Origin of the sequence: Massilia sp. CF038 (assembly GCF_900129765.1) — a bacterium.
GTDB lineage: Bacteria > Pseudomonadota > Gammaproteobacteria > Burkholderiales > Burkholderiaceae_D > Telluria_A.
On record NZ_FQWU01000002.1, the window covers coordinates 1,544,859 to 1,926,374 of the forward strand.

Consider the following 381,516-nt stretch of genomic DNA (forward strand, 5'->3'; position numbering starts at 1 on the left):
CTCGACCACAGCATGGTGTACCTCGGGATCGGGCATGACAGCGCCGCTGGCAAAATCGAACTCGACGCCAACGGCAACGCCCGCGTAGTCTGGCCCAACCTGATGCAGGAACCCTTCGTCGCCCGCATGCGCGCCGAAATGGCGGCCCACGCCAAAACAGCAAGTGGCCGCTACGCCGACAGTCCGCGCACCAGCGCTATCTTTGGCGGCGTCATGACCACTGTGCACCCACTGGGCGGCTGTCCGATGGGTGACCGGGTCGAAGATGGCGTCGTCAACGCTGACGGCCAGGTCTACAACCCGAACGGCGCAAGCCAGGCGGTCTACCCCGGCTTGCTCGTTGTCGATGGTTCGGTGGCCCCCACCTCACTGGGCGCCAATCCCCTGCTCACCATTGCTGCCCTGGCCGAACGGGCGGCCGAGCGTGCCGCCGCGCGCAACCGCATTTAAGGAGACACCATGAAAAAATACCTGCTGATGATCGGGATCCTGCTGCTGCCTGCGCTGGTGTGGGCACGCGGTCTGTCCTTTACCGAAGAAATGCACGGCTACGCCTACTACCAGGGCGAATACCGCAACGTCAGCGTGCATTTCAAGATTGTCATCAACGACATTGACGCCTGGCGCGCCAACCAGAACTACGCGGCAGCCGTCACCGGCGAACTGCGCATCGACCGCCTGCCGTCCGGCACCGTCAACGGCACCCTGCAAATTCTGGCCCCTGCCCCGAACGACGTCGGTCGCTTGCTGACCTACCGCTTTGCCGGCGCCGGGCTGCAGTTTGTGGGCATCAAGCACGTCTACAACAATGCCGGAATCGATCTGCTGGACGACATGACCACCCTGCACGGTCTGTTCCAGCCGCTTGGCCAGGTCCAGCCCACTGTGCAGGACCTGCTGTACGGGCATAACTGGACCTCGGAACTGCACTTCGAATGGTGGAAGCCGGCCACGCTGTGGGACTTCTCATGGTCATTCTCGACCATCGCCACGCCCTGGTACGAAGACCTGGTGGTCAAGATCCTGTTCCTCAAAACGATCTTTGGCGACCTGGCCAAAGTCCTGTTCCCCTGGGCTGCCTGACGATGCAATACACGCCTTTGACGCCGAGCGTGTCGACCCTGTATGCCGATGCGCTGGGCGCGTTCCTGGCCGAACAAGGCTTGCCTGCGGATGCACGTGCCACCGGACCGCGCCTGTGCGGCGTTTCGTATGCCAGCAAGATGGCGGGTGCGTCGCGCCAGCTGGACGACCAGGCGCTGGGCCTGCGTTTCGGTGCGCGCGTGGGCGGTGCCGGCTTCGGCATGCTCGGCATCGCCGCAGCAACCGCGCCCACCCTGCGCGAGGCGATCCGTCATCTGACCCAGCTCGAATCGATTACCAGCACGCTTGGCTACGCCATGGTACGCCGCCAGGGCACCCGCGTGCACCTGAGCTGGCAACCGGCGCAACCGGTGCCGGCTGCTGTGGTGGAAGGCATCCTGGCGGGCTGGGTCTCGTTTGGCCGCTACCTGCTTGGCGAAAAGGTGGACGTGGTCCAGGTCGCGCTGCGCCATCGCCGCATCGCCCCCATGGCCATCTATGACAGTGTGTTCGAGTGCCCCGTCCATTTCGAAGCTTGCTGCTACGGCGTCACCATTGCCGCAGAACTGCTTGATGCACGCCCACGCTTTGCTGACGACGTCCTCAATGGCGCCATTGGCGGCTGGCTGCACCATTGCGCCCGCGTTGCGTCCGGCGACGCCATGACCGTCACCCGTTCGGTCGGCGCACTGCTGCAGACCACACTGCCATTGGCCGAGGCGGACGAACTGACCGTGGCCGCCATGCTGGGCTTCGAACGCCGCAGCATGCAGCGCGCGCTGCAGCAGGAGCGTACCTCGTTTCGGCAGATCGTCAGTGCAGCCCGCGCGCAGCACGCGATCCTGATGCTGATGCGTGGCGACGTGCCCCTGGCAGACCTCAGCGCCGACATCGGCTTTGACGAACAGTCGTCGATGTGCCGTGCATTTCGCCGCTGGACAGGTTACGCCCCGCTGGCATTCAAGGAACGGGTGAGCGAAGTTTTCCGCCCGCTGCGCGCGTGATGGATATTGGCGAGGCAAACCGCTGCCGCTTCCAGCCTGGTAGCGGCGAAGGCCACTACGAGAGCTACTTCCTGCGAGCCAATCATCCGCAGCGCCCGCTGGCGTTCTGGATCCGCTACACCTTCTTCAGCCCCAAGGGGCGCCCGCTGGACGCGGTGGGCGAGGTATGGGCCGTGGTCTTCGACGGCGAGCACGAACGCATCGTCGCAAAGCGTGACGCATTTCCCCTCACCGCCTGCAGTATCGGCAGCGGCAGTCTGTCGCTGGTGATTGGCGGCTCGTCGTTAAGTGGCGCGCGGCTGGCAGGCAACGCGGGACCGGTGACGTGGCTACTCAACTACGATGCGCCACACCCGCCTTTAATGCTGCTGCCACCGGCGCTGTACAGCAGTGCTCTGCCACGTGCCAAGGCACTGGTGGGCGGGCCGGCCGCGCTGTTCTCGGGCGAACTGCGGATCGACGGTGCCACGCTCGACATCCGGCAATGGCGCGGCAGCCAGAATCACAACTGGGGCAGCCGCCACACCGACACCTACGCCTGGGGCCAGGTGGCGGGCTTCGACGGCGCGCCAGACGTTTTCCTGGAGTGCACGACAGCGCGCCTGAAGCTGGGGCCCGTGTGGTCGCCGCCGCTGACATTGGTGGTACTACGCATCGGCGCCACGCAATACAGCCTCAATGGCCTGGTACAGGCAATGCGCACGCGCGCAACGCTCGACTTCTTCCGCTGGGAGATCGATGCGCGCAGCGCCGAGGTAACCATATCGATCCGCATGCACGCGCCCTCGTCCGCCTTTGCCGGCCTTGGATATGCCAACCCGCCAGGCGGCATCAAAACCTGCCTCAACTCCAAACTGGCCACTTGCAGCGTCACGGTCACGCGCCCGCGCATGGCCGCCGTCACCTACCACACCGAGCACCGGGCAGCGTTTGAAATACTGACCGACCGCACCGATCACGGCATCGCGGTGCTCGCTTGAACGAACAGGAGAACAACATGAAATGGCTCGCCGGCGTCGCTGCCTGCATCGCTGCTTGTACAGTCCAAGCCAGCCAGTTCCACACACTGACGCTGGAAGTGGCAAGCCGCACCGCTACCGCAGAACGTCCACTGGAACAGCTGGCCGGCGACCGCGCTTTCGCACAATGGCTGCGTACACGCTTCAGTCCCGCGACCCTGCACCCGCCCAGCCGCGTGGGCTTCGAACGCGAAGCCGCACTCGACGACCAACTGAGCAGCGCCTTGCGCGGCACCTATCCGACCGAACTCGAACCGGTGCTGCGCACGCTGGACCGGGTGGTACTCGAATCCAGGGCGCCTGATCCAATGATGCTCGACCGGCTGTTTGGCAAACCGGGCAAGCTCCAACTGACCTATACCCTGGACTCGCCGCAGGCCACGCTGGCCGATGCCGTCAAGTTGATCACCTATGCCCTGCCTGGCAAGCCGCCAGCTTCGCTCAGCGTGGCCGACGTGCTGAAGCGGCAGAACGTCCAAGGAAGAATGGCCTTCTTCGCGCGCGACACCAGCTTCATGCTGCAGCAGGCGCGCGCACGTGTCGCCGGCCTGCTTATGGTGGACTGGGCACAGGGCCGCTTTGGCCACGACGCCGTCGCCGACTTGCGGCAGGCGCTGGCCGATCAGGACGACGTGCGGGCGGCCACGGGCCTGTACGGTCTGGCCAATGATGCGGAAGACGTCAGTCCGATTCAGGCGGGGCTGGCGAAACGTGTGACACGGTCCGATATCCGCGCCTGGTACCAGGCCAACCGCGAGCAGTTTCGCCGCATCGACCGGGTGCGCGCACGCCATATCCGCGTACCGAGCGAAGCCCTGGCCAACCAGATCGCCAAACGCGCTGCCCAGGGCGAGGAGTTTGCATCCCTGGCGCAGACCTACTCCGTGGCGCCTGATGCGGCCCGCGGCGGCGCCCTTGGGTGGGTGCGGGCCGGCGTTGATCCGAGCTGGCTGGACGCACTGGTACTCCAGCAGCCCGATGGAAAAGTGTCGATGCCGTTTCGTGATCCGGTCGGTCCGGATCGTGCGGCCCATTGGGAGATCATTCTGGTCGACCGGCGTGTGGAAAGCTATCAGCCAGCCGGCTCCGAAACCGTGCGCTACCTGGCTCGCAAAGCGATTGCCCTCGAGCGGGCGCGCAAGGAGTTTGCTGCTGCACGCGCACAGGCGGCACTTGCCTTTCCCAGCGGAGGTCGGCCATGAATCACACCACAAAAGCAGCCGTTGTAGCGGTCATGGCAGCAGCGGCCTGGCTGGCCTGGCCATCGGCTGACATACCGGCGCCGGTCGCCGATACTGCCGCCCCCCCAACACCAGTGGTCGCGGCGCCGGCAACTGCCGGGACACCGTTTTTTGCCCCCGTTCCCTCTTCCCAGCCCCATATATCAGCCGCGCAAAGCATGGCGCAATCGCGCCTGCACGGTGACCCGGAAGCGCCGCCAATTGCCAATCAGCCCATCACGCGCGATCCACCCAGCGCACAGGAGCTGGCCGATCCCAAAGCTTATGAAGCATACGAAGCAAGACAGACGCAGCGCACCTATGCAGCCTACATCCGCGCGGTCGACGAGGAGCTGCCGCGCCTGCGCGCCGATATTGAGCGCGGACGGGCCATGGGCATCGCCCCCAACAAGATTGCGATGGCCGAGGACAAGGCGCGCCGCCTCGGCCTGATGCGTGCCCAACTCGCCAAAGAGCTTCAAGCAGCACCCTGACCATCCACCAATAAAAAGGAGAACCAATGAAAGCAGTCTTCAAACTGGCGCCTGTGCTGCTGGCGCTGGTGGCCGCCGTGCCGGCCCACGCATGGAATACCGAAACGCACCGCCGCATTGTGCTCGACGCCGTGCAATTCATGAAAACCCATCCGGCCGAAACGCGCTACACCCAGCTGCTGGCGGGCGTGACCAAGGCCGGCTACACGATGGACGAATTTGCCGCCGCCATCGGCCAGGGCGCGCACGACGTCGATTATTTCGAGGACACCTACATCTGCGGCTCCACCAGCGGCAATTGCCAGAACGCGCCCCTGTGGGGTCTTGGCTCCGGGCTGGCACACTACACCTCGTTCTGGCACTTTCAGAATCACACGGCAGGCGTGGACGCCCACGGTAACGACTTTGGCGGCTACCACTACGCCAAGTTGAACAACCCGGGCGACATCGACAAGCTGGCCGCGGCCTGGCTGGTGAACGATTATCTCGATGACGGCATTCGCGGCAATGGTGGCTGGTTTGGCGACAATTCGAAGTACAACACCTACGGCATCACCGAGGCGCACTACCGCCAGGGCAGCAACTCCACGCGCGCCATGTACCAGGATTACCAGAACTTCCCGTTCCAGCCAATCGATAACTTGGGACAGTACTACTGGAGCCGCTTCCTGGAAGCGCCATCGGCCCAGGCCCTGGGCTTCACGCTCCACACCACCGATCTGCTGCAGCCGCACCATACCTTTAACACGCTGGCGCACAACCACTCGGGCTGGGAAGGCTGGGTCTGGGATCACTACGACAGCGAAACACTGGGCGACGCCACGCTGGTCAAGGCCGCGTTGGCCGATTTCACGCCACTGGCGCCAGGCGCCACCGACATTCGCGCACTGCTGACCCAGGGCGGGACCTACTCCTACAAGTACGGCGGCGCGGTGCTGTCGTCAACTGACCATGCAGTGCGCAAATCGGTGGCCCGGAAGATGATTCCCCATTCGATTGCCATGGTGGTGCGCATTCTGGACCGGGCTGCCGAACGGCTGGCGCAATAAGGTCATCAATCAGGGCCAAAGCTGTCCTGATTAGCGAATAGGATGGGTGCATGAAAACACAATCACCCTCCTCTTCCAGCGCTGACTTCGATTTTTTTATCGGCACCTGGCACATCGCCCACCGCCAGCTGCGCCAACGCCTGGCCGACTGTGACGAATGGCTTACCTTCGAAGGCGGCTGCATCACCAGCGCACTGCTGGCCGGTGCCGGCAATGTCGACGACAACATCATCCACCACCCTGCCGGCAGTTACCGCGCCGTCACGCTGCGCAGCTTCGACCCCGCCACAGGCAACTGGTCGATCTGGTGGCTGGACGGACGCTATCCCACACGCATGGACGTTCCCATGGTCGGCAGCTTCGATCAGGGCAAAGGCGTGTTCTACGCTGACGACAGCTTCGAAGGCCGGCCGATCCGCGTCCGCTTTTTATGGCACGCAGACGGCGACGCGCCGCGCTGGGAACAGGCCTTCTCCGCCGATGGCGGGAAGACCTGGGAAACCAACTGGATCATGGACTTCCGCCGCGCATGAGCGCGCGGCCGTAACGGCAGCTACTTCGGCTGGAACTGCGGGTCGCCGGTCTGCCACAAGTGGAACGCGAGCGTATCGGCCAGCATGGCGTTGCGCTGCTCGGTGGTGCTGGTCATACCGTGGCCAGCCTGCTCGTCGACCCGGAGCAAAACCGGCTTGCCGCTCGTCGTTTCCTGCTGCAGGCGTGCGGCCATCTTGAACGACATCCATGGCTCGACGCGGTTATCGTTCATGCCAGTGATGACCATCACCGCTGGATAGGCCGCACGGGTGACGTTGTGATAACTGCTCATCGCCAGCAGCTGGCGCACGCCGGCCTCGGTTTTCACGTCACCCATCTCAAGCAGGTGGTTCGGTCCGTTCTGCGAGGCCACGATGGTACGCACGGCGTCCAGCAGGCCGACCTGCAAAATCGCGGTCCCGAACAAATCGGGCCGTTCGGTCAACGCACGGCCGGCGGCCACCCCGCCCATGCTCACGCCGCGCACGGCCAGCTTGGCAGGCGCCGTGTAGCGTTCCTTGACCAGGAATTCAGCGCAGTCGATCATGTCGCGCCAGGTATTGGGTTTGGTGGCGCCGCGCCCGGCCTGATACCACTCTTCTCCATAGGCCCCGCTGCCGCGCGGATTGGCCAGAGCCAAAATCCCGCCCCGCTCCAGCCACGCCGCCCAGGTGGGCGAAAATTCGGCCGTAATGGTCATGCCGTAGCCGGCGTACCCTTCCATGAAAGTTGGGTTGCTGCCATCGAGCTTGAGACCGCGTTTCATCAGAATCGAGATCGGTACCTTGGCGCCGTCACGGGCCGGGCATGTCGTTTCGATGGCGATCACGTCGTCATAAGGCTGACCCTTGTTAACGATCAGCCCGGCCGACATGGCGTTGGCCTGGCCAACGCGGGTCATCATCAGGTCCAGCGGCGCAGTCCAGGGCTCCAGCGAAAACACCACGCCGGGCATCGCCTGGTCTGAATCGGACAGATAAATCGAGCCTTGCAGCGGCAGCCCGACCTTGCGGGCCTTGCCCGCACCATCGCCATGGCGCAGCGCGAACAGGTCCGACACCGCGCCCGTGCGCACCACGTAAAACAGGCCGTCGCTGCCCGCGCCGATATCTTCGATCACGCCACTTTGCTGCGGCACCACTTCGACCGGCACGGCTTCCGGATGGGACAGGTCCCAGCGCAGCACGCGATAGCGCGAGGCGCTGTCAAAGGTGCGGCCGTAAAGCCACTTCCCGGCGTGCGTGGTGCGGCGCACTTTGGCTGACTCGCCAATCAGTTCACGCCACACCGCGCCTGGCTTGCCCAATTGATCGCGCGGCTGCACGTACACGCGCGGCATGCCGCCAACGCCATCGACCAGCTGCAGCACCGCATAGGGCGAACTGGCGCTCACCGTCAGGAAGGGCCAGTCGTTCTCGCGTGTTTTCACGGTGCTGTCAATGTCGTAACCCAGCAAAGGCTGATCGTCCTTGCCATCGCTGCCGACGCGATGCACGATCATCTGATTTTTGCCATATGCGCGCGCAGGGTCGCTGCTGCGGGTGTAAACAAAGTGCTCGCTGTCCGGCAGCCAGATCGCACTGAGCTCGCCCCAGATGCGCGGTACGGTGGCGCCCACCATGGTCCCGCTTTTGATGTCTAGCACATGGATGGCACCGAGTTCCGCGTCCGCCACCGACAGCACCATGGCCGCGTATCTGCCATTGGGCGAGATCGCATAATTATTGATGGCGTAGGTTTTGCCGGTCGCCGCCTTCATGGTGTCCGGATCGAACAGCGCGCGGTCGGCCGCTTTACCGGTGCGCACATACAGCTTGCCCAGTGCGTCGGTCGGCTGTTTTTTCATGAAATAGGTACTGCGTCCCAGCCGCGTGACCATGTAGACCCGGTCGCTCGCCTTGGCACTGAGTTCCTTGATCCGCGCTGCCAGCGCCGCGCGCCCAGGCAGCACATCGAGCGTCGCGCGGGCATCACTGCCCTGCGCCCGCGCCCAGTCTTTCACGTCGGCGCTGTCAAGCTGCTCCAGGTGGCGATAAGGGTCATCAATGGCGATGCCGGCGTAGGTGTCGGTGACCTTGGTGACCGGTGTCGCGGGCGGCGCTGCCAGCGCCGAACCAGTAGCAAATACGATCATGCAAATCAAACAGCGTTGCAGTACATGTGTCGGCATGGCAATTCCCTCTGGTGGAAAAAGACCATTAGAAATATACCTGAGTAAATATATTGTATAGCAATTTTAGAAAGAAAATATTATTGCAACACTCGTTTCCCCGCGACATCATTTATATGAATGTCTTGTATTGATGGGGCGAATGCCTTATTCAGGATATGAATGGAGGGCATCACAAATGAAAATTTTCTTTATAGCGGGCACTTGTCTATACTTCTCAGTATCAACTAAATGCACTTCCAGGAAACGATCATGACCACCGCCACCCTCCATTCCACCACCACGCTGCGCAGCTATCTGGCTGACGTCAGCAACGCGGCGCGCGCTTTTGCCGCTGCCCTGTTCGCTGCACAGGAACGTCAATTCGTTGCACAGGAAGTCATGAAGCCGACGCCTTCGGGCCGTGCCCGTGCGCGCAACCACATGAAATTGATCCGCATGGCCAACGAATACCAGGACATGCAGCCGAGCCTGGCCGCCGAACTGCGCCAGCTCGCGTCGCGGGGCTGAGATGGAATACGTTGAATATCTCCCCGGCGCACTTGCCGCCGGCTGGATGCTGGTGCGTATCGCGATACTGGTCCGCACTGGCAACGCCCAGCAGACCGACGAAACCCAGGTCTGACCGAACATCACGCCGGCCGCAGAGCCGGCGTTTGTATGTATAAGGGCTGTTTTTCCCGCTCCATTTTTTACTTCCACGACACATCGGCCGGTGGGGTGCTGCGCTAGAATGCTTTTGCATTTTCTGGCTTCGGCTCCGATTCACTCACCACTTCGACCACGATGCGTTTATCTGCACTTCCCCTTCTTGCGGCTATCTGGACCATCTCCGGCGCCGCTTCCGCTGCCACACCCATCAGCCTCGATCAGGCAATGGCCCATCCCGACTGGATCGGTACCCCCGTTGAAAACGCATGGTGGAGCTGGGACAGCAAGCAAGTCTTCTACAAACAAAAACGCACCGGCTCGCAGTTGCGCGATACCTTCCAGGCGCTGCCCGGCGCGGCCCGCAAAATCAGCGACACCGAACTGGCAAACCTGGACAGCGAGCGCGTGGTCTACAACCGCGAACGCAACCGCGCCATCCTGCTGCGTAATGGCGACCTGTTTGAACGCGATCTCAAAACCGGTGCGCTGACCCAGGTCACGCGTGGCAGCACCGGCCTGGCAGCACCGCAGTATTCGGCCGACGGCCGCGCCATCCAATTCCGCGTCGGCCACGAGTGGCTCAGCTGGAATCGGGCCGATCATCTGGTGTCGCCCGTTGCAGCCGCGCGTGCCACCAAAGATCCCGCCGCCGCTCCCGACGAGGACGCGCTGCGCGATTTGCAGCTGCGCCTGATCTCCACGCTCAAGCGCCAGAAAGACGACCGCGACGCCGGCCGCGCCCGCGCCGAAGAAGAACGCCGCGCCGACCCTACCCGCGCCCCGGCGCCCATTTACCTCGGTGACAAAGTCGTCATCGAAGGCAGCGCACTGTCGCCGGACGGTCACTATCTGATCGTGGTCACCGCACCCAAATCGGCCGACAAGGGCCGCATCGGCAAGCTGCCACGCTACGTGACGGAGTCCGGTTACGAAGAATTCGACGACCAGCGTCCGCGCGTGGGCCGCAACATGCCGCCCGAGCACACCGTCAAGCTGGTGGACCTGAGCACGCGTCAAGTGCGCGACCTGTCCTTTGACGTTTTGCCTGGCGTAGCAAACGACCCGCTGGCCGCCATGCGCGCCGAGCGCAAACTGCCAGCCCTGAAGGGCAACCGCGTGGTGCGCGTGGACGACGACGGCGAAACCATCCAATGGAACGGCAACGGCACCCAGGTGGCCGTGCTGCTGCGCGCGGTCGACAACAAGGACCGCTGGATTGCCACGGTCGATTTAAAGGACGCCAAATTCAAGCCGGTGCACCGCCTGACCGACCCCGCCTGGGTCAATTCGGGCAGCAACGAGTTCGGCTGGCTCAATGACAACAGCACGCTCTGGTACCTGTCGGAAGAAAGCGGCTACTCGCACCTGTACACGCTGGGTGCGGACGGCAAAGCGCGGGCGCTCACGCAAGGCAAGTGGGAAGCAACCCGCATCGACTGGAGCGCAGACGGTGCCAACGCCTACATGCTGTGCAATCCAAAAGCGCCTGGCACCTACGAGGTATGCACCGTCAACACGAGGGACGGCAAACTGCGCGAAGTGACCGCGCTCGAAGGCGTGGAACAGTACGCACTCTCGCCCGACCAGCGCAAGCTGCTGGTGCACTACTCGTCCAGCTACATGCCGGCGCAACTGGCCACGGTGCCGGTATCCGGCGGCGCCGCAGTCAAGCTGACCGACACGCGCAGCGCCGAGTTCAAGGCGCGCAGCTGGATCGAACCGCAAATTGTGGCGGTACCCTCGACCCACGGCGCGGGCCCCATCTACGGCAAACTGTATCGCCCGGCCACGCTAGAAGCCGGCAAACAGTACCCGATCGTGATGTTCGTCCATGGTGCCGGCTACCTGCAGAACGTGAGCAAGCGCTATCCCGTCTACTTCCGCGAGCAGATGTTCCACAATCTGCTGGTTGAAAAAGGTTACATCGTGCTGGACATGGACTACCGCGCCTCGAAAGGCTATGGGCGCGACTGGCGCACGGCCATCTATCGCCAGATGGGTTATCCGGAACTGGAAGACTACGTGGACGGCGTCAACTGGATGGCGGCCAACCACCAGGGCGACCTGAAAAACGTTGGCGTGTATGGTGGCAGCTATGGCGGCTTCATGACCTTCATGGCGCTGATGCGCGAACCGGAGCTGTTCAAGTCCGGCGCAGCGCTGCGTCCCGTGACCGACTGGACTACCTACAACCACGAATACACCGCCAACATCCTCAACACCCCGGATCTGGACCCGGAAGCCTACCGCAAATCGTCGCCGATCGAATACGCCGACAAATTGAAAGGCAACCTCCTGATCTCGCACGGCATGGTGGACGACAACGTGTTCTACCAGGACTCGGTACGCATGGCGCAGCGCCTGATCGAACTGAAGAAGGATCACTGGGAACTGGCCAGCTACCCGCTTGAACGGCACGCCTTCGTGCAGCCGGAGAGCTGGTATGACCAGTACCGCCGCATTTACCAGCTGTTCGAACGCACGCTGAAGTAAGGCATCAACGACATTGCCCCACAACCAGGGTCAGACCACTTTTGGCGTACGCCAAAAGTGGTCTGACCCTGGTTGTGGGGCATTTTCGCGTCTGGACGTCTCCGGTGCCAGGCGTCTGACTGCAATTGCTGTGATGTTAATATCCAATAAATTTCCAGGAGGACTTAACGTGAAGAATTTTGTCTGGTTGGTGTGCGCCCTTGTCATCTCGTGCAGCGCGGTTGCCCGCGAAGCACCCGAACGCGACATTGATCACGTGCGTTTTAATGCCTTTGCGATCGGAGACGACCAGGCCAGACTCATTGCGCGCGGCCAGGCCGGCCAGAGTCCGGACAAGGTGCGCGTTGCCTTGGATCAGTACGCGAATGAAATATGTCCGCAGGCGCGCGTGATCGGGACGGTGCAGGAAAGCGAATACAAGGAGTTGACTTCGCCCTACCACGTCCTGGCGCAAGATCAGAGCAACCTGCTGGGTGAGACGCGCTACCATGAGCTGAAGAGGTCAACGGCGCTTACCGCCGCCATCGAGTGCAAGCAAGCGCTTGCCATGCGGCTGGCGCAACCGGCGCTGAAAGTCTTCGTTCAGAACGACCTCGGCGAAGCGATCCCCTATTTCGATCAAGGATTTGCATCGTTCAACCGCGAGCGCCTGGACGTCCCGATCGACGGTACCGCCATCGCGGAAACGTTAGCGATGAGTGTAAAAACCGCATTAAACTCGCGTGGCTACCAGCCAACCATGGTCGATTCGGCAGACCAGGCAGATATCGTCGTCAGCGTGGCAAAGGCGAGGGTGCCGCAAGAGCAGTTCGATGGCATTGCGCTGATGACCAAGATCGGTCTTCTTGGCCTGACGAATCTCAGTGGCGAATTTTGCAGCGTGGTGGTCATCGTGCAGCGCAAGGATCGTAGCGACACCCGCTACGCGGTCGGCGCCAACATACGCAAGCTGACGAAGCCCGTGTATACGAACTGGAAGACAGATATGGCCGGCGGTCCTCCGGCGGCACTGCACAAGCAGACCAGTGCCGCCCTTTCCGCGATTCTGAATGATGCCGTGGATGGCGCGGTGCATCGCTTTCCACCAGCTGCGTTCGAAGGTGTCACGCCGGCCGCGTCGCGCGCCGATTCCAACTAACACCGCCTTTTACCCGATTGGATCCATATGCGCCTGCCCCTGATGACGGTTCTTCTCATGTCCCTGCAATGTGCCGCAATGGCCAAAGACGCAGACGATATTGGCTATCCAACGGTCGCCGCTGCACTGGCCGCGCTGAAAGCGCGCAGTGACGTCAAGATCGAGACGGCCCAGGGCTGGACCGTGGTACGTGAGGAGGCAACGCAGACCATCTGGACGTTCACCCCGCCCGGTCATCCGGCACATCCCTCCGTGATCCGGCGCGCAATCGAGCAGAAAAATGGCGCGGTCTACCTTGGCATGCAAGCCAAATGCGGCGCAAAGAAAAACGCATGCGACAAGTTGATCGCCGAATTCACCAAATTAAATGAGGGGATCGCGCAGAGCATGCAGTCCAGTACGGGCGCGGAACCGGACGCGTGGACAGCCAGCGCAGCGCAGCTTGAACGCGTGACGGCTCTGTCCCACCGCTATTTCGCCGCCAAGGACGGCAAGCGCTACGAGGAAGCATACGCATTGCTGGCGCCAGCACAGAAGAAGGTCATCGCGTTTGATCAATTCCTGGCCAACAGCACGCAGTTCAACGCCAAGGCGGGCGCCCCGCAGGCGCGCACCATCAAAAAAATTACCTGGTATCGAAATCCGCCCAACACCGCGCCTGGGACTTACGCAGCCGTCGATTTTGACGGCCATTCCGCCAACCTGCGGATACATTGCGGCTATACCGTTTGGGTGGAACAGGCCGACGGCGCATTTCTGCTCGTTCGCGAAGAGGAAAATTATGGCGATGCCGAAACGCTGTCGAAGGTGACGCCGCAGAATCTGCCCCACATCCGCGCCCAGTTGCAGTGCCGGGACTGAGTCCCCACGCCGGCCCTGTTCAGGCGTGCAAGAAGTCAAACAAGGTCAGGGCCACGACCTTGGTCGCACGGCGTAAATCTTCCAATGCCAGCTTCTCATCGGCCTTCTTCGCATTCGACTCGGGGACGGTGCGGGGACCGGCGCCATACAGCACCGCAGGAATGCCCGCTTCGCCGTACAGGCGCGCGTCGGCATACAGCGGCGTGCCTTGCGCGATGATCTCTTCACCAATCACGTCCCGACCATTTTTCTGCAGGCTCTCCACCAGCTTTTCCGATCCAGGCAAGGGTCGCAGCGCGTGCGACAGCAGCAGCCGTTTGATTTCCAGTCGAATTCCGGGTTCGCCCTTGACGGCATCTTCGATCAGCTTGCGCACCTGCGCTTCCACCGCCACCGGATCTTCATCCGGAATCATGCGGCGGTCCATTTTCATGACTACTTTGCCCGGCACCACATTGGTATTGGTGCCGCCATCGATGCGGCCCACCAGCATGGTCGGCGAATCGATCCCCGCCACCTTGGATTTGATCTTTTTCAGTTCCGGCAGCTGGCCGTAAATCGCATTCAGAATCTTGTTCGCCGCCTGCAGGGCATCATGGCCGGTTTCCGGCATGGCGCCATGGCCGGACTTCCCGTGCACGGTAATTTCCAGCTGCAGACAGGCGTTATGCGCGGTGACGATGTTGTAGCTGAACCCCGCCGCAATCACAAAATCGGGCTTGGTGAGCTTTTGTTCCAGCAGCCAGCCTGGGCCCAGCAAGCCGCCAAATTCTTCGTCGTAGGTGAAGTGCAGTTCCAGCGCGCCCGTCAAAGGAACCCCCAGCGCTTCTAGCGCGCGCACGGCAAAAATGTAGGTCGAGAAATCGCACTTGGAGACGGCAGCGGCACGGCCATAAATATAGCCGTCTTCAATCACGCCACCATACGGCGGCTTGGTCCAGCCTTCGCCCGGCGGCACCACGTCACCATGGGCGTTGAGTGCAACCGTGGGACCGCCAGCGCCGTAGGGCCGGCGGATAATCAGGTTGGTGATGCTCTCCATGCCATAGTCGCGCACCTGCTGTGTGGGCACCACGTGCTTTTCCGCCTGCCAGCCGAATGCTTCGACCATGTGCGCCACGGCGTCTGCATGCGGCGCGTTGTTGCCCGGCGGAGTATCCGTTGGGACCTGGATTACTTTCTGCAGAAAGGCGACCTGCTCATCGAAGTGCGCGTCAATCCAGGCTGTCAGTTGTTCTTTGGTTTGCATCGTGAGTCCTATTTTGCGCCGCCTTCGAACCAGGCGGCTACCTGGGCGCGTTCGGCGTCGGTCATGTTGGTCAGGTTCGCGATCGGCATCGCTTTGAGCTGCACCGATTGCTGATAAATACGCGGCGCGTTCTGGCGAATCAGCGCTTCGCTGTCGAGCATCACACCGGCCGGCGCGCTGGCAAAACCAGGCTGGGTTGGATGCGCGGCGTGGCACGACACGCAGCGCTGGCCGATAATGGTCTGCACCTGGGCAAACTGCGCCGCGTGATCAACTCCCGCCACGGCTGCAGCAGGTGCTTTGGGTGCAATCGCCACCGCCACGGCGGCCAGCAGCGCAACTCCGGCGAGCGGATAGCGCCACTCGACGCGGCCACGATGCCGCAAATTGAAGAAGTGGCGGATCAGCACGCCGGCCGCCATGATCACCGCCAGCACCGCCCACGCATGTTCGTGCCGATAGGTCATGGCGTAGTGATTGCTGATCATGATGAACAGCACCGGCAACGTGAAGTAATTGTTATGCACGCTGCGTTGCTTGGCCTTCTGGCCGTGAATCGGATCCGGCTTCTGGCCCGCCATCATGGCCGCAACCATCTTGCGCTGGCCGGGAATGATCAGCATCAGAACGTTCGCCACCATCATGGTGCCGATCATCCCACCCACATGGATATAGGCGGCGCGGCCGCTCAGGTAATGCGTCAGCAGATACGCGCTGCCGACCAAAAAGCCGAACATGACAACGCCAAACGCCAGATCGTGCTGGCCAAGTTTGGAGCGGCACAGCAGATCGTAGACGGTCCAGCCGATCACCAGGCTGCCCAGTCCCAGGCCGACTGCCTGCAGGCTGCTCAGGTCTGCCACCGATTTATCGACCATCATTGCTTGCGCATTGAAGTAGTAGACGATGGTCAGCAGTGCAAAGCCGGACAGCCAGGTCGAATATGCCTCCCACTTGAACCAGTGCAGTTCCTTGGGCAGTTCGGCAGGCGCCACCAGATATTTTTGCGGGTTGTAGAAGCCGCCCCCGTGCACCGCCCACAGTTCGCCCGACACGCCTTTTTCGGCCAGGTCCGAACCAGGCGCCGGTGGGCGAATTGTGTTATCGAGCCAGACAAAATAGAACGAGGCGCCGATCCAGGCGATCCCGGTGATCACGTGCAGCCAGCGCAGCAGCAGGTTGCACCATTCGAGCAGATAGGGGGTCAGGTGGCCAAACACTTCCATGGGTTTCCTTGTTGCGGGCGCGACGACAATAGTGGGGCGAATTTATCCAAGATAGCTTGATTCGTCGCCCTCGACATGAAAAATCGCGTATATTCAACATACTTGATTGAATATACAACACAGAATGGCCAGCCTTCCCCAACACCTCGACCTGCACCTGATCCGCATCCTTTACCTGCTGCTGGTCGAAAAGAACGTTTCACGCGTCGCCCTCAAGCTCAATCAGCCGCAACCCTCCATCTCGGCTTCACTGCGCAAGCTGCGCGAGCTGACGGGCGACCCGCTGCTGGTGCGTGGCGCACGCGGCATGGTGCCGACCCAGCATGGCGAAAGCCTGCTCAAGCCGGCCAAGCGCATTCTCGACGAGACGGAGAGCCTGTTCGTTAAAAAATCGCCCTTCGTTCCACAGGAAGAAGCACGCATTTTTCATATTGCCGCTCCCGATTACCTGGATAGCCAGTTCCTGCCCAATGTGGTGGCCGCCCTGCGCCGCGGCTCGCCCAACAGCCGCGTGGTCATTCACAGCCTGGGCCCGGGTGTCGACTACATCCGCATGCTCTCTGATGGCGACATGGATCTGGTCATCGCCAACTGGGACGAGCCCCCAGCGCACCTGCACATTTCCAAGCTGTTTGAAGATCCCATTATCTGCACCATGCGCGCCGACAGCCCGTATGCCAAGCGCACCGCCAGCGACGCGATGACGATCGAGGATTATCTGAGCCTGCCGCATGTTGCGCCCTCGCAGATGCTGCCGGGGTATCACGGGGTAATCGATTCCTTCCTTGAACGCCAGGGCATGCAGCGCAAGGTGGCAGTGGAGTCCGCGTACTTCGGGCTGATCCCGTACATGCTGACGCAGACCGATCTGGTGCTCACAACCGGGCGCCAGTTCATGCGGTTTTACGAAAAGACGCTGCCGCTCAAAACCTTTACGGTGCCAGTGAAATTCCCGCCAATGCGCTTCTACCAGTTATGGCACGAGCGGGTGCATCAGGCGCCCGAGCACAAATGGCTGCGCGACCAGGTCAGCGCGGCAGCGAAGGCGCTGGTGCAGCGCTAAGCGCATAGATTCGAACGATCAGGGCACAAGTGCCCTGCACGTCTGGATGTCGCTATCCCGGTTGTTACAGGGCGACGAAAACCATGCCATCCGCCGCGTCGGCTGATTGATCTCAGGCGACCCTGGCCTCGCGTACCCAACGCTTGTTCACGTGCTTTGTTCCGTCCATGGATTCTTGCACAAACGTTTCGGTGATTTCATCGTGACGACGCGGTCCAGCGCAAAAATCAGGCATCAAACTCGGCAATTGCTTCCGCTATCGCTTCCGCTAAAGTCTTCGCGTCAATGTCGTCCAGCTGATGTAATGCTGCCGTCGCCTGTATGAGAACGCTTCTGGCCCGCGCTTTCAGGGCGGGATTTTCAATATAGAAGACCTTACTTGCTCTCAAAACATTGCACAGTAAATCTCCTTTGAAATGCATCCCTTCGCAAAACAGATGTTGCTCAAGCCTGTTTAAAGCCATTGGCAGAAGAAAAACCAGGCCAATATCCTGCCCGATACATAGGCGCAAATCCTCAATGGAAAAGCTCCTGATGTCTTTATATCTGAGTGAAGCAATACGTTGCATCATCGGCGAGGCGTCAGCAGGCGCCGTCCCCCAATCATCCGATTCCAATTCACACAGAGAATTTTTCACAAAAAATTACCTGAAATTTTCATTGTCAATGTGCCCAGTTATATCCCCTCACCAGCGCCAATCAAGGCCTCGGCTTTTCCGAGATTCGATCATTGCTGGCGGAATGCCGGGCGAGGGAGCTCGTTCACAGAAATGCATTTGCCATTGTACTGCTCAACATTGTTGTAAATGCGGCAGTAAAGCCGCTTGACGTCCCGTCGCGCGAAAACGTACTCTCTGCGCGCAAAATCGTGCGCAAATCGTGCGGTCGCGAGGGCGATGCGTGCAAATGCGCAAGGGTCTCGAGAGGTCGCGTCGGAAATCGTGTGAATGCGCGCGATTTTGCGGAAGGGCGCAGTAATCGCCTTCCCCTCGCCAGCCGCGAAGCAGCCAGCAGCGCGGAAATCGTGCGCATAGGCCTTATCAGGAATACGATATACCTGCACTACTTCCTGGCAGTATGATCCAATCTGGCAAGATAGGATACCCACACCATGACCACACTGACGGACCTGAACAGCTGCCCTGCGGCCGATTTCATTGCCACCTTGCACGGCATCTACGAGCATTCGCCCTGGATTCCCGAGCGCGTCGCGGCGCAGCGGCCGTTTGCCACGCTGGCCGCGCTCAAGTTCGCGTTGCAGGAAGTGGTGAGTAGTGCCAGCATTGACGAGCAGCTTGGCTTGATCCGCGCCCATCCCGAGCTAGCCGGCAAGACGGCCATCGCTGGCCAGCTGACTGCCGAATCGACCCTCGAACAGGCCAAATCGGGGTTGAACCTGTGCAGCGCCGCCGAATACGCCACGCTGCATCAGCTCAATGCCGACTACAACGCCAAATTTGGATTCCCCTTCATCCTTGCGGTCAAAGGACCCGATGGCCAGGGCCTCACGCGCCAGAGCATCATTGATACCTTCACGCGCCGGCTGCAGCATCAGCGCGCCGACGAAATGGCGGAGTGCCTGCGCCAGATCCATCGCATCGCCGAACTGCGCCTGAATGACCTGCTCAAGGTCACGCCCGATTTTGGCCCGATGCTGATGCACTGGAGCGAGACCATCGGTGCCTGGAGCGAAATGGAAGACGGCCTGACATGCTCTTACATGACGAGCGTGCACCGCCGCACCGCCGGCCAGCTGGCCGACTGGATGCGCGAAGCTGGCATGCAAGTCCACATTGACGCGGTCGGCAATGTGACGGGGCGCTATCTCGCGGCCGATGCGAACGCACTAACCCTCATGACCGGCTCGCACTACGACACCGTGCGCGACGGCGGCAAATACGATGGCCGCCTCGGCATCCTGCTGCCGATCGCCCTCGCGCGCCACCTCAACGAGCGTGGCGAGCGCCTTCCCTTCCACCTGGAGGTAGTCGGCTTTGCGGAAGAAGAAGGGGTGCGCTTCAAAAGCACCTTCCTTGGAAGTAATGCGATCACCGGCCGCTTCGACGCAACGCTGCTGGAGCGGCTCGACGCCGATGGCATCAGCATGCGTCAGGCGCTGGCCGATGCCGGCCACGATCCTGCGGCAATCAGCGCCATTGCGCGCGACCCTGCCAGGCTGCTTGGCTTTGTGGAAGTCCATATCGAACAAGGACCGGTGCTGCTCGAACGCGGTCTGGCCGCTGGCGTGGTCACGGCGATCGCCGGCAGCTCGCGCTATCTGGTGAACCTGACCGGGCTGGCCAGCCACGCAGGCACTACCCCGATGAACATGCGCAAGGACGCCGCAGCTGCTGCGGCCGAAATCGTGCTGCTGGTGGAGCAGCGCTGCAGCCAGGCGCCTTCGCTGGTGGGCACCGTCGGGCAGCTGCAGGTGCCCAATGGTTCGGTCAATGTCATCCCGGGCCACTGTCAGCTGTCGCTTGATATTCGCGCAGCCGATGACGCGGTGCGGCTGGCTGCCGTCAAGGACATCCTGGACGGCATTGGCGCAATCGCCGCGCGGCGTCAGGTCACCTTCGCGATCGAGCAGATTGTGTCCGCCGCTGCCGCACCTTGCGCGCCGTGGCTGATGGACCAGCTGGGCGCGGCCGTGCAGCGCGCAGGACTACCGCGTTACGACCTGCCTTCCGGCGCCGGGCACGATGCGATGGCCATGGCTGCCATTACCGACGTCGCCATGCTGTTTGTCCGCTGCGGTAACGGCGGCATCAGTCATAACCGGCTTGAGACCATGACTGCGGACGATGCCGAACTGGCGGCCCAGGTCATGCTGGACTTCCTGCGCAGCTTCCGCCCTCAGGCCTGAGTCAGCACTCACGGCGAACGAGACTCCAACCCACTACATCGCACTCGCGGAGGCGGGTGCCCATGCCATGCACCCGAATCCGGTGACGTGGCATAGGCCCCCGCCTTCGCGAGGGCGATGTAGTGGCGGCTCTGGCCTACCTGCGCCTGATACCCAGGTCGTGCTCGACTTACTGAAGCCAGGGTCCCGACTGACCGCGACCACATCGCACTCGCGCAGGCGGGTGCCCATGCCATGCGCCCGAAGCCGGAGACGTGGTATAGGCCCCCGCCTTCGCGAGGGCGATGTGCGGCGGCTCTCGGCCTTCGTGCGCCAAGTACCCAGGTCATGCTCGACTTACTTCGCAGCCTGAGACCGGACTGACGGCGACCACATCGCACTCGCGCAGGCGGGTGCCTATGCCATGCGCCCGAAGCCGGGGACTTGGCATGCCCCCCCCGCCTTCACGAGGGCGATGTGCGGCGGCTCTCGGCCTGGTGCTCGAAGCTGAGGGATTCGACCGAACGACGACATTTGAGGCCCTTTTACGACGCGTGATAGGACAAACCATGACTCGAAAGTTGCATTATGGTATCTTGACCGCATGTAGCACTACACCTAGTCAGGCTGACCATGGCAAGTGACAGCACCTGCTTCAGCGGTAACGCGGACGACATCAGCTCGCTGCTGCTGGCGCTCGCCACCAGCGGCACCGGTGTCTGGGACCGCGATATCCGTTCGGGCCGAATTGTTTACTCGGCTGCCTGGAAAGCCATACTCGGTTACCGCGAAGATGAAATCGGCGACCGCATCGAAGAAAGCTACACCCGCGTGCATCCCGACGATCTAGCCGGAGTGCGCGCCAAGATCCAATCCCATTTCGACGGGCAGACGCCAACCTACGAAGTCGAACATCGTCTGCGCTGCAAGGACGGCCACTACAAGTGGGTTCTAAGCCGCGGCAAGGTTGTCGAGCGCGATCCGGATGGAACGCCTCTGCGCATGACCGGCACCACCACCGACATCTCGGACACGGTCGCCCTGTCGGAACAGCTGCGCCGCAGCGCCGAATTGTTGACCCACCTGACCGACGAAGTCCCGGGCCTCGTGTACCAATACTGCCTGCGCCCCGACGGACACGCCAGCTTCCCCTATGCCAGCGCCGGCATGCGCGCCATATTCGGGACCAACCCGGCGCTGGCTGCAATCGATGCCGTGCACGCGGAATCGGCCATCCATCCGGACGACATTGAAGCCTATCGCAACTCGCTGGCCCAATCGGCGCACACGCTCGGACGCTGGCACATGGAGTTTCGCGTGCAGCTCCCTGGCGAAGGTCTGCGCTGGCATGAAGCGCAGGCACGCCCGTGCCGCCTTGAAAATGGCAGCACCGTGTGGCACGGCTTTATCGCCGATATCACCGCGCACAAGGAGCTGGAACAGCGCCTGGTCGACGCTGCCGCGACCGACTTCCTTACGGGATTGCCGAACCGGCGCGCCATCATGGCGCGCATGGAGCAGGAACTGGCGCGGGTGCAGCGCGACCCGCATATTCTGTCTGCGGTGTTGATGTTTGACCTGGACTACTTCAAAAACATCAATGACCACTACGGCCACCCCACGGGCGACGAAGTCCTCAAGCACTTTGCCGGCGTTTTGCAGCTGGAGTTGCGCAAGGTCGATTCCGTGGGGCGCATCGGCGGCGAAGAATTTGTCATCCTGCTGTGCGGGGCCGATCTGGAAGACGCCACCCGATTTGCCGAGCGCGTTCGCCAGCGTTTGCATTCTGATCCCATGCCCTTTGGCGACACCTGCCTGCCCGTTACCGTCAGCATTGGCGTGGCCGCGATGCTAAGCGAGGATCACTGCGCCGACAACGCCTTGTCGCGCGCTGACGCGGCCCTGTACCGCGCCAAGCAGCGCGGCCGCAACCGCGTCGAAGTCGCCTAGGCTACTAAGGCGTCAGGATCACCTTGCGGCATTCGTCTTCCTTCTTGTCGAACATCTTGTAGCCCTCGGCTGCCTGGTCCAGCTTGAGCCGGTGCGAGATGATCTCCTGTGGCCGCAGCTTGCCTTCGCCGATTGCTTCGAGCAGTTCAGGCATGTACTTCTGCACGTGGGTCTGCCCTGCCTTGATGCCGATCCCCTTCTCAAAGACGTCCCCAAACAGGAAGCCATGAATGAAGCCGGCATACACGCCAGGCACGCTGATCATCCCGCCACGCCGCACGGCTGCGATGCACTGGCGCAGGGCCTTACCGCTGCTGCCTTCGAGCTTCAGGTCCGTCATCACTGTCTCCAGCGCGCTGCCCTTGGCTTCAAAACCAACCGCATCGACCACCCCATCGACGCCGCGGTGGTGGGTATTATCGAGAATGAACTCGGCCGCGTCACCATCATCGAAATTGATCGGAATGACGTCGTAAGCCCGCTTGGCAAAGTCGAGGCGGAACTGGTGATGGTCCACCATGAAGATGGTTTCGATGCCCAGCATCCGGGCACTGGCCGCCGCCATCTGGCCGACCGGCCCTGCGCCGAAAATGGCCAGGCTGCCGCCTTTGCCCACGCCGGTGTTCAGCACCGCCTGATAGCCGGTCGGCAGAATATCGCTCAGGAACAGCACCTGCTCGTCCGACAGTGCAACCGGAATCTTGATCGGCCCGACGTTCGCTTTCGGCACCCGCACATACTCGGCCTGCCCACCCGGCACACCGCCATACAAGTGGCTGAAGCCGAACAGCGCCGCACCCGAGCGCAGACTCTTTTTGTTCATGATTGAACCGCGATCCGGGTTGGTGGTTTCGCAGGCGGAGAACAGCTGCATGTCACAGAAGAAGCAGCTGCCGCAGGCGATCACAAAAGGCACGACGACGCGGTCGCCCTTCGCCAGATTGGTCACCTTGGGGCCTGCATCCACCACCTCGCCCATGAATTCGTGGCCGAGAATGTCGCCGCTTTTCATCGCCGGGATTTTGCCACGGTACATATGCAGATCGGAGCCGCAGATCGCCGTGGCGGTCACCTTCAGGATCACGTCGTCGGCGTCCTGCAGGATCGGATCGGGCACGTTGTCGACCTTGACATCGTGGCTGCCGTGGTAAGTGAGTGCGCGCATTTGGTCTTCCCTCCCATGTAAAAACACAGGCTAACAAGGAAGACCGCGCACACGTATCAGATGAGTCCGTTGAGCGCAGTAGGACAGCGCCGACGAACTATCTAGCTGGCAACAACGACAGCGCGCTCCAGCATGGCGTGCAGCAACACATTGCAACCAGCTTCAAGGTGATCGGACTTGGCGTCCTCGATCTCATTGTGGCTGATGCCATCCTTGCAGGGCACAAAAATCATCCCGGCCGGGGCCAGGCGCGCCGCGTAAATCGCATCGTGGCCGGCCCCGGACACCACATCCATGGTCGAGTAACCCAGTTTGGCCGTGGCCGCGCGCACGGCGCCCACGCAGTCCGGATGGAAGGGGCAAGGCGGATAGTAGGACACGCGCTCGATGCTAATGGCGAGACCCGTTTCAGTGCGTGTTTTGTCGATAAAGGCCAGCATCTCCTCGTGCATGGTATTGAGAAGTTCATCATTCACATTGCGCAGATCGATGCTGAATTTGACCTCGCCGGGAATCACGTTGCGGCTGTTGGGGAACACCTGCACCATGCCGACCGTGCCACGACCATACGGCGGATAGCGGTTCGCGATGGCGACCACTTCCTGCATGATGCGTGTGCTGACCTGCAGCGCGTCCTTGCGCAGCCCCATCGGCGTAGGACCAGCGTGCGCCTCCATCCCGGTGACCACACAGTCATACCACGACAATCCCATCACCGCAGGCACCACGCCAATGACCTTGTCGGCGTCTTCCAGGACCGGGCCTTGTTCGATATGCGTTTCAAAGTAGGCGCCAATCGGGTGCTGGCCAGGCACCTGCTCGCCCAGGTAGCCGATGCGGCTCAATTCATCCTTGACGCTCTTGCCTTCGGTATCCTTGGCGGCGTACGCGGTCTCCAGGCTGAAGGCCCCGCAGAACACGCCGGAGCCCATCATCACCGGAACAAAACGCGAGCCTTCTTCATTGGTCCAGAAAGCGACTTCGATCGGCGCTTCGGTCGTGATGTTCAAGTCATTCAGCGTGCGCACCACTTCCAGCCCCGCCAGCACGCCATAGTTGCCGTCGAATTTACCGCCGGTAGGCTGGGTGTCGATATGGCTGCCTGTCATGACCGGCGGCAGCGCAGGGTTGCGGCCTTCGCGGCGCATGAAGACATTGCCGATCTGGTCGACCGTGATCGACATGCCGGCCTGTTTGGCCCAGCCGACAACCAGGTCGCGGCCCTGCTTGTCGAGGTCTGTCAGTGCCAGCCGTTTGACACCGCCCTTCGGCGTGGCGCCGATCTGTGCCAGTTCCATCAGCGCGGCCCACAGGCGCTCGCCGTTGATTCGTAATTCATCCATTTTCCACTCCAATATGCAGCCCACACTTCGCCCTCGCGTAGGCGGGGGCCCATGCTGAGCGTGCGCGCTATGGGTCCCCGCCTACGCGAGGACGACGTATTTTTATGCGTGCGTTTTGGTGAATGCCGGCCGGTCCACGTGCTTGCCAGCGCCCTCCACCGCACGCAGCTCACCTCTTTCAAACACCACTTTTCCATTCGAGAGCGTGTATGAAGGAATTCCCCTCACCGTCCGCCCCTCGAACACATTGAACCCGCCCTTGGCGAACTGGGTCTTGGCCGAGATGGTGCGCGAGCCTTCCGGGTCCCACACCACGATATCGGCATCGGCGCCCACAGCCACTAGCCCTTTGCGTGGATACATATTGAAAATCTGCGCCGCATTGGTCGACGTGACGCGCACAAATTCGGACGGCGTCAGCATTCCCGAATTGACGCCTGCATCCCAGACAACCGACATACGGTCTTCCACCCCGCCGCAACCGTTCGGGATCTTGGTGAAGTCATCTTTGCCGGCGGCCTTCTGCTCTGCGCAGAAGGTACAGTGGTCAGTGGCGGTCGTGTGCAGATTGCCGCCCTGCAGGCCGTGCCACAGCGCCGCCTGGTGGTGCTTGCTTCGAAACGGTGGGCTCATCACGTGACCACGGGCGAACTCCAGATCGCTGCTGTGATACACGCTGTCGTCGATCACCAGGTGCCCGGCCAGCGCTTCGCCATACACGCGCTGCCCTTTCGCGCGAGCCCGGGTGATCGCTTCGAGCGACTCCGCGCACGACACGTGAACGATGTACACCGGCGTACCCAGCACGTTGGCAATCGCAATGGCACGGTTGGCCGCTTCTGCCTCCACTTCGGGCGGACGCGAAAGCGGATGCGCTGCCGGCCCGGTAATCCCCTTGCGCAGCAGGTCCTGCTGCAGCTGGAACACCAGTTCGCCGTTCTCGGCGTGCACGGTCGGAATGGCACCCAGTTCGAGTGCACGGGTGAAGCTTTTTACCAGCGTTTCATCGTCCGCCATGATGGCGTTTTTATACGCCATGAAGTGCTTGAAGCTGTTCACGCCATGCTTGTGCACCAGAGTGCCCATATCGGCATGCACACTGTCGTCCCACCAGGTCACGGCCACGTGGAAGGTGTAGTCGCCCGCGGATTTGGCGGCCCAGCCGCGCCAGGTGTGATACGCCTCCAGCAGCGACTGCTGCGGGTTGGGAATCACGAAGTCCATGATGGTGGTGGTGCCGCCCGCCAGACCCGCCGCGGTCCCGGTGAAAAAGTCATCCGCTGTCACGGTGCCCATGAATGGCAGCTGCATGTGCGTGTGCGTATCGATCCCGCCCGGCATGACGTACTGGCCACTGGCATCGATCACGGTGGCGCCAGCGGGCGCGTCGAGCTTGTCGCCAACGGCCACGATTTTGTCGCCATATACCAGCACATCGGCCTTGAATGCGCGGTCTGCGTTGACGACGGTGCCGCCGCGAATAATGGTGGTCATGAACAGCTCCTGAAAACGAGTTAGGAATGTGCCGCCGGTTGCATCGCGGCGACGTTACGGGCCTTCATCAGCGCGCCATACACCACGGCGGAAATGGCAATGCCGACGAACCAGGCATAGGTATACAAAGTCTTGAACACGCCGTCCACTCCCGGGAACGCGTCCGGGAAGGCGGCGTTCATGAAACCGGGAATATTTGGCAGCACGCCGGCAATAAAAGCGATGACGGCCGCCGCGTTCCAGCCTGACCGGTAGGAATAGATACCGTCATCGCGATACAAGTGCGTCACTTCCAGTTCGGTCTTGCGAATCAGGTAGTAGTCGACGATGAGAATGCCGGCGATGGGCCCGAGCAAAGCCGAGTAACCAATCAGCCAGGTAAAGATATAGCCCTGGGTCGACTCAAGTATCTTCCACGGCATCATGACCAGCGCAATCCCAGCGGTGATATAACCGCCAGTGCGGTACGACACCAGCTTCGGCGCCAGCGACGAAAAATCATACGCCGGTCCCACCAAGTTGGCCGCCAGATTCACGCTCACCGTATCAATCAGCAGCACCAGCAGCGCGATCAGGACCGCAGCGCCAGTCATCCGGCTGGCCAGATCGACCGGATCCCAGATGGCTTTGCCATACAAAACCACCGTGGCGGAGGTTACGATCACTGCCAGCATGGCCAGCAAGCCCATAGGCACAGGGAGGCCAACCGACTGGCCGACGATCTGGTCGCGCTGGGTTTTGGCAAAGCGGGTGAAGTCGGGAATGTTGAGCGCCAGCGTGGCCCAGAAACCCACCATCGCGGTCAGCGAAGGCCAGAACACAGACCAGAACTGGCCAGCCTTTTTGCCGCCTTCCACAAACTGCGATGGCTGATCGAGCAGCGGACCAAAGCCGCCAGCCTTGTTGTAAACCCAGCCAAGCAGCACGAAACAGATGACGATTTTTAGTGGCGCGGTCCAGGTTTCCAGTTTGCGGATCGATTCCATCCCGTGCACGATGTACCAGAACTGAATCGCCCAAAAGCCCAAAAAGCACGCCAGCTGCGCGCCATTGATGCCCAGGCCAGCGATTTTTGCGCCGCCAATCTCGCCGCCCATCATCACGCCAAGCAGCGTGTAGATCATGCTGCCGCCGAACCAGGTTTGAATGCCATACCAGCCGCAGGCGACGATGGCGCGCATCAGCGCGGGAATGCGCGCGCCAGTGGTACCGAATGATGCGCGTGCCAGCACCGCGTAAGGAATACCGTACTTGGTGCCCGCATGACCGATCAACAGCATCGGCAGCAGGACAATAGCGTTCGCCAGAAAGACCGTCAGCACCGCCTGATAGCCGGACATGCCGCCCTCGATCAGGCTGGCCGACAGCGTATAGGCCGGAATGCACATTACCATCCCCACCCATAGCGCCGCAAAGTGATACCAGCGCCATGTACGCTGGGCTGCGGTGGTGGGGGCGAGGTCTTCGTTCCAGAGCTGCGTGTTTGGGGACAGGTCTTTGCTCACTGGTGCGCTCTCCAAGAATGGGTTGGTTGCTGCCTTTGCCTAGCCTACCACTTCTGCTCTTGGGTTTCGCGGGTCCTGGGTCCAGTTCATGTACTTTTTCCCGGTTTCCTGGGGCACCATGGTGATGCAGGCTTCAACCGGGCAGGTAATTTCGCACAGGTTGCAGCCCACGCATTCGGACTTGATCACCTCGTAGGTACGCACCCCGCTGGCAGCGTCGATCAGCTGGGCGATCGACTGGTGCGAGGTATCTTCGCACGCCACGTAGCATTTGCCGCACTTGATGCACTTGTCCTGGTCGATTTGCGCGATTACCTGGTAATTCATGTCCAGGTATTTCCAGTCGGTGGTGTTGGGCACGGCCTTGCCCGAAAACTCGGCGATATTCTTGTAGCCTTTCTCATCCATCCAGCGCGACAAGCCATCCTTCATCTCTTCGACGATCCGGAAGCCGTGCAGCATGGCTGCCGTGCAGACCTGCACCGAGCCAGCGCCCAGGGCGATGAATTCGGCCGCATCGCGCCAGTTGCCTATACCGCCGATGCCGGAAATGGGCAGACCTTGCGTCTCCGGGTCGCGTGCAATCTCGGCCACCATGTTCAACGCAATTGGCTTCACGGCTGAACCACAGTAGCCACCGTGGGTACTGGCATTGCCCACGATGGGGAAGGCCACCATGCGGTCCAGATCGAGGTGGGTGATCGAATTGATGGTGTTGATCAGCGAAACGGCATCGGCCCCGCCTGCCAGCGCGGCGCGCGCCGGTTTGCGCACATCGGTGATGTTCGGCGTGAGCTTGACGATGACAGGCAATCGCGAATGCTTTTTGCACCAGCGCGTAACCATCTCCACATACTCCGGCACCTGGCCCACGGCAGCGCCCATGCCGCGCTCGGGCATGCCGTGCGGGCAGCCAAAATTGAGCTCGATCCCGTCGGCGCCAGTCGCTTCCACCTTGGGCAGAATCTCGGCCCACAGCGCTTCTTCGCAAGGCAGCATGAGGGAAACGATCATGGCGCGGTCGGGCCAGTCGCGCTTGACCTGCGTGATTTCGGCCAGATTGATTTCCAGGCTGCGGTCGGTAATAAGCTCGATGTTGTTGAAGCCCAGGACTTCGCGGTTCTTGCCGTAGTGCGCAGAATAGCGCGACGACACGTTGACGGCCGCCGGGTCTTCGCCCAGCGTTTTCCAGACCACCCCGCCCCAGCCAGCTTCGAAAGCGCGTACCACGTTGTAGGCCTTGTCCGTGGGTGGCGCCGACGCCAGCCAGAATGGATTAGGGGACTTGATGCCGCAGAAGTCGATGCTCAGGTCAGCCATTATGCAGCCTCCACTTTCGATTGGATGTCATTATGAATGGCCATGGCGGCCAGTTTGCCGTGCTGGACTGCCTGTACCGTCAGGTCCTGCCCCGGCGCCACGCAGTCGCCGCCGGCATACACGCCTGGCAGCACGGTGCGGAACGACGAGTCGACCTTGATCTTGTCACCACTGCGCTCAAGCTGCTGCGCCATTTCGTCGGAAATGCCGGAGGGGTCGAGGCTCTGCCCGATGGCCTTGAACACGGCGTCGGCCGCGATCTCGATGAAGGCACCGGTGCCAATCAGTTTGCCGTTGTCCATGCGGGTTTCTTCAAATCGCATGCCTTGCACACAGCCCGCATCGTCCAGCAGTACCTCAAGCGGGGCGGCCCAGGTACGCATGCGCACATGATTGAGCTTGGCGATTTCCTGTTCGTGCCCGGTAGCGCTCATAGCATCGTAGCCGCGGCGGTACACCAGCGTGACGTCCTGCGCGCCAAGGCGCTTGATCTGCACTGCCATATCAATGGCGGTATTGCCGGCACCGATGACGATGGCGCGCTTGGGTACGGGCAGCGCTGTCAGGTCCGATGCCTGGCGCAGCGCTGCGATGTAGTCGACTGCTGCCATCAGGCCCGGCGCATCTTCGCCCGTCAGGCCAAGCTGGCGGCTGGCGTTCAAGCCCAGGCCCAGGAACACGGCGTCGTACTGCGCATGCAGATCCTTCAGGTGCAGGTTCTGCCCTAGCACGCGGCCATGCTGCACCTCGATACCACCGATTTCGAGCAGGAACTCCACTTCCTTCTGCGCGAAATCGCCGGTCAGCTTGTACTTGGCGATGCCGTATTCATTCAAGCCGCCCGACTTTTCGCGCGCCTCGAAGATAACCACGTCGTTGCCCAGCATCGCCAGGCGGTGCGCGCACGACAGGCCGGCGGGCCCGGCGCCAACCACGGCGATTTTCTTGCCGGTGCTGGCGGCCCGCTGGAATGGGTGCGACGCAAAGTTGGCGTTGTCCAGCGCATGGCGCTGCAGCAGCCCGATCTTGACCGGCTGCCCTTCCTCGTCGTGGTTACGCACGCAAGCGTCTTCGCACAGGATCTCGGTCGGGCAAACGCGCGCGCAGCTGCCGCCGAGGATGTTCTGCTTCAGGATGCCGGCGGCAGCGCCATTGATATTCTGGTCGTGGATGTTGCGGATAAAACTGGCCACATCGATCTCGGACGGGCAGATGCGCGTGCACGGCGCGTCGTAGCAGTACAGGCAGCGCGCGCTTTCAATGGCGGCCTGGCGTTTGGTCAGCGCCGGCGCCAGATCGGTAAAGTGTTCCGCCAGTTCGCCGTTCGACACGGTCGCCAGCGGCAGGTGTTTGAGAGAATCGATCATGTCACATCCCGTTTCTTATATTTGTCGTTGTCCCCACTTGCGTGGCTTACTTCATTTGCGGGAATGCGAATTCCACGCCAGCGCTTGCCGTGTTCGGCCAGCGCTGCATCACCGCTTTGTGGCGCGTATAGAAGCGCACGCCTTCCGGCCCATACGCGTGATGATCACCAAACAGGCTCTTTTTCCAGCCGCCGAAGCTGTTGAAAGCCATTGGCACCGGCAACGGCACATTCACGCCCACCATGCCAACCTGGATCTGGCGCACAAACTCGCGCGCGGTGCCGCCATCGCGCGTGTAGATGGCAACGCCATTGCCGTATTCATTGGCATTGATCAGGTTGACGGCCGTGGCCACGTCGGGCGCGCGCAGCACGCACAGCACTGGTCCGAAAATCTCTTCCTTGTAGATGCTCATGTCCGGCGTCACGTGGTCAAACAGTGTGCCGCCGACGAAGAAGCCATTTTCACGGTCCGGGACCTTGCAGTTGCGCCCATCGACGACCAGAGTAGCGCCCTGCTCCACACCCTCGCCGATCAGACGTTCGATGCGCTGCTTGGCCTGGGCCGTGACCACCGGCCCCATTTCGGCATCGGCCGCCATGCCGTCGCGGATCTTCAGGGCAGCCGTGCGCGCACCGAGCGCGCCTATCAACTTGTCGCCACTGTCGCCCACTGCCACCACCACCGAGATGGCCATGCAGCGTTCGCCGGCGGACCCGAATGCCGCGCCAATCAGTGCATCGACCGCCATGTCCATGTCGGCGTCGGGCATGACCACCATATGATTCTTGGCGCCGCCCAGCGCCTGCACACGCTTGCCGTTGGCCGTACCACGCGCATAAATATATTCGGCGATTGGCGTCGAACCCACAAAGCTGATTGCCTGAACTTCCGGATGGTCGAGCAGTGCATCAACCGTGGTCTTGTCGCCCTGGATAACGTTGAATACGCCGTCGGGCAAACCGGCGTCCTTGAGCAGCTTCGCATGCAATAACGACGCAGACGGATCGCGTTCGGAGGGCTTGAGCACAAAGGTGTTCCCGCAGGCGATCGCCACCGGGAACATCCACATTGGCACCATCACCGGGAAGTTGAACGGGGTGATGCCGGCCACCACGCCAAGCGCCTGGCGCATGGACCAGGCATCGATCCCGCGCGAGATCTGATCGGTAAATTCCCCCTTGAGCAGCTGTGGAATGCCCACTGCGAATTCCACCATCTCGATACCGCGTGCCACCTCGCCCTGCGCATCCGAAAACGTTTTGCCATGTTCGCGTGTGAGCATGGCGGCAAAATCGTCAGTGTGCTGCTGGCACAGCTGCAGATACTTGAACAGCACCCGTGCGCGCGTCAGCGGCGGTGTGGCCGACCAGGATGGAAACGCTGCAGCTGCGGCAGCGACGGCCACACCCACTTCATCGGCGGTACCCAGTGCCACTCGTGCGCAGGGCGTGCCGACGGCTGGATTGAACACATCGGCATAGCGGCCACTGGTCGTGTCGACCTTGGCGCCGTTGATGAAATGGGTGATCGTATCGAGGTTGCTCATGATGTTATTCCAGGTTTTTCAGTACGGTGGCCAGCTTGCCGAACAACTCGTCGATGTGCTTCTTCTCGAGGACGAGTGGTGGCGACAGGGCGATGATGTCGCCCGTGGTGCGAATCAGGATGCCGTCGGCGAATGCCTTCTTGAAGGCGTTGAATGCGCGCGCGCCCGGCTTGCCTTCGATCGGCTGCAGCTCGATCCCGGCAATCAGACCGATGGTGCGAATGTCGATCACATGGGGCAGACCTTTGAGCGAGTGCACCGCGTCGGCCCAGTATTCCTGCATGCCAGCCGCGTGTTCGAGGATGTTCTGTTCCTTGAACACCTCCAGCGTGGCAATGGCAGCGGCGCAGGCGAGCGGATGACCGGAGTAGGTATAACCGTGGAACAGTTCAATGCCGGCCGGGCCATCCATGAACGCGTCATGAATGTGTTTTTTGGTGAACACAGCGCCCATCGGCACGGTCGCATTGGTCAACCCCTTGGCGACGGTGACCATGTCCGGCTCGACGTCAAAATAGTCAAACGCAAATGGCGTCGTCAATCGGCCAAAGCCGGTAATGACTTCATCGAAGATCAGCAGAATGCCGTGCTTGGTGCACAGTTCGCGCAAGCGCTTGAGATAACCCTTGGGCGGAATCAGCACACCGGTGGAACCGGCCACCGGCTCCACGATGACGGCCGCGATGGTGGACACGTCATGCAGCGCCACGATGCGCTCCAGTTCATCGGCCAGATAGGCGCCATACTCAGGCTCGCCGCGCGAGAAAGCGTTCTTCTCCAGATTGTGGGTATGCGGCAGATGGTCCACACCTGGCAACAGCGGACCGAAGGTGCGGCGGTTGCCGCCGATGCCACCGACCGAGATACCGCCAAAGCCCACACCGTGGTAACCGCGTTCGCGCCCGATCAGGCGCGTGCGCCCTGCTTCGCCGCGCGCCTTGTGGTACGCCAGCGCCATCTTGAGGGCGGTATCGACCGCCTCGGAACCGGAATTGGTATAGAACACATGGCCAAAACGGTGGCCAGTGTAGTCCATCAGCTTTTCGGCCAGGTCGAAGGCGGCCGGGTGGCCCATCTGAAAAGTGGGAGCGAAATCGAGCTGGCCGACCATCTCGCGCACGGCCGCGATGATCTTCGGCTGCGCGTGACCGCAAGGTACGCACCACAGGCCGGCGGTGCCGTCCAGAATGGTGTTGCCATCGACATCTTTGTAGTGCATGCCTTCGGCCGACACCAGCAGGCGCGGATGGGTTTTGAAGTCGCGGTTGTTCGTGAATGGCATCCAGAAGGACGCCATGGAATCAGGTTTGGACTCGTTCATTTCGACTCTCCAGGATTTTTACGAGCAAAAAAATAATTTACCAGTTGGCAAAATGATGATGCAATAATAGTCAGCAGGACAACTATGGCACATATACACAAATTGCAAAACCGCCCAACCGTACAGGTGGCGCAAACAACACAGTTTGCGGCGGCGCAGCAAAAGGAGTGGTAGATGGAGCAAACGGAGACTGGCTGGCCGGTGCTGGACATTGATCGCGGCAAGCGCGGCAGCCTGGTTGATCAGATTGTAGAAGCGATCACGGCGATGGTAAACCGGCGCGCGCTGCGCGTAGGCACCAAAATGCCGTCGGTTAGACGATTCGCAAAGTGCAACGGCGTGAGCACCTTCACGGTGGTTGAATCGTATGACCGCCTGCTCACGCTCGGGCTGCTCTCGTCGCGCCGCGGGTCCGGCTTTTTTGTCGCCCGCAGCGAAGTGGCGGCGACTCCGGCGCTGGCCCTGCACGCAACCCCCAGCGCCATCGACGCCCTCACCCCTGACCTGTATTCCGGCGTGTCAGATGCGCTGCCGGTTGGTGCCGGCTGGCTGCCACCCGAATGGTACGGCGAGACCACCATTCTCGACGCGGTGCGCCACGCGATGAAAATTCCGGCCAATCGCCTGCGCGGCTATGGCCACCCGCTTGGTTTTCCGACCCTGCGCCAGCACATGGCCACCACACTGGGCGAAGAATTGTTCCAGGTCGAACCCGACCAGATTTTACTCACGCACGGCGCGACGCATGCCTTCGACCTGATTCTGCGTACGCTGACCAAGCCGGGCGACACCGTCTTTGTCGAAGACCCCGGCTACAGCAATCTGATGTCGCTGGTGCGCCACCACGGCTGCATCGCCGTCGGTATTCCACGCACGGAAAACGGTCTCGATGTCGACTTCCTGGCGCAGCAGGCCGCGCTCACGCAGCCCAAACTCATGTTCGTCAACACGGTGCTGCAAAACCCGCTGGGCACTTCGCTCACGCAGGCGCAGGCGCACCGACTGCTCGGGCTGGCCGAGCAGTTCGACTTCTGGCTGGTGGAAGACGATATCTATCGCGAGCTGGCCGCACGCGGAGAAGCATCGCTGGCGGCCATGGACGGGCTGCGGCGCGTGATCCGGGTGGGCAGCTTTTCCAAAACGCTGTCGCCGGTACTGCGGGTGGGCTCCATCTGCGCATCCAACTCGCTCATTCCCGAGCTGCTGCGGGTGAAGATGCTGACCGGCCTGACCACGTCCGAGATCAACGAGCGCGCCGTGTATCACGCCCTGTCGGCGCGCCCCTACCGGCGCATGGTCGAGCGCCTGACTGGCCAGCTGACCAGCGCACGGGCCAGCACCATCGAGCGTTTGCGTGAAGCGGGCATGGCACCGATTGCGCGCGCGCGTGGCGGCATGTTCGTCAGCGCCGGCTGGGATATCGCGCCAACGCCGGAACTGAACGGCAAAGTGATTGCCGATCGCGCCCTGGCAGCAGGCATCCTGCTCTCGCCTGGCGAATTCTTTACGCTGGGCGCGCCAGCGACGATCTGGTTCCGCTTCAATGCCGCCTACGCGGCGGACGCGCCCGCGCTGGTCGCGTTTTTGACCTCCATCCGCTAAAGGACAACATGGCCACCAAGACCGTCAACGCCCTGCGCACCGCCACCATCAAGCGGCGGGTACTGAACCGCGACAAACTCGAGGCGGACATCGTCGCCGAAGCCGTGCGCGTGTTCGCGGAATGCGGCTACGAAGGCGCCTCGATTGCCACCGTGGCCGACAACGCGGGCCTGTCGAAACAAAACCTGATGTACTACTTCCCCACCAAGCAGGCCTTGTATCAGCGCGTGCTGGACGGCGTGCTCGATGACTGGCTGGCGCGCATGGACCGGCTGGCGGACCCCGCGCAGGATCCGCGCGATGTGCTGCGCGCCTACATTCAGGCCAAGCTGAAGTTCTCGCGCGAGCAGCCCTGGGCCTCGCGCGTGTACGCGATGGAAGTCATCAGCGGTGCCCAGTTGTATGGCGAGCAGATTCAAAAACGCGTTGTCCCGTTGCTGCGCAAGGACATCGAAGTATTCGAGCGCTGGATCAGCGAAGGCCGCATCGGCGCCATCAACGCCACCCATCTGCTGTTTGCAATCTGGGCCATGACGCAGTCGTACGCGGACTTCGCAACCCAGATGGCGCTGGTGTTGAACCGCAAACAGCTCGCGAAGAAGGATTTCGACGACGCCGAACTGATGATCACGAACATGGTGCTGGCGGCGGTCGCATTGCCCGCCTGATGCCAGGCTCGGCCTTGGTATTATGATAAGATTAATGTGGGCCTCTCGCCCACACGCGCTCCACGTCATTGGAGCTACACGAGACATCCATGCGCCTGCTTATCGCCCTGATCTTCCCCTGGCTTACCTTCTTCACCATCGGCCGTCCGCTGTCCGGCATCCTCTGCCTGGTTCTGCAAATTACCATTATTGGCTGGCTGCCCGCCACGATCTGGGCGGTATATGCGCTGAGCCAGTACAAAACCGACCAGAAAATCGCCAACGCGATGCGCCAGCGCGGCTAGTCCGCGTCGCGCCTGGCGACCCACTGAGTCGCGCAAGTTTGCGGTATGCTTGAATCCATGCCGACCCTGACTCCGACCACCCTGCACACCCAGCGCCTCGTTTTGCGCTGGATGGACCAATCCGATGCGCCAGCGTTATTCGCGCTATTTTCCGACCCCGCCGTCACGCGCTACTGGAGCACGCCCGCCTGGACCGACATCGCCCAGTCGCGCGCCTTCATCGACACCACGCTGGCCGAATACGAAGCCGGCACCGGCCTGCGCTTTGCCATCCTGCTTGCCGAAACGGGTGAAATGATCGGCTCCATCAAGCTGTACGATTTTTACGAATCGAACCGCCGCTGCGACATCGGCTACGCCCTGCTCCAGGCTCAGTGGGGCAAAGGCCTGGTGGGCGAGGCACTGAGCGCCGTGATCGAGCATGCCTTCAATACCCTCAACATGAACCGGATCGAAGCCGACATCGACCCGCGCAACGAAGCTTCGGCCAAAGTTCTGGAACGCATGGCCTTCGTGCGCGAGGGCTATATGCGCGAGCGCTGGATCGTCAATGGCGAAGTGTGCGACACCGCCTTCTACGGCCTGCTTCGGCGCGACTGGGAAGCACGCTGATGGCCGGCTTGCGCATTGCGGCCGCGCAGTCGGCCACCATCCCGGGCGGCATCGCCGCCAACGTGGCGCACCATGGCATCTTCATCGACGCGGCGGCCAAGGCCGGCGTCAGGCTGCTGGTCTTCCCCGAACTGTCGTTGTGCGGCTACGACCTGCCAGCCCTTGCCGACGCCGCACTCGCATCCGACGATGTCCGCCTCGAACCGCTGCGCGAACAAGCGCAGGCGAACGGCATGACGATCGTCAGCGGTGCCGCGCTGGCCAATCGCAATGGCCTGCCCTTCATCGGCGCGCTGGCATTCCAGGCCGACGGCCGCACGATCAGCTACCGTAAACACTTTCTCCATCCCGGCGAAGACCGTTATGCAGCACCTGGCAGCGCAATCAGCGGTTTGATAGACGTGCGCGGGGTACCGGTCGCGCTGGCCATCTGCGCCGACACCACCCACCAGGCCCATCCGCACGCGGCCGTTCTTGCCGGTGCAACATTGTATGTGGCAGGCTCACTGATCACGCCGGGCGGCTATGTCAAAGACGCAACACAACTCGCCAGCCACGCCAGGCAATTTAGCGTGGGCATCCTGATGGCCAACCACGCCTTCGAAAGCGGCGGCAATATCAGCGCCGGCCGCAGCGCAGTGTGGATGCCAGATGGACAACTCCTCGTCGCGGCTGACGGCCAGGGCGAATTACTGGTCATGGCGGACGAAGACAGCGGCGCCGTCCTGCCCGTGACCACCGGATTTTCCCTTTAGTCGCGCGTGGCCACCGAATACCCCCCGAAATATGCATTTCATCGGACCACGATGGCCGCTTGCAGACGCGCTTGCTACAGTGACTCCATCAACACACCGATTGGAGAACCAAGATGAACAACGCTACCTTTGATTCCTTTTTCGCAACCCTGGAAGAAATGGGCCGCGCCATCCTGAAGGCTGCCCGCAGCGGCGCCGCTGCCGTGTCGACCATGTCGTGGCCGGCCATTGCCGTCTGCTGCGTGTTCCTCGCGTTTGCGCTGACGATCATTCCACTGGCCCTGTTCCTGTTCGTGATGTTCATGGTGATCAAATTCGTGGTCACCGCGTTCGACAAGCGCGCCGCGCGCGGCCCGGCCACGCCTTACCGTTCGGCCGACGACAAGGGCGAGTAAATCATGGCAGCCAGTCAGCTCAACAAGATCATGGACTTTCTGCGCGACGCATTTGCGGAAGCCACGACCCTGTGGTGGAGCTTCTTCGACTGGCTCGCCCTGGTGGAATGGCGCCAGCTCTACATCACCTGGTTCCTGGTGTTCACCGTTGGCGTGATGACCAACGTGCCCGAGCCGGCAGTGTGGTTCGTGCTGATTTCGTTTGGCGTGAAGGTGCTGGCAGGCGGCAAACGCAAAGCCGAACTGGTGGCCAAGGACATGACGGCGCAGGCCGACGTGGCCACGCTCGAACGGCGCCTGCTGGAAGCGCAAATGGCCACGCTGCAGGCGCAGGTCGAGCCGCACTTCCTGTTCAATACACTGGCCCTGATCGGCCAGCTGATTGAAACCGACCCGCCGCAGGCGGCAAAAATCCACACCAACCTGATCGAATACCTGCGCGCCACGCTGCCGCAAATGCGATCGAGCGGTGGCGGCACGCTGGGGCGCCAGGTGCAGCTCTCGCGCGCCTATTTATCGATCATGCAGGCGCGCATGAAGGAGCGGCTGGAAGTCGGTTTCGACATTCCCGACTACCTGGAACACGCGCCCTTCCCGCCCATGATGCTGCAGATTCTGATCGAAAATTCGATCAAGCACGGCCTGGAACCGAAGATCGAAGGCGGCCGCATCGACGTCACAGCGCAACTCATTGGCGGCATCATGCAGGTCGATGTGCGCGACAACGGCGTGGGCTTCAACATGCATTCTGACGATGGCGTCGGCCTGGCCAATATTCGCGAACGCCTGCGCCTCTTGTTTGGCAATCGCGCCGAACTGGTGATCGAGCAGCCACTTGCCGGCGGCGCTCTGGCTTCGATCCGCGTCCCCTATTCAACCCTGGAGAGAAGTTAGCATGGCCGACAAACCCATCACCGCGCTGATTGCCGACGACGAAGCGCCGATGCGCGACCAGTTGCGCGCGCGCCTGAAAGAAGCATGGCCCGAACTGCAGATCGTGGCCGAAGCGGCCAACGGTGTCGACGCGGTCGCACAGGCCAAGGCGCACCAGCCCGACATCGTCTTCCTCGATATCCGCATGCCCGGGCAAAGCGGCATCGAGGCGGCGCGCCATTTGTACAGCACGTGCCGCATCGTGTTCGTGACTGCCTACGACCAGTACGCGCTGGACGCCTTTGAACAAGGCGCCATCGACTATCTGCTCAAGCCTGTCAGCGCCGAGCGCCTGCGCCTGACGTGCGAACGGCTGCGCCAGCGCATGCGCAGCGCGCCACAAAACATCGGCGACCAGCTGCAGCAGCTGGCCCGCCTGCTGGAACAGGGCGGCGAGAAAAAGCCCGACTATTTACGCTGGATCCAGGCCCAGGTGGGCAACAGCCTGCGCATGATCAGCACCAAAGAGGTCCTGTTTTTCCGTTCCGACGAAAAGTACACGGTGGTGCAGACCGCGCAGGCGGAAATGCTGATCCGTAAAACCCTCAAGGAACTGGCGGATGAACTGGACCCGAAGGAGTTCTGGCGCATCCACCGTTCCACGCTGGTCCGGGTAGACGCGATTGCCGAAGTCACGCGGGACGAGCGCGGGCGCCAGATGCTCAAGGTGCGCAATTTCCCAACGGCATTGGAAGTGAGCCGTAACCACGCCCACCTGTTCCAGCAAATGTGAGCCACTTAAAGGCGGAATCCACTACCATATAGCCTCGTTCCCATCGAAGAAAAAGGAGCAGGCCATGGCACGTGCAGTCCACTTCGAAATCCACGCTTCCGATCCGCACAAGGCAATTGCCTTTTATTCCGGCCTGTTCGGCTGGACCTTCAACAAGTGGGAAGGCGGCGACTACTGGATGATCCACACCGGGCCTGACGACCAGCCCGGCATCAATGGCGGCCTGATGCCGCGCCGCGGTGACGTGCCGCAAGCAATGGCTGCGGTCAACGCCTTCGTCATCACGGTGGATGTTGACAACATCGATGCCTCGGTCGAGCGTGGCAAGGCAGCCGGCGGCAGCATCGCTCTGCCTAAAATGCCGGTGCCGGGCATTGGCTGGCTGGCCTACCTCAAAGACCCCGACGGCAATATCTTCGGCATGATGCAAGCCGATACGGCGGCCGCATGAGCGCCGACGAAGTGGCGATTCGCCAGTTGATCGAACGCTGGCTGCAAGCCACGCGCGATGGCGATGTCGATGCCGTGCTGGCGCTCATGGCGCCCGACGTGGTTTTTCTGGTGGCGGGGCAGCCGCCCATGCAGGGGCGTGACGCGTTCGAACGCAGCTTGCGCAGCGTACTGGCGGCGCACGCGATCGAATCAACCAGCACCATTGAAGAAGTCGTCGTCGCTGGCGACCTGGCGTACTGCCGCACGCAGCTGGCGGTGACCATCATTTCGAAGCATGGACAATTGCCCCTGCAGCGCACCGGCCACACACTGTCGATCCTGCGCACGCAAGACGGCGTATGGCGCCTGACGCGCGATGCGAATCTGCTAGGTAGCCCGGCCTGATTGCCAGCGCTTGCGCACCACCACATCGTCCTCGCGAAGGCGGCGGTGCGACGCCTCGCGACCTATTCCACTGCGCCGAAGTCGTTCAGCATGGTATGGGTCCCCGCCTTCGCGAGGACGATGTTAGACGGTCGCCATGCCGCCATCGAACAATAAATTCTCCCCCATCATGTACAACGAATCATCGCTTGCCATGAACAAGACGGCCCTGGCCACTTCCTCAGCCTGACCAAAGCGCCCTGCCGGCACCTTGGCCATCAGCTGCCCCGCCCATTCCTGCACCGCCTGCGCGGGCAACCCCAGCTTGCCGTAAATCGGTGTATCAATCAAACCAGGACTGATCGCATTCACCCGCACACCGCGCGGCGCCAGTTCTGCCGACAGCGTACGCGCCAGCGAACGCACCGCCGCCTTGGTCGCCGCGTACACGCTCATGCCAGCCACACCCTGATCGATCATCGTCGTTGAAGTTAGCACCACCGAGGCCGGGTTGTTCAACAGCGGCAGCGCCGCCTGAATCGTATAAACCACCCCCTTGAAGTTGACATCAAACTGGCGTTCGATATGGCCGTCATCCACATCCGAGAACGGCATGGGCTGGGCAATCCCCGCATTGGCAAAGACCACATCAAGCGTGCCGAATTCGGCCTTCAGACGGGCAGCCACGCCCTCCATTGCCGTCTTCGACGCCACGTCGGCGCACAACGCAATCGCTCCCGCGCCCAGCATGTGAGCGGCACTGGCCACGCGCTCAGGATCAACGCCAACAATCGCCACACGCGCCCCCTCCTGCAAAAAGAGCCTAGCCGTAGCCAACCCAATACCAGTCGTCCCACCCGTGATCAATGCGGTCTTGCCCGTCAATCTACCCATGCGTGTTCTCCTTGATGGCCGCCGCAGGCGGCATGTGATTAAATTCGGCATGTATTTATGTACCGATAGGTATTTAATATACCGGGTAGTATAGTAATGGTCAAATAAAATGATTCTGGAGACGGCATGACGCGCGAACGGGGACGGCCACGCACATTTGACATCGACGAAGCGCTCGACCGCGCGGTGGACGTCTTCTGGAAGCACGGTTTTCAGGACGCTTCCATGCACGAACTCACGGAAGCGATGGGCTTGAGCAAACCCAGTTTGTATGCGGCCTTTGGCGACAAGGAAGCGCTGTATCTCAAAACGCTTGAGCGTTATCTACAGCGGCTGGTAGAGCGCCATGCGGCGGCGCTCACGGAACAGGCGGATGGACGGCAGGCAGTGCATGCCTTCCTGCGTTCACTGGCGCGCATGCTGGTCGACCCGATGCTGCCCGGCGGCTGCTTCATCATCAACGGCACGGCCGATTTCGGTGGATCGACCATTCCGGCATCCGTGGAAATGGCCCTGCGCACGGCGTTGGGATGCAGCGAAGCGATGATATTGGCGCGGCTGGAGCGTGCGCAGCGCGATGGGGATATGCCGGCAGCCGCAGAGCCGGCCGCATTGGCCGCGCTGTTTGGCTCTCTGATCGCGGGCCTCGGCGTGCTGGCCAAGAGCGGCGCGAGTGAGGCCAAGCTGAATACGGTGATTGACACCGCAATGACCGTCTGGCCGCAAGCACCGCGCGCCAACACCAAGCGCCAGCTCAGCGCCGCCTGATCAGGACAGGGCGGCGACCAGTGCCTGGTCGCTCACCTGCACCGGGCGAATCTTGATGGTCTCGCGGTAGAACGGTGGCATGCCGTCGCACACCTGCGCGAGATCGGCCTCGCTGACCGAGGGCAGCACATACTGGAACTGGCGCGGATTGTCGGCCGGGACTGGCCCTTCCATGGTAGAACCATACGCACCCAGGTTCATGAAGCTGGCCGCACTGGCGTCAGGCCCGCGCGCAAAGACAAACGTGCCCTGACGCGGATGCGCCAGGTAGCGGCAGGCTTCTTCCCGCGTGGCGTCAATGGCGCCTTGCATCAGCTTGAAGCGCAATTGGGCGTAACGCCGTGTGCACTCCATGAAGGCCGTGCAGATCACCGATTGCGACTGCCGCCCCGGTGCACACAAGAGCAGATTGCCAAATGCGTCGAGCAAGGCGACGGCATCGCCCTGCCCACCCTGCGCCAAGTCCTGCGCCATCGCCGCGCGCATGAATGGCGCGAGACCGGCATCGGGCTGGTGTGGCGCGCAGCGATAGGCCAGCGCGTCTGGGTACAGCACTTTAAGCTTGCGCACGATCGGGTGATTGGGCGCCAGCGTTGCCGGATCAAGCAAGGCGCTGCGCGGCAGATCGGCGTTCAGCAGTGCCAGCACTTTTTCGTTGGTCGCTTCGAAGGCAAGCGAACACAGAGCCTGCGTCGCCTCGGCGATCGTTTTACCGATGAAGAAAGACTTCGGCGCGGCGCCCGCACTGTCGCGTGCAAACACCGAGGAGCCCAGTACAGCGGGGTAAAAGAAGCGTGCGGCGGCCCGTTCGCGCAGCGCGGGCGGCAAACTGGCGAAGTCAAAACGTGCATCAAAGTTGATGCCAGCCCTGGGGTCGATGGCTGCCACGACTACATTGAAGCCGGCGGCAATCAGCGCGCCTGTGCACATGGCGCACGGGTCGAGCGAGGTGACAACGGTGATTTCTTCCGGCGGCGGCAAAGCGGCACCGCGCGCGCGCTCGGCAAAGTACCAGTCGATTAACTGGCGTTCGCCATGCGCGGTCGGGTCGAACACCAGACCCTCGCACACCACGTTGTTTTGCAGCGCCTTGAGCACATACCCGTGCTGGTCGAGCATGACCCCGCCCACACCGAATGTGCCCTGCCCTTTGGCAGCAATAGCCTGGCTGGCAGCCAGCGCCACCGCAGTCTGTACGTCGATCGCTTTTTTTAACACTTACTTCTTCAGGTCCCAGCCGCCGAATGCATTTGGCAGCTGCCCAGCAGCGGTAGTCTCAAGGATGTCGCCATTGAGGTTGGTCAGCACTACGGGCAGGTCGTTCCCGCCCAGTTCCAGGATCACCTGGCGGCACGCGCCGCAGGGTGCGATCGGGCCGTCGGTGGCGCCGATGACAGCCAGAGCGCTGAAGTCGCCCGGCTTGTAGCCATGCGCAATGGCGCTGAAAAACGCCGTCCGTTCGGCACAGTTGCACAAACCGTAGGACGCGTTCTCCACGTTACAGCCGCGGAACACACGGCCATCCTTGCATTCAAGCGCAGCGCCAACCTGGAAGTTTGAATACGGCGTGTAAGCCAGCGCGCGTGCGGCGGTGGCTTCGGAAATGAGCTTTTCGTATTTCATGTCGGTTTCGCTCAAGGACGGATGGTGCGATAGATGATGGGATTGGCGGCCGGTTTGGCAGCGCCGATCTGGTACGCGGCCTGCACTTCACGCACTGCCTGCTCGGCAGCTGCTTGGGTGCGCGCGTGGACCATGGCCAGCGGCTGTCCGACGGCGATGGTGTCGCCCAGCTCGACCAGTCCGGTCAGACCGACCGCGAAATCGATTGCGTCTTCCGGACGGCGGCGTCCACCACCCAGGCTGACCACGGCCAGGCCCAGGCCACGGCAATCGGTGGCGGTGGCAAAGCCGGCTTGCAGTGCCGGTACCGGCACGATGATCGGCGCTTTTTCCAGATACGCGTCGGGACGCTCCAGCAAGTCGGCTGGTCCGCCCAACGCCGCGACCATGCGCGAGAAGCGCTCTGCCGCTTCGCCCGAATCCAGGCCTGCTTGCAGCTTGGCGCGTGCGTCGGTTTCGTTGGTGGCCAGGCCGCCGAGGATCAGCATTTCTGCGCACAGCGCCATGGTCACTTCGTGCAGGCGCGCCGGGCGCGAGCGGCCGGTCAGGTAATCCATCGCCAGGCGCACTTCCAGCGCGTTACCTGCCACGGGGCCGAGCGACTCGTTCATTTCGGTCAGCAGTGCTGAAGTTCTGGTGCCTGCGCCGTTACCGACGGCGACAATGCTCTCTGCCAGTTCCACCGACTTGTCGTAGGTTGGCATGAAGGCGCCGGTGCCGACCTTGACGTCCATGACCAGCGCGTCCAGGCCTGCCGACAGCTTTTTGGAAAGGATCGAACCGGTGATCATGGCGACCGATTCCACGGTCGCCGTGGTATCGCGAATGCTGTAGAAGCGTTTGTCCGACGGCGCCAGCTGGGCGGTCTGGCCGATGATGGCCACGCCCACGTCCTTGACCACCTTGCGGAACAGCTCAGGGTCCGGCACGGTGCAGTAGCCGGGAATCGAATCGAATTTGTCGAGCGTGCCGCCGGTGTGGCCCAGGCCGCGGCCCGAGATCATTGGCACGAAACCGCCGCAGGCAGCAATCATCGGTCCGAGCATGAGCGAGACAACGTCGCCCACGCCGCCGGTGGAGTGCTTGTCGACCACCGGACCTGGCAGGTTCAGCGAACGCCATTCCATGACCTGGCCCGAATCGCGCATGGCCAGGGTGAAGGCGACGCGTTCATCCATGTTCATGTCGTTGAAGAAGACCGCCATCGCCAGCGCTGCGATCTGACCTTCGGTGACACTGCCATCGGTAATGCCGCGCACGAAAAACTGAATTTCTTCAGCACTGAGGGCACCGCCATCACGCTTTTTGCGGACGATTTCTTGGTTCAAAAACATGGTAACTCCATAAATTCAAAAAAGTCACATCGCCCTCGCGAAGGCGGGGGCCTATAGCACTTGTCCGAATTCGGTAAGGTGGTATAGGCCCCCGCCTCCGCGAGGGCGATGTACGGCTACTCTAGATGTGCGTCAGACGCCGTACGGAATCCAGACATTCTTCACCTGGCTGGCATGGCCGAGTACTGCGCGTCCGCCTGCCTGTTTGGTGTCATACCAATCGCGTCCTTTGGCACCGCCCACCCAGGTCCGCTTGAGCGAACCGGCAGACAGGCGCTCAACTTCCGCGCAGCCTTCGGCCGAACCGTCATGACGCCACACGGCGTCCACGTCCGAGTGCGAGGCCAGCGTGCGCGCCAGTTCGTCCGCGCTGCCGGTCACGATGTTCAAGGCGCCACCTGGCAGATCGGACGTATCGAGCACCTGATACAGATCGGTTGCCGCCAGCGGGTACGCTTCAGATGGCACTGCCACCACGCGGTTACCCAGCGCCAGCGCCGGCGCCACCAGCGAAATAAAGCCCAGCAGCGGCGCCTCGTTCGGGCAGATGATGCCGATCACACCGACTGGTTCGTTCAGTGCCACCGTAATGCCATGCATTGGCGGCTGGTGCGCCAGGCCGTCGTATTTGTCGGCCCAGGCGGCGTAGTAGAACAGGCGCTCGATCGAAGCCTGCACTTCCTTGTGCGGGTCTTTCGAGCCGGTCATCGCAGCCAGACGGGCGGCAAATTCTTCCGCCCGCACGGCCAGGTTTTCAGCGATGTAGTACAGCACCTGCGCGCGATTGTGCGACGTCGCCTTGGCCCAGCCGGACGCCTTGTGCGCCGCTTCCACGGCGTTGCGGATGTCCTTGCGGTTGCCTTCGCCCACGTCGGCCAGGAAAGCACCGTTGGCGCCGTTGATGGCACGGCTGTAGGCACCATCAGGGCGGGCCTGCTTGCCGCCGATGTACAGCTTGGCGGTGCGGTCCACAGCGAACGGGTCACCGGACTCACTGGCCTTGACCTTGCCCTTTGCTTCGATCACCGGCGCAGCCGGGCGCGCATCTTCCGACAGTGGCGTCATGTACTCGAACATGCCTTCCTTGCCGCCTTCGCGGCCGAAGCCCGATTCGCGGTAGCCGCCAAAGCCGCATGCGGCGTCGAACTGGTTGGCGGTATTGATCCACACCACGCCAGCCTTGATTTGCGGTGCCACGTCGAGCGCGAGGCTGATCGATTCGGACCACACGCAGGCAGCCAGGCCATACACCGTGTTATTGGCCAGCTGGACCGCTTCAACCGGGGTGCGGAAGCTCATGGCAACAAGTACCGGACCGAATACCTCGGTCTGGGCGATACCGGCCGAGGTGGACGCGCCGGTAATCAGGGTCGGTGGGAACCACGAGCCATTGGCAGGCAGCTCGCAGGCTGGCTGGTACACGGTGCAGCCTTCAAGGCGCGCCGCTTCCACCAGGCCTTCGATGCGCTGGCGCTGGATCGGATCGACCAGAGCGCCAATGTCCATCGACTTGTCCAGTGGCGAACCGAGACGCAGATTGTCCATGCGGGCACGCAGCTTGGCCAGGAAGCGCTGCTCCACCGACTCCTGCACCAGCAGGCGCGAACCGGCGCAGCAAACCTGGCCCTGGTTGAACCAGATCGAGTCGACCAGGCCTTCAACGGCGGCGTCGAGATCGGCATCTTCAAACACGATGAAGGGCGACTTGCCGCCCAATTCCAGCGACAGCTTCTTGCCGCTGCCAGCGGTGGCCTGACGGATCAGGCGACCCACTTCGGTCGAACCGGTAAAGGCCAGCTTGTCGATGCCAGGATGCTTGACCATGGCTTCGCCCACGCGCCCGTCACCGGTGACGATGTTAACCACACCGGCCGGCACGCCAGCCTGCTGGCAGATCTGCGCAAACAGCAGCGCAGACAGCGAAGTGAATTCGGCCGGCTTGAATACAACCGTGTTACCGGCGGCCAGCGCAGGCGCGATTTTCCAGGCCAGCATCAGCAGCGGGAAGTTCCAGGGCACAATCTGACCCACCACGCCAACGGCGCGGTAGTCGGCAAATTCTTCCGACTGCAGCTGGGCCCAGCCGGCGTGATGGTAGAAGTGGCGCGCGGCCAGCGGCAGGTCGGCATCACGCGTTTCGCGGATGGTCTTGCCGTTGTCGAGCGTTTCAATCACGGCAAACAGGCGTGCGTGCTTTTGCAGCAGGCGCGCCAGCGCGTACATCACGCGCGCGCGGCCATGGCCGCCAAGGGCGACCCAGCCCGGCTGGGCGCGGCGTGCCGCTTCCACGGCGCGGTCGATGTCCTGCGCGCCGGCCTGGGTGATCTGCGCCAGTTCCTTGCCGTCGGCAGGATTGGTCGAGGCAAAGGTATCGGCTGCCGGGGTCCATGCATTGTCGATGAACAGGCCGAAGCGGCGCTCATGCTGGTCCAGCCACGCTTGCGCTTCTTTGATGCTCTCGGGTGCAGGGCCGTAATCCATAGTCTGAAGAATCTCGTTAATTGTTGGCATGACGAATCCGGTATTGGTTATGGTTGCGCGTGGCGGTGGTTCGCGGAGTAGTTCCCGGTGACGTAGTGTTCGAGCTGACGCTCGATGTCGGTCAGCAGGCTCGATGCGCCAATCCGGAACAGGTGCGGCTCGAGCCACTCGCGTCCGAGTTCTTCTTTCATCAGGGTCAGGTACTGCAGCGCGCTCTTGGCGGTGGCCACGCCGCCGGCTGGCTTGAAGCCAACCTGGAAGCCGGTCTGCTCATGGTATTCGCGGATCGTGCGCACCATGGTCAGGGCGACCGGGATGGTGGCGTTGACGCCTTCCTTGCCGGTGGAGGTCTTGATGAAGTCCGACCCAGCCATCATGCAGACCCACGACGCCTTGGCGACGTTTTCCAGGGTGAGCAGGTCGCCCGTGGCCAGAATGGCTTTCACGTGCGCTTCACCGCAGGCCTTCCGGTAAGCCAGCATTTCGTCGTACAGGGCTTGCCAGTTACCGGTCAACACATGCTGACGGGTGATGACGATATCGATTTCTGTGGCGCCGGCAGCGACCGACAATTCAATCTCGCGCACCTTGGTTTCCATGCTCGACAGGCCAGCCGGGAAAGCGGTCGACACGGCGGCAATCGGCAAGCGGCCGTTGAGGATTTTTGCAGCCGGCGCAATCATCTCGTGATACACGCAGACGGCACCCGTGGTCAGGTTCGATACACCCAGCGCTTCCGTCAGATCGGCGCGCAGCGGGCGCATGGCCTTCATGCACAGGCGCTCGACCCGGCCAGGCGTGTCGTCACCACCGAGCGTGGTCAGGTCGATGCATTGCAGCGCCTTGATCAGCCACGCGGCCTGGTATTCCTTCTTGACGGTGCGGCGGTTGGCCAGGCTGGCAGCGCGGCGGTCCGATGCGTTGCGGTTGACCTTGATCTGGTTGACCCAGCCGAGATCGAGGCCAACGGCCTCATTGCGTTTGAATGCCGGGTTGTGAGTCATAGCAAACTGGTTCCATTCGAAAGGGGTTTGACGCCAAGGTGCTTGGCGAGCGTGGCGCCAATATCGGAGAAAGTCGGGGAAATCGGCAGCGCTTGCGGCTTGACGCCAGGACCGAAGAAGATCATCGGAATGTGCTCGCGCGTGTGATCCGAACCTGGCCAGCTCGGGTCGCAGCCATGGTCGGCGGTGATGACCACCAGATCGCCATCCTTCAGCTTGGCCATGAATTCCGGCAGACGCTCATCCATCTGGTGCAGCGCGTTGGAGTAGCCGGCGATGTCGCGGCGGTGGCCGAATGCCTGGTCGAAGTCCACAAAATTGACGAAGGTGAGCGACTTGTCGCCCACTTCATCGGTGACCTTGAGCAGCGCATCGAACAGGGCCATATTGTCGGCGCCCTTGACCACGCGCGAAATGCCCTGGGCGGCGAAAATGTCGCTGATCTTGCCCAGGCCGACGACTTCGCCGCCTGCGTCCTTGACGTGGTCCAGCAGCGTTGGGGCTGGCGGCGGCACGGCGTAGTCGTGGCGGTTGCTGGTACGGCGGTAGTTGCCGTTCTCGCCCAGGAAAGGCCGCGCAATCACGCGCCCGATGTTATACGGCTTGACCAGTTCGAACGCCGCTTCGCACACGGCGTACAGGCGCTCCAGGCCGAAGTGTTCTTCGTGCGCGGCGATCTGCATGACCGAGTCGCCCGAGGTGTAGACGATGATTTTGCCGGTGGCGACATGCTCGTCACCGAACTTGTTGATGATTTCGGTGCCCGATGCATGGCAGTTGCCCAGGTAGCCCACCAGGTCCATCCGCTGCTGCAGCGTGTCGGTCAGCTCTTGCGGGAACGATGGCACTTCGCGCGGGAAGTAGCCCCAGTCAAAGGTGACCGGCACGCCAGCGATTTCCCAGTGACCGCTCTGGGTGTCCTTGCCAGTGGAGCGCTCGCGCGCCGCGCCGTAAGCACCGGTAAAGCCGTCGCGCTGGGCAAAGCCGGCGGCCCATTCGCCGCATGCCAGTTGGGCAGCTGCGGCCAGGCCCAGTTTTTCCAGGTTAGGCAGCTGCATTGGCTTGCCTTCATTGGCAGCCCAGGCAGCAATGTGGCCGAACGTATTGGCGCCTTCATCGCCGAAGTTGTGGGCGTCGGGCGCAGCGCCCAGGCCGAAGGAGTCAAGCAGCAGAATGAATGCGCGTGCCATGATTTGCTCGCTTAAAAAGTGGGATGAATTTCAGTGTAGGACAATCAGGCCGCGGCGCGCGGCGTTTTTGCCACGTTCGCGAGGAAGGCCAGAATCAGCACCACCAGGTCCTTGGCGCCGATGGCCGCGTACTTGAGCGTCTGCTCATGCGACAGGGGGAATGGCGACATGCCTTCAGCCAGGTTGGTGATCACGGAAACGCCCGTCACCTTCAGGCCGCAGTGGCGCGCCGACACCACTTCCGGCACCACCGACATGCCGACGGTGTCGGCGCCAAGGCGGGCCATTGCGCGGATTTCGGCGGCGGTCTCGAAGTTCGGGCCCGGGTAGGCGATGAACACACCTTCGTGCAGCTTGATGCCTTTTTCTGCGGCGCTGGCTTTGACCAGCTCGCGGATCTCGCTGTCGTAGGCGTTGGCCATGCTGAAGAAGCGCGGGCCGAAGCGGTCATCGTTGGGGCCAACCATCGGGGTACCCGGCAGGAAGTTGATATGGTCGCTGATCGCGACCAGCGAGCCGGCATCGACTTCGGTGCGCAGCGAGCCGGCGGCGTTGGTCACAAACAGCATCTCGCAGCCCAGCAGCTTGAGGGTGCGCACGGCGCTGGTCATCACGCCCATGCCATAACCTTCGTAGAAGTGGCCGCGGCCCTTCATGCACACCACTTCCACGCCCGACAGCGTGCCCAGTACCAGCTCGCCGGCGTGGCCGTGCACGGTGCTGATCGGGAAACCCGGCAGTTCATCGAAGCCAATCGCCACCGCATCCTGCATCTGCTCGGCCAGCACGCCAAGGCCGGAGCCGAGAATCATCGCCACGCGTGGCGTGAAGCCAGGTTTGCGGGCGCGGATAATGTCGGCGGCTTCAAATGGGGTGTTAGAGGACATGAGGTTTCCTTGTTTTGTTCGCGAGTGGTGGGAAAGCACGGCAAGGCCAATGATGGCATTGCGGCAGCAAAATGGGGTTTTGTGTCGCTTGTTAAGTATTATAACTATGCATGACGGGCTATATGTATGGCAAATACCATTTTTCTTGCCTATTTATATGGTATTGATATAAATTGAAGGCAGCCCCTGTTGGATCGCGGCAACATGCCAGTACAATAAGTCGATAGGGTAAGATAATGATCGATTGACACGATTAGGACATCTGTCTACCATCGAAGACAATTGTTTAATTGATTGCCCATCGTGAACGAACTATCAAAAAAAGACCAGTTGTACGAGCTCATCCGGGCAAATCCCTTCATATCCCAGCAAGACCTCGCGGTGCAACTTCGTTTGTCGCGCTCGGCGGTGGCAGGCTATATCGCCGGCCTGATCCGCGACCGGCGCCTGCTTGGGCGCGCCTACGTCCTGCCGGACAACCGCCCCATCGTTTGCCTGGGCGGCGCCAACCTGGACCGCAAGCTGCGCTCGCATGCGACACTCAAGATGGGTACTTCCAATCCCGCCCGCCAGGACGAATCGTTTGGCGGCGTGGCGCGCAATATCGCAGAAAACCTGGCGCGCCTGTCAACGCCCGTGTCCTTGATTACCGTGATCGGTGACGACAGCTCGGGCAAGGCGCTGCTGGCGCACGCTGACGCCGCTGGCATCGATACGCGCGGCACGTTGCGCCTGCAAGGCGTGTGCACCGGCACCTACACTGCCGTGCTGGACGACCATGGCGAGATGATGCTGGCCCTGGCCGACATGGCCCTGTACGACGCCCTCACACCCGAATTTCTCGACACCCGCCAGCCGCAGCGCAATGTGGCTGCGCTGACTGTGGCGGACATGAACCTGCCTGTCGAAACGCTGCAGCTGCTGCTGGCCGACGCCGCCCGCGATGCCATTCCGCTGGTGATCGTCGCGGTATCACAACCCAAAATGTCGCATCTGCCGCAAGACCTGCGCGGTCTGCGCCTGCTGATCCTGAATCAGGGCGAGCTTGAAACCCGTGTTGGCCGCGCCCTCAAGACCGAAGCCGAGCTGCTCGCTGCCTGCCGCGAGGTTCAGGCCCAGGGCGCGCAGGACGTCATCGTCACACGTGGCGGCACTGGCGTGGCCTACACCACCCAGGGCGGCCTGGCGCATCTCGAAGCGCCGGACGCCCGCATCGTCGACGTCACCGGCGCGGGCGACGCGTTTTCGGCAGCGGTCTGCTGGTCGCTGTTCCACGGCAGCGAAGACCTGTCGCTGGCTTGCCGCCGCGGCTTGCGCCTGTCGGCCATGACGCTCGAATGCGAAGAAACCGTTTGCCCCTATCTGTCAGCCGACATCCTGGCCGAGATCCATAACTTCGACGGCGTGCCCAGCGTGCCGCAGTCCTTCAACGCCCTCTACCAGGATTAAGCATGCACCAATATCTGTTGTTCTCGCCAGAAGTGGCGGCCGCGCGCGCCGCAGGAAAACCCATTGTCGCCCTCGAGTCGACCATCATCTCGCACGGCATGCCGTACCCGCAGAACGTGACGACCGCGCGCGAAGTGGAAGACATCATCCGCATGGCGGGCGCGGTACCGGCCACGATTGCGATCATCGACGGCAAGATCTGCGTCGGTCTGGATGCGGCGCAGCTTGAACTGCTGGGCACCTCGCCGGATGCGATGAAAGTGAGCCGGCGCGACCTGGCCTACGTGCTGGCCACCCGCCGCCTGGGCGCCACCACGGTGGCAGCGACCATGATCTGCGCGCAGCTGGCCGGTATTGACGTTTTCGTCACCGGCGGCATCGGCGGCGTACACCGCGGCGCGGAAACCAGCTTCGACATCTCGGCCGACCTGCAGGAACTGGCGCGCACCAGCGTTGCCGTGGTATGCGCGGGCGTAAAGTCCATCCTGGACATTGGCCTGACGCTGGAATACCTCGAAACCCACGGCGTGCCGGTACTGAGCGTTGGCCAGCCCGAATTCCCGGCCTTCTTTACGCGCGACAGCGGCTTCAAGGCCGACTTCCAGCTTGACTCGGCAACCGAACAAGCAGCCTTCATCCGCGCCAAATGGCAGCTCGGCCTGGCGGGCGGCGTGGTGGTCAGCAATCCGGTGCCGGCCTCCTTTGCCATGCCGAAGGAAGAGATCGACCGCATCACCGAACAGGCATTGCGCGAAGCGCACGATGGTGGCGTCACTGGCAAGAAGGTCACGCCATTCCTGCTGGCGCGCATCAAGGAACTGACCGAAGGGCGCAGCCTGGTCACCAACATCGCGCTGGTCAAACACAATGCGCAAGTGGGCGCGGAACTGGCGGTCGCCTTGCGCGATGCGGCTGGCCTGCAACCTGTTTAACGCAAAGCGCCATGTCGATCGACCTGAAACAGCTCAAGTATTTTCTCGCCGTTGCCGAGGAAAAGAGCTTTAGCCGCGCGGCCGAGCGCCTGCACATTTCGCAGCCGCCGCTGAGCCAGCAGATCATGAAGCTCGAAAGCGAACTCGGTGTGCGCCTGTTCGCGCGTACCACCCGCACCTTCGAACTGACGGTGGCGGGCAAGGCTCTCATGGGCGAAGCCTCGGACATGCTGGCCAAGATGCGCATGACGATCGATACCATCCGCCAGATCGACCGCGGCGAAGTGGGCCGCCTGCGAGTGGGTATCGTCGGCTCGGCGATGTGGGGACCGATTCCCAGCCTGCTGGAGGAATTTCAGACCAAGTTCCCGCGCGTGACCTGGACCCTGCACGAGTCCGGACCGAACGTTCAATACGACGCCCTGCGCGCCAAGCAGATCGACGTAGGGTTCTGGCGCGAGCCGAAGCTGGACGAAGACGATCTGAAAAACGATCACCTGAAGCAGGAATTGTGCTTCCGCGAGAACGTGTGCGTGGCAGTCAACGAGCACCATCCGCTGGCGACCCTGCCGTATATCGAACTGACCGATATCCGCGATGAGCCCATGCTGACGCTGGCCTTGGACAAATCGGCCTTTCCGCGCTATCTGATCCAGTGCTGCGTGAAGGCCGGGTTTCAGCCGACGATTTTCCAGGAAGCGTCCGAGCCGCAGACTTTGCTGGCCATGGTGGGCGCGGGACTGGGCGTGGCGCTGATGCCGGAGACGACGAGCCGGATTGGCTGGCCAGGCGTGATTTTCCTGCCGATCAAAACGAATCCGCCGTCGGCGAATTTGTATATCACCTACACCACCTTGGATGATGCGCCGGTGGTGCGCGCGTTCCTCAACATCCTCAATCCCCCCGCGCCCTAAAACCATCGTCCTCGCGAAGGCGGGGACCTATTCCACGTCCCCGAAGTCGTTCAGTATGCTATGGGTCCCCGCCTGCGCGAGGACGATGTGGGTTTAGTGCGTGGTGCCGCCAGCCAGCCTGGCATCTGCATTCGTCCTCAACGCCACTTCAATTGCCACCTTCAAGCCCGCTACCACCTGCTCCAGCGACATGCTCGCCATCCCCGGATGCCGCGCCGCCTGCTCCGGCAAATACGGAATATGAATGAACCCCGCCTTCACCGGCATCCCTGCCGTCAAATGCATCAACCCATAAAACACGTGATTGCACACAAACGTGCCCGCAGTCTGCGACACTGACGCCGGTATCCCAGCTCCCTTCAACGCGGCGACTATCGCCTTGATCGGCAAGGTAGAAAAATACGCCGCAGGCCCGCCGTCCACAATCGGCTGGTCCACCAGCTGACGCGCCGCGTTGTCAGGAATAGGCGCATCGTCGATATTGATGGCTACCCGCTCCACCGACATGTCAACCCGTCCACCCGCCTGCCCCACCGCAATCACCAGCGCAGGCTCCCACTGCGCGGCAGCCTCGCCCAACACCCGAATCGCCTCGCCAAACACGCAAGGTAGCTGCACCGCCGCCACCGCGAAACCATTACCACGCCAACCATCAAGCGCACGCACCGCCTCCCATGCCGGGTTTACGGTCTCTTTATTAAATGGCTCAAAGCCTGTCAGAAGTACAGTCTGATTCATTTCTGGTCCATCAAAAAATACAGCAGGAAGATGTTTGCCGCCAGCAGCGGCAGCGCCGTCGGCATCTGCGCCTTGATGACGGCATTTTTATCCGGCAGCTCAAGCAGCACCACCGGGACGATATTGAAGTTGGCTGCCATTGGCGTGAGCAAGGTGCCGCAGTAAGCGCTGAACATCCCGATGGCGGCCATCACCGCCGGGTTGGCGCCATAAATTCCCACCAACACCGGGATGCCGACCCCGCCCGCCATGACCGGAAACGCGGCAAACCCGTTCCCCATAACGATGGTAAACAGGGCCATGCCAACGCAGAAGACCACGACCGCCACAAAACGCGAATCCATGTTGATATAGGTGGTAGTGAGGTGCGCAACGGCCTTGCCCACGCCCACTTCGGCAAACAGCAAGCCAAGTACCGCCAGCATATGCGGCAGCACAACCGCCCAGCCTATGGCGTCGGTCAGGCGCCGCCATTCGCGCATGCCTTGCACGGGCGTAGAACGCGTCAGGGCGCACGCCACGCCCACCGCCAGCAGCGAGGCGCATCCCAGGCTAACAATGGTAATGTGCTTCGCTTCCAGCAGCAGCATGTCGCCGATCTTGACGTCTTTGAACAGGGTCGAACCGATCATCGTCACAACAGGAATAACCAGCGCCGGAATGAACAGCTTGTGCCCCAGCGTAGCGGCGCTGGCAGTGCGTTCCTCTTTCGAGCGCATGCCGTAGCTACCGAGCGACACGCCGCCAAAACCGGCGATCAGTGCCATCGACACCATCACCAGACCCGCCACCGCCGGCGCCAGAAAATCACCGCCCAGATAGACCAGCGCATACAAGCCCCAGAACAGCGCCGTTGAATACCGCTTCGGATTGCTGCGGTCGCGCAGCGACATCACGGCGGCCACCACCAGCATCAACCCCAGCACATAGTAGAAGTGTTCGAGCTTGATCATTTGCCCTCCCCTTCCCGGCGGATCTCAAGATCGAGCCGGGTCAGATTCCAGGCATGGATCAGGAAGGCGCAAATGGCGGTCGGAATGCCCCACATGGCAATGTGCAGCGGGTTGACTGCTATACCTTCGGCCGCCAGGATGGTCTGCATCAGCACAATGGCGCCAAAGGCGACAAACACGTCTTCGCCGAAAAACAGGCCAACATTATCAGTGGCTGCGGCCATTGCACGAATGCGGTAGCGCAGCTTGTCGCTGATGCTGCCGTTGCGCGCCTCGGCCGCGCCTTCTGCCATCGGCACCACCAGCGGACGCACCATCGAAGGATGGCCGCCAAGACTGGTCAGGCCAAATGCCGCCGACACTTCGCGGATGAACAAATAAACGATCAGCAGGCGCCCCGCTGTCGCTGCCCGAATGTTGGCAATCGAGGCCTGCGCATGCTCCTTGAGGCCAAAACGCTCAAGCAAACCAATTGCCGCCAGCGGCAGCAGAAGAATCATCGGCAGATTGCGCGTTTTAAGAAAGGCTGTACCGAGCGACGCGAGAATGGCCTCGACCGGCATGGCGACCGACAAACCTGTTGCGGCGCAGGCTGCGATCACCACCAGCACCGGGTGGGCGCGCAGCACGAAGCCAATCACGATAACGGCCACACCAATGAGGGGCCACAGGTTCACTGCTGCTTGCATGAATTCTCCAGGCAAATCGATGTGCGCCTTATCTTAAACGAAAAAGCCCCGCACACTTCGCAGTGTGCGGGGCCCGTCGAGACGACAGTTCGTCAGACTTTAGAACGTCGCGCGGAACTGCGCGCCGTACGAGCGTGGCTCGTTGACGATACCGGTCAGGTTGTTGAAGTTGATCGAACCGAGCAACTGGACCTTGTTGGTGATGTTACGGCCATATACCGACAGCTCATAGTTATCCCACTTGTAGCCGACGCGTACGCCGCCTTCGAGCAGGGACTTGGCTTTGTATTCAACCGCTTCGTCCAGGAAGAAGTTGTAGCTGCTGCGGTAAGCCCAGTCGGTGAAGGCATACACTTCGCCATTGCCCACTGCAGTGCTGTACTTCAGGCTGAAGTTGGCCTGCGTTTTTGGTGCGCGTGGCAGCGGATTGCCGTTCAGAAGCGCCTGATTCGTGGTACCCGGCTTCAGCGGATCGGTGGCGGTGCAACCGTTACCGCAAATCTGGACCGCCAGGTCAGGATCCTTGATTTCGGTGTCGTTGTAGCTGGCGCCGATGCTGGCCGACAGACCGTCAGCCAAATTGGCCTGGAAATCCAATTCGAGACCTTGACCAATCGCTTTCTTCGCGTTGATCAGCTGATTCTCGTTGATCGAACCCGAAGTGGCGGTCAGCTGCAGGTCCTTGACCTGGTAGCGGTACACGCTAGCCGACAGGCGCGCGCGGCGGTCAAACAGATCCTGCTTCACGCCCGCTTCCACCGACACCACTTTTTCCGACTCGGCAGTGCTCGGCTTGCTGGTCACGCCAAACAGACGGCCCTGCACCGACGGTGCGCGGTAGCCGGAAGCGGCACGGGCGAACAGATTGGTTTCCTTGGTCAGCACATAGGTACCCGACAGGTCCCAGCTGACGTTGGTCGACGACAGATTGCGCACCAGCGGGCCGCTGGTGGCAACCACCGGCGTGGTTTCGTAACGCTGGGCGACAAAGTCCTTCTTGTCGTTGGTGTAGCGCAGACCGGCGCGTACCTTGAAGCGGTCGCTCACGGTGTAGTTCATCGAACCGAAGGCGGCCCAGGCTTTCGAATCCTGGGTCTGGGTACCGTAGTTAGGCGACTGCGGATTCCCCGGCGTGAGCGAATCGAAGGCGATACTGTCGATGGCCATCTGCTCGTCGAAGTAGAACAGGCCGCCGATCCAGTTCAGTGGGCCCTTGTAGTTCGATTCGAGGCGCACTTCCTGGGTGATCTGGCGGTGGTCGCGCAGAATGTCGGCCGTTTCAACGGTGAACGGGATGAAGCCTGGGCCGAACGGTGGCGCGTACGATGCGCCGTAGCCGCCGTCAACGTCGGCGCGGCTGTAGATGTCGGCCTTTTCATAGCCGGTGATCGAGTGCAGCGTCAGATCGTCCAGGTTCCACTTGAGGCGCATGCTGCCGCCTTTGGTCTTGAGCTTTTGCTCGTTCTGGCCGTCAGTTGGGTAGGAGCCGTAGTCGAAGTTATCAACCAGCTCGTTGGTGCCCTTCTTGATGATATTGGCGCGGAACAGGGTGGCGCTGCCGTCGTAGTCACGGGCGTGCACGTTGAACAGGGCGCTGAAGTTGGCGCTTGGCTTGACCAGCAACTGCAGGCGGCCGGCGTTGTCGTCGTAGCCTTCGAAGTCGGTGGTGGCCGCGTTTGGACGGTCGTTATGCACACGGTCGCCGCGGTGCTGGCTTTGCAGCGAAACGCGGGCTGCCACGGTATCGCTGATTGGAATGTTGTAAGCGCCTTCGAGGTTGCGCACACTGTAGTTGCCGATACCGGCGGCGAAGTAGCCTTCGGTCTTGCCAATCACTGGCTTGGCCGAATCGAACTTGATCACACCAGCTGGCGAGTTACGGCCGAACAGGGTGCCCTGTGGTCCGCGCAGCACTTCGATCTGGTCCACGTCAAATACCGGGAAGCCCTTGAGCATCGGGTTTTCCTGAACCACGTCGTCGAATACAAGGCCCACAGGCTGCGAAGCGTTCAGGTCGAAATCGGTGTTACCCATGCCGCGGATATAGAAACGCGGGAAAGTACGGCCATAGTCCGATTCCACCTGCACGCTCGGCGTGCGGCCCGACAGGAAGCGAATGTCCTGGCCGCTGGCGGTCAGCACGTCCAGCTTTTCACCCTTGAGGGTGGCAATGGCCATTGGCACGTCTTTGATATTTTCTGCGCGGCGCTGAGCCGTCACGATCACGGTTTCCAGCTGGCCCTTGGCGGTCGCTTCCGGCGCCGGTGCCGCTTCCTGCGCCATTGCCGCGTGCAGCGGGAAAGCGCTGGCGACGGCCAGGGCGATGAGCGAACGCGTCGCAAAGTGGCTGTTTTTCATTGTCATTCGTGAACCCCTTGGGTGGATTTCAATCGTTAAAATCTTCTGACTCACATTGCATGCTGCGTCGCAACATCACGCTCGCTGTCACCCTTTTTCATAGGAGACTTACCTGCATGTCATGTAGTGATTTTGCATCGTAGCATGAAAAGAAATGCCGGGAAAACAGCACAAATGTCTTTTCATTTATATATCGAGAATATAAATGACGAACTAAAATCGTATTTGCCATACATATCGGCGCTGGTGCATAGTTCTAAAGCTGTGCTGTTGCCCTCTGGCGCAACGCAACAACATTATGAGAGACAGGCCCCCGGGCAAGCGGCCATACCGGCCATTTCTTGCCCCGGCAAAAAGAGTTAAGTAATAGCCAAGTTCGTCGTAAAAACCCGACGGTTTTCATGTCGACGGCTGTTGCACCAATACGACAAGCGTGCCCGCCAGGAAGCAAGCCAATGAATGAAACTAGTGCATATACCAGCCGCCTGAAAGCAGTTGCGGACCTCGGCCAGCAGATCTGGCTCGACAATCTGAGCCACGAACTGGTCACCTCCGGCGCGCTGGCGGCCTGGATCGCCGAAGACGGCATCCAGGGTGTCACCTCAAATCCTTCGATCTTTTTCAACGCCATCAGCCGCGACCCGGCCTACCAGGCCGCCCTGCCCGCGCTGCGCATTGCCCACGCCGATCCGGAAGCCCGCTTCGAGGCGCTGGTGCTGCCTGACGTGCAGCGTGCCTGCGACTTGCTGGTGCCCCTGTACGCCGACGCGGACGGCAAGGCTGGTTTCGTCAGCTTTGAAGTGTCGCCACGGCTGGCGCACGATGCCGCCGGCACCGTGGCCGACGCCAAGCGCCTGTGGGCGGCAATTGCGCGTCCCAACGCCATGATCAAGATTCCCGCGACCGAAGCAGGCATCGCAGCGCTCGAAGAAGTCATCTTCGCCGGCATCAACGTCAACGTCACCTTGATCTTCGGACCGCGCCAGCTGGCCGCCGTGCGCGCCGCGCACCGGCGTGGCCTGGCGCGCCGTCTGGAAGCGAAGCTGTCGGTGCAGCGCATTGCCAGCGTGGCCAGTGTCTTCATCAGCCGGGTGGATGCGGCGGTTGACGCCCTGCTGCCGCCCAGCGCGGCCCACCTCAAGGGCAAAGCCGCCATTGCGGCCGCGCGCGTGGCCTACCACGAGGTACAGAACGACAGCAGCTTCGCCGTCTTCACCGCCTTTGGCGCCACCCCGCAGTGGCTGCTGTGGGCCAGCACCGGCACCAAGGATCCAGCCATGCGCGACGTCACTTACGTGGAGGAGCTGATTGGCGCCGGCACTGTCAATACCGTGCCGGACGCCACCCTGCTCGCCTTCCGCGATCACGGCGAGGCGCGCCCCTCGCTGGGCGAAGGCCTGGACGAGGCCCGTGTGGCGCTGGCCCAGCTGGGTCGCCATGGCATTGAACTCGATACAATTGGTAACGACCTGCTGGGTAAAGGACTGACACAATTCGAGCAAGCCCATGCCAATCTGCTCGCGTTGCTGGCATAAAAGCTTCAAACAGGCCCAATGCCCTTGTTGTGCCGGGTACAATATCGATATTCCAGGAGCTAACCTAATGAAACTTAAGCAACTCAGCATCATGATGGCAACGCTGTGCGTCGCTGCGAGCGCTACCGCCGCCGATCCCAAGCTGGGCATCGTGTACGACGCCGGCGGCAAATTCGACAAATCGTTCAACCAGTCCGCCTTCGAAGGCGCCGAACGCTTCAAGAAGGAAACCGGCATCAAGTACTTCGAAGCCCAGGCGTCGTCCGACACCCAGGCCGAACAAGTCTTGCGTGGCCTGGCCCGCAAAAAGCTCGACCTGATCGCCGCTGTCGGCTTCTCGCAGACCCAGGCCGTGCAAAAGGTCGCGGCTGAATTCCCGACCGTGCGCTTCGTGCTGATCGACGCTGTCGCCAAGGGCAACAACATCAATTCCATCCTGTTCAAGGAAGAAGAAGGTTCTTATCTGGTCGGCGTGGCTGCGGCGATGGCGTCCAAGAGCAAAAAAGTCGGCTTCGTCGGCGGCATGGACATTCCCCTGATCCGCACGTTCTCGTGCGGTTACACCCAGGGCGTGAAAGCAGCCAATCCGAAAGTCGAAACCTTCAGTAACATGGTTGGCACCACCGCCGCTGCCTGGAACGACCCGGCCAAGGGCGGCGAGCTGGCACGTGCGCAGTTCGACCGTGGCGTTGACGTGGTGTTTGCCGTGGCCGGCGGCAGCGGCATGGGCACGCTGCAGACAGCCAAAGAAAAAGGCAAGCTGGCTATTGGCGTGGACTCCAATCAGAACTATCTGCACCCGGGCACCATGCTGACCTCCATGGTCAAACGCGTCGACCTGGCCATCTACGACTCCTTCATGCAGATGAAGAACGGCCAGTGGAAGCCGGGCGTGTCGTACAAGGGCCTGAAAGAAGGCGGCGTGGACTGGGCGCTGGACAAGGATAACCGCGCTGTCGTGTCGCCGGAAATCGAAAAACGCGTCAACGAAGCCAAGACCAACATCATCAACGGCAAAGTCAAAGTGCACGACTACCGCACCAACAGCGCCTGCCCGGTCTGATTTTTTTCGTCCTCATTCAAAGAGCGCGCCGCGCCGGATCAACCGGTCCGGCGCGCTTTTGAAATTAACCATTCTTCCTCTATGCAGCCAGCTGTAGAATTTCGCAACATATGCAAGGCCTTCGGGCCGGTGCAGGCGAACGCCGACGTCAGCTTCTCGATTGCCAAGGGCTCGATCCATGGCGTGATCGGCGAGAACGGCGCCGGCAAGTCGACCCTCATGAGCATCCTGTATGGCTACTACAATGCCAACAGCGGCCAGGTGCTGATCGACGGCCAGGTGCAGGACATCCGCACCAGCCATGAAGCGATCGCGCTCGGTATCGGCATGGTTCACCAGCACTTCATGCTGGTCGAGAACTTCACCGTGCTCGATAACGTCATGCTCGGCACCGAAGGCGGCTTCAAGCTGGCCTCGCACCGCGCCGTGGCCGAAGCCAAGCTGCGCGAAATCTGCACCCGCTACCGGCTCGACGTGGACCCGCTGGCCAAGATCGAAGACCTGTCGGTCGGTGCCCAGCAGCGTGTTGAAATTCTCAAGCAGATTTACCGCAGCGCCAACATCCTGATTCTGGACGAGCCGACCGCGGTGCTGACCGCGCAAGAGACGGCGTCGCTGTTCGAAATCCTGCGCCTGTTCAAGGAACAGGGCAAGACCATCATCCTGATTACCCACAAGCTGGGCGAGATCATGGAAATTACCGATCAAGTCACCGTGATGCGCGCCGGGCGCGTGGTGGGCGCCGTTGAAACGGCTACCACCTCGAAAGAAGAACTGGCCAACATGATGGTGGGCCGCCCGATCCAGAGTGAACTGCCACGCGCCCCGTACAACCCGGGCGCCACGGTGCTCAAGGTCGAACAGCTGCAACTGAACGACAAGGCTGGCGTGCGCCTGCTGGCGGACATCGACTTCGAACTCAAGGCGGGCGAAATCGTCGCCATTGCCGGCGTGTCCGGCAACGGCCAAAGCGAATTGATGCACATTTTGTCGGGCATGCGCCTGCCCACCGGTGGCAAGGTCGCCTTCCTGGGCCAGGACTTGCCGTTCAAGGGCCGCCACGATGCTGACGGCCTGCCCGCCGCCTTCCGCGACCTGGGCATCGGCCACGTGCCGGAAGACCGTCTGCGCGACGGCGTGATCAAGGATTTCTCGGTCATGCACAATACCGTGTTCGGTCACCAGGACCGGGTCAAGAACGGTATGGGTCTGCTGGACTTCAAAGCCATCGCGGCGCGCTGCGCCGATCTGCTGCGCGTATTTGACGTGCGCCCGGCCAATCCGGACCTGCGTATCGGCCTGCTCTCGGGCGGCAATCAGCAAAAGGTGGTGATCGCCCGCGAAGTGTCGGCCAAGCCGAAGCTGATGCTGGTCGGTCAGCCCACCCGCGGGGTTGACATTGGCACCATCGAATCGATCCACACCCAATTGCTGCGCATGCGCGATGAAGGTGTGGCGATCCTGCTGGTGTCGGTGGAACTGGAAGAAGTGCGGGCGCTGGCCGATCGCATCATCGTCATGTCCGGTGGCCGTATCACCGGTGAACTCAAGATTGAAGAATTCGACACCACCCGCATCGGCTTGCTGATGGGCGGGATGCACAAATCATGAAGATCACAGAACTCCCGCGCTGGGCTACCGCGTTCGCGCTGCCCGTCCTGAACCTGCTGTCGGCGCTGATCGTGGCCGGTATCGTCATCCATCTGCTGGGCGAAAGCCCGACCGAGTCGCTCAAGATCCTGATCGACAGCGCGGTGCTTAATCCGGAAGGATTGTCGTACACGCTGTTCTATGCCAGCACCTTCATCTTCACGGGTCTGTCAGTGTCGATCGCAATGAAGGCTGGACTGTTTAACATCGGCAGCGAAGGCCAGTTGTACCTGGGCGGCCTGGGCTTGACGGTGGTCATGCTGCTGCTCGACCAGAGCCTGCCCGGCTGGCTCCTGATTCCCGCTGCGATGGTGGGCGCAGCCCTGTTTGGCGCAGCCTGGGCCTTCCTGCCCGGTTATCTGCAGGCCAAGCGTGGCAGCCACGTGGTGGTCACCACCATCATGTTCAACTTTATCGCCGCCAGCTTGATGAACTTCATCATCGTCAAGTACCTGATCCCGGAAGGCCAGCAAAACCCGGCCAGCCGCGTGTTCGCCACGGCAGCGGAAATGCCGCGCCTTGCCAACTGGTTCCCGGTACTGGGCGACACCCCGCTCAACATCAGCTTCCTGATTGCGATTGCAGCACTGGTCATTTATGGCGTGGTGGTCTGGCGTTCGGCATGGGGCTACAAGCTGCGCGCCACGGGTCTGAATCATCACGCGGCGCATTACGCCGGCGTGTCAATCAGCGGCATGATTATCATCGCCATGCTCATTTCCGGCGCGCTGGCCGGTCTGGGCGCGGTCAATTCCATCATGGGTTCGACCCACTATCTGTCGCTCAACTTCCCTGCCGGCGCCGGCTTTATCGGCATCGCCATTGCGCTGATGGGCCGCCAGCACCCGGTTGGGATCTTCCTGTCGGCCGTGCTGTTTGGCGCGTTGATCCAGGGCGGCTTCGACCTGTCGCTGGAAAAACCGAACATCCCGCAAGAGACCTTCATTTTCATTCAGGGCTTGATCATCCTGTTCTGCGGCGCCATGGAAAACCTGTACGCGCCCGCATTGCTCAAGATGCTCAACCTGCGCAAAGGATAAGCCATGTTTGAAGACTTCCAGTTTGCCAGCATCGTCGTCTCGACCATCCGCAATGCGCCGGTGCTGATTTTTGCCGCCATGGCCGGCCTGTTTGCCGAACGCAGTGGCGTGATCGATCTTGCCCTTGAGGGCAAGATCCTGGCCAGCGCCTTCGTCTCGGCCGCTGTCGCCTTCACCACAAAAAACCCCTGGTATGGCGTGGCCGCTGGTATCGCCGTGTCGGCTGCCCTCGCCCTGCTGCAAGGCTTTGTCAGCATCACCCAGAAGGGAAATCAGCTGGTGGGCGGCATTGCGATCAACATCGCCATGAGCGGCCTGACCTTCGTGCTGGCCCAGTTCTTCTACCAGCAAGGCGGCCGCACGCCCGACCTGGGCGAAGCGCGCCTGTTCGACATTGTCCTGCCGGGCACCGCCGCCGTGGCGGACGTTCCCTTCCTGGGCTGGTTCTACGGCCACGTAATCGGCGGCCATTCGGCGCTGGTGTACCTGGCCTTTGCCCTGATCCCAATTGTGCACTGGGTGATTTACCACAGCCGTTTCGGCCTGCGTCTGCGCGCCTGTGGCGAAAACCCGCACGCAGCCGATGCGGCTGGCGTCAGTGTCGAAACCACGCGCTACATGGCGATGCTGGTGGCGGGCGTATTGTGTTCGTTCTCGGGCGCCTATCTGGCGATTGTGCAGAGCGGCTTCTTCTTGCGTGACATGTCGGCCGGTGCCGGCTACCTGGCCCTGACTGCCCTGGTGTTTGGCAACTGGCGCCCTATGTATACGGCGCTGGGCTGCATTATGTTTGGCTTCTTCAATGCGGTGCAAGTGCAGATCGAGGGCGTGGAGCTGCCGGGCGTGGGCCGCATTCCGGGCTCGCTGATCCAGATGATTCCTTACGTCGTCACGGTGATCGTGCTGGCCGGCCTGATGGCCAAGTCGGTGGCGCCCAAATCGATTGGCAAGCCGTTCGTGAAATCGCGATAAGCATGCTGCGCAAGGCACTGACCACTATCGCGCTGCTGGGCTGTGCCCAAAGCGCGATGGCGCGTGAATTTCCAGTTGAACTGATGCGCCCCTGGTTTGCCGCCGTGACCGAGGCATGCAGTAAAAAGGATCCGCCAAATGCCAAGTACTACAAGACTGGCTTGGCGCTGATGATGAAGCGCCACCCAGAGGCGGCGCATGCGGTCGTGGACAAGACTGTCTATCCGAACGTCGACAAGTCAATCAAGCACGACATCGAGACCATGGATGAACGGGCGCTCGCGCGCGACTGCCGCGTCTTGTACGATCTGGCGGGCGAAGTCGCCTCCGGTCCCCCGGATGCCCCGCCGCCAAAGTGAGCCAACAAGGTCGTTGACTAACGCGCTTTCTGCGCCGAACGCTTGATGGTGTAGGCAAAGCCGATGCCGATCGAAGCACCTGTCTCTTTTTTCATCAGCGGGCTGTCGCGGTTGACCGCGCCGGCATAGCTTTCGTAGCGTACAAATCCAAACACACGCAAGTCCTGGTTGATCAGGCGCGAGGCGCTTGCGCCCGTGCGTACCAGCATCAGCCCCGAGTCGGCTTCAAACGCGGGCCGCTCCAGCGTGGCGTATTGCGGCGCAACTTCATAAAAATACTGGTTGATCTTGCGGTTCCCGAACACCATGCCCACGTTGGCGTCAAAGGTCCAGCTGCCCTGCGGGCCACGCGCCTCGTACACCACTTTCGGCTCGAAGGTATAACCCTGGGTGCGCAAGCCGCTGCGTGCTTCGAGCACGGCGCGCAGAGGAATATCGAGCCGCAGGCGGCTGGTGGGCGACAGGTCGGCCAGGCGCACCTTCAAACGCGGTCCCAGTTCCAGCAAGGTGCCGAGGTCGGGCATGCCGGCGCGTGCGGCCACATCGTCCGAGCGGGCCGGCAGCGAGGCGGCCAGACCCACGTCCAGTTCAACCCGGTCGCTTTCGAACAGGCGCGCGCCAATCCCGGACTGGTCGGCGCGCATCACTTCGCCGCGATAGATCAGGAATGGCAGCACCAGGCTGCGCGTCGAACGGTCGGACGAACCCGGATAGGCCGGGGTACTGGCGCTGCCGCCCAGCACACCCACTTCCCACAGGGGCAGGTCTTCGGCTTGGACGGGGAGCGATAAGGCGGCAAGGGGAAGTGCGGCGCAGAGGGTACGGGACAGCAGAGTCGACAATGTCATGCGGGAGCCTGAAGTGATAACAGCATTTGTTCAAATTGCGCGACCGGCACCGGTGGTCCGTAAAGATAGCCCTGGAATGCGCAACATCCGACCGAAATCAGAAAATCGGCCTGTGCCGCAGTCTCCACGCCCTCGGCGATGACGTCAAGCCCCATGTGGTGCGCCAGCGCCACGATGGTGCTGGCAATGGCCGCGTCATTGGCGTCCACCGTGACGTCGCGCACAAAGGAACGGTCGATCTTGAGCTGGTCGAGTGGCAGCCTTTTCAGATAGGACAAGGACGAATAGCCGGTACCGAAATCGTCGAGCGAAAAACATACCCCGTGCCGTTTCAGCGTCGTCATCTTCTCGATGATGGCTTCCACGTCATCCATCAGCAAACTCTCGGTCAGTTCCAGCTTCAGGTGGCGCGGGTCGGCGCCGCTGCTGGCCAGCGCCAGCAGCACCTGTTCCACAAAATCGTTCTGGCGGAACTGGCGCACGCTGATATTGACCGCCACCGACAGATGCGCGGCCTGCTCTTCCCTGCCCCAGGCGGCCAGCTGGGTGCACGCGGTCTCCAGCACCCAGCGCCCGAGCGGAATGATCAGGCCCGTATCCTCGGTCAGGGGAATGAAGTCGTTGGGCGGCACCAGCCCGCGCTCCGGATGGGTCCAGCGCAGCAGCGCTTCCGCGCCAGTGATGCGGCCATTCATGTCGCGCTGCGACTGGTAGTACAGCTCGAACTGGCCCAGTTGCAAGCCTTCGCGCAAATCATGTTCCAGCGCGGCGCGGGCTGACACCACGGTCTGCATGTGCGGATCAAAAAAGCGCAGCGTGTTGCGTCCGGCCGTCTTGGCCTCGTACATGGCCAGGTCGGCGCGCTTCATCAATTCGTCGATTCTATGCTCGCTGCCCACGAACAGGGTGATGCCGATGCTCGAGGTACTCTGGTGGCGCTGTCCTGCCAGCTCGTAGGGCACGGCCAGCGCGGTCAGGATTTTGCGGCCAATCGCCTCGGCCTGCGCTGCGGCCTCGGGCACCGCCTGGGCCAGCGCTTCGAGCATGACGACAAACTCATCACCGCCCAGCCGCGACACCGTGTCGCCTTCGCGCACGCAGCCGAGCAGGCGCTGGCTGACCTGCTGGAGCAGCAAGTCGCCCATGTCGTGGCCGCGCGTGTCGTTAAGCGTCTTGAAGTTGTCCAGGTCAATGAACAGCAGTGCGCCGGTGCGCCCGCTGCGCGCCGACGCCAGCATCGCGTGGCGCAAACGCTCGACCAGCATGCGCCGGTTGGGCAGTCGTGTCAGCGCGTCGTAGAAAGCCAGGCTGCGGATTTCTTCTTCGGTGGCCACCCGGTCGCGCTCGGAAGCGGCCAGGGCGTCGAGCATGCCGTTGATCGACACGCCCAGCGCGCCAATTTCGTCGCTGCGGCCAAGACCGGCACGGACGCTGCGTTCGCCCTTGTGCACCGCGTCGGCCACCAGCATCAGCTTGCGCAAGCTACGCGTCAGGCCGGCGGCAATCAGCATCGACAGCAGCACGGCGATGGCAATCGCGGCGGCGCCAAGCAGATACCCGCGCCGGCTGACGTCGCGCAGGTTTTCGTGCAACGATGCGCGTCCCCAGCCGATCCGCACCCAGCCCAGGTGGCGGCTGCCGGCAAATACCGGTTCGGCCGCGTCCACCAGATTGGCGTCGTCGACCAGAACCGCAGCTTTGGGCACCGTGCTGGCCAGCAGGCGCAGGCTGACCGGGTCGCTGACCATCAGGCCGATGTCGCCCACCTCGTTGGAGGCGTACACGCGGCCATCGCGCCCCAGCACCATGGCGTACTTCAGGCTGGGGTTACGGGCAATGCTGCGCAATTCCATCTGCAGCCCGGCCATGTCGTTGGCCACCAGCCAGGCGGTACTGCCCACCGCCAGCATATGGGCCAGATCTTCCGCATTGTTTTTGCTCTGCTCCATCAGGAAGGCCGACTGGTGCTGCACCACGCCATACCCGAAGCCGAACATCACCAGCCCGGTGGCCAGGGCGAACACCAGCGCCAGCTGGCGCCGGATGGTGCCGCAGGCCAGATCGAGCAGGGGGTCAACGAAGCGCATCCGGGCTGTCCGGGAAAGCCTGCTTGTACTTGTCGAGGAAGACTTGCACCACGTCGTAATCGGCGTCGCTGGCCGGTTCAAAGCGGGTGATCGGCACTTGCGCCAGCAGCGCCCTGCCCTGCTCGGTGTCGTGCATCTCGGCCATCAGGCGCTCGACCCGGGTCACCAGTTCAGGCGGCACATCGTTGCGCGCCACAATACCCTGGTTGATCAGCGAGTCAGTCGGAAAGCGCACTTCCAGCTCGCGCGCCTGCTCGGGGTGGGTGCGCTGGAAGGTGGCCCAGGCCAGCGGCCAGGTGGCGCCGGCGTCCGCGCCCTTCATGTACACCTCCATGATCGAGGCGTGCTGCGAGCCCACGTAATTGACATGCACGTCGCGCGCCGGATCGATCCCGGCCTGCTTGAGCTGGAGCTGGGTCATCATGGTTGCTGCCAGCGCCGACTTGGGCGGAAAGCACAGCTTTTTCCCTTTCAGGTCGGCCAGGGTGCGGATTGCGCTGCCCTTGCGCACCACCCAGATGCCGCGAAAGGCCGCGTCATCGCCCATCTTGGCGATGATGCGGTACCCGCTGCGGCGCGCGGCGCGCCAGCTGTGATAAGGGTTCGAGAGGGCAAAGGCGAAGGTGCGCGCTTCCAGCTGCTGTTCGTGCTCGGCCAGGCCGCGCGGCACTTCCAGTACCAGGCGCGCGTCGGGCAAGCCCGCATTCAGGTAATCGATGACCGGCTGGAAAACGTCATAGACGTCGCGAAAATTGGACATCGGCGTCACCCCGAAGGTGTACTCGGCAACGCGTGCTTCATGCGGAGGGGCAATCAGAACCGGCGCGTACACCGCGTCGCTGCCCTGCTTGCCGCATGCGGCTAGCAGGCAACACAAGGTCACCAGCCAGCACCAGCCCGTTTTCGCCAAGCCATCCATGATTGACCCCGGTTACTTCACTTGGGAAAGTATCCCCAGTGTTTAACCACAAGTCAACCGTGCAGCGGGCGCAGCCTCAAGGCCAGATGGCTTGCAGCAACGATGCCAGGTGGTAACCGCCGTTGACGAGCTGCGTGCGCGCCAGTGCCGAACTGGAGACAGGATAATTCGCCCCCATTTGCAGCGCGAACTTGTATTCGGTCGCACCGCGTTTGTTGACCTGCGCTTCGGGCTTGCCCACGGTCACATCCTGATAGGCAAACTTGGATGCCGCCAGGGTGTCGTCTGCCCACTGGGTCGGCCAGGTGTATGGCCGGCCCGTGTTTTTAGGGACCTCGGGGTTGCTGTCGATCATTTTTTGCGCAAAGGCGGCCGGGTCGCTGGTGGTGCTGCGGCGCATGGCATATTTGACGACGGTGGCGTCCCAATAACTGTGGAAGGGCTTGGTCGCCCACTTCTTGGCGTCGGGCGGCAAGGGCGTGGTATCCAGCAGGTTCAGGGGCGCTTCAATGCTGGCCAGTTTGTCGTTGTCGAGCAGCAGACTGTTGCTGCCAAGCGTCTCGAAAATGTGCACACCATCGACCTGGGCGCGCTGTTGCGGATAAACGAACTGGCCCTCGGCGCTGACATACGCCGAGCCCATGTGCAATGGCTGGTGGATATCGCCTACCAGATGGGCCACTAGCAGCAGCGCCTGACGACGGGTGAACTGGTGCGGGTTGAACTCCGGGTCGGTCTTGCCCTGCAACACCGCAATGGCCTGCTTCAGGCTTTGCACTATATCGACCTCGGCACTGCCGACGATGCCTTCATGGTAATGCGTGGCCTGGAACGGCACATTGGCGTAGTGGTATTCGGTGTGGCGCGGATTGGCCGTGGTGTACACCACTTGCTCGGGCGTGGCGGCGGGATAACCGACGCCACCTTTGGCCGAGTCGGCCCAGTTGGTGATCGACTCCAGAGTCTCGCCCGGCAGCAGCAAGGCCGCTACTTCTTTCTCGGCATTGCTGCCTTTGATCAGTTTTTCGGCAATCGCGCCGACCGCGCGGTGGCCTTCGTTGCCCCATGCGGCCGCGTCGATCGAGACGAAAGCGCACGAAAGCGCCACCACTGCTGCCAGCTTGTTCATGCGCTTGCCTTTGTTGAATGTGATTGTCATTGGACCACCTGGATGCGCCCGGCAGGCGCGACGTTGCCAACTGGCTTGCCCGCCTTGTCCTGGCTGATTAAATAGGACGACAAAGCATCCACGTCGCGCACATAGGTGTCGCGCTTGTTGGTGGCCAGCTTGAAGGCGGGGAAATTGTCGCCGCCTTCGGACAGGAAATTATTGCCTGCCACACGGTAGGTCTTGCGTTCATCCATGGCCACGCCGTTCAGCTTCAGGCTGCCTGGCAGCACGCGCTGGCCGCGCGGCAAGGCCGGATTCCAGCGGTAGGTAAAGCCGCTGGAAATTTGCAGCACTGACGGATGGGCCGCGCCCGGGCGCACCCATTGCTGGTCCAGCAGTTCGCGGATCTGGGCGCCGGTCAAGTCCATGGCCACCAGGGTATTGCCAAACGGCAGAACGATCTGGACCTGGCCGACCGTGGCCACCAGATCAGCGCCCACGTCGAGATCCTGGCGCATGCCGCCCGAATTCATGAAGGCAATCTGCACACCTTGATCGCGGGTGGCAGTCAGGATCGAATCGGCAATCAGGTCACCCAGTGCCGATTCCCCCGCCTCGCTGGCCTTGCGCCCGACCGAACGCACCGCCACGCGCGCCAGCGGCCGGTTCAGCGCCTCGGTACTGCGCGCACGCGCCGCGTCCAGAAAGGCGGTGACCTTGACATCAGGCGGATACTGACCTGGCTTGACCACCACGTTGCGCACATCAATGCCCAGCACGTCGGCGTTGCGCGGATCGACCCGCAGCTTGATGCGCGAGAGCACGTGGCCACCCATGGCAGCCTGGGTGATGGTGCGCCCCGCCACCTGGCACTGGAAGCCCTTGTGGGTGTGACCGCTGACGATCAGGCGGATGGCCGGATCGAGCCGGCGCGCAATATCGATGATCGGTCCCTTCAGTTCGCTGCATTCAGGCTTGTCGAAGGGCTCGCCCGTTTCGCCGCCTTCGTGGATCATCAGCACAAACACCTGGGCACCCTTGGCGCGCATTTCCGGGATGACCTTGTTGACAGCGTCAGCCTCGTCTTCAAACGACAGGCCGACGATGCCCGACTTGAGCACCAGCGAAGCGGTGTCGCGGATCACCGCGCCAATCAAGCCCACCTTGATGCCCTTGACCTCGGCAATTTTGTAGGCCGGCAGCACCGGCTGGCCAGTCGCGCTGTCGAGCACATTGGCGGCCAGGTAAGTGAAACCGGCGCCGCGAAATTCGGGTGAGAACTGGCACGCCTTGTCAGCCCGGTTGGACTCGCAGCCGCCGTGCTGCTGGCGCAGCAGCTCGGCACGGCCCTGGTCGAATTCGTGGTTGCCGACCGAGCTTGCAAACAGCCCGGCCATGCTCAGCGCTTCGATGCTCGGCTCGTCCGCCCACATGGAGGACATGGCCGGGCTGGCGCCCACCAGGTCGCCGGCGGCGACAAACAGCAAGTCGCGGTCTTCCTTGCGCCAGGCCTGCAGCGCAGCGGCAATGTGGTCGATGCCACCAGCCTGCTCGGAACGGGCAATGCCGTCGGCATAACTGGTGTACTCAAATTTGGTGGCATCCAGATGGCCGTGGAAATCGTTGAACGAAACCAGATTCAGTTCAACCGGTGCTGGCGGGCGCGTGGCGCAACCGGACAAGACACTCACGACACTGACGGCAAAGGCGATGTTGCAAAAACTTTTTTTCATAGTACGAAGGATAACCGATGAGCACGTAAAAAAGCGCTCGGATGGGGTGGCGGATATGTATCCGCTTGTATCGCCCGGGCCAAAAAAAACGGCCGGTGTCGCCACCGGCCGTTCCATTACTGACGCATGCGCACGATTAGAACTCGTACTTCACAGTCGCTTGAATTGCCCACTGCGATTCGCCCTTGATCTGGCGAACGTCCAGGTTCTCGACAGCATCACGCACGGTGTAGATGTACTTGCCGGTTGCAGCATCAATACCACCGTAGTCGACGAAGCTGCGTGCCTGACCGCCGTTGGCCTGGAAGCCAACTTCGTTGATACGGCCCCAACGCTTGTTCAGCAGGTTGCCGAAGTTCAGGATATCGAAGGAGAAGGTGCCCTTGTTACCCGAGAAGAAGCCTGGCACTTCCTGCGAAATACGCACGTCGAAGCTGTTGGTCCATGGTGCGAAGTCGGAGTTACGCTTGACGACGCCGCCTTTTGCGCTGCTCAGTGCGCCGTTGGCATTGACCACATCCCAGAAACGCTGCTCATTGACTTTGCTGGTGGCGGTGTCGCCGCGGAAGATGACTTCACCCGAACCGAAGGCCGATGGCACGTACATCAAGTCGTTACCGGCCAGGCCGTCACCGTTCAAGTCATTGTTGGTGGTCCAGCTGAACGGCTTGCCCGAACGGCCTTCATAGAACATGCCGATGCGGGTGTTGTAGTTCGAGAAGAACTTCTTCTGCCAGCTGACCGATGCGTTGATACGGTCCTTGACCAGGTAGCTCGAGTTCGACGCAACTTCTTCGTTCGGGTTGAACACGGCGCGGCCGTTGAAGTTCGAGTTCGATACCGACGAGGTCAGTGGCGACACTTCGGTGGCGTCGGTGCGGGTGTACGCAATCGAAGCGCCCAGGCCTTTGGTCATTGGACGGGTCAGCGACAGGGTCAGCAGGTTGCCGTCGCCCTTGTCGGTGCGCTTGGCCAGCAGAACGCTGTTGTAGTTGCGGTTGTTCAGGAAGCGCGAGGTCACGCCCGAACCGGACACGGTACCGCCGGTCGCATTCCACGATGCTGCGGCATAGCCAGCGTCGTTGTAATACATTTCACGACCGTCCGGGCCCAGACGCTTGGCAGCGCCCAAGTTCAGGTGTTCGTAGTAGATGCTGTCCTTGTTCTTGGTGTACAGCCATTCCGCGCCGAAGACCAGGCCGCCCCATGGCAATTCGCTGTCGAAGGCCAGGTTGGCTTTCCAGATCGATGGCTGACGCAGTGCCGGGTCGAGGAAGTCGACGTTGGCCGCTGGCACACCAGCAACGTTGGTCGGCTGCGTATCCGGATTGGCGCTGAAGACCCAGGTGGTGCCATTGCCGCAGTTGGTGGTTGTGGTGCTGCACGAAATGATGCGCGTTGCCACGCCAGGATTCGAGAACGGATTCGACATCCAGACCGAAGCTGCCGCGCCCTGGAACAGACCGGCGCCGCCGCGTACCTGACGGTTGACGGTTTCGCTCAGCTTGTAGTTGAAGCCGAAACGTGGTTGCACCAGCTGGGCGCCATCCACGGTCACGGTATTGTCCAGACCGAAGCCGCCCGACTGCTGGGCGTTGGTCAGTGGATTACCTGCGACCATCGGTGCTGCCGCTGCGGTGTTGCGCTGTGGCTTCTCGGCGATCTTGGTCTGATCGACGCGCACGCCGTAGGTCAGGGTCAAGCGTGGCGAGACGCTCCAGGTGTCTTGTACGAAGGCACCGGTATTGCGCATGGTGAATTGGGCAACTGCGGTATCGAGCGTGCCGCCGGCGACCGGAGTCTGCACCGAATACGAACTTGGACGACCGCGCTGGAAGTTCTCCAGCACAGCCGCTTCGATGCCGGCGTTCAGGGCAGCGATTTGCGCCGGGGTGAAGGTGGCCTGGCCGTTCGGGCTGCAGTTGAAGTTGGTGGCAGCGCCGTTGAACGTGTACTGGTACGTTGGGCTTTCATTCACGCAGCTGAAGGTGTAGTTGCCGTAGACGTCTTGCAAGAACGCGTTGTAGATCTTGTTCTTGTTCATGTCCGCGCCGAACTTGATCTCGTGATCGCCCAGCGTCCAGTTGGCACCGGCGTACAGGTCAAGCGTATCGGTGGTCAGCACATTGCGCTGACGGCTGCGTTCGGTACCGAAGTTCAGGAAACGGTTACCGGTTGGCACGCCAGCAGCAGTACCGACTGGGGTAGGACCGCTGAATTGCAGGCCGATCGCTGGCAGACGCGAATTATTCTTTGGTACCGAATCGTAGGCGCGGTTCGATGCCTTAAACTCGGTCGAGAACGACGAAGTCCAGTCCGAGAACACTTGCGCAACCACGGTCTGGATGCTCTTCTCTTGCGAGTAGAAGAAGGAGTCCAGGCTGACGCCGGTGGCCGACACGCTCGGGAACTGCGGCTCTGCCTGCGACGTCTTCGAGTAACGCAGCATGGCGCGGTGGTCATCGTTGATGTTCCAGTCCAGCTTGATCATGTTCTCTTTGACACGCAGTGCCTTGCCGCCGGAATCGAGTCCGCCGATGTCAATGCCGTGGGTGTTCTTGGCAATGGCTTGGGCCTGCGCAATCGCCGACTGGGTAATGCCAACGGTGGTACCGGAACCGGCGCCAATCGGACCGAAGTCCGGTGCGGTACGGGTGCTGATGAATTCTTCCGACAGGGCGAAGAAGAACAGCTTGTCCTTGATCAGCGGACCACTGACCCAGCCGCCCTTGGTGGTTTCCTTGAACGGGGTTGGATCGGCGTAGGTGCCGTCGGTAATGTTAAAGCGCTTGCCAGCCATCGCGTCGTTACGGAACACGTAGTACAGGCCGCCCTTGACGGTGTTGGTACCGGACTTGGTGGCAGCGTTGATGTTCGCGCCGGTGTAACCCTTCTGGGTCACGTCGTAGTTGGCGACGTTGATCTGGACCGACTGGATCGCTTCCATCGAAATCGGCTGGCGCGCAGTCGGGCTGCCGTTCGATTCCAGACCGAAGGTGTCATTCACGGCCACGCCGTCAATGGTCATCGAGTTGTAGCGCGAGTTCTGACCGGCCACGGAGATTTCGCCGCGCTCTTTGTCGGTCTGCGATACGCGTGGATCAAGGCGCGCATAGTCTTGCAGGTTGCGGTTGATCGATGCCTGGGTGGCCAGTTCGGTGGCGTTGATGCTGGTGCCCGAACCCATGGTGGTCTTGGAGAATTTCTCAGCGCGTGCGACCGAACCGGTCACGATCACTTGCTGGGTTGCAGCGCCGATGGTGGCGTCCACCGCAGCTGTTTCAGCCAGGTTGGTGTAGATGCCTTCGCGCTTTTCGGTAACGCCGTTCTGGGTAATGATAATCGTGTAAGGACCGCCAGCACGCAGACCACGCGCAACGTAACGCCCTTCGGCGTCGGTGGTGACGCTGCTGACCGAGCCGGACTCGGTGTGGATGATCTGGACTTGTGCACCGCTGGCAGGCTTGCCGTCGGCGCTGGAAACGCGGCCGCCAATGGCGGAAGTGGTGTTCTGCGCAAACGACGGTGCCGCTGCCAGCGCCATGGACAAAGCAAATGCCAGCTTGGTCAGCTTAATCCGATTATGATTGATCATTGTATAACCCCAATAAGAACTAATAGTTATTTTGGAAGCCCATCCCGGCGCCCCCCTCTTTACTTTGCTGCAATCCTGCTGGCCCCGCTTGTGACAGACCCGCTACTTCCGTTTTTGGTATCCCGGCATTGCGCAGCGCGCAACTTTAAGCGTCAATTGTGACTGTGTCATGACTTGTAGATTTTCATCAAGATTTAACTTGTTCAATCAACTATGCATTAACGGTCTGGGGCTGACAAATACCATTTCGTTCGAATATTTATATTTCAAAAATATAAATAGCGAAATAATGTTCTTTGTTTAAGCGAAATCAACACCTTAGCTTTGCCCTACCCTTGGTGGAATTATAAAGTAGCCTTTCTCGGGTGAAAGGCTTTCAGGTTCCAAATACAACAAACGTTTACGTCGACGGCCAAATGTGTAGCAGGATGGCCACAACGGACATGACGTGCGTAAATATCTTCACTTTTTTGTGAATTATTTGACGTGGAAGCGTGAATTCGGAAGAGGCCGGGCCGCTGGCGCGCGCAGCGCAAGCGGCCGGAAATGCGGAAGTGGTATTACCGGGCTGCTGCCGCGTCGAGGGCGGCAATGCGGCTTTCAAATGTGGCAAAACGCTGGTCGAGGTCGGCTTTCAGGCGCTGCTTGTCCTGTTCGGCCAGGAAGGCGTAACGCAAGCTGTTGTAGGCAGCCTTCTTCACCTCGGCGTAGCCAGGCTTGTAGCGGCTGGCAAACAGCACGTATTCCTGCGCCAGCGTGTGGCGCGTGACGCCGGCGTCGTCGGTGGCAATCACGTACGGCACTTTGTATTTACGATAGATCGCCAGCGGATGGTTGCCTTCCTTGATGCCGGAGATGAAGCCATTGCTGGTCAGGTTGATTTCGACCGGGACATCGCGCTCGCGCATGGCCTTGATGATGGCCGGCGCATTGGTTTCGTGGGCCAGGTCCAGACCATGGCCAATGCGGCTGGCGCCAGCCACGTTGAGCGCCTGGTCGATGTGGAAGCGCAGCCCTTCCGGCGGCACGTCGCCCAGCGCCAGCTCGCCCGCATGCAGGGACAGCTTCACCTCGGGATACACGGTTTTCAGGAAGCGGAACATCTTCATGTGCAGCGCATAGTCGCGCATCGATACGTTGGCGCTTTCCTGGCCGACGATATTCACGCCCACGATCAGGGGGCTCTGGCGCGCGGCCTTGAAGGAGGCCACCATCTGCGAAAACACCATCGACGGCGAGAAGAAGCGCAGCACGTACGGCTGGTAGCGCATGGTGAAGCGGGCGTCGTCCACCTGCGCTGAATCGGCCTGCACGCCATCGACATAGGCCTTGATCTGCGCATTGAAGGCAGCGTCCTTGTCGAGCGTGGCCAGGGCTGCGCGCAGGGCCGCGTCCAGCGCGCCGTCGTCCATACCCGGCTTGAGGGCCAGCGTATCGAAAGCAGGATCCGGCGTGAATGGCGCCAGCTTGAACACCGTCTCGATATAAGAGACGTTTTCTTCGATGGCGCGCTGCTTCAGGGTCAGCAAGCCTTCATTGGTATTGCTGTCGGCAACCGGGTTGAAGTAACCGAAGGTCGAGAAGAACTGCCGGTCCGGCGGCGCCTGCAGCGCGCCATGATTGTAGAAGTCCTTGCTTGACCAGCGCTGCAGCAGTTCGCGATACACGCCGTCGTCGGCCACCGTGTCGGCGCCAGACAGGCAGGCGCGGTCGGCTGCAGCCTTGGCACGCTCGGCGGCCACCACTGATTTGTCGGTCTCGATCCGGTAGCTCTGCTTGTTGATGCAGTAGCCCTGCTTGTCGACCCAGCTGATGAACTGTTCGGCGTAGATGGCGCCTGAATAATGGTGGTGCAAATCGCCGCCCTTGGGCATCTGCGAGAAGAACAGGGTCAGTTCGGCCGTTTTCGGCTCAGCGCCGGCGATCAGGGCGGCGAAGTGGCGCGCGGTGGCGGCCTCGTTGGGATTGCTCTTTGGCGCAGCGTGGGCGCTGCTGCCGGCCACCAGCGCCAGCGCCATGACGGCGAAGCGGCTCGATTGTCTGATCATGAATACTCTTCCCGGTGAGGTTAAATTGACGAGGGCCGGCGCTGGTGCACCTGGCGTCCGCAGGCATAAGTGGCATCGACCGCGCGGTCGTCACCCAGCAGCGCCAGCGCGAACAGCAGTTCCTCGAGGTTCTCGCAGCGCTCCGTGCGGCGCGCCAGCAAGGGGGTGGCCTTCGGATCGAGGACGATAAAATCGGCCTCGGCGCCGGCCACAAAACTGCCGATGGTGCCCTCCAGTTGCATGCTGCGTGCCGCGCCCAGCGTGGCCAGGTAAAACATGCGCACGGCGGGCAGGTAGCTGCCTTTCAAGCGTGCTACTTTATAGGCTTCATTCATGGTTTGCAACATCGAGAAGCTGGTGCCGGCACCCACGTCCGTGGCCAGCGACAGCGCCACCCGGGCTGCGTCGGCCCGCTCGAAGTCAAACAGGCCACTGCCCAGGAACAGGTTCGAGGTAGGGCAGATGGCAGCGGCCGCACCCGATTCTGCCATACGCGCAAAATCGCGCTCGTCGAGCCAGATGCAGTGTCCATACATGGCGCGCTCGCGCATCAGGCCCATGCTGTCGTACACGTCCAGGTAGCTGCGCGCCTGCGGGAACAGCGATTGCACCCATTTGCATTCGTCCGGGTTTTCCGACACGTGGGTCTGAATGAAGGTGTCGGGATAGGCACGTGCCAGCTCGCCCGTCAGGCGCAGCTGCTGTTCGGTCGAGGTGGGCGCAAAGCGCGGCGTGATGGCGTACATGGCGCGGCCCTGCTTGTGCCACTTGCGAATCAGTTCTTCGCTCTCGCGCACGCCGCCCTCGGCGGTATCGCACAAGAATTCGGGGCAGTTGCGGTCCATCAGAATCTTGCCGGCGGCCATACGCAGATTGCGTGCGGCGCTCGCCTCAAAGAAGGCGTCCACGGACTCGCGGTGCACGGTGCAGTACACCATGGCCGTGGTGGTCCCGCAGCGCAGCAGTTCGTCGAGGAAGAAATCGGCCACTTCGCGCGCGTGCGCAGGGTCGCCAAACTGACGCTCGGTCGGGAAGGTGTAGGTCTCCAGCCAGGGCAACAGGCCAGGCGCGGGCGAGGCAATCATGTCGGTCTGCGGGAAATGCAGATGGGTGTCGATAAAGCCCGGCATGATGATCTTGCCCCGGTAGTCGCGCACGGGGGTGCCGGGCGCCAGGGTGGCAATCAGGCTCGCGTAGTCGCCAGCGGCCTTGATCTTGCCGTCTTCGACCAGCAGCAAGCCATCCTGGTGCCACGCAAAGGCGTCAGGCTGAAAGGCCGGATCGGCGTGAAAGTGCAGCAAGCTGGCTCGGAAGGCTTGCAGTGGTTGTGGTGCGATTGACATCTGACTCTTTCGGATTACGTTTGACTTGAGGCTACCAGCCTTAATGGCGGGGCGCCAGCGCTGCGGTGCGCGGCCTCCTCCCACACCGTCAGCAGCTGGGCGCACACCGATGCGGCGATCACCGCCGGTGCCTTGTTGGTGATGCCTGGCAGCCCGATCGGGCACACCATGGCGGCAATGCGGGATCCGTCCACGCCCCTGGCGCGCAGGCGGTGTTCGAACTGGCGGCGCTTGGTCAGGGAGCCGATCAGGCCAAACCAGCCAACGCCGTCGCGCGCCATGATCGCCTCGGTCAGGCGCTGGTCGAGCGCGTGGCTGTGGGTCATGACGAGGTAGGCCGCACCGGGCGGCGCGCTTGCCACCAGCGCTTCGGGAACATCGGTTGCCTCGACCGTGACATTGGCCGGCACGCTGTGCGGGAACATATCGTCGCGCTCATCGACCCAGGTGACGGTGCAAGGCAGATACGCCAACGCACGCACGATCGCCTGGCCCACGTGGCCGGCGCCAAACAGCACCAGATGGTCGCGCGGGGCCTGTACCTGGTCGACCAGCCAGCGCCGTCCATCCTGCTCCTGCATGACATGGGTGCCGCGTTCACGCGCAAATGGCGGGCAGGCTGTGCCCCACAACAGCGCGCCGTCGGCATGGAACAGCGCTGCATCGGGGGCGCCGTCGAGCGCCACCATGCGCCAGGTATCGTCGCGCAGGCGTTGCGCCAGCAGCGAAGCCTGGGCCGGATCGGCCAGTTCGAACGCCAGGTGCACCACACCGCCACAACACTGGCCCAGGCTGGGCCCCAGGGCGAAACGTTCGATATGGCGCACACGGGCATCAGAGAGCATAGCGCGCGCAATTTCCACCGCGCGCAGCTCCAGGTGGCCGCCGCCGATGGTGTCAAACACCTGTTCCGGCGTGACCAGCATGCGTGCACCAGGCGCGCGCGGACCGGACCCTTCGACCGTGGCCACCGTCACCAGCACGGCCGCCGGGCCAGGCTGCGCAGCGTTGCGCCAGTCGTCCATCATGCCGCCTGTGCCACGGCCGCCTCGACGGCGGATACGGCATTCAGGATCGCTTCGCTGGTGGCGGGCGCGTTCAGGGGCGGATTGACCTTGTGCCCACCCACGGCGGAGACGGCATCGCGAATGGCAAAAAACACCGAGAACGGCAACAGCAAGGGCGGCTCGCCCACGGCCTTGGAGCGATGGATGCTGTCTTCCACATTGCTGTTCTCGAACAGGCGCACGCGGAAGTCTTCGGGACAGTCGGACACGCCGGGAATTTTGTAGGTCGATGGCGCGTGCGTCATCAATTTGCCGCCCGCGTTCCACCACAGTTCCTCTGTCGTGAGCCAGCCCATGCCCTGGATGAAAGCACCCTCCACCTGGCCGCTATCGATCGCAGGATTAAGCGACTTGCCGGCGTCGTACAGCGCGTCGGCGCGCAGCAGCTTCCATTCGCCGGTCAGGGTGTCGACCACCACTTCGGCCACGGCTGCGCCGTAGGCGTAGTACGAGAACGGGTGGCCGTTCATGGTTTTTGGATCCCAGTGCAGATGGGGCGTGGCATAAAAACCGTCGGACCATAACTGCACCCGCGCCAGGTAAGCCTTTTGCACCAGCACGGGGAACGGCACTTCGTGGCCGTTGACGTGCACGGTATCGGCGGCAAACAGCACCGCCTGTTCCTCGCCGCCATACAGCTTGACCGCATACGCGGCCAGGCGCTCACGGATCTGGCGCGCCGCATCCTGCGCGGCCTTGCCGTTCAAGTCGGCGCCGGTGGAAGCGGCCGTGGCCGAAGTATTGGCAACCTTGCTGGTATCGGTCGCGGTGGCGCGGACATGGGCCATGTCCACGCCCAGTTCATGCGCCACCACCTGCATGACCTTGGTGTTGATGCCTTGCCCCATTTCGGTACCGCCATGGTTGACCAGGATCGAGCCATCCACGTACACATGCACCAGCGCCCCTGCCTGATTCAAATGGGTAACGTTGAAGGCGATCCCGAATTTGACGGGCGTGAGGGCCAGTCCTTTTTTCAGCACGGGGCTGGTGGCGTTGAAGGCATCGATGGCGCTGCGGCGCGCGCGGTACTCACTGGTTTCCTCCAGCTCGGCCGCCAGTTCGTGAATCACATTGTCGACAATGACCTGGCCGTAGGGCGTGACGTTGTCGCTGTCGCGTCCATAGAAATTGAGGCGCCGGATATCGAGCGCGTCGCGCCCCAGATTGCGCGCGATTTCATCGATGATGTATTCGATAGCGATGGCGCCCTGCGGCCCGCCAAAACCGCGGAAGGCGGTATTCGATTGCGTGTTGGTCTTGCCGCAGGCGGCGCGGATATCAACGTCGGACAAATAATAGGTATTGTCGAAGTGGCAGACCGCGCGTGTGGCGACGGGGCCGGACAGATCGGCCGAATAGCCGGCACGGGTAACCATGTCAACCTTGGCCGCGATGATCTTGCCGCTGTCGTCATACCCGACTTCGTATTCGTAATGGAAGCAGTGGCGCTTGCCGGTGACGAGCATGTCGTCGTCGCGGTCGGCGCGCAGCTTGACCGGGCGCCGGACCTTGACCGCGGCAATGGCAGACGCCGCCGCCCACAGCGCCGACTGCGACTCCTTGCCGCCAAAGCCGCCCCCCATGCGCCGGCATTCCACCACCACATGGTGCGAATGCAGACCGAGCGCGTGCGCCACCACGTGCTGCATCTCGCTCGGGTGCTGGGTCGAGCACAGGACCAGCATGCCCTTGTCTTCCTTGGGAATCGCGTACGAGATCTGGCCCTCCAGGTAGAACTGCTCCTGGCCGCCCACATACAGCTCACCCTTGACCGAATGGGGCGCCTTCTCGAATGCCGCCTGATAGTCGCCACGTTGCAGGCGCATGGGCGGCAGCACATACGACTGGGCCGCACGGGCAGCCTGCGGCGTGAGGATCGCAGGCAGCTCTTCGTAAGTGATGTTGCCAAGCCGCGCGGCACGGCGTGCATTGTCGTGGGTATCGGCGACAACAATAAAAATCGGCTGGCCCACATACATCACCAGACCGTCGGCGAGAATCGGATCGTCATGGATGATCGGACCACAATCGTTGGTGCCGGGGATGTCCTGCACGGTCAGCACCGCGACCACGCCGCGGCTGGCCTTGACGGCAGCCAGGTCGATGGCGGTGATCTTCGCGTGCGCTTTGGATGACAGGCCCAGAGCGGCGTGCAGGGTCCCCTGCACTTCCGCGATGTCGTCGGTATAGGTGGCCTGGCCAAGTACATGCAGTTCGGCCGATTCGTGCGGGCGCGCGAGACCGACGCCGGTCCAGGCGGCGGCCTTGATTGCTGGTGCGGCTGTGTCGTTCATGGTGTTCTCCTCAGGCGCGCACGGCGAACGCGTTGACATCGGCATTGGCCAGCGGCGCCACGGCGCGCGTCTCGAACCAATAGCGGCGCAGCAGATTCTGCGCTGTCTTCATACGGTAAGCGCTGGAGGCGCGCATGTCTGACAGTGGCGCGTAGTCGTGCGCCATGGCGGCCATGGCGGCACTGACGGTCGCCTCGTTCCACGGCTGGCCCAACAGCAGCGCTTCGGTCGCCGCAGCGCGTTTCGGCGTGGCGGCCATGCCGCCAAAGGCAATGCGCGCTTCCACGACGGTATCGCCATCGAAGCGGCAGGCAAACGCGGCGCACACGGCAGAGATATCCTGGTCGAAGCGCTTGGCCAGCTTGTAGGTGCGAAACTGTACACCCGCGCGCGGCAGCGGCACGCGCACGGCCTGGACAAATTCGTCCGGATGCAGGTCTTTTTTCTGATAACCGAGGTACAGGTTTTCCAGCGCCAGCACGCGCTCACCGGCGCCGGAGCGCAGCACCACCTCGCTGCCCAGGGCAATCAGCCAGGGCATGGAATCGCCAATCGGCGAGCCATTGGCGACATTGCCACCAAGCGTGCCTGCGTTGCGGATCGGCAGCGAGGCAAAGCGCTGCCACATTTCAGACAGTTGTTCGGGATAGTGCTTGCAGACGGCGCGGTACGCGTCTTCCAGCGTGACACCGGCGCCGATCTCGATCATGCCGCCAGCCTCGGTGACCGTGCGCAGCGCTTCGACATGACCGAGGTAGATGATGTCGCCCAAGTCGCGCATCTGCTTGGTGACCCAGAGCCCGATATCGGTGGAGCCGGCCAGCAGCGTGGCTTGCGGATGGGTAGCGCGCGCCTGCACCAGCTCGTCGAGCGTGCGTGGCGCCAGGAAGTTGCGCCCATCGGCGCTGTAGACACTCATAGCCTCGCGCTGCAAGGGCGCCAGCTGTGCGGCCAGGGCGGTGCGGTCAAAATCCACCTTGGGCAGTTCGCCCATGCGCATTGCGGCATCAATGATCGGGCGGTAGCCAGTGCAGCGGCACAGATTGCCGGACAAGGCATCGTCGACCTGGCAGCGGCTTGGTTTGACGCCATCCTGTTTCAGGTACATGCCCCACAGGGACATCACGAATCCAGGCGTGCAAAAGCCGCATTGGGAGCCGTGGCATTCGACCATGGCTTGCTGGACCGGGTGCAGCGCGCCATCAGGCTGCTGCAAGTCTTCCACCGAGAACAAGGCCTTGCCGTCAAGCGTGGGTGTGAGCTGGATGCAGGAATTGACCGCCTTCATCTCGACCTGGCCATCCTTGAGCGTACCGATCACCACCGTGCAGGCGCCGCAGTCGCCCTCGGCACAGCCTTCCTTGGTGCCGGTGCAGTGCAGATCATCGCGCAGATGCTGCAAAATGGTCTGGGTTGGCGCGGCATTGCGCACTTCGCGCACGGCGCCCTGATAGTAGAAACGGATCGGTGTTGACATTCTTGCCTCGGCTTTATCCCAGTGTACTAGGTTAACACTGGGCGGCCGTCAGCTTATATGCATTCGCGTATTTTAGATATCAGCGCTTTCCCATGAGACGGCGCACCCGGACTCTGGCCGCTCAATGCCAAGTGCTGCGGCCAGCATGGTAATGGGCAGGAAGGCCGCAAGTGCCAGGCACATGGTCAGCGGATCGCGCGCGACCACAAACACGACCAGCGCGACAGCGCCGGGAATGAACAGCAGCAGCGCGATACAGTACTTGATCCATAGGTGGCGATTCAAAAAATCGCGCACCGGTCGGGGCTGCGGGAGCAAGGCTTGTCCGCTGCCCTGGAACTGCAGAAATGCGGCGCTGACAGCCTCCTTGTCGAGCGCGGCGACGTCCAGCTCGGCCCCATGGGCGAACCCACGCAGGCCACACTCTGTGCAATGGGCAAACTGCGCGGCATTGTTCGACCCGCAGGATCGACAGATCCAGTCTTTTGTACGCATAACGTTCCGGTTAGAAATGTTTTCGCCATGACTCTACCCAAACCGGCCGCTAATGGACAGCGTTTTATCCAGCTTCGGGCGGGTCACTTAGTTGCTCGCTGAAAGACATGTTCACCGCATATTGCTCAGCCACGGAAATCAAGCGGCGCGATCGCGGACTCGGCGGTTGCGTGCTCAAGAACAATGGTGGAACGAAGTTGTAGCATTTATCGCCATGCACCGCCCCAACCTCCGCCTCCCATCCTTCCCAGTAATGTCCCGCGTAGAATTGTTTCAACGCTCCACTCATGGCCCACTCCACGAAGCTGCTGTAGCCGAAGCCGCATGCTTCCCATTCCAGGCTGTCCGGCGCCCAGTAAAACACGCTGCCGATATCGTCGCCAAAGGCGCCACCGTTCAAGGCAAAAAAGCCGCCAATGACGTCGTCAGCAACCAACAGGAAGCTGGCAGACCGGTCTTCATTCCAGTCGACCAGATTGCGCAGCAACGCAGGGTGGCCTGAACCAAGAATTCGCAGCCAGCCATGGTCCACCAGTAAGCCGCCGGTCTCGTAGGCTGCGGTGCCGAGCAAGGAATGGGTCGTCACTTGCAGCTCCAGCAGAATGCGCTGGCGCTCCTCCGAAGGGGGCAGCAGTTCGCACCGGACGCCCGCTTGCGCAATCCACGACTGCAGAAGCGGCAGCGCCGGATCCCCCTTGTCAACAAGTGCATCGATTGTTTTCATGTGCGTTCAGGCGACACAAATGGATGGGTGGCACGCCAGTGCCGCGCAATATCGATGCGGCGCGTGATCCACACCTTGTCGTGGCTTTGCACATAATCGAGAAAGCGCGCCAGTGCGGCCGCGCGCGCCGGGCGTCCGACAATGCGGCAATGCAGGCCGATCGACAGCATCTTCGGCTGGTTCAGGCCGGCCGGGTCGCCTTCGGCGTACAGCACGTCAAACGCATCTTTCAGATAGTCGAAGAACTGGGTGCCGGAGTTAAAGCCCTGCATGGCAGCGAAGCGCATGTCGTTGGTGTCCAGCGTATAGGGCACGATCAGCTGTGGTGTAACGCCGCCAGCGTGCTGCACCGGCTGCCAGAACGGCAGGTCGTCGCCGTAGTAATCGGCGTCGTACTCAAAGCCGCCATGCTCAACGACCAGGCGGCGCGTGTTGGGCGAATCGCGGCCCGTGTACCAGCCTGCCGGCGCACTGCCCGTCAAGTCGCGGATGATCTGCACTGCTTCGGCCATATGGGCGCGCTCGGTGGTTTCGTCCACGTTCTGGTACGAGATCCATTTCAAGCCATGGCACGCAATTTCGTGGCCCAGTTCCTGAAATGCGGCTACCGCTTCCGGGTTGCGCTTGAGCGCCATCGAGACCCCGAACACCGTGAGCGGCAACTTGCGATCCTCGAACATCCGCAGCAAGCGCCACAGCCCGGCGCGGGAACCATATTCATAGAGCGATTCCATGCTCATGTGACGGGCGGGGAAGGCTTGTGCGCCGATGATTTCGGATAAAAACGTCTCCGAAGCCGGATCGCCATGCAGAATATTGTTTTCGCCGCCCTCTTCATAATTAAGGACGAATTGCAGCGCCACGCGGGCTTGCCCTGGCCATTGCGGGTGAACGGGGCTGCGGCCGTAGCCGACTAGATCGCGTGGATAATTATCGTAAGTGGTCATGGGCAGAAAGGGCGTTAGGTATATCAGCCATCATATATTGACCGCCACACAACAGTATATGATTCCCACCATATTCAGATCACCCCAGCCATATAGGACCATCATGGGAAAACTCAGTACCCACGTGCTCGACACCACGCAAGGCAAGCCTGCTGCTGGCGTGCACATCGAACTGTATCTGCTTGACGGTGCCCAGCGCACCCTGGTCACGCGCGCCGTGACCAACGCCGACGGCCGCTGCGGCGCCCCCCTGCTGGAAGGCGAGACCATGCGCGCCGGCCGCTACGAACTGGTGTTTGCCGCCGGCGATTACTTTGCTGCCCAGGGCATCGACTTGCCCGAACCGCGCTTTGTTGACCGTGTGACGATTGCCTTTGGCATTGCCGCGCCAGACCAGAATTATCACGTGCCGCTGGTGGTCACGCCCTGGTCCTACTCGACCTACCGCGGCAGCTGAGCGCAGCAGAACCCGTCAAAAGCGAAAAGCTTGCTATGCTTTCCTGGTAGAAGCCCCGGGAGAAAAAATGTCTTTGCACATCGTTCACTTCATTGGCCCGATCAACCATGCCTCGGCCTGCACGGTCCGCAACCTGTGCCTGCAGGCGCTGCAGAGCGGCGCCAGCGAAATCGAATTGCATATGTCCACCGAAGGCGGCAACATGACTGCCGGCTTCGCGCTCTACTTTTTCCTCAAGTCGCTGCCGCTGCCGCTGACCACCTTCAACGTGGGCAGCGTCGAGTCCGTTGGGGTGGTGATTTTTCTGGCGGGCAGCAAGCGCTACGCCTGCCCGGGCACCCGCTTCCTGGTCCACCCGCTGCACTGGGGGTTCGGCTCGCTGGTGGCAGCCGACCATTCACGCGTGAGCGAATGGCGCGACTGCCTGGATTTCGACGCTGAACGGTATGCCAGCATTTTTGAAGATGCCACGCGTGAAGCCGGCATCAAGGACGATATCCGCACCAATCTGTTTGGCAATGCCCGTATCTTCGATGCCGAGCAGGCACTAGCCGCAGGCATCATTCACGCGGCACAGCAGGCGCGCCTGCCAGCCATGGGCGAAACCTCGCACTGGTGGAATGGCTAGGCCGGACATGGTCTAACTTGCACTGCAACTGTGCTTGCCTTAAAATCGATCACTCTGCGGCTGCCATGGTTGGCGCTGCCCATGCAAGTTTCTCTACGGTGAGCCTTGGATACCGTACCACTCTGGGTGCTTGTCGCCGCACTCATCTTCCTGATTTTCTGTTCAGCCTTTTTCGCCATGGCGGAGACGGCGCTCATGGCGGCCAACCGCTATCGCCTGCGCAGTCTGGCCAAGCGCGGCTTTCGCAGCGCGGCCACCACCTTGTGGCTGCTGGAGCGCACTGATCGCCTGCTGTCGCTGATCCTGATTGCCAATACCCTGGTCAATGCCCTGGCCACGGCGGCCGCCACCGCGATTGCAATTTCCTTCTTCGGGCTCGACTACAGCGCCATTTTTACCGCGATTGCCGTGATGGCCTTCGTGCTGATCGTGTTTGGCGAAATCACGCCCAAATTCATTGGCGCCAGCTATCCGGAGAATTTGTCACTGGGCGCCAGCACCCTGCTCAAGCCCTTGATGGCCGTCGGCGCGCCGCTGATCTGGTTCGTCAACCTGTTCGTGCGCGTGGTCTTGCTGGTACTGGGCGTGCGCCCTGCCAACGCAGCCCAGCAGCACCGCGTCTCGCCCGAGGAATTGCGCGCGATTGTGCTGGAAGGCGGCAATTTCATTCCGCAAAAGCATAAAAGTATCCTGCTGAACTTGTTCGACCTGGAAACCACCAAGGTGGACGACATCATGACCCCGCGTGCGCAGATCGAGGCGCTCAACCTGGCCGTGCCAGTGGAGGAGATCAAGCGCCAGCTGACCACGTGTTATCACAACAAGCTGCCGGTGTACGAAGGCGAGATCAACCAGATTCTCGGCATCCTGCATGTGCGCCACGCGGTGGCCCTGCTCAATGAAGAAGAGCCGCTGACGGTGCAGCACTTCCGCGACCTGCTCAGCACCCCATACTATATTCCCCAGGATACCAGCGTATTTACACAACTGCAGTATTTTCAGGAAAACAAGGAACGCCTGGGCATCATCGTCGACGAATACGGCGAAGTGCAGGGCCTGGTGACACTGGACGACATTATTGAAGAAATGATCGGCGAATTCACCACCTCGGTTCCAGGCGCGGCCCGCAGCGAAAGCTTCGACTGGGACGTGCGCGGCGAGTGCCTGCTCGAGGGCAGCACGGCCTTGCGCGATATTAATAAGCGGCTCGACCTCGACTTCCCGCTGGACGGGCCGAAAACCCTGAACGGTCTGATGCTTGAGCAGCTGCAGGATATCCCCGACGCCCCGATCGCGCTCAAGATCGGCGGTGTGGTGATTGAAGTCATCCAGGTCAAAAACCAGGCGATTAAAGTTGTCAAATTGCAGCGACCGTTAACAGCACGCTACGCCTGACTCCCCCCTGACGGCACAATGCAACATTTCGTGACATTATGACTACGTGGTAAGCACGCCTCAGCTGGAGGTCTTCTCCTGCGAGTAACCCTTTACAAATGTGATGCTCAGAGGCATGATCCAAGGCAGTCGGCTGTTCTGGTAACCGCTGGGCGGCGCCTTTGCCGTTTTCTCACTCTTTTTAAAAACGCTTTCAACTATGGCAGCAGTCCTTCCGAACGCGGCGTCAGGTAACCCAATGTCCGGCTTGGCGCGTGCGCTGATGCAGGCTGGGCGTCTGAACGTCCAGCAGGCTGACGCACTGCAAAAGAAAGCGCAGATCGACAAGAGCGCCTTCATTGACGCGGTCATTGGCAGCGGCACCATGGACGCCCGCTCGCTGGCGGCTTTCTGTGCCGAAACCTTCGGCTACCCGCTGATGGACCTGGCCGGCTTCAGTATGGAATCGTTGCCGGCGAACGCGATCGATAACAAGCTGATGCAGACGCAGCGCGTGATCGCCCTGGCCAAGCGCGGCAACAAGATGTCGGTGGCAATCTCGGACCCGACCAATACGCAGGCGCTGGACCAGATCAAATTCCAGAGCGAAGCCCAGGTGGAGCCGGTGATCGTGGCCCACGATGTACTGCTTGCCTGGCTGAACAATCTGGGCAAAACGGCCGAGCAGAACATCACTGAAATGATGAGCGGCGACGAAGAGGACATTACCTTCGCCGACGATTCCTCACCGGCCGCGGCCAGTGAGCAGGCGCAGGCCGACATTGAAGACGCGCCGATCGTCAAGTTCCTGAACAAGATTCTGATGGACGCGATCAATCTGGGCGCCTCCGATATCCACTTCGAACCGTTCGAAAAATTCTACCGCATCCGTCTGCGGGTCGACGGTGTGCTGCGTGAACACGCCCAGCCGCCAGTGTCGATCCGCGACAAGCTGGTCTCGCGCATCAAGGTGCTGGCCAAGCTCGACATTTCCGAAAAGCGGGTGCCGCAAGACGGCCGCATGCGCCTGGTGCTGTCGCCAGTGAAGACGATCGATTTCCGGGTCAGTACCTTGCCGACCCTGTTCGGCGAAAAGACCGTCATGCGTATTCTGGATGCCACCCAGGCCCAGATGGGGATTGACGCGCTGGGTTACGATCCGGACCAGAAAGAATTGCTGCTGGACGCCATTCAGCGTCCTTACGGAATGGTGCTGGTTACGGGCCCAACCGGTTCCGGCAAGACGGTGTCGCTGTACACCTGCTTGAACGTGATTAATAAACCGGGCATCAATATTTCGACCGCGGAAGACCCTGCCGAGATTAACTTGCCCGGTGTGAACCAGGTGAACGTGAATGACCGCGCCGGTCTGACCTTCCCGGTGGCCCTGAAGTCCTTCCTGCGCCAGGATCCGGACATCATCATGGTCGGTGAGATTCGCGACCTGGAAACGGCCGACATTGCGATCAAGGCCGCGCAAACCGGTCACATGGTGTTTTCCACCTTGCACACCAACGATGCGCCGTCGACCCTGACCCGTTTGATGAACATGGGCGTGGCGCCATTCAATATTGCATCCTCGGTCATCATGATTACCGCGCAGCGCCTGGCGCGCCGCCTGTGCACCTGCAAAAAACCGCTCGAGACCTCGCGCGAGATCCTGCTGGCGGCCGGCTTCAAGCCGGACGAGCTCGAGGGCAACTGGAAGCCCTACGGTCCGGTCGGCTGCGACCGCTGCCTGGGCGGCGGCTACAAGGGCCGGGTGGGTATTTACCAGATCATGCCGATTACCCCGGCCATTGAAAAAATCATTCTCGCTCACGGCAACTCGATGGAGATTGCCACCCAGTCGGAGCTGGAAGGCGTGAAATCCTTGCGCCGTTCGGGCCTGATGAAAGTGAAACAGGGCTTGACCAGCCTGGAAGAAGTACTCGGCTGTACCAACGAATAGGAAATTTATGGCAACTGCACCACCAAAAACCGCCGCCACCAAGGAAGCCATCTACGCCTGGGAAGGCAAGGACAAGACCGGCAAGATCGTGCGCGGCGAGATTCGCGCCGGCGGCGAGGCCATCGTGAACGTCACCCTGCGTCGCCAGGGCGTGATGGTCACCAAGGTCAAGAAAAAATCCATGCGCAGCGGCCGCAAGATCACCGACAAGGATATCTCGGTCTTCACGCGCCAGCTGGCCACGATGATGAAGGCGGGCGTGCCGCTGCTGCAATCGTTCGACATCGTCAGCAAAGGCCACTCGAACCCATCGATGGCAAAACTGATTCAGGACTTGCGCGGCGATATCGAGACCGGTACCAGCCTGAACAACGCGTTCCGCAAATACCCGCTGTATTTCGACCCCCTGTTCTGTAACCTGGTGGGCGCCGGTGAACAAGCCGGTATTCTGGAAGACTTGCTGACCCGTCTGGCGGTCTACAAGGAAAAAACGATTGCCATGAAGGCCAAGATCAAGTCGGCGCTGATGTACCCGATTTCGATTCTGGGCGTGGCGTTCGTGGTCACGGCCGTGATCATGATCTGGGTGGTGCCTGCGTTCAAAACCGTATTCACCAGCTTTGGCGCCGATCTGCCGGCACCAACCCTGTTCGTGATGGCCATTTCCGACTTCTTCGTTGAATGGTGGTGGGCCATCTTCGGCAGTATCTTTGCCGGTCTGTACTTCTTCTTCCAGAGCTGGCAACGCTCGGCCAAGATGCAGCGCACCATGGACTTGCTGCTGCTGCGTCTGCCCATCTTCGGCACGGTGATCCGCAAGGCCGCGATTGCACGCTGGACGCGCACCCTGGCCACCATGTTTGCCGCCGGCGTGCCGCTGGTGGAAGCGCTCGACTCGGTCGGTGGCGCGGCTGGTAATGCGCTGTACCTGGAAGCGACCAAAAAGATTCAAAACGAAGTATCGACCGGTACCAGCCTGACCATGGCCATGCAAAACGCCAATGTGTTCCCGCCGATCGTGACCCAGATGGTCGCCATTGGTGAAGAATCCGGTGCGCTTGACTCGATGCTGGGCAAAGTGGCCGGCTTCTTCGAAGATGAAGTCGATGAAGCAGTCGCCGCCCTCGCCTCGCTGATGGAACCGCTGATCATGGTGGTGCTGGGCGTGATCATCGGCGGCCTGGTGGTCGCGATGTACCTGCCGATCTTCAAGCTGGGCGCGGTGGTCTGACGGCAGCAGCGTCGACGTAACGCAACAAACGCAGTAAGATCGCCCTCGCGCAGGCTAGCCTGTTCGGGGGCGATGTGCTTTCAAGCGGACCTTAACCAAAACGGATTCCATGGACCAGTTTCTTTTTGCAGCGCCTTTCAGCGCGCTCCCGACCTTTGCCGCCGCCTTGTTCGGTTTGCTGATCGGCAGTTTCCTCAACGTGGTCATCCACCGCATGCCCAAGATGCTGGAGCGCGAATTTGAAAACGCCTGCGCCGAACACGTGGGCAAAGAGCCAGTGCATACCGATACCTATACGCTCTCGGTCCCCCGCTCCGCCTGCCCCCACTGCGGCCACAAGATCACGGCCCTGGAAAATGTGCCCGTGATCAGCTACCTGGTCTTGCGCGGCAAGTGCCGTGGCTGCAAGGCGCCGATTTCGGCGCGCTACCCGGCCATCGAACTGCTGTCGGGCGTGACGGCGGCCTGGATGATCTGGCAGTTTGGCAGCGGCTGGGCCGGCCTGGGGGCGGCAGTCTTCGGCCTGATGCTCATTGCCATGACCTTCATCGATCTCGATACCCAGTACTTGCCGGACGATCTGACCCTGCCGCTGCTGTGGCTTGGTTTGCTGATCAATATCCGCGGCGCATTTGCCACGCTGCCCGACGCCGTGCTTGGCGCCGCCGCCGGTTACCTGGTGCTGTGGGGCGTGAATGCCCTGTTCAAGCTGGTCAGAAAGATGGATGGCATGGGTGGCGGCGACTTCAAGCTGCTGGCGGCGCTGGGTGCGTGGATGGGCTGGCAGATGCTGCCCGCCATCATCCTGCTCTCGTCCGTGGTGGGCGCCGTGGTTGGCATCAGTCTGATGATGTTCGCCGGCAATGGCCGCGACACCCGGATTCCCTTTGGCCCTTACCTGGCTGGGGCCGGCATGCTGGCCCTGCTGTTCCGCCCGGAAATTGCCACCCTGATGGGCATGTATTTCAATCCCGGCCAGCCGGTCTGAGCCGATGCAGAGCGCGCCTCCTGCCCGTTTCAGCGTCGGCTTAACCGGCGGCATTGGCTGCGGCAAGACCACCGTGGCCGATATGTTTGCCGAGCTGGGCGCGGCCCTGGTCGATACCGACTTGATTGCCCATGCCCTGACCGCGCCGGGCGGAGCCGCCATGGCCGACATCGTGACCCAGTTCGGGCCCGGCTATGCCGACCCCAGCGGTGCCCTGGAACGGCGTGCCATGCGCGAGCTGGTGTTTGCCGATGCGGGCGCCCGCCAGCGCCTGGAAGCGATTTTGCATCCCCGCATCCGTGACGAAGCGCTGGCCCAGGCCGCGGCAAGTCGCGCCCCGTACGTCATCTTTGTGGTGCCGCTGCTGATCGAATCGGGTACCTGGCGCGCACGCGTGACACGAGTGCTGGCCATCGATTGTCCCGAAGAAATGCAAGTGGCGCGCGTCATGGCCCGCAACAACTTGTCAGAAGAGCAAGTTCGCGCCATCATGGCCACCCAGATTTCGCGTGCCGACCGGCTGGCCGCAGCCGACGACGTGGTGAGAAATGACAGCGGGCGCGAGCAGTTGCGACCCCAAATTGCCCTTTTACACGAGAAATATCTGGCTTTTTCGGATAGATTGTCACGATTGCCAAGCGAGCGTTTGTAATTTTGCTTCTCTTGGTTCAAAATCACGTGATTCTCCTCCGGCCCACAAAGTAAAGGGATGTCATTTTGATCGTCTACGAATACCCTTTCAACGAGCGCATACGCACGTTGTTGCGGCTGGAAGACCTATACGAAAAATTCAAGTTCTTTGTCCACCAAGAACATGCGATGCAACATCACGTTGCCCTGGCCACCATTTTCGACATGCTCGAAGTGGCTGGCCGCGCTGACCTCAAGTCCGATCTGCTGCAAGAGCTGGAGCGCCAGAAGCAGTCGCTGCTCAGTTACCGCTCCAATCCGAATGTCGCCGCCGACATGCTCAACGCCGTGCTGGCCGAGCTGGAAACCGTCAGCGCTGCCCTGGTGGCAGCGCAAGGCAAGACCGGCCAGAACGTGCGCGACAATGAATGGCTGATGAGCATTCGCGGCCGCACCATCATCCCTGGCGGCGCCTGTGAATTCGATCTGCCCTCCTACTACGCCTGGCAGCGGCGGCCGGCCGAACAGCGCTTCAATGACATCATCAACTGGTTTGCCCCGCTGGCGCCCCTGTTTGACGCACTGGCCCTGGTGCTGCGCCTGCTGCGCGACTCGGGTGGCCCGGTCAAGATGATTGCCATCGCCGGCAGCTACCAGCAAATGCTGCAAGGCAAGGTTTACCAGATGCTGCGCCTGACCCTGGACGACAGTCTGGGCGCCATTCCAGAAATATCCGCCAACAAATACATGCTGTGGGTTCGCTTTACCACCCAAGGCGGCGACCTGAAACCGAAGCCGCTGGAAGACGACGTTCCATTCGAACTCACGCTGTGCAACTTCTAACGCTGTGAGTCACGCTATGCCAGTTGTAAATTGCCCTACCTGCCAGAAAAAAGTCGAGTGGACCGAGGCAAACAAGTTCCGTCCCTTCTGTTCCGAACGCTGCAAGCAGATTGACCTTGGTGCCTGGGCCGAAGAAAAGTACACCATCCCCGGCGCGCCGGCGGACGACGACCTGATTCCTGACCAGGATAACCTGTAGTCACAATTTTTCGTGGTACTTGCGGGCGATCGCATACAATGGGATCCCCGCCATGTGCCAAGGAACTGCCGTGTCCGACACCGGAACGCGCCCATGAGGCTCGACCAATTCATCGATGACAGCATGGATGCCATTCTGGCCGAATGGGAAGCCTTTGCCGGCACTCAGGCGCCGGCTGCCGACCAAATGAGCCCGCTGGCCCTGCGCGACCATGCGCGCCAGATCCTGAGCGCGATTGCGCTCGATATCGGCACCTTGCAAAACGACGAAGAACAGCTGGCCAAATCGCAGGGCCTGGCGCCGGATGCGGCCAGCGGACAAAGTGCCGCCTCGATCCATGGCGCGCTGCGCCAGGCCAGCGACTTTTCCCTGCTGCAGCTGTCAGCCGAGTTCCGCGCCCTGCGCGCGACCGTGCTGCGTCTGTGGCTGCCGCACGTAAGCCAGATGAATGCCCAGGCCGTACAGCACATGGTGCGCTTCAATGAAGCGATCGACCAGGCGCTGGCTGAATCGGTGGTCACCTATTCGGCCAGGGCCGACCACACGCGGGAACTGTTCCTGGCCATTTTGGGGCACGATCTGCGCGCGCCCTTGTCAAGCATGACTACGGCTGGCGACTTGCTGTCGCAGGTGCGGCTGGAACCGGCCAAGGTGGCCGACATTGGCCTGCGCGTCAAGCGTGGCGCCCGCCTCATGAGCGCAATGGTGGAAGACTTGATCGGCTACACCCGCACCCAGCTTGGCGCGGGCATGCCCACCATCCTGCAGGCGGCCAACCTGCGCGCCATCGGCCAGGCTGCACTGGACGACGCCAGCGCCACCCATCCCGCCACCCGCTTCGACATGCAGGCCGAGGGCGTGCTGGACGGCCAGTTCGACGGCGTGCGCATGCAGCAGCTGCTGACCAATCTGCTGGTCAACGGTGCCCAGTACGGCACCGAGGCGCAGCCGGTGCGCCTGCGCCTGACTGGCAGCGCGGCCGACGTCACCATCGCCGTCACCAATGACGGCCCCGTGATTGCGACCGAGTCGCTTGAAACGATCTTCAGCCCGCTGGTGCAACTGCCCGGCGTCGATCCGGATGCGCGCCCGCGCACCAGTCTGGGACTGGGTTTGTTTGTGGCACGTGAAATCGCGCTGGCCCATGGCGGCAGTATCCACGCCGCCTCGAGCGAACAGGCAGGCACCGTGTTCACGGTGATCCTGCCGCGCACCAGCGCCGCCTAAGTCGCCACCAGGGTGCGGGTTTTCAAGCCCAGTGCGCCGCCCAGCGCCAGCAGTTCGCTGCAAATCCTGCTTGACCATTACCGCCAGCCAGGCGTCGTCGGTGTCAAAGACGACGACCTGGTAGCTGCGCTATTAGAGGGGGAACGCTGTGCACGCGTGCTATAGCCCCCCGCCTGCGCGAAGGCGATGTGCCACGGCCTGCGGCCCCAAAACATCGTCCTCGCGAAGGCGGGGACCTATACCAAGGTCGAGCTTGCCACTTAAGCTATTAGTGAGCCGCCCAGCTGGGAAAACCCGGCAGCAGCAATTCTGCTCAAACAGGGCCGAAGCGAGCTCGCCGAGCTCCGTGATTTTGCGTGGCTTGCCCCTTTGCCTGAAATACCAAACACAGCGTTCCGGCCGACCAAGTGGATCACGCATGGGCGCTGCCCGCTGCATAGCGGCTCATGCTCAAGCCTTCCATGCTGATGTCGGGACGGCGGCCCCCGACCAGATCCGTCAGCACCCGCGCCGAGCCGCAGGACATGGTCCAGCCCAGCGTGCCGTGGCCAGTGTTGAGATACAGGTTGGGGTACGGCGTGGCGCCAATGAGCGGCGTGCCGTCCGGCGTCATGGGGCGCAGGCCGCACCAGAATTTGGTCTGGGACAGGTCGCCCCCGTGCGGATACAAGTCCGATACGGCGCGCACCAGGGTGGCGCGGCGCTTCTCGCGCAAGCTCTTGTCGTAGCCGGTCAGTTCAGCGGTGCCACCGACCCGGATCCGTTCGCCCAGGCGCGTGATACCAACCTTGAAGGTTTCATCCATCACGGTCGACTCGGGCGCGCCGGCTGCATCGATCACGGGCATGGTGATGGAGTAGCCTTTGACCGGGTAGACGGGGATGCGCACGCCCAGCGGCGCCAGCAGCAGCGGCGAGAAGCTGCCCATGGCCATGACGTAGGCGTCGGCGCGCAGCAGGCCGCTGGAGGTGGCCACGCCGCTGATGCGCCCTGCTTCGCTGTGCAGCGCTTCAATGGTCAGGTCATTGCGAAACACCACGCCCAGCTGCGCTGCCATGGCCGCCAGCGCCTGGGTGAACTTGAAGCAGTCGCCTGTTTCATCGTTGGGCAGGCGCAAACCGCCAAGCACCTGGCCGCGCACCCGCGCCAGCGCCGGCTCGACCTGCTCGCAGCCGGCCACGTCGAGCAGCGCGTACGGCACCCCGTATTGCTTGAGAACGGCGATGTCATGCGCTGCCTCATCGACCTGGCGCTGATCGCGGAACACCTGCAAGGTCCCCTTGCTGCGATGGTCGTATTGCATGCCGGTGGCCGTGCGCAGTTCGACCAGACAGTCGCGCGAGTACTCGGCCAGGCGCACCATGCGCGCCTTGTTGACCGCATAGCGGGCCGGGTTGCAGTTGCCCAGCATTTGCCACAGCCAGCGCCACATGGCCGGATCGAAGCGTGGCTGGATCACCAGCGGGCTATGCCGGGCCAGCATCCAGCCCAGGGCCTTGGCTGGCACCCCGGGCGCGGCCCACGGCGCGGCCATGCCGGGCGAGATCTCGCCAGCGTTCGCAAAGCTGGTTTCCAGTCCGGCTCCGCTCTGGCGTTCGATCACGGTGACCTGATGGCCCGCTTTGGCCAGGAAATAGGCGGAGGTGGTACCGACTACCCCGCTGCCCAGAATGATGATGTTCAAAGGCGTCCTTTTGATTCAAGCTGTCAGCAGCCGCATTGCGTCAGTAGCGTAGTTGGTCCAGCCATTCCAGCAAGGGGATGGTGGCAGGCAGCAGCGGCGTGACCCCGACCGTGCCCTGCCACGCGAACGCTTGTCCTTCCAGGCTTTGCGGCTCCCCTTGCCACGCATGGCTGATGAAAAAATGCAGGCGCACGTGGGCGTGTTCGTACACGTGCTCCACGCCGCACCATTCGCTCGCCTCCAGGATATGGACGCCCAGCTCTTCGACGAATTCGCGCTTGAGCGCGTCGAGAATGGCTTCACCCGGTTCCACTTTACCGCCCGGGAATTCCCAGTAGCCTTGGTACGGCTTACCGGCGGGCCGCTGACCGAGCAACACGTCGCCGTTCGGTTTCATCAGGATGCCGACCGCGACATCGATTGGTGGTTTGGTGTCGCTCATGGCGCCATCTTGCCCGCGTAATCCTTGGCGAACTGCCAGGCCACCCGCCCCGAGCGCGAGCCGCGCGCCAGCGCCCAGCGCAAGGCGTCACCGCGGGCAGCGTCGATTTGCTGCGCGGTGCAGCCAAAGCTGGCCAGCCAGTGGGCCACGATGCCAAGATAGTCGTCCTGGCGGAAGGGGTAGAAGGACAGCCACAGACCGAAGCGCTCGGACAGCGAAATTTTTTCTTCCACTGTTTCGCCCGGATGCAGGTCGCCATCGGCAGCATGCGTGTAGCTGGCGTTGTCGCTCATTTTTTCCGGCAGCAGGTGGCGCCGGTTGGAGGTGGCGTAGATGATCACATTGTCGGACTGCGCCGCGATCGAACCGTCCAGCGCCACCTTGAGCGCCTTGTAACCGCGCTCGCCTTCTTCGAACGACAGGTCGTCGCAGAAAATCACAAAGCGCTCGGGGCGGCCGGCCACCAGGTCGACAATGTCGGGCAGTTCGGCCAGGTCGTCCTTGTCGACTTCGATCAGGCGCAAGCCGTCGCCGGCAAACTGGTTCAGGCAGGCCTTGATCAGCGACGATTTGCCGGTGCCGCGCGCACCCGTCAGCAGCACGTTGTTCGCCGGGCGGCCCTGCACGAACTGACGCGTGTTCTGTTCGATCTGCTGCTTTTGAGTCGCCACGTGGTGCAGGTCCGACAGCGCGATGGGCGAGGCATGCATGACTGGCTGCAGATAGCTGGCGCCGCCGGCGGCGCGCTTGCGCCAGCGGAAAGCAACGCTTCGCTTCCAGTCGGGCTCACGCGGGTGGCTGGGCGGCAGCACCGCCTCCACCCGTGCCAGCAGCGTCTCGGCGCGCTGGAGGAACTGTTCGAGCGGCGTCATGGCATTACGAACGGTAGTCGGCGTTGATGGTCACGTAGTCATGCGACAGATCGCAGGTCCAGACGGTGGCCACGTTGGCGCCACGTCCCAGCTTGACCCGCACCGTGATTTCGCTCTGGCGCATCACGCGCTGGCCGTCCGCTTCCTGGTAGGCCGGATTGCGTCCGCCGTTCTTGGCCACCAGTACATCGTCGAGGTACATATCGAGCTTGCTGACATCCAGGTCGTCCACGCCGGCGTAACCGATCGCCGCCAGGATCCGGCCCAGGTTCGGGTCCGATGCGAAGAAGGCGGTTTTGACCAGCGGCGAGTGGGCGATCGAGTACGCGATCTTGCGGCACTCTTCCACCGTGTCGCCCTCTTCCACCGTGATGGTGATGAACTTGGTGGCGCCTTCGCCGTCGCGGATGATTTGCTGCGCCAGGTTGCGCGCAATGTCGGTGACGGCGCTTTTCAGTTCTTCGTATTCGGTGCCGGCGGCGTTGGCAATGGCCAGGCTGCCTGTACCGGTAGCGATCAGCATGAACGAGTCGTTGGTGGAGGTATCACCATCGATGGTGATGCAGTTGAACGAATGGTCGGCCGCATGCTTGACCAGCTCGTCGAGCACTTCCTGCGACACCTTGGCATCAATGGCCAGGTAGCCGAGCATGGTGGCCATGTTCGGCTTGATCATGCCGGCGCCCTTGCTGATGCCGGTCATGGTCACGCTGTGGCCGCAAATATCGACCGTGCGCGAGGCTGCCTTGGGCTGGGTGTCGGTGGTCATGATCGCTTCGGCGGCATTGAACCAGTTGTCCTGCTTGAGGTTGGCAATCGCGTCGGGCAGACCAGCCACGATTTTGTCGACCGGCAGCGGCTCGAGAATCACGCCGGTGGAAAACGGCAGGATCTGCTGGGCGTCGCAGCCGAGCAGCTTGGCCAGCGCAGCGCAGGTGGCGTGGGCGTTGACCATGCCCGGCTCGCCCGTGCCAGCGTTTGCGTTGCCGGTGTTGACCACCAGCGCGCGGATCGGCTTGCCGCCATTGCCCACGGCAGCCAGATTGGCCTTGCTCAGCTGGACAGGCGCGGCGCAGAAGCGGTTTTTGGTGAATACCCCGGCCACGGTGGCGGTGTCGGCCAGCTTCATGACCAGCACATCCTTGCGGCCCGGCTTTTTGATGCCCGCCTGGGCATAGCCGATTTCGATACCGCCCACCGGTTTCAAATCGGCGGCGACTGGCAGGGGGGAATTGACGGCCATGGTGTTTTCTCTCGCAGGTAAATGGAAGCGGTTATTGTACCGCTTGCCAGCAAAGCGTGGCCCGCGTCCCCTCAGCCGGCCGGACGGCTGCAGTCGAGTTCGACACCATCATCGCCGGCCGCCATCAGGCTGTGGAAATGGCCTTCGCCGTCCAGCTTGATATTGAATTTCTTGCCGTTGGTGTAAGCGACATGGTAGTTCAGTCCCTTGCCGGGACCGGCACTGACCATCTCCAGCTGCAAGCCGCTGCCAAAGGCGAAGCTGCGGGACCCGACGGTGACGCCGGCAGGGTCGATCTTGATGCTTTGGGTACTGCGCGCGAGGCCGCCTGTGCCGCACGCGCCGGTCGACACGCCTTGCCGGAAAAAGCCCTCCACCAGCGGCCACAACGGCGTGTCGCGCAGAGGGGTCGGCACCGCGCCGCTGCAGCCAATCGCCTTGCCCACGCCGGTCAGGTGCACGCTTTCCTGGTCGGCTGAATTGCGCGCGAACGACCAGTCCGGTTCCGTGCTGGCGGCCATGGCCATTGCCGTGCTCGGCTTGCCATTTTCGAACAGTCGCGTGATGGACAGGCCATCGGTCGACGTGCGCAAGTCAAGTTCCAGGCCAGGTGCCGTGGCCAGGCCAGCAGCATTGACTTGAATGCGGTCCTTGCCGCTGGCGGCGACCATTTGCATGCTGTCCTTGTCGCTACCCTGGGCCAACTGGCAGCTGCTGCCGAAACTGCCGCTCAACAAGGGCAGCAGCACGGCGGTATAGCGGGCCACCACTTTTGCTTCCGCAGCATTCGCCTCGGCCATGCTGCGCTCTTCTTCGGCGCGCTGCGCCGCTTCGTCTGCGGGCGCGGCGCTGGCGGCGGATGCGGCAGGGCTGGCGTCGGCGTCGTTGTTGTTGCGGCAGCCAGCGAGCACGGTCAGCAGCGTCAGCAGGGTCAACAGGCGCAGAGGGAGGGGTAGGGTTTTCATTGGTTTCCAGTCTAAATAAATTTTGAATCACTTCATCGGCCTTGCGCTGGTGTCAAGGCAGGCCCACCGGGTTGAACAGCGCGGAATTGACTTCGGCATCGAGCTGCGCTCACGCTGGCGCCGGCCAGCAACAGCGCGGCGCGCAGGCGCGCCAGTGCCGGCAGTCTATTTACACGCATTGCCAATCCGGGTCCAGATCTGGCGCGAAGCGCCGTGCATGGTGGGATTGCCGGGCGCCATACGGGCCAGTGCGGTCTGGATCGCCGCCTTTTCTTCAGGATCGGTGGTGTTGTTCATTTCCTCGCGCATGTGCGCAATCGTGTCAGCGTACTGGGTGTTCCTCTCTTTCTGCATGGCCGGCAGCTGGGCCAGCTGCTGCCTGGCTTTGGCGCGCTCTTCGGCAGTGGCGCCATGTTCGGCCTGCTGCTTGAGGATCATCTCCATGCCCGCCATGCTGGGGGCGGCACCTGTGGTGACCATGGTCACATCGTTGACGTATTCCCAGCGGTCCTTGTCGAGCTGACGAATGGTCAGGCGGATGTTCATGGAAGGACAACTGGCGCTCGTAATCCAGCCATCCTTGATGGCCGTGGTGGTTTGCCCGGTGCAAGCCTGGGCCTGGGGCGGCAAGGGCACGCCGCCCTTGGACGGCTTGATGCAATGGGTGACGGGAGCATTGCCCTTGAACTGGCGCTCCACTTCCCGCTTGCCATCTTTCCACACCGCGGTGGTGTCACCGTTGGCGCCGTCCGTGGTCGAGCGGACCTGAGTGGGGTTGCCGGCGAATTGCATGGTACCGTCGAAGTCGATGCGGTACAGGCCAGGGGGTGGTAGCTCGGCGGCGTGGCCATAGGATCCCAGCGCGCCCAGCACGGCGCACACCAGCAGGCGAGGCAAAAAAATAGTTGCACGCATTGACTGCTCCTTTAGTACGGCGTTCAGGACGAAGCCCGTCCCGACGCCAGTATCCATCGTTTCCGTGCGCCAACTATTAGCGCAGCGGCCCGGTAAACCATGCCGGGTTCGCCTTGCCCAGCTCAAGCTGCTCCGGCTCGACAATGCGCACACCGGAATGCGAACTGAGAAGTTCGTCAACCAGATAAGCGCTGATCAGACGCCCGGATTCAAGGCGCAAGTCCTGCCCCTTGCCCGCGTCGACAATGCATTCATCGGCCAGCACGCCTGGAATTCGTCGCGTTGAACCAGGGGCCAGACATTTGAGGGCGATGCCGCGCATGGTACGCGGCGCCGTAAATTCCGACGCGTCCCGGCTGCGGTAAGACGCCGGGTTGACGGGCACGCGCTGCACCGGCGACGCCACGCCGTCACGATCGATACCAACTTGCTCCTGATATGTGGCAAAGGTTCGTGCCAGGGTGCTCGTTGAAGTAATCATGGTGCGGCATTGCGAGGCTTCGGTGTATTCCTCCATCTCAACGAGATAACTTTTCTGACGGAAATAGAACGCCTTGCCGTCGCTCGCATAGGTGGTTCGATCAATCACGAAATCGGGCGGCATGGTCAGGAACGGGACCGATGGGCGGCCCAGCAGTTTTTGCGTCTCGACGCAAAGGGCGTGCACACCGCGCAGCATGCGTGTGTAGTCGCTCAACGATGCCGGCCGGCTCACCGTCGTCAAGGTGTAGGCAATTGTCGCCGGGGCGCCAGCGGCATACGTCAGCGGCAAAAGCAGCAGACATGCCAGGGCGGCGCGGACCTGAAAGGCTTGGTTCATCATGTTGTCGTTCCGTCCGCGCCATCGCGCCGCCGTGCGCAGCGCTTAGCGTACACCACTGAGTTCACGTGTCAGCGCCGCCAGGTTGGCATTATGTCGGGCAATGATATCGGCCGCTGCTTTTTGCAAACGCGCCGTCTGCAAGGCTTGCTGTTCGCTTGCCATTTCCTGTTCGAGGATGGCGCGCCGGCCACCATCGAGCTCCTTCTGGCGTTGCTTGCCAACGGTGGGGAAGGCAGCCGGGCTATCGTTTTGCATCACTCTCGGCTGCGCCTGCTGGCCTGTCTGCTTGGGCGGTACATTGCTGATCACCATCAGCCCGGACCCAGCCTCGACATGCTTGAAGACTTCGGCGTGCGCAGACGATGCCAGGCACAGCGCCAAAAAGGCGAAACGCGCGCTCATGAGCGCACCAGCTGCGCTGCGGCCAGTTCTGGAATGCACTGACCTACCATCAAGCCAGCCAGACGCGCACGCCCACTGGCCATTTCCAGACAAGCATGGGCATGCCTGGCCGCGCTGGCGCGCCATGGGCGTACGGCCGGATGAATGGCCAGGATCTGCCCGTCCTTGCTTAAAAATACCACGTCGATCGGGAAGCGCATGAAGAAGGTATGCACATTTGAACACGGCATCAGCAACAAGGCTTCATCGTGGCCGATCGCGCTCCGCCCCAGCAGGCCCACCAGGCGCGTCCAGAAGTGCCGCGCCAGCCGGACATTGAGTCCCAGCACCTGGCGCCAGTTTGCGTGGTCGCCGCTCATCGGACGTTGGCCTGGATCGGCGGTACGGTCATGCGCACCACCGCTTGCGAACGGATCAGGATCGCATTGTTGAGGTAGCAGTCCTGGGCCGCGGCGTCGAAGCGGTCGAACACATTGCGCAAAGTCGAAATAATCATGGTGTCAATGATCGGCACCACCATGCGATAGCAATAATTGGCCTCGATCTTGAGCAGCAAGGCATCCGATCGCAGTTGGCCTGACCTGCTGCCGGCCGCGTTATTGGACATCAGATTTTCGACGGGAATGATGCGCTGGCGGTCCGAGGCACGATTAATGCCGAAGTCGTCAAATGCGGCCCGGCGTGGATTGAGAACGATAATCCGGTTGCCCACCGGACTTAAAGCCCATTCTTTGGCCGCCGCCAGATAGGCGCCCGTGGTCACGGTACCGTAGTTGTTGGACACATCGACAAAGTCATTGCCGCCGACCCGTTCCATGCCATGCGAGGCGTACAGTGGCAAAATCCCCTGCAAGAATGCATTGCGCATCTCGCCGGGATTGATGCCCGATGCGGCCCCGGCCCGGGCCGCGTTCAGGGCCGCGACGTTCACCGTATTTTTTGCCACCATAAACAAACCCAGCTGCAAGATCCCCATCAGCAAGGGAACCAGGACCCAGAAAGCGATCAGGTAGAACTCCACGGTCGCGGCGCCACGCTGGCGCGCCGTCGCCGTCGTTGGGGCGCCGCGCGCCATCATTGCGGCCGTCCGGCAGACGAACTGAGTGCAGGCGCAGGCGACGGCATGGCCTGTTCGACGTCACGCAGCAGCGATTGCAGCGCAGCCTTGTTTTCGGCTGCGACCTGCGGGCTCAGCACAGCCTGGTTGGCGGCGCTGCGGAACTGCGTCAAATGGGCCAGCGCCAGATTGGCGTGTGCCTTGGTCATGCCCGGATCGAGCCGCAGCACATGTTCGAACGATTGCTGCGCCGCGTTGTTCTGCCCCAATTGCAGGTACAGGGTACCGAGCCGGTACCAGGCATGCACATTGTCCGGATAAGCCTTGACGATACGCACATACAGACGGACCGCTTCGACCCGGTTACCGGCGCCAATTTCCTGCTCGGCTTGCGCACCTACCTGGGCCATTTCCGCCAGCGACAGAACCGGCGACTCCACCGGCGGTGGCGTGGCGCATCCCGCGACCAGGCCGCACAGCAGCAGCACAGCGGAAATACAGGTCAGTTTCGATTTCAACATATTGCCTCGTTAATTAAATGCATTCATCATCTTGATGCCGATCGGGAAGCCGATCACCACAAAGGTGCATGGGAAAATACAAAGGATCAGGGGGCCCAGCATCTTCACGGGCGCTTCCATGGCCAGCTTCTCTGCTTGCGAAAAACGTTCATTGGTGCGCTGGTTCGACTGGGCGCGCAAAACGGTACCCAGACTGGCGCCGGTTTTTTCGGCCTGCACCAGGGCGCTGATGAGGGAACTGACAGCCGCGTTATCAAGCCGTTCCTCCAGCATGCGCAGCGCATCAATGCGGTTACGGCCAGAGCGGATTTCGCGCAGCAGGCGCGCGAACGCCCGGCGCAAGGCATTGTCCGGCGTTTTTTCGACGGCGATGTTCATGCCCACAGTCAGATTGCAACCCGATTCGATGGCCAGTGTCAGCATGTCCAGGAAAGTCGGCAAGTTCTTCAGAATTTCGATCTCGGTGCGCTTGACGCGGTCGCGCATCCAGATTTCCAGGTAGTAGAAGCCAAACGCGAAACCGAACAAGGGAATCATCACACTGCGCGAGCCCACCCAAAGTCCGAGCAAGGCAACCGTGGCACCAATCAGCAGGGCGTACACCACCTTGGCACCAAACCATTGCTGCGGTGACAGCGCGTAGTCCAGTTCGACCTTGCGCAAACGGCGGATGGTCTTTTCGCGATATTCCACCGACAGGCGCGGGCCGACGTAGTGGGTCACCACCTCGATCAGCGGCCACACGCGCGAGAACGCTGCAGGCGGCTTGTCCGAGTAGGTCCGGTCTTCGGACTTGACGGCCGTGACGATGCGGTAAGCGAAGGCCAGCATCATCATGATGGCTGCCGCGAACAGCGCGGCTAATGCATAAGTTTCAAACATGGTCGTTCCTTAGACGTCAATGCGGACGATTTTCCGGATCAGCACAAAACCGATCAATTCGAGCACGAAGATCAGCAGCAGCACGCCATACCCCATCCAGGTGTTGAATAGCGGCGCCATCGCCTCCGGCTCCATTTCGTTAAGCACCAGCATCAGAAACAGCGGCAGGCAGCCAACGATGATGCCCTGCAGCTTGCCTTGCGACGTCAGCGCTTCGATCTTGTCTTCCATGGCCAGCTTGCGGCGCATGGTTTCAGCCAGGCGTTCCAGCGACTCGGTCAAATTGCCACCCACTTCGCGCGCGATGCGCACACTGGTGGTAAACATCGTGTATTCCATGGAACTGATGCGCCCTTCCAGCTCGATCAATGCCTCGTCCAGCGACACGCCCATGCGCAGCTTGCGCACCAGCAGGGAAAACTCCTGGATCGACGGTGCCGGCAACTGTTCGCCCAGCAGGCCCAGAGCTTGTTGCAAACTCATCCCTGAGCGCAGCGCACCCACCAGCGAGTCCAGCGTGTCGGGCAATTGCCGGATCAACGTCTTGCGGCGCTTGGCCTTGAGCCGGTTGTGCACCAGGCGCGGGCCGATCAGGCAGACCGCCGCGCCGAGTATGGCCGCGAGCAAGTTGCCAGTGATAATCAGCAGTACGATCGGGACAATCAGCGTGGCGGCGATACTGATCTTCGTCAGGCTGCGCGCATCCATGAAAATGAACATTTCCGACAGCTTGAGACTGGTCGTATCGAGCACTTTTTCCTGATACGAGGCGGCAAAGCGCCGTCCCAGCGCCCACATGGCGATCACGCTCAGGACCGCGCTGACGGCAAAGGTCAGCGCGATCAGGTTGGAAATGAGCATGTCATCCATTGAGGACCTGCTTCACGCCGCTGCGTTCGCCATCATCATTGACACCGAACACTTTAAGGTCGAGGTCCACACCGTAGGAACGCAACTCTTCATAGAAAGTAGGAACGTTGCCACACGGGACGAACTGTCCGCGAATCTTGCCGTTCTCATAGAAGCCGAGACGCTGGAAGCGGTAAATTTCCTGCATCTGGATCACGCCCCGCTCCATGCCGGTGATTTCGGTGATGCTGGTGACCTTGCGGGTACCGCAGGCAAAGCGGGTTTGCTGCACGATGATTTGCACGGCCGAGGCGACCTGTTCCCGAATCGCCATGATGGGCAAGTCCATCCCGCCCATCATCACCATCACTTCCAGACGCGAGAGCATGTCGCGCGGCGAGTTGGCGTGGGCAGTGGTGAGCGAGCCATCGTGGCCGGTATTCATCGCTTGCAGCATGTCAAGCGCTTCGCCGCCGCGGCACTCGCCAACCACGATCCGGTCCGGACGCATCCGCAGTGCATTCTTGACCAGTTCACGAATCGTGACCGAGCCACGGCCCTCGACGTTGGCCGGCCGCGCTTCCAGCGTCACCAGGTTGTCGTGATAGAGCTTGAGCTCGGCCGCATCTTCGATCGTGACGATGCGCTCGTACGGCGGAATCAGATTGGAAATGATGTTGAGCAAGGTGGTCTTGCCGGACCCGGTACCACCGGAGATGACAATGTTCTTCTTCTGCTCGACGCAGGTCTTGAGGAAGTCGACCATGGCATCATCGACCGAGTCGAATTTGACCAGATCGGCCACACCCAGGCGACGCTTGGCAAACTTACGAATCGAAATCGACGGCCCTTTCAGGGCAATCGGCCGGATCACGATATTGACGCGCGAACCATCTTTCAGACGGGCGTCGCACAAGGGCGACGATTCATCGACACGGCGGCCAATCGGCGAGACAATGCGCTCGATTACCCCCATCATCGCCTTTTCACTACTGAAAGCGATGTCAGACCGGCGCGTCTGCCCGTTGCGTTCCACGAAAATATCTTCCGCGCCGTTGACCATGATTTCCGTGACGGAGTCGTCAGCGAGCATGCTTTCCAGCACACCGAGGCCGACCGCTTCATCAAGCACGAACTTGGCCAGTTCAGCGGGATCGGTCTGCTCCGGCAAGGTGACTTTCTGCATCAGCTCCGCAATGAGCTTGCTGGCCACCACGCGCAGTTCGGTGTCGCCCATGCGCGTGACATCCTGGCGCCGCAGATCGAGCGTCTGGATCAGCTCGGCATGCAGGACGGCCGCGTTGCGCGACAAGGCACGCTGTTGATTGCGGGTCTGCTCGCTTAACTGGGTGTTGTGTTCCGGCTCCGGCGCGGGCGCCGGCTTCTTGACGGGCGCGCTGGCCGCTGGCACGGGCAGCGGCGCTGGCACCGCCGGGCTGGTCGGCACGGCGTGCATGCTGGCCCGGGGCGGTTCGACCGGGCGCGCCTGCGCCACACTCTTGACGCGCAGTTGCTGGCCACCGATCATGATGGCATCGTCGGCGCGCAGGGGACCGTAGCGCACGATCCGCTCACCATTGACGAACACCCCGGTCTGGGACGCCAGATCAATGACGCTGGTCAAGCCTTCCTCGTCCACGATCAGGCGCAGTGCGCCCTTGCCAACCGCAGACGGCAACGGAATCACCGACCCGGACTCGGCCCCAAGTACCGTGGTTTTGCTGATCTGGTACTCGGCCAACTGGCCATCGGGACGTTTTGCTTCAATCGTAATCATGGTTTATTCCGTGACAGTCAGCGGCGCAGGACGCTTTGGCAGCAAGCCTTCATCCCGTACACGCTTATCAAATTCATACAGCTTTTGCTTGTTCAGATCTTTGGCGCCAGGGTCCGGATTCGGCGTGGCCTGGACCACGCGCGGCGTAATCACGATGGCCACTTCGCGGGTCGCGCTGACTTTGTTCTTGTTGCGGAACAGGCCGCCGAGCAAAGGAACATCGCCCATGCCTGGGACTTTTTGCACGTCTTTCGATCCCTCGTACGAATACATGCCGCTCAAGACCACCGTTTCGCCATCCTTGGAATTGAATTCGGCGGTCGATTTGCGCTTGAGTATTCCGGGAATGCCCAGCACGGTAACCGAGCGGTCCAGACTGCTGACCTCAACGTCGACCTTGGCATAAATGGCGCCGGAATCGTCGCTGACCGGGGTCACGTCCAGAATCACGCCATACTCCTTGAACTCGACCCGCGTCTGGCCGAAACCGTCTGACACCGGCAGCGGAATTTCGCCACCGGCAACAAAGCGAGCCTTGGAGCCGCTGCGGGTGCTCAGGCTGGGCGCTGCCAGAACCTGCGCCTCACCGTCCTGCACCAGCAGGTTGATGCGCGAGGTGATCAGGGTACTCAGGTTGATGAAGCCCTGCGGTGGCCACAGCTTATTCGGGATCAAAGCACCATCGGTTTGCAGGCGGCTTTGCTCGGGCGATGGCAGATAACGGAAGGTATCGTTCGAGTAGAAGTCGGCAATGGTGCCGGCATGCGGGCCATTGATGTCCGAATCCCAGCGAATGCCCAGGTCACGCGAACCCTTGGTGGTCAGTTCGAGTACTTTGACGTCCAGATAGATCATCTTTTCCCAGCCCACCTTGCCGACGAAGTTGATGACGCTGTCGTCATACATCTTCTGGATCTGCTGCGCGCGTGCCTGGTTGGTATCGCTCACCATGTCACCTTCGAGCACGATCTTGGAGCCGGCGATACGCGCCTTGACGTTTTCCACGCCGCTCAGCAGGCGGTTGATATCGTCCAGCGTCGACTGCAGATTCGCTTCCCGCACCTTGACGGTCATGATTTTCTCGGCGCCGCCCTTGAGCCACAGGTGCAGCGTGGTGGTGCCACCGCCTTCGGCCAGCACCAGCAACTGGTTCTTGGCGACGCTGGAGGCCGAGATGATTTTGCCATTGCCAATGGCAATGCGAGTAGGCGAGACGGGAAGCACGCGCGCTTCGCCGACAAACATTTCGATGGAATTGCTGCTGTCCGGGGCGGCGGCGTGGGCCGGCGCGACCAGCAGCATGAGCAAGCTCAGGGTTGCTGCCAATGCTTTTATCACTTGAATATTCCGTTCTTAAGGCTTGGTTGGAGAAACTGGGCTGGTCCGCGTCGGCGTGGCGCCGGAAGGGATACCGAGCCGGCTTTTAACGTCTTGCGCGCTGGGCGCTGGCGGCGCCGGGGTGGCCGCAGGGCGCGGCAGAATTTCCTTGAGGACCGCGGCCATACTTTCGGCCTCCGGCGTCTTGATCCGGGCGCCACCGGCAGCGCCTGTGCCACCGATGATGGTTTCGATGAAGCGTCCTTGTCCGGCCTGGCGTGGCGCTGATTCGACTTGTTTGAAGGCAGCTTCGTCCAGCACCACGCGGTCCAGCATCTTCTTGTCATCCGGATTGCGCAGCACGGCCGTCAGCGAGCCCAGCTTCTGGGCCAGCAAAATCTGTTCAGCCTGGCGCGGCCCGACATTCAGGGTGATGGTGGAGAACTCGGCGTCGTATTCCTTCTTGCCCCCGCCTTCGGTGGCGATCACACGCTTCTGGGTCGTCTTGCCGGTTGCCATGACCGACACGGCTTGCATGATCAAGCGCACGTGCAGCATGTCCGCCGGTGCCGCCCCGGCCTGCGCAGCGCGGTAGGAATTGGCGGTCGTTCCCGGGCCGGTGTACAGCAGGTCGATCACGTCGCCCGGTACCAGCATGCCCGAAATAGAACTGATTTCATCGACCGGGAAAGTAATGGCGCGCTCGCCGGCCGCAACCGTGGTCGACAGCGCGGCGTGGTCACCACGTTCCAGCGCAGCACGGTCGATCGGATCGCCTGGCTTGAGGGGCACCATCAGTTTTTGTCCCACCACCATGTCAAACGCATCCGGTTCGAGCACGGTACTGCCAAGGTAACGCTCGGGTACGGAACGGACGGCCAGATTGTCGGCAGTGAGCATGCCGCCGGCGGGAATCTCGGCCTTGGCGACCATGATCTTGCGCGTTTTGTATTCGCCGGCCAGCTTGGCTTCGGCACGGCTGAGGGTGGTGCGCAAATAGTAATTGGCGCCGACGAAGCACAGCACGCCCAGCCCGACGGCACCGACCAGCAAGAGGGTATTTTTAGAGATTTTCAAGGGAAGCTACCAGACAGAAAGTTTAAGATACAGAAAGCATGTAGCTATAGCCACGGAAGAAGGCGCGTACGGCCTGCGCCAGATAGTCGGCCAGTGACATGTTATGGGTCAGCGCGGTCGGGATGAACATGACCATGGCCACTGCGGTGGTGACGATCAGGTACTCAATCATCGCCTGGCCAGCTTGCGCGCAGCGCTGCGGCAACAGACGGGAATGACGGTGCAGGGAACGCATGGGAGGATCCTGGAATTAGTTAATAATCGTATTCATCATGAGCAAAGAACCGGCACGCTGCGCAGACAGGGTGGCGTCGAATTGCTCATCGCCGCGGTTGGCGGAAAACACCGCGCCCTTGGCGTTGATATGCAAATGCTGGCGTTGCCAACCCTGGCCGCGCAGGGTGCTTTCCAGCGCATTGACGGTGGCACTGGGCGAACGGCGTGACACGGCAATCACCTGTTGCGACGTCTTACCCTGGTCGCTGGAGTCGACGATCGATACCGCTGTCACATCGGACGGCAGCGCAATTGCCAGCTTGGGTGGGCGGGCCTGCTTGGGCGAGGTCAGCGCCACGAAGCCGTCGGTGGCGGCGCCGCCCGTGCGTACCTGCAAACTGCGGTGCTGCTCGCCGACAGTCTGGTTCAGCACAGTCCAGGTGGAGGCCACGGTGCGCGTGACCATGCCGCTGCGCTTCCATTCGGCTTCGACGGTATCGAGCAATTGCGCCACCGGCACCGTGCTGGAGAACGCACGGATTTCCATGGGCGTCCCATTGACCTTCATGTGTTCGCCGACCGGCTGCAGGTGCAGACTGTCAGGGGTATCCTGCCAACCCGCGTGTGCCAGCGGCGCCGCCAATGCCAGGGCTGCGGCAGCGCCGCGCCAGAAATAACGGGCGGCCATCAGAAGCACCCGTTCCGTTCGTTATAAGCGGGCAACACGCGCCCACCCTGGACCCGATCGACCGGCACCACATCCGGGCAGATCTCACCGGGATGGAAGTCCCTGAACGCTGGTTCGATGGCGGACAAGACCGCCGTCGCGGGACGCAACACCGTGGTCAGGTTCGACAGCACACCGGCAGCCGAGAAGCTGCGCGTACGCATGGCCACCTGGCGCTGGCCGCTGGCATCCCAGCTGTCGGCCACCACCGTGCTGGTTTCGCTGAGCGTCAGATTGAGTGCGTTCATGGGCGCAGGCATTTTGCTCAAGTTCTGCAATCTGACGCTGACCTGGCTTCCCATCATGCCGCCTGGCGGCAGTCCTTCGCCATTGGTGACCGCGCCCACGCCGCTCGAGACGCCGGTGATGAACTTGGTTGCACCGCCAGCCAGCCTGCCTGGTATGGCGTTGTTGCTGGTGCTAACGGTGACATCGCGCGGCCGGTCGATCAAGCGTTCGTCATCCGCATGGTCGCGCCACACATCGTTTTGCTGGCCCCAGTTGCCATTGGTGGCGACCCGGTCATTGGAGCGATAGGCCTGATCGTTCCAGCTGAACAGACGGGCGCGCATTTGCTCTTCCAGCGCGCGGTCGCTAAACGAGGTGGGGCGCACGGTGCGCTCCCACGCCGCATAGCGTGCCGCTTGAATGGTCGTGGCCTGGATGTCGTGGAATTTCCCCAAGTACCAGATGCCAAGGAAAATCAACACCACCAGACCGGCGATGGCAGCCATTTCAACCATGGCCTGGCCGCGCTGTGCGGCGCCGTAATGCAGCTTCATTTGACGGCCCTCTCAAAGATGGCCGGATCGATGTGCTGACCGACGTTGAGCTTGACCGGCTGGGTGATGAGCAAGGTATTGTGCAGCCCGGTGGCGGCATTGTGCCGCACATTGACCAGCACCGGCTCGCCATCGGCGCGCGCAATCACGCCCTTGGACGGGTCGACAATGCAGCGCTCGCTGCCAATCGGATCGGCTGGACCGGACTCGGCACACTTGACCTGCACCCCGTGGATGGTCTTCGACAGGGTGTAACTGGCCAGCTTCGCCGGGTCGGGCGCTGCCACCATCGCGTCGGCCGGCGGCTCGACGGTCTGGCCCGGCACCGGCGCATTGAGCGACTTCTGCATGCCCTTGTGGACCGCGCTCGCGCTGCGGTCGCTGCCAATGGCGGTGGCACAGCCTTGTTCGGGCGTCAGGCCGCTGTCATCCAGATAGAACGTTTGCACCTGTTCAAAAAACGACTTGCCATCACTGACGTAGGTGGTACGGGTCACCACGAAATCTTCCGGCAAGGTCATGAACGGTTGCACTGGCAGCTTTTTTGTTTCCGCCAGCAGCACGCAGCCATCGTATCGCGAGCGCGACAGCTTGAAAAAGTCGCTCACGGATTCGGGACGCACTTCCGTCACCAGTTCATAACTGGGACTGGCCGGGAGCCGGGTGGTGGGGGCGGCGGCATCACTGTTGCGGCCACAGGCGCTCAACAGTGTTGCCAGCACCACAGCGCAGGTAAGGGACCGGGTGGGCATGGTCATGGTATTCATCCTCAAATCAGCGGCACGAGCCACGGCCAGCGGCAATGGCTGCCACAGGGGTAACGCCCTTCGCTGCGTCAACCGCCAGCCGCACGGTGCGGTCTTCGGTTGCCATCGAGGCGCGCCAGTACGGGTTGAACAAACTGGGGAACTCCCGCCCGCCGCCAACGCGCGGCGCGTTGAACGGGCGCTCGAAGGTGACGCATGATTCGGCCAGGGCAAACACCCCGCCGTCCCTGACGTATTGCGGATCGTGCTCAATGGTGCTGCCGTCAGTGAGGGCCGCCTTGGCCTGGAAATCGCTGTTTGCCGAAGGAATGCTGCCTTCCTTGATCACCACTTCGACCGCGAACGGCAGCATATTGGCGCGCGCATTGCGGGTGTCGAAGTTCTGCACATCACGGTAGTTGGGGAACTGGCCGGTCGTACGCCAGTTCCAGATCTGGTTGGCGCCGGGGCTGCGAATGGCCGCCAGACGGGCGGCGCGGCCGGCAAGATTATTCCAGTCATTGCGGTCGCCATGGCGGCCAATCCGGCTGACGGGATTTTGCGTATTGTAGGCTTGCGCGCCACCCCAGCCCAGGGGGAGGAAATTCTTGCAGCCGCTAAACAAGGTCTGGCCACACAGCATGGCCGAATCCATTGCCTTCCAGGCGTCGTAATCGATCAGGTCAGTACCACCTTGCTTGCGAAAGCCAAATGGCAAAGGCCAGAAATTCGGCGACCAGTCGCGCGCCCGGGTAAAACCGTCGCGCGAATTGAGCACCACATCACGCAGGCGACGGCGGCCATCGTCGCGGCGGTTGATGTTGGGACGGCTGTTGCGGGAGTAGGTTTCGGTCAGGCCGAAGTAGGACACGCCGTTGGCGGTAAACAGCGCTTCGCTGGCGCGCGTGGTTTCGGCGCCGTTACGCTGGGCAATTTCGCGTGCCAGCTCGCGGGCGATGACAGGCGCCGAACCATTGATGACAACTTGTGCTTCGTGCTCTGCCTGGTTCAGGGTGCGAATACCGCTTTCGGCCTGGCTCAGCACTTGCTGCGCGGCGCGGTCGACCTGGTCCATGACGCGCGATACCGCCGTGGTAGCCGTGCCCAGATAGGGGACGAACTGGGCCACTGTATTGATATTCGAGATAAACCGGGCGACATAGTCGATCCACGAACGCAGACTGACCGACTGCGCGATCGTCACTTCGTTGGCGATCATCGCGCGGTTCATGTATGCCTGAAAATTGAGTGTACGCGCTTCCCACACCGCACCACTGTACGCGGCCGCGTCGGCGGCATTCATGGCGCGCATCTTGGCGTTGGTCACCTGGCCCGAGTTAAAGGCGACAAGCGCAATACCAACAATGGCAGCGGTAAAGCCCAGGAACAAGATCAGTGCCTGTCCCTTCATGTTCCTCAAATTTGCACGCATTGCGACACATCCTCCAGAATTCTGCGCAAAAAAAACCGGAGAGGATCTCCGATTTTTTTTGCTCAAGCGATCAAACCACTACAGCGTCGATCACAGACCCGATTTGTCTTCGAAGTCTTTCAGACCTTTGGTCTGAGCGCGCTCGTTCGAGTGGGTGCCGCCGTCCTTAGCCAGGGTACGTGCATCGCCGCTCTTCTGACCGGCCAGCGACGAAGCTGCTACCGAGGTCTGACCGCGGATGACGTCACCGAAAGCCTGGTACACGCCGATTGCTGCAACAGCGATCAGGGCAACGATGATGATGTATTCGGTCATGCCTTGACCGAGTTGACGACTACGCAGAGCGATTTTATTCATAAGAATCTCCAGATGAAAAGGTTAAACATTCGATAAGAGGCCAAGCGAATGAATATTAACGAAGCGCAGTGGTGGTTGGCAAGATAATTTTGTATTTATTTTAAGATAGATGTCCGATTAATATTGCATTTAGATGAAAGATTTCCATGTGGCACTTAAGATTAAAAAGCTGGATTCGGCCTCTTCTCCCTATGAGCGCACCGGCTTGGAGAATAAAAAAACATTGTTATTATTTCTTATCGGAAATTAAAGTCGACAGGCAGACACTTTGTATAGAAATTGTAGAAAGTGTCGCATAGGATTCTGGGAAGTAACATTGTGGGGAAAGTCCTACACATTTCGGGACGATCGTGAACGAAACGACAGAAAAAGTTCATTCTTCTTCATGAATGCCGAATTTCAGAAGAATATTCTGTAATGGCGGGATGTTTCCAAGGATAAATTCCTACATTATCTCGGCAAGTTGGCAGCGCGTTCGCTGCTACACCTCGTACCGTTCCGACGCGGGCGCACTTTTTGCAAATTTGTCCACTTCGTGGATCCGCAATTGGTGCAAGCGCATCCGGCGTGGCCTTGGCTACCCATTTTTATGCCGAATTCGGCGAACCCTATTTTCGGCGGCGTGCCAGATTATATTTACAGGATCAGAAATATTATTTACACGCACAGATTAAACTCTTGAATCAATCAAAATCAGAATAAAGAATTCGGCCGGAATTTTGCGCGGCGCTTTTGAAATAAAATTATGTGACGGAGCGGTGCTTAGTGAATATCGGCATCGTTCCGATTAATCAATTAAGAAATAATAAAATATTAACTTTTATAAAAACGCGGGGACAAGATGCAGCACCGACAGCAGCGTCGCTCGCCCTGGCTTCGCCCTGCGGATGGGTGGGATAGCAGTGCCGGATGTGGGCCGGAGACGAAGTGGCCGCGCGGCCACACGCACCGCAGCCGCAGCAATCGGGCAACACCGCGCACAATTTCAAGATCTTCCGTCGACCGATTTCGTCGAAATTTGCATAAAACGTCGGGGGAAGTTAATTATTGACTTGAAATTGCGTAAACATTAACTTTAAATCAATTCTATATGCACAGAGTATGCGTTCGAACAATGCACCATGAATAAACGAACTCCATAGCCGTCAAACAAGTGTTGATAATTTGCGCCTTGACTCGGCGGCGATCGAAAATATAGCGACCCTTCGAACCTATCGGAAACTACATTGCAATGGAGCAATTTGTAACATCTTCCCCAGGGAAGAACGGTCGAACTGGCCCACTGTTGTATATAATTTCACGCAAATCCCATCACTTTCTTTCTCGCGGCCAACATGATCCGATCTTCTATCTCACTACTTGTCTTGTTGTTCAGTTTGGCCCAGCTGGTCATGCTTCAACCAGCTACCGCCCAGGCCACTGCAGTTGACATAGAGCGCTTGCCGGTCACGACCACGGCGGTGCCTGCCTTCCCTTATATCGACTACCCGAGCGCGGTGAACAAGGCTTTGCGCCGCACCAGCGAATCGGCGTTCCAGTCAGTCGGGGTGATCGTTGGGGACAAGATTCGCACTGTGGAAGGTCGTCGGCAAACCAGCAATTTCGATCTGGTCGACGCCAAGCTGTCGCAAGAACTCGCGCATCGTGACTACGACAAGGCGATACGGGCGCTGGGCGCGGTGAAAGTCAACAGCGTTACCCCGCAAGACCCACGCATTCTGGCAGCCAATGGAAACGACCCCTCGGCCGTCAAGAGCAAGTTGCTGTCGGTTGCACGCGCCAGCTACGATGCGTACGTCGTGCGCACACCGACAGCGCGCGCCTGGATTGTGCTGATGGTCACAGACCGCGAAGTCACACTGCTCGCCATCGAGGAAAAGAATGTCGAAGCGGCGGTTGCGCTTGTGAATGCCGGCACGATGAAATCCGAACTCGACACCAAGGGACGGGTCGCGCTTTACATTAATTTCGACACCGACAAGGCCAGCGTGCGCCCCGACGCACAGGCAACAATCGATCAGATCGTTCTGCTGCTGAAACAAGAGCCAAACCTCAAGCTGTCGATCGAGGGGCACACCGATAACACTGGCGATGCCAAGCGCAATCGCCAGCTGTCGACCTCGCGTGCCCAGGCTGTCGCCAGCGCGTTGCAGCAGGCTGGCATTGGCGCCGCGCGCCTGAGCGCGGTCGGGTATGGTGCCGATAAACCGCTGGGCAGCAATAACGACGAAGCAGGCCGCGCCAAGAACCGCCGCGTTGAGCTGGTCAAGGTCACCAAAGGCTGAGACCAGCGGCTTTTTCCCAAGCGTCGCGCTGACCATCTGATCCAGGCGAGGCGCACTTCCCCATCCACACGTTGAAAGCTCACATGACCATTTACCGCACCGCTTTATTATCCATGTTGTTGATCAGCATAGGCGCTAGCGCCGCTCCCGGTGGCATCATCCCCAACGGAACCATGACCACCAAGGAGGAGAAGAAGGACATGCTGGTGCGCTTCGAGCGTGCGGCGGTGGCCAGCGTGGTCAGCGAAGAAAAGGCAGATGGACTGGTTGGCTATACATCCGAGTTCGGTGGCAGCCCCAAAACCGTTTTTATTGCGTTTGACGACTCCGTGCCGGAAGACAAGTTATTTTCACTGATGAATTTTCAGGGAAAGCTACATGGCGCCGTGCAGTGCAAGCGGGTACGCCTTGGCAATAGCCCGCAATTCCCGGCAGCCCAACTGGGCGTTGTAGCCGAGCAATGCCAGATCAAATCGCTTAACCATTGATCTGCAGGGTAGATCCAGGCCAGGGAACGCTTGCCTAGGGCTGGGCTGGCCTGGCCGCTCTATCACCAGAGCACGTTTCCATTCCCATAAAAAAAAGCGGAACCGAAGTTCCGCTTTTTTGTTACCGGCTGTTTAAGCCAGCTTGCCGTGGCAAGCCTTGAACTTCTTGCCGCTACCACAAGGGCATGGATCGTTGCGGCCCACCTTCGAGGCCAGCTCTTCGTCAGTCGCCTGACGGAAGCCGGCGCCAGGCGCCAGCAACTCTTCTGGCGCCGCTTCCGGATTGAAGTCCGCATGCTGATAGCTGACGTTTTCCACGTGCGACTGCTGTAGTTTCGCTTCGGCCGCGTCGATCTCTTCGCGCGTCTGGATGCGTACCGTCATGACCATGCGAATGACTTCATTCTTGATCTGGTCCAGCATGGCGCCAAACAGTTCAAACGCTTCGCGCTTGTACTCCTGCTTTGGATTCTTTTGCGCGTAGCCGCGCAGGTGGATACCCTGACGCAGGTGGTCCAGCGCGGCCAGGTGTTCACGCCAGTGGCTGTCGACGCTTTGCAGCATCACATTGCGCTCGAAGCCGCCAAAGGCTTCCTTGCCCACGATCTCGACCTTGGCGCTATACGCCGTTTCGGCCACGGCCAGCACCTTGTCGACGATATCGTCATCGGTCAGGTTGGCGTCGGCCGCCATGGCAGCTGCCAGTGGCACGTCGAGCTGCCATTCCGAGGCCAGTACTGCCTGCAGGGCCGGGATGTCCCACTGCTCTTCCACTGATTCGGCCGGCACGTAAGTGCGCACCACGTCGTGGAACACACCAGCGCGCAGGGAGGCGATCAGTTCCGAAATGTCGGTCGTTTCGAGAAGCTCGTTACGCTGGGTGTAGATCACCTTGCGCTGGTCGTTGGCCACGTCATCGTATTCGAGCAGCTGTTTGCGGATGTCGAAGTTGCGCGCTTCGACCTTGCGCTGGGCTGATTCGATGGAGCGCGACACGATACCCGCTTCAATCGGTTCGCCTTCCGGCATCTTCAGGCGGTCCATGATGGCGCGCACGCGGTCGCCGGCGAAAATGCGCAGCAGCGCGTCGTCCAGCGACAGGTAGAAGCGCGACGAACCCGGGTCGCCCTGACGGCCGGAACGGCCGCGCAACTGGTTGTCGACCCGGCGCGATTCGTGGCGCTCGGTACCGATGATGTGCAGACCGCCGGCATTGACCACGTGCTCGTTGAGCGACTTCCACTCCGAGCGCAGCTTGGCGGCCATCTTGTCTTTTTCCGCCTGCGGCAGATCGGGATTGGCTTCAATGATCTGGATCTGCTTTTCGACGTTGCCGCCCAAAACAATGTCGGTACCACGGCCGGCCATGTTGGTGGCAATGGTGATCATCTTAGGACGGCCGGCCTGGGCGATGATTTCCGCCTCGCGCGCGTGCTGCTTGGCGTTGAGCACATTGTGTTCAAGCTTGGCCTTGTCCAGGATCGAGGACAGCAATTCCGAATTCTCGATCGAGGTGGTGCCCACCAATACGGGCTGGCCGCGCTGGTAGCAGTCGCGGATGTCGATCAGCATGGCGTTGTACTTCTCGGCCGACGATTTGTAGACCTGGTCCTGGCGGTCCTTGCGCTGCGACGGGCGGTTCGGTGGAATGACCACCGTCTCCAGACCGTAGATTTCCTGGAATTCGTAGGCTTCGGTGTCGGCGGTACCGGTCATGCCGGACAGCTTGCTGTACATGCGGAAGTAGTTCTGGAACGTGATCGAGGCCAGGGTCTGGTTCTCGTTCTGGATCTTGACGCCCTCTTTCGCTTCCACGGCCTGGTGCAAGCCGTCGGACCAGCGCCGGCCCGTCATCAGGCGGCCCGTGAATTCGTCAACGATGACCACTTCGCCGTTCTGCACCACGTAGTGCTGGTCCTTGTGGTACAGCGCATGCGCGCGCAGCGCCGCGTACAGGTGGTGAATCAGGGTGATGTTGGCCGAGTCGTACAGCGACGCGCCTTCCGGCAGCAGACCCATTTTGGTGAGGATGGCTTCGGCGTTTTCGTGACCGGCTTCGGTCAGCAGCACGCTGTGCGCCTTTTCATCCTTGGTGTAGTCGCCCGGTACCGAGATCACGCCCTTGCCGTCTGGCGTTTCTTCGCCGATCTGCAGGGTCAGCATCTTCGGCACTTCATTTATCTTGTAATACAGATCGGTATGGTTCTCGGCCTGGCCCGAAATAATCAGGGGCGTACGCGCTTCATCGATCAGGATCGAGTCGACTTCATCGACCACGGCAAAGCTGAGGGTGCGCTGCACGCGTTCGCGCGCTTCGTACACCATGTTGTCGCGCAGGTAGTCGAAACCGAATTCGTTGTTGGTGCCGTAGGTGATGTCGGCGGCGTACGCAGCCTGCTTGACGTCATGGTCCATCTGCGACAGGTTCACGCCCGTGCTCAGGCCCAGCCAGCCGTACAGGCGGCCCATCCAGTCAGCATCGCGCTGCGCCAGGTAATCGTTGACGGTAATGACGTGCACACCCTTGCCAGCCAGCGCATTGAGGTAGGTAGGCAGGGTTGCCATCAGGGTCTTGCCCTCGCCCGTACCCATTTCAGCGATTTTGCCGTAATGCAGAACCATGCCGCCAATCATTTGGACGTCGAAGTGGCGCATCTTGAGCACGCGCTTGGCAGCTTCGCGGCAGACCGCAAACGCTTCCGGCAGCAGGGCGTCGAGTGTCTCGCCCTGGGCCAGGCGCGCCTTGAATTCAGGGGTCTTCGCCTGGAGTTCGGCGTCGGACAGCTTTTCGATCTGCGGTTCAAGGGCGCTGATGTCGCGCACCGTCTTTTGATATTGCTTGAGCAGCCGCTGGTTGCGGCTACCGAAAATCTGGGTCAGTAATGACATGCTTGAATTCTTGAAAAAAAGCCGCAAAAAGAAGCCGAGGTGTTATTAAAATACTACCAACCTGCGACCGACTATGGCAAAAAGACTGTGATTTTATCATGCGAACCCTGCCCAATTGGGGATTCCGCGCGCGATAACAAGGGGCAAGGGGGTTGGCAGAGTGTTACAGATCGTATCGATGGCAAAAATACAACACCTTGAGACAGCGCTCGCGCCGGGTGGGCCTGTGTTACTCTGGCGCCCTCAAGCATTCATCCGCACCACCACCTTCATGCATATCTACGGCACCAAGAACCGCACCACCTCATTCGAGGCGACGGACTTCCTGAAGCGCAACGACAAAATGGCCGCGCTGCTGCCTGCTGCCATGCGCATGGCCAGTTTGCAGAAAGATTGCGCCGACGCCCTGCCGCCCATGTTCGGCCAGTGCGATGTGCTGTCGTTCGAGCAGGGGCAGCTGGTGCTGGCCGTCCCCAGTTCGGCCATGGCCGCCAAGCTGAAACAGCAATTACCCAAACTGCAATTCGCCTTGCACAAGCGCGGCTGGCAGATTGACGGGATCAAATTGAAGGTGCAAGTCACGCGCAGTCTGCCACCAGTGGTGCAGATGCGCACCCTGGTGCTGCCCGACACCGCCGTGGACGCCTTCGACAGCCTGGGCGACACGCTGGCGCCGACCGCCCAGAACGCCAGTTTGATCGCTGCCCTGAAAGCCATGGCAGCCAAGCGCCGCCCGCGCTAAAGCAGGCGCGCCGCGAAACTTAAGTGAGTGCCCACTCGCGCGCCATCTGCCGCACATACGACGCTGGCGCTGTCGCTTCCTGTTCGAACGCGACAATCTCGTAAGCGCTCGGGTCTTTCAGCAATTCCAGCAGCAGCAGATTATTCAAGCCGTGGCCGGACTTGTGCGCCTCGTAGCTGGCCAGCAGCGGATGGCCAATCAGGTACAGGTCGCCGATGGCGTCGAGAATCTTGTGGCGCACGAATTCATCTTCATAGCGCAAGCCGTCCGAATTGAGGATGCGGTACTCGTCCATCACGATCGCATTTTCCAGCGAGCCGCCGCGTGCCAGGCCCATGCCGCGCAAGCTTTCCACGTCCTGCATGAAGCCGAAGGTGCGCGCACGCGCCACTTCGTGCACATACGAGACATCGCCAAAATCGACGGTGGCGCGCTGGGTGGTGCCATCGACGGCGGGATGATTGAATTCGATGAAGAAGTCGAGCTTGAAGCCGTCGTGGGGCGACAGACGCGCCCACTTTTCATTGTTGCCCGTGCCCTGGCGGATTTCGACCGGCTTGAGCACGCGAATGAATTTTTTGGCTGCCTCCTGCTCCTGCACGCCAGCCTGCTGCAGCAAGAACACGAAGGACGAGGCCGATCCATCCATGATGGGAATTTCTTCAGCCGACACATCCACATACAAGTTGTCGATGCCCAGGCCGGCGCAAGCGGACATCAGGTGTTCGACCGTGGACACGCGCGCGCCGTCGGCAATCAGCACCGACGCCATGCGGGTGTCGCCCACCACGCCCGCGCTGGCCGGGAACTCGACCACGGGATCGAGGTCGACGCGGCGAAACACGATGCCGGTATCGGGCGCGGCCGGGCGCAAGGTCAGCACGACCTTGGTACCGGAGTGCAAGCCCACCCCGGTGGTGCGCACTTCCTGTTTGAGTGTTCTTTGTTTGAGCATCTGTTGATTATAGCGAACTTGAAACGGCCCTGCCGACTGGCATTGCTTGTTGACAATTTCACCAAACGGTCAGGGATGCTCGGCGTTGGCGTGGTCGTGTTCGTGGCGAATCAGGTAAATGCCGCTGCCAATGATGATGGCCGCGCCAATCAGGGTGTAGTGGTCGGGCAGCGTTTGCCACAGCAGCCAGTCCAGGCCCACGCCCCAGGCCAGCGCCGTGTATTCCAGCGGCGCCACGCTGGACGGCTCGCCGCGGCTGAACGCTTCGGTAATGGCCAGCTGACCTAGAAAGCCGGTGACCGCCAGCGCGCACAGCAGGGGTGCATCGGCCATGCCCACGTTCACCCAGTTCGGGGCGGCCAGGCCGGAAGCGCCCACCGAAATGAGCAGCATCAGCCACAGCACCACGTGTTCGCTGCGGTCGGTGCGCCCCAGCACCCGGGCCGTGATGGCCGAGACGGCATAACAGGCCGCCGCCCCCAGAATGGCCAGTCCGCCCAGCGTCAGCATGCCGGCGCCGGTCGGGCGCAGCACCACCACCACGCCAGCCAGGCCGACCACGATCGCGGTCCAGCGCGCGGCGTTGACGCGCTCTTTTAAAAACAGCACCGACAGCGCCGTGATCAGGGCCGGGGCGATAAAAAAGATCGAATAGGCTTCGGCCAGCGAGAGCGCGCGGATACCGAAAGCGAACAGCGCCAGCATGGCGATCCCCAGCGCCCCGCGCAACAGCTGCAGGTCCCAGCGCACCTGCAGCATGGAGCCGAGGGCGCCGCGCCATGCTACGTACAGCAGCACCAGCGGCAAGGAAGTCAATGCGCGCAGGGCGGCCACCTGCATTGCCGGGTAGCGCGCGCTGAGCAGCTTCATGACGGTGTCCATCAGCGAAAACAGCGCCACTGCGATCAGCATCGCGTAGATGGCGCGCAGCTTGCCAGGTGCTTTCATGCGTTTACCTTTTTCACGAACAAAAACGGCGCCCACGGCGCCGTTTGTCACTTCGACCGGGTGGCGATCAGCCCAGTTGCTTGAGCAGGGTTTCTGCGTTCGAGACTTCGAAGCCGCCGCCCTGTTCCACGTTGAGCTGCTTGACCACGCCGTCTTCAACCAGCAGCGAGTAACGCTGCGAGCGCGTGCCCATGCCGTACTTGGAGAAGTCCGCGTCCAGGCCCAGTGCCTTGCTGTAGGCGGCATTACCGTCTGCCATCATGCGGATGGTGCCGGTGGCTTTCTGATCGCGGCCCCAGGCGCCCATGACGAAGGCGTCATTGACCGAGATGCACCAGATTTCGTCGACGCCCTTGGCTTTCAGGTCGGCAGCGTGCTTGACGTAACCTGGCACGTGCTGGGCCGAGCAGGTCGGGGTGTAGGCGCCTGGCAGGCCGAAGATCGCGATCTTCTTGCCCTTGACCAGATCAGCGACCTGGAAGGTGTTGGGGCCGAGCGAGCAGCCTTCGGTTTCGGTCTCGATGAATTCCGAGAGGGTGCCTTCTGGCAGGCGGTCGCCGATTTTAATTGTCATTCGCGGGCTCCTAGATGTGAGGTGAATTGAGGGGAACAAGGCAGCAAGTATGCCTGAAATGGCTGGTTCATGCAGACCATGCCACGCCCCGGCCTGCATGCATGGGTCAGGCGTCGATCTGCACGGGCGGTGCGCGCCAGGCCAGGCCAAGCGCGAGGCGTGCCTCCTCCTGGCTCAGGTGTTTGAAAAACGGCGGGTCGACGCCATTGGCGATCAAGTAAAAATATTCTCCGGTCTCGTTGCGGGCGTAGCGTTCGATCCCCGTGAGCTTGTTGCGGCCTTCATGCGTGGTACTGCGCACGCTGTCCTGTACCACGGTGGCCCTGCTGCCGTCGAAGCAGCGCAGCGGGTCAGGATCGTCAACCTGCAGGGCCTGGAACTGGCGTTCGATCTGCGCGAAAAAGTCGCGCTCGCGCTGGCGCCTGGCGCGAATCATCCATGGCAGACGCACCAGCCAGACCACGGCCAGTACCGCCACGACCATAATCAAACCTCGTCCGTCTCGCATGCGATTGTCCCGTCTTGAACGAAAAAAAACCGGGGCAAGCCCCGGTTCCTGATACTACGCTGTTCCGATGATTAGAACTTGTAGCTGGTGTTGACGTACATGGTACGGCCCATCGTGTCAGCATAACGTGGATCGTAGCCGACCTGGTGGCCAGACGACGTACGCAGCGACATTGGCGGTTCCTTGTCGGTCAGGTTCTTGACGCCGAAACGCACGTCCCAAGCCTTGGTGATCAGGTATTTGCCCTGGTAGTCGATGGTAGTGTACGAAGGCACCTTCAGACGGATCGCCTGTACCGTGTTGGCCTTGTCAGCCACGCTGTACGGGTTCGCTGCTGCATCGGTGTAGCCGTTGCGGTAGTTGACGCTGAACGAGTTGACCAGGTTGCCGCTGTCGAGCGATGGCGTGATGCGGACGATATTGCGGAACGACACGGCGTCATTGATGCCGTAGAAGTTCATGCTGTTGGTCCACTCGTTATCGGTACCTGGCTTGGTGTACGAGCTTTTCAGCAGGTAGGTACCGTTGGCGTTGATGGCCAGCTTACCGAACGAATACTTCTCGCTGACGGTCAGATCCCAGTCGATGCCGCGGTTATGCGAACGGCCGATATTGATTGGCGCGCGCAGGAAGGCCCAGGTCTGCAGACCGGTGGCAGGGTTGGTGAAGGTCGAGAACAGTTGACGGAACTTGACCGGATCGGCAAACGCCTGGATTTCGCTGACAGCCGACACCTGGTTGGTCATCTTCACATCCCACAGATCGGCACCGAAGGTGACGTTCTGCGATGCGTCGATACGGAAGCCCATGGTGAACTGCTTGGATTTCTCCGGGCTCAGTTCTTCATTGCCGCCGCTGTAGACGTTGTACTGCTCTTTGCCAGCGCGGCACAGTGCGACGTTTTCGGCCGCCAGTGCTGGTGGGCAGGTGTACGAACCGGAAGTGAAGCCGGCAGCAACAACCGGGCTGGCGATCGAACCCTGGTCAGCCACGCGGAAGCCGGTGCCGTACGAGGCGCGCAGCAGGACCGACTGGATCGGGGTGTAGCGAGCGCTCAGTTTGTAGGTCGAAGCGGACTGCGAATTACCTACTTCGCGGTGCGTGATGTCATCCTTGATCTTCGAGTACTTGTCGTAGCGGCCGGCCACCGACATTTCCAGATTCGACAGCACTGGCATGCTCAACTCGGCAAAGACGCCGGTCGAATCACGGGTGTAGTCGTTTTCTGCCGGTGCGCTGAAGGCGTAGATCGTGCCATCCTTGGCGGCGGTGCTGGCTTTTTGTACCTGCTGCAGTTCGCGGTATTCCGCGCCCAGGCCGATCTGGCTCATGCCGCCAGGCAGAGCAAACACTTCACGCGACGCGTGCGCGTCGATGCCCTTCATTTCCGACGAGGCGGTGCGGATCGAACCTTTGAACAGCGAATCGTTGATCAGCTGTTTGGTTGCATCCGACTGGCCGCCAGTGGCGAACGGATCGAAGGTGCGGTTGGTGAGCATCGAGCGGAACTCGGTGTTCTTCATGTAGCCGCCAACATAGCGCTCGTCGATCTCGTATTTCGACAAGGTCAGCGCAGTGTTGTAGTCCCAACCCATGGCGCTGCCTTCGATACCGGCCACCAGGTGCTTGACGTCGGTGATGGTCTGGCTGTCGCGGGTGCCGAAGTCAACGGCGCGATAGCGTGCGGTAGCGCTGCTGGCAGCGGCAGCTTGTGCTGGCGTCAGGTAAGGCAGCACGTACTGGTTGTACAGCGTCGAGCCAACTGGAATGGTGACGTCGACCGGGTTCGATGCAATCCGTGCGGTCAGGTCAAAGCGGCCCAGCGACAGATCGGCAAACGCGGTGGTGTCGGCGCCCAGCTTGAAGCGGCCCGACGCATAGGCGGTGTCGCGCTTCGATTCAGGCACGATTTCCACTTGCGCTGCGAAGTCGAACGAGCAGTACTGGGTGGCTGCCGTGTTGGACAGGTACAGGAAGTTCAGGTCCGCGCACTTGTTGTTGGCTTTGAAGTAAGGATTGAAGCCGTTGGCAGTGACGCCGCTGCCTGCCTTGTAGGTCATCGCGACGTTCGCTGGCGAGGTCGAGACCGAAGTGCGGTCGTAGATGTAGTCACGGCCTTCGAAGCTGAACGGGATGTAAGCGCTCTGACCGAAGCGGCGCTGTGGTGCCTTGAGCTGCTTCTGGTCGTCGTGGCGGTAAGTCACGAGGAAGTTGTAGCCGTTCGTTTCCAGGTCGCCCACGCCATAGGTGGCGGTGAAGTTCGAGCTGCCGCCGCCATCGTGCGACGGATGGGTCACGCCAGCGTCCAGGGTCACGCCCTGGTAGTTCTTTTTCAGGATGAAGTTGATGACACCGGCGATTGCGTCGGCGCCGTACAACGCGGAGGCGCCGTCGGTCAGCACTTCGACGCGCTCAATGGCGCTCATCGGAATCGAATTCAGGTTGACGGCGCTGCCGCTGTCCTGCAACGGCGCCATGCGGCGGCCGTTGAGCAGAACCAGGGTGTAGCTGCTGCCCAGATCGTGGATCGAAGCGGTGGTGCGGCCGCCCGAGTTGGTGCCGGCGGCGATTGCTTCAATCGTGAAGCCCTGCATGGCTGGCAGCTTCTGAATCACGTCGGCCACGGTGGTGGCACCGGTGCGCGCGATGGTTTCCTTGGAAATGACTTGAACCGGCAGCGCGCCTTCCTTGACGATGCGCTTGATGCTGGAACCGGTAATTTCCACGCGCTGGATCGCTTCTTGTGCAACAGACTGACCCGCAGCCAAGGCAGCCAGCAGGCCGATAGCCATACGGACCGAACGTACCCCAATTTTCTCTTTGAACATCTTGTTATCTCTTTACGATAGTAGTGGACGGATGTTTTCTGCAGCTATGCATTTGTTGCATTTCTTTCTGCAAAGGGCATTATGTGTGTACGTATGGAAATTTCCAATCTACAAAAGATGCCATTTTTGAATAGCGCGCAAAACGATGAAACATTTTGTTACATGTGGCTTGTTCAATATAAACGCTGGGTAAGTACAGTATTTACCTGCGTTTAATTGGGAACATTTTGCAACACCTTTGTCTTTCGTATAAGTCGGCCCTGCCGACTGGCACAAAAAAAGCCACCCCGTCAGGGTGGCTTGTCAGGAGGCAAGATTCGGACTCAGGCAGGCAGCGCGCGCTGCAGGTCGGTGCCCAGCGCAGCGCGGCGCAAACGTCGACGCCGCACCAGGTATTGCAGCGCATTGCTGGTGTCGTACATCAACTGATAATGGTAATAATTGATGTGTTCCAGCATGGCAAACACCAGGATGGCGAGCGGCCAGGCATAGGTCGTGCGCCAGCCGTGGATGCCGATCTGCGCGCCGAAGGCGGCGCCCGCCGCAGCCAGGACGCACTGATTGGACAGCTTGAAGGTGCGGAACAGCTTGCCGAACCAGGCTGGCAGCGTGTTTCCATCGTCGAGCGCACGCAGTTTCAAATGCCAATACAAGGCGCCCTGCATCAGCAGGTAACTGACCGCCCCCAGCGCGACGATGCCCAGTGTCCAATCCACCTGTCCGGGCGCGCTCGACCAGTACCAGCAGAACACGAGCGGCAGCAGCAAGGCCATCGCGGCCTCCACATTGCGCAGATAGATGAAGCGCTGTTTTAGTTTATGCATGGCGTCAATCGGGGCGAAGTTCAAAAAAAGCCCCCGGACAGACGCGCTGTGCGGGGGCGATCGACAAGCTTGCGTGACGCTTAGTCGGCTTGCTTGCGCAGGAAAGCAGGAATGTCGTAGGTTTCCACGCCATTGCGCTGCATTGCCTGGACCTGCTCCGAGGCTTGTTCACGGCGCCATACGGCTGGCTGCTTCATGCCGTCCAGGCCATGGCCACCCATTGCTGCGCTGCCGCCCATCGATACGCCCTGGGTGGTGGCCATGCCGGCTGCGCCAGCTGCCATCATCGGACCATTGTGGGTGCCGGTGCGCAGCATCGGGGTTTGTACCAGCTGCATGGCCTTCTTGGTCTTGCCCAGGCCGGTTGCCACCACGGTGACGCGGATGTCGTCGCCCATGTTGTCGTCGTACGCGATACCCTGGGCAATCGAGGCGTCAGGCGCGGCAAAGGCGCGCACGGCCGCCATGACTTCCTTGATCTCTTTACCTTTCAAGCCACGGCTGGCGGTCACGTTGACCAGCACGCCGCGCGCGCCCGACAGATCGATCCCGTCCAGCAGTGGCGAGGCCACTGCCTGCTCGGCGGCGATGCGTGCGCGGTCCACGCCCGAAGCGGTGGCCGTGCCCATCATGGCCTTGCCCTGCTCGCCCATGATGGTCTTCACGTCATTGAAGTCGACGTTGATGTGGCCTGGCACGTTGATGATCTCGGCAATACCGGCAACGGCATTGTTGAGCACATCATCGGCGTGCTTCATCCAGTCGATCATCGATTCGTCTTCGTAGATCTCTTCCAGCTTTTCGTTGAGGATGATGATCAGCGAGTCGACGTGCTGGGACAGTTCTTCCAGGCCGGTTTCGGCGATGTCCATGCACTTTTGGCCTTCGTACGAGAACGGCTTCGAGACCACGGCCACGGTCAGCGCGCCCATGCCCTTGGCGATTTCCGCCACGATCGGAGCTGCACCGGTGCCGGTGCCGCCGCCCATGCCGGCTGCAATGAAGACCATGTGCGCGCCGCGCAGCGAGTCTTCGATGCGGGCACGCGATTCTTCGGCCAGCTGGCGGCCGACGGTGGGCTTCATGCCGGCGCCAAGGCCGGATTCGCCGATCTGAATGATGTTGTGGGCCGACGAATTCGCCAGCGCCTGCGCATCGGTGTTTGCTGCGATGAACTCAACGCCGGACACGCCTTTGTTGATCATGTGTTGAACCGCATTGCCACCTGCACCGCCGACGCCGACGACTTTGATGACGGTTCCGAGTGCTGCATTATCGACCATATCAAACTCCATGATGAACTCCTAATCAAAGTGCGGTTTCCAAGCGCCAGGACTCATAGTGGTATGAAACCTGGAGATTGAAAACTGCGGTTAAATGTAAAAAGATTGTTTAAAAATTGCCCAAGAACCATTCCTTCATGCGCTGCCACACCGCCTTTACCGAGCCATCCTGCCTTGTCACGATGTGGCCCCGCAAATACTGTTTTTTCGCTTCCAGCAGCAGACCGAGCACAGTCGCGTAACGCGGACTGCGCACGACGTCGGCTAACTGGCCGCGATAGTCCGGCGTGCCCAGGCGCGCCGGCTTCAAGAAAATATCTTCTGCCATTTCAACCATGCCCGGCATGATCGCGGTGCCGCCCGTGAGCACGATGCCCGACGAAAGCACGCCCTCGTAGCCGGACTCGCGCACCACCTGGTGCACCATCGCGAACAACTCTTCCACGCGCGGTTCGATCACGGCGGCCAGCGCCTGGCGTGACAGATTGCGCGGTCCGCGGTCGCCCAGGCCTGGCACTTCCAGTGACTCGTGCGGGTCGGCCAGCACCTGCTTGGCCACGCCGTAGCGGATCTTGATTTCTTCCGCTTCCGAGGTGGGCGTGCGCAGCGCCATGGCGATGTCATTGGTGATCTGGTCACCGGCAATGGGAATGACCGCCGTGTGGCGAATTGCGCCGTCCGAGAACACGGCAATGTCGGTGGTGCCGCCGCCAATGTCGATCAGCACCACGCCCAGTTCCTTTTCGTCGGCAGTCAGCACCGCGTCGGCCGAGGCCATCGGCTGCAAAATCAGGTCCGACACTTCCAGGCCGCAGCGGCGCACGCACTTGACGATGTTCTGCACCGCCGACACGGCGCCGGTCACGATGTGCACCCGCACCTCGAGGCGGATGCCGCTCATGCCGATCGGCTCGCGCACGTCTTCCTGGCTGTCGACGATGAATTCCTGCGGCACCGTGTGCAGCAGCTGCTGGTCGGTCGGGATGTTGACGGCCTTGGCGGTCTCGATCACGCGCGCCACATCGGTGGCCGTGACTTCCTTGTCCTTGATGGCCACCATCCCGCTCGAATTGAAGGAACGGATATGGCTGCCCGCGATGCCGGCGTAGACGTTACGGATCTTGCAGTCGGCCATCAGCTCGGCTTCTTCCAGCGCGCGCTGGATCGATTCCACCGTTGCCTCGATGTTGACCACGACGCCCTTCTTGAGTCCTCGCGACTCGTGCTGACCGAGCCCGATGACTTCGTGCCGGCCATCGGACATCACTTCGGCCACGACCGCCACCACTTTCGAGGTGCCGATGTCGAGTCCGACGATCAGGTTTTTCGCGTCTTTAGTCATTGCGTTCCGCCTACAGGTTTCTTGGTTCTGCCGCTGGTTGAATTAACTGCCTTTTTTACTGCCGCCTTCACAGGCTTGTTCGCATCACCCGGCACCGTCAGGCCGGCGGCGGTAAGCGCCAAGCCATTCGGATACCGCATGTCGACCGTCTTGATACCATCCGGGAGCAGGCGCGCCAGCTGCGGATAGATATTCACCAGGCGGTCCACCCGCGTCTTCAGTGTCGTCTTGTCCGCTTCGCGTCCCAGCGCCACACTCATCCCGTTATCGAGTTCGACGGTCCACGCATAGCGGCTCGACAGACTCAATTTCTCCGGCGCCAACCGCAGCGGCGCAAACCACGCCCGCAATTCGGCAAACCGCGCCAGTACTTCTTTCTCGCTGCCTTCCGGCCCGCCCAGTTCAGGCAAGGCATGTTCTTCATCCGCCTCGGCCAGGTTGGCGGTGAACACATCGCCCTTGACCGACAGCAGCCGTCCATCTTCACCCCAGGTGCCGAGGGGCTCATGCTCCTCGACTTCCACAATCAGCTGGTCAGGCCATTCGCGCCTGACCGTAGCCCGCCTGACCCAGGGCACCGACTCGAAAGCGGTGCGCACCTGCTCCAGATTGGCCGTGAAAAAATTGCCCTTGATGCGTCCGACCACCCCTGCGCGCAGGGTCAGCTTGTTCACATGCTTGAGCTCCATCCCGTACATGCTGTCGACAGTCACCGTGCGCAGGGTGAACATCGGGCGCTGCGAAACCCACCACACGCCCGATGCGATCAATGCCAGCACCACAGCGGCCACCAGGCCACTGGCGCTTGCATTCAAAGCTCGAACGTCATGCCACATTACTTCGCTACTTCCTGTCCCTTGGCCATTTTCAGACGTGCGGACGACAAAATCTCCACGCACAGATCTTCATAGCTGATTCCCATTGCCCGCGCCGCCATTGGCACCAGCGAGTGGCCCGTCATGCCTGGCGAGGCGTTGACCTCGATCAGGAATGGCTTGTTGTCGCTCGCGCGCAGCAGGAAGTCGACCCGTCCCCAGCCTTCGCAATCGAGGGCGCGGTACGCTTCCACTGCCAGACGCGCCATTTCCCCTGCCGTCGCTTCGTCCAGCACCGCCGGGCAGAAGTACTTCACGTCGTCGGTGAAGTACTTGTTCTGGTAATCGTAGTTCCCGCCTGGCGCGACGATCTCAACGATCGGCAAAGCACGCGCGTTGACACCCTTGCCCAGCACGGCCACGGTAAACTCGCGGCCGGTCACAAACTCTTCTGCCAGCACCACATCGTCGAAGCCGGCGGCAATGTCGTACGCCGCCTTCAGGTCACCGGCGGCGCTGACCTTGGTGATGCCGATGGTCGAGCCTTCGTGCGGCGGCTTGACGATCAGCGGCAAGCCCAGTTCTGCCACCACGGCGGCCAGGTCAGTGCTGCCGGTAATCGAGGTGTAGCGCGGCGTCGGCAAACCTTTTTGCAGCCAGATCAACTTGGTGAAGATCTTGTCCATGCCGATCGCGCATGCCATCACGCCGCTGCCGGTGTAGGGAATGCCAAGCTGCTCGAGCGCGCCTTGCAGGCTGCCGTCTTCGCCAAAGCGGCCATGCAGCGCAATGAACACGCGGTCGAATTTTTCGGCTGCCAGTTCGGCAATGCTGCGCTGGCCCGGGTCGAAGGCGTGGGCGTCCACCCCTTTCGATTTCAAGGCCGCCAGCACACCCGTGCCCGACATGATCGAGACGTCGCGTTCGGCGGAGCGGCCGCCAAACAGGACGCCGACCTTGCCGAGTTGTGCAGGATTGAATGCGCTCACGTCACGCTCCCGTATAGGTAGTCAGTTTTGCAGGCACGCCGCTGATCGAGCCGGCGCCCATGGTGATGACGACATCGCCGTCCTGCACCAGGCCCATGATCGTGGCCGGCATGTCGGCGATGGCTTCAACAAAAATCGGTTCCACCTTGCCGTTCACGCGCAGCGCGTGCGCCAGCGAACGGCCGTCGGCGGCGCGCACCGGTGCTTCGCCGGCGGCATACACTTCGGACAGCACCAGCACGTCCGGCGTGCCCAGTACCTTGACGAAGTCTTCAAACAGATCGCGCGTGCGGCTGTAGCGGTGCGGCTGGAAGGCCAGCACCAGGCGGCGGCCCGGGTAGGCCCCGCGCGCGGCTGCCAGCGTGACTTCGGTTTCAATTGGGTGGTGGCCAAAATCGTCCACCAGGGTGAAGCTGCCGCCGGCGGGAATGGCCACGTCGCCGTAACGCGTGAAGCGCCGGCCCACACCGTGGAATTCAGCCAGGCCGCGCTGGGTGGCGCTGTCCTCGATACCGATTTCACGGGCAATGGCAATGGCCGAGCAGGCGTTCTGCACGTTGTGCATGCCAGGCTGGTTGAGCACGAATTCGGTATCCGGATAGCCATCCTGGATCACGGTGAAATGCATTTGCAGGCCGATGGCACGCGCGTTCACGGCGCGCACTTCCGCTTCTTCGGAAAAGCCGTAAGTGGTGATCGGCTTGGTCACCTGCGGGATAATGGCGCGCACGTGGGCATCGTCCACGCACAGCATCACCCGGCCGTAGAACGGCAGGCGGTGCGTAAAGTGGACAAATGCCGACTTGAGCTTTTCAAAATCGTGCTCGTAGGTTTCCATGTGATCGGCATCGATGTTGGTGATGACTTCGATCATGGGCGTCAGGTTCAGGAAAGACGCGTCCGATTCGTCCGCTTCGGCAACGATGTATTCGCCCGTGCCCAGCTTGGCGTTGGCGCCGGCGCTGTTCAGACGACCGCCGATCACAAAGGTCGGGTCCAGGCCGCCCTCGGCCAGCACCGATGCGACCAGGCTGGTGGTGGTGGTCTTGCCGTGGGTGCCGGCAATCGCGATGCCGCGCTTGAGGCGCATTAATTCACCCAGCATAATCGCGCGCGGCACGATAGGTGTCTTGGCTGCACGCGCTGCGATGACTTCGGGGTTGTCTTCCTTGACGGCGGTCGAGGTGACCACCGCATCGGCGCCCACCACATTCTCGGCGGCGTGGCCCAGCATGACTTTTGCGCCCAGGCTTTCCAGGCGCTGGCTGGCCGCATTGCTGCCCAGGTCCGAGCCGGACACGTTGTAGCCCAGGTTGAGCAATACCTCGGCAATGCCGCTCATGCCGCTGCCGCCAATACCGACGAAATGGATGTTCTTGATTTTATGTTTCATGTTCTTTGTGCCGATCCTGCCAATTGTTCGAGTACGTCCGCGATTTCGTTGTTTGCGTTGCGCTTGCCCACTGCCAGCGCCGCTTCCGCCATGGTCTGGCACTGCGCGCGCGTGAGCGACTGCAGCAGCTGCGCCATGCCCTGGGCATGCAAATCCGTTTGCGGCAGATGGATGGCCGCTTTTTGCGCTGCCATCCATTTGGCGTTGTCGCGCTGGTGGCTGGTGGTGGACACCACCAGCGGTACCAGTACGCTGGCCACGCCAGCGGCCGTCAGTTCCGACACGGTGATCGCGCCTGCGCGGCAGATCACCAGGTCGGCTGTGGCGTAGGCGCCAGCCATGTCGTCAATGAAGTCGACCACGTCCGCCTGCACACCTGCCTGCGCGTAGCCAGCGCGTAAAGCATCGATATTCTTTTTGCCCGACTGGTGCTTGACCAGCGGCCGCTGTTCCGCCGGCAGCAGCGCAAGCGCAGCCGGGATGCTGTCATTGAGGACTTTGGCCCCCAGACTGCCGCCCACCACCAGAATGCGCAGCGGACCGCTGCGCTGGGCAAAGCGCTGCGCCGGCGCGTCCATGGCCAGGATCTCTTTGCGCACCGGGTTGCCGGTCACGATGGCTTTGCCTGCCGCCGCGCCAAAGTCCGCCGGGAAGCCGAACAGCACTTTCTGCGCCATCGGCACCAGGGTCTTGTTCGACAACAGCAGTGCGGCGTCGGCATTGACCAGCACCAGCGGCACGCCGCGCAGGCGCGCCATCAGGCCGCCCGGTACCGTGACATAGCCACCCATGCCCAGCACGGCGTCCGGCTTGCGGCGGCCAATGTGGCCGAAGCAGGTCAGGAAGGCGCGCGCCAGCTTGAATACACCGCCGAGGCTGTGCGCCAGTCCCTTGCCGCGCATGCCGGAAAACGCGATCGTGTCGATCTCGATGCCCTGCTTGGGCACGAAGTCGGTTTCCATGCCGTGCGACGTCCCCAGCCAGCTCACGTCCCAGCCGCGCGCGCGCATGGTCTGCGCAATCGCGATGCCCGGGAAGATATGCCCGCCGGTGCCGGCTGCCATGATCATCAGTTTCTTCATGCGCGCCCTCCCCGCATGAGCACACGGTTTTCGTAATCGATGCGCAGCAAGATCGCCAGCCCGACGCAATTGATGATCACACCTGATCCGCCATAACTCATCAGCGGCAAGGTCAACCCCTTGGTTGGCAGCAGACCCAGGTTCACCCCCATGTTGATGAAGGTTTGCACGCCGATCCAGATGCCGATGCCTTTGGCGGCCAGTCCGGCGAAGGTCTGGTCGATGGCGATGGCCTGGCGCCCGATGTCGAAGGCGCGCTTGACCAGCCAGTAGAACAGCGCAATCACCACCAGCACCCCGGCCAGGCCCAGTTCTTCGCCGATGACCGCCATCAGGAAGTCGGTATGTGCTTCGGGCAGGTAGTGCAGTTTCTCGACACTGCTGCCAAGGCCGACGCCAAAAAACTCGCCGCGCCCGAAAGCGATCAGCGAGTGGGTCAGCTGGTAAGCCTTGCCGAGCGCATTGTCTTCCTGCCACGGATCGAGGTAGGCGAACATGCGCGCACGGCGGAACGGTGAGAGCCAGATGATGATGCCGAAAATGGTACCAAGCAGTGCGCCGATGCCACCGAACCAGACTGCGTTGATCCCGCCCAGGAACAGGATGCCCATCGCGATGCAGACGATCACGCCAAAAGCGCCCAGGTCGGGCTCCATCAGCAGCAGCAAACCCACCAGCCCAATGGCGCCGGCCATGGGCAGGAAGCCCTTGGTCAGCTTGTGCATGTATTCCTGTTTGCGCACCGTATAGTCGGCCGCATACAGAACCGCCGCAATCTTCATCACTTCCGATGGCTGCAGATTGAAGACCCGCAGATTAAGCCAGCGCTGCGCGCCGTTGACCGAGAAGCCGACGCCAGGAATGAACACCAGTGCCAGCATCACCAGACTGCCCACGAACATGACTGACGCCCAGCGCTGCCACAGTTCGATCTTGATGCGGAAAACAAACAGGCCGGCCAGGATCGCGACCACAATGAAAATCGCCTGGCGCTGCAGGAAATGGGTGTGTTTGTAGTTGGCGTACTTGACCGAATCGGGCAAGGCGATCGAGGCCGAATAGACCATCACCATCCCGAACAGCATGAGCAACAGGGTGACCCAAACCAGCGGCTGATCGTATTCCATCATTTTCGAGGCGCGCGCACGGCTGCTGGTCAAAGCATCCTTGGACGATCCCGAAAACTTGAATGGAAGTTGAAGCGCCATTACAGGTCCTGTCCCTTCTCGAGTGCCAGTTCGCGCACGGCGTCGCAGAACACCTGCGCGCGGTGCGCGTAATTGGTAAACATGTCCATGCTGGCGCAGGCTGGCGACAGCAGCACCGCGTCGCCGGAACGGGCCATGGCTGATGCACGCTGCACTGCTTCCGGCAGCTTGACGCAATCAACCATGTCAACGCCGGCTGGCTCGATGGCAGCGCGCAGCTTGGGCGCGTCGCGCCCGATCAAAACAATTGACCGCACATAGCGCGAACATGGTTCGGCCAGCGGATCGAAATCCTGGCCCTTGCCATCGCCACCGGCGATCAGCACGATCTTCTGGTGTTCGCCACCAAAGGCCTTGCCCAGGCCATTCAGGGCCGCCACCGTGGCGCCCACATTGGTGCCTTTGCTGTCATCGTAATAATCGATACCGTCGATACTGGCGACCAGCTCCACGCGGTGCGGCTCGCCCTTGTATTCACGCAGGCCGTGCAGCAGTGGCGCGAACGGCAACCCGATGGCGCGGCACAGGGCCAGCGCGGCCAGCGCGTTGGACGCATTGTGCAGACCGCGAATGTGCAGCGCATCGGCCGGCATCAGGCGGTTGATCGTGCACGGGACCACTTCGGCCACTTCGTTCTTCTTGCGCTTCTTTTCGCTTTCTTCACCCGGCACGGCCACGGTCAGCCACAGCACACCGCGCTCGTTGAGCAGGCCGAAGCAGTCTGCATCCTTGGGTTCATTGGTGCCGAAGGTGATGGTCTCGCTCATGGCCGAGTCCATTTTCATCACTTCCTGATCGTCGCGATTGAGCACGCGCACGGTGCTGGCACCAAAGATGCGCGCCTTGTCGCGCCCGTAGGCGCCCATGTCGCCGTGCCAGTCCAGGTGGTCCTGGGTCAGGTTCAACACGGTGGCAGCATCGGCATTCAGGCTGAAGGTGGCGTGCAGCTGGAAGCTCGACAGCTCCAGGATCCAGGCCTCGGGCAGTGTGTCGTTCTCCAGCACTTCGCGCAGCACGTCCAGTGCCGCCGGGCTGATATTGCCTGCCACGCGGGTGCTCAGACCGGCGCGCTGGCACAGCAGGCCGGTCAGGCTGGTGACGGTGGTCTTGCCGTTGGTGCCGGTGATGGCAATCACTTTGGGTGCGTAGCCGCGTTCTTCCCTGAGAGCGGCCAGCGCTTGCGCAAACAATTCGATTTCGCCCCAGACGGGGATATTCTTTTCCGCCGCGGCTGGCACGATGGCTGCCAGTTCGCGCGCCGGCATCAGGCCGGGGCTGACAGCGACAAAGTCGATTTCTTCGAGCAGCGCGGCATTCAAGTCGCCAGCGACAAATTCGGCGCCGGGTACGGACTCGCGCAGGGCAGGCAGGCGTGCCGGCTCGGCACGCGTATCGGCCACGCGCACGCGCGCGCCGCAACGGACCAGCCATTGCGCCATCGCGAGCCCGGATTCACCGAGCCCCAGTACCAGTGCGTGTTTGCCTTCGTAATTCATCTGTTAGCGCAGCTTCAAAGTGGACAGTCCAACCAGGACCAGCATCATGGTGATAATCCAGAAACGCACAACCACCTGCGTCTCCTTCCAGCCTTTTTGTTCAAAGTGGTGGTGCAGGGGCGCCATCAGGAATACGCGCTTGCCGACACCGGTCCGCTTTTTGGTGATCTTGAAGACCGACACCTGGATGATCACCGACAGCGTCTCGGCCACAAAAATACCGCCCATGATGAACAGCACGATCTCCTGGCGCACGATCACGGCGATGGTGCCGAGTGCGCCACCGAGCGCCAGCGCGCCGACGTCGCCCATGAACATTTGCGCCGGGTGCGCGTTATACCAAAGGAAGGCCAGCCCTGCCCCGGCCATGGCGCCGCAGAAGATCAGCAATTCACCAGCGCCCGGAATGTGCGGGATGAACAGGTACTTCGAATACGTGGCGCTGCCGGTCAGATAGGCAAACAGACCCAGGGCCGAGCCCACCATCACGGTGGGCATGATGGCCAGGCCATCGAGACCATCAGTAAAGTTGACCGCGTTGCTGGAGCCGACAATGACGCAATACGTGAGTGCGATGAAGCCCCACACGCCCAGCGGATAGCTGATGGTTTTCACGAACGGCACAATCAGGTCGGCCTTGGGCGGCAAGTCCATTGCAAAACCGGACTGCACCCAGGCGTAGAAAAGTTCCCACACCTGGGCCGGGGTGGGCGCCGACACCGAGAACGCCAGGTACAGCGAGGCGGCAATCCCGATCAGCGACATCCAGAAGTATTTTTCGCGCGAACGCATGCCTTCCGGGTCCTGGTACACCACCTTGCGGTAGTCGTCGGCCCAGCCAATGGCGCCAAAGCCAAGCGTGACCACCAGCACCGGCCAGATCAGGCGGTTTGACAGGTCGCACCACAGCAGTGTGGAAATGGCGATCGAGAGCAGAATCAGCACGCCGCCCATGGTTGGGGTGCCGTGTTTTTTCAGATGGGTTTGCGGGCCGTCCTGGCGTACCGCCTGGCCGACTTTGAGTGCGGTCAGTTTGCGGATCACAGCCGGTCCGGCGCACAGGCCGATCAGCACTGCCGTGATGGTGGCAAACACCGCACGGAAGGTGATGAAGCTGAATACGCGCAGGAAGCCGTAGTCCTGCTGGAAGAATTGTGCAAGCCAGAGCAGCATGTCAGTGAGCGTCCTTGATTGGGTTTGGGGATCCGAGCAGGTGCTGGACCACGCGTTCCATCTTCATGAAACGCGAGCCCTTCACCAGCACAGTTGCGTCAGATTTGCTGCCCAGTCGCGTGTCCAGTGCTGCCAATAATTCGTCCAACTGTTCGTAATGTGTTGCGCCGGCGCCCGCCATGTGGCGTGCCAGCTCGCCCAGGACCAGGACCTCGGTGATGCCGCGGCTGGCCGCATAGGCGGCAATCTCTTCGTGGAACTCGCGTCCCTGGGTACCGACTTCGCCCATGTCGCCCAGCACCAGGATGCGCGGCGCGCTGGCCTGCACCAGCACATCGATGGCGGCGCGTACCGAATCCGGGTTGGCGTTGTAAGTATCATCAATCACGGTGGCGCCACAGGCGGCGGTCTTGCGCTGCAGGCGGCCGTTGACAGGTGCGAACGATTCCAGGCCACGCTCGATGGCTTCGTCGGCAATGCCGGCGGCAGCCGCGCAGGCGATGGCGGCCAAGGCGTTACGCACATTGTGCAGACCGGCGGCGGCCAGGCGCACCGGGAACTGGCGCGCATCCTTGCCAGCTTCGCGGATTACAACCAGCAGCTCGCTGCCGAAATTGCGCGCGTCGTGGGTGCAGCTGACAGTGCAGCTGGCGTCCAGGCCAAAGGTCATGCTGCGGCGCGCACCGGCCAGACCCTGCCACAGTGCGGTGTAAGTGTCGTCGCCCGGGAAGACGGCCACGCCGTCAGCCGGCAAGGCCGCCAGCACGGCGCCGTTTTCCAGCGCCACCGCTTCCACGGTGTGCATGAATTCCTGGTGTTCGCGCTGGGCGTTGTTGACCAGCGCAATCCCGGGTGCCGCAATCGCGGCCAGGCGCGCAATCTCGCCCGGGTGGTTCATGCCCATTTCAATCACGGCCGACTTGTGCGAGGCGTCCAGGCGCATCAGCGTCAGCGGCACACCGATCTCGTTATTCAGATTGCCGCGGGTGGCCAGACGCGCCTCTTCGCCATGGGCTGCGGCGAGAATCGCGGCGATCATTTCCTTGACCGTGGTCTTGCCATTGCTGCCGGTGACACCGATCACCGGAATAGCAAACTGCTGGCGCCAGCTGTTGGCGATCTCCCCCAGCGCAGTCAAGGTGTTGGGCACCACCAGCGCCGGCAGCGCGAAGCCTTCCGGCAGCTGTTCTGCCACCACGGCAACGGCGCCCTTGGCCGCGACCTGATCGAGGAAGTCGTGGGCGTCAAAGGTTTCGCCGCGCAGGGCGACGAACAGCGCGCCCGCGCCGGCGCTGCGGCTGTCGGTCGAGACGCTGTCGAAGGCGGCGTCCGCCGTCATGCTGGCGCCGCTGACGGCGTTGACAAGTTGTGCGAGCGTGCCGCGCATTAGTTTGTCCTCATCATGGTCGCGCGCGCGGCCAGCGCCAGCTGCGCGTGGTCGGCATCGGAAAACGGCATCTTGCGGCCCTTGATTTCCTGGTAAGGCTCGTGGCCTTTGCCAGCGAGCAGAATCACATCGGTTTTGGCGGCCTGGCGCACGGCGTGCAGAATCGCCGTGGCACGGTCTTCAATGGTTTGCCAGCTCGAGTCGGTACGGCCGGCGTCCATGCCCGCCACGATCTGGGCGATGATCGCGCCCGGTTCTTCGCTGCGCGGATTGTCGCTGGTGACCAGCACGTGGTTGGCGATTTGCGCGATGGCGCCCATTTGCGGACGCTTGCCCGGATCACGGTCGCCGCCGCAGCCAAACACGCACCACAGGGCACCGCCCCGCTCCTGCGCCACCAGGCGCAGCGTGTCCAGCGTTTTTTCCAGCGCGTCCGGCGTGTGTGCGTAATCAATGACGACCATCGGCGCGTCCTGGCCGCCCACTTGCTGCATGCGGCCTGGCGCTGGCGTGAGCGCTTCGATCGCGTCCAGCGCGCTGCGCAAGACCACGCCCTTGGCCAGCAGTGCGCCCAGCACGGCCAGCGCATTACTAATGTTGAACTGCCCCACCAGCTGGGTGCGCACGGCGCCACTGCCATACGGCGACTCCAGCTGGAAGTCGGTGCCCGCATTGCGGCTCTTGAGCTGCCCGGCGCGCAGGATGGCCACGCCGTCTATGTCCGGCTGGTCGGCGCTGCTGCGCAGCGTATAGCCGATCAGGGGCAGCGCGCTGCCAAAGCGGGTTTGAAGGTGGGTAACCAGGCGCAAACCGGCCGGGTCGTCGAGATTGAGCACTGCTGTTTTTAATCCTGGCCACTCGAACAGCTTGGTTTTTGCTGCCTCGTAGCTTGCCATGTTGCCGTGATAGTCGAGGTGGTCGCGCGTCAGGTTGGTAAACAGCGCCACATCGAAATGCATGCCCGAGGTACGTCCCTGATCGAGCCCGATGGAGCTTACCTCAATCGCCAGCGTGGTGGCGCTCGCTTCGCGCAGGCCGGCCAGCGTTTGCGCCAGCAGCACCGCGTCCGGCGTGGTGTAGCCGGTGACGTCAAATTGCGCGTCGTCGCGGCCACGGTAGACGCCCACGCCCAGCGTGCCGATCACGGCAGCCGTTTCACCCAGACGGGCAAAGGCCTGGCCCAGCCAGACTGCGCACGAAGTCTTGCCATTGGTGCCAGTCACGCCCACGGTGAACATGTTTGCATCGGGCATGCCGGCGGCCGCGTGGGCAATCGCGCCAGCGTGCTGTTTCAGTTCCGGCACCGCCAGATGGGGCAGCGTCCAGGCGGCATCCCACACGTAGCCAGTGTCGTCATACACGATGGCGGCAGCGCCCTGTTCGATGGCCTTGGCAATGAAAGCGCGGCCATCACCGGCATCGCCCGGATAGGCAAAGAACACGTCGCCGCGCGCAATGCGGCGCGAATCGGACGCCAGCTTGCCGCCGGCGCCATTGGCAGTGATCCACTGAGCGGCTTTGATGTAATCCATTACATCACCTCCGATCCGTCGTCGTCAGCGACGACGATGTGGGTCACGGTCGAATCGGGCGGCACGTTCATGGCGCGCAGCGCGTTCGATGCGACAGCGGCAAACGTGGGCGCGGCGACCTGGCCACCAAAGTGTTCACGCGTGGTCGGCTCGTCAATCATGACGGCGATGATGAAGCGCGGATCGGACATCGGCACCATGCCGACAAACGAACCAATGTACTTGCGCGGCATGGCGTACTTGCCATTTTCAACTTTGTAAGCAGTGCCGGTCTTTCCGCCCACGCGGTAGCCGGCCACCTGCGCCTGCTTGGCCGTGCCATGTTCGCCGGTGACGACGCGCTCGAGCATCTCGCGCATGTCGCGCGCGGTTTGCGGCTTGATGATCTGCTGGCCCACGGGCGGCTCGGTCACTTTCTGGAACGACAAGGGGATGATGTCGCCATTGCGGGCAAACAGCATGTAGGCGCGCGCCAGCTGCAGCAGCGACACCGAGATGCCGTTCCCATAGCTCATGGTCGCCTGCTCGATCGGGCGCCACGATTTGTACGGCCGCACCCGCCCTGCCACCGCGCCCGGAAAACCGAATTTCGGCTGCTGGCCGAATCCGACTTCGGTGAACATTTCCCACATCGCCTGCGGCGGCATGCCGAGCGCGATTTTGGAGGTGCCGATATTCGATGACATTTCAATGATCTCGGCCACGCTGATCACGCCGTGCGGCTTGGTGTCGGAAATAGGCGCGCCGTTGATCACAAAGCGCCCCGGACCGGTATCGATCTGGGTGCGCGGCGAGATGCGGCCGGTGTCCATGGCCAGCGCCACGGTAAACGGCTTGAGCGTGGAACCGGGCTCGAAGGTGTCGGTCACCACGCGGTTGCGCAACTGGGCGCCCGTCAGTTTTTTACGGTCGTTCGGGTCGTAGGTGGGCCAGTTGGCCAGCGCCAGCACTTCGCCGGTTTTCACGTCCAGTACCACGGCAGCGCCCGCCTTGGCCTTGAATTTTTCCACGGCTGCCTTGACCTGCGAATAGGCGATGTACTGGATCTTGCTGTCGACCGACAGGGTCAGGTCGCGCCCATCATGGGGCGGCTTTTGCAGGCCCACGTCTTCCACAATGGCGCCGCGGCCATCCTTGATCACGCGCTTGCTGCCGGTGGCGCCGACCAGCGTTTTCTGCTGGGCCAATTCCATGCTCTCCTGGCCTGCGTCTTCCACATTGGTGAAACCGACCAGGTGGGTCATGACTTCGCCCTGCGGATAAAAGCGCTTGTATTCCTTGCGCGTGTCCAGACCGATCAGCTTGAGCGCATCGATCTTGGCGATCACGTCCATTTCGACCTGGCGCTTCAGGTACACGAATTTATTGTCGGACTTGAGCTTCTTGCGCAGTTCGGATTCGCTCATTTCCAGCAGGCCGGCCAGCTGGCGCAGCTTCTCTGGTGGATTATCGAGCAAATCTTCCGGGATCGCCCATACCGCCTTGACCGGCAGCGACGACGCCAGCACCTGGCCGTTGCGGTCCATGATCTTGCCGCGCGTGGCAGGCAATTCAATGTTGCGCTGATAGCGGTCCATGCCCTTGGCAACCAGGAACTCTTTCGACACCCCCTGCACCCACATGGCGCGCGCGCCCAGGGCGGCAAACGCGGTAAACAGCACAAACAGCACGACGCGCGAACGCCAGGTAGGCAGGCTGACCGCCAGTACCGGGCTTTTCGAGAACGACACGCCCTTGGAGGCCGCCACCCGCGATCCGTTCACGCCATTACCGCCGCGCTTCATTTTGCACCTTCCGTCAAATATTGCGTACGCGCCGGGGTCAGCGGCGACATGTTCAATTCCGTGCGCGCGATCTGTTCGATGCGCGCATTCTTGCCCAGCGTCGACTGGTCCAGCTTGAGCTGGTCGTAGTCGATGTCGAGCTGATGGGCTTGCTGCTCCAGCTTGCCCTGTTCAATAAACAACTGGCGCGCCTGATAGCGCGCGTTCACCACCGACAGGCCGCACATGACCAGCAGCGCAGCCAATACGATGTTGATCTTGCCGCTCATGGAGCCGTCCCCAGCCGTTCGGCCACCCGCATCACGGCCGAACGGGCACGCGGGTTGCCATCGACTTCCGCATCGGACGGCTTCATCTTTGCCACCAGCTTCATCAGCGGCTGCGGCAAGTCGACCGCCTTGATCGGCAAGCGCCGGTCGGGCTGTTCGACTTTGACCTTGCTGGCCAGGAACTGCTTGACCATGCGGTCTTCCAGCGAGTGGAAGCTGATAATGGCCACGCGCGCGCCAGGTGCGAGCATGGCGTAGGCTTCGTTCAAGCCTGCTTCCAGGTCCTCAAGCTCTTTATTGATGAAAATCCGGATAGCCTGAAAGGTACGGGTGGCCGGGTCCTTCCCCTTCTCCCGGGTTTTGACCGCGTTTGCCACGATACCGGCAAGCTGTCGTGTGCTTGAAATTGGTTCGACTGCCCTGCCAGCAACAATCGCCTTTGCAATCTGAAAAGCAAACCGTTCTTCCCCATAATCGCGTATCACCTTTTCCAATTGTTGTTCTGGCACCGACGCCAACCACTCGGCGGCAGACACGCCGCGTGTGGTATCCATCCGCATGTCGAGCGGTCCGTCATTGCGGAAACTGAAGCCGCGCGCAGCGTCGTCCACCTGGGGCGAAGAAATGCCCAGGTCGAGCAAGATCCCGTCGACCTGGGGCACGCCCCGTTCGGCCAGGGCGCTGCGCATGGTGGCAAAGCTGTCGTGCACGATTTCAAAACGCGGATCGGTGATCTGCCCGGCCGTGGCAATGGCTTGCAAGTCCTTGTCAAAGGCAATCAGGCGGCCTTGCGGCCCCAGCTTCGACAAAATCAGGCGGCTATGGCCACCGCGGCCAAAGGTGCCGTCGATATAGATACCGTTGGCGCGCGCGCCGTCCAGGCTGAGCGCGTCGACCGCCTCATCAAGCAGCACCGTTCGATGCGCAAACTCAGGCACCGCCACATTCGTCATTGGCGCGCCCTAGAAAGAGAAATTGGAAAGAACGTCGGGCATGCCGCCGGCGACGGCAGTTTGCTCGTCTTCGGCCAGCTTGGCGGCGTCCCAGATTTCGAAATGGGTACCCATTCCCAGCAGCATGACGTCACGGCTGAGGCCGACGGCGTTGCGCAATTCAGGGGAAATCAGGATACGGCCAGCCGAATCAAGCTCGACATCGCACGCGTTGCCGAGGAAAATGCGCTGCCAGGCGCGGGCCGACATAGGCCAGGCGGCAATTTGTTCACGGTGCGCTTCCCACACCGGGCGCGGGAAAAACAGCAGGCAACCATGGGGGTGACGGGTAAGCGTGAGGCGTCCTTCGCACTGCACTGCGAGTGCGTCACGATGCTTGGCGGGTATCGACATCCTGCCTTTTGCATCGAGGTTAATTGCGGAAGCGCCTTGAAACACGTTTTACCTGGTCTAAGAGTTGGGATGAAATGCGGTGTTTTGGCGCCGGGAGCATCAAAAATCTCCCACAAAACTACACTTTTTCACACTGTCGCCCACTTTAGATGAAGCAATTACGACGGTCAAGCGGTTTCAAACGTGCGAAATGTGAAATTTGCCAATGAAGTCAAGGACTTAGCGCACATCGTTGAAGCGGCCTCAAAAGAAAATATGCCGATAATCAGGGACTTATCAAAGACATTGAATGTGCTACCTCATCTGTACACATGTGTTTTGACGTCTCAACAAATATTAAAAAAAATGCATTCAGTTGAGGTTATGCAACACCCGTAGTGAAATGATCATGCGTGCAGGAAAAATCGTCAAACGTCAGTTAACACGCTTTGAAAGTACGAAAGGGCGAAACAGCTTGCGCTGTTCCGCCCTTTCCTGGACCTGCTGTTAGTAACGCTGAGGCGCCGTTTTACAGCATTTTGTAGGTCTCACGCTGCCCGCTGGTGGACGGCGCACCTATCGTCGTGCCTGCCAGCTGCGGCTGCGGCACGGCCGCCAGCCCCGCCAATGTCGTGGCATCGGTCAGGCTGCCGTCGATCGCGTAGCGGTACGCGAACTCGCCGCCGATTCCGGCCCCATTGCTGCCGCCACTGCTGAACTGCTCAAGCGCGCCGGCGATGTTCCAGCTGGTCATGGTCTTGTCGGCCAGACGCAGCTGGTCGAAACGCGACACAAGAGCGCTGAAGTTGAACTGCTCGATCCGGTTGTCGTGGATTGCCGAAGCCGACCCAGCCACATAATCGGCGCCGCCTTCCGTCACAACCTGCAAGGTGCCGACGCTGCGGCCAGCCCCCGCATACCAGTTGGTGAAGGCGATCTGCTCGCCGGCACCCACGTTGAGCACCAGGTCGTTGCCGGATTTGCTCAGCGCCAGGTCGGCATACAAAATGCCGTGGCCGAGCGACACGGTGTTGTCGGTACCGGCAACGGACGTGACCGTATCCTGGCCGTCGCCACGGTTGAAGGCAATCAGGTCGGCACCATTGCCAACGGACAGCTGGTCGTTGTCAGCGCCGCCGAAGTACATGTCGGCGCCGTTGCTGCCGCTCAAGCGATCCGCGCCCGCGCCACCATCGAACACATTGCCCTGGAGCGAGCTGTCGGTCAGGTTGTCATTGCCGCCGAAGCCTTGCAGGATGTCGTAGCCGTCGTTGCCCTGGAGGGTATTGACTGCGTCGTTGCCTTGCAGCAGATTGTTCAGGCTGTTGCCGGCGCCCGCAATGGCCCCGGTGCCGTACAAGGTCAGGATTTCCTGATTGTTGCCCAAGGTGCGGCCCACCGAGGAATAGATCCGGTCGGTGCCTTCACCAGCTGCTTCGGTGACGATGTCGCTGCCATTGTCGACGATGTAAGTGTCGTCACCGGTGCCGCCCGTCATGGTGTCGGCGCCAGCGCGGCCGTCCAGGAAGTTGGCAGCAGCGTTGCCGGTCAGGATATTGTTGAGATTGTTGCCAATGCCATAGATGGCGCCATGACCGGTCAAGGTCAGGCGCTCCACATTGGCCGACAAGGTCTGCCTGACGCTGGCGTAGACAATATCGTTGCCACCGCCGCCAGCTTCGACCACCACATCACCCTGATCATCAACGTAGTAGCTGTCGTTGCCCGTGCCACCGACCAGCGTGTCGGCGCCCAGGCCGCCATCCAGCACATCGTCGCCTGCCAAACCATTGATCGTGTCGCTGCCCCAGGTTCCCACCAGCGTATCGGCAGCGGCGCTGCCGTTGAGTGTGATGCCCGGAGGTGGCATGTCTTCGACCATCAGCTCAAAGAACGACTCGGCGGACTTGCCGCGGGAATCGGTGGCGCGCAAGATCATGCCGCGGTAGCTGGCGTCGCTGTAACCCGGCGTGCCGGACAGCGTGCCGGTGTACGCATCGACGGTGAGCCAGGCCGGTGCCTGGCCGCCAAACGGGGCCACCAATTCGTAATGCAGCGTGTCACCCTGGTCGGGATCGACAAAACTACCGGGTGGCAGCTTGAACTCGAAGTTCGTGCCTTCTTTGGCAACCAGGAATGGGACCGGAATGACCAGCACCGGGGCACTGTTGATCAGTTGGTCAACGGTGTAGCTATTGCCGTCTGCGAAGCGAATCTGCGTGATGCGGCGGTCGGCATAGCCATCCACCTGGTAATTTTCGACGCGGATCGTGTCGCCTGCGCCATAGTTAATGGTCAAGGTGCTGCCATTGGCCGACAGGCGCACGTCGGCCCGAGCGATGCCATCGCCGAAGCGGATCTGTTCTTGTCCCGACCACCAAAAGGGCGCGAAGGCGATCGTGTCTGCACCATCGCCGCGATTAAAGACATACACATCGTCCCCGCCATCCTGCGCCGAGATGAAATCGTTGCCTGCGCCGCCGATGATGGTGTCGTTACCGTCGCCGCCGTCGAGGAAGTCGTCGCCAGCACCGCCGCGTAGCGTATCGTGGCCGCCATTGCCTTTGAGCGTATCGTTACCACCCTGACCGTCGAGGACTTCGCTGCGGCTGCTACCCTGGATCTCGTTGGCATTGTCATCGCCCAGGGTTGAGCGGCGCAGCAACTCGTTCGCGTCCCAGATGGTGCCGTCCGCGAAACGGACCGTGCGATGGTCATTGGAATCGCCCGACAGCCTGGCGCCTGTGGTAATGCGCCCGCCTTCGTAATACAGATCGACCGATCCGGCGTACTCAGGGTTTTCGCGAACGACCACCGTGCCCGGGGCAATGTCCGCATCGAAGAGCACGGTATCGAGACTATCGAAACCGATGATGTCGTTGCCGTCCCCTTTGCCAAACAGGTAGGTGTTGGCCCCGTCTTCGCCAAACAGGCGGTCATCGCCCCGTCCGCCGCGTAGCACATCATTTCCTTCGTAGCCGCTCAGCTGATCGTTCCCCTCGCCACCGATCAGCAAATCATTGCCGCGGCCGCCGCTCAGTTGGTCGTTGCCTTCACCACCGCGCAATTCGTCATTGCCGTCGCGACCGTCCAAATAATCATTGCCCGCGCGCCCATCCATCCAGTCGTCGGTCTCTGTGCCAGTAATCTGCTGGTCTTGCTCGTCGCCGGTCAAGCCCAGGCGTTGCAGCATCGCATCATCCCAGGTGGTGCCGTCGGCAAAGCGAATTTCGGCAAAGGAGCGCATGTACATGCCGCTACCGATATCCTGCGGAGCCTGCCTGCAAGGGATGCGCAACTGCGCAGTCGTGCCCTTGATGAACACCCACATGTCGTATCCGTTCCCTTCGATACGCACGTCGGACGGTTTCACGTCCGCATCCATCCGAATAGTTTGCATACCATCTGGCCGAACCATCAATTCGTCTCTGCCGCTGTTGCGGCCAAAGATGATCGTATTGTTGCCTGCTTCACCGTCGAGGAAATCATCACCGCTGCCGCCATCAAGCAGATCGTCGCCATCGCCACCACGCAACTGGTCTAAGCCGTCACCACCGAGCAGGACATCGTCGCCAGCGCCGCCTTCCATACTATCGGACCCGTTGCCGCCATCCAGAAGATCGTTACCTTCATTGCCGATGAGGGTGTCGAAGCTGTCACCGCCAGCCAGGGTGTCATTACCCCACTGGCCGACGAGAAAATCGTTAGCGTCGGTGCCGGTCAGGGTCAGACCGGGCGGCATGAACAAGGCAAGGTCGATTTGCTCGCGGCTCCAGTTCACATTGCTGGCAAAGCCAATGCTGAGATTGGACACAATGACGCCGCCACCGGAATAAAAATAGTCACGCACCGTAATCGAATCAGTGCTGCCCTTGAGCGCAATAATCAAATCGCTGCCAGTGCCGTTGTCGGAACGGGACACTGTTACGCTGCCGGCCGCCACGAAAGTCAAGTCGATGCGGGTCGAGCTAGAGCTCCATCCCTGGTCGCGCGTCAGAATGACATCCTGGCCCCAGCCAGGAGCAAACTTGAACAAGTTGGCGCCCGTTCCACCTTCAAGGATGTCATTGCCAGCGCCACCAATCAGAACGTCATTGCCTTCCCTCGCCGTCAGCACATCGTTGCCCGCGCCGCCGTCGAGCACGTCGTCGGTCCAGCTGTCGAACAAGCGGTCGTCGCCGCCCAGGCCGCTGGCACTGCCGCCGCCGTACACATCATCGCCCTCGCCTAACACCGCCACGGGCGCAACGCGTCCCAGAATGCTGGCAAAATCCCAGTTGGTACCATCGGAAAACCGGAATTGCTCGACACCGGACGCCATCAGGTTCTGCTGCTGGGCACTGAAACTGTAATTCGAGCGGAAATAGCCGTCGATCAGCAAGCTATCTGTCGTACCACGGACGGAAAGGCGCAGGTGATCGCGTTCGCGTGTCAATATCAGGTTATCGGCGGTGATCCCCTCACCAAAACGTACGGTATTCTGGACCGTCGTTCGGCTGAGGTAATTGACAATCGTGTCCTCTCCATCACCCAGATTGAACAGGAAGGTATTGATGCCATTGCCACCGTCAAGCGTGTCATTGCCCGTGCCACCGGCAAGGATATCGTCGCCATCGCCGCCTTGCAGGTTGTCGTTTCCGCCAAGCCCGTTTATAAAGTCGTTTTGCGGGGATCCAGCAATATATTCGTCTCGTTCGTCGCCGTTGATGCGGTACACAATAGCCATGGATGCAGCCCCTTGAATTTGCTGAAACGTTGAGGAAAACTAAAAATTGTTTTTCATCAACATTTTACAGCAAATTCACATTAGGCGTGGCATTTTGTTCAATTTTTTATCACACTGCCCAGGCGCGCGAGCGCTCAACTGCCTGGTGCCAGCGCGCCATGCGTTCACGGCGCTGATCCATGCTGATGGACGGCTCAAAGCGGCGCTCCGCCTTCCATTGCGCAGCAATTTCCTCCTGCGAATCCCAGAAACCGGTAGCCAGACCGGCCAGATAGGCCGCGCCCAGGGCCGTTGTTTCTGTCACTTTCGGGCGCACCACAGGCACACCGAGGAGATCGGCCTGGAACTGCATCAGCATGTCATTGCGCGCCGCGCCGCCATCGGCCCGCACTTCGGCCACGGGGCAATCGGCGTCACCTTGCATGGCGCTCAGCAGTTCCGCGCTTTGGTAGGCAATGGCTTCCACTGCGGCACGGGCGATGTGGCCGCGATTGGTGCCGCGTGTCATGCCCATCAGAGTGCCGCGCGCATAAGGATCCCAGTGCGGCGCACCCAGTCCCGCGAAGGCCGGCACCATATAGACTCCGCCGTTGTCAGGCACGCTGGCAGCGAGGGCTTCGACATCGCTGGACTTTTCGATGATGCCCAGGCCGTCGCGCAACCATTGAACCGTGGCGCCGCCCATGAACACACTACCTTCTAATAAATAGTCCGTGCGCCCGTCCACACGCCAGCCCACGGTGGCCAGCAAGCGGTGTTCGGACACGGGGGCGTGGGTGCCGGCGTGCATCAGCATGAAGCAGCCGGTACCGTATGTATTCTTCACCATGCCGCGCTGGTGGCAAGCCTGGCCAAAGGTGGCGGCTTGCTGGTCGCCGGCAATCCCGGCAATGGAGATGGGCTGGCCAAGCAGGGCAGCGTGGGTCTTGCCGATTTCCTCGGCACTGGAAACCACCTGCGGCAGGATGGCGGCTGGAATATTGAACAGATCGAGCAGCGCCTGGTCCCAGCGCATCAGGTGCAGATTGAACAGCATGGTGCGCGAAGCATTGCTGACGTCGGTAACGTGCTTGCCGCTCAACTTGTAGACCAGCCAGCTGTCGACGGTGCCAAACGCCAGTGCGCCGCGCTCTGCCTTGGCGCGCGCGCCGGGTACATGGTCCAGCAGCCAGGCCAGTTTGGTGGCGGAAAAGTAGGCGTCCAGTTCCAGGCCGGTGTTGGACTGAATCAGACGCGCCTTGCCTGCCTCGCGCAAAGCATCGCAGGCGGGCGCGGTGCGCCGGTCCTGCCAGACAATGGCGGGCGCGATCGGCACGCCGGTCTTGCGGTCCCATACGACGGTGGTTTCGCGCTGGTTGGCAATGCCAATGGCTGCTACCTGGGCAGCACTGATCTGATGATCGTGCAACACCTGGCGCGCCACGGCAAGCTGGCTTTCCCAGATATCGTTGGGGTCATGTTCGACCCAGCCGGGCTGGGGAAAGTGCTGGGGAAATTCCTGCTGCGCCGTGCCGCAAGGTTGACCAAGACGATCAAACAGGATGGCGCGCGAACTGGTGGTCCCCTGGTCGAGGGCGAGAATGTATTGTTTCATCCGCGTCTCCGGCAGCCCGGGCATGCGCGCCAGGGCCAGAATCAGTAAAGTGAAGCAGGCCGATAGGCCGGATTTTGTTACGGCGTCAGCCCTTGCGGACGTTCGCTATGACAGCCATTCCTCTAGGCGCAGAATTACTCCTGCGCTCAAGCTCCCTACCCGCACGCTCCGCGAGCCGCCTCAACGCGTGCCTATTTGGGATTGCTCCAGGTGGAGGTTACCGCGTTTCACCGTAACTTAATACGCTCGTCTCTGTGGCCCTATTCCTCGCCTTGCGGCGGACGGCCATTAACCGTCACCCTGCTCTATGGAGTCCGGACCTTCCTCCCGCCAACGCATTACACGTCAGCCAGCGACTGTCTTGGCCTACTTCACAGGCGTATTGTACCGCGCCGCGGGCTCGACTGGCGAAACTAGTACCCGGTCGATCCGGTTGCGGTCCATGTCGACCACTTCGAAACGGTGGCCCTTCCACTCGATTTGTTCCGATGGCGCCGGCACATGGCCGAGCTGATGGAGCAGCATGCCGGCCAGGGTCTGGTAGCCTTGCGCGGCTTCGTCGGGAAACGGTGCCTGGGTGCCAAGGACCTCGCGCAGGCGCTCCAGTTCCATGGCGCCATCGAGCAGCCAGCTGCCATCGTCGCGCTGGACCGCGTCTGCCTCGCGCGCTTCAATGCCGGGCAAGGCGCCGACGACTGCGCCCATCAGGTCGGTCAGCGTGACCATGCCCAGTAACTGGCCATGTTCGTCCACCACCAGCGCCAGCTCGGCGCGCCGTTCGCGAAACAATTCCAGCAGACCCATGGCGTTGGCCGAGGCCGGTACTTGCAAGGGCTGGCGCAAGGCGCCATGCAGGTCGACTGCGTCCAGGGTGCCGGCGCGGATGGTTTGCGCAAACAGGTCACCTGCATGGATCACGCCGAGTACCTGCGCCGGGTCGCCGTCGATGACAGGAAAACGGCTGTAGGGCCGCGCCGCAATGGTGCGCAAGTTGCTGCCGATGTCGGCTTGCAGATCTACGGTTTCCAGGTCGACCCGGGGCGTCATGAGGGCGCTGACCCGCTGCTGGCGCAAGCTCAGGCCGCGGCGGGCGATGTCGTATTCAGTTCGGTCGAGTACGCCGGCATCGCTGCCCTCGCGCAGCATGCCGCTGATCTCTTCGGTGGTGGGCGCGTCGCTGGCCTGGCGCCCCAGGCCACACAGGCGAATGATCAGTTCGGTAACCGCAGCCAGCAGCCGTACCAGCGGCGTCATCAGCCACGATAAACGCTGGAGCGGCCGCGCAAGCAAGGCGGCAGTCGCTTCCGGGTATTGCATTGCAATGCGTTTGGGCACCAGTTCGCCAAACACAATCGAGGCGAGCGTAATGCTGCCAATAACGACTGCCAAGGCGAGCATGTCCGCATACGGCGCCAGCGGCGCAAAGCCGGCCAGCTGGCGGCCCAGCTGCGCGGCCAGCGACGCCTGCCCGAAGGCGCCGTTGAAAATACTGATCAAGGTGATGCCGATTTGAATGGTCGACAGGAAGTCGCTTGGTCTGGCGGCCAGGTCGAGCGCCACTCGCGCTCCCTCGCTGCCACGCCGGGCAGACTCCTCGAGCCGCAGCTTTTTGGCTGATGCAATTGACAGTTCGGCCGTTGCGAAAAGGCCGTTCAGCAAGATCAGCGCGAAGATGATGAGTACGTCGGTCACGGCGCGGAAAGCGACAGGGAATCGGTCAGATTACCCGCCATGCATACGTTGAATTTGCGCTACGCCAAATGGACGCCTGCGCCACTGATATCAAAAACGATATCAATCCTGCAAAAAATGTTATCGCACAAAAGTGGTCCAACCACTATTTTCGCAAATACAATGCTGGCAATTCAATCAACATTAAAGGTTCACCATGAAGTTGCTTCCTCTCGTATCTCTGGTCGCCGCCACCCTGGCGCCGGTCGCAGCACAGGCCGTTGACTGGCCTTCCGGCTATTCCAAGTGCGCCGAAGAAGGCGGCAAATGCGACGCTGGCAGCGTAAAACGCGACGTTTCGTTCGGGATCAAGAACAAATGGGTGGTCAAATCGCTGACCGGCACCTTCGCCTGCACCACGACGACCTTTGGCAGCGATCCGAATCCTGGCATTACCAAGAAGTGCGCGCTCGGCCCGCTGAGCACGCCAACCCCAACCCCGACGCCAACCCCAACACCGACCCCGACACCGACACCGACACCGACGCCTACCCCGACACCCACACCTACGCCGACACCAACCCCAACACCAACCGATCCGGTTACGCAATCAGCGCCAAACACCGGCTGGGCCAGCCAGGCGGGCGGCACCAAGGGCGGCGCAGCAGCGGCGGCCAACGCCGTGTTTATGGTCAGCAGTGCAGTGCAGCTCCAGGATGCGCTCAAGGCTCAGCCCGGCAAGCCAATTCAGATCAAGGTGTACGGCACCATTGACATGACCGGCGGCGTCCCGTTCAAGAGCGTGGACGATCAAACCGCACGCGGCCGCATCAGCCTGCCGTCGAACAGCACCCTGATTGGCATTGGCAGCGATGCCCGCATCATCAACGGCGAAATCCAGATCAAGAACGTCGATAACGTCGTCGTGCGTAACCTGACCCTGGCCAACCCGTGCGATATCGCGCCAGTATGGGATCCAAAAGACGGCAGTGCCGGCAACTGGAATTCGCGCTATGACGGCATTCTGGTGCAAGCATCGACCCACGTGTGGATCGACCACAACACCTTTACCGATGCGCCAATGACGGACGACAAGCTGCCAACCCAGAATGGCAAGCTCAAGCAATGCCACGACGGCGCGCTGGACATCAAGACCGCCTCGGACTATGTGACGGTATCGAACAACGTGTTTGCCCTGCACGAAAAGAACAACCTGATCGGTTCCTCCGACAGCACCACCAGCGATGATGGCCACTTGAAGATCACCTTCCATGGCAACCATTTCTTGAATGTGGCAGAGCGTTCACCGCGCGTACGTTTTGGCCAGGTGCACCTGTACAACAACTACCATCAGGCAAGCCGCAGTGCCGCCGCGTACAAGCATCAGTACAGCGTGGGTGTGGGCTACAAAGCCAAGATCCTCTCGCAGCACAATGTGTATGACATCACCGGTGCCGGCAAGTGCGACGACGTCGTCAAAAACCCTGGCTCAAGCAGCAAGACCGGCGCCATTGTCGACACTGGCTCGCTGCTGAACGGTGCCGCACTGGGTCTGGGCGGTTCCGGCTGCAGCTTCAGCACCAGCATCGGCTGGACGCCGCCGTATGCACCTGCCGTGATGGACGCATCGAAAGTGCGTGCCTCGGTGCTGCAGAACGCAGGTGCGGGCAAGCTGAACGTGCGTTAAGCTTTGTTCCGGCTCGGCAGCCCCCGGGCACCGAGCCGGCGCAAGATGAACACGATGCGCATCAGTCGGGAAACCGTTCAATGTGCACCTCGCCGAGGCGCCCCAAGTAACTGACGTGGCGTCCGGCGATCCAGACAATGTATCCAACACAACCCGCCGCGCGCGACAGGCGCAGGAATTCAGGGTACTTGACCAAACCGCCCTGCGCGCCACGAATGGCCGCCTGCAAGGCATCCACATCAAACGCTGCCGCAACCGGCACGCCTTCGCCCGACAAGGGCACGCTGCACCACATTCCCCCATTGGTATAGTAAGTTGTGTCCTCGCGCCGGTAATCGGCGTGGTACGACTCCACGCCTGCGCGGGCAAGGGTGGCGATTACCTCTGGAAAACTGACAATGCCCGCCTGCGAGTAGCGCGCACATTGTTCGATTGCCTGCCTGGTAGCTGGTTCCATGACTTTCTCCTCTATTCGGTGGGCACTTGTCGCAACTGACGGTCCTGCACGATCTGCTGCATCATCCCCATCAAGGATTGACGTTGGGCCACGCTGAGCGAAGCGAAACAGCTTGCGTCATTGCGGTCCGCAATGGCGGCCAGCTCCGGCACCAGCGCGCGACCGGCCGGCGTCAGCATTAAATGCTGAGCACGCTTATCCACAACGCCAGGCGCGCGTGCCACCAGCCCTTTCTTTTGCAGTCGCGTGACGATTTTCGACACCGCGCCCTTGGTCATGCCCAGCGCCGAAACAAGTTCCGCAGCGCCGGATTGCTCGTGCCGATACATTTCCCGCATCGCCACCCAGTCCGACACAGATACGCCACGCTGTTCGACCTGGCGTGCAAACTCGCCCGACACGTGGTTGGAAACAAAGCGCAGCCAAAAGCCAACATGGTCTTCGAGCGCACTGACTGAGGCTGATGGCGTGGACGATTGCATGGTTTTGATAATAGTTTCCATGGAAACCAAACGCAAGCGAATTCTGAAATTTGGTGTCGTTATTTCAAAAGCTGCAAGGAAACGCCTCGCATAGAATGATGCATACCTAACATAGAGGCAGAGACGACATGACCCACCCTTCCCGCAGTGGCGGCCAGATCCTGGTTGACGCCCTCAAGATCCACGGCGTCGATACCGCCTTTGGCGTGCCTGGCGAGAGCTATCTTGACGTCCTGGACGCCCTGCACGACTCGGACATCCGTTTCATCATCAACCGTCAGGAAGGCGGCGCCGCCTTCATGGCCGAAGCCTACGGCAAAATGACCGGCAAGCCCGGCATCTGCTTCGTCACGCGCGGCCCCGGCGCGACCAACGCCTCGATCGGCGTGCACACTGCCTATCAGGACTCGACCCCGATGATCCTGTTCATCGGCCAGGTCGGCAACGACTTCATGGACCGCGAAGCCTTCCAGGAAATCGACTATCGCCGCATGTTCGGGCAGATGGCCAAGTGGGTCACCCAGATTGACCGCGCCGACCGCATTCCAGAATACCTGGCGCGCGCCTTCCAGGTTGCCACCAGTGGCCGCCCGGGCCCGGTCGTGCTGGCACTGCCGGAAGACATGCTGATTGACCAGGCTGCAGTGGCTGACACCAAGCGCTATACGCCGGTGCAGGCAGCGCCGTCGGCGGCCCAGATCGACACCCTGCGCAACATGCTGGCCGAAGCCAAGCGCCCGATGGTGCTGCTCGGTGGCGGCACCTGGAACGCACAGGCTTGCGCCGACCTGCAGCGTTTTGCCGAAGCTAATGCGCTGCCCGTGGGCTGCACCTTCCGCTTCCAGGATTTGCTCGACAACGCGCATCCAAACTATGTGGGCGACGTCGGCATCGGCATCAACCCGAAACTGGCCGCGCGTGTACGCGACGCCGACCTGCTGATTGCAATCGGCCCGCGCCTGGGCGAAATGACCACGGGCGGCTATTCGCTGTTAACTTCGCCGGTACCGAAGCAGCGCCTGGTGCACTTCCACGCAGATGCGGAAGAACTGGGCAGTGTCTATCAGGCTGAATTGATGATCAATAGCGGCGCTCCGCAGGCAACGGCGATGCTGGCCGCGATGGCACCGGTCGACGCCAGCGCATGGAAAGCCACGGTTGCCGAAGCCAAGGCTGATCTGGCCGCGTACCAGGAACAGCCGCCCATCTTCAAGGACGGCAAAGCGCCACTGGACCTGTGGCAGGTGGTGCAGGAATTGATGGCGCAAACGCCGAAGGACACCATCATCACCAATGGCGCGGGCAACTACGCGTCGTGGGCGCACCGCTTCTTCCGCTACGGCGGCATGCGCACGCAGCTGGCCCCGACCAATGGCGCCATGGGTTACGGCGTACCGTCCGGGATCGCCGCGAAGATCATCGACCCGTCCCGCACCGTGGTCACCTTTGCCGGCGATGGCGAATACATGATGAACGGTCAGGAGCTGGCCACCGCCGTGCAGTACAAGGCCGGCGTGATCATCATCGTCTTCAACAACAGCATGTTCGGCACCATTCGCATGCACCAGGAGCGTGACTACCCAGGCCGTGTATCGGGCACCACGCTGCACAATCCTGATTTTGCCGCGCTGGCAGTCGCTTACGGCGCGCATGGCGAGGTGGTCAACACGACCGCTGAATTCGCGCCTGCACTGGAGCGCGCGCTGTCCCACACGCGCAGCAAATCGCTGCCCGCCGTGATCGAGCTGCGCTACGACGGCAACCTGATTACGCCGAATGCGACGCTCGAGACGATCCGCAAAACGGCCGAGGCGGCGAAAGCGGCCAAGTAAGCTTCTGAGACGTCGCCCTCGCGCAGGCGGGGGCCCATACCACCTTACCGAAGTTGTTTAGCATGGTATGGTTCCCCGCCTTCGCGAGGACGACGGGCGTTACTGCGCGAGCACGCGAATCCAAGTCAACACGCTGCGTGATAAGCCGTCGCCCTCGCGCAGGCGGGGGCCCATACCACCTTACCGAAGTTGTTCAGCGTGCTATCGGTCCCCGCCTTCGCGAGGACGATGAAAGGTATTTCACGAGCACCCGAATCCAAGTCAACGCACTGCGTGATAAGCCGTCGCCCTCGCGCAGGCGGGGGCCCATACCACCTTACCGAAGTTGTTTAGCATGTTATGGTGCTGGCGCATGCGCCAGCACCTTCGCGAGGACGATGAAAGGTATTTCACGAGCACCCGAATCCAAGTCAACGCCCTGCGTGATAAGCCGTCGCCCTCGCGCAGGCGGGGGCCCATACCACCTTACCGAAGTTATTTAGCATGGTATGGTGCTGGCGCATGCGCCAGCACCTTCGCGAGGAAGATGGAAGGTACTTCACGAGCGCGCAAGGCCATGTCCACGCACCGCTCGATTCGACTTGCGACGCCGATACCGGCATGTTTATGTCCCGCTAGCCGCGCCACGTTCCTCGGCAAACACATCTAATACACTACCCGCCGCTGCCGTCTGCGCTGCACTCACGAGCGCTTCTGCCAGCGCACTGCGTGCGATCGTGCGTTTCATGTCAAGCCGCCGCGTTGCTGGCGCCACCACGGTCGCAGGCAAGGGTCCGATCACATCGGCAGCATCAACCAGCCGTGCCGCGCGCGCAATCACATAATCGAGCCCGCTATCCGCCAGCGCTGCCTCGCGGTCGATCACGTTCTTCCGCATGCCGCGCTTGAGCAGATTGAGAAGAAACCACACCCACGACGGCTGGTCCGGGCCAATCACGGACAGCAGCACAAACCGGGGCGGCACGGCGTACTGCCGAACCGCGCGGATCGGGTTCATGCAGCCATCAAACATCAATGCGCGCACTTCCTGCTTCGAGGCGAAGCGCTTGTGAATGTCGACCGTGAAGAACACGGTGTCGAAATCCCCATCCAGGGCGCGGGTCAACGCCGCGCCATCGGTGACATCGGCGCTGAACGGTTCGATGAATTCCGAGGCCGGTGGCGGACGGCGCGAGATCGCGCGCACGTGCTGACCACGACTTGCAAGTAGGCGCACGATTTCCAGACCGGTGCCACTACTGGCACCAATGACGGCAAATTTTTTCATGGTCATTGCCCCTCCACCTGGCGCAGCACCTGCACCACCGCCGCGTGAATGCCCGGGGCGCTGGCGGCGAAACTATCGCTGGCGGTGGTCCATGGCGCGCCCTGCCAGTCCGTCACCACCCCGCCTCCCTCGCGTACCAGCAGCGCGCCCGCAACCAGGCCGGATAACACACTGCCAGGCTGCCAGAAGCAGTCGAGCCGTCCCGCTGCAACGTGAATGAGCTGCATGGCGGACGGCACGGCGGCCTTCACCAGCAAGGCGTGATTGAGCATGGCGATGATCGATTTGCCGGTGCGGGCGTGAGTCGCTGCGCCTTCGCCCGGGGTAGCTTGGGCGGTACTGACCATCGCGGCGCCCAGGTCCAGCTTCGCTGATGTCCTGATTTCGCGCCCGTTCAAGAATGCGCCACCGCCGCGCAGCGCAGTGTAGACGCGCGCGGTCAGCGGCTCATCCACCACCGTCAACACGGCTTCGTTGTCGCGCACCAGGGTGGCGGTCACGCTCCAGTCACCCATGCCATGGATGTGATTGACGTTCCCTTCGACGGGATCGACCACCCACCATTCACCGGGTGGCAACGGGCCGCTGGCCTTTTCGTCCTCCAGCCAGCGCGCTTGCGGACGGATTGCCAGCAACTGCGGGCGTAAATTCGCGGAGGCTGCGTCGTCGTTCGCGTCGATCATAGCCATTAATTCGGTCATATCGGCTGGACGGTCATCAGGGTTAAAACGCGCCAGCAGGATCTGGCCAGTCTGATGTACGGCCTGCGCGGTCTGCGCAAGCAGCGCAGCGTCGTCGGATTGCGCCTGGAAGGTTTGCATTTGGGTGGCTTTGCGTTCTGGTTGAGATGTGATCATAATATGAGGAATTACTCACTTTCCAAACTCGCATTCATGGCCACCGCAATCCGCAAGTCCGTCACCACCCTCGCCCCCCGTAAACTGCCGCGCCAGGCCCGTTCCGCCGCGACTGTGCAAGCGATTCTGGAAGCGGCTGCTCACATTCTGGAGACCGAAGGCATGGCCGCGTGTACCACCAACGCCGTCGCCCTGAAGGCGGGTGTCAGCATTGGCTCCCTGTATCAGTACTTCCCATCGCGCGACGCAATCACCAGGGCACTGATCCTGGAAAAGACCGCTGGATTACTGACTGAGGTTGAGGCGATCGACATCAGCAACGGTGGCAAGGCCGCGCTGATGGCGCTGATCGACATCGGTATCAAGCAACAGCTGACCCGCCCCACTCTGGCGCGCATTCTCGATGTTGAGGAACAGCGCCTGCCCATCGAGGAAGATATGCGCCTTCAAATGGGCCGCCTGCAGAACTTCATGCGGACCTTGCTGGCGCAGGACGATATGCCTGCGTGCGCACGACAGCCGGAGGTTGGCGCCGACATTGTGGCGATCATCCGGGGAATGGTTGACGGTGCAGGCGGAAGGGGCGAACGAGATGTTAAGGCGCTACGCAAGCGGGTGCAGCGTGCTGTTTTTGGTTATCTGTCTCTGCCGGTTTAAACCGCAATCGCGCGGCCCTTGCAAGTTCGGTGATGCGATCAGTATCAGCGGCGGGCGGCGCGTTTGAGCCAGCGCATCAGGGCCCCCAGCACGGGAAGCTTTTCGTAAAGCTCTTCGGCTGCATCCCAATAATCCCGATGCAGCGTCACCGCACCGTCGGCACCAAACACCAGGTGTGTCGCCCCCTTGATGCACTGCGGCGTGCGCGAAAAACGCTTCATGGTGAACAGGAAGTCCCAGGTCAGGAACGCCTGCTGTCCCTGCAAAACGGTGCCCGTGACTACAAAGCGCGGCTGCTCGACCTGCTCGAACATATGCGCAAAAATCGCGCTGATCGCCTCGTGGCCATTCACGTCATTGAACGGGTCCTTGAAGCGCGCTTGCGGCGCATACACAGTGGGCAGTTCAACTCGCACCGATTCGGGGCTGATGTTTTCAAAGAAGTGAACCAGTCGCTTCAAGGCCAGGTCGGGTGTCATAAGCCGGTCACCTTGTGGATCATCCAGAAGTACAAACGATAGGGCAGCAGCCGCGCAAAGCGCAGACCGTTGGTGAAGCGCTTCGGGAAGTGGATATGGAACTGGCCCTTCTCGATACCGGTCACCATCTCCAGTGCTGCGTCCTCCGGTTTCATCAGCGCCGGCATCTTGAAGTCGTTTCCTGCAGTGAGCGGCGTCTCCACGAAGCCAGGATTGATCTGGTACACGCCAATGCCTTTTGGATGCAGGTCCAGATACAACGACTCGGTCAGGTTGATCAACGCCGCCTTGGTCGGCCCGTACACCAGCGCCTTGGGCAAGCCGCCGTAGCCAGCTACCGATGATACGATGCCGATCCCGCCCGCACCCTGGCGCAGCAGCACCGGCAGCACCACGTCAAGGCAGTTGAAGACGCCGCGCAAATTCAGATCGATCATGCTGTTGGCAGCGGCCAGATCAAAGGAATCAGCACGCATTTCGTTGTAGCCGCCAGCGACCACCAGTACCAGGTCAATGCCGCCCCACTCGGCAACGATCTTCTCCCCGGCGGCGCCAACGCTGTCGCGGTCCGTCACATCCAACGGTGCAACCAGCGCGCGTGGAGTGCCGCTGGTGGTCGCGAGCAGCTTGTCAATGCTGCGCGCCGAAAACGCGACCCGCGCTCCCAGATCCACCAGCAAATGGGCACAGGCCTGGCCAATGCCGGTTGAGGCACCGATCACCCAGACCCGTTTGCCGGCCCAGTCACTAATTCGCGGGTTCATTGGGCGGCGCGCTTGGTGAACGACAGCGTCACGCTGCCCAGGTTGACGCCGAATTTACTCATTGCGGTCCGGTTCAGCATGACCTTGTCATCGATCAGGAACATCCAGTCATCCATGTTGACGTTGACGATCTTGCCGTCCACGGGCAGCGCCAGCACATACTGCCAGCGCAGTGAATTGCCCGACACCGTGCCCTGGGCAGTACCCACCACATCGTCGGCGGTGGCGGTAAAGCGTCCTGGCGCGGTTTTCTTGAGCGTCCACACGCGCTTTTGCTTGGTGCCGTCGGCGTAGACGAAATCTTCGTCGAGCGTACCGGTATCGCCTTGCCAGGTGCAGCGCATCACCACCACGAAGCGCTTGACCACTGCGCCCGAACGGCCCTGAAACATGCCGTGGGCGTCCAGCGTTCCGTTGAAATACTGCTCCACTTCCAGGCGCGGCATCTGGTTCGCGTACTGCTCCGGTTGGGGCGAGGTGCAAGCGGTCAGCAGCGCCACGGCGGCGCCGGCAACGGCGATCTTTAGTCGATTCATGATGCTTCCTTTAATTAGAGCTTACGCAATGGGGCGCGCCACAGCATGGCCGCCGCCGTTAGTTTGAGTGCGCATGGCAGCAGCGCATACGCTGCGACCAATGCGCTCGTGCCAGCGCCCGTACCCGGTACATAGCCGAGCCATTCAAGCAGCGGCAGGGAAATCCCCGCCGCCAGCGCCAGCGTCATTTGCACACCCCAGTTCCAGACGCCGAAATAAGCCGCTTCGCGCGAGCCCGAGTGGCCCGCTTTGGCGATCACGCCAGCCAGCAGCGCGGGCGGCAGCGCCAGGTCGGCGCCAACCGCAAAGCCGGACAACACGCAGATGGCGCCAAATGCCACCGCAGCGCCCGGGGCCAGCCCAAAGGCCCAGATGAACACCGCGCACGAGAGCAGCATGCCGCCCACCCATGCGCGCGCCTCGCCATAGCGTACCGCCAGTGCCACCCAGGCTGGAATGGAGACTGCGGCGGCGCCGAAATACAAAATCAGAAACAGGCCGGACATCGCAGCCAGACGCAAATGGTCGGCTGCGAAAAACAAGAACAGTGTGGCAGGAATGGCGGACGCGACGCCATTGACCATCAACACACCGAACAGCGAGCGAAATCGTGCTTCGTGAAACGGCACCGCCATTTGGCGAAAGACAGGCGATGGCGGCGCAGTATCTGAGGTTGCGGCCCGCGGCGACCAGGCCAGGAGCACCGCTGCGCCAATCAGCACCGCAACGCAAAATGCGATCGTCAATGCGCCATACCCGGCCGCGCCGGTTACGCCTGCCGCGAGCACCACGCCAGCCAGTCCGCACGCCTCGCGCACCCCACTCACGCGCGAGCGTTCGGCCGGCGCCTGCGTCAGCGCCGCACCCCAGCTTTGGTGGGCGATAGTGGCAATGCCAAAGCCAAGGTAAACCAGCATTAAGGTCCCCAGAAACCAGACCAGCGAAGCCAGCGTGCCCAGTGCCGGCGGATGAAACAAGGCCACAAAGCCCGCCAGCAGCAGAGGCAGACCAATGGATACAAAACGCGGATAAGCGCCCTGCCCGCGCCCGATCCACCAGCCCAGCAAAGGATCGATAAAGGCGGCCGCAATGCGCGCCGTCAGCAGCACAGCGCCGATGGCGGCCAGCGACAGGCCCGCGCGCGCGGCGTAGAACTGCGGCAGATACACGTAAATCGGCAGTGCGACCATCGCCAGCGGCAAGCCAAAGCCGCCATAGGCGAGCAGCATCGGCAAGCTGAATCGTTTCATCGTGGCGCCGCGTCTTTCAACAGCGCGCTGCGCAAGCCCTTGGCGCTCGTTTTCGGGTCGAGCCAGATGGCAAAGAATGCACGCGCAAATTCCGGGTCGGGCACGGTCGCCAGCGGCTTTCCATCGAGGTAGAAGCGGGCACCAGCGCCAGGCAAAAAGACGCCGCTGATATGTGTACCCTCTTTCACATCGGGGAAGATCTCCTTCATGCGCGCCAGCCAGGCGGCACGCTGTGCGCTGGTGCCGGCGCCGAGTTTTTCCATTTCATCCGCGCTGGCCTGGGCGATCTTGACCCCGTCCAGTTTGCGCGCGTAGGTCAGGTCCAGCACGAACGGGGCATCGGCCTGGTAGCCTTTGTCGCCGACCCACAGCTCGGCGTCGTAAATGCGCAGGCCGAACCAGGTAAAGGCGCCTTTGCCAGCCACGCGGGCTTGCTTGACGTGTTCGTCAATATGGACGGGCGCGGCTGCAGCTGCGCCCAGCGCGACGAACATGAGGACGACAGCGATGAGGTACTTTTTCATGCGCTTAAGCTTTGGTCAGCGTGAAGTGCATGACGTCGGTATTGCGCTCACGGAAGGCCGCCTCGCAATAGCAAAGGTAGAACTCCCAGGTGCGGATGAAGCGCTCGTCAAAGCCTTGCGCACGCACTTCGGCCAGGCGCGCGTGGAAGGCGTGCCGCCAGGCTGCCAGAGTGTCGGCGTAGTCGATGCCAAAGCGGTAGGTGGCGCTCACGGTCAGGCCATGCTCCTGCGCCATGCGCTCGAACGCCGACGGCGATGGCAGCATCCCGCCAGGGAAGATGTACTGCTGAATAAAGTCGGTGCCCTTGCGATAGCGCTCGAACAGTTCATCGGCAATCACGATGGTCTGGATGCAGGCACGTCCGCCCTGCTTCAGATTGCGCGCCAGGCACTCGAAATAGCTTGGCCAGTAGCTCTCGCCCACGGCTTCAAACATCTCGATCGAGGCAATCGCATCGTACTGGCCGCTGCTGTCGCGGTAGTCGCACAGCTGCAGGTCGGCCTGGGCCGACAGACCGGCGTTTTGCAGCCGCTCGCGGGCATAGGCCAACTGCTCGGTCGACAATGTGAGTCCGGTCACGTGCACGCCGGCGTCACGCGCGGCCTGCTCGGCAAATCCACCCCAGCCGCAGCCAATTTCCAGCACCCGGTCGCCAGGCGACACTTGCAGCTGCTCGATGATGGTGCGGTACTTGGCGGCCTGCGCCAGTTGCAGATTGTCGCCCGTGGCCTTGGTGTACAGCGCGCTCGAATAGGTCATTGAAGGATCGAGCCACAGCTTGTAAAAATCGTTGCCGATGTCGTAGTGCGCATGAATGTTCTTGCGGCTGCCTGCTTTCGAATTGCGGTTCATCAGATGCTTGACGCGGTAGACCAGACTGCCCCACCAGCTGCCGTACACCAGTTCTTCGATCGGTGCGCGGTTACGCGCCAGCAGAGCGATCAAGCCGGTCAGGTTATCGGTCTTCCAGCTGCCGTCGATGAAGGTTTCGGCAAAACCGATGTCGCCTGAGCGCATTGCGGCGCCAAACACGTCCCAGCTTTGCAGCTCCAGCGTGACCGGGGTGCTGCCGTCGCCGAACATGAGGACGGCGCCGTCGGGCGTGATGAGGCGCAGCGCGCCGTGCTGCAGCTTGGCCAGCAGTTTGAGAATGATTTTTGCCGAGGCAGGTGCTTTGCGCGCGGCGCCGCTGGCGGCAGCAATCGAGGTAAGGGACGTCAGGGATTCAGAGCTCATCGTGTTACCTCTTGTTGGGGTGGGACCGGTTTCGAGAAAAAAGGAACGCGCCGCACCCACAGGCGCAGCGCCTGCAAGTGAATGCGCAGGACGACGTTGAACGTCATCAGCGGGTAGAAAAAGAAGGCGCGCGCGGCGCTGGCACTGCTAATTGGCGTGGCTTGCCCGGAGACGCTGGTCTGGATCAGGGCGCCGTCGGCATCGTCGTAATCGATGCGGGCAACGGTCTGCTCGGCCGCGCGCATCGCACGGCTGAAGCGGAAACGGTAGCCGCCCTGCACCTGGCAGAAAGGCGACACATGGAAAACTTTGCGGGCCCGCAGTTCGGCACCGTTGCCGATCACGGTGCCTGTATCAAGCAAGTAGAAGTGCCGCTCGCCGAAGGTGTTGCGCACGTCGCAGACAATGGCGCGCAGTGCGCCGTCGGCGCGGTGGCAGAACCAGAACGAGACGGGGTTGAACACAAAGCCCAGCACGCGCGGCATGGCTTGCAGCCACAACTCGCCATCGGCGTCTTCCACGCCTTCGCGCTTGAGCAGGGCGTCGATCCACGCAGTCAGCGGCTGCTTGCCGTCGCCATGGTCGGCGTCGACAAACGAGAGCAAGTTGAAGCGGTTACGCGAGAACAGCGCGCAGCCAAATCCGGCCTCGCCCATGCTGCGCAGCGGCAGGCGCAGGTAGTAGCCGGAATAGGCGAACGCATTGCGCACCGGCCGCAGGCGCGTGTGGCGCACCTGGCCAAAGCACAGCTGTGGCGTGTCAGGCTGCCGCATTGCCCTGTGCCTCCATCACGCGTTTCAGGGCGGCCGCCACCGACAGGCCTGACTTCAGACCATCCTCGTGGAAGCCGTAACCGGTCCAGGCACCGGCGAACCAGGTGTTCTGGCTGCCCTGGAAGGTGGCCAGACGCGCCTGAGCGGCGACTGCACCTTCGTCAAACACCGGGTGGGCGTAGTCGAAACTGGCCAGCACGTGCTTGGGATCAGGTTCGTCAATCGGATTGAGCGAGACGATGACCGGGGTCTTGCAAGGCAGCGGCTGCAGCATGTTCAGCAGGTAGTGCACGCACACTTGCGGCGTGGGTGCCGCATTGCTCTGGTAGTTCCAGGCCGACCAGGCCGCGCGCTTTTTCGGCAGGCAGCTGGCATCGGTATGCAGCACTGCGCGGTTGGGCTGATAGCGTACCGCTTCCAGAACTGAACGTTCATCGGCGCGCGGATCGCGCAGCAGCGCCAGCGACTGGTCGCTATGGCAGGCCAGCACCACATGGTCGTAATAGTCGGCGCCGCGCGCTGTGGCCACGCGGACCGAGCGCGCGCCGCCGCCTTCCATGCGGGTGACCGCGGTCACGGCCGTGCCCAGCTTTTTGCCCGGGATGGCGGCCAGCAGCCGGTTGACGTAATTACGCGAGCCGCCGCGCACGGTGCGCCATTGGGGCCGGTCGCTCACTTGCAGCAGACCGTGGTTATGGCAGAAGCGGATGAAGGTCGCTACCGGGAAGGCCAGCATCTGGTCGGACGGGCAGGACCAGATACAGGCGGCCATCGGCAACAGGTACCAGGCGCGGAACTGGGGGCTGTAATCTTCGCGCTCGAGGAATTCGCCCAGCGAGATCGACGGCATCACCCCGCCCACGGCCAGGTCGGTCGCCTGTTTGTTAAAGCGCAGAATGTCGCGCACCATGCGCAGAAAGCGCGGGCGCAGCAGGTTGCTGCGCTGGGCAAACACGGTGTTGAGGTTGCTGCCGGCCCATTCCAGCCAGCGCGCACCGGGCTGCTCACTCAGCGGCAGCTTGACCGAGAACGACATGTCGCTCGGGGCTGTGTCCACCCCCAGCTCGGCAAACAGGGCAATCAGATTGGGGTAGGTGCGGTCGTTGAACACCAGGAACCCGGTATCGACGCCGAAAGTGGTGCCGTCCAGGGTGACGTCGACGGTATTACTGTGGCCGCCGAAATAATCGCCAGCCTCGTACAGACTCACCTCCGCCCCGCCCTGGACAAGACGATACGCACACGACAGACCGGAGATGCCGGCACCTATGACCGCTATTTTCATCGTTTCACCACATTTCTTAGTTTTGTCTAGGACAAATGCTTTACAAGTTGCATAATCCGAGAAATAATTTGTTTTGTCAACGATTTGTCCATGACAAACAAAAGCTGTTGGTATTTATACGAAGCAATGAAGCAGGTGGATTCAAAACAGAAGAATTTATTGCTGCGCGGGAATATGACGGCCCATGGCATCATTTCGCCTATGGGATCTGGCTGCGACGAACCTGACACATCAAGTAGTAGGAAAACCATGAGCAACGATTACAATGCCCCAATTGTCCTGAACAAAAGAATTGATTCAACCATGCTTACCGAACACACCGACGCCGCACTGAGCAGCATCAGCGACGTCGAACGCGATACCGGCGTGCCAAAAGAGACCTTGCGCGTGTGGGAGCGCCGCTACGCCTTCCCCCAGCCCGAGCGCGACCAGAATGGCGAACGTCAATATCCGGCCGCCCAGGTACAGCGCCTGCGCCTGGTCAAGCGTCTGCTGGACCACGGCTACCGCCCGGGCAAGATCATGCATCTGGACACCGAGGCACTGAGCAACCTGGCTTCCAAGACGGGCAGCGATCCGCACGCGCCCAGCGCCGACGACCCCGAGCTGCGCCATTGCCTCACCCTGATCAAAAATCACAAGATCAGCGAACTGCGCCAGCGCATGGCACAGGCATTGCTGCAGATGGGTTTGCAGCGTTTTGTGACCGAGCTGGTCGCCCCGCTGACCACGCTGGTGGGCGATACCTGGGCCTCTGGCGACCTGGCTGTTTTTGAGGAACACTTGTTTGCAGAAATGCTGCAAAGCCTGATGCGCAACGCCATTTTTTCTGCCAACCAGCAGATCGGCCAGGCTGCAGCAGCCCCGCGCATTTTGCTGACCACGGTCCCGCAGGAGCGCCATGGACTGGGCTTGCTCATGGCCGAAGCCTTGTTTGCGCTGGAAGGCGCGCACTGTGTTTCGTTGGGTGTACAGACGCCGCTCAACGATATTGTCGATGCGGCGCGGGTGCAAAAGGCCGATATCGTCGCCCTGTCATTTTCCAGCGTCATGTCGCCCCGTGCGGCCGTCGACAATGTGACTGAATTGCAGTCGCGTCTGGGTGAGGCGACGCAGGTCTGGGCCGGCGGCAGCTGCGCCGCCCTGGCGCGCCGCCACCTGGGTCCGCAGCGGGTGCTGGACTTGAACGATATTGCAGGGGCGGTCGCGCGCTGGCGTGCCGAGCATGCGGCAGCGGCCAGTTAGGGGCGCGGCGGTCGGAATGGCGCCCTGCTCTGTTAAAATACGCGCCATCCGATTGATCGTGTCCGGCGCCGCCGGACAATGCACGCAGCGCCCTCCAACAGACACCAATGTTTAGTTTTTTCAAGAAAAAACCACCCGCACCCGAGATCCCGCCCGCGCCACCCCCAGCGCCAGCGCCCGTTGCCACGCCAGCCCCAGCGCCTGTATCTGCGCCCGCGCCGGCATTCGCACCCGTCGCCACTCCGCCCGCGCCTGTGGCAGCACCAATCCCTGCGCCGGTGCAAGCGGCGGAACCGGCCCCGCTGATCGAGGAAACCGCAGAACGTCCTGTTTCGCCCGCCGAACAGAAAAAATCCTGGATGGCGCGCCTGAAAGCGGGCTTGTCCAAGACGTCCAGCAATCTGTCGCTGCTGTTCGTCGGCGCCAAGATCGATGAAGATTTGTACGAAGAGCTGGAAGCAGCCTTGCTCATGTCCGACGCCGGCATGGACGCCACCCAGTTCCTGCTTGACGGGCTGCGCCGCAAGGTCAAGGAAGACAAGCTGCTCGATGCCGCCGCCGTCAAGGGCGCGCTCAAGGTCTTGATGATCGACCTGCTGCGCCCACTGGAAAAGCCGCTTGAGCTGGGCCGCCACGCGCCGCTGGTCATGATGATTGCGGGCGTAAACGGCGCCGGCAAGACGACGACCATTGGCAAGCTGGCCAAGCACATGCAGTCGTTCAAGCAGTCCGTGCTGCTGGCGGCCGGCGACACGTTCCGCGCCGCCGCGCGCGAGCAGCTGATGGTCTGGGGCCAGCGCAACAACGTGACCGTGATTGCCCAGGAATCGGGCGACCCGGCTGCTGTCGCCTTCGACGCTGTCACCTCTGGCAAGGCGCGCAAGACCGACGTGGTCATGGTCGACACCGCCGGCCGCCTGCCCACCCAGTTGCACCTGATGGAAGAGCTGAAAAAGATCAAACGCGTGATTGGCAAGGGCATGGACAACGCCCCCCACGAAGTGCTGCTTGTCATCGACGGCAATACCGGGCAAAACGCCCTGGCCCAGGTTAAGGCCTTTGACGATGCGCTTCAGCTGACCGGTCTGGTCATCACCAAGCTGGACGGCACGGCCAAGGGTGGTGTCATTGCTGCCATTGCCCGGACCCGTCCGGTGCCCGTGTATTTCATTGGTGTGGGCGAGAAAATTGAAGACCTGCAGCCGTTCAAGGCCGACGAATTCGTCGAAGCCCTGCTTGGATAAGGCCCCATGATCGAATTCAAATTTGTGACAAAGCAGTATTCGCCGGACGCTATTGCCCTGCGCGAAGTGTCGCTCACGATCAACAAGGGCGAGCTGGTCTACCTGGCGGGCCCGTCCGGCGCCGGCAAATCGACTCTGCTGAAAATGATTGCAGCAGTAGAACGCCCTACGTCCGGCAATGTGCTGGTCAACGGCACCGACATCGGCCAGCTGAAAAATGCCAGCGTGCCTTACCTGCGCCGCAACATGGGCTTGATCTTCCAGCAGCAGCGCCTGCTGACCGACCGCTCGATCCTGGCCAATGTGATGCTGCCGCTGATGGTCACCGGGGCATCCAAGGGCGAAGCTGAACTGCGCGCCCGCGCCGCACTGGGCCGGGTAGGCCTGGAGGAACGGGCCCAGGCACGGCCGCTGGAATTGTCCGGCGGCGAACAGCAGCGCGTGGCCATTGCCCGTGCCATTGTGAACCGCCCCCAAATCATTCTGGCCGACGAGCCGACCGCCAATCTGGACCGGACCAGCGCCAATAAAGTCATTGACGCCCTGCGCGCCTTCCACGCGGCCGGCGTTACCTGCATGATTTCCACCCACGACGAACAAGTTCTCGACCGCGCCGGCCGCGTCATCATTCTTGACCGCGGCCAGGTCATGGCAGGTGCAGCATGAAGAGCTGGCTGCGCCAACACCGCTACGCCATCGGCGCTGCCCTGGGCAACCTGGGCAAGGCACCGGGCAGTTTCCTGTTCAATGTGATCGTGGTGGCAATTGCCCTGACGCTGCCGTTTGCGGGCCTGACCCTGCTCGACAATGTGCGCCCCATGTCGCAGCAATTGTCGGTCGACCCGGAAATCAGCCTGTTTACCACCCCGGCGACCACGCGCGACGAGGCGCTGGCCATGGAAAACAGCATCCGCGCGATTCTCAGGGGAACGCAACCGAGCATCGTCTTCGTGCCACGCGAAAAAGCCCTGGCTACGCTGAAAGCCAAAAGCGGCCTGTCGGACGTACTCGACACCCTGGGCGACAACCCGCTGCCGGACGGCTATGTCATGAAGCTGGGCGCCTTGAGCAGCGGGGCCGACGGCGGCAACGTCGACGCCCTTGCCACACAGCTGCGCGCCCTGCCCGGCGTGGACACGGTGCAGGTCGACTCGGCCTGGGTCAAGCGACTGGAAGCGCTGCTGGGCGTCCTGCGCCTGGCCTTGCTGCTGCTGGCAGGTACGCTGGGGATGGTGGTGATTGCCGTGGTATTTAATACTGTGCGTTTGCAAGTGCTGACCCAGCGTGAGGAAATTACCGTCAGCAAGCTGCTGGGCGCAACCGACAACTTCATTCACCGGCCCTTCTATTACACCGGTGCTCTGCTGGGTCTGGCTGCTGGCGCGGTGGCGCTGGGCGTGGTCGCACTGGCATTACGTCCGCTGAACAAGGCGATTGCCGAGTTTGCCCGTCTTTACGCTTCCGAATTCCAGCTGGTTCCCCTCGATCCACTGGCCATCAGCGCCCTGCTGGCCATCAGCGCCGCGCTGGGCCTGGTTGGCGCCCTGCTGTCAGTACAGCGCCATCTGTCGCGCCTGAACTAAGGCTCTCGTCGTCCCCCGCGCGGGGACGACAGCGCAATCATCTCCACTTGTGCGTGAACGAACAGAGACGTCACCAGTCCAAGCGTAATCTGCAACACATCCCCCGTCGCACGCCCCTGGCTTGATATTGCTCAATCGCGCAGGTCGCTCGTGCACTAGAGTAAGGAATGCCGCAGAACAATTGCTTTTACCGCAAGTAAAAAGCCTATCAGGGCGATAAATTCCGTCGATTGGCACTCATTGCCAGAGAGTGCTAATATATGAAAACGCATGGCGGGGTAACAATGTATTCCGCCGCCGGCGCTCCGCAGTACCGCCACTCTACGAGGAAACACATGACGACGTTGTCCGCACAATCCGCTTTGGTCCCCGCAGCCGCCACCCGCGCGCTGGGACTTGGCTTCACTGGCAATCTTGGCAACATTGACGCTTACATCTCGGCTGTCAATCGCCTGCCAATGCTGTCGCACGACGAAGAAATCTCCCTCGCCAAACGCCTGCAGGAAAACAATGACCTGGCCGCTGCGCAGGAACTCGTGCTGTCGCACCTGCGCCTGGTGGTGTCGATCGCGCGCGGCTATTTGGGCTACGGCCTGCCGCACGCCGATCTGATCCAGGAAGGCAATATCGGTCTGATGAAGGCAGTCAAGCGTTTTGATCCGAACCAGGGCGTGCGTCTGGTCTCGTACGCCATGCACTGGATCAAGGCCGAGATGCATGAGTACATTCTTAAAAACTGGCGCCTGGTCAAGGTCGCCACCACCAAGGCACAGCGCAAGCTGTTCTTCAACCTGCGCAGCAACAAGCAGGGCCTGGATGCGATGACCCCAACGCAAATCGATGCGCTGGCCAAGCTGCTTGACGTCAAGCGCGAAGAAGTCATCGAGATGGAAACCCGCCTGTCCGGCCGCGATATCGCGCTGGAAGCGCCAACCGACGACGAAGACGACAAGTTCTCGCCGATTGCCTATTTGTCGTCGGACCTGTCCGAGCCGACCAAGGTACTCGAGGCAGAGCAGGTCACGCGTCTGCAGTCCGAGGGGCTGGAATCGGCACTGGCCAAGCTTGATCCGCGTTCGCGCCGGATTGTGGAAGCGCGCTGGCTGGCCAATGACGATGGGTCCGGCGCCACGCTGCATACGCTGGCGGAAGAGTTTGGTGTGTCTGCTGAACGGATTCGTCAGATTGAGGCGGCTGCTTTGAAGAAAATGAAGGGTGCGCTGGCTGCGTATATGTAAGCCAGGCAGCACGAACACACGGCCCGGTTACGCGCAGCGTCCCGGGCCGTGTTTTTATAGTTACCTCGTCCTCGCGGAGGCGGGGACCCATAGCACGTTACCGAAGTTGGTCAAGGTGGTATGGGTCCCCGCCTTCGCGAGGACGATGGGTTAGAGTCCGAGGCCTCATGCGAACATACTTTCTTTCTGCCGCCCTTCTCCTAGCCAGCACTGGCGCCAGCGCCCATGGCAGCGGCATCTGGGTTGGTGCCACGGTCGGCTTTTGCCTGGTGCAGGACCCTGCCTACGCCAGCCTCCCCGGCGGCAAACACTGGCTGCAGGAAGAAAGCATCCCCCGCTTCATCGCCTCGCTGCCGCCCGAACTGCAGCGCTGCCTCAAAGCGAACAAAGCGACAACAGCCCCGCTGTGCCGCGCCCTGCTCACCCCCAACCCCAACGACATCAGCAACGACCAATACAAGCAGATGGAAGCGAAGTACGGCAAGCAGATCGAATCGTTCTCCACCATGAATTGCGGGCACGGGCCCCGATAAGTAGCGCGCCAGAACTGGCCAGTTTGCTATGATCGGCACTTACCTGCTTTCATGGAGTCAGTTTTGATGAAAAGAACGCTTGCCATCCTCGCGCCGGTTTGCCTGATCGCTGCCTGCGCCGTCTCTCCCGCCAGCACCGGCGGCCCCCTGAACAATACCGTCACCCTCACGCCGACCAGCAGCACGCCGGTGGGCAATGCCACCCTGCGCTACGACGCTGTCAACGACAGCCGCTGCCCGCCCGACGTGCAATGCATCCAGGCTGGCGAAATCAGCTACCAGTTCACGCTGAAAGGCGCCGCTGGCGAAGAATCGTTTTCCCTCACGCGCGCCAAACCCAGTTTCGATGCCACCAAAAACGCCGGCGTGCGCGTTGCTTTGGGCCAGGCAGCCGAGCCGCCGCGTGTGGCCGCCAATGCTGCCGTTCCCGCCCATCCCGTCACGGTCACCATCACAAAACAATAAGAAAGCACGTTCATGTCCCGCCATTTGCCACGCTCCCTGAGCCTGACGCTGTGCGTCCTGCTCGCCTTCCCGCCCGCCTATGCCAAGACCCCGGTTGCCACCGGCAACGGCGGCGCTGTCGCCACCATCAGTGATCAGGCTTCGCACGCCGCCCTGTCCATCCTGAACAAAGGCGGCAACGCCATTGACGCGGCCGTGGCCGCTGCCGCCACCCTGGGTGTGACTGACCCATACAGCTGCGGCATCGGCGGCGGCGGTTTCATGGTGATTTACCTGGCCAAGGAAAAACGCGTCATCACGATTGATCACCGCGAAATGGCGCCTGCGGCCAGCAGCCCGACCATGTTCCAGGAAAATGGCAAAGAGCTTGACTTTGATACAGCGGTGGCCAGCGGCGCGGCGGTGGGCGTGCCGGGCACCGTGCGCGGCTGGCACGAAGCGCTCAGCCGTTACGGCACCATGAGCTTCAAACAAGTGCTGGCGCCCGCCATCGAGGTCGCCAACAAGGGTTTCCCCGTCACGGAAAACTTCCGCCACATGACGGCTGAAAATGAAAAGAAATTCCAGGCCTTCACCAGCACCAGCGCGCTGTACCTCAAGGACGGCAAGGCGCTGCCGGTCGGCACCGTGATTCGCAACCCCGGCATGGCACGCGCCTACCGCGAAATCAGCGACAAGGGCCAGCAAGCGTTTTACAGCGGACCGATGGCGCGCGCCATCGTCGCCGCCGTCAACCAGCCGCCAGTGGCATCGGGCTTGCGTATCCGTCCGGGCAACATGACCCTGGCCGATCTGGCCAACTACGAGGCGCGCATACGCCAGCCAGTGCGCAGCACCTACCGTGGCTACGAAGTGTTCGGCATGCCGCTGCCCAGCAGTGGCGGCGTGACCGTGGCCGAAGCGCTCAACATCCTGGAAGCCTACGATTTAAAGGCCATGCCGCGCGCGAACGCCGAACATCTGTACCTGGAAGCGAGCCGGCTCGCCTTTGCCGACCGCAACGCTTACCTGGCCGACCCGGAGTTTGTCGACGCCCCGGTGGCCGGTCTGCTGAACAAGGATTACGCGGTGCGGCGGCGCGCCCACATCAGTGCCACGCGCGCCAGCGGCAAGGCAGCCCCTGGTGACCCCTACCAATTCCAGAACGACCCCAGCGCGCCGCAGCGTCCCCAGCCCGCGCGCATGATGGCCGAAAATATGCACACCACCCATCTGGCGCTATCGGACAAGGAAGGCAATATCGTCTCCTACACCTTCACCATCGAAGCTTGGGGCGGCAGCGGCATTGTGGTGCCAGGCTACGGCTTCCTGCTCAATAACGAGATGACCGATTTCGATTTCAGCGGAACCAATCCCAACTTGCCGGAACCAGGCAAGCGCCCGCGCAGCAGCATGTCGCCGACCATCGTCTTCAAAGCTGGGAAACCGGTATTCACCGTGGGCAGCCCGGGCGGCGCCACGATCATTACCACCGTGCTGCAGACCATCGTCAACCACCTGGACTTTGGCATGCCGATGGACGCGGCCATCAATGCGCCGCGCCTGAGCCAGCGCAATGACGCCACCACCGACGTGGAACCTGGCTTTGACGGTACGGTCCAGTCTCAGGCACTGGAGAAGCTAGGCCACAAGTGGACTGCCAAGCCCGAAGAGATTGGCGCTGCCAACGCAATCGTGTTCAATGCCGACGGCACCGTCACGGCTGTGAGCGAAGGCAAACGCCACGGGGTAGGCAGTGCGCTGGTGCAAAAGCCAGCGCAAAAAACGCGCTAAGCCAGGCGGCCTGCTGGAAGCGCTGGCGGCAGGCGCAGCATACGATTCCAGCGGGCCAACAGAACGGTGGCGGTGAGCACGCATGCCAGCAGCACGCAAGCCAGCCCGGTCGACAGGGCTACCCCGTGCAACAGTGAGAACAGGCCGCCCACCGCCCCCAGCAGCAAGAGATACGGCAAACCGCGTTGATTGACCGCGACGGGTTTGGCATGGGCGTAATCGCGCAATAACAGTGCCGCCCACATAAGGCTGAGTACCAGCATTGCCGCCAACATCAGCAGCCGGGTCTGGCGCAGGCCATCGAACGCCAGAAACAGCAACAAGCCAGTTGAGGATGTGACCCAATACAAGCCATACTCGCGCAGCAAGGCCTTACGCAGGACAAGATTGCACGCGACGGCGCCTGGCGCTGCAGGTGAGAGGCAGAACAAGGCTTGCTCACGCTGATGGGAAAGTATGCCCTTGACCATGTCTTTGGCAACAAAATAATGTCCGAGCAAGGCCGGCACCACAACCAGGGCTTTGGACCATCCCGCCAGCCCCCATGCGGGCCACCAGACACTCGCTAAATGAAACGCAATGCCGGCCAGCAGGGCAAACAATAGCCAAAACAAACCACTAAGCGAAGGATGGGCAAGCGGTCCCGCACTGTACAGGGCCAAGGCGCCAACGTCGCCTGAAACAAATTTTTTGCGCAGATACCAGCCGTACCAATCCGTCTTGCGGGCGTGCGCCGAAGCGCCGGAGGCTGGCGCACGCCTGAACCGCTTGAAGCGCCAGACTGTGAGAACCGCGTACAGCAACAGAGTCAGGCAAGTCACAAGAGGAAGGTTCTGGCTCAGCCATGCCTGAAGACTGCCCGGGCTGTCGAAAAATTGCAGGCCGATGATCATCAGCACGAATAGCCAGCGCACCGCAGGCAGCAACAGCAGGGTCGCCACCGTTGCCAGCACCAGCGTCACCAGGGCTGCGGTGGGCAGCGGGGCGGCACCTGCCAGGGCGAACAGTCCGACATGCGCCGCGATGATGCAAAACGCCGCAACAGCAAGCACCGCCACAGAACGGCCGCGCATCCGCGGCACCAGGTAGTAGGCAGTCGGCAGATTCTGCCGCCCCACCGAAAATAGCAACAAGCACCACCACAACAGGCACAGCAGTCCGAGCGGGATGCCCACGCCAAACGCGATTGATAGCGCCCATTTTTTCGAAAGCGCGCCCGCCAGCAAGGGGACCAGCACCATCAGCACCAGCAAGCCGATACTCATGGCATTGCTGCCCTGGGCCGCGCGCCGGTAGTAGGCCTGCATCGCCATCGCCTTGCAGGCACGCCATTCGGTGGCCCAGCTGATTGATGTGGCCGCGCTCATTGCGTCACCTCGATGAACAGCTCTTCGAGTGACATGGGGGCCGGCATCGCGCCCGAGCTGCGCGCCTGGCGCGCGCTTTCCATCAAATCATCAAGTGCGCCCTGCAAGCTGATCTTCCCATCCTTGAGGAAGGCCAGGTCCAGCGCCACCCGCTCCAGATCCGACAGAATGTGGGTCGAGAACAGCACCGTGGTGTCGCGTTCAATGACGCCCTCGATCAGCTCGCGCAAAAAGTCGCGCCGGCCGACCGGGTCCAGCGCCGACACCGGCTCGTCCAGCACCAGCAGCGAAGGCTCGTGCGCCAGCGCGCGGATAATCGACAGGCGCTGCGTCTCACCACCGGACAACTGGCTGATCGGGCGCGCGCACTTGGCCGCATCGAAGCCCCAGCGCGCCAACAGCGCATCCACCTTGGCGTCATTCCAATGCGGATAGAGGGCCTTGAAATAGTCGAGCATCTGGCGCGGTGTGAGCCATGTGAACAGTTGCGAGTGCTGTGGCACATAACCGATGCGCGCGCGCGCCGCAGGCGACAGATTACGCGCGTCCTCGCCGAAGATGCGCACGCTGCCGCCATCGAGTTCGCGCAAGCCCAGCAGGCACTCGATCAGGGTCGACTTGCCTGAACCGTTGCGGCCCAGCAGGCCCACCACCTGGCCAGGCTGAATCTCCCAGTCGAGACTGTCGAGGATGGCTTGACCGTTGTACCGCTTGTTGACGCCGGAAATGGCAATGATGGGTGCGCTCATGGCTTGGCTTTCAAAATTTGGTTAAAGAGGGCGAGCACGGTGTCGGGATCGAGTTCGAGCTGGCGTGCTTCCAGGGCGGCGCGTTCCAGCGTGGGCCGCAGCAATGCAGTGCGACTGGCCAGGCTGTGGGCGGCGCTGGGGGCGTCGGGGGCATCGGCCACGACCATGCCCAGGCCGCGGCGGCGCGTCAAAGCGCCTTCCAGCTCGAGCAGGCCGTAGGCTTTGGAGACGGTCATCGGGTTCAGCGCCAGGGCCTGGGCGATATCGCGCACGGACGGCATGGCGTCGCCGGGTGCCAGCTGGCCGCCGGCGATCAGGCGCCGCGCCTGCTCGACCAGCTGGCGGTAGATCGGCTCGGACGAGCCGGTGGCGATGGAAAACAGATTGGGGGGATGGGTAGCCATAACTTTCGCTTGTCGTCCTCGCGAAGGCGCCGGCGCATGCGCCGGCCCTATAGCACGCTGAACAAATTCGGCAACATGGAATAGGTCCCCCCTTCGCGAGGACGATGTCTAGTGTATTAATTGAGTAATACAGTATACGTACACGAAGGGGGCGTCAAGCTTTTTTGGAAAATGGGGGGAACTGCAGAGGCGGCGCCGCCCCGAGCGCCGGTACGCTAGGGGCATTGCCTGGGAAAGCGGATTACAGGTGAGGGATGATCTGCGACATCAGGTCGTCGAAGGTACGGCCATTGCCGTTTTCGCCGATCGCGTGCATCTTCCACTCGCCATTGTGGCGGTACAGCTTGGCCATGATCTGGGCCGTGTGCGCGCCCTGCACCGACAGATCGTACTTGGCCACTTCCTTGTTGTTGGACGTGTTGACGATACGGCAGAAGGCGTTCTGTACCTGGGCGAAGCTCTGGCCCGTGAAGCTGTTCACGGTGAATACCAGCGACTTGACGTTGGCCGGCACGTTGGCCAGGTCAACGATGATCTGCTCGTCGTCGCCGTCGCCAGCGCCGGTGCGGTTGTCGCCCGTGTGAACGATGCTGCCGTCACGGCTTTTGAGCTGGCGGAACCAGACGATGTCGACCGGCTTGTTGGCGTCGTCGAACATGACGCAGGATGCGTCCAGGTCGATCGTTTCGGTCTTGCCGCCAAAGCCGAACAGGCCCTTGCTCTTGACCGCGTCCCAGCCCAGACCCATGGTGATTTTGGTGAGGGTGCCGCCCGCTTCTTTATCGAGCGAGATCTTTTGGCCTTTTTGCAGATTGACTGACATAGTGACTCCTAAGTTATCCTGAAATTAGCGGCCCGAGGCCTGCTGGACTACCCACGCGCGAAACGATTCGCGGTTGCGTGAACACACATATACTTTGCCATTGCCCGAGAACTTGAGCACCATCCCTTCGCCGCTGGTCTGGCTGTTGATCAGGTTGCCGATAAAGCCGCCGCTCTGGCCTGTCGTGATCGAAATCTCGTAGCGCAGTGCGCTGTCCCAGCACACGACGTGCGAGTTGTCGATCGTGATGTCCTTGCCTGCAGTAACTTCCAGCTCCGACATCGAGCCAAAGCCCGATACCACCACCTGGCCGACACCGCTGGTTTCCGTGACGAAGAAGCCGCCGCTGTTGGCGAACAGCGCATTGCCCAGGCTTTGCGTGCGCACCTTCAGTTCCACCTTGGAGCTGGCGGCGACAAAGGCACCGTCGCTGAGCATGTACTGGCGCTGGCCCACATCGACCACCTGCATGGCACCAGGCAGCGTTGGCGAGAGCAGGCAATCGCCGCCGTCACGCACCGCCTCGATGTGCTGCTGGAAGAACGACTCGCCATTGGCGAAACGGCGCATCAGCGCAGCGCCGAAGCCGCCGCGCATCTGGCCCTTGAGGTCCAGGCCCGACTCCATCATCACCATCGCACCGGACTCGCAGTAGATGGTTTCGCCGCGCGTCATGGACACGTGGAGGAACGGATCGACGTCCCCGGTTACTGTAAACACTGGCATGGAAAAACTCCTTTCGTTGCGCGGCCCGCGCACAGCGCAGGCCGCAACACAATTACACGTTGACGCCGTAGTTCTTCGCCAGTGGGCCCAGGCCGCCCTTGAAGCCCTGGCCAATGGCCTTGAACTTCCAGTCGGCGCCGGCGCGGTAGACTTCACCGAAGATCATGGCAGCTTCCGTCGAACCGTCTTCCGACAGGTCGAAGCGGGCGATCTCGGCGTTGCCGCTGGCGTTGACGCAACGGACGAATGCCTTCGACACCATGCCGAAGTTCTGGCGGCGCGCTTCAGCGTCATGGATGGTGACGGCGAAGATCACTTTCTCGACATCGGCAGGCACTTTGGTCAGATCGATGGTCACGGTTTCGTCGTCGCCGTCACCGGCGCCGGTGGTGTTGTCACCGGAGTGGACAACCGAACCGTCGGTCGACTTGAGGTTATTGTAGAACACGAAGTCGGCGTCGGAGCGAACTTTGCCTTCGGCATTGACCAGGAAGACCGCGCCGTCCAGATCGAAACCGGCGCCATCGGTGGCGCGCGTGTCCCAGCCGAGGCCGACGATCATCTTCGACAAGCCAGGTGCTTCTTTGCTCAGGTTGACGTTGCCGCCTTTTTGCAGACTGATAGCCATAGTATGTTTCTCCAGTTATGTTTGAATGTAATGCATTTGAACACCGGGTCTTGCCAAGCGCAGCGAACTGGTGTTCTTCCGTTCGCCGCGCAATTCTTTATGCTGCTTGCAGCTTTTCCTGTTTCTTGTGACGCACCGACGACCACAGCGAGGCGACGATGAAGGCGACACCAATCAGGCCGGTAAAGATTTCCGGAATATGGAACTTCATACTAGCGAGCATGATCAAGGCCAGGATACCGATCGCATAGTGCGCGCCGTGCTCCAGGTAGACATACTCATCGAGCGTGCCCTGCTTGACCAGGAACACCGTCATCGAACGCACGAACATCGCGCCAACGGCCAGACCCAGCATGATGATGACCACATCGTTGGTGATCGCAAACGCACCGATCACGCCATCGAAACTGAACGACGCATCCAGCACTTCCAGGTACAGGAAACCGGCAATACCGCCGCGCTTGACCATGTCGCCCACGTTGCCGTCCGCCTCTTCCGAGCCTTCCAGCAGGCCGGACAGCATGTCCACGCCAACGTAAATCATGATGCCCCACAGACCCGACATCAAGACCACCAGTTTCTGGCCTTCTTGCACCAGACTCATGCTGGCCATCAGGGCGCCCAGCGCGATCATCACCGAGATCGACGACACCTTGCCCAGCGAACCGAGCTTGGCTTCCACGTTGCCCAGCCAGTGCATTTCCTTTTCATCGTCGAGCAGGAAGTTCAGGAACACCAGCAACAGGAACATGCCGCCAAATGCCGCCACTTCGGCGTGGTGATTGGTCAGGTGGGTGGAGAACGCTTTCGGATCGGACAGCGCCAGGTTCCACACTTCGCCCATACCCAGATCGGCAGCCACGGCCACGATCACCAGCGGGAACACCAGACGCATACCGAACACGGCAATGATGATGCCGACACCCAGGAACAGCTTTTGCCAGAATTCATCCCAGGTCTTGAGGACCGAGGCATTCACGACCGCGTTATCGAACGACAGCGACACTTCCATCACCGCCAGAATTGCGGCGATGCCCAGTGCGGTGAACGCCGCCGCCATGGGCGCGTCGCCGCCGTGGGAATAACCCCACCAGGCTGCCATGCCCATACAGATGACGGTCACAATGATGGACCATTTGAAATGCTTCATATTTTATTTACCCCTTGTTGTTAATGAAATACTGTGCACGTAGTGTAGTCGTCTCCGATCAATTTAAAAATAGGAGATAATGAGAGAATTACTTCGGAAAAACAGAACTATGAAGAACACCGGCATGAATTTCCGCCACCTGTATTACTTCTGGGTGGTCGCCAAGGAAGGCGGCATCACGCGTGCGGCCACCCGTCTGGGGCTGGCCGTGCAAACCATCAGTACCCAACTGGCGCTGCTGGAACAGTCGGTGGGTAAGGCGCTGTTCATGCCGCAGGGCCGCAGCCTGGTGCTGACCGAGGCTGGGCGCCTGGCCATGGCCTACGCCGACCAGATCTTCCTGCTGGGCGAACAACTGCAGGAAGCGCTGGGCGCGGCGGACAGCAAACGAACCCGGCTGACTGTCGGCATTTCCGACTCCCTGCCCAAGCTGACCGCCTTCCGCCTGCTCGAAGCGACCATGCACCTGACCAATCCCGTGCACCTGGTGTGCTTCGAAGACCAGTTCGACGCCCTGCTGGCCGACCTGGCCCTGCACAAACTGGACGTGGTGCTGACCGACCGCGCCGTGCGCTCCGGCACCACCTTGCGCGTGTTCAGCCACATGCTGTTCGAAAGCGCGACCATTGTCGCCGGCGCGCCCGCGCTGGCCGCCAAATACAGCGAAGGCTTCCCGGCCAGCCTGGACGACGCCCCTTTCCTGCTTCCAACGCGCAATAACGCCTTGCGCGGGAGAATCGACGAATGGTTCGAGCTGCACCATGTGCGGCCGGACGTGGTGGGCGAATTCGAAGACAATGCCCTGCTCAACACCTTCGGCCGGCGCGGCGCAGGCTTGTTCTTTGCACCAGCTGCGCTGGCGGCGGACATCGAAGAACAATTCGGCGCCTTGCTGGTAGGCCAGGTCCCCCAGGTGCGCGAGCAAGTCTTTGCCATCTCGAACGAGCGCAAAATCAAGCATCCGGCAGTCGAAGCAATACTTTCCGCAGTGCACGAGGGTGTCTTCAGCAGTCCATGAACGGTACAATGCCCATTCCGGCCTGAACGGCCACTCGAACAATAACAATCCTTTTTATGCAAAATGCCTTATTGGTTCTGCTCGCCCTGTTTCTGGTCGTGCTGAACGGTTTCTTTGTTGCCGCCGAATTTGGCATGGTGGCGCTGCGTCCAACCCGCGTCAGGGCAATTGCCAAGAGCCAGGGCTTCCGCGGCCGCATCCTGGGCAAAGTGCATGGCCAGCTTGACGCTTATTTGTCCGCCTGCCAGTTGGGTATCACCCTGGCCTCGCTGGGTCTGGGCTGGGTGGGCGAACCCGCCTTTGCCGGATTGCTGAGCCCCCTGTTTATGGCGCTGGGCATCGATTCGGTGGCACTGGTGCACACGGTGGCCTTCATCTTTGCCTTCAGTGTCATTTCCTTCTTGCACATCGTGGTGGGCGAGCTGGCGCCAAAATCGATGGCGATTCGCAATCCGGAAGTCGTTGGCCTGTGGACCGCGCCGGCGCTGTACGCCTTCTACTGGGTCATGTACCCCGCCATCTATCTGCTCAATGGCAGTGCCAACGCGGTGCTGCGTGTGGCCGGCCTGTCCGGTGCTGGTGGGCATGACGCGCATTACTCGACCGAAGAACTCAAGCTGATCTTGCGCACCAGCCAGCCGGGCGAAAAGTTCACCCGGGACGAGCGCCACATCCTGGCCCAGTCGCTGGACTTCAGCCAGTTGTCGGTGGCCGACCTGATGCGGCCGATCAACGAGGTGATTGCCCTGTACGCCAACAAATCGCTGGAAGAAAACTTGCAGACGGTCGTGCGCAACCGCTTCAGCCGCTACCCTTATTTCGACGCCAATGGCGAAGACGTGCTGGGCGTGATCCACCTGAAAGACCTGTTCTTCGCCCAGCAGGCCGGCAAGAAGATTGCCGACCTGAGCAGTTTCCTTCGGCCGGTAGAAACCATGTCCGCACGCACCCCGGCGCAAACCATGTTCCGCCGTTTTCGCGACGGCGCACCGCACTTTGCGCTGATTGGCGAAAAGGGCAAGCGCCCGGTCGGCTTCATCACTCTGGACAATTTACTTGGCGCGATGGTCGGTGAAATCCGTGACGAATTCCGTCTCAACGAAAACGACTGGCTGCGCCAGCCGGACGGGACCTTGATTGGCAAGGCCAGCTTGCCGATCTTCTCGCTCGAGCGAATCCTGGGGCGCGACATTGACAACGAAACGCTGGGGCTGGACGAAGTCGAATCGGTGGGCGGCCTGATCATGGTCAAGCTGGGCGACATCCCCAAGCAAGGGCAAAAGATCGAGTTCCCCTACTTTGACATCGTCGTCAAAAAAATGAACGGCCCGCGCATCGTGCTGGTAAAAGTCATCCCCCAAACCACCCGCAGCGGCGACCCCGACGAACAAGACTGACCGCGCAACTCGTGCTCAGACCCAATGTTTTTTAATCGGGGTCAGACCTCAATTGTGCAAGAATTTGGGCGCGATAGAGGCATCCAGTTTGTCAAAGGGTCACCAATGCACGACAACTCGTCGCCGTGCGGCAGCGCAGCGCGGGACAAAGATGCCGTATTGAGCGCTGCCCCCGATTAGTGGCAGCAAGGGAAAAGATGCAGTATTGAGGTCTGACCCCGATTAAAAAACATTGGGTCTGACCTCGGTGATGGGGACGCAGCTTATTGGGGCAGCTCAGGTGGCGGTGACGGTGGCCGGTTCGATGCCGGTCCATTCGCGCATCAGGGAGTAGCCCACCGCCAGCAGCACGGGGCCGATGAACAGGCCGACAAAGCCGAAAGCGAGTACGCCGCCCAGCACGCCCAGCAGCACCAGCAGGAACGGCAGGCTGCTGCCGCGGCTGATCAGCATCGGCTTGACGACGTTGTCGACGCCGCTGATCAACACCAGACCCCACACCACCATGAATACGGCCCAGCCGGTCTGGCCCTGGTTGAATAGCCAGATGGCAGCGCCGCCCCAGATCAAGGGCGGCCCCACCGGCACCAGGGACATCACGAAGGTGGCAAAGCCCAGCAGCAGGACGCCGGGCACGCCGGCAATGGCAAAGCCGAGCGCCGCGACCAGCGCTTGCGCCAGCGCCGTTCCCAGCAGGCCATACATGACGCCTCGGACGGTATGACTGACGGTGCTGGCAACCCGCGGCGCGGAGGCGCCAATGATGCGCTCCATGGCAACCCGGATCGCGCCCAGCAGGGCGTGGCCGTCGCGGTACAGGAAGAAGCTGACAAAGGCGGCCAGACTCATTTGAGCAACGCCCGCCCCCAGCAGGATGCCGCCATCGAGCACGTAATGGCGCGCCGGCTCGAGCATGCGCTTGGCCAGCTCCATCATCTGTTCACGGCTGGATACAAGATCGCGCACGTATTTGTCAGCCCATTCGCCCACCATCGGCAACTGGCGCAGCCAGGCCGGCGGTTCGACGTGGCCGCTGTCGACTGCAATTCTGAGTTGATCGTAGAGACGGCCAACGTCGTCGGCCAGATTGTAGGCAACCAGGGCGATCGGCAAGATCACCACCAGCAGCAAGGAAAGCGTGAGCGTGAGTGCGGCAATCGTGCGCCGGCCGTTCATGCGCGCGAGCAGGAACAGATACATCGGCCAGGAGGAGATGACGACAGCGGCGGCAAATAAAATAGCCGCCAGGAAGGGGCGCAGCACGTATAAACAGCCAACCCCGAGCAGGGTAATGGCGGCGATTGAGGCCAGGTTCTTGCCGCTGCGGGGTTCCATGCGCACCTTCAGGTGGTTGTTGTGCCCCTAGTTTAACAACCGTTCGATATCTTGTGTGATCTGCTGCGGTGTGGCGGTGTCGCGCACGTACAGGCGGATCTTGCCGCTCGGGTCGAACACGAAGCTGGCGGCAGTGTGGTCCATGCTGTAGCTGCCCGGCGTGGTGCCGGCCGACTTGGCATAGAACACCTTGAATTCGCGTGCGACTGCTGCGGTGGCGGCGGCGTCGCCGTACAGGCCGATGAAGGATGGATCAAAAGCCGGTACGTATTGGGCCAGCAATTCCTGCGTGTCACGCTCGGGATCGATGGTCACGAACAGTACTTGCAGCTTGTCTGCCTTGGGGCCCAGCGCGGTGCGCACCTGGGCCATTTTGCTCATCGCGGTCGGGCACACGTCCGGGCACTGGGTAAAGCCGAAGAACAGGAACACGACCTTGCCTTTGAAGTCGGCCAGGGTGCGCGGCTTGCCGGTATGGTCAGTCAGGGCAAAGTTGCTGGCGTAAGGGGCGCCGGTGATGTCGACCGCGTTGAACGGGGCCGCGGCCGGCGCTGGCGCCAGCTTGTCGCAACCGGCCAGCAACAGCGTGAAGGCCACGCCGGCACACAGGGCGAACAGTTTTTTCATCTTAGAATTTGAAGTAGTGGTCCACCAGCAGCGCGGCAAACAGCAGCGACAAATAGATGATCGACCAGGTGAACGCTTTGCGCGCGATGATGTCTGAGTAGTGCTTGTACACGCGCCAGCCATGCCACAGGAAGACGGCATTGAGCGCCAGCGCAGACACCAGGTAAATCAGGCCGCTCATGCGCACGGCGTACGGCAGCAAGGTGGTGGCGGCCAGTGCAATGGAATACAGCCACACGTGGAAGCCCGTGAAATTCATGCCGTGCGTTACGGGCAGCATGGGCAGGCCGGAACGCGCGTAGTCGTCGCGCCGGTACATGGCCAGCGCCCAGAAGTGCGGCGGGGTCCACAAAAAGATGATCAAGACCAGCAGCCAGGCTTGCATCGGCACTTCGTTGGCAATGGCAGCCCAGCCCAGCGCAGGCGGCATCGCGCCCGACAGGCCGCCAATGACGATGTTTTGCGGCGTGGCCGGCTTCAGGATCATGGTGTAGATGACGGCGTAGCCAACAAAGGTAATGAAGGTCAGCCACATGGTCAGCGGGTTGACCAGCGCGTACAGCACCCACATGCCGGCGCCACCAATGATGGTGGAAAACGCGATGGTCTGGCTTTTGGTCAGCTCGCCGCTGGCGGTGGCGCGGCGTGCGGTGCGTGCCATGCGCGCGTCAATTTCGGCTTCCACGATGCAGTTCACGGCAAAGGCGGCGCCTGCCAGCAGCCAGATGCCGATGGTGCCGAACAGGACCTTCTGCATGTCCGGCAAGCCAGGCGCGGCCAGGAACATGCCGATCACGGCGCAGAACACAGCCAGCTGGGTGACACGCGGTTTGGTCAGCGCCCAGTACTGGGCGATGCGGTTGCTCGATTTTTGTGTAGCAGTCTGGGTTGTCATTGTTCTGGTCTTGCTGGCGCAGGCGCGCTGAAACGGGTCTTGGTCTGGTAGTTTAACATGGTCACCAGTACCACTAGCAGCGCAGCGCCCGCGTTATGGAGAACAGCAATGGCCAGCGGGAAGTTGAAATACACGGTGGCAATGCCGGTGCAAGCTTGCACACCGAGCACGATGGCGATCCGGCGCGCGTGCTTGTCCAGGCCAGGTACGGTCCAGGCGCGCCACGCAGTCAGGCCCAGCACCAGCAGCACGATATAGGCAAAGTTGCGGTGCACCCAGTGAATCGAAGTCAATGCCGAGAACGGCAGGTAGTGGCCAGCGGCCGTCTTGCCCAGCTCGCGCCACAAGGTGAAGCCGTGCTCGAAGTCGAGCGCAGGGATCATTTCGCCGTTGCACAGGGGGAAACCGGTACAGGCCAGGGTGGCGTAATTGGTGCTGACCCAGCCGCCCAGGGCAATCTGGATGAACAGGATCAGCGCCGCCCAGCGCGCCAGCATGCGCAGGCCCTTGACCTGCACCGGCGCCTTGGGCGGGGCCAGTACCGCATCCTGGCGCGCGCCCAGCCAGCACAGCATGGCCAGCAGGCACATGGCCAGCAGCAAGTGAATGGTGACGATCACGGGCTGCAGCTTGAGCGTGACGGTCCAGGCGCCAAACGCGCCTTGCACGCACACGGCCAGCAAGGTCGCGGTCGGCAGGCCGGGCCGGAATTCAGCGGCGCGCTTCTTGCGCCACTGGATCCAGGCGGTGGCGGTCAAGGCCACACACAGGCAGCCGACGCCCATGGCCAGATAGCGGTGAATCATTTCGATCCAGGCCTTGACCACGGTCACCGGGCCGCTGGGCAGCAAGGCTTCGGCGGCAACGATCTGCTCGTGCGCCAGGAAGGGGTTGGCCATGCCATAGCAGCCGGGCCAGTCCGGACAACCGAGGCCGGAATCGGTCAGGCGCGTGAACGCACCGAACACAATCAGGTCAAACGTCAGGAAGGCGGTCAGCCAGACCAGCTTGCGGAACTTGTTCGGGTCCGACGACATCCACACCATGGCCAGCGGCACGCTTGCCGCCAGCAGGCCGGTGATGGCCAGCTGTACAAAGTGAGGCAGTTGCATGGCTTAGCCGATCGCCGACGCTTTGAGCAGCTTGCCCAGGTCTTTCGATACCTTTTTCGGGTCGGCGTCTTTCGGGAAACGCATCATCAAATTGCCCAGCGGGTCAATAATGTACATGTGGTCGCTGACCTTGCCGCCCTGCTCCACTGGCAGCCAGTTGCCCAGCGATTCAGGCTTCAGGCGCAAAATGCGGGTGCCATCAATCCATTTCATCAGTTCAATGCTGAGCGGGGTGTCGTCCGACACCAGCCACACACGCTCGATGCGCTCCATGCCCTTGCCCTGCATCAGGCGCAACTGGCGCATGGCGATCAGCTGGTCCGTGCATTGCTTGTCGCAGGCGCCAGAGGCCACTTGCAGCATGACCCACTTGCCTTTGTAGGCGTCGAGCGCGGCGGGTTTGCCGTCCAGTTCGCTAACGGCCAGAGTCGGCATCGGATGCGTGCGCGGATCGATCAGGTCGCCATAATTGGTGCGACCCTCCGGCTTGATCACGTAATAGGTCAGGTAGGAAAAGATCAGCGGCGATGCGCACACAGCCAGTACAGCCAGCAGTTTCCAGCGCCCACGCGCCTGGTTTGGTTTATTTTGTTCCACGTCGAAATCCTGTAATCACAAAAAAGAGCAGCGCCATCGCGGCCAGCGCATACCATTGAAATGCATAACCCTGGTGCTTTTCGACACCCAGCGCAGGGGCCGGCCAGTCACGCACCAGTTTCTCTCCCGCCACTGATGGGCCGGTCTGTTCGATAAAGAAGGGTTGCACGCTAAGCTTGCTGGCTGCGGCAAATTGCGCCGGCTCCAGGTTTTGCAGGATTGCGCGGGGAGCCACGGCCGGCGGCTGGCCCAGTTGCATGACTTTGCCCATGGCAGCACGCGCAATGCCAGTGACGATCACGGTGCCGCTGGGGGTGTCGAACTCGGGCAGGCGGTCGTGCTCGCCAGTGTAGCGCGGCAGCCAGCCACGCGCGACCAGCACATGGGTATTGGAACCGGCAATTTTAAAGGGCATCAGCAGGTAAAAGCCGACCTTGCCCTGCTGCGGCCGGTTGTCGAGAAACAGCGGCCAGTCGGCCACAAATTCGCCAGCCACCGACACGGTGCGAAGCTCCAGTGGCGCCGCCTCCTGCAGCTGGGGCCCCAGCACCAGCGGCGCTTGCGCGGCGCGCGCGCTCATTTGCTGCTGAAGCGCGATCTTGGTGGCGGCGCGGCGGTCTTGCCACTGGCCTAGCGCGACGCCGAGCGCCACCAGCAGCACCGTGGCCACGAAGGGGATCGTCCGAAACCGGAAACCGATACGCATTACAATGGAGCCTTATCTATATTGTTCGGGTTCAGCATGAAAATCCTCGTCGCCCTCGCCTTTTTGATGATCATCGGCAGCCTGGGCTCGGCCCTGTTCTTTCTGATGCGCGACAAGGGCAAGAGCAATCGTACCGTACATGCGCTGGCGCTGCGCGTGGGCTTGTCGATTACCCTGTTCCTGCTCTTGCTGGGCGCCCACTACATGGGCTGGATCCAGCCCACCGGCATTCACTAAGCCGCCACTAAGCAGCCACCCTTTCTGTCAAAAAACCGGGGACAGGCCCACCGCTGTGGTGGTCTGTCCCCGGTTTTTTTATGGTGACGCGAGGGTCTGCGCCCTCGGTGTGCTTACAGCCAGTAGACGACGACGTACAGGCCCAGCCAGACAACGTCGACAAAGTGCCAGTACCAGGCAGCGCCTTCGAAGCCGAAGTGATGCTCGGCAGTGAAGTGGCCTTTCATGACACGGTACAGGACCACCGACAGCATGATCGCGCCCATGGTCACGTGGAAGCCGTGGAACCCGGTCAGCATGAAGAAGGTCGAACCGTAGATGCCCGAGGTCAGCTTCAGGTTCAGTTCGCTGTAAGCGTGCATGTATTCATAGACCTGGAAGCCCATGAAGGTCGCGCCCAACAGCACGGTGGCAAACAGCCAGAAGGCGGTCTTGGCACGGTGGCCGGCGCGCAGCGCGTGGTGCGAAATGGTCAGCGTCACGCCCGACAGCAACAGCAGAGCGGTGTTAATGGTCGGAATCGGGAACGGGCCCATTTTGCTGTACGCATCAACGGTGCCGGCAGGGCTTTCGCCCCACTGCGCGCCAAAGTCTGGCCAGATGATCTTGTGGTCCAGGTCGCCCAGCCAAGGCAGGGAGATCGTGCGTGCGTAGAACAGCGCGCCAAAGAAGGCACCAAAGAACATCACTTCCGAGAAGATGAACCAGCTCATCGACCAGCGGAACGACAGGTCGATGTTCTTGCCGTATTTGCCTGCTTCGGATTCGCCGATCGCGTCGCCAAACCAGAAATACAGCACGGTCAGGGTCGCCAGGATGCCGACGATATTGAGCGCAGGGCCCCAGGCGGCGCCATTGACCCAGCCCGATGCACCAATCATGGTCAGCAGCAGCGCAATACCGCCTGCCATTGGCCATTTGGACGGACCCGGCACGAAATAGTGCGGTACGGCGTGTGGTGAACTCATCTTCATCTCCTAAATCAAACTTTGTATGCGGTGAATATACTGTTACTACGAAATCGTACTCTTACTGTGCGACGGCAATGCGCACCAGCGTCACCAGCACGCCAATAAACAAGGCCACGGCGATCAGCGCGGCAATAATCACGTGCACCGGATTCAGGCTCGCTGAATCCTTCTCGTAATCACTGCGCTTGCGCACGCCAAAAAACGACCAGAACACCGCCTTCATGGTGGCCCCGAACGAAGCCTTGCGTTCGCCTGCCGGTTCTTGCTTCATCCGTCATCCTCAGCGGGCCGCCGTCTGGGTACCTGCAATCTCAAAAAACGTGTACGACAGCGTGATCGTTTTCACTTCACGCGGCACGGCCGGGTCGATGTAGAACACCACCGGCATCTGCCGTGCTTCATTCGGGCCCAGCGTCTGCTGCTTGAAGCAGAAGCACTCGACCTTTTTAAAATGCGGCGTGGCCGACTGCGGCGCATAGCTCGGAATCGCCTGCGCCTGCACTGTCCGCGCCTGGGTGTTGACCACTTCGTACATCACGGTGGTCAGCTCGCCAGGATGCACGGTGACATTGCGCGTGGTCGGGCGAAAGCGCCACGGACCTTGTGCATTGCCATCGAGCTCGACAACGATGCTGCGCGATTTGTCGACCTGCGTATTCTTGCTGTCGTACGTCGCCATGCCATCTTGCGCGGTCAGCACGTTAATGCCGAGCACTTCACACATTTGCTTGTACACCGGCACCAGCGCATAGCCAAAGCCGAACATCAGCACGGCAATCACCACCAGCTTGCCCAGCATTTGACGGTTGAGCGTCAGGCGCCCGGATTGTTCGTGTGCCATTACAGCCAGATACGCTTGATGAACACCATGGCAAAAAAGAAGACTGCAATGCCGCCGATGATCAGGCCGGTCCTTGCGTTATTCGGTTTCTTCGGTTCAGACATGGGGTGTGCTTGCCAGTTCAATGGCCCGGACGCGCTGCGTCCGGGCCGGGTTGCATTACTTGACCGTCGGTGGCACTTCGAAGGTGTGGAACGGGGCCGGGCTAGGCACGGTCCATTCCAGACCTTCCGCGCCATCCCATGGCTTGTCGGCAGCTTTGGCGCCGCCACGGATGGTTGGCAGTACCACGAAGAACAGGAAGTACGCTTGCGACAGACCGAAACCGAAGGCGCCGATGGTGGCAATGGCGTTGAAGTCGGTGAACTGCGCAGGGTAATCCGCGTAACGGCGTGGCATACCGGCCAGACCCAGGAAGTGCATTGGGAAGAAGGTAATGTTGAAGGTGATCAACGATGCCCAGAAGTGAATCTTGCCGCGCGTTTCGCTGTACATGTGGCCAGTCCACTTTGGCGACCAGTAGTAGAAGCCGGCGAACAGGGCGAACAGGGAACCTGCCACCAGAACATAGTGGAAGTGCGCCACGACGTAGTAGGTATCTTGCAGCTGGATGTCGATCGGGGTCACAGCCAGGATCAGGCCGGTGAAGCCGCCCATGGTGAACACGAAGATGAAGCCCACCGAGAACAGCATCGGGGTTTCAAAGGTCATCGAACCCTTCCACATGGTGGCGATCCAGTTGAACACTTTGACGCCGGTCGGTACCGCGATCAGCATGGTGGCGTACATGAAGAACAGCTGACTGGTCACTGGCATGCCGGTGGTGAACATGTGGTGCGCCCAGACGATGAACGACAGAATCGCGATCGAGGCAGTGGCGTAGACCATCGAGGCATAGCCGAACAGTGGCTTGCGGGCAAATGCTGGCAGGATCTGCGAGACGATACCGAAGGCCGGCAGAATCATGATGTACACCTCGGGGTGACCGAAGAACCAGAAGATGTGCTGGTACATGACCGGGTCGCCGCCGCCGGCAGCGTTAAAGAACGAGGTGCCGAAGTGACGGTCGGTCAGGGTCATGGTGATGGCGCCGGCCAGAACTGGCATCACGGCGATCAGCAGGTAGGCGGTAATCAGCCAGGTCCAGCAGAACATCGGCATTTTCATCAGGGTCATGCCTGGCGCGCGCATGTTCAGGATGGTGACGATGATGTTGATCGAACCCATGATCGACGAGGCGCCCATCAGGTGCATCGCGAAAATACCCATGTCCATGCCTGGGCCCATCTGGGTCGACAGTGGCGCGTACAGGGTCCAGCCGGCAGCAGTGGCGCCGCCCGGCACGAAGAAGGAACCGGCCAGCAGCAGGGCCGCAGGCGGCAGCAGCCAGAACGAGAAGTTGTTCATGCGCGCAAACGCCATGTCGGAGGCACCCACTTGCAGCGGGATCATCCAGTTGGCGAAGCCGACGAAGGCCGGCATGATGGCGCCGAACACCATCACCAGACCGTGCATCGTGGTCAGCTGGTTGAAGAACTCAGGCTGGAAGAACTGCAGGCCAGGCTGGAACAGCTCGGAGCGGATCATCAGGGCCAGAACACCGCCCGACAGCAGCATGATCAGGGAGAACCACAGGTACAGGGTACCGATATCCTTGTGGTTGGTCGCAAACAGCCAGCGGCTCAGACCGTGCGGATGGTCGTGGGCGTGGTCGTCGTGACCGTGGGCTTTGTCCAAAGTAGTTGTGCTCATAGTATGTACTCCCGATTACTTGCGTGCAGCCAGAACGTCGGCTGGTTGAACGATGTTTTCTGCAGCTTTGTTCGACCAGCTGTTGCGGGTGTAGGTGATCACCGCAGCAATATCCGAATCCGACAGTTGCTTCCATGCTGGCATTTCCGATGGGAACTTGCCGCTCTTCTGGCCATTCAGCAGCACGTGGATCTGGTCCGCTTTCGGGCCATTCACGACAGCCGAGCCATCCAGCGCAGCGAAGGCGCCTGGCACACCCTTGCCGTTTGCCTGGTGGCAAGCGACGCAATTGGCGGCGTAGACTTTTTCGCCCTTGGTTTTCAGTTCGTCGATGGTCCACACTTTCGATGGATCATCGGCCAGTGCTGCCATTTCTTTCTGCTTGCCAGCGACCCAGGTGCTGTACTCGGCATCGGTGACAACGCGCACAACGATCGGCATGAAGGCGTGTTCTTTGCCGCACAGCTCGGCGCACTGGCCGCGGTAGACACCGACTTTTTCAGCCTTGAACCAGGTGTCGCGCACGAAACCAGGGATCGCATCTTGCTTGACGCCGAAGGCCGGGATCATCCAGGCGTGGATGACGTCGTTGGCGGTGGTGACGATACGGATTTTCTTGTTGACCGGAACGACGACTTCGTTGTCGACTTCCATCAGGTAGTTGATGCCGCGTGCCACGGTTGGCTTGACGCCAGGCTCGCCCACTTGTTCGCGCGGGGTCGACAGGTTGGAGTAGAAGTTGATGCCGGCGCCTTCGCCGCTGAGGTAGTCGTAACCCCATTTCCACTGCATGCCGGTGGCCTTGATGGTGATGTCGGCGTTGGAGGTGTCTTTCATCGCCACGACGGTCTTGGTCGCTGGCAGCGCCATGCCGATGACGATCAGGAAGGGAACGACGGTCCAGGCGATTTCGACGGCGGTCGATTCATGGAAGGTGGCGGGTTTGTGGCCCAGCGAGCGGCGGTGCTTGAACACCGAGTAGAACATCACGCCAAACACGGCGACGAAGATCACCAGGCAGACGATCATCATCCAGGTGTGCAGATCGTTGATCTCGGATGCGATCTTGGTGACCGGCATTTGAAGATTCAATTGATTGGCTACCGGACGCCCCTCTACTCCCTGTGCCAGGGCCGGGACACTGGCCGAAATTGCCAGGCCAAGCATCAAGGCGTGAAGTCGCTTTGCATATGTCATGTTTTCCCCAACCACCCAAAAATAATAATACTTTTTAAAGGTCCGGCCATTCTGTTGAACGGTCGAACGCTCCGAAACCATCGCACAAAAAGGCTCCTGAGCCGATTTTCCGCGCGCAGCGGTCAATTCGGCTGGAACCGTGACAGCGTGTTACGGGTGCCGCAGCGCCCTTGCCCATGCTGTTTGCTATTGCTTCCCACTGTTGTCCGTCCGATATCCACGCTCAAATTTCACGCTCTTACGGGCACAGTCGACAAAATTAGTCGTTGATTATACTAAAGGAACACGACCTGCATCAAGGACAAATGCGCCTTTCCATGGGCGTGGGACTTGACATTGCACACTCTGGCCCCACCTTTTTGGCCGGCTATGTGCGCGGCTGGAAGCGGATAATGGCTTCCCCTGCCCGCGTGACGCGCGGCGCGGGCCGGAAAGCATGGCCGTAAATCACTTCAAAGCTCAGCACCAGCTTGCCGTCGGCGCGGCGCTGCCCCTCCAGCGCCTGCAACAGGCGCTGCCAGGCGGCCCGCCCCGCCAGCCCGCGCGCACGGGTGGCCAGCGGGTTGCCGCCCAGGGCGCGCACGTCGGCCAGCAAGGCGTGCGGCGTGTCGTAGGTGACGGTGATGAGCTCCATGTCCATGACCGGGGTGGAAAAACCCGCCTCGACCAGCTGATCGCCGAAATCGTGCATGTCCACAAACGGCAGCACGTGGGGCGACTCGTCCATGGCAGCGAATGCCGTGCGCAGCTCGCGCAGGGTGTCCGGCCCAAAGTTGGAGAACATAAGCAAACCGTCGACCCGCAACACGCGCCGCCACTCCGTAAACACGCGGTCAGGCTGTGGATGCCAGTGCAACGCCAGGTTCGACCACACCAGGTCGACCGAGTTCGGCCCCAATGGCAGATTGCCGAAGTCGGCGCACAGCACATCGACCCCGGCCTTGGCAGGCAGCAGCCGTCCCAGCAGCTGGTTCAGCGCGCCAGGTACCGGCGCGGCCGCCGCGGCCGCCAGCGCCATGGCATGGGCCCCGTCCAGCCCCAGCACCTGGGCCGCCGGATAGGCCCGCTGCAGGGTAGCCAGGTCGGCCCCGCTGCCGCAGCCGGCATCCAGCACCCGCGTTGGCGCCACCTTGATCAGCTCGCGCCGTTCATGCATGCGCTTGGCAATTTCACGGCGTAGAAAGTCGGCTGTCGCCACCCGGGCAGGATGCGCAAACAATTGCCGCACGCGCGCCAGGTCAATGGGCGCGCTCATTTTGGACGGAGCTTGAGGAGAAGACATGGTATGGGAGCAGACGGTAGCGCAAACAAGGGGCGCTGAAATGCGATAATGGCAGCAGTGTACCCGTTTGTGGGAATTCAAGCCGATGCGCCATTGCCTGCACGCCCTGGCTTCGCGCTGGCCGTGGCAGCTGGCGCGCAGCTTGAGCGCCTCTTTGTTGCCGACCAGCTGCGCTCTGTGCGGCATGGACAGCGACGCCGCCGTCTGCGGGCCGTGCCAGGCGCACTTTCTGGCGCCAGCGCCGGCACGCTGCCGCTGCTGCGCCAATCCCTTGGCGGCGCGCGACGCACGGTGGCCGTGCGCGGCCTGCCAGAGCGCCCCGCCCGCCTACGACGCGACGGTGGCAGTGACCGACTATGCCGCCCCGGTCGACCAGCTGGTGCTGCAATTGAAGTTTGGCGCCTGTCTGGCGCTGGCGCCCTGGATGGGACAGCGCCTGGGCCAGGCTGCGCTGGGCCAGCGGCCGCAAGCCCTGCCAGATGTACTGTGTGCGGTGCCGCTGGGCCCGCAGCGGCTGATTGAGCGCGGCTTTAATCAGGCGCTGGAAATTGCGCGCCCGCTCGCGCGCACCCTGGGCGTGCCACTGCATGCGCAGCTGGCCCTGCGCGCCCGCGAAACACAGGCGCAATCGGCCGTGGCGCCAGCCGATCGGCGCCGCAACATTCGCCACGCCTTTATTGTGGCGCCCGATGCCCTGGCCCTGGTGCGCGGCCGGCACATTGGCGTGGTGGATGATGTAATGACCAGTGGTGCCACCCTGAACGAACTGGCGCGCACGTTCAAACGTTTTGGCGCCGCGCGCGTGAGCAATTTTGTGTTCGCCCGCACACCGCCCCATTAATTCGATGACAGGAGAATGATTTTGTTCCACGTTGTATTGGTAGAACCCGAGATCCCGCCCAACACCGGCAACGTGATCCGCCTGTGCGCCAACACGGGCGCCCAGTTGCACCTGATCGAGCCGCTTGGCTTTCCGCTTGACGATGCCAAGATGAAGCGCGCCGGCCTCGATTACCACGATTACGCCACCATGAAAGTGCACAAGAGCTGGGACGCTTTCCTGGCCGATTGCCAGCCCGATCCGGCGCGCATGTTCGCCCTGACCACCCATGGCTCATCCCCGTTCGCCGATGCGGCCTTCCGTCCCGGCGACGTGTTTGTGTTTGGGTCGGAAACGCGCGGCCTGGACCCGGCCCTGCGCAACAGCTTCCCGGCCGCCCAGCGCATCCGCCTGCCCATGCGGCCGGACAACCGCAGCCTGAACTTGTCGAACACCGTGGCGGTGGTGGTGTTTGAAGCCTGGCGCCAGAACGGTTACCTGGGCGGCGCCTGAAGCAAGCCTGAATAACCACAGCGTGACACGAAAATTGGCGCGCACGTGACAATTCAATAGTATCAGCGGCGCTTTTTGGCCTATCCTGAACCGTTATCAAAATAACACGCATAACTTGCCCTTATGCCCATGATTTTGATCAATACGCAGGAAGGATTGCCATGACAGCCGCCTACACCAGCAGCCAGGCCGCCGACATCCAGCGCAAGCTGGCCAGCATTGCCGAACAGTTCAGCCGGCCGCTGCCGGATGACATCGCCCAATTTCTGGCCGGGCCGACCACCTGCGGCGACAGCCCGCTGCTGCGCCGCACCCTCAGCCTGTTCAACGCCGAGTTCTGCAAATACCACGAAGACGAGCCAGACTATGACGAGCAGGTCTGGCGCGCGCTCGACGCCGTCGCCGGCAGCGTCCAGAACGAGGTCTGGCAGTTCGAACTGGACGGCATCAAGCTGCGCAAGCCGCCTGCCGGCGTGCGCCCGGCCGATGAAGCGGGCGTGATCAGTGCCGCCCACCGCGCCGAGCTGGCCGGGCTGGCTTTTTCCGGCGGCGGCATCCGCAGCGCCACCTTCAACCTGGGCATCCTGCAGGCGCTGGCTGCCAACCGTCTGCTGCGCGACTTCGATTATCTGTCCACCGTGTCGGGCGGAGGCTACATCGGGTCCTGGCTGTCACGCTGGCTGAACAAAGAGAACGATATCGCCATGGTCGAGAGCAAGCTCGCGCCCAAGCCCGAAACCCCGGGCGCAGTGCACGAAGCAGCGCAGATCACCTTCCTGCGCCAGCACAGCAACTTCCTCACGCCCAAAACAGGATTTTTCAGCGCCGACACCTGGTCCATGCTGTCGATCTATGTGCGCAACACCATGCTCAACCTGACCATGCTGGTGGCGCTGCTGGCCGTGGCCATGATGGTGCCGCGCCTGCTGGTGGCGCTGGTGGCCTGGCTGGGGCCGGGCTTCAAGACCCAGTTTGCCGTGCTGGGCTGGGCGGCCGCCCTGTGGGCCGTGTTCTGCATTGCGCTCAGCATTTCCGTCAAGCCCAGCAAGGGCGCGCGCGACTGGTTGCGCGGGCAGAGCCAGACCAATGTGATCACCTTTGTCGTACTGCCCCTGATGGTGGCTGGCTTTGCCGGCAGCATTGCCATCTGGTACGGCAAAGACAGCTTGCTGCCGATCTGGGCGCACCTGGGCACCTTCGATTCTCTGCATCCATTCTGGCTGTTCTTCCCCGGCACGCTGTATTTCTTTGCCTGGGCCTGTGGCTGGAGCGGCGCCCAAGCCTTGAACGCCGGTTCCTGGCGCGCCGTGGACTGGAGCGCGGCGCGGCGCGAATGGCCCGGCCATTTCGGCTGCGCCGCCGCGGCCTACGCCATTGGCACGCTGCTGTTGCTGGCCACGCTGAAAGGCACCTACCGCCTGGCTCTGTTCGACGATGCCGAATTTGCCAGCGGCATGCCGGTGCACCTGGTGGCGCTGGGCATGCCCATTGTGCTGTCGCTGTTTGGCGTTACCATGATTTTATGCATCGGCCTGGTCGGCCGCATGTACTCCGAAGCCAGCCGCGAATGGTGGGCGCGCCAGGGCGCCTGGACCATTATCCTGTCGCTGGCCTGGCTGGGCCTGTGCGTGATGAGCTTGTACGGTCCGCCGCTGATCGATTATCTGATGGCCAGCGCCGGCGGCTGGGGCAGCAAGATCATGGCCAGCACCTGGGTCGGCGCCACCATTGCCGGTCTGCTGCTGGGGCGCGGCGACAGTACCGGCAAGGATGACAGAAAACCGTATTTCAGCTTCATTGCAGGCATGGCGCCGGCCGTGTTTGCAGCCGGCCTGATGGCCCTGGTGTCAGCCGCTTCGTTCCGCGCCACACTGGCCCTGAGCCCAACAACCAACCGCCCAATCGAGAGCGGCATTCTGGACGCGTATTACGCCAACTCCGATTTCATTCCCGCCCACATCACCGTCGGCACCCTGACCGTGCTCCTGATTGGCGGCTTCCTGCTGGCGCGCCGGGTCGACATCAACAAGTTTTCGCTGTACATGATGTACCGCAACCGCCTGACCCGCGCCTTCCTGGGCGCCCACAACAAGGGCCGCACCGCGCACCCCTTTACCGGCTTTGATGAAGATGATGATGTGCTGCTGTCGCAACTGCTGGCCAACCGCGCCGGCCAGATGCAGCGCCCCTTCCACATCATCAACACCACGCTGAATATGGTCAGCGGCACCGAACTTGCCTGGCAGACCAGGCGCGCCAGCGGCTTTGCCTTTACCCCAGCCTTCTGCGGCTTTGAACTGCCCGCCATGCCAACTCCGAGCGGGCGTACTGCACCCGGCGAAGCGGCACGCGGCTGTTACCGCCGCACTTGCGATTACGATACCGCCGGCAGTGTGGCGGGCGACGACGATGGCGGCATCAAGCTGGGCATGGCAATGGCAGTGTCGGGCGCTGCCGTAAGCCCGAACATGGGCTATCACTCGTCACCCGCGCTGGCTTTCTTGCTGACCTTGTTTAACGTCCGCCTGGGCCGCTGGTTTGCCAATCCGCTCTGGCACAACTGGAAGAAGCGCTCGCCTGACTTTGGCATGGCCCCGCTGCTGTCGGAAATGTTTGGCCTGAGCGATTCGCGCGCGCACTACCTGAGCTTGTCCGACGGCGGCCATTTCGAAAACCTGGGCATCTACGAGCTGGTGCGGCGGCGCTGCCGCCTGATCGTGGTGGTTGACGCGGGCGCCGACGGCAACCTGCATTTTGATGATCTGGGCAATGCCATCCGCAAATGCGCTACCGACCTGAACATCCAGATCGACATCGACGTCAGCAAAGTCGACCTGATCAAGGCGGGTGACTTCAGCACTGCGCATTACGCCACCGGCAAGATCCGCTACAGCCAGACCGACAAGCTGGCCCCCGGCGCCGATCCGAACGACAAAGTCGTGGACGGCACCCTGCTCTACATTAAGCCTTCCTTGCTGGGCAGCGAACCGGCTGACGTGCTCAACTACCGCAAGAGCAACAAGGATTTCCCGCATCAGACCACGGGCGACCAGTGGTTCGATGAAACCCAGTTCGAGAGCTACCGGGCGCTCGGCTACCGGATCGGCATGCTGGCCTTCCGCCAGGCGGCCGAAGCAGTCACGCCGGCCGGCAAGGAAAACCGCATCAGCGCGATCTGCGCCATCTTTGAAGGCATTTTCGGCAACGGCAGCGCCGTGCGCCATCAACTGCACGTGGTGCCAAAACGGCACGGCACGCGCCGCTAAACTGAACGGCAAACCATGCACGCTGCATGTGTGGCGTGCACGATTGCTGTGTTCATGCGGAATTTTCCGCCAGGCTTTATTATCGTAGCAACCGAGCCCAGCCTCCTTTGCCGCCATGATCAAGCTCCAACTTCTGCTGCGTCACCCCGGTACCGATCCCGCCATCGATGCTGGTTTGCAGGCTGCATTGGAAGCAGTTGGCTTGCAGGTAACCGGCAGCGGCCGCGCCACTGTCTCGGCCCAGATCACCCCTGACGCCTTCGCCCACCTGTTCGGGCCGACGCCCGACCTGTCGGCGCTGCCTGTGCCGGCGTCCGTGGCCGGCCAGATCAGCCTCATTACCACCGCGCCGCAGCACTGCGCGACCACTGACCCATTGAAAGGCAAGAATGCAGCCCTATAAGCTCAGCCAGAGTTTTCCGCCGCCTGGCGCCGCTGCCCCGGCCGACGCCATTTTGCGCATCGCCGTCACGTTCAAGGGTCGGACCCGTACCGGTCCGACCAAGTTTCCGGCACGCCTGTCGTCCAGCAGCATTGTCAGTTTCGAGCCCGAGCCGGGTGAAATGGAAACGGCGATTGAAGCCTTGCGCCGCCACGGTTTTGTGGTCTCCGGCAAAGGCCGCATGACGGTTTCGATCCGCGGCACTGTGGCCCAGTTCGAACGCGTGTTCGGCACCCGCCTGACTACCATTGCGCTGGACAAATCACTGTGCTATTCGAGCCCCTGCGTGTATTACCCCCCCGAAGGCGCAGACTGGAACCCCGACCCGGTCCTGTTCCAGCTGATCGACGACGCTTACATCCAGTGGCCGCACATCTACCTGTCCGATCCGCTGATCAGCGCGCGCCCGCCGGAAGTCGATTACTTCCATCTCGACGTGCTCAATGATGTGCCGGCCAAGCTGAACGTGCCGCCGATTCACCGCGAGCGGCACAATGGCGAAGGCATCCGCATCGCCATGATCGACACCGGCTTTGACCACGCCCATCCCTTCTTTGTGCGCAACGGTTTCACCTCGTCGGTGGTGCTGGCACCGTCGGCGTCGAACCGCGCCACCGACCCTGGCAGCCATGGCACGGGGGAATCGGCCAATGTGTTTGCGGTCGCGCCCAAGGTCACGTTCATTGGGGTGAAGCTCGGTGACGATGCCGATCCACATGGCGGCGCCAGCATTCTGGAAGGCTTCCAGGAAGCGCTCAAGCACAAGCCGCACGTCATCACGGTCAGCATGTGCTACGACTTGCGCGAACTCGATGGCGGCGGCGAACTGCGCGAATTGCCGAATGGCCTGAAGCCGCTGGAAGCGGAAATCCAGGCGGCCATTGCTGCTGGCATCGTGGTCGTGTTCGCAGCAGGAAATGGCCACTACGCATTCCCGGCGTCGATGCCGGAAGTAATCAGCGTGGGTGGGGCCTTTGTTGGCGAAGACGGCGCCATGCGTGCCTCCGATTATGCTTCGGCGTTTACCAGCACCATTTATTCCGGGCGCCATGTGCCCGATGTGTGTGGCCTGGTGGGTCTGCTGCCGTTTGGCGACTACATCATGCTGCCGGTGCCTGCCGGCGGCGACATCGACATCAGCAACGCCGCCCATGACGGCACCACTGCTGGCGATGGCTGGGCGGTGTTCAGCGGCACCTCTGCCTCGGCGCCGCAGATTGCCGCCGTGTGTGCGCTGCTGTTGCAAAAGAACCCCAAGCTGACACCTGCCGAGGTGAAGGCCTTGCTGACACGCACGGCGGTGGACGTGCGCGAAGGCGCGGCCAATCCGGCCAGCGATCCGGAGGGTGTGGGCCTCAAAGCGGGCCCGGGCGTCGATGGCGCGACGGGCGCCGGGCTGGTCGATGCACATGCGGCCTGGATGCAAGCGTAGCCCCGAACAGCCGCTACATCGCCCTCGCGGAGGCGGGGGCCTATAGCACTGTGCCGAATTCGGACAAGTGCTATAGGCCCCCGCCAAGGGGGCCGCCGAGGCCGAGGGCGATGTTAATCAGCAGTATTTTCTACGTGCGGTCCTATGCACGAATCACGCGCGAATTTTCCCCAGCAATTTCGTGGTCGAGCGATCGTGTTTGAAATCAATGGCCACCGCTTGACCACCATACGCAATGACCGCCTGTCCCTCTGGAATGGCCGTCATATCATAATCGCCGCCCTTCGCGTAAATCTCGGGGCGCGCTTCGAGTACGACTTCCAGCGCCGTATCTTCATCAAACTCCACCACCAGACTCACTGATTCCAGCGCGGCCAGCACGGCCATACGATCAGGCGCCGCATTCAAAGGGCGGTCATCACCCTTCCCCAAGCGCTTGACGGACGCGTCGGTATTGGCAGCCACCACCAGCGAGGCGCCCAGGGCGCGCGCCTGCGCCAGATAAGTCACATGTCCGCGATGCAGGATATCGAAAACGCCGTTGGTCAACACGACCGGTTTGGGTAGCGCGGCAACGCGCTCCTGCAGTTCGGCGCGGGTACAGATTTTTTGTTCGAAGTCGGGCATGAATGTATATTCAAAAACTATTTGTTGGGGAAAGCAGAGGCGAGTTTGGAATAGGTCCGAGCAGGCGGCGAATTTCCGGGTCAAGCGTGGCAATATTCACCACCAGCTGCCCCCTGAAAATCATCAACGCATACACAGTCGCCAATGCATTGACTTCAGGCGACAGCGCAAACTCGTTGCCGCGTGCCGGTCGCAGGTCGCGCCAGAAATTGATTGCCGCCTCCAGCTCCTGCACGCGCAAGTCCATCGCCCCTCCGTATTACTCGTCTTCCGGCTCCTCTTCGACTTCCATCGACAGGTCGTCCGCCGTGCGCGCCTTGTTTTCCATGCCCGGCTCCTTGCGGTCGCCACGCAGCTTGATCTGCAGGCGCAGGCCGTTGGCCGAGTCGGCGTTGCGGATCGCCTCGTCATAGCCGATCTGCCCTTTGTTATACAGCTCGTACAAGGCCTGGTCAAACGTGCACATGCCAAGCTCGCGCGACTTGTGCATGATTTCCTTGATGCCCTGGAAGTTGCCTTTCAAGATCATCTCGGCAATAGTCGGCGTGTTCAGCAGAATTTCAATGGCTGCCTTGCGGCCCTTGCCGTCTTCGGTCCGCACCAGGCGCTGCGACACAATCGCACGCAGGTTCGACGACAAATCCATCAGCAACTGATTGCGCCGCTCTTCGGGGAAGAAGTTGATGATGCGGTCCATGGTCTGGTTCGAGTTGTTCGCGTGCAGCGTGCCCAGGCACAGGTGCCCGGTCTCGGCAAACGCGATCGCGTGTTCCATGGTTTCAGTATCGCGGATCTCGCCAATCAGAATCACGTCCGGCGCTTGGCGCAAGGTGTTCTTCAGCGCATGGTGCCACGACAAGGTATCGACGCCGACTTCGCGGTGCGTGATCAGGCAGCTCTTGTTCTTGTGCACATATTCAACCGGATCTTCCACCGTGATGATGTGGCCAGCCGAATTGGCGTTGCGGTAGTCGATCATGGCCGCCAGCGTGGTCGACTTGCCGGAACCGGTACCACCAACCACCAGCACCAGACCGCGCTTGGTCATGATGACTTCTTTCAGAATGTCCGGCAGATCGAGCTTTTCAAAGGTCGGAATTTCCGACGCGATGGTCCGCACCACCATGCCCACCGACTGCTGCTGCACAAACACGTTGACGCGGAAACGGCACACATTCGGCAGCGAAATAGCAAAATTGCATTCCATTTCCGTCTCGAACTCGCGCGTCTGCTTCGTGTTCATGATCGACAGCGCCAATGCGCGCGTCACGTCGGGCGACAGTTTTTGCTGGCTCATCGGTTTCATCGCGCCCTGATGCTTCATGCTGGGCGGGAAATCCGCTGAAATAAACAAGTCCGACCCACCTTGCTGGTGCATGACAGTGAGTAATTTATGGATGTAAGCCTGGGCTTCTGCCGGGCCAAAGGTGGTGGACATGCGCGCCTTTCAATAGAATGTGCTTAGCGGAAATCCGCCGTGCTCCAATTATATCGAGAGCATTCCGGGTAGAATATAATTTCTTTGCTGACTGATTAGCAACTCTGTGTCGCGCCAGCCGCACGGGCTTGCTCCCGCAATCATCCGTTCCTAGCTCTCTATGACCCTGACCGAACTGAAATATATCGTTGCCGTAGCGCGTGCGAAACATTTCGGGCATGCCGCTGAAGCGTGTTACGTGGCCCAGCCGACCCTGTCGGTAGCCATCAAAAAACTGGAAGATGAGCTCGGCGTCGTGTTGTTTGAGCGCGGCGGTGCCGAAATTTCGGTCACGCCGCTCGGCGCGCAAATCATTGCGCAAGCCGAAAGGGTGCTGGAACAGACAGCGGCCATCAAGGAGCTGGCCAAACAGAACAAGGACCCGCTGGCCGGTCCGCTGCGTCTGGGGGTCATCTACACCATCGGGCCTTACCTGCTGCCGCCACTGGTCAAGAACTTGATCGAGCAAGTGCCGCAGATGCCCCTGATTCTGCAAGAAAATTTCACCGTGCGTTTACTGGAACTGCTGCGCCAGGGCGAGCTGGACGCGGCCATCATGGCCCTGCCCCTGCCCGAACACGGCATGTCGATGCAAACCTTGTACGACGAACCCTTCGTCGTCGCCACACCGCAAAACCATCCCTGGGCCAAGCGCAAGTCGGTCTCGGCCCAGGACCTCAAATCCGAAACCATGCTGTTGCTTGGCAACGGCCACTGCTTCCGCGACCAGGTGCTGGAAGTCTGCCCTGAAATGGCGCGCTTCTCAACGCCTGGCAACGGCATGCAGCGCACCTTCGAAGGGTCGTCGCTGGAAACGATACGCCACATGGTCGCCAGCGGCATCGGCCTGACTGTGCTGCCGCGCGCATCCGTGCCCGACATGGCGGCCAAGAACAGCATGCTGGCCTTTGTGCCGTTCGAAGCGCCGGTGCCGTCGCGCCGCGTCGTGATCGTGTGGCGCAAGAGCTTCACGCGGCGCGCCGCGATCGATGCGATCTGCGCTGCCGTGGCTGCCTGCGACCTGCCTGGTGTCAATATGCTCGCGCTGGAAGAAGCCGCCTGATGCCGCAATGAACAAGCTGTCCCTGTATTTCCGCCTGGTCCGCCTCGATAAACCCATTGGCATCCTGCTGTTGCTATGGCCGACATTGATTGCGCTCTGGATCGCTGGCGCCGGCCGGCCCAATCTGTGGGTGGTCGCCATTTTCACGCTGGGCACTGTGCTGATGCGCTCGGCAGGCTGCGCCATCAATGACTATGCCGACCGCGATATCGACAAACACGTCAAGCGCACGGCCGAACGCCCTATCACCAGCGGCCGCATCAAGGGCTGGGAAGCGGTGGCCGTGGCCGCCGTGCTGGCGATCCTGGCTTTCCTGCTGATCCTGCCCTTGAATACGCTGACCAAGCAAATGTCGGTCGCGGCCGTGATCATTGCCGGCACCTACCCTTACTTCAAGCGCTTTTTTGCCATTCCGCAGGCGTATCTGGGTATTGCTTTCGGTTTTGGCATTCCCATGGCATTTGCCGCGCTGTGGAACGAGGTACCGGCACTGGCCTGGTGGCTGCTGCTGGCCAATGTATTCTGGGCAGTTGCCTACGATACCGAGTACGCCATGGTCGACCGCGACGACGACCTCAAAATCGGCATCCGCACCTCCGCCATTACCTTCGGCCGCTTCGACGTGGCTGCCGTGATGTTCTGCTACGGCGCGGCCCTGGCCATCATCTTGCTGTGCGGCTGGCAAGTTGGCTTGCGCTGGTACTTTGTCGCGGGCGTGGCCGTGGCCGCTGCCATTGCGCTCTACCACTACACTTTGATCCGCGAACGCGACCGGATGCGCTGTTTTTATGCATTTCGCCACAACAATTGGTTGGGTGCGGCCCTTTTTGCCGGTGTCGCGTTAGACTACGCCTTCGGATAATGTTGTCCTTATTGCACGCGCTGTGTCGTTTGCAGCCGTGCCTTTCACTCGTGAGGTAATAAAAATGATCGAATCCATCCCAACCAAACCAGGCGCACGCGATCAACTGATGAGCGATCTGAAATCCGTGATCCAGGACGCCGAAGCGTGGTTGCGCAACGGCAGCCACCTGACGGGCGAAGAATTGCAAGCGGCCAAAGCCAAATTCGAGCGCACCCTGTCCAGCGCCAAGGCTGACCTGATCCGCCTGGAAGAAACCGTGGTCGCCAAGACCAAGGAAGCGGCCAAGGCCACCGACGAATACGTGCACGAGAACCCATGGAAAGCAGTGGGCATCGGCGCCGCCGCCGGTCTGGTCATCGGCATGCTGATCGCACGGAAATAAGCCGCCATGGCGATCGCGGAAACGGTAGGACGCATCGGCGGAACCCTGGTTGCCATGGTGCAGACGCGCCTGGCGCTGGCCGCGGTCGAAATCGAGGAAGAATCGCAGCGCCTGCTCGGCTACTTTGTGCTGGCGCTGCTGTCGATGATCCTGTTCGGCATTGCCATGGTGCTGGTGGCGCTGACCATCGTTCTGGTGTTCTGGGATACCTACCGGCTCGAAGCGGCCGTGGGCCTGGCGGCGGCGTTTGCTGCGGCCGGGACATGGGTCATGTTCCAGCTCAAGGCAAGTATTGCCACCAAGCCGCGCTTGCTGGCAGCAACGGCGGCCGAGTTGAACAAGGATCTCAATTTCATTCGTAATGCGGGGGGCGGCAATGACTGAGCAAATCGTGTACCCGACCCTGACTGAACGGCGTGACGCACTGATCGCTGAATGCTCCATGCAGCGCAGCGAGGTGTCGCATCAGATTGCGGCGCTGCGCTCGCCCATGCAAGGCGGCCTGCGCGGCATTGCCAGCATGCCCAATTTGAAGGTGCCGCTGATGATTGCGGGCGTGGTGCTGGGGATGGTGGTGGTCAAACCATCGCGTGCCATGCCGTTGCTGGCCACCGGTTTGTCGTTGTTTAAGATGGCCAGGAGCGTGATGGAGATCGTGCGCAGCCGGCAGATTGATCCAAGCCAGCACGTTTAAACAAACCGCACCTCGTCCTCGCGAAGGCGGGGACCTATAGCACGCTGAACGACTTCGGGAACGTGCTATAGGTCGCGAGGCGTCGCACCGCCGCCTTCGCGAGGACGATGTATTGGATAGGCTTAATCCTTGCCCATCTCTTCGCCCAGCTCGCGTCCGCGGGCTGCGGCGGCTTTCATCGCTTCGATGATTTTTTCCTTCACGCCACTCTGCTCCATGCTGGTAATGGCCGCGTACGTCGTGCCGCCTTTCGACGTCACTTTCTGGCGCAGCACCGGTACCGTGTCATCCGACTGCACCGCCAGTTGTGCCGCACCGGCAAAGGTTGCCAGCGCCAGCTGCCTGCCCTGCTCTTCGGTCAACCCCATCTCAACGGCAGCCTGCTGCATGGCTTCGATGAAGAAGAACACGTAAGCGGGGCCGCTGCCGGACACCGCCGTGACCGGATCAATCAGGTCTTCGCTGTCGAGCCACACCGTGGCGCCCACGGCTTGCATCACCTGGTCGGCCGCGATGCGCTGGGGCGCACTGACGCCCGCCATCGCCACCATGCCGGTAATGCCGCGCCCGATCAGCGCAGGTGTGTTCGGCATGGTGCGCACGATGGCGCCATAGCCGCCCAGCCAGCGCGACAGGTCCGTACCGCGAATGCCTGCCGCAATTGACAAGATCAAGGGCTGCGCACTCAGGTAAGGAGACAGCGCCGCCGCGACATCGCGCATTTGCTGCGGCTTGACCGCAAGCACGATCACGTCGCTCGCGCCCAGCTCCGGGCCAATCGCCGTTGCCGTGGTCACGCCGTGCGCGGCCTGGAGCTTGCCGAGCGCGTCGGCATTCGGATCCACCACGTGAATCAGCTCACCCTTGGTCAGTTTGCCCGCCAGGCCTGCGATCAATGCCGAGGCCATATTCCCGCCGCCGATAAATGCAATTCTCATCCCGCTCCCTTGTTCATTCATATTTGCGTGAACCAAAAATGGCGCTGCCGATCCGCACGATGGTCGCGCCTTCCGCGATGGCCGCTGCCAGGTCCGAGGACATCCCCATCGACAGCGTATCGATCGCGATACCATCGGCGCGCAGCGCTTCCGCCAGCTTGCGCAAGCGCGCAAAGGCCGCCCGCTGACGGTGAACGGCGGTTTCCGGTTCCGGGATGGCCATCAGCCCGCGCAGCCGCAACCGTGGTAGCTGTGCCACATGCCGCGCCAATTCAGGTAATTCTGCTTCTGTGACACCACTCTTGCTAGCTTCACCACTGATGTTAACCTGAAGACAAATGTTCAGCGGCCCCAGATTGTCAGGCCGTTGCTCGGACAGGCGCTGCGCAATTTTGAGGCGCTCCACCGTGTGCACCCAATCGAAATGGGTGGCAATCGGGCGTGTCTTGTTGCTCTGTATGGGGCCAATGAAATGCCACTCGATGGCGCGGCCAGGCAAAGCGGTGCCGACGGCAGCAATTTTATCGAGCGCTTCCTGCAAATAATTCTCGCCAAACGCGGTTTGGCCCGCGCCAATGGCTTCCAGAACGGCCTCGGCAGGGAAAGTTTTCGACACGGCCAGCAACTGCACATCGGCGCGGGCACGTCCCGCAGCGCTGGCGGCGGCAACAATACTCGCATCGACAGCTTGCAAGTTGTGGACGATTGTGGACATAATCATTTTCGGCGGGCAATTCATGGTCGGTCATTGCGAAAAACGCACACCATCAGCATGCGCCCATTCACGGCACAGGGATTATAAATGGACATTTCAGAATTACTCGCATTCTCGGTCAAGAACAAAGCTTCTGACTTGCACCTCTCATCCGGCCTGCCGCCGATGATTCGCGTGCATGGAGACGTGCGCCGCATTAACCTGCCGCCGCTCGAGCACAAAGACGTGCACGGCATGATCTATGACATCATGAACGACGGCCAGCGCAAAGCCTATGAAGAAGTGCTGGAAGTCGACTTTTCGTTCGCCATTCCCGGTCTGGCGCGTTTCCGCGTCAACGCCTTTAACCAGGAGCGCGGCGCGGCCGCCGTGCTGCGGACCATTCCATCGAAGATTCTGAGTCTGGAAGACCTGAACGCACCGCGCATTTTTGCCGAGCTGTCGATGAAGCCGCGCGGCCTGGTGCTGGTGACGGGTCCGACCGGTTCGGGCAAGTCGACCACGCTGGCAGCGATGGTGAACCACCTCAATGAAAACGAATACGGCCACATTCTGACCATCGAAGACCCGATCGAATTCGTCCACGATTCCAAGAAGTGCCTGATCAACCAGCGCGAAGTCGGTCCGCATACGCTGTCGTTCAACAACGCACTGCGTTCGGCACTGCGCGAAGATCCCGACTGTATTCTGGTGGGCGAGCTGCGCGATCTGGAAACGATCCGCCTGGCTCTGTCGGCCGCGGAAACCGGTCACTTGGTGTTCGGTACCCTGCACACCTCCTCCGCTGCAAAAACCATCGACCGTATCGTCGACGTGTTCCCGGCCGATGAAAAAGAAATGGTGCGCGCGATGTTGTCCGAATCGCTGCAGGCCGTCATTTCCCAGACCCTGCTCAAGACCAAGGATGGCAGCGGCCGTGTGGCTGCGCACGAGATCATGATTGGCACGCCGGCGATTCGAAATCTGATTCGCGAAGCAAAGATCGCGCAGATGTATTCGTCGATCCAGACCGGCAGCAATGTCGGCATGCAGACGCTGGACCAGAACCTGACCGACCTGGTACGCCGCAACGTCATTTCCGCCGCCGCCGCGCGCAACGCTGCGAAGATCCCAGAGAACTTCCCAGGCTAATTTTTAGGATCAAAGAAAAATGGAACGCGACCAGGCATCAAAATTCATGTTCGACTTGCTGCGTCTGATGACCAGCAAAGGCGGCTCCGACCTGTTTATCACGGCAGGTTTCCCGCCCGCGATCAAGATCGACGGCAAAATGACGCCCGTATCGAGCCAAGCCCTGACGGCGTCGCACACCGCCGATCTGGCGCGCGCGATCATGAACGACAAACAGACCGCCGGCTTCGAACTGACCAAAGAATCGAACTTCGCCATCAGCCCGGGCGACCTGGGACGCTTCCGCGTCTCGGCCTTCGTGCAGATGAGCAGTGTAGGCATGGTACTGCGGACGATCACCACCACCATTCCAAAGCTGGAAGACCTGCGCCTGCCCGAGATCCTCAAGGATATCGTGATGACCAAGCGCGGTCTGGTGATCATGGTCGGTGCAACCGGTTCGGGTAAATCGACCACACTGGCTGCCATGGTTGGCTACCGCAACGAAAACAGCTACGGCCACATCATCACCATTGAAGATCCAGTCGAATACGTGCACCCGCACCGCAATTGCGTGATCACGCAGCGCGAAGTTGGGGTCGACACCGAATCGTTTGAAGCGGCGCTGAAAAACTCGCTGCGTCAGGCACCAGACGTGATTCAGATCGGTGAGATTCGCGACCGCGAAACCATGGACCACGCAATTGCGTTCGCAGAAACCGGTCACCTGTGCCTGGCCACCCTGCACGCCAACAGCTCCAACCAGGCGCTGGACCGGATCATCAACTTCTTCCCCGAAGAGCGCCGTCAGCAGCTGCTGATGGACTTGTCGCTGAACTTGAAAGGCCTGATTTCGCAGCGCCTGATTCCGATGAAGGAATCGAAGGGCCGTTGCGTTGCGATTGAAATCATGCTCAACTCCCCGCTCATTTCCGACCTGATTTTCAAGGGCGATGTGCACGAGATCAAAGAGATCATGAAGAAGTCGCGCGAGCTGGGCATGCAAACCTTCGACCAGGCGCTGTTCGACCTGCACGAAGCGGACATGATCACCTACGAAGACGCGCTGCGTAATGCCGACTCGGTCAATGACTTGCGACTGTCGATCAAACTCAAGGGCAAGGACGCGAAGAACCGCGATCTGGCCGCCGGTACCGAGCACCTGGGCATCGTATGACGAGCGCCTTCGACTTCAAGGCAAACGACATCACCGGCGCGCCGGTCGACCTGGCCCAGTACAAGGGCAAGGTTGTTCTGGTCGTGAACACGGCCAGCAAATGCGGCTTCACCCCGCAGTACAAGGGGCTGGAGCAGGTCTATCAGCAGTTCAAGGACCAGGGCGCGGTGGTGTTGGGCTTTCCGTGCAACCAGTTCGCCGGTCAGGAACCGGAAGGCGAAGCGGAGATTGGCGCCTTCTGCGAAAAGAACTTCGGCGTCACCTTCCCGCTGTTTTCCAAGGTCGATGTGAATGGCAGCGGCGCGCACCCGCTGTTTCAACATCTGAAGAAGGAAAAGCCGGGGCTGATGGGGATTGAAATGATCAAGTGGAACTTCACCAAGTTCCTGATCAAAAAGGATGGCAGCGTGTACAAGCGCTACGCGCCGTCGACCACGCCCGCCGAGATGGTGGGCGATATCGAGAAGCTGCTGGCGGAGTAGACTCCAACATCGTCCTCGCGAAGGCGGCGGTGCGACGCCTCGCGACCCATAGCACGCTGAACAACTTCGGCAACGTGGAATAGGTCCCCGCCTCCGCGAGGACGATGTTGGTTTTAGGCAAGTAATATATTATTTTGTAAATTCGTCCGCGTCGCATTCACAAAGCGTATACCGCGTATACGCCGTCCACCGGCAGATATTACTTTTCTGAATGTTGAACATCAGAACTTGAAATTGGCCTTATAAGTCCCCCACCCCCATAATGTATCCATACCAAACATGAAAGGGACTTATATGAATATCTTGAAGAACATGGAAGCCGTCTTCGTTGCAGCCTTCGCCGTTGCCGCTTTCGCCACCTACGCCACTGCCGACGTTGTACCAGTTGCCAAGCCAGCCGCACAAGTGAGCGTTGAAGCCAAAATGCCAACCGTCGTCGTTAGCGCCAAGCGCCTGACCGCAGCAGAAAAAGCACGTCTGGGTTCGTAATCAGGACAGCGCCTGGTCGATCAGTTCGATCCAGTGTGCGACCGGGACCTCCGTCCCCGATTGAAGGTGGTTCAGGCAGCCGATATTGGCTGACACGATCACTTCAGGCCCAGTGGCAAGCAGGTTGTTCAGCTTGCGGTCTCTGAGCTCAGTAGCAAGTTCGGGTTGCAGCATCGAATAGGTGCCCGCCGATCCGCAACACAAATGACTGTCGGCGCATAGCTTCACATCCACGCCGACGGCGCGCAGCAAACCTTCCACCTTGCCTCGAATCTGCTGACCATGCTGCAAGGTGCATGGCGGATGCCAGGCCACTCGCTGTTTCAGCTTTCCCCCAAGTCTTGCGGCCAGTTCGGCTTCGAACTGCGGCAGCACTTCGCTCAGGTCGCGCGTGAGCGCGGAAATGCGCTGCGCCTTGGCCGCATAAGCCGCATCGTGGGCCAGCAGATGGCCATACTCCTTGACGGTCACGCCGCAGCCGGAAGCTGTCATCACAATTGCCTCTACCTGTTCAATCAGCGGCCACCAGGCGTCGATGTTGCGGCGCATGTCGTGCAAGCCGCCCTCCTGATCGTTCAGGTGGTAGCGCAGCGCGCCACAGCATCCCGCTTTGGGGGCACTGAGCAATTGCACGCCACAGGCATCGAGTACCCGCGCTGCCGCCGCGTTGATATTGGGCGCCATGGCTGGCTGCACGCAGCCCTCCAGAACCAGCATCTTGCGCGCATGCGCGCGGCGCGGCCAGGTACCGGCTGCCGGCGTGGCCGGCAGCTTGTCCTGCAGCGCCGGCGACAGCAAGGGCCGCACCAGTTTGCCCGCCTTGTACAGCGGCGTGAAGACCCACTTGCGCGGCAAGGCTTCCTTCAGCACGGCGCGCTTGATGCGATCTGCCAGCGGCCGCGCCACCCGCTGTTCGACCACCTTGCGGCCGATGTCCGCCAGGCGCCCGTACTTCACACCCGAAGGACAGGTGGTTTCGCAGCTGCGGCAAGTCAGGCAACGGTCCAGATGCGTTTGGGTCTTTTGCGTGACAGGCGCGCCCTCAAGCACCTGCTTGATCAGGTAAATGCGCCCGCGTGGCCCGTCGAGTTCGTCGCCAAGAATCTGATAGGTCGGACAGGTCGCGGTGCAGAAACCGCAATGCACGCAGGCGCGCAGGATCGCTTCGGCTTCGTCGCCGTCGGCCGTACCTTTGATGAAATCGGCCAGTGTGGTTTGCATATCAGTACATCCGTCCTGGACTGAACACGCCGGCCGGATCGAATGCCGCCTTGATCCGGTCATGGATTTTTGCCACTGCCGGCGCCAGCGGCTGGAACACACCGACCGCCTTGTCACCGCCGCGGAACAGCGTTGCATGCCCGCCGACCGCATTGACCGAGCGCCGAATGTTGTTGGCGACATCGCTGTCCGAGCCGGCCTTGAGCCAGCGTTGCGCGCCACCCCACTCGATCAATTGCTCGCCCCGCAGAATAATGGCCCCCGTTGAAGACGGCACCGACAAGCGCCACAGGCATGCCGCATCGGCAAAAAAAGCATGCTCCTGTTCGCGCAGGCCGCGCCAGAATGCATCGCCATCGTCCACTGTCTCGCCGCCAAGCAGCCGGTCGGCTGCATCCACCGCCGCGCCGGCGCCAGACAGCCGCACCGTCAGCACACCGTCATGCCAGCAGCTGGCCGTTATCGGCAAGGGCTGGCCGGCCCAGGTATTGAGCCGGTCCAGCGCGTCGATTTCGCTCATGGCAAAGCGGCGCGTGCTTTCGCGCACCGCGCGCGGCAGCACCTTGACCGACGCCTGCAGCAGCAAGCCCAGTGTGCCGAGCGAGCCGGCCAGCAGGCACGATACGTCATAGCCAGCCACGTTCTTCATGACCTGGCCGCCAAAGGTGAGCACCTCGCCCCGGCCATCCATCAGCACCGTGCCGAGCACGAAGTCGCGCACTGCACCAGCACTGGCGCGGCGCGGGCCTGACAGTCCACTTGCCAGCACGCCGCCAAAAGTGGCCCCCGCACCAAAATGCGGCGGCTCGAATGCCAGCATCTGGCCCCGTTCGGCCAGTGCGGCTTCAATTTCGGCAATCGGGGTCCCGCAGCGCGCGGTGATGACCAGTTCCGTTGGCTCGTAATCAACGATGCCAGTACAAGCGCGCGTGTCGAGAATGTCGCCCGCAAGCTGCTGGCCATACCAATCCTTGCTGCCGCTGCCGCGCAGGCGCAGCGTGCCACCATTGGCGGCCGCGCTCAGAATCTGATCGCGCAATGGGGCGTATAGATGTTCGCTCATGTCAGAATCGCGGCAGGTTGGCAAACGGCAGCAGGCCCGCACTGACGCGCATCTTGCCGAATTCGGCGCAGCGGTTCAGGGTGGGAATGGCCTTGTCGGGGTTGAGCAGGAAGGGCACATCGAAGGCGCGTTTCACGGCAAAGAACATGTCCAGTTCCGCCCGTCCGAACTGCACGCACATGGAATTGATTTTCTCGATGCCCACGCCGTGCTCACCGGTGATGGTGCCCCCCACTTCCACGCACAGCGCCAGAATGTCGGCACCGAATGCTTCGGCGCGTTCAAATTCGCCCGGCTGGTTGGCATCGAACAGAATCAAGGGATGCAGGTTGCCGTCGCCGGCATGGAACACGTTCGCGCAGCGCAGGCCGTAAGTGCTTTCCATGCGCTCGATACCCAGCAGGACCTGGGCCAGATTTTTGCGTGGGATGGTGCCGTCCATGCAGTAGTAGTCGGGCGAGATGCGTCCCGCTGCCGGAAACGCGTTCTTGCGGCCGGACCAGAAGCGCAGGCGCTCCGCTTCGCTACCGGACACGCTGATCGCGCTCGCGCCAGCGCCAGCCAGTACGGCGGACATGCGTGCTATCTCCTCGTCCACCTCCAGCTGCGTGCCGTCCGCCTCGCACAGCAGAATTGCCGCAGCGTCGGTGTCATAACCGGCGTTGACGAAGGGCTCGACCATGCTTGACGAGGTGCGGTCCATCATTTCCAGGCCAGCCGGGATGATGCCCGCGCCAATCACGCTGGCCACGGCATTGCCACCCGTGACCACGCTGTCGAACGACGCCATGATCACACGCGCGCACTGCGGCTTGGGAATGAGCTTGACCGTGACCTCGGTGACGATGCCAAGCATGCCTTCGGAGCCGATAAACACGGCCAGTAGATCCAGCCCGGGCGCATCCAGCGATTCGCCACCAAGCTCAATAATGTCGCCGTCGATGGTGGCCACGCGTACGCGCATCACGTTGTGGATGGTCAGGCCATATTTGAGACAGTGCACACCACCCGAGTTTTCGGCCACATTGCCGCCGATGGTGCAGGCAATCTGCGACGAAGGATCCGGGGCATAGTACAAACCCCACTCGGCCGCCGCGTCGGAAATGGCCAGATTGCGCACCCCTGGCTGCACCACAGCCAGGCGTGCATAGGGTTCCATGCGCACGATGCGGTTCAAGCGCGCCGTCGAAATGACCACCCCATCGGCCAGCGGCAGCGCCCCGCCGGACAAGCCGGTACCGGCGCCGCGCGGCACAATCGGCACTTGCAGGGCGCGGCAGGTGTTCAGAATGGCCAGCACCTGGGCTTCGTCCTGCGGCAGCGTGACAATCATCGGTAGCTGCCGGTAGGCCGCCAGGCCATCACACTCGTAAGGGCGGGTATCCTCGGCATCGGACAGCACGCAGCCTTCGGGCAGCAGCGCACGCAGGGCGGCGGCAACTTGCTGCTGGCGGGACGGATCAATCGAAAGGGGTGCAGTCATCACCAGATTGTAAGCAGAATCGGGCGTTTTGTCGTATCCTCGGCCTATTCTTTTATGCAACGGGACACAATCATGGGTAACCGACTTTCTAAAATCGCCACACGCACCGGCGACAATGGCAGCACTGGTCTGGGCGACGGCAGCCGCACGCAAAAGGACAGCGTTCGCATTCACTCGCTGGGCGAGGTGGACGAGCTCAATTCCTTCGTCGGCCTGCTGCTGTGCGAGGACATGCCAGCCGATCTGCGGGAAGAACTGGTCACCATCCAGCACGATTTGTTCGATCTGGGCGGCGAGCTTTGCATCCCCGGTTACACGATGATCACGGACGACCATGTCGGCCGTCTGGACGATTTGCTGGAAAAATACAACGCGACCTTGCCGGCTTTGTCCGAATTTATCCTGCCGGCAGGCTCGCGCGCGGCGTCCATTGCCCACGTCTGCCGCACCGTGTGCCGCCGCGCCGAACGCAGCATCGTCACCCTTGGCAAAACCGAAACCATCAACGACCATCCGCGCCAGTACGTGAACCGGTTGTCGGACCTGATGTTCGTGCTGTCGCGTGTACTGAACCGCTACGCCGGCGGCAGCGACGTGCTGTGGCACCACGACCGCAAGCGAGGTTAAATCATGAAGGCATGGATACTGATCGGTGCCCTGCTGTTCGGCAGCCACGCAATCGCCGCCACGCCTGCGGCGACCCGCACGGAAGTGACGCAACTGATGGCGGCGGTGGATAAATCGGGATGCAAATTCAGCCGCAATGGCAGCTGGTACAGCGCCGCCGAGGCACGCGCCCACCTGCAGAAAAAATTCGACTACCTCGACAAGAAGGACATGCTGACCACGACCGAGAGCTTCATTGAAAAAGGCGCGTCGACCAGCAGCATGAGCGGCAAGCCCTATGAAATGCAGTGTCCAGGCAAGCCTGCGGTCAGCAGCGCGGCCTGGCTGACAGCCGAATTGACGCGGTTGCGCCAGAAGTAAGCGGGCATGCGTGCGATCCTGCTGACCCTCGCTTTTGCCGCCATGCCGGCCTTGTCGCACGGTGCCAGCCTTTGTCAAAAGGGCGAGACAGATTATTTTAGCTGCAAAATTCAGGACAGCGCCAAAAGCGTGTCGCTGTGCGGCAGTGAACTTCACACCTTCGGTGGAATCGGCCGCGCCGACTGGCTACAGTACCGCTACGGCGTTCCTGGACGGCTTGAATTGGTTTACCCGCAAAGCAAACAGCCGCTGTTGCAGCACTTCACAGGTGAATTCGCCGGCACTGAATCGAGCACGGTTTACGGACTGCAGTTCAAGCCAGGGCCGGTCGACTACGCCATCATCGCTGGACCCGATAATCACTTCATTGCCAATAAGGGGCGTGGCGATCCCGGACACATGAATTGCGACGAAGCCCAGCTGGCGGCGAGTCGCGCAAAGTTTGACCGCTTCGCACAATTGGTAAAAGAACTGAGCAAGCGCGTTGTGCCAAAATAGCGCATCTCGACTACAGAATACAATTTCAGGAAAATTATGCTCATTACCGAAGTTGGAGAATTCGTCAGGGGCGCCGATTTCTGGTCATGCACGCCAGCCGTTCTCAATGGTGAAGCAATTCAAATTTATTCGCCCGAGGTGTCCGAGCATCAGGGTGAAATCGCCCGCTGGATTTGCGGCCACTGGCCTATCATCCTTGAGCAATGCAGCGAATTCATCGAAGCGGAACGCGCAAGCTACGAACTGCATGCGCAGCAATTCAATACGCCCAGCGTGTTCATTGGCGAAGGTGATGACTGGTCGGTCTATTTTCGCACCGAGCACGAACACGACGCGATTGTCGGCGTGGATTTCGAACGCGACATGCCGGTTGCATTGATGATCGGTGACTAGTCGCCGCCGGCGCCAGTAAGACGCTATGGCTGGGACATCCAGACCAGTATCGCGCATGCCACCAAACTGCCAATCAAGAACATCGGCGCGTTAATCAGCGCGTAGTAGAACGGGCGTGGAAACAGCGGATTGATCGCGATATTGAGCGTCATCGGCGTTAAATAGCCAATCGCGACAAGGGTGGCCAATACCATCGCATCGCCGTAAGTACCGATATGCAGCGATTGCAGCAAAAAGGCTGTCGTCGCAATCGTGACGGCGCTGCAAACAAAGGGACCGATCAAAAACAGCGGCGCAGGCTGTTGCGGCGGCCGGTCGGCGATGCCCAGGGCAGCCGCGTACTGCTTGCCAAACAGCAGACCAAACCAGACACCGCCGAGCGCAAAGTGAGCAACGCTGGCAATCAAGACAGCAAACCAGTTCAGGTGCAGTAACATTTCAATCATCAGGGGCTTTCGTATTTTGGGTTGAGGGTATTGCGGCTGTTACTATAGCCACCCCTACTGCCAATTTCCGTCAGCTGCACCATGTCGCGCTCCGACCGTCTTTTCCGCCTTTTGCAGGCCTTGCGTACCCTGCCCGCGCCAGCCACGGCCGCCCAGCTGGGTCAGGAAACCGGGGTTTCCTTGCGCTCGATATACCGCGACATCGACAGCCTGCGCGCCGCCGGTGCGCAGATCGATGGCGAGCGTGGCTATGGTTACCATCTCATCGAAGACGGTACGCTGCCACCCCAAATGTTCAGCCGCATGGAAATTGAAGCGCTGGTGCTGGGACTGGCGCAAGTACAGCAGATGGGTGACCTGGCACTGGCCAAGGCTGCGGCCTCGGTGCTGGGAAAAGTGACGGCGACGTTGCCCTCGATGAGTCAGCAACAGATGCTGCACGCGGTGTCGCAGGCGCATCGCTTCGCCTCAGACGACACCACGCCGCAATTTGACATGCAAACGATTCGCGAAGCATGCTGGAAGGAGGTGGCCCTACAAATCCGCTACACCGACAAGCAGGGCCTGCAAACTGAACGCGCCGTGTTTCCCCTGTCGATCGTGTATGTGCAGGGCATGCTGGTCTTGCTCGCGTGGTGCTGTTTGCGCGAAGACTTTCGCATGTTCCGCATAGAGCGGCTGCTGGCGGCAGAAGCAACCAGCACCAGTTTTCGCCCGCGCCGGGTGGCGCTGCTGCGCACCTATCTGAACCAACTGAAGGACTATGCTTGACAACATCGCCCTCGCGCAGGCGGGGGCCGATTCCATGTCAACCAACCATGCGAGCCGGCCTTCGCGAGGGCGATGTGGTGTTGAGGTTGTCTTGATCTCGCTACAGCCGCGCCAGATCCCGCTGCAGCCGGAAAATCTCGCTAGCGACCGAGGCATCGTAAATGCCACGTACGCGGTGTTCCCGGTCAATCAACAGCGCGCGCGTCAGATGTCTGGGCAGACCGTCCGGGCCAAGCGTGGCGATATCGCTGTAGAAGCCGCGCTGCGCCAGCCGGACCACTTGCGCCGGGTCTCCCGTCGCCAGACGCCATTCCGGCGCCAGCTGCACACTTTTCGCGTAGCTGCGCAGCGCCGCCGGATCATCGAACTGAGGCGCCACCGATATCGACAGGAACACCGGTTTGACACCACCAGGCTGCGCGGCGATGCGTGCCTGGGCGCCCTTGAGCATATCGATCGAAATCGGACACACCGTCACGCACGCAGTGAAGAAAAAACTGACCACGGTCGGCCCCTGGTCAAGGACAGACTGGTCAAACTGTTTGCCCTGCTGGTCGAGCATGACGAACTCGCCCACATCGTGCTGACGCGAGAGCCAGTCCCACCGTGGCCACAGGTCTGGGCTTGCATAATAAGGTAACTGCTCGTGCGCCATGGCGGATTCGCGTTTGCCGTGATCGGAAACGAGGATCATCGCGCCAAGCAGCGCCACCAGCGCACCGCTGACGGCAAATACTCGGGCCGCAGTGGACTTGACCTTGCAGTTCATGGCGCCTCCCGTTAGCGAATCCGCACCGGCGTACCGGCGTAACAACCAATCGTGTACGGATACTCTTTGGTGGTGTGATAGTGGTACTGCGTCACCGTGGCGCCATTGATGGTGAGGGCGTGAGTATGGCCGTGGCAGGCATCCAGATCGGCATTGGTGAGCGCTTTGCCCTGCTCCCCCAAATTGCCGTAAATGCCGAATCCGTCGGCGATATAGCCGACCAGCGGTGAATGGCTACCCGCCGTGTCCACCTGGGTCATGCAGCGCGCCAGGTCGTGGTAGTGATAAGCGCCCTGGCCCTGCGGGTGTCCGCCACAGGCATCCTGCACCTCATGCGCAGCAGCGTCGCGGCCGTCGGCGTCGAGCGCGTTGTACAAGCGCGCTCCGGTCAGCAAAATCCCGATCGCGCCAAGGTCGGTGCAGGTCGGCTTGACCGCCACCACGGGATTACCGGGCAAGCCCCAGGCGACCGATGCGGCCTGGATCGCGTTCGGGTTCTTGTCGTACGCGTAGGCCGGGTCAGCGGCGCTGACCGGGAACGTGCCGGTCGGGTGGGCTGGCAGGCCATTGCCGCTGATGCTCAGCATGCCGTTGGCCAGATTGGTGGCGAAGGTCGACGCCCAGGTCACGGCGCCTTGCACCGTGATTTTGGCAGTCGCATTCCAGGTCACACCGTCGGCGTTGATCCACGGTGCTTTGCCAGCCGGGTTGCTGCTGGTGGGGAGCGTGCAGGCAAACACATAGCCCACCCTGGCGGCCGTGGTGCTGACCCTGCCGTCGCCGAGCGGCAGCTTGGTCAGGTCAATTGCCGATGGTGTGGTGGGCGTGGCGGGAGCAGTCGTCAGGGTCGACGGCGTGCTGCCACCGCCGCCGCAAGCGCTCAGCAGGAAAGTGGCAAAAAACAGGGGAAGGTGCGCGCGCATTTGGAATCCAATCAGGTGTCAACGTGATTGGATAGTGACAGCCAAATGTGGAGCAAAAATGAAGCCGCGCGCCAAAACAACATCGCCCTCGCGAAGGCGGGGGCCCATTCCACGTTACCGAAGTTGGTTTAGATGGAATGGCCCCCCGCCTTCGCGAGGGCGACGTGGGTCAGGTGTTGTTGACGACCAGGCGTGGCTCGACGGCGCCGTAGCGCTGGCGAATCGACGCGGCAATGCCCTTGGCATCCAGGCCCACGCCGGCCAGCAGCGCAGCCGGGTCACCATGATCAATAAATTTGTCAGGCAGGCCAAGCATCAGAATCGGCTTGACGATACCTTCGGCAGCCAGCGCCTCGGCCACCGCAGCACCGGCGCCACCCATGATGCAGCCCTCTTCCACGGTCACCAGATAATCATGGTCGGCCGCGAGCTGCTTGACCAGTTCCACGTCCAGCGGCTTGATGAATCGCATGTTGGCCACGGTGGCATTGAGCTCGGCGCCAGCGGCCACGCTTGGCGCCACCATCGAGCCAAATGCGAGAATCGCCACGCTTTGACCTTGCGCTTTGATTTCGCCCTTCCCGATCGGGAGCGAGGTCAGTTCCTTGGCGATGGTCGCGCCAATACCTGCGCCGCGCGGATAGCGAATCGCCGCCGGACCAGGGTAGTGGTAGCCGGTAGTGAGCATCTGGCGGCACTCGTTTTCGTCCGAGGCAGCCATGACCACCATGTTCGGAATGCAGCGCAGATACGAGATGTCGTAGTTGCCGGCATGGGTCGCACCGTCGGCGCCAACCAGACCGGCGCGGTCGAGGGCGAACGTCACGTCCAGGTTCTGCAGGGCGACGTCGTGAATCAGCTGGTCGTAAGCGCGCTGCAGGAAGGTCGAATAAATCGCGACCACAGGCTTGAGGTTTTCCGTCGCCAGACCACCGGCGAAGGTCACCGAATGCTGCTCGGCGATGCCCACGTCGAAATAACGGTCCGGGAACATCTCTTCGAACTTGACCATGCCCGAACCTTCGCGCATGGCCGGCGTGATGCCGACCAGACGTTTGTCGGCGGCCGCCATGTCGCACAGCCAGCTGCCAAAGACTTCGGTGTACGTGGTCTTGCCAGCCTTGGCCGGCTGAATGCCTTCGGTCGGATTGAACTTGCCGGTGCCGTGATACAGAATCGGCTGGGCTTCGGCCAGCTTGTAGCCCTGACCCTTCTTGGTCACCACGTGCAGGAATTGCGGCCCCTTGAGCTTTTTGATGTTTTCCAGCGTCGGGATCAGCGATTCAAGATCGTGGCCGTCAATCGGGCCGATGTAGTTGAAGCCGAATTCTTCGAACATCGTGGCCGGCACCACCATGCCCTTGGCATGTTCTTCCAGGCGCTTGGCCAGCTCGCGCATGGGCGCCGGCAGCACGGTCTTGCCGACGTTTTTGGCGGCCGCGTAGAACTGGCCCGACATCAAACGTGCCAGGTAGCGATTGAGCGCGCCCACCGGCGGCGAAATCGACATGTCGTTGTCGTTCAGGACCACCAGCAGGTTGATGTCTTCCTGGACGCCTGCGTTGTTGAGGGCTTCGAAGGCCATACCGGCCGTCATGGAACCGTCGCCGATCACGGCAATGGCGTGACGTGCCTCGCCTTTGATCTTGGCCGCCTGCGCCATGCCCAGCGCCGCCGAGATCGAGGTCGACGAGTGGGCGGTGCCAAAGGTGTCGTATTCGCTTTCGTCGCGGCGCGGGAAGCCCGAAATGCCGCCGAACTGGCGCAGCGTGTGCATCTGGTCGCGCCGGCCGGTCAGAATTTTGTGCGAGTAGGTCTGGTGGCCAACGTCCCATACGATGCGGTCGTACGGCGTGTTGAACACATAGTGCAGCGCGATCGACAGCTCGACCGTGCCCAAGTTCGACGACAAGTGGCCGCCGGTTTTGGATACGGAATCGAGCAGGTAGTTGCGCAGCTCGTGCGCCAGCGGCGTGAGCTGGGTGCGCGCGAGTTTGCGCAGTTCCGCTGGTTCGTTGATTGTCTCTAGCAAGTTCATACTCACGCTTTCCGCTGCACGATCAGATCCGCCAGTTGGCGAAGCCGCTCTGCCTTGTCTCCGAATTGCGCCAGCGCTGCGTGCGCATCATTGCGGAGTTTTTCAGCCAAGACCCTGGATTGTTCCAGGCCCAAAATCGATACGTAGGTCGGCTTGTTGGCCGCCGCATCCTTGCCCGCCGTTTTGCCCAGCGTGGCCGAATCGGCCGTCGCGTCAAGCACGTCGTCCACCACCTGGAAGGCCAGTCCGATGGCCTTCGCATACCCGTCCAGCGCTGCCAGCTGCGCTTCGCCCAGGTCGCCCCCGGCCAGCGCGCCCAGCACAACCGAGGCGCGCAGCAGCGCGCCGGTTTTCAGCTGGTGCATCTGCTCGAGCTGTTCCAGCGTGAGCGCAATGCCAACGCTGTCAAGGTCAATCGCCTGGCCGCCGCACATGCCGGCGGAGCCGCCTGCGTGCGCCAACAGGCGCAGCATCGCTACCTGGCGCGCGGGCGGTACGGTGCCGCCTTCGGCCAGCACCAGGAAGGCCTGTGCCTGCAGCGCGTCGCCCACCAGCAGGGCCGTCGCTTCGTCGTACGCCACGTGCACGGTCGGTTTACCGCGCCGCAGCGCGTCATCATCCATGCAAGGCATGTCGTCGTGTACCAGCGAGTACACATGAATCATTTCCACGGCAGCGGCGGCGCGCTCCAGCGCTGCGGTGCTGGCACCTGACAGCGCACCGGCGGCAAACGCCAGCAGCGGACGCACGCGCTTGCCGCCGCCCAGGGCGGTGTAGCGCATGGCTTCGTGCAGCTTGTGCGGCACGGTGCCAGCGGCTGGCAGGAAGGCACCCAGCGCTTCCTCGACGTGCGCCTGCACGGCTTTCATCCATTCGTCAAACGAGCTGGCCGGCGTCATTGCATACCCTCGCCCGCGCCTTCGGCGGCAAACGGCTTGAGCATGTCGCCCTCAAGAACCTTGACCTGGGATTCGACTTTTTCCAGCTGGGCCGCGCAATACTTGACCAGTTCCGAGCCGCGCGCGTAGGCCGCGACCGAGGCTTCCAGCGGCAACTGGCCGGACTCCATTTGCGATACCAGCTGTGCCAGCTCGGCCATCGCCTGCTCGAACGATTCCGGCGGCGCTACCGATTCGGCTGTTAATTTCTTTGACATAGACGCTTCGTGAGTAACTGCGCATGCAACTTTATGCGTAAACGCGCAGTCTAATCTTAAATATTAGAACATTCCATCCTAGGGACGGCCACCCCGCATTTTATCGCAACCGGGGGCGTAGCATGAAACAGATGATATTCGTGCAACAGATGCCAAACTGGCCACGTCATTCACGTGCCGGACCGCGACTGTTGTGTTCGTTAACGGTATAATCGCCGGTTCTGTCCGAAATACCGTATTCCGCTCTCCAAAATACTGGTCTTTGGATTCTTTCTCTTCTTTGGAACTCGTGTAAAGGGGGGTTGGGATGTCCGATCTGGCTACCCACGCCAAGCTGGCGCGCTCGTGCGCGCAGCTTCCGGTAGATGTCTACTTCGACGAAGCGCTGCTGCAGCGCGAGATGCAGCAATTGTTCCGCAATGGCCCGCGCTACGTCGGCCATGAGCTGATGGTGCCCGAAACGGGCGACTTTGCCACGCTCGCTGCCGAGAACGAAGGCCGCATGCTGGTCCGCAATGCCAACGGCATCGAGGTGCTGTCCAACGTCTGCCGTCACCGTCAGGCGCTCATGTTCAATGGGCGCGGCAATGCGAACAATATCGTCTGCCCGCTGCACCGCTGGACCTACGACCTCAAGGGAGAACTGATCGGCGCGCCGCACTTCCCCGAAACGCCGTGCCTGAACCTGTCCAAGACGCCGCTGCAAAACTGGAACGGCCTGCTGTTCGAGCAGAACGGCTACAACGTCATGGAAAAACTGGCGCAGCTGTCGGTCGCGAAAGACTTCGATTTTTCGGGTTACATGTTCGACCATGTCGAAGTGCAGACCTGTAATTACAACTGGAAGACCTTCATCGAGGTCTATCTCGAGGATTACCACGTCGAACCGTTCCATGCAGGCCTGGGCGGCTTTGTCAGCTGCGACGATCTGCGCTGGGAATTCGGACGCGACTACAGCGTGCAAACCGTGGGCGTCAACCGCGGCCTGGGCAAGGCTGGCTCGCCCATTTACCAGCGCTGGCAGGAACAGGTGCTCAAGTTCCGTGGCGGCGTGCCGCCCGAAAAAGGCGCGATCTGGTTCACGCTGTACCCGAACATCATGGTTGAGTGGTATCCGCACGTGCTGATCGTCTCCACCTTGCACCCGGACGGGCCGCAGCGTACCCGCAACGTGGTCGAGTTCTACTACCCCGAAGAGATCGTGCTGTTCGAGCGCGAATTCATCGAGGCCGAACGCGCTGCCTACTTTGAAACCTGCATCGAGGACGACGAAATCGCCCAGCGCATGGACGCCGGCCGCCGCATCCTGATGGCGCGTGGCGTCAACGAAGTCGGACCGTACCAGTCACCGATGGAAGACGGGATGCAGCATTTCCATGAGTGGTACCGCAGCAATCTGAGTCTGTAACACCAAAAGGTTGTCATGTCGTCTTTGTGGATGCTGTTCGCCAGTTTCATGTTTTCCGCCATGGGCGCGGGCGTGAAACTTGCGTCCACCATGTATTCAACCTCCGAAATCGTCATGTACCGTGGCCTGGTCGGCACGGTCATGCTGCTGATGCTGGTGCGGGCCCAGCGCGGCACCCTGCGTACTGCCTTTGCGGGCGCCCACCTGTGGCGCGCTTTTGTTGGCGTGGTGTCGCTGTGGCTGTGGTTTTACGCGATCTCCAAACTGCCGCTGGCCACCGCTGTCACGCTTAACTACCTGGCGCCCATCTGGATGGCGCTGTTCCTGCTGTCGGTCGGCTGGTGGCAGTCCAAAAATCACGTCGAATGGCCGCTCATCGTCGCCATTGGCATGAGCTTTGCCGGCGTCACGCTGGTGCTGCAGCCGGCCGTGGCCAGCAACCAGTGGCTCGGCGGCGTGGTCGGCATCATGTCCAGCGTGCTGTCGGCGCTGGCCTATCTGCAGGTGCGCAACCTGGGCCAGATGGGCGAGCCCGAATACCGCGTGGTGTTCTATTTTTCCCTGATGACGGTGTGTGCCGGCGCCTTTGGCGTGGTGCTCGAAGGCCGTCCTGCCGGCGTGCCCTTGTTCACGCCGCATACCTGGTACGGCGGCGCGCTGCTGCTTGGCGTGGGCCTGTCTGCCACCATGGCGCAAATGGCGATGACGCGCGCCTACCGCGTGGGCAAGGTGCTGGTGGTGGCCAATTTGCAGTACACGGGCATTATCTTCTCCAGCCTGTGGGGCATGCTGCTCTGGAACGACAATTTCAACTGGAAGGTCTGGCTGGGGATGGGGGTGATTCTGGCCTCGGGTGTGGCAGCCACGTTCTACAACACCAAGCCAACACCGCGCGGTGCGGCGGTCAGCAAGACCGACCCGATCGCCAGCGAAGTGTAATTTACGCCAGGTAGTCGCGCAGCGCACTTTCGCCAGCGGCGCTGAAGCGCACCACGCGCGACTTGCCGTCGCGCGCAGCCCAGCCCAGTTCCAGCATGCGTGCCAGCAGCGAGGCACCGAGTGCCCCGGCCAGATGATGACGGCGTTCGCTCCAGTCCAGGCAAGTGCGGCAGAACACCCGGCGCTGGGCCCGCAAGGCCGTGGTATCGATCCCCAATTCCCCCAGCAGCACGGCGCCGCCAGCCGTAAGCTCAATGCCGTCGTCACCAAGCGCAAAGGCTTGCCGTGCGCGCAAACGGTCATACACCAGCACACCAAGTTCACCGGCCAGATGGTCGTAGCACACCCGCGCACGGCGCATGGCCGGCTCGCGCGGGCTGCTGCGCAGGCGCACCGAACCAGCGCGCGATGCCACGCCCATGAGCGACTCGAGCAGATGTGCGACATCATCGTCCGCCAGCCGAAAATAGCGGTGCCGGCCCTGTGACTCCACCGTCAGCAAACCGGCGTCGACCAGCTTGGCCAGGTGACTGCTGATGGTTTGCTTGGTGACGTTGGCGGTGGCCGCCAGCTCGGTGGCCGTGAGCGCGCGCCCGCCCATGAGCGCGGTCAGCACATCGGCGCGCGCATGGTCGCCCACCAGGGCAGCGATCTTGACAATATCGGGTCCGTCTTTCATGGTTCGATCCTAGCCGAACCATCTTTGCCGCACAATCCGTATCGTTACCGTATTCGCTCACCCACCAAGGACGCACAGCATGGCACTGACCTGTTTTATCCGCTACCAGATCGACCCGTTCCAGCGCGCCGCCTTTCAGGAATACGCCGAAAACTGGGGCCGCATCATCCCCCGCTGCGGTGGCCATCTGCTGGGCTATTTTCTGCCACTGGAAGGCAGCAACGACATAGCCTGGGGCCTGATTTCGTTCGACAGCCTGGCAGCGTATGAGCGCTACCGCGCTCGTCTGAAGCAGGACGACGAAGGCCGCCGCAATTTCCAGCTGGCGCAGGACAAGCGCTTCATCCTGCGCGAAGAACGCAGCTTCCTGGAAAACGTGGATGGCACCATCGGCATCCCGGCAGGAGGGCTGGCATGATCGCCGTGATCTTCGAGGTGCAGCCCAATCCCGCACACCGGGCCGAGTATCTCGATACCGCCGCCGCGCTGCGACCGTTGCTCGAGCAGATCGACGGCTTCATTTCGATCGAGCGTTTCGAAAGCCTGTCCACGGCCGGAAAAATCCTGTCGCTGTCGTTCTGGCGCGACGAGCAGGCCGTGCATGCCTGGCGCGCGCTGGAAGCGCACCGCGCGGCTCAGGCCAAGGGCCGTGCAGGCTTGTTTGACGATTATCGCCTGCGCGTGGCACACGTGATGCGCGACTATGGCTTGCACGAGCGCGAGCAGGCGCCAGACGATTCACGCAAGGCGCACGGCGCGTAAGCACAGCGCTTTTTGCGATGGTAAGATACCTCGACAAAAATTCGAGGATGCCATGCACACGACATTAATTTCCGCTGCCGACCTGGCCGGCCAGATTACCGATCCCCGCGTCGTGATCATCGACTGCCGCCACGACCTGATGAATCCATCGGCCGGGCGCGACGCTTACGCGGCCGGGCATATTCCTGGCGCGCTGTTTGGCGACATGGACCATCAGCTGTCAGGTGCCAAGCGCGGTGCCGATGGCGTGTTCCGCGGCCGCCACCCATTGCCCGAGCGCGCCGCGCTGGCCGAAACCTTGCGCAGCTGGGGCATCAACAACGACAGCCAGGTCGTCGCCTATGACGCGCATGGCGGCATGTTCGCCGCGCGTCTGTGGTGGCTGCTGCGCTGGCTGGGCCACCCTGCCGTGGCCGTGCTCGATGGTGGTTTGCCGGCCTGGCAGGCAGCCGGCCAGCCCGTATCGACCGACACGCCCGCACCCGCGCGCGGCAGCTTTGCCGAGCAGGCGTCGCTGGTGCCGCAAGTGGACGCGGCGGCCGTGCTGGCCAACATCGATGGTGGTGACAAAACCGTGATTGATGCCCGTGCGGCAGACCGCTTCCGCGGCGAGAACGAAACCATGGATCCTGTGGGCGGTCACATTCCCGGCGCGAAGAACCGCTTCTTCAAGGACAACCTGCAAGCCGACGGCCGCTTCAAGGATGCGCAACAACTCAAGGCCGACTTCTCCGCGCTTGTAAGCGATCCGGCCAAGGCCATCATGCAATGCGGCTCCGGCGTAACCGCCTGCCACAATCTGCTGGCCCTCGAAGTGGCAGGGCTCAAAGGTGCGGCGCTGTATCCCGGCTCATGGAGCGAATGGGTGGGCGACAGCAGCCGGCCCGTGGCCACAGGTTCGTAGCCGCTCGGCGTGCGGATGTGTCATCCGCATCCGCCGCCACAACCGCCACCGCAGCTGCTGCCGCAGCCACCGCCACCATCGCAGCCGCCACCGCCGCCGTCGGAGGCGGAGCTGCCGCACCCGGAACCACAGCCGCCGCCGTTCGCGTTGGTCTCATTCTGATACTTGCGGTAGGCATCAATCGACACCAGTCCCGCCCCCAGCAGCGCGGCAGAACTCAAGCCGTCCGGCAGGTGCACTTCCCCCGTGCCTCGCCCTTTCGCATCCATGTCGCGGTAGGCCACCTGCCCCTGCGAGAGCGAGTAGGCATACCCTTCCGGCATGCGCACGCGCCGGTCCAGCGAGAACAGCTTGGGCACGTTCAGGCCCGCCACCGGCAAGCCTTCGAGCTCGCGCGCGGCCACCAGGGTGTGCGCCAGCGCCTGATTCATTGGCAAGCCCATGTCCGAGCCCTCGGTGTGCGCGATGGTGCGGCCAAAGTGGGTCAGGCAGAAGCGGGCCAGGTGTTCAGGCGCAAAGCGCACCCAGGCGTGCCACACCGAATCAGCCGCCTTGGACGGCAAGCCGCATTGCTTGCCGCTGCGGGCCACGCAGTCGAAGAACATCAGCAGTCCTTCCGCCGCGCGGGCGAAAAAAAAGGCATCCTGCGGGATGCCTTTGAATTCGAATGCTGCGGTGCGCTGCCAGTAGGTGAACAGCTTGGGGGGAAGATCGGCCAGGGGCTTGCGGTACTTGGAACCGTGGTACAGCCACTCGGTCGAGATTTCGTTAATTTTGTTACGCAGTAGGTTCATCATATTTTTATCTCCTTTATTGTTGTTTTTGTAGCTCCAATATAAAGGGCAAATATGACAGCTTGATGACGTTGTTTTTTAGTGACCCGCCGTCAGGAACAGCACAATCAGCACACCGAGGCCAATCAGCAAGACTTGCGGCACCGATTCGCGCAGCGTGGCGCGGCGCTGCATCTGCGGCATCAGGTCGCTCACGGCAATGTAGATGAAGCCGGACGAAGCGAACACCAGCACATAGGGAATCATGCCGCTGGCCTTGTCGAGCGTGAAGTAGCCGATCAAGCCGCCGGCAATGGCCATCAGGCTGCACAGCAGGTTGAAGACGTAGGCGCGCAGGCGCGAGAAGCCGGCATTGAGCAGCACGATGAAGTCGCCGATTTCCTGAGGAATTTCATGGGCGATGATGGCCAGGCCGGTCACGATCCCCAGTTCCGGGTTGGCCAGGAAAGCGGCGGCAATCAGAATGCCGTCGGTGAAGTTGTGCATGGCGTCGCCAATCAGGATCATCCAGCCTGATTTGCCCGCTTCGCGCTTGTCATGTCCGTGCGAATGATGGTGGCCGTCACCCTCGTGGTGATGCGAATGGCGCAAAATGGCCAGTTTTTCCAGCAGGAAGAACGCCAGCAACCCGCCCAGCAAGGTGGCAAACAGGCTGCGCGGATCGGCCTTGGACTCGAACGCTTCCGGCAGCGCATGCAGCAGCGAAGTCGAGAGCATGATCCCGACCGACAGGCTGACCATCCGCTCGACCATCTTCGACAGCAAGGCGAACGAAAACACCGCCGCGGCAGTGATGCTGGCGACGCCCCCAATGGTGGTGGCGAGCAGGATGGAGATAAGGATCGGGTCGATTTTCTTGCCTTTTGTGCTGATCTTGCGTACTGCAAGCCGGGCATTGTACCAACCTCGTCCGCGCCGCGTCCGATTCAGCGCAAAAAATGCTGCGCCAGCCGTCGCTCACACCATGTAGACGATCCAGACCGGCATCAGCAGGATCAGCAGCAGGACAGACAGCGCAGTATTGACGCCAGCAACAATGCAGGCCTGGAAGAAGGAAATGCGCATCCCGAGCGTAAAGCCCAGCGCATACGCAAGAAAGAAGCTCCAGCCCAGCTGGATTTTCATGCTGCCGTCGAAGTGCGCATTAAAACTGAGCACGTTCGTCCACAGCAAGCCCATGCAAAGCAAGCCCAGACCGACCGAACGCAACACTTCCCCGGCGGGCGATGCCACCCCAGTCAGCAGTTCTACGGTTTTCTGGCCCACCAGGGTCACCACCAGCGTCGATGCCGCAATCAATGCCGTGATGTGGGCCGGCAGTGTGGCCGCCATGACCACAAAGGTCAGCACGGTAAGTAAAAGGTACATGAGAGATGCCGGTCAGAAAAACCAGCATCTTACACAAACAATTGACATTAAAACATCGTTAATAATGACGCTAATTTACCGAGCGGCGCTTAGGCTCGGACTTAGTGCGCCTCATCCCAGTTCGGCCCGATACCCACTTCGGCCAGCAGCGGCACCTTCAGTTCCGCCACGCCCGCCATCAGTTCGGGCAGCTTGACCTTGACCAGTTCCAGCTCGCTTTGCGGCACTTCGAGCACCAGTTCATCGTGCACCTGCATGATCATGCGGGTTGCCAGCTGGTCTTTCTCCAGCCAATCCTGGACCGCGATCATGGCCAGCTTGATCAGGTCGGCCGCTGTGCCCTGCATGGGCGCGTTGATGGCCGCCCGTTCCGCACCCTGGCGGCGCGGGCCATTGGGCGAATTGATCTCGGGCAGCCACAGACGGCGCCCAAACACGGTTTCCACGTAGCCGCGTGCCTTCGCCTGCATGCGCGTGTCTTCCATATACTGGCGCACACCCGAAAAACGGGCGAAGTATTTGTCGATATAGCTCTGGGCTGCGGCGCGCTCGATGCCCAGGTTGGAGGCAAGGCCAAAGGCGCTCATGCCGTAGATCAGACCGAAGTTAATCACCTTGGCATAGCGCCGTTGTTCGCCCTGCACGTCGGACGGTGCAATGCCGAAGATCTCGGCCGCGGTAGCGCGGTGAATGTCTTCACCTTCCGAGAACGCGCGCAGCATCGCTTCATCGCCCGAAATATGGGCCATGATGCGCAGCTCGATCTGCGAATAGTCGGCCGAGACAATCACGTTGCCCGGGCCGGCAATGAAGGCTTCGCGGATGCGGCGCCCTTCGGCGGTGCGGATCGGAATGTTCTGCAGATTCGGCTCGTTCGACGACAGCCGTCCGGTGACGGCCACCGCCTGCGCGTAGTTGGTGTGCACGCGGCCAGTGTCGCGATTGACCATGCGCGGCAGCTTGTCGGTGTAGGTGGACTTGAGCTTGGACATGCTGCGGTATTCCAGCAGGATTTTCGGCAGCGGGAAGTCTTCGGCCAGCTTTTGCAGCACTTCTTCGTCGGTCGAGGGCGCGCCGCCCGGGGTCTTTTTAATGACCGGCAGCTGCAGCTTGACGAAGAAGATCTCCCCGATCTGCTTGGGCGAACCGAGGTTGAACGGGCCGCCCGCGAGCTCGTAGGCTTTTTGTTCGAGCTCCATGATGCGCGCGCCCAGTTCATTGGACTGCACGTCCAGCAGGGCCGCGTCGATCAGCACCCCATTGCGCTCGATTTTCTGCAGCACGACGGAGGTGGGCAGTTCGATTTTGCGATAGATGAAATTGAGCTTGTCGTCGTTTTCCACGTGCGGCAGCATGGCCTGGTGCAGGCGCAGCGTGATGTCGGAATCTTCGGCCGCGTATTCGGTGGCGCGTGCCAGTTCGACCTGGTCGAAACAAATCTGGCCTGCACCCTTGCCGCACACGTCGGTGAACGGAATGGTGGTGTAACCCAGGTGGCGCAAGGCCATGCTGTCCATGTCATGCGGCTTGTGCGACTCGAACACATACGATTGCAGCAGCGTGTCGTGCTCGATGCCGCGCAGCGTCACGCCATGGTTGGCAAAGATATGGCTGTCGTACTTGAGGTTCTGGCCAACCTTGGCTTTGGCCGGATTCTCCAGCCAGGCCTTCATTTTTTCCAGCACCTGCTCGCGATTGAGCTGCTCCGGCACGCCGGCGTAGCGGTGCGCCAGCGGGATGTACGCGCCCTTGCCTGCTTCCACCGACAGCGAAATACCCACCATTTGCGCCGTCATGGGTTCGAGCGAGGTGGTCTCGGTATCGACCGAGGTCAGCTCGGCCGCCTCGATCAGGGCCAGCCATTTGTCGAGCTGCGCTTCGGTGACCACAGTTTCGTATTCGCCCTTGATGACGGGGACTATCGCACCCGGGAACAAATCGCCTTCCGGAGAATTGAGCAGTGCGCGCGGCGCGCCTTCATCGTCACGCTGGGTGATTTCGCGCAGCAGCGTCTTGAAGCCGTAACGCTCGAAGAAGGCTTTCAGACCAGGCGCGTCTTCCGGCCTGGCCACCAGCGATTCCTGGATCGACACCATGTGTTCATTCAGGTCGCAATCGAGTTTGACGGTGATCAGCTCGCGCCCTTTGGGCAGCCATTCGAGTGCCTGGCGCAGGTTCTCGCCCACCGCGCCGGTAATGGCACCGGCGTTCTGCATGATGTTGTCCAGATTGTCGTGGGCAGCCAGCCACTTGAGCGCCGTTTTGGGGCCGCACTTGGCCACCCCCGGGATATTGTCGACCGTGTCGCCAATCAGGGTCAGGTAATCGATGATGCGGTTGGGTGGCACGCCGAACTTGGCCAGCACGCCGGCTTCGTCGAGCTTTTCGTTGGTCATGGTATTGATCAGCATGACCTTGTCGTTGACCAGCTGGGCCAGATCCTTGTCGCCGGTGGAAACCACGGTATTCATGCCAAGCTGGGACGCTTGCACCGACAGGGTGCCGATCACGTCGTCGGCTTCGACCCCGTCGACCATCAGGATCGGCCAGCCCATGTGGCGCACCGCCTCGTGGATCGGCTCGATCTGCAGGCGCAGGTCGTCCGGCATGGACGCGCGCGTGGCTTTATAGTCGGGGTACATATCGTCGCGGAAGGTCTTGCCCTTGGCGTCGAACACGCAGGCGATGTAGGCCGCCGGGTAATCCTGGCGCAGGCGGCGCAGCATGTTGACCATGCCGTGCATGGCGCCGGTCGGGTGGCCGTCCGGGCTGCGCAAGTCCGGCAGAGCGTGGAAGGCGCGATAAAGGTAACTGGAACCGTCGACTAACAGCAGGGTATTTTGCATGGCACCGTAGAGTAGGTTGAAGCCGCGCGCAGGCACGGCGCAGCATATCGTTTGGCATTATCGCAGAAGTGGCTGCCACCCCGCAGCGGTGAACGCGACACTTGATACAGGGTCGCCGTGTGTTTGTTACAATGGTTCAAACGTTCATAAGGCGACCAATCATGCTGCGCTCCTCCACGCTGTGCAAACTCCTGTCCATACTGCTGCTTGCCCAGGCGGGTACCGCGCTGGCGCAGCAAAAGCCGTCCGAAGCGCCCCCCAAGCTGGAAGTGATCGAAGAAGGCAGCGACCAGCCGATCGTGGTCACCCCACCCAAGACGGGCGGCGCCAAAATCACTGAAAAAAAAGACGGCGGGCGCATTACCGAAGTGAAGGTCAAGAACGGCAAGAGCGCCTACACCATGAAGGGCACCAGCCCGGCCGCAGTGAATGAACGCGGCAGTGGCGGCGGCAGCACGCTCGGTTCGCCGCAGTGGCAAGTCATGGAATTCGATCTGAACCGCAAAAAGAAAACAGACAAGGAAGACGTGCCGGCCGCCGACGTACCGCCACCGCCACCAGCCAAATAAGCGGCATCGCTGCCATTTCTCTCGAACCAACTTTTAATTCGCTTTCACATGGCAGTATTTACCGCGGTCAGTCTGGATGAAGTCTCTCCCTGGCTTGAGCAGTTCCCGTTAGGAAAGGCCCGTTCCCTCAAGGGCATCGCATCGGGCATCGAAAACAGCAATTTTTTCCTCACCACCGATGCTGGCGAGTATGTGCTGACCCTCTTCGAAGTGCTTGGGTTCGAGCAGTTGCCCTTCTACCTGAACCTGATGCGCCATCTGGCCGAGCGCGGCATTCTGGTGCCGGCCCCGGTCGCCAACAGCGCCGGTGCGCTGGTTGTGCCGCTGCAAGGCAAGCCGGCCGCAATTGTCAGCAAACTGAGCGGCAGCTCGCAGATGGACCCGCAGCCAGTTCATTGCGCCGCTGTCGGTGCCATGCTGGCGCGCATGCATCTGGCCGCGGCGGATTTCCCGCTGCGCCAGCCGAATCTGCGCGGTCTGGACTGGTGGAACGCCACCACGCCGCTGGTACTGCCTTTCCTGGACGACAGTTGCGCCCACTTGCTGCGCGCTGAAATGCATTTCCAGGAAGCGTACGCCGCCTGCGACCATTACAAGCGACTGGGACGCGGCCCGGTGCATGCGGACCTGTTCCGCAATAACGTCATGTTCGACGGTGAGCTTCTGACCGGCTTCTTCGATTTCTATTTTGCTGGCTGCGACACCTGGCTGTTCGACGTGGCCGTCACCGTCAATGACTGGTGCATCGACCAGAGCACAGGCGTGCTCGACACCGCGCGCGTGCGCGCCCTGCTCGACGCTTACCATGCCGTGCGCCCGTTCACAGCGGACGAGCAGTCGGCCTGGCAGCCGATGCTGCGCGCCGCGGCCTTGCGTTTCTGGCTGTCACGTCTGTACGACCTGCATCAGCCCCGTGAGGCAGAAATGCTGACCCCGCACGACCCCACCCACTTCGAACGCATCTTGCGCGAGCGCATCGCGACTGCCGCACCGGAGTTGTTCGCATGAACCGCTTACCTGCAAGTACCGGCTGGCTGTGGCTGAAACAGGGATTCGGTCTGTTCAGGAAGCAGCCCGGTTTTTTGATCCTGCTGCTGTTTCCACAGATCCTGTTCACCATGCTGACGCTCAATTTTGCACAGCCGATTGGCAGTATCGCGTACGTCCTCCTCATGCCATCGTTCAGCATGGTCATTTTCGAAGCAAGCCGGATCCTTTCGCTGGACCAGAAATTAACGCCAGCGGTCATACTGACGGGCTTTCGCAAGGGGGCGCTGGGGCCATTGACAAAGCTCGGCGGCATCTACCTGGCAATGATGGTCGTTCTCCTGCTGATGATGCTTCCTTTCCTCGATAAGGACGCTATCGTGCAGGCATTCGAAGCAGCCCAAAAGACCAAAAAGGACCTTGTTTTGCCGGAATCCATGATGCAGCTCATGATGGGCTTCGCCTTGATTGCCGCGGCAATCATGTTCATCCTCTCATTTGCTGCACCGCTCATTCATTGGAAAAAGATGCCAACGTTTAAAGCGATGTTCTACAGCGTCGCGGCGATGTTTGGTTCGTTCGTCCCGGTTCTCGTGTTACTGCTCAGCTGGGGCCTGATCTGGGTCACCATCATGTCGCTCGGAACCGCCATTTTTGGGAAAACAGGGGCGGTCTACGTGTTGACATGGATCCACATGGTCATGCTCGTGATTTTTCAATGCGCCGTCTACGCTGCCTATCGACAGTTAATCCCTGGCGACGCCGCAGAGTAGTCCCCAGGAACTTGCCACTTTATTTGGGACGGTACAAAGCGCACAGCTTGTTCCCGTCCGGATCGCGCACGTACGCCAGGTACAGCGCGCCTGCCGGGCCTTCCCGCAATCCCGGTGGGTCCTCGATCGAGACGCCGCCCAACGCCACCGCCGCATCGTGAAACGCCTTCACCTGCTCGGGCGAATTGCATTTGAAACCGATGGTGCCGCCGTTGGCACAGGTGGCCGCTTCGCCATTGATCGGCTCGGTGATGCACAAGGTACCGCCGTCATGCCGGTAGAACAGACGGGTATGTCCGGATGGCGCCTTGTTGATGAAGGGCTCGCCATTCGCACCAAGCGTAGCCAGCAGGCCGTTGTAGAACCGCTTTGAGCGCTCCAGGTCGTTCGAACCAATCCCGATGTGACTGAACATGCTTTCTCCTGTCTGATGATGGGAATACTGCTGCCGCGATTCTAAATCATCGACACCGCGTCTTCCATGCGACCCCGCCACCCGGCCAACGTTGCAATTTTCTGACATCAAAAGAATTGTGGAACTTTCCAAATTTCGGGCGTATATTCGATGAAAATTTTCGTTCATTAAAACGGCGTATGTAAACCGTTTTACTTTACGGAATTTTTACATAACGAAAATAGTGGTCTTTTTTGGAGAGTCAGAGAATGAAAATACAAGAAATTTTCAGGATGGCGCTCGCCTGTACGCTGCTGCTGGCAGCACATGGCGCATCGGCAGCATGCCTGTCATCCGAAGTGGAATCGAACAATAGCGACAGCAGCGCCAATACCGGCGCGTGCAGCGGTACTGCCATCAGCGGCACCATTGCGTCCAGCACCGACGTCGACTGGTTCAAGCTCGATGTGACGGGCCCCGGCACCATCAGCATCAACTTGGCACACGACAGCGGCATCGATCTGGACTGGTACCTGTACAAGGCCACCGGTTCTTACGTGGCCTACCGCTCCACCGTCAGCAATCCCGAGACCGGCAGCTACGGCGCGACGGCGGCTGGCACCTACTACGTACGCGTGAAAAGCTATACCGGCAGCGGCCGCTATACCCTCAACGTGACCTTCCCCGGTGCGAGCGGCGGCGGTGGCGGCGGCACGCCTACGGCCTGCACCCTCCCCTCGGCCGTTAACCTGGGCAAGACCGGCAACGCCACACCCAAGGCCACAAGCACCAGCGGCGGCGTGGTGCTGATGGGCGGCGGCATGGACGTGGACAATGCCATCAAATGGATGATCAACAAGTCCGGCGGCGGCGACTTTGTGGTGATCCGCTCGAGCGGCACCAACGCCTATAACGACTACATCTATGGTCTGGGCGGCAGCAACTCAGTGCAGACCCTGCTCATCACCAGCGTGGCACAGGCCAACGACGCCTGCGTGGTACAGACCATCAAAAGTGCGGGTGCGGTGTTCCTGGCCGGTGGTGACCAAGCCAACTACATCAATTACTTCAAGGGCCAGGGCGTGGGCACGGCGCTCAATTACCTGATCAACACCAAGCAGGCGCCGGTGGGCGGCACCAGTGCCGGCATGGCGATCCAGGGCCAGTACTATCACCCAGGTGGCGCCGAGGTGACCACGGTGCTGAACAACCCGACCGCTGCTGCCATCGGTAACAACTTCCTGGCCAATGGCGGCCTCACCAACCTGGTCACGGAGCCGCATTTTGCCGAACGTGCGCGCCAGCCACGCCTGACCGGCTTCATGGCCAGCATGCTGTACAACTATGCGGTGAGCTGGCAGAGCGTGCGCGGCGTGTCGGCCGACGAAGCCACCGCGGTCGCCATCGACGCCAATGGCGTTGGCAATGTGTACGGCGCCGGCAATGTCAATTTTGTCCGGGCCACTGGTGCGCCTGAGACGCTGGCGCCTGGCGCCAAACTCACCTGGCAGCTTTCACAAAAAGCGCTGCAGATGTATCAGGTGCCAGGCACCGTCAACGGCAGCAATGCGTTCAATCTGGGCACCTGGACCGGCAGCGGCGGCATCACCCGCTACTGGGCGGTCAGCAATGGCGTGCTGACGATCTACTGATGTCAACTCAAGGAACAACAATGAAACCAATCCGATTGATCGCGCTGGCCGCGGCTGCACTCTGCCTCAATGCCCAGGGCGCCTCCAGGCATGACTATGTCTACACCCCAGCCCCCGGCGTCCATGAAGTGAAGTACTTCCACGGCTGCTGGGACAACAAGGACGACGAAAAGCGTCCGAAAATCGACGTCACGATGGCGGGCCTGAACGTGACCGATGTCCAGATCGAGACGCGCCAGCGCGAGGAAGGCAAGCCGTCGACTGACATGATCACCTTCCGGCTCAAGAACATGGATGCCAGTTTCAGCGTCCAGTTCCGCAGCAAGGACGGCGATCACTGCCAGCAGGGGGTGGCAAGCATTGCGTTTCGCGACCGAGTATTACGCAACGCAAACGAGGTGAATGCGCTGAGATGATGGACAAGAATTACCTCTGATTACTGAGGGCATCAAATTGAACGGCGCCCGTAAACACGGGCGCCGTTAAACGAGCTCATGCGCGGCAAAGATTTAAAAATGTGGTTATGATGGCCACGCGTCGCCTATCCTGCCGGCGCATCAATCAGAAGCTATTTCTGTTAGGAGCACACATGAAGAAGATCATTCTTGCATCCGTACTGACCGTCGCCGCCACCTTCTCGGCGCAGGCAAAAGACATTGTCGACACTGCCGTCGACGCAGGTAACTTCACCACACTGGCCACTGCACTGAAGGCGGCCGGGCTGGTGGAAACGCTCAAAGGCAAAGGCCCGTTCACGGTGTTTGCGCCGACCGACGAAGCGTTCGCCAAAATTCCAAAAGCCGATCTGGACGCGCTGTTGGCGGACAAGGCCAAGCTGACCAAGGTACTCACCTATCACGTGGTGCCGGGCAAAGTGATGGCGGCGAATGTGAAGGCCGGTAAAGTGAAAACCGTGGAAGGCGCATCGATCAACGTGACCACCAAGGGTGGCGTGATGGTCGATAACGCCAAGGTCACTGCTACCGATATCAAGGCAGACAATGGCGTGATTCACGTTATTGATACCGTGATCATGCCGAAGTAAACGACATCGTCCTCGCGGAGGCGGGGACCTATAGCACGCGAAACGACTTCGGTCGCGTGGAATAGGTCCCCGCCTTCGCGAGGACGACGTGGTCAGCGCAAGCGTTCCAGCTTGGCCACCGACAGATCCAGCACCTTCATTCCCGCCTTGCCAAAATTGATCTGCGCGCGCGCATTGCTGCCGCCGCCTTCAATATTAACGATCACACCTTCGCCGAACTTGGCATGCGCCACCGATTCACCGATGCGCCACCCCGGTCCATTGCTGGCGGCCTTTTGCGTGATCTGCTGCGCGATCTTGTTGTCCGACCCGCCACCGAAGCTTGGCTCATCCCAGGCGGATTTCTTATTGCCGAACCAGTGCGACTGCACCTTCGGCGAAATCCATTTAAGTGCCTCCTCAGGCAGCTCGTCAAAAAAGCGCGATTTCATGTTGTAGCGAGTTTGACCGTGCAGCATGCGCGTCTGCGTAAAGCTCATGTACAGGCGTTTCTTGGCGCGGGTGATGGCCACATACATCAGGCGCCGCTCTTCATCGACGCCATCCATCTCGCGCGAACTGCTCTCGTGCGGGAACAGGCCTTCTTCCAGGCCGGTAATGAAGACTGCATCGAACTCCAGGCCCTTGGCCGAATGCACCGTCATCAGCTGCAGCGCGTCCTGCCCCGCCTGCGCCTGGGCGTCGCCTGCTTCCAGCGACGCATGCGACAGGAAGGCCGACAGCGGCGACATGACCGCCGGCAGCGCGGCATCGGCGTCGAGGATTTCAAAGCCATCCTGATTGACGATAGGCGCGCCCGACATGGCCTCGGCCTTGGGGCCCAGGTGCGCAGGCGCGGATTGGCCAAAGCCCTCCTCCTGCACAAACTGGGTGGCCGCATTGACCATCTGCTCCAAGTTTTCGATCCGGTCGGCGCCTTCTTTTTCGTTCTGATAGTGGGTCAGCAAGCCGCTTGCCTCCAGCACCACGCGCACCATTTCCGGCAGCGACAGCTGTTGCGTTTCAAAGCGCGCACCTTCAATCAGCTTGACGAATGCGCCCAGCGAGGTGCCGGCCTTGCCCATCACGTAAGGCACTGCTGCATACATGGAAATGCGGTGCTGTTCGGCCGCAGCCTGCAGTGCTTCGATCGAACGCATGCCGATGCCGCGCGTGGGGAAGTTCACCACACGCAGGAAGGCCTGGTCGTTGTGCGGATTGTCCATCAGCTGCAAGTACGCGATAGCGTGCTTGACCTCGGCGCGCTGGAAATAGCGCTGGCCGCCGTACACCGTGTAAGGCAAACCGGCCGCGAACAGCGCGTGCTCGATCACGCGCGACTGCGCATTGGAGCGGTACAGAATGGCGATCTCGCTGCGCAGCGCGCCTTCAGCCATCAGGGTCTTGGCTTCTTCAATGATCCACTGGGCCTCTTCCAGGTCGGAAGACGCTTCATAAATGCGCACCGGCTCACCGTGGCCAGCATCCGTGCGCAGGTTCTTGCCAAGGCGCTTGCTGTTATTGGCGATCAGGTGATTGGCCGAATCAAGGATGTGACCGTGCGAACGGTAATTTTGCTCCAGCTTGATCAGATTCTCGACCCGGAATTCACGCTCGAAGGCGGACATATTGCCCACGTTGGCGCCGCGGAAAGCGTAAATGCTCTGGTCATCGTCACCGACGGCAAACAGCGCGCCGCCGATCTGCTGCCCCTGTCCTGCCAGCAACTTGAGCAGGTTGTACTGCAAGTCATTGGTATCCTGGAACTCGTCGACCAGAATGTGCTTGAAGCGGGCCTGGTAATGCTCGCGCAGCGGTTGATTACGGGCAAGTAATTCGTAAGCGCGCAGCAGCAGTTCGGCAAAATCGACCACGCCTTCGCGCTGGCACTGCATGTCGTACAGTTCGTACAACTCAACCATCTTGCGCTCGATCGGATCGTGCGCTTCCACACGATTGGCGCGCAAGCCCTGGTCCTTGGCGTTATTGATGAAGTACATCAGATTTTTGGCCGGGTACTTTTCATCATCAACGTTGTTCGCCTTGAGCAGACGCTTGATCATGGACAACTGATCTTGCGAATCCATGATCTGGAACGTTTGCGGCAGCGCCGCGTCGCGGTAGTGGGTGCGCAGCAGGCGGTTGCACAGGCCGTGGAAGGTGCCGATCCACATCCCGCGCGTGCTGACCGGCAGCATGGCCGACAGCCGCGTGAGCATCTCCTTGGCTGCCTTATTGGTAAATGTGACAGCCATGATCCCGGCTGGCGACACTTGCCCGGTCTGGATCAGCCAGGCGATACGGGTCGTCAGCACGCGCGTTTTGCCGGAGCCGGCGCCAGCGAGAATCAGGGCGCTTTGCGACGGCAGCGTGACGGCGGCGAGTTGTTCGGGATTGAGGTTGTGAAGGAGATTTTGCATCCCGTGATTATACCGGTCGCGCACTGCGCTGGCGGTCTACGGGACGTGCCGCTCCTGCAAGGACAATTTGGGCGCCAGCTTCACGCTTTGTTCGATCGTGACCTGTAAATCTGGCTGGCCCTCGTCGCGTGCGACCCCGGTGTAAGCGCTGCCACCCAGCTGCAGCCGGGCACCCAGAGCGCCGACGCTGCGGCCATCAAAGTAGAAGCGGGTCTTGAGGGCGACATGCTCGCCCTGCTCTGGCGTGAGCAAAAAATCGGCGATCCACTTCTTGCCATCCTTCCAACCAGCGACCGTGAATGGCTCGCCGGCCCTCGCCAGTTTGGATGCTGTGGTGTTTTCGCCTGCAATGGCGATCTTGAGGTCGACGATATACCTGTCGCGATTGGGCTGGGCAGCCTGCGCCACGCTGGACAGCAGAACGGCGCCCACCGCCAGCCCGGAGGCACGGCACGCTTTTGAGACAATCACCATCAATCGATTTCGCATGCACAGATTATACCGGTCGAGCCGGGCGCAGTCGCTTGCTACTGACTAGCTGGCGCCGGCGCCCGTTTCACACTGCCATCGAGCACCAGAATCATGGTATCCGCACCAGCTTCGCTCATGATCGCGACATGCTTGCTTTCGCCGAGACGGATGCCGCCATTGTGATCGCCGCTATATTTGCCGTCGATGGTGAACTGGCTTCTCAACCAGACCATGTCGCCCTTGTCCTCGGTCACGACAAAGTCGCCCGACCAGGTCTTGCCGCGGGTGGCGCCGCTGAGCGTGAACGGTTCGCCAGCACCAATCAGCACCGATGGGCTGGAATACTCGCCCGCAAAGGTGATTTTTAATTCGACCAGATACTTGGTCTTTTGCTCGGATTCGGCGCGTGCCACGACGGTGCCGATGATGCCGCCTGCAAGCAGAAAGGCAAGCATGGCGCGCCCGGCCCAGCGCCGTGCTGGATTGTTCTTCGAATGGTTCAACTGCATGATGCGCTCCTTGAGTGGATGATTTGACTGCCAGTGGCAGGTAGCAGGGGCAAATGCACCGGCCGCCTGGGTGTTGAGCAAGGCAGCGCCGTACACGCGTGCCTGGCCGGGGTGACGCTGCAGGACATCGGCGTCGCACGCGAGCTCCTGATCGAAGCGGCAGCGCGCCGCCGCCAGATGGATTAGCGGGTGAAACCAGAAGGCACACTGCAGCAGCGCGACCAGCGCGTTGACAAGCGCATCATGACGCAGCACGTGGCACTGCTCGTGGGCGATGATCAGCTGCTGTTCCTGCGCGCTGTAACGCTGTGCAAAATCGGCTGGCAGCACAATGCGCGGCCGCCAAAGCCCCAGCAGAGCCGGACCTTGCGCAGTGGTGGCCGCGAGGTACACGTTGTCCCGGGCAGTGAGGGAACCCAGACTGCGCACATAACGGCGCTGGGCCACGGCGAGCAGCAAGGCCGTGGCCAGTGCGCCCGCGAGCCATGCACTCAACAGGATGGTGGTCCATGCCACCGGTACCGCCTGCGCCACTGGCGCAGCCAGCGGCCCTGCTGCCAGGGTCGGCATGGCCTGCACCGCGATCACACGGTTCACGTGCATTGAGGGCAGCACTGCCGCGATCATCAATACCGGCACCAGCAGCCACACGTGGTAGCTGATACGGGCGCCGAAGCGCAGCCGCAGTGTGGCCCGCAAAGGCAGCACCAGTAGAATCGCGACGCTCGCTCCAAGCGTCATCCGCGCCAGGGCTTCAAACAGGCTACTTTCCATCATCGAGCTCCTCGATCAGTTTTTTGAGTTCGGCGATGTCGCTCGCGCTGAGTTTGCGGTGCTTGCCGAAGTGGGCGACCAGCGGGGCCACACGGCCGCCAAACAGGCGGTCCAGCATGCCGCCGCTCTCGCGGCTGACCCACTGGTCGCGTTTCAGCACGGCGCTGTACAGGTAGCGGCGTCCGTCCTTGCTGGCGCTGACAGCGCCTTTTTTCAGCAGGCGGTTGAGCAGCGTCTTGATGGTCGCTTCCTGCCAGCGCTGTTCTGTCACCAGCGCGGCGATGACGTCTTCTGCGGCCAGCGCCGCCTGCGCGCGCCAGAGTACATCCATTACCAGTGATTCGGCGTCGCTGATATCTACTGGGTCGGGGGTCATGCTTGCTCCTGCTTTCAAAAATTACATATGTAATCGATGCGCTATGATTACACGTGTAATTGAAAGCGTCAATACCTATTGTGGAGCTGGATGGATGGGGAACTCAGGGGATGGTGTGAGCCACTGCATCGCCCTCGCGGAGGCGGGGGCCCATTCCACCTGTCCGAAGTTGGAAACGTGGGATGGGTCCCCGCCTTCGCGAGGACGATGCAGTGATTGCGGTAGCAGGAAGGGGTTTTAGTACAGCACCACCGAGCGGATCGATTCGCCGCTCTTCATCAGATCGAAGCCTTCATTGATGCGTTCAAGCGGCAGGCGGTGGGTGATCAAATCATCGATGTTGATCTTGCCTTCCATGTACCAGTCGACGATCTTGGGCACGTCGGTGCGGCCGCGTGCGCCGCCAAACGCCGAGCCTTTCCAGACCCGCCCCGTCACCAGCTGGAACGGACGAGTCGAAATCTCCTGCCCTGCCGCAGCCACGCCGATGATGATCGACTGGCCCCAGCCCTTGTGGCAGCACTCGAGCGACTGGCGCATCGTGGTGGTGTTGCCGATGCATTCGAAGCTGTAATCGGCACCGCCATCGGTCAGGCCGATGATCGCGTCGACCACGTTCTCGACTTCCTTCGGATTGATGAAGTGGGTCATGCCGAATTTGCGCGCCATTTCCTGGCGTGCCGGATTGATGTCGACCCCGATGATCTTGTCGGCGCCAACCATGCGCGCGGCCTGAATTACGTTCAGGCCAATGCCGCCCAGGCCGAATACCACCACGTTGGCGCCCGCTTCCACCTTGGCGGTAAACAGCACGGCGCCAACACCGGTGGTGACGCCACAGCCGATGTAGCAGATCTTGTCGAACGGGGCGTCGGAGCGCACTTTGGCCAGCGCGATCTCGGGCACCACGATGTAGTTCGAGAAGGTGGACGTGCCCATGTAGTGGAAGATCGGCTTGCCGTCAATCGAAAAGCGGCTGGTTGCATCCGGCATCAGGCCGCGGCCCTGGGTCGAGCGGATCGACTGGCACAGGTTGGTCTTTTGCGAGAGGCAGAATTTGCACTGGCGGCATTCGGGGGTGTACAGCGGAATGACGTGATCGTCCTTGCGCAGGCTCTTGACGCCCGGGCCCACGTCAACCACAACGCCGGCGCCCTCGTGGCCCAGGATCGACGGGAAAATGCCTTCCGGGTCAGCGCCGGACAGGGTGTAATAATCGGTGTGACAGATGCCGGTGGCCTTGATTTCGACCAGTACTTCGCCCTCGCGCGGGCCTTGCAGGTCGACTTCTTCAATCGTGAGTGGTTGACCGGCTTTCCATGCGATCGCTGCCTTGGTTTTCATGATGGTCCTGTGCCTGGTGGGTTAGTCCACCATGATAGCAAAGCCGACCCGGTCGTGCCGGGCCGGCTGCATCAGGCAGTCAGACCGGGGCGCTCATCCCACAGGGTGTGCAGCTGGCTGGAAAGGCGCATCGGCATCACCGGCTTGGGGATCACGCCGATAGCGCCCGCTTCCATGTAACGCGCAATGTCGTCCGGCTCGGTCAGCCCGGTCACGAACAGGGCCGGCACGTCAGCCAGGTGCGGCAGGCGGCGCAGCAGCGCCAGCGTGCCCACGCCATCAATCTCGGGCATCATCACGTCCAGCAGAATCAGGTCGGGCGTGAAGTCACGTGCCGTCAGCAGCGCTTCGCGGCCGGAGCCACACTCGCGCACGTCGATCTTGCCAATCACTTCGAGCACCAGCTTGGCCGTGGTGCGCACGTGCAGATCGTCTTCCACATACAGAATGGATTTCAGCGGTTTTTTGCGCATGTTCAGTCCCCTGCCGCGATGCCGCTGGGGATACCGAGCATGCCGGAAATAGCCGTCCACAAGTCACGTGTCGTGGTCCACGGTTTGGCCAGGAACGTGGGGGTGCTGCCGCGCCATTCGGGCTGGCTGGCCGAGTAGACCAGCAGGGGCGTGCCGTTCAACAGCGCCAGCAAGGTACGGGCGTCACCATCGGGCAGCGCCGGATCAAGCACGACCAGCGAGAACACCTGGCTCTGCAACAGGCGGCGCGCGTGGGCCAGAGTCGCCACATGCGTGACATTGGCCTCCGGGTTCAGCAGGTGCGACAGTACGGTAGCGACGCTGGTGTCCATATCGACGTGCAGCACTTGCGGACGCTCGCTATGGACTGGGACAGCGCGCTGTTTGTATGGCTGATTGTCGTCTTCGCACAAGGGCGAAACGTAGGCGATGTCGGATTGGCGCGATGCGCCGATGGCGTAACGGGCCGGCGTATGCGCACGCGGGGCCGCGGGCAGTGCGGCCCGGATACGGGGTGCGCACATTTTGTTCATGGCAGAGGTTTTCATGGCGGTTGCAATCGAGATCCCGATGCATACGAGGGCGCCGTCAGGGGCCAATCTTGTTGTGCATATCAGGAGAGACAACCGGCGGAGCTGGGCCGAGGGATTTTTTTTGCCGCAGGGGGAAGGCGGCTGGAACATGCGCACGGTAGAAGCGGAAGTTGGTTCTGCCGTGTTGATTTACCACTTCATATTACCGCAAACCACGACGAAAATCGTGGCACGCGGCAATTATTTTCACATTTGTGTGGCGTCTTGTTACTTTGTTTTCAGGCGCTGGGCAAATCCGGCATGCAGACTATTTAACGTTTCCTCGGCAGCAAGTAATTGATCGGCAACTTCATTGATCTTGCGGCGGCTGGAACGCGCATGGTCGCGCAGCACTTCGAAGGCGGTGTTGCGGTCGGTCTGGAATTTGCCCATCAACAGACCCACGGCCAGGCTGGTTTCGCGTCCTGCTGCCAGCGCGGCGTTCAAGTTCAATTCGGTACGGCGCAGCTGGCGGATGTCGTCGGCCCGGGCCAGACCTGCCTCAAAGGCCGGCATCAGGCGAGCGGCGTCGACCGGCTTGACCAGATAGCCCACGGCGCCGTGGGCGGCGGCCTGGCGCGCCGATTCGCTGTCGCCCACGGCCGACAGGAACATGAATGGCACACTGGTGTCAGCTTTAAGGCGTGCTGCCAGTTCCAGTCCGCTCATGCCCGGCATGGTGATGTCGAGCAAGGCCATGTCCGGTTCGCCCTTGGCCACGACCTGCAATGCTTCTTCGCCGGAACCGGCCGTCACCGTATCGTAGCCAGCGTGGGCAATGACCTCGGTGAGAAATTGCAGCAGGTGCGGGTCGTCATCGACAATCAGGATACGGCGTTTGGCGGCAGGGGCGGAAGTCATGGGCTCGGCAATCCTCAGTGAAGAAGGTAAAAAGATTATAAAGCCTGCTACGCCGATTCGGTTGTTTTCCCGTGCTGTGTGAACAAGGCATTAAATTGACGCACAGCACCAGCGACGTCGACCACCGTATACACACTGGTAATTGCCGCCACCATGTCCGCGCCGCGTTCGACCAGCGGTGCCGCGTTGACGGGCGTCATACCGCCAATGACCACCAGCGGCAAGCGCAATTCGCGCCGCGCCTGCACCAGCAACTCAGGGTCGGTTACAAAGGAATACTTCTTGACGGCCGACGGATAAAAACCGCCGAAGGCGGCGTAGGTGGCGCCATCGCGCGCAGCTCTACGCGCCAGCGCCAGATCACCGTAGCAGGAAGCGCCGACAATCTTGTCCGGGCCCAGCGCCGCACGTGCCTGGGCGACTGTCATGTCGGTGCCACCCACATGCACGCCGTCGGCGCCAAGCGTCTGGCACAGGGCGACGTGGTCGTTGATGATCAAGGGACGGCCATAATGGCGGCACAGCGCCAGCAGCGCCGCAGCTTGTTCGAGCCGAAGTGCTTCGCTGGCGTCCTTGTGACGGTACTGGACCAGAGTGGCGCCGGCAGCCAGCGCGGCCTCGGTGCGCTCCAGCATACGCGCAGTGTCATCCCAATTGGGTGTGACAAGATAAAGTCCTTGCATGGTGATGCTCCTCATGTCTGCAAATGGCGGCGCGGAATGCGCTGGCCGGGTCCAATGGAAAATGCTTGCGCCAGACTCTGATGGACATAGGACTGCGCGCGTTCAAGCGCAGTGGCCATTGGCTCACCCAATGCCAGACGCGCCGCGATGGCGGCTGCCAGCGTGCAGCCGCTGCCATGAAACTGCCCGGCCAGGCGTGGCCAGCGCCACTCGCGCTGCACATCCGCTCCGCGCCAGCGGTTGACCACCTCGGCGCCGGTGCCATGTCCGCCCGTAGTCAGGACATGCCTGCACTGCGCCAGATCCAGCGCCTCGGCCTCGCCCAGATTGGGCACCACCAGCGTGGCCAGTGGCAGCAGCGGCTGCAGCGCCGCGCGCGCGTCGCCTTTGGTCAAGGTATCGCCATGGCCGCTGGCCAGTACCGGATCGAGGACCACCTGCAGCTGCGGCGCGCGCTCACGCAGCTGCACGATCACTTGCGCAATCGCCCAGGCATTGGCGCGGCTGCCAGGAATGCCGATCTTGACCGCGTCGATGCCAACCGTGTCGATCAGGGCTTGCGCCTGGCGCCGCAGCAGGCCCGGGTCGACCGGCTCCACGCCATGCACGCGGTTGTGGTCCTGCACCGTCAGGGCAGTGATGACGGGCAGCGCGTGCACGCCTTGCGCGGCAATGGCCAGCAGGTCGGCCGCCATGCCCGCCCCGCCCGACGGATCGAGACCGGAAAGCACCAGCACCGTGCGCATCATCCGGTAAAGCGTCCTGCCAGCGGCGACGATGGCGAAGCTGCAAAGCGGCGCGGCATGCGGCCGGCCAGGAAGGCTTCGCGTCCTGCCTGCACGCCCAGCTTCATGGCACGTGCCATGCGCACCGGATCCTGGGCCAGGGCGATGGCGCTGTTCATAAGCACCCCGTCGCAGCCCAGCTCCATGGCGATGGCCGCATCCGACGCGGTACCCACGCCTGCGTCCACCAGCACCGGCACCTTGGCCTGTTCGATGATCAGCGACAGGTTCCATGGATTCAAAATACCCATGCCCGAGCCGATCAGGGACGCCAGCGGCATGATCGCCACGCAGCCGATCTGCTCCAGAATGCGGGCCTGGATCGGATCGTCGCTGCAGTAGACCATCACGTCGAAGCCGTCGCGCACCAGCGCTTCAGCTGCCACCAGGGTTTCTGGCATGTGCGGGAACAAGGTCTTGTCGTCGCCCAGTACTTCCAGCTTGACCAGCTTGCGCCCGCCCAGCAGTTCGCGCGCCATCTGCAAAGTGTAGATGGCGTCCTTGGCGTTGTAGCAGCCAGCCGTGTTGGGCAGGATGGTGTAGCGCTCGGGTGGCAGCACATCCAGCAGGCTCGGTGCGTTCTTGTCCTGGCCAATGTTCACGCGCCGGATCGCCACCGTGATAATTTCCGCGCCAGCGGCGTCAGTCGCTTCACGGGTTTGCGCCAGGTCGCGGTATTTGCCGCTGCCGACCAGCAGGCGCGAACGGTACGGCGTGCCTGCAATGGTCAAAATGTCGTCGTCATGCATTGTTTGTTCTCCTTGATTCAGCCGCCACCGATGGCGCGTACGATATCGATCTTGTCCTGCGCCAGCAGCACGTGCTGGGGCCACATCTGGCGCGGAATCACGTTGCGGTTGACCGCCAGCGCCACGGCCTTTTCGTGCATATCGAGCGTGTCGACCAGCTGCTGCAAGGTGGTCCAGGTGGCCACCGTACGCAACTCTCCATTGAGTTCAATATCGATCATGCTCATGCCTTCGGATAGAGCTGCGCGCCATTCTTGATGAATTCGATGGCCTTCACTTCCATCCCCTGGCGCACAGCCGCGCCTTCCGACAAGCCGTTGCTGGCCGCGTACTCGCGCACTTCCTGGGTGATCTTCATGGAGCAGAAATGCGGGCCGCACATGGAGCAGAAGTGGGCTACCTTGGCCGAATCCTTGGGCAGGGTCTCGTCGTGGAATTCGCGCGCCTTGTCCGGGTCAAGGCCGAGGTTGAACTGGTCGTCCCAACGGAATTCAAAGCGGGCCTTGGACAGCGCGTTGTCGCGAATCTGCGCGCCCGGATGGCCCTTGGCCAGATCGGCCGCATGTGCAGCAATCTTGTACGTGATGATGCCATCCTTGACGTCGTCCTTGTTCGGCAAACCCAGATGCTCCTTGGGCGTGACATAGCACAGCATGGCGGTGCCGTACCAGCCGATCTGCGCGGCGCCAATGCCCGACGTGATGTGGTCGTAACCGGGTGCGATGTCGGTCGTCAAAGGGCCCAGGGTGTAAAACGGCGCTTCACCGCACTGCTCCAGCTGCAGGTCCATGTTCTCTTTAATGAGTTGCATTGGCACATGGCCCGGACCTTCAATCATCACCTGCACTTCGTGCTTCCACGCGACCTGGGTCAGCTCACCCAGGGTCTTCAGTTCGGCCAGCTGGGCTTCGTCGTTGGCGTCGTAAATGGAGCCGGGACGCAGGCCGTCGCCCAGGCTGAACGACACGTCGTACGCTTTCATGATGGCGCAGATGTCTTCAAAGTGCTCGTACAGGAACGACTCCTTGTGATGCGCCAGGCACCACTTGGCCATGATCGAGCCGCCGCGCGAGACAATGCCGGTCAGTCGCTTGGCCGTCATCGGCACGTAGCGCAGCAGCACGCCGGCGTGAATGGTGAAGTAGTCGACGCCCTGCTCGGCCTGTTCGATCAGGGTGTCGCGGAAGATTTCCCAGGTCAGGTCTTCGGCCTTGCCGTTGACCTTTTCCAGCGCCTGGTAAATCGGCACGGTGCCAATCGGGACCGGGCTGTTACGGATGATCCATTCGCGCGTTTCGTGAATGTGCTTGCCGGTCGACAGATCCATCACGTTGTCGGCGCCCCAGCGTATCGCCCAGGTCATTTTTTCGACTTCCTCGCCGATCGACGAGGTGACGGCGGAATTGCCGATATTGGCGTTGATCTTGACCAGGAAATTGCGGCCAATGATCATCGGCTCGATTTCCGGGTGGTTGATGTTGGCCGGGATGATGGCGCGCCCGCGGGCGATTTCTTCGCGCACGAATTCGGCCGTGATGCGGGCCGGGATGCTGGCGCCGAACGACTGGCCCGGGTGCTGGCGTCCGATCAGGGCTGCCGTGCGCTGGCCCATGGGGCCGGCCGCTTCCATCTGCGCCAGGTATTCCTGGCGGCGCAGGTTTTCGCGGATGGCGACAAATTCCATTTCGGGCGTGACGATGCCGCGCCGTGCGTAGTGCATTTGGGTGACGTTGGCACCCGGCTTGGCACGGCGCGGGTTGCGGTGCAGCTGGAAGCGCAGCTTGGCCAGTTCGGGGTTGTCCAGGCGCTCGCGCCCATAGACCGAGCTGGGGCCGTCCAGCTGCACGGTGTCGTTGCGCTCCAAAATCCAGGGCATGCGCGGTGCGGCCAGGCCGGAGCGGATGTCGATGGCGGCCACGGGATCGGAGTACGGGCCCGAGGTGTCATACAGGTAGACCGGCGGATTGGGCTCGGCCCCAAACGAGGCCGGCGTATCGGCCTGGCTGACCTGGCGCATGGGCACGCGGATGTCGGGCCGGCTGCCCTGGACATAGATTTTGCGCGAATTCGGGAATGGGGCGATGGCCGCCTGGTCCACGGTGGCGGTGGCGGAATCGAACTTCAGTGGTGCATTCATGTGGCTCCTTTGCGTGCACAGGAGCCAGCAAAGGAGGTAGGAGCACAGGCGGGCCGCGGACGGACCCAAGGTAGGTTGTGGCTCACTAAGCTTCCCTTCGCTGGCATTATCCAGATCAGGTTCAGAGGGTGTTTCTCACCCGCGCATCGCGAATTGCGACTTGCAGGACCCCTAGCGTGTGCCGCCTTGCGGCAGCGGGCGAATTATACAGCGATGTTACATCGGCAATACGATATTTTTACATTCGACCCACTGCGTGCTATTTATTTCCACATGGAATTTGATGCACACAAGACATCAAAGTTGCCAAAACTGCGCAAAATAATATCACCAATTCTCACGCGCGCATTACATTTGAATACATATTTTGGACATTTGGTGATCGATACAACAGTTGTTGTGTTTGCTAGAAATCGTCGTTGATTCGGGGAATATTTTACAAATACACTCATCCGAGCCGTCCTACCAGGGCGGTAAAAGTGCACACAGGCCGACAGAGCTTGTGGCAACAATAAAACTATCATTTCTCGGAGAAACTCCATGATGCAAAGTAAGACTGGCATGTCCTCGATCGCCACGGCGGTAAAGTTGTTGGTTGCAGCTGTCGCAGTGGGTGTAGTGGGCACGGCTAACGCGCAGGTCGACACGGAACAGACGCGTGTGATCGTCGCATTCAAAAAAGGCATGGGTAAAGACATGCGCAAGGACATCGGCCGCCACCACGGCCGGGTGCAGCACGACCTCGATAATATCGACTCGGTCGCTATCGAAATTTCAAAAGCCGATCTGAAGGCCCTGCGCAAGAGCCGTCACGTGGAATCGGTGGAAGAAGACGTGATCCGCCGTCCGTTCGCCACCACCTCGCCATCGACCGGCACCCCTTACCTGACCGGCCAGTTGGTACCGTACGGTATCAAGATGGTCCAGGCCGACCTGCTGTCGGACGCCAACGTCGGCAACCGCAAGGTCTGCATCATCGATTCGGGCGTGGACCGTGCGCATGAAGACATCGTTGGCAACAGCGCCAACATGACGGGCGAATACGACAGCGGCACCGGCTGGTGGTACACCGATGAAAACCACCACGGCACCCACGTGGCTGGCACCATCGCTGCCGTCAACAACAGCGGCAAGGGCGTGGTTGGCGTGAACCCGAATGGCAAGATCAAGATCCACATCGTCAAGGTCTTCAATGCAGCAGGCTGGGCGTACTCCTCGACCCTGGCAGCAGCTGCCAACAAGTGCGCCGCCGCAGGCGCCAATGTGATCAGCATGTCGCTGGGCGGACCGACCTCGAATGCGACCGAAAAGCGCACCTTCGATGCGCTGGCCGCCAAGGGCATCCTAAGCATTGCCGCAGCCGGCAATGACGGCAACACTGCCATTTCCTATCCTGCCGGCTACGCCAGCGTCATGATGGTGGGCGCCGTGGACGAAACCCGCGCCTGGGCCAGCTTCTCGCAGTACAACAGCAAAGTGGAAATTGCCGGTCCTGGCGTGGCTGTGCTGTCGTCGGTACCAACCAACAGCGGCACCGCATCGGCCCTGACCGTGGGCGGCACCGCCTACGCACCAGGCGCGATGGATGGCTCGCCGGTGAAAACGGTGACGGCGCCGCTGGCGGACTTCGGCATTGGCGACAAGACCAGCACCACGGTTGCAGGCAAGGTGTGCCTGGTGCAGCGCGGTACGGTTGATTTTGCGACCAAGGTCATGAACTGCCAGAACAGCGGCGGCGTGGGCGCGATTGTGTACAACAACGCGGCAGGCGGCTTCGGCGGCACCATGGGCACCACCGTCTCGACCATTCCATCGGTCACGGCCAGCGATGTCGAGGGCGCCTCGCTCAAGACCAAACTGGGCCAGAGCGCCACTGTCGCGGTCACCCCGACCAGCTACGCTTACTTTGACGGCACCTCGATGGCAACCCCGCACGTGTCGGCTGTTGCCGCGCTGGTGTGGAGCTACTTCCCAAGCTGCACCGGCCCGCAGATCCGCTCGACGCTGACCAAGAGCGCGATTGATCTGGGCCCGGTTGGCCGCGATGTGAAGTTTGGTTATGGCCTGGTGCAAGCCAAGGCCGCCAAGGACCGTATCGCCACCTACGGCTGCGGTAACTAAGCAATACGTCAGCAGGAATGCCGTTCAGTGTAAGCTGAACGGCATTTTTCATTTCTGGAGCAGCAAGTGCAACGCCGCCATACCGATGTCTATGTATCCCGCAGCGAACGCTATGCGATCGGGATTGAGGAAGTGGGAGGCAGCTTTTACGTCAGCTTCCCGGTCAGTAATTCCCTGTGCGACTATGAAGAGTTCTACACCATCACTGCCGCCCAATTTGCGGCCTTTCGCGCCAATCCGGCCGCCGCCCTCCCCTTTGTGAACGCCTGCCGGCGCCACGAACACGACGATCTGCTGGTGTACCCACCGGGCAGCCAGCGCGGGATCCCCTCCTGAGAGCATTGGGAGAGTTTTTTTTGCGGCGCAGCGTTACCGGGCGGCAGTCCTACTATAATGGTCGTTTTCGCAAAAATTACACGCCAAATCATGGAATTAGCCAAGTCTTTCGAGCCCGCCGACATTGAACAATTCTGGCGCACGGAGTGGGAAAAGCGCGGTTACTTTACCGCCACCCTCGACGCCGACAAGCCCGCCTTCTCGATCCAGCTGCCGCCGCCGAATGTGACGGGTACGCTGCACATGGGCCACGCCTTCAATCAAACCATCATGGATGGCTTGACGCGCTACTACCGCATGCGCGGCTACAACACGGCCTGGGTGCCTGGCACGGATCACGCCGGCATTGCCACCCAGATCGTGGTGGAACGTCAGCTGGACGCGCAGAAAGTGTCGCGCCATGATTTGGGCCGCGAAAAGTTCATTGAAAAAGTCTGGGAATGGAAAGAAAAGTCCGGCAACATCATTACCGGCCAGATGCGCCGCCTGGGCACCTCGCCTGACTGGCAGCGCGAATACTTCACCATGGATGAAACGCGCTCCAAATCGGTGACAGAAGTGTTCGTGCGTCTGTTCGAGCAAGGCTTGATCTACCGCGGCAAGCGCCTGGTGAACTGGGACCCGAAACTGGGCACCGCCGTGTCCGACCTGGAAGTGGTGTCGGAAGAAGAAGATGGCTCGATGTGGCACATCAAGTACCCGTTTGCCGACGGCAGCGGCAGCATCACCGTGGCCACCACGCGCCCTGAAACCCTGCTGGGCGACGTCGCCGTGGCAGTCGACCCGACCGACGAGCGCTACAGCGCCGCGGTGGGCAAGCTGTTGAAACTGCCGCTGACAGAACGCGAAATCCCCCTCATTGCCGACGAATACGCCGACAAGGCCTTCGGCACCGGCTGCGTGAAGATCACGCCAGCGCACGACTTCAACGATTATCAGGTTGGCCTGCGCAACAAACTGCCAATGATCGAGGTGCTGACGCTTGACGCCAAGATCAAGGATGACATGCCCGAGGCCTACCGCGGCCTGGACCGCTTTGCCGCGCGCAAAAAGATCGTGGACGACCTGGAAGCACAAGGCTTGCTGGTGGAAGTCAAGCCGCACAAGTTGCAAGTGCCGCGCGGCGACCGCACTGGCGTGGTCATCGAGCCGATGCTGACCGACCAGTGGTTTGTGGCAATGAGCAAACCGGCACCGGAAGGCACCTTCTTCCCCGGCAAATCGATTGCTGAAGTGGCGCTGCAAAAAGTGGCCGATGGCGAGATCAAGTTCGTTCCCGAAAACTGGAGCACCACTTATAACCAGTGGCTGGCCAACATCCAGGACTGGTGCATTTCGCGTCAATTGTGGTGGGGCCATCAGATCCCGGCCTGGTTCGACGAGTCCGGCAAGATCTATGTGGCACGCAACGAAGCCGAGGCGCAAGCTCAGGCTGGCGCCGGCGTCAAGCTGCGCCGCGACGACGATGTGCTCGACACCTGGTTCTCCTCGGCCCTGGTGCCGTTCTCGACCATGGGCTGGCCGGAAGAAACGCCGGACATGAAGATGTTCCTGCCATCGTCGGTGCTGGTGACCGGCTTTGACATCATCTTCTTCTGGGTGGCGCGCATGGTCATGATGACCGCGCACTTTACTGGCAAGGTGCCGTTCGACACCGTGTACGTGCACGGCCTGGTGCGCGATTCCAGCGGCCAGAAGATGTCCAAATCCAAAGGCAACACGCTCGACCCGATTGATCTGATCGACGGCATCGACATCGAATCGCTGGTTGCCAAGCGCACCACCGGCTTGATGAACCCGCGTGATGCCGAAAAGATTGCCAAGGCCACGCGCAAGGAGTTCCCGGAAGGGATCGCCCCTTACGGTACTGACGCGGTGCGCTTTACCATGGCCAGCTACGCCTCGCTGGGCCGCAACATCAATTTCGACCTGGGCCGCTGCGAAGGCTACCGCAACTTCAACAACAAGTTGTGGAACGCGACCAAGTTCGTGATGATGAATACCGAAGGCCACGATTGCACGCCAAACGATGCTGCGTTGTCGCAGGCCGACCGCTGGATTCTGTCGCAGTTGAACCGGGCTGAAATGGAAGTGGCCAAGGGCTTTGAGGACTACCGCTTCGACAATATCGCCTCGGCCATCTACAAGTTTGTGTGGACCGAGTTCTGCGACTGGTACCTGGAGCTGTCCAAGGTGCAGGTTCAGCAAGGCACGCCGGCCCAGCAGCAAGCCACCCGCAACACCCTGCTGCGGGTGCTGGAAGTGGTGCTGCGCATGGCGCATCCGCTGATTCCGTTCGTGACCGAAGAATTGTGGCAGACCGTGGCACCGCTGGCCGGCAAAAAGCTCGCTGCCGGCGGCGACTCGATCATGCTGCAGCCCTACCCGATCGCCAACCCGGCCATGATCGACGAGCAGGCCGAGGCGTGGATGGAGCAGAACAAGGCCTTGATCGACGCCACCCGTACCCTGCGCAACGACATGAAGCTGGCGCCCAAGCTGCCCGTGCCGCTGTTTGTGGAAGCGCCGAGCGCCGATGAAGCCGCCCGCCTGCGTACCTTTGCACCGTATCTGCAATCGCTGGCCAAGCTGTCGGAGGTGAACATTGTTGACGCGCTGCCGGCCTCGCCAGCGGCGGTGTCGGTGGTGGGCAGCACCAAGCTGATGCTCAAGGTGGAGATCGACGTTGTCGCCGAGCGCGAGCGCATTAACAAGGAAATCGTGCGCCTCGAGGGGGAGATCGCCAAGGTCAACGCCAAACTGGGGAACGAAAGCTTCGTGGCGCGCGCACCGGCTGCGGTGGTGGCGCAAGAAAACGAGCGTCTGGTGAATTTCTCTGCGACGATCGCCAAATTGCGCGAACAACTTGCTAAACTGTGAAATCGTCAATACAACCTTTTCGCGGAGATTACCCATGAAGTCAGCAGTGTGCGCAGCTCTTGTTAGTATGTTGTGGGCGTGCGCGCCTGCCTTCGCGCAGGAGGCTTCTCCGGTGGGTCTGTGGAAAAACATTGACGATGTCACTGGCAAGCCCAAGGCCTTGATCCGTATTTCCGAAGACAAGGGCGAGCTGCGCGGCCAGATTGAAAAGCTGTACCCGGCCGCTGGCGAAGACCCAAATCCCAAGTGCACCGCCTGCAGCGGTGCGAAGAAGGATCAGCCTGTCATTGGCATGGTCTTCATGTCAGGGCTGAAAAAGAATGGTGACGAATACACCGACGGTGAGATTCTCGACCCGGACAACGGCAAGGTCTATCGCAGCAAGATGAGCCTGGCCGAGGGCGGCAAAAAGCTCAAGGTGCGCGGCTATGTGGGCATGCCCATGTTCGGGCGCTCGCAAGTGTGGGTGCGGCAGGAGTAAACCAACGCGCATGGTTGAGGGTGCCAAGCCCCCCTGATACACGGCTATGCGGCGCGCCAGGAGCAACCACCACATCGTCCTCGCGGAGGCGGGGACCCATAGCACGCGGAACAACTTCGGCGACGTGGAATGGGTCCCCGCCTTCGCGAGGACGATGTGGTGGTTGCACAAACCACGGTAATTTCCCCACTCGAACACCGGCAGGAAAATATTGCCAGAACTTTAATCCGGCGACATACTCTATCCGACTTAACTCGGAGGACTATGATGGAAAATCAAGAAACAATCGTCACGACCAATAACGCCAATCCAGGCATCCGCAGCGTGGACGTCAATCGCGGTGTGGAATGGCTGGTGGGCGGCTTCAAAATGGTGTTCAAGACGCCGGGCGTGTGGTTGCTGGTTGGCCTGGCCTTCCTGATCGGCAGCTGGATTCTCGGCAAATTCTGGCTGGGGAGCGCACTGTCGACAGCCTTCGGCATCGTCTTCACCGGTGTCATGATGCGCGCTTGCCAATCGCTCGAATCAGGACAAGACTTCGCAACCGGTCTGAAAGAAACCTTCAGCTCCGCTCCCCTGTGGATTTTGGGATTGATCGGTGCGGCACTGTCGTTCGCGATCGTGCTGGTCGTCGGTCTGCTGGGCGTAGGATCGGTGACGGTGGGCGCAGTCAGCCCAGGCGCGTTTGGCAGCATGCTCGGCCTCAGTTTCCTGCTGCTGTTTGCGCTGGGCTTCGTCCTGTATTCGGCCTTGTGGCTGGCGCCTGCCCTGGTGGTTCTCCAGCGCGTGAACCCGGTCGACGCGATTCGCCTGAGTCTGATGGCGTCGCTGCGCAACATCCTCGCTTACATCGTCTTCGGTTTGCTGGCGATGATCGCCTGCATTCTGGGTGCGCTGCCGCTTGGCCTGGGTCTGCTGGTCGTCTTCCCGGCGCTGATGTGCGCTTCGTATCTTGCCTATAAAGACATGTTTGGTGCCTGAAGCAGCAACGCGACTGGATGCTCAGTCGCGTTTTGCATGGCGTGCCAGATGCCGGTCGAGCTGATTAGCAAAATTCTGGCGGTCGGCTTGCCCAAACGGCGCCGGACCGCCCGTATCGACGCCGCTGCTGCGCAGCTCGTCCATGAATTTACGCATCGTCAGCTGCTGCTCGATATTGTCCACCGTATAGAATTCACCACGCGGGTTGAGTGCGTAACCGCCCTTGGCGATCACATCGGCTGCCAGGGGAATGTCACCGGTGATCACCAGATCGCCCGGCGCCAGTAGGCGCACGATTTCGGCGTCGGCCACATCAAAGCCCGACGGCACTTGCACAGCACGAATAAAACGCGAAGCTGGCACCCGCATCAACTGGTTGGCCACCAGCGTCAGGTTCAGCTGCAGGCGTTCAGCCACGCGGTATAAAATTTCCTTGATTACGACCGGACACGCGTCCGCATCGACCCAAATCTGCATCATCACACTCTCACCTTTTTTACGTGGACGCAGTATACCTTGCGGCGCCGTGGCAGCTACTTGCGCCAGAAGCTGTCGCAGCCTGCCTTGTCTTTCAGGTTAAATTCAATCATCGCTTTCAACAGCGTGTAATCGACAGGCTGATCCCAGCGAATGCGCGCCAGCATCTTGGTATGGTCGTAACCAGCTTGCCGGATTGAATCGGAAAAGTGGGCGATCCCCGCTGGCTCCGGCCCCACCGCCATGTGATGCCGGGCCACGCTGAACGCGATGATGAAGGTGTCGTGGTCGGTAAACATGGGCTGATTCCATTTCACGACAGGCTGCATGCGGGGGAACTGCGTGGCCACCCAACTGAGCACCTCGTTGACACGAGCCCGCTGCTCCGGGACCGCAATCTGCGCAAGAAAATCGGCGAACACGTCCATCGTCACTCCTGAATGCGTCTATCGGATGTCCAGTATATCCGTGGCGCCGCTTATCCTTCTTGCATGCTATCTTTCGGCCGTTTCAGAACTGAACAGGATCGCAAGATGTTTTTTCTCAGAGTAATGGCATTTTTTGCTGGCAGTTTTGTCGCCTTCGCGGCGCCATTTCTAATGTTGACCGAACGCCAGGGCATGGCCATGGGCGGCATGGCGACCATTCTGCTGGGCGCGGTGTGCGTGCTCGGATTCGGGTTGGCGTATTTCTATTTCGCTTTACTCGGCCACAATATCGTGCGCTCCCACCGCATGCGCAGGATTGCCGGCGCGATGGTGGTGTTTCAACTGGTGGCCGGTGGCTGGCTGATTCATGCGTCGAGCAATGCACGCGTGCTGGTCACTGCAGCGCCGCTGATGTGCTTTTCGGTCTTGCTGTTTTTGGCCTTCGTGTGGCCCGGTGACAGCAGCCGCAATCACCGTCCCATGCGTCGTCGCGAACACAGTGACCAAGTTCAGTCACGTTAAAAACTTGTTTTCCTGACAAGGCCCGTGATAAGCTCTCGCGTCAAGACAGGAGAATGCATGGCAAAGTTGCTGGCACTGGCGGCAATCCGCTTCTATCAAAAAACGATTTCCCCGCGCAAGGGATTCAGCTGCGCCTATGCCGGCCACACCGGCCGCGGCAGCTGTTCGCACCTGGGCTACCGGGCGATTTCGCGCTACGGCGTCTGGCGCGGTTTGCAAGTGCTCGACGCACGCCTGCATAAATGCGGTGCGGTGCACCGGCGCCAAAAGCCGCTGGGAGCGCTGGCCGGGCAAGCTGGATTTGTCGATTGCTGTGGCGATTGCGACTTCCCCGGCGACTGCCGCAGTGGTGGCGGCAAGCTGCTGGATGTGGCAGACACCTGCAGCAGCTGCAGCAGCTGCGACTGGCGCCGGCGCAAGAAAAAGCAGCGCGAGCAATACGTTGTGGTATCGCCCAAAACCAGAATCAAACGCTAAGTCAGCTCGGCAAATTGTCCCACAGGTCACCCGTGGGACTGGTACGTGGCGCCGTGACGCCAAAATGCTGGTACGCAAGCGGTGTGGCAATCCTGCCGCGTGGGGTGCGCTGCAAATAGCCTTGCTGGATCAGGAAGGGTTCGAGCACGTCCTCAATGGTGTCGCTCTCTTCGCCAATGGCTGCGGCCAGATTGCCGATGCCGACCGGGCCGCCGCCGAATTTGAACAACACCGCTTCGAGCAGTTTGCGGTCCATCACATCGAAACCGACCGCATCCACGTCCAGCATGACCAGCGCCGCATCGGCCATGGCCTTGGTGATTTCGCCCGTCCCCTTCACTTCCGCGTAATCGCGCACGCGCCGCAACAGGCGGTTGGCAATACGCGGCGTGCCCCGTGCACGCAAGGCAATTTCGCGCGCACCATCTTCCACGATCGGCGCACCCAGCAGATCAGCACTGCGGGTGACGATGCGGGTTAATTCGTTGGCGTTGTAAAACTCGAGCCGGGCCACGATGCCGAAACGGTCGCGCAAGGGATTGGTCAGCATGCCGGCGCGGGTGGTGGCGCCCACCAGCGTGAACGGTTGCAGGTCGAGCTTGACCGAGCGCGCGGCCGGGCCTTCGCCGATCATGATGTCGATCTGGTAGTCTTCCAGCGCCGGATACAGGATCTCTTCCACCACCGGCGACAGACGGTGAATTTCATCGATGAACAGAACGTCGTTCGCTTCCAGGTTGGTCAGGATGGCCGCCAGATCGCCGGGGCGTTCCAGCACCGGGCCGGAAGTCTGGCGCAGATTGACGCCCATTTCACGCGCGATGATGTGGGCCAGCGTGGTCTTCCCCAGGCCAGGCGGACCAAACAGCAAAGTATGGTCAAGCGCTTCCTTGCGCTTGCGCGCAGCCGAGATGAAGATTTCAAGCTGACCGCGGATCTTTTCCTGGCCGACGTATTCATCGAGCTGCTTGGGCCGCAAGGCGCGCTCGATCGCCTCTTCGTTCGGCGAAGCGGGCGTGGCGGCGATGACGCGCTGCTCGCTGAAATTATCGGTCTGTATGCTCACTTGCCATTATCCTTTGGACAGCGCCTTGAGCGCGTACTTGATACCGTCGGAAACACTGCTGCCGGTCGGCATGTTCTTCAATGCGGCCAGCGCTTCCTTGTCAGAATACCCCAAAGCCAGCAGCGCGTTGAGAATGTCCGATTGCGCATCGTGCTGCACCAAACCGCCCACCGCGCCCAGGTCGGCGCCGAGCTTGCCCTTCAATTCCAGGAGCAAACGTTCAGCGGTCTTTTTACCAATACCCGGCACTTTGACCAGGCGCCCTGCTTCCTGCAGCGTGACCGCCTGGGCCAGATCGGCAATCGTCATGCCGGACAGAATCGACAAGGCGGTGCGCGCGCCCACACCGCTGATCTTGATCAGCTGGCGGAACACGGCGCGTTCTTCGGCATTGCCGAAGCCAAACAGCAAGTGCGCGTCTTCGCGGATGGCCTGGTGGGTGAACAGCGTGACTTTCTCGCCGATGTGCGGCAAGTTGTAATAGGTGCTCATCGGCACATCAACCTCGTAGCCGACGCCATTGCAATCGACCAGCAGCTGGGGCGGATTCTTCTCCAGAAGAATGCCGGAAATACGTCCAATCATGGTCTACCTTTAAACGAGACGACCGCGCTTCATGCGCAGGCCGGAAAGCGATGGCGCCAACGCGCCGATCAAGGCCAGCGCGTCGACACTGTTGGCATGGCAAATCGCAACCCCCAGTGCATCGGCCGCATCGGTGCCAGGCAGGCCGGGCAGCACCAGCAGGCGCGCCACCATTTCCTGCACTTGCTCTTTGGCCGCCTTACCGTGGCCGGTGACTGCTTGCTTCACTTGCAGCGCCGTGTATTCCGCCACGCTCAGCTCATTGTGCACCAGCGCGGTGATGGCAGCGCCGCGCGCCTGCCCGAGCAGCAGCGTGGATTGCGGATTGACATTGACGAACACTTTTTCGATAGCCGCACAGGTCGGCTGATAGGTGCGCACGACTTCGCCGATCCCGTTCAGGATCACTTTCAGCCGTGGCGGCAACTCGCCCTCGGAACCGGTCTTGATGGTGCCCGAGGCGATGTAGCGCAGCTTGTTGCCCTGCTTTTCGATCAGACCGAAACCTGTGGTGCGCAGGCCTGGGTCAATGCCAAGAATAATCATTACCGAATGGTATACCGACAAGCAGAGTTTAGTGCAGAAAATAAACCACATCGCCCTCGCGAAGGCGGGGGCCCATAGACAATTCCCGAAGTTGTTCAGCGTGCTATGGGGCTGGCGCATGCGCCAGCACCTCCGCGAGGGCGATGTTTTGGGGCCAACTAATTAATGACGGAAATGGCGCGCGCCCGTGTACAGCATGACCACACCGCGCTCATCGGCCGCGTCAATCACTTCCTGATCGCGCATCGAGCCACCCGGCTGAATCACACAGGTCGCGCCCGCATCCACCACCACATCCAGGCCATCGCGGAACGGGAAGAAGGCATCTGACGCCACGGCCGAACCAGCCAGGGTCAGGCCAGCGTTTTGCGCTTTGATCGAAGCGATCCGGGCCGAATCAATGCGGCTCATCTGGCCGGCGCCCACGCCCAGGGTCATGCCGCCCGCGCAGAACACGATGGCATTCGACTTGACGAACTTGGCCACGCGCCAGGCGAACATCAAGTCTTGCAGTTGCTGCTGGGTTGGCTGCTTCTTGGTGACGACGCGCAATTCGCCCAGACCCACGTTCTTGGCATCCGGCGACTGCACCAGCAAGCCGCCGCCCACGCGCTTGACGTCGAAGGGGTTGTTGCCCTGACCGAGAGGAATTTCGAGCAAGCGTACGTTCTGCTTGGCTGACATGATGGCGCGCGCCTCGGCCGAGAACGATGGCGCGATCAGCACTTCGACGAACAGCTTGGCAATCGCTTCCGCCGTCTTGGCATCAAGTTCAACGTTCAGGGCAATGATGCCGCCAAAGGCCGAGGTCGGGTCGGTCTGCAGGGCGCGGTTGTACGCATCCAGCGCGTCCACGCCAATAGCCACGCCGCAAGGATTGGCATGCTTGACGATCACGCAGCCAGCTGGCTGGCCCAGGCCGCCCAGCGACTTGACGCATTCCCACGCCGCATCCGCGTCCGCGATATTGTTGTACGACAGTTCCTTGCCTTGCAGCTGCTTGTAGCTGGCCAGGGCGCCAGTTGCCGGCACCAGGTCGCGGTAGAACGCGGCCGACTGGTGCGGGTTTTCGCCGTAGCGCATGTCTTGCACTTTTTCAAACGTCATGTTCAGCGTTTGCGGATAGGCAGCGCGGGTGGCGTGGGCCTTGTCTTCGCCCAGGCTGGTCAGGTAGTTGGTGATGGCGCCGTCGTACTGCGCGGTGTGCGCGAACACTTTTTTGGCCAGCATGAAGCGGGTGTCGTAATCGACCGTGCCGGCCTTGACGCCGTCCAGCACGCGGCTGTAATCAGCCGGATCGCAGACCACCACCACATCCTTGTGGTTCTTGGCAGCCGAACGCAGCATGGTGGGGCCGCCAATGTCGATGTTTTCAATCGCGTCTTCGAGCGAGCAATCATCCTTGGCCACGGTCTGCTGGAACGGGTACAGATTGACTACCACCATGTCGATGGTCGGAATATTGTGTTCGGTCAGCTTGGCCACATGTTCAGGGAAATCACGGCGGGCCAGAATGCCGCCATGCACTTTGGGGTGCAGGGTCTTGACGCGGCCATCGAGCATTTCCGGGAAACCGGTGTAATCGGCCACTTCCGTGACGGGCACGCCATTGTCGGCCAGCAGCTTGGCGGTACCGCCCGTGGACAGAATGTTGATGCCGAGCGCGGACAGTGCACGTGCAAAATCGAGCACGCCGGTCTTGTCGGAAACGGAAATGAGAGCTTGTTTGATCATGGGAGTGGCCTGGTTGTGAGGTATTCGGTCGATGCACTGACGCGCCGGGCGCGAAGGGCTCGCGCTCGAAGCACGGCCACTCAGTGTGCTAAAGCTGTTACAGCAATCCGTGTTCCTGGAGCTTCTTTCGCAAGGTGTTGCGATTGATACCCAGCATTTGCGCCGCGTGCGACTGGTTGCCTTCGGCGCGCGTCATGACCACTTCAAGGATGGGGCGCTCGACAGTCAGCACCACCATGTCATAGATATTCGACGCCTGCTGCTCGCCCAGATCGTTGAAATATTCTTCAAGGCTCTTCTGGACGACTTCCTGGATACTTTCTTTGCTCATTTTTCGTGCTTCACGTGGCTGATTGATGTTCTAAGCGCTGCTCTGAGGGCAGCGTTGTCCCTGATCTTGTTCTTATTTCGATACCATGACTTAAGCCGCCAAGGCGTCCGCGGCAACAGCTGCGGGCCGGTATTGTAACCGCTCGCTGAAACTAAGTTGTTTTTTGAAGAACGCATCTACTGCATCGAGCTGCAACTCGGTCGATTCCAGCAGGTTCATTTGCTGGCGGAATTCTTCGCCGCCAGCCAGGTCACGCACATACCAGCCGATGTGCTTGCGCGCCGTGCGCACGCCCAGAAACTCACCATAAAAAGCGTAGTGGGCTTGCAGGTGTTCGCTCATCAAGGCGCGCACTTCGTTGACCAGCGGCGCAGGCAGATGGGTGCCTGTGCGCAGGAAATGGTCGATCTCGCGGCAGATCCATGGGCGCCCCTGGGCCGCACGTCCGATCATGACCGCGTCCGCGCCGGTTTGTTCCAGTACGAACTTGGCTTTTTCGGGGGTGGTGATGTCGCCATTGGCCACCACCGGGATCCGTACCTCGGCCTTGACGGCGGCAATGGTTTCGTATTCGGCATCACCGGTATAACCGTCGGCCCGGGTGCGCCCGTGCAAGGTCAGCATCTGGATGCCAGCCTGCTCGGCAATGCGGGCAATGCGCAGGGCATTCTTGTTTTCGCGGTTCCAGCCGGTGCGGAACTTGAGCGTGACCGGCACGTCGACTGCGTTCACGACCGCGTGCAGGATTTTTTCCACCAGGTCTTCGTGCTGCAGCAAGGCCGAACCGCACCAGCTGTTGCACACCTTTTTGACCGGGCAACCCATGTTGATGTCGATGATCTGGGCACCGCGGTCGACATTGAACTTGGCACAGTCAGCCAGATCCTGGGGATCGGCACCGGCGATCTGAACTGCCTTCGGCTCCATTTCACCGTCGTGATCGGTGCGGCGCGAACTCTTTTCCGTGGCCCACAGACGCGGGTTGGAGGCGGCCATTTCCGACACTGCATAGCCGGCACCGAGCTGTTTGCACAGCTGGCGGAACGGGCGATCGGTCACCCCCGCCATGGGAGCGACGAAAACATTATTACGCAGCAAGTACGGACCAATCTGCACAGGCGAGCCGGGGAAGAGTTTGCGGGAACCGGCTATTTTACCTGATTTGCTGCTCAAATAATAAGCACTATTTTGTATAAAGCAAATGCTCGCTAGATTATTTGAATGCTGGCGTCAGCCCAATTCATCGAGTACGCCGCGCTGCAAGTGGGCCACTTCACCCCAGCTATCGAGGTGCAACTGGCCCGCGCTGACGCTGAAGCGGTTGATGCTGGCGTTCTTGACGGGGAAGTCGCGCGGCGTTTCCAGCGAAAGACCCATGGCGCCACGGTAAGCGCATTCCAGCACGCCGCCGTGGGCGACCAGCGCCAGCGTCTGTCCTGGGTGGCGCGCGGCCCAGCCCAGAATGCTGTGCATGCTGCGCTCGTAAAACTGGCGGAAACTTTCGGCCACGCGCACGCCAGGCGGCATCACGCTGTCGATGTCACGCGCCTGCCAGGCGGCAAATTCCACCGGGAAGCGTGCTTCGATTTCGCTGTACAGCAAGCCCTCGAAGCCGCCATAGCAGCGCTCGCGCAGGCCGGGGTCGGTGTGCACGGCCATGCCCTGCACCCGGGCTACGGCTTGGGCGGTCTGGTGGGCGCGCTGCAAATCGCTGGCGACAATGGCGTCGAACCGCTCGCCGGCCAGCGCGGCCGCCAGGGCTTCGGCCTGGCGCAGGCCTTCGGCATTGAGGGCGATATCGATATGGCCTTGCAGGCGGCGTTCGGCATTCCACGCGGTTTCCCCGTGGCGTATCAAAACAATGTGTGTGGTTGGCATTTAGAGGAGCGAGGCGGCAATCTCGGGATGGAGCGTGTACACGCCAAAAGTATGGGCTTCGTCGAGAATGTGGCCGCGGATGGCCAGGCGCGCTTCGGGACCGGTAAAGCGGCCCTCAAGCGGAAAGCGCGCAATGTCGAGCGCGTACAAGGTGAACACGTAGGTGTGCAGGCGCAGATCGTTCCACGGTGGGCAAGGGCCATCGTAGCCATAATATTCGCCGGCCATGGCGGGATCGTCGCGGAACCAGCTGGTGTAGTCGTTGATGCCCTGGCGCAGCTGATGCTCGGTCCCGTTCTTGATGGTAAAAGGCAGCAGCGGACCGGTTTTGCCGTGTGGTGTGACCAGAGAGGAAAACTGGCCCTGTGCCAGTGAGGTGAGGGCCACCGGAATATCGACCAGGGTCCAGTGGTAAAACTCGGCGCGCGCCAATTCGGCCGCCACCACTCTGCCCTGCTGGTTGACGTCGGTGCCGACGCTGGGCGCGTCCAGGTCGCGGCAAAACAGCACCAGCGACTCGGTGCCGTTGGGCACTTCATCCCAGGCCAGGTGCGGATTGCAGTTGGCCGACAGGCGCACATGTGTGGCCGGATCGATCACGGCAAACGCGCATTCCTGCGGGATGGGTTCGCCATCGCTGAATGCTTCGCTCCACAATCTCATCGCAACGTTCTCCCTGCCTTGATGTTATTGACTATATTAATAGCGCCAAGTTTCATTTGGCCTGGACCTGCAGCCAGAATGTCACCGGACCATCGTTGGTGAGCGACACTTTCATGTCGGCGCCAAACTGCCCGGTTTCGACCTGACCGTGGCGCGACCGCGCTTGCGCCACAACATGGTCGAACAGACGGCGTCCGTCGGCCGGTGCGGCTGCCGGCGTAAACGAGGGGCGGGTGCCGGAATTGGTGTCGGCTGCTAGCGTGAACTGCGGCACCAGCAGCAAGCCGCCGGCCACATCGGTCACGCTGCGGTTCATCTTGCCAGCCTCGTCGGCAAACACCCGGTAGCCCAGCAGCTTGGTCAGCAAGGCCTCCGCTTCCTTCTCGGTATCGCCCTTTTCCGCGCACACCAGCACCATCAGGCCAGGGCCGATGGCGCCGATCTGCTGGCCGTCGACCACCACGCTGGCGTGGCTGACGCGTTGCAGCAGAGCGATCATGCGCTGAAGGTCACGCGGGCAAACTTGCGGCGGCCTACCTGCAGGACGAAGGTGCCTGCCGCCACTTGCAACGCTTTATCGCTGATCACCGTACCGTCCACACGCACGCCGCCCTGGTCGACCATGCGCATTGCTTCCGAAGTCGAGGCACAAAGACCCGTGTGTTTGAGCAGGTGCGCGATGCCCATTGGCGCACCCGATACGGCCAATTCTGGGATGTCGTCCGGAATGCCGCCTTTGGAGCGGTTGACGAAGTCAGCCAGCGCATCGTCGGCCGCCTGGGCCGAGTGGAAGCGGGTGACAATTTCCTTGGCCAGGGCCACTTTGGCGTCGCGCGGATTGCGCCCGCCATCGACTTCCGCCTTCAGGGCGGCAATATCGGCAATCGAGCTGAACGACAGCAATTCGAAGTAACGCCACATCATGACGTCCGAAATGCTCATCAGTTTGCCGAACATGGTGTTGGCAGGTTCGGTGATACCTATATAGTTGTTCTTCGACTTGGACATCTTGTCCACGCCGTCCAGCCCCTCGAGCAAGGGCATGGTCAGGATGCATTGCTGCTCCTGGCCGTAATCCTTCTGCAGCTCGCGGCCAACAAGCAAGTTGAATTTCTGGTCCGTTCCACCCAGCTCAAGGTCAGCCTTTAAAGCCACCGAATCGTAGCCCTGCATGAGAGGATAGAGGAACTCGTGGACAGAGATGGGGGTCCCACTCTTGAAACGCTTGGTAAAGTCGTCGCGCTCCATCATGCGTGCCACCGTGTAACGCGATGCCAGCTCGATCATGCCGCGCGCGCCCAGGGGGTCGGACCACTCGGAGTTGTAGCGAATTTCCGTGCGGGCCGGGTCCAGTACCAGCGAGGCCTGCTTGAAGTAGGTCATCGCGTTTTGCTCGATCTGCTCCTTGGTCAGGGGCGGCCGGGTGACGTTGCGGCCGGAAGGGTCGCCAATCATGGAGGTAAAGTCGCCAATCAAGAAGATCACCTGGTGGCCCAGGTTCTGCAGCTGGCGCATCTTGTTCAAGACCACGGTGTGTCCCAAATGCAAGTCCGGGGCGGTCGGATCGAGGCCCAGTTTGATGCGCAGCGGCTGGCCGCTTTGCTCGGAACGGGCCAGTTTCTGGGCGAATTCGCTTTCGATGAGCAGTTCGTCGACGCCGCGCTTGGTGATCGCAAGGGCTTCCTGAACCTTGTCCGTCAAGGGCAAGGCTGGGGAAACAGCTGGTTTGGATGGTGCGGAAGTGGTCATATTAAACTTATAACGGAACTGTAACAGAATGTCGAAAATGTTGGATAGCGCACAGAACGCGATATAATGCTCGATCCGATTAATCTTGCCGATAGAAAACTAAACACAATAACAACAAGAAAAAGTAGCGCTCTTCGCGGATGTTCAAGCGGCAAATTTTAACTGATTGCATGAATCCTATACATAAATTCACAGGCAAAAGCTGGACCGGCCTGCTCGGAACGACGCGAAAGTCACGCATCATCAGCGCTGGCGCGATCTTCCTTGCGGCTTGCGCTTTTGGCGCAGCCGGCGTTGCGCCGATGGCGCCCGACGCGTCGGACCTGCCGGTTAAATCCATCGCGCTCAATCTGGACATGCCGAATCTGGCTGACCAAATTGCCGCTTTGCAAAAAGACGAGCAACACTTTGTCCAGGAAGAGAAAGTCCGTGCTGGCGACACGCTGGCCGTTCTCCTCCAGCGCCTTGGCGTGGACGATCCGGCAGCCGTCAACTTCATCAAATCCGACAAAATCGCGCGCGCCGTGATGCAGCTGAAAACCGGCAAGCGGGTCCAGGCGCAAACGGACGAAGATGGCCAGCTGCAGTGGCTGCGCGCCACCGTTGTCGATGGCCGCGACAATCCTGCCAAGCAGATTTCGATCACCCGCGATGGCGACAAGTTCATCGCCAAGGAAGCGGCGCCCGAACTGGAGCGCCGCATCGAAATGCGCGCCCGCGAAATCACCACCTCCCTGTACGGCGCCACCGATGCCACCACCGACGGCGGCAAACTGCCTGATTCGATCGTCGCCCAGATCATCGAAATGTTCTCCACCAATATCGACTTCCGTTCCGACCTGAAACGCGGCGACCGCTTCAATGTGGTCTACGAAACGTTCTGGCAAGACGGCGAAATGGTGCGCGCAGGCCGCATTCTGGCTGGCGAATTCATCAACCGCGGCGTTACCTACCAGTCAGTCTGGTACGAAGATCCCGTCACCAAACAAGGCGGTTACTACAGCATCGACGGCAAGGCCCTGAAAAAAGCCTTCCTCAAGTCGCCACTGGAGTTCTCCCGTATTTCGTCCGGCTTTGCCAACCGCGTGCACCCGATCTCGGGCGCCTGGAAAGCCCACAAGGGCGTTGACTTCGCCGCTGCCAATGGCACGCCCATCCGCGCTTCCGGCGACGGCACCATCGATTTCGCCGGCGTGCAAGGTGGCTACGGTAACTTTGTGATCATCAAGCACTGGGCCAACTACACCACGGCCTACGCCCACATGAGCCGCTTTGCTCCGGGCATCCGCCGCGGCAGCGCCGTCAAACAAGGTGACGTGATTGGCTATGTCGGCTCGACCGGCTGGTCGACCGGGGCCCACCTGCACTACGAATTCCGCGTCAACAACGAAGCGCGCGATCCCATGTCGGTCAAGGTTCTGGCGCAAGCACCGTTGTCGCCCGCCGAAATGGCCCGCTTCCATGTGGCCGCTGGCGACATGACCCACCGTTTCGCCCTGCTGCGTCCTACCGGCACCTCGATGGCCGCCCGGTAATCAGGCAAACGCACGCTCTGGCGCCTTCCACTCTCGCATGCCTGTTCAAGTGCATGTTCTGGTGGAAGGCGCTTTTTCTTTATGGATGACACCATGACCGACGCAACGCTGTATATTGGTTTGATGTCCGGCACCAGCATGGATGGGGTCGACGGCGTGCTGGCTGATTTTGCCGACGGCGCCATTCGCACTGTGGAAGCAGCATTTATCCCCTTCCCGCCTGCGCTGCGGCGCGACCTGATGGCGCTGCAAGTGAACGGGGACAATGAAATCGAGCGCGAAGCGCTGGCCGCCAACAGCCTGGCCACGTGCTATGCCGCCTGCGTTGCCCGACTCAGGGCCGCCAGCAGCAGCCCGGTGCGCGCCATTGCCGTGCATGGCCAGACCATCCGCCACCGCCCCGAACTGGGCTTCACGCGCCAGACCAACAATCCCGCCCTGCTGGCAGAACTGAGCGGCATCGACGTGATCGCCGATTTCCGTAGCCGTGATATTGCCGCCGGCGGCCAGGGCGCCCCCTTGGTGCCCGCCTTCCACCAGGCCCGCTTTGGCCAGCCTGGCCAGACCCGGGTGGTGGTTAATATCGGCGGCATTGCCAATATCAGTGTGCTGCATGGCGATGGCCGCGTGGGCGGCTTCGATACCGGCCCCGGCAATGTGCTGATGGATGCCTGGATCGCCCGCCATCAAGGCAAGGAGTACGACGCTGGCGGCGCCTGGGCCTCCAGTGGCAAGGTCGATACCGGCTTGCTGGCCGCGCTCAAGCAAGAGCCCTACTTTGCCTTGCCGGCGCCCAAAAGCACGGGGCGCGACCTGTTCCATACTGCCTGGCTCGACGGCGTCCTTGGCGTGCACGGACGCGCCATCTTGGCCGTCGACGTGCAGGCGACCCTGACCGCGCTGACCGCCCATACCATTGCCGAGGCGATCGGACGCGAAACGGGCAAGGTGGATGCAGTGTATGTGTGCGGAGGCGGCGCCTACAACGGCACGCTGCTGCGCGAACTGGCAGCGGCGCTCGGTGGTGGCACGCGGGTGGAATCGACAGCGGTGCTGGGCGTGGCGCCCAACCGGGTCGAGGCACTGGCATTTGCGTGGCTGGGCTACCGCTTCATGCAGCGCGAAGCGGGCAACCTGGCCGTGGTGACCGGGGCAAAAGGGGCGCGCGTACTGGGCGCCCTTTACCCGGCCTGACCCGAAAACTTAAACCGAGAACGAGGAACCGCAGCCGCAGGTCGAGGTGGCGGTCGGGTTCTTGATGACGAACTGGGCGCCTTCAAGGTCGTCCTTGTAATCGATTTCCGCGCCCACCAGGTACTGGTAGCTCATCGAATCGATCAACAGCTGCACGCCGTTCTTGACCATGGTGGTGTCATCTTCGTTGACGATTTCATCGAAGGTGAAGCCGTACTGGAAACCGGAACAGCCGCCGCCCTGCACGAAGACACGCAATTTCAGATCTGGATTGCCTTCTTCCTCGATCAACTGGGCAACCTTTTGGGCTGCGCTGTCGGTGAAGACGATGGGCGCCGGCATGACGTCGGGGGTTGCTTCGGCTACTGCATTCATTTCAAACTCCTACGGGGAACATTCACTCATTATAGACCCTTGCCGCGCCGCCTGCTTCCGTTACCTTGCTCAGGATGGGTTGGGTGATGGCCATATGAAACACCGGCTCGCCGGTCTGCTGATGGGTCAGGGTGCCCGCGACGGTCGCGCCGCTGTGCATTTCCAACTTTTTATAGTGGACATTGCCTATGATGCGGCCTTTTGGCTGCAATTCAAGCAGTTCAGTCGCAAATACATCGCCCGCGATGTAGCCTTCGACAATCAGGGTGCCGCAATGGACATCGCCTTCGATGCGCGCATGTTCGGACACAATGAGGACGCTTTCGCTGGTGTCGCCGCCAATCACATCGCCATGGACCTCGCCGTCGATGCGCAGCCCGCCCGTAAAGCACAAGTTGCCTTCGATTCTGGCCGAAATTCCAACCAGGCTGTCAATTTCCGTCTTTACATTACGACCGAACATGATGGCACTCCTCAAAGTGACTTTGCGAAACAACGCACGAGCCCTTCGAGGACGGGTGCGGACAGGTGGGTCTTGCCAATTCGACCAGAGCCAGAAGTTAATTTACCGCCATCACTACGTGACAGCGTTGATCTGGATCGCCTCGGCCCTTCCTGTCCGCGTCGCTTATGGCAGCAAAGCGATCTGCTGCAAGCCGGCGCCTTCGTCCTGGCCAAACATCAGATTCATGCACTGCACAGCCTGGCCGGACGCGCCCTTGACCAGATTGTCCTGCACCACCAGCACCACCAGGGTGTTGCCATTGCCTGGGCGATGCAGCGCCAGGCGCAACATGTTGGAGCCGCGCGTGGAGCGCGTTTCTGGATGCGAGCCAAACGGCATCACATCGACAAACGGCGAATCCTTGTATTGCTCTTCGTACAGCGCCTGCAAGGCCTCGTTGTCGATCTGGGTGGTCAGGCGCGCGTACAGGGTCGAATGCATGCCGCGAATCATCGGCACCAGATGCGGCGTGAAAATCAGATTGACCGGCATGCCGGTAAAGCGCTGCAGCTGGGCCACGGTTTCCGGGGTGTGGCGGTGGCCGGACACGCCGTAAGCCTTGAAGTTATCGCTCGCTTCCGAGAACAGATAGCCGATTTCCGCCTTGCGCCCGCCCCCGGATACGCCGGACTTGGCATCGGCAATCAGGCTGCTGGTATCAACCAGGTTGTTCTTGAGCAGCGGATAGAAACCCAGTTGCATGGTGGTTGGATAGCAGCCTGGATTGGCAATCAGGCGCGCCGACTTGACCGCCTCGCGGTTCAGTTCCGGCAAGCCGTACACGGCTTCCTCCAGCAATTCCGGGCAGGTGTGGGGAATCTTGTACCACTGTTCAAACGTGGCCTGGTCCTTCAGGCGGAAGTCCGCTGCCAGATCGATTACCTTGACACCGGCAGCGAGCAGCGCCGGGGCCTGGGCCATGGCCACGCCGTGCGGCGTGGCAAAAAAGACCACGTCGCATTCGGTCAGATCCACTTTGTCGGGCGCCGAAAACGCCAGATCGACACGCCCGCGCAGCGAGGGGAACATGTCGGCCACCGGCAAACCATCTTCCTTGCGCGAGGTAATCGCGGTCAGCTTCACGCCAGGGTGGACCGCCAACAGTCGCAGCAGTTCCACGCCCGTGTAACCGGTACCGCCGACGATGCCAACTTTGATCATGGTAATTCCTTAAAAAGAGATGAGTCGATGCTCAAGAAACACGATTTTAACAGCGCCGCCATTTTGCCGCGCCGCCTTGCAAAATCGTCGAGGAAATAAAAAAGCCGCCTGGCGCGAGCCGGCGGCTTCTGGTTGCAGCGCAAGCGCCGCAGGAAACGAATTAACGCTTCGAGAATTGCTTTGCGCGACGTGCTTTGCGCAGACCAACTTTTTTACGCTCAACTTCACGTGCATCGCGGGTAACGAAACCGGCACGTGCCAGGTCGCCCTTCAATGCTGCGTCGTAGTCGATCAGGGCGCGGGTGATGCCGTGGCGAACTGCGCCAGCCTGGCCGGACTCGCCGCCGCCGTGGACGTTGACTTTGATGTCGAAACGTTCAACGTTGCCGGTCAGTTCCAGCGGTTGACGGATGACCATCAGGCCGGTCTCGCGCGAGAAGTAGTCAGCAGCTGGTTTGCCGTTGACGATGATTTGGCCAGTGCCAACCTTGATGAACACGCGAGCAACTGCACTCTTGCGACGGCCGGTGCCGTAATTGTAATTACCGATCATGGCAGTTCCTTAGAAAACGAGTGCTTTAGGTTGCTGGGCCGCGTGCGGATGGGAACCTTCTGCGTACACTTTGAGCTTCTTGATCATTGCGTAGCCAAGCGGGCCCTTAGGCAGCATGCCTTTGACAGCCTTTTCCAGCGCGCGACCTGGAAAACGCTCTTGCATTTTCTTGAAGTTGGTCTCGTAGATGCCGCCTGGATAACCCGAGTGACGGTAGTAGGTCTTCTCGGTGGCTTTGGTGCCGGTTACGCGCAGTTTGCCTGCGTTGATCACGACGATGAAATCGCCGGTGTCGACGTGCGGAGTGAATTCTGGTTTGTGTTTGCCGCGCAGTCGGAGTGCCACTTCGCTGGCAACACGTCCGAGGACCAAGTCCGTCGCGTCAACCACGAACCAATCGCGCTGGACTTCATGTCCTTTAGCGGAAAAAGTTTTCATGTTGACTTCCTATCTATTAAATCGCTCAAATGGTGGTTCCGCACTTGCAGCCTGCGGACGCTTCCTTATCGTCTTTCCTGAGCAAACGGAAAGCCGGCAACTATAGCGCACTTCCCTCACGCCTGTCAAGAATGATGCAGCGCAAGCGCCGACCTGTGGCATCCCCCTAGAATAATGCCGAAGAGAAACAAACGCTGCCATTCAAACCAATATCTACATATCAACTTTCAATTGACGGCGCAAAGTGCCGCAACATAGTATGTCTGGGCCATTAACCAGGGGAGACTTAGTGAATTTCAGTCATATGTTGAGCGCTGCCGTGCTGGCCCTGATGGCCGCCAGCGCTGCCGCCAAACCGGTATCCCAGCAAGGCCGCAGCTGCCACCTCCCGGGCGCTGAAGAAGGCTTGCGCTGCATTACTCTGCCGCTGCCGCTGGACTACGCCAGCAAGGGCGGCCCCACCCTGAACCTGCACGTCACGGTGGCCCCCGCGTTTCGCGAGGCGGCCCGTCCCGACCCGCTGTTCGTGCTGGCCGGCGGTCCCGGCCAGGCTGGCAGCGATGTGCTGGCAATCATTACCCAGACCTTCCGCCGGGCCCGCGCCACGCGCGATATCGTGCTGATTGACCAGCGCGGCACCGGTCTGTCCGGCAAGCTCGATTGCGACACCAAGCAGTTCAACGAAGACACCATGAGCGAGGCCGATCTGCTGACCGCGGCGCGCGCCTGCATCGCCGCCGTCAAGCAGCCCTTTGCCGCCTATGGCACCGCGAGCGCCGCGCGCGACATTGAGCAAGTGCGCCTGGCTCTCGGTTACGACAAGATCAATCTGTGGGGCGCCTCTTACGGCACCCGTCTGGCGCAAGCCTATGCGCGCGCCTACCCGGGCGCCGTGCGCTCGCTGATACTCGATGGCGTGGTCGCGCCTGACCAGATCATTCCCGCCGCCGGACGCGATGGCCAGGCCGCGCTGGACCTGGTGTTTCGCCAGTGCGCAGAGAACGCGCCCTGCCAGGCAGCCTACCCCAATCTGCGCCAGGAATTTGACGAGCTCAGCGCCCGCGTGGCGGCCGGCGCCGTCAAGCTCGAGCTGCCCGATCCACGCACCGCACGTCCGCTCAAGCTGACCATGACGAGCGACCGTTTTCTGGGCGCTGTGCACAATATTCTGTACAACGCCCTCGATGCGCGCCGCCTGCCCTACCTGATCCACAGCGCCTACCAGGGACGCTGGGAACCGTTCGTGGCGCGCCGCAATCTGGCCAGCGATTACTCGCCCGACGGGCCGGTGGCCCAGCTGATGCACCTGGCGGTGGTGTGCGCCGAAGACTGGCCACGTCTGACCCCGGCCCTGCAGGCGGACGACGCCACCGCGCTCACGGCCCCGCTGGCCAAACACATCGGCACCATGTGCGGCATGGTGCCGGTGGCGCCGGCGCCAGCCCCGGCCACGACCCCGATTCCCCAGCCGGTACTGCTGCTGTCAGGCGAACTGGACCCGGTCACGCCCCCGCGCCGGGCGGTGGCGGCAGCCCGCTACCTGCCCCAGCATCAGCACCTGGTGGTGACCTACGCCGGACACGGCATTTCCCAGCTCGGCTGCGCGCCGCGTCTGCTGCGCGAATTCCTGGACAAGCCCGAGCAGCCGCTCAAGGCCGACTGTCTGAAGGACATTCCCGCCCCCACTTTCCAGCTCGGCAACGCCGGGCCGCAACCCTGATTCCCGAGGACAGCAATGATTGAAGTCCATGATGTCCGAAAAAAATTCGGTGCCGTCCAGGCACTGGGCGGGGTGAGCTTTCGCGCCACCGACGGCCAGATCACGGCCCTGCTGGGGCCGAATGGCGCCGGCAAGACCACCTTGCTGCGCTTGCTGGTCGGCTTGCTCAAGCGCGATACCGGCACCATCACCATCGATGGGGCCGATCCGGAACACGACCCGATGGCAGTGCGCAGCAATATCGGCTTTCTGACCGACCAGTTCGGCCTGTACGAGCGCATGAGCACGCGCGAATACCTGCGCTATTTCGGCGAACTCAATGGCATGACGCCGCAGGCAGCCAATGCCCGCATTGAAGAAGTGTCGCAATTGCTGGTCATGGACGACATCCTGGAACGGCGCTCGAAGGGCTTTTCCCAGGGGCAGCGCATCAAGGTGGCGCTGGCGCGCACCTTGCTGCACCGTCCGCGCAATCTGCTGCTGGACGAACCGTCACGCGGGCTCGACGTGATGAGTACGCGCGCCTTGCGCAGCGCCCTGACCGCCCTGCGTGCGGACGGCTGCTGCGTGATCATGGCCACCCACGTGATGCAGGAAGTAACCCATCTGTGCGACGACGTGATTGTCATCGCCAAGGGCCACACCGTGGCGCAAGGCTCACCCCAGCAATTGTGCGAGCGCACCGGCATTGCCAACCTGGAAGACGCCTTCGTCAGCCTGGTCGGCACCGAAGAAGGAATTTCCGCATGAAGCCGAGCCGCATGAAATCGAAATTTTCGGTGGTGTTTTTAAAGGAATTCACTGAACACCTGCGCGACCGCCGCTCCTTGATGATGCTGGGCCTGTTTGTGATCATGTATCCCGTGATGATGGGCTACATGCTTCACCACATGATCGAGCGCGCCACCAAGCCGGAACGCGAAGGCATGGAAGTGGCGGTCATCAACGGGACCCAGGCCCCGACCCTGATGACCCAGCTGCAGCAGAAAAACGTCACCGTCACCCACAAGGGGCCGATGAGCGACGAGGCCATCACCAAGCTGCTGCGCGACCGCAAGGCGGTGGTGGTACTGCGCCTGGAAGACAAGTACAGCGAGCATTATCAGGACATGCGCCCGGCCCGCATCGAACTGTGGTACGACTCGGCCAGCGATGACAGTCCGCGCCAGCGCGACATCGAAGAAATGCTCAACAACTACAGCTCCGGCATTGCCGGCGCGCGCCTGCTGGCGCACGGGGTCTCGCCCGCCACGCTGGCCCCGGTCAAGCTGCAGCGCTACGATACCGGCAGCAACGCCTCGCGCTCGGCCGCCATCATTGGCGCCATGCTGGGCATCCTGTTCCTGCCTGCCTTCTTGTGCTGCCTGTCGGCCTCGGTTGACAGCACGGCAGGCGAGCGCGAACGGCGCTCGCTGGAAGTGCTGATGGCGCAGCCGGTCAGCCGCTTTACCCTGGTCAGCGGCAAGTGGGTGGCAGCGGCGGTGCTGTCCATTGTCGGCCTGTCGCTGGAACTGGGACTGGCCCACGCGGCCCTGTCCTGGCTGCCGCTGGAAGAGGTGGGCATGTCCTGGCGCGTGACCTCGGGCGACCTGGCCATTGTCTGCATGGCTGCCGCCCCGCTATGCCTGTTTGCAGCGGCAGCCCAGATTGCGCTGGCCATGAATTCCAAGTCCTACAAGGAAGCGCAAAGCGTACTGTCGATCTTCACCCTGCTGCCGCTGCTGCCGGGTCTGGCGGTGTCGGTGATGGAGCTGGAAACGTCGACCTGGATGTACATGGTGCCGATGCTGTCGAACCAGACCCTGCTGCGCGAACTGGCCAAGGGTCAGGCCATGACACTGTTGCCGGTCACGCTGACCTTCCTCAGTTCGCTGCTGCCGGCGCTGGCCATCATTGCCTTTGCCAGCTGGCGCATGAAGAGCGAGCGCTACGTGCTGGCGGTCTGAACCGGCGGCAGCACGCCCGCCAGCCCTCCTTTACAATAGGCACACGCTTTTTTACTGGAGAGTTGCAATGGAAGTCAAAGTCAGCTGGAACGGTCCCTCCGGCATGAGTTTCCGGGCCGAGACCGGTTCCGGCCACATGGTCAGCATGGATGGTGCGCCCGAAGGCGGCGGCCACAACCTGGCGCCACGGCCCATGGAAATGGTATTGCTGGGCACGGGCGGCTGCACGGCCTATGACGTGGTGCTGATCCTCAAGCGCGGCCGCGAAGACGTGCGCGGCTGCGACGTCACGCTCAAGGCCGAGCGGGCCGAGACCGATCCCAAGGTGTTTACCAAGATCCATTTCCACTTCATCGTCAGCGGCAAGAATCTGAAGCAGACCACGGTGGAACGGGCCGTGAGCCTGTCGCACGACAAGTACTGCTCGGCCTCGATCATGCTGGCCAAGACGGCCGAGATCACGCACAGTTTTGAGATTGTCGAGCTGACCTGACATCGCCCTCGCGAAGGCGGGCTCGCATGCGAGCCCGCCTGCGCGAGGGCGATGTACTGGTGCTGCTCAAGAATCAGACGTAGTACGCCGTCGTGGTCATGACCTTGGCCATGGCCGACATGGCGGCCTTCACCGGCACCGGCGCTTCCAGCGCCCCCATCTCTTGCGCTGCCTTGCCGTGCGCTGCCTCGTCGGCACGCATCTGCTCGACAATGGCGCGCGATTTGGCGTCCTGCTCGGGCAGCTTGCTCAAGTGCCCGGCCAGATGCTCCTCGACCTGGCGCTCGGTTTCCACCACAAAGCCCAGACTGCGCCGGTCGCCCAGCGCCGCGGCCACCGTTCCCATCGCATACGCGCCTGCATACCAGAGCGGATTGAGCAAACTTGGCTGCGAACCCAGTTCGGCCAGGCGCTGCGCCGTCCAGGCCAGATGGTCTTCTTCTTCCCGTCCCGCCTGGGCAAACTGGGCGCGCATGGCATCGGTTTTGGCAAAACGCGCTTGCGAATTGTAGAGCGCCTGGGCACACACTTCACCCACGTGGTTGACCCGCATCAGGCCGGCGCTATGGCGCTGTTCTGCCGCGTCGAGGTGGCCGTCAGCCGCATGCGCCGCCGGGGTCGGACGCGAGGCCTTGGCCACGCCGCCAATCACGCGCAGCGCTTTGTCTAGGCCCACGATCAAGTGGTCAAGGGGAAGGATGGAACGCTGGGACATGGCAGTGCTCGGCAGGTAAAAACCCTATTATAGGACGTCGCGCACCTTGGGGGCGTCACCCTCGGGGGTAGGCTGGCGCTCGATCCAGTCCAGCAGCGGGCCGCCAATGTCGACCTTGGAGATATTCTTGGCCACGCCCAGATTGAGCGAGAGCAGAAAGGGAATGGTATTGACCGGCACGTGCGGGCAATGTTCGGCAAAGGCGGCCATGAAGCGGGGCGAATCGACCACCGGCACCACTTTTTCACCACTCATGAACTGGAGCACGCTGGTGATGCTGTGGCCCTTGCCAATGGACTGGTAAATGAAGCGGTTGAAATCCTTGTCGATGCGCTTGAAGTCAATCGTTTCGTCGGTCATCAGACCGCTCAGATAGTACAAGCCCAGGCCGACCCGGAACCAGTCGGTGGCCTCGGCAGCGCCATGGCCGCAGCGGGTCAGCGCCAACACATTTTGCTTAACGATACTATCCATGGGGACCATTATCCACATTTCCGGCCCGCTGTGCGCAGCATTGTTGCTAATGCCAATTCCTGCGTGCTACTCTCAAATTTTATGGATGGAATTGTCCGATGATCGAGGTAAGCGGCCTGGCCAAGCGATTCGTGTCACAACATCCAACCGAACGGCGCGCCCGCCGCCGCGACGTGCGCGACCACGGCGGCTATTTTCATGCCGTGCGCGACGTCTCGTTCCAGTGCGCACCCGGTGAGGTGCTGGGCCTGCTCGGTCCGAACGGCGCCGGCAAGACCACCACCTTGCGCATCCTCTCGACCGCACTGCGCCCGGACGCCGGCACCGCCTTCGTGAATGGCACTGACGTGCTGGCCGAGCCGCTGCAGGCGCGCAAGAAGATCGGCTTCTTGTCCGGCAGTACCGGCCTGTACGGCCGCCTGAGCGCACGCGAAAATGTCGAGTATTTCGGCCGCCTGCACGGCATTGCGGCGCCCGAACTGGCGCGCCGCTGCGATCAGCTGTTCGAGCAGTTGCAGATGCATGCGTATGGACACCGGCGCGCCGACCAGCTCTCGGCCGGGATGCGCCAGAAGTGCGCCATCGCACGCACCGTCATCCACCAGCCGCAAGTGGTCATTCTGGACGAGCCAACCACGGGCCTGGACGTGATGTCGGCCAAGACCCTGCTCGACTTCATTGCCAGCTACAAGGCGCTGGGCATTCCGCTGATCTTTTCCACCCACCACCTGCACGAAGTGGAAAAAGTGTGCGACCGGGTCTGCATCATCAACCATGGTGCCACCGCGTTCAATGGCAGCGTGGCCGCACTGCGCGCCAAAGGCGGCAGCACCGATTTGTATGATGCCTTCGTGCACGTGATCAACGGGGAGACTTGAATGTGGATCGTCTACATGAAGGAAATGCTCGAGCTGCTGCGCGACCGTAAAACCTTCATCTTTACCCTGCTTCTGCCGGTGGTCGCCATGCCGGCGATCTTTGGCGGCTTTGGCTACCTGACCTCGACCATGTTCAAGAAAGGCGAACAAGCCCAGTTACCCTACGCCCTGTTCGGCCAGGCCCATGCGCCGGCCCTGGCCGAGCGCTTTGCGCGCGAAAAGAGCTTGCGCCAGGTGAGCCTGGCGCGCCAAGACGATATCAAGGCAGCCATTGACGACGAACGGATCAAGTTCGCGCTGGTGATCCCGGCCGGCTTCGAGGATGACTTGCACAGCCACCGCCAGGTCGGCGTGGTGTTGCACTACAACAGCGCGGTTGCGGTCGATGTCACCCGCAAACGGGTCGATGCCGTGCTGGAAGAACACAATGCGGCCCTGCGCGAACAGGCCCTGCAAACTATGCGCATGAGCAAGGCCGAATTGCGCTACGTGCTCAATCCGGTGCGCCTGGAAGAAATTTCCACCGCCGGCACCCGCGAACGGATGGGCTCGGCCATCGGCGGCTTCCTGCCCTACATCTTGCTGATGGTCTGCCTGATGGCGGCCATGTATCCGGCCATTGACCTGGGTGCCGGCGAAAAGGAACGCGGCACGCTCGAGACGCTGCTGCTGGCGCCCATTCCGCGCACCCAGCTGGTGCTGGCCAAATTCCTGGTGCTGTTTTCGGTCGGTCTGTGCTCAGCCCTGGTGATGGTGGCCAGCCTGGGGCTGGTCCTGCAGCTGTTTGGCAGCCGCTTTGAAGGCGGGCTGGGACTGATGGCACGCGCTGTCGGCCTGGGTGAAATCGCCATGCTGGCCCTGATGCTGGTGCCCACGGCGGCCATTTTTGCCGCCATTCTGCTGGCCATTTCCATCTGGGCCAAAAGCTACAAGGAAGCCTCCGGCCTGATTTCGCCGCTGATGATGCTGCTGATCGTGCCCATCGTGGTGGCCATGCTGCCTGGCGTGGAGCTGAACTGGTTCTGGTCCATGGTGCCGCTCACGAATGTCTCTTTAGCAATGAAAGAGATCATCAAGGGCACCATGGATTACCGCATGTTCGCCACTATTTTGCTCTCGACCACGGTCATTGCCGGCGCGCTGCTGGCCTGGTGCCGCTGGTGGTTTACCCGCGAAGAAGTCCTGTTCCGCAATTGACATCCCCGGCCGCGGGCGGACGGCACCAACGGTGCCGCATTCTGCGCCCCGGTTTCGGCATTCTGGCCCGGCCAAATGGCGGTGTATCGCAATGGCCCGCCAGCTTGCGCATAAATTTAATACAATGCAACTATAAAGAAGTGTGCCGGTGTCCCACCGCGCCCTCGCCCGCTATCAGGAGTTTCAGGCATGGAATTACGCATCCGCAATCTGTCCAAGACCTACGCCAACGGCGTGGTGGCCCTGGACAAGGTCACCCTCACCATCCCCGCCGGGATGTTCGGCCTGCTCGGGCCAAACGGCGCTGGCAAGTCGACCTTGATGCGGACCCTGGCCACGCTGCAAGAATGCGATGCTGGCTCGGTGTTTTTCGGCGAACTCGACGTGCTGGATGAAAAAGACGAGATCCGGCGCCTGCTCGGCTACCTGCCGCAGGACTTTGGCGTGTATCCCAAGGTCACGGCTTACGAACTGCTGGACCATTTCGCCATGCTCAAGGGATTGTCGAACCGGGCGCGGCGGCGCGAAGTGGTCGATGGGCTGTTGCAGCAAACCAATCTGTTCGAGGTGCGCCACCAGCGCCTGGGCGGTTTTTCGGGCGGCATGCGCCAGCGCTTCGGCATTGCCCAGGCCTTGCTGGGCGACCCGCAACTGATCATTGTCGATGAGCCCACGGCCGGCCTCGACCCGCAGGAGCGGGTGCGCTTTCACAATCTGCTGTCCGACATTGGCGAAGACAAGACAGTTTTGCTGTCCACCCACATCGTGTCCGACGTATCGGACTTGTGCGCCAACATGGCCATCATCAACAAAGGCCACGTCCTGCTGTGCGGCGAGCCGCAAAAACTGATCGACGATATCGATGGCAAGATCTGGGAACGCTTTGTCACCAAGGCCGAACTGCCCTACTTCCAGCGCGAACACGACGTCATTTCCACCCGCCTGCTCACCGGCCGCACCCTGATCCGGGTCTACGGCGAGCGCGATCCGGGCGACGGCTTCTTCGCCGCCAATGGCGACCTCGAGGATGTCTACTTTGCCACCATTGCCGGCCGCCACGTCGCTGCCAGCAACTGCTAGGATGGCGTCCATGTTGGCCATTGCCCTGTTCGAAGCGCGCCAGCGCGCCAAGCTGCTGTCGACCTGGGTCTACTTTGGCATGTTCTTCCTGCTGGCCCTGCTGTGGATGGCCGCTGCCGGCGGCTTCTTCAAGGATACCTATGTCTCCTTTGGCAGCCGTGCCCTGATCAATTCGCCGTTTTCGATTGCCATCACGATCGCCTTCCTGGGCTGCATGGGTGTGATTGTGATGGCCGCCATGGTGGGGCGCTCGGTGCAGCAGGATTTCGAGTACGACATGCACCACTTCTTTTTCAGCGCCCCCATCGGCAAGCACGACTATGTGTTCGGGCGCTTCCTGGGTGCGACGGCGACGCTGGCACTGGTGTTTTTCAGCATCGTACTGGGCGCCTGGGCCGGCACCCTGCTGCCGGGAATTGAGGCCGATCGGCTGGGTCCGGCACACCTGACCGCCTACCTGCTGCCCTATCTGCAGCTGGTGCTGCCGAACCTGTTCATTTTCGGTTCCATCTTCTTTGTCATGGCAGCCCTGACGCGGCGCATGCTGCCCGTGTACGTGGCCAGCGTGGTCATGCTGATTGGTTATATTGTGGCGCCGTATCTGGCGCGCGACCTCGACTACAAGACCCTGGCCGCCCTGATCGATCCCTTCGGCACCACGGCCGTGATCCGCATGACCGAGTACTGGACCATTGCCGAACGCAATACGCGGGCGGTGCCCTTTGAAGGCGTGTTTCTGCTGAACCGCCTGATCTGGTGTGGCTTTGCCCTGAGCGTGCTGCTGCTCGGTTACTGGCGCTTCCAGTTCAGCGCCAGTGTCGATAGCCGCTCGGCCCGCCACAGCCCCGGCGAAGCGCCCCTGCACCTGAGCCAGAACGCCGCCAACACAGCAGAAACCCCCGACTTTGCCGGCCGCTCGCTGGCACTGCTGCTGTGCAAATGGTCCTGGATCAGCTGGCGCGAATCGGTCAAGGATGTGTATTTCGGCGTGCTGGTACTTGCTTCCTGCCTGACCATGTTTGCCATGTCGATCAATATGGGCGCCGTGTTCGGCACCAAGACCTATCCGGTGACTTACCAGGTGATCGAACTGATTACCTCGGCTTTTTCGCTGTTCCTGCTGGTCATTACCACGTTTTACGCAGGCGAACTGGTCTGGCGCGAGCGCGAAGCGCGCATGGCCCAGATGGTCGATGCCCTGCCCATTCCCAGCTGGCTGCCCTTGCTGGCCAAGCTGATCGCCCTGTCCGGCCTGCAATTTCTGATGCTGTTCGTCGCCATGTTGTGCGGCATGCTGCTGCAGCTGTGGAATGGCTACTTCCATCTGGAACCTGGGCTGTACTTGCACGCCCTGTTCCTCATCATCTGGCCAGAATTCGTCATGGTTGCCGTGCTGGCGATCGCGCTCCAGGTACTGATCAACAATAAGTACCTGGCCTACTTCACCATGATTCTGTATGTCGCCGCGCTGCTGACCTTCCCCTCGCTCGGCTTTGACCACCCGCTGCTGATGTACGCTGCGCCACCCGAGCTGGTGTATTCGGCCATGAACGGCTATGGCCACTTCCTGGTGCGTCAGCGCTGGCTGGAACTGTACTGGTGCGGCGCGGCGCTGGTGTTGCTGGTGCTGTCGCATATCTTCTGGCCGCGCGGCTACAACGCCGAGCTGGGCAGCCGCCTGCAGCTGGCCCGGCGCAACCTGTCGCGTCCGGTGCTGGTGGCTGGCACCCTGGGCCTGGCCTTGTTTGGTGGCACCGGTGCCCTGCTTTATTACAATATGCAAGTGGTGGGCGATTACCGCACTGCCTACCAGAAAGATGCGCTGCGCGCCCAGTACGAGCTGCGCTACAAGAAGTTTGCCAATGTCACCCAGCCGCGCATTGCCGCGGTCGACCTGCGCCTGGATCTGGTGCCGGAAACCCGCACGCTGACGGTGCACGGGCGTTACCGGCTGGACAACCGCAGCACGCTGCCGGTGTCGGAACTGTTCGTCAGCCAGCTGCCGGGCGCGACCATGCAGCTGGACTTCGGGCAGCGCGCGACCTTGCTGCTGGGCGATGCGGAACGGGGCTTTCATATTTACCGCCTGGCCCAGCCACTGGCGCCCGGCGCCAGCCTGACGCTCAACTTCGACCTGCGCTTCGCGCCCAAGGGCTTGCAAGGCATTGGCGGCGACACCCCGGTGGTGGCCAACGGTACCTTCTTCAGCAACGACGTGCTGCCCCACATCGGCTACCAGAAAGCAGTCGAACTCGACGATGAGCGCGACCGCAAACGTCACGGCCTGGCCACGCGCGCGCCCATGGCGCCGGCAGCCGATCCGGCGGCCGCGCGCAACAGCATGGTGGCCAGCGACGCTGACTGGATCGATTTCAACGCCGTGCTCAGCACCAGCCCGGACCAGATCGCCATCGCCCCCGGCACCCTGGAAAAAGAATGGATCGCTGGCGGACGCCGTTACTTCCATTACCGGATGGACAAGCCGATTCTCAATTTCTACGCGGTCCAGTCGGCCCGCTACGAAGTGCGGCACGACCGCTGGCAGGACGTGACGATTGACGTTTACTACCATCCAGGCCATGAGTACAACCTCGAGCGCATGATCAAGGGCGTCAAAGCGACACTGGAATACAATGCCAAAAATTTCAGCCCGTATCAGCACAAGATGGTGCGCATCGTCGAATTCCCCCGCTACCAGAGCTTTGCCCAATCCTTCCCCGGCACCATTCCGTATTCGGAGAACATGGGCTTTATCGCCAAGGTGGAAGACAAGAACCCCAAGGACATTGATTACCCGTTCTACGTGAGCGCCCACGAAGTGGCGCACCAGTGGTGGGGCCACCAGCTGATCAGCGCCGACAGTGCCGGCGGCGCGGTGCTGTCGGAAACGCTGTCGGAGTACACCGCCCTGATGGTCATGAAGCAGACGGTGGGGCCGGCCAAGATGCGCCGCTTCCTGCGCTACGATCTGGAGCGCTACCTGCTGGGCCGGGCCATTGAAAAGAAACGCGAAGTGCCGCTGGCACAAAGCGAGCAGCAGGATTACATCCATTACCGCAAGGGCAGCCTGGCCTTGTACCAGCTGCAGGACGTGCTGGGCGAGGACAAGGTCAATGGCGTCTTGCATGGCCTGCTGGCCAGGCATGCCTTCGGCAGCGCGCCCTACCCGAACGTGACGGAACTGGTGGACGGCTTGCGCGCCGTAGCCAGGCCGGAGCAGCAATACCTGATTGACGACTTGTTCAACGCCATGGTGCTGTACCAGAACCGCGCCGTACAGGCCAGCGCCGTCAAGCGCAGCGACGGCAAATACATCGTCACGCTCAAGGCCAGCGCCGAAAAAATGCGGGCCGACGGCAAGGGCGAGGAGCGCGACGTGCCGCTGGCCGATTACATCGACGTGGGTGTGGACGACAAGGATGGCAATGCCCTGCTGCGCGAGCGGCGCTTGTTGCGCGACAAGGCGCTGACGGTGGAACTGGTGGTCAGCGGCAGACCAGCCAAGGCCGGGATCGATCCCGACAACAAGCTGATTGACCGCAAACCGGGCGACAATATGGTCGAAGTGACCTTCTCGGCCAAGTAAATCGGGGCTGCCGGCCCACAAGCATGCGCTGGGAAAATTGCCGTTCGTATAGAATTGGCATTTTTCGCAGCGGATGAGAAGCATGCAGAGCGCCCCGACAGTCGACCAGACCAGCTTCAAAAGAATACTTACACGCAACGTTGCCCTGCCCCTGGCCATCGGCGTGCTCAGCGCCATCATCTTTGCTGCCATCATTGGCTACCTGCTGTCGGTGCTGTCAACCGTGGAGCAGTCCGAACGCGTGATCCGCCATGCCAACGAGGCAAGCAAGCTGGCCGTGGACCAGGAAACCGGGGTGCGCGGCTACCTGCTGACGGGCGACGAAGTGTTTTTGTCGCCGTACAACCTGTCCATGGCCAAGTCGGACGCCACCATGCGCACCCTGTTCAAGATGAGCGAGGATGACCCGGCGCAGGTGGCCCGCCTGCACCAGATCGCCGGTCTGCAAGCCCAGTGGCAGCAGTACGCACGCGACACCATTGCCCTGCGCCGCACCAATGGCAATGTAGTGGAACAGGTGCGCAGCCAGCGCGGCAAGGTGCTGTTTGACGGCATCCGCGAGCAATTTGACGCTTACCTGGCTGCCGAGCAGCGCCGTCTGCTCGAGCGCAATGCCAGCGCCCAGAACACCACCCGCATGGGCGTGGCCATCTATCTGCTGGTGGCGCTGGCCATGGGCGCCATGCTGGCCTGGCACGGCCGGCGCGATCTGATGCGCCTGTCCGATACCTTTGGCGACGTCATCGCTCAGCAGCGCGCCCACAGCGAGGCGCTAGAGCGCGCCGCCTGGCAGCGCAGCGGCCAGACCGCTTTGGCTGAACGCAGCATTGGCCAGCAAGGCTTGCAACGCCTGGGCAGCGCCACCATCGAATTCATCGCCGAATACACGGGCGCGGCGGTCGGCATCATGTACGCGCGCGAGGAGGACGGCAGCTTGCGCCGCATTGCTGGCTATGGCGCCGGTCCTGCCGGCGGACACAGTGTGCACGACGAGAGCGACAGCCAGTCCCTGGTGGGCCAGGCGTTCAAGTCCAAGCGCGCGCTGGTGCAGGGCGAGCTGCCCGAGCATTATCTGAAAGTCAGCTCGGGCCTGGGCCAGGCATCGCCGCGCCACCTGGTGCTGGTCGCCACCGACAACGACAACAGCCCGAACGGCGTGATCGAACTGGGCTTCCTGCAGTTGCCGCCGCCGCGCACCATCGAGTTCCTGGAGCTGGTGGCGCCAAACGTGGGGCGCGCGCTGGAAGGGGCAATGGCGCGTCGGCGCCTGCAGGACGCACTGGCCGAAACCCAGCAGCTCAACGAGGAACTCCAGGTGCAGCAGGAAGAACTGCGCACCGCCAACGAGGAACTGGAAGAGCAGTCGCGCGTACTGGAAGAATCGCAAACCATCCTGGAAAACCAGAAGGCCGAACTGGAGCAGACCAACGAACAGCTGGCCGACCAGGCCAATGCACTGGACCAGAAAAACGCCGCCCTGGGCGTGGTCCAGGCCGAGCTGGAAGAACGCGCGCTGGACCTGCAGCGCGCCAGCAAATACAAATCCGAATTTTTGGCCAATATGTCGCACGAGCTGCGCACACCCCTTAACAGCTCGCTGATCCTGGCCAAGCTGCTGTCGGAAAACGGCAAGGGCAATCTGGAGCCGGAGCAGATCCAGTTCGCCAACACCATTTACGCCGCTGGCAATGACCTGCTCAATCTGATCAACGACATTCTCGATATTTCGAAGGTCGAAGCGGGCAAGCTCGAACTGGCGCCGGAAACCATCGCCCTGGCCGCGCTGGCAGAATCGATGCAAACCATGTTCGGACCGCTGGCCAGCCAGAAACGGCTGGTGTTGACCGCTGCCGCCGTGCCTTCCGCCCCGCCCACCATTTATACCGATGGCCAGCGCCTGCAGCAGATTCTCAAGAACCTGCTGTCAAACGCCATCAAGTTCACCGACGACGGCCAGGTTTCACTGACGGTGGAAGGCCGCGCCGATGGCAGCATCGCGTTTGCCGTGCGTGACTCGGGCATCGGCATCGCAGCCGATCAGCAGGCGATCATCTTTGAAGCCTTCCGCCAGGCCGACGGCACCACCAGCCGGCGCTATGGCGGCACCGGGCTTGGCCTGTCCATTTCGCGCGACCTGGCGGCCCTGCTGGGCGGCACCATCGAAGTGAGCAGCACGCCCGGCAAGGGCAGCGTGTTCACCCTGCTGCTGCCGGCCACGCTGGCGCTTGACCTGGCCATCGCGCCGGCGCCCACGCCCGCGCCGGCGCCCGCGCAAGCGCGCCCGGCCAGCGCGCCGCAAACCGTGTCTGTGCCTTTCCCGGACGACCGCCAACGGGCCGCGTCAAACGAACGCACAGTCCTGGTGATCGAAGACGACGTCGAATTTGCCCGCATCCTGTTCGATCTGGCGCACGAAATGCAGTACCGCTGCCTGGTGGCGCACAGCGCGGCCGAAGGCTTGCAAGTGGCCAGCGACCTGCAGCCGGACGCGATTTTGCTGGACCTGGGCCTGCCCGACAGTTCCGGTCTCGACGTGCTGCAAAAACTCAAGGACAACCCGGTGGCGCGCCATATCCCGGTGCATATCGTCTCGGCCAATGACCGCGCGGAAGCGGCGCTGCAGCTGGGCGCAATTGGCTACGTCATCAAGCCGGCCACGCGCGACCGTCTCAAGCAGGTGTTCCAGACGCTGGAAGGCAAATTCACCCAGAAGCTCAAGCACGTGCTGCTGGTGGAAGACGACGACCGCCAGCGTGAAAGCGTGGTCCAGCTGATTGGTGACGAGGATATCGAGATCACGGCCGTGCCGACCGGCGCCGAGGCGCTGGCATTGCTGCGCACCGCCATCTACGACTGCATGATCATTGACCTGAAGCTGCCGGACATGCAGGGCCACGAACTGCTGCGCACCATGGCGGCGGAAAAAATCGCCGCCTTCCCGCCAGTGATCGTGTACACCGGGCGCAGCCTGACCCGTGCCGAAGAAACCGAATTGCTGCGCTACTCGCGTTCGATCATCATCAAGGGCGCCCGCTCACCGGAACGCCTGCTGGACGAAGTGACCCTGTTCCTGCACCGGGTGGAATCACAGATGTCGGCCGAGCGCCAGAGCATGCTCAAGACAGCGCGCAGCCGCGACCGCGTGTTTGACGGACGCCGCATCCTGCTGGTGGATGACGACGTGCGCAATATCTTCTCGCTCACCAGCGCTTTGGAACAAAAAGGCATCATCGTGGAAGTGGGGCGCGACGGCTTTGAAGCGCTGGCCAAGCTGGACCAGGTGGCCGATATCGACCTGGTACTGATGGATGTCATGATGCCGGGGATGGACGGCCTGGAAGCGACCCGGCGCCTGCGGGAAAATCCGCGCTTTGCCAAGCTGCCCGTGATTGCCATCACCGCCAAGGCGATGAAGGACGACCAGGAACAGTGCATGAAGGCTGGTGCCTCCGACTATCTGGCCAAGCCGATCGATCTTGACCGTCTGTACTCGCTGCTGCGCGTGTGGCTGCCCAGCGTGGAGCGCCTGTAATGACCAATCCGGACAGCGCAACGATCGAGCTGCGCATGCTGATGGAGGCCATCTACCTCAAGTACAGCTACGACTTCCGTGACTACTCGGGTGCATCGCAAAAGCGGCGTGTGCTGCATGCGCTGCACCAGATGGATTGCGCCACCATCTCCGAGCTGCAGGCGCGCGTGCTGCACGATCCGGAAGCGTTCATGCAGCTGCTGCAGTTCCTGACCATTCCAACCAGCGAGATGTTCCGCGATCCCAGCTATTTCCTGGCGCTGCGCGAACACGTGGTGCCGCATCTGCACACTTACGCCTCGCTGAAGATCTGGATTGCCGGCTGCAGCACGGGCGAGGAAGTGTATTCGATGGCCATCATGCTCAAGGAAGAAGGCTTGCTCGAGCGCTCGATCATCTACGCCACCGATATCAACCCGCATTCGCTGGAGCGCGCGCGCAAGGGGGTGTACCCGCTCGAGCGCATGCGCGCCTATACCGCCAGCTACCAGATGGCAGGTGGAGAAGCGGCCTTTTCGGACTACTTCACGGCCGCCTACGACAGCGCCCTGTTCGACCGCAGCCTGATCGAGAACGTCAGCTTCGCCGACCACAGCCTAGCCACCGACAGCGTGTTTTCCGAGACCCAGCTGGTGTGCTGCCGCAACGTGCTGATCTACTTCAACCGCAAGCTGCAGGACCGTGCGCTTGGCCTGTTCCGCGAGTCGCTCTGCCATCGTGGCTTTCTGGGCCTGGGCAGCAAGGAGAGCATCGACTTCTCCGCCTACGCCGGCGCCTTCGAGCCGCTCGTCAAGGCCGAGCGCATTTACCGCAAAGGCGCCAAATGACGGGCCCCAAGCGTACCCGCGTGGAAGCGCTGGTGATCGGCGCCTCCGCTGGTGGCATCGACGCCTTGCTGCGTCTGTTGCCTGGCCTGCCGGCGCGGCCCGCGTTCCCGGTGGTGATCGTGCTGCACTTGCCGGACGACCGCGAAAGCCGTCTGGCCGACGTATTTCGCCAGCATCTGCCGCAGCCTGTCTGGCAGGCAGAAGACAAGGCCACGCTCACGCCCGGGAACATCTACTTTGCGCCGCCCGGCTATCATCTGTCGATCGAGGCCGACCGCAGCTTTTCACTCAGCCAGGAAGAACCGGTGCACTTTTCGCGCCCGGCCATCGACATCCTGATGGAGTCGGCGGCGGACGTGTATGGGCCGAACCTGTGCGGCATGCTGCTCACTGGCGCCAGCCATGACGGCGCCGCCGGCCTGGCCCGGATTGGCGCTGCCGGCGGCCTGAGCATCGTGCAGCATCCCGACGACGCTGAAATAACAACCATGCCTGCGGCCGCACTGCGTGCGCGCAAGCCCGACCACATTCTCGCGCTCGCACAGATGCGCGATCTGCTGGCCACACTGGAGACCATGTGATGGGAACGCACCAGCACACCACCAAGCTCCTGATCGTCGACGACCTTCCGGAAAACCTGCTCGCACTGTCAAAGATCATCGAACAGGAAGACCGCATCATTTACCAGGCGTCGTCGGGCGAACAAGCGCTCGCGCTGCTGCTCGAGCATGATTTTGCGATGGCCATCGTCGACGTGATGATGCCGGAAATGGACGGCTTTGAACTGGCAGAGCTCATGCGCGGCACCGAGCGCACGCGCAATGTGCCGATCATTTTTGTCAGCGCCGCGGGCAAGGAACTCAATCACGCGTTCAAGGGGTACGAGACGGGGGCGGTCGACTTCCTGCACAAGCCGCTCGATATCGCCGCGGTCAAAAGCAAGGTCAATGTCTTTGTCTCGCTGTGCCAGCAGCGCATTGAAGTCAAGCGCCAGGTCGAAGCGCTGGAAGAGAGCCGGCGCGAGCTGCGCGCCACCCAGGCCGAGCTCGAGCGCGCAGTGCAGATGCGCGACGACTTCATGTCGATGGTGGCGCACGAACTACGCACCCCGCTCAACACCCTGTTCCTGGAAACCCAGTTGCGCGACATCCAGCTCAACAAGGGCAATCTGAGCGCCTTCAGCGAGGAAAACCTGCGCAAGATGGTCGCGCGCGACGGTCGCCAGATCCAGAGCATGATCCGGCTGATCAACGACATGGTCGACGTCTCGCGCATCCGCAGCGGCAAGCTGTCGATCCGGCCGGCGCAGACCGAATTGTCGGCCCTGCTCGAGCGCATCGTCAACGACCTGGCGCAGCGCACCGAAGCAGCCGGCACCACCATTGCGCTGGACGCGCCGAGCGCAGTGACGGGCGTGTGGGACGAATTCCGGGTCGAGCAGATCATCATCAACCTGCTGACCAATGCACTGCGCTACGGCGGCAGCAAGCCGGTCACGATTTCGCTGTCGATGTGCGCAAACAGCGCCGAGATCGTGGTGCGCGACCAGGGCGTGGGCATTTCGCCCGAAGACCAGCTGCGCATCTTCAAACCGTTCGAACGGGCGGGCACCAAGGAAGTGCGCGAGGGGCTGGGACTGGGCCTGTACATTGCACGCCAGCTGGCCGAGTCGCATGGCGGCACGCTGGAAGTGGAGAGCGCGCCGGACCAGGGCGCGGCGTTCAAGCTCACGCTGCCGCTGAACGATGCTGGCTGAGCGTCGTTAAATTACGCGCCAAAGCACGCTGCCATTCTGCAGCGTGCACCTTGTTCCACACCAGCCATACCTGTTCGGTGCAGCGAAACGCGCAATCGTCGACCTGAATGCGCACCAGATCCGGGTCGTCCAGGGCAAAGTCCGGTAAATAGGCCAGCGCCTCGCCGCGCTTCACAAAGCCGAGCAAGAGCTGCAGATCGTCGGTCCAGTAGCGAATGCGACGCGGCAGCTGATCGTCGCGCCAGCCGTCTGAACGCGTACCGCGCTGTACCCCGCAAAACAGCGATCGTGGCGGGCACGCAAAGTCGTGCGTCAGCACTGTCGCACTGTTGGCCCGCACGGCACCGTTTTTTGTGCGCCGCCCGGTCAGCAGCGGGTGCGATAGTCCGGCCACCAACTGCAAACTCAGCTCCCCCAGCGACGTCGCCTCCCATTCGGCAGACCAGAGTTGCGCACGTCCTTCGATGGCGGCGCTGGTGACCAGGGCCGCGTTGATGTCGCCCCGCGCCAGCGCCGCCAGTGCGTCATCCTCGAACATCGCCTGCAGGCGCAAGCTCGCGTCCGGCCAGGCGCGCAAGGCATCGCCGGCCGCACGGCCATGGCGCCACAGCAGCAGCGCTGGTCCACCGAGACGGCAATCGAAGGCGCTGCGCTGTCCCATCAGGTCGGCGCGCGCCTGGTCGGCCAGCGCCAGCAAGGCGCGCGCACTCTCCAGCAGCCGCCGGCCGGCCTCGTTGAGCACCAGCTGTTTGGCGGTGCGGTCGAACAGCACCGTGTCCAGGCTGTCCTCCAGGCGCCGCAGCGCCTTTGATACGGCCGATGGTGTCAAATGCAGCTCGAGCGCGGCCGCCGCCAGCGATGGCTGGCGCGCAGCGGTGGCAAATACCCGCAAATCGCTCAGGTTCATGATGTCCAATCAAGACGCAAAACATGATTATATGTTGCTTTACGCGACCGAACGATCGCCGTAGCATGGGCGCCTTGCCCACGAATGCAGCTCCTCACAATGGCCATCACCCAGCAACAATGGATTTATGCGCAGCGCCCGCAAGGCACGGTCGGCCCGTCGCATTACCAACTGCATACCCAGCCGCTCGACACCAGCCTGGCGCCAGGCGAAGTCCTGATTGCAGCGCGCTACTTCAGCGTCGACCCCTACATGCGCATCGGCCAGTCGGCCAAGGCCACTTACGATCCGCAGCCCCACCCGCTTGGCGTGGTCCAGCAAGGCGGCGTGGTGGCTCAGGTGCTCGCCTCGAAGGCCAGCGCGTTCGCGTCGGGTGACTGGGTACACTGTTACACGGGCTGGCAAACCCACGCCCGCGTAGCGGCAGCTGAACTCACACTGCTCGATTCCACGGTGGCGCCGGTGACCACCGCGCTGGGCGTATTGGGCATGCCAGGACGGACCGCCTGGTTTGGTCTGACCGAAGCGGGCCGGCCGCACGCGGGCGAAGTCGTGGTGGTGTCGGGCGCGGCGGGTGCAGTCGGCTCGCTGGTGCTGCAATTCGCCAAACGGCACGGCGCGCGCGTGCTGGGCATTGCCGGCGGCGCTGCGAAATGCGCATGGCTGCGCGATACGCTCGGTGCCGACTGGGCCATCGACTACCGTGATCATGCGGATCCAGATTCCATGGGCGCGGCGATCAAGGCGCTCACTGGCGGTGTCGATGTCTACTTCGACAACGTCGGCGGCATGGTCACCGATGCCGTGCTCCCGCTGATCAACCGGCGCGCGCGCATTGTCATCTGCGGCCAGATCAGCCAGTACAGCGGCGGTCTCGATACGCCGCCGCCGGGGCCGCGCCTGCTGCACCATATGCTGTATCAGCGCGCCACCATGCAGGGCATCCTGGCGCGCGACTATGTGCACCGCATGGACGAAATGACGCGCATCGTCGCGCCATGGGTACGCGCGGGCGAGATCGTGTTCGAGGAAAGCATCATCGATGGCTTCGACCAGCTGCCATCGGCGCTCAATGCGCTGTTCACAGGTGAGCATCGCGGCAAACTGCTGGTGAAGGCATGACATGAAAAAACTGATTCTGCTTGTCCTGTGTGTTCTGTTGACGCCGTTTTCCCGCGCGGCCGGGCCGACCTACGGGCAGCACGGCATGGTGCTGTTTGGCGGCAGCGGCGGGCTGTACGCGTCGCACCTGCCGATGTTTCACGCACCGCATGACTATCAGGTCATTCTGCGCATCCGCCTGGCCGACCCGGCGCTCGATGCGCAGCTGCGGCGCCGCCTGGCCGCCAGGGTCGCATTGTGGACCCTGGCACCGGAGCCGTTCGAGATTGACCGCCTCGCGCCCGCCCATGCACAAGCGCTGACCGCCTTCAAGGCCGATATCGTGCAGGGCCACTTCGAACAAGGCGGCGTCACCCGCCATGCGGCAGCCGCTGTGATCGTCGAACAGGTGCTGCTGTTTCGCCAGCTCGATGCCACGCACAGGCGCAGCAAGAACGCGCGCTACCTGCAGGTCGGTCAAGGCGCTGAACGGTTCCTGGTCAAACAGATCGACAGCCGTCCCGATATTGATCACATCGTTGCGATCCGGGCGCGCCCGGGCACGTCCACAGACGCGCTGGTGGTGCCGAAAGCAGGCCTGTCGCAGCCGTCCAGCCGGCAGCTTGCCCATGCCCTGCCAGGGTCAAAAATCCGCGGCACGGTCTACTTCTATACCGAGGACCTGAAATAAGCTGCAAAAGTCATGTAATCTGTCGGTATTTATCCTACACCCCGACGTCTCATGAAGAAAATCGCTTTCTCCGGCACGCTAGATCCCATCACCAACGGCCATATGTGGGTGATCCAGGAAGCGCGCGAACTGGCCGATGAAGTCATCATTTTCATCTCCGAAAATCCGGCCAAGAAGCCGCAGTTCCCGGCCATCAAGCGCAAAGAGATCGTCGAGCGCAGCATTGCCGCCGTGGGCTGGACCAACGTCAGTGTGATCCTGGTGCGGGGCGACTACACGGCGCGCGCAGCCAAACGCCAAGGCATCGACTTCCTGATCCGCGGCATTCGCAATACCTCCGATTTCGACTACGAAAACCTGATCCAGCAAATCAACGTCGATGTGGTGGGCGGCGCCAAGACCCTGTTCGTGATGCCGCCGCGCGACCTGGGTTCGGTCAGCTCCAGCTTCGTGCGCGGCCTGCAAGGGCCGGTGGGCTGGCACTGGACGACCAAACGCTTCATGCCCGCCCCGGCTTACCAGGAATGGATCCTGGACTGGCTGCGCAAGGACTGGAACACCCTGTGGCCGGCCGAACAAGCTGGTACTGCCGAGTGGTTCGACAAACTGACCGGCAGCGCCGCCTACGGCTCGCCCAAGCGGCCGTACCACAACCTCGACCATCTGGTGCACGGCCTGACCGAAATCGGCGTCTGGGCAGCCAACAACGGCGCGCCGGCCGCCGATGTCATCACTCTTAAAAAGGCCTTCTGGTTCCATGATGCCGTATATGGCGGCAGCAAGGATGGGCAAACCAACGAAGAACAAAGCGCGCAGCTGTGGCTCGCGTCCAGGCTCGATAGCGGTGACGCGGCCGACGCTCCGGCAGCGCTGATCCGCGCCACCGACCACTCGCGCGCGCGCACCAGTGCGCACCGCCTGCAGGATGTGATGCTGGGCGTGGACCTGGCGATTCTGGGCCAGCCGGACGACGTCTACGATGCGTACAGCCGCTCGGTACGCGAGGAGTACAGCCACATCGACGACGCCGGCTACCGCGCGGGACGCGCCAATATTCTCCAGCACTTCAAGCGCAGCGCGCATGAGGGGACGCTGTTTGTCGATCCCTGGTTCTCGGACATGTACACGGCGCAGGCGCTGGAGAACATCGGCCGCGAGCTGGCTGGGCTTTAGCGATGAGGACCGCAGCCGGCATGAAATTTGAGGGGAAAAAGCTCGCGCAGGCCCTCAACAGACTTATCGTGCTATTCGTTCTGCTGATCGTTGGATTCTGCGCAAACGCTTACGCATCCATGTATTTTTCCGCCTGGTTTTTTACACCAGCCGCGCCGCGGCCATATGGTGAGATGATTTCCGCGGCTGTGGTGGGCGCGCTTGCTGCCGCGACGCTCGTCACGCTGCCAATGGTGAAGGTTTATGGGCGCGGCGCCTGGGTTGCGGCATTGGCAATCTCCTCGCCCATCATCTATTTGCGTGGGCATGAGCTCATTTACTTCTTCGACAAAAATCAGCCCCGCATCATGACCATGTCGGCGCTGGAACTGTTGATCTATCCGTCGCTGCTGCTCGTTGGCGTCTGGATCACCTCCCCCGCACGGCAAGCCCGCTAGCAGATCGCCCGCGGGGCTACAATCGCCATCGCCAGTCCGGCCGGTTGCAAAGTCCGCTACATGCGAGGCCGTGACGGCTGCATCGCACTGGAATCACCGCATCGCACTAATACCACCACATCGCACTCGCGCAGGCGGGTGCCCATACCACCTCTGATAACACGTGCTATAGGCACCCGCCTGCGCGAGTGCGATGTGGTGGCTGCAGTGCGATGTGGTGGCTGCAGTGCGATGTGGTGGCTGCAGTGCGATGCGGTGGTTGCCGTGCGATTTGCGGCTTGCCGCAGCAGTCGTAAAAAAAACCGCGCAACCTTGCGGTGCGCGGCTTTTTTAATCGCGGCAGACTTTAACCTGCCGCTGCCTTTTTCGCTGGCGCCTTCTTCGCCGCCGCTTTTTTAGCCGGCGCTTTTTTGGCCGCGGCCTTCTTGGCTGGCGCCTTTTTCGCGGCCGCTTTCTTGGCCGGCGCAGCTGCGGTTTCGTCACCCTCTTCGTCCTTCACCGGCGCGGCCTTGGTCTTGGCACCCGGCTTGGCCTTGCGTTCTTCGAACTCGAAGCTAATCTTGCCATCCTTGCCCTTGACCAGGAAGGCCTTGAACGGGCGGCGCGTGCGCTGCGACACAAAGCCCGGCATCAAGTCGGTCTTGCCGTCATTGAGCAGCTTGACCATTTGCTCGGGCAAAATCTCCTGCTGCAAGATGATGCGGCCGCTGCGGAAGTCGCAGGTCTTGGGCTTGGCGACACTGTGCTCGCACACATAAGCCAGGCCCATTTCGTACACGCCGCCCGCGCATTTCGGGCACGGACCGAGCGGGGTCTGGCCGGTGAAGTCGACGCCTTCACCATCTTCACCACCATCGTCGTTCTGACCGAAGTCGAACTCCAGCTTCATGTTCTTGATGTCTTCATCACGCACGATGCGCAGAATCGCCGCAAACGGACGGCCCATCTTGGAACGGAAGCCCTGCATCGGACCGATCGTCTTGTTGGCCAGCAGTTCTTCCACTTCCGCGATCTCGAACTGGCGGCTACCCGGCGTTTTGCTCATGTTGAACTCGCACTTGGTGCAAGCGAAGCGGCGGTAGTTTTCCTTGACGACGCCACCGCAATTCGGACATGGGGTCTTGAGCGTGGCATAGTCGCCGGGGATCGTGTCGTTGTTGTATTCCTTGGCGCGCTTGACGATGATCTGGGTCATCTTCTCGATCTCGCGCATGAATTCTTCACGCGAGATTTTGCCCTTCTCCATCTGCGACAGCTTGTATTCCCACTCGCCCGTCAGTTCCGGCGCGGTCAGCTCGTTCACGCCCAGGCCACGCAAGAGCGTCATCAGTTGCGATGCTTTGGCAGTCGGCATCAACTCACGCCCTTCGCGCAGCAGGTAACGCTCGCCCAGCAAGCCTTCAATGATGGCAGCGCGCGTGGCTGGCGTGCCCAGGCCTTTGCCGGCCATGGCGTCGCGCAGTTCGTCGTCGTCAATCAGTTTGCCGGCGCCTTCCATGGCCGACAGCAGCGTTGCTTCGGTATAGCGCGCAGGCGGCTTGGTGACCAGGCCATTGGCCGTGACCTTGTCGGTGTGGACCTTCTCGCCCTTGGCCACCGGGACCAGATTGCCGCCGGTGTTGTCGTCCTTGTCGGCGTCGGTTGACGCTTCCTTGCCGTAGATCGCCAGCCAGCCCGGATTGGTCATGACCTTGCCTTCGGTCTTGAACTGGTGACCCGACACTTCGGTGTAACGGGTGGTGACCTGGAATTCCGCAGGCGGGAAGAACACCGCCATGAAGCGGCGCGTCACCAGGTCGTACAGCTTTTGTTCCGGCTCCGACAAATTCTTCGGCGCCAGCGTGGTCGGGATGATCGCGAAGTGGTCCGAGATCTTGGTATTGTCGAAGATGCGTTTGTTCGGCTTGACCCAGCCCTTGTCAGTGATCTGCTTGGCGAACTGGTGGTAGTTATTGTTCTCGGCCAGGCTCACCATCGTCTCTTTGACGGTGTTGATGTAGTCTTCCGGCAGATGGCGCGAATCGGTACGCGGGTAGGTCAGCACCTTGTGCTTTTCGTACAGCGCTTGCGCCAGGCCCAGCGTGTTCTTGGCCGAGAAGCCGAAGCGGCCGTTGGCTTCACGCTGCAAACTGGTCAGGTCGAACAGGGCCGGCGCCATCGAGGTGGTCGGCTTCGATTCTTCGGTCACAATGCCGGGACGGCCCTTGCAGGCCAGCGCGATCGAATCGGCGGCGGCCTTGCTCCACAGGCGCTCGGCGCGCTTTTCGGGATCGGTTTCGTCCTTCTTGAACGACTGGTCGAGCCAGCGCCCTTCGTACACGCCGGCGGCGCACACGAATTCGGCGCGCACTTCCCAGTAGTCGCGCGGGATGAAGCGTTTGATCTTGTCTTCGCGTTCCACCACGATCGACAGGGTCGGGGTCTGCACCCGGCCCACGGTGGTCAGATAGAAGCCGCCTTCTTTCGAGTTGAACGCGGTCATGGCGCGGGTGCCGTTGATGCCGATCAGCCAGTCCGCTTCGGAACGGCAGCGCGCGGCGTCAGCCAGCGGCAGCATCTCTTCGTCGCTGCGCAACTGGTTGAAGCCTTCGCGAATCGCGCCCGGCGTCATCGATTGCAGCCACAGGCGTTTGACGGGCTGTTTGGCCTTGGCGTTTTGCGCGATCAGGCGGAAGATCAATTCCCCTTCGCGCCCCGCATCGCATGCGTTGATCAGCTGGCTGACGTCTTTACGCTTGATCAGCTTGTTGAGCACCTTCAGGCGCGCCTCGGTCTTGGCGATCGGGTTCAGCGCAAAGTATGGCGGAATCATCGGCAGGTGCGCAAAGCTCCATTTGCCGCGCTTGACGTCGTGTTCTTCGGGCACCGCGATTTCCAGCAGGTGGCCGACCGCCGAGGACAGGACATACTCGTCGGATTCGAAGTACTCATCGTGCTTGGTGAAGCCGCCCAGCGTCTTGGCGATATCGTTCGCGACGGAGGGCTTCTCGGCGATGATGAGGGTTTTTGTCATATGGTTTCTCGTCGTACTTTATATGGGGTTCGGCAGGCGCATCATACATGCTCGGCCGCAGGCACCGATCTTTTGTCGTCCTGATACACGAATTGTAACAATCCAACTCGCGGCCAATGATAAGCGCGTTGCCAGCCAATCTGCAAGGGGACGCTGCATGTGAAAGCACAAAAGCGCCTGATCAGGCGCAGTTATTGCATTTTGGAATCTATTACTGGGGAATCAATGCAGCAAGCGGGGGGCCTGTTCGTCGTCGGAACCAAACAGGTCATCAAACATCAACGCGTCGGGCTCCTTGCCCTGGCTCCAGAGCAGCATGAGCACGATGATCTTCAGGCGGCCCAGTCCGACGGGCGATTCTTCCAGCGCCAGCGCCCGTTCCACCACGATTTCGCGCTGCACGGGCGAAAGCACCTTGGCGCTTTCGAGGAACTGGATGAAACCAATGGCTGCCGTACCGAGGGCGTCGACTTCCTGCTCCACGTAGAAGCGGGTGCCGGAGGAAGAAAACGCCGCGCTGGGCTCGGCCCCGGCCATTTCGGTCAGGTCGGTCAGCCAGACAATGGCTTCCGAAATTTCGACATCGTCGAAACCGACTGCCGACAACTTGCGCGCCAGCGCGGCCGGCTCAGGGCAGGCATCCGGGCGGTAATAAGTTTCGTAGAGGTAGACAAGGATATCGAACATGGTGCTACTTTATCAGCTAAGCTCATCCGCGCACAAGGGCCGCACGTCCTGCCTCAACGATTGACTCTCTGGAACAATCCGCCAGGCAATCGTTCGACCTTTCCGGCCAGTTCCAGGGCCATCAAGGCGGCCAGCAGCTCGCCAGGCGGCATGTCCACGACTTCGGCCAGCATATCGCCATGCAGCGGACCGTGTCCCATGTTCTCCAGCAGGGCTGCGTGGGGCGATTCCAGTACGGGCCCTGGCAAGGGCGCGGGGACATTCGCCGTCACCAGCGGCAACAGGGCCAATGCTTGCATCAACTCGGGCACGGTTTCAATCAGGCGCGCGCCTGAGCGGATCAGCTTGTGGCACCCCTTTGCCAGCGGCGCATGGATGGATCCGGGAATGGCGAACACATCCCTGCCCTGCTCGACGGCAACGTGCGCCGTGATCAGGGAGCCGGACTCGGCAGCGGCTTCAACCACCAGCACGCCGCACGACAGCCCGCTGATAAGACGATTGCGGCGGGGGAAATTGGCCGGCAGCGCCGCTGTACCCAGGGCATATTCACTGAGAATGCAGCCAGCCTCGGCAATGCGGTGCGCCAGCTCGCGGTTGCGCCGCGGATAAATGCGGTCCACACCCGTGCCCACCACGGCAACAGTCGACCCAGGTCCGCGCAAGGCACCTTCGTGGGCGGCACTATCGATGCCCAGGGCCATGCCGGAGACAATCGTCAAGCCTGCCTGGCTCAATGCCTGGGCGAAGGCCGTGGCGGTGGCCCGGCCTTGCACAGTAGCATTGCGGCTGCCCACAATGGCCAGCGCCGGCCCGGCCAGCAGGGCAAGGTCGCCCTTGGCGTACAGAAGCAAGGGCGGGTCGTCAATTTTGCGCAGCAAAGACGGGTAGGCAGGGTGATCCGGGGTAAGCACATGGTTGCCGGCCATGCTGCGCCAGGCCAGGATGGCATCGAGGCTGCGGGCCTGGGCCGCGTCAGGCGGGGTTAACAGGGCGCGCGCTGGCGCATCAGCAATATGCTCGCGCAAGGCTGCATGGCTGGCGGAAAAGATGGCTTGGGGGGAAGTGAAATGTTCCAACAACCTGTTGGCGGTGAGGCACCCCACACCCGGGGTCTGCTCCAGACGGAGCCAGGCAACCAGGGATGGATCCTGGCTGACTGCGGGTGTGGGGTCCGTGTCTTGCACGGCGATGTTACTCCGGTGAGCGAGCCAGATCGCCGACTTGTACGGGCTCGGTAACTTGCATAATCAGACCGTACGAGATTTTGTTGAACACCCGGAAAATAAACAGGGTGCCGTTTTGCTCGTCCGGCAACTTGATATTCTTGGGGCCACTCTTGGCCGTGGTATCCCTGATCGTTTTACCCAGAGTATGCAGCTGCAAGGTGGTACCAACATCGATTCCGTCAAGCGAACCGCGATTGATGCTGATAACTTCGTTTTGTCCGGCAAAGTTCACGCCCGAGTACACACCCAGCACGCGCGCGTCGACCATCTGGTCCGGTGCATGTGGCACATAGTTGCGGATTGCCGTTGGCGGCGCTGGCAACATGCGGTCGCCCACGGACATTTCCTGCTTGGACGAGGAGACGATCATGGTGTGCACTTCGGAACCTGGCTTGGCTTCAGCATGCACCTTGGCCGAACCCAGATACTGCGCTTCGTACGCGATGATCTTGTTGGTCACCGGGTCACGCAACGGGGCACCTGGGCGGAACACCTGGAACGAGCTCACGCCGTTCAGTTCGCCGCGGACATAGATCTTGTCGTCCTTGCCGAGGTTGACGTGCCCTTCCTGGGCAGCAACGATGCGCGGCGCAGTCTTGAGTTCGTCGCCTTCGATGATCAGAGGCTGGGTCAGGAATGGATCGATCACGCTGGACGGGATCGATGCAATCGCATCCTTGCCCAGGCCTTCGGTACGCAGTTGCGGCTGCAGACGGTTGTTGCCGTTGGCGCCGCCGTCGGAACCAGGCTTGTTCAGGGACAGGCGGCCATTGACGCGGTCAAAATACACGATCTGCCCTGGATAGATCCAGTGCGGATTCTTGATTTCATCTTTGTTCATGCCCCATACCTGCGGCCAGCACCAAGGGTGGTCGAGGAAGGCGCCGGAAATATCCCACAGGGTATCTCCTTTGACCACGGTATGCTGATCCGGTGCATTGGCACGGAATTCGCATTTTTTGGCGGCCTGGGCCGGGATGGCCAGAAGGCCGGTAAAGAGCGCTGCGACTGCAATGCGGGCGCTTACTGTGCTAAAATTTTTCATTGAGATGTCCGTAAAGTGCGGCATTAACACGGAATTGCTAGCTGGACTCATTACCTTTACCAGCCAGAGGCGCCACAGACAGCACGTTGAAACGCGACCCTATCGACGATTCTGGGGGCAAAGCTTGCCGAACTGGATCAAATTCTGCACATAAATCCTTGAACTAGCAAGACAAACCGCGATTTTGCCCCTGATCGACGTGTTGCGTTTTTGTTGTGCGGAAGCATTTTCCGCAGTTTTCCGTATCAAAAATTGAACGAATTGTTACCGAGTTAATAACACATATGGCAATACTGAATATTCTCCGCTACCCGGATGCGCGCTTGCACAAGGTTGCCAAACCCGTCACCGAATTCGGCGAACGGATCACCAAACTGGCCGCCGACATGGCCGAAACCATGTACGACGCGCCTGGCGTCGGCCTGGCTGCCAGCCAGGTTGACGTACACGAGCAACTGATCGTGATCGATACCTCCGAGACCAAGGACGAATTGCGCGTGTTCATCAACCCGCAGATCGTCTGGTCCAGCCCCGAAAAACAAGTCTACGACGAAGGCTGCCTGTCGGTGCCTGGCATCTACGATGGCGTCGAGCGCCCGGCCCAGGTCAAGGTCAGCGCCCTGGACGTGAACGGCAAACCGTTTGAACTGACGGCCGACGGCTTGCTGGCTGTATGTATCCAGCACGAAATGGATCACCTGCAAGGCAAGGTCTTTGTGGAATACCTGTCGCCGCTCAAGCGCAACCGCATCAAGGCCAAAATGCTCAAGGAAAATCGCGGTATCGAACGCGAAGCTGCCCTCAAAGCGGCCGGCCGCCGTTACTGATCGATGAAAGTCGTCTTCGCCGGCACGCCCGAGTTCGCAGCAAGCGCCCTGCAGTCACTGCACCAGGCCGGCTTCCAGATCCCGCTGGTCCTGACCCAGCCCGACCGCCCGGCCGGGCGCGGCATGCAAATGCACGCCTCGGCCGTCAAGCAGTACGCATTGGCCCATGGCATGGACGTGTTGCAGCCCTTGTCGCTGCGCATGGACAGCAAGGATCCCGAACGTGCGGCCCAGGCCGCTGCGGCGCACGCGCGTCTGCTGGCCACCGACTACGACGTCATGGTGGTGGCCGCCTATGGCTTGATCCTGCCGCGCAGCACGCTCGACATCAAACCCTGCATCAACATCCATGGTTCCTTGCTGCCGCGCTGGCGTGGCGCAGCGCCGATTCACCGCGCCATCGAAGCCGGTGACACGCAGACCGGCGTGACCATCATGGAAATGGAAGAAGGCCTCGATACCGGCCCCATGTTGCTCATTGAAACGGTGGACATCGGCGCGCACGAAACCACGGGCGCCCTGCACGACCGCCTGGCCAGCCTGGGCGCCAGCATGATCGTCAGCGCACTGCGCCTGCGCGCTGAAGGCAAGCTGCTTGCCGTCCCGCAACCGGAACAGGGCGTGAATTACGCCGCCAAGATCAGCAAGGAAGAAGCGCGCCTCGACTTCAATCTGTCATCGTCCGAGCTGGACCGTAAAATTCGCGCGTTCAATCCCTTCCCCGGCGCGCATGCCGAGGTGAACGGTGTAACCATCAAGATTTGGGGTGCCCAGCCACTGGAAGCATCCAGCGACGCCCTGCCGGGGCAGGTCTTGGCAGCCGATGCGCAACATGGCATCGTGGTGGCGTGCAAGCGCGGTACCCTGCGCCTGACGGAACTGCAGAAACCCGGCGGCAAGCGTTTGCCGGCTGCCGAATTCCTCAAAGGTTTCCCTCTGGCCGAACTCAGTTTCGACTGAGCCGGCCGTTCTCCTTACTTCAGTCTGCCTTGCCGCCGTTGGCGCGCTGGGCATCCATGTGTTCACGCAGGATCTGGTTGATGCGCGTCTGGTAGCCTGGGCCAGCCGACTTGAACCAGTTCAGCATGTCCACATCCAGGCGGATCGTCACGATCTGTTTCAGCGCCGGGTTGCCCACGGGGCGTGCGGCATTCTCGCCACCATTGTTGCTGCTCAGGGAAGCCTGTTCTGGCCAGGTCGCTTGGAAATCTTCGTTCATGTGTTGCTCCTATATCATCATTTATTGCCGCGTGTATAGGATTGTGCTGGGACCATGTAACGACAAGATTGCTGGCACGGCCCGTTTTGTATCGGCGTGTATCAAACCGGTTAAAACTTACACAAAGATACAAAGAAGCCCCCGGAAAAACCAAAGTTGCCTGATGACGTATAATTTTAGGCCGCCCCAAGCCGGCCTCGACGTCCACTGAAAGCATCCCCATGACCACCGCTGCCCCTGCCATCTCCGCCATCGAAACCCAGCTGCGCGCCATCTTGTCGCGCCGCATCATGATCCTCGATGGCGCCATGGGCACCATCATCCAGCAGTACAAACTGGACGAGATGGCCTATCGCGGCGGTCCGGACGGGCGCTTTGCCAGCTTTGCCGCGCCCGCTGCCAGCGGCGCGCGAGAGTTGTTCGTAAAAGGCAACAACGAACTCCTGACCCTGACCCAGCCCCATATTATTCAGGAAATCCACGAGCGCTATCTGGCTGCCGGTGCCGACCTGATCGAAACCAATACCTTCGGTGCCACCAGCATTGCCCAGGACGACTATCACATGGCCCACCTGGCCTACGAGATGAACGTTGAGGCCGCCAAACTGGCGCGCGCGGCCTGCCAGAAGTATTCCACCCCGGACAAGCCGCGCTTCGTGTGCGGCGCCCTGGGCCCGACCCCGAAGACCGCCTCGATTTCACCCGACGTGAACGATCCGGCCGCGCGTAACGTCACCTTCGACCAGCTGGTCGCTGCCTATTATGAGCAGACGCGCGGCCTGATTGCCGGCGGTGCCGACGTGCTGCTGGTGGAAACCATCTTCGATACACTCAACTGCAAGGCGGCCCTGTTCGCCATTGACCAGTATTTTGAAGAACATCCCGGCCAGCGCCTGCCCATCATGATCTCGGGCACCGTCACCGACGCCTCGGGCCGTATTTTGTCGGGCCAGACCGTGCCTGCCTTCTGGAATTCGGTGCGCCACGCCAAGCCGCTGACGATTGGCCTGAACTGCGCGCTGGGCGCCGCACTGATGCGTCCATATGCAGAAGAACTGTCGCAAATTGCCGACACTTTTGTCTGCATCTACCCAAATGCGGGCTTGCCCAACCCGATGAGCGACACCGGTTTCGATGAATTGCCGGCCGATACCTCATCCCTGCTGCGTGAATTTGCCGACAGCGGCTTCGTGAATATCGCCGGCGGCTGCTGTGGCACCACGCCCGAGCACATCAAGGCCATTGCCGACATGCTGGCCGACACCGCGCCGCGCGCTGTGCCCGAGATTCCGGTCGCGCAGCGCCTGTCCGGCCTGGAACCGTTCACGATTGACGACAGTTCGCTGTTCGTCAACGTGGGCGAGCGCACCAACGTCACCGGTTCCAAGGCATTTGCGCGCATGATTCTCAACGAGCAGTACGACGAAGCGCTGTCAGTGGCGCGCCAGCAGGTGGAAAACGGCGCCCAGGTCATCGACATCAACATGGACGAGGCCATGCTCGACTCGAAGGCGGCGATGGAACGCTTTCTGAATCTGATCGCATCGGAGCCGGACATTTCGCGCGTGCCCATCATGATCGACTCGTCCAAATGGTCGGTGATCGAAGCGGGCCTGAAATGCGTGCAGGGCAAGGCCATCGTCAATTCCATCTCGATGAAGGAAGGCGAAGAAGAATTCATTCGCCAGGCCAGATTGTGCCGCCGCTATGGCGCTGCGGTCATCGTGATGGCCTTCGACGAGCAGGGCCAGGCCGACACCTTTGCGCGCAAGACCGAAATTTGCGCACGCGCCTACAAGGTGCTGACCGAGCAGGTTGGCTTCCCGCCGGAAGACATCATCTTCGACCCGAACATCTTCGCCATTGCCACCGGCATCGAAGAACACAATAACTACGCGGTCGATTTTATCGACGCCACGCGCTGGATTCGCGCCAACCTGCCGCACGCAAAAATCTCGGGTGGCGTCTCGAACGTATCGTTCAGCTTCCGCGGCAACGACCCGGCGCGCGAAGCGATCCACACCGTGTTCCTGTACCACGCCATCAAAGCCGGCATGACCATGGGGATCGTCAATGCCGGCATGATGGGTGTGTACGACGACATTGCGCCCGAGCTGCGCGAACGGGTCGAAGACGTGGTGCTCAACCGCCGCGACGACGCCACCGAACGCATGATTGAAATCGCCGGCACCCTAAAGGCAGGCGGCAAGCAGGATGTGCAAAATCTGGAATGGCGCGAAGGCACTGTGCAGCAGCGCCTGTCGCACGCGCTGGTACATGGCATCACCCAGTGGATCGTGGACGACACCGAAGAAGCGCGCCAGCAGTTGCTGGGCAATGGCGGGCGGCCGATTCACGTGATTGAAGGCCCCCTGATGGATGGCATGAACGTGGTCGGTGACCTGTTCGGCCAGGGCAAAATGTTCCTGCCGCAGGTGGTCAAGTCGGCGCGCGTGATGAAGCAGGCCGTGGCCCACCTGATCCCGTACATCGAAGAAGAAAAGCTGGCCGAAGAAAAACGCACCGGCATTGTCGCCAAACCGAAGGGCAAGATCGTCATTGCCACCGTCAAGGGCGACGTGCACGACATCGGCAAGAACATCGTTTCGGTGGTCCTGCAATGTAATAACTTCGAAGTCGTGAACATGGGCGTGATGGTGCCCTGCTCCGAAATTCTGGCGCGCGCCAAGGTGGAGAATGCCGACATGATCGGCCTGTCCGGCCTGATCACGCCTTCGCTGGAAGAGATGGCGCACGTGGCCAAGGAAATGCAGCGCGATCCGCACTTCCGCATGCTGAAGATTCCCCTGCTGATTGGCGGCGCCACCACCAGCCGCGCCCACACAGCCGTCAAGATCGCGCACAACTACGAAGGCCCGGTGGTGTATGTGCCGGACGCCTCGCGCTCGGTGTCGGTGGCGCAGTCGCTGCTCACGCCTGAAAGCCGCGACAAATACATCGAAGACATCGAACAGGATTACGTACGCATCCGCGAGCAGCACGCCAACAAGAAGGCCTTGCCGATTCTGCCGCTGGCGGCCGCACGTGCCAACAAGATGCAGCTCGACTTTGCACCGGCCAGGCCGAAGTTCATTGGCCGGCGCGAGTTCAAGAATGTCGACCTGGCGCTGATCGCCAAGTACATCGACTGGGGTCCATTCTTCCAGACCTGGGATCTGGCTGGTCCCTTCCCTGCCATTTTGACGGATGCGGTGGTCGGCGACGCCGCCACCAAGGTGTTTGCCGAAGGCCAGGCGCTGCTGAAAAAAGTCATCGAAGGCCGCTGGCTCACGGCCAATGGCGTGGTCTCGCTGCTGCCGGCCAACACGGTCAACGATGACGACATCGAGATCTACACCGACGACACGCGCGGCACGGTTGCCTTTACCTATTACGGCCTGCGCCAGCAAGGCGTCAAGCCGCTGGTCGATGGTGTGCAGCGGCCCAACCAGTGCCTGGCTGATTTCATCGCACCCAAGGCCTCGGGCATCAAGGATTACATCGGGATGTTTGCCGTAACGGCAGGTCTGGGCATCGAAAAATACGAAAAGCGCTTTGAAGACGCGCATGACGACTACTCGTCCATCATGCTCAAGTCGCTGGCCGACCGTCTGGCCGAAGCGTTTGCCGAATACATGCACGAGCGCGTGCGCACGGATTTGTGGGGCTATGCACCAGACGAGCACCTGAGCAATGAAGACATGATCGCCGAGCGCTACGCAGGCATCCGTCCGGCGCCAGGCTACCCGGCCTGCCCGGAACACACGGTCAAGGCGGACATGTTCAAGGTGCTGCAAGCGCAGGAGATCGGCATGGAATTGACGGAGTCGTTCGCCATGTTCCCCGGTGCGGCCGTGTCAGGCTTCTATTTTGCGCATCCGGAAGCGAAGTACTTCGTGGTGGGGAAAATCGGTGACGACCAGGTGAATGACATGGCCGCCCGCCGTGGCGTCAGCAAGGATGATCTGGAGCGCTGGCTGGCCCCTAACCTGTCCTGACCCTCCACATCGCCCTCGCGGAGGCGGCGGTCCGACGACTCGGGGCCCATAGCACGCATGCGTGGCATGGGTCCCGAATCGTCGGACCGCCGCCTCCGCGAGGACGATGTGTTGGGTGATTTTAAAGCGCGTAGCGAACGACTGTGTCGCTCCACTCGAAGGCGGCCATTTCCAGCTGCACCAATTCGTCGGTCGACAAGGCCAGGCCACGCAAGGCCGGTTCGACCTGGTCTTCCATCTCTTCCATCCGTTCGATGCATTCAGCCAGGTGCAGCAGCTCGCCAAAAAAGCCGCTGCGCGTGCGCAAGGCATCGGCCACTTCGTCGATCACCGGAATCTGGGCCACGATCTCGTCCATTGTCATGCCGAACAGCACATCCATCAGCGACATGATCCCCACCGTGAAGGCGACATCGGCAATGTTGCGCTGGCTGGGCCGCAGCTTTTGCGCCAGCAGCTCCAGCATGCGCCCGCGCGTGGTGGCCAGCATCAACAATGGCGTCATGCTGCTGCCGCGCCGCGCCGGTTCCGCGTACAGCATGATCTGCAGCCAGCGCTGCAATTGGCGCCGCCCCAGCACCGACACAGCCTGGCTCAGCGAATCGATCTTGTAGCGAGCGCCCACTGCCGGGGTATTCACCAGCCGCAGCAGGTTCAGGGCCAGCGTCACGTCGCGTTTCACAGCACGTTCAATATCGATATTGTCCGCGTCGGAGGTGATCAAGGTCATCAGCTCCACCACCGCCAGCTGCGAAGGTGACAGCTTGCGGCCAATCATCACCGACGGCTTGGCAAAATAGAAGCCCTGGAAGTAGTCAAAACCAAGCGCCAGGCAGGATTCAAACTCGGCCCGGGTCTCGACTTTTTCAGCCAAAATTTTCTTGCCAGCCTTTTTGAAATTGTCGGCCAGTCGCGCCAATGCCGCCGGAGGAATGTCGCGCACGTTGAGCTTGATGAAATCCATCAGCGGCAACAACTGGCTCAGCTCGGGGGTATCGTGACCGACGTCGGACAGGGCAAACCGAAAGCCATGGCTGCGCAGTTCGGCAATGCGTTCAAGCAGCGGCGCGCTGACGCGCATGCTGTCGACGATTTCCAGCACCACCTTTTCGCGCGGCAGGAACACAAAGATGTCACTGATGAGCACTTCGGCATCGACATTGATGAAGCCGAGCGCGTCGCCCATGGCCTTTTCCAGCCCCAGTTGGGCGGCGTGGGCAATCACGCTGGCGGTGGCCTTGATGTCGGTTTCAATCTGCGCGGCGGCGACGAGCGCATTACGAAACAGCATTTCGTAGCCGAACAGGGCCTGGTTTTTATCCAGGATGGGTTGCCGCCCAAGATAAAAGTCGCGCACGGGCGCGTGCTGGGTGTCGCTTGATGCGGTCATCGGTGAGAATTTCGTCTTGATTTTATGCAATAGCGCTAATGTACCTGAAAGCGCCAGATTGTTGTAGTTCTGATATTAACAAGGTTGTTACACAGGCATCCCGTCGACAAATACCTTCAGCTCGCCTGGCTCGAACGCGGTCCAGGCTTCATTGGTGGTCAAGGGCGCAGTGACGATCACGGCCACCCGGTCTTGCGGGGTGGTCACTTGTGAAAAATCGACACTGACGTCTTCATCCGACAGTTTGGCTGTCAGGAAGGGATACTGGCGCACAACATAATGCAAGCTCGTCGAGCAGTGCGCAAACAGGGCCGACCCGTCAGATAGCATCAGATTAAAGGTGCCGTGAGCGGCGATGGCGCGCACCAGCTCGGCCAGGGCTGCGCGCAGCAGTGGTAGCGCTGGCGCGGTGTCGCCAAAACGGGTGCGCAGTTCCTGCAAAATGAAGCAGAAAGCCTGCTCGCTGTCGGTGCTGCCCACCGGGCGGTAAGGACCGTTGAGAGTGGGGGCAAATTCCTTCAGGTCGCCATTATGGGCAAACACCCAGTAGCGGCCCCATAGTTCGCGCACAAAGGGATGGCAGTTTTCCAGCGCCACATGGCCTTGTGTGGCCTTGCGGATGTGAGCGATCACATGTTTGGATTTGATCGGATAGCGCTTGATCAGTTCCGCAACTGGGGAATCGACAGCCGCCTGGTGATCGACGAAATGGCGCACGCCGGCGCCTTCGAAAAAAGCGATGCCCCAGCCATCGTGGTGGGTATCGGTGCGGCCGCCGCGCATGGCGAAGCCGGTGAAGCTAAAAACAATGTCTGTAGGGACATTGCAATTCATTCCGAGAAGTTGGCACATGGGCGCCAGCTTAGCATATGGGACTAATATCGCTGGGAGTAACGCCGGCGCACCATTACATCGTCCTCGCGAAGGCGGGGACCCATGGCACGCGAACCAACTTCGGAAACGTGGAATGGGTCCCCGCCTCCGCGAGGACGATGTTGGCTTTTTTTAGTGGAGCAGGACGGGCTGGCTCATGAGGGAATCATAGGAACCGAGAAACTCGTCGATTTCTTCCATGGTGGGTTCGCTGGCGATGAGATTGTTGACGTCGCGCCGGAACGATTGTGCCAGCCGGCCGCCGATAAACGCTTCGCGGCGCCCGGATTTGTCGACGATTTCATAGCCGCCAAAGCGCAAGGCTTCGAGGTTGTGGTCGGCGCCGAATTCAACCACGCTGTACTGCTCACTGTTATAAATCATGTTCATGCTTGCTCCTTCGCTCGATCAGATTTTCAATCTCTGTTATAGGGAAATGGGGCTAACCGGACCGATTTCAAGGCAGGTGCAGGTCCGGCGTCAGTTCCAACAGCTGATCGTATGGCGGTTGCTGCAGCCACGATCGCAACTGATCAAGGTGGTCTGGATTGGCCACGCCGATATACAACCGGTCGGGGTGCAATCGCAGGATCCGATTTAATGTTACACGCAAAACGAGATTACCGGTGCAGCACAGGCAAGCGGGCGCCACTCTGTGCACATTGAGCATTGCTGAAGAAACAAGAGGAGAGCGGCCGTCGGACAGCCCTTCGAGGATCAGGGCCACGCGCTGCCCCGGCACCAGGGCCGCGCCGATGGCGGCCTCGCGCGCCGCCACGCTGGGGCCGGTGACAATGGTCAGCAAGCATGCAGACGCTGCGCCGGCGGCCGCCGGCGGCGCCGCCATCACTGGCCTTTTTTGGCCAGCTTGCCCGGCTCGACGCCGAGTTGCTTGAGTTTGCGGTACAAGTGGGTGCGTTCCAGGCCGGTTTTTTCCGCCACGCGTGTCATCGAACCGCCTTCGCGGCCCAGATGGTGTTCGAAATACATGCGCTCAAACGCATCGCGCGCTTCCCGCAGCGGCAAGTCAAACGACAGCGAGAAACCATGGCCTTCACCCGCCGGCAAGCCGCCAATGCGCACCGGCATCGAAGCCGGTGCCTGAGCCGCAAACAGGGCGCCGGCAGTGCTGCTGGTCTCTTCGACCTGCGGCGCCATCATGGGGCGCGGGGCGATGGCCGGCGCCCGCACCGCTTCCTGGGCACGGGTCAAGCCTTGTTGAACTGCCTTCAGTAGTTTTTGCAGAGCAATTGGTTTTTCCAGGAAGTTGAGCGCGCCAATCCGGGTTGCCTCCACTGCCGTGTCGATCGTTGCGTGGCCCGACATCATGATGACAGGCATCGTCAGCAAGCCATCGCGCTGCCATTCCTTGAGCAAGGTGACGCCATCGGTATCGGGCATCCAGATATCGAGCAGCACCAGATCGGGGGCGCCTGCATTGCGTGCGTCACGCGCCTGCTGGGCGTTTTCAGCCAGCTGAATCGCATGGCCTTCGTCGCCCAGGATTTCCGAGAGTAGCTCGCGGATGCCCATTTCATCATCAACTACGAGTATGTTTGCCATCTATGTACGCCTTCCTGATGTGGCCCGCGACTGCGGCATTGCAGCTCTTAGCCACTATTCTATTCGTGATCAGCACTTACGCCAATACACTATCCGTGCATAACTTTAACAGCAAAATCAGGACCGACGCGCCAGTTCCGTCACTGCGGTTCTGGATCTCGATTCTGCCACCATGTTCATCAACGATTTTTTTGACCATCGGCAGCCCCAGGCCGGTCCCGCGCGCCTTCGATGTGACGTAAGGTTCAAACGCGCGCGCCATGATCTTGGGCGCAAATCCGGGACCGTTGTCAACGATGGCCAGGCGCACTGCGGTGCCGGCGCTGCCATCGGGGCTGGTGTAATGCACCGCTTCGGTGGTCAGGTCAATGCGCGCTGGCGGCGCGTCCGGTCCGCGGTCGTTCATCGCGTCCTGCGCGTTGGCCAGCAGGTTGTGGATCACCTGGCGCAGCTGGGTCGGGTCGCCCATCACGTGCGGCAGTCCTGGCGCCAGATGGGCGTGAATGATATCGCTGCCGTCGCCAGCCAGGTACAGATGCAGGATCTCGTCGATCAAGCCATTCAGATCGAGCTCCTGCAGCACCGCCGGCGGCGCCTTGGCGTAGTCGCGGAAGTCGTCGACCATGCGCTTCATGGCGTCGACCTGGTTGACGATGGTGGCCGTGCCCTTGTTGAGCAGTTCCACGTCCGCACCCGACAGGCGCGATTCCAGTTTCATCTGCATGCGCTCGGCCGACAGCTGGATCGGCGTGAGCGGATTCTTGATTTCGTGCGCCAGGCGCCGCGCCACCTCGCCCCAGGCCACCGAGCGCTGGGCCGAAATCACGTCCGAGATATCGTCGAACACCACAATGAAGCCACTGCCGGCGCGCACCGGCAGGCGCGAGCCGCGCGCCAGCAGCACAATGTCGTGGTCTTCGGTGGCGCCCTGCGGGCGGGGAATTTCAATCTGCTGCTGCCAGTGGCGCACCTGGCGGGCGCTGCTGGCGGCTGATTGCGCGCTCTGAGCCAGGAACGCGCGCGTGACGGCTGCGGCAAAGGCATCGAGGCCTGTCACCTCGGCCAGCGGACGGCCGATGTCGGACGCCAGGTTGTGCTGCAAAATGCGCTCGACTGCTTCATTGGCCGTGACGACCTTGAAGTCGGCATCCAGCACGATCACGCCGGCCGACATATTTTCCAGCACCGATTCCAGGTGGGCCTTGGCGCTTTGCAGCGCGGCGCGGTTGCGCTCGACGGAACTGCGCGCCTCGAACAGCTGGCCCGTCATGGTGTTGAACGATTGCGTCAGTGTGCCCAGTTCATCCGAGGTCGCCACGATCGGCCGCGGCGACAAGTCGCCTTCGGCCACCGCGCGCGTGCCTTCGGCCAGCACCAGCAGCGGCTGCGCCAGATTGCTGGCGATCAGAAACGCGCTGGCAACCGCGCCAAAAATGGCCAGCAGCAGCGTTAGCGTCAGGGTCTCGATATACATGCGGCGCAAGCCCACGCGCGCCACGAAGCGTTCCTGGTATTCGGTGTAGGCGGTGCTAAGCACTTGCGCGTTCGAGGCCAGGTTGACCGGCACCGCCTGAATCACCTGCAAGAAGCGCGGCTGCGCGCCCGGCGGCTCGGGAATGGCCAGCACCACGCGCTGCCGCAGCCCGGCCGACGCATCGGCGCCCTGCACTGGCGGCGCCGCCGCGCCTTCCTTGAAATCGCGCTCGGCGCCTTCGGTGCGGGCGTACCCGCCCGGCATCACCGCCTGCAGCAGCATGGGCGCGGTCGGCATGTCGGGCACCAGGTTCTGGCGCCGGTTGCGTGCGGCCGACAAAATGATCTTGCCATCGACCCCGATCAGCATCGCACTGATCATGCCGTCGCGCTCATCGACCAGGCGCGTAAGGATCGCCTGGGTCGACATGCGGTCTTGCCCGGCCAGTGTGGTGGCGGTGATTTCCGCCGAGGCACCCAGGTCGCTGAGCGACTGGTCCAGCGCGGCCAGGCCCAGATTGACGCCCGACTCCAGCGCCGCTTCAATCTTGACGTTGAACCAGGAGTCGATGGAGTGCGACACGAACTGCACCGACACCAGAAAGATCACCAGGCCAGGCAGGATGCCAATGCCGGCAAACAGCAGCACCAGGCGCGCCATCAGGCGCGAGCCGAACTTGCCGGCCTTGTAGCGCGAGTAAAGACGCGCTAGCGCCACCACCACGAACACCAGCAGCGAAAAGGCGACGGCGGCGTTGAGCCCCAGCAGCCAGGAATAGTAACGGTCGAAGAAACCCGAATTGGACGAGGCGGTGGCCAGCAGGAACAGCAGAATGCTGACCACGGCGCCGCCGACGATCAGGGAATAGCGCAAGGCCTGGTTCACGGCTTTACTCCGCGCGGTACTGGAATTTCTTGTCCTTCGATTCGAGGCGCCACTGCGAACTGCTGAAGGCATTGACCTGAATCGGCTTGGGCAAACGCTCGCGGTCCATGAACATGCGCAGCGTGACGTTGTAGGTTTCGCCTGGCTTGAGCGCGCCGCGCTGGGCAAACAGCCAGCGCCCTGGCCGGCGGATCAGCACCATCGCGTCTTCCAGCGTGGCGAAGCTTTGCAGCATGCTGCCCAGCAGCGCCACCTGGTACTGGCGCGTCAATACATTGTACGAGATGCGGATGGTCTGGCTTTCCGAGACGGCCTTGTCGTCGTACCAGTACCAGCGCGGGCGGGTCAGTTCGATCTGGGTGGTGAAGTACAGCTGCACGCCGTGCTGAATGGCGTCTTCCAGACCATGATTGAGTTCAAAGGAATAGGCCGACGCCAGCCGGTAGCCTTCGTCCGACGCTTCGATCGTGGCGCGCGTGATCTCGATGCCGTCCGCCGCCTGCGCCTGTGCGCACGCGAACAACAGCAGCAGCTGGCCGGCGAGGAGTCGGAAAAATCGTAGCGTCACAGGGGGGCCTGAACCTTTAAAGTCGATCGCATTATGGGGGACCGGCTACGCCGCGTTCTTCTGGAACAGGGCATAAAACAAACCATCGTGGTCAAGGTCGCCAGCGCCGGCAGGCAGCAACTGGCCGGGCGCATCAAGGCGCGTCGCTTGATGGCGCACCGCGAATGCGGCGGCCTGCGCCTCCGATTCCTGGGGCCAGAGCGAGCATGTCACGAACAGCAATTTACCACCGGGCCGCAGCATCTGCCAAAGGTTGTCGAGTATTTTGCCGGAAAGTGTTGCAAGTTGGAGCGCATCGCCCTTGCGGCGCAGCCAGCGGATATCCGGATGGCGCCGCACGATGCCCGATGCAGTGCACGGCACGTCGGCCAGAATGCGGTCGAACGGCTCGCCGTCCCACCATACTTTGGTCTGCGCTTCGAAGGCCTTGAGGGTGGCCGTGAGCTGCAGGCGCGCCAGGTTTTCTTCAATGCGCAGCAAGCGCTTGGGATCGGAATCAATGGCCGTCAGCTGTACGTCGGCCAGCTCCAGAATGTGGCAGGTCTTGCCGCCCGGCGCGGCGCAGGCGTCCAGCACGCGCATGCCGTCCTGCACATCGAGCAGGGGCGCGGCCAGCTGGGCCGCCGCGTCCTGTACCGACGCCAGGCCCTGGTCGAAACCGGGAATCGCGGCCACGCCAATGGCCTTGTCAAGACGCACGGCGGACGGGCCGATGCGGCGCGCGCCCAGGCCGGCGTCGGTCAGCAGCTGCAGGTACGCTTCCACGCTGGTCTTGCGCACGTTGACGCGCAAGGTTAGCGGCGGCTGGGCATTGCCGGCGGCCAGAATGGCTTGCCAGTCGGACGGGTAGGCGGCCTTGGCCGTGTCGATCCACCATTGCGGGTAGTTGTAGCGCGCCACCGGCTGCAGCAGCACGGTCTTGACCAGTTCTTCGCGCTCGCGCAGAAAACGGCGCAGCACGGCGTTGACCATGTTCTTGGCATGCGCCATGTCGGGGTGCGAGGTGGCCACGGTGACGGCCTGGTCGACCACGGTGAATTCTTCGTACGGTGGCGCGCCGCCATCGGGCGTATCCATCAGCGACAGGGCGCAGCACAGCAGGCTGGCCAGCATGGCCGGCTCGGGCGCCTTGGAGGTCATCAGCGCCAGCAGCGCTTCGCTGCGGCCCAGCTGACGCATGGTGCGGTAGGCAATGTCCTGAATGGCGCCGCGCGCCTGCGGCGTGGCCGCGGTCACGCCAAACGCCGTCAGCAGCGCCTGCGGCAGCGTGGTGCCAGTGCGCACCTGGGCCACGGCATTGGCCGCGCCCAGCAGACACAGCGCCAGCGAATCGGGTTTCAGGTTGGGACGAAACCCTGGCTGCAGCACCGGCTTGACCTCGTAACTGGGCCGGATCCGCGGCGCGGCAGGCCTGGCTGGTTTGAGGGAGAGCGTCGGGCGCTTGTTGGTCATGATGATTCGATTCTTGATGCTTTATAAAGGTGCAATTGTACCGGGTAAGACTTGCGCGAGGCTTAAGCACGGCTGGCCATAGCGATTAAAACAACAGCTGAGCACGCATCGACAGATGCAAAAAAGTCATTCTTGATGCCTCGCCCGCAACTCTGCCTGGTCCACCCCGCTGGCGCAGCCTGGCGCCGTGTTCCGGCTCGCGGCAAACCAGTATAATTGTCCTTAGTTATGCCCGTGGCCAGGCCACCGCTCTTTTCAACGACAGATCACCGCACATGCTCGCTTCGCAAAAACAAGAAATCGCCGCCCTGTTCCAGGATGCCCTCGCCCCCATCGTCGCGGGCAGCGGTCTGACCCCGAACGTGGTACTGGAACGCCCGCGCGACCCGTCGCACGGCGACATCGCCTGCAATATCGCGATGCAGCTGGCCAAGCAGCTCAAGATGAATCCGCGCGAACTGGCCACCCAGGTGGTCGCGGCGCTGCTGGCCAACCCGGCCGGCAAAGGCCTGGTCGAATCGGCCGACATTGCCGGTCCCGGCTTCATCAACTTGCGCGTGGCTGCCTCCAGCAAGCAGGCCGTGGTCAAGACCATTCTGGCTGAAGGCGCCGCCTTCGGCCGCAGCGCGGCTGGCGCCGGCAAAAAAGTGGTGATCGAATTCGTCTCGGCCAATCCGACCGGCCCGCTGCATGTAGGCCACGGCCGCCAGGCCGCGCTCGGCGACGCGCTGTCGTCGCTGTTTGACGCCCAGGGCTACGCCGTCACGCGCGAGTTCTATTACAACGATGCCGGCGTGCAGATCGCCACCCTGGCCGCTTCGGTGCAGGCGCGTGCGCGCGGCATCAAGCCAGGTGACGCGGCCTGGCCCGAATCAGCCTACAACGGCGACTATATCGGCGAGATCGCCGCCGATTTTTTGGCCGGTAAAACCGTCAAGGCCAGCGACAGCGACGCCGTTACCGCCAGCGGCAATGTCGACGATCTGGACTCCATCCGCGCCTTTGCGGTGGCCTATCTGCGCAACGAGCAGGACATCGACCTGCAAGCGTTCGGCGTCAAGTTCGACAACTACTATCTCGAATCGTCGCTGTACCAGGACGGCAAGGTGGATAAGACCGTCGAGGCCCTGATCGCCTCCGGCAAAACGTATGAGCAGGACGGCGCGCTGTGGCTGCGCAGTACCGACTACGGCGACGACAAGGACCGCGTGATGCGCAAGTCCGAGGGCGGCTTCACGTATTTTGTGCCGGACGTGGCGTACCACCTGGTCAAGTGGCAGCGTGGCTATGCGCAGGCCATCAATGTGCAGGGCAGCGACCACCACGGCACCATCGCGCGCGTGCGCGCCGGCCTGCAAGCCATCGGCCAGGGCATCCCGCAGGGCTACCCCGACTATGTTCTGCACAAAATGGTCACCGTCATGAAAGACGGCGCCGAAGTGAAAATCTCCAAGCGGGCCGGCTCTTACGTTACCGTGCGCGACCTGATTGAATGGTCGGGCAATGGCGACATCGAAAAAGGCCGCGACGCGGTGCGCTTCTTCCTCACTTCGCGCAAGGCCGATACCGAGTTCGTGTTCGATGTCGACGTCGCACTCAAGACCTCGGACGAAAATCCGGTGTATTACGTGCAGTACGCGCATGCGCGGATTTGCCGCATGCTCGAGCAGTTCAGCGGTGCGCTGTCCGACCTGGCGGCAGCAGACCTGTCGCCCCTCGGCGCGCCCACCGAAATGACGCTGCTGGCGACCCTGGCCGCCTACCCTGAAATGCTGGCGCGCGCGCAGCAGGAACTGGGACCGCACCAGGTCGCGTTCTACCTGCGCGACCTGGCTGCCAATCTGCACAGCTTCTACTTTGCCGAACGCGTGCTGGTGGACGACGAAGCGCTCAAGACCGCGCGTCTGGCGCTGATGGTCGCCACGCGCCAGGTACTGCGCAATGGCCTGGCCATGATCGGCGTGTCCGCTCCCGAGAAAATGTAACCGCAGGATTTCCCGTGAAAGCAAGAATGAGAATCGAAAAGCGCTCTTTGCAACGCCAGCTCGGCGGCACCCTTGGCGGCTTCCTGGCCGGCTTGATCGTCGGCCTCGGCGTCGCCGTGGTGGTGGCCATCGTCATCACCAAAGGTTCGACCCCGTTTACCGACAAGTCGGGCAAGCTGAAACTGGGCGAGCCAACGGCAGGCCAGGTGGCCGATCCCAACAAGCCGATGTACGGCAACAAGGACGCGGCGCGCCAGGCCAACAAGGAAATCAGCGACAAGCACAAGCCGTCGGATGATCCGCTGGGCGACGCTGTAGCGGCCATGGGCGCCGGCCCGGCCGTGAAACCGGCGGCGCCAGCGCCTGCAGCAGCCACGCCGGCTGCCGCACCGGCTGCCACGCCAGCTGCGGCTCCCGCTGCAGCGCCCGCAGCGGCCGACGCCGCGCCAGAAGAGAAGATCACTTACTTCCTGCAGGCTGGCGCCTTCCGCGCAATTGACGACGCCGAAAACACGCGCGCCAAACTGGCGCTGCTGGGCTTTGAAGCAGCCATCAGCGAAAAGGCGAACGACAGCGGCGTGTTGTACCGCGTACGCATCGGCCCCTTCGACAAAGCCGAAACGATGAACAAGGCGCGTTCGAAACTGCTCGACAGCGGTGTCGATGTCGCCATCGTCAAAAACCAGAAATAACAAGGGAACCACGCCATGCGTCTGCTCCACAAATTGCTGCTCTGCCTGACCTTCTGCCTTTCCTGCGGCGTTGCCATGGGGTCGCCCTCGGCGCCGCAAGCCGGCACCGATTACACGGTCCTGCCGGCCCCGCTGGCCACCAGCGCCGCGCCCGGGAAAGTGGAAGTCATCGAATTCTTTTCGTATGCCTGCCCGCACTGCCGCGCGTTCGAGCCGGCCCTGGCAGCATGGGTCAAAAAGAATGCCGACAAGGTCAGCTTCCGCCGCGTGCATGTGGCTTTCCGCCCTGCGGAACAGCCTTTGCAGCGTCTGTACACCACGCTCGAAGCGATGGGCCTGACCGAATCCATGCACGCGAAAATTTTCGCCGCCGTACAGGATGAGCACCAGCATCTCAGTTCCGAGCAGGCGGTGCTGGCGTGGGTTGCCAAAGCGGGTATCGATGCCGCCAAGTTCGAGGCCACCTGGCGCTCGTTCGGCATGCCATCGCGCGTGAGCGCGGCGCAAGCGTCGGTGGCCGCCTTCGATGTCGATCTGTGGCCGTCGATCGGCATTGATGGCCGTTTTTACACCTCGCCTTCCAAGGTGGCCGAAGGGGCCGGCAAGTCGGTGCAGACGGTCGAACAGCAGCATCAGGCCGGCCTGACCGTGATGGACTTCCTGGTCGCGCAGGCGAAAGCGGCAAAGAAGTAACCATGCCAGCGCCAGCGCCATGAGCCGGGTCTTCATTACCGGCGCTTCCAGCGGCATCGGGGAAGCGCTCGCGCGCGAATACGCCAGCCGCGGCGCCTCGCTGGGGCTGGTGGCCCGCCGCGCCGACGTCCTGGCCGCACTGGCCGCTTCCCTGCCCCATCCCGAGCGCCACGCGGTGTACCCGCTGGACGTGACTGACCATGCCGCGCTGCGCGCGGCAGCGCACGATTTTGTGGCCCGCTTTGGCGGCGCCGATATCGTCATTGCCAATGCCGGCGTCTCGCACGGGACCCTGACCGAGCATCCCGAAGACCAGCACGTGTTCGACACCATCCTGGCGACCAACGTCAGCGCCACGGTGGCCACCTTCACGCCCTTCATCGCGACCATGAAGGCGCAAGCCAGTCCATGCCGACTGGTCGGCATTGGCAGCGTGGCGGGCATTCGCGGCCTGCCTGGCGCAGGTGCCTACAGCGCATCCAAGGCAGCGGTGCTGTGCTATTGCGAATCGCTGCGATTGGAACTCAAACCCTTCGGCATCAAGGTGGTGACCATCGCGCCCGGCTACATTGCCACTCCCATGACCGCCAAAAACGCCTACCCCATGCCGTTCCTGATGCCGGCCGCGCGCTTTGCCGAACGCGCCGTGCGCGCCATCGACGCCGGCGACAGCTACCGCGTCATCCCCTGGCAGATGGGCTGGGTCGCCAAACTGCTGCGCGCGCTGCCCAACGCCCTGTACGACCTGGCATTTGGCCAGGCGCCGCGCAAGAAGCGCCAAGTGGACGCGCCCCCGGCATGAACGGCGCCGACATCGCACGCCTGTCGCACGCTGCCGCGGCGCAGCAGGTCGCCATCGAGGTGGTGCAGGAAACCGGCTCCACCAATGCCGATCTGCTGCTGCGCTGCGCTGCGCTGCAAAACAATCTGCTGCTGGTGGCGCTGCGCCAGACGGCCGGACGCGGACGGGCCGGCCGCAGCTGGCTCTCGAGCGAAGGCTCGCTCACGTTTTCACTGGCCTGGAAGCTGCATCTGCCGCTGCACGCGCTGGCGGGCCTGCCGCTGGCCGTGGGCGTGGCGCTGGCGGAAACGCTGGCCCGCCTCGGCGTGCGCGTGCAGCTCAAATGGCCCAACGATGTACTCAAGGATGGCGCCAAGCTGGCCGGCGTGCTGATCGAAACCCAGGCCGCGCCCGATGGCGCGCTGTGGGCCGTGATTGGCGTGGGCCTGAACCTGACCATGCCCGACGAACTGGAACAGCAGATTGGCCGCCCTGCCGCCGGCGCGCCCTGGCTGGCCAACATGGCGCGCGCCGAACTGATGGCAATGCTGCTGGACCAGCTGGCCGACAGTCTGACCGAATTCGAACAAACCGGTTTTGGCGCCTTCAGCGCGCGCTGGAACCGGCTGCATGCCTGGCAAGGACACCAGGTGGCCATTGTCGACCAGGGCGCCACGCTGCACGAAGGCAGTGCGGCCGGGGTCGACGACCGTGGCGCCCTGCTGCTCGATACGGCAGCCGGGCGCCTTGCCATTGTCGCCGGTGACGTGTCGCTGCGGGTGCTGGCATGAACGCGGTGCCGCAACAGCTGGTGCTGCTGATCGATGCGGGCAATACCCGCATCAAGTGGGCCCTGGCCCGGCCCGGCGCGGCCCTGGGCGACTGGCTGGCCAGCGGTGCAGTGACCCACACCGAACTCAATCACCTGCCTGCGTCCTGGCCGCAAACGGGCATCACGCGGGCGCTGGTAGCCAATGTGGCTGGCCCGCGCCTGCGCGACCAGCTGCAACTGATGATTCCGACCACCGCGATCGACTGGTTCGCCTCGCGCGCGCAGCTCGACGGCATGCACAACCGCTACCGTAATCCGGCCCAGCTGGGCTGCGACCGCTTTGCCGCCGCGCTGGGCGCGCGCGCGCTGGAACCGGGGCGCCCCATCATTGTGGCCACCTGCGGCACTGCCACCACGATCGACGCGGTGAGCGCGCAAGGCGACTTTTTGGGCGGGATGATTCTGCCGGGCCTGGGCCTGATGGCCGCCGCACTGGCGCGCAACACGGCCCAGCTGCCGCAGGTGGCTGCGCGCGATCTGCCGGCCGGCTTTGCCGACAACACCGACGACGCCATCCTGTCCGGCTGCCTGGCCGCCCAGGCAGGCGCCATTGAACGCGCGTTTGCCCTGCATGGCGCGGCGCTGTGCGTGCTTTCCGGGGGCGCGGCCCCGTTCATCGCACCGCAACTGGCCGTGGCGCACCGGATGGTCGATAATATCGTCCTGACCGGCCTGCAACGGGCCGCCAACGCTTCTGACTTCACAACGGGATAGCACGTGCTGAAATTTTTATTCTGGGCTCTGCTCTGCATCAACGGCATCCTGTTCGCTTACGGCCAGGGCTATCTCGGCACGTACAAGCCCACCGAGCATGAGCCGGAGCGGATCCGCAATCAGCTGGCCACCGACCAGCTCAAGCTGCTCAGCGCCGCTGCCGCAGCGCGTTTGACCACGCCCGAACCAGAACCGGAGACGCCCGCCCCGGCCCCAGTCCCCGCTGCCGATACGGCGCCCAAGGCGACGCTGCTGGCCTGCAGCTTTGGCAATTTCGATGCGGCCGAGGCGCGCCGTTTCGGCACCCTGGTGGCGCCCCTCAAACTCGGTGCGCGCCAGACCCAGGACAACGTCACGGTGCAGGAAGTGAGCAAGCACATGGTGATGATTCCGCCTCTGGGCAGCAAGGAAGCGGCCGACCGCAAGGCGGCAGAACTGAAGGAACAGGGTGTCTCGAACTACTTCATCATGAATGAGAACGGCCCCACCAAATGGGCCATTTCACTGGGCGTGTTCAAGTCCGAAGCGGCAGCCCAGACTTTGCTGGCGGCCCTGAAGAAGCAAGGCGTGGGCAGCGCCCGCGTGGTGGCCCGTTCCAGCCCGGCCAGCCGCGTGGTGTACCGCTTCAGCGAGGTCGATACCGACACCCGGGCCAAGCTCGATGCGGCAGCCGCCAAGTTCGACGACCTCGATCTGCACAGCTGCAAATAAGCGTCTAGCGGCCGGCGCCGGCCGCGTCGAACAGGGCGCGGTCGGAATAGATCTGAATCAGGTTGCCGGTCTGCGACAGGTGCTGGGCAATCGCCACCGTCAGATGAATCAGCCGGGAGCCGGTCAACACGCTGACGCGGCGCAGCTGCGGGCGGTTGAGCGAGAAAAAGCGCGTCCATTCCTGACTGACTTCGGTGGTGACCAGCACCGCTTCGCTGGCATCGATCAGCAATTCCAGTGTGCCCTGGCGCGTGATTTCCATCCTGATTTCGTCCAGTGCCGCGGTGCCGAACTGACCGCTGTCCTGGCCGCTGATAGTGACCAGCAGGGTGCCCGGCCGCGGGCGCAGAAACACGAAGCGCCCCTCGCCAGCGGTCATCTCCAGACTGCCATCAGCCAGGACCGTCTTGCTTAGCGGGAGATTCAGGGGCAGCTGCATCAGCCGCCCTGCCCTGGCAAATCCGGCACTTCGCTCATCAGCGCGAGGTGGTTGCCGTCCGGGTCCTGGAACTGCGCCAGCCACAGTGCCGACTGTTCGGTCTTGTGGACCAGGTGCGGCGTTTGCTGGAACGGCACGCCCTTGCCCGCCAGTTCGGCATGCACGGCGTCGATGTCGGGCACGGTGAAATACACGGCCGAGCCACCGGCAATGCGCTGGCCTGGAGGTGGCACGCCAATCAGCAGGCGCAGCGCGCCACACTGGAAAAACGCCATCTGCGGCGGCGCCGCAAACAGAAACGGCAGTCCGAGGACATCGCGATAGAACGCGATGCCCCGCTCCAGATCGGCCACCGGCAGCATCAATTGTCCGATGGTCGCGTTCGACAGGTTCATATCTTCTCCTGAGGGTTTAACGTTTGATCACGATGGGACGCAAGCCCAGCGAAGCGGGTACGGCGCGCGCTGCTTCCTGGGCTTCGCTGCGGCTGGCGAACGGGCCGCTCAGCACGCGGTGCAAGGCGCCCGCGCGCACCACGCCGAGCGTGGTGCCAAGCCAGTCCTGCCCCTTGACCCGTTCGCGCACGTCATTGGCCTTGTCGGCGCGCGCAAAGGCGCCCAGCTGCACATAGAAACCGGCAGCCGGCGCGGCTGCCTCGACTTCACTGTCGGGACGCGCTTTCTCGGACTGGATCTCGGTCCGGTTGGCCAGGATCAGCGCCGTGATGTCGTCCTGCCCTTGCAAGGCAGCAGGGCGCGCCTCTTCGTCGGCGGGGCGGCGCTTGCTGGCCACGGCATCGCTCTGCCCACCAGGCAGCAGGCGCTCCAGCGTGACCATCTGGCTGCCCTTGCTGAGCAAGCCCAGTTTCAGCGCCGCCGTGTAGGACACATCGACAATCCGGCTCGAATGGAAGGGGCCGCGGTCATTGATGCGCACCACCACCTGCTTGCCGTTGTCGACGTTGGTGATGCGCGCGTACGAAGGAATCGGCAGCGTCGGGTGGGCCGCCGTCATCTTGTACATATCGTAGATTTCACCGGACGAGGTGCGCTGGCCATGGAATTTTTTCCCGTACCAGCTGCTCAAGCCCTTTTGCGTGAAGGGGCGGTCATCGAGCATCGGGGTGTAGGTTTTCCCGAACACCACGTAAGGACGGTTCGAGTAGCGTGCGTATGGCTCGGCCTTGACCACGGCATCGGGAATCTGATCGAGGTTGGCGGGCGGTGAGGTGCCCGGACCGTCGTCCTGATAATAGCCCCCGCGCCCGGAACCGGCGGCCGGCAGATCGGGCGTGATGGGGGCGTGGCTGATCGGGCGCGCCCCGTGGCCAGGCAGCTGGCCCACCGCGCGCCCGCCTTCCGGTGAGGTGGCGCAGCCTGCCAGTATGGTGAGTGCGATGAACGCTGGGACTAATCTCGACACGTTCATCGCGCCTCCATGGTCTAAGTTTGAATGAGTTTCCGGTGTCGCTGGATGCTCATCAGTATACCGATACCCAGACCCAATGTCACAAAAGCAGTTCCGCCGTAGCTCATGAACGGCAGCGGCACGCCCACCACGGGCAGGATCCCGCTGACCATGCCCATATTGACAAAGGCGTAGGTGAAGAAAATCATGGTGATCGCCCCGGCCAGCAGGCGCGTGAACAGGTTGGGCGCGTTGGCGGCGATGATCAGGCCGCGCGCGATCAGCATCAGATAGATGAACAGCAGCCCCAGAATGCCAAGCAGGCCGAATTCTTCCGAGTACACGGAAAAAATGAAGTCAGTCGTGTGCTCGGGGATGAATTCCAGGTGCGACTGGGAACCCTGCATGTAACCCTTGCCCGAAAACCCGCCCGAGCCAATCGCAATGATCGACTGGATGATGTGGAAGCCCTTGCCCAGCGGGTCGGTGGTGGGGTCGATCAGTGTCATGACGCGCTCGCGCTGATAGTCGTGCATCATGGACCAGGCAATCGGCAGGCTGCCGGCGCCGGCGATGAACAGGCCAGCGAGTGCTTTCCACGACAAGCCCGCCAAAAAGATCACATAAAAGCCCGAGGCCAGCACCAGCAGCGAGGTACCCAGATCGGGCTGCAGCTGGATCAGGCCAACCGGCACCACCAGCAGCGCCGCCGCCACCAGGAAGGAGTGCCAGCGCACCAGCCCACCCTTCTGGTGAAAATACCAGGCCAGCATCAGGGGCATGGCGATCTTCATGATTTCGGACGGCTGGATATCAAAGCCGATGTGCAGCCAGCGGCGCGCGCCCTTCTTCACCACCCCGAACACAAACACCGCAATGAGCAGCGCCACGCCGAAGGTGTAGACCGGCACCGCCAGGCGCATCAGGGTCTGGGGCGGTACCAGGGCCGCGGCCCACATCACCACAAAGGCGATGACGGCATTGCGTACCTGGCCTTCCATGCGGCCCGGGAAATCGACACCCGCCGACGACATGCAGACCATGGAGACGGCCAGCAGCAGAAACAGGATCATCGCCAGCGGCCCGTCGAACACGGTGAAGTAAGGTTTCATGCGCCGCCACAGGGAGCGCCGTTCATTGATCCGCATGCTCAGTCCTTTGGCGCGGGCGTTTCCCCGCCCGCCTTGAATGGCGCCTCTTCGGCGGTATCGGTTTTCATTTCTTCGAGCGGCACCAGAACGGCGTCTTCCTTTGGCACCTTGGCGTCGTTCTTGCCTGCTGGGCGCTTGCCAAGCAGGTAATAGTCGAGCGTCTTGCGCGCGATTGGCGCGGCGATGGCGGCGCCGAAGCCGGCGTTTTCCACCACCAGCGCCAGCGCGATGCGCGGCTTGTCGGCTGGCGCGAAGGCCACATAGAGCGAATTGTCGCGCAACCGTTCGGCCATGTTCTTGGCATTGTATTTTTCGCCGCGCTTGAGTCCTACTGCCTGCGAGGTGCCGGTCTTGCCGCCCGAGGTGTAACCCGCGTTGGCAAAGGCCAGCCGGCCCGTGCCCTGCTCGGCCACGCCAATCATGGCGCGCTTGATTACGTCGATATTTTCCTGCTTGAGCGCGATGCGCATGCTCTCGGTCGGTACCGTGAGGGTGCGCTTTTTGGTAGCAGCATCTTCAATGATCTTGACCAGGTGCGGTTTCATCACCACGCCATTGTTGGACAGGTTGGCCACCGCGTGCGCCAGCTGCAGCACGGTGTAGCTGTTGAAGCCCTGGCCAATGCCGATGTTGACGGTGTCACCACCCTGCCAGGCCTGGGCCAGCTTGTTGCGGGCAAAGCGCTGGCGCTTCCATTCCTTCGATGGCAGCACACCGGTCTTCTCATTTTCCAGATCGATGCCGGTCTTCTGGCCAAAGCCGAACGGCTTCATGAAGTCATGGATGGCATCGATCCCCATGTCGTTGGCCAGCTGGTAGTAGTAGGTGTTGCAGGAAAAGACAATCGACTCGAACATGCCGACCGTCCCGTGCCCGCCTGGTTTATCGTCCATCCACTTGTAGCCGCCCAGGGTGAAATAGCCGGGATCGTGAATCGCCTGGTTGGGGCTGCGCTTGCCCAGTTCCAGCGCGGCCAGCGCCATGAAGGGCTTGAAGGTCGAGCCAGGCGGATAGGTCCCCTGCAGTGGGCGGTTCATCAGCGGGCGGTCCAGCGAATTGTTCAATTCGGCCCAGCTCTGGCTGTCGATGCCGTCGACGAACAGGTTCGGATCATAGCCCGGCGCCGACACATAAGCCAGGATGTCGCCCGTGGCCGGATCGATTGCCACCAGCGCGCCGCGGTACTCGCCAAACGCCTCCTCGACGATTTTCTGCAGTTCGATATCGATCGACAGAATCAGGTTATTGCCCGGAATGGCCTCGGTGCGCGACATGGTGCTGACGGCGCGCCCGCCAGCGGTTTTGATCACTTTTTCGTAGCCGGTCTGGCCATGCAGGTAGCGTTCATACGACTTTTCCAGGCCTTCTTTGCCAATGTGGTCAGTGCCGCTGTAGTTGGTGGCGTCGGGGCCGTCTTCCAGAATGCGCGCCTCGTTCTGGTTGATGCGGCCAATGTAGCCGATCACGTGGGCCGCGCTCTCGCCCATCGGATACTGGCGGAACAGGCGCGCCTGCACGTCCACGCCAGGAAAGCGGAAACGCTGGGCCGTAAAGCGCGCCACTTCGTCGTCAGTCAGCCGGGTACGCAGGGGTACGCTCTCGAAATTCTTCGATTCGGCCAGCAGCGTCTTGAAGCGCTTGCGGTCCTTGGGACCGATTTCGACCAGCGTGGCCAGTTCGTCGATCACCGAATCGAGCGTGGCACGCAGCTTGGACGGCGTGATTTCAAGCGTATAGGCTGAATAGTTGCGGGCCAGGACCACGCCATTGCGGTCGACGATCAGACCGCGGTTGGGCACGATCGGCACAATCGCGATGCGGTTGCCTTCGGCCAGCGCCGCATAGTCATTGTGCTTGATCACCTGCAGCCACACCACGCGCGCCACCAGCAGGCTGAAACACAGGAACACCAGCGCAAACAGGGCGCCGACGCGCAGACGGAAGAGATGAATCTCCCGGTCGTTATTCTTAAATTCAGTCATTGGGCTCTACCGGCGGTCAGATCGGACGCGTGTGGTCGCGGTCGACGGCGCGCCGCTGCGGTGCCAGCAGCAGCCAGGTAATCAGCGGCCACAGGGCAATCGCGATCACGCTCTCGATGAAATGCAGCCAGCCGGGGAATTTACCCGACACGATAAAGCGCACCGCCACCTGCACGGTTTGCGTCATCAACAGCAGCGGGAACACATGCAAGGCCTGGGTCAGAATCGGGAACCACAATACCCGGCGATGAATCATGATCGCAAAATAGGACAGCAAGGTGTAGGCCAGCGCATTCTCGCCCAGCAGCGTGGCGTCGTGCACATCCATCAAGAGGCCCATGAAAAACGCGATGCCGATACCGACCTTGCGCGGCTGGTGAATACCCCAGAACACCAGCACCAGCGCCACAAAATCGGGCGCGCCAATGAAGTGCCCCCATGGCAGCAGATTCAGAAGAAAAGCGCCGGCCAGGCTGATCCCGATGAACAGCGGGCTCACTGGCAGCAGGATGTAATGCGGGCGGTTCATCGTGCGCCTTCCGGATTGGGGGGCTGAACTGGTGGAATGGCTGGCGTGGCGGCCGGGTTAGGCGCTGGCGTGACAGGCGGCACGTTGCGTGGCGCGCTGCGCGTTGCGCTGCGCTGGGCCGGCGCCGCGGCAGCAGGCGCGCTCGCGGTGGGCGCAGCAGGCATGATCGTGGCCGGGGCGGCGCCGGCAGCGGCGGCCGACAAGGGTGCCGCTGGCGCGCCTTCGCGGATGGGGACCATCTTCGGCAATTGCGACTTCTTGATCGGTTTGGCGTCTTCTTCCGGCGGACGTGGCGGCACGTCCGGCGTGGCCATCAGCATCAGCAGCTGGCGGTGGCGGTCGATGCCGGCCAGCGGCTGGCATACCACGCTGCCAAACGGTCCGCTGGCACTGTTCTCGACACGCACCACCTTGGCCACCGCCAGCCCGGCCGGGTAGACGCCGTCCAGGCCGGACGTGATCAGCACGTCGCCTACGACGATATCGGCGTTCGGTGCGACAAAGCGCAAGTCAAGCAAACCGGATTGACCGCGGCCATAGGCGACGCTGCGCAAGCCGTTGCGCAGCACCTGGACCGGGATGGCCTGCTCCTTGTCGGTCAGCAGCGTCACTTCGGACGTGAACGGGAACACCCGTGTCACCTGGCCGACCACGCCAGCGCTGTCGATCACGGGCAAACCGAGCTTGACGCCTTCGCGCAGGCCACGGTCAAGGACAATCTTGCGGGTCGAGGAATCGCGTGCGTCGTACAGGATTTCGCTCATGAGCGTGGGCACGGGCACGGCCAGGCGTGCGCCCAGCAGTTTGCGCAACTGGACATTTTCGGCCATCTGCATGCGCGCCTGCTGCAAGGTTTGGGCCGAGGCCACCTGCGACTCCTGCAGATCGTGGACCTGGCGCTGCAGCGCGGCGATGGAGGAAAAATAGCTGGACACGCTGTTGAGCGCATCGCGTGGCATGAGGGCAGCCATTTGCAGGGGATACAGCACAGTGCCCGTCACCTGACGCACGGTGGACAAGGTGTGAAAGCGCGAATCGACCAACAGCAGCAGAATCGAAATGAAAGCGAAAACCGTCACCTTGACCCGAGCGGGTGCACCCTGTTTGAAAAGCGGCGGTGGGCTGTATTCCATGACTTCCAATAATGACGGCGCTCACGCGCCACGGTCACCACGCGGCGGCCACGCCACCGCGCCGGTACTGTACTGGGTGCTTACTCGTAGGAGAAGATCGAGCCCAGTTTATCCATGCGTTCCAGCGCCATGCCCGAGCCGCGCACCACGCAGGTGAGCGGATCTTCGGCCACCAGCACCGGCAGGCCGGTTTCTTCCATCAGCAGGCGGTCCAGATCGCGCAGCAGTGCGCCGCCGCCGGTGAGCATCATGCCCTTTTCGGCGATGTCGGCACCCAGTTCCGGCGGGGTCTGTTCGAGCGCGTTCTTGACGGCCGAAACGATGTTGTTGAGCGGGTCGGTCAGCGCTTCCAGGATCTCGTTCGACGAAATCGTGAACGAGCGCGGAATGCCTTCCGACAGATTGCGGCCCTTGACTTCCATTTCTTTCACTTCGGAGCCAGGGAAGGCCGAACCGATCGCTTTCTTGATCGCTTCTGCGGTCTGTTCGCCGATCAGCATGCCGTAGTTGCGGCGGATGTAGTTGACGATCGCCTCGTCGAACTTGTCGCCGCCTACGCGCACCGAACCTTTGTAGACCATGCCGCCGAGCGAGATGATGCCCACCTCGGTGGTGCCGCCGCCGATGTCGACCACCATCGAGCCGGTTGCATCCGACACCGGCAGGCCGGCGCCGATGGCCGCGGCCATGGGTTCTTCAATCAGATACACTTGCGAAGCGCCGGCGCCCAGAGCCGATTCGCGAATCGCGCGTCGTTCGACCTGGGTGGAGCCGCAAGGCACGCAAATGATGATGCGTGGCGAAGGGCGGAAGAATTTGGAGTCGTGCACCATGCGGATGAACTGCTTGAGCATCTGCTCGGTGACGGTGAAGTCGGCGATCACGCCATCTTTCATCGGGCGGATCGCCTCGATGTTGCCAGGTACCTTGCCCAGCATCTGCTTGGCTTCTTTACCGACTGCCTGGATGGTCTTCTTACCATTCGGGCCGCCCTCCTGGCGAATTGCCACCACCGATGGCTCGTCCAGAACGATGCCCAGGCCACGGACATAAATCAGGGTATTGGCGGTGCCCAGGTCAATTGCGAGATCATTCGAAAAATAGCTGCGTAAAAAACCAAACATGTGTGTCCTGATGCGCAAGCGCTGCGCCTGATCATTGAATTAATACTGCAAAAATAGTACGCACCGCGCGAATCGATTCATCACACCGGCACGGTTTCCCGGATGCTGCGGCAGACCCACTTCGGCGCCGACAACGCATTAGCCCGCCATTCTACCTTATAATTTGTGGGTTAAATGCTGAAAAACCGGTGAATTGCGCACCTATCTCGGCTGTGAGATCGGGGTTATTAGAAAGCTTTTATCGGATTTAGCGCACTGTTATATAAATTTCATTACTCGACCCACCCTCTTTTGCACGCGGCCCGCACCGCGCATTCTGCCATGTCCCTGACACTTTCAGACGTAAAACGCATCGCCAATCTGGCCCAGCTCGACATGGACGAGGCCCATGCCGAGACCGCACTGAAGGAACTTAACGGTATTTTCGCTTTGGCCGAACAAATGCAAGCTATCGACACGACTGGTGTGGCCCCGTTGGCGCAGCCGCTGGCGGCCGTGCTGGGGAGCTTGCCGCTGCGCCTGCGCGAGGATGACGTGACCGAGGAAAACCGGCGCGAGGATTACCAGGCCCCGGCGCCAAAAACCCAGGACGGCCTGTACCTGGTCCCCCAAGTCATTGAGTAATTAACAATCGAAGACCATGCATAACAACACACTCAAACAGCTGTCCGTCCTGCTGCAGTCAAAACAGGTCTCGAGCACCGAACTGGCCACCCATTACCTGGCGCGCGTCAAGGCGAGTAACCTGAACGCCTTTTTGCACGTGGACGAAGCATTGACGCTGGCGCAGGCCGCCGCCGCCGACGCCCGCATCGCCGAAGGCAGCGCCGGGCCGCTGGCCGGCATCCCGATCGCGCACAAGGATATTTTTGTCACACGCGACTGGCGCTCGACCGCCGGCTCCAAGATGCTGGGCAATTACACCAGCCCCTTTGACGCGACCGTGGTCAGCAAATTTGCCCAAGCCGGCATGGTCACGCTGGGCAAACTCAATTGCGACGAATTCGCCATGGGTTCGTCCAACGAAAACTCGGCCTTTGGCGCCGTGCGCAATCCGTGGGACAAACTGGCCGTGCCGGGCGGCTCCTCGGGCGGCTCGGCCGCCGCCGTTGCCGCGCGCCTGGCGCCGGCAGCCACTGGCACCGACACCGGCGGCTCGATCCGCCAGCCGGCCGCTTTCTGCGGCATCACCGGCATCAAGCCAACCTACGGGCGCGTATCGCGCTTTGGCATGATCGCGTTTGCCTCCTCGCTGGACCAGGGCGGCCCGATGGCCCAAACGGCGGAAGACTGCGCCCTGCTGCTCAACGACATGACCGGCTTCGACGAACGCGACTCCACCAGCCTGACGGCCGAGCAAGGCAATGTACGCGAAGACTACACGCGCGAACTGGCCACGCCGCTCAAGGGATTGCGTATCGGCCTGCCGAAAGAATACTTTGGCGAAGGCCTGGCAGCGGACGTGGAACAAGCGGTGCGCGCCGCGCTCGACGAATTCGTCAAGCTGGGCGCGACCTTGGTCGACATTTCGCTGCCGCGCACCGCGCTGTCGATCCCGGCCTACTACATCATCGCCCCGGCCGAAGCATCGTCGAACCTGTCGCGCTTTGACGGCGTGCGCTACGGCCATCGCGCCGAGAAGTACACCAATCTGAACGACATGTACAAGAAGAGCCGCGCAGAAGGTTTTGGCCCGGAAGTCCAGCGCCGCATCATGGTCGGCACCTATGTGCTGTGCCACGGTTACTACGACGCCTACTACGTGCAGGCGCAAAAAATCCGCCGCATGATCGCCGACGATTTCAAGGCTGCGCTGGGCAGCGTGTGCGACGTGATCATGGGACCAGTGGCGCCAACCGTGGCGTGGGACCTGGGCGCCAAATCGAACGACCCGGTGGCGAACTACCTGGCCGACATCTACACGCTGTCGACCAGCCTGGCCGGTTTGCCCGGCATGTCGGTGCCGTGCGGTTTTGGCCAGGGCGAAAAGAACAGCAAGCGCCCGGTGGGCCTGCAAATCATCGGCAACTACTTCGGCGAAGCCAAGCTGCTGGGCATCGCCCACCAGTACCAGCAAGTGACCGACTGGCACACCCGCGCGCCTAGCGACATCTAAGAGAAGAGAGAATCATATGCAATGGGAAGTCGTCATCGGTATTGAGAACCACGTTCAACTCACGACCAACTCCAAGATTTTCAGCGGCAGCCCGATCAAGTTCGGCGCCGAGCCAAACACCCAGGCCAGCCCGGTGGACCTGGCGCTGCCAGGCGTGCTGCCCGTGATGAACAAGGGCGCGGTCGAACGCGCGATCCGCTTTGGTCTGGCCGTGGGCGCGAAGATCGCGCCGCAGTCGATCTTCGCGCGCAAAAACTACTTCTACCCCGATCTGCCCAAGGGCTACCAGATCAGCCAGTTCGAAGACCCAGTGGTCATTGGGGGCCAGGTCACCTTCGGCTATGAAAAGGATGGCAAGCACGAAACCAAAACCGTCAACCTGACGCGCGCGCACCTGGAAGAAGACGCCGGCAAATCGCTGCACGAAGACTATTCTGGCATGACCGGCATCGACTTGAATCGCGCCGGCACGCCGCTGCTGGAAATCGTGTCCGAGCCGGAAATGCGCAGCGCTGCCGAAGCGGTAGCCTACTGCAAGGCACTGCATGGACTGGTGATGTGGCTGGGCGTATGCGATGGCAATATGCAGGAAGGTTCCTTCCGCTGCGATATCAACGTCTCGGTGCGTCCGGTCGGACAGAAGGAATTTGGCACCCGCTGCGAAATCAAGAACCTGAACTCGTTCCGCTTTATTGAAGAGGCAATCGGCGTCGAAGTGCGGCGCCAGATTGAACTGATCGAAGACGGCGGCAAAGTCGTGCAAGCGACACGCCTGTACGACCCGGACCGCAAAGAAACGCGCGCCATGCGCAGCAAGGAAGACGCGCAGGATTACCGCTACTTCCCCGATCCCGACCTGCCGCCGCTGACCATTGGCGAGGACTGGATCGCCCGAGTCAAAGCCGACATGCCCGAGCTGCCGGCGGCGATGCGCGCGCGCTTCGTGGGCGACTACGCGCTGCCCGAATACGACAGCCTGGTGCTGACCGCTTCCAAGCAGATGGCCACCTACTTCGAAGCCGTCGTGGCCAAGGCTGGCAAAGAAAACGCCAAGGCCGCGGCCAACTGGCTGATGGGCGACGTGGCCTCGACGCTGAACCGTGAAGGCGTGGACATTGCCGACTCTCCGGTGGAAGCATCGCAACTGGCGCTGCTGCTCAAACGGATTGCCGACGGCACCATCTCGAACAAGATCGCCAAGGAAGTGTTTGCGGCGATGTGGGAAGCCAAGTCGAACGACGAAACCATTGCCGACGCGATTATCGACCAGAAAGGCCTGCGTCAGATTTCCGACAGCGGCGCGCTGGAAAAGATCGTCGACGACGTGCTGGCTGCCAACGAGAAATCCGTTGAACAATACCGCGCTGGCAAAGAAGCTGCCATCAACGCCCTGATCGGGCAAGCGATGAAAGCGTCGAAAGGCAAAGCCAACCCGGCCCAGCTGACCGAGCTCCTCAAGAAAAAACTCGCCACCTAGAAAAAAATTTACCCCTCAATCGGGGTCAGACCTCAATACTGCAACTCTTGCAGTATTGAGGTCTGACCCCGATTTTATTTGCTGGATATTTAGGTAGACCGAACGAACTTTCAGAATCACGCGGTGCTTTTTCTCAAAGCCCACATATTTAGGCTGAAATTTTGTTGCATCACCGGCCGACCAAACAAAAAAAGGGTCTGACCCCAACTTTGCAACAATTGCAGAATTGAGGTCTGACCCCGATTTTGCAACAATTGCAGAAGCGAGGTTTGGCGCCGATTGGGGGCTTAGATGCCGTAGCGGGTGCGGTAGGCGGCGACGGCGTCTTTGTGCTGGGCCAGCTGCGGGTCAGCGCCAGCACCCTTCAGGTAGCTGAACAGGTCGTCCAGGTTGCCGATCGAGATCACGGGGATGTTGAATTCTTTGCTGACTTCTTGCACTGCGGAGCTGGCCGACAGGGCGCCGTCCTTGCCGGAACGCTCCATTCGGTCCAGCGCGATCAGCACTGCACACGGCTCGGCGCCGGCCGCGCGGATCATGTCCACCGATTCGCGCACCGAGGTACCGGCCGAAATGACGTCGTCGATAATGACAACTTTGCCTGCCAACTTGGCCCCGACGATGGTGCCGCCTTCGCCATGGTCCTTGGCTTCTTTGCGGTTGAAAGCGAACGAAGTGTTGCGGCCCTTGCCGGCCAGCGCGACCGCGGTGGCGGAAGCCAGCGTGATGCCTTTGTAGGCGGGGCCAAACAACATGTCGAATTCCACGCCCGAGTCGAGCAGGGTCTGGGCGTAGAACTGCGCCAGCTGCGCCAGCGTGGCGCCTTCGTGGAACAGACCTGCGTTGAAGAAATACGGCGACTGGCGCCCTGCCTTGGTGGTGAACTCGCCGAAGCGCAGCACCCCCGTGGACACCGAAAACGCGATAAACTGTTGGCGCAAATCACTCACGTTGTTTCCCCGAATTTTTGAAAAGTGGCGCTATTTTACGCCACCCTCCCCTTTCGAACCATGCCAAAAATTATCTCCGCTAACCTCAACGGTATCCGTTCCGCCCATAAAAAGGGCTTTTTTACGTGGATGGCGGCGCAAACCGCTGACTTCATCTGCGTGCAGGAATTGAAGGCGCAACTGCCCGACATGACCGAGGAATTCCTCACGCCAGGCGGCTATCACGGCCACTTCCACTACGCCGAGAAAAAGGGCTATTCGGGCACCGGTATCTACAGCCGCGTCAAACCCGATGCGGTGCGCACCGGTTTCGGCAGCCCGGAATTCGATGCCGAAGGGCGCTATGTGCGCTGCGATTTCGGCGACCTGTCGATCATTTCGGTGTACTGCCCGTCCGGCTCGTCCTCGCCGGAACGCCAGGAGGCCAAGTTCCGCTTCATGGAGCTGTTCTTGCCGCACCTGCTGGAACTGCGCGCCGAAGGCCGTGAGGTGGTCATCTGCGGCGACTGGAATATCGCCCACAACGAGATCGATTTGAAGAATTGGAAGGGCAACAAGAAGAACTCCGGCTTCCTGCCGGAGGAACGCGCCTGGCTGACCCGCATTTTCGATGAAGTCGGCTTTGTCGATGTCCATCGCACCATCGACAAGAGCGCCGAGCAGTACACCTGGTGGAGCAACCGCGGCCAGGCGTGGGCCAAGAATGTGGGTTGGCGCATCGACTATCACGTTGCGACCCCAGGCATCGCGGCCCAGGCCAAGGCGGTATCGATTTACAAGGACGAGCGCTTCTCCGATCACGCGCCTTTGATCATCGATTACAGCATTTGAACGCAGCTACAGCGTGCGCGCGCTTTCAAAGCGGCGCCGCTGCCCCGTCAGCGGATCGTCGAAGGCGATCGCGCGCGCCAGCAGCTTGAGCGGATTGGCAAAATCATCGGCCCCTTGCGGCAGCGCTTCCGGATAGAACGTGTCATTCAATATCGGCGCGCCAATTGACATCATGTGCACCCGCAGCTGGTGCTTGCGGCCCGTGCGCGGATGCAGCCGGTACAGCGCCAGTGCGCCACGCTCTTCGATCACTTCAATCCGCGTCTCTGAATTCGGCTCCCCCGCTTCTTCCTGCATGCGGAAAAACGGCGTGCCTTCGACCATGCGGCTGACATGCGTGAACGGGAATGTGCGCCCGGGCAGCGGCGCAGCCAGGGCTTCGTAAACCTTGTCGACGCTGCGTTTCTGGAACAGCGACTGGTACGCGCCCCGGCTTTCCTCACGCAGCGAGAACACCACCACACCCGCCGTTTCACGGTCCAGCCGGTGAATCGGCGTCAGTTGCGCGATCCCCAGCTTGTTCTTGAGCCGCACCAGCAGCGATTCGTGCAGAAAGCGTCCGCCCGGTGTGGTCGGCAAAAAATGGGGTTTGTCCACCACCAGCAAATGCGCATCCTGGAATAGGATCTGCTCTTCGAAAGGGATGGGCGTTTCGGCTTCGATTTCGCGGTAGTACCAGATGCGTGTTCCGCGCCGCAACGTGCTGTTCGGTCCGAGTACGGCGCCAGTGCCATCGACCACGTCGTGCCGTGCCATCCGGTCACGCCATACTGCTTCACCGATGTCGGGAAAACGCGCCACCAGAAAAGGCAGTGCTGCGGCGGGGGCGGTATCGTCAATCCACAGGTAGCTGGGCGCGACGCCGTCGCGCATGGGCAACGGGACGTGCGCGTTAGCGTCGGCCTGCCTGCCCATTCAGTTCAGCGCCATCGAGCGGTAAGGTGGCAGATTTTGCACCTTGGTACCCTTCGCACGCGCGTACACCGGCAGCAGCACATTCATGTGCGCCTTCATGCGTTCGATGCGGTCTCCTCCGCCCGGATGTGTCGATATGAACTGGGGCGGCGCGCGTTTGTTCAGCGTCGCCATTTTTTCCCACAGGACGATGCCTGCCCGCGGATCGAATCCGGCGCGGGCGGCAATATCGAGGCCGATCAGATCTGCCTCGCGTTCGTCGTCGCGCGAAAATCGCAGGGTCAGCAACTGTCCGCCGGCTTGCGCGGCCATGTCGGTGACGCCTGGATCGAGACCGAAGACCGACGCGATCAAAGCGCCGCCCAGGCGGAAAACCGTGTTGGTGCCAGCTGTCTTGACCATTTGCGCGCGCGAGTGCTCGCGCAGCGCGTGCGCAACTTCGTGGCCCATGACGGCGGCCGCTTCGTCATCGCTGAGATTGAGCTGGGTGAGGATGCCGCTGTAAAAACCGATGCGCCCGCCCGGCATGCAGAAGGCGTTCACTTCTTTCGAGGCGATCAGGTTGACTTGCCAGTCCCATTTGGCGGCGTCGCCATTCCAGCGCGGCGTAAACGGAATCAGACGTTTGGCGATGCCACGCAGCCGTACCACTTGCGGGTCGGTTGTTGGCGCCAGCACGCCTTTCTGGCTGGCCTGCTGCATCAACGTGAGGTACTGCTGCTTGGACTGGCTTTCGACCACTTCGGCCGGCGCCAGCACGCGCAGGCGTGACAAGGGGCGGACTTCGATCCCGTCCTGGACCGTGGTCTGGCCGCCGTTGGGCGCGGCGTTCTGCTGGGCTGGCGCGCCGGCGGCGCACGCCGCCAGCGCGGCGGCGGCGACGATGTTCCTGAACTTGTTCATGATTGTTTCCCGTGCTGTGATTTTAATAAGACCATCATCGCACCTCGCGCGCCTTTGCGGCCACACACTTCCCTCACGCTCCGGGCCTGGCCTTTTTCCGCAGGCGGAACACGGCCAGGCTGCCGCGCAGATTCGGCAGGAAGGAGACCGGCTTGCCGTCCGCCAGCGCCACCCGGTCCAGCACTTCCAGTCCGCACTCTGCAGCCAGCTCCTCAAAATCGTAGATGGTGGCGCAACGCACGTTGGGCGTGTCGTACCACTGGTACGGCAGGGATTTGGATACCGGCATGCGGCCCTTGGCCAGCGCCACCCTGTGGGGCCAATAGGCAAAGTTGGGGAAGGAGATGATGGCTTCGCTCCCCACCCGCACGATGTCGCGCAGCAGTGGTTCCACATGCTGCATCATCTGCAGGGAGGACAGGCACAGCACGGTGTCGAAGGAATTGTCGCTGAAGATCGACAGGCCCTTCTCCATATCCTGCTGGATCACGTTGATGCCGCGCTGGGCGCTGGCCAGCAGCGAGCGGTCGTCAATTTCAATGCCGTAGCCGGTGCACTGCTTGTCGCCCTGCAGGTAGCGCAGCATGGCGCCATCGCCGCAGCCCACGTCGAGCACGTGCGCGTTGGCCGGCACCCAGTGGGCGATGAAGGCCAGGTCGGGCCGTAAGGTGGACAGGTCCTTGAAGTTCATGCCTGGCCTTTCAAGTCGTTCCAGATTCGTTCGTAATACGCGCGCACCATGTTCATGTAGCGCTCGTCTTCCAGCAAAAAGGCGTCGTGGCCGTGGGGTGCGTCGATCTCGGCGTAGGTCACGCGGCGCCGGTTGCACACCAGCGCCTGCACGATTTCGCGCGAGCGTTCCGGCGAAAAGCGCCAGTCGGTGGTAAATGACGCAACAAAGAAGTCAGCCTTGGTGCCGGCCAGCGCCCGCGTCAGGTCGCCGTCGAAGGCGCGTGCCGGGTCGAAGTAGTCGAGCGCCTTGGTGATCAACAAATAGGTGTTGGCGTCGAAGTATTCCGAGAATTTGTCGCCCTGGTAGCGCAGGTAGGATTCGATTTCGAAGTCGATGCCGAAGTCGAATTTGTACTCGTTGCTTTCGGCGGCGTTGCGCAGCTTGCGGCCGAATTTTTCGGCCATGTCGTCATTCGACAGGTAGGTGATGTGACCGACCATGCGCGCCACGCGCAGGCCGTTTTTGGGCACCACGCCATGCTCGTAGAAGTCGCCGCCATGGTACTGCGGGTCGGACAGTATCGCCTGGCGTGCCACGTCGTTGAAGGCGATGTTCTGCGCCGACAGCTTGGGCGTGGACGCGATCACGACGCAGTGGCGCAGGCGTTCGGGGAACATCATGCTCCAGGCCAGCGCCTGCATGCCACCGAGCGAGCCACCCATCACGGCGGCAAACTGGGTGATGCCCAGCTGGTCGGCCAGGCGAGCTTGCGCGGCCACCCAGTCTTCCACGGTCACCACGGGGAAGGCGGCGCCGTACGGTTTGCCGGTCTCTGGATTGTTGTGCATGGGGCCGGTCGAGCCAAAGCAGGAGCCAAGGTTGTTCACGCCAATTACAAAGAAGCGATCAGTGTCGAGCGGTTTGCCCGGGCCGACCATATTGTCCCACCAGCCGGTGCTTTTGGGCTGGTCCGCGTACACGCCTGCCACGTGGTGCGATGCGTTGAGCGCGTGGCAGACCAGCACCGCGTTCGACTTGTCGGCATTGAGGGTGCCGTAGGTTTCGTACATCAGCGTGTAATCGGCAATGCTGCCGCCGCCCTGCAGCCGCAGCGGCTCGGCAAAACGCATCGTTTGCGGTGTGACTATTCCAATGGATGACATGTGATTCAGTAAAAAGTGGACTTCGATATGTTCAGATGGTCTGCAGCTGCGCTACCGCTTCGGCGATCGCGTTTGGCTCCATGGACCGCATGATCTTGCGGGTATGCGGTGTGATGGTGCCCAGGTCGCAGTTGAGAATCTCCTGCTTGACCGACAGCAGCTGCGCCGGATGCATGGAGAATTCGCGCAGTCCCATGCCCAGCAAAAGTCGCGTGAGTTTGGTGTCGCCTGCCATCTCGCCGCACACGGCCACGTCAATGCCGGCCTTTTTGCCGGCGGCGATAGTCATGGCGATCAGCTGCAAGATGGCTGGGTGAAGCGGGTTGTAGAGGTGTGCCACTTCGTAATCGACGCGGTCAATCGCCAGCGTGTACTGGATCAGGTCATTGGTGCCGATGGAAAGGAAGTCCATGCGGCGCACGAACATGGGCACGGCCAGCGCGGCCGCCGGAATTTCGATCATGGCGCCCACTTCGACAGCGCTGTCGTACTTGTGGCCCGCTTCGCGCAGCTGGGCCTTGGCTTGTTCGATCATGGCCAGCGACTGGTCGATCTCGAAGGCGTGCGCCAGCATGGGAATGAGGATGCGCACCTTGCCAAAGGCCGAGGCGCGCAAAATGGCGCGCAACTGGGTCAGGAACAGCTGTGGCTCGGCCAGGCAGTAGCGGATCGCGCGCAGGCCCAGGGCCGGATTGAGCGCCGTGTGTTCGGTCGGGTCGAGCGGCTTGTCGGCACCAATGTCGAGGGTGCGGATGGTGACGGGGCGCCCTTTCATGGCCACCACGGCCTTGCGGTACTGTTCGAACTGCTGGTCTTCGTCAGGCAGGGTGTGCATGTGGCCCGAGCGGCCCATGAACAGGAACTCGGAGCGGAACAGGCCCACGCCTTCGGCGCCGGACTCCAGCGCGCCTGGGCAGTCGTCCGGCAGTTCGATATTGGCCAGCAGCGTGATGGCGGTGCCGTCGCGCGTGATGGCCGGAGTTTTTTTGAGCTTGAGAAGCTTCTTGCGCGCCTTGAGCATGGCAGCCTGGCGCGCACGGTACTGTTCCAGCACCAGCGGGCTGGGATTGGCGATGACGACGCCGGCATCGCCGTCGATGATGACCCAATCGTCCTGCTCGATCAGCGACGACGCCTGCGACATGCCGACGGCCGCCGGAATATCCAGGCTGCGCGCCACAATGGCGGTGTGCGAGTTCTGCCCGCCCACGTCCGTCACAAAACCAATGAAGGAGCGGTCGCGGAACTGCAGCATGTCGGCCGGCGAGATGTCGTGGGCGACGACGATCATCTGCGGCTGAAATTCGTCGCCCGCGGCGCGCGGCGCCGGCGCCAGCTGGGCGCTGCCCATCAACACCTTGAGCACGCGTTCAGCCACCTGTTGAATGTCGGCCTTGCGCTCGCGCAGGTATTCATCTTCGATTTCGTCGAACTGGGCCGACAGTTCATCGATCTGCGTAACCAGCGCCCATTCGGCGTTGTAGTGGCGCGTGCGAATGATGTCGAGCGGCGCTTCCGAGATCATGGGGTCGGACAGAATGAGCGCGTGCACGTCGATGAAGGCACCCAGTTCGGTGGGGGCATCCTTGGGCAGATCGGTCCACAGGGCTTGCAGGCCGCGGTGCACTTCGGCCAGGGCGTCCTGCAGCCGCTGCACTTCTTTTTCGAGCTGCTCTTCTGGCACCAGGTAGTGCTTGACGTCGAGCGCGGCAGGCGTGAGCAGATGCGCGCGGCCAATCGAGATGCCTCGCGAAACCGGGATACCGTGGAGCGTGAACGATGCCATCGGAAGTCCTGTATGTGTGCGGCCTGGGGTGCGGTCCAGCGGCATTACTCGCCTTCGCCGAATTTGTCGTTGATCAGCGCAGTAAGCGCCTCGACACATTCCTTTTCGTCTGCGCCATCGGCTTCGAGCGTGACCTTGGCGCCCTTGCCGGCGGCGAGCATCATCACGCCCATGATGGATTTGGCATTGATGCGGCGACCGTTACGGGTGAGCCAGACATCGCTCTGGAACTTGGCGGCCAGCTGCGTGAACTTGGCCGAGGCGCGCGCATGCAGGCCCAGTTTATTGATAATCTCGAGATCTTGTTGAATCATGTTGTAGTCTTTTCCGTTCAAGGATCCACAGCACCTGCGCTCATGCGGCAGCCGCGTTGCGGCCACCTCCCTACAGCCTCCCTACTTATCCTACCCTGATCCGGTTGTCGACCCGCACCGCGCCGCTCTGGGCGCCGGCCAGCGCCATTTCCACCACCACGTCGAGATTGTCGCGCCGGTAGGTGATCGCGCGCAGCAGCATGGGCAGGCTGATGCCGGCGATGACTTCGACCCGCCCGGCGTCCGCCAGCGAGTTGCAGCAGTTGGACGGCGTACCGCCCTTGATATCGGTGACCACCAGCACACCGCTGCCGTCATCGAGGCGGGCAATGGCCTGGCGCGCCAGTTCGTTCACCTCGGCCAGGTCCTGGTCGGCGGTGACGTCGATCGCTTCAAAGCGTTCGGTGGGACCACGGAACACGTGCGCCACGGCGGCAATGAAGGCCTGGCCCAGCGGTGCGTGGGTCATTAACAGAATGCCGACCATGTCAGTGCTTCCCTGCCTGCTGTTCCAGCGCGTCGATGAACATGGCTGCCACGTCAAATCCGCTCTGGTCGGTGATCTCCTGGAAGCAGGTCGGACTGGTCACGTTCACCTCGGTCAGGCAGCTGCCAATCACGTCCAGCCCCACCAGCAGCAGGCCGCGTTCGGCCAGCACCGGACCGAGCGTGTCGCCAATGTGGCGGTCGCGTTCGGACAGGGGCTGGGCCACGCCCACGCCGCCCGCAGCCAGATTGCCGCGGATTTCGTCGCCCTGCGGAATACGCGCCAGCGAAAACGGCACCGGTTTGCCGCCGATGACGAGGATGCGCTTGTCACCTTTGACGATGTCGGGAATGTAGCGCTGGGCCATGATGGTGCGCGCGCCATTGACGGTCAGCGTTTCGATCACGGAACCGAGGTTCATGCCGTCGCTCTTGATGCGGAAAATGCCGGCGCCGCCCATGCCGTCGAGCGGCTTGAAGATCACGTCGCCATGCTTGGCGTGGAAGGCACGCAGGCGCGCGCTGTCGGACGACACCAGCGTGGGCGAGGTGAATTCGCTGAACTGGGCGATCGACAGTTTTTCGTTGTGGTCGCGGATGGCGGAAGGCTTGTTGAAGACGCGCGCGCCCTGCTTTTCGGCCAGCTCCAGCAGATAGGTGGCGTACACATATTCCATGTCGAACGGCGGGTCCTTGCGCTGCAAGACAGCGTCGAAGGCGGACAGGCGCGTTTCCTGGGCGGCATCGGCGCGGAACCAGTCGTGCGCATCGCCCGTGAGGGTGATGCGCGCCACGTTGGCGCTGACGATGCCTTCTTCCAGCGCCATGTCGCTTTGCTCGAACGCGTAGATCTCGTGGCCACGCTTGGCCGCTTCGCGCATCATCGCGAAGGTCGAATCCTTGTACGTTTTAAAGCCTGCCAGCGGATCGGCGAGGAAAGCAATTTTCATGGAAGTTACCAATGAGGGCAATGCTTGATTTTAGCCGGAAATGGGGATGTGGGTATGAGATGAGGCTGGCAGGGGGAAATTTGCGGGAAACGCGATGGTTACAAGCAAATGTTGGCGTAAAAACATCGCCCTCGCGAAGGCGGGGGCCTATTCCACTTTACCGAATTCGGTGAAGTGCTTTGGGCCCCCGCCTTCGCGAGGGCGATGTGGTTAGTAAACTTCCGGATTCGGGTCCGTGCGTTCCATTTCCAGCGATGCCGCCAGCAGACCCAGCCTTGCCACCACCCCGTACACATAGAAGCGGTTCGGCGCCGCCGTACCCGGTTTTGCCTTCAAATCCGGCACCGCATGCTGCTGCGCAAACGCCAGCGGCACATACTGCGAACCTGGCGCGTTGAGATTCTGATCCACACCGCGCTCCGCATGAATCCGGTAGAAGCCGCCCACCACATAGCGGTCAATCATGTACACCACCGGCTCGGCCACCGCATCCTGCATGGTTTCAAAGGTGGGCACGCCCTCCTGGATCAGGATGTCGTTGATTTCCACACCATCCTTGATCACGGACATCTTGCTGCGCTGCTTGGCCGTCAGGTCCTTGACCTCGCTGGCATCGCGCACCGTCATGATCCCCATGCCATAAGTGCCGGCGTCGGGCTTGACGATGACAAACGGTTTTTCCTTGATCCCGTATTCCTTGTATTTCTTGCGGATCTTGGCCAGGAGCATGGTCACGTTATCGGCCAGGCATTCCGAACCCTGGTCTTCCTGGAAGTTGATCGCGCCACACTTGGTATGGAAGGGATTGACCATCCACGGGTCCACGTCGATCAGCTTGCCGAACTTTTTCGCCACTTCGTCGTAAGCGGCCAAATGGTTGCTCTTGCGGCGCAGGGCCCAGCCCGCATGCAGAGGCGGCAGCACCGACTGCTCGTGGATGTTTTCCAGAATCGAAGGAATGCCTGCCGACAGGTCGTTATTGAGCAAGATTGTGCAGGGATCGAAGTCAACCAGGCCCAGGCGGCGGCCATTGGCCGACCTGACCATCGGTTCCACCACCAGCATGTTCCCGTCCGGCAGCGCCAGCGGGGTCGGCTGGGTGATCTCGGGCGACAGGGAACCGAGCCGCACGTGCAAGCCGGTCTGGCGGAAGATCTGCATCAGGCGCGCCACGTTTTGCAGGTAGTGCGGATTGCGGGTGTGGCCTTCCGGCACCAGCAGCAGGTTGCGCGCGTCCGGGCAGTATTTATCGATGGCGGCCATGGCGGCCTGCACCGCCAGCGGCAGCATTTCGGTGGCCAGGTTATTGAAGCCGCCCGGGAACAGATTGGTATCGACCGGGGCCAGCTTGTAGCCGGCGTTGCGCAGGTCAACCGAGCAGTAGAACGGCGGGGTGTGCTCCTGCCATTCCATGCGGAACCAGCGCTCGATGGCAGGCGTGGCTGCCAGGATCTTTTTCTCGAGATCGAGCAAGGGGCCAGTGAGAGCGGTGACGAGGTGGGGAACCATGGAATGACGTCCTTCAGGCTTCTTGAGTATTGTGAACAGCGTAAATCGGGGCAGAACTTGCATTTTAAAGCCCTGGCGGGCCGGGAAATGCAAAAAGGCGCCCCGCAGGGCGCCTGAAGACCCGCTTGCGCGGGCCGAACATCAAGATCGATCAGGAATGATAGGCAGATTCGCCGTGGCTCGTGATGTCGAGGCCTTCCCGTTCTTCTTCTTCCGGTACGCGCAGACCGATCACCAGGTCCACCAGTTTGTAGGCAATGAAGGCCACCACGCCCGACCAGAGGATGGTGGTACCAACGGCAGTCAGCTGCGTCAATACCTGGCCACCGATCGAATAATCTGGCGATGGTTTGTTGGCAACGTAGTCGAAAATGCCCTGACCGCCCAGCGATGGCGAAGCGAACACGCCAGTCAGCAAGGCGCCCAGAATACCGCCCACGCCGTGCACGCCGAACACGTCGAGCGAGTCGTCGGCGCCAATCAGGCGCTTCAGGCCATTCACACCCCACAGGCAGATAATACCAGCGAGCAACCCGATCACCAAACCGCCCATTGGGCCGACATAACCGGCTGCCGGCGTGATGGCCACCAGACCGGCGACGGCGCCAGAGGCCGCGCCCAGCATCGATGGCTTGCCCTTGGTAATCCATTCGCCAAACACCCACGAGACGGTAGCGCAAGCGGTGGCCAGCAGGGTATTGATGAAGGCCAGTGCGGCGATGTCATTCGCTTCCAGTGCCGAACCGGCGTTGAAGCCGAACCAGCCCACCCACAGCAGCGATGCGCCGATCATGGTCATGGTCAGCGAGTGCGGGGCCATGGCTTCACGGCCGTAACCAACACGCTTGCCCACCATGATGGCGCCCACCAGACCGGCGATCGCTGCATTGATGTGCACCACGGTGCCGCCAGCGAAGTCGAGCGCGCCCTTCTGGAACAGCCAGCCAGCCTTGGCCGTTTCGCTGGTCAGCGTAGCCGCATCGGTGATGGCGTCAGGGCCGGTCCAGAACCAGACCATGTGCGCGATTGGCAGATAGCTGAAGGTGAACCACAGCACCATCACGATCAGCACGGCCGAAAACTTGATGCGTTCGGCAAAAGCGCCCACCACCAGGCAGCAGGTAATGGCAGCAAAAGTGCCCTGGAAGGCGACGTAGATGAACTCGGGAATGACGATCCCTTTGCTCCAGGTAGCAGCGTAAGCAAAGCTGCCCTTGACCGGATCGTAGATACCGTTCAGGAAGCGGCGGTCGAAGCTGCCGATGAAATCATTGCCGCCAGTGAAGGCCAGCGAATAACCGTAGATGCACCACAAGACAATGATCAGGGCAAACACCATGAACACTTGCAGCAGCACCGACAGCATGTTTTTCGAGCGCACCAGGCCGCCGTAGAACAGGGCCAGGCCGGGAATGGTCATCAGGATGACCAGCAGGGTTGCCACGAACATCCAGGCAGTGTCGCCCTTGTTCGGGGTGGGTGCGGCTGCCGGCGCAGCGGCAGGCGCAGCTTCGGCAACGGCAGCAGCGGCAGGGGCCGTGGCGGTTGCTGCGACTGGCTCGGCTGCGGGCGCAGCTGCCGGGGCGGCGGCGGGCGCAGTGACAGCCGCCGCTTCCGGTTTCGGTGCATCCTGCGCCGCCGCTGGCAGCGCGCCGCTCATGGCAAACAGGACGGCAGCCCCGGCCAGCCATGTGGTGATCATTTTTTTCATTATGGGTTCCCCTTAAAGTGCTTCGTTGCCGGTTTCACCGGTACGGATACGCACGACCTGTTCCAGGTTGTAGACAAAAATCTTGCCGTCGCCGATCTTGCCGGTGCGGGCGGCGCCTTCAATTGCTTCGATGGCCTGCTCGACGATTGCGTCGTCCACTGCTGCTTCGATCTTGGTTTTTGGCAGAAAGTCGACCACGTATTCGGCGCCGCGATACAGCTCGGTGTGGCCCTTCTGGCGGCCGAAACCTTTCACCTCGGTCACCGTAATGCCCTGGACATTGATGGCCGAGAGGGCTTCACGCACTTCGTCGAGCTTGAAGGGCTTGATAATGGCGGTAATCATTTTCATACGCTGCCTCGATTAGAAAGTTTTGGAGATGGTCAGCACGGCCGTGCTCTTGCCCAGGTCCTTGCCATCGACCGGGCTCACGTACAGTTCCGTGTTGGTGTCGACATAGGCCAGCGCAACGGTGGCGAAACCGAAGTCCTTGGTGATGCCGATCTTGTAATCGTTGTAGCTGAAGGCGCTATTGTGGGCGACGCGCTGGCGGCCCGCGTGCAGATTCAGGGTCAGGCCCTTGTCCAGCTCGATATTTGCGCCCAGGTCCAGGTAACCGCTGCCCTTGCTGTCGGCGGTGCCGAACAGGTTGGTGGTGGAATGCGAGTACTTCAGGTACGCCGGTCCGACGCCGACCTGGCCATACACTTCGAAGGTGTTGGCGCTCGGGTTCAGGTCGTTCGACGGGTAGAAGTAGTACAGGCCGCCCACATCGTAGGTGACGCCGCTGGCGATTTCGCCGCGCTTGCCGCCGTACAGGTCAATTTCGAGGTCGCCGTCGCCGCCCAGATCCTTGGTCCACTTGATGGTCGACGCCCACACGCCCGCGTAGAAGCCGCTTGGATTGTGGGTGTAGTCGGCACCGCCTTGCAGCGCCGGCTTGGCGCGCGTTTGCGACAGGCCGCGATAGCGGTAGTCGGTCGTCAGGGCCGCGTTGAAGGACACCGCGTGCTCTGGGGCCGCTTCCTCTGCCTGCGCGGCCGGCGCACCGATGGTGCCCAGAACGAGGGTCAACGCGGCGGCAAGCGAGAACTTGGTGGTCAGGTTTTTCATGGCATTTCCCTTATTGGTTTGAACGAATTGTGCCGTTGCGGTTTAAAATCGTGGATGGAGCATGAAGACGACTCCAGCTTCTTTAGCAGGAGTCATGCCAGGGCCAAATTCGTGGGGATGCGCTTGTTTTTTGCAGGAAGCTTACCCATATTGCCATTGATAAATTACCAAAAGGCGTTGCGAGGGCTGCACTTCTGCCATTTCGCACTACTTTGATGCAGGGCCGGCACCACAACGGTGCGACTTACTCATTTGACAAGGATTCAAGATGGACATGAACAACTTTTTCAACGATCTCCAAGGCAAGATCAACCAGGCGATCGAGAGTTCGCCGGCCAAGGATATTGAGAAAAACGTCAAGGCAATGATGACGCAGGGCTTTTCCAAGCTGGATTTGGTGACGCGCGAAGAGTTTGATATTCAGAATCAGGTGCTGGCCAAGACAAGGGCCAAGCTGGAAGCGCTGGAATTGCGGGTGCAGATGCTGGAAGAGAGTTTGGCGGCGCAGAAGGCCTGAGGGGCCGGCAACACACTGAACTAAAACAACATCGCCCTCGCGAAGGCGGGCTCGCATGCGAGCCCCCTATTCCACGTTTCCGAATTCGGCGACGTGGTATAGGCCCCCGCCTTCGCGAGGGCGATGTGTTTTTGCCGCGGGCCAGTGCGATGTGTTTTTGCCGCAGGCCACTGCGATGTGTTTTTGCTGCGGCCTGGCAGCGCCGTTTTTTAGCTGCGGGCAAACGCCAGCAGATCGGCATTCACCTTGTCCTTGTGCGTATCGGTCAAGCCGTGCGGCGCGCCTGGATACACGATCAGCTTGGCGCCCTTGACGATGGCAGCCGATGCCTTGCCCGACGCATCGATCGGCACGATCTGGTCGTCATCACCGTGAATGATCAAGGTCGGCTTGTCGAACTTCTTCAAGTCGGCACGGAAATCCGTTTCCGAGAATGCCTTGATCGAATCATAGGTATTCTTGTGCCCCGCCATCAAGCCTTGCGTGGTCCACGACTGGATCAAGCCCTGCGATACCTTGGCACCCGGACGGTTGAAACCGAAGAAGGGACCTGAGGCAATATCCAAATACAGCTGCGAACGGTTCGCCACCGAGCCAGCGCGAATGCCATCAAACACTTCCATCGGCAATCCACCCGGATTGTCGGCTGTTTTCAGCATCAGCGGCGGCACTGCCGACACCAGTACCAGCTTGGCCACGCGCTTGGTGCCATGCCGTCCGACATAGCGCGCCACTTCCCCGCCACCAGTGGAAAAACCAACCAGAATCGCGTTCTTCAAGTCCAGCGCTTCAATCAGCTGGGCCAGGTCGTCGGCGTAGTGATCCATGTCATTGCCGGTCCAGGGCTGGCTGGAACGGCCATGGCCGCGACGGTCATGCGCGATCACGCGGAAGCCGTTGTTCGCCAGGTGGAACATTTGCGATTCCCAGCTGTCGGAATTGAGTGGCCAGCCGTGCGAGAACACAATCGGCTGCCCTGCGCCCCAGTCTTTGTAGTAGAGCTCGACGCCGTCACGGGTGGTCAGTGTGCTGGAGGTGCGCGCCACCGGGCGTGCTGCGGGGGCAGCGCTGGCCGAAGCGCTCAGGCCTGCCATTGGCACCGCCACCACTGCCGCAGCTGCGGCTGCCATGCTGGCGCCACCCATCAGGGCAGAACGACGGGAGGTGCTGACAGCAGGTGCCGCCTCGGTGGCGCCAAACAGGAAGTTCTGAATTGCCGATGGGATCGCGTTTTTCATGATGTGTTCTTTCTAAAAGAGTGAACCAGCTGGAATATTAGTTAGCGCGCTAAGCATTTGCAGGGCGCCTGGCGCCGTGTGCGCTGCCATGGGAAGAACTTTAGCGCACTAATCGTTAGTGCGCAATCTATTTTTTAAATTTTTTTCCGCGCTCATTTTTCAAGGTTGCGCGCCAGCTTGCTCAAGCCTGCCATCAAGGCTTGCATTTCGCCGGTTTGCAGATTGCACGATTGGGCGATCTGCTGGTTCAGGCGGCCCCCCGCCTCGCGCAGCTTGCGCCCGGCATCGGTCAGGGTCAGCACCCGATTGCGCTCGTCCTTCGGATCGCGCTGGCGCAGCAGATAGCCTTCGGCCTCCAGCCGCTTGACAATGGGCGTCACCGAGCCCGAATCCTGCTCCAGGCGCATGGCCACATCGCGAATGCCCAGCCCCTCTTCTTCCCACAGCACCAGCATCACCAGGTATTGCGGATAGGTCAGACGCAGCTCGGCCAGCAGGGGCTTGTACAGCTGCGTCATCTTGAGCGAGGTCGAATACAGGTTGAAGCACAAGTGCTCCACCAACAGCGGTGGTTTGAGTGGGGTCGTCATGGATGGCGCTCCTTCATGCCAGGTGAGTCAGATTGTGCTGCATGCGCTGCAGCAAGGCCACTGCCTGCGCCCGTTCGTCAGGCGCAAAGCCCTGCACCAGGCGCGCATCAAGCTGCTTGCGGTGCTTTTGCACTTTTTTATGTACCAGGCTGCCGCGCTCGGTCAGGCTGAGGCGGTGGCAGCGGCGGTCGGCCGCGTCTTCGGTGCGGGCCAGCATGTCACGCTCGATCAACTGCTGGATGGTGCGGGCGATCTGCGCCTTGTCGCGCCCACTGTGCTGGACCAGCTCGCCCTGGGTGGAACCGGGATGGCGGGCAAACCAGTTGAGCGCACGCATTTCCATCGGCGTGATGGGGTCGCTGTCCTCGCGCAGCACTTGCTGCATGTGCGCCTTGACGCCGTGAATCACGGCGTTGAGCAGGTCGAGCACTTCTTGGTCGGGGTGGGTCGGCATGGTCGCATCAGAATCATCGTTGCCCCCATTATGAGGCAGCCAAAGATAGTTGACAACATCAACCATCGCGCGCAAAATAGTTGTCACAGTCAACTAATTAAACCGCAATGCATCCCTCCGACACACGACCCCACTCCTTCTGGCTGATTCCCATTCTGGGCGCGCTGGTGGCGTTTGCCCCGCTCTCGATCGACATGTATCTGTCCGCCTTTCCGCAACTGGCGCGCGACTTTCCTTCGATGCAAGGCGTGGCCCAGTTCAGTCTGGCGTGCTACCTGATCGGGATGGCGGTGGGACAGATTTTCTACGGTCCCTTTTCCGACCGCTGCGGGCGCAAGCTGCCCCTGTATGTGGGGCTGGGCGTGTACATTGCCGGGTCGGTTGGCTGCGCGCTGGCGACCAGCCCCGAGATGCTGCTGGCCTGCCGCTTCCTGCAGGCAGCCGGCGGCTGCGCCGGCGTGGTGATTCCCATGGCGATGGTGCGCGATATGTTCGATCAGCAATCGTCAGCGCGCACGCTGTCGCGCCTGATGCTGGTGATGGGCGTGGCCCCTATCCTGGCGCCCTGGATCGGTTCGCACGTGCTGGGCGCCTGGGGCTGGCGCGCCATCTTCTGGGTGCTGGCCATGTATGGCGTCCTGGCCATCGCCGCGGTGCATTTGATTCTCCCGGAATCGCTGGCGCCGGAGCGGCGCCGCAGTGTCTCGCTGGCGGCTTCGGCGCGTGCCTACTGGCATATGCTGAGCGAACGCCGCTTCATGGGGTATGCCCTGGCTGCCGCCTTCTCGACAGCGGGCATGTTTGCCTACATTGCCGCCTCGCCCACCGTGCTGATAGAGCACTACGGGCTCTCGCCCCAGCACTACACCTGGGTGTTCGGCATGAATGCCTGTGGCCTGATTGCCGCGTCGCAGCTCAACCATCGCCTGCTGGCCCGGTTCACCCCGGACCGAATTCTGTGGGTCAGTCTGGGTTTGATGGCTGCAGCCGGGCTGTGCCTGCTGGTGGCCGGTGTCAGCGGCAAGGCGGCCCTGCCGGCGCTGCTGGCGGCGCTGTTCAGTTTTGTCGCCCTGCTGGGCTTTATTTCACCCAACACGGGCGCTGGCGCCATGGCCGCGCACGGCGCCCAGGCCGGCAGCGCCTCGGCGTTGCTGGGCACGATCCGCTTCGGCATCTCCTTTTTTGCCGGCAGCGCGGTGGGTGCGTTCAGCGATGGGTCGGCCCTGACAATGGGCATTGTCATTGCCGTGTGCGGCGGCGCGGCCCTGCTGTCTTACTTGCTGCTGGCGCGCGCACCGGCGGCGGTCTAGGGTAGCGCGGCCGGCACGCAAGGCGGGCAATGGGCTTCCATCAGCGCGATCAGGCGGTCGCGAGTGGCGTCGCTCAGCTCGAAAAACTGCTGCATGGCAGCGCGGGGAATGTCGAATTCAATGAAGAACAACCAGGGTTCGAGCACATCTTTGGCGCCAAAGGCGCTCTGGCCCGCTTCGGTCTTGCCGGTCAACACGGCGGTGACCTGATCGCTATAGTATTTCACGTCCAGCCGAATTGACTGGATCGGCCGGTAGTCGAAGGTGCCGTCGGCCGGGTGCCCCAGCGGGCCGTAAGTAAAACCGCCAACCCGGGTGCCGCTGATATCGTAGTAATAGCCTTCGGTCAGGCGCCGCACATCCTGGGTGAACAGCATGTGTTTGCTGAAGGGCATAATCGCCAGCTGCTTGCGCGCCAGCATCCAGTCGCCCCCTTTGCGCAGCAGCAGCGAATCTTCGGCAATGAAGACGGCCACGCTATCGGCCGCCAGTTCGCCGTTGATAATGATCTTGCCTTGAAACTCGCCTTTGCAATCCATGCCCGTGCTCCTGTGCCGATCCGGTTGGTGTGTCCAGCCAGTATGTTTCGAATCGGCGCTGGTGGCAATCTCAATCCGGCGCCAGCGGCAGACAGACGGTAAAGCAGCTGCCCTCTCCGGGGACCGATCGCACCCGCAAGCTGCCCCCGTGCTGTTCAACAATGCCGAAGGAAATGGACAAGCCCAGCCCCGTCCCCTCCCCGGTTGGCTTGGTGGTAAAGAAGGGGTCGTAGATGCGGCCCATCACGCTCTCGTCCATGCCGGCGCCGGTGTCGCGAAAATCAATGCACAGCCTCTGGTCGGCAATGCGGCTGCGGATGGTCAGCGTACCTGGCACTGCATGCGCATCAGCGCCCTTGGCTTCAATCGCCTGACAGGCATTGACGATCAGGTTCATGAAGACCTGGTTCAGCTGCGCCGCCCGGCCTTCGATCAAGGGGTCGATCTCGAGCAGGCAATCGATGTGTGCTACCCGCGAATACAGGGTGCGCACCAGTTGCACCGTGGACTGCAGGCCGGCGCCGATCCGCATCGGCTTCTTTTCCCCGTCATCCATGCGCGAAAAGGTGCCCAGGTCCTTGACCAGCGCGCGGATGCGCGCCGTGCCATCGGTGATGGTGGCCAGCTGCTGGGACAACGCGGCAAAGCGGGTTTCCAGGCTGGCGCGCACGGCCGGCGCCGCGTCGGCGCCCGCCAGGTCCAGCAGGAACAGGCGGAAGCGTTCCAGATCTTCGGCCATCAATTGCGCACCTGCATGTGCGTAGTTGGTCGGGTTATTGATTTCGTGCGCGATGCCGGCGCTGAGCGTGCCCAGGGCTGCCATTTTTTCGTTGAGTACCAGCTTTTCCTGGGCGCTGGCCAGTTGCTTGTAGGCCAGCTCGGCACGGGCCTTTTCCAGTTCCACCGACTCCTTCTGCAGCACCACTTCGGAGGTGCGCTGCGCCACTTCGCGTTCGAGTTGCAGCTTTTGCCCGACCAGCGCGCGCACGCGCAGACGGTAGGCGCCGGCGATCGCTGACAGCAACAGCACCGCAGCGGCTATCCGGAACCACCAGGTGGCCCAGAACGGCGGCGTGATTTCAATGCTCAGACTGGTGCCAGCCTCGTTCCAGACCCCGTCCTTGTTGCTGCCCGTGACGCGGAACACGTAATGGCCCGGCGCCAGGTTGGTGTAGCTGGCGAAGCGCTTGCTGGCGTCCGTGAGGACCCAATCCTTGTCGACGCCTTCCAGCTGGTAGCGGTAGGCGTTGCGGCGCGGATCGGCGAAATGCAGGGCCGCAAATTCGAGCGCAAACATGGTGTCCTTGTAGGACAGCACGGCGTGGCGCGCGTTCTGAATCGGACCATCGAGCGAAAAGCCGTCCCGTGGACGGCCATTGCGGACCGACTCGTTGAAAATCAAAAAGTCGGTAATGCGGATTTGTGGTGCCACCGGGTTGCCGCGTACGGCGCCAGGATGCAGCAAGGTCAGGCCATCATTGAAGCTGCCGAACGCCATCACGCCGTCCGGCATGCGGTAGGCAGCGCCGACGAAATAATCGCCCTCGGCCATGCCGTCGCGCCCCGTGTAATGGCGGAACTGGCCGCTGGCAGGGTCAAAGTTGACGATGCCGCCTTCAGTGCTGATCCATAACTGGCGCTGGTCGTCTTCCAGGATGGCATTGATGGCCGGGCTGAGCAAGCCATCCTTGGCCAGCCAGGCGCGCACCGTCAGCGAGCCGTCGGCCTCCGTGATGATACGGTTCAAGCCGCCGCCGGTGGCGACCCACAAGGCGCCGTCGCCGCTTTCGTGCAAATGCGAGATGCGATTGTGGCTCAGGCGCACATGGCGGAATTGTCCGGTGGCGCGGTCCAGCAAGTCCAGTCCATTCGAGGTGGCCACCCACAAACGCCCGCGGCTGTCATCGAGCACGCTCCAGACGAAATCGTCCGCCAGGCTGGCGTCATCCTGGGCGTCATGACGGTAGGTGACGGCCTGGTCGGTGCGGGTATCGAGCCGGTGCAGGCCGCCGCGCGAGGCGATCCAGAGCATCCCCTTGCGGTCCGGCACGATGGCCTGGATGAAATTGGCCGCGTTATCGCCCGTGGCAAAGGGACGCGGTGTAAAGCGGCCACGGACCGGGTCGAACTTGCTCAGCCCGCCATTACGGGTGCCGACCCACAACTGTCCGTCCACATCGCGTCCCAGCGCAGTGGCAAGATCGTCGTTGAGACTTCCGGCAACGCCGGGCTGGTGTTTGTACACGGTGACCTTGCCGCTTTGCACGTCAAGCAGATTCACGCCGCCACCGTAGGCAGCCAGCCACAGCTGGCCGGGGCCAGCGCCGAGAATCGAAATGATCTTGTTGCTGCTCAGGCCAGCGGTCTCGGGCGGTGCGGCGGCAACGATGTGGCGAAATCCCCCACCGCTCAGGTCGATCCGGCTGGCGCCGGCAAACCAGGTGCCGATCCACAAAATGCCGGACCGGTCGTGGAACATGCTGGAGACAAAATTATCGGCCAGGCTGGCGTTCTTGCCGGGCTGATGGACCGAGGCCACGAACTGAGCCCGCGCCTCGTCCCAGCGCAGCAGGCCGGCTGTTTGCGTGCCTGCCCACATGGTGCCGCGCTTGTCACGAAACAGCGTGGTCACCGGGCTGGCGGGAAACCCTTCGGCGCTGCCCAGCGTGCGCCGCTGCACCGGTGTGCCATCGCGCACCTGCCACACTTCAAGGCCGACTTGCGTCCCCACCCACAAGGTCTCGCCCGGTCCCAGGGCCACGACGCGGACGGCATTGCGCTTGGGATCAGCGCCTGCGCTGGTGTCCAGCGGAAAGTGGGCAAACTGTGTGCTGCCGCGTGGAAGGTAATCGACACCGGCTGCGGTACCGATCCACAAGCCGCCCGCACTGTCGAACACCAGGCCGCTGACGTCGTCGGCGCCAAGCGAACTGCGATCGTCGGCGTGATGGCGCAGAAAGCTGGGCTGGTTGCGCGCCGGATCAAAGCGGACCAGGCCGGTACGCGTGGTCAGCCACAGCACCCCGTCGGCATCGCTGACAATGTTGCGCACATCGTAGTACGCGCCTTTGCGCGCATTGGCCACGTTATTCAATGCAGCGCTAAAATTGTCGCTGCCCGCGTTGTAGCGCTGCAAGCCAGTGCGCGTGCCCACCCATAACTGACCGCGCTGGTCCTGGTGCAAGGCCTGGACCGAGTTGTCCGAGATACTGGCGGGATCGGCGGGATCGTGCTTGTAGTTCAGAAAGCGGTAGCCATCGTAGCGAATCAGGCCGCCCTGGCCTGCGAACCACATGAAGCCGTCGCGGTCTTGCAGCATGGCCGCGACCGAGGCATGGGGCAAGCCGGTTTCCGTGTTCAACTGCTCAAAGCGCAGCTCGCCTGGTGCGGATGCCAAGGCCGCGGTGCCCAGCACCAGCAGGACCAGGGCCGCCAACCAGCGCCACAGCGTGCGCTGCATCACAGCAACCCGCGGTGCGGGTCCTGCCGGTGGCACAGGTGCCGCGTAGCCCAGGATCAGGTCGGCCGCTTTTTCCGCAATCATCACCGTGGGCGCGTTGGTATTGCCACCAATCAGAGTTGGCATGATCGAGGCATCCACTACCCGCAGATGGGCAACACCGTGCACGCACAGGCGATCGTCTACCACCGCCATGGCATCGTGCCCCATCTTGCAGGTGCCAACCGGGTGGTAAATCGTGCCTGCCTTGCGGCGGATGAAGGCTTCGATGGCGGCGTCGTCCTGCACCTCGGCGCCGGGGAACAGTTCCACACCACGATAGGTGTCAAAGGCGGGGGCAGCCAAAATGCGGCGCGCCACTTTCACGCCGCGCACCAGGCTGGCCATATCGTCCGGATGGTCGAGGTAATTGGGATCGATCAATGCCGGCGCGGCAGGATCGGCACTGGCCAGGCGGATGGTGCCCCGGCTTTTCGGCCGCAAGTCACACACGTGCAGGGCATAACCATGGCCAAACAGGGTGTACGCCGCACGCGACAAGGTGTGCCCGTGGTCATCCAGATGCGCGGGCGTGAAGTGCAGCTGCAAGTCGGGCGCCGCCAGCGCGGGAGTGCTTTTCACAAAACCACCGCCTTCAGCAGCATTGCTGGTGAACGGGCCCTTGCGGAAAAGGACGTAGTTGAAAAAGTGCAGCATCGGTGACAGCGCATTGCGCAGCGACACGCCGAGCGAGACCGCCTTGCTGCATTGATGCACCACCAGCACGTCGAGATGGTCCTGCAAGTTGTGGCCCACACCCGGCAAGGCGTGGCGCACAGGAATGCCATGGCGCGCCAGCTGGTCGGCCGGTCCAATACCGGACAGCATCAGCAATTGGGGGGAGTTAATGGCGCCGCCGCATAGCAGCACCTCGCGCTCGGCCCGCAGTTCACGCTCGCTACCGTCTTTCACAAACGCGACCCCGGTGGCACGCTTGCCTTCCATCAGGATGCGACTGGCATGCGCAGCCGTGATGACGGTCAGATTCGGACGCTGGCGGACGGGGTGCAGGTAGGCACGCGCCACGCTCCAGCGCTCGCCATTTTTCTGCGTCAGCTGGTAAGGACCGATGCCCTCTTGCTCGGCACCGCTGAAATCGTCGTTGTAGCGATAGCCGGCTTGTTGCCCTGCCTGCACGTAGATCCCCGTGAGCAGATTGCTGCTGCGCTGATCGGCCACGTTGAGCGGTCCGCCCACGCCGTGGTAAGGCGTGGCGCCGCGCTCGTGATGTTCGGCGCGTTTAAAGAGCGGCAACACGTCGGCGTAGGACCAACCGCGATTGCCCAGTGCCGCCCAGTGGTCGTAGTCGCTGGCGTGGCCGCGCGTATAGACCATCGCGTTGCTCGAGCTGCTGCCGCCAAGCGTTTTGCCACGGGGCCAGAACATACGGCGTTGTTCAAGATGTTGCTGGGGTGTGGTGAAGTAACGCCAGTTGAGCACTTTGCTCAACATCATGAAGATGATGCCGACCGGCATATGGATCAGGGGATGGCGGTCGGCGGGCCCGGCTTCCAGCAGGCAGACAGTGACGGCCGGGTTGGCCGACAGGCGGTTGGCCAGCACACAGCCAGCGGAGCCTCCGCCCACGATCAGGTAATCATATTTTTCCATTGCCAAACATTGTGCCACGAGCGCAAGTGTCTGCAGCAGCTGGCGATGCAAAGTCGGCAAGTGCGCGACGAATCCGTATGTCAGATGTAATCGGTGCTGCACTATTCTCGACGCGGCCGGTCATTCCGGCCCTTTCACCCATTCCATTTCGGAGAAACTATGTACGTTTCACATACTTTGCGACGCGCGGTGCTGTGCACCACGGTCCTGGCAGCGCCAGCCTTTGCAACCGTTACCATTGAACACAACGGCAAGAACCCCTTCCCGCTCGGCGGCAAGGTGTGGTTCCTTGGAAAGCTGGACGGTGTCGGCAAATCGATGAAATTCTCGGTCAACGGCATCCCTGGCGGTAACGCGAGCGTCGGCACCATCAATTCCCAAAACGGCGAATATATTGCGCCAATGACCATGCCGCCGAATAACGGGGTGACGGTGACCGCCACCTACCCCAGCGTCCCGCCGCAGTCCGCCAGTACCCAGCTGACCTTCCGTGCGACTACCCCGACGCCGACACCAACGCCGACGCCAACACCGACGCCAACCCCGACACCAACCCCGACACCAACGCCCACCCCGACGCCGACGCCCACGCCAACGCCGGGCAGCCCCGCGATTGCCGGTTGCGAGATGTTCCCCGCCACGGCGATCTTCAACACCCGCATTGACGATCTGGTGCGCTTCCCCGCGCACGCGCGCAGCAGCGCCTGGATCAGCAGCGTGGGCAACACGCGCGCCCTGCACATGGACTTTGGCCGCAACGAAAATCAGAACGATTACGAGACCTACTACGGCATTCCTTACAATGTGGTCGACGGCACGCCAGCGACCACCACCTGGCCCAAGGTGTCGTTCGAAATCATGGATGAGGGCAACGGCGAAGGCGTGCCCGACGAAAGCGACTGCGCTGCACCGGATGCCGCCCATACGCTGACCCGTGCTTGCACCAAGCTGAGCGTGGCCAACCGCCGCTTCCCCTTCCCGAACGACAACATCATCAAGGCCGAATACGGCGCCTGCAACGATTCGAGCGAATGTGGCGACCGCCATGTGCTGACGGTCGAGAAAGGCGCATGCCGCCTGTGGGAAAGCTACTTCACCTACAAGGTGCAGGGCACCTGGCATGCGTACTCGACGGCGGCCTGGAACCTGCGTTCGAACCAGATGCGGCCAACAACCTGGACCTCGGGCGATGCGGCCGGGCTGCCGATTTTGCCGCTGCTGATGCGCGCGGGCGAGGCGTCGTCGGGCGAGGTACGGCATGCGCTGCGGATTACCTTCAAGGACAGTGTGCTCGACAAGAACTTCATCTGGCCAGCCACGCACGCAGCGGGCGGCGCCACCAGCGGCGGCATTCCGTTTGGCGCCCTGATGCGCCTGCGCAGCGACTTCGTCATTCCTGCCAACTGGACCACGCAGGCCAAGGCGCTGGCAACGGCCATGAAGCGTTATGGCGTGTACGTGGCCGATATCGGCAGCAACAGTTACATGACTGGCGAGCCAAGCGCGACCTGGAGCCCGGACACGATCTCGCAGTTGCAGCGGATCCAGATGGCATCGTTTGAATTTGTCGACACGCGCTCGATCACGGGCAACGCCAACTTCAACAGCAATTCCTACCAGGCAAGCTGGTAAGCAGTGTCCCCGGCGCCTGCCGGGGTGCGTATCTCGTTTTTGCTCGCGCCGAGACGCTCGAAAACGAGCAAATTCGAGATACAGAGCGGCGCCGCGCTTCCCTCCGCAGCGCAGGCAAGAAAGAATCGCTTCTCCGCAAAACGTCGCGCCCGCCCCCTACATCGTCCTCGCGTAGGCGGGGACCCATAGCACTTATGCTCAGTGGTACTCTTACTTGTCTATGGGTCCCCGCCTGCGCGAGGACGATGTGGGTAGAGCCAACACTATGCAATCGCCAAAAAAAAACCGCGCCCAAGGGCGCGGCAAAGACAGAGACTTTAGTGTGACTCAGCCCATGAAACCAAGATCCGTCATGGCAAACTTGCCCAATTCATTCTTGAACACTTGTCCGGCCAGCGCATCCGGATCGGCCCCGAACCAGCGGCCCAGCGTGGCGCCGAACTGCTGATTCGAGAACTGCGGAATCCACACGCCACGCCCCGTGGCATCGTCCGGCCCGCCCAGTGTGTAATCCGGAAACGCACCATACAGCCCGCCTTTGACCGCGCCGCCAATGACCAGGTGATGATTGCCCCAGCCATGGTCAGTCCCGCCCGAATTGGCCAGCAACGTGCGTCCGAAGTCCGACATGGTGAACGTGGTCACGCTGTTGCGCGTGCCAATTTCCGTCATGGCAAGCTGGAACGCTGCCATCGACTCCGACACCCGGTGCAGCACATCCCATTGCTGGAAGGCCTGGCCGCCGTGGGTATCGAAGCCGCCGATCGACACAAAGTACACCTGCCGCCCCGGCCCCTGCGCCGCGCGCTGGCGGATCAAACGCGCCACCGTCTTCAACTGCGCGCCCAGGCTGTAGCCAGGGAACACTGTGGCAAGCGGGCTGGCGCTGTCGGCCGCCGCCAGGTCGTTGACCAGATCCATGCCTTGCAGCAGCGCCTTGTTGGCCGCGTTGGCGATCAGATTCGGATTCTCGCTGGCCAGAATCTGGCGCAACGCGGCGCGCCTGGTGTCCGCCTCGGCCTGCGGCCAGAACGTCATGCCCGCCAGACCCAGCCTGCCACTCTCGGGCAGGCGGTTGCCGTGCACGCTGCCGCCTTCCACGAACAAGCCGCCGGCGCCGACCGAGACCGCATCAAGCCGTCCTCCACTGCCAAGCACATCAAGCAGACGGCCGCCCCAGCCAGTGCCTGCACCGGCCGGGCTGCCCGCCTGATTTTGCAAGGTCTGGTCCGGATGCGAAAACAGCTGTGGCGGCACACCGGTACCAGCAGCGTACTGGGCTTTGGTGAGCGGCTGGCGCAAATTGCCCACGTTGAGCACTGCGGCCACTTCGCCCTGCCCGAACAAGGCATCAATCTCGGGCAAGCCGTAGTGGAAACCGAAGGCTTGCTGCACAGGATTCGGCGTGGCCTGCAGCATGGCACTACGGCCGGCAAGCAGGGTCTTGGCCGAGGTTGACAGCGCCAGCCCGGCAGCACTGCGCGCGCTGTTGTATTTGGCGTAGCGGTTGGCATCGAGCGGCACGATCAGGTTGTTCCCATCGTTGCCGCCAAACAGGTACAAGCACACCAGCGCCTTGTAATCGCTGACAGCGGCCTGGGCAGGCGCAGCCCCCAGCAATCCCATGGTGCCGAGTGTGCCCAGCATGCTGACCTGGGCAGAATTGCGCAGAAAGCCGCGGCGCGAAGCGTTTGTTGGTTTCATCATGTTTCCTTTTGGGTCACTGGTGCACGGCAAAGTCGGACACGGCTGCCAGATACAGCGCCGTGAGCGCGCGCTGGCGCGGATCGGCTGTGGCAGCAATGCTCGTCGTGAGCGCGTCGCGGGTGGCAGGCGTCATGCGGCCCGACAGCAAATTGGTGTTGACCAGATTGATCAGCGTAGCCACGTTGGGCGCGGCGTTCACATAGGGCGTGATATCGATCTTGATCATGCTCGACAAATTCCCCGCCAGCAGGTCGTAGCTGAGATTGGCACGCAGCACCGCCAGACTGGGTGCGTAGATCTGGAACTCCGGCCCATACAGTGCCGGTGATCCCGGCAGCCTGGTCAACGGTGAATAGAAGTTGAACACGCTGGGCGAACGCAAAATTTGCTGGTTCACGTTGCTGTAGTTCCAGAACAGATTGGTCGGATCAAGCACCTGGCCATTCAGCGCGCGCACCAGGCCCAGCGTGTGCAGCATCGGATCCTTGAGCTGCCCGCGGCTCGAGTCCACGTTGTCGGCGCGCGCCTCCGGGTCGGTCAGCACGGCACGCAAGGTGGCGGCGAGATTGCCGCGTCCTTGTGGCCCCCGCGCGAAGACCGCAGCCACGCGGCCGATGTACGCCGGGCTTGGGTTGCTGGTCACAAAGGCCCGGATCAGGCGCGTGGCAATAAACGGCGGCAGGTTGGGATGCTGGAACAGATTGTCCATTACCGCGTCGTAATCCTGCACCGCGGTCTGCCCGGCGAGCAGGTGGGTGCCATTGAGCAGGGTCTTGGCGCTTTTGTCGTGATAGGCATCGCGCGGCTCCAGCGGGCCGGTAAACTTCTCCCAGTTAATGCCGGTCGCGCTGTTGCCAGGATAGGTCCAGCCGCTCAGGGCGCGCGCGTATTCGCCAATCGCTGCCTGATCGTAGGTGGGGATGGTGTCGCCGAAGCGATCGCGCTGCGCACTCCCGTCCTCGTTCATCATGTAGGTGCCGATGGTGAACAGCTGCATCACTTCGCGCGCATAGTTTTCGTTTGGCGAAGGCAGGATGCTGTTGCCCATGTCCAGATACTTGCCCATGGACGGATTCAAGGTCATCTCGCGCAATAGATTCTTGAAGTTGCCGAACGCGTGGTTGTGCAAGGTGGTCAGCCAGGGCTGCATTTCATTGGCGTATGGATTTTTTTCCGCCGAGATCACGAACAGCTGGGACAGCGCGAAAATCATGCGTTGCCGCAGCTGGTCCTTGCCGGACGCCATATTGCGGTACCAATTGATGGACAACTCGTTCAGGCTGCCCGCCACCGGCATGGGACTGGCCGGCATGGCGAATTGTTCATTCAGCCAGGCGGCCTGGCCGATCGAGCGCACCCTGGCCAGCTCGGTCGGGGTGGCGCCGAAGGTGGTCTGGTCGAGGAAACGGGCTGCAGCAACAAGTGCCGCGTCTGGCGCTGGTGTCGGTGTCGGCGTCGGCGTCGGCGTCGGCGTCGGTGTCGGTGTCGGTGTCGGTGTCGGTGTCGGTGTCGGTGTCGGTGTCGGTGTCGGTGTCGGTGTCGGTGTCGGTGTCGGTGTCGGTGTCGGCGTGGTACAGCCCACCACGCGGGCCTGATAATTCTCTGCCGAGGTGCCGGTTACTGGATCGACTACCTTGATGCCAATGCCGCCGTTTGACTGCCCGGCAATGCCCTTGGCCACCAGGCTGGTGCCGGAAACGTAAGTCGTGCTGACCGCCTTGCCACTCACCCAGACCACTGATTTCGGCGCGTAGCGCAGCCCCGTCACGGTCAGTGTGTACGCCTGGCCGCACTGCAAACTCAGCGGTGCGACCGAGCTGATAGCGGGTGCCGCCAGCCGCAATGTGAAAACGCGTGAGCCGGTGACGGGCGTGGCACCGTCGGTCGTCGCGCTGATGGTAACGGCATTACCCGGCGGCATAATCGTTGGCGCCAGGTACTCGCCATTTTGCGAATTGACCGTACCGAGCGTGGCGTTCCCGCCCGGGATGCCATTCACGGCAAAATTCATGTGCTGACCGACACCGTCGAGCTTGCCAAGCAGCCAGATCTTCTCGCCCAGCTGGTAGGGCGCGCTGCCGCTTGCTTCGATCGTCACCGTCGCGGCGAATGACGGGCTTGCCATCATCACGCACACCGGCGCCCAGCACCACATACTGATCCCTCGCATCACAACCTCCATGTCCTTGGCCTGCCGGACGGCAGAGCGAAGGACATGATTGCAAACGCGTCGTTACGGATGCCTTACAAAATTTGAATTATTAATAGAACGATATTCAAATAAGCGCTATCTGTTGCTTGCTTCCTTCAAACCCAGCGACACCGCCAGTTTTTCGGTTTCCAGCGAGGGCGCCACGCCCAGCACGATCGACAGCGTATCGCGGCAGCGGCGGTAAGCGCCGAACGCGGCGGCGGTGCCATCCTTTTGACGGGCACAGCGCATCCAGCCGCGGTAATTCGCTTCCGACAAGGGCTCCGCCTCCAGCGCGCGCTGGTACAAGCCCAGCGCCGTCTCCCATTCAGCGCCCGCCTCCAGATCCTGGCCCAGCCGGGCCACCGCAGCGAGAAAGACGTTGCGTGCACGGTCGCGCATGGGCAGGATCCAGCTGTCTTCGATGCCGTCGCAGAAAGGACCGCGGTACAGCGCCAGCAAGGACGCGGCAAGGCGGCGGATATCGTCGACCGGTGCCGCCGCTGGCAAGCTGGCAATGGTCAGACAAAGGGCATCCAGCGCCGCCACATCGGACCACACCTGCGCCTCGTTGAGCCAGATTCGTCCACCTGCAACCGTGACCGCGTCGTCACTTCTGAGCAGCTTGCGCAGCCGGTGCAGCGTGACATTGAGGGCCGAGCGCGCCACGTCGGCATTGCCCCATAACTGGCTGACCAGCGATGGCTGGGTGCGCCCACCCTCGCCTGCCGCCACCAGGCTTTTCAGCAGGGTCAGAGGACGCTGCTGGGCCTTGCCACTTGGCGCCAGCTCGGTGCCGGCCAGGGCTATTTCAAATTTGCCCAGCGTGCGCACCGCCACTGGCCATGGCCAGCCTGGCACCGAACGGTGCGGCGACACCAGACTCTGGCGGGTGGCGATAGCTGCAGCGTAAGTGCTGTCGATCTCGTTTTCCAGCGCCAGCGCGACGATCCGGGCGGCCAGCTGCGGCAGAGCGGCAAACAGGAGCGCGCCACGGCGGCGGCGATGGGCCTGCAGCGCGGCCTGCAAGGCTTCACGCGCAGCGCCAGTGTCGCCTTGCTGCGCGTGCGCGCAGGCTTGAATGAACAAGGCCTCCTCGCGAAGCAGCGCCAGCTGCACGCCGCCTGCCAGATCGGCGGCAGCGCCATAGCAGCGCGCCGCGCCGTCGAAGTCGCCCTGCCATGCCAGGCAGGCGCCCAGCAGCGCCTCGCACGTGGCGCGCTCGGATGGCGGCATGCCGGCGTCGTAAGCGAAACGCACCGTGGTGCGGGCCGCGTCGAGCGCGCCGGCCAGGTGACCAGACAAGGCATGCCAGTGCGTGTCGAGCAGGCTCCATTCGGCCAGCGCACGCCCGGCTGCGGGCATCATTTGATCGAGCACGGTGCGTGCCGCAGCCAGTTCGCCCGTGTCAATCAGGTGCCGCGCGTGCAGTGCCTGATCTTGCGCGCCGTCGCTGCCGATCAGGCGCGCGGCCATCATTACCTCTTGCGCGCGCTCTTGCTGGCCTTCCTTGTTGTACCAGCGTGCCACGTGACGCAGCCAGCGCACCTGGTCAAGCGCGCTCGCATGCTCGACCTGCGCCAGCTGCGTGATCAGCGCGCCGGCGCGCGCCGCGTTGTCGCTCATATCGAAGTAGCGCAGCACGATCGCGCCCGCCGCAAGCAATTCCGATGCTTGCGCGACAGGCTGCATGGCGGCCAGGGTACGTTCGCAGCACGCAGTCAGCCGCGCCTGATCCGGCACGCCAGCCAGCAGCGCACACAGAAGACGCGAGTGCACACGCAACAGGGCCACCGGATCGGACCACAGCGCTGCGTCTTCGGCGCCTGCAGCCAGTACCTCGCGCCACTGTTCCAATCCGGCTGGATCGGCCCAATCGGCCTCGTAACTATCGACAATGGCAGCCGCAGCCAGCAGTTGATCGACCCGCTGGCCGGATTGCCGGAATGCCGCTTCTGCTTTCATCAGCAGCGTTCTTGCATGCCGGGGCCGCAGCTCGACCAGCGACATGCCATGCCAGTAATCGAGCTGCGGCATCGCTTGCGCGAGCATTGCATCCAGACTGCTTAGCCACAGGCGCCAGCTTTCGCCACGGCCCATGGCCAGCATGCCCGCGGCAGTGCGCACCAGGAAGCGCGCAAACGCCGCTGCATCGCCGGCTTCCTGGAACAAGCGCTCTGCCTCGTCCAGCCGGCCGCTTTGCTCCATCAGCACAGCCGCGCGTCCGCTCATGGCCGTCAGTGCCGATGCCTCGAGCTCACTGCGAGCCCGCCCCCGCAGAAAGTCGCCAAACAGCGGATGGAATTGATAGATGCCGTCGCTGCTGCGCTCAACAAACTGGCGCGTACGGCATAACTGCGCCATCAGGCGCGGCGCCGCGTCTGCGCCGGCCAGTCCACCAATGTCGGCCTGCGCCAGCGAGGGCGCGCAAGACAGCAGCAACAACGCATGCCGGTCAGGCGCAGCCATCGGGCCCAGGACTTCGCCCTCAAAATAGCGGAACACAGCGTCCACGCCGCCGGCGCGCAGCATCGCTAGCGCCGCCGGCCAGCCTGCCGCAAGCGCCACCCAGGCGTCGGCGCTGTCGCCCGCGCCAGCCATGGCAAACGCTTCATCGCCCTGGGCGCGCAGAACATCCCAGTCCAGCACCGTCAGCGTGCCACCAAGTTCGAGCCGCGCCAGTCTGGCAGGCGGGGTATCGCGGCTCAGCGCCAGCAGCGTCACACCATCCGGTACTTCGCTGAACGCGTACTCGAGCAGCTGGCCGGCGTTATCCCAATCAAACTCCTGCAAATTGTCGAGAACCAGGACCGCGCCGGTCGGCAAGGCCGCATAAAAGGTACGGAAGAACAGACGCGCGAAACCGGCCGCGCCGCTATGCAGATCCGGCGCCTGCCATGCCATGCAGCCGTCGAGCTTGCGCAAGGCTTCGGAGAAATAGAAGAACAAGGTACCGGGATCGGCGTCCGCGGCATCGATGCGGCACCAGATCGCTGGCGCGCGGTCATGTTCCAGCCAGCTTGCCGCCAGCGTCGACTTGCCCGCGCCCGGCGGTGCCGCCAGCCAGATCACGCGGTGCTGCAAGCGCAACTGGCCGATCAGCGCAAACAGACGCGCACGCGCCAGCACGCCCTGCACGCGCGGGGGCGTGAGCTTTGCATACCTGGTTGGCGGGAATTGCGGCGCTACCGCCGCCAGCCTTTTCGCAGTCGATCGCATGGTGGTTCAAGTCTTTGCATGGATGCTGGCCGGGCCGGCGGATCGCGCTCGGTGGCCTGTGAAGTTGTATACAATACACGATTGCCTTTTGCCCCTACCAATATCATGTCGATCTTCAAAGCCGAGAACCTGGCACAGGCGGATCAGCGTGCAGCCTTGCCGCAGCCGCGCCACAGTGTGCTGGTGGTCGACGATGTGCGTGCCAATGCCTCGGTCATGGCCGCGATCCTGCGACCGCACTTCAATTTGTTTGAAGCACATGACGCCGACCAGGCGCTGGCCTTGCTCGATGCCTTGCCTGCCGGGCAGACACTGGCCTGCATCATCAGCGACCACCGCATGCCGCGCATGAGCGGCGTGCAGCTGTTCGACCTGCTGCGCCAGCGCGTGCCGCACACGCAGCGCGTCATGGTCACCGGCTACATGGACATGGACGCACTGGTGGACGCCATCAATCGCGCCGAAATCTACCGCTTTGTGGCCAAGCCCTTCGACGCCACCGACTTCCTGCTGACGGTGCAATGCGCCGCCGCCGCGTTCGAAACCGTCCAGGCGCAGGAGGCACTTGAACACGCGCAGGCACACCAGCTGCACGAGCTGCGCGCGGCGCTGCACGCAGCGCGCGGGCATCAGCAAGCACTGGAAGCGCAGCTGCGTGCACGCAGCCATGCCCCGTCTTAGGGCGCCGCCCCGCTGCATGCCATCAAGGCCACCTTGTTGATGCAGGCGCCGTAGCCATTCACACCACTGAACAGATAGACCGAGGTCCCAGGCGCCGCCGGTGGGGCCGGGAACGATGCAGCGCCATTGACCACTTTCTGCTGCGCGCGGTTATCCTTGCGCTGCACGCAGACGACGTTGGCCGGCAAGCCGCGCAAGGTGATCGCCCCGCTGCCGGGCGCGATGGTGCACGCTAGCGCAGTACCGCAAGTGCTGCCGGTACAGGTGCCGGGAACCGTGCCGGCTGCCGGGTCCTGGCTGGCGTCGTACAGGAAGCCATGCATCGCCACGTTCCACACCATGGTTTCCCAGGTACTGAACTCGTTGCTGTTGATGAGGGACCAGCCGTCACCCCAGCGCCGCAGGCCGGGCAGCTTCTCCCACGCGGGGAACAGCTTGTTGCTCACGGCCGTCTGATAGGCGGCGCCACTGCGGCCCTGGCTCGGGCCATAGATCACGATGCCAGGCACGTTGCCCTTTGGTTTGCCCACGTGCTCCTGCGTGACGCCGTCAGTGAGGCCAAACTTGGTGAAGTAGGAATCCAGATGCGCAGGGCTGCGCGGCACCACCGTTCCCAGGCCCGTCACAAACGAGCGGTTCAAGGGATTGAGGCCGAGCGAAAAATCGGCGTACTGGCTCACCGCATTGGTGTAGGCCTGTTTTTTGGCCGAGTCACTGGTAAAGCGCGCGGCAAACGCATACACGTCGGCATACTTGCCTTGCGTGGTCGCGGCGCCCCAGGCGACGAACTTGGTGGCGCCCTGGGCGTAGGCTTCATTCTCTGGCGCTGGTCCCATGTACGTGCCATTGTCGGCAAAGCTGAAGATGCGCTGCTTGAGTGCCTGGGCCAGTGCTGCGTCCACCGGTCTGGCTTGCTGCGTCAGGTAGCTGACAAAGTGCACGGTCTGCGCGCTGGCGGCCAGGTTGCCTGGCAAGTACTGCTCGGGCCAGCTGCCGCCAGCGACCACAATCGCCTGCGCCGTGCGTTTGAACAGCGCATGGTAGGTCTCTTCGCCAGTGGCCAGGTACAGCTGCAGCGACGCATACATGAAGCGCGTTTTAACGGCCCGTACATCGGCGGTGCGTGCAAGGTAGGCCCAGGCAGCGCGCGCCCGGCCCAGCAATGCGTCGGCGCGGGCGCGGTCATACGGACGGATCACGCGTGAGGCTTGTGCGAAGATCCCGGCCGACAAAGCGGTGACGTCTTCGCTCACGGCCCAGGTGCCGTAGCGGCCAGGATCGTTGGCGGCACTGTGCACGCCGTACACGGGATGGCGGTCGGTTTCCGTACCGGCGCGTACGCCGCCGTACTGCGGGTCCTGCTTGTCGAAGACCTGCAGATTCTCCCATCCCAGCACGGCCCACATGGCTTCATCGACAAAGTCCGGGATGCCATTGCCGGACTCGGGAATCTGGTACTGACGGTCGATGAAATGGGTGGGGAAAGCGTCGTAGTACGACAGCATCAGGATGGGAATAATCGTGTGCATCGGACGGCGGTCGAAGTCGCCCGCATCGTGATGGCCGCCGCGGATCGGGTGCATGGCCGCATTCGGCGGCACCGTCAGCACCGGCTTGTCGACCCATGGCGTGCGCGTGTCGGCCACACGCTGGTGGCACACGGCGCGGGTATGTTCGGTGTACGGCATGTCGAGCGCCATGCCGCAGCGCTGGTGGTACAGGCCGCGGGTTGAAACGTAGGCGATCTCGCGGCTGGCCGCGTCGCCGACCAGGAAGGGATGTGAACGGCCGCAGCCTGCAACGGCCACAAAATAAGGGCCGCCTTCAGGCACGCGCTCCAGTGGCAAGCGATACACATGCTCGCCCGATGCTGCTGCGCCGGTGCCGGTGTCGTCCTTGATGTAGCGGCCCTGGCCCGCGGTGACCACACGGCCGCTGCGCGCGTCGATCACTTCGAACGCGGGCGCCGTGCTCAGTTTGACGGCACCTGCGTCGCCCAGAAACGCGCCAAAGTTGGCATAGCGCGAAGTCGCCAGCTTGCTGTAACCAACCTGGTTGACCTTGACCGATTCGCACAGCGTGCTGCGGCTGCTGAAGGTGAGCGCCGTGTTCCCATAGGGCGTGGTGATGGCATACGGCCGCCCATCGGCCAGGGCCTGACTCATACGCAGATAGATGCGGTGCCTGACCGTTACCGGGAACAGGTTCGGACTGCTGGCCGTCAGCGAGCGCTCTTCGTCATACGGCATGGACATGCGGCTGATGGCCCCAACCTGGGCACCATTGATGCGCCATTTGGCCAGCGCCAGATCGAGCGGGTCGGCACTGCTGGCGGTACCACCAGCCTCGTTGCGTTTGTCGGTTTGCAGCTCGACCATCAGGACGCCGGGCGCGGCGCCCTGTACGCCAATGATGGCGGTAGCGGCATGGACGGCGGGCGCCAGCATCGAGGCAAGGAAGGCGGCAGCTAGATAAGTGGGTTGGCTGGGCATGACGGTCCTGTCAGTGAATGCGAACAGCTGCGGACTGTACTATTTGAAAAGTTACAGATTGATTTCAGCTGGCCCAAAATCCCCGTTGTGTTTCTTGCAAACAAATCGTTACAGTTATTTCGTTGACACGTGCGCCGCAGCTGCGCAGCGCGTGGCAGGATCGCTTTATCGCATCCAACTTCGTGAGGAGTAATTGCATGGAAACAATGGAACTGCAACGTGGTCGCTTGATCGACCACATTCAGCTGGTGGTGCGCGACCTGGCTGCATCGAAGCGCTTCTACAGTGCCGTGTTCGAGGTGCTGCAGGTCCCGATGGGCGGTAGCGGCGAGGATTTTTTCTGGGCCGACGAATTGTTTGTGTCCACCGCCGACAGTCAGGCGGCGCACGGCGCACTGACCGGACGCTGCCACCTGGCATTCCAGGCGCCAGACCGCGCGGTGGTCGAGGCGTTCCACAAGGCGGCCGTGGCCGCCGGCGGCAAGGATAACGGCGCGCCGGGCGAACGCCCCTATCACCCCGGTTACTACGCCGCGTTCGTGACTGACCCTGACGGCAACAATATCGAAGCCGTCTTCCATGGCGAGGCCAAACGCAGCGCGCCGTCGGTGCGTATTACCTTCTGAGACAGCAGCAGAAAGACTTTCCGGCCACGATGATGCTCAAGCATAATGCTTGAACAACATATCAATAAGGCCAGCCTTGCAAGAGAACCAGAGCAATTCCCTCGATGACGACGATGGCGCCCCCGGCTGGGACGCCATCGATGGCGCCCTGTTCCCCCTCTACGGGGAGACCAAGCCACAGCACATGGGCACCGTTCTGCCGTACATGTTTGGCGGTCCGGACCCGCTGGACGGAATCAGCATCTACCAGCGCACCGAGCCTGTTCCGCACTGGCATTATGTGACATACGGCTTTTCGGAACTATATGCAAAAGAATCGGAAGATCCGGCTTGCAGCGGTTATGGCATCGAGCTCACCTTCCGCTTGCGCGCACACGAAGACGACACCAGCGCGCCCATCTGGGCCATTTCGTTTCTACAGAATCTCGCTCGCTACGTCTTTGAAACAGGAAATGTGTTTTCCCCTGGGGACCGCATGTCGGCCAATGGACCGATTGCCGTGGAGATGCCAACCGCCATTTGCGCCATGGCATTCGTTCAAGACCCGGAGTTGCCACCGACCGACACGGCAAATGGCCACCTGACGTTTCTGCAAGTTGTCGGCTTGACTGTGGAAGAAGAACAAGCCGCCAAGCATTGGCAGACCGATAAAATGTTGCAGGCATTGCTGACGCACATGCCCCTCTGGGTGACCGATCTGGGACGCGCTTCCCTGCTGAACAACCCGGCGATCATGGCCGAAATTCAGGCCGGGACGGAACGGGATGGCTCATCCAGCGGTGCTATCTATACTGCTGTGCTGACAGTGCGGGAACGCAAGCACCTGCTGCGCGCAACGGTCGTGGAGGTGGAAATGGGCGCGCACCAGATCATCGATGTATGCGCACTTTTGCCACTGAGGATACCGTTTGAACAGCCATATTTCGTCAATGGCCCCGACTGGCAGATTCGATTTGAACCGGGTAAGGAATGCGGCGTAAAGAAGGAAGAACGCGTTCTCATCGTGACGATGGACGCCGCTTGCGCCCGTGCTTTCGCCGGCACGGTTCTGGCGAAAGCGGGACGCTACCAACTTGCCGCCCTACCGACAGTGGTGTGGCAAGTAAAGCAAACCTTGATCAAGGATGCCAACGGCAGTGTCGTGCGTACTGTCGGCTAGCGAGTCAGCCTTCGTTCAGCGCGGCGCGCGGACCCGCCATGCCAGCCCGCCCAGCATCATTGCCAATGCAAACAGGGCCAATGCCGACGGTTCCGGCACATCGACACTGGGCTCGTAGGTCGTCAGCACCAGATTATCCAAATTAAGAATTTGGTTCGGGTTATCTGGGAGCACCGAGAAGCTGTAGAAGGGCTCGGGACTGATCGCCACCAACTGACCGCGCAGGAAACTGCTTCCCGCAGCAGGGTTGAATAATTGCTCCCACCAGATCGCATTGCCATCGATGTCGTACAGGGTGACCGTGACGTTCCAGATCGAGTAGCTGTCGATGCTGAGGCTTGACATCGCCGTGCTCAACTGCACGATCGGGTTCCTCGAACTCATGAAATGGTTGCTCGGGTCGCCGTTATAAAAACTGGTTTGCAACAGTTGGCCCTGCGTGAAGGTCAATCCAAGTGAGGCGTACTGCGTGGACAAGGTTTGCAGGTAAGTATTCGGCATGGCGACATCATCGGCCGTGCCGAGGATGCCGTCCAACCCAGGCGTGTGTTCAAAGTCAATGCTGATGGTGCCAGCAAACGCTGGCGCCGCGAACAGACCACATAGCGCGAAGAGGATCGAGGAAGCAAGTTTTTTCATGAGGCGTCAGAGGAAGGAGTAAATGGGATCGAGTTGCTTTTTGAGCATACTTTACATTCGCAATTTAATCTACATTCGGACTGGCAGATCACGCACCTTTGGTCACTCTCAATCCCCGCTGCCGCCGCGCGCTTATCATCGGGCGCACCTCCACTGTCCACCTGCCCAGCCGCCATGAGCCTTGCCGTTTTACGCAGCCGCGCACTGTCCGGCATGGAAGCGCTGGAGGTCAGTGTGGAAGTACACCTGGCCAATGGCCTGCCTTCGCTCACCATTGTTGGCCTGCCCGATGCCGAGGTGCGCGAATCGAAAGATCGGGTGCGCGCCGCCCTGCAAAATGCCGGCTTTGAATTTCCCGCGCGCCGCATCACCATCAACCTGGCGCCAGCCGACTTGCCGAAGGAATCCGGCCGCTTCGATCTGCCGATCGCCATCGGCATTCTGGCGGCATCAAAACAGATTCCCGCCGCGGAACTGGATCAATACGAATTTGCCGGTGAACTGTCGCTCTCGGGCGAGTTGCGGCCCGTGCGTGGCGCGTTGGCCATGACCTTCGCCATGCAACGCGACCCCGTGGGACGTGAGCGCGGTTTCATCGTGCCGATGGAAAATGCGGACGAAGCTGCGCTGGCAGTGGACGCCCGCGTTTTCCCCGCGGGAACGCTGCTGCAAGTATGCGCTCACTTTTGCGCGGCTGCGCAGCAAGACCGCCTGGTGCGGCATCAACCAAAGGACAGGCAGGGCGCGCCCTCGTATCCCGACTTCTCCGATGTCAAAGGCCAAAAGACCACCAAGCGTGGCCTGGAAATCGCTGCCTCGGGTTCACACAGTGTGCTGCTGATTGGTCCACCCGGGGCCGGCAAGACCATGCTGGCTTCGCGCTTTCCGGGTTTGCTGCCGGCGATGAACGACGACGAAGCGCTGGAGTCGGCCGCCCTGCAATCACTGAATGGGATCTTCAATCCGCAACGCTGGAAGATGCGGCCGTTTCGCAGTCCGCATCACACCTGCTCCGGCGTGGCGCTGATCGGCGGCGGGCCGCTGGCGCGGCCGGGCGAAGTCTCGCTGGCGCATCTGGGGGTGCTGTTTCTTGATGAACTGCCTGAATTTAACCGCCATGTACTGGAAGTGCTGCGCCAGCCGCTGGAGTCTGGCCAGGTCACCATTGCACGTGCGGCGCGGCACGCCGATTTTCCTGCACGCTTTCAACTGATTGCGGCCATGAACCCCTGCCCTTGCGGCTACCACGGTCACCCTTCCGGCAAGTGCAATTGCACCTTCGAAGCCGTGCTGCGGTATCAGAACCGGATTTCCGGTCCCTTACTGGACCGGATTGATATTCAAATTGAGGTGGCGGCCATGGATCCGGAAGTACTGGCGCGTCTGGCCGATGGCGACAGCAGTGCCAATATTGCTGCCCGGGTGGCCAGCGCCCACGCGCGCCAGTTTCAGCGCCAGGACAAACCGAACGAACGCTTGAGCACACAGGAGATCGACCGTTACTGCAAGCTCGACAAGGCCGGCGAAGCCGAGTTGCGCGCGGCCATGCAGCAATACCACTGGTCAGCGCGCGCGTACCACCGCGTGCTCAAGGTGGCGCGCACCATCGCCGACCTTGATGGCGGCAAGCATGTGTCGGCGGGCAATGTGCACGAAGCAATTCAGCTGCGGCGCGGTCTGCGCGAACGCTGACCGCGCCGTGCTCAGCGTGCTCGCCGGCGCGCGCTGGCCAGTCCTGCCAGACCCAGGGCAAGCAGCGCCAGGGAAGCGGGCTCTGGCACGTCATTGCCGCGCAGATCAATATTGTCGAACTGATGGAACGGGCTTTGCTGCACCCAGGTCACGGAATCGAGATTGTCGAACCCGCTCAGCACGAAGTGCTGAAATGCCAGCGGTTCGCCAACGTTGAAGGATTGCATCACTGTACCGCCGCCGTGCACGTGTCCTGTGAAGCTGACCTGGGCACCGTCAGAATAGAAGGTCGATACTCTTGCCAGATCGATCGCAAGCAAGGAAAACACAGTGCCATCCATGCGCGCCAGCGTCGTGGTTTCGTTGGAAAAATTGTTGAACAGGCCGGCGGATCCCGCATACCAGCCAGCCAGATTTTGCTGAGCACTGGCAAACAAAGTCGTGGCCGTCAGTCGGTAGCCATCTTCCTCATAGACTGCAAAGGTCTGGAAGTCGGTACCAGCCTGCTCGAGTGCATCAAAATCAATGCGCGCGGCTTGCGCCGGGGCCAGGAAACTGGACGTGAATAACAGTGCGGCGAACAGGATACGCTTCATTTGGAACCCCTTGTCGTGGATGACACACTTATTTCGATGCGGCAAATAAGTTATAAGCAAGACATGTACCAGCGGGGCAATAATGAGCGTATTCAAGCACTTGGTGCATGGCGTCCGCCCTTATTTTTCCAAACTGTAAGAAGTCCCGACAGAAATTACTTTCCATCGGGTACTACAGCGGCCTACACAGTCAAGTTCCCTTCGATGGAATCGTCCAGCGTCACGCCGACCGCAGCACCGATCATCATTTTCACACCGGCTACGGCGTTGCCATGCTTTGTGTCCCAGTAATAGCCATGCGAAGGGGCGACCTTGATCACCGTGATGCGAGGATCATCTTCGCCCTCGGTAAACCAGGTCTTGAGAACAAACTTCCACAGTTGCTTGATGCGCGCTTTGTCGCGCGAGACTGTGGCGTGCCCCTCCAGGTGCAGAAATTCGGAATGCGGGGAACCCTGGAAGAACAGACGCACATGCGCATTGTTCTGCAATTCCTGATTCTTGTGACTATCACTGGCGCTCATGAACCACAGATTGCCTTGCGGGTCGACCTCGAGCACGCTCATCGGACGCACATCCTCATTGCCCGCCTGATCCTTGGTGCAGAAGAAGCAGGTCTCGGCAGCTTTGATGATGGCCGCCATCTTCTCGACAGCGGCGCTGCCGGACAGATCTTCCATATTGTGTTCAGGTTGCTGCTTGTTAATCGAATCCATGTGAATCTCCTTTTTTCTCAGTTTGTCCATGACAAATCCTACGCCAGCGGCGGCTGCTTCCATGTTCGCTGGCTAACAGAAAACCCAAGTCCTGCTACCATGACGGGATGCGACTATCCCGACTTCAGCCTTACGTTCTGCCTGTTCTGGCCGCGCTCGCGCTGGCTGCCTGCAGTCCCAAATACAATTGGCGCGACTACAGCAGCAACGACGCGCCCTTCCGCGTGATGTTCCCGGACAAGCCAGCCACGCATACCCGCGCCATCGATTTGAACGGCCTCAAGCTCAACATGACCATGACCGCTGCCCAGGTCGATGGCACGACGTTTGCCGTGGGCACGGCGGAAGCGCCCGACGCTACCCTTGCCGAGGCTGCACTCGGGTCCATGAAGACAGCCCTGGTCAACAATATCGGCGCCACCATCAACAGCGAAAAGACGGCGCGCGCGTCCTCATCGAGCAGCGCGGCAAGCGCGCGCAGCGCCGCCATCGACGTCCAGGCCAGCGGCAAACGCAACGGTGTGCCGATGAAACTGATCGCCCATTTCGAATCGCGCGACAAGCGCTTTTACCAGGTCATCGTGATGGGGCCAGAGAAAGAAATGTCGAAAGAAAACGTCGACATGTTCATGTCCTCATTCAAGTTGCAGTGAGGCGGCTATGAGCGCGACGCTCAAGGGCGCGGCGGCGCTGCGGGTTTTCTCGTGTTTCGCGTTCGGCTACTTGCTGTCGTATGCGCTGCGCTCGATCAACGCGGTCATCGCGCCAGCCCTCGTCACCGAACTCCACCTGAGCAATGCTGACCTTGGCCTGCTCTCGTCCGCCTACTTCGTGGCCTTCGGCTGCATGCAGCTGCCACTGGGCATCTGGCTCGACAAATATGGGCCGCGTCGCACCGAAGCGGCCTTGCTGCTGCTGGCGGCGCTGGGCGCGCTGGTGTTTGCCAGCAGCAGTACCTTGATGGGCTTGTGGATTGGGCGTGCGCTGATCGGCATTGGTGTGTCGGCCTGTCTGATGGCCGCACTCAAGGGATACCGCCAGTGGTTCCCCATGGAACAGCAGGGCAGGCTTGCATCCTGGATGCTGATGGCAGGCACCTCCGGTGCTCTGAGCGCCTCGGTGCCGGTCACCCTGCTGCTGCCGCACACGGGCTGGCGCGCGCTGTTCTATGGCATGGCTCTGCTGTTGCTGCTCACGGCCGCCGGCCTGTTCTTTCTGCTGCGCGATGCAGAACAGCATGCCGATGCAACCGTACCGGTGGCAGCAAACGCTGCAGCCGGCGGCTACCGCACGATTTTTCGCGCGCCCTATTTCTGGCGTATCGCGGCGCTGGGCTTTGTGAACCACGCGATGTTTGCCGCGCTCCAGACCCTGTGGGCGGGCCCGTGGCTGACGACCGTGCTGGGCGCCAGTGAAGATCAGGCCAGCGGCATGCTGTTTGCGATGAATCTGATCCTGATGCTCGCTTACCTTGCGCTGGGCTGGGCTGCACCACGGCTGGTGCGCGCAGGCTGGGATATGAACCGCCTGATTATCATCGGGACGGCCGGGATGGCGCTGGCGCAAGCGGCCATGGTCGTCGCAGGCGGGTCGGCCGCCTGGCTGCTGTTGCTGGTGCTGGCCTTGTGTGTGCCTGTGACCTCGCTGGTACAATCGGGATCCGGTCTGGCCTTCCCTGCGGCGCTGGCCGGGCGTGCCAATGCCGCGTACAACCTGACCCTGTTCCTGGGCGCGTTCACCTGGCAATGGGGCTTTGGCGTACTGGTTGATCTCATCAAGGCGGGTGGAGCAGCGCCGGCGATGGCGTTTCGCCTGACCATGGCGGCCATGGTGCTGCTGCAGCTGGCCGCACTGGGGTATTTTCTTTTTCACCGGGTCGAGCCGGATAAGTACGCGCAATAAACTGTTTTTTCGCTTGCGCACGTGTGCGGGATGACCGCGCCGCGAGTTCGTGTTATCGTTTCGTCATGAACCACACTGTAAGAAAGCTCCTATGTTAATCACGTTTACGTCCAAGGCCGCAGCAGAAGTGTTGATGTACAAGGAACACGCCAAGCGCATTCTGGACTTGCTGCACAAAGATGCCTCCCGCGGTGTCATCACGGCAGCCGAAATGCCGCACGCGGTCGCGGTACTCGAAAAAGAAATCGATGAACAGCGCAAGCATTTGGCGTCTGAAGAAATCCAGCGCGACGTGCACGCGCACCACGGTGAAGCCGGTGACGACGCCGAGCACGAAGAAGTTGAAGTCGTCGCCTTCCCGACGCGCGCTTATCCGCTGCTCGAAATGCTGCGCGCTGCCCAGGCAGGCGGAAACGACGTCCTCTGGGGCGTGTAATGCCGGCGCTGGTGGCGCCCCATACCCACCAGCTTGCCGCCGCCGATGGCACCTTGTTGCATGTGTCCGATTACCTGCTCCCTGGTTCGAGCGGCCCCAGCATTGTGCTGATGCACGGGCTGGGCGAACACAGTGGACGCTACCGCCAGCTGGCTCACTTTTTCAATCATCTTGGCTTGTCGGTGCGCTGTTATGACCACCGCGGACATGGCCGTTCGCAAGGCGCGCGCGGCGACGTGCCGAACGGTGATCCCATGCTGCAGGATGCCCAGATCGTGATTGAACATTTCGCGGCGCGCTTTACGCGTCCGCCCTTCCTGTTCGGGCATAGCATGGGCGGCTTGTTCGCAGCGCGTTTCGCCCTGAGCGGCGTCACACCGCTGCGCGGGCTGGTGCTGTCGTCGCCGGCACTGTCGGTGGGTCTGTCAGCGCTGCAGCGGCGGCTGCAGCGGTTCCTCCTCAGCGTGGCGCCAAGGCTGGCAGTGCCGAACGGCTTGCAACCTGATTATTTGTCCCACGACGAGGCCGTCGTTCGTGCTTATAAAGCAGATCCGCTGGTGCACGGTAAAATCAGCGCGCGCCTTCTGCAGTCGATGCTTGAATCGATCGTCTATTGCCAGCAGCATGCGGTGACGCTGGCGATGCCGGTACTGCTGCAGGTGGCGGGCGACGATCGCCTGGTCGACGCCGCCGGCAGTCATGCATTCTTCGCCAAGCTGCCTTCAGGGCGCGCCACACTCAAGCTGTACGAGGGATTTTTTCACGAAATTTTCAATGAGGTGGACGCGGCCCGTCCACGCGGCGACTTGCAGCACTGGCTGAGCACTCAGCTCACCTGATACAGTCGTGCGTAATGCTTGTTGCGCATCGCGACCCGCCACATGGTACTGACAATGGCGCACGCGATCCACATCGACCACAGCGTGTGCGTCAGGAAGTGCGCGCCGCGCAGCTGCTGAATCCAGCCAATCACAAAGCCCAGCAACAGCATTGCCGCGCCCATCAGCGCCGCTTTGCGCGGGTGTTCGGGCAGCCAGAAGACGGCCAGCGACACCAGCCACAATGCGGAAGACGCGTGCCCGGCCGGCATGCAGTGACCCGCCGGCACACCGGCGATCAGCGGTTGCAGCAGCCGCACGTAAGGCTCGTCGCCGCCAAACGCCACCAGGTCCCAGGGACAATGCGAGTAACTAAGGCGTTTGAGCAGACTCACGGCCAGCGGCACCAACAGTGCTGACAGCGCGACCAGGCGCATGCGCAAGCGCAGCCGTTCGTCCCAGCGCTTGCGCGGGCGCCACAAGTCATACGCTACTGGCAGGATGAAGCACGCAGCAAGCACGATCATGATCCGCTTGATGTACTTGTGATTGACGGTCTCTGCGAACCAGGCGTGCCGCAGCGGGAACGCGACCGGACCGTTGCCGGCCATCGCATGGGCAAGCCACATGTCGATATCTGTCACAGCGCCGATCGCCAGAATGACAACAGCGCATAGCGCCAGAACAGTGGTGGTACGGTTAGACGTCATTGCGGCAAGGTCCGACGAGATCGAGACGTGGATTGTACAGCGCCGTATTCACATTCAGCATCCCGAGCACGGAGTGGAACACGTTATCGTGCGAAAAACTCTGGCTTGTGCGCGCGGCCAGACAGCGCTGATCGATCTGATAGCGATCGCGATACCCCGCCGACAGCCAGAGCATCAAGGGAACCTCGCGCTGCTCGGCCGGCGCGATCATGTAGGGCGCGCCATGCAGGTAAAGATTGTGCTCGCCGAGCGACTCGCCATGATCGGAAAAATACAACATCGCGGTGTTGATCGGGTCGCGTCGCTCGCTGGCCTTGAGTAGTTCAATGGTCTTGTTCAGCACATGATCGGTGTAGAGGATCGTATTGTCGTACGCTGCCACGATCGACTCGCGCGAGCACTTTTCCAGCTCGTTCGTTTCGCAGACCGGGCCAAAACGCTGGAAGGCAGCGGGATAGCGCTTGTGGTACGCCGGTCCGTGGCTACCCTTCTGGTGCAGCACGATGACCAGATCGTCGCGCGCTTCATGGATGATCTCCGGCAGGCGCTCGAGCAGGCGCTCATCGTAGCATTCATCGGCAACGCACCACGGGTTCCCCTTCTCGGGCACCGACAGATCCTCGTAAGCCACCCGGTCGCAAGCGCCCTTGCAGCCTGAATTATTATCGCGCCAGAGTACTTCGAAACCGGCGTGACGCAGCACATCGAGCAAGCCTTCCTGGGCATAGGCCTGGGTGTCCGAATAGTGTTCGCGTCCCAGCATGGAAAACACACATGGCAGCGACACCGCGGTGGCCGTGCCGCACGAAGCGACGTGATTAAAGTTGAGCAGCTCTGGCTGCAGCGCCAGTTGCGGGTTGGTCGCACGGGCATAGCCATTGAGCGAAAAATTTGCCGCACGAGCGGTTTCGCCGACGACAATGACCGTGACCGAGCGATGCTTGTTCTCGCTCGCGGTGACACCCTTTATCGCATCGGTACCCAGCGGGGCAACGACAATGCGGCGCGCGAAGCGCTGCTTGATATAGCCATTGATGGCCTGGATGTAGTTCGTTGGTGTGAGCAGGTAGCGCAGCTCGCGGTGCTCGCGCAAGGTCGGTGCCAGCGTCTTGAAGAACACCACCAGCAGCACCAGTGCCAGTGTCAGTGACAGGGCTGCGACGCCGGCACGCCGGCCCAGGCCGCGCAGGCCTTGCGGAAAGCTGACCTGCGCCCGCCACACAAGCAATGCAGGCAGCACACCGAGCAGCGACAGCGCAAGCAGCATCTGAACGCTGAACAGCTCACTGGCTTCACGTACATCGGTCTCGAACAGGTTCTGGATCATCGACTTGTCGATCTGCACACCGTAACTGACCATGAAGAAGGCAGTCAGCGCTGTGGCGACAAACAGCGCGATCAAAATCGGCTTGAGCACATAGCGAAAACTGAATAATGCGAGAACCGCATTGAACAGCAGCGCGATCAGGACAAAGCATCCCAGCAGCAGTGGGACTTGCGACATGCTGAAGCCACCGGCGGCGGCACTGAAGCTGCGCCAGAAGGCGACGTTGTAGGCGCTGGCCAGCAAGGCCGATGCCAACAGGGTCAGGACATCGTGACTGAGGCGGGGACGGGTGAATATCTTCAATGGACAGCCTGCGAACGGTCGATGCCCCGAGATAGGGACATCAGAGTCACACAGTACTACCGCGCTCGTCAAACGGCCGTCAAGCCAGCGTTAAGCGCGCGTTAAATCGTCCGCCGCCTCGGCCCCGTTGAAGCGGATTTCGAAACGGGTACCGCCGCCGTCCCGCGTCTGGACAGACAGTGTGGCATCAAGGTATTCGCAAATGCGCTTGACCAGTCCCAGACCGAGCCCCGTACCCGATGAAGGCCCATCTTGCGCGCTGGCGCTGGCGCCACTGAGCACGGCGACAACGGCGCCGGGCAAGCCAGGGCCCGTATCTTCCACGATGACGGTGCGCGCTCCAAGGCTGACCGTGACCGAGCCCTTCTCGGTGTATTGACACGCATTGCGCACCAGATTGCCGATAGCGGCCGCGCATAGTTCGGGAGGCGCGTTCACGATGAAGGAATCGCCGCCCGCGAAACTCAGCGCGACAGCCTTGCTCGCAACCAGAGATTGGTATCGAGCCACCTCCGATTGCGCACTGGCGGCGATGTCGACGGCCGGTCGCGGCAGGCGGGCTGGCGCGCGCGCCAGCATCAGCAGCACACTGACCGATTCGGCCGCTTCACTGGCGGCGCGATAAATGCGTTCGGCTGGTCTGGCGACGGAAGCATCATTTCCATGCTGCTGCAGCAGGATCTCGGCGGCGCCACTGATGATGGTCAGCGGGGTGCGCAGTTCGTGACTGACATCACCGGTGATGAAGCGCTCACGATCCAGAAAGCGGCGCAACTCCGCCGTATGTTCGGCGAGCGCGCGCGCAAGCACACCAAGTTCGTCGTCGCGGTCCTGGAGCGGCAGCTCACGCTCGGCCTGGGGCAAGGCTTCGGCCAGTGCCAGAATCGGATTGACGAATCGCCGGCCGATGTAGCCGCCCACGAACAGGGAAAACAGCAGGCTTCCGGCAAACGCAAGCGCAAACAGCGAATACACCACCAGTTCGACTTTTTCATAGTCGCTCTCGTGATCGACGACCACAAAACGGCCATCCTGATCACTGCCGGACAGCACGTGCAAGCCCACACCGTTCATGTCGACTTCATGCACACCATCAGGCAGATCACGCAGCGATACCGGTATTTCACGGTCATGATGAAACGTCACCCCGGCCGGCATGGCGACCGGCAAACCACTGGCCTGACGCGGCGACGCCCATTTCGCCACTTCCTCAAGACGAGCGTCCACCAGGCGCTCTTCAATGCCCTCAACAGCGATCGCGCAGGTGACCGCGAAGAATATGGTCGATCCAAGTGTGAAAATAAGATAGGCCATCGAGATTCGACGGCGCAGCGATTTAGACGCTTTCATTTGGCTCCGTCAGTTGGTAACCCAAGCCAGGCACGGTACGCAGCATGGGAATCGCAAATGGCTTGTCGAGCACTTGGCGCAATGCATGCAGGTGCGTGCGCAGCGCATCGCTTTCGGGCCGGTCTTCACCCCACACCTCCTGCTCAAGCATGTCGCGTGGTACCAGTTTGGGCGATTCACGCATCAGACACCGCAATATCACAAAGCCGGTCTTGGTCAGCGCAAGCGGCATGCCATCGCGAGTGACCTGATACGTATCGGTATTGAAGCTGAGCGGGCCGACGGCAAGAATATTGGCATGCCGATGTTCGCCGCTTGCCCGCCGATGCAGCGCATTGATGCGCAACTCGAGTTCCACCAGCGAGAACGGCTTGACCAGATAATCGTCGGCGCCTGCATTGAATCCGGCTTGCTTGTCTTCGAGGGTGTCGCGTGCGGTCAGCATCAAGACCGGCGTTGTGCTGTGCAATTCCGAGCGCAGCCGGCGGCAGACATCGATACCGCTCAGACCTGGCAGCATCACATCGAGAACGATCACGTCATAGGTCTGTTCGGCCAGTAGCGCCAGGGCGGCATAGCCGTTGCCGACAGAATCGAGGACAAATCCCTTCGGCTCGAGAAACCCGTACAGGTTGGCGACAATGTCGGGGTTGTCTTCGATGATCAGAATGCGCATCCGATCATTCTAGCCGAAAAAAAACCCGCTACACGGAGCGGGTTTTTTCTTTATAACTAGCCTGACGATGACCTACTTTCACACTGGTTGCAGCACTATCATCGGCGTAAACTCGTTTCACGGTCCTGTTCGGGATGGGAAGGGGTGGTACCGAGCTACTATGGTCATCAGGCAAAACTGGTACTGGAAACTGCTCCGGCAATGGGCAGCAGCTTCACGGTGTTTTGTCATGCAGGCGCATATTATACTACAAGTAAGGGACGAAAAAAAACCCCAGAAGCATTTCTGCTCTGGGGTCTTTCTTTTATAACTAGCCTGACGATAACCTACTTTCACACTGGTTGCAGCACTATCATCGGCGTAATCTCGTTTCACGGTCCTGTTCGGGATGGGAAGGGGTGGTACCGAGTTACTATGGTCATCAGGCATA

General features: G+C 61.6%; 362 protein-coding genes, 2 rRNA genes, 1 other RNA gene, 1 pseudogene and 1 riboswitch (1 of these 367 cut by a window edge). Of the genes and pseudogenes, 143 read left to right on the plus strand and 223 right to left on the minus strand.

What is annotated here, in order from left to right; all coding sequences use genetic code 11:
* The 8 genes in view from BUC24_RS17330 to BUC24_RS17370 are tightly spaced (at most 50 nt apart) and all read left to right on the plus strand, a layout consistent with a single transcriptional unit that may run on beyond the window.
* Positions 1 to 450, plus strand: the 3' end of a protein-coding gene (locus BUC24_RS17330; protein WP_073218911.1) for a GMC family oxidoreductase N-terminal domain-containing protein. 1,314 nt of this gene lie to the left of the window's left edge; the window shows 450 of its 1,764 coding nt (coding positions 1,315-1,764); the start codon falls outside the window, past its left edge; it ends in the stop codon at positions 448 to 450.
* 9 nt (positions 451 to 459) lie between these two features.
* Positions 460 to 1,083, plus strand: coding sequence for a hypothetical protein (locus BUC24_RS27000; RefSeq protein WP_073218914.1), 624 nt, complete (start codon positions 460 to 462; stop codon positions 1,081 to 1,083).
* Positions 1,084 to 1,085: 2 nt separating this feature from the next.
* Positions 1,086 to 2,087, plus strand: coding sequence for an AraC family transcriptional regulator (locus tag BUC24_RS17340; protein ID WP_073218918.1), 1,002 nt, complete (start codon positions 1,086 to 1,088; stop codon positions 2,085 to 2,087).
* The gene (locus BUC24_RS17345) at positions 2,087 to 3,067 is read left to right on the plus strand and encodes a hypothetical protein (RefSeq protein ID WP_073218921.1); all 981 of its coding nucleotides are present in this window, start codon (positions 2,087 to 2,089) and stop codon (positions 3,065 to 3,067) included. The genes BUC24_RS17340 and BUC24_RS17345 overlap by 1 nt, the downstream gene beginning before the upstream one ends.
* Before the next feature lie 17 nt (positions 3,068 to 3,084).
* Complete coding sequence (locus BUC24_RS17350; RefSeq protein ID WP_073218924.1) at positions 3,085 to 4,308, plus strand: peptidylprolyl isomerase; 1,224 nt, start codon at positions 3,085 to 3,087, stop codon at positions 4,306 to 4,308.
* Positions 4,305 to 4,820 (plus strand): hypothetical protein, encoded by a 516-nt coding sequence (locus BUC24_RS26700; RefSeq protein ID WP_143167555.1) that lies wholly within the window; start codon positions 4,305 to 4,307, stop codon positions 4,818 to 4,820. The genes BUC24_RS17350 and BUC24_RS26700 overlap by 4 nt, the downstream gene beginning before the upstream one ends.
* Positions 4,821 to 4,846: 26 nt before the next feature.
* On the plus strand, positions 4,847 to 5,869 hold the full coding sequence (locus BUC24_RS17365; protein ID WP_073218933.1) for a phospholipase C/P1 nuclease family protein: 1,023 nt from the start codon (positions 4,847 to 4,849) through the stop codon (positions 5,867 to 5,869).
* Between the two features lie 50 nt (positions 5,870 to 5,919).
* Entirely contained in the window at positions 5,920 to 6,402 is a 483-nt protein-coding gene (locus BUC24_RS17370; protein ID WP_073218935.1) for a DUF1579 domain-containing protein, read from the plus strand.
* A 20-nt stretch (positions 6,403 to 6,422) separates the two neighbouring features.
* Here the strand turns inward: BUC24_RS17370 and BUC24_RS17375 are convergent, their stop codons facing one another.
* Positions 6,423 to 8,537, minus strand: a complete 2,115-nt coding sequence (locus BUC24_RS17375; protein WP_073218938.1) for a prolyl oligopeptidase family serine peptidase — start codon at positions 8,535 to 8,537, stop codon at positions 6,423 to 6,425.
* 288 nt (positions 8,538 to 8,825) lie between these two features.
* On the opposite strand from BUC24_RS17375, the gene BUC24_RS17380 reads away from it, so the two are divergent.
* The 4 genes from BUC24_RS17380 (at position 8,826) to BUC24_RS17395 (ending at position 13,716) form a co-directional block, all read left to right on the plus strand.
* Positions 8,826 to 9,083: a hypothetical protein gene (locus BUC24_RS17380; protein WP_073218941.1), complete on the plus strand. Its 258-nt coding sequence runs from the start codon at positions 8,826 to 8,828 to the stop codon at positions 9,081 to 9,083.
* 276 nt (positions 9,084 to 9,359) lie between these two features.
* On the plus strand, positions 9,360 to 11,717 hold the full coding sequence (locus BUC24_RS17385) for a prolyl oligopeptidase family serine peptidase (RefSeq protein ID WP_073218944.1): 2,358 nt from the start codon (positions 9,360 to 9,362) through the stop codon (positions 11,715 to 11,717).
* A gap of 169 nt (positions 11,718 to 11,886) precedes the next feature.
* Positions 11,887 to 12,855 carry a hypothetical protein gene (locus BUC24_RS17390; protein WP_073218947.1) on the plus strand — a complete coding sequence of 323 codons (969 nt, stop codon included), beginning with the start codon at positions 11,887 to 11,889 and terminating at the stop codon, positions 12,853 to 12,855.
* A gap of 78 nt (positions 12,856 to 12,933) precedes the next feature.
* Entirely contained in the window at positions 12,934 to 13,716 is a 783-nt protein-coding gene (locus BUC24_RS17395) for a DUF4019 domain-containing protein (RefSeq protein ID WP_073218950.1), read from the plus strand.
* A 19-nt stretch (positions 13,717 to 13,735) separates the two neighbouring features.
* Here the strand turns inward: BUC24_RS17395 and BUC24_RS17400 are convergent, their stop codons facing one another.
* Together BUC24_RS17400 and BUC24_RS17405 are read right to left on the minus strand one after the other, a co-directional pair.
* A complete protein-coding gene (locus BUC24_RS17400) occupies positions 13,736 to 14,965 on the minus strand; it encodes a M20/M25/M40 family metallo-hydrolase (protein ID WP_073218954.1) in 1,230 nt (409 codons plus the stop codon).
* Between the two features lie 8 nt (positions 14,966 to 14,973).
* Positions 14,974 to 16,191 carry a urate hydroxylase PuuD gene (locus tag BUC24_RS17405; protein ID WP_073218957.1) on the minus strand — a complete coding sequence of 406 codons (1,218 nt, stop codon included), beginning with the start codon at positions 16,189 to 16,191 and terminating at the stop codon, positions 14,974 to 14,976.
* Positions 16,192 to 16,315: 124 nt separating this feature from the next.
* On the opposite strand from BUC24_RS17405, the gene BUC24_RS17410 reads away from it, so the two are divergent.
* Positions 16,316 to 17,254: a LysR substrate-binding domain-containing protein gene (locus BUC24_RS17410; protein WP_073218960.1), complete on the plus strand. Its 939-nt coding sequence runs from the start codon at positions 16,316 to 16,318 to the stop codon at positions 17,252 to 17,254.
* Positions 17,255 to 17,481: 227 nt separating this feature from the next.
* Here the strand turns inward: BUC24_RS17410 and BUC24_RS17415 are convergent, their stop codons facing one another.
* Complete coding sequence (locus BUC24_RS17415; RefSeq protein ID WP_073218963.1) at positions 17,482 to 17,892, minus strand: contact-dependent growth inhibition system immunity protein; 411 nt, start codon at positions 17,890 to 17,892, stop codon at positions 17,482 to 17,484.
* 473 nt (positions 17,893 to 18,365) lie between these two features.
* On the opposite strand from BUC24_RS17415, the gene BUC24_RS17425 reads away from it, so the two are divergent.
* Positions 18,366 to 20,120 carry an allantoate amidohydrolase gene (locus tag BUC24_RS17425; protein ID WP_073218969.1) on the plus strand — a complete coding sequence of 585 codons (1,755 nt, stop codon included), beginning with the start codon at positions 18,366 to 18,368 and terminating at the stop codon, positions 20,118 to 20,120.
* 612 nt (positions 20,121 to 20,732) lie between these two features.
* Complete coding sequence (locus BUC24_RS17430) at positions 20,733 to 22,049, plus strand: sensor domain-containing diguanylate cyclase (RefSeq protein ID WP_073218972.1); 1,317 nt, start codon at positions 20,733 to 20,735, stop codon at positions 22,047 to 22,049.
* Positions 22,050 to 22,053: 4 nt separating this feature from the next.
* Here BUC24_RS17430 and BUC24_RS17435 read toward each other — a convergent pair whose 3' ends face one another.
* The 8 genes from BUC24_RS17435 to BUC24_RS17470 all read right to left on the minus strand — a co-directional run bounded on the left by BUC24_RS17435 (position 22,054) and on the right by BUC24_RS17470 (position 33,113).
* On the minus strand, positions 22,054 to 23,214 hold the full coding sequence (locus tag BUC24_RS17435; protein ID WP_073218976.1) for a zinc-dependent alcohol dehydrogenase: 1,161 nt from the start codon (positions 23,212 to 23,214) through the stop codon (positions 22,054 to 22,056).
* 101 nt (positions 23,215 to 23,315) lie between these two features.
* Complete coding sequence (locus BUC24_RS17440) at positions 23,316 to 24,557, minus strand: Zn-dependent hydrolase (protein WP_073218978.1); 1,242 nt, start codon at positions 24,555 to 24,557, stop codon at positions 23,316 to 23,318.
* A gap of 102 nt (positions 24,558 to 24,659) precedes the next feature.
* Positions 24,660 to 26,051, minus strand: coding sequence for a dihydropyrimidinase (gene hydA / locus BUC24_RS17445; protein WP_073218981.1), 1,392 nt, complete (start codon positions 26,049 to 26,051; stop codon positions 24,660 to 24,662).
* 20 nt (positions 26,052 to 26,071) lie between these two features.
* On the minus strand, positions 26,072 to 27,556 hold the full coding sequence (locus BUC24_RS17450) for an NCS1 family nucleobase:cation symporter-1 (protein WP_073218985.1): 1,485 nt from the start codon (positions 27,554 to 27,556) through the stop codon (positions 26,072 to 26,074).
* Between the two features lie 39 nt (positions 27,557 to 27,595).
* On the minus strand, positions 27,596 to 28,876 hold the full coding sequence (gene preA, locus BUC24_RS17455) for an NAD-dependent dihydropyrimidine dehydrogenase subunit PreA (protein ID WP_073218988.1): 1,281 nt from the start codon (positions 28,874 to 28,876) through the stop codon (positions 27,596 to 27,598).
* The gene (locus tag BUC24_RS17460; RefSeq protein WP_073218991.1) at positions 28,876 to 30,243 is read right to left on the minus strand and encodes an NAD(P)-dependent oxidoreductase; all 1,368 of its coding nucleotides are present in this window, start codon (positions 30,241 to 30,243) and stop codon (positions 28,876 to 28,878) included. Before BUC24_RS17460 ends, preA begins: the two co-directional genes overlap by 1 nt.
* Positions 30,244 to 30,289: 46 nt before the next feature.
* On the minus strand, positions 30,290 to 31,792 hold the full coding sequence (locus tag BUC24_RS17465; protein ID WP_073218994.1) for a CoA-acylating methylmalonate-semialdehyde dehydrogenase: 1,503 nt from the start codon (positions 31,790 to 31,792) through the stop codon (positions 30,290 to 30,292).
* 4 nt (positions 31,793 to 31,796) lie between these two features.
* On the minus strand, positions 31,797 to 33,113 hold the full coding sequence (locus tag BUC24_RS17470; protein ID WP_073218997.1) for an omega-aminotransferase AptA: 1,317 nt from the start codon (positions 33,111 to 33,113) through the stop codon (positions 31,797 to 31,799).
* A 174-nt stretch (positions 33,114 to 33,287) separates the two neighbouring features.
* On the opposite strand from BUC24_RS17470, the gene BUC24_RS17475 reads away from it, so the two are divergent.
* The 10 genes from BUC24_RS17475 to BUC24_RS17520 all read left to right on the plus strand — a co-directional run bounded on the left by BUC24_RS17475 (position 33,288) and on the right by BUC24_RS17520 (position 39,932).
* The gene (locus tag BUC24_RS17475) at positions 33,288 to 34,715 is read left to right on the plus strand and encodes an aminotransferase-like domain-containing protein (RefSeq protein WP_073219000.1); all 1,428 of its coding nucleotides are present in this window, start codon (positions 33,288 to 33,290) and stop codon (positions 34,713 to 34,715) included.
* 8 nt (positions 34,716 to 34,723) lie between these two features.
* Positions 34,724 to 35,383 carry a TetR/AcrR family transcriptional regulator gene (locus BUC24_RS17480; RefSeq protein ID WP_073219003.1) on the plus strand — a complete coding sequence of 220 codons (660 nt, stop codon included), beginning with the start codon at positions 34,724 to 34,726 and terminating at the stop codon, positions 35,381 to 35,383.
* An 89-nt stretch (positions 35,384 to 35,472) separates the two neighbouring features.
* Positions 35,473 to 35,667, plus strand: a complete 195-nt coding sequence (locus BUC24_RS17485) for a YqaE/Pmp3 family membrane protein (RefSeq protein ID WP_073219007.1) — start codon at positions 35,473 to 35,475, stop codon at positions 35,665 to 35,667.
* A gap of 57 nt (positions 35,668 to 35,724) precedes the next feature.
* Positions 35,725 to 36,279 carry a GNAT family N-acetyltransferase gene (locus BUC24_RS17490; protein WP_073220283.1) on the plus strand — a complete coding sequence of 185 codons (555 nt, stop codon included), beginning with the start codon at positions 35,725 to 35,727 and terminating at the stop codon, positions 36,277 to 36,279.
* Positions 36,279 to 37,034 (plus strand): carbon-nitrogen hydrolase family protein, encoded by a 756-nt coding sequence (locus BUC24_RS17495; RefSeq protein ID WP_229448265.1) that lies wholly within the window; start codon positions 36,279 to 36,281, stop codon positions 37,032 to 37,034. Before BUC24_RS17490 ends, BUC24_RS17495 begins: the two co-directional genes overlap by 1 nt.
* A 113-nt stretch (positions 37,035 to 37,147) precedes the next feature.
* Entirely contained in the window at positions 37,148 to 37,429 is a 282-nt protein-coding gene (locus BUC24_RS17500; protein WP_073219010.1) for a hypothetical protein, read from the plus strand.
* Between the two features lie 3 nt (positions 37,430 to 37,432).
* Positions 37,433 to 38,323: a sensor histidine kinase gene (locus tag BUC24_RS17505; RefSeq protein WP_073219013.1), complete on the plus strand. Its 891-nt coding sequence runs from the start codon at positions 37,433 to 37,435 to the stop codon at positions 38,321 to 38,323.
* A 1-nt stretch (position 38,324) separates the two neighbouring features.
* Positions 38,325 to 39,095 carry a LytR/AlgR family response regulator transcription factor gene (locus BUC24_RS17510; RefSeq protein ID WP_073219016.1) on the plus strand — a complete coding sequence of 257 codons (771 nt, stop codon included), beginning with the start codon at positions 38,325 to 38,327 and terminating at the stop codon, positions 39,093 to 39,095.
* Positions 39,096 to 39,159: 64 nt separating this feature from the next.
* On the plus strand, positions 39,160 to 39,546 hold the full coding sequence (locus tag BUC24_RS17515; protein WP_073219019.1) for a VOC family protein: 387 nt from the start codon (positions 39,160 to 39,162) through the stop codon (positions 39,544 to 39,546).
* Entirely contained in the window at positions 39,543 to 39,932 is a 390-nt protein-coding gene (locus BUC24_RS17520; protein ID WP_073219022.1) for a YybH family protein, read from the plus strand. The genes BUC24_RS17515 and BUC24_RS17520 overlap by 4 nt, the downstream gene beginning before the upstream one ends.
* A gap of 123 nt (positions 39,933 to 40,055) precedes the next feature.
* Here the strand turns inward: BUC24_RS17520 and BUC24_RS17525 are convergent, their stop codons facing one another.
* Positions 40,056 to 40,856, minus strand: a complete 801-nt coding sequence (locus BUC24_RS17525) for an SDR family oxidoreductase (protein WP_307188467.1) — start codon at positions 40,854 to 40,856, stop codon at positions 40,056 to 40,058.
* 75 nt (positions 40,857 to 40,931) lie between these two features.
* Between BUC24_RS17525 and BUC24_RS17530 the strand changes: the two genes are divergently transcribed.
* Complete coding sequence (locus tag BUC24_RS17530) at positions 40,932 to 41,573, plus strand: TetR/AcrR family transcriptional regulator (protein WP_073219027.1); 642 nt, start codon at positions 40,932 to 40,934, stop codon at positions 41,571 to 41,573.
* Here the strand turns inward: BUC24_RS17530 and BUC24_RS17535 are convergent, their stop codons facing one another.
* From BUC24_RS17535 to xapA, 7 genes are all read right to left on the minus strand, one after another.
* Positions 41,574 to 42,791 (minus strand): cytidine/deoxycytidylate deaminase family protein, encoded by a 1,218-nt coding sequence (locus BUC24_RS17535; RefSeq protein WP_073219030.1) that lies wholly within the window; start codon positions 42,789 to 42,791, stop codon positions 41,574 to 41,576. It abuts the gene before it with no gap.
* Positions 42,792 to 43,196 (minus strand): cytidine deaminase, encoded by a 405-nt coding sequence (locus BUC24_RS17540; protein ID WP_073219033.1) that lies wholly within the window; start codon positions 43,194 to 43,196, stop codon positions 42,792 to 42,794. It lies immediately after the preceding gene.
* An 11-nt stretch (positions 43,197 to 43,207) separates the two neighbouring features.
* Positions 43,208 to 44,530 carry a thymidine phosphorylase gene (gene deoA / locus BUC24_RS17545; RefSeq protein WP_073219036.1) on the minus strand — a complete coding sequence of 441 codons (1,323 nt, stop codon included), beginning with the start codon at positions 44,528 to 44,530 and terminating at the stop codon, positions 43,208 to 43,210.
* Positions 44,531 to 44,662: 132 nt separating this feature from the next.
* Positions 44,663 to 47,041, minus strand: coding sequence for an aldehyde dehydrogenase family protein (locus BUC24_RS17550; protein ID WP_373887976.1), 2,379 nt, complete (start codon positions 47,039 to 47,041; stop codon positions 44,663 to 44,665).
* Positions 47,042 to 47,058: 17 nt separating this feature from the next.
* Positions 47,059 to 48,015, minus strand: a complete 957-nt coding sequence (deoC, locus tag BUC24_RS17555) for a deoxyribose-phosphate aldolase (protein WP_073219042.1) — start codon at positions 48,013 to 48,015, stop codon at positions 47,059 to 47,061.
* On the minus strand, positions 48,012 to 49,205 hold the full coding sequence (locus BUC24_RS17560; protein ID WP_073219045.1) for a phosphopentomutase: 1,194 nt from the start codon (positions 49,203 to 49,205) through the stop codon (positions 48,012 to 48,014). The genes deoC and BUC24_RS17560 overlap by 4 nt, the downstream gene beginning before the upstream one ends.
* A gap of 44 nt (positions 49,206 to 49,249) precedes the next feature.
* Positions 49,250 to 50,092: a xanthosine phosphorylase gene (xapA, locus tag BUC24_RS17565; RefSeq protein WP_073219047.1), complete on the minus strand. Its 843-nt coding sequence runs from the start codon at positions 50,090 to 50,092 to the stop codon at positions 49,250 to 49,252.
* Positions 50,093 to 50,395: 303 nt separating this feature from the next.
* Between xapA and BUC24_RS17570 the strand changes: the two genes are divergently transcribed.
* The 3 genes from BUC24_RS17570 to BUC24_RS17580 are packed head-to-tail and all read left to right on the plus strand — an operon-like array spanning position 50,396 to position 53,387.
* Positions 50,396 to 51,541 (plus strand): carbohydrate kinase, encoded by a 1,146-nt coding sequence (locus BUC24_RS17570; protein WP_073220288.1) that lies wholly within the window; start codon positions 50,396 to 50,398, stop codon positions 51,539 to 51,541.
* Between the two features lie 2 nt (positions 51,542 to 51,543).
* A complete protein-coding gene (locus BUC24_RS17575; protein ID WP_073219051.1) occupies positions 51,544 to 52,473 on the plus strand; it encodes a pseudouridine-5'-phosphate glycosidase in 930 nt (309 codons plus the stop codon).
* Positions 52,474 to 52,484: 11 nt separating this feature from the next.
* Positions 52,485 to 53,387, plus strand: coding sequence for a LysR family transcriptional regulator (locus BUC24_RS17580; protein WP_073219054.1), 903 nt, complete (start codon positions 52,485 to 52,487; stop codon positions 53,385 to 53,387).
* A 93-nt stretch (positions 53,388 to 53,480) separates the two neighbouring features.
* Here the strand turns inward: BUC24_RS17580 and pcp are convergent, their stop codons facing one another.
* From pcp to BUC24_RS17600, 4 genes are all read right to left on the minus strand, one after another.
* Positions 53,481 to 54,125 (minus strand): pyroglutamyl-peptidase I, encoded by a 645-nt coding sequence (gene pcp, locus BUC24_RS17585; protein WP_073219057.1) that lies wholly within the window; start codon positions 54,123 to 54,125, stop codon positions 53,481 to 53,483.
* Positions 54,122 to 55,078: a DUF979 domain-containing protein gene (locus tag BUC24_RS17590; protein ID WP_073219060.1), complete on the minus strand. Its 957-nt coding sequence runs from the start codon at positions 55,076 to 55,078 to the stop codon at positions 54,122 to 54,124. Before BUC24_RS17590 ends, pcp begins: the two co-directional genes overlap by 4 nt.
* On the minus strand, positions 55,075 to 55,767 hold the full coding sequence (locus BUC24_RS17595; RefSeq protein WP_073219063.1) for a DUF969 domain-containing protein: 693 nt from the start codon (positions 55,765 to 55,767) through the stop codon (positions 55,075 to 55,077). Before BUC24_RS17595 ends, BUC24_RS17590 begins: the two co-directional genes overlap by 4 nt.
* A gap of 99 nt (positions 55,768 to 55,866) precedes the next feature.
* The gene (locus tag BUC24_RS17600; protein ID WP_083598976.1) at positions 55,867 to 58,125 is read right to left on the minus strand and encodes a TonB-dependent receptor; all 2,259 of its coding nucleotides are present in this window, start codon (positions 58,123 to 58,125) and stop codon (positions 55,867 to 55,869) included.
* Between the two features lie 455 nt (positions 58,126 to 58,580).
* On the opposite strand from BUC24_RS17600, the gene tal reads away from it, so the two are divergent.
* The 6 genes from tal to BUC24_RS17630 all read left to right on the plus strand — a co-directional run bounded on the left by tal (position 58,581) and on the right by BUC24_RS17630 (position 64,744).
* Positions 58,581 to 59,660 (plus strand): transaldolase, encoded by a 1,080-nt coding sequence (gene tal, locus BUC24_RS17605; protein ID WP_073219069.1) that lies wholly within the window; start codon positions 58,581 to 58,583, stop codon positions 59,658 to 59,660.
* Positions 59,661 to 59,727: 67 nt separating this feature from the next.
* Positions 59,728 to 60,723, plus strand: a complete 996-nt coding sequence (locus tag BUC24_RS17610) for a BMP family lipoprotein (RefSeq protein ID WP_073219071.1) — start codon at positions 59,728 to 59,730, stop codon at positions 60,721 to 60,723.
* An 81-nt stretch (positions 60,724 to 60,804) separates the two neighbouring features.
* Positions 60,805 to 62,334 carry an ABC transporter ATP-binding protein gene (locus BUC24_RS17615; RefSeq protein ID WP_073219074.1) on the plus strand — a complete coding sequence of 510 codons (1,530 nt, stop codon included), beginning with the start codon at positions 60,805 to 60,807 and terminating at the stop codon, positions 62,332 to 62,334.
* The gene (locus BUC24_RS17620; RefSeq protein ID WP_073219077.1) at positions 62,331 to 63,413 is read left to right on the plus strand and encodes an ABC transporter permease; all 1,083 of its coding nucleotides are present in this window, start codon (positions 62,331 to 62,333) and stop codon (positions 63,411 to 63,413) included. The genes BUC24_RS17615 and BUC24_RS17620 overlap by 4 nt, the downstream gene beginning before the upstream one ends.
* Before the next feature lie 3 nt (positions 63,414 to 63,416).
* Complete coding sequence (locus tag BUC24_RS17625; RefSeq protein WP_073219080.1) at positions 63,417 to 64,385, plus strand: ABC transporter permease; 969 nt, start codon at positions 63,417 to 63,419, stop codon at positions 64,383 to 64,385.
* A gap of 2 nt (positions 64,386 to 64,387) precedes the next feature.
* Positions 64,388 to 64,744 carry a hypothetical protein gene (locus tag BUC24_RS17630; protein WP_073219083.1) on the plus strand — a complete coding sequence of 119 codons (357 nt, stop codon included), beginning with the start codon at positions 64,388 to 64,390 and terminating at the stop codon, positions 64,742 to 64,744.
* Positions 64,745 to 64,761: 17 nt separating this feature from the next.
* Here the strand turns inward: BUC24_RS17630 and BUC24_RS17635 are convergent, their stop codons facing one another.
* From BUC24_RS17635 to puuE, 14 genes are all read right to left on the minus strand, one after another.
* The gene (locus tag BUC24_RS17635) at positions 64,762 to 65,592 is read right to left on the minus strand and encodes a MipA/OmpV family protein (RefSeq protein ID WP_073219088.1); all 831 of its coding nucleotides are present in this window, start codon (positions 65,590 to 65,592) and stop codon (positions 64,762 to 64,764) included.
* The gene (locus BUC24_RS27530; RefSeq protein ID WP_073219091.1) at positions 65,589 to 67,679 is read right to left on the minus strand and encodes a putative bifunctional diguanylate cyclase/phosphodiesterase; all 2,091 of its coding nucleotides are present in this window, start codon (positions 67,677 to 67,679) and stop codon (positions 65,589 to 65,591) included. Before BUC24_RS27530 ends, BUC24_RS17635 begins: the two co-directional genes overlap by 4 nt.
* Complete coding sequence (locus BUC24_RS17645; protein ID WP_083598977.1) at positions 67,666 to 68,598, minus strand: phosphate/phosphite/phosphonate ABC transporter substrate-binding protein; 933 nt, start codon at positions 68,596 to 68,598, stop codon at positions 67,666 to 67,668. The genes BUC24_RS27530 and BUC24_RS17645 overlap by 14 nt, the downstream gene beginning before the upstream one ends.
* A gap of 76 nt (positions 68,599 to 68,674) precedes the next feature.
* Positions 68,675 to 69,757, minus strand: coding sequence for a S1/P1 nuclease (locus tag BUC24_RS17650; protein ID WP_229448268.1), 1,083 nt, complete (start codon positions 69,755 to 69,757; stop codon positions 68,675 to 68,677).
* Positions 69,754 to 71,442, minus strand: coding sequence for a bifunctional metallophosphatase/5'-nucleotidase (locus tag BUC24_RS17655; RefSeq protein ID WP_073219094.1), 1,689 nt, complete (start codon positions 71,440 to 71,442; stop codon positions 69,754 to 69,756). Before BUC24_RS17655 ends, BUC24_RS17650 begins: the two co-directional genes overlap by 4 nt.
* 136 nt (positions 71,443 to 71,578) lie before the next feature.
* Positions 71,579 to 75,037 carry a TonB-dependent receptor gene (locus BUC24_RS17660; RefSeq protein WP_073219097.1) on the minus strand — a complete coding sequence of 1,153 codons (3,459 nt, stop codon included), beginning with the start codon at positions 75,035 to 75,037 and terminating at the stop codon, positions 71,579 to 71,581.
* 560 nt (positions 75,038 to 75,597) lie between these two features.
* Positions 75,598 to 77,085 (minus strand): amidohydrolase family protein, encoded by a 1,488-nt coding sequence (locus tag BUC24_RS17665; RefSeq protein ID WP_073219100.1) that lies wholly within the window; start codon positions 77,083 to 77,085, stop codon positions 75,598 to 75,600.
* 20 nt (positions 77,086 to 77,105) lie between these two features.
* Positions 77,106 to 78,428: a guanine deaminase gene (guaD, locus tag BUC24_RS17670; protein WP_073219103.1), complete on the minus strand. Its 1,323-nt coding sequence runs from the start codon at positions 78,426 to 78,428 to the stop codon at positions 77,106 to 77,108.
* A gap of 14 nt (positions 78,429 to 78,442) precedes the next feature.
* Entirely contained in the window at positions 78,443 to 79,453 is a 1,011-nt protein-coding gene (xdhC, locus tag BUC24_RS17675; RefSeq protein ID WP_073220293.1) for a xanthine dehydrogenase accessory protein XdhC, read from the minus strand.
* Positions 79,453 to 81,792, minus strand: coding sequence for a xanthine dehydrogenase molybdopterin binding subunit (gene xdhB, locus BUC24_RS17680; RefSeq protein WP_073219106.1), 2,340 nt, complete (start codon positions 81,790 to 81,792; stop codon positions 79,453 to 79,455). Before xdhB ends, xdhC begins: the two co-directional genes overlap by 1 nt.
* Positions 81,793 to 81,802: 10 nt before the next feature.
* Entirely contained in the window at positions 81,803 to 83,269 is a 1,467-nt protein-coding gene (gene xdhA, locus BUC24_RS17685; protein WP_073219109.1) for a xanthine dehydrogenase small subunit, read from the minus strand.
* Between the two features lie 72 nt (positions 83,270 to 83,341).
* The gene (locus tag BUC24_RS17690; RefSeq protein ID WP_073219112.1) at positions 83,342 to 83,764 is read right to left on the minus strand and encodes a hypothetical protein; all 423 of its coding nucleotides are present in this window, start codon (positions 83,762 to 83,764) and stop codon (positions 83,342 to 83,344) included.
* A gap of 64 nt (positions 83,765 to 83,828) precedes the next feature.
* A complete protein-coding gene (locus tag BUC24_RS17695) occupies positions 83,829 to 84,488 on the minus strand; it encodes a DUF2625 family protein (protein WP_073219115.1) in 660 nt (219 codons plus the stop codon).
* Entirely contained in the window at positions 84,485 to 85,435 is a 951-nt protein-coding gene (gene puuE, locus BUC24_RS17700; RefSeq protein ID WP_073219118.1) for an allantoinase PuuE, read from the minus strand. The genes BUC24_RS17695 and puuE overlap by 4 nt, the downstream gene beginning before the upstream one ends.
* Before the next feature lie 103 nt (positions 85,436 to 85,538).
* Here puuE and uraH point away from each other — a divergent pair, with 103 nt between their 5' ends.
* The 10 genes from uraH to BUC24_RS17750 all read left to right on the plus strand — a co-directional run bounded on the left by uraH (position 85,539) and on the right by BUC24_RS17750 (position 94,963).
* A complete protein-coding gene (gene uraH, locus BUC24_RS17705; RefSeq protein WP_073219121.1) occupies positions 85,539 to 85,892 on the plus strand; it encodes a hydroxyisourate hydrolase in 354 nt (117 codons plus the stop codon).
* 67 nt (positions 85,893 to 85,959) lie between these two features.
* Positions 85,960 to 86,520, plus strand: coding sequence for an ATP-dependent Clp protease proteolytic subunit (locus tag BUC24_RS17710; RefSeq protein ID WP_073219124.1), 561 nt, complete (start codon positions 85,960 to 85,962; stop codon positions 86,518 to 86,520).
* 105 nt (positions 86,521 to 86,625) lie between these two features.
* Complete coding sequence (locus tag BUC24_RS17715; RefSeq protein WP_073219127.1) at positions 86,626 to 87,915, plus strand: HlyC/CorC family transporter; 1,290 nt, start codon at positions 86,626 to 86,628, stop codon at positions 87,913 to 87,915.
* A 238-nt stretch (positions 87,916 to 88,153) separates the two neighbouring features.
* A complete protein-coding gene (gene pilB, locus BUC24_RS17720) occupies positions 88,154 to 89,845 on the plus strand; it encodes a type IV-A pilus assembly ATPase PilB (RefSeq protein ID WP_229448274.1) in 1,692 nt (563 codons plus the stop codon).
* Between the two features lie 7 nt (positions 89,846 to 89,852).
* The gene (locus BUC24_RS17725; RefSeq protein ID WP_073219132.1) at positions 89,853 to 91,076 is read left to right on the plus strand and encodes a type II secretion system F family protein; all 1,224 of its coding nucleotides are present in this window, start codon (positions 89,853 to 89,855) and stop codon (positions 91,074 to 91,076) included.
* A 109-nt stretch (positions 91,077 to 91,185) separates the two neighbouring features.
* The gene (locus tag BUC24_RS17730) at positions 91,186 to 92,064 is read left to right on the plus strand and encodes a prepilin peptidase (RefSeq protein ID WP_073219136.1); all 879 of its coding nucleotides are present in this window, start codon (positions 91,186 to 91,188) and stop codon (positions 92,062 to 92,064) included.
* Positions 92,065 to 92,068: 4 nt separating this feature from the next.
* Positions 92,069 to 92,716, plus strand: coding sequence for a dephospho-CoA kinase (coaE, locus tag BUC24_RS17735; RefSeq protein WP_073219139.1), 648 nt, complete (start codon positions 92,069 to 92,071; stop codon positions 92,714 to 92,716).
* A 65-nt stretch (positions 92,717 to 92,781) separates the two neighbouring features.
* Positions 92,782 to 93,537, plus strand: a complete 756-nt coding sequence (gene zapD / locus BUC24_RS17740) for a cell division protein ZapD (protein WP_073219142.1) — start codon at positions 92,782 to 92,784, stop codon at positions 93,535 to 93,537.
* A gap of 16 nt (positions 93,538 to 93,553) precedes the next feature.
* Positions 93,554 to 93,736 carry a DNA gyrase inhibitor YacG gene (gene yacG, locus BUC24_RS17745; protein ID WP_073219145.1) on the plus strand — a complete coding sequence of 61 codons (183 nt, stop codon included), beginning with the start codon at positions 93,554 to 93,556 and terminating at the stop codon, positions 93,734 to 93,736.
* Positions 93,737 to 93,829: 93 nt separating this feature from the next.
* Positions 93,830 to 94,963 carry a sensor histidine kinase gene (locus BUC24_RS17750; protein ID WP_073219148.1) on the plus strand — a complete coding sequence of 378 codons (1,134 nt, stop codon included), beginning with the start codon at positions 93,830 to 93,832 and terminating at the stop codon, positions 94,961 to 94,963.
* A 412-nt stretch (positions 94,964 to 95,375) separates the two neighbouring features.
* On the opposite strand, the gene BUC24_RS17755 is transcribed toward BUC24_RS17750, so the two are convergent.
* From BUC24_RS17755 to BUC24_RS17860, 22 genes are all read right to left on the minus strand, one after another.
* Positions 95,376 to 96,647, minus strand: a complete 1,272-nt coding sequence (locus tag BUC24_RS17755) for a D-amino acid dehydrogenase (RefSeq protein ID WP_073219151.1) — start codon at positions 96,645 to 96,647, stop codon at positions 95,376 to 95,378.
* Between the two features lie 40 nt (positions 96,648 to 96,687).
* Positions 96,688 to 97,089, minus strand: a complete 402-nt coding sequence (locus BUC24_RS17760) for an NUDIX domain-containing protein (RefSeq protein ID WP_073219154.1) — start codon at positions 97,087 to 97,089, stop codon at positions 96,688 to 96,690.
* On the minus strand, positions 97,086 to 97,961 hold the full coding sequence (locus tag BUC24_RS17765) for an ATP-binding protein (protein ID WP_073219157.1): 876 nt from the start codon (positions 97,959 to 97,961) through the stop codon (positions 97,086 to 97,088). The genes BUC24_RS17760 and BUC24_RS17765 overlap by 4 nt, the downstream gene beginning before the upstream one ends.
* A 4-nt stretch (positions 97,962 to 97,965) precedes the next feature.
* Complete coding sequence (gene argJ / locus BUC24_RS17770) at positions 97,966 to 99,204, minus strand: bifunctional glutamate N-acetyltransferase/amino-acid acetyltransferase ArgJ (RefSeq protein ID WP_073219159.1); 1,239 nt, start codon at positions 99,202 to 99,204, stop codon at positions 97,966 to 97,968.
* Positions 99,205 to 99,275: 71 nt separating this feature from the next.
* The gene (locus BUC24_RS17775) at positions 99,276 to 100,169 is read right to left on the minus strand and encodes a hypothetical protein (protein ID WP_143167557.1); all 894 of its coding nucleotides are present in this window, start codon (positions 100,167 to 100,169) and stop codon (positions 99,276 to 99,278) included.
* A gap of 165 nt (positions 100,170 to 100,334) precedes the next feature.
* Positions 100,335 to 101,084 carry a hypothetical protein gene (locus tag BUC24_RS17780; protein ID WP_073219165.1) on the minus strand — a complete coding sequence of 250 codons (750 nt, stop codon included), beginning with the start codon at positions 101,082 to 101,084 and terminating at the stop codon, positions 100,335 to 100,337.
* A 76-nt stretch (positions 101,085 to 101,160) separates the two neighbouring features.
* Positions 101,161 to 101,907, minus strand: a complete 747-nt coding sequence (locus BUC24_RS17785) for a hypothetical protein (protein WP_073219167.1) — start codon at positions 101,905 to 101,907, stop codon at positions 101,161 to 101,163.
* Positions 101,908 to 101,949: 42 nt separating this feature from the next.
* Positions 101,950 to 102,309 carry a hypothetical protein gene (locus tag BUC24_RS17790; protein ID WP_073219170.1) on the minus strand — a complete coding sequence of 120 codons (360 nt, stop codon included), beginning with the start codon at positions 102,307 to 102,309 and terminating at the stop codon, positions 101,950 to 101,952.
* On the minus strand, positions 102,306 to 102,668 hold the full coding sequence (locus tag BUC24_RS17795; protein ID WP_073219173.1) for a DUF192 domain-containing protein: 363 nt from the start codon (positions 102,666 to 102,668) through the stop codon (positions 102,306 to 102,308). The genes BUC24_RS17790 and BUC24_RS17795 overlap by 4 nt, the downstream gene beginning before the upstream one ends.
* Entirely contained in the window at positions 102,665 to 103,387 is a 723-nt protein-coding gene (locus tag BUC24_RS17800) for a TadE family protein (protein ID WP_073219176.1), read from the minus strand. The genes BUC24_RS17795 and BUC24_RS17800 overlap by 4 nt, the downstream gene beginning before the upstream one ends.
* Positions 103,384 to 103,887: a tetratricopeptide repeat protein gene (locus tag BUC24_RS17805; RefSeq protein ID WP_073219179.1), complete on the minus strand. Its 504-nt coding sequence runs from the start codon at positions 103,885 to 103,887 to the stop codon at positions 103,384 to 103,386. The genes BUC24_RS17800 and BUC24_RS17805 overlap by 4 nt, the downstream gene beginning before the upstream one ends.
* A gap of 9 nt (positions 103,888 to 103,896) precedes the next feature.
* Entirely contained in the window at positions 103,897 to 104,769 is an 873-nt protein-coding gene (locus BUC24_RS17810) for a type II secretion system F family protein (RefSeq protein WP_073219182.1), read from the minus strand.
* 9 nt (positions 104,770 to 104,778) lie between these two features.
* Entirely contained in the window at positions 104,779 to 105,639 is an 861-nt protein-coding gene (locus tag BUC24_RS17815) for a type II secretion system F family protein (protein ID WP_083598978.1), read from the minus strand.
* Positions 105,632 to 107,395 (minus strand): TadA family conjugal transfer-associated ATPase, encoded by a 1,764-nt coding sequence (locus tag BUC24_RS17820; protein ID WP_073219185.1) that lies wholly within the window; start codon positions 107,393 to 107,395, stop codon positions 105,632 to 105,634. Before BUC24_RS17820 ends, BUC24_RS17815 begins: the two co-directional genes overlap by 8 nt.
* A gap of 3 nt (positions 107,396 to 107,398) precedes the next feature.
* Entirely contained in the window at positions 107,399 to 108,733 is a 1,335-nt protein-coding gene (locus BUC24_RS17825) for a type II and III secretion system protein family protein (RefSeq protein ID WP_143167558.1), read from the minus strand.
* A 15-nt stretch (positions 108,734 to 108,748) separates the two neighbouring features.
* Complete coding sequence (cpaB, locus tag BUC24_RS17830; protein ID WP_083598979.1) at positions 108,749 to 109,789, minus strand: Flp pilus assembly protein CpaB; 1,041 nt, start codon at positions 109,787 to 109,789, stop codon at positions 108,749 to 108,751.
* 22 nt (positions 109,790 to 109,811) lie between these two features.
* Positions 109,812 to 110,024 carry a hypothetical protein gene (locus BUC24_RS17835; RefSeq protein WP_073219193.1) on the minus strand — a complete coding sequence of 71 codons (213 nt, stop codon included), beginning with the start codon at positions 110,022 to 110,024 and terminating at the stop codon, positions 109,812 to 109,814.
* 15 nt (positions 110,025 to 110,039) lie between these two features.
* Positions 110,040 to 110,693: a hypothetical protein gene (locus BUC24_RS17840; protein ID WP_073219196.1), complete on the minus strand. Its 654-nt coding sequence runs from the start codon at positions 110,691 to 110,693 to the stop codon at positions 110,040 to 110,042.
* Positions 110,693 to 111,514, minus strand: a complete 822-nt coding sequence (locus tag BUC24_RS17845) for a TadE/TadG family type IV pilus assembly protein (protein WP_073219199.1) — start codon at positions 111,512 to 111,514, stop codon at positions 110,693 to 110,695. Before BUC24_RS17845 ends, BUC24_RS17840 begins: the two co-directional genes overlap by 1 nt.
* Positions 111,511 to 112,272 carry a hypothetical protein gene (locus BUC24_RS17850; protein WP_073219202.1) on the minus strand — a complete coding sequence of 254 codons (762 nt, stop codon included), beginning with the start codon at positions 112,270 to 112,272 and terminating at the stop codon, positions 111,511 to 111,513. The genes BUC24_RS17845 and BUC24_RS17850 overlap by 4 nt, the downstream gene beginning before the upstream one ends.
* Positions 112,273 to 112,288: 16 nt before the next feature.
* A complete protein-coding gene (locus BUC24_RS17855; RefSeq protein ID WP_083598980.1) occupies positions 112,289 to 113,692 on the minus strand; it encodes a pilus assembly protein TadG-related protein in 1,404 nt (467 codons plus the stop codon).
* Between the two features lie 90 nt (positions 113,693 to 113,782).
* Entirely contained in the window at positions 113,783 to 114,049 is a 267-nt protein-coding gene (locus tag BUC24_RS17860; RefSeq protein ID WP_073219207.1) for a Flp family type IVb pilin, read from the minus strand.
* 1,391 nt (positions 114,050 to 115,440) lie between these two features.
* On the opposite strand from BUC24_RS17860, the gene BUC24_RS17865 reads away from it, so the two are divergent.
* Entirely contained in the window at positions 115,441 to 116,334 is an 894-nt protein-coding gene (locus tag BUC24_RS17865; protein ID WP_178372565.1) for an OmpA family protein, read from the plus strand.
* Positions 116,335 to 116,417: 83 nt separating this feature from the next.
* On the plus strand, positions 116,418 to 116,822 hold the full coding sequence (locus tag BUC24_RS17870) for a hypothetical protein (RefSeq protein ID WP_073219213.1): 405 nt from the start codon (positions 116,418 to 116,420) through the stop codon (positions 116,820 to 116,822).
* A gap of 132 nt (positions 116,823 to 116,954) precedes the next feature.
* Here BUC24_RS17870 and secA read toward each other — a convergent pair whose 3' ends face one another.
* Positions 116,955 to 119,711 (minus strand): preprotein translocase subunit SecA, encoded by a 2,757-nt coding sequence (gene secA, locus BUC24_RS17875; RefSeq protein ID WP_073219216.1) that lies wholly within the window; start codon positions 119,709 to 119,711, stop codon positions 116,955 to 116,957.
* 271 nt (positions 119,712 to 119,982) lie between these two features.
* Between secA and BUC24_RS17880 the strand changes: the two genes are divergently transcribed.
* Entirely contained in the window at positions 119,983 to 120,453 is a 471-nt protein-coding gene (locus BUC24_RS17880) for a DciA family protein (protein ID WP_073220299.1), read from the plus strand.
* A gap of 19 nt (positions 120,454 to 120,472) precedes the next feature.
* On the opposite strand, the gene lpxC is transcribed toward BUC24_RS17880, so the two are convergent.
* The 26 genes and pseudogenes from lpxC to BUC24_RS18005 all read right to left on the minus strand — a co-directional run bounded on the left by lpxC (position 120,473) and on the right by BUC24_RS18005 (position 152,180).
* A complete protein-coding gene (gene lpxC, locus BUC24_RS17885; RefSeq protein WP_073219219.1) occupies positions 120,473 to 121,408 on the minus strand; it encodes a UDP-3-O-acyl-N-acetylglucosamine deacetylase in 936 nt (311 codons plus the stop codon).
* Between the two features lie 69 nt (positions 121,409 to 121,477).
* Positions 121,478 to 122,356 carry a DMT family transporter gene (locus tag BUC24_RS17890; protein WP_229448277.1) on the minus strand — a complete coding sequence of 293 codons (879 nt, stop codon included), beginning with the start codon at positions 122,354 to 122,356 and terminating at the stop codon, positions 121,478 to 121,480.
* Between the two features lie 67 nt (positions 122,357 to 122,423).
* On the minus strand, positions 122,424 to 122,930 hold the full coding sequence (locus BUC24_RS17895) for a peroxiredoxin (RefSeq protein ID WP_073219222.1): 507 nt from the start codon (positions 122,928 to 122,930) through the stop codon (positions 122,424 to 122,426).
* Positions 122,931 to 123,036: 106 nt separating this feature from the next.
* Positions 123,037 to 123,438, minus strand: a complete 402-nt coding sequence (locus BUC24_RS17900; RefSeq protein ID WP_143167559.1) for a hypothetical protein — start codon at positions 123,436 to 123,438, stop codon at positions 123,037 to 123,039.
* 71 nt (positions 123,439 to 123,509) lie between these two features.
* Complete coding sequence (locus BUC24_RS17905; protein ID WP_073219228.1) at positions 123,510 to 126,266, minus strand: TonB-dependent receptor domain-containing protein; 2,757 nt, start codon at positions 126,264 to 126,266, stop codon at positions 123,510 to 123,512.
* 323 nt (positions 126,267 to 126,589) lie between these two features.
* The gene (locus tag BUC24_RS17910) at positions 126,590 to 127,090 is read right to left on the minus strand and encodes a hypothetical protein (RefSeq protein ID WP_073219231.1); all 501 of its coding nucleotides are present in this window, start codon (positions 127,088 to 127,090) and stop codon (positions 126,590 to 126,592) included.
* A gap of 80 nt (positions 127,091 to 127,170) precedes the next feature.
* Entirely contained in the window at positions 127,171 to 128,385 is a 1,215-nt protein-coding gene (gene ftsZ / locus BUC24_RS17915) for a cell division protein FtsZ (protein ID WP_073219233.1), read from the minus strand.
* A 97-nt stretch (positions 128,386 to 128,482) separates the two neighbouring features.
* On the minus strand, positions 128,483 to 129,715 hold the full coding sequence (gene ftsA, locus BUC24_RS17920; RefSeq protein ID WP_073219237.1) for a cell division protein FtsA: 1,233 nt from the start codon (positions 129,713 to 129,715) through the stop codon (positions 128,483 to 128,485).
* The gene (locus tag BUC24_RS17925) at positions 129,712 to 130,551 is read right to left on the minus strand and encodes a cell division protein FtsQ/DivIB (RefSeq protein ID WP_073219239.1); all 840 of its coding nucleotides are present in this window, start codon (positions 130,549 to 130,551) and stop codon (positions 129,712 to 129,714) included. Before BUC24_RS17925 ends, ftsA begins: the two co-directional genes overlap by 4 nt.
* The gene (locus tag BUC24_RS17930) at positions 130,551 to 131,519 is read right to left on the minus strand and encodes a D-alanine--D-alanine ligase (protein ID WP_073219242.1); all 969 of its coding nucleotides are present in this window, start codon (positions 131,517 to 131,519) and stop codon (positions 130,551 to 130,553) included. The genes BUC24_RS17925 and BUC24_RS17930 overlap by 1 nt, the downstream gene beginning before the upstream one ends.
* A gap of 1 nt (position 131,520) precedes the next feature.
* Positions 131,521 to 132,912 (minus strand): UDP-N-acetylmuramate--L-alanine ligase, encoded by a 1,392-nt coding sequence (gene murC / locus BUC24_RS17935; RefSeq protein WP_073219246.1) that lies wholly within the window; start codon positions 132,910 to 132,912, stop codon positions 131,521 to 131,523.
* A complete protein-coding gene (gene murG / locus BUC24_RS17940; RefSeq protein WP_073219248.1) occupies positions 132,909 to 133,994 on the minus strand; it encodes an undecaprenyldiphospho-muramoylpentapeptide beta-N-acetylglucosaminyltransferase in 1,086 nt (361 codons plus the stop codon). Before murG ends, murC begins: the two co-directional genes overlap by 4 nt.
* Positions 133,991 to 135,202, minus strand: a complete 1,212-nt coding sequence (gene ftsW / locus BUC24_RS17945; RefSeq protein WP_073219251.1) for a putative lipid II flippase FtsW — start codon at positions 135,200 to 135,202, stop codon at positions 133,991 to 133,993. Before ftsW ends, murG begins: the two co-directional genes overlap by 4 nt.
* Positions 135,202 to 136,698: a UDP-N-acetylmuramoyl-L-alanine--D-glutamate ligase gene (gene murD, locus BUC24_RS17950; RefSeq protein ID WP_073219255.1), complete on the minus strand. Its 1,497-nt coding sequence runs from the start codon at positions 136,696 to 136,698 to the stop codon at positions 135,202 to 135,204. Before murD ends, ftsW begins: the two co-directional genes overlap by 1 nt.
* 3 nt (positions 136,699 to 136,701) lie before the next feature.
* A complete protein-coding gene (gene mraY / locus BUC24_RS17955; protein WP_073219257.1) occupies positions 136,702 to 137,871 on the minus strand; it encodes a phospho-N-acetylmuramoyl-pentapeptide-transferase in 1,170 nt (389 codons plus the stop codon).
* Between the two features lies 1 nt (position 137,872).
* On the minus strand, positions 137,873 to 139,258 hold the full coding sequence (murF, locus tag BUC24_RS17960) for a UDP-N-acetylmuramoyl-tripeptide--D-alanyl-D-alanine ligase (RefSeq protein WP_073219260.1): 1,386 nt from the start codon (positions 139,256 to 139,258) through the stop codon (positions 137,873 to 137,875).
* On the minus strand, positions 139,258 to 140,790 hold the full coding sequence (locus tag BUC24_RS17965; RefSeq protein ID WP_073219263.1) for a UDP-N-acetylmuramoyl-L-alanyl-D-glutamate--2,6-diaminopimelate ligase: 1,533 nt from the start codon (positions 140,788 to 140,790) through the stop codon (positions 139,258 to 139,260). The genes murF and BUC24_RS17965 overlap by 1 nt, the downstream gene beginning before the upstream one ends.
* The gene (locus tag BUC24_RS17970; protein ID WP_073219266.1) at positions 140,790 to 142,574 is read right to left on the minus strand and encodes a peptidoglycan D,D-transpeptidase FtsI family protein; all 1,785 of its coding nucleotides are present in this window, start codon (positions 142,572 to 142,574) and stop codon (positions 140,790 to 140,792) included. The genes BUC24_RS17965 and BUC24_RS17970 overlap by 1 nt, the downstream gene beginning before the upstream one ends.
* Positions 142,571 to 142,843, minus strand: coding sequence for a cell division protein FtsL (ftsL, locus tag BUC24_RS17975; protein WP_073219269.1), 273 nt, complete (start codon positions 142,841 to 142,843; stop codon positions 142,571 to 142,573). Before ftsL ends, BUC24_RS17970 begins: the two co-directional genes overlap by 4 nt.
* Positions 142,840 to 143,796 carry a 16S rRNA (cytosine(1402)-N(4))-methyltransferase RsmH gene (gene rsmH, locus BUC24_RS17980; protein ID WP_073219272.1) on the minus strand — a complete coding sequence of 319 codons (957 nt, stop codon included), beginning with the start codon at positions 143,794 to 143,796 and terminating at the stop codon, positions 142,840 to 142,842. The genes ftsL and rsmH overlap by 4 nt, the downstream gene beginning before the upstream one ends.
* A gap of 9 nt (positions 143,797 to 143,805) precedes the next feature.
* The gene (gene mraZ, locus BUC24_RS17985; protein WP_073219275.1) at positions 143,806 to 144,234 is read right to left on the minus strand and encodes a division/cell wall cluster transcriptional repressor MraZ; all 429 of its coding nucleotides are present in this window, start codon (positions 144,232 to 144,234) and stop codon (positions 143,806 to 143,808) included.
* 463 nt (positions 144,235 to 144,697) lie between these two features.
* Positions 144,698 to 148,489 carry a calcium-binding protein gene (locus BUC24_RS17990; protein WP_229448279.1) on the minus strand — a complete coding sequence of 1,264 codons (3,792 nt, stop codon included), beginning with the start codon at positions 148,487 to 148,489 and terminating at the stop codon, positions 144,698 to 144,700.
* Positions 148,490 to 148,894 (minus strand): annotated as a pseudogene (locus tag BUC24_RS27575) (calcium-binding protein); the annotation flags it as partial. It lies immediately after the preceding gene.
* Between the two features lie 109 nt (positions 148,895 to 149,003).
* The gene (gene glpK / locus BUC24_RS17995) at positions 149,004 to 150,488 is read right to left on the minus strand and encodes a glycerol kinase GlpK (protein WP_073220304.1); all 1,485 of its coding nucleotides are present in this window, start codon (positions 150,486 to 150,488) and stop codon (positions 149,004 to 149,006) included.
* Positions 150,489 to 150,535: 47 nt separating this feature from the next.
* Positions 150,536 to 150,861: RNase P RNA component class A (rnpB, locus tag BUC24_RS18000), an RNA gene on the minus strand.
* Entirely contained in the window at positions 150,855 to 152,180 is a 1,326-nt protein-coding gene (locus BUC24_RS18005) for a hemolysin family protein (RefSeq protein ID WP_073219281.1), read from the minus strand. The genes rnpB and BUC24_RS18005 overlap by 7 nt, the downstream gene beginning before the upstream one ends.
* Positions 152,181 to 152,537: 357 nt before the next feature.
* On the opposite strand from BUC24_RS18005, the gene BUC24_RS27580 reads away from it, so the two are divergent.
* Positions 152,538 to 152,933 (plus strand): IgG-binding virulence factor TspB family protein, encoded by a 396-nt coding sequence (locus BUC24_RS27580; RefSeq protein ID WP_373887979.1) that lies wholly within the window; start codon positions 152,538 to 152,540, stop codon positions 152,931 to 152,933.
* A complete protein-coding gene (locus tag BUC24_RS18010; protein WP_143167561.1) occupies positions 152,848 to 153,846 on the plus strand; it encodes a pectate lyase family protein in 999 nt (332 codons plus the stop codon). The genes BUC24_RS27580 and BUC24_RS18010 overlap by 86 nt, the downstream gene beginning before the upstream one ends.
* Before the next feature lie 61 nt (positions 153,847 to 153,907).
* Here the strand turns inward: BUC24_RS18010 and BUC24_RS18015 are convergent, their stop codons facing one another.
* Together BUC24_RS18015 and BUC24_RS18020 are read right to left on the minus strand one after the other, a co-directional pair.
* The gene (locus BUC24_RS18015) at positions 153,908 to 154,303 is read right to left on the minus strand and encodes a DUF1398 family protein (protein ID WP_073219284.1); all 396 of its coding nucleotides are present in this window, start codon (positions 154,301 to 154,303) and stop codon (positions 153,908 to 153,910) included.
* An 11-nt stretch (positions 154,304 to 154,314) separates the two neighbouring features.
* Positions 154,315 to 154,806, minus strand: coding sequence for a MarR family winged helix-turn-helix transcriptional regulator (locus tag BUC24_RS18020; RefSeq protein ID WP_229448282.1), 492 nt, complete (start codon positions 154,804 to 154,806; stop codon positions 154,315 to 154,317).
* A gap of 107 nt (positions 154,807 to 154,913) precedes the next feature.
* On the opposite strand from BUC24_RS18020, the gene BUC24_RS18025 reads away from it, so the two are divergent.
* Positions 154,914 to 156,617: a thiamine pyrophosphate-binding protein gene (locus BUC24_RS18025; protein ID WP_073219287.1), complete on the plus strand. Its 1,704-nt coding sequence runs from the start codon at positions 154,914 to 154,916 to the stop codon at positions 156,615 to 156,617.
* A gap of 604 nt (positions 156,618 to 157,221) precedes the next feature.
* Here BUC24_RS18025 and BUC24_RS18030 read toward each other — a convergent pair.
* Complete coding sequence (locus BUC24_RS18030; RefSeq protein WP_073219291.1) at positions 157,222 to 157,890, minus strand: SDR family oxidoreductase; 669 nt, start codon at positions 157,888 to 157,890, stop codon at positions 157,222 to 157,224.
* A complete protein-coding gene (locus BUC24_RS18035; RefSeq protein ID WP_307188468.1) occupies positions 157,887 to 158,741 on the minus strand; it encodes an inositol monophosphatase family protein in 855 nt (284 codons plus the stop codon). Before BUC24_RS18035 ends, BUC24_RS18030 begins: the two co-directional genes overlap by 4 nt.
* Here BUC24_RS18035 and BUC24_RS18040 point away from each other — a divergent pair.
* A complete protein-coding gene (locus tag BUC24_RS18040) occupies positions 158,640 to 159,398 on the plus strand; it encodes a TetR/AcrR family transcriptional regulator (protein WP_229448283.1) in 759 nt (252 codons plus the stop codon). The genes BUC24_RS18035 and BUC24_RS18040 overlap by 102 nt on opposite strands.
* A 44-nt stretch (positions 159,399 to 159,442) precedes the next feature.
* Here the strand turns inward: BUC24_RS18040 and BUC24_RS18045 are convergent, their stop codons facing one another.
* From BUC24_RS18045 to BUC24_RS18080, 8 genes are read right to left on the minus strand one after another with little or no spacing between them, the layout of a single operon-like run.
* Positions 159,443 to 159,877 (minus strand): nuclear transport factor 2 family protein, encoded by a 435-nt coding sequence (locus BUC24_RS18045; protein WP_073219297.1) that lies wholly within the window; start codon positions 159,875 to 159,877, stop codon positions 159,443 to 159,445.
* Positions 159,874 to 160,641, minus strand: coding sequence for an SDR family NAD(P)-dependent oxidoreductase (locus tag BUC24_RS18050; RefSeq protein ID WP_073219300.1), 768 nt, complete (start codon positions 160,639 to 160,641; stop codon positions 159,874 to 159,876). Before BUC24_RS18050 ends, BUC24_RS18045 begins: the two co-directional genes overlap by 4 nt.
* Positions 160,638 to 161,177 (minus strand): DUF3833 domain-containing protein, encoded by a 540-nt coding sequence (locus BUC24_RS18055; protein WP_073219303.1) that lies wholly within the window; start codon positions 161,175 to 161,177, stop codon positions 160,638 to 160,640. Before BUC24_RS18055 ends, BUC24_RS18050 begins: the two co-directional genes overlap by 4 nt.
* Positions 161,178 to 161,191: 14 nt before the next feature.
* Positions 161,192 to 162,427: an MFS transporter gene (locus BUC24_RS18060; protein ID WP_073219304.1), complete on the minus strand. Its 1,236-nt coding sequence runs from the start codon at positions 162,425 to 162,427 to the stop codon at positions 161,192 to 161,194.
* Complete coding sequence (locus tag BUC24_RS18065; protein WP_073219307.1) at positions 162,424 to 162,951, minus strand: chalcone isomerase family protein; 528 nt, start codon at positions 162,949 to 162,951, stop codon at positions 162,424 to 162,426. The genes BUC24_RS18060 and BUC24_RS18065 overlap by 4 nt, the downstream gene beginning before the upstream one ends.
* A 4-nt stretch (positions 162,952 to 162,955) precedes the next feature.
* Positions 162,956 to 164,188 carry an SAM-dependent methyltransferase gene (locus BUC24_RS18070; protein ID WP_083598983.1) on the minus strand — a complete coding sequence of 411 codons (1,233 nt, stop codon included), beginning with the start codon at positions 164,186 to 164,188 and terminating at the stop codon, positions 162,956 to 162,958.
* A complete protein-coding gene (locus BUC24_RS18075) occupies positions 164,185 to 164,961 on the minus strand; it encodes a DUF1365 domain-containing protein (RefSeq protein ID WP_073219310.1) in 777 nt (258 codons plus the stop codon). The genes BUC24_RS18070 and BUC24_RS18075 overlap by 4 nt, the downstream gene beginning before the upstream one ends.
* Positions 164,948 to 166,246 (minus strand): NAD(P)/FAD-dependent oxidoreductase, encoded by a 1,299-nt coding sequence (locus tag BUC24_RS18080; RefSeq protein WP_073219314.1) that lies wholly within the window; start codon positions 166,244 to 166,246, stop codon positions 164,948 to 164,950. The genes BUC24_RS18075 and BUC24_RS18080 overlap by 14 nt, the downstream gene beginning before the upstream one ends.
* A gap of 303 nt (positions 166,247 to 166,549) precedes the next feature.
* Between BUC24_RS18080 and BUC24_RS18090 the strand changes: the two genes are divergently transcribed.
* The 8 genes from BUC24_RS18090 (at position 166,550) to ggt (ending at position 174,327) form a co-directional block, all read left to right on the plus strand.
* Positions 166,550 to 167,491, plus strand: coding sequence for a MerR family transcriptional regulator (locus BUC24_RS18090; protein WP_073220317.1), 942 nt, complete (start codon positions 166,550 to 166,552; stop codon positions 167,489 to 167,491).
* 107 nt (positions 167,492 to 167,598) lie between these two features.
* Positions 167,599 to 168,735 carry a signal recognition particle-docking protein FtsY gene (gene ftsY, locus BUC24_RS18095; RefSeq protein ID WP_073219320.1) on the plus strand — a complete coding sequence of 379 codons (1,137 nt, stop codon included), beginning with the start codon at positions 167,599 to 167,601 and terminating at the stop codon, positions 168,733 to 168,735.
* A gap of 6 nt (positions 168,736 to 168,741) precedes the next feature.
* Complete coding sequence (locus tag BUC24_RS18100) at positions 168,742 to 169,401, plus strand: cell division ATP-binding protein FtsE (RefSeq protein ID WP_073219323.1); 660 nt, start codon at positions 168,742 to 168,744, stop codon at positions 169,399 to 169,401.
* Entirely contained in the window at positions 169,398 to 170,318 is a 921-nt protein-coding gene (gene ftsX / locus BUC24_RS18105; RefSeq protein ID WP_073219326.1) for a permease-like cell division protein FtsX, read from the plus strand. The genes BUC24_RS18100 and ftsX overlap by 4 nt, the downstream gene beginning before the upstream one ends.
* A gap of 335 nt (positions 170,319 to 170,653) precedes the next feature.
* Positions 170,654 to 171,556 (plus strand): RNA polymerase sigma factor RpoH, encoded by a 903-nt coding sequence (rpoH, locus tag BUC24_RS18110; RefSeq protein WP_073219329.1) that lies wholly within the window; start codon positions 170,654 to 170,656, stop codon positions 171,554 to 171,556.
* A gap of 167 nt (positions 171,557 to 171,723) precedes the next feature.
* Complete coding sequence (locus tag BUC24_RS18115) at positions 171,724 to 172,089, plus strand: RNA-binding protein (RefSeq protein ID WP_073219332.1); 366 nt, start codon at positions 171,724 to 171,726, stop codon at positions 172,087 to 172,089.
* Positions 172,090 to 172,155: 66 nt separating this feature from the next.
* Positions 172,156 to 172,554 (plus strand): hypothetical protein, encoded by a 399-nt coding sequence (locus BUC24_RS18120; protein ID WP_073219335.1) that lies wholly within the window; start codon positions 172,156 to 172,158, stop codon positions 172,552 to 172,554.
* A gap of 12 nt (positions 172,555 to 172,566) precedes the next feature.
* The gene (ggt, locus tag BUC24_RS18125) at positions 172,567 to 174,327 is read left to right on the plus strand and encodes a gamma-glutamyltransferase (protein ID WP_073219338.1); all 1,761 of its coding nucleotides are present in this window, start codon (positions 172,567 to 172,569) and stop codon (positions 174,325 to 174,327) included.
* Here ggt and BUC24_RS18130 read toward each other — a convergent pair.
* The 7 genes from BUC24_RS18130 to BUC24_RS18160 form a co-directional block, all read right to left on the minus strand.
* The gene (locus tag BUC24_RS18130; protein ID WP_143167563.1) at positions 174,324 to 175,592 is read right to left on the minus strand and encodes a hypothetical protein; all 1,269 of its coding nucleotides are present in this window, start codon (positions 175,590 to 175,592) and stop codon (positions 174,324 to 174,326) included. The two genes, ggt and BUC24_RS18130, sit on opposite strands and share 4 nt — an antisense overlap.
* A 98-nt stretch (positions 175,593 to 175,690) precedes the next feature.
* The gene (locus BUC24_RS18135) at positions 175,691 to 176,443 is read right to left on the minus strand and encodes an ABC transporter ATP-binding protein (RefSeq protein WP_073219344.1); all 753 of its coding nucleotides are present in this window, start codon (positions 176,441 to 176,443) and stop codon (positions 175,691 to 175,693) included.
* Complete coding sequence (locus BUC24_RS18140; RefSeq protein ID WP_083598984.1) at positions 176,440 to 176,847, minus strand: GntR family transcriptional regulator; 408 nt, start codon at positions 176,845 to 176,847, stop codon at positions 176,440 to 176,442. The genes BUC24_RS18135 and BUC24_RS18140 overlap by 4 nt, the downstream gene beginning before the upstream one ends.
* A gap of 241 nt (positions 176,848 to 177,088) precedes the next feature.
* On the minus strand, positions 177,089 to 177,670 hold the full coding sequence (locus BUC24_RS18145) for a TerD family protein (protein WP_073219348.1): 582 nt from the start codon (positions 177,668 to 177,670) through the stop codon (positions 177,089 to 177,091).
* Between the two features lie 24 nt (positions 177,671 to 177,694).
* Positions 177,695 to 178,396, minus strand: a complete 702-nt coding sequence (locus BUC24_RS18150) for a TIGR00266 family protein (RefSeq protein ID WP_073219351.1) — start codon at positions 178,394 to 178,396, stop codon at positions 177,695 to 177,697.
* 52 nt (positions 178,397 to 178,448) lie between these two features.
* Positions 178,449 to 179,024 (minus strand): TerD family protein, encoded by a 576-nt coding sequence (locus BUC24_RS18155; RefSeq protein ID WP_073219353.1) that lies wholly within the window; start codon positions 179,022 to 179,024, stop codon positions 178,449 to 178,451.
* Between the two features lie 97 nt (positions 179,025 to 179,121).
* Complete coding sequence (locus BUC24_RS18160) at positions 179,122 to 180,174, minus strand: DUF475 domain-containing protein (protein ID WP_073219356.1); 1,053 nt, start codon at positions 180,172 to 180,174, stop codon at positions 179,122 to 179,124.
* 109 nt (positions 180,175 to 180,283) lie between these two features.
* On the opposite strand from BUC24_RS18160, the gene nhaR reads away from it, so the two are divergent.
* On the plus strand, positions 180,284 to 181,192 hold the full coding sequence (gene nhaR, locus BUC24_RS18165; RefSeq protein ID WP_073219359.1) for a transcriptional activator NhaR: 909 nt from the start codon (positions 180,284 to 180,286) through the stop codon (positions 181,190 to 181,192).
* 56 nt (positions 181,193 to 181,248) lie between these two features.
* Entirely contained in the window at positions 181,249 to 182,589 is a 1,341-nt protein-coding gene (locus BUC24_RS18170) for a hemolysin family protein (RefSeq protein ID WP_073219362.1), read from the plus strand.
* A gap of 276 nt (positions 182,590 to 182,865) precedes the next feature.
* On the opposite strand, the gene BUC24_RS18175 is transcribed toward BUC24_RS18170, so the two are convergent.
* From BUC24_RS18175 to BUC24_RS18200, 6 genes are read right to left on the minus strand one after another with little or no spacing between them, the layout of a single operon-like run.
* On the minus strand, positions 182,866 to 183,924 hold the full coding sequence (locus BUC24_RS18175; protein WP_073219365.1) for an AI-2E family transporter: 1,059 nt from the start codon (positions 183,922 to 183,924) through the stop codon (positions 182,866 to 182,868).
* 27 nt (positions 183,925 to 183,951) lie between these two features.
* The gene (locus tag BUC24_RS18180; RefSeq protein ID WP_073219367.1) at positions 183,952 to 184,551 is read right to left on the minus strand and encodes an SCO family protein; all 600 of its coding nucleotides are present in this window, start codon (positions 184,549 to 184,551) and stop codon (positions 183,952 to 183,954) included.
* A gap of 1 nt (position 184,552) precedes the next feature.
* Positions 184,553 to 185,446 (minus strand): heme o synthase, encoded by an 894-nt coding sequence (gene cyoE / locus BUC24_RS18185; RefSeq protein ID WP_073219370.1) that lies wholly within the window; start codon positions 185,444 to 185,446, stop codon positions 184,553 to 184,555.
* On the minus strand, positions 185,443 to 186,558 hold the full coding sequence (locus BUC24_RS18190) for a COX15/CtaA family protein (protein ID WP_073219373.1): 1,116 nt from the start codon (positions 186,556 to 186,558) through the stop codon (positions 185,443 to 185,445). Before BUC24_RS18190 ends, cyoE begins: the two co-directional genes overlap by 4 nt.
* A 3-nt stretch (positions 186,559 to 186,561) precedes the next feature.
* The gene (locus BUC24_RS18195) at positions 186,562 to 187,155 is read right to left on the minus strand and encodes an SCO family protein (RefSeq protein ID WP_073219376.1); all 594 of its coding nucleotides are present in this window, start codon (positions 187,153 to 187,155) and stop codon (positions 186,562 to 186,564) included.
* Positions 187,142 to 187,861, minus strand: coding sequence for an SURF1 family protein (locus tag BUC24_RS18200; protein WP_073219379.1), 720 nt, complete (start codon positions 187,859 to 187,861; stop codon positions 187,142 to 187,144). Before BUC24_RS18200 ends, BUC24_RS18195 begins: the two co-directional genes overlap by 14 nt.
* A gap of 36 nt (positions 187,862 to 187,897) precedes the next feature.
* Between BUC24_RS18200 and BUC24_RS18205 the strand changes: the two genes are divergently transcribed.
* Positions 187,898 to 188,098: a twin transmembrane helix small protein gene (locus tag BUC24_RS18205; RefSeq protein WP_073219382.1), complete on the plus strand. Its 201-nt coding sequence runs from the start codon at positions 187,898 to 187,900 to the stop codon at positions 188,096 to 188,098.
* 113 nt (positions 188,099 to 188,211) lie between these two features.
* On the opposite strand, the gene BUC24_RS18210 is transcribed toward BUC24_RS18205, so the two are convergent.
* From BUC24_RS18210 to BUC24_RS18235, 6 genes are all read right to left on the minus strand, one after another.
* Positions 188,212 to 189,072: a cytochrome c oxidase subunit 3 gene (locus BUC24_RS18210; protein ID WP_373887977.1), complete on the minus strand. Its 861-nt coding sequence runs from the start codon at positions 189,070 to 189,072 to the stop codon at positions 188,212 to 188,214.
* 55 nt (positions 189,073 to 189,127) lie between these two features.
* Positions 189,128 to 189,340, minus strand: coding sequence for a DUF2970 domain-containing protein (locus BUC24_RS18215; RefSeq protein ID WP_073219388.1), 213 nt, complete (start codon positions 189,338 to 189,340; stop codon positions 189,128 to 189,130).
* A gap of 9 nt (positions 189,341 to 189,349) precedes the next feature.
* Complete coding sequence (locus BUC24_RS18220) at positions 189,350 to 189,910, minus strand: cytochrome c oxidase assembly protein (protein ID WP_073219392.1); 561 nt, start codon at positions 189,908 to 189,910, stop codon at positions 189,350 to 189,352.
* 159 nt (positions 189,911 to 190,069) lie between these two features.
* Positions 190,070 to 191,662, minus strand: coding sequence for a cytochrome c oxidase subunit I (ctaD, locus tag BUC24_RS18225; protein WP_073219395.1), 1,593 nt, complete (start codon positions 191,660 to 191,662; stop codon positions 190,070 to 190,072).
* Between the two features lie 15 nt (positions 191,663 to 191,677).
* Complete coding sequence (gene coxB, locus BUC24_RS18230; protein ID WP_073220323.1) at positions 191,678 to 192,859, minus strand: cytochrome c oxidase subunit II; 1,182 nt, start codon at positions 192,857 to 192,859, stop codon at positions 191,678 to 191,680.
* A 367-nt stretch (positions 192,860 to 193,226) separates the two neighbouring features.
* Positions 193,227 to 194,114: a methyltransferase domain-containing protein gene (locus BUC24_RS18235; protein ID WP_083598986.1), complete on the minus strand. Its 888-nt coding sequence runs from the start codon at positions 194,112 to 194,114 to the stop codon at positions 193,227 to 193,229.
* A 112-nt stretch (positions 194,115 to 194,226) separates the two neighbouring features.
* On the opposite strand from BUC24_RS18235, the gene BUC24_RS18240 reads away from it, so the two are divergent.
* The 5 genes from BUC24_RS18240 (at position 194,227) to BUC24_RS18260 (ending at position 200,614) form a co-directional block, all read left to right on the plus strand.
* Positions 194,227 to 194,982 carry a ComF family protein gene (locus BUC24_RS18240; RefSeq protein ID WP_073220326.1) on the plus strand — a complete coding sequence of 252 codons (756 nt, stop codon included), beginning with the start codon at positions 194,227 to 194,229 and terminating at the stop codon, positions 194,980 to 194,982.
* Between the two features lie 21 nt (positions 194,983 to 195,003).
* Positions 195,004 to 195,474: a tRNA (uridine(34)/cytosine(34)/5-carboxymethylaminomethyluridine(34)-2'-O)-methyltransferase TrmL gene (gene trmL, locus BUC24_RS18245; RefSeq protein ID WP_073220329.1), complete on the plus strand. Its 471-nt coding sequence runs from the start codon at positions 195,004 to 195,006 to the stop codon at positions 195,472 to 195,474.
* 161 nt (positions 195,475 to 195,635) lie between these two features.
* Entirely contained in the window at positions 195,636 to 198,740 is a 3,105-nt protein-coding gene (locus BUC24_RS27005) for a patatin-like phospholipase family protein (protein WP_073219401.1), read from the plus strand.
* A 115-nt stretch (positions 198,741 to 198,855) separates the two neighbouring features.
* Complete coding sequence (locus BUC24_RS18255) at positions 198,856 to 199,143, plus strand: hypothetical protein (RefSeq protein ID WP_073219404.1); 288 nt, start codon at positions 198,856 to 198,858, stop codon at positions 199,141 to 199,143.
* Complete coding sequence (locus BUC24_RS18260; protein WP_073219407.1) at positions 199,130 to 200,614, plus strand: S8 family serine peptidase; 1,485 nt, start codon at positions 199,130 to 199,132, stop codon at positions 200,612 to 200,614. Before BUC24_RS18255 ends, BUC24_RS18260 begins: the two co-directional genes overlap by 14 nt.
* A 153-nt stretch (positions 200,615 to 200,767) precedes the next feature.
* On the opposite strand, the gene BUC24_RS18265 is transcribed toward BUC24_RS18260, so the two are convergent.
* From BUC24_RS18265 to BUC24_RS18275, 3 genes are read right to left on the minus strand one after another with little or no spacing between them, the layout of a single operon-like run.
* Entirely contained in the window at positions 200,768 to 201,241 is a 474-nt protein-coding gene (locus BUC24_RS18265; protein ID WP_073219410.1) for an adenylyltransferase/cytidyltransferase family protein, read from the minus strand.
* 10 nt (positions 201,242 to 201,251) lie between these two features.
* Positions 201,252 to 201,488 carry a DUF3717 domain-containing protein gene (locus BUC24_RS18270; RefSeq protein WP_073219413.1) on the minus strand — a complete coding sequence of 79 codons (237 nt, stop codon included), beginning with the start codon at positions 201,486 to 201,488 and terminating at the stop codon, positions 201,252 to 201,254.
* Positions 201,489 to 201,500: 12 nt separating this feature from the next.
* Positions 201,501 to 202,679: a PilT/PilU family type 4a pilus ATPase gene (locus BUC24_RS18275; protein WP_073219416.1), complete on the minus strand. Its 1,179-nt coding sequence runs from the start codon at positions 202,677 to 202,679 to the stop codon at positions 201,501 to 201,503.
* Between the two features lie 160 nt (positions 202,680 to 202,839).
* Here BUC24_RS18275 and BUC24_RS18280 point away from each other — a divergent pair, with 160 nt between their 5' ends.
* From BUC24_RS18280 to BUC24_RS18300, 5 genes are all read left to right on the plus strand, one after another.
* Entirely contained in the window at positions 202,840 to 203,781 is a 942-nt protein-coding gene (locus BUC24_RS18280; RefSeq protein WP_073219419.1) for a hydrogen peroxide-inducible genes activator, read from the plus strand.
* A 7-nt stretch (positions 203,782 to 203,788) separates the two neighbouring features.
* Positions 203,789 to 204,643 carry a 4-hydroxybenzoate octaprenyltransferase gene (gene ubiA / locus BUC24_RS18285; RefSeq protein ID WP_073219422.1) on the plus strand — a complete coding sequence of 285 codons (855 nt, stop codon included), beginning with the start codon at positions 203,789 to 203,791 and terminating at the stop codon, positions 204,641 to 204,643.
* 64 nt (positions 204,644 to 204,707) lie between these two features.
* Entirely contained in the window at positions 204,708 to 205,028 is a 321-nt protein-coding gene (locus BUC24_RS18290) for an ElaB/YgaM/YqjD family protein (protein WP_083598987.1), read from the plus strand.
* 6 nt (positions 205,029 to 205,034) lie between these two features.
* Entirely contained in the window at positions 205,035 to 205,412 is a 378-nt protein-coding gene (locus BUC24_RS18295) for a phage holin family protein (protein ID WP_073219426.1), read from the plus strand.
* Positions 205,405 to 205,722, plus strand: a complete 318-nt coding sequence (locus BUC24_RS18300; RefSeq protein ID WP_073219428.1) for a hypothetical protein — start codon at positions 205,405 to 205,407, stop codon at positions 205,720 to 205,722. The genes BUC24_RS18295 and BUC24_RS18300 overlap by 8 nt, the downstream gene beginning before the upstream one ends.
* A gap of 122 nt (positions 205,723 to 205,844) precedes the next feature.
* Here BUC24_RS18300 and proC read toward each other — a convergent pair whose 3' ends face one another.
* Positions 205,845 to 206,660, minus strand: a complete 816-nt coding sequence (proC, locus tag BUC24_RS18305; RefSeq protein WP_073219431.1) for a pyrroline-5-carboxylate reductase — start codon at positions 206,658 to 206,660, stop codon at positions 205,845 to 205,847.
* A gap of 13 nt (positions 206,661 to 206,673) precedes the next feature.
* Positions 206,674 to 207,375 (minus strand): YggS family pyridoxal phosphate-dependent enzyme, encoded by a 702-nt coding sequence (locus tag BUC24_RS18310; RefSeq protein ID WP_073220336.1) that lies wholly within the window; start codon positions 207,373 to 207,375, stop codon positions 206,674 to 206,676.
* 87 nt (positions 207,376 to 207,462) lie between these two features.
* Between BUC24_RS18310 and BUC24_RS18315 the strand changes: the two genes are divergently transcribed.
* From BUC24_RS18315 to BUC24_RS18330, 4 genes are all read left to right on the plus strand, one after another.
* Complete coding sequence (locus BUC24_RS18315; RefSeq protein WP_073219434.1) at positions 207,463 to 208,506, plus strand: type IV pilus twitching motility protein PilT; 1,044 nt, start codon at positions 207,463 to 207,465, stop codon at positions 208,504 to 208,506.
* A 19-nt stretch (positions 208,507 to 208,525) separates the two neighbouring features.
* Entirely contained in the window at positions 208,526 to 209,662 is a 1,137-nt protein-coding gene (locus BUC24_RS18320; RefSeq protein ID WP_073219437.1) for a PilT/PilU family type 4a pilus ATPase, read from the plus strand.
* Positions 209,659 to 210,144, plus strand: a complete 486-nt coding sequence (locus BUC24_RS18325) for a glutathione peroxidase (protein WP_073219440.1) — start codon at positions 209,659 to 209,661, stop codon at positions 210,142 to 210,144. Before BUC24_RS18320 ends, BUC24_RS18325 begins: the two co-directional genes overlap by 4 nt.
* 294 nt (positions 210,145 to 210,438) lie before the next feature.
* The gene (locus tag BUC24_RS18330; protein ID WP_073219442.1) at positions 210,439 to 210,633 is read left to right on the plus strand and encodes a hypothetical protein; all 195 of its coding nucleotides are present in this window, start codon (positions 210,439 to 210,441) and stop codon (positions 210,631 to 210,633) included.
* On the opposite strand, the gene glcF is transcribed toward BUC24_RS18330, so the two are convergent.
* From glcF to BUC24_RS18345, 3 genes are read right to left on the minus strand one after another with little or no spacing between them, the layout of a single operon-like run.
* Positions 210,634 to 211,854, minus strand: a complete 1,221-nt coding sequence (gene glcF / locus BUC24_RS18335; RefSeq protein WP_073219444.1) for a glycolate oxidase subunit GlcF — start codon at positions 211,852 to 211,854, stop codon at positions 210,634 to 210,636.
* Position 211,855: 1 nt separating this feature from the next.
* Positions 211,856 to 212,917, minus strand: coding sequence for a glycolate oxidase subunit GlcE (gene glcE / locus BUC24_RS18340; protein WP_073219448.1), 1,062 nt, complete (start codon positions 212,915 to 212,917; stop codon positions 211,856 to 211,858).
* A gap of 1 nt (position 212,918) precedes the next feature.
* Complete coding sequence (locus tag BUC24_RS18345) at positions 212,919 to 214,400, minus strand: FAD-linked oxidase C-terminal domain-containing protein (protein ID WP_073219451.1); 1,482 nt, start codon at positions 214,398 to 214,400, stop codon at positions 212,919 to 212,921.
* Between the two features lie 72 nt (positions 214,401 to 214,472).
* Here BUC24_RS18345 and BUC24_RS18350 point away from each other — a divergent pair, with 72 nt between their 5' ends.
* Genes BUC24_RS18350 through BUC24_RS18365 form a run of 4 tightly spaced genes read left to right on the plus strand, consistent with a single transcriptional unit; the run spans position 214,473 to position 216,278 of the window.
* Positions 214,473 to 215,027, plus strand: a complete 555-nt coding sequence (locus tag BUC24_RS18350) for a cob(I)yrinic acid a,c-diamide adenosyltransferase (RefSeq protein WP_073219453.1) — start codon at positions 214,473 to 214,475, stop codon at positions 215,025 to 215,027.
* A gap of 3 nt (positions 215,028 to 215,030) precedes the next feature.
* Positions 215,031 to 215,387 carry a YfeK family protein gene (locus tag BUC24_RS18355; protein ID WP_073219456.1) on the plus strand — a complete coding sequence of 119 codons (357 nt, stop codon included), beginning with the start codon at positions 215,031 to 215,033 and terminating at the stop codon, positions 215,385 to 215,387.
* Positions 215,388 to 215,393: 6 nt separating this feature from the next.
* Positions 215,394 to 215,885 carry a hypothetical protein gene (locus tag BUC24_RS18360; protein ID WP_073219459.1) on the plus strand — a complete coding sequence of 164 codons (492 nt, stop codon included), beginning with the start codon at positions 215,394 to 215,396 and terminating at the stop codon, positions 215,883 to 215,885.
* A 36-nt stretch (positions 215,886 to 215,921) separates the two neighbouring features.
* Positions 215,922 to 216,278 (plus strand): hypothetical protein, encoded by a 357-nt coding sequence (locus tag BUC24_RS18365; RefSeq protein ID WP_073219462.1) that lies wholly within the window; start codon positions 215,922 to 215,924, stop codon positions 216,276 to 216,278.
* Positions 216,279 to 216,301: 23 nt separating this feature from the next.
* Here the strand turns inward: BUC24_RS18365 and BUC24_RS18370 are convergent, their stop codons facing one another.
* Positions 216,302 to 216,685, minus strand: a complete 384-nt coding sequence (locus BUC24_RS18370) for a DUF1761 domain-containing protein (RefSeq protein WP_178372566.1) — start codon at positions 216,683 to 216,685, stop codon at positions 216,302 to 216,304.
* Positions 216,686 to 216,805: 120 nt separating this feature from the next.
* Here BUC24_RS18370 and BUC24_RS18375 point away from each other — a divergent pair, with 120 nt between their 5' ends.
* Complete coding sequence (locus tag BUC24_RS18375) at positions 216,806 to 217,495, plus strand: helix-turn-helix transcriptional regulator (RefSeq protein ID WP_073219468.1); 690 nt, start codon at positions 216,806 to 216,808, stop codon at positions 217,493 to 217,495.
* 100 nt (positions 217,496 to 217,595) lie between these two features.
* Here BUC24_RS18375 and BUC24_RS18380 read toward each other — a convergent pair whose 3' ends face one another.
* The 5 genes from BUC24_RS18380 to BUC24_RS18400 form a co-directional block, all read right to left on the minus strand.
* Positions 217,596 to 218,264 carry an SCO family protein gene (locus BUC24_RS18380; protein ID WP_073219471.1) on the minus strand — a complete coding sequence of 223 codons (669 nt, stop codon included), beginning with the start codon at positions 218,262 to 218,264 and terminating at the stop codon, positions 217,596 to 217,598.
* An 11-nt stretch (positions 218,265 to 218,275) separates the two neighbouring features.
* Positions 218,276 to 219,187, minus strand: coding sequence for a YHYH protein (locus BUC24_RS18385; RefSeq protein WP_083598988.1), 912 nt, complete (start codon positions 219,185 to 219,187; stop codon positions 218,276 to 218,278).
* Positions 219,188 to 219,356: 169 nt separating this feature from the next.
* Positions 219,357 to 221,225: a 1-deoxy-D-xylulose-5-phosphate synthase gene (dxs, locus tag BUC24_RS18390; protein WP_073219475.1), complete on the minus strand. Its 1,869-nt coding sequence runs from the start codon at positions 221,223 to 221,225 to the stop codon at positions 219,357 to 219,359.
* 2 nt (positions 221,226 to 221,227) lie between these two features.
* Positions 221,228 to 222,124 (minus strand): polyprenyl synthetase family protein, encoded by an 897-nt coding sequence (locus BUC24_RS18395; protein WP_073219478.1) that lies wholly within the window; start codon positions 222,122 to 222,124, stop codon positions 221,228 to 221,230.
* Entirely contained in the window at positions 222,121 to 222,381 is a 261-nt protein-coding gene (locus tag BUC24_RS18400) for an exodeoxyribonuclease VII small subunit (RefSeq protein ID WP_073219481.1), read from the minus strand. The genes BUC24_RS18395 and BUC24_RS18400 overlap by 4 nt, the downstream gene beginning before the upstream one ends.
* Positions 222,382 to 222,688: 307 nt before the next feature.
* On the opposite strand from BUC24_RS18400, the gene BUC24_RS18405 reads away from it, so the two are divergent.
* Entirely contained in the window at positions 222,689 to 223,789 is a 1,101-nt protein-coding gene (locus BUC24_RS18405) for an aromatic ring-hydroxylating oxygenase subunit alpha (protein WP_073219484.1), read from the plus strand.
* 15 nt (positions 223,790 to 223,804) lie between these two features.
* The gene (locus tag BUC24_RS18410) at positions 223,805 to 224,728 is read left to right on the plus strand and encodes a DMT family transporter (RefSeq protein WP_073219487.1); all 924 of its coding nucleotides are present in this window, start codon (positions 223,805 to 223,807) and stop codon (positions 224,726 to 224,728) included.
* 1 nt (position 224,729) lies between these two features.
* Here the strand turns inward: BUC24_RS18410 and BUC24_RS18415 are convergent, their stop codons facing one another.
* Entirely contained in the window at positions 224,730 to 225,407 is a 678-nt protein-coding gene (locus tag BUC24_RS18415; RefSeq protein ID WP_073219490.1) for an ArsR/SmtB family transcription factor, read from the minus strand.
* 79 nt (positions 225,408 to 225,486) lie between these two features.
* Between BUC24_RS18415 and BUC24_RS18420 the strand changes: the two genes are divergently transcribed.
* Genes BUC24_RS18420 through BUC24_RS18430 form a run of 3 tightly spaced genes read left to right on the plus strand, consistent with a single transcriptional unit; the run spans position 225,487 to position 227,073 of the window.
* Entirely contained in the window at positions 225,487 to 225,825 is a 339-nt protein-coding gene (locus tag BUC24_RS18420; protein WP_073219493.1) for an NIPSNAP family protein, read from the plus strand.
* On the plus strand, positions 225,822 to 226,169 hold the full coding sequence (locus BUC24_RS18425; protein WP_073219497.1) for an antibiotic biosynthesis monooxygenase family protein: 348 nt from the start codon (positions 225,822 to 225,824) through the stop codon (positions 226,167 to 226,169). Before BUC24_RS18420 ends, BUC24_RS18425 begins: the two co-directional genes overlap by 4 nt.
* Positions 226,170 to 226,221: 52 nt before the next feature.
* A complete protein-coding gene (locus tag BUC24_RS18430) occupies positions 226,222 to 227,073 on the plus strand; it encodes a sulfurtransferase (protein WP_073219500.1) in 852 nt (283 codons plus the stop codon).
* Positions 227,074 to 227,093: 20 nt separating this feature from the next.
* Here BUC24_RS18430 and BUC24_RS18435 read toward each other — a convergent pair whose 3' ends face one another.
* The 4 genes from BUC24_RS18435 to polA form a co-directional block, all read right to left on the minus strand.
* Entirely contained in the window at positions 227,094 to 227,870 is a 777-nt protein-coding gene (locus BUC24_RS18435; protein ID WP_073219503.1) for a glycine-rich domain-containing protein, read from the minus strand.
* Positions 227,871 to 227,945: 75 nt separating this feature from the next.
* On the minus strand, positions 227,946 to 228,695 hold the full coding sequence (locus BUC24_RS18440) for a ZIP family metal transporter (RefSeq protein WP_073219506.1): 750 nt from the start codon (positions 228,693 to 228,695) through the stop codon (positions 227,946 to 227,948).
* Between the two features lie 129 nt (positions 228,696 to 228,824).
* The gene (locus BUC24_RS18445; RefSeq protein ID WP_073219508.1) at positions 228,825 to 229,235 is read right to left on the minus strand and encodes a hypothetical protein; all 411 of its coding nucleotides are present in this window, start codon (positions 229,233 to 229,235) and stop codon (positions 228,825 to 228,827) included.
* Positions 229,236 to 229,336: 101 nt separating this feature from the next.
* The gene (gene polA / locus BUC24_RS18450) at positions 229,337 to 232,081 is read right to left on the minus strand and encodes a DNA polymerase I (protein ID WP_073220342.1); all 2,745 of its coding nucleotides are present in this window, start codon (positions 232,079 to 232,081) and stop codon (positions 229,337 to 229,339) included.
* Positions 232,082 to 232,242: 161 nt separating this feature from the next.
* On the opposite strand from polA, the gene BUC24_RS18455 reads away from it, so the two are divergent.
* From BUC24_RS18455 to BUC24_RS18465, 3 genes are read left to right on the plus strand one after another with little or no spacing between them, the layout of a single operon-like run.
* A complete protein-coding gene (locus BUC24_RS18455; protein ID WP_073219511.1) occupies positions 232,243 to 232,650 on the plus strand; it encodes a hypothetical protein in 408 nt (135 codons plus the stop codon).
* A gap of 48 nt (positions 232,651 to 232,698) precedes the next feature.
* Entirely contained in the window at positions 232,699 to 233,658 is a 960-nt protein-coding gene (locus tag BUC24_RS18460) for a homoserine kinase (RefSeq protein ID WP_073219515.1), read from the plus strand.
* On the plus strand, positions 233,655 to 234,410 hold the full coding sequence (locus BUC24_RS18465) for a BPSS1780 family membrane protein (protein WP_073219518.1): 756 nt from the start codon (positions 233,655 to 233,657) through the stop codon (positions 234,408 to 234,410). Before BUC24_RS18460 ends, BUC24_RS18465 begins: the two co-directional genes overlap by 4 nt.
* 19 nt (positions 234,411 to 234,429) lie before the next feature.
* Here BUC24_RS18465 and BUC24_RS18470 read toward each other — a convergent pair whose 3' ends face one another.
* On the minus strand, positions 234,430 to 234,825 hold the full coding sequence (locus BUC24_RS18470) for a VOC family protein (protein ID WP_073219521.1): 396 nt from the start codon (positions 234,823 to 234,825) through the stop codon (positions 234,430 to 234,432).
* Between the two features lie 248 nt (positions 234,826 to 235,073).
* Between BUC24_RS18470 and BUC24_RS18475 the strand changes: the two genes are divergently transcribed.
* From BUC24_RS18475 to BUC24_RS18485, 3 genes are all read left to right on the plus strand, one after another.
* Positions 235,074 to 236,456, plus strand: a complete 1,383-nt coding sequence (locus BUC24_RS18475) for a pre-peptidase C-terminal domain-containing protein (protein WP_229448285.1) — start codon at positions 235,074 to 235,076, stop codon at positions 236,454 to 236,456.
* Between the two features lie 20 nt (positions 236,457 to 236,476).
* Positions 236,477 to 236,872, plus strand: a complete 396-nt coding sequence (locus BUC24_RS18480; RefSeq protein ID WP_143167564.1) for a hypothetical protein — start codon at positions 236,477 to 236,479, stop codon at positions 236,870 to 236,872.
* Positions 236,873 to 237,045: 173 nt separating this feature from the next.
* The gene (locus BUC24_RS18485) at positions 237,046 to 237,501 is read left to right on the plus strand and encodes a fasciclin domain-containing protein (RefSeq protein WP_073219529.1); all 456 of its coding nucleotides are present in this window, start codon (positions 237,046 to 237,048) and stop codon (positions 237,499 to 237,501) included.
* Positions 237,502 to 237,593: 92 nt separating this feature from the next.
* On the opposite strand, the gene BUC24_RS18490 is transcribed toward BUC24_RS18485, so the two are convergent.
* The 13 genes from BUC24_RS18490 to thiC form a co-directional block, all read right to left on the minus strand.
* Complete coding sequence (locus BUC24_RS18490) at positions 237,594 to 239,900, minus strand: UvrD-helicase domain-containing protein (protein WP_073219532.1); 2,307 nt, start codon at positions 239,898 to 239,900, stop codon at positions 237,594 to 237,596.
* A gap of 36 nt (positions 239,901 to 239,936) precedes the next feature.
* A complete protein-coding gene (locus tag BUC24_RS18495; RefSeq protein WP_143167565.1) occupies positions 239,937 to 240,389 on the minus strand; it encodes a hypothetical protein in 453 nt (150 codons plus the stop codon).
* A 38-nt stretch (positions 240,390 to 240,427) separates the two neighbouring features.
* Complete coding sequence (locus BUC24_RS18500; protein WP_083598989.1) at positions 240,428 to 241,657, minus strand: M56 family metallopeptidase; 1,230 nt, start codon at positions 241,655 to 241,657, stop codon at positions 240,428 to 240,430.
* Positions 241,644 to 242,030, minus strand: a complete 387-nt coding sequence (locus BUC24_RS18505; protein WP_073219542.1) for a BlaI/MecI/CopY family transcriptional regulator — start codon at positions 242,028 to 242,030, stop codon at positions 241,644 to 241,646. Before BUC24_RS18505 ends, BUC24_RS18500 begins: the two co-directional genes overlap by 14 nt.
* Positions 242,031 to 242,267: 237 nt before the next feature.
* Complete coding sequence (locus BUC24_RS18510; RefSeq protein WP_073219546.1) at positions 242,268 to 243,374, minus strand: S-(hydroxymethyl)glutathione dehydrogenase/class III alcohol dehydrogenase; 1,107 nt, start codon at positions 243,372 to 243,374, stop codon at positions 242,268 to 242,270.
* Positions 243,375 to 243,445: 71 nt separating this feature from the next.
* The gene (locus BUC24_RS18515) at positions 243,446 to 243,847 is read right to left on the minus strand and encodes a response regulator (protein ID WP_073219549.1); all 402 of its coding nucleotides are present in this window, start codon (positions 243,845 to 243,847) and stop codon (positions 243,446 to 243,448) included.
* A gap of 2 nt (positions 243,848 to 243,849) precedes the next feature.
* Positions 243,850 to 244,395 carry a DNA-binding transcriptional response regulator gene (locus BUC24_RS18520; protein WP_073219552.1) on the minus strand — a complete coding sequence of 182 codons (546 nt, stop codon included), beginning with the start codon at positions 244,393 to 244,395 and terminating at the stop codon, positions 243,850 to 243,852.
* A gap of 252 nt (positions 244,396 to 244,647) precedes the next feature.
* A complete protein-coding gene (locus BUC24_RS18525) occupies positions 244,648 to 245,280 on the minus strand; it encodes an ANTAR domain-containing response regulator (protein WP_073219564.1) in 633 nt (210 codons plus the stop codon).
* Positions 245,281 to 245,327: 47 nt separating this feature from the next.
* Positions 245,328 to 245,963 (minus strand): thiamine phosphate synthase, encoded by a 636-nt coding sequence (thiE, locus tag BUC24_RS18530; protein WP_073219568.1) that lies wholly within the window; start codon positions 245,961 to 245,963, stop codon positions 245,328 to 245,330.
* 11 nt (positions 245,964 to 245,974) lie between these two features.
* Complete coding sequence (locus BUC24_RS18535) at positions 245,975 to 246,712, minus strand: bifunctional hydroxymethylpyrimidine kinase/phosphomethylpyrimidine kinase (protein WP_073219571.1); 738 nt, start codon at positions 246,710 to 246,712, stop codon at positions 245,975 to 245,977.
* Complete coding sequence (locus tag BUC24_RS18540; protein ID WP_073219574.1) at positions 246,709 to 247,497, minus strand: thiazole synthase; 789 nt, start codon at positions 247,495 to 247,497, stop codon at positions 246,709 to 246,711. The genes BUC24_RS18535 and BUC24_RS18540 overlap by 4 nt, the downstream gene beginning before the upstream one ends.
* Positions 247,498 to 247,514: 17 nt before the next feature.
* Positions 247,515 to 247,718, minus strand: coding sequence for a sulfur carrier protein ThiS (gene thiS, locus BUC24_RS18545; protein WP_073219577.1), 204 nt, complete (start codon positions 247,716 to 247,718; stop codon positions 247,515 to 247,517).
* A gap of 2 nt (positions 247,719 to 247,720) precedes the next feature.
* Positions 247,721 to 249,634 carry a phosphomethylpyrimidine synthase ThiC gene (gene thiC, locus BUC24_RS18550; protein ID WP_073219580.1) on the minus strand — a complete coding sequence of 638 codons (1,914 nt, stop codon included), beginning with the start codon at positions 249,632 to 249,634 and terminating at the stop codon, positions 247,721 to 247,723.
* Between the two features lie 75 nt (positions 249,635 to 249,709).
* Positions 249,710 to 249,817: riboswitch (TPP riboswitch) on the minus strand.
* Positions 249,818 to 250,174: 357 nt separating this feature from the next.
* On the opposite strand from thiC, the gene BUC24_RS18555 reads away from it, so the two are divergent.
* The 5 genes from BUC24_RS18555 to BUC24_RS18575 all read left to right on the plus strand — a co-directional run bounded on the left by BUC24_RS18555 (position 250,175) and on the right by BUC24_RS18575 (position 256,433).
* Positions 250,175 to 251,755 carry a S8 family serine peptidase gene (locus tag BUC24_RS18555; RefSeq protein ID WP_073219584.1) on the plus strand — a complete coding sequence of 527 codons (1,581 nt, stop codon included), beginning with the start codon at positions 250,175 to 250,177 and terminating at the stop codon, positions 251,753 to 251,755.
* Between the two features lie 66 nt (positions 251,756 to 251,821).
* Entirely contained in the window at positions 251,822 to 252,091 is a 270-nt protein-coding gene (locus BUC24_RS18560) for a hypothetical protein (protein ID WP_073219587.1), read from the plus strand.
* Positions 252,092 to 252,181: 90 nt separating this feature from the next.
* Entirely contained in the window at positions 252,182 to 254,971 is a 2,790-nt protein-coding gene (locus BUC24_RS18565; protein WP_073220346.1) for a valine--tRNA ligase, read from the plus strand.
* Positions 254,972 to 255,005: 34 nt separating this feature from the next.
* Positions 255,006 to 255,452, plus strand: a complete 447-nt coding sequence (locus BUC24_RS18570; protein ID WP_073219591.1) for a DUF2147 domain-containing protein — start codon at positions 255,006 to 255,008, stop codon at positions 255,450 to 255,452.
* Between the two features lie 264 nt (positions 255,453 to 255,716).
* On the plus strand, positions 255,717 to 256,433 hold the full coding sequence (locus BUC24_RS18575) for a BPSS1780 family membrane protein (RefSeq protein ID WP_143167566.1): 717 nt from the start codon (positions 255,717 to 255,719) through the stop codon (positions 256,431 to 256,433).
* A 21-nt stretch (positions 256,434 to 256,454) separates the two neighbouring features.
* Here the strand turns inward: BUC24_RS18575 and BUC24_RS18580 are convergent, their stop codons facing one another.
* Together BUC24_RS18580 and BUC24_RS18585 are read right to left on the minus strand one after the other, a co-directional pair.
* Positions 256,455 to 256,910 (minus strand): YaiI/YqxD family protein, encoded by a 456-nt coding sequence (locus BUC24_RS18580; RefSeq protein ID WP_073220349.1) that lies wholly within the window; start codon positions 256,908 to 256,910, stop codon positions 256,455 to 256,457.
* Between the two features lie 56 nt (positions 256,911 to 256,966).
* Positions 256,967 to 257,338, minus strand: a complete 372-nt coding sequence (locus tag BUC24_RS18585) for an iron chaperone (protein WP_073219596.1) — start codon at positions 257,336 to 257,338, stop codon at positions 256,967 to 256,969.
* Positions 257,339 to 257,350: 12 nt separating this feature from the next.
* Between BUC24_RS18585 and BUC24_RS18590 the strand changes: the two genes are divergently transcribed.
* Both BUC24_RS18590 and yidD read left to right on the plus strand, forming a co-directional pair.
* Complete coding sequence (locus BUC24_RS18590; protein ID WP_143167567.1) at positions 257,351 to 257,860, plus strand: hypothetical protein; 510 nt, start codon at positions 257,351 to 257,353, stop codon at positions 257,858 to 257,860.
* A 57-nt stretch (positions 257,861 to 257,917) separates the two neighbouring features.
* Positions 257,918 to 258,337 carry a membrane protein insertion efficiency factor YidD gene (yidD, locus tag BUC24_RS18595; protein ID WP_073219602.1) on the plus strand — a complete coding sequence of 140 codons (420 nt, stop codon included), beginning with the start codon at positions 257,918 to 257,920 and terminating at the stop codon, positions 258,335 to 258,337.
* 1 nt (position 258,338) lies between these two features.
* Here the strand turns inward: yidD and ruvB are convergent, their stop codons facing one another.
* From ruvB to tyrS, 10 genes are all read right to left on the minus strand, one after another.
* The gene (ruvB, locus tag BUC24_RS18600; protein WP_073219604.1) at positions 258,339 to 259,403 is read right to left on the minus strand and encodes a Holliday junction branch migration DNA helicase RuvB; all 1,065 of its coding nucleotides are present in this window, start codon (positions 259,401 to 259,403) and stop codon (positions 258,339 to 258,341) included.
* 6 nt (positions 259,404 to 259,409) lie between these two features.
* Complete coding sequence (ruvA, locus tag BUC24_RS18605; protein ID WP_073219606.1) at positions 259,410 to 259,988, minus strand: Holliday junction branch migration protein RuvA; 579 nt, start codon at positions 259,986 to 259,988, stop codon at positions 259,410 to 259,412.
* A gap of 9 nt (positions 259,989 to 259,997) precedes the next feature.
* Positions 259,998 to 260,534: a crossover junction endodeoxyribonuclease RuvC gene (ruvC, locus tag BUC24_RS18610; protein ID WP_073219610.1), complete on the minus strand. Its 537-nt coding sequence runs from the start codon at positions 260,532 to 260,534 to the stop codon at positions 259,998 to 260,000.
* A 162-nt stretch (positions 260,535 to 260,696) separates the two neighbouring features.
* The gene (gene purH, locus BUC24_RS18615; protein WP_073219612.1) at positions 260,697 to 262,268 is read right to left on the minus strand and encodes a bifunctional phosphoribosylaminoimidazolecarboxamide formyltransferase/IMP cyclohydrolase; all 1,572 of its coding nucleotides are present in this window, start codon (positions 262,266 to 262,268) and stop codon (positions 260,697 to 260,699) included.
* A gap of 97 nt (positions 262,269 to 262,365) precedes the next feature.
* Entirely contained in the window at positions 262,366 to 262,599 is a 234-nt protein-coding gene (locus BUC24_RS18620) for a helix-turn-helix domain-containing protein (RefSeq protein ID WP_018058143.1), read from the minus strand.
* 90 nt (positions 262,600 to 262,689) lie between these two features.
* Complete coding sequence (gene dusB / locus BUC24_RS18625) at positions 262,690 to 263,715, minus strand: tRNA dihydrouridine synthase DusB (protein WP_073219615.1); 1,026 nt, start codon at positions 263,713 to 263,715, stop codon at positions 262,690 to 262,692.
* A gap of 114 nt (positions 263,716 to 263,829) precedes the next feature.
* Positions 263,830 to 264,477, minus strand: a complete 648-nt coding sequence (locus BUC24_RS18630) for a histidine phosphatase family protein (protein ID WP_073219618.1) — start codon at positions 264,475 to 264,477, stop codon at positions 263,830 to 263,832.
* Complete coding sequence (locus tag BUC24_RS18635; protein WP_073219620.1) at positions 264,478 to 265,140, minus strand: YbhB/YbcL family Raf kinase inhibitor-like protein; 663 nt, start codon at positions 265,138 to 265,140, stop codon at positions 264,478 to 264,480.
* Positions 265,141 to 265,192: 52 nt separating this feature from the next.
* A complete protein-coding gene (gene dtd / locus BUC24_RS18640; protein WP_073219623.1) occupies positions 265,193 to 265,639 on the minus strand; it encodes a D-aminoacyl-tRNA deacylase in 447 nt (148 codons plus the stop codon).
* Positions 265,636 to 266,889 carry a tyrosine--tRNA ligase gene (tyrS, locus tag BUC24_RS18645; protein ID WP_073219626.1) on the minus strand — a complete coding sequence of 418 codons (1,254 nt, stop codon included), beginning with the start codon at positions 266,887 to 266,889 and terminating at the stop codon, positions 265,636 to 265,638. The genes dtd and tyrS overlap by 4 nt, the downstream gene beginning before the upstream one ends.
* A gap of 170 nt (positions 266,890 to 267,059) precedes the next feature.
* On the opposite strand from tyrS, the gene BUC24_RS18650 reads away from it, so the two are divergent.
* The gene (locus tag BUC24_RS18650) at positions 267,060 to 268,424 is read left to right on the plus strand and encodes a M23 family metallopeptidase (protein ID WP_073219629.1); all 1,365 of its coding nucleotides are present in this window, start codon (positions 267,060 to 267,062) and stop codon (positions 268,422 to 268,424) included.
* A gap of 93 nt (positions 268,425 to 268,517) precedes the next feature.
* Positions 268,518 to 269,618: an anhydro-N-acetylmuramic acid kinase gene (locus BUC24_RS18655; protein ID WP_073220352.1), complete on the plus strand. Its 1,101-nt coding sequence runs from the start codon at positions 268,518 to 268,520 to the stop codon at positions 269,616 to 269,618.
* A 9-nt stretch (positions 269,619 to 269,627) separates the two neighbouring features.
* On the opposite strand, the gene erpA is transcribed toward BUC24_RS18655, so the two are convergent.
* The 5 genes from erpA to rplM form a co-directional block, all read right to left on the minus strand.
* Complete coding sequence (gene erpA, locus BUC24_RS18660) at positions 269,628 to 269,993, minus strand: iron-sulfur cluster insertion protein ErpA (protein ID WP_073219632.1); 366 nt, start codon at positions 269,991 to 269,993, stop codon at positions 269,628 to 269,630.
* 22 nt (positions 269,994 to 270,015) lie between these two features.
* On the minus strand, positions 270,016 to 270,456 hold the full coding sequence (locus tag BUC24_RS18665) for a bactofilin family protein (RefSeq protein ID WP_073219636.1): 441 nt from the start codon (positions 270,454 to 270,456) through the stop codon (positions 270,016 to 270,018).
* A 165-nt stretch (positions 270,457 to 270,621) separates the two neighbouring features.
* The gene (gene argC, locus BUC24_RS18670) at positions 270,622 to 271,659 is read right to left on the minus strand and encodes an N-acetyl-gamma-glutamyl-phosphate reductase (protein WP_073219639.1); all 1,038 of its coding nucleotides are present in this window, start codon (positions 271,657 to 271,659) and stop codon (positions 270,622 to 270,624) included.
* 160 nt (positions 271,660 to 271,819) lie between these two features.
* Positions 271,820 to 272,212, minus strand: a complete 393-nt coding sequence (gene rpsI / locus BUC24_RS18675) for a 30S ribosomal protein S9 (protein ID WP_018058049.1) — start codon at positions 272,210 to 272,212, stop codon at positions 271,820 to 271,822.
* A 9-nt stretch (positions 272,213 to 272,221) separates the two neighbouring features.
* Positions 272,222 to 272,650, minus strand: coding sequence for a 50S ribosomal protein L13 (rplM, locus tag BUC24_RS18680; protein WP_018058048.1), 429 nt, complete (start codon positions 272,648 to 272,650; stop codon positions 272,222 to 272,224).
* A gap of 289 nt (positions 272,651 to 272,939) precedes the next feature.
* On the opposite strand from rplM, the gene BUC24_RS18685 reads away from it, so the two are divergent.
* The 4 genes from BUC24_RS18685 to BUC24_RS18700 all read left to right on the plus strand — a co-directional run bounded on the left by BUC24_RS18685 (position 272,940) and on the right by BUC24_RS18700 (position 276,809).
* Positions 272,940 to 274,370, plus strand: a complete 1,431-nt coding sequence (locus BUC24_RS18685) for an alpha/beta fold hydrolase (RefSeq protein ID WP_083598990.1) — start codon at positions 272,940 to 272,942, stop codon at positions 274,368 to 274,370.
* A gap of 15 nt (positions 274,371 to 274,385) precedes the next feature.
* Entirely contained in the window at positions 274,386 to 275,120 is a 735-nt protein-coding gene (locus BUC24_RS18690; RefSeq protein WP_073219644.1) for an ABC transporter ATP-binding protein, read from the plus strand.
* Between the two features lie 11 nt (positions 275,121 to 275,131).
* Positions 275,132 to 276,316, plus strand: a complete 1,185-nt coding sequence (locus BUC24_RS18695) for an ABC transporter permease (RefSeq protein WP_073220355.1) — start codon at positions 275,132 to 275,134, stop codon at positions 276,314 to 276,316.
* Between the two features lie 67 nt (positions 276,317 to 276,383).
* Positions 276,384 to 276,809 carry an OsmC family protein gene (locus tag BUC24_RS18700; protein WP_073219647.1) on the plus strand — a complete coding sequence of 142 codons (426 nt, stop codon included), beginning with the start codon at positions 276,384 to 276,386 and terminating at the stop codon, positions 276,807 to 276,809.
* A gap of 73 nt (positions 276,810 to 276,882) precedes the next feature.
* Here the strand turns inward: BUC24_RS18700 and coq7 are convergent, their stop codons facing one another.
* On the minus strand, positions 276,883 to 277,524 hold the full coding sequence (gene coq7 / locus BUC24_RS18705) for a 2-polyprenyl-3-methyl-6-methoxy-1,4-benzoquinone monooxygenase (RefSeq protein WP_073219650.1): 642 nt from the start codon (positions 277,522 to 277,524) through the stop codon (positions 276,883 to 276,885).
* Positions 277,525 to 277,551: 27 nt separating this feature from the next.
* Positions 277,552 to 277,998 (minus strand): hypothetical protein, encoded by a 447-nt coding sequence (locus BUC24_RS18710; RefSeq protein ID WP_073219653.1) that lies wholly within the window; start codon positions 277,996 to 277,998, stop codon positions 277,552 to 277,554.
* Between the two features lie 98 nt (positions 277,999 to 278,096).
* Between BUC24_RS18710 and BUC24_RS18715 the strand changes: the two genes are divergently transcribed.
* From BUC24_RS18715 to BUC24_RS18750, 8 genes are all read left to right on the plus strand, one after another.
* Positions 278,097 to 278,876 carry an ABC transporter ATP-binding protein gene (locus BUC24_RS18715; RefSeq protein ID WP_073219657.1) on the plus strand — a complete coding sequence of 260 codons (780 nt, stop codon included), beginning with the start codon at positions 278,097 to 278,099 and terminating at the stop codon, positions 278,874 to 278,876.
* Positions 278,877 to 280,073 carry an ABC transporter permease gene (locus BUC24_RS18720; RefSeq protein ID WP_073219660.1) on the plus strand — a complete coding sequence of 399 codons (1,197 nt, stop codon included), beginning with the start codon at positions 278,877 to 278,879 and terminating at the stop codon, positions 280,071 to 280,073.
* 189 nt (positions 280,074 to 280,262) lie between these two features.
* Positions 280,263 to 281,153: an ABC transporter ATP-binding protein gene (locus BUC24_RS18725; RefSeq protein WP_073219663.1), complete on the plus strand. Its 891-nt coding sequence runs from the start codon at positions 280,263 to 280,265 to the stop codon at positions 281,151 to 281,153.
* A gap of 10 nt (positions 281,154 to 281,163) precedes the next feature.
* Positions 281,164 to 284,739, plus strand: coding sequence for an ABC transporter permease/M1 family aminopeptidase (locus BUC24_RS18730; protein WP_073220359.1), 3,576 nt, complete (start codon positions 281,164 to 281,166; stop codon positions 284,737 to 284,739).
* A gap of 82 nt (positions 284,740 to 284,821) precedes the next feature.
* Positions 284,822 to 288,271: a response regulator gene (locus tag BUC24_RS18735; RefSeq protein ID WP_073219667.1), complete on the plus strand. Its 3,450-nt coding sequence runs from the start codon at positions 284,822 to 284,824 to the stop codon at positions 288,269 to 288,271.
* Positions 288,271 to 289,098: a CheR family methyltransferase gene (locus BUC24_RS18740; RefSeq protein WP_073219670.1), complete on the plus strand. Its 828-nt coding sequence runs from the start codon at positions 288,271 to 288,273 to the stop codon at positions 289,096 to 289,098. Before BUC24_RS18735 ends, BUC24_RS18740 begins: the two co-directional genes overlap by 1 nt.
* Positions 289,095 to 289,679 carry a chemotaxis protein CheB gene (locus tag BUC24_RS18745; protein ID WP_073219675.1) on the plus strand — a complete coding sequence of 195 codons (585 nt, stop codon included), beginning with the start codon at positions 289,095 to 289,097 and terminating at the stop codon, positions 289,677 to 289,679. Before BUC24_RS18740 ends, BUC24_RS18745 begins: the two co-directional genes overlap by 4 nt.
* Positions 289,679 to 290,854 carry a hybrid sensor histidine kinase/response regulator gene (locus BUC24_RS18750; protein WP_073219678.1) on the plus strand — a complete coding sequence of 392 codons (1,176 nt, stop codon included), beginning with the start codon at positions 289,679 to 289,681 and terminating at the stop codon, positions 290,852 to 290,854. The genes BUC24_RS18745 and BUC24_RS18750 overlap by 1 nt, the downstream gene beginning before the upstream one ends.
* Here the strand turns inward: BUC24_RS18750 and BUC24_RS18755 are convergent.
* On the minus strand, positions 290,826 to 291,761 hold the full coding sequence (locus BUC24_RS18755; RefSeq protein WP_073220362.1) for a LysR family transcriptional regulator: 936 nt from the start codon (positions 291,759 to 291,761) through the stop codon (positions 290,826 to 290,828). The genes BUC24_RS18750 and BUC24_RS18755 overlap by 29 nt on opposite strands.
* Before the next feature lie 84 nt (positions 291,762 to 291,845).
* Between BUC24_RS18755 and BUC24_RS18760 the strand changes: the two genes are divergently transcribed.
* From BUC24_RS18760 to BUC24_RS18775, 4 genes are read left to right on the plus strand one after another with little or no spacing between them, the layout of a single operon-like run.
* A complete protein-coding gene (locus BUC24_RS18760) occupies positions 291,846 to 292,883 on the plus strand; it encodes an NADP-dependent oxidoreductase (RefSeq protein ID WP_229448288.1) in 1,038 nt (345 codons plus the stop codon).
* 1 nt (position 292,884) lies between these two features.
* On the plus strand, positions 292,885 to 293,553 hold the full coding sequence (locus tag BUC24_RS18765; RefSeq protein ID WP_073219684.1) for a hypothetical protein: 669 nt from the start codon (positions 292,885 to 292,887) through the stop codon (positions 293,551 to 293,553).
* 51 nt (positions 293,554 to 293,604) lie between these two features.
* Positions 293,605 to 294,726, plus strand: coding sequence for a pantetheine-phosphate adenylyltransferase (coaD, locus tag BUC24_RS18770; protein ID WP_073219687.1), 1,122 nt, complete (start codon positions 293,605 to 293,607; stop codon positions 294,724 to 294,726).
* Between the two features lie 20 nt (positions 294,727 to 294,746).
* Positions 294,747 to 295,163, plus strand: coding sequence for a hypothetical protein (locus BUC24_RS18775; RefSeq protein ID WP_143167568.1), 417 nt, complete (start codon positions 294,747 to 294,749; stop codon positions 295,161 to 295,163).
* 346 nt (positions 295,164 to 295,509) lie between these two features.
* Here BUC24_RS18775 and BUC24_RS18780 read toward each other — a convergent pair whose 3' ends face one another.
* The 4 genes from BUC24_RS18780 to BUC24_RS18795 all read right to left on the minus strand — a co-directional run bounded on the left by BUC24_RS18780 (position 295,510) and on the right by BUC24_RS18795 (position 301,137).
* Positions 295,510 to 298,176, minus strand: a complete 2,667-nt coding sequence (locus tag BUC24_RS18780) for a DNA topoisomerase III (RefSeq protein WP_073219693.1) — start codon at positions 298,174 to 298,176, stop codon at positions 295,510 to 295,512.
* A gap of 222 nt (positions 298,177 to 298,398) precedes the next feature.
* Positions 298,399 to 298,863 carry a Smg family protein gene (locus BUC24_RS18785; RefSeq protein ID WP_073219696.1) on the minus strand — a complete coding sequence of 155 codons (465 nt, stop codon included), beginning with the start codon at positions 298,861 to 298,863 and terminating at the stop codon, positions 298,399 to 298,401.
* Between the two features lie 53 nt (positions 298,864 to 298,916).
* Entirely contained in the window at positions 298,917 to 300,050 is a 1,134-nt protein-coding gene (dprA, locus tag BUC24_RS18790; protein WP_073219699.1) for a DNA-processing protein DprA, read from the minus strand.
* A gap of 7 nt (positions 300,051 to 300,057) precedes the next feature.
* Entirely contained in the window at positions 300,058 to 301,137 is a 1,080-nt protein-coding gene (locus tag BUC24_RS18795; protein ID WP_073220365.1) for a LysM peptidoglycan-binding domain-containing protein, read from the minus strand.
* Positions 301,138 to 301,421: 284 nt separating this feature from the next.
* On the opposite strand from BUC24_RS18795, the gene def reads away from it, so the two are divergent.
* Positions 301,422 to 301,964 carry a peptide deformylase gene (def, locus tag BUC24_RS18800; protein WP_073219702.1) on the plus strand — a complete coding sequence of 181 codons (543 nt, stop codon included), beginning with the start codon at positions 301,422 to 301,424 and terminating at the stop codon, positions 301,962 to 301,964.
* Positions 301,965 to 301,967: 3 nt separating this feature from the next.
* Positions 301,968 to 302,924: a methionyl-tRNA formyltransferase gene (gene fmt, locus BUC24_RS18805; protein ID WP_073219705.1), complete on the plus strand. Its 957-nt coding sequence runs from the start codon at positions 301,968 to 301,970 to the stop codon at positions 302,922 to 302,924.
* A gap of 19 nt (positions 302,925 to 302,943) precedes the next feature.
* On the opposite strand, the gene BUC24_RS18810 is transcribed toward fmt, so the two are convergent.
* The gene (locus BUC24_RS18810) at positions 302,944 to 303,183 is read right to left on the minus strand and encodes a BrnA antitoxin family protein (protein ID WP_083598991.1); all 240 of its coding nucleotides are present in this window, start codon (positions 303,181 to 303,183) and stop codon (positions 302,944 to 302,946) included.
* Positions 303,184 to 303,404: 221 nt separating this feature from the next.
* Here BUC24_RS18810 and metH point away from each other — a divergent pair, with 221 nt between their 5' ends.
* The gene (gene metH / locus BUC24_RS18815; RefSeq protein WP_073219708.1) at positions 303,405 to 307,181 is read left to right on the plus strand and encodes a methionine synthase; all 3,777 of its coding nucleotides are present in this window, start codon (positions 303,405 to 303,407) and stop codon (positions 307,179 to 307,181) included.
* Between the two features lie 121 nt (positions 307,182 to 307,302).
* On the opposite strand, the gene BUC24_RS18820 is transcribed toward metH, so the two are convergent.
* The 8 genes from BUC24_RS18820 to rsmB all read right to left on the minus strand — a co-directional run bounded on the left by BUC24_RS18820 (position 307,303) and on the right by rsmB (position 315,386).
* Positions 307,303 to 308,571, minus strand: a complete 1,269-nt coding sequence (locus tag BUC24_RS18820) for an EAL and HDOD domain-containing protein (protein WP_073219712.1) — start codon at positions 308,569 to 308,571, stop codon at positions 307,303 to 307,305.
* 87 nt (positions 308,572 to 308,658) lie between these two features.
* Positions 308,659 to 309,423, minus strand: a complete 765-nt coding sequence (locus BUC24_RS18825) for a class II glutamine amidotransferase (RefSeq protein WP_073219715.1) — start codon at positions 309,421 to 309,423, stop codon at positions 308,659 to 308,661.
* A gap of 153 nt (positions 309,424 to 309,576) precedes the next feature.
* Positions 309,577 to 309,834: a BTH_I0359 family protein gene (locus BUC24_RS18830; RefSeq protein WP_073219718.1), complete on the minus strand. Its 258-nt coding sequence runs from the start codon at positions 309,832 to 309,834 to the stop codon at positions 309,577 to 309,579.
* 67 nt (positions 309,835 to 309,901) lie between these two features.
* On the minus strand, positions 309,902 to 310,249 hold the full coding sequence (locus tag BUC24_RS18835) for a P-loop NTPase family protein (RefSeq protein ID WP_229448289.1): 348 nt from the start codon (positions 310,247 to 310,249) through the stop codon (positions 309,902 to 309,904).
* A 41-nt stretch (positions 310,250 to 310,290) separates the two neighbouring features.
* The gene (locus BUC24_RS18840) at positions 310,291 to 311,007 is read right to left on the minus strand and encodes a response regulator (protein WP_073219723.1); all 717 of its coding nucleotides are present in this window, start codon (positions 311,005 to 311,007) and stop codon (positions 310,291 to 310,293) included.
* A gap of 76 nt (positions 311,008 to 311,083) precedes the next feature.
* Positions 311,084 to 313,366 (minus strand): sensor histidine kinase, encoded by a 2,283-nt coding sequence (locus BUC24_RS18845; RefSeq protein WP_073219726.1) that lies wholly within the window; start codon positions 313,364 to 313,366, stop codon positions 311,084 to 311,086.
* Between the two features lie 4 nt (positions 313,367 to 313,370).
* Positions 313,371 to 313,934 (minus strand): DUF4390 domain-containing protein, encoded by a 564-nt coding sequence (locus tag BUC24_RS18850; RefSeq protein ID WP_073219729.1) that lies wholly within the window; start codon positions 313,932 to 313,934, stop codon positions 313,371 to 313,373.
* Positions 313,935 to 313,979: 45 nt separating this feature from the next.
* Positions 313,980 to 315,386: a 16S rRNA (cytosine(967)-C(5))-methyltransferase RsmB gene (rsmB, locus tag BUC24_RS18855; RefSeq protein WP_073219731.1), complete on the minus strand. Its 1,407-nt coding sequence runs from the start codon at positions 315,384 to 315,386 to the stop codon at positions 313,980 to 313,982.
* A 275-nt stretch (positions 315,387 to 315,661) separates the two neighbouring features.
* Between rsmB and argS the strand changes: the two genes are divergently transcribed.
* From argS to BUC24_RS18890, 7 genes are read left to right on the plus strand one after another with little or no spacing between them, the layout of a single operon-like run.
* Positions 315,662 to 317,371 (plus strand): arginine--tRNA ligase, encoded by a 1,710-nt coding sequence (gene argS / locus BUC24_RS18860; RefSeq protein WP_073219735.1) that lies wholly within the window; start codon positions 315,662 to 315,664, stop codon positions 317,369 to 317,371.
* A gap of 26 nt (positions 317,372 to 317,397) precedes the next feature.
* A complete protein-coding gene (locus tag BUC24_RS18865) occupies positions 317,398 to 318,063 on the plus strand; it encodes an SPOR domain-containing protein (RefSeq protein WP_073219738.1) in 666 nt (221 codons plus the stop codon).
* A 15-nt stretch (positions 318,064 to 318,078) separates the two neighbouring features.
* Complete coding sequence (locus BUC24_RS18870) at positions 318,079 to 318,756, plus strand: thiol:disulfide interchange protein DsbA/DsbL (protein ID WP_073219741.1); 678 nt, start codon at positions 318,079 to 318,081, stop codon at positions 318,754 to 318,756.
* A gap of 19 nt (positions 318,757 to 318,775) precedes the next feature.
* Positions 318,776 to 319,558 carry an SDR family oxidoreductase gene (locus tag BUC24_RS18875; protein WP_073219743.1) on the plus strand — a complete coding sequence of 261 codons (783 nt, stop codon included), beginning with the start codon at positions 318,776 to 318,778 and terminating at the stop codon, positions 319,556 to 319,558.
* Positions 319,555 to 320,328 (plus strand): biotin--[acetyl-CoA-carboxylase] ligase, encoded by a 774-nt coding sequence (locus BUC24_RS18880; protein WP_073219745.1) that lies wholly within the window; start codon positions 319,555 to 319,557, stop codon positions 320,326 to 320,328. Before BUC24_RS18875 ends, BUC24_RS18880 begins: the two co-directional genes overlap by 4 nt.
* A gap of 17 nt (positions 320,329 to 320,345) precedes the next feature.
* Entirely contained in the window at positions 320,346 to 321,083 is a 738-nt protein-coding gene (locus BUC24_RS18885; RefSeq protein ID WP_073220372.1) for a type III pantothenate kinase, read from the plus strand.
* Between the two features lie 3 nt (positions 321,084 to 321,086).
* Entirely contained in the window at positions 321,087 to 321,794 is a 708-nt protein-coding gene (locus tag BUC24_RS18890) for an SPOR domain-containing protein (RefSeq protein WP_073219747.1), read from the plus strand.
* Between the two features lie 4 nt (positions 321,795 to 321,798).
* Here BUC24_RS18890 and BUC24_RS18895 read toward each other — a convergent pair whose 3' ends face one another.
* The 8 genes from BUC24_RS18895 to BUC24_RS18930 all read right to left on the minus strand — a co-directional run bounded on the left by BUC24_RS18895 (position 321,799) and on the right by BUC24_RS18930 (position 329,559).
* Complete coding sequence (locus BUC24_RS18895; RefSeq protein ID WP_073219749.1) at positions 321,799 to 322,233, minus strand: STAS/SEC14 domain-containing protein; 435 nt, start codon at positions 322,231 to 322,233, stop codon at positions 321,799 to 321,801.
* A complete protein-coding gene (locus BUC24_RS18900; RefSeq protein WP_073219752.1) occupies positions 322,233 to 322,628 on the minus strand; it encodes a VOC family protein in 396 nt (131 codons plus the stop codon). The genes BUC24_RS18895 and BUC24_RS18900 overlap by 1 nt, the downstream gene beginning before the upstream one ends.
* Before the next feature lie 16 nt (positions 322,629 to 322,644).
* Entirely contained in the window at positions 322,645 to 323,661 is a 1,017-nt protein-coding gene (locus BUC24_RS18905; protein WP_073219756.1) for a septal ring lytic transglycosylase RlpA family protein, read from the minus strand.
* Between the two features lie 14 nt (positions 323,662 to 323,675).
* Complete coding sequence (gene rodA / locus BUC24_RS18910) at positions 323,676 to 324,788, minus strand: rod shape-determining protein RodA (protein ID WP_073219760.1); 1,113 nt, start codon at positions 324,786 to 324,788, stop codon at positions 323,676 to 323,678.
* A gap of 2 nt (positions 324,789 to 324,790) precedes the next feature.
* Positions 324,791 to 326,773 carry a penicillin-binding protein 2 gene (gene mrdA / locus BUC24_RS18915; protein ID WP_073219764.1) on the minus strand — a complete coding sequence of 661 codons (1,983 nt, stop codon included), beginning with the start codon at positions 326,771 to 326,773 and terminating at the stop codon, positions 324,791 to 324,793.
* A 16-nt stretch (positions 326,774 to 326,789) separates the two neighbouring features.
* Positions 326,790 to 327,302 carry a rod shape-determining protein MreD gene (gene mreD / locus BUC24_RS18920; RefSeq protein ID WP_073219768.1) on the minus strand — a complete coding sequence of 171 codons (513 nt, stop codon included), beginning with the start codon at positions 327,300 to 327,302 and terminating at the stop codon, positions 326,790 to 326,792.
* Positions 327,299 to 328,381, minus strand: coding sequence for a rod shape-determining protein MreC (gene mreC, locus BUC24_RS18925; protein ID WP_373887978.1), 1,083 nt, complete (start codon positions 328,379 to 328,381; stop codon positions 327,299 to 327,301). Before mreC ends, mreD begins: the two co-directional genes overlap by 4 nt.
* Positions 328,382 to 328,515: 134 nt before the next feature.
* Complete coding sequence (locus tag BUC24_RS18930; RefSeq protein WP_018057985.1) at positions 328,516 to 329,559, minus strand: rod shape-determining protein; 1,044 nt, start codon at positions 329,557 to 329,559, stop codon at positions 328,516 to 328,518.
* Between the two features lie 321 nt (positions 329,560 to 329,880).
* Between BUC24_RS18930 and gatC the strand changes: the two genes are divergently transcribed.
* Genes gatC through gatB form a run of 3 tightly spaced genes read left to right on the plus strand, consistent with a single transcriptional unit; the run spans position 329,881 to position 333,152 of the window.
* A complete protein-coding gene (gatC, locus tag BUC24_RS18935) occupies positions 329,881 to 330,183 on the plus strand; it encodes an Asp-tRNA(Asn)/Glu-tRNA(Gln) amidotransferase subunit GatC (protein WP_073219774.1) in 303 nt (100 codons plus the stop codon).
* Between the two features lie 16 nt (positions 330,184 to 330,199).
* A complete protein-coding gene (gatA, locus tag BUC24_RS18940) occupies positions 330,200 to 331,675 on the plus strand; it encodes an Asp-tRNA(Asn)/Glu-tRNA(Gln) amidotransferase subunit GatA (protein WP_073219777.1) in 1,476 nt (491 codons plus the stop codon).
* Positions 331,676 to 331,691: 16 nt separating this feature from the next.
* Entirely contained in the window at positions 331,692 to 333,152 is a 1,461-nt protein-coding gene (gene gatB / locus BUC24_RS18945; RefSeq protein ID WP_073219781.1) for an Asp-tRNA(Asn)/Glu-tRNA(Gln) amidotransferase subunit GatB, read from the plus strand.
* A 287-nt stretch (positions 333,153 to 333,439) separates the two neighbouring features.
* Here the strand turns inward: gatB and pyrE are convergent, their stop codons facing one another.
* Positions 333,440 to 334,102: an orotate phosphoribosyltransferase gene (pyrE, locus tag BUC24_RS18950; protein WP_073219784.1), complete on the minus strand. Its 663-nt coding sequence runs from the start codon at positions 334,100 to 334,102 to the stop codon at positions 333,440 to 333,442.
* 60 nt (positions 334,103 to 334,162) lie between these two features.
* Between pyrE and BUC24_RS18955 the strand changes: the two genes are divergently transcribed.
* Positions 334,163 to 334,933, plus strand: a complete 771-nt coding sequence (locus BUC24_RS18955) for an exodeoxyribonuclease III (protein WP_073219787.1) — start codon at positions 334,163 to 334,165, stop codon at positions 334,931 to 334,933.
* Positions 334,934 to 334,939: 6 nt separating this feature from the next.
* Here the strand turns inward: BUC24_RS18955 and BUC24_RS18960 are convergent, their stop codons facing one another.
* The 12 genes from BUC24_RS18960 to BUC24_RS19015 all read right to left on the minus strand — a co-directional run bounded on the left by BUC24_RS18960 (position 334,940) and on the right by BUC24_RS19015 (position 346,456).
* Positions 334,940 to 335,806 carry an RluA family pseudouridine synthase gene (locus BUC24_RS18960; RefSeq protein ID WP_229448291.1) on the minus strand — a complete coding sequence of 289 codons (867 nt, stop codon included), beginning with the start codon at positions 335,804 to 335,806 and terminating at the stop codon, positions 334,940 to 334,942.
* A gap of 42 nt (positions 335,807 to 335,848) precedes the next feature.
* Positions 335,849 to 336,751: a M48 family metallopeptidase gene (locus tag BUC24_RS18965; RefSeq protein ID WP_073219793.1), complete on the minus strand. Its 903-nt coding sequence runs from the start codon at positions 336,749 to 336,751 to the stop codon at positions 335,849 to 335,851.
* A 73-nt stretch (positions 336,752 to 336,824) separates the two neighbouring features.
* Complete coding sequence (metW, locus tag BUC24_RS18970) at positions 336,825 to 337,442, minus strand: methionine biosynthesis protein MetW (protein WP_073219796.1); 618 nt, start codon at positions 337,440 to 337,442, stop codon at positions 336,825 to 336,827.
* On the minus strand, positions 337,439 to 338,554 hold the full coding sequence (locus BUC24_RS18975) for a homoserine O-succinyltransferase MetX (RefSeq protein WP_229448377.1): 1,116 nt from the start codon (positions 338,552 to 338,554) through the stop codon (positions 337,439 to 337,441). The genes metW and BUC24_RS18975 overlap by 4 nt, the downstream gene beginning before the upstream one ends.
* A 64-nt stretch (positions 338,555 to 338,618) precedes the next feature.
* The gene (gene ptsP, locus BUC24_RS18980; protein ID WP_073219803.1) at positions 338,619 to 340,373 is read right to left on the minus strand and encodes a phosphoenolpyruvate--protein phosphotransferase; all 1,755 of its coding nucleotides are present in this window, start codon (positions 340,371 to 340,373) and stop codon (positions 338,619 to 338,621) included.
* Between the two features lie 44 nt (positions 340,374 to 340,417).
* On the minus strand, positions 340,418 to 340,687 hold the full coding sequence (locus tag BUC24_RS18985) for an HPr family phosphocarrier protein (protein WP_073219806.1): 270 nt from the start codon (positions 340,685 to 340,687) through the stop codon (positions 340,418 to 340,420).
* 85 nt (positions 340,688 to 340,772) lie between these two features.
* Positions 340,773 to 341,174, minus strand: a complete 402-nt coding sequence (locus tag BUC24_RS18990) for a PTS sugar transporter subunit IIA (RefSeq protein WP_073219809.1) — start codon at positions 341,172 to 341,174, stop codon at positions 340,773 to 340,775.
* 1 nt (position 341,175) lies between these two features.
* Entirely contained in the window at positions 341,176 to 342,123 is a 948-nt protein-coding gene (gene gshB / locus BUC24_RS18995) for a glutathione synthase (protein WP_073219812.1), read from the minus strand.
* A 210-nt stretch (positions 342,124 to 342,333) separates the two neighbouring features.
* A complete protein-coding gene (gshA, locus tag BUC24_RS19000) occupies positions 342,334 to 343,632 on the minus strand; it encodes a glutamate--cysteine ligase (protein ID WP_073219815.1) in 1,299 nt (432 codons plus the stop codon).
* A gap of 151 nt (positions 343,633 to 343,783) precedes the next feature.
* Positions 343,784 to 345,343, minus strand: coding sequence for an ammonium transporter (locus BUC24_RS19005; RefSeq protein WP_073219818.1), 1,560 nt, complete (start codon positions 345,341 to 345,343; stop codon positions 343,784 to 343,786).
* A 12-nt stretch (positions 345,344 to 345,355) separates the two neighbouring features.
* Positions 345,356 to 345,694: a P-II family nitrogen regulator gene (locus tag BUC24_RS19010; protein WP_054266216.1), complete on the minus strand. Its 339-nt coding sequence runs from the start codon at positions 345,692 to 345,694 to the stop codon at positions 345,356 to 345,358.
* Positions 345,695 to 345,706: 12 nt separating this feature from the next.
* Positions 345,707 to 346,456 (minus strand): TorF family putative porin, encoded by a 750-nt coding sequence (locus BUC24_RS19015; RefSeq protein ID WP_073219821.1) that lies wholly within the window; start codon positions 346,454 to 346,456, stop codon positions 345,707 to 345,709.
* Between the two features lie 268 nt (positions 346,457 to 346,724).
* Here BUC24_RS19015 and BUC24_RS19020 point away from each other — a divergent pair, with 268 nt between their 5' ends.
* A complete protein-coding gene (locus BUC24_RS19020; RefSeq protein WP_073219824.1) occupies positions 346,725 to 346,973 on the plus strand; it encodes an accessory factor UbiK family protein in 249 nt (82 codons plus the stop codon).
* 209 nt (positions 346,974 to 347,182) lie between these two features.
* Here the strand turns inward: BUC24_RS19020 and BUC24_RS19025 are convergent, their stop codons facing one another.
* The 3 genes from BUC24_RS19025 to BUC24_RS19035 all read right to left on the minus strand — a co-directional run bounded on the left by BUC24_RS19025 (position 347,183) and on the right by BUC24_RS19035 (position 349,255).
* A complete protein-coding gene (locus BUC24_RS19025) occupies positions 347,183 to 348,118 on the minus strand; it encodes an alpha/beta fold hydrolase (RefSeq protein ID WP_073220375.1) in 936 nt (311 codons plus the stop codon).
* 245 nt (positions 348,119 to 348,363) lie between these two features.
* Positions 348,364 to 348,801: a MarR family winged helix-turn-helix transcriptional regulator gene (locus BUC24_RS19030; RefSeq protein ID WP_073219826.1), complete on the minus strand. Its 438-nt coding sequence runs from the start codon at positions 348,799 to 348,801 to the stop codon at positions 348,364 to 348,366.
* Positions 348,802 to 348,814: 13 nt separating this feature from the next.
* A complete protein-coding gene (locus BUC24_RS19035) occupies positions 348,815 to 349,255 on the minus strand; it encodes a MarR family winged helix-turn-helix transcriptional regulator (protein ID WP_073219828.1) in 441 nt (146 codons plus the stop codon).
* 107 nt (positions 349,256 to 349,362) lie between these two features.
* Between BUC24_RS19035 and BUC24_RS19040 the strand changes: the two genes are divergently transcribed.
* Positions 349,363 to 350,565, plus strand: coding sequence for a Bcr/CflA family multidrug efflux MFS transporter (locus BUC24_RS19040; protein ID WP_073219831.1), 1,203 nt, complete (start codon positions 349,363 to 349,365; stop codon positions 350,563 to 350,565).
* Here BUC24_RS19040 and BUC24_RS19045 read toward each other — a convergent pair.
* Positions 350,562 to 351,104 (minus strand): hypothetical protein, encoded by a 543-nt coding sequence (locus tag BUC24_RS19045; RefSeq protein ID WP_073219834.1) that lies wholly within the window; start codon positions 351,102 to 351,104, stop codon positions 350,562 to 350,564. The genes BUC24_RS19040 and BUC24_RS19045 overlap by 4 nt on opposite strands.
* A gap of 70 nt (positions 351,105 to 351,174) precedes the next feature.
* The gene (locus BUC24_RS27535) at positions 351,175 to 356,214 is read right to left on the minus strand and encodes a choline dehydrogenase (protein WP_083598994.1); all 5,040 of its coding nucleotides are present in this window, start codon (positions 356,212 to 356,214) and stop codon (positions 351,175 to 351,177) included.
* 159 nt (positions 356,215 to 356,373) lie between these two features.
* Between BUC24_RS27535 and BUC24_RS19090 the strand changes: the two genes are divergently transcribed.
* A complete protein-coding gene (locus tag BUC24_RS19090) occupies positions 356,374 to 357,846 on the plus strand; it encodes a hypothetical protein (protein WP_178372567.1) in 1,473 nt (490 codons plus the stop codon).
* A gap of 327 nt (positions 357,847 to 358,173) precedes the next feature.
* Here the strand turns inward: BUC24_RS19090 and BUC24_RS19095 are convergent, their stop codons facing one another.
* The 3 genes from BUC24_RS19095 to BUC24_RS19110 form a co-directional block, all read right to left on the minus strand.
* On the minus strand, positions 358,174 to 359,550 hold the full coding sequence (locus tag BUC24_RS19095) for a DUF1501 domain-containing protein (protein WP_073219840.1): 1,377 nt from the start codon (positions 359,548 to 359,550) through the stop codon (positions 358,174 to 358,176).
* Positions 359,551 to 359,566: 16 nt separating this feature from the next.
* The gene (locus BUC24_RS26365; RefSeq protein ID WP_178372568.1) at positions 359,567 to 361,723 is read right to left on the minus strand and encodes a DUF1800 domain-containing protein; all 2,157 of its coding nucleotides are present in this window, start codon (positions 361,721 to 361,723) and stop codon (positions 359,567 to 359,569) included.
* 117 nt (positions 361,724 to 361,840) lie between these two features.
* Entirely contained in the window at positions 361,841 to 364,963 is a 3,123-nt protein-coding gene (locus tag BUC24_RS19110; protein ID WP_083598998.1) for an AfsR/SARP family transcriptional regulator, read from the minus strand.
* Between the two features lie 105 nt (positions 364,964 to 365,068).
* Here BUC24_RS19110 and BUC24_RS27010 point away from each other — a divergent pair, with 105 nt between their 5' ends.
* The gene (locus tag BUC24_RS27010) at positions 365,069 to 365,644 is read left to right on the plus strand and encodes a response regulator (protein WP_178372569.1); all 576 of its coding nucleotides are present in this window, start codon (positions 365,069 to 365,071) and stop codon (positions 365,642 to 365,644) included.
* Here the strand turns inward: BUC24_RS27010 and BUC24_RS19120 are convergent.
* Positions 365,641 to 368,136 (minus strand): glycoside hydrolase family 9 protein, encoded by a 2,496-nt coding sequence (locus BUC24_RS19120; protein WP_083598999.1) that lies wholly within the window; start codon positions 368,134 to 368,136, stop codon positions 365,641 to 365,643. The two genes, BUC24_RS27010 and BUC24_RS19120, sit on opposite strands and share 4 nt — an antisense overlap.
* 197 nt (positions 368,137 to 368,333) lie before the next feature.
* On the opposite strand from BUC24_RS19120, the gene BUC24_RS19125 reads away from it, so the two are divergent.
* A complete protein-coding gene (locus BUC24_RS19125; protein WP_073219851.1) occupies positions 368,334 to 368,762 on the plus strand; it encodes a VOC family protein in 429 nt (142 codons plus the stop codon).
* 184 nt (positions 368,763 to 368,946) lie between these two features.
* Positions 368,947 to 369,921 carry a suppressor of fused domain protein gene (locus tag BUC24_RS19130; RefSeq protein ID WP_083599036.1) on the plus strand — a complete coding sequence of 325 codons (975 nt, stop codon included), beginning with the start codon at positions 368,947 to 368,949 and terminating at the stop codon, positions 369,919 to 369,921.
* Between the two features lie 15 nt (positions 369,922 to 369,936).
* Here BUC24_RS19130 and BUC24_RS19135 read toward each other — a convergent pair whose 3' ends face one another.
* The gene (locus tag BUC24_RS19135; protein WP_073219857.1) at positions 369,937 to 370,560 is read right to left on the minus strand and encodes a PEP-CTERM sorting domain-containing protein; all 624 of its coding nucleotides are present in this window, start codon (positions 370,558 to 370,560) and stop codon (positions 369,937 to 369,939) included.
* A gap of 174 nt (positions 370,561 to 370,734) precedes the next feature.
* On the opposite strand from BUC24_RS19135, the gene BUC24_RS19140 reads away from it, so the two are divergent.
* Entirely contained in the window at positions 370,735 to 372,252 is a 1,518-nt protein-coding gene (locus tag BUC24_RS19140; RefSeq protein WP_073219859.1) for a YifB family Mg chelatase-like AAA ATPase, read from the plus strand.
* Between the two features lie 11 nt (positions 372,253 to 372,263).
* On the opposite strand, the gene BUC24_RS19145 is transcribed toward BUC24_RS19140, so the two are convergent.
* Together BUC24_RS19145 and BUC24_RS19150 are read right to left on the minus strand one after the other, a co-directional pair.
* Complete coding sequence (locus BUC24_RS19145) at positions 372,264 to 372,848, minus strand: PEP-CTERM sorting domain-containing protein (protein WP_073219863.1); 585 nt, start codon at positions 372,846 to 372,848, stop codon at positions 372,264 to 372,266.
* A 182-nt stretch (positions 372,849 to 373,030) separates the two neighbouring features.
* The gene (locus tag BUC24_RS19150; RefSeq protein WP_073219866.1) at positions 373,031 to 373,564 is read right to left on the minus strand and encodes a pyridoxamine 5'-phosphate oxidase family protein; all 534 of its coding nucleotides are present in this window, start codon (positions 373,562 to 373,564) and stop codon (positions 373,031 to 373,033) included.
* Between the two features lie 107 nt (positions 373,565 to 373,671).
* Between BUC24_RS19150 and BUC24_RS19155 the strand changes: the two genes are divergently transcribed.
* The 4 genes from BUC24_RS19155 to BUC24_RS19170 all read left to right on the plus strand — a co-directional run bounded on the left by BUC24_RS19155 (position 373,672) and on the right by BUC24_RS19170 (position 376,741).
* Positions 373,672 to 374,217 (plus strand): hypothetical protein, encoded by a 546-nt coding sequence (locus BUC24_RS19155; RefSeq protein ID WP_073219868.1) that lies wholly within the window; start codon positions 373,672 to 373,674, stop codon positions 374,215 to 374,217.
* A 7-nt stretch (positions 374,218 to 374,224) separates the two neighbouring features.
* Positions 374,225 to 375,466: an MFS transporter gene (locus BUC24_RS19160; RefSeq protein ID WP_073219873.1), complete on the plus strand. Its 1,242-nt coding sequence runs from the start codon at positions 374,225 to 374,227 to the stop codon at positions 375,464 to 375,466.
* Positions 375,467 to 375,557: 91 nt separating this feature from the next.
* Positions 375,558 to 375,902 carry a DUF1840 domain-containing protein gene (locus BUC24_RS19165; RefSeq protein ID WP_073219876.1) on the plus strand — a complete coding sequence of 115 codons (345 nt, stop codon included), beginning with the start codon at positions 375,558 to 375,560 and terminating at the stop codon, positions 375,900 to 375,902.
* Entirely contained in the window at positions 375,902 to 376,741 is an 840-nt protein-coding gene (locus BUC24_RS19170; protein ID WP_073219879.1) for an alpha/beta hydrolase, read from the plus strand. Before BUC24_RS19165 ends, BUC24_RS19170 begins: the two co-directional genes overlap by 1 nt.
* Here the strand turns inward: BUC24_RS19170 and BUC24_RS19175 are convergent.
* From BUC24_RS19175 to rrf (BUC24_RS19200), 6 genes are all read right to left on the minus strand, one after another.
* Positions 376,729 to 377,430: a phosphatase PAP2 family protein gene (locus BUC24_RS19175; protein WP_073219882.1), complete on the minus strand. Its 702-nt coding sequence runs from the start codon at positions 377,428 to 377,430 to the stop codon at positions 376,729 to 376,731. The genes BUC24_RS19170 and BUC24_RS19175 overlap by 13 nt on opposite strands.
* Positions 377,420 to 379,060 (minus strand): phosphoethanolamine transferase, encoded by a 1,641-nt coding sequence (locus tag BUC24_RS19180; protein WP_073219885.1) that lies wholly within the window; start codon positions 379,058 to 379,060, stop codon positions 377,420 to 377,422. Before BUC24_RS19180 ends, BUC24_RS19175 begins: the two co-directional genes overlap by 11 nt.
* Positions 379,061 to 379,150: 90 nt before the next feature.
* Positions 379,151 to 380,410: a sensor histidine kinase gene (locus BUC24_RS19185; RefSeq protein WP_073219889.1), complete on the minus strand. Its 1,260-nt coding sequence runs from the start codon at positions 380,408 to 380,410 to the stop codon at positions 379,151 to 379,153.
* On the minus strand, positions 380,397 to 381,086 hold the full coding sequence (locus tag BUC24_RS19190) for a response regulator transcription factor (RefSeq protein ID WP_073219892.1): 690 nt from the start codon (positions 381,084 to 381,086) through the stop codon (positions 380,397 to 380,399). The genes BUC24_RS19185 and BUC24_RS19190 overlap by 14 nt, the downstream gene beginning before the upstream one ends.
* Before the next feature lie 59 nt (positions 381,087 to 381,145).
* Positions 381,146 to 381,258 (minus strand): 5S ribosomal RNA (gene rrf / locus BUC24_RS19195).
* Between the two features lie 141 nt (positions 381,259 to 381,399).
* Positions 381,400 to 381,512 (minus strand): 5S ribosomal RNA (gene rrf / locus BUC24_RS19200).
* Positions 381,513 to 381,516: the final 4 nt, after the last annotated feature.

Excerpts from the sequence above, each read along its gene's own strand:
- BUC24_RS18585 (WP_073219596.1), bottom strand. The coding sequence starts at position 257,338 with ATGGACGTGTTCGCCGATTTTCTTGCGCAGATTGCGGTCCCGGAGCAG.
- BUC24_RS18895 (WP_073219749.1), bottom strand. The coding sequence starts at position 322,233 with ATGCAGCTGCCCCTGAATCTCCCGCTAAGCAAGACGGTCCTGGCTGAT.
- BUC24_RS17890 (WP_229448277.1), bottom strand. The coding sequence starts at position 122,356 with ATGAAAGCACCTGGCAAGCTGCGCGCCATCTACGCGATGCTGATCGCA.
- BUC24_RS27535 (WP_083598994.1), bottom strand. The coding sequence starts at position 356,214 with ATGGAAAAATATGATTACCTGATCGTGGGCGGAGGCTCCGCTGGCTGT.
- BUC24_RS19190 (WP_073219892.1), bottom strand. The coding sequence starts at position 381,086 with ATGCGCATTCTGATCATCGAAGACAACCCCGACATTGTCGCCAACCTG.
- gatB (WP_073219781.1), top strand. The coding sequence starts at position 331,692 with ATGCAATGGGAAGTCGTCATCGGTATTGAGAACCACGTTCAACTCACG.
- BUC24_RS19005 (WP_073219818.1), bottom strand. The coding sequence starts at position 345,343 with ATGAAAAAAATGATCACCACATGGCTGGCCGGGGCTGCCGTCCTGTTT.
- xdhA (WP_073219109.1), bottom strand. The coding sequence starts at position 83,269 with ATGTCAACACCGATCCGTTTCTACTATCAGGGCGCCGTGCGCGAAGTG.
- BUC24_RS18900 (WP_073219752.1), bottom strand. The coding sequence starts at position 322,628 with ATGAACCTGTCGAACGCGACCATCGGACAATTGATGCTGCCGGTGGCC.
- BUC24_RS17525 (WP_307188467.1), bottom strand. The coding sequence starts at position 40,856 with ATGCCGAATTTAATCACATGCCGCCTGCGGCGGCCATCAAGGAGAACA.
- BUC24_RS18875 (WP_073219743.1), top strand. The coding sequence starts at position 318,776 with ATGAGCCGGGTCTTCATTACCGGCGCTTCCAGCGGCATCGGGGAAGCG.
- murG (WP_073219248.1), bottom strand. The coding sequence starts at position 133,994 with ATGAAGAAACTGATGATCATGGCAGCCGGCACCGGCGGGCATATCTTC.
- BUC24_RS17575 (WP_073219051.1), top strand. The coding sequence starts at position 51,544 with ATGCACCAATATCTGTTGTTCTCGCCAGAAGTGGCGGCCGCGCGCGCC.
- BUC24_RS17650 (WP_229448268.1), bottom strand. The coding sequence starts at position 69,757 with ATGACAATCACATTCAACAAAGGCAAGCGCATGAACAAGCTGGCAGCA.
- BUC24_RS18740 (WP_073219670.1), top strand. The coding sequence starts at position 288,271 with ATGACCAATCCGGACAGCGCAACGATCGAGCTGCGCATGCTGATGGAG.
- BUC24_RS18755 (WP_073220362.1), bottom strand. The coding sequence starts at position 291,761 with ATGAACCTGAGCGATTTGCGGGTATTTGCCACCGCTGCGCGCCAGCCA.
- BUC24_RS17730 (WP_073219136.1), top strand. The coding sequence starts at position 91,186 with ATGGACCAGTTTCTTTTTGCAGCGCCTTTCAGCGCGCTCCCGACCTTT.
- BUC24_RS26365 (WP_178372568.1), bottom strand. The coding sequence starts at position 361,723 with ATGCGAGGGATCAGTATGTGGTGCTGGGCGCCGGTGTGCGTGATGATG.
- BUC24_RS18080 (WP_073219314.1), bottom strand. The coding sequence starts at position 166,246 with ATGAAAATAGCGGTCATAGGTGCCGGCATCTCCGGTCTGTCGTGTGCG.
- metW (WP_073219796.1), bottom strand. The coding sequence starts at position 337,442 with ATGAACTTCAAGGACCTGTCCACCTTACGGCCCGACCTGGCCTTCATC.
- BUC24_RS17855 (WP_083598980.1), bottom strand. The coding sequence starts at position 113,692 with ATGCGTGCAAATTTGAGGAACATGAAGGGACAGGCACTGATCTTGTTC.
- BUC24_RS19170 (WP_073219879.1), top strand. The coding sequence starts at position 375,902 with ATGCCGGCGCTGGTGGCGCCCCATACCCACCAGCTTGCCGCCGCCGAT.
- BUC24_RS17600 (WP_083598976.1), bottom strand. The coding sequence starts at position 58,125 with ATGAAAAACAGCCACTTTGCGACGCGTTCGCTCATCGCCCTGGCCGTC.
- BUC24_RS26700 (WP_143167555.1), top strand. The coding sequence starts at position 4,305 with ATGAATCACACCACAAAAGCAGCCGTTGTAGCGGTCATGGCAGCAGCG.
- polA (WP_073220342.1), bottom strand. The coding sequence starts at position 232,081 with ATGCAAAATACCCTGCTGTTAGTCGACGGTTCCAGTTACCTTTATCGC.
- BUC24_RS18760 (WP_229448288.1), top strand. The coding sequence starts at position 291,846 with ATGCAGCTCCTCACAATGGCCATCACCCAGCAACAATGGATTTATGCG.
- BUC24_RS19175 (WP_073219882.1), bottom strand. The coding sequence starts at position 377,430 with ATGACGTCTAACCGTACCACCACTGTTCTGGCGCTATGCGCTGTTGTC.
- BUC24_RS18470 (WP_073219521.1), bottom strand. The coding sequence starts at position 234,825 with ATGTTCAGTCACATCGGGATTGGTTCGAACGACCTGGAGCGCTCAAAG.
- BUC24_RS18375 (WP_073219468.1), top strand. The coding sequence starts at position 216,806 with ATGTCGCGCTCCGACCGTCTTTTCCGCCTTTTGCAGGCCTTGCGTACC.
- murF (WP_073219260.1), bottom strand. The coding sequence starts at position 139,258 with ATGCGCGGCACGCTCGCACAACTTGTCAACGCCGTCAGCGGCGCCAGC.
- BUC24_RS17690 (WP_073219112.1), bottom strand. The coding sequence starts at position 83,764 with ATGCGTACAAAAGACTGGATCTGTCGATCCTGCGGGTCGAACAATGCC.
- BUC24_RS18710 (WP_073219653.1), bottom strand. The coding sequence starts at position 277,998 with ATGGATAGTATCGTTAAGCAAAATGTGTTGGCGCTGACCCGCTGCGGC.
- BUC24_RS18030 (WP_073219291.1), bottom strand. The coding sequence starts at position 157,890 with ATGACCATGAAAAAATTTGCCGTCATTGGTGCCAGTAGTGGCACCGGT.
- xdhC (WP_073220293.1), bottom strand. The coding sequence starts at position 79,453 with ATGGACGACTGGCGCAACGCTGCGCAGCCTGGCCCGGCGGCCGTGCTG.
- BUC24_RS17345 (WP_073218921.1), top strand. The coding sequence starts at position 2,087 with ATGGATATTGGCGAGGCAAACCGCTGCCGCTTCCAGCCTGGTAGCGGC.
- BUC24_RS18115 (WP_073219332.1), top strand. The coding sequence starts at position 171,724 with ATGCGAACATACTTTCTTTCTGCCGCCCTTCTCCTAGCCAGCACTGGC.
- BUC24_RS18120 (WP_073219335.1), top strand. The coding sequence starts at position 172,156 with ATGAAAAGAACGCTTGCCATCCTCGCGCCGGTTTGCCTGATCGCTGCC.
- BUC24_RS17490 (WP_073220283.1), top strand. The coding sequence starts at position 35,725 with ATGCCGACCCTGACTCCGACCACCCTGCACACCCAGCGCCTCGTTTTG.
- BUC24_RS17350 (WP_073218924.1), top strand. The coding sequence starts at position 3,085 with ATGAAATGGCTCGCCGGCGTCGCTGCCTGCATCGCTGCTTGTACAGTC.
- BUC24_RS18155 (WP_073219353.1), bottom strand. The coding sequence starts at position 179,024 with ATGGCTATCAGTCTGCAAAAAGGCGGCAACGTCAACCTGAGCAAAGAA.
- BUC24_RS18400 (WP_073219481.1), bottom strand. The coding sequence starts at position 222,381 with ATGTCAAAGAAATTAACAGCCGAATCGGTAGCGCCGCCGGAATCGTTC.
- gshB (WP_073219812.1), bottom strand. The coding sequence starts at position 342,123 with ATGAAAATTGCTTTCCTCGCCGATCCGCTGGCAGGCTTTAAAACGTAC.
- preA (WP_073218988.1), bottom strand. The coding sequence starts at position 28,876 with ATGGCTGACCTGAGCATCGACTTCTGCGGCATCAAGTCCCCTAATCCA.
- BUC24_RS17480 (WP_073219003.1), top strand. The coding sequence starts at position 34,724 with ATGGCCACCAAGACCGTCAACGCCCTGCGCACCGCCACCATCAAGCGG.
- murC (WP_073219246.1), bottom strand. The coding sequence starts at position 132,912 with ATGAAACATAAAATCAAGAACATCCATTTCGTCGGTATTGGCGGCAGC.
- BUC24_RS17750 (WP_073219148.1), top strand. The coding sequence starts at position 93,830 with ATGAGGCTCGACCAATTCATCGATGACAGCATGGATGCCATTCTGGCC.
- BUC24_RS18300 (WP_073219428.1), top strand. The coding sequence starts at position 205,405 with ATGACTGAGCAAATCGTGTACCCGACCCTGACTGAACGGCGTGACGCA.
- BUC24_RS27530 (WP_073219091.1), bottom strand. The coding sequence starts at position 67,679 with ATGCGCTTCGTTGACCCCCTGCTCGATCTGGCCTGCGGCACCATCCGG.
- BUC24_RS18260 (WP_073219407.1), top strand. The coding sequence starts at position 199,130 with ATGCAGCCCTATAAGCTCAGCCAGAGTTTTCCGCCGCCTGGCGCCGCT.
- coxB (WP_073220323.1), bottom strand. The coding sequence starts at position 192,859 with ATGACATATGCAAAGCGACTTCACGCCTTGATGCTTGGCCTGGCAATT.
- xapA (WP_073219047.1), bottom strand. The coding sequence starts at position 50,092 with ATGTCCTCTAACACCCCATTTGAAGCCGCCGACATTATCCGCGCCCGC.
- BUC24_RS17380 (WP_073218941.1), top strand. The coding sequence starts at position 8,826 with ATGACCACCGCCACCCTCCATTCCACCACCACGCTGCGCAGCTATCTG.
- BUC24_RS17785 (WP_073219167.1), bottom strand. The coding sequence starts at position 101,907 with ATGATGAACCAAGCCTTTCAGGTCCGCGCCGCCCTGGCATGTCTGCTG.
- BUC24_RS17760 (WP_073219154.1), bottom strand. The coding sequence starts at position 97,089 with ATGAGCGACACCAAACCACCAATCGATGTCGCGGTCGGCATCCTGATG.
- rsmB (WP_073219731.1), bottom strand. The coding sequence starts at position 315,386 with ATGACCAACAAGCGCCCGACGCTCTCCCTCAAACCAGCCAGGCCTGCC.
- BUC24_RS17435 (WP_073218976.1), bottom strand. The coding sequence starts at position 23,214 with ATGCGCGCACTCACTTACCACGGCAGCCACGATGTCAAGGTCGACAAC.
- BUC24_RS17375 (WP_073218938.1), bottom strand. The coding sequence starts at position 8,537 with ATGATCGTATTTGCTACTGGTTCGGCGCTGGCAGCGCCGCCCGCGACA.
- BUC24_RS18780 (WP_073219693.1), bottom strand. The coding sequence starts at position 298,176 with ATGACAAAAACCCTCATCATCGCCGAGAAGCCCTCCGTCGCGAACGAT.
- BUC24_RS17665 (WP_073219100.1), bottom strand. The coding sequence starts at position 77,085 with ATGATCAGACAATCGAGCCGCTTCGCCGTCATGGCGCTGGCGCTGGTG.
- BUC24_RS17430 (WP_073218972.1), top strand. The coding sequence starts at position 20,733 with ATGGCAAGTGACAGCACCTGCTTCAGCGGTAACGCGGACGACATCAGC.
- BUC24_RS18010 (WP_143167561.1), top strand. The coding sequence starts at position 152,848 with ATGGTCAGCAGTGCAGTGCAGCTCCAGGATGCGCTCAAGGCTCAGCCC.
- BUC24_RS18825 (WP_073219715.1), bottom strand. The coding sequence starts at position 309,423 with ATGTGCCAACTTCTCGGAATGAATTGCAATGTCCCTACAGACATTGTT.
- BUC24_RS17405 (WP_073218957.1), bottom strand. The coding sequence starts at position 16,191 with ATGGAAGTGTTTGGCCACCTGACCCCCTATCTGCTCGAATGGTGCAAC.
- coaD (WP_073219687.1), top strand. The coding sequence starts at position 293,605 with ATGAAGAAAATCGCTTTCTCCGGCACGCTAGATCCCATCACCAACGGC.
- BUC24_RS18750 (WP_073219678.1), top strand. The coding sequence starts at position 289,679 with ATGGGAACGCACCAGCACACCACCAAGCTCCTGATCGTCGACGACCTT.
- rpsI (WP_018058049.1), bottom strand. The coding sequence starts at position 272,212 with ATGATCGGTAATTACAATTACGGCACCGGCCGTCGCAAGAGTGCAGTT.
- BUC24_RS18380 (WP_073219471.1), bottom strand. The coding sequence starts at position 218,264 with ATGAACTGCAAGGTCAAGTCCACTGCGGCCCGAGTATTTGCCGTCAGC.
- BUC24_RS18255 (WP_073219404.1), top strand. The coding sequence starts at position 198,856 with ATGATCAAGCTCCAACTTCTGCTGCGTCACCCCGGTACCGATCCCGCC.
- BUC24_RS18075 (WP_073219310.1), bottom strand. The coding sequence starts at position 164,961 with ATGCGGCAGCCTGACACGCCACAGCTGTGCTTTGGCCAGGTGCGCCAC.
- BUC24_RS18055 (WP_073219303.1), bottom strand. The coding sequence starts at position 161,177 with ATGAATCGACTAAAGATCGCCGTTGCCGGCGCCGCCGTGGCGCTGCTG.
- BUC24_RS18145 (WP_073219348.1), bottom strand. The coding sequence starts at position 177,670 with ATGTCAGTCAATCTGCAAAAAGGCCAAAAGATCTCGCTCGATAAAGAA.
- BUC24_RS18990 (WP_073219809.1), bottom strand. The coding sequence starts at position 341,174 with ATGGTCGGCATTCTGTTAATGACCCACGCACCGCTGGGCCAGGCCTTC.
- BUC24_RS19090 (WP_178372567.1), top strand. The coding sequence starts at position 356,374 with ATGTACGTTTCACATACTTTGCGACGCGCGGTGCTGTGCACCACGGTC.
- BUC24_RS17440 (WP_073218978.1), bottom strand. The coding sequence starts at position 24,557 with ATGGATGAATTACGAATCAACGGCGAGCGCCTGTGGGCCGCGCTGATG.
- coaE (WP_073219139.1), top strand. The coding sequence starts at position 92,069 with ATGCAGAGCGCGCCTCCTGCCCGTTTCAGCGTCGGCTTAACCGGCGGC.
- BUC24_RS17695 (WP_073219115.1), bottom strand. The coding sequence starts at position 84,488 with ATGAAAACAATCGATGCACTTGTTGACAAGGGGGATCCGGCGCTGCCG.
- BUC24_RS18715 (WP_073219657.1), top strand. The coding sequence starts at position 278,097 with ATGATCGAGGTAAGCGGCCTGGCCAAGCGATTCGTGTCACAACATCCA.
- BUC24_RS18355 (WP_073219456.1), top strand. The coding sequence starts at position 215,031 with ATGAAGGCATGGATACTGATCGGTGCCCTGCTGTTCGGCAGCCACGCA.
- rpoH (WP_073219329.1), top strand. The coding sequence starts at position 170,654 with ATGACGACGTTGTCCGCACAATCCGCTTTGGTCCCCGCAGCCGCCACC.
- BUC24_RS18410 (WP_073219487.1), top strand. The coding sequence starts at position 223,805 with ATGTCGTCTTTGTGGATGCTGTTCGCCAGTTTCATGTTTTCCGCCATG.
- BUC24_RS17385 (WP_073218944.1), top strand. The coding sequence starts at position 9,360 with ATGCGTTTATCTGCACTTCCCCTTCTTGCGGCTATCTGGACCATCTCC.
- BUC24_RS18865 (WP_073219738.1), top strand. The coding sequence starts at position 317,398 with ATGAGAATCGAAAAGCGCTCTTTGCAACGCCAGCTCGGCGGCACCCTT.
- BUC24_RS18720 (WP_073219660.1), top strand. The coding sequence starts at position 278,877 with ATGTGGATCGTCTACATGAAGGAAATGCTCGAGCTGCTGCGCGACCGT.
- dtd (WP_073219623.1), bottom strand. The coding sequence starts at position 265,639 with ATGATCGCTCTGCTGCAACGCGTCAGCCACGCCAGCGTGGTGGTCGAC.
- yidD (WP_073219602.1), top strand. The coding sequence starts at position 257,918 with ATGGCAAAGTTGCTGGCACTGGCGGCAATCCGCTTCTATCAAAAAACG.
- secA (WP_073219216.1), bottom strand. The coding sequence starts at position 119,711 with ATGTCATTACTGACCCAGATTTTCGGTAGCCGCAACCAGCGGCTGCTC.
- metH (WP_073219708.1), top strand. The coding sequence starts at position 303,405 with ATGACCACCGCTGCCCCTGCCATCTCCGCCATCGAAACCCAGCTGCGC.
- BUC24_RS17485 (WP_073219007.1), top strand. The coding sequence starts at position 35,473 with ATGCGCCTGCTTATCGCCCTGATCTTCCCCTGGCTTACCTTCTTCACC.
- purH (WP_073219612.1), bottom strand. The coding sequence starts at position 262,268 with ATGATCAAACAAGCTCTCATTTCCGTTTCCGACAAGACCGGCGTGCTC.
- BUC24_RS18785 (WP_073219696.1), bottom strand. The coding sequence starts at position 298,863 with ATGTTCGATATCCTTGTCTACCTCTACGAAACTTATTACCGCCCGGAT.
- BUC24_RS17820 (WP_073219185.1), bottom strand. The coding sequence starts at position 107,395 with ATGATTACGATTGAAGCAAAACGTCCCGATGGCCAGTTGGCCGAGTAC.
- BUC24_RS18220 (WP_073219392.1), bottom strand. The coding sequence starts at position 189,910 with ATGGCACACGAACAATCCGGGCGCCTGACGCTCAACCGTCAAATGCTG.
- deoC (WP_073219042.1), bottom strand. The coding sequence starts at position 48,015 with ATGACTCACAACCCGGCATTCAAACGCAATGAGGCCGTTGGCCTCGAT.
- proC (WP_073219431.1), bottom strand. The coding sequence starts at position 206,660 with ATGAGAATTGCATTTATCGGCGGCGGGAATATGGCCTCGGCATTGATC.
- BUC24_RS18205 (WP_073219382.1), top strand. The coding sequence starts at position 187,898 with ATGAAAATCCTCGTCGCCCTCGCCTTTTTGATGATCATCGGCAGCCTG.
- mrdA (WP_073219764.1), bottom strand. The coding sequence starts at position 326,773 with ATGACTGAATTTAAGAATAACGACCGGGAGATTCATCTCTTCCGTCTG.
- BUC24_RS18200 (WP_073219379.1), bottom strand. The coding sequence starts at position 187,861 with ATGCGTATCGGTTTCCGGTTTCGGACGATCCCCTTCGTGGCCACGGTG.
- erpA (WP_073219632.1), bottom strand. The coding sequence starts at position 269,993 with ATGAATGCAGTAGCCGAAGCAACCCCCGACGTCATGCCGGCGCCCATC.
- BUC24_RS17550 (WP_373887976.1), bottom strand. The coding sequence starts at position 47,041 with ATGCCAACAATTAACGAGATTCTTCAGACTATGGATTACGGCCCTGCA.
- tal (WP_073219069.1), top strand. The coding sequence starts at position 58,581 with ATGAATGAAACTAGTGCATATACCAGCCGCCTGAAAGCAGTTGCGGAC.
- BUC24_RS18235 (WP_083598986.1), bottom strand. The coding sequence starts at position 194,114 with ATGAGCGCGCCCATTGACCTGGCGCGCGTGCGGCAATTGTTTGCGCAT.
- BUC24_RS18555 (WP_073219584.1), top strand. The coding sequence starts at position 250,175 with ATGATGCAAAGTAAGACTGGCATGTCCTCGATCGCCACGGCGGTAAAG.
- BUC24_RS17560 (WP_073219045.1), bottom strand. The coding sequence starts at position 49,205 with ATGGCACGCGCATTCATTCTGCTGCTTGACTCCTTCGGCCTGGGCGCT.
- cyoE (WP_073219370.1), bottom strand. The coding sequence starts at position 185,446 with ATGACAACCCAGACTGCTACACAAAAATCGAGCAACCGCATCGCCCAG.
- BUC24_RS18960 (WP_229448291.1), bottom strand. The coding sequence starts at position 335,806 with ATGCGCGACGGCGTCGCGCCCAGCTACCTGTGGATTGACGATACCGCC.
- ftsA (WP_073219237.1), bottom strand. The coding sequence starts at position 129,715 with ATGACTAAAGACGCGAAAAACCTGATCGTCGGACTCGACATCGGCACC.
- BUC24_RS19160 (WP_073219873.1), top strand. The coding sequence starts at position 374,225 with ATGAGCGCGACGCTCAAGGGCGCGGCGGCGCTGCGGGTTTTCTCGTGT.
- BUC24_RS17400 (WP_073218954.1), bottom strand. The coding sequence starts at position 14,965 with ATGCAAACCAAAGAACAACTGACAGCCTGGATTGACGCGCACTTCGAT.
- BUC24_RS18435 (WP_073219503.1), bottom strand. The coding sequence starts at position 227,870 with ATGATGAACCTACTGCGTAACAAAATTAACGAAATCTCGACCGAGTGG.
- BUC24_RS19155 (WP_073219868.1), top strand. The coding sequence starts at position 373,672 with ATGCGACTATCCCGACTTCAGCCTTACGTTCTGCCTGTTCTGGCCGCG.
- BUC24_RS18275 (WP_073219416.1), bottom strand. The coding sequence starts at position 202,679 with ATGTCCACCACCTTTGGCCCGGCAGAAGCCCAGGCTTACATCCATAAA.
- BUC24_RS18535 (WP_073219571.1), bottom strand. The coding sequence starts at position 246,712 with ATGATGCGCACGGTGCTGGTGCTTTCCGGTCTCGATCCGTCGGGCGGG.
- BUC24_RS17465 (WP_073218994.1), bottom strand. The coding sequence starts at position 31,792 with ATGAGCAACCTCGATACGATCACCCATTTCATCAACGGCGCCAAGGTC.
- BUC24_RS18360 (WP_073219459.1), top strand. The coding sequence starts at position 215,394 with ATGCGTGCGATCCTGCTGACCCTCGCTTTTGCCGCCATGCCGGCCTTG.
- glcE (WP_073219448.1), bottom strand. The coding sequence starts at position 212,917 with ATGAGCGAACATCTATACGCCCCATTGCGCGATCAGATTCTGAGCGCG.
- BUC24_RS17775 (WP_143167557.1), bottom strand. The coding sequence starts at position 100,169 with ATGAAAACCCTACCCCTCCCTCTGCGCCTGTTGACCCTGCTGACGCTG.
- rsmH (WP_073219272.1), bottom strand. The coding sequence starts at position 143,796 with ATGACGAATGTGGCGGTGCCTGAGTTTGCGCATCGAACGGTGCTGCTT.
- BUC24_RS18725 (WP_073219663.1), top strand. The coding sequence starts at position 280,263 with ATGGAATTACGCATCCGCAATCTGTCCAAGACCTACGCCAACGGCGTG.
- xdhB (WP_073219106.1), bottom strand. The coding sequence starts at position 81,792 with ATGAACGACACAGCCGCACCAGCAATCAAGGCCGCCGCCTGGACCGGC.
- BUC24_RS19040 (WP_073219831.1), top strand. The coding sequence starts at position 349,363 with ATGCATCCCTCCGACACACGACCCCACTCCTTCTGGCTGATTCCCATT.
- BUC24_RS18465 (WP_073219518.1), top strand. The coding sequence starts at position 233,655 with ATGAACCGCTTACCTGCAAGTACCGGCTGGCTGTGGCTGAAACAGGGA.
- BUC24_RS18215 (WP_073219388.1), bottom strand. The coding sequence starts at position 189,340 with ATGAAGCAAGAACCGGCAGGCGAACGCAAGGCTTCGTTCGGGGCCACC.
- BUC24_RS17425 (WP_073218969.1), top strand. The coding sequence starts at position 18,366 with ATGACCACACTGACGGACCTGAACAGCTGCCCTGCGGCCGATTTCATT.
- BUC24_RS17990 (WP_229448279.1), bottom strand. The coding sequence starts at position 148,489 with ATGGCGTCCGGTGTCGAGCAATTCCGGTTTTCCGATGGTACCAACTGG.
- BUC24_RS17780 (WP_073219165.1), bottom strand. The coding sequence starts at position 101,084 with ATGCGTGCAACTATTTTTTTGCCTCGCCTGCTGGTGTGCGCCGTGCTG.
- uraH (WP_073219121.1), top strand. The coding sequence starts at position 85,539 with ATGGGAAAACTCAGTACCCACGTGCTCGACACCACGCAAGGCAAGCCT.
- BUC24_RS18965 (WP_073219793.1), bottom strand. The coding sequence starts at position 336,751 with ATGAACAAGTTCAGGAACATCGTCGCCGCCGCCGCGCTGGCGGCGTGC.
- BUC24_RS18650 (WP_073219629.1), top strand. The coding sequence starts at position 267,060 with ATGAATCCTATACATAAATTCACAGGCAAAAGCTGGACCGGCCTGCTC.
- BUC24_RS17880 (WP_073220299.1), top strand. The coding sequence starts at position 119,983 with ATGCATATCTACGGCACCAAGAACCGCACCACCTCATTCGAGGCGACG.
- coq7 (WP_073219650.1), bottom strand. The coding sequence starts at position 277,524 with ATGTCCCAGCGTTCCATCCTTCCCCTTGACCACTTGATCGTGGGCCTA.
- BUC24_RS18175 (WP_073219365.1), bottom strand. The coding sequence starts at position 183,924 with ATGGAACCCCGCAGCGGCAAGAACCTGGCCTCAATCGCCGCCATTACC.
- gshA (WP_073219815.1), bottom strand. The coding sequence starts at position 343,632 with ATGGTTCCCCACCTCGTCACCGCTCTCACTGGCCCCTTGCTCGATCTC.
- BUC24_RS17815 (WP_083598978.1), bottom strand. The coding sequence starts at position 105,639 with ATGGATGACATGCTCATTTCCAACCTGATCGCGCTGACCTTTGCCGTC.
- fmt (WP_073219705.1), top strand. The coding sequence starts at position 301,968 with ATGAAAGTCGTCTTCGCCGGCACGCCCGAGTTCGCAGCAAGCGCCCTG.
- BUC24_RS17895 (WP_073219222.1), bottom strand. The coding sequence starts at position 122,930 with ATGACAATTAAAATCGGCGACCGCCTGCCAGAAGGCACCCTCTCGGAA.
- BUC24_RS17500 (WP_073219010.1), top strand. The coding sequence starts at position 37,148 with ATGAACAACGCTACCTTTGATTCCTTTTTCGCAACCCTGGAAGAAATG.
- argC (WP_073219639.1), bottom strand. The coding sequence starts at position 271,659 with ATGATCAAAGTTGGCATCGTCGGCGGTACCGGTTACACGGGCGTGGAA.
- BUC24_RS17515 (WP_073219019.1), top strand. The coding sequence starts at position 39,160 with ATGGCACGTGCAGTCCACTTCGAAATCCACGCTTCCGATCCGCACAAG.
- BUC24_RS19015 (WP_073219821.1), bottom strand. The coding sequence starts at position 346,456 with ATGAAAAACCTGACCACCAAGTTCTCGCTTGCCGCCGCGTTGACCCTC.
- BUC24_RS18240 (WP_073220326.1), top strand. The coding sequence starts at position 194,227 with ATGCGCCATTGCCTGCACGCCCTGGCTTCGCGCTGGCCGTGGCAGCTG.
- BUC24_RS18090 (WP_073220317.1), top strand. The coding sequence starts at position 166,550 with ATGCTTACCGAACACACCGACGCCGCACTGAGCAGCATCAGCGACGTC.
- BUC24_RS18280 (WP_073219419.1), top strand. The coding sequence starts at position 202,840 with ATGACCCTGACCGAACTGAAATATATCGTTGCCGTAGCGCGTGCGAAA.
- glpK (WP_073220304.1), bottom strand. The coding sequence starts at position 150,488 with ATGAAACAATACATTCTCGCCCTCGACCAGGGGACCACCAGTTCGCGC.
- BUC24_RS18150 (WP_073219351.1), bottom strand. The coding sequence starts at position 178,396 with ATGCCAGTGTTTACAGTAACCGGGGACGTCGATCCGTTCCTCCACGTG.
- BUC24_RS18135 (WP_073219344.1), bottom strand. The coding sequence starts at position 176,443 with ATGAGCGCACCCATCATTGCCATTTCCGGCGTCAACAAGCGGTACAAC.
- BUC24_RS18955 (WP_073219787.1), top strand. The coding sequence starts at position 334,163 with ATGCCAAAAATTATCTCCGCTAACCTCAACGGTATCCGTTCCGCCCAT.
- BUC24_RS17645 (WP_083598977.1), bottom strand. The coding sequence starts at position 68,598 with ATGGATGGCTTGGCGAAAACGGGCTGGTGCTGGCTGGTGACCTTGTGT.
- BUC24_RS18140 (WP_083598984.1), bottom strand. The coding sequence starts at position 176,847 with ATGGCTACCCATCCCCCCAATCTGTTTTCCATCGCCACCGGCTCGTCC.
- BUC24_RS18500 (WP_083598989.1), bottom strand. The coding sequence starts at position 241,657 with ATGATGGAAAGTAGCCTGTTTGAAGCCCTGGCGCGGATGACGCTTGGA.
- BUC24_RS17610 (WP_073219071.1), top strand. The coding sequence starts at position 59,728 with ATGAAACTTAAGCAACTCAGCATCATGATGGCAACGCTGTGCGTCGCT.
- BUC24_RS18365 (WP_073219462.1), top strand. The coding sequence starts at position 215,922 with ATGCTCATTACCGAAGTTGGAGAATTCGTCAGGGGCGCCGATTTCTGG.
- deoA (WP_073219036.1), bottom strand. The coding sequence starts at position 44,530 with ATGTTTTTGAACCAAGAAATCGTCCGCAAAAAGCGTGATGGCGGTGCC.
- BUC24_RS18070 (WP_083598983.1), bottom strand. The coding sequence starts at position 164,188 with ATGAGCTCTGAATCCCTGACGTCCCTTACCTCGATTGCTGCCGCCAGC.
- BUC24_RS17655 (WP_073219094.1), bottom strand. The coding sequence starts at position 71,442 with ATGAAAAAAAGTTTTTGCAACATCGCCTTTGCCGTCAGTGTCGTGAGT.
- BUC24_RS19150 (WP_073219866.1), bottom strand. The coding sequence starts at position 373,564 with ATGGATTCGATTAACAAGCAGCAACCTGAACACAATATGGAAGATCTG.
- BUC24_RS18515 (WP_073219549.1), bottom strand. The coding sequence starts at position 243,847 with ATGCGCAAAAAACCGCTGAAATCCATTCTGTATGTGGAAGACGATCTG.
- BUC24_RS17850 (WP_073219202.1), bottom strand. The coding sequence starts at position 112,272 with ATGACCATGCCCACCCGGTCCCTTACCTGCGCTGTGGTGCTGGCAACA.
- BUC24_RS18495 (WP_143167565.1), bottom strand. The coding sequence starts at position 240,389 with ATGCGAAATCGATTGATGGTGATTGTCTCAAAAGCGTGCCGTGCCTCC.
- thiE (WP_073219568.1), bottom strand. The coding sequence starts at position 245,963 with ATGCAAGGACTTTATCTTGTCACACCCAATTGGGATGACACTGCGCGT.
- BUC24_RS17530 (WP_073219027.1), top strand. The coding sequence starts at position 40,932 with ATGACGCGCGAACGGGGACGGCCACGCACATTTGACATCGACGAAGCG.
- dxs (WP_073219475.1), bottom strand. The coding sequence starts at position 221,225 with ATGAACTTGCTAGAGACAATCAACGAACCAGCGGAACTGCGCAAACTC.
- BUC24_RS18665 (WP_073219636.1), bottom strand. The coding sequence starts at position 270,456 with ATGTTCGGTCGTAATGTAAAGACGGAAATTGACAGCCTGGTTGGAATT.
- BUC24_RS18765 (WP_073219684.1), top strand. The coding sequence starts at position 292,885 with ATGAAAAAACTGATTCTGCTTGTCCTGTGTGTTCTGTTGACGCCGTTT.
- BUC24_RS18630 (WP_073219618.1), bottom strand. The coding sequence starts at position 264,477 with ATGCCAACCACACACATTGTTTTGATACGCCACGGGGAAACCGCGTGG.
- rplM (WP_018058048.1), bottom strand. The coding sequence starts at position 272,650 with ATGAAAACTTTTTCCGCTAAAGGACATGAAGTCCAGCGCGATTGGTTC.
- argJ (WP_073219159.1), bottom strand. The coding sequence starts at position 99,204 with ATGGCCGTCAATTCCCCCCTGCCAGTCGCCGCCGATTTGAAACCGGTG.
- BUC24_RS18350 (WP_073219453.1), top strand. The coding sequence starts at position 214,473 with ATGGGTAACCGACTTTCTAAAATCGCCACACGCACCGGCGACAATGGC.
- BUC24_RS18700 (WP_073219647.1), top strand. The coding sequence starts at position 276,384 with ATGGAAGTCAAAGTCAGCTGGAACGGTCCCTCCGGCATGAGTTTCCGG.
- BUC24_RS18460 (WP_073219515.1), top strand. The coding sequence starts at position 232,699 with ATGGCAGTATTTACCGCGGTCAGTCTGGATGAAGTCTCTCCCTGGCTT.
- BUC24_RS18635 (WP_073219620.1), bottom strand. The coding sequence starts at position 265,140 with ATGAGATTGTGGAGCGAAGCATTCAGCGATGGCGAACCCATCCCGCAG.
- BUC24_RS17840 (WP_073219196.1), bottom strand. The coding sequence starts at position 110,693 with ATGGCCGCCCGTTATTTCTGGCGCGGCGCTGCCGCAGCCCTGGCATTG.
- BUC24_RS18695 (WP_073220355.1), top strand. The coding sequence starts at position 275,132 with ATGAAATCGAAATTTTCGGTGGTGTTTTTAAAGGAATTCACTGAACAC.
- BUC24_RS19120 (WP_083598999.1), bottom strand. The coding sequence starts at position 368,136 with ATGCCCAGCCAACCCACTTATCTAGCTGCCGCCTTCCTTGCCTCGATG.
- BUC24_RS18020 (WP_229448282.1), bottom strand. The coding sequence starts at position 154,806 with ATGGAAACTATTATCAAAACCATGCAATCGTCCACGCCATCAGCCTCA.
- ftsZ (WP_073219233.1), bottom strand. The coding sequence starts at position 128,385 with ATGGAGTTTGATATGGTCGATAATGCAGCACTCGGAACCGTCATCAAA.
- ftsW (WP_073219251.1), bottom strand. The coding sequence starts at position 135,202 with ATGGCGCTTCAACTTCCATTCAAGTTTTCGGGATCGTCCAAGGATGCT.
- BUC24_RS18045 (WP_073219297.1), bottom strand. The coding sequence starts at position 159,877 with ATGACACCCGACCTGGCCTTGAAGCGACTGGTTCACTTCTTTGAAAAC.
- BUC24_RS17925 (WP_073219239.1), bottom strand. The coding sequence starts at position 130,551 with ATGTGGCATGACGTTCGAGCTTTGAATGCAAGCGCCAGTGGCCTGGTG.
- BUC24_RS17520 (WP_073219022.1), top strand. The coding sequence starts at position 39,543 with ATGAGCGCCGACGAAGTGGCGATTCGCCAGTTGATCGAACGCTGGCTG.
- BUC24_RS19145 (WP_073219863.1), bottom strand. The coding sequence starts at position 372,848 with ATGAAGCGTATCCTGTTCGCCGCACTGTTATTCACGTCCAGTTTCCTG.
- BUC24_RS17765 (WP_073219157.1), bottom strand. The coding sequence starts at position 97,961 with ATGACGCCGCTCGAACAGTTCCTCCAGCGCGCCGAGACGCTGCTGGCA.
- BUC24_RS18445 (WP_073219508.1), bottom strand. The coding sequence starts at position 229,235 with ATGTACCTTTTACTTACCGTGCTGACCTTTGTGGTCATGGCGGCCACA.
- mreD (WP_073219768.1), bottom strand. The coding sequence starts at position 327,302 with ATGAACCGCCCGCATTACATCCTGCTGCCAGTGAGCCCGCTGTTCATC.
- BUC24_RS18510 (WP_073219546.1), bottom strand. The coding sequence starts at position 243,374 with ATGAAAACCAAGGCAGCGATCGCATGGAAAGCCGGTCAACCACTCACG.
- BUC24_RS27580 (WP_373887979.1), top strand. The coding sequence starts at position 152,538 with ATGGGTGGTCAAATCGCTGACCGGCACCTTCGCCTGCACCACGACGAC.
- ctaD (WP_073219395.1), bottom strand. The coding sequence starts at position 191,662 with ATGAGCACAACTACTTTGGACAAAGCCCACGGTCACGACGACCACGCC.
- gatC (WP_073219774.1), top strand. The coding sequence starts at position 329,881 with ATGTCCCTGACACTTTCAGACGTAAAACGCATCGCCAATCTGGCCCAG.
- BUC24_RS17475 (WP_073219000.1), top strand. The coding sequence starts at position 33,288 with ATGGAGCAAACGGAGACTGGCTGGCCGGTGCTGGACATTGATCGCGGC.
- def (WP_073219702.1), top strand. The coding sequence starts at position 301,422 with ATGGCAATACTGAATATTCTCCGCTACCCGGATGCGCGCTTGCACAAG.
- BUC24_RS27005 (WP_073219401.1), top strand. The coding sequence starts at position 195,636 with ATGACAGCCGCCTACACCAGCAGCCAGGCCGCCGACATCCAGCGCAAG.
- BUC24_RS17970 (WP_073219266.1), bottom strand. The coding sequence starts at position 142,574 with ATGAAGCGCGGCGGTAATGGCGTGAACGGATCGCGGGTGGCGGCCTCC.
- BUC24_RS18060 (WP_073219304.1), bottom strand. The coding sequence starts at position 162,427 with ATGAAACGATTCAGCTTGCCGATGCTGCTCGCCTATGGCGGCTTTGGC.
- murD (WP_073219255.1), bottom strand. The coding sequence starts at position 136,698 with ATGAATTACGAAGGCAAACACGCACTGGTACTGGGGCTCGGTGAATCC.
- BUC24_RS19025 (WP_073220375.1), bottom strand. The coding sequence starts at position 348,118 with ATGGGTGGCGCCAGCATGGCAGCCGCAGCTGCGGCAGTGGTGGCGGTG.
- BUC24_RS17805 (WP_073219179.1), bottom strand. The coding sequence starts at position 103,887 with ATGTTGAAATCGAAACTGACCTGTATTTCCGCTGTGCTGCTGCTGTGC.
- BUC24_RS17495 (WP_229448265.1), top strand. The coding sequence starts at position 36,279 with ATGGCCGGCTTGCGCATTGCGGCCGCGCAGTCGGCCACCATCCCGGGC.
- BUC24_RS17410 (WP_073218960.1), top strand. The coding sequence starts at position 16,316 with ATGGCCAGCCTTCCCCAACACCTCGACCTGCACCTGATCCGCATCCTT.
- BUC24_RS19185 (WP_073219889.1), bottom strand. The coding sequence starts at position 380,410 with ATGAAAGCGTCTAAATCGCTGCGCCGTCGAATCTCGATGGCCTATCTT.
- BUC24_RS18130 (WP_143167563.1), bottom strand. The coding sequence starts at position 175,592 with ATGAGTATCGGCTTGCTGGTGCTGATGGTGCTGGTCCCCTTGCTGGCG.
- BUC24_RS18480 (WP_143167564.1), top strand. The coding sequence starts at position 236,477 with ATGAAACCAATCCGATTGATCGCGCTGGCCGCGGCTGCACTCTGCCTC.
- BUC24_RS18590 (WP_143167567.1), top strand. The coding sequence starts at position 257,351 with ATGCGTCTATCGGATGTCCAGTATATCCGTGGCGCCGCTTATCCTTCT.
- BUC24_RS18830 (WP_073219718.1), bottom strand. The coding sequence starts at position 309,834 with ATGAACATGATTTATAACAGTGAGCAGTACAGCGTGGTTGAATTCGGC.
- BUC24_RS17370 (WP_073218935.1), top strand. The coding sequence starts at position 5,920 with ATGAAAACACAATCACCCTCCTCTTCCAGCGCTGACTTCGATTTTTTT.
- BUC24_RS19035 (WP_073219828.1), bottom strand. The coding sequence starts at position 349,255 with ATGCCGACCCACCCCGACCAAGAAGTGCTCGACCTGCTCAACGCCGTG.
- BUC24_RS19030 (WP_073219826.1), bottom strand. The coding sequence starts at position 348,801 with ATGACGACCCCACTCAAACCACCGCTGTTGGTGGAGCACTTGTGCTTC.
- BUC24_RS18100 (WP_073219323.1), top strand. The coding sequence starts at position 168,742 with ATGATCGAATTCAAATTTGTGACAAAGCAGTATTCGCCGGACGCTATT.
- BUC24_RS18525 (WP_073219564.1), bottom strand. The coding sequence starts at position 245,280 with ATGACTTCCGCCCCTGCCGCCAAACGCCGTATCCTGATTGTCGATGAC.
- mraY (WP_073219257.1), bottom strand. The coding sequence starts at position 137,871 with ATGCTGCTCTGGCTTGCACAATTCTTCCAGCAGGACTACGGCTTCCTG.
- BUC24_RS18570 (WP_073219591.1), top strand. The coding sequence starts at position 255,006 with ATGAAGTCAGCAGTGTGCGCAGCTCTTGTTAGTATGTTGTGGGCGTGC.
- BUC24_RS17625 (WP_073219080.1), top strand. The coding sequence starts at position 63,417 with ATGTTTGAAGACTTCCAGTTTGCCAGCATCGTCGTCTCGACCATCCGC.
- BUC24_RS19095 (WP_073219840.1), bottom strand. The coding sequence starts at position 359,550 with ATGAAACCAACAAACGCTTCGCGCCGCGGCTTTCTGCGCAATTCTGCC.
- BUC24_RS17725 (WP_073219132.1), top strand. The coding sequence starts at position 89,853 with ATGGCAACTGCACCACCAAAAACCGCCGCCACCAAGGAAGCCATCTAC.
- BUC24_RS18620 (WP_018058143.1), bottom strand. The coding sequence starts at position 262,599 with ATGAGCAAAGAAAGTATCCAGGAAGTCGTCCAGAAGAGCCTTGAAGAA.
- gatA (WP_073219777.1), top strand. The coding sequence starts at position 330,200 with ATGCATAACAACACACTCAAACAGCTGTCCGTCCTGCTGCAGTCAAAA.
- BUC24_RS17865 (WP_178372565.1), top strand. The coding sequence starts at position 115,441 with ATGCTTCAACCAGCTACCGCCCAGGCCACTGCAGTTGACATAGAGCGC.
- BUC24_RS18320 (WP_073219437.1), top strand. The coding sequence starts at position 208,526 with ATGGAACGCGACCAGGCATCAAAATTCATGTTCGACTTGCTGCGTCTG.
- BUC24_RS18315 (WP_073219434.1), top strand. The coding sequence starts at position 207,463 with ATGGACATTTCAGAATTACTCGCATTCTCGGTCAAGAACAAAGCTTCT.
- hydA (WP_073218981.1), bottom strand. The coding sequence starts at position 26,051 with ATGACCACCATTATTCGCGGCGGCACCGTCGTCAACGCAGACCGCGCA.
- ruvA (WP_073219606.1), bottom strand. The coding sequence starts at position 259,988 with ATGATTGGACGTATTTCCGGCATTCTTCTGGAGAAGAATCCGCCCCAG.
- BUC24_RS17800 (WP_073219176.1), bottom strand. The coding sequence starts at position 103,387 with ATGATGGCGCGCGGCGCCCCAACGACGGCGACGGCGCGCCAGCGTGGC.
- BUC24_RS17810 (WP_073219182.1), bottom strand. The coding sequence starts at position 104,769 with ATGTTTGAAACTTATGCATTAGCCGCGCTGTTCGCGGCAGCCATCATG.
- BUC24_RS18180 (WP_073219367.1), bottom strand. The coding sequence starts at position 184,551 with ATGAAAAAACTGTTCGCCCTGTGTGCCGGCGTGGCCTTCACGCTGTTG.
- rodA (WP_073219760.1), bottom strand. The coding sequence starts at position 324,788 with ATGCGGATCAATGAACGGCGCTCCCTGTGGCGGCGCATGAAACCTTAC.
- glcF (WP_073219444.1), bottom strand. The coding sequence starts at position 211,854 with ATGCAAACCACACTGGCCGATTTCATCAAAGGTACGGCCGACGGCGAC.
- BUC24_RS18870 (WP_073219741.1), top strand. The coding sequence starts at position 318,079 with ATGCGTCTGCTCCACAAATTGCTGCTCTGCCTGACCTTCTGCCTTTCC.
- BUC24_RS17900 (WP_143167559.1), bottom strand. The coding sequence starts at position 123,438 with ATGCGAGACGGACGAGGTTTGATTATGGTCGTGGCGGTACTGGCCGTG.
- BUC24_RS17870 (WP_073219213.1), top strand. The coding sequence starts at position 116,418 with ATGACCATTTACCGCACCGCTTTATTATCCATGTTGTTGATCAGCATA.
- thiC (WP_073219580.1), bottom strand. The coding sequence starts at position 249,634 with ATGAATGCACCACTGAAGTTCGATTCCGCCACCGCCACCGTGGACCAG.
- BUC24_RS17630 (WP_073219083.1), top strand. The coding sequence starts at position 64,388 with ATGCTGCGCAAGGCACTGACCACTATCGCGCTGCTGGGCTGTGCCCAA.
- BUC24_RS18730 (WP_073220359.1), top strand. The coding sequence starts at position 281,164 with ATGTTGGCCATTGCCCTGTTCGAAGCGCGCCAGCGCGCCAAGCTGCTG.
- BUC24_RS18210 (WP_373887977.1), bottom strand. The coding sequence starts at position 189,072 with ATGAAGATGAGTTCACCACACGCCGTACCGCACTATTTCGTGCCGGGT.
- BUC24_RS18880 (WP_073219745.1), top strand. The coding sequence starts at position 319,555 with ATGAACGGCGCCGACATCGCACGCCTGTCGCACGCTGCCGCGGCGCAG.
- BUC24_RS18420 (WP_073219493.1), top strand. The coding sequence starts at position 225,487 with ATGGCACTGACCTGTTTTATCCGCTACCAGATCGACCCGTTCCAGCGC.
- BUC24_RS18540 (WP_073219574.1), bottom strand. The coding sequence starts at position 247,497 with ATGCATGACGACGACATTTTGACCATTGCAGGCACGCCGTACCGTTCG.
- BUC24_RS17510 (WP_073219016.1), top strand. The coding sequence starts at position 38,325 with ATGGCCGACAAACCCATCACCGCGCTGATTGCCGACGACGAAGCGCCG.
- BUC24_RS18690 (WP_073219644.1), top strand. The coding sequence starts at position 274,386 with ATGATTGAAGTCCATGATGTCCGAAAAAAATTCGGTGCCGTCCAGGCA.
- BUC24_RS18975 (WP_229448377.1), bottom strand. The coding sequence starts at position 338,554 with ATGCGTTTTGCCGAGCCGCTGCGGCTGCAGGGCGGCGGCAGCATTGCC.
- argS (WP_073219735.1), top strand. The coding sequence starts at position 315,662 with ATGCTCGCTTCGCAAAAACAAGAAATCGCCGCCCTGTTCCAGGATGCC.
- BUC24_RS18745 (WP_073219675.1), top strand. The coding sequence starts at position 289,095 with ATGACGGGCCCCAAGCGTACCCGCGTGGAAGCGCTGGTGATCGGCGCC.
- ftsL (WP_073219269.1), bottom strand. The coding sequence starts at position 142,843 with ATGAGCGGCAAGATCAACATCGTATTGGCTGCGCTGCTGGTCATGTGC.
- BUC24_RS19140 (WP_073219859.1), top strand. The coding sequence starts at position 370,735 with ATGAGCCTTGCCGTTTTACGCAGCCGCGCACTGTCCGGCATGGAAGCG.
- pcp (WP_073219057.1), bottom strand. The coding sequence starts at position 54,125 with ATGAATCAGACTGTACTTCTGACAGGCTTTGAGCCATTTAATAAAGAG.
- BUC24_RS18820 (WP_073219712.1), bottom strand. The coding sequence starts at position 308,571 with ATGACCGCATCAAGCGACACCCAGCACGCGCCCGTGCGCGACTTTTAT.
- BUC24_RS18505 (WP_073219542.1), bottom strand. The coding sequence starts at position 242,030 with ATGACCCCCGACCCAGTAGATATCAGCGACGCCGAATCACTGGTAATG.
- BUC24_RS17635 (WP_073219088.1), bottom strand. The coding sequence starts at position 65,592 with ATGACATTGTCGACTCTGCTGTCCCGTACCCTCTGCGCCGCACTTCCC.
- BUC24_RS18575 (WP_143167566.1), top strand. The coding sequence starts at position 255,717 with ATGATGGAAAATCAAGAAACAATCGTCACGACCAATAACGCCAATCCA.
- BUC24_RS18520 (WP_073219552.1), bottom strand. The coding sequence starts at position 244,395 with ATGAAAACCTCTGCCATGAACAAAATGTGCGCACCCCGTATCCGGGCC.
- BUC24_RS17845 (WP_073219199.1), bottom strand. The coding sequence starts at position 111,514 with ATGAAGCTGCATTACGGCGCCGCACAGCGCGGCCAGGCCATGGTTGAA.
- BUC24_RS18655 (WP_073220352.1), top strand. The coding sequence starts at position 268,518 with ATGACCGACGCAACGCTGTATATTGGTTTGATGTCCGGCACCAGCATG.
- BUC24_RS18425 (WP_073219497.1), top strand. The coding sequence starts at position 225,822 with ATGATCGCCGTGATCTTCGAGGTGCAGCCCAATCCCGCACACCGGGCC.
- BUC24_RS17835 (WP_073219193.1), bottom strand. The coding sequence starts at position 110,024 with ATGCGTTCCCTGCACCGTCATTCCCGTCTGTTGCCGCAGCGCTGCGCG.
- BUC24_RS18265 (WP_073219410.1), bottom strand. The coding sequence starts at position 201,241 with ATGCCCGACTTCGAACAAAAAATCTGTACCCGCGCCGAACTGCAGGAG.
- BUC24_RS18290 (WP_083598987.1), top strand. The coding sequence starts at position 204,708 with ATGATCGAATCCATCCCAACCAAACCAGGCGCACGCGATCAACTGATG.
- BUC24_RS27000 (WP_073218914.1), top strand. The coding sequence starts at position 460 with ATGAAAAAATACCTGCTGATGATCGGGATCCTGCTGCTGCCTGCGCTG.
- BUC24_RS19045 (WP_073219834.1), bottom strand. The coding sequence starts at position 351,104 with ATGGATTGCAAAGGCGAGTTTCAAGGCAAGATCATTATCAACGGCGAA.
- BUC24_RS18810 (WP_083598991.1), bottom strand. The coding sequence starts at position 303,183 with ATGAACGAAGATTTCCAAGCGACCTGGCCAGAACAGGCTTCCCTGAGC.
- BUC24_RS19020 (WP_073219824.1), top strand. The coding sequence starts at position 346,725 with ATGGACATGAACAACTTTTTCAACGATCTCCAAGGCAAGATCAACCAG.
- BUC24_RS18310 (WP_073220336.1), bottom strand. The coding sequence starts at position 207,375 with ATGTCCACAATCGTCCACAACTTGCAAGCTGTCGATGCGAGTATTGTT.
- BUC24_RS18905 (WP_073219756.1), bottom strand. The coding sequence starts at position 323,661 with ATGAACGTGTCGAGATTAGTCCCAGCGTTCATCGCACTCACCATACTG.
- BUC24_RS18295 (WP_073219426.1), top strand. The coding sequence starts at position 205,035 with ATGGCGATCGCGGAAACGGTAGGACGCATCGGCGGAACCCTGGTTGCC.
- BUC24_RS19130 (WP_083599036.1), top strand. The coding sequence starts at position 368,947 with ATGGGCACCGTTCTGCCGTACATGTTTGGCGGTCCGGACCCGCTGGAC.
- nhaR (WP_073219359.1), top strand. The coding sequence starts at position 180,284 with ATGAAGAACACCGGCATGAATTTCCGCCACCTGTATTACTTCTGGGTG.
- BUC24_RS17595 (WP_073219063.1), bottom strand. The coding sequence starts at position 55,767 with ATGCAAGCAGCAGTGAACCTGTGGCCCCTCATTGGTGTGGCCGTTATC.
- BUC24_RS17365 (WP_073218933.1), top strand. The coding sequence starts at position 4,847 with ATGAAAGCAGTCTTCAAACTGGCGCCTGTGCTGCTGGCGCTGGTGGCC.
- BUC24_RS17965 (WP_073219263.1), bottom strand. The coding sequence starts at position 140,790 with ATGGATTACATCAAAGCCGCTCAGTGGATCACTGCCAATGGCGCCGGC.
- BUC24_RS17590 (WP_073219060.1), bottom strand. The coding sequence starts at position 55,078 with ATGATCAAGCTCGAACACTTCTACTATGTGCTGGGGTTGATGCTGGTG.
- BUC24_RS18985 (WP_073219806.1), bottom strand. The coding sequence starts at position 340,687 with ATGATTCAACAAGATCTCGAGATTATCAATAAACTGGGCCTGCATGCG.
- BUC24_RS17910 (WP_073219231.1), bottom strand. The coding sequence starts at position 127,090 with ATGCATAAACTAAAACAGCGCTTCATCTATCTGCGCAATGTGGAGGCC.
- ruvC (WP_073219610.1), bottom strand. The coding sequence starts at position 260,534 with ATGATTATTCTTGGCATTGACCCAGGCCTGCGCACCACAGGTTTCGGT.
- BUC24_RS18455 (WP_073219511.1), top strand. The coding sequence starts at position 232,243 with ATGCTGCGCTCCTCCACGCTGTGCAAACTCCTGTCCATACTGCTGCTT.
- BUC24_RS18565 (WP_073220346.1), top strand. The coding sequence starts at position 252,182 with ATGGAATTAGCCAAGTCTTTCGAGCCCGCCGACATTGAACAATTCTGG.
- BUC24_RS17460 (WP_073218991.1), bottom strand. The coding sequence starts at position 30,243 with ATGATCGATTCTCTCAAACACCTGCCGCTGGCGACCGTGTCGAACGGC.
- BUC24_RS19125 (WP_073219851.1), top strand. The coding sequence starts at position 368,334 with ATGGAAACAATGGAACTGCAACGTGGTCGCTTGATCGACCACATTCAG.
- BUC24_RS17710 (WP_073219124.1), top strand. The coding sequence starts at position 85,960 with ATGTCTTTGCACATCGTTCACTTCATTGGCCCGATCAACCATGCCTCG.
- BUC24_RS18190 (WP_073219373.1), bottom strand. The coding sequence starts at position 186,558 with ATGCAACTGCCTCACTTTGTACAGCTGGCCATCACCGGCCTGCTGGCG.
- BUC24_RS18735 (WP_073219667.1), top strand. The coding sequence starts at position 284,822 with ATGCAGAGCGCCCCGACAGTCGACCAGACCAGCTTCAAAAGAATACTT.
- BUC24_RS18065 (WP_073219307.1), bottom strand. The coding sequence starts at position 162,951 with ATGAAAAAGTACCTCATCGCTGTCGTCCTCATGTTCGTCGCGCTGGGC.
- BUC24_RS17905 (WP_073219228.1), bottom strand. The coding sequence starts at position 126,266 with ATGTTCAAAGAGAAAATTGGGGTACGTTCGGTCCGTATGGCTATCGGC.
- BUC24_RS17505 (WP_073219013.1), top strand. The coding sequence starts at position 37,433 with ATGGCAGCCAGTCAGCTCAACAAGATCATGGACTTTCTGCGCGACGCA.
- BUC24_RS17795 (WP_073219173.1), bottom strand. The coding sequence starts at position 102,668 with ATGAGCGGCGACCACGCAAACTGGCGCCAGGTGCTGGGACTCAATGTC.
- BUC24_RS19110 (WP_083598998.1), bottom strand. The coding sequence starts at position 364,963 with ATGCGATCGACTGCGAAAAGGCTGGCGGCGGTAGCGCCGCAATTCCCG.
- ftsX (WP_073219326.1), top strand. The coding sequence starts at position 169,398 with ATGAAGAGCTGGCTGCGCCAACACCGCTACGCCATCGGCGCTGCCCTG.
- BUC24_RS18035 (WP_307188468.1), bottom strand. The coding sequence starts at position 158,741 with ATGATCACATCTCAACCAGAACGCAAAGCCACCCAAATGCAAACCTTC.
- BUC24_RS17860 (WP_073219207.1), bottom strand. The coding sequence starts at position 114,049 with ATGAATAAAATCGCTCTGCGTAGTCGTCAACTCGGTCAAGGCATGACC.
- BUC24_RS17395 (WP_073218950.1), top strand. The coding sequence starts at position 12,934 with ATGGCCAAAGACGCAGACGATATTGGCTATCCAACGGTCGCCGCTGCA.
- BUC24_RS18015 (WP_073219284.1), bottom strand. The coding sequence starts at position 154,303 with ATGGAACCAGCTACCAGGCAGGCAATCGAACAATGTGCGCGCTACTCG.
- BUC24_RS17620 (WP_073219077.1), top strand. The coding sequence starts at position 62,331 with ATGAAGATCACAGAACTCCCGCGCTGGGCTACCGCGTTCGCGCTGCCC.
- BUC24_RS17580 (WP_073219054.1), top strand. The coding sequence starts at position 52,485 with ATGTCGATCGACCTGAAACAGCTCAAGTATTTTCTCGCCGTTGCCGAG.
- BUC24_RS18025 (WP_073219287.1), top strand. The coding sequence starts at position 154,914 with ATGACCCACCCTTCCCGCAGTGGCGGCCAGATCCTGGTTGACGCCCTC.
- BUC24_RS18345 (WP_073219451.1), bottom strand. The coding sequence starts at position 214,400 with ATGACTGCACCCCTTTCGATTGATCCGTCCCGCCAGCAGCAAGTTGCC.
- BUC24_RS18405 (WP_073219484.1), top strand. The coding sequence starts at position 222,689 with ATGTCCGATCTGGCTACCCACGCCAAGCTGGCGCGCTCGTGCGCGCAG.
- BUC24_RS18840 (WP_073219723.1), bottom strand. The coding sequence starts at position 311,007 with ATGGCAAACATACTCGTAGTTGATGATGAAATGGGCATCCGCGAGCTA.
- BUC24_RS17615 (WP_073219074.1), top strand. The coding sequence starts at position 60,805 with ATGCAGCCAGCTGTAGAATTTCGCAACATATGCAAGGCCTTCGGGCCG.
- BUC24_RS18050 (WP_073219300.1), bottom strand. The coding sequence starts at position 160,641 with ATGAACCCGCGAATTAGTGACTGGGCCGGCAAACGGGTCTGGGTGATC.
- BUC24_RS19135 (WP_073219857.1), bottom strand. The coding sequence starts at position 370,560 with ATGAAAAAACTTGCTTCCTCGATCCTCTTCGCGCTATGTGGTCTGTTC.
- puuE (WP_073219118.1), bottom strand. The coding sequence starts at position 85,435 with ATGACCACTTACGATAATTATCCACGCGATCTAGTCGGCTACGGCCGC.
- BUC24_RS17790 (WP_073219170.1), bottom strand. The coding sequence starts at position 102,309 with ATGAGCGCGCGTTTCGCCTTTTTGGCGCTGTGCCTGGCATCGTCTGCG.
- BUC24_RS18385 (WP_083598988.1), bottom strand. The coding sequence starts at position 219,187 with ATGCGCGCGCACCTTCCCCTGTTTTTTGCCACTTTCCTGCTGAGCGCT.
- BUC24_RS17340 (WP_073218918.1), top strand. The coding sequence starts at position 1,086 with ATGCAATACACGCCTTTGACGCCGAGCGTGTCGACCCTGTATGCCGAT.
- BUC24_RS19165 (WP_073219876.1), top strand. The coding sequence starts at position 375,558 with ATGTTAATCACGTTTACGTCCAAGGCCGCAGCAGAAGTGTTGATGTAC.
- tyrS (WP_073219626.1), bottom strand. The coding sequence starts at position 266,889 with ATGACCACTTCCGCACCATCCAAACCAGCTGTTTCCCCAGCCTTGCCC.
- BUC24_RS18430 (WP_073219500.1), top strand. The coding sequence starts at position 226,222 with ATGCACACGACATTAATTTCCGCTGCCGACCTGGCCGGCCAGATTACC.
- thiS (WP_073219577.1), bottom strand. The coding sequence starts at position 247,718 with ATGATCGATATTGAACTCAATGGAGAGTTGCGTACGGTGGCCACCTGG.
- BUC24_RS18775 (WP_143167568.1), top strand. The coding sequence starts at position 294,747 with ATGAAATTTGAGGGGAAAAAGCTCGCGCAGGCCCTCAACAGACTTATC.
- ftsY (WP_073219320.1), top strand. The coding sequence starts at position 167,599 with ATGTTTAGTTTTTTCAAGAAAAAACCACCCGCACCCGAGATCCCGCCC.
- BUC24_RS17540 (WP_073219033.1), bottom strand. The coding sequence starts at position 43,196 with ATGAAATACGAAAAGCTCATTTCCGAAGCCACCGCCGCACGCGCGCTG.
- pilB (WP_229448274.1), top strand. The coding sequence starts at position 88,154 with ATGTCCGGCTTGGCGCGTGCGCTGATGCAGGCTGGGCGTCTGAACGTC.
- BUC24_RS18395 (WP_073219478.1), bottom strand. The coding sequence starts at position 222,124 with ATGACGCCGGCCAGCTCGTTTGACGAATGGATGAAAGCCGTGCAGGCG.
- BUC24_RS19010 (WP_054266216.1), bottom strand. The coding sequence starts at position 345,694 with ATGAAAATGATTACCGCCATTATCAAGCCCTTCAAGCTCGACGAAGTG.
- BUC24_RS18795 (WP_073220365.1), bottom strand. The coding sequence starts at position 301,137 with ATGAAAAATTTTAGCACAGTAAGCGCCCGCATTGCAGTCGCAGCGCTC.
- BUC24_RS17660 (WP_073219097.1), bottom strand. The coding sequence starts at position 75,037 with ATGATCAATCATAATCGGATTAAGCTGACCAAGCTGGCATTTGCTTTG.
- yacG (WP_073219145.1), top strand. The coding sequence starts at position 93,554 with ATGCCAGTTGTAAATTGCCCTACCTGCCAGAAAAAAGTCGAGTGGACC.
- BUC24_RS18490 (WP_073219532.1), bottom strand. The coding sequence starts at position 239,900 with ATGCAAAATCTCCTTCACAACCTCAATCCCGAACAACTCGCCGCCGTC.
- BUC24_RS18475 (WP_229448285.1), top strand. The coding sequence starts at position 235,074 with ATGAAAATACAAGAAATTTTCAGGATGGCGCTCGCCTGTACGCTGCTG.
- BUC24_RS27010 (WP_178372569.1), top strand. The coding sequence starts at position 365,069 with ATGTCGATCTTCAAAGCCGAGAACCTGGCACAGGCGGATCAGCGTGCA.
- BUC24_RS18270 (WP_073219413.1), bottom strand. The coding sequence starts at position 201,488 with ATGGACTTGCGCGTGCAGGAGCTGGAGGCGGCAATCAATTTCTGGCGC.
- BUC24_RS18415 (WP_073219490.1), bottom strand. The coding sequence starts at position 225,407 with ATGAAAGACGGACCCGATATTGTCAAGATCGCTGCCCTGGTGGGCGAC.
- ggt (WP_073219338.1), top strand. The coding sequence starts at position 172,567 with ATGTCCCGCCATTTGCCACGCTCCCTGAGCCTGACGCTGTGCGTCCTG.
- BUC24_RS18040 (WP_229448283.1), top strand. The coding sequence starts at position 158,640 with ATGTACGGCCTGCGCGGTCTGCGCAAGCAGCGCAGCGTCGTCGGATTG.
- BUC24_RS18580 (WP_073220349.1), bottom strand. The coding sequence starts at position 256,910 with ATGCAGATTTGGGTCGATGCGGACGCGTGTCCGGTCGTAATCAAGGAA.
- BUC24_RS18485 (WP_073219529.1), top strand. The coding sequence starts at position 237,046 with ATGAAGAAGATCATTCTTGCATCCGTACTGACCGTCGCCGCCACCTTC.
- BUC24_RS18330 (WP_073219442.1), top strand. The coding sequence starts at position 210,439 with ATGAATATCTTGAAGAACATGGAAGCCGTCTTCGTTGCAGCCTTCGCC.
- BUC24_RS18170 (WP_073219362.1), top strand. The coding sequence starts at position 181,249 with ATGCAAAATGCCTTATTGGTTCTGCTCGCCCTGTTTCTGGTCGTGCTG.
- ptsP (WP_073219803.1), bottom strand. The coding sequence starts at position 340,373 with ATGGCATCGTTCACGCTCCACGGTATCCCGGTTTCGCGAGGCATCTCG.
- BUC24_RS18930 (WP_018057985.1), bottom strand. The coding sequence starts at position 329,559 with ATGTTTGGTTTTTTACGCAGCTATTTTTCGAATGATCTCGCAATTGAC.
- BUC24_RS17470 (WP_073218997.1), bottom strand. The coding sequence starts at position 33,113 with ATGAACGAGTCCAAACCTGATTCCATGGCGTCCTTCTGGATGCCATTC.
- lpxC (WP_073219219.1), bottom strand. The coding sequence starts at position 121,408 with ATGCTCAAACAAAGAACACTCAAACAGGAAGTGCGCACCACCGGGGTG.
- guaD (WP_073219103.1), bottom strand. The coding sequence starts at position 78,428 with ATGTCAATCGCACCACAACCACTGCAAGCCTTCCGAGCCAGCTTGCTG.
- ubiA (WP_073219422.1), top strand. The coding sequence starts at position 203,789 with ATGAACAAGCTGTCCCTGTATTTCCGCCTGGTCCGCCTCGATAAACCC.
- BUC24_RS18160 (WP_073219356.1), bottom strand. The coding sequence starts at position 180,174 with ATGAAGCATTTCAAATGGTCCATCATTGTGACCGTCATCTGTATGGGC.
- BUC24_RS18325 (WP_073219440.1), top strand. The coding sequence starts at position 209,659 with ATGACGAGCGCCTTCGACTTCAAGGCAAACGACATCACCGGCGCGCCG.